The organism is Nocardiopsis sp. L17-MgMaSL7, assembly GCF_003182025.1.
Taxonomy (GTDB): Bacteria; Actinomycetota; Actinomycetes; order Streptosporangiales; family Streptosporangiaceae; genus Nocardiopsis; species Nocardiopsis prasina.
Window position 1 is genome coordinate 56,702 of record NZ_QGTF01000001.1, and the last position, 461,373, is coordinate 518,074.

General features: G+C 70.7%; 377 protein-coding genes, 4 tRNA genes, 3 pseudogenes, 2 CRISPR repeat arrays and 2 riboswitches (2 of these 388 only partly in view). Of the genes and pseudogenes, 175 read left to right on the forward strand and 209 right to left on the reverse strand.

Translation table 11 applies throughout. The features are described 5' to 3' along the window. Nucleotides 1-860 carry the 3' portion of an adenylosuccinate synthetase gene (locus BDW27_RS00270; protein ID WP_110047762.1) on the forward strand. The gene continues 502 nt to the left of window position 1, outside the view, so only the last 860 of its 1,362 coding nucleotides appear in the window; its start codon lies beyond the left edge, outside the window; it ends in the stop codon at nucleotides 858-860. Between the two features lie 47 nt (nucleotides 861-907). Then, nucleotides 908-1,333, forward strand: a complete 426-nt coding sequence (locus BDW27_RS00275; RefSeq protein ID WP_026129536.1) for a PPOX class F420-dependent oxidoreductase — start codon at nucleotides 908-910, stop codon at nucleotides 1,331-1,333. Nucleotides 1,334-1,342: 9 nt separating this feature from the next. Here BDW27_RS00275 and BDW27_RS00280 read toward each other — a convergent pair whose 3' ends face one another. After that, the gene (locus BDW27_RS00280) at nucleotides 1,343-2,221 is read right to left on the reverse strand and encodes a LysR family transcriptional regulator (RefSeq protein WP_110047763.1); all 879 of its coding nucleotides are present in this window, start codon (nucleotides 2,219-2,221) and stop codon (nucleotides 1,343-1,345) included. 113 nt (nucleotides 2,222-2,334) lie between these two features. Here BDW27_RS00280 and BDW27_RS00285 point away from each other — a divergent pair, with 113 nt between their 5' ends. Then, nucleotides 2,335-3,237, forward strand: a complete 903-nt coding sequence (locus BDW27_RS00285) for an alpha/beta fold hydrolase (protein WP_110047764.1) — start codon at nucleotides 2,335-2,337, stop codon at nucleotides 3,235-3,237. 53 nt (nucleotides 3,238-3,290) lie between these two features. Then, nucleotides 3,291-4,349: a tartrate dehydrogenase gene (locus BDW27_RS00290; protein WP_110047765.1), complete on the forward strand. Its 1,059-nt coding sequence runs from the start codon at nucleotides 3,291-3,293 to the stop codon at nucleotides 4,347-4,349. A gap of 111 nt (nucleotides 4,350-4,460) precedes the next feature. On the opposite strand, the gene BDW27_RS00295 is transcribed toward BDW27_RS00290, so the two are convergent. From BDW27_RS00295 to BDW27_RS00355, 13 genes are all read right to left on the reverse strand, one after another. After that, nucleotides 4,461-5,207, reverse strand: coding sequence for a YebC/PmpR family DNA-binding transcriptional regulator (locus tag BDW27_RS00295; RefSeq protein ID WP_017546186.1), 747 nt, complete (start codon nucleotides 5,205-5,207; stop codon nucleotides 4,461-4,463). After that, the gene (pdxT, locus tag BDW27_RS00300) at nucleotides 5,204-5,812 is read right to left on the reverse strand and encodes a pyridoxal 5'-phosphate synthase glutaminase subunit PdxT (RefSeq protein WP_017546187.1); all 609 of its coding nucleotides are present in this window, start codon (nucleotides 5,810-5,812) and stop codon (nucleotides 5,204-5,206) included. The genes BDW27_RS00295 and pdxT overlap by 4 nt, the downstream gene beginning before the upstream one ends. Nucleotides 5,813-5,854: 42 nt before the next feature. Next, nucleotides 5,855-6,766: a pyridoxal 5'-phosphate synthase lyase subunit PdxS gene (pdxS, locus tag BDW27_RS00305; RefSeq protein WP_026129538.1), complete on the reverse strand. Its 912-nt coding sequence runs from the start codon at nucleotides 6,764-6,766 to the stop codon at nucleotides 5,855-5,857. Between the two features lie 262 nt (nucleotides 6,767-7,028). Continuing rightward, nucleotides 7,029-7,523, reverse strand: a complete 495-nt coding sequence (locus BDW27_RS00310) for a hypothetical protein (protein ID WP_233515602.1) — start codon at nucleotides 7,521-7,523, stop codon at nucleotides 7,029-7,031. A 23-nt stretch (nucleotides 7,524-7,546) separates the two neighbouring features. Continuing rightward, on the reverse strand, nucleotides 7,547-8,743 hold the full coding sequence (locus tag BDW27_RS00315; protein ID WP_110048071.1) for a glycosyltransferase family 4 protein: 1,197 nt from the start codon (nucleotides 8,741-8,743) through the stop codon (nucleotides 7,547-7,549). A 59-nt stretch (nucleotides 8,744-8,802) separates the two neighbouring features. Then, nucleotides 8,803-9,753: a phosphatidylinositol mannoside acyltransferase gene (locus BDW27_RS00320; RefSeq protein WP_017546191.1), complete on the reverse strand. Its 951-nt coding sequence runs from the start codon at nucleotides 9,751-9,753 to the stop codon at nucleotides 8,803-8,805. Between the two features lie 46 nt (nucleotides 9,754-9,799). Next, a complete protein-coding gene (pgsA, locus tag BDW27_RS00325) occupies nucleotides 9,800-10,423 on the reverse strand; it encodes a phosphatidylinositol phosphate synthase (RefSeq protein ID WP_017546192.1) in 624 nt (207 codons plus the stop codon). Nucleotides 10,424-10,556: 133 nt separating this feature from the next. Then, nucleotides 10,557-11,132 (reverse strand): HIT domain-containing protein, encoded by a 576-nt coding sequence (locus tag BDW27_RS00330; RefSeq protein ID WP_110047767.1) that lies wholly within the window; start codon nucleotides 11,130-11,132, stop codon nucleotides 10,557-10,559. Between the two features lie 140 nt (nucleotides 11,133-11,272). Next, complete coding sequence (locus BDW27_RS00335) at nucleotides 11,273-12,943, reverse strand: DUF885 domain-containing protein (protein WP_110048072.1); 1,671 nt, start codon at nucleotides 12,941-12,943, stop codon at nucleotides 11,273-11,275. A gap of 135 nt (nucleotides 12,944-13,078) precedes the next feature. Next, on the reverse strand, nucleotides 13,079-13,675 hold the full coding sequence (locus BDW27_RS00340) for an ATP/GTP-binding protein (RefSeq protein ID WP_017546195.1): 597 nt from the start codon (nucleotides 13,673-13,675) through the stop codon (nucleotides 13,079-13,081). A 34-nt stretch (nucleotides 13,676-13,709) separates the two neighbouring features. After that, a complete protein-coding gene (locus BDW27_RS00345) occupies nucleotides 13,710-14,126 on the reverse strand; it encodes a DUF742 domain-containing protein (RefSeq protein ID WP_233515572.1) in 417 nt (138 codons plus the stop codon). A 98-nt stretch (nucleotides 14,127-14,224) separates the two neighbouring features. Then, nucleotides 14,225-14,626: a roadblock/LC7 domain-containing protein gene (locus tag BDW27_RS00350; protein WP_014909276.1), complete on the reverse strand. Its 402-nt coding sequence runs from the start codon at nucleotides 14,624-14,626 to the stop codon at nucleotides 14,225-14,227. A 232-nt stretch (nucleotides 14,627-14,858) separates the two neighbouring features. Continuing rightward, nucleotides 14,859-18,107, reverse strand: a complete 3,249-nt coding sequence (locus BDW27_RS00355) for a nitrate- and nitrite sensing domain-containing protein (protein WP_199560504.1) — start codon at nucleotides 18,105-18,107, stop codon at nucleotides 14,859-14,861. Between the two features lie 793 nt (nucleotides 18,108-18,900). Between BDW27_RS00355 and BDW27_RS00360 the strand changes: the two genes are divergently transcribed. After that, complete coding sequence (locus BDW27_RS00360) at nucleotides 18,901-19,935, forward strand: D-alanyl-D-alanine carboxypeptidase family protein (protein WP_017546197.1); 1,035 nt, start codon at nucleotides 18,901-18,903, stop codon at nucleotides 19,933-19,935. Nucleotides 19,936-19,957: 22 nt separating this feature from the next. Here BDW27_RS00360 and BDW27_RS00365 read toward each other — a convergent pair whose 3' ends face one another. The 7 genes from BDW27_RS00365 to BDW27_RS00395 form a co-directional block, all read right to left on the reverse strand. Then, nucleotides 19,958-20,623, reverse strand: a complete 666-nt coding sequence (locus BDW27_RS00365; protein ID WP_110047770.1) for a hypothetical protein — start codon at nucleotides 20,621-20,623, stop codon at nucleotides 19,958-19,960. A 91-nt stretch (nucleotides 20,624-20,714) separates the two neighbouring features. Beyond that, nucleotides 20,715-20,939 carry a hypothetical protein gene (locus BDW27_RS27630; protein ID WP_017546199.1) on the reverse strand — a complete coding sequence of 75 codons (225 nt, stop codon included), beginning with the start codon at nucleotides 20,937-20,939 and terminating at the stop codon, nucleotides 20,715-20,717. A 112-nt stretch (nucleotides 20,940-21,051) separates the two neighbouring features. Continuing rightward, complete coding sequence (locus BDW27_RS00375) at nucleotides 21,052-22,083, reverse strand: LacI family DNA-binding transcriptional regulator (RefSeq protein WP_017546200.1); 1,032 nt, start codon at nucleotides 22,081-22,083, stop codon at nucleotides 21,052-21,054. 135 nt (nucleotides 22,084-22,218) lie between these two features. Next, nucleotides 22,219-23,616: a GH1 family beta-glucosidase gene (locus BDW27_RS00380; protein WP_110047771.1), complete on the reverse strand. Its 1,398-nt coding sequence runs from the start codon at nucleotides 23,614-23,616 to the stop codon at nucleotides 22,219-22,221. Nucleotides 23,617-23,806: 190 nt separating this feature from the next. Next, entirely contained in the window at nucleotides 23,807-24,661 is an 855-nt protein-coding gene (locus tag BDW27_RS00385) for a MetQ/NlpA family ABC transporter substrate-binding protein (protein WP_110047772.1), read from the reverse strand. 75 nt (nucleotides 24,662-24,736) lie between these two features. Further along, nucleotides 24,737-25,468, reverse strand: a complete 732-nt coding sequence (locus BDW27_RS00390; protein ID WP_017546203.1) for a methionine ABC transporter permease — start codon at nucleotides 25,466-25,468, stop codon at nucleotides 24,737-24,739. After that, nucleotides 25,465-26,421, reverse strand: a complete 957-nt coding sequence (locus BDW27_RS00395; RefSeq protein WP_026129542.1) for a methionine ABC transporter ATP-binding protein — start codon at nucleotides 26,419-26,421, stop codon at nucleotides 25,465-25,467. Before BDW27_RS00395 ends, BDW27_RS00390 begins: the two co-directional genes overlap by 4 nt. Nucleotides 26,422-27,111: 690 nt before the next feature. On the opposite strand from BDW27_RS00395, the gene BDW27_RS00400 reads away from it, so the two are divergent. Together BDW27_RS00400 and BDW27_RS00405 are read left to right on the forward strand one after the other, a co-directional pair. Next, the gene (locus tag BDW27_RS00400) at nucleotides 27,112-28,206 is read left to right on the forward strand and encodes a hypothetical protein (RefSeq protein ID WP_110048073.1); all 1,095 of its coding nucleotides are present in this window, start codon (nucleotides 27,112-27,114) and stop codon (nucleotides 28,204-28,206) included. A 606-nt stretch (nucleotides 28,207-28,812) separates the two neighbouring features. Then, nucleotides 28,813-29,901 carry a hypothetical protein gene (locus tag BDW27_RS00405; RefSeq protein WP_110047773.1) on the forward strand — a complete coding sequence of 363 codons (1,089 nt, stop codon included), beginning with the start codon at nucleotides 28,813-28,815 and terminating at the stop codon, nucleotides 29,899-29,901. An 80-nt stretch (nucleotides 29,902-29,981) separates the two neighbouring features. Here BDW27_RS00405 and metE read toward each other — a convergent pair whose 3' ends face one another. After that, entirely contained in the window at nucleotides 29,982-32,258 is a 2,277-nt protein-coding gene (metE, locus tag BDW27_RS00410; protein WP_110047774.1) for a 5-methyltetrahydropteroyltriglutamate--homocysteine S-methyltransferase, read from the reverse strand. A 155-nt stretch (nucleotides 32,259-32,413) separates the two neighbouring features. Then, nucleotides 32,414-32,596, reverse strand: a riboswitch (cobalamin riboswitch). Between the two features lie 249 nt (nucleotides 32,597-32,845). On the opposite strand from metE, the gene BDW27_RS00415 reads away from it, so the two are divergent. Next, complete coding sequence (locus BDW27_RS00415) at nucleotides 32,846-34,384, forward strand: polysaccharide deacetylase family protein (RefSeq protein ID WP_110047775.1); 1,539 nt, start codon at nucleotides 32,846-32,848, stop codon at nucleotides 34,382-34,384. A gap of 138 nt (nucleotides 34,385-34,522) precedes the next feature. Then, entirely contained in the window at nucleotides 34,523-36,058 is a 1,536-nt protein-coding gene (locus BDW27_RS00420) for a polysaccharide deacetylase family protein (protein WP_370446397.1), read from the forward strand. A gap of 64 nt (nucleotides 36,059-36,122) precedes the next feature. Here BDW27_RS00420 and BDW27_RS00425 read toward each other — a convergent pair whose 3' ends face one another. The 4 genes from BDW27_RS00425 to BDW27_RS00440 all read right to left on the reverse strand — a co-directional run bounded on the left by BDW27_RS00425 (nucleotide 36,123) and on the right by BDW27_RS00440 (nucleotide 40,679). Next, nucleotides 36,123-37,262: a quinone-dependent dihydroorotate dehydrogenase gene (locus BDW27_RS00425; RefSeq protein WP_017546210.1), complete on the reverse strand. Its 1,140-nt coding sequence runs from the start codon at nucleotides 37,260-37,262 to the stop codon at nucleotides 36,123-36,125. Beyond that, complete coding sequence (locus tag BDW27_RS00430; RefSeq protein WP_017546211.1) at nucleotides 37,259-38,182, reverse strand: proteasome assembly chaperone family protein; 924 nt, start codon at nucleotides 38,180-38,182, stop codon at nucleotides 37,259-37,261. The genes BDW27_RS00425 and BDW27_RS00430 overlap by 4 nt, the downstream gene beginning before the upstream one ends. Before the next feature lie 191 nt (nucleotides 38,183-38,373). Continuing rightward, nucleotides 38,374-38,712: a helix-turn-helix domain-containing protein gene (locus BDW27_RS27635; RefSeq protein WP_233515573.1), complete on the reverse strand. Its 339-nt coding sequence runs from the start codon at nucleotides 38,710-38,712 to the stop codon at nucleotides 38,374-38,376. Between the two features lie 200 nt (nucleotides 38,713-38,912). Beyond that, entirely contained in the window at nucleotides 38,913-40,679 is a 1,767-nt protein-coding gene (locus tag BDW27_RS00440) for an ABC-ATPase domain-containing protein (protein ID WP_110047777.1), read from the reverse strand. Between the two features lie 350 nt (nucleotides 40,680-41,029). Here BDW27_RS00440 and BDW27_RS00445 point away from each other — a divergent pair, with 350 nt between their 5' ends. Further along, nucleotides 41,030-42,271, forward strand: coding sequence for a glycosyltransferase (locus BDW27_RS00445; protein WP_110047778.1), 1,242 nt, complete (start codon nucleotides 41,030-41,032; stop codon nucleotides 42,269-42,271). Nucleotides 42,272-42,864: 593 nt separating this feature from the next. Here BDW27_RS00445 and BDW27_RS00450 read toward each other — a convergent pair. The 6 genes from BDW27_RS00450 to BDW27_RS00475 form a co-directional block, all read right to left on the reverse strand. Continuing rightward, complete coding sequence (locus BDW27_RS00450) at nucleotides 42,865-43,287, reverse strand: hypothetical protein (protein ID WP_110047779.1); 423 nt, start codon at nucleotides 43,285-43,287, stop codon at nucleotides 42,865-42,867. Between the two features lie 12 nt (nucleotides 43,288-43,299). Continuing rightward, nucleotides 43,300-44,088 carry a PhzF family phenazine biosynthesis protein gene (locus tag BDW27_RS00455; RefSeq protein WP_017546219.1) on the reverse strand — a complete coding sequence of 263 codons (789 nt, stop codon included), beginning with the start codon at nucleotides 44,086-44,088 and terminating at the stop codon, nucleotides 43,300-43,302. A 68-nt stretch (nucleotides 44,089-44,156) separates the two neighbouring features. Further along, on the reverse strand, nucleotides 44,157-44,597 hold the full coding sequence (locus tag BDW27_RS00460; protein ID WP_017546220.1) for an Lrp/AsnC family transcriptional regulator: 441 nt from the start codon (nucleotides 44,595-44,597) through the stop codon (nucleotides 44,157-44,159). A 683-nt stretch (nucleotides 44,598-45,280) separates the two neighbouring features. Continuing rightward, entirely contained in the window at nucleotides 45,281-46,138 is an 858-nt protein-coding gene (locus tag BDW27_RS00465) for a hypothetical protein (protein ID WP_017546221.1), read from the reverse strand. A gap of 726 nt (nucleotides 46,139-46,864) precedes the next feature. Continuing rightward, nucleotides 46,865-48,103, reverse strand: a complete 1,239-nt coding sequence (gene kynU, locus BDW27_RS00470) for a kynureninase (RefSeq protein WP_110047780.1) — start codon at nucleotides 48,101-48,103, stop codon at nucleotides 46,865-46,867. An 87-nt stretch (nucleotides 48,104-48,190) separates the two neighbouring features. Beyond that, nucleotides 48,191-49,093, reverse strand: coding sequence for a tryptophan 2,3-dioxygenase (locus tag BDW27_RS00475; protein ID WP_017546223.1), 903 nt, complete (start codon nucleotides 49,091-49,093; stop codon nucleotides 48,191-48,193). A 152-nt stretch (nucleotides 49,094-49,245) separates the two neighbouring features. Here BDW27_RS00475 and BDW27_RS00480 point away from each other — a divergent pair, with 152 nt between their 5' ends. Both BDW27_RS00480 and BDW27_RS00485 read left to right on the forward strand, forming a co-directional pair. Continuing rightward, entirely contained in the window at nucleotides 49,246-49,713 is a 468-nt protein-coding gene (locus BDW27_RS00480) for an Lrp/AsnC family transcriptional regulator (protein WP_017546224.1), read from the forward strand. Between the two features lie 43 nt (nucleotides 49,714-49,756). Continuing rightward, nucleotides 49,757-50,053 (forward strand): DUF4031 domain-containing protein, encoded by a 297-nt coding sequence (locus tag BDW27_RS00485; RefSeq protein WP_110047781.1) that lies wholly within the window; start codon nucleotides 49,757-49,759, stop codon nucleotides 50,051-50,053. Here BDW27_RS00485 and BDW27_RS00490 read toward each other — a convergent pair. The 3 genes from BDW27_RS00490 to BDW27_RS00500 are packed head-to-tail and all read right to left on the reverse strand — an operon-like array spanning nucleotide 49,974 to nucleotide 53,094. Beyond that, complete coding sequence (locus BDW27_RS00490) at nucleotides 49,974-50,714, reverse strand: hypothetical protein (RefSeq protein ID WP_017546226.1); 741 nt, start codon at nucleotides 50,712-50,714, stop codon at nucleotides 49,974-49,976. The genes BDW27_RS00485 and BDW27_RS00490 overlap by 80 nt on opposite strands. Before the next feature lie 47 nt (nucleotides 50,715-50,761). Beyond that, nucleotides 50,762-51,424: a response regulator transcription factor gene (locus tag BDW27_RS00495; protein ID WP_110047782.1), complete on the reverse strand. Its 663-nt coding sequence runs from the start codon at nucleotides 51,422-51,424 to the stop codon at nucleotides 50,762-50,764. 53 nt (nucleotides 51,425-51,477) lie between these two features. Next, entirely contained in the window at nucleotides 51,478-53,094 is a 1,617-nt protein-coding gene (locus BDW27_RS00500; RefSeq protein WP_110047783.1) for a sensor histidine kinase, read from the reverse strand. Nucleotides 53,095-53,236: 142 nt separating this feature from the next. Between BDW27_RS00500 and BDW27_RS00505 the strand changes: the two genes are divergently transcribed. Both BDW27_RS00505 and BDW27_RS00510 read left to right on the forward strand, forming a co-directional pair. Then, nucleotides 53,237-54,520, forward strand: coding sequence for an MFS transporter (locus BDW27_RS00505; protein WP_110047784.1), 1,284 nt, complete (start codon nucleotides 53,237-53,239; stop codon nucleotides 54,518-54,520). A gap of 83 nt (nucleotides 54,521-54,603) precedes the next feature. Further along, complete coding sequence (locus BDW27_RS00510) at nucleotides 54,604-55,083, forward strand: VOC family protein (protein ID WP_370446398.1); 480 nt, start codon at nucleotides 54,604-54,606, stop codon at nucleotides 55,081-55,083. A 66-nt stretch (nucleotides 55,084-55,149) separates the two neighbouring features. Here the strand turns inward: BDW27_RS00510 and BDW27_RS00515 are convergent, their stop codons facing one another. After that, complete coding sequence (locus tag BDW27_RS00515; protein ID WP_017546231.1) at nucleotides 55,150-55,920, reverse strand: DeoR/GlpR family DNA-binding transcription regulator; 771 nt, start codon at nucleotides 55,918-55,920, stop codon at nucleotides 55,150-55,152. 229 nt (nucleotides 55,921-56,149) lie between these two features. Here BDW27_RS00515 and BDW27_RS00520 point away from each other — a divergent pair, with 229 nt between their 5' ends. Both BDW27_RS00520 and BDW27_RS00525 read left to right on the forward strand, forming a co-directional pair. Next, entirely contained in the window at nucleotides 56,150-56,866 is a 717-nt protein-coding gene (locus tag BDW27_RS00520; protein ID WP_017546232.1) for a glycerophosphodiester phosphodiesterase, read from the forward strand. Nucleotides 56,867-57,146: 280 nt separating this feature from the next. Continuing rightward, the gene (locus BDW27_RS00525; protein WP_110047785.1) at nucleotides 57,147-57,767 is read left to right on the forward strand and encodes a TetR family transcriptional regulator; all 621 of its coding nucleotides are present in this window, start codon (nucleotides 57,147-57,149) and stop codon (nucleotides 57,765-57,767) included. A 10-nt stretch (nucleotides 57,768-57,777) separates the two neighbouring features. On the opposite strand, the gene BDW27_RS00530 is transcribed toward BDW27_RS00525, so the two are convergent. Continuing rightward, entirely contained in the window at nucleotides 57,778-59,688 is a 1,911-nt protein-coding gene (locus BDW27_RS00530; protein WP_017546235.1) for a GDSL-type esterase/lipase family protein, read from the reverse strand. A gap of 231 nt (nucleotides 59,689-59,919) precedes the next feature. Here BDW27_RS00530 and BDW27_RS00535 point away from each other — a divergent pair, with 231 nt between their 5' ends. Both BDW27_RS00535 and BDW27_RS00540 read left to right on the forward strand, forming a co-directional pair. Then, nucleotides 59,920-60,522, forward strand: coding sequence for a hypothetical protein (locus BDW27_RS00535; protein WP_110047786.1), 603 nt, complete (start codon nucleotides 59,920-59,922; stop codon nucleotides 60,520-60,522). A 19-nt stretch (nucleotides 60,523-60,541) separates the two neighbouring features. Continuing rightward, entirely contained in the window at nucleotides 60,542-60,979 is a 438-nt protein-coding gene (locus BDW27_RS00540) for a hypothetical protein (RefSeq protein ID WP_026129547.1), read from the forward strand. A gap of 368 nt (nucleotides 60,980-61,347) precedes the next feature. On the opposite strand, the gene BDW27_RS00545 is transcribed toward BDW27_RS00540, so the two are convergent. Continuing rightward, nucleotides 61,348-61,421, reverse strand: a tRNA-Ile gene (locus tag BDW27_RS00545). Nucleotides 61,422-61,682: 261 nt separating this feature from the next. On the opposite strand from BDW27_RS00545, the gene BDW27_RS00550 reads away from it, so the two are divergent. After that, nucleotides 61,683-62,672 (forward strand): malate dehydrogenase, encoded by a 990-nt coding sequence (locus BDW27_RS00550; protein ID WP_110047787.1) that lies wholly within the window; start codon nucleotides 61,683-61,685, stop codon nucleotides 62,670-62,672. Nucleotides 62,673-62,820: 148 nt separating this feature from the next. Next, nucleotides 62,821-65,313, forward strand: coding sequence for an RNA helicase (locus BDW27_RS00555; RefSeq protein WP_110047788.1), 2,493 nt, complete (start codon nucleotides 62,821-62,823; stop codon nucleotides 65,311-65,313). Nucleotides 65,314-65,353: 40 nt separating this feature from the next. On the opposite strand, the gene BDW27_RS00560 is transcribed toward BDW27_RS00555, so the two are convergent. Together BDW27_RS00560 and BDW27_RS00565 are read right to left on the reverse strand one after the other, a co-directional pair. Next, nucleotides 65,354-65,839 carry a dCMP deaminase gene (locus BDW27_RS00560; protein WP_017546241.1) on the reverse strand — a complete coding sequence of 162 codons (486 nt, stop codon included), beginning with the start codon at nucleotides 65,837-65,839 and terminating at the stop codon, nucleotides 65,354-65,356. After that, nucleotides 65,839-66,540: a dihydrofolate reductase family protein gene (locus BDW27_RS00565; RefSeq protein WP_017546242.1), complete on the reverse strand. Its 702-nt coding sequence runs from the start codon at nucleotides 66,538-66,540 to the stop codon at nucleotides 65,839-65,841. Before BDW27_RS00565 ends, BDW27_RS00560 begins: the two co-directional genes overlap by 1 nt. Before the next feature lie 607 nt (nucleotides 66,541-67,147). Here BDW27_RS00565 and BDW27_RS00570 point away from each other — a divergent pair. Further along, entirely contained in the window at nucleotides 67,148-68,032 is an 885-nt protein-coding gene (locus BDW27_RS00570) for an SAM-dependent methyltransferase (RefSeq protein ID WP_017546243.1), read from the forward strand. A gap of 114 nt (nucleotides 68,033-68,146) precedes the next feature. On the opposite strand, the gene BDW27_RS00575 is transcribed toward BDW27_RS00570, so the two are convergent. Both BDW27_RS00575 and BDW27_RS00580 read right to left on the reverse strand, forming a co-directional pair. Next, nucleotides 68,147-68,219, reverse strand: a tRNA-Asn gene (locus BDW27_RS00575). Between the two features lie 222 nt (nucleotides 68,220-68,441). After that, nucleotides 68,442-68,514 (reverse strand) — tRNA-Asn (locus BDW27_RS00580). 159 nt (nucleotides 68,515-68,673) lie between these two features. Here BDW27_RS00580 and BDW27_RS00585 point away from each other — a divergent pair. Together BDW27_RS00585 and BDW27_RS00590 are read left to right on the forward strand one after the other, a co-directional pair. Continuing rightward, nucleotides 68,674-69,018: a hypothetical protein gene (locus tag BDW27_RS00585; protein ID WP_017546244.1), complete on the forward strand. Its 345-nt coding sequence runs from the start codon at nucleotides 68,674-68,676 to the stop codon at nucleotides 69,016-69,018. Between the two features lie 2 nt (nucleotides 69,019-69,020). Then, the gene (locus BDW27_RS00590; protein WP_110047789.1) at nucleotides 69,021-69,575 is read left to right on the forward strand and encodes a hypothetical protein; all 555 of its coding nucleotides are present in this window, start codon (nucleotides 69,021-69,023) and stop codon (nucleotides 69,573-69,575) included. A 22-nt stretch (nucleotides 69,576-69,597) separates the two neighbouring features. On the opposite strand, the gene BDW27_RS00595 is transcribed toward BDW27_RS00590, so the two are convergent. From BDW27_RS00595 to ppdK, 8 genes are all read right to left on the reverse strand, one after another. Further along, complete coding sequence (locus BDW27_RS00595; RefSeq protein ID WP_110048075.1) at nucleotides 69,598-72,528, reverse strand: FAD-binding and (Fe-S)-binding domain-containing protein; 2,931 nt, start codon at nucleotides 72,526-72,528, stop codon at nucleotides 69,598-69,600. Nucleotides 72,529-72,593: 65 nt separating this feature from the next. Continuing rightward, complete coding sequence (locus tag BDW27_RS00600; protein ID WP_026129548.1) at nucleotides 72,594-73,919, reverse strand: glycoside hydrolase family 18 protein; 1,326 nt, start codon at nucleotides 73,917-73,919, stop codon at nucleotides 72,594-72,596. A gap of 117 nt (nucleotides 73,920-74,036) precedes the next feature. Continuing rightward, nucleotides 74,037-75,122, reverse strand: a complete 1,086-nt coding sequence (rpoD, locus tag BDW27_RS00605) for an RNA polymerase sigma factor RpoD (protein WP_026129549.1) — start codon at nucleotides 75,120-75,122, stop codon at nucleotides 74,037-74,039. A gap of 125 nt (nucleotides 75,123-75,247) precedes the next feature. After that, a complete protein-coding gene (gene dnaG, locus BDW27_RS28110) occupies nucleotides 75,248-78,037 on the reverse strand; it encodes a DNA primase (RefSeq protein WP_110047790.1) in 2,790 nt (929 codons plus the stop codon). 130 nt (nucleotides 78,038-78,167) lie between these two features. Continuing rightward, on the reverse strand, nucleotides 78,168-79,193 hold the full coding sequence (locus tag BDW27_RS00615) for a LacI family DNA-binding transcriptional regulator (RefSeq protein WP_233515575.1): 1,026 nt from the start codon (nucleotides 79,191-79,193) through the stop codon (nucleotides 78,168-78,170). Nucleotides 79,194-79,343: 150 nt separating this feature from the next. Continuing rightward, complete coding sequence (locus BDW27_RS00620) at nucleotides 79,344-80,609, reverse strand: deoxyguanosinetriphosphate triphosphohydrolase (RefSeq protein WP_017546250.1); 1,266 nt, start codon at nucleotides 80,607-80,609, stop codon at nucleotides 79,344-79,346. Nucleotides 80,610-80,658: 49 nt separating this feature from the next. Then, on the reverse strand, nucleotides 80,659-81,738 hold the full coding sequence (locus BDW27_RS00625) for a YdcF family protein (protein WP_110047792.1): 1,080 nt from the start codon (nucleotides 81,736-81,738) through the stop codon (nucleotides 80,659-80,661). Nucleotides 81,739-82,076: 338 nt separating this feature from the next. Next, entirely contained in the window at nucleotides 82,077-84,773 is a 2,697-nt protein-coding gene (gene ppdK, locus BDW27_RS00630; protein WP_110047793.1) for a pyruvate, phosphate dikinase, read from the reverse strand. A 467-nt stretch (nucleotides 84,774-85,240) separates the two neighbouring features. Between ppdK and BDW27_RS00635 the strand changes: the two genes are divergently transcribed. After that, on the forward strand, nucleotides 85,241-85,912 hold the full coding sequence (locus BDW27_RS00635) for a hemolysin III family protein (protein WP_017546253.1): 672 nt from the start codon (nucleotides 85,241-85,243) through the stop codon (nucleotides 85,910-85,912). Between the two features lie 94 nt (nucleotides 85,913-86,006). Here the strand turns inward: BDW27_RS00635 and BDW27_RS00640 are convergent, their stop codons facing one another. The 5 genes from BDW27_RS00640 to BDW27_RS00660 form a co-directional block, all read right to left on the reverse strand. Then, nucleotides 86,007-87,389, reverse strand: a complete 1,383-nt coding sequence (locus BDW27_RS00640) for a permease prefix domain 1-containing protein (RefSeq protein WP_110047794.1) — start codon at nucleotides 87,387-87,389, stop codon at nucleotides 86,007-86,009. Then, nucleotides 87,386-87,760, reverse strand: coding sequence for a PadR family transcriptional regulator (locus tag BDW27_RS00645; RefSeq protein WP_017546255.1), 375 nt, complete (start codon nucleotides 87,758-87,760; stop codon nucleotides 87,386-87,388). Before BDW27_RS00645 ends, BDW27_RS00640 begins: the two co-directional genes overlap by 4 nt. A gap of 538 nt (nucleotides 87,761-88,298) precedes the next feature. After that, the gene (locus BDW27_RS00650) at nucleotides 88,299-89,687 is read right to left on the reverse strand and encodes a glycine--tRNA ligase (protein WP_193374266.1); all 1,389 of its coding nucleotides are present in this window, start codon (nucleotides 89,685-89,687) and stop codon (nucleotides 88,299-88,301) included. Between the two features lie 203 nt (nucleotides 89,688-89,890). Continuing rightward, nucleotides 89,891-90,187, reverse strand: coding sequence for an antibiotic biosynthesis monooxygenase (locus BDW27_RS00655; RefSeq protein ID WP_110047795.1), 297 nt, complete (start codon nucleotides 90,185-90,187; stop codon nucleotides 89,891-89,893). A 105-nt stretch (nucleotides 90,188-90,292) separates the two neighbouring features. Beyond that, nucleotides 90,293-93,985 (reverse strand): CDP-glycerol glycerophosphotransferase family protein, encoded by a 3,693-nt coding sequence (locus BDW27_RS00660; protein ID WP_110047796.1) that lies wholly within the window; start codon nucleotides 93,983-93,985, stop codon nucleotides 90,293-90,295. 327 nt (nucleotides 93,986-94,312) lie between these two features. Here BDW27_RS00660 and BDW27_RS00665 point away from each other — a divergent pair, with 327 nt between their 5' ends. The 7 genes from BDW27_RS00665 to BDW27_RS00695 all read left to right on the forward strand — a co-directional run bounded on the left by BDW27_RS00665 (nucleotide 94,313) and on the right by BDW27_RS00695 (nucleotide 98,720). Next, nucleotides 94,313-94,684 carry a DUF6703 family protein gene (locus tag BDW27_RS00665; RefSeq protein WP_049571310.1) on the forward strand — a complete coding sequence of 124 codons (372 nt, stop codon included), beginning with the start codon at nucleotides 94,313-94,315 and terminating at the stop codon, nucleotides 94,682-94,684. Nucleotides 94,685-94,773: 89 nt separating this feature from the next. Beyond that, nucleotides 94,774-95,625, forward strand: coding sequence for a metal ABC transporter ATP-binding protein (locus tag BDW27_RS00670; RefSeq protein ID WP_110047797.1), 852 nt, complete (start codon nucleotides 94,774-94,776; stop codon nucleotides 95,623-95,625). Beyond that, nucleotides 95,618-96,520, forward strand: a complete 903-nt coding sequence (locus BDW27_RS00675) for a metal ABC transporter permease (protein WP_017546262.1) — start codon at nucleotides 95,618-95,620, stop codon at nucleotides 96,518-96,520. Before BDW27_RS00670 ends, BDW27_RS00675 begins: the two co-directional genes overlap by 8 nt. Further along, complete coding sequence (locus BDW27_RS00680) at nucleotides 96,517-96,924, forward strand: Fur family transcriptional regulator (protein WP_017546263.1); 408 nt, start codon at nucleotides 96,517-96,519, stop codon at nucleotides 96,922-96,924. Before BDW27_RS00675 ends, BDW27_RS00680 begins: the two co-directional genes overlap by 4 nt. A gap of 167 nt (nucleotides 96,925-97,091) precedes the next feature. Next, nucleotides 97,092-98,069 carry a sphingomyelin phosphodiesterase gene (gene sph / locus BDW27_RS00685; RefSeq protein WP_110047798.1) on the forward strand — a complete coding sequence of 326 codons (978 nt, stop codon included), beginning with the start codon at nucleotides 97,092-97,094 and terminating at the stop codon, nucleotides 98,067-98,069. 61 nt (nucleotides 98,070-98,130) lie between these two features. After that, complete coding sequence (locus tag BDW27_RS00690) at nucleotides 98,131-98,358, forward strand: hypothetical protein (protein WP_110047799.1); 228 nt, start codon at nucleotides 98,131-98,133, stop codon at nucleotides 98,356-98,358. A 2-nt stretch (nucleotides 98,359-98,360) separates the two neighbouring features. Continuing rightward, a complete protein-coding gene (locus BDW27_RS00695; protein WP_110048076.1) occupies nucleotides 98,361-98,720 on the forward strand; it encodes a hypothetical protein in 360 nt (119 codons plus the stop codon). A 176-nt stretch (nucleotides 98,721-98,896) separates the two neighbouring features. On the opposite strand, the gene BDW27_RS00700 is transcribed toward BDW27_RS00695, so the two are convergent. From BDW27_RS00700 to recO, 4 genes are all read right to left on the reverse strand, one after another. Then, nucleotides 98,897-99,733 carry an SGNH/GDSL hydrolase family protein gene (locus BDW27_RS00700; protein WP_017546267.1) on the reverse strand — a complete coding sequence of 279 codons (837 nt, stop codon included), beginning with the start codon at nucleotides 99,731-99,733 and terminating at the stop codon, nucleotides 98,897-98,899. Between the two features lie 118 nt (nucleotides 99,734-99,851). After that, nucleotides 99,852-100,652, reverse strand: coding sequence for an SGNH/GDSL hydrolase family protein (locus BDW27_RS00705; protein WP_017546268.1), 801 nt, complete (start codon nucleotides 100,650-100,652; stop codon nucleotides 99,852-99,854). Next, on the reverse strand, nucleotides 100,652-101,479 hold the full coding sequence (locus tag BDW27_RS00710; RefSeq protein WP_110047800.1) for an isoprenyl transferase: 828 nt from the start codon (nucleotides 101,477-101,479) through the stop codon (nucleotides 100,652-100,654). The genes BDW27_RS00705 and BDW27_RS00710 overlap by 1 nt, the downstream gene beginning before the upstream one ends. Continuing rightward, the gene (recO, locus tag BDW27_RS00715) at nucleotides 101,476-102,207 is read right to left on the reverse strand and encodes a DNA repair protein RecO (protein WP_026129554.1); all 732 of its coding nucleotides are present in this window, start codon (nucleotides 102,205-102,207) and stop codon (nucleotides 101,476-101,478) included. Before recO ends, BDW27_RS00710 begins: the two co-directional genes overlap by 4 nt. Nucleotides 102,208-102,563: 356 nt before the next feature. Here recO and BDW27_RS00720 point away from each other — a divergent pair, with 356 nt between their 5' ends. After that, on the forward strand, nucleotides 102,564-103,316 hold the full coding sequence (locus tag BDW27_RS00720; RefSeq protein ID WP_110047801.1) for a CAP domain-containing protein: 753 nt from the start codon (nucleotides 102,564-102,566) through the stop codon (nucleotides 103,314-103,316). 288 nt (nucleotides 103,317-103,604) lie between these two features. On the opposite strand, the gene leuA is transcribed toward BDW27_RS00720, so the two are convergent. From leuA to BDW27_RS00735, 3 genes are all read right to left on the reverse strand, one after another. Further along, nucleotides 103,605-105,305: a 2-isopropylmalate synthase gene (gene leuA / locus BDW27_RS00725; RefSeq protein ID WP_017546272.1), complete on the reverse strand. Its 1,701-nt coding sequence runs from the start codon at nucleotides 105,303-105,305 to the stop codon at nucleotides 103,605-103,607. A 445-nt stretch (nucleotides 105,306-105,750) separates the two neighbouring features. Continuing rightward, nucleotides 105,751-106,230, reverse strand: a complete 480-nt coding sequence (locus BDW27_RS00730) for a hypothetical protein (protein ID WP_017546273.1) — start codon at nucleotides 106,228-106,230, stop codon at nucleotides 105,751-105,753. A gap of 11 nt (nucleotides 106,231-106,241) precedes the next feature. Beyond that, nucleotides 106,242-107,294: a protein-L-isoaspartate(D-aspartate) O-methyltransferase gene (locus BDW27_RS00735; RefSeq protein WP_233515576.1), complete on the reverse strand. Its 1,053-nt coding sequence runs from the start codon at nucleotides 107,292-107,294 to the stop codon at nucleotides 106,242-106,244. Between the two features lie 330 nt (nucleotides 107,295-107,624). Between BDW27_RS00735 and BDW27_RS28115 the strand changes: the two are divergent. From BDW27_RS28115 to BDW27_RS00750, 4 genes and pseudogenes are all read left to right on the forward strand, one after another. Next, a pseudogene (locus tag BDW27_RS28115) lies at nucleotides 107,625-107,843 on the forward strand (hypothetical protein); the annotation flags it as partial. Nucleotides 107,844-108,032: 189 nt separating this feature from the next. After that, entirely contained in the window at nucleotides 108,033-109,100 is a 1,068-nt protein-coding gene (locus BDW27_RS00740) for a hypothetical protein (protein ID WP_233515577.1), read from the forward strand. Between the two features lie 10 nt (nucleotides 109,101-109,110). Then, complete coding sequence (locus BDW27_RS00745; protein ID WP_026129559.1) at nucleotides 109,111-109,593, forward strand: hypothetical protein; 483 nt, start codon at nucleotides 109,111-109,113, stop codon at nucleotides 109,591-109,593. A gap of 867 nt (nucleotides 109,594-110,460) precedes the next feature. Beyond that, complete coding sequence (locus tag BDW27_RS00750; RefSeq protein WP_233515578.1) at nucleotides 110,461-111,723, forward strand: M14 family metallopeptidase; 1,263 nt, start codon at nucleotides 110,461-110,463, stop codon at nucleotides 111,721-111,723. A gap of 326 nt (nucleotides 111,724-112,049) precedes the next feature. On the opposite strand, the gene gcl is transcribed toward BDW27_RS00750, so the two are convergent. The 3 genes from gcl to BDW27_RS00765 form a co-directional block, all read right to left on the reverse strand. Next, nucleotides 112,050-113,765, reverse strand: coding sequence for a glyoxylate carboligase (gene gcl / locus BDW27_RS00755; RefSeq protein WP_110047804.1), 1,716 nt, complete (start codon nucleotides 113,763-113,765; stop codon nucleotides 112,050-112,052). 225 nt (nucleotides 113,766-113,990) lie between these two features. Then, entirely contained in the window at nucleotides 113,991-114,881 is an 891-nt protein-coding gene (locus BDW27_RS00760) for a 2-hydroxy-3-oxopropionate reductase (protein WP_017546278.1), read from the reverse strand. A 79-nt stretch (nucleotides 114,882-114,960) separates the two neighbouring features. After that, nucleotides 114,961-115,758: a hydroxypyruvate isomerase family protein gene (locus BDW27_RS00765; RefSeq protein ID WP_110047805.1), complete on the reverse strand. Its 798-nt coding sequence runs from the start codon at nucleotides 115,756-115,758 to the stop codon at nucleotides 114,961-114,963. 419 nt (nucleotides 115,759-116,177) lie between these two features. On the opposite strand from BDW27_RS00765, the gene BDW27_RS00770 reads away from it, so the two are divergent. From BDW27_RS00770 to alc, 6 genes are all read left to right on the forward strand, one after another. Next, on the forward strand, nucleotides 116,178-116,732 hold the full coding sequence (locus BDW27_RS00770; RefSeq protein WP_017546280.1) for a 2-oxo-4-hydroxy-4-carboxy-5-ureidoimidazoline decarboxylase: 555 nt from the start codon (nucleotides 116,178-116,180) through the stop codon (nucleotides 116,730-116,732). Further along, nucleotides 116,729-117,073 carry a hydroxyisourate hydrolase gene (gene uraH, locus BDW27_RS00775; protein ID WP_017546281.1) on the forward strand — a complete coding sequence of 115 codons (345 nt, stop codon included), beginning with the start codon at nucleotides 116,729-116,731 and terminating at the stop codon, nucleotides 117,071-117,073. The genes BDW27_RS00770 and uraH overlap by 4 nt, the downstream gene beginning before the upstream one ends. A 229-nt stretch (nucleotides 117,074-117,302) precedes the next feature. Further along, a complete protein-coding gene (pucL, locus tag BDW27_RS00780) occupies nucleotides 117,303-118,199 on the forward strand; it encodes a factor-independent urate hydroxylase (protein WP_110047806.1) in 897 nt (298 codons plus the stop codon). Between the two features lie 288 nt (nucleotides 118,200-118,487). Next, on the forward strand, nucleotides 118,488-119,981 hold the full coding sequence (locus tag BDW27_RS00785; RefSeq protein ID WP_110047807.1) for a nucleobase:cation symporter-2 family protein: 1,494 nt from the start codon (nucleotides 118,488-118,490) through the stop codon (nucleotides 119,979-119,981). Between the two features lie 76 nt (nucleotides 119,982-120,057). Beyond that, a complete protein-coding gene (locus BDW27_RS00790) occupies nucleotides 120,058-120,996 on the forward strand; it encodes a LysR family transcriptional regulator (RefSeq protein ID WP_110047808.1) in 939 nt (312 codons plus the stop codon). A 75-nt stretch (nucleotides 120,997-121,071) separates the two neighbouring features. Then, entirely contained in the window at nucleotides 121,072-122,199 is a 1,128-nt protein-coding gene (gene alc / locus BDW27_RS00795; protein ID WP_110047809.1) for an allantoicase, read from the forward strand. Between the two features lie 2,009 nt (nucleotides 122,200-124,208). On the opposite strand, the gene allB is transcribed toward alc, so the two are convergent. Further along, nucleotides 124,209-125,558: an allantoinase AllB gene (gene allB, locus BDW27_RS00800; protein WP_110047810.1), complete on the reverse strand. Its 1,350-nt coding sequence runs from the start codon at nucleotides 125,556-125,558 to the stop codon at nucleotides 124,209-124,211. Between the two features lies 1 nt (nucleotide 125,559). Further along, the gene (locus BDW27_RS00805) at nucleotides 125,560-126,840 is read right to left on the reverse strand and encodes a DUF6986 family protein (protein WP_110047811.1); all 1,281 of its coding nucleotides are present in this window, start codon (nucleotides 126,838-126,840) and stop codon (nucleotides 125,560-125,562) included. 301 nt (nucleotides 126,841-127,141) lie between these two features. Here BDW27_RS00805 and BDW27_RS00810 point away from each other — a divergent pair, with 301 nt between their 5' ends. Then, entirely contained in the window at nucleotides 127,142-127,876 is a 735-nt protein-coding gene (locus BDW27_RS00810) for an IclR family transcriptional regulator (protein WP_017546293.1), read from the forward strand. A 68-nt stretch (nucleotides 127,877-127,944) separates the two neighbouring features. Here BDW27_RS00810 and era read toward each other — a convergent pair whose 3' ends face one another. The 6 genes from era to BDW27_RS00840 form a co-directional block, all read right to left on the reverse strand. Continuing rightward, a complete protein-coding gene (gene era / locus BDW27_RS00815) occupies nucleotides 127,945-128,913 on the reverse strand; it encodes a GTPase Era (protein WP_110047812.1) in 969 nt (322 codons plus the stop codon). 9 nt (nucleotides 128,914-128,922) lie between these two features. Then, nucleotides 128,923-129,267 (reverse strand): hypothetical protein, encoded by a 345-nt coding sequence (locus BDW27_RS00820; RefSeq protein WP_017546295.1) that lies wholly within the window; start codon nucleotides 129,265-129,267, stop codon nucleotides 128,923-128,925. Further along, nucleotides 129,264-130,628 (reverse strand): hemolysin family protein, encoded by a 1,365-nt coding sequence (locus BDW27_RS00825; protein WP_017546296.1) that lies wholly within the window; start codon nucleotides 130,626-130,628, stop codon nucleotides 129,264-129,266. The genes BDW27_RS00820 and BDW27_RS00825 overlap by 4 nt, the downstream gene beginning before the upstream one ends. Then, the gene (ybeY, locus tag BDW27_RS00830) at nucleotides 130,625-131,122 is read right to left on the reverse strand and encodes an rRNA maturation RNase YbeY (RefSeq protein WP_017546297.1); all 498 of its coding nucleotides are present in this window, start codon (nucleotides 131,120-131,122) and stop codon (nucleotides 130,625-130,627) included. The genes BDW27_RS00825 and ybeY overlap by 4 nt, the downstream gene beginning before the upstream one ends. Nucleotides 131,123-131,258: 136 nt before the next feature. Further along, nucleotides 131,259-132,362 carry a PhoH family protein gene (locus tag BDW27_RS00835; protein ID WP_110047813.1) on the reverse strand — a complete coding sequence of 368 codons (1,104 nt, stop codon included), beginning with the start codon at nucleotides 132,360-132,362 and terminating at the stop codon, nucleotides 131,259-131,261. Between the two features lie 206 nt (nucleotides 132,363-132,568). Continuing rightward, nucleotides 132,569-132,919, reverse strand: coding sequence for a histidine triad nucleotide-binding protein (locus tag BDW27_RS00840; protein ID WP_017546300.1), 351 nt, complete (start codon nucleotides 132,917-132,919; stop codon nucleotides 132,569-132,571). 353 nt (nucleotides 132,920-133,272) lie between these two features. Here BDW27_RS00840 and BDW27_RS00845 point away from each other — a divergent pair, with 353 nt between their 5' ends. After that, on the forward strand, nucleotides 133,273-133,803 hold the full coding sequence (locus tag BDW27_RS00845; RefSeq protein WP_017546301.1) for a SigE family RNA polymerase sigma factor: 531 nt from the start codon (nucleotides 133,273-133,275) through the stop codon (nucleotides 133,801-133,803). Continuing rightward, nucleotides 133,800-134,519, forward strand: coding sequence for a hypothetical protein (locus BDW27_RS00850; RefSeq protein ID WP_110047814.1), 720 nt, complete (start codon nucleotides 133,800-133,802; stop codon nucleotides 134,517-134,519). Before BDW27_RS00845 ends, BDW27_RS00850 begins: the two co-directional genes overlap by 4 nt. A 133-nt stretch (nucleotides 134,520-134,652) precedes the next feature. On the opposite strand, the gene BDW27_RS00855 is transcribed toward BDW27_RS00850, so the two are convergent. Genes BDW27_RS00855 through hrcA form a run of 3 tightly spaced genes read right to left on the reverse strand, consistent with a single transcriptional unit; the run spans nucleotide 134,653 to nucleotide 137,553 of the window. Continuing rightward, nucleotides 134,653-135,396, reverse strand: a complete 744-nt coding sequence (locus tag BDW27_RS00855; protein ID WP_110047815.1) for a 16S rRNA (uracil(1498)-N(3))-methyltransferase — start codon at nucleotides 135,394-135,396, stop codon at nucleotides 134,653-134,655. Then, a complete protein-coding gene (gene dnaJ, locus BDW27_RS00860) occupies nucleotides 135,393-136,535 on the reverse strand; it encodes a molecular chaperone DnaJ (protein WP_017546304.1) in 1,143 nt (380 codons plus the stop codon). The genes BDW27_RS00855 and dnaJ overlap by 4 nt, the downstream gene beginning before the upstream one ends. Before the next feature lie 4 nt (nucleotides 136,536-136,539). Beyond that, a complete protein-coding gene (hrcA, locus tag BDW27_RS00865) occupies nucleotides 136,540-137,553 on the reverse strand; it encodes a heat-inducible transcriptional repressor HrcA (protein ID WP_017546305.1) in 1,014 nt (337 codons plus the stop codon). A 178-nt stretch (nucleotides 137,554-137,731) separates the two neighbouring features. On the opposite strand from hrcA, the gene BDW27_RS00870 reads away from it, so the two are divergent. Next, nucleotides 137,732-138,571, forward strand: coding sequence for a DUF3097 domain-containing protein (locus BDW27_RS00870; RefSeq protein WP_110047816.1), 840 nt, complete (start codon nucleotides 137,732-137,734; stop codon nucleotides 138,569-138,571). Nucleotides 138,572-138,752: 181 nt separating this feature from the next. Here the strand turns inward: BDW27_RS00870 and BDW27_RS27040 are convergent, their stop codons facing one another. After that, nucleotides 138,753-139,976 carry a hypothetical protein gene (locus BDW27_RS27040; protein WP_146223235.1) on the reverse strand — a complete coding sequence of 408 codons (1,224 nt, stop codon included), beginning with the start codon at nucleotides 139,974-139,976 and terminating at the stop codon, nucleotides 138,753-138,755. On the opposite strand from BDW27_RS27040, the gene BDW27_RS00875 reads away from it, so the two are divergent. Continuing rightward, nucleotides 139,965-140,294: a DUF4870 domain-containing protein gene (locus tag BDW27_RS00875; protein WP_026129564.1), complete on the forward strand. Its 330-nt coding sequence runs from the start codon at nucleotides 139,965-139,967 to the stop codon at nucleotides 140,292-140,294. The two genes, BDW27_RS27040 and BDW27_RS00875, sit on opposite strands and share 12 nt — an antisense overlap. 30 nt (nucleotides 140,295-140,324) lie before the next feature. After that, entirely contained in the window at nucleotides 140,325-140,933 is a 609-nt protein-coding gene (locus BDW27_RS00880) for a DUF4870 domain-containing protein (RefSeq protein WP_110047817.1), read from the forward strand. 63 nt (nucleotides 140,934-140,996) lie between these two features. Here BDW27_RS00880 and hemW read toward each other — a convergent pair whose 3' ends face one another. Both hemW and BDW27_RS00890 read right to left on the reverse strand, forming a co-directional pair. Next, nucleotides 140,997-142,229: a radical SAM family heme chaperone HemW gene (gene hemW, locus BDW27_RS00885; protein WP_110047818.1), complete on the reverse strand. Its 1,233-nt coding sequence runs from the start codon at nucleotides 142,227-142,229 to the stop codon at nucleotides 140,997-140,999. Between the two features lie 77 nt (nucleotides 142,230-142,306). After that, nucleotides 142,307-143,398, reverse strand: coding sequence for a LacI family DNA-binding transcriptional regulator (locus BDW27_RS00890; RefSeq protein ID WP_110047819.1), 1,092 nt, complete (start codon nucleotides 143,396-143,398; stop codon nucleotides 142,307-142,309). Between the two features lie 96 nt (nucleotides 143,399-143,494). On the opposite strand from BDW27_RS00890, the gene BDW27_RS00895 reads away from it, so the two are divergent. From BDW27_RS00895 to BDW27_RS00915, 5 genes are all read left to right on the forward strand, one after another. Then, entirely contained in the window at nucleotides 143,495-145,096 is a 1,602-nt protein-coding gene (locus BDW27_RS00895; RefSeq protein WP_110047820.1) for a glycoside hydrolase family 13 protein, read from the forward strand. Between the two features lie 437 nt (nucleotides 145,097-145,533). Then, nucleotides 145,534-145,812: a hypothetical protein gene (locus tag BDW27_RS00900; RefSeq protein WP_110047821.1), complete on the forward strand. Its 279-nt coding sequence runs from the start codon at nucleotides 145,534-145,536 to the stop codon at nucleotides 145,810-145,812. A 199-nt stretch (nucleotides 145,813-146,011) separates the two neighbouring features. Then, the gene (locus BDW27_RS00905; RefSeq protein ID WP_110047822.1) at nucleotides 146,012-147,259 is read left to right on the forward strand and encodes an extracellular solute-binding protein; all 1,248 of its coding nucleotides are present in this window, start codon (nucleotides 146,012-146,014) and stop codon (nucleotides 147,257-147,259) included. Nucleotides 147,260-147,261: 2 nt separating this feature from the next. Further along, nucleotides 147,262-148,878 carry an ABC transporter permease subunit gene (locus tag BDW27_RS00910; RefSeq protein ID WP_110047823.1) on the forward strand — a complete coding sequence of 539 codons (1,617 nt, stop codon included), beginning with the start codon at nucleotides 147,262-147,264 and terminating at the stop codon, nucleotides 148,876-148,878. Continuing rightward, the gene (locus BDW27_RS00915) at nucleotides 148,875-149,780 is read left to right on the forward strand and encodes a sugar ABC transporter permease (RefSeq protein WP_049574259.1); all 906 of its coding nucleotides are present in this window, start codon (nucleotides 148,875-148,877) and stop codon (nucleotides 149,778-149,780) included. Before BDW27_RS00910 ends, BDW27_RS00915 begins: the two co-directional genes overlap by 4 nt. 137 nt (nucleotides 149,781-149,917) lie before the next feature. Here BDW27_RS00915 and lepA read toward each other — a convergent pair whose 3' ends face one another. Then, nucleotides 149,918-151,759: a translation elongation factor 4 gene (gene lepA / locus BDW27_RS00920; RefSeq protein WP_017546317.1), complete on the reverse strand. Its 1,842-nt coding sequence runs from the start codon at nucleotides 151,757-151,759 to the stop codon at nucleotides 149,918-149,920. A 271-nt stretch (nucleotides 151,760-152,030) separates the two neighbouring features. Here lepA and BDW27_RS00925 point away from each other — a divergent pair, with 271 nt between their 5' ends. The 5 genes from BDW27_RS00925 (at nucleotide 152,031) to holA (ending at nucleotide 159,154) form a co-directional block, all read left to right on the forward strand. Beyond that, entirely contained in the window at nucleotides 152,031-153,020 is a 990-nt protein-coding gene (locus BDW27_RS00925) for a hypothetical protein (protein WP_199560505.1), read from the forward strand. 255 nt (nucleotides 153,021-153,275) lie between these two features. Further along, entirely contained in the window at nucleotides 153,276-153,545 is a 270-nt protein-coding gene (gene rpsT / locus BDW27_RS00930) for a 30S ribosomal protein S20 (RefSeq protein ID WP_017546319.1), read from the forward strand. 396 nt (nucleotides 153,546-153,941) lie between these two features. Continuing rightward, the gene (locus BDW27_RS27345; protein WP_199560506.1) at nucleotides 153,942-155,702 is read left to right on the forward strand and encodes a helix-hairpin-helix domain-containing protein; all 1,761 of its coding nucleotides are present in this window, start codon (nucleotides 153,942-153,944) and stop codon (nucleotides 155,700-155,702) included. 2 nt (nucleotides 155,703-155,704) lie between these two features. Then, nucleotides 155,705-158,035 carry a ComEC/Rec2 family competence protein gene (locus BDW27_RS00940; protein ID WP_110047825.1) on the forward strand — a complete coding sequence of 777 codons (2,331 nt, stop codon included), beginning with the start codon at nucleotides 155,705-155,707 and terminating at the stop codon, nucleotides 158,033-158,035. A gap of 156 nt (nucleotides 158,036-158,191) precedes the next feature. Further along, entirely contained in the window at nucleotides 158,192-159,154 is a 963-nt protein-coding gene (holA, locus tag BDW27_RS00945; RefSeq protein ID WP_026129569.1) for a DNA polymerase III subunit delta, read from the forward strand. A gap of 107 nt (nucleotides 159,155-159,261) precedes the next feature. Here the strand turns inward: holA and BDW27_RS00950 are convergent, their stop codons facing one another. Together BDW27_RS00950 and hflX are read right to left on the reverse strand one after the other, a co-directional pair. Then, nucleotides 159,262-160,470: an amidohydrolase family protein gene (locus tag BDW27_RS00950; protein WP_110047826.1), complete on the reverse strand. Its 1,209-nt coding sequence runs from the start codon at nucleotides 160,468-160,470 to the stop codon at nucleotides 159,262-159,264. A gap of 468 nt (nucleotides 160,471-160,938) precedes the next feature. Beyond that, nucleotides 160,939-162,450 carry a GTPase HflX gene (gene hflX, locus BDW27_RS00955; RefSeq protein ID WP_110047827.1) on the reverse strand — a complete coding sequence of 504 codons (1,512 nt, stop codon included), beginning with the start codon at nucleotides 162,448-162,450 and terminating at the stop codon, nucleotides 160,939-160,941. A 336-nt stretch (nucleotides 162,451-162,786) separates the two neighbouring features. On the opposite strand from hflX, the gene aceB reads away from it, so the two are divergent. From aceB to BDW27_RS00975, 4 genes are all read left to right on the forward strand, one after another. Then, nucleotides 162,787-164,391: a malate synthase A gene (aceB, locus tag BDW27_RS00960; RefSeq protein WP_110047828.1), complete on the forward strand. Its 1,605-nt coding sequence runs from the start codon at nucleotides 162,787-162,789 to the stop codon at nucleotides 164,389-164,391. A 223-nt stretch (nucleotides 164,392-164,614) separates the two neighbouring features. Continuing rightward, nucleotides 164,615-166,099, forward strand: a complete 1,485-nt coding sequence (locus tag BDW27_RS00965) for an FAD-linked oxidase C-terminal domain-containing protein (protein ID WP_110048078.1) — start codon at nucleotides 164,615-164,617, stop codon at nucleotides 166,097-166,099. A 21-nt stretch (nucleotides 166,100-166,120) separates the two neighbouring features. Next, nucleotides 166,121-167,377 carry an FAD-binding oxidoreductase gene (locus BDW27_RS00970; RefSeq protein WP_110047829.1) on the forward strand — a complete coding sequence of 419 codons (1,257 nt, stop codon included), beginning with the start codon at nucleotides 166,121-166,123 and terminating at the stop codon, nucleotides 167,375-167,377. 44 nt (nucleotides 167,378-167,421) lie between these two features. After that, entirely contained in the window at nucleotides 167,422-168,771 is a 1,350-nt protein-coding gene (locus BDW27_RS00975) for a (Fe-S)-binding protein (RefSeq protein ID WP_110047830.1), read from the forward strand. A 17-nt stretch (nucleotides 168,772-168,788) separates the two neighbouring features. On the opposite strand, the gene dapF is transcribed toward BDW27_RS00975, so the two are convergent. Next, entirely contained in the window at nucleotides 168,789-169,613 is an 825-nt protein-coding gene (dapF, locus tag BDW27_RS00980) for a diaminopimelate epimerase (RefSeq protein WP_110047831.1), read from the reverse strand. A gap of 110 nt (nucleotides 169,614-169,723) precedes the next feature. Between dapF and miaA the strand changes: the two genes are divergently transcribed. After that, nucleotides 169,724-170,716, forward strand: a complete 993-nt coding sequence (gene miaA, locus BDW27_RS00985) for a tRNA (adenosine(37)-N6)-dimethylallyltransferase MiaA (protein WP_110047832.1) — start codon at nucleotides 169,724-169,726, stop codon at nucleotides 170,714-170,716. 21 nt (nucleotides 170,717-170,737) lie between these two features. On the opposite strand, the gene BDW27_RS00990 is transcribed toward miaA, so the two are convergent. Further along, nucleotides 170,738-171,412 carry a class III extradiol dioxygenase subunit B-like domain-containing protein gene (locus tag BDW27_RS00990; RefSeq protein ID WP_017546335.1) on the reverse strand — a complete coding sequence of 225 codons (675 nt, stop codon included), beginning with the start codon at nucleotides 171,410-171,412 and terminating at the stop codon, nucleotides 170,738-170,740. A gap of 240 nt (nucleotides 171,413-171,652) precedes the next feature. Between BDW27_RS00990 and BDW27_RS00995 the strand changes: the two genes are divergently transcribed. Next, nucleotides 171,653-172,408 (forward strand): TetR/AcrR family transcriptional regulator, encoded by a 756-nt coding sequence (locus BDW27_RS00995; protein WP_110047833.1) that lies wholly within the window; start codon nucleotides 171,653-171,655, stop codon nucleotides 172,406-172,408. A 19-nt stretch (nucleotides 172,409-172,427) separates the two neighbouring features. After that, complete coding sequence (locus BDW27_RS01000; RefSeq protein WP_110047834.1) at nucleotides 172,428-173,720, forward strand: cytochrome P450; 1,293 nt, start codon at nucleotides 172,428-172,430, stop codon at nucleotides 173,718-173,720. Nucleotides 173,721-173,795: 75 nt separating this feature from the next. Here the strand turns inward: BDW27_RS01000 and miaB are convergent, their stop codons facing one another. Next, entirely contained in the window at nucleotides 173,796-175,262 is a 1,467-nt protein-coding gene (gene miaB, locus BDW27_RS01005) for a tRNA (N6-isopentenyl adenosine(37)-C2)-methylthiotransferase MiaB (RefSeq protein ID WP_026129571.1), read from the reverse strand. Between the two features lie 558 nt (nucleotides 175,263-175,820). On the opposite strand from miaB, the gene BDW27_RS01010 reads away from it, so the two are divergent. The 5 genes from BDW27_RS01010 (at nucleotide 175,821) to BDW27_RS01030 (ending at nucleotide 181,845) form a co-directional block, all read left to right on the forward strand. After that, nucleotides 175,821-176,564 carry an amino acid ABC transporter ATP-binding protein gene (locus tag BDW27_RS01010; protein WP_026129572.1) on the forward strand — a complete coding sequence of 248 codons (744 nt, stop codon included), beginning with the start codon at nucleotides 175,821-175,823 and terminating at the stop codon, nucleotides 176,562-176,564. A 64-nt stretch (nucleotides 176,565-176,628) separates the two neighbouring features. Beyond that, nucleotides 176,629-177,483, forward strand: coding sequence for a glutamate ABC transporter substrate-binding protein (locus tag BDW27_RS01015; protein ID WP_110047835.1), 855 nt, complete (start codon nucleotides 176,629-176,631; stop codon nucleotides 177,481-177,483). Between the two features lie 79 nt (nucleotides 177,484-177,562). Next, a complete protein-coding gene (locus BDW27_RS01020) occupies nucleotides 177,563-178,237 on the forward strand; it encodes an amino acid ABC transporter permease (RefSeq protein ID WP_110047836.1) in 675 nt (224 codons plus the stop codon). Next, nucleotides 178,234-179,475, forward strand: coding sequence for an amino acid ABC transporter permease (locus tag BDW27_RS01025; RefSeq protein ID WP_110047837.1), 1,242 nt, complete (start codon nucleotides 178,234-178,236; stop codon nucleotides 179,473-179,475). The genes BDW27_RS01020 and BDW27_RS01025 overlap by 4 nt, the downstream gene beginning before the upstream one ends. A gap of 354 nt (nucleotides 179,476-179,829) precedes the next feature. Further along, nucleotides 179,830-181,845 carry a prolyl oligopeptidase family serine peptidase gene (locus BDW27_RS01030; RefSeq protein WP_370446400.1) on the forward strand — a complete coding sequence of 672 codons (2,016 nt, stop codon included), beginning with the start codon at nucleotides 179,830-179,832 and terminating at the stop codon, nucleotides 181,843-181,845. Between the two features lie 98 nt (nucleotides 181,846-181,943). Here the strand turns inward: BDW27_RS01030 and BDW27_RS01035 are convergent, their stop codons facing one another. The 4 genes from BDW27_RS01035 to BDW27_RS01050 all read right to left on the reverse strand — a co-directional run bounded on the left by BDW27_RS01035 (nucleotide 181,944) and on the right by BDW27_RS01050 (nucleotide 184,765). Beyond that, a complete protein-coding gene (locus tag BDW27_RS01035) occupies nucleotides 181,944-182,576 on the reverse strand; it encodes a class I SAM-dependent methyltransferase (RefSeq protein WP_110047839.1) in 633 nt (210 codons plus the stop codon). Between the two features lie 99 nt (nucleotides 182,577-182,675). Continuing rightward, nucleotides 182,676-183,269, reverse strand: coding sequence for a regulatory protein RecX (locus BDW27_RS01040; RefSeq protein WP_110047840.1), 594 nt, complete (start codon nucleotides 183,267-183,269; stop codon nucleotides 182,676-182,678). Then, nucleotides 183,262-184,434, reverse strand: a complete 1,173-nt coding sequence (gene recA / locus BDW27_RS01045; protein WP_233515579.1) for a recombinase RecA — start codon at nucleotides 184,432-184,434, stop codon at nucleotides 183,262-183,264. The genes BDW27_RS01040 and recA overlap by 8 nt, the downstream gene beginning before the upstream one ends. A gap of 136 nt (nucleotides 184,435-184,570) precedes the next feature. Then, nucleotides 184,571-184,765 carry a DUF3046 domain-containing protein gene (locus BDW27_RS01050; RefSeq protein WP_026129574.1) on the reverse strand — a complete coding sequence of 65 codons (195 nt, stop codon included), beginning with the start codon at nucleotides 184,763-184,765 and terminating at the stop codon, nucleotides 184,571-184,573. 121 nt (nucleotides 184,766-184,886) lie between these two features. On the opposite strand from BDW27_RS01050, the gene BDW27_RS01055 reads away from it, so the two are divergent. The 3 genes from BDW27_RS01055 to BDW27_RS01065 all read left to right on the forward strand — a co-directional run bounded on the left by BDW27_RS01055 (nucleotide 184,887) and on the right by BDW27_RS01065 (nucleotide 191,756). Continuing rightward, complete coding sequence (locus BDW27_RS01055) at nucleotides 184,887-189,452, forward strand: ATP-dependent helicase (protein WP_110047842.1); 4,566 nt, start codon at nucleotides 184,887-184,889, stop codon at nucleotides 189,450-189,452. Between the two features lie 105 nt (nucleotides 189,453-189,557). Next, on the forward strand, nucleotides 189,558-190,037 hold the full coding sequence (locus BDW27_RS01060; protein ID WP_110047843.1) for a GNAT family N-acetyltransferase: 480 nt from the start codon (nucleotides 189,558-189,560) through the stop codon (nucleotides 190,035-190,037). 75 nt (nucleotides 190,038-190,112) lie between these two features. Then, nucleotides 190,113-191,756, forward strand: a complete 1,644-nt coding sequence (locus BDW27_RS01065; protein ID WP_110047844.1) for a serine/threonine-protein kinase — start codon at nucleotides 190,113-190,115, stop codon at nucleotides 191,754-191,756. Between the two features lie 103 nt (nucleotides 191,757-191,859). On the opposite strand, the gene BDW27_RS01070 is transcribed toward BDW27_RS01065, so the two are convergent. Further along, nucleotides 191,860-193,074 carry an ROK family transcriptional regulator gene (locus BDW27_RS01070; RefSeq protein ID WP_110047845.1) on the reverse strand — a complete coding sequence of 405 codons (1,215 nt, stop codon included), beginning with the start codon at nucleotides 193,072-193,074 and terminating at the stop codon, nucleotides 191,860-191,862. A gap of 257 nt (nucleotides 193,075-193,331) precedes the next feature. Between BDW27_RS01070 and BDW27_RS01075 the strand changes: the two genes are divergently transcribed. From BDW27_RS01075 to BDW27_RS01095, 5 genes are all read left to right on the forward strand, one after another. After that, nucleotides 193,332-194,609: an extracellular solute-binding protein gene (locus BDW27_RS01075; protein ID WP_110047846.1), complete on the forward strand. Its 1,278-nt coding sequence runs from the start codon at nucleotides 193,332-193,334 to the stop codon at nucleotides 194,607-194,609. Nucleotides 194,610-194,700: 91 nt separating this feature from the next. Beyond that, complete coding sequence (locus BDW27_RS01080; RefSeq protein WP_017546353.1) at nucleotides 194,701-195,681, forward strand: carbohydrate ABC transporter permease; 981 nt, start codon at nucleotides 194,701-194,703, stop codon at nucleotides 195,679-195,681. Continuing rightward, nucleotides 195,678-196,643 (forward strand): carbohydrate ABC transporter permease, encoded by a 966-nt coding sequence (locus BDW27_RS01085; RefSeq protein WP_110047847.1) that lies wholly within the window; start codon nucleotides 195,678-195,680, stop codon nucleotides 196,641-196,643. Before BDW27_RS01080 ends, BDW27_RS01085 begins: the two co-directional genes overlap by 4 nt. Nucleotides 196,644-196,730: 87 nt before the next feature. Beyond that, nucleotides 196,731-198,200, forward strand: coding sequence for a glycoside hydrolase family 3 protein (locus BDW27_RS01090; RefSeq protein WP_110047848.1), 1,470 nt, complete (start codon nucleotides 196,731-196,733; stop codon nucleotides 198,198-198,200). Nucleotides 198,201-198,441: 241 nt separating this feature from the next. Next, the gene (locus BDW27_RS01095; RefSeq protein ID WP_026129576.1) at nucleotides 198,442-198,906 is read left to right on the forward strand and encodes an Rrf2 family transcriptional regulator; all 465 of its coding nucleotides are present in this window, start codon (nucleotides 198,442-198,444) and stop codon (nucleotides 198,904-198,906) included. Between the two features lie 115 nt (nucleotides 198,907-199,021). Here BDW27_RS01095 and BDW27_RS01100 read toward each other — a convergent pair whose 3' ends face one another. The 9 genes from BDW27_RS01100 to BDW27_RS01140 all read right to left on the reverse strand — a co-directional run bounded on the left by BDW27_RS01100 (nucleotide 199,022) and on the right by BDW27_RS01140 (nucleotide 210,115). Continuing rightward, nucleotides 199,022-199,378: a helix-turn-helix domain-containing protein gene (locus BDW27_RS01100; protein ID WP_017546357.1), complete on the reverse strand. Its 357-nt coding sequence runs from the start codon at nucleotides 199,376-199,378 to the stop codon at nucleotides 199,022-199,024. A 158-nt stretch (nucleotides 199,379-199,536) separates the two neighbouring features. Then, nucleotides 199,537-200,073 (reverse strand): CinA family protein, encoded by a 537-nt coding sequence (locus BDW27_RS01105; protein WP_110047849.1) that lies wholly within the window; start codon nucleotides 200,071-200,073, stop codon nucleotides 199,537-199,539. 4 nt (nucleotides 200,074-200,077) lie between these two features. Beyond that, nucleotides 200,078-200,686, reverse strand: coding sequence for a CDP-diacylglycerol--glycerol-3-phosphate 3-phosphatidyltransferase (pgsA, locus tag BDW27_RS01110; protein WP_017546359.1), 609 nt, complete (start codon nucleotides 200,684-200,686; stop codon nucleotides 200,078-200,080). Continuing rightward, nucleotides 200,683-202,116 carry a 30S ribosomal protein S12 methylthiotransferase RimO gene (rimO, locus tag BDW27_RS01115; RefSeq protein WP_017546360.1) on the reverse strand — a complete coding sequence of 478 codons (1,434 nt, stop codon included), beginning with the start codon at nucleotides 202,114-202,116 and terminating at the stop codon, nucleotides 200,683-200,685. Before rimO ends, pgsA (BDW27_RS01110) begins: the two co-directional genes overlap by 4 nt. Before the next feature lie 196 nt (nucleotides 202,117-202,312). Then, nucleotides 202,313-203,434 (reverse strand): helix-turn-helix domain-containing protein, encoded by a 1,122-nt coding sequence (locus BDW27_RS01120; RefSeq protein ID WP_199560507.1) that lies wholly within the window; start codon nucleotides 203,432-203,434, stop codon nucleotides 202,313-202,315. Between the two features lie 133 nt (nucleotides 203,435-203,567). Further along, nucleotides 203,568-206,057 carry a DNA translocase FtsK gene (locus BDW27_RS01125; protein WP_110047851.1) on the reverse strand — a complete coding sequence of 830 codons (2,490 nt, stop codon included), beginning with the start codon at nucleotides 206,055-206,057 and terminating at the stop codon, nucleotides 203,568-203,570. Between the two features lie 604 nt (nucleotides 206,058-206,661). Next, nucleotides 206,662-208,347 carry a ribonuclease J gene (locus BDW27_RS01130; RefSeq protein ID WP_017546363.1) on the reverse strand — a complete coding sequence of 562 codons (1,686 nt, stop codon included), beginning with the start codon at nucleotides 208,345-208,347 and terminating at the stop codon, nucleotides 206,662-206,664. Beyond that, nucleotides 208,344-209,315: a 4-hydroxy-tetrahydrodipicolinate synthase gene (gene dapA / locus BDW27_RS01135; RefSeq protein ID WP_017546364.1), complete on the reverse strand. Its 972-nt coding sequence runs from the start codon at nucleotides 209,313-209,315 to the stop codon at nucleotides 208,344-208,346. The genes BDW27_RS01130 and dapA overlap by 4 nt, the downstream gene beginning before the upstream one ends. Nucleotides 209,316-209,734: 419 nt before the next feature. Next, complete coding sequence (locus tag BDW27_RS01140) at nucleotides 209,735-210,115, reverse strand: phage holin family protein (RefSeq protein ID WP_017546365.1); 381 nt, start codon at nucleotides 210,113-210,115, stop codon at nucleotides 209,735-209,737. Nucleotides 210,116-210,231: 116 nt separating this feature from the next. On the opposite strand from BDW27_RS01140, the gene BDW27_RS01145 reads away from it, so the two are divergent. From BDW27_RS01145 to BDW27_RS01160, 4 genes are all read left to right on the forward strand, one after another. After that, nucleotides 210,232-210,786, forward strand: coding sequence for a GNAT family N-acetyltransferase (locus BDW27_RS01145; RefSeq protein WP_017546366.1), 555 nt, complete (start codon nucleotides 210,232-210,234; stop codon nucleotides 210,784-210,786). A gap of 90 nt (nucleotides 210,787-210,876) precedes the next feature. Continuing rightward, the gene (locus BDW27_RS01150; RefSeq protein ID WP_110047852.1) at nucleotides 210,877-211,749 is read left to right on the forward strand and encodes a 1,4-dihydroxy-2-naphthoate polyprenyltransferase; all 873 of its coding nucleotides are present in this window, start codon (nucleotides 210,877-210,879) and stop codon (nucleotides 211,747-211,749) included. An 18-nt stretch (nucleotides 211,750-211,767) separates the two neighbouring features. Beyond that, nucleotides 211,768-212,259 (forward strand): NUDIX hydrolase, encoded by a 492-nt coding sequence (locus BDW27_RS01155; RefSeq protein ID WP_110047853.1) that lies wholly within the window; start codon nucleotides 211,768-211,770, stop codon nucleotides 212,257-212,259. A 58-nt stretch (nucleotides 212,260-212,317) separates the two neighbouring features. Further along, nucleotides 212,318-212,998: a class I SAM-dependent methyltransferase gene (locus BDW27_RS01160; protein WP_110047854.1), complete on the forward strand. Its 681-nt coding sequence runs from the start codon at nucleotides 212,318-212,320 to the stop codon at nucleotides 212,996-212,998. A gap of 83 nt (nucleotides 212,999-213,081) precedes the next feature. Further along, a CRISPR array of direct repeats spans nucleotides 213,082-213,782; the repeat unit is 21 nt; unit sequence GTGCTCCCCGCGCACGCGGGG. A gap of 105 nt (nucleotides 213,783-213,887) precedes the next feature. Here BDW27_RS01160 and dapB read toward each other — a convergent pair. Beyond that, entirely contained in the window at nucleotides 213,888-214,631 is a 744-nt protein-coding gene (gene dapB, locus BDW27_RS01165) for a 4-hydroxy-tetrahydrodipicolinate reductase (protein ID WP_110047855.1), read from the reverse strand. Between the two features lie 69 nt (nucleotides 214,632-214,700). On the opposite strand from dapB, the gene BDW27_RS01170 reads away from it, so the two are divergent. Beyond that, complete coding sequence (locus BDW27_RS01170; RefSeq protein WP_017546371.1) at nucleotides 214,701-215,405, forward strand: VIT family protein; 705 nt, start codon at nucleotides 214,701-214,703, stop codon at nucleotides 215,403-215,405. 3 nt (nucleotides 215,406-215,408) lie between these two features. On the opposite strand, the gene egtD is transcribed toward BDW27_RS01170, so the two are convergent. The 10 genes from egtD to BDW27_RS01220 all read right to left on the reverse strand — a co-directional run bounded on the left by egtD (nucleotide 215,409) and on the right by BDW27_RS01220 (nucleotide 227,226). After that, complete coding sequence (egtD, locus tag BDW27_RS01175) at nucleotides 215,409-216,380, reverse strand: L-histidine N(alpha)-methyltransferase (RefSeq protein ID WP_110047856.1); 972 nt, start codon at nucleotides 216,378-216,380, stop codon at nucleotides 215,409-215,411. Between the two features lie 66 nt (nucleotides 216,381-216,446). Further along, nucleotides 216,447-217,187 (reverse strand): ergothioneine biosynthesis protein EgtC, encoded by a 741-nt coding sequence (gene egtC / locus BDW27_RS01180; protein ID WP_110047857.1) that lies wholly within the window; start codon nucleotides 217,185-217,187, stop codon nucleotides 216,447-216,449. Next, nucleotides 217,187-218,530 (reverse strand): ergothioneine biosynthesis protein EgtB, encoded by a 1,344-nt coding sequence (gene egtB / locus BDW27_RS01185; protein WP_110047858.1) that lies wholly within the window; start codon nucleotides 218,528-218,530, stop codon nucleotides 217,187-217,189. Before egtB ends, egtC begins: the two co-directional genes overlap by 1 nt. Next, nucleotides 218,527-219,828, reverse strand: coding sequence for an ergothioneine biosynthesis glutamate--cysteine ligase EgtA (gene egtA, locus BDW27_RS01190; protein ID WP_110047859.1), 1,302 nt, complete (start codon nucleotides 219,826-219,828; stop codon nucleotides 218,527-218,529). Before egtA ends, egtB begins: the two co-directional genes overlap by 4 nt. Before the next feature lie 212 nt (nucleotides 219,829-220,040). Then, nucleotides 220,041-220,976, reverse strand: coding sequence for an arylamine N-acetyltransferase (locus tag BDW27_RS01195; protein WP_110047860.1), 936 nt, complete (start codon nucleotides 220,974-220,976; stop codon nucleotides 220,041-220,043). A gap of 200 nt (nucleotides 220,977-221,176) precedes the next feature. Next, entirely contained in the window at nucleotides 221,177-222,274 is a 1,098-nt protein-coding gene (locus BDW27_RS01200) for an ABC transporter ATP-binding protein (protein ID WP_110047861.1), read from the reverse strand. After that, nucleotides 222,271-223,362, reverse strand: coding sequence for an ABC transporter ATP-binding protein (locus tag BDW27_RS01205; protein ID WP_110047862.1), 1,092 nt, complete (start codon nucleotides 223,360-223,362; stop codon nucleotides 222,271-222,273). Before BDW27_RS01205 ends, BDW27_RS01200 begins: the two co-directional genes overlap by 4 nt. Next, nucleotides 223,359-224,327 (reverse strand): ABC transporter permease, encoded by a 969-nt coding sequence (locus BDW27_RS01210; RefSeq protein ID WP_017546379.1) that lies wholly within the window; start codon nucleotides 224,325-224,327, stop codon nucleotides 223,359-223,361. The genes BDW27_RS01205 and BDW27_RS01210 overlap by 4 nt, the downstream gene beginning before the upstream one ends. Next, on the reverse strand, nucleotides 224,324-225,394 hold the full coding sequence (locus BDW27_RS01215) for an ABC transporter permease (protein ID WP_017546380.1): 1,071 nt from the start codon (nucleotides 225,392-225,394) through the stop codon (nucleotides 224,324-224,326). Before BDW27_RS01215 ends, BDW27_RS01210 begins: the two co-directional genes overlap by 4 nt. Further along, entirely contained in the window at nucleotides 225,391-227,226 is a 1,836-nt protein-coding gene (locus tag BDW27_RS01220; RefSeq protein ID WP_110047863.1) for an ABC transporter substrate-binding protein, read from the reverse strand. Before BDW27_RS01220 ends, BDW27_RS01215 begins: the two co-directional genes overlap by 4 nt. A gap of 236 nt (nucleotides 227,227-227,462) precedes the next feature. Between BDW27_RS01220 and BDW27_RS01225 the strand changes: the two genes are divergently transcribed. The 6 genes from BDW27_RS01225 (at nucleotide 227,463) to BDW27_RS01250 (ending at nucleotide 234,214) form a co-directional block, all read left to right on the forward strand. Beyond that, nucleotides 227,463-228,176 (forward strand): metal-dependent hydrolase, encoded by a 714-nt coding sequence (locus tag BDW27_RS01225; protein ID WP_110047864.1) that lies wholly within the window; start codon nucleotides 227,463-227,465, stop codon nucleotides 228,174-228,176. 88 nt (nucleotides 228,177-228,264) lie between these two features. Continuing rightward, entirely contained in the window at nucleotides 228,265-228,924 is a 660-nt protein-coding gene (locus BDW27_RS01230; RefSeq protein ID WP_110047865.1) for an O-methyltransferase, read from the forward strand. A gap of 74 nt (nucleotides 228,925-228,998) precedes the next feature. Continuing rightward, nucleotides 228,999-230,156: an exonuclease SbcCD subunit D gene (locus BDW27_RS01235; protein ID WP_110047866.1), complete on the forward strand. Its 1,158-nt coding sequence runs from the start codon at nucleotides 228,999-229,001 to the stop codon at nucleotides 230,154-230,156. Then, entirely contained in the window at nucleotides 230,157-233,153 is a 2,997-nt protein-coding gene (locus tag BDW27_RS01240; protein WP_110047867.1) for an AAA family ATPase, read from the forward strand. Nucleotides 233,154-233,192: 39 nt separating this feature from the next. Beyond that, complete coding sequence (locus BDW27_RS01245) at nucleotides 233,193-233,621, forward strand: hypothetical protein (RefSeq protein ID WP_017546386.1); 429 nt, start codon at nucleotides 233,193-233,195, stop codon at nucleotides 233,619-233,621. Between the two features lie 95 nt (nucleotides 233,622-233,716). Beyond that, complete coding sequence (locus BDW27_RS01250) at nucleotides 233,717-234,214, forward strand: DUF3558 family protein (RefSeq protein WP_110047868.1); 498 nt, start codon at nucleotides 233,717-233,719, stop codon at nucleotides 234,212-234,214. 95 nt (nucleotides 234,215-234,309) lie between these two features. Further along, a CRISPR array of direct repeats spans nucleotides 234,310-234,522; the repeat unit is 30 nt; unit sequence GTAAGCCCCGCGCACGCGGGGATGGACCGC. 487 nt (nucleotides 234,523-235,009) lie between these two features. Here the strand turns inward: BDW27_RS01250 and BDW27_RS01255 are convergent. Further along, the gene (locus BDW27_RS01255) at nucleotides 235,010-235,879 is read right to left on the reverse strand and encodes an alpha/beta hydrolase (RefSeq protein ID WP_110047869.1); all 870 of its coding nucleotides are present in this window, start codon (nucleotides 235,877-235,879) and stop codon (nucleotides 235,010-235,012) included. 302 nt (nucleotides 235,880-236,181) lie between these two features. On the opposite strand from BDW27_RS01255, the gene BDW27_RS01260 reads away from it, so the two are divergent. After that, entirely contained in the window at nucleotides 236,182-236,769 is a 588-nt protein-coding gene (locus BDW27_RS01260; protein WP_110047870.1) for a TetR/AcrR family transcriptional regulator, read from the forward strand. Nucleotides 236,770-237,004: 235 nt separating this feature from the next. On the opposite strand, the gene BDW27_RS01265 is transcribed toward BDW27_RS01260, so the two are convergent. Together BDW27_RS01265 and BDW27_RS01270 are read right to left on the reverse strand one after the other, a co-directional pair. After that, a complete protein-coding gene (locus BDW27_RS01265) occupies nucleotides 237,005-237,172 on the reverse strand; it encodes a DUF397 domain-containing protein (protein WP_110047871.1) in 168 nt (55 codons plus the stop codon). After that, the gene (locus tag BDW27_RS01270) at nucleotides 237,169-238,122 is read right to left on the reverse strand and encodes a Scr1 family TA system antitoxin-like transcriptional regulator (RefSeq protein ID WP_110047872.1); all 954 of its coding nucleotides are present in this window, start codon (nucleotides 238,120-238,122) and stop codon (nucleotides 237,169-237,171) included. The genes BDW27_RS01265 and BDW27_RS01270 overlap by 4 nt, the downstream gene beginning before the upstream one ends. Before the next feature lie 75 nt (nucleotides 238,123-238,197). Here BDW27_RS01270 and BDW27_RS01275 point away from each other — a divergent pair, with 75 nt between their 5' ends. From BDW27_RS01275 to BDW27_RS01295, 5 genes are all read left to right on the forward strand, one after another. Next, nucleotides 238,198-238,665 carry an ATP-binding protein gene (locus tag BDW27_RS01275; RefSeq protein ID WP_146223236.1) on the forward strand — a complete coding sequence of 156 codons (468 nt, stop codon included), beginning with the start codon at nucleotides 238,198-238,200 and terminating at the stop codon, nucleotides 238,663-238,665. 261 nt (nucleotides 238,666-238,926) lie between these two features. Next, nucleotides 238,927-239,511 carry an ATP-binding protein gene (locus BDW27_RS01280; RefSeq protein WP_110047874.1) on the forward strand — a complete coding sequence of 195 codons (585 nt, stop codon included), beginning with the start codon at nucleotides 238,927-238,929 and terminating at the stop codon, nucleotides 239,509-239,511. Further along, complete coding sequence (locus BDW27_RS01285; protein WP_370446401.1) at nucleotides 239,511-239,753, forward strand: hypothetical protein; 243 nt, start codon at nucleotides 239,511-239,513, stop codon at nucleotides 239,751-239,753. Before BDW27_RS01280 ends, BDW27_RS01285 begins: the two co-directional genes overlap by 1 nt. Before the next feature lie 211 nt (nucleotides 239,754-239,964). Further along, nucleotides 239,965-240,522 carry an ATP-binding protein gene (locus BDW27_RS01290; RefSeq protein ID WP_110047875.1) on the forward strand — a complete coding sequence of 186 codons (558 nt, stop codon included), beginning with the start codon at nucleotides 239,965-239,967 and terminating at the stop codon, nucleotides 240,520-240,522. Nucleotides 240,523-240,719: 197 nt separating this feature from the next. Beyond that, entirely contained in the window at nucleotides 240,720-241,001 is a 282-nt protein-coding gene (locus BDW27_RS01295; RefSeq protein WP_110047876.1) for a hypothetical protein, read from the forward strand. Nucleotides 241,002-241,129: 128 nt separating this feature from the next. Here BDW27_RS01295 and BDW27_RS01300 read toward each other — a convergent pair whose 3' ends face one another. Both BDW27_RS01300 and BDW27_RS01305 read right to left on the reverse strand, forming a co-directional pair. Further along, on the reverse strand, nucleotides 241,130-241,807 hold the full coding sequence (locus BDW27_RS01300) for a hypothetical protein (protein ID WP_146223237.1): 678 nt from the start codon (nucleotides 241,805-241,807) through the stop codon (nucleotides 241,130-241,132). A gap of 748 nt (nucleotides 241,808-242,555) precedes the next feature. After that, nucleotides 242,556-244,718: a cytochrome c oxidase assembly protein gene (locus BDW27_RS01305; protein ID WP_233515583.1), complete on the reverse strand. Its 2,163-nt coding sequence runs from the start codon at nucleotides 244,716-244,718 to the stop codon at nucleotides 242,556-242,558. A gap of 372 nt (nucleotides 244,719-245,090) precedes the next feature. Here BDW27_RS01305 and BDW27_RS01310 point away from each other — a divergent pair, with 372 nt between their 5' ends. The 5 genes from BDW27_RS01310 to BDW27_RS01330 all read left to right on the forward strand — a co-directional run bounded on the left by BDW27_RS01310 (nucleotide 245,091) and on the right by BDW27_RS01330 (nucleotide 249,931). Further along, nucleotides 245,091-246,317 (forward strand): amidohydrolase family protein, encoded by a 1,227-nt coding sequence (locus BDW27_RS01310; RefSeq protein WP_110047879.1) that lies wholly within the window; start codon nucleotides 245,091-245,093, stop codon nucleotides 246,315-246,317. A 137-nt stretch (nucleotides 246,318-246,454) separates the two neighbouring features. Next, nucleotides 246,455-247,573, forward strand: coding sequence for an alanine dehydrogenase (gene ald / locus BDW27_RS01315; RefSeq protein WP_110047880.1), 1,119 nt, complete (start codon nucleotides 246,455-246,457; stop codon nucleotides 247,571-247,573). Between the two features lie 230 nt (nucleotides 247,574-247,803). Further along, nucleotides 247,804-248,928 carry an enolase C-terminal domain-like protein gene (locus tag BDW27_RS01320; protein ID WP_026129129.1) on the forward strand — a complete coding sequence of 375 codons (1,125 nt, stop codon included), beginning with the start codon at nucleotides 247,804-247,806 and terminating at the stop codon, nucleotides 248,926-248,928. Between the two features lie 75 nt (nucleotides 248,929-249,003). Beyond that, nucleotides 249,004-249,459 (forward strand): MaoC family dehydratase, encoded by a 456-nt coding sequence (locus BDW27_RS01325; protein WP_026129128.1) that lies wholly within the window; start codon nucleotides 249,004-249,006, stop codon nucleotides 249,457-249,459. Between the two features lie 28 nt (nucleotides 249,460-249,487). Next, on the forward strand, nucleotides 249,488-249,931 hold the full coding sequence (locus tag BDW27_RS01330; RefSeq protein WP_110047881.1) for a VOC family protein: 444 nt from the start codon (nucleotides 249,488-249,490) through the stop codon (nucleotides 249,929-249,931). Between the two features lie 23 nt (nucleotides 249,932-249,954). Here BDW27_RS01330 and BDW27_RS01335 read toward each other — a convergent pair whose 3' ends face one another. From BDW27_RS01335 to BDW27_RS01360, 6 genes are all read right to left on the reverse strand, one after another. Then, a complete protein-coding gene (locus BDW27_RS01335) occupies nucleotides 249,955-251,697 on the reverse strand; it encodes a glycosyltransferase family 2 protein (protein ID WP_110047882.1) in 1,743 nt (580 codons plus the stop codon). Beyond that, nucleotides 251,694-253,694 (reverse strand): glycosyltransferase family A protein, encoded by a 2,001-nt coding sequence (locus BDW27_RS01340; protein ID WP_110047883.1) that lies wholly within the window; start codon nucleotides 253,692-253,694, stop codon nucleotides 251,694-251,696. The genes BDW27_RS01335 and BDW27_RS01340 overlap by 4 nt, the downstream gene beginning before the upstream one ends. 154 nt (nucleotides 253,695-253,848) lie before the next feature. Further along, entirely contained in the window at nucleotides 253,849-255,525 is a 1,677-nt protein-coding gene (locus tag BDW27_RS01345; protein WP_199560508.1) for a glycosyltransferase family 2 protein, read from the reverse strand. Beyond that, nucleotides 255,522-257,561 (reverse strand): glycosyl transferase family 2, encoded by a 2,040-nt coding sequence (locus tag BDW27_RS01350; protein WP_110047884.1) that lies wholly within the window; start codon nucleotides 257,559-257,561, stop codon nucleotides 255,522-255,524. Before BDW27_RS01350 ends, BDW27_RS01345 begins: the two co-directional genes overlap by 4 nt. Nucleotides 257,562-257,653: 92 nt before the next feature. Then, nucleotides 257,654-258,688: a class I SAM-dependent methyltransferase gene (locus BDW27_RS01355; RefSeq protein WP_110047885.1), complete on the reverse strand. Its 1,035-nt coding sequence runs from the start codon at nucleotides 258,686-258,688 to the stop codon at nucleotides 257,654-257,656. Between the two features lie 244 nt (nucleotides 258,689-258,932). Next, complete coding sequence (locus tag BDW27_RS01360; protein ID WP_110047886.1) at nucleotides 258,933-261,005, reverse strand: acyltransferase family protein; 2,073 nt, start codon at nucleotides 261,003-261,005, stop codon at nucleotides 258,933-258,935. A 515-nt stretch (nucleotides 261,006-261,520) separates the two neighbouring features. On the opposite strand from BDW27_RS01360, the gene BDW27_RS01365 reads away from it, so the two are divergent. Then, nucleotides 261,521-262,135, forward strand: a complete 615-nt coding sequence (locus BDW27_RS01365) for a superoxide dismutase (protein ID WP_017543865.1) — start codon at nucleotides 261,521-261,523, stop codon at nucleotides 262,133-262,135. Nucleotides 262,136-262,234: 99 nt separating this feature from the next. Here the strand turns inward: BDW27_RS01365 and BDW27_RS01370 are convergent, their stop codons facing one another. Further along, nucleotides 262,235-263,710, reverse strand: coding sequence for a PLP-dependent aminotransferase family protein (locus BDW27_RS01370; RefSeq protein ID WP_110047887.1), 1,476 nt, complete (start codon nucleotides 263,708-263,710; stop codon nucleotides 262,235-262,237). 189 nt (nucleotides 263,711-263,899) lie between these two features. Here BDW27_RS01370 and BDW27_RS01375 point away from each other — a divergent pair, with 189 nt between their 5' ends. After that, nucleotides 263,900-264,325 (forward strand): DUF3291 domain-containing protein, encoded by a 426-nt coding sequence (locus BDW27_RS01375; protein WP_233515584.1) that lies wholly within the window; start codon nucleotides 263,900-263,902, stop codon nucleotides 264,323-264,325. Between the two features lie 132 nt (nucleotides 264,326-264,457). Here BDW27_RS01375 and fabI read toward each other — a convergent pair whose 3' ends face one another. The 3 genes and pseudogenes from fabI to BDW27_RS01390 form a co-directional block, all read right to left on the reverse strand. Next, nucleotides 264,458-265,255, reverse strand: coding sequence for an enoyl-ACP reductase FabI (fabI, locus tag BDW27_RS01380; RefSeq protein WP_017543862.1), 798 nt, complete (start codon nucleotides 265,253-265,255; stop codon nucleotides 264,458-264,460). A 173-nt stretch (nucleotides 265,256-265,428) separates the two neighbouring features. Further along, the gene (bioD, locus tag BDW27_RS01385) at nucleotides 265,429-266,133 is read right to left on the reverse strand and encodes a dethiobiotin synthase (protein WP_110047888.1); all 705 of its coding nucleotides are present in this window, start codon (nucleotides 266,131-266,133) and stop codon (nucleotides 265,429-265,431) included. Further along, nucleotides 266,130-267,532 (reverse strand): annotated as a pseudogene (locus BDW27_RS01390) (adenosylmethionine--8-amino-7-oxononanoate transaminase). Before BDW27_RS01390 ends, bioD begins: the two are co-directional and overlap by 4 nt. 333 nt (nucleotides 267,533-267,865) lie before the next feature. On the opposite strand from BDW27_RS01390, the gene BDW27_RS01395 reads away from it, so the two are divergent. Then, nucleotides 267,866-269,119 carry an 8-amino-7-oxononanoate synthase gene (locus BDW27_RS01395; protein WP_110047889.1) on the forward strand — a complete coding sequence of 418 codons (1,254 nt, stop codon included), beginning with the start codon at nucleotides 267,866-267,868 and terminating at the stop codon, nucleotides 269,117-269,119. Nucleotides 269,120-269,280: 161 nt separating this feature from the next. Continuing rightward, nucleotides 269,281-270,663 carry an SGNH/GDSL hydrolase family protein gene (locus BDW27_RS01400; protein WP_110047890.1) on the forward strand — a complete coding sequence of 461 codons (1,383 nt, stop codon included), beginning with the start codon at nucleotides 269,281-269,283 and terminating at the stop codon, nucleotides 270,661-270,663. Between the two features lie 102 nt (nucleotides 270,664-270,765). On the opposite strand, the gene rocD is transcribed toward BDW27_RS01400, so the two are convergent. Beyond that, nucleotides 270,766-272,040 carry an ornithine--oxo-acid transaminase gene (gene rocD / locus BDW27_RS01405; protein ID WP_110047891.1) on the reverse strand — a complete coding sequence of 425 codons (1,275 nt, stop codon included), beginning with the start codon at nucleotides 272,038-272,040 and terminating at the stop codon, nucleotides 270,766-270,768. 376 nt (nucleotides 272,041-272,416) lie between these two features. Between rocD and BDW27_RS01410 the strand changes: the two genes are divergently transcribed. The 3 genes from BDW27_RS01410 (at nucleotide 272,417) to thiD (ending at nucleotide 276,350) form a co-directional block, all read left to right on the forward strand. Continuing rightward, entirely contained in the window at nucleotides 272,417-274,117 is a 1,701-nt protein-coding gene (locus tag BDW27_RS01410) for an acyl-CoA synthetase (RefSeq protein ID WP_110047892.1), read from the forward strand. A 354-nt stretch (nucleotides 274,118-274,471) separates the two neighbouring features. Continuing rightward, nucleotides 274,472-275,401 carry a DUF368 domain-containing protein gene (locus BDW27_RS01415; RefSeq protein ID WP_199560510.1) on the forward strand — a complete coding sequence of 310 codons (930 nt, stop codon included), beginning with the start codon at nucleotides 274,472-274,474 and terminating at the stop codon, nucleotides 275,399-275,401. 56 nt (nucleotides 275,402-275,457) lie between these two features. Continuing rightward, a riboswitch (TPP riboswitch) is annotated at nucleotides 275,458-275,558 on the forward strand. Further along, nucleotides 275,547-276,350 carry a bifunctional hydroxymethylpyrimidine kinase/phosphomethylpyrimidine kinase gene (gene thiD / locus BDW27_RS01420; RefSeq protein WP_110047894.1) on the forward strand — a complete coding sequence of 268 codons (804 nt, stop codon included), beginning with the start codon at nucleotides 275,547-275,549 and terminating at the stop codon, nucleotides 276,348-276,350. It overlaps the preceding riboswitch by 12 nt. Before the next feature lie 90 nt (nucleotides 276,351-276,440). Here the strand turns inward: thiD and BDW27_RS01425 are convergent, their stop codons facing one another. Further along, nucleotides 276,441-277,859 (reverse strand): sodium:alanine symporter family protein, encoded by a 1,419-nt coding sequence (locus BDW27_RS01425; RefSeq protein WP_110047895.1) that lies wholly within the window; start codon nucleotides 277,857-277,859, stop codon nucleotides 276,441-276,443. Nucleotides 277,860-278,080: 221 nt separating this feature from the next. Next, nucleotides 278,081-278,347 carry a DUF6457 domain-containing protein gene (locus BDW27_RS01430; RefSeq protein ID WP_026129122.1) on the reverse strand — a complete coding sequence of 89 codons (267 nt, stop codon included), beginning with the start codon at nucleotides 278,345-278,347 and terminating at the stop codon, nucleotides 278,081-278,083. Between the two features lie 225 nt (nucleotides 278,348-278,572). Between BDW27_RS01430 and BDW27_RS01435 the strand changes: the two genes are divergently transcribed. After that, nucleotides 278,573-279,757, forward strand: coding sequence for a glycosyltransferase family 1 protein (locus BDW27_RS01435; RefSeq protein WP_110047896.1), 1,185 nt, complete (start codon nucleotides 278,573-278,575; stop codon nucleotides 279,755-279,757). A gap of 121 nt (nucleotides 279,758-279,878) precedes the next feature. On the opposite strand, the gene BDW27_RS01440 is transcribed toward BDW27_RS01435, so the two are convergent. Beyond that, a complete protein-coding gene (locus BDW27_RS01440; protein WP_110047897.1) occupies nucleotides 279,879-281,222 on the reverse strand; it encodes a pyridoxal phosphate-dependent aminotransferase in 1,344 nt (447 codons plus the stop codon). A gap of 147 nt (nucleotides 281,223-281,369) precedes the next feature. Here BDW27_RS01440 and BDW27_RS01445 point away from each other — a divergent pair, with 147 nt between their 5' ends. Further along, nucleotides 281,370-282,320 carry a LysR family transcriptional regulator gene (locus BDW27_RS01445; protein ID WP_017543849.1) on the forward strand — a complete coding sequence of 317 codons (951 nt, stop codon included), beginning with the start codon at nucleotides 281,370-281,372 and terminating at the stop codon, nucleotides 282,318-282,320. 96 nt (nucleotides 282,321-282,416) lie between these two features. On the opposite strand, the gene BDW27_RS01450 is transcribed toward BDW27_RS01445, so the two are convergent. From BDW27_RS01450 to BDW27_RS01460, 3 genes are all read right to left on the reverse strand, one after another. Then, nucleotides 282,417-282,746, reverse strand: coding sequence for a hypothetical protein (locus tag BDW27_RS01450; RefSeq protein WP_017543848.1), 330 nt, complete (start codon nucleotides 282,744-282,746; stop codon nucleotides 282,417-282,419). 111 nt (nucleotides 282,747-282,857) lie between these two features. Next, complete coding sequence (locus BDW27_RS01455) at nucleotides 282,858-284,087, reverse strand: glycosyltransferase (RefSeq protein ID WP_110047898.1); 1,230 nt, start codon at nucleotides 284,085-284,087, stop codon at nucleotides 282,858-282,860. Between the two features lie 16 nt (nucleotides 284,088-284,103). After that, nucleotides 284,104-285,009 carry a DMT family transporter gene (locus tag BDW27_RS01460; RefSeq protein WP_199560511.1) on the reverse strand — a complete coding sequence of 302 codons (906 nt, stop codon included), beginning with the start codon at nucleotides 285,007-285,009 and terminating at the stop codon, nucleotides 284,104-284,106. 436 nt (nucleotides 285,010-285,445) lie between these two features. Between BDW27_RS01460 and BDW27_RS01465 the strand changes: the two genes are divergently transcribed. Beyond that, on the forward strand, nucleotides 285,446-287,083 hold the full coding sequence (locus BDW27_RS01465; protein WP_110047899.1) for a beta-N-acetylhexosaminidase: 1,638 nt from the start codon (nucleotides 285,446-285,448) through the stop codon (nucleotides 287,081-287,083). A gap of 54 nt (nucleotides 287,084-287,137) precedes the next feature. Here BDW27_RS01465 and BDW27_RS01470 read toward each other — a convergent pair whose 3' ends face one another. After that, a complete protein-coding gene (locus tag BDW27_RS01470; RefSeq protein WP_110047900.1) occupies nucleotides 287,138-288,376 on the reverse strand; it encodes an alanine racemase in 1,239 nt (412 codons plus the stop codon). A 154-nt stretch (nucleotides 288,377-288,530) separates the two neighbouring features. Continuing rightward, the gene (locus BDW27_RS01475; RefSeq protein ID WP_110047901.1) at nucleotides 288,531-289,499 is read right to left on the reverse strand and encodes a glycerophosphodiester phosphodiesterase family protein; all 969 of its coding nucleotides are present in this window, start codon (nucleotides 289,497-289,499) and stop codon (nucleotides 288,531-288,533) included. Nucleotides 289,500-289,813: 314 nt separating this feature from the next. On the opposite strand from BDW27_RS01475, the gene BDW27_RS27190 reads away from it, so the two are divergent. Both BDW27_RS27190 and BDW27_RS01485 read left to right on the forward strand, forming a co-directional pair. Beyond that, nucleotides 289,814-291,289: a hypothetical protein gene (locus BDW27_RS27190; protein WP_110047902.1), complete on the forward strand. Its 1,476-nt coding sequence runs from the start codon at nucleotides 289,814-289,816 to the stop codon at nucleotides 291,287-291,289. A gap of 291 nt (nucleotides 291,290-291,580) precedes the next feature. After that, complete coding sequence (locus tag BDW27_RS01485; RefSeq protein WP_110047903.1) at nucleotides 291,581-293,389, forward strand: gamma-glutamyltransferase family protein; 1,809 nt, start codon at nucleotides 291,581-291,583, stop codon at nucleotides 293,387-293,389. Between the two features lie 364 nt (nucleotides 293,390-293,753). Here the strand turns inward: BDW27_RS01485 and BDW27_RS01490 are convergent, their stop codons facing one another. The 5 genes from BDW27_RS01490 to BDW27_RS01510 form a co-directional block, all read right to left on the reverse strand. Next, a complete protein-coding gene (locus BDW27_RS01490; RefSeq protein WP_110047904.1) occupies nucleotides 293,754-294,941 on the reverse strand; it encodes a C40 family peptidase in 1,188 nt (395 codons plus the stop codon). A gap of 194 nt (nucleotides 294,942-295,135) precedes the next feature. Then, complete coding sequence (locus BDW27_RS01495) at nucleotides 295,136-296,923, reverse strand: bifunctional 3'-5' exonuclease/DNA polymerase (RefSeq protein WP_110047905.1); 1,788 nt, start codon at nucleotides 296,921-296,923, stop codon at nucleotides 295,136-295,138. Between the two features lie 67 nt (nucleotides 296,924-296,990). Further along, a complete protein-coding gene (locus BDW27_RS01500) occupies nucleotides 296,991-297,911 on the reverse strand; it encodes a 2-hydroxyacid dehydrogenase (protein ID WP_110047906.1) in 921 nt (306 codons plus the stop codon). A gap of 95 nt (nucleotides 297,912-298,006) precedes the next feature. After that, nucleotides 298,007-298,849 carry an RNA methyltransferase gene (locus BDW27_RS01505; protein ID WP_110047907.1) on the reverse strand — a complete coding sequence of 281 codons (843 nt, stop codon included), beginning with the start codon at nucleotides 298,847-298,849 and terminating at the stop codon, nucleotides 298,007-298,009. 33 nt (nucleotides 298,850-298,882) lie between these two features. After that, nucleotides 298,883-299,482 (reverse strand): hypothetical protein, encoded by a 600-nt coding sequence (locus BDW27_RS01510; RefSeq protein ID WP_110047908.1) that lies wholly within the window; start codon nucleotides 299,480-299,482, stop codon nucleotides 298,883-298,885. A gap of 444 nt (nucleotides 299,483-299,926) precedes the next feature. Here BDW27_RS01510 and BDW27_RS01515 point away from each other — a divergent pair, with 444 nt between their 5' ends. From BDW27_RS01515 to BDW27_RS01540, 6 genes are all read left to right on the forward strand, one after another. Continuing rightward, the gene (locus BDW27_RS01515) at nucleotides 299,927-301,660 is read left to right on the forward strand and encodes a substrate-binding domain-containing protein (protein WP_110048082.1); all 1,734 of its coding nucleotides are present in this window, start codon (nucleotides 299,927-299,929) and stop codon (nucleotides 301,658-301,660) included. A gap of 203 nt (nucleotides 301,661-301,863) precedes the next feature. Beyond that, the gene (locus BDW27_RS01520; protein WP_110047909.1) at nucleotides 301,864-303,615 is read left to right on the forward strand and encodes a substrate-binding and VWA domain-containing protein; all 1,752 of its coding nucleotides are present in this window, start codon (nucleotides 301,864-301,866) and stop codon (nucleotides 303,613-303,615) included. 162 nt (nucleotides 303,616-303,777) lie between these two features. Continuing rightward, nucleotides 303,778-304,377, forward strand: coding sequence for a hypothetical protein (locus tag BDW27_RS01525; RefSeq protein ID WP_110047910.1), 600 nt, complete (start codon nucleotides 303,778-303,780; stop codon nucleotides 304,375-304,377). 99 nt (nucleotides 304,378-304,476) lie between these two features. Continuing rightward, complete coding sequence (locus BDW27_RS27195) at nucleotides 304,477-306,156, forward strand: DUF2510 domain-containing protein (protein WP_110047911.1); 1,680 nt, start codon at nucleotides 304,477-304,479, stop codon at nucleotides 306,154-306,156. Between the two features lie 70 nt (nucleotides 306,157-306,226). Beyond that, entirely contained in the window at nucleotides 306,227-306,877 is a 651-nt protein-coding gene (gene orn / locus BDW27_RS01535) for an oligoribonuclease (RefSeq protein WP_026129118.1), read from the forward strand. A 67-nt stretch (nucleotides 306,878-306,944) separates the two neighbouring features. After that, nucleotides 306,945-307,020, forward strand: a tRNA-His gene (locus tag BDW27_RS01540). 254 nt (nucleotides 307,021-307,274) lie between these two features. Here BDW27_RS01540 and BDW27_RS01545 read toward each other — a convergent pair. Next, nucleotides 307,275-307,910 (reverse strand): response regulator transcription factor, encoded by a 636-nt coding sequence (locus tag BDW27_RS01545; RefSeq protein WP_110047912.1) that lies wholly within the window; start codon nucleotides 307,908-307,910, stop codon nucleotides 307,275-307,277. Then, nucleotides 307,907-309,091, reverse strand: a complete 1,185-nt coding sequence (locus tag BDW27_RS01550; protein ID WP_110047913.1) for a sensor histidine kinase — start codon at nucleotides 309,089-309,091, stop codon at nucleotides 307,907-307,909. The genes BDW27_RS01545 and BDW27_RS01550 overlap by 4 nt, the downstream gene beginning before the upstream one ends. Nucleotides 309,092-309,226: 135 nt before the next feature. On the opposite strand from BDW27_RS01550, the gene BDW27_RS01555 reads away from it, so the two are divergent. The 3 genes from BDW27_RS01555 to BDW27_RS01565 all read left to right on the forward strand — a co-directional run bounded on the left by BDW27_RS01555 (nucleotide 309,227) and on the right by BDW27_RS01565 (nucleotide 312,655). Further along, nucleotides 309,227-310,027: an ABC transporter ATP-binding protein gene (locus BDW27_RS01555; protein WP_110047914.1), complete on the forward strand. Its 801-nt coding sequence runs from the start codon at nucleotides 309,227-309,229 to the stop codon at nucleotides 310,025-310,027. After that, on the forward strand, nucleotides 310,024-312,147 hold the full coding sequence (locus BDW27_RS01560; protein WP_110047915.1) for an FtsX-like permease family protein: 2,124 nt from the start codon (nucleotides 310,024-310,026) through the stop codon (nucleotides 312,145-312,147). The genes BDW27_RS01555 and BDW27_RS01560 overlap by 4 nt, the downstream gene beginning before the upstream one ends. A gap of 85 nt (nucleotides 312,148-312,232) precedes the next feature. Continuing rightward, nucleotides 312,233-312,655 (forward strand): hypothetical protein, encoded by a 423-nt coding sequence (locus BDW27_RS01565; protein WP_110047916.1) that lies wholly within the window; start codon nucleotides 312,233-312,235, stop codon nucleotides 312,653-312,655. A gap of 152 nt (nucleotides 312,656-312,807) precedes the next feature. On the opposite strand, the pseudogene BDW27_RS01570 reads toward BDW27_RS01565, so the two are convergent. From BDW27_RS01570 to BDW27_RS01650, 17 genes and pseudogenes are all read right to left on the reverse strand, one after another. Next, a pseudogene (locus BDW27_RS01570) lies at nucleotides 312,808-313,967 on the reverse strand (pyridoxal phosphate-dependent aminotransferase). A gap of 4 nt (nucleotides 313,968-313,971) precedes the next feature. After that, nucleotides 313,972-314,823, reverse strand: coding sequence for an S-methyl-5'-thioadenosine phosphorylase (locus BDW27_RS01575; RefSeq protein ID WP_110047917.1), 852 nt, complete (start codon nucleotides 314,821-314,823; stop codon nucleotides 313,972-313,974). Then, complete coding sequence (gene mtnC / locus BDW27_RS01580; RefSeq protein ID WP_110047918.1) at nucleotides 314,820-315,596, reverse strand: acireductone synthase; 777 nt, start codon at nucleotides 315,594-315,596, stop codon at nucleotides 314,820-314,822. The genes BDW27_RS01575 and mtnC overlap by 4 nt, the downstream gene beginning before the upstream one ends. Further along, nucleotides 315,593-316,168 carry an acireductone dioxygenase gene (locus BDW27_RS01585; RefSeq protein ID WP_110047919.1) on the reverse strand — a complete coding sequence of 192 codons (576 nt, stop codon included), beginning with the start codon at nucleotides 316,166-316,168 and terminating at the stop codon, nucleotides 315,593-315,595. The genes mtnC and BDW27_RS01585 overlap by 4 nt, the downstream gene beginning before the upstream one ends. 14 nt (nucleotides 316,169-316,182) lie before the next feature. Next, nucleotides 316,183-316,830, reverse strand: a complete 648-nt coding sequence (gene mtnB / locus BDW27_RS01590) for a methylthioribulose 1-phosphate dehydratase (protein ID WP_110047920.1) — start codon at nucleotides 316,828-316,830, stop codon at nucleotides 316,183-316,185. Further along, a complete protein-coding gene (gene mtnA, locus BDW27_RS27650; protein ID WP_110047921.1) occupies nucleotides 316,827-318,374 on the reverse strand; it encodes an S-methyl-5-thioribose-1-phosphate isomerase in 1,548 nt (515 codons plus the stop codon). Before mtnA ends, mtnB begins: the two co-directional genes overlap by 4 nt. 56 nt (nucleotides 318,375-318,430) lie before the next feature. Beyond that, nucleotides 318,431-320,017, reverse strand: coding sequence for an MFS transporter (locus BDW27_RS01600; protein ID WP_110047922.1), 1,587 nt, complete (start codon nucleotides 320,015-320,017; stop codon nucleotides 318,431-318,433). Between the two features lie 22 nt (nucleotides 320,018-320,039). Then, on the reverse strand, nucleotides 320,040-320,918 hold the full coding sequence (locus tag BDW27_RS01605) for an alpha/beta fold hydrolase (protein ID WP_110047923.1): 879 nt from the start codon (nucleotides 320,916-320,918) through the stop codon (nucleotides 320,040-320,042). Next, entirely contained in the window at nucleotides 320,915-322,411 is a 1,497-nt protein-coding gene (locus tag BDW27_RS01610; protein WP_158543559.1) for an amidohydrolase, read from the reverse strand. The genes BDW27_RS01605 and BDW27_RS01610 overlap by 4 nt, the downstream gene beginning before the upstream one ends. A gap of 203 nt (nucleotides 322,412-322,614) precedes the next feature. Then, nucleotides 322,615-323,190: an NADPH-dependent FMN reductase gene (locus tag BDW27_RS01615; protein ID WP_110048084.1), complete on the reverse strand. Its 576-nt coding sequence runs from the start codon at nucleotides 323,188-323,190 to the stop codon at nucleotides 322,615-322,617. Nucleotides 323,191-323,195: 5 nt separating this feature from the next. Next, nucleotides 323,196-323,687: a type II toxin-antitoxin system RatA family toxin gene (locus BDW27_RS01620; protein ID WP_110047924.1), complete on the reverse strand. Its 492-nt coding sequence runs from the start codon at nucleotides 323,685-323,687 to the stop codon at nucleotides 323,196-323,198. Nucleotides 323,688-323,723: 36 nt separating this feature from the next. Next, nucleotides 323,724-324,980 carry an aspartate aminotransferase family protein gene (locus tag BDW27_RS01625; protein WP_199560512.1) on the reverse strand — a complete coding sequence of 419 codons (1,257 nt, stop codon included), beginning with the start codon at nucleotides 324,978-324,980 and terminating at the stop codon, nucleotides 323,724-323,726. Between the two features lie 10 nt (nucleotides 324,981-324,990). After that, entirely contained in the window at nucleotides 324,991-326,118 is a 1,128-nt protein-coding gene (locus tag BDW27_RS01630; RefSeq protein ID WP_110047926.1) for an acyl-CoA dehydrogenase family protein, read from the reverse strand. Between the two features lie 26 nt (nucleotides 326,119-326,144). Beyond that, a complete protein-coding gene (locus tag BDW27_RS01635) occupies nucleotides 326,145-327,731 on the reverse strand; it encodes an aldehyde dehydrogenase (protein ID WP_110047927.1) in 1,587 nt (528 codons plus the stop codon). After that, entirely contained in the window at nucleotides 327,728-328,948 is a 1,221-nt protein-coding gene (locus tag BDW27_RS01640) for a DUF3419 family protein (RefSeq protein ID WP_110047928.1), read from the reverse strand. The genes BDW27_RS01635 and BDW27_RS01640 overlap by 4 nt, the downstream gene beginning before the upstream one ends. 64 nt (nucleotides 328,949-329,012) lie before the next feature. Further along, nucleotides 329,013-330,131, reverse strand: coding sequence for a Glu/Leu/Phe/Val dehydrogenase dimerization domain-containing protein (locus BDW27_RS01645; protein WP_110047929.1), 1,119 nt, complete (start codon nucleotides 330,129-330,131; stop codon nucleotides 329,013-329,015). A 295-nt stretch (nucleotides 330,132-330,426) separates the two neighbouring features. Next, complete coding sequence (locus BDW27_RS01650) at nucleotides 330,427-330,744, reverse strand: helix-turn-helix transcriptional regulator (protein ID WP_199560513.1); 318 nt, start codon at nucleotides 330,742-330,744, stop codon at nucleotides 330,427-330,429. Nucleotides 330,745-331,326: 582 nt separating this feature from the next. On the opposite strand from BDW27_RS01650, the gene BDW27_RS01655 reads away from it, so the two are divergent. After that, a complete protein-coding gene (locus tag BDW27_RS01655) occupies nucleotides 331,327-331,662 on the forward strand; it encodes a hypothetical protein (protein ID WP_146223238.1) in 336 nt (111 codons plus the stop codon). Between the two features lie 195 nt (nucleotides 331,663-331,857). Further along, nucleotides 331,858-332,559 (forward strand): GntR family transcriptional regulator, encoded by a 702-nt coding sequence (locus BDW27_RS01660; protein WP_110047931.1) that lies wholly within the window; start codon nucleotides 331,858-331,860, stop codon nucleotides 332,557-332,559. Between the two features lie 6 nt (nucleotides 332,560-332,565). Here the strand turns inward: BDW27_RS01660 and BDW27_RS01665 are convergent, their stop codons facing one another. From BDW27_RS01665 to BDW27_RS01700, 8 genes are all read right to left on the reverse strand, one after another. Further along, nucleotides 332,566-333,441, reverse strand: coding sequence for a carbohydrate ABC transporter permease (locus BDW27_RS01665; protein WP_017543808.1), 876 nt, complete (start codon nucleotides 333,439-333,441; stop codon nucleotides 332,566-332,568). Then, nucleotides 333,441-334,361 (reverse strand): carbohydrate ABC transporter permease, encoded by a 921-nt coding sequence (locus tag BDW27_RS01670; protein ID WP_083927472.1) that lies wholly within the window; start codon nucleotides 334,359-334,361, stop codon nucleotides 333,441-333,443. Before BDW27_RS01670 ends, BDW27_RS01665 begins: the two co-directional genes overlap by 1 nt. Before the next feature lie 3 nt (nucleotides 334,362-334,364). Then, nucleotides 334,365-335,648: an ABC transporter substrate-binding protein gene (locus BDW27_RS01675; protein ID WP_110047932.1), complete on the reverse strand. Its 1,284-nt coding sequence runs from the start codon at nucleotides 335,646-335,648 to the stop codon at nucleotides 334,365-334,367. 133 nt (nucleotides 335,649-335,781) lie between these two features. After that, nucleotides 335,782-337,776: an alpha-amylase family protein gene (locus BDW27_RS01680; RefSeq protein ID WP_110047933.1), complete on the reverse strand. Its 1,995-nt coding sequence runs from the start codon at nucleotides 337,774-337,776 to the stop codon at nucleotides 335,782-335,784. Continuing rightward, a complete protein-coding gene (locus BDW27_RS01685; RefSeq protein ID WP_110047934.1) occupies nucleotides 337,773-339,902 on the reverse strand; it encodes an alpha-amylase family protein in 2,130 nt (709 codons plus the stop codon). Before BDW27_RS01685 ends, BDW27_RS01680 begins: the two co-directional genes overlap by 4 nt. A gap of 143 nt (nucleotides 339,903-340,045) precedes the next feature. Next, nucleotides 340,046-340,948 carry a 2-hydroxy-3-oxopropionate reductase gene (locus tag BDW27_RS01690; RefSeq protein WP_110048087.1) on the reverse strand — a complete coding sequence of 301 codons (903 nt, stop codon included), beginning with the start codon at nucleotides 340,946-340,948 and terminating at the stop codon, nucleotides 340,046-340,048. Nucleotides 340,949-341,039: 91 nt separating this feature from the next. Beyond that, nucleotides 341,040-341,870 (reverse strand): hydroxypyruvate isomerase family protein, encoded by an 831-nt coding sequence (locus tag BDW27_RS01695; RefSeq protein ID WP_233515585.1) that lies wholly within the window; start codon nucleotides 341,868-341,870, stop codon nucleotides 341,040-341,042. Nucleotides 341,871-341,988: 118 nt separating this feature from the next. Next, nucleotides 341,989-342,750 (reverse strand): FadR/GntR family transcriptional regulator, encoded by a 762-nt coding sequence (locus BDW27_RS01700; RefSeq protein WP_110047936.1) that lies wholly within the window; start codon nucleotides 342,748-342,750, stop codon nucleotides 341,989-341,991. Between the two features lie 86 nt (nucleotides 342,751-342,836). Between BDW27_RS01700 and BDW27_RS01705 the strand changes: the two genes are divergently transcribed. The 6 genes from BDW27_RS01705 to BDW27_RS01730 all read left to right on the forward strand — a co-directional run bounded on the left by BDW27_RS01705 (nucleotide 342,837) and on the right by BDW27_RS01730 (nucleotide 350,465). Then, nucleotides 342,837-343,787: a D-2-hydroxyacid dehydrogenase gene (locus BDW27_RS01705; RefSeq protein ID WP_233515586.1), complete on the forward strand. Its 951-nt coding sequence runs from the start codon at nucleotides 342,837-342,839 to the stop codon at nucleotides 343,785-343,787. Between the two features lie 57 nt (nucleotides 343,788-343,844). Further along, nucleotides 343,845-345,251 (forward strand): GH1 family beta-glucosidase, encoded by a 1,407-nt coding sequence (locus BDW27_RS01710; RefSeq protein ID WP_110047938.1) that lies wholly within the window; start codon nucleotides 343,845-343,847, stop codon nucleotides 345,249-345,251. A 379-nt stretch (nucleotides 345,252-345,630) separates the two neighbouring features. Next, on the forward strand, nucleotides 345,631-346,386 hold the full coding sequence (gene fabG / locus BDW27_RS01715; RefSeq protein WP_110047939.1) for a 3-oxoacyl-ACP reductase FabG: 756 nt from the start codon (nucleotides 345,631-345,633) through the stop codon (nucleotides 346,384-346,386). A 259-nt stretch (nucleotides 346,387-346,645) separates the two neighbouring features. Then, nucleotides 346,646-347,374, forward strand: a complete 729-nt coding sequence (locus tag BDW27_RS01720) for an NUDIX domain-containing protein (RefSeq protein WP_110047940.1) — start codon at nucleotides 346,646-346,648, stop codon at nucleotides 347,372-347,374. After that, nucleotides 347,371-348,510 carry a 5'-methylthioadenosine/S-adenosylhomocysteine nucleosidase gene (locus BDW27_RS01725; RefSeq protein ID WP_110047941.1) on the forward strand — a complete coding sequence of 380 codons (1,140 nt, stop codon included), beginning with the start codon at nucleotides 347,371-347,373 and terminating at the stop codon, nucleotides 348,508-348,510. The genes BDW27_RS01720 and BDW27_RS01725 overlap by 4 nt, the downstream gene beginning before the upstream one ends. After that, nucleotides 348,507-350,465: a hypothetical protein gene (locus BDW27_RS01730; protein ID WP_110047942.1), complete on the forward strand. Its 1,959-nt coding sequence runs from the start codon at nucleotides 348,507-348,509 to the stop codon at nucleotides 350,463-350,465. The genes BDW27_RS01725 and BDW27_RS01730 overlap by 4 nt, the downstream gene beginning before the upstream one ends. A gap of 84 nt (nucleotides 350,466-350,549) precedes the next feature. Here BDW27_RS01730 and BDW27_RS01735 read toward each other — a convergent pair whose 3' ends face one another. Beyond that, nucleotides 350,550-350,879 carry a hypothetical protein gene (locus BDW27_RS01735; protein ID WP_233515587.1) on the reverse strand — a complete coding sequence of 110 codons (330 nt, stop codon included), beginning with the start codon at nucleotides 350,877-350,879 and terminating at the stop codon, nucleotides 350,550-350,552. A 182-nt stretch (nucleotides 350,880-351,061) separates the two neighbouring features. Here BDW27_RS01735 and BDW27_RS01740 point away from each other — a divergent pair, with 182 nt between their 5' ends. Then, nucleotides 351,062-351,688 (forward strand): dihydrofolate reductase family protein, encoded by a 627-nt coding sequence (locus BDW27_RS01740; RefSeq protein WP_110047943.1) that lies wholly within the window; start codon nucleotides 351,062-351,064, stop codon nucleotides 351,686-351,688. Nucleotides 351,689-352,069: 381 nt separating this feature from the next. On the opposite strand, the gene BDW27_RS01745 is transcribed toward BDW27_RS01740, so the two are convergent. Then, nucleotides 352,070-353,107 carry a DNRLRE domain-containing protein gene (locus BDW27_RS01745; RefSeq protein WP_146223239.1) on the reverse strand — a complete coding sequence of 346 codons (1,038 nt, stop codon included), beginning with the start codon at nucleotides 353,105-353,107 and terminating at the stop codon, nucleotides 352,070-352,072. Between the two features lie 325 nt (nucleotides 353,108-353,432). Between BDW27_RS01745 and BDW27_RS01750 the strand changes: the two genes are divergently transcribed. The 3 genes from BDW27_RS01750 (at nucleotide 353,433) to BDW27_RS01760 (ending at nucleotide 355,299) form a co-directional block, all read left to right on the forward strand. Next, complete coding sequence (locus BDW27_RS01750; RefSeq protein ID WP_110047945.1) at nucleotides 353,433-354,017, forward strand: helix-turn-helix domain-containing protein; 585 nt, start codon at nucleotides 353,433-353,435, stop codon at nucleotides 354,015-354,017. A 75-nt stretch (nucleotides 354,018-354,092) separates the two neighbouring features. Next, nucleotides 354,093-354,782: a bifunctional 2-polyprenyl-6-hydroxyphenol methylase/3-demethylubiquinol 3-O-methyltransferase UbiG gene (locus tag BDW27_RS01755; RefSeq protein ID WP_233515588.1), complete on the forward strand. Its 690-nt coding sequence runs from the start codon at nucleotides 354,093-354,095 to the stop codon at nucleotides 354,780-354,782. 28 nt (nucleotides 354,783-354,810) lie between these two features. Next, complete coding sequence (locus BDW27_RS01760; protein WP_110047947.1) at nucleotides 354,811-355,299, forward strand: DinB family protein; 489 nt, start codon at nucleotides 354,811-354,813, stop codon at nucleotides 355,297-355,299. Nucleotides 355,300-355,373: 74 nt separating this feature from the next. Here the strand turns inward: BDW27_RS01760 and BDW27_RS01765 are convergent, their stop codons facing one another. From BDW27_RS01765 to BDW27_RS01775, 3 genes are read right to left on the reverse strand one after another with little or no spacing between them, the layout of a single operon-like run. Next, nucleotides 355,374-356,219: a citryl-CoA lyase gene (locus BDW27_RS01765; RefSeq protein WP_110047948.1), complete on the reverse strand. Its 846-nt coding sequence runs from the start codon at nucleotides 356,217-356,219 to the stop codon at nucleotides 355,374-355,376. Further along, complete coding sequence (locus tag BDW27_RS01770; protein WP_017543787.1) at nucleotides 356,216-357,442, reverse strand: CaiB/BaiF CoA-transferase family protein; 1,227 nt, start codon at nucleotides 357,440-357,442, stop codon at nucleotides 356,216-356,218. Before BDW27_RS01770 ends, BDW27_RS01765 begins: the two co-directional genes overlap by 4 nt. Next, a complete protein-coding gene (locus BDW27_RS01775) occupies nucleotides 357,439-358,254 on the reverse strand; it encodes an IclR family transcriptional regulator (protein ID WP_017543786.1) in 816 nt (271 codons plus the stop codon). The genes BDW27_RS01770 and BDW27_RS01775 overlap by 4 nt, the downstream gene beginning before the upstream one ends. Nucleotides 358,255-358,522: 268 nt before the next feature. On the opposite strand from BDW27_RS01775, the gene BDW27_RS01780 reads away from it, so the two are divergent. Genes BDW27_RS01780 through BDW27_RS01790 form a run of 3 tightly spaced genes read left to right on the forward strand, consistent with a single transcriptional unit; the run spans nucleotide 358,523 to nucleotide 361,669 of the window. Continuing rightward, nucleotides 358,523-359,515 (forward strand): tripartite tricarboxylate transporter substrate binding protein, encoded by a 993-nt coding sequence (locus tag BDW27_RS01780; RefSeq protein ID WP_017543785.1) that lies wholly within the window; start codon nucleotides 358,523-358,525, stop codon nucleotides 359,513-359,515. Then, nucleotides 359,512-360,114 carry a tripartite tricarboxylate transporter TctB family protein gene (locus BDW27_RS01785; RefSeq protein ID WP_026129110.1) on the forward strand — a complete coding sequence of 201 codons (603 nt, stop codon included), beginning with the start codon at nucleotides 359,512-359,514 and terminating at the stop codon, nucleotides 360,112-360,114. Before BDW27_RS01780 ends, BDW27_RS01785 begins: the two co-directional genes overlap by 4 nt. 1 nt (nucleotide 360,115) lies before the next feature. Continuing rightward, nucleotides 360,116-361,669: a tripartite tricarboxylate transporter permease gene (locus tag BDW27_RS01790; protein WP_110047949.1), complete on the forward strand. Its 1,554-nt coding sequence runs from the start codon at nucleotides 360,116-360,118 to the stop codon at nucleotides 361,667-361,669. Nucleotides 361,670-362,006: 337 nt separating this feature from the next. Here the strand turns inward: BDW27_RS01790 and BDW27_RS01795 are convergent, their stop codons facing one another. The 3 genes from BDW27_RS01795 to BDW27_RS01805 all read right to left on the reverse strand — a co-directional run bounded on the left by BDW27_RS01795 (nucleotide 362,007) and on the right by BDW27_RS01805 (nucleotide 365,126). After that, complete coding sequence (locus tag BDW27_RS01795) at nucleotides 362,007-362,939, reverse strand: ornithine cyclodeaminase family protein (protein WP_110047950.1); 933 nt, start codon at nucleotides 362,937-362,939, stop codon at nucleotides 362,007-362,009. Continuing rightward, entirely contained in the window at nucleotides 362,936-364,288 is a 1,353-nt protein-coding gene (locus BDW27_RS01800) for an MFS transporter (protein WP_110047951.1), read from the reverse strand. Before BDW27_RS01800 ends, BDW27_RS01795 begins: the two co-directional genes overlap by 4 nt. Nucleotides 364,289-364,433: 145 nt before the next feature. Further along, the gene (locus BDW27_RS01805) at nucleotides 364,434-365,126 is read right to left on the reverse strand and encodes a GntR family transcriptional regulator (RefSeq protein ID WP_110047952.1); all 693 of its coding nucleotides are present in this window, start codon (nucleotides 365,124-365,126) and stop codon (nucleotides 364,434-364,436) included. 315 nt (nucleotides 365,127-365,441) lie between these two features. Here BDW27_RS01805 and BDW27_RS01810 point away from each other — a divergent pair, with 315 nt between their 5' ends. After that, the gene (locus BDW27_RS01810) at nucleotides 365,442-368,525 is read left to right on the forward strand and encodes a glycoside hydrolase family 38 C-terminal domain-containing protein (protein ID WP_110047953.1); all 3,084 of its coding nucleotides are present in this window, start codon (nucleotides 365,442-365,444) and stop codon (nucleotides 368,523-368,525) included. A gap of 74 nt (nucleotides 368,526-368,599) precedes the next feature. On the opposite strand, the gene BDW27_RS01815 is transcribed toward BDW27_RS01810, so the two are convergent. From BDW27_RS01815 to BDW27_RS01825, 3 genes are all read right to left on the reverse strand, one after another. Continuing rightward, on the reverse strand, nucleotides 368,600-369,433 hold the full coding sequence (locus tag BDW27_RS01815) for a carbohydrate ABC transporter permease (protein WP_110047954.1): 834 nt from the start codon (nucleotides 369,431-369,433) through the stop codon (nucleotides 368,600-368,602). Between the two features lie 71 nt (nucleotides 369,434-369,504). Beyond that, nucleotides 369,505-370,341 carry a carbohydrate ABC transporter permease gene (locus tag BDW27_RS01820; protein WP_110047955.1) on the reverse strand — a complete coding sequence of 279 codons (837 nt, stop codon included), beginning with the start codon at nucleotides 370,339-370,341 and terminating at the stop codon, nucleotides 369,505-369,507. 60 nt (nucleotides 370,342-370,401) lie between these two features. Beyond that, the gene (locus BDW27_RS01825; protein WP_110047956.1) at nucleotides 370,402-371,766 is read right to left on the reverse strand and encodes an extracellular solute-binding protein; all 1,365 of its coding nucleotides are present in this window, start codon (nucleotides 371,764-371,766) and stop codon (nucleotides 370,402-370,404) included. 174 nt (nucleotides 371,767-371,940) lie between these two features. Between BDW27_RS01825 and BDW27_RS01830 the strand changes: the two genes are divergently transcribed. After that, a complete protein-coding gene (locus tag BDW27_RS01830) occupies nucleotides 371,941-373,149 on the forward strand; it encodes an ROK family transcriptional regulator (RefSeq protein ID WP_110047957.1) in 1,209 nt (402 codons plus the stop codon). 43 nt (nucleotides 373,150-373,192) lie between these two features. Here the strand turns inward: BDW27_RS01830 and BDW27_RS01835 are convergent, their stop codons facing one another. Both BDW27_RS01835 and BDW27_RS01840 read right to left on the reverse strand, forming a co-directional pair. After that, nucleotides 373,193-373,765: a TetR/AcrR family transcriptional regulator gene (locus BDW27_RS01835; RefSeq protein ID WP_017543774.1), complete on the reverse strand. Its 573-nt coding sequence runs from the start codon at nucleotides 373,763-373,765 to the stop codon at nucleotides 373,193-373,195. Between the two features lie 40 nt (nucleotides 373,766-373,805). After that, complete coding sequence (locus BDW27_RS01840; RefSeq protein WP_017543773.1) at nucleotides 373,806-374,171, reverse strand: multidrug efflux SMR transporter; 366 nt, start codon at nucleotides 374,169-374,171, stop codon at nucleotides 373,806-373,808. Between the two features lie 138 nt (nucleotides 374,172-374,309). Between BDW27_RS01840 and BDW27_RS01845 the strand changes: the two genes are divergently transcribed. Continuing rightward, entirely contained in the window at nucleotides 374,310-374,633 is a 324-nt protein-coding gene (locus BDW27_RS01845; protein WP_017543772.1) for a multidrug efflux SMR transporter, read from the forward strand. A 10-nt stretch (nucleotides 374,634-374,643) separates the two neighbouring features. Here BDW27_RS01845 and BDW27_RS01850 read toward each other — a convergent pair whose 3' ends face one another. Beyond that, entirely contained in the window at nucleotides 374,644-375,693 is a 1,050-nt protein-coding gene (locus BDW27_RS01850) for a hypothetical protein (RefSeq protein ID WP_110047958.1), read from the reverse strand. Between the two features lie 316 nt (nucleotides 375,694-376,009). Between BDW27_RS01850 and BDW27_RS01855 the strand changes: the two genes are divergently transcribed. Beyond that, nucleotides 376,010-377,326, forward strand: coding sequence for a helix-turn-helix domain-containing protein (locus tag BDW27_RS01855; protein ID WP_110047959.1), 1,317 nt, complete (start codon nucleotides 376,010-376,012; stop codon nucleotides 377,324-377,326). A gap of 103 nt (nucleotides 377,327-377,429) precedes the next feature. Here BDW27_RS01855 and BDW27_RS01860 read toward each other — a convergent pair whose 3' ends face one another. From BDW27_RS01860 to BDW27_RS01870, 3 genes are read right to left on the reverse strand one after another with little or no spacing between them, the layout of a single operon-like run. Next, nucleotides 377,430-378,611 carry a hypothetical protein gene (locus BDW27_RS01860; RefSeq protein ID WP_017543770.1) on the reverse strand — a complete coding sequence of 394 codons (1,182 nt, stop codon included), beginning with the start codon at nucleotides 378,609-378,611 and terminating at the stop codon, nucleotides 377,430-377,432. Continuing rightward, nucleotides 378,608-380,704: a hypothetical protein gene (locus BDW27_RS01865; RefSeq protein WP_110047960.1), complete on the reverse strand. Its 2,097-nt coding sequence runs from the start codon at nucleotides 380,702-380,704 to the stop codon at nucleotides 378,608-378,610. The genes BDW27_RS01860 and BDW27_RS01865 overlap by 4 nt, the downstream gene beginning before the upstream one ends. Then, a complete protein-coding gene (locus BDW27_RS01870) occupies nucleotides 380,701-381,450 on the reverse strand; it encodes a toll/interleukin-1 receptor domain-containing protein (RefSeq protein WP_370446402.1) in 750 nt (249 codons plus the stop codon). Before BDW27_RS01870 ends, BDW27_RS01865 begins: the two co-directional genes overlap by 4 nt. Before the next feature lie 365 nt (nucleotides 381,451-381,815). Between BDW27_RS01870 and BDW27_RS01875 the strand changes: the two genes are divergently transcribed. The 4 genes from BDW27_RS01875 (at nucleotide 381,816) to BDW27_RS01890 (ending at nucleotide 386,822) form a co-directional block, all read left to right on the forward strand. Then, the gene (locus tag BDW27_RS01875) at nucleotides 381,816-383,885 is read left to right on the forward strand and encodes an acyltransferase family protein (protein WP_233515590.1); all 2,070 of its coding nucleotides are present in this window, start codon (nucleotides 381,816-381,818) and stop codon (nucleotides 383,883-383,885) included. Between the two features lie 372 nt (nucleotides 383,886-384,257). After that, nucleotides 384,258-384,554, forward strand: coding sequence for a YciI family protein (locus tag BDW27_RS01880; RefSeq protein ID WP_110047963.1), 297 nt, complete (start codon nucleotides 384,258-384,260; stop codon nucleotides 384,552-384,554). A gap of 175 nt (nucleotides 384,555-384,729) precedes the next feature. Next, nucleotides 384,730-385,362, forward strand: coding sequence for a transcriptional regulator (locus BDW27_RS01885; RefSeq protein WP_110047964.1), 633 nt, complete (start codon nucleotides 384,730-384,732; stop codon nucleotides 385,360-385,362). A gap of 23 nt (nucleotides 385,363-385,385) precedes the next feature. After that, the gene (locus BDW27_RS01890; protein ID WP_110047965.1) at nucleotides 385,386-386,822 is read left to right on the forward strand and encodes a PEP/pyruvate-binding domain-containing protein; all 1,437 of its coding nucleotides are present in this window, start codon (nucleotides 385,386-385,388) and stop codon (nucleotides 386,820-386,822) included. Between the two features lie 58 nt (nucleotides 386,823-386,880). Here the strand turns inward: BDW27_RS01890 and BDW27_RS01895 are convergent, their stop codons facing one another. Both BDW27_RS01895 and BDW27_RS01900 read right to left on the reverse strand, forming a co-directional pair. Continuing rightward, nucleotides 386,881-388,083 carry a TAXI family TRAP transporter solute-binding subunit gene (locus BDW27_RS01895; RefSeq protein WP_110047966.1) on the reverse strand — a complete coding sequence of 401 codons (1,203 nt, stop codon included), beginning with the start codon at nucleotides 388,081-388,083 and terminating at the stop codon, nucleotides 386,881-386,883. A 70-nt stretch (nucleotides 388,084-388,153) separates the two neighbouring features. Further along, a complete protein-coding gene (locus tag BDW27_RS01900) occupies nucleotides 388,154-388,630 on the reverse strand; it encodes a YkvA family protein (protein WP_110047967.1) in 477 nt (158 codons plus the stop codon). A gap of 711 nt (nucleotides 388,631-389,341) precedes the next feature. Between BDW27_RS01900 and BDW27_RS27360 the strand changes: the two genes are divergently transcribed. The 8 genes from BDW27_RS27360 to BDW27_RS01940 all read left to right on the forward strand — a co-directional run bounded on the left by BDW27_RS27360 (nucleotide 389,342) and on the right by BDW27_RS01940 (nucleotide 397,104). Then, nucleotides 389,342-390,640, forward strand: a complete 1,299-nt coding sequence (locus tag BDW27_RS27360) for a hypothetical protein (protein WP_199560514.1) — start codon at nucleotides 389,342-389,344, stop codon at nucleotides 390,638-390,640. Between the two features lie 63 nt (nucleotides 390,641-390,703). Beyond that, entirely contained in the window at nucleotides 390,704-391,483 is a 780-nt protein-coding gene (gene cpaB, locus BDW27_RS01910; protein ID WP_110047968.1) for a Flp pilus assembly protein CpaB, read from the forward strand. Between the two features lie 6 nt (nucleotides 391,484-391,489). Continuing rightward, on the forward strand, nucleotides 391,490-392,899 hold the full coding sequence (locus BDW27_RS01915; protein ID WP_017543759.1) for an AAA family ATPase: 1,410 nt from the start codon (nucleotides 391,490-391,492) through the stop codon (nucleotides 392,897-392,899). A 58-nt stretch (nucleotides 392,900-392,957) separates the two neighbouring features. Further along, the gene (locus tag BDW27_RS01920) at nucleotides 392,958-393,335 is read left to right on the forward strand and encodes a pilus assembly protein TadE (RefSeq protein ID WP_110048088.1); all 378 of its coding nucleotides are present in this window, start codon (nucleotides 392,958-392,960) and stop codon (nucleotides 393,333-393,335) included. After that, entirely contained in the window at nucleotides 393,332-393,733 is a 402-nt protein-coding gene (locus BDW27_RS01925) for a TadE/TadG family type IV pilus assembly protein (RefSeq protein WP_110048089.1), read from the forward strand. The genes BDW27_RS01920 and BDW27_RS01925 overlap by 4 nt, the downstream gene beginning before the upstream one ends. Nucleotides 393,734-393,787: 54 nt before the next feature. Further along, nucleotides 393,788-395,113, forward strand: coding sequence for a CpaF family protein (locus BDW27_RS01930; protein WP_017543756.1), 1,326 nt, complete (start codon nucleotides 393,788-393,790; stop codon nucleotides 395,111-395,113). An 82-nt stretch (nucleotides 395,114-395,195) separates the two neighbouring features. Next, nucleotides 395,196-396,128 (forward strand): type II secretion system F family protein, encoded by a 933-nt coding sequence (locus BDW27_RS01935; protein ID WP_110047969.1) that lies wholly within the window; start codon nucleotides 395,196-395,198, stop codon nucleotides 396,126-396,128. Nucleotides 396,129-396,192: 64 nt separating this feature from the next. After that, entirely contained in the window at nucleotides 396,193-397,104 is a 912-nt protein-coding gene (locus BDW27_RS01940) for a type II secretion system F family protein (protein WP_110047970.1), read from the forward strand. A gap of 82 nt (nucleotides 397,105-397,186) precedes the next feature. Here BDW27_RS01940 and BDW27_RS01945 read toward each other — a convergent pair whose 3' ends face one another. Continuing rightward, on the reverse strand, nucleotides 397,187-398,164 hold the full coding sequence (locus BDW27_RS01945) for a nitroreductase/quinone reductase family protein (protein WP_199560515.1): 978 nt from the start codon (nucleotides 398,162-398,164) through the stop codon (nucleotides 397,187-397,189). A 564-nt stretch (nucleotides 398,165-398,728) separates the two neighbouring features. Between BDW27_RS01945 and BDW27_RS01950 the strand changes: the two genes are divergently transcribed. Then, complete coding sequence (locus BDW27_RS01950) at nucleotides 398,729-399,967, forward strand: DUF418 domain-containing protein (protein ID WP_110047971.1); 1,239 nt, start codon at nucleotides 398,729-398,731, stop codon at nucleotides 399,965-399,967. 26 nt (nucleotides 399,968-399,993) lie between these two features. On the opposite strand, the gene BDW27_RS01955 is transcribed toward BDW27_RS01950, so the two are convergent. Continuing rightward, nucleotides 399,994-402,252 (reverse strand): serine/threonine-protein kinase, encoded by a 2,259-nt coding sequence (locus BDW27_RS01955; RefSeq protein WP_110047972.1) that lies wholly within the window; start codon nucleotides 402,250-402,252, stop codon nucleotides 399,994-399,996. Between the two features lie 525 nt (nucleotides 402,253-402,777). Between BDW27_RS01955 and BDW27_RS01960 the strand changes: the two genes are divergently transcribed. Beyond that, nucleotides 402,778-404,253: an MATE family efflux transporter gene (locus BDW27_RS01960; RefSeq protein ID WP_233515591.1), complete on the forward strand. Its 1,476-nt coding sequence runs from the start codon at nucleotides 402,778-402,780 to the stop codon at nucleotides 404,251-404,253. Between the two features lie 1,735 nt (nucleotides 404,254-405,988). Here BDW27_RS01960 and BDW27_RS01965 read toward each other — a convergent pair. After that, a complete protein-coding gene (locus BDW27_RS01965) occupies nucleotides 405,989-406,267 on the reverse strand; it encodes a metalloregulator ArsR/SmtB family transcription factor (RefSeq protein ID WP_017543749.1) in 279 nt (92 codons plus the stop codon). A 244-nt stretch (nucleotides 406,268-406,511) separates the two neighbouring features. Between BDW27_RS01965 and BDW27_RS01970 the strand changes: the two genes are divergently transcribed. Continuing rightward, the gene (locus tag BDW27_RS01970; RefSeq protein ID WP_110047974.1) at nucleotides 406,512-407,564 is read left to right on the forward strand and encodes an LLM class flavin-dependent oxidoreductase; all 1,053 of its coding nucleotides are present in this window, start codon (nucleotides 406,512-406,514) and stop codon (nucleotides 407,562-407,564) included. Between the two features lie 103 nt (nucleotides 407,565-407,667). On the opposite strand, the gene BDW27_RS01975 is transcribed toward BDW27_RS01970, so the two are convergent. Then, nucleotides 407,668-408,228: a hypothetical protein gene (locus BDW27_RS01975; RefSeq protein ID WP_110047975.1), complete on the reverse strand. Its 561-nt coding sequence runs from the start codon at nucleotides 408,226-408,228 to the stop codon at nucleotides 407,668-407,670. Nucleotides 408,229-408,651: 423 nt separating this feature from the next. Then, entirely contained in the window at nucleotides 408,652-409,797 is a 1,146-nt protein-coding gene (locus tag BDW27_RS27975; protein ID WP_110047976.1) for a TIGR04222 domain-containing membrane protein, read from the reverse strand. 637 nt (nucleotides 409,798-410,434) lie between these two features. Between BDW27_RS27975 and BDW27_RS01985 the strand changes: the two genes are divergently transcribed. From BDW27_RS01985 to BDW27_RS02035, 11 genes are all read left to right on the forward strand, one after another. Continuing rightward, nucleotides 410,435-410,653: a hypothetical protein gene (locus tag BDW27_RS01985; RefSeq protein WP_110047977.1), complete on the forward strand. Its 219-nt coding sequence runs from the start codon at nucleotides 410,435-410,437 to the stop codon at nucleotides 410,651-410,653. Nucleotides 410,654-410,916: 263 nt separating this feature from the next. Next, the gene (locus BDW27_RS01990) at nucleotides 410,917-411,771 is read left to right on the forward strand and encodes an OmpA family protein (RefSeq protein WP_233515592.1); all 855 of its coding nucleotides are present in this window, start codon (nucleotides 410,917-410,919) and stop codon (nucleotides 411,769-411,771) included. Between the two features lie 10 nt (nucleotides 411,772-411,781). Further along, nucleotides 411,782-412,309, forward strand: coding sequence for a hypothetical protein (locus tag BDW27_RS27660; RefSeq protein ID WP_233515593.1), 528 nt, complete (start codon nucleotides 411,782-411,784; stop codon nucleotides 412,307-412,309). Between the two features lie 206 nt (nucleotides 412,310-412,515). Continuing rightward, nucleotides 412,516-413,100 carry a hypothetical protein gene (locus tag BDW27_RS02000; protein ID WP_233515594.1) on the forward strand — a complete coding sequence of 195 codons (585 nt, stop codon included), beginning with the start codon at nucleotides 412,516-412,518 and terminating at the stop codon, nucleotides 413,098-413,100. Nucleotides 413,101-413,863: 763 nt separating this feature from the next. Next, nucleotides 413,864-416,371, forward strand: a complete 2,508-nt coding sequence (locus tag BDW27_RS02005; RefSeq protein WP_110047978.1) for a glycosyltransferase family 4 protein — start codon at nucleotides 413,864-413,866, stop codon at nucleotides 416,369-416,371. Between the two features lie 77 nt (nucleotides 416,372-416,448). Further along, nucleotides 416,449-416,820: a hypothetical protein gene (locus BDW27_RS02010; RefSeq protein WP_110047979.1), complete on the forward strand. Its 372-nt coding sequence runs from the start codon at nucleotides 416,449-416,451 to the stop codon at nucleotides 416,818-416,820. Between the two features lie 79 nt (nucleotides 416,821-416,899). Further along, complete coding sequence (locus BDW27_RS02015) at nucleotides 416,900-417,595, forward strand: thioredoxin domain-containing protein (protein WP_017543741.1); 696 nt, start codon at nucleotides 416,900-416,902, stop codon at nucleotides 417,593-417,595. Next, nucleotides 417,595-418,290, forward strand: a complete 696-nt coding sequence (locus BDW27_RS02020) for a vitamin K epoxide reductase family protein (protein WP_233515605.1) — start codon at nucleotides 417,595-417,597, stop codon at nucleotides 418,288-418,290. Before BDW27_RS02015 ends, BDW27_RS02020 begins: the two co-directional genes overlap by 1 nt. A 276-nt stretch (nucleotides 418,291-418,566) precedes the next feature. Next, nucleotides 418,567-419,649, forward strand: coding sequence for a pilus assembly protein TadG-related protein (locus BDW27_RS02025; RefSeq protein WP_110047981.1), 1,083 nt, complete (start codon nucleotides 418,567-418,569; stop codon nucleotides 419,647-419,649). 245 nt (nucleotides 419,650-419,894) lie between these two features. Beyond that, a complete protein-coding gene (locus tag BDW27_RS02030) occupies nucleotides 419,895-420,776 on the forward strand; it encodes an endonuclease domain-containing protein (RefSeq protein WP_233515595.1) in 882 nt (293 codons plus the stop codon). Nucleotides 420,777-421,127: 351 nt separating this feature from the next. Then, nucleotides 421,128-421,952: a hypothetical protein gene (locus BDW27_RS02035; protein WP_370446409.1), complete on the forward strand. Its 825-nt coding sequence runs from the start codon at nucleotides 421,128-421,130 to the stop codon at nucleotides 421,950-421,952. Nucleotides 421,953-421,983: 31 nt separating this feature from the next. Here BDW27_RS02035 and BDW27_RS02040 read toward each other — a convergent pair whose 3' ends face one another. From BDW27_RS02040 to BDW27_RS02065, 6 genes are all read right to left on the reverse strand, one after another. Further along, nucleotides 421,984-423,138: a polysaccharide lyase family 1 protein gene (locus BDW27_RS02040; RefSeq protein ID WP_110047983.1), complete on the reverse strand. Its 1,155-nt coding sequence runs from the start codon at nucleotides 423,136-423,138 to the stop codon at nucleotides 421,984-421,986. A 261-nt stretch (nucleotides 423,139-423,399) separates the two neighbouring features. Then, nucleotides 423,400-425,118 carry an ABC transporter family substrate-binding protein gene (locus tag BDW27_RS02045; protein ID WP_026129096.1) on the reverse strand — a complete coding sequence of 573 codons (1,719 nt, stop codon included), beginning with the start codon at nucleotides 425,116-425,118 and terminating at the stop codon, nucleotides 423,400-423,402. A 73-nt stretch (nucleotides 425,119-425,191) separates the two neighbouring features. Beyond that, nucleotides 425,192-427,363, reverse strand: a complete 2,172-nt coding sequence (locus tag BDW27_RS02050; RefSeq protein WP_110047984.1) for an ABC transporter ATP-binding protein — start codon at nucleotides 427,361-427,363, stop codon at nucleotides 425,192-425,194. 17 nt (nucleotides 427,364-427,380) lie between these two features. After that, the gene (locus tag BDW27_RS02055; RefSeq protein WP_017543733.1) at nucleotides 427,381-428,286 is read right to left on the reverse strand and encodes an ABC transporter permease; all 906 of its coding nucleotides are present in this window, start codon (nucleotides 428,284-428,286) and stop codon (nucleotides 427,381-427,383) included. A 79-nt stretch (nucleotides 428,287-428,365) separates the two neighbouring features. Further along, nucleotides 428,366-429,346 (reverse strand): ABC transporter permease, encoded by a 981-nt coding sequence (locus tag BDW27_RS02060; protein ID WP_017543732.1) that lies wholly within the window; start codon nucleotides 429,344-429,346, stop codon nucleotides 428,366-428,368. Between the two features lie 608 nt (nucleotides 429,347-429,954). Next, nucleotides 429,955-431,568 (reverse strand): glycosyltransferase, encoded by a 1,614-nt coding sequence (locus BDW27_RS02065; protein WP_110047985.1) that lies wholly within the window; start codon nucleotides 431,566-431,568, stop codon nucleotides 429,955-429,957. Nucleotides 431,569-432,202: 634 nt separating this feature from the next. Between BDW27_RS02065 and BDW27_RS02070 the strand changes: the two genes are divergently transcribed. After that, nucleotides 432,203-432,670, forward strand: a complete 468-nt coding sequence (locus tag BDW27_RS02070) for an ATP-binding protein (RefSeq protein WP_199560516.1) — start codon at nucleotides 432,203-432,205, stop codon at nucleotides 432,668-432,670. A 77-nt stretch (nucleotides 432,671-432,747) separates the two neighbouring features. Here BDW27_RS02070 and BDW27_RS02075 read toward each other — a convergent pair whose 3' ends face one another. From BDW27_RS02075 to BDW27_RS02085, 3 genes are all read right to left on the reverse strand, one after another. Beyond that, entirely contained in the window at nucleotides 432,748-432,927 is a 180-nt protein-coding gene (locus BDW27_RS02075) for a hypothetical protein (protein ID WP_110047987.1), read from the reverse strand. Between the two features lie 227 nt (nucleotides 432,928-433,154). After that, nucleotides 433,155-436,391 (reverse strand): efflux RND transporter permease subunit, encoded by a 3,237-nt coding sequence (locus BDW27_RS02080; RefSeq protein WP_199560524.1) that lies wholly within the window; start codon nucleotides 436,389-436,391, stop codon nucleotides 433,155-433,157. Between the two features lie 569 nt (nucleotides 436,392-436,960). After that, entirely contained in the window at nucleotides 436,961-437,311 is a 351-nt protein-coding gene (locus tag BDW27_RS02085; RefSeq protein ID WP_017543727.1) for a metalloregulator ArsR/SmtB family transcription factor, read from the reverse strand. A 166-nt stretch (nucleotides 437,312-437,477) separates the two neighbouring features. On the opposite strand from BDW27_RS02085, the gene BDW27_RS02090 reads away from it, so the two are divergent. The 5 genes from BDW27_RS02090 (at nucleotide 437,478) to BDW27_RS02110 (ending at nucleotide 442,329) form a co-directional block, all read left to right on the forward strand. Next, nucleotides 437,478-438,389 (forward strand): cation diffusion facilitator family transporter, encoded by a 912-nt coding sequence (locus BDW27_RS02090; protein WP_110047989.1) that lies wholly within the window; start codon nucleotides 437,478-437,480, stop codon nucleotides 438,387-438,389. Nucleotides 438,390-438,672: 283 nt separating this feature from the next. Next, nucleotides 438,673-439,962, forward strand: a complete 1,290-nt coding sequence (locus BDW27_RS02095) for a TrkH family potassium uptake protein (protein ID WP_233515606.1) — start codon at nucleotides 438,673-438,675, stop codon at nucleotides 439,960-439,962. Between the two features lie 40 nt (nucleotides 439,963-440,002). Continuing rightward, nucleotides 440,003-440,674 (forward strand): TrkA family potassium uptake protein, encoded by a 672-nt coding sequence (locus BDW27_RS02100; protein ID WP_026129091.1) that lies wholly within the window; start codon nucleotides 440,003-440,005, stop codon nucleotides 440,672-440,674. An 80-nt stretch (nucleotides 440,675-440,754) separates the two neighbouring features. Beyond that, on the forward strand, nucleotides 440,755-441,777 hold the full coding sequence (locus BDW27_RS02105) for a metal ABC transporter substrate-binding protein (RefSeq protein WP_110047991.1): 1,023 nt from the start codon (nucleotides 440,755-440,757) through the stop codon (nucleotides 441,775-441,777). A gap of 318 nt (nucleotides 441,778-442,095) precedes the next feature. Next, the gene (locus BDW27_RS02110) at nucleotides 442,096-442,329 is read left to right on the forward strand and encodes a DUF397 domain-containing protein (protein WP_110047992.1); all 234 of its coding nucleotides are present in this window, start codon (nucleotides 442,096-442,098) and stop codon (nucleotides 442,327-442,329) included. Between the two features lie 183 nt (nucleotides 442,330-442,512). Here the strand turns inward: BDW27_RS02110 and BDW27_RS02115 are convergent, their stop codons facing one another. Both BDW27_RS02115 and BDW27_RS02120 read right to left on the reverse strand, forming a co-directional pair. Then, complete coding sequence (locus BDW27_RS02115) at nucleotides 442,513-443,349, reverse strand: helix-turn-helix transcriptional regulator (protein WP_110047993.1); 837 nt, start codon at nucleotides 443,347-443,349, stop codon at nucleotides 442,513-442,515. Between the two features lie 267 nt (nucleotides 443,350-443,616). After that, entirely contained in the window at nucleotides 443,617-444,114 is a 498-nt protein-coding gene (locus BDW27_RS02120; protein ID WP_017543720.1) for an ATP-binding protein, read from the reverse strand. Between the two features lie 317 nt (nucleotides 444,115-444,431). On the opposite strand from BDW27_RS02120, the gene fabG (BDW27_RS02125) reads away from it, so the two are divergent. Continuing rightward, entirely contained in the window at nucleotides 444,432-445,190 is a 759-nt protein-coding gene (gene fabG, locus BDW27_RS02125; RefSeq protein ID WP_199560517.1) for a 3-oxoacyl-ACP reductase FabG, read from the forward strand. A 95-nt stretch (nucleotides 445,191-445,285) separates the two neighbouring features. Here the strand turns inward: fabG (BDW27_RS02125) and BDW27_RS02130 are convergent, their stop codons facing one another. The 6 genes from BDW27_RS02130 to BDW27_RS02155 all read right to left on the reverse strand — a co-directional run bounded on the left by BDW27_RS02130 (nucleotide 445,286) and on the right by BDW27_RS02155 (nucleotide 451,105). Further along, complete coding sequence (locus tag BDW27_RS02130; protein WP_110047995.1) at nucleotides 445,286-446,566, reverse strand: hemolysin family protein; 1,281 nt, start codon at nucleotides 446,564-446,566, stop codon at nucleotides 445,286-445,288. Between the two features lie 145 nt (nucleotides 446,567-446,711). Beyond that, a complete protein-coding gene (locus BDW27_RS02135) occupies nucleotides 446,712-447,689 on the reverse strand; it encodes a serine hydrolase (RefSeq protein ID WP_110047996.1) in 978 nt (325 codons plus the stop codon). Between the two features lie 96 nt (nucleotides 447,690-447,785). Next, nucleotides 447,786-448,409: an energy-coupling factor transporter transmembrane protein EcfT gene (locus BDW27_RS02140; RefSeq protein WP_110047997.1), complete on the reverse strand. Its 624-nt coding sequence runs from the start codon at nucleotides 448,407-448,409 to the stop codon at nucleotides 447,786-447,788. Further along, nucleotides 448,406-449,098, reverse strand: coding sequence for an energy-coupling factor ABC transporter ATP-binding protein (locus BDW27_RS02145; RefSeq protein WP_110047998.1), 693 nt, complete (start codon nucleotides 449,096-449,098; stop codon nucleotides 448,406-448,408). The genes BDW27_RS02140 and BDW27_RS02145 overlap by 4 nt, the downstream gene beginning before the upstream one ends. Continuing rightward, nucleotides 449,098-449,721 (reverse strand): biotin transporter BioY, encoded by a 624-nt coding sequence (locus BDW27_RS02150; RefSeq protein ID WP_110047999.1) that lies wholly within the window; start codon nucleotides 449,719-449,721, stop codon nucleotides 449,098-449,100. The genes BDW27_RS02145 and BDW27_RS02150 overlap by 1 nt, the downstream gene beginning before the upstream one ends. A 181-nt stretch (nucleotides 449,722-449,902) precedes the next feature. After that, nucleotides 449,903-451,105: a lactonase family protein gene (locus BDW27_RS02155; RefSeq protein WP_110048000.1), complete on the reverse strand. Its 1,203-nt coding sequence runs from the start codon at nucleotides 451,103-451,105 to the stop codon at nucleotides 449,903-449,905. Nucleotides 451,106-451,506: 401 nt separating this feature from the next. Between BDW27_RS02155 and BDW27_RS02160 the strand changes: the two genes are divergently transcribed. Together BDW27_RS02160 and BDW27_RS02165 are read left to right on the forward strand one after the other, a co-directional pair. Continuing rightward, a complete protein-coding gene (locus BDW27_RS02160; RefSeq protein ID WP_017543712.1) occupies nucleotides 451,507-451,983 on the forward strand; it encodes a globin domain-containing protein in 477 nt (158 codons plus the stop codon). Between the two features lie 52 nt (nucleotides 451,984-452,035). Then, a complete protein-coding gene (locus BDW27_RS02165; protein WP_110048001.1) occupies nucleotides 452,036-452,674 on the forward strand; it encodes a pyridoxamine 5'-phosphate oxidase family protein in 639 nt (212 codons plus the stop codon). A 28-nt stretch (nucleotides 452,675-452,702) separates the two neighbouring features. On the opposite strand, the gene hrpA is transcribed toward BDW27_RS02165, so the two are convergent. Further along, nucleotides 452,703-456,668 carry an ATP-dependent RNA helicase HrpA gene (gene hrpA, locus BDW27_RS02170; RefSeq protein ID WP_110048002.1) on the reverse strand — a complete coding sequence of 1,322 codons (3,966 nt, stop codon included), beginning with the start codon at nucleotides 456,666-456,668 and terminating at the stop codon, nucleotides 452,703-452,705. Nucleotides 456,669-456,891: 223 nt separating this feature from the next. Beyond that, nucleotides 456,892-461,373, reverse strand: the 3' portion of a protein-coding gene (locus BDW27_RS28055; protein ID WP_110048003.1) for a type I polyketide synthase. 2,634 nt of this gene lie beyond the right edge of the window; 4,482 of the gene's 7,116 nt are visible here — the last part of the coding sequence; the start codon falls outside the window, past its right edge — the gene reads right to left on this strand; it ends in the stop codon at nucleotides 456,892-456,894.

A 461,373-nucleotide genomic window follows, 5' to 3' on the forward strand; every position in this document is an offset into this window, starting at 1 on the left:
CTCCGGGGCGGCTCCGCCGCAAGCTGGACCGCCTGGCGGAGCGGCTGGCCTCGGTGCTGACCGAGGCGGCGGACGGCGACGGGGGTGCGGCCCGGGCACCCCTCCCCGATCCGGACGCGTGCATGGACGCCTACCGGGCCTTCGCCGAGCGGGTCCGGCTCGTGGACGATCGGTACCTGCGCCGTCTGCTGGCTCGGACGCCGGTGGTGTTCGAGGGCGCGCAGGGCGTGCTGCTGGACGAGTGGCACGGCTTCCACCCGTACACGACCTGGTCCACCACCACCGCCGTGAACCCGCTGGCGCTGCTGGCCGAGGCCGGGGCGGCGGACGGGGCCCGGCGGATCGGGGTGACGCGCACCTTCGCGACCCGCCACGGCGCGGGGCCGATGGTGACCGAGGACGCGCTGCTCACCAAGCGGTTGGCCGACCGGCACAACCGCGCCCACCCGTGGCAGGGCGGGTTCCGGGTGGGTCACCTGGACCTGGTGGCGCTCCGGTACGCGTTGGAGGCCACGGCGGGGGTGGACGCGCTGGTGGTCACGCACGCCGACGCCCCCGCCCGGTTGGGTCGGGACCTGCGCTGGTGCGTGGGCTACGAACTCGCGGACGGGAGTCCGGTGCGGATCACCCCCGGGGCCTCCCCCGACCTGGCCCGCCAGGCCCGGCTCACCGGTCTGCTGGACGCCGCCCGGCCGGTGCTGGAACCGGTGCCGGGCCCGGCGCCCGCCGCCCTCGCCGACGCCCTGGGGCTGCCGCTGGAGGCGGTGTTCACCGGCCCGACCAGGGACGACGCCCACGTGCCGGTCCGTCGCGCGCCTCGACTGGGCCCCCTCCCCCGGCGGCTCCACGCACCGGCCTGAGCGTGTCGGACCCGGGGCACGTCGGGCTCGCGGCCTACGTTGGGGCCATGAGCTCCCTGACTGATCCCGAGGTCCGAGACTTCCTGCTGAGTGGCACGCGGACGGGCAAGGTGGCCTACACGGCCGCCGACGGCCGTCCGCTGGCGGCGCCGATCTGGTTCACCATCGACGAGGACGGGCTGGTGTTCAACACCGGGCGCGACACCGCGAAGGGACGGTCGCTGGCCCGTGACCCCCGGGTGACGCTGGTGGTGGACCTGGAGGAGGAGCCGTACGGCTTCGTGCAGGTCCAGGGCGTGGCCGAGGTGTCCGAGGACCCCGACGAGCTGCTTCGGACCGCCACCGCCATCGCCCGCCGGTACGTGGGCGAGGAGGTGGCCGAGGAGTACGGCCGCCGCAACGGCGTCGCCGGTGAGCTGGTGGTGCGCGTGCGTCCGACCAGGGTCATCGCGGAGATGAACATGACCGGCTGAGCACCCGGTTCACGGTCGGGCGGTGGCGTGCTCGACGAAGGCCCGGGCGGCGGCGGTGAGCGGGCCCCGGCGACTGATCAGGGCCACGTGCAGGTGGTCGGTGGGGTCGAGGTCCAGGACGAGGACCCCGGCCTGTTCGGCGAGCCCGCGCCAGGCGTCAGTGACCACGGCCAGCCCGGCACCGCCCAGGACCAGCGGCAGGATCGACACCCGGTGTTCGCTCTCCACGGCGATGTGCGCGTCCAGACCACCGGCCAGCAGGCGGTCGGCGAACCGGCGCATGCCCGAGCCCTCGTGGCCGACGATGAGGCGCCGTCCGGTCAGGTCCGCGACGGGGACCGGGGTTCCCGGGGAGAAGGGCCCGTTGGCGGGCGCCAGGAGGACGAAGGACTGACGGACCAGCGGGTGGACGTGGACCTCGGTGTCCCTCATCGGGGTGTCGGTGGCGACCACGCCGAGTTCGCAGGCGCCGGTGCGGACCATCTGGACCGTGTCCCGGTTGGTCAGGGCGCCCCGGATCGACACCGACACCTCCGGGTGGCGTTCGGTGAAGCCCGAGACGAGCCCGGTGAGGGGTTCGATGGACTGGGTGGGCAGCGCGGCCACGTCCACGCGCCCCCGGCGCAGTCCCCGGACCGCCTCCACGGCGGAGCGTGCCAGGTCGAGCCCGCGCACCGCCTCCCGGGCGGGTTCGACGAGTGCGTGCCCGGCGTCGCTGAGCACCAGGCGGCGGCCGATCCGGTGGAAGAGGTCGCTGCCCAGGTCCCGTTCCAGCACGCGGATCGCCTGGGACAGGGAGGGCTGTGACAGGTGCAGAGCGGCCGCGGCGCGGTTCACCCCGCCGTGGTCCACGACGGCCAGGAAGTACTCCAGCTGCCGTACGTCCACACCGCACCCCCGTCCCCTTCGCCCCATCCTGTCCGATCCTATAGGCCGCGCCTATCAGCGCTATCGCCAACCGGTCTTGGACGGGCGGTGTGCCGGGCTGCTGTGATCAGGACATGAACGACCGACTTCTCCCCGGATTCACCCGGCACAGCGTGGAGGTCGGAGGACTGCGCCTCAACGTCCGACGGGCCGGAGAGGGACCCCCCGTCCTGTTGTTGCACGGGTACCCCCAGACCCACCTGATCTGGCACCGGGTCGCCCCGCTCCTGGCCGACGGGTTCAGCGTCGTGCTGGCCGACCTGCGCGGCTACGGCGACAGCGACAAACCGCCCTCCGACCCCCGGCACCTGGCCTACTCCAAGCGGACGATGGCCCGTGACCAGTACCTCCTCATGCGTGAGCTGGGCTTCGACCGCTTCGCCGTCGTCGGCCACGACCGCGGGGCGCGGGTCGGACACCGCCTGGCCCTCGACCACCCCGAGGCCGTCACCGCCTTCGCCGCCCTGGACGTGGTGCCCACGCGGTACGCGTTCGAGCACGCGGACGCGGACTTCGCGTCCGGGTACTACCACTGGTTCTTCCTGACGGCCGGGAACGGCATTCCGGAACACCTCATCGGCCAGGACCCCGGTTTCTGGGTCCGCACCAGGATGAACGCGCGCCACCACGGGGGGTCCGCGTTCGCCCCGGAGGCGGTGGACGAGTACGTGCGCTGCTTCAGCGACCCCGCCGCCATCCACGCGTCCTGCGAGGACTACCGTGCCGCCGCCACCGTCGACCTCGAACACGACCGGGCGGACGCGGGGCTCCGTCTGGAGTGCCCCGTCCTGCTCCTGTGGGGCGAGCACAGTTTCGTCGGGCGCCACTACGACGTGCCCGAGGCCTGGTCCGAGTACGCCTCGGACCTGCGCGGACACCCCCTGGACTGCGACCACTACGTGCCCGAGGAGGCGCCCGAGGCCACCGCGTCCTCCCTCCGCGCCTTCCTGGGCCAGGCCACCGACCCCGGCGCCTGACCTCCGTCCCACCCGCCCCCGCCCCGTCCCACCTCCCATCCGATGGAGACCCCATGCAGCAGTACCGCATCGCCACGATCCCCGGAGACGGCATCGGCGGTGAGGTCGTCACCCCCGCGACCGCCGTCCTCGACCGGGTCGCCGCCCACCACGGGTTCGCCCTGAGCTACGACGAGTTCGACTGGTCGTGCGAGCGGTTCGCGCACACCGGCGCGATGATGCCCGAGGACGGTCTGGACCGGATCCGCCACCACGACGCCGTCCTCCTCGGGGCGGTGGGCTGGCCGGGCGTGCCCGACCACGTGTCCCTGTGGGGCCTGCTCATCCCGATCCGCCGCGAGTTCCACCAGTACGTCAACCTGCGGCCGATCACCGTCCTGGAGGGCGTGCCCAGCCCGGTCACCGGCGCTCTGCCCGGTGAGGTCGACTTCGTGGTCGTGCGGGAGAACAACGAGGGCGAGTACTCGCGGGAAGGGGGCCGCTTCGACCGGGGCACCCCGCGGGAGCGCGCCGTACAGGAGTCGGTCTTCACCCGCCGCGGCGTGGAGCGGGTCCTGGAGTACGGCTTCGATCTCGCCGAGCGGCGCGGCGGCCGCCTGACCTCCGCCACCAAGTCCAACGGGATCGTGCACACCATGCCGTTCTGGGACGAGCTGGTGGCGGAGCGGGCCGCGCTGCACCCGGACGTGGTCTGGGACCAGGAGCACATCGACGCGCTGGCCGCCAAGGTCGTCCTGGAACCGGCCAGGTTCGACGTGATCGTGGCCTCGAACCTGTTCGGCGACATCCTCAGCGACCTCGCGGCGGCGGTGGCGGGCGGGATCGGGATCGCCCCGTCGGCCAACCTCAACCCCGAGCGCGAGTACCCCTCCATGTTCGAGCCGGTGCACGGTTCGGCGCCCGACATCGCGGGCCGCGGGGTGGCCAACCCGCTGGGGGCGCTGTGGTCGGCGTCGATGATGCTGGACCACCTCGGCCACCCCGAGGCCGGGCGGCAGATGATGGACGCGGTCCGCGCCGTGCTGGCCGAGGGCCGGGTGCGCACCCGCGACCTGGGCGGCGAGGCCGGGACCGACGAGTTCACGTCCGAGGTCCTGCGCCGCCTGCCCTGACGGCCGGTGGCGGAGCGACCCGCGCTCCGCCGCATGGAACGCCCGTGGCCGCGCCCCCCGGCGGGGGCGCGGCCACGGGCGTCGACGCGTGGTCGGCGTCCGGGCCCGGCCTCAGAGCTCGGCCATGACCTCGTCGGGGATGTCCGCGTTGGTGAAGACGTTCTGGACGTCGTCGGAGTCCTCCAGCGCGTCCACGACCCGCATGACCTTCTTGGCGCCCTCGGCGTCGACCGGGACCTCCATGGTCGGCAGGAAGCTGGAGTCGGCGGACTCGTAGTCGATGCCCGCTTCCTGGAGTGCCGTGCGGACGTCGACCAGGTCGGTGGCCTCACAGACGATCTCGAAGGCCTCGCCGAGGTCCTCGACGTCCTCGGCCCCGGCCTCCAGCACCGCCATGGTCACGTCGTCCTCGCTGGTGCCCTCCTTGGGCACGATCACGACGCCCTTGCGGTTGAACATGTACGACACCGAACCGGCGTCGGCCATGTTGCCGCCGTTGCGGGTGACCGCCACGCGCACCTCGGAGGCGGCGCGGTTGCGGTTGTCGGTCAGGCACTCCACCAGCAGCGCCACGCCGCCGGGGGCGTACCCCTCGTACATGATCGTCTGCCACTCGGCGCCACCGGCCTCCTCACCGGAGCCGCGCTTGCGGGCGCGCTCGATGTTGTCGGCGGGCACCGAGTTCTTCTTCGCCTTCTGGATGGCGTCGTAGAGCGTCGGGTTCCCTTCGGGGTCCCCGCCACCGGTACGCGCGGCCACCTCGATGTTCTTGATCAGCTTGGCGAACAGCTTGCCGCGCTTGGCATCGATGACGGCTTTCTTGTGCTTGGTGGTGGCCCACTTGGAGTGGCCGCTCATGCATGTCCTTTCACGATGTCGACGAAGAGGCGGTGGATACGCGTGTCGCCGGTGAGTTCGGGATGGAAGGACGTCGCCATCAGGCCGCCCTGTCGTACGGCGACGATCCTACCGGCCTCGTCCGTACCGGTAACGCTCCCGAGTACCGCCACCTCCGGGCCGACCGACTCGACCCAGGGCGCACGGATGAACACCGCGTCGAAGGGGTCGTCGCCGATCCCGTCGATCCGCACCCCGGTCTCGAAGGACTCCGTCTGGCGGCCGAAGGCGTTGCGGCGCACCGTCATGTCGATGCCGCCGACGGTCTCCTGGTCGGCCGTTCCGCCAAGAACACGGTCGGCCAGCATGATCATTCCCGCGCAGGTCCCGTAGACGGGCATCCCGTCCGCGACGCGCTCGCGCAGCGGCTTCATCAGGTCGTACCGGACGGCGAGCTTGGACATGGTCGTGGACTCGCCGCCGGGGATCACCAGACCGTCGACGGTGTCGAGCTGCTCGGCGGACAGGACCCGCGCGGTGCGGGCGCCCAGGTCCCGGAGCATGTGCGTGTGTTCGGCGACATCGCCCTGGAGGGCGAGCACGCCGATGGTGGGGCTGGCGGTCACGTACGGCCTCGTTGGTCGTGGGTTCGGCGGTCGGGGCGGCGGCTACCAGCCACGTCCCGCGTAGCGCTGGGAGTCGGACAGCTCGTCCAGGTTGATGCCGACCATGGCCTCGCCCAGTCCGCGGGAGACGCGGGCGATCACGGCCGGGTCCTCGTAGTGCAGGGTGGCCTGCACGATGGCGTCGGCGCGCCGGGCCGGGTCACCGGACTTGAAGATGCCCGAGCCGACGAACACGCTCTGGGCGCCCAGCTGACGCATGAGCGCGGCGTCGGCGGGGGTGGCCACGCCACCGGCGGAGAACAGCGGGACGGGCAGCTTGCCCAGGCGCGCGACCTCCTTGACGATCTCGTACGGGGCGCGCAGCTCCTTGGCGGCGCCGAACAGCTCGGGCTCGTCCAGGGTGCCCAGGCGCCGGATCTCGCCGCTGATGGAGCGCATGTGGCGGGTGGCCTCGACGACGTTGCCGGTACCGGCCTCGCCCTTGGAGCGGATCATCGCCGCGCCCTCGGCGATCCGGCGCAGGGCCTCGCCGAGGTTGGTGGCACCGCACACGAAGGGGACGGTGAACGCCCACTTGTCGATGTGGTACGCCTCGTCGGCGGGCGTGAGGACCTCGGACTCGTCGATGAAGTCGACGCCGAGCGACTCCAGGACCTGGGCCTCGACGAAGTGTCCGATCCGGACCTTGGCCATGACCGGGATGGAGACCGCCTCGACGATGCCGTCGATCATGTCCGGGTCGGACATGCGGGCGACGCCGCCGTCCTTGCGGATGTCGGCGGGCACCCGCTCCAGGGCCATGACCGCGACGGCACCGGCGTCCTCGGCGATCTTGGCCTGCTCGGGGGTGACGACGTCCATGATGACGCCGTTCTTGAGCTGCTCGGCCATGCCGCGCTTGACGCGCTGGGTACCGACGGCGTTGTCGGTGGTGTTCGCTGCGTTGGTGGCCACGGTGGTGGTCTCCCGTTCGTTTGGCTGACTGGGGGCCCAGACCGCCCGCTCCCCGGACACCTCACGGCCGGGAGCACGGCCTGGATGCGACGCGGCGGGCGCGCCCGGCGACCGCACGCACGCGCGCGGGCGCCGTCGGCGGCGCGCACCGGGTCGACCAGCACCCCATCCTAGTTCCACCCGTTTCGCGGCCTTTGGCCAGGCTGGAGTATCGGTGTGTGAGGTGTGGCCACCTCGTCGGAGTGCCGTCCCGATCGCCCGGTCAGCGCCGGGGCGGTTGGTCGTCCATCTCGAAGTAGTGGGGCAGCGCGGCGGTACCCGCCAGGCGCAGGAGGCGGACCAGTCGTGAGCGGCGCGCGCGCCTGGTGTCGGACACGGCGTCGTTGTGGAACACCCTGGCCAGGTACACGCCGCGCGCGGCGACCGTCACCTCGTCCAGCCGGTCCGGGGCCAGCCCGGCGTCCGGGGGGTCCAAGGCGGCGCGCAGCGCCTGGGAGAGCCGGCTCTCCGTGAGTTCGCGCTCCCCCTCCCCCGCCCGGCGCGCCGCGTTGGCGGCCGCCGCGAGCCTCCCGGCCGCCTCCCGGTCCAGACCGGGGTCGGCGGCGAGGTCGAGGACGGCCGCGGCCCGGCGCAGCAGAGCCGCGTCCAGGGCGGCGCGCGCGGTCTCCACCCGGTGGTGGAGGCGGTCGAGCCGGGTGGCCCGCCACGACAGGTAGAAGCCGAGCAGGACCAGCGCGATCAGGATCGCCGCGACCAGGGTGACGAAGCGAACGTCCTCGATCAGGACCGCTCACCCCGCAGCCGCGGGTGCGCGCGGCGGGGCGCACCGGAGGAACGGCGTCCGCCGTCCAGCCGGACCCCGGCGTCGGCCCCCTCTCCCGACGTCAGGACGGTCTCGTACACGTGGGCGATGTCGGCGGCGACGGTGTCCCAGTCGTAGGCGCGCACGGCAACGCGTGCGGCCTCCGAGAGCCCGGCCCGGCGTTCGGGCGAGTCGAGCAGGGCCGCCGCGCGCTCGGCCAGGTGATCGGCGTCGCCCACCCGGAACAGCTCCCCGGCCGCGCCGCCGTCCAGGACCGCCCCGAAGGCGGGGATGTCGCTGGCGACGATCGCGGCCCCGGCTGCCATCGCCTCGGTCAGGACGATGCCGAAGCTCTCCCCACCCAGGTTGGGCGCGCAGAAGACGTCGGTGGAGTGGTAGGCGCGGATCTTGTCGGCGTCGTCGAGCCGCCCCGGCAACACCACGCGGTCCCGCAGGGAGTCGGGGACACCGGACAGGTCGGCCTCGCCCGGTCCGGCCACGAGCAGGCGCAGCTCGGGCCGGTGCGGCGCCATCCGGGAGAAGGCCTCCAGGAGGGTGGCCAGCCCCTTGCGGGGTTCGTCCAGGCGGCCCAGGAAACCGATCGAGCCACCCCGCCCCGGCCACCCGGGCAGCGGCTCGGCGTGCGCGAAGCGGCGCACGGACACCCCGTTGGGGATGAGCACGGCGTCGCCGCCCACGTGTTCGACCAGGGTGCGGCGGGCCGCCTCGGAGACCGCCACGCGCGCGTTGATCTTCTCCAGGGCCGAGCGCAGAGCGCCGGAGCTCGCGGCCATGGCGCGCGAGCGCGGGTTCGAGGTGTGGAAGGTGGCCACGATGGGCCCGTCCGCCGCCCAGCAGGCCAGCAGGGAGACGCTGGGAGCGGCGGGTTCGTGGATGTGCAGCAGGTCGAAGCGGCCCTCGGCGATCCACCGGCGGACCCGGGCCGCCGTGCGGGGGCCGAAGCTGAGGCGGGCCACCGAGCCGTTGTAGGGCACCGGGACCGGGCGTCCGGCCGGGACCAGGTAGGGCGGGGTCCGGTGGTCGGGGTCGCCGACCGGAGCCAGCACGGAGACCTCGTGGCCCATGGCGCCGAGCGCTTCGGCGAGGTCGCCCACGTGCTGCTGCACCCCGCCGGGGACGTCCCAGGCGTAGGGGCAGACGATCCCGACGCGCATCCCGCTCCCGTCCGCCTGGGGGGTGGCGTCCGGGGTTCCCGAGGGCGTCCGCGCCCGGGTCACCGCCGCTGTTCCCGGTCGCGCGCCACGGCCGCCTCGACCTCGTGACGGCGGGCGCGGTCGGCGTCGTGGTCGGCGCTGAAGACGGACTGGAGCATGTGCCAGTCCTCGGGGTGCTCCGCGATGGCTCCCTCGAGGACCCGGACCAGCGCCTGGGTGGTGTCGTGGACGCGCTGGGTGCGGCTGCCCTCCGCCGCGACGGGGACCTCGTCGTGGACACGGACGTGCCAGTGGGGGCCGTCGTACCAGAGGGAGACCGGCATGAGGGCGGCCCCGGTGTTCAGGGCCAGGGCGGCGGGCCCTGAGGGGACTCGTGCCTTCTCTCCGAAGAGGTCGACCTCCAGCCCGGTTCCGTTGATGTCGCGGTCGGCGAGCAGGCACACCAGTCCGCCCTCGCGCAGACGGCGGGAGAGGACCCCGACGGTGTTGGCCGCACCGCCGGTCAGCGGCAGGACCTCCATCCCCAGGGACTCACGGTAGGAGGTGAACCGCTGGTAGAGACTCTCGGGGCGCAGCCGCTGGGCCACGGTGGTGAGCCGGGTGCCCCGCGCGGCGATCCACGCCCCGGCGTGGTCCCAGTTGCCCATGTGCGGCAGGGCCGCCACCACTCCGCGCCCGGACCTCACGTGTTCCTCCAGCACCTCGATCCCGGTCTGGCGGGTGTGGTCGAGGATGTGCTCCCGGCCCATGGCGGGCAGGCGGAACATCTCGTAGTAGTAGCGCATGTAGGAGCGCATCCCCGCCTTGGACAACGCCCTGAGCTGCGCGTCCGTGGCGTTCGGCCCGACCAGCCGGCGCAGGTTGCGCTCCAGCCCCCGGGTGCCGTCGTTGTGGGTGCGCCAGGCCCGGTCGGCCAGTCTCTGGAACACCGCCCGGCCCGCCCCCTCGGGTGCGCGGCGGACCAGCGTCCACCCCGCCGAGTAGGCCAGGTCGGCCATGCGTTCGTCCACGTCGTCGTCCTCGTCCTCGTGTGCTTCGGTCCCCTCGGCGGCGTGGTCAGGCGCCGTTGCTGGTCTTCTCGTCCTCGCCCTCGGCGAAGCCGGGGTCGTTGAGGCGCGCGCGGGTCTCGACGAGGCGCTGGAGGACGGTGAGCAGGCTCATCACGGCCAGGAGCCAGAGGCCGCCCGCGAGGATGTAGGGAACGCCGAGCTCGCTCAGGCCCACCGCCACCAGCACGATGATCAGGCGTTCGGTGCGTTCGGCCACGCCGACGTCGCAGTTGACGCCCAGGCCCTCCGCCCGCGCCTTGATGTAGGAGACCATGAAGCCGCTAATCAGGCAGAACAGGGTGAGTCCGGCGAGCATGGGATCGTCGCCCTCACCCACGAACCACCACATGAGTCCGGCGAGGATCGCGGCGTCGGCCACCCGGTCGAGGCTGGAGTCGAGGAAGGCACCGAAGGCGCTGCCGCTGTCGTTGGCCCGCGCCACCGCTCCGTCGAGCATGTCGAAGAGGGCGAAGACGGTGATGACCACGGAACCCGCGTAGAGCTGGCCGCGGGGGTAGAAGTAGAGGGCGCTGACGACGACACCGGTGGCACCGATGATGGTGACGAGGTTGGGCGTCAGGCCGATGCGGGCCAGGCTCCGACCGAGCGGAGCGGTGACCCGGGAGATCATGGGGCGAAGGATTCTCAGCATGTCTTCTAGTGATCGTAGGACGGTAACGGTCGTCGGAGTGGGAGCCGCACCCTCTGGGGGTGGCGTCGACCACGGGCAGTCGTTGGGGTGGGGGTCGCGGGTGGTCCCGGCCTCACTTCCGGGGCCAGGTCTCGGCCAGCCTGGCGCGGGTCCGCTCCAACATCTCGGGCAGGACCCTGGTCTGGCCGATCACGGGCATGAAGTTGGTGTCGCCGCCCCAACGGGGCACGACGTGCTGGTGGAGGTGTGCGGCGATCCCGGCACCGGCCACGGTACCGAGGTTCATGCCGACGTTGAAGCCGCCCGGACCGTAGGCCTCGGTGAGCGCCCGGAGCCCGGCCCGGGTGAGCGCGGCGACCTCGGCGGTCTCCCCCTCGTCCAGCGACGTGTACTCGGAGACGTGCCGGTAGGGGCAGACCAGCAGGTGGCCGCTGTTGTAGGGGTACAGGTTCAGGACCACGTAGGCGGACCGGCCGCGGGCGACCACCAGGCCCTCCTCGTCCGGCAGACCGGGGGCGCGGCAGAAGGGGCAGCCTTCGTCGGCTCCGGGCCCGGTCGGCTTCCCCTCACCCTTGATGTAGGCCATGCGGTGGGGCGTCCAGAGCCGTTCGTGGCCGTCCGGGGTTCCGGTTCCGGCGCCGGGCGGCCGGTCCGCACCGCTCCCGGGTTCGTCGTGGGTACCGCGCATGGCTCGTCCGCCCCCTCGCCTGACCGTTTCGTGCCGCGCGTCCAGCATAGGAGCGCGCGGCGGGTGAAGCGTCGGACCCCGCGGTCCGGGGGTGGCGCGACGGGTCAGTGGCGCGCTCAGGTGCTCCACTGACCCGTGGCTCAGAGTCCGAGCAGGGTACGCAGGTGGCGCGGGGACGGGTTGCCGTGCGCGAGCATGGCGTCGTGCAGGCGGCCGACCGGTTCGCCGGGGCGCTCCAGCGCCAGATCCCGGGCGATGTCGGAGACCTCCGCGTAGCCGACGTAGTAGGTGGACAGCTGGGCGCTGGTGAGCAGGGCGCGCCGCCACTTGCCGACGGCTTCCCCCTCCTCCTGGTGGCCACGTTCGGTCAGCAGGGCGACGGCCTCGGACTCGGTGAGGTCGCCGGTGTGCACGCGCACGTCCAGGATCGCGTTGAGGATGGCCCGCAGCCGCATCTTGAGCTGGACCAGACGCAGCCCGAGGTTGGCGCGCCGGGTGGCGGGGTCGGACCCTCCGGACCACCCGTGACCGGCCAGCACGTCCTCGGCGTGGACCGCCCACCCCTCCACGAAGGTGCCGCTGCTCAGCGCCGAGCGCACCCGGGTCCGGCCCCGGTGGCGAGCGGCGTGGGCGAGCTGGAGGGCGTGCCCCGGCATCGCCTCGTGGACCATCAGGTTGCGCAGCATGCCCGCGTTGTACTCGCGCAGGAAGGAGGCCTGGCGCTCCGCGGGCCAGTCCTCGGGCGGCGGGGCCACCGCGATGAAGGTGGGCTGGGAGGAGGCGTCGGGGTCGAGCGCTCCGGGCGCGTCGCAGTAGGCCACGGCCACGCCCCGCCGGGAGACCGGCATCGGGATGACCTCGACCGGGTCGTCGTGGACGGTGGCCAGGTCGAGTTCCCGGACCCGGGCGTAGAGGTGTTCGAGGGCGTCGACACAGGAGGGGACGACCCCCTCGGGGGAGATCTCGAACTCGTCGGCCAGGGCGGAGAGCACCTCGGCGACCTGGCCGGGGCGGCGCGGCTCACCGGTGTACTCGGCGGCGGCCTCGGCCAGTGCCTCCTCCGTGGCCAGGAGGTCGCTCTCGGCGCGTACCAGGAGCGCCTCCGGGGACAGTTCGGAGTCGAGCGTGTACCAGAGCTGGGCGGCGAACCGTCGCGCGCCCAGGCGCGGGTCCCCGGTGGCGAACTCCAGCTCGGTGCGCATCCAGGAGGTGTACTCGTCGAGGGCGGCCAGGGCCGCGGCGCGGGCGGGTTCGAGTCCGGAGGCGTGCTCGGGGTGCTGGGCCGCCAGGGCCGGAACGGCCTCGGCGAGCATCCCCCGGGCGCCCTCCAGCTGCCCCAGGGCGGTCTCCACGTGCACGCGGGGCATGCCGGGACCCTCGGACAGGCGGGCTCGCGCGGTGTCCAGGTAGGCGGGCAGGGCGGCGCAGCGCGCGGTCAGGGCCGCGAGGCGCTCCTCCGGCGGGAGGGTGTCCCGTTCCAGGAGGGCGTGGAGGGCCTCACCCGGTGAGTGCACCAGGGGGTTCCACGTGTGCGGGCGCAGTTCGGTCGTGTGCCACAGGTCCGCGCTGATCCTGGTCCGGAGCATCTCCAGGTCGACCAGGTCGTCGGTCGGGACGAGGTCCGCGTCAATCTCGTCCAGGGAACCCAGCGCGTCGGTCAGGAGCCGGACGCGCAGGGAGTCGGCCTCGACGGAGTGGTCGGTGAGCCGGTGGGCTCCCCGGGTGTCCCCCAGGTCCAGAGCCCACTCGGGGTCGTCGGCCAGGAGGGCGTCGAGCACCCGCTCGGCCACGTCTCGGAAGCGTCGGGTCATCTCGGCCGCGTCGGGTTGGGAGGAGGAGGTCATGCCGCCATGATGCCAGGTCAGGGAAAACACGGACGCCCGGTTCCCGACGTGCGGGAACCGGGCCGTACTCCGTGCGGGACCCCGGCCCGGGTCAGATCCTGGTCAGCGCCAGGAGTTCTGGCCCCCGGTGGAGGTGGGCTGCTGCCCTGCGGCGCCCTCGGGGTCCCCCACCGTGATCGCGTGCTCGACGAGGGTGATGAGCGTCGACTTGGTGGAGGCCTTGTCACGGGCGTCCACCTGGACGATGGGAATCTCCGGGCTGAGCGTGAGCGCGTCCCGGACCTCGTCTGCGGCGTGGGGGTAGTAGCCGTCGAACCCGTTGATGCCCACGATGAAGGGCAGACGCGCCTCTTCGAAGTAGTCGATCGCGGGGAAGCAGTCGGCCAGGCGTCGCGTGTCCACCAGCACGACCGCGCCGATGGCACCCTTGACCAGGTCGTCCCACATGAACCAGAACCGGTGCTGTCCGGGGGTGCCGAACAGGTACAGGATCAGGTCGGAGTCGAGGGAGACACGGCCGAAGTCCATGGCGACGGTCGTGGTCTGCTTGTCCGGCGTCTTGGCGAGGTCGTCCACCCCGACGCTGGCGCTGGTCATGACCGCCTCGGTCGTCAGCGGCACGATCTCGGAGACGGAGCCAACGAATGTCGTCTTCCCGACACCGAAGCCCCCGGCGACGACGATCTTGACCGACGTCATCGCGTTCCCCCCAGCACCGCCTTCCTCGGCTGGGCTAGAGCTTGCGAAGTCCACTGAGCACCCTTTCAAGCAGGTTGGTGTTGGGGCGAGCGTCGTTGTCGAGCGAAGACCTGATCTGGACCAGTCCCTGCTCGGACATGTCCGCCACAAGCACCCGCGCCACACCGAGAGGCATCCGCAACAGCGCGGAGATCTCCGCCACGGATCGCCATTCCCGGCACAGGTCGCTGATCGCCTGCCATTCAGGCGTCAGCGTTCCTGACTCGTTCCGGGCCGCCGCGGTGGCCGAGATCAGCGCCTCCAGGGGAAGCTGAGACTTCGGCTTGGTACGGCCCTTGGTGACCGCGTAGGGGCGCACCAGCGAACTGGGGGCGCTGCCCGGCGCGGGTCGTTGGTCATACGGTTGTTGGATTGGTCGAGGAACATCTCCGCCGCCCGGAACTGCGGGCATCCCTCCGGTGGAGGGATGGCCCGGCTGTTGTCCGAACCACGAGGCGCTCCCGGCATCTCTACTGTGAGGTGCCACCACTTCCTCCTGTCGGTGGTGGATCAGTGGATTCCCGAGGTGCGCGCCGTTGGTGTCAGCGCCCGCCCCGCCCGCTCGACGAGCAGGGTCATCTCGTACGCGACCAGACCCAGGTCGCTCTCGGCCGCCGCGAGGACCGCGAGACACGAGCCGTCGCTGATGGCCATGATGAGCATCAGCCCCCGCTCCATCTCGACGACGGTCTGGGCGACCGCTCCACCCTCGAACACCCGGGCCGCGCCCTGCGTCAGGCTGGACAGACCAGAGGCGATTGCGGCCAACTGGTCGGCCCGGTCCGCCGGGAAGCCCGCGGACGAGGCCAGCGGAAGGCCGTCAGAGGAGACGACGATCGCGTGGGCCACGTCGGGTACCCGGTCGGCAAAGTCAGTGATCAACCAGTTGAGTTCATTCACCTGTCGACTCATCTGATCTCCTGTCCAAGTTCGCCGGTCGATCTGTGGGCACTGCTACCGCCGGCACGGCATGTGACAGCACTGCCTTTGCGAACCACCCGGCCCCTCCCGTGGGGGTGACCGGGAGTCTGGTGTTCCGCTCTCGTCAAGCGATGGGTGTGGCGCGTCCGAGAAGCTCGGTTGATGCTATTGCATCCGGCTTCCCTGACTGTGAGGGACCCCGTCCCACCACTGGTCACTTGGGTCACTCCTCCGTCGAACTGTCGCCGAGCCGGTTCCGACCGTCGCGGACGCCCTTCTGGAAGCCCGAGAAGCGGTTGCGGACCCGGTCCGCGCTTCTGGTGGGCATCTGCTTGAAGTTCTCCGGCTTGGGTGCGGTACCAGGAACAAGGTTTGCCTTGGGAACCCGTTTTGGCAAGCCCGAGGTGGTCAATCCACCGGCAAGCGGCTCGGCCGCGGTGCGCGCGGCCTTCCAGCCGCGGTCTGCCGCCGAGTTCCATTCCTGCTCGGAACGGGGGTTGGCCGCGGGCTGCTGCTGGGCGGGTTCCCTGCGCGTGCGCTGGGGTTCCGGCGTTTCCTGGGGCGCCGGGGGCACCTGCTGGATCGGGCCGGTCTCGGTGGTGTCCACGGTGGGACCGCCGGTGCGGCGCTTGAACCAGTTGGACTCGATCGCGTCGAAGATCGGCAGCGAGTCCGCGTCCTGGCCGGACGGGGCCGCCGGGACCACGGTGCTGTTCGGGCCCTGGGCGCCACCATAGCGGCGCGACAGGTAGGCAGTGGAACCATAGCCCTCCCGCGAGTCGCCGCCCCCGGTGCGCCAGTTCCCGGTGGTGTTGGACTCGGGCTGCTGGGGCTGCGGAGCGGCCTGCTGGGGCTGCTGCGCGCCGCTGTCCCAGGAGGAGATCGCCGGGAAGGTCTCGGTGTTGTCCTCACCGCGGGCCGGCGCCGCCGGGGGCTCCGGCTGGCGGGACTCGCGGGACCCGGTGTCGAAGGCCCCGCTCCGGTGGGTGCCGGTGCCGAAGACGTCGTAGGAGTCCGAGCTCCGGTTCTCGGGCTCGGGATTCCTCCCGAATCCGCCCTTCTCCGAGGCGGGGCGGCCGAAGGTGCCCGTGTCGGTGGGACGGCGGAAGGAGCCGGAGTCCGGGGCGCTGAACGAACCCGTGTCCGTGCTGTTGCGGGGGGCCGGGTCGAACAGGCTGCGACCGGTGGACTCCTCCTGCCTCGGCTCGTCCTCCTCGGGCACGTCGTAGGGGTCCACGACCGGGTTGGCGTTGTCGGTCAGACCGCTGTTGGGCGACAGGCCCTCGGCGCGGTTGGGCGCCTCCCAGACGGAGCCGGTGCTGGTGGTGTTCCACAGGTCCTGGCCGCTGGGCGGGTGCTCCTCCGTGCGGCCGCCGACGGGCTTGCGCTTGGGCAACCCGCCCAGGTCGCCGGTGAGGTCGCCGGACTCCTGGCTGTTCCAGGGGTCGTTCGGCTCCTCGGCGGCGGGGCTGGCGGCGAAGGCCGCCTCAGCCTCGGCGAAGGTGTCGGGCGCCCCGGCGGACAGCTCGGGGCGGTTCCCGACCCCGCCCAGGGCGTGCTGGCCCTCGACCGGGGTGATGAGCAGGTCCGGCGGGAAGACGACGCTGGCGGTGGTGCCGCCGCCGTGCGCCTCCTTGAGACCCATGCGGATGCCGTGGCGGTGCGCCAGGCGCGAGACCACGAACAGGCCCATGCGGCGCGAGACCGCGACGTCGATGACCGGCGGGGCTGCCAGGCGGGCGTTGATCGCCGCGAGGTCCTCCGGGGCCATCCCGATGCCGCTGTCGGTCACGTCGACCTGCACGGCGCCGCTGTCCATGATCTTGGCGCTGACGAGCACCTCGGTGTCGTGCGGGGAGAACGAGGTGGCGTTCTCCACCAGCTCGGCGACGAGGTGGATGACGTCGTTGACCGGACGGCCGAGCACCGAGATGTGGGAGGGGGCGCGCACGTTGACGCGCTCGTACTGCTCGACCTCGGAGACGGCGCCTCGGAGGACGTCGACCAGCGGGACGGGCTGGGCCCACTTGCGGGTGTTGTCCTGACCGGACAGGACCAGCAGGTTCTCGTTGTTACGCCGCATACGCGTGGCGAGGTGGTCCAGCTGGAAGAGGTCGGAGAGGCGGTCGGCGTCCTGCTCCGACTGCTCCAGACCGTCGATCAGGCGCAGCTGCCGCTCCACCAGGGTCTGGCTTCGGCGGGAGAGGTTGACGAACATCGCGTTGACGTTGCTGCGCAGCGCGGCCTCGTCGGAGGCCAGGGTCAGGGCGACCCTGTGGACGTCGTCGAAGGCGCGGGCGACCTCGCCGATCTCGTCGTGGGTGTGCACCTCGATGGGGCTGACCTTGACGGACTCGGGGACCGTCCCGGCCTCCTGCATCCGGTTGATCGCCTCGGGCAGGTCGCGCTCGGCGACGCGGCGCGCGCCGTCCTCCAGGGTGCGCAGCGGGCGCACCAGGGAACGGACCACGAGGGAGGTCAGGATGAAGACGGCCAGGAGCACGCCCGCGACGATGATGAGGTCCATGATCGCGCGGAACAGGGCCTGGTCGCGCAGGTCGTTGGCGTCGGCGGCGATGCCCTCCGCCAGGCCGGACTCAACCGTCTTGAGGCGCTCCAGGGCGGTGTCCGCGATGGCCGCGTAGTCCTCGGGGCCGTCGTTGGGGGTGACGTTGGTCAGGGGGTCGCCACGGTCGGCGCGGTACATGACGCGCATCCGCATGGTGGAGACCTGGCTGACCTCGAGACCGGTGAAGTTCTCGTCGAACACCGCGCGCTGCTGGGGAGAGGCGGCCTGAATGAAGTTCGAGATCTCGTTCTCGTAGCGGGCCCGGCTGGAGTCGATGGCCTCGGAGATACCGCCGGTCATCGTGTTGCGGGCCAGGGAGTGGCCCATCAGCGCGGTCTCGTAGGAGAGCTGGTCACGGGCGTTCGACAGCGCGGTGAGGGCGCGGACGGCCTCACGCAGCTCGGTGTCGTTGGTCTCGTCCGCGATGGTCTGGTTGAAGTCGGACAGCGACCGGGCGATGGTCCGGTACTTGGTCACGACGGGCAGGACCGTGATGCGGGTCGAGTCGACCTCGGTGCGCAGGGACTCCAGTGTGGAGAGCTGGCTGCGCATCGCGGCGAGCCTGGTCTGCGCCAGGTCGCCGTCCATCGCGCCCATGTCGTCCAGACGGGCGTTCAGGGTGCTCTGGAGGTCGAGTGTGGCGGCCCGCTCGGTCTCCATCTCCTGGCGGAGTTCGTCCGAACGTCGGTCCGGGTCCGCGTTGTCGGAGATGAAGACGGCGCTGGCCGTGCGCTCGCGGCCCAGCTGGTTGGCCAGGTCCACGATGAGGACGCCCACTTGGGCGCGGTCCTCGATGTGCGCGTGGGTGACGGTGGAGACCGAGGCCTCGTAGACCCGCAGTCCGCCGAGCGCTAGCGCGACGGCGGTCGGGATGACGATGAGGGCCACCAGTCGGGAGCGCACCCGCCAGTTACGTGGCCGCCACCAGTTGGCTCTGCGCCGGGGCTTGGCATCGGCGTTTTCGGCCTGCGCTGCCTCGCTCTGAGCGCTGGCCCCGCTTTTCGTCGCTCGTGTCGACACGGACCCTCGCAACCTTTCGTGTCACCGCCTCGAACGGCTGTTGAACCCAGGGATCGGACCGCTCCAGACCGGAAGGTCGGCATGACCACAGTGGTCCACCAGAAACAGGAAGCAGTGGGAATGTGGGGAGATGTGAAGACTGTCCGCCGGACTCGCCTGGGAGGAGAGGCGCCGCGCACCGACACAGTCGTGGTGCGCGTGCGGTGCATAGCGTACCAATGGGCGAGAAGGGCTCGCTTCGGGCGATTGATGCCCATCAAGCAAGATCATCCGAGGCCAACGGTGGCCGTAATCCCCTCCCTGCCCGCATTAGGACCAATCCCCCAGGTCAGACTGGTCGACCGAAAACCGGCCGGACAAGGAGGTAACTATTTGGACACACCACCAGCTTCCACTGCCACGCCTGCCCTCCGTGACATCGTGAGAGGACGTGTACGCAGGCCCTGAGGGGAAGGCGGAAATGCGCACCTCGCCGCGCCCAGATTCGATCACCCGGAGTAACCATCACATCGCCCATGGCATTCCTCGCAGTTCAGGACCGTGCCGTGCGCCCCTCCGCTTTTCGGTCCGGGCACTGCTTCCACTGAGCACCGCGCTTCTGTTCGCCCTCACCTGTGCGGCCCCGGGGACCGCCGGGATCGCCGATCCCGAATCGGCGGACCTGGACCGGCTGCGCGTGGAGCTGGCCACGGCGCGCGCGGAGGTGACCGCCCTGCGGGAGAGCGCCACGGAGCGCATCCTGGCCTACGAGGAGGAGAGCGCCCGGCTGGAGGAGCTCACCGACGAGCGCGAGGCCGCAGACCACCGCGCGGACGCGGCGGACCGGCACCACGAGGGCGCCCGGCTGGGCGCGGCCCGCCAGGCCGCCAGCGCCTACAAGGGCGCGGACCTGAGCCTCATGCAGGCCTGGACCAGCGCGGAGGGGCCCACCCACGCCCTGGAGCGCGGCGCCTACCTCCTCCTGTTCGGGGAGCGCCGCTCGGCCGACCTCGCCCGGGCCCAGGCCTCGCAGGTGGCCACCGACACCCTGGCCGAGGCGGCGGAGTCCGCCGAGCGGGAACAGGCCGAGGCCACCGAGGCGGCGGAGACCGCTCGGGAGACCGCACTGGAGGCCATAGCCGCCCAGGAGCAGCGGACCGAGAAGCTCCTGGAACAGCAGACCCGGCTGGAGGCCGCCCTGGCCGACACCCGGGACCCCGGGAACGAGGAGACACGCCGCAAGGAGGCCCTGGCGGACGCCCGTGGGGCCGTGAGCGGCACGGAGGGCGAGCGGGAGAGCGCCCAGGAGGCCGCCGGGGACGGCGGCTGCGCCGGAGGCACCGGGGACTTCCGGAACGGGCGGGCGCCGGACGGGGTCCTGTGTCCGCTGCCGCAGCCCGGCGAGCGGCTGCGCGCCGACGCCGCCGCCGCCTTCATCGAGCTCGACGGGGATTTCCGGTCAGAGTTCGGCCGCCCGATGTGTGTGACCGATTCCTACCGGCCGTACCACGAGCAGGTGCGCCTCTTCCAGGAGATGCTCCCCGGGATGGCGGCCGAGCCGGGTACCAGCGCGCACGGGCTGGGCGTCGCCGTGGACCTGTGCGGTGGCGTGAACGAACTCGACACCCCGGAGCACCGGTGGATGCTCGACCACGGCCCGGAGCACGGTTGGCACAACCCGGACTGGGCCCGCGGCGGGTTCGAGCCCTGGCACTGGGAGTTCACCCCCTGAGCCCGGGCCTGGCACGGTTTGCTCAGACCTGGGAGCCGACCCTGACCTCGTAGGTGCCCAGTTCTCCGGCGTCCACGAAGAGTTCGTCGTCCGCGTCCAAGGCGGGGGTGGCCACCGGCAGCAGCGCGCGGACCCGTCCGGGCCCCGACACCAGCCAGTCGTGGCCGGGCTCGACCCGGCCGCGCCCGTTCTCCTTGTCGTCCACCGAGGTGCTGAGTTCCACCGCTTCACCGGACAGATCGTCGGCGGTGGTCAGGACCGGGCCGAGGATCAGTTCCACGGGCTCACCCGACGCGTCCAGCCAGAGGCAGGCGGGGGTGTAGGCGCTCGTGGGTCCCGACCCCCCTGCCAGGGCGGCCACGCCCACCCGGGCCGACCGCGCCTCGGGCGCCACCGCGTCGTCGACCCCGCGCACCAGCTCGGGGCCGATGTCGAACACGCGGTCCCCCGCGCGCACCGACACCGGCGCGGTAGGCGCGACCGGGGCGCACATGCGGGCCTCGGGTTCGACGATGATCTCGATCGCGCCGTTCACGGCCCGCTCGTGCGCGTCCGCCAGGGCGTCGTTCCCGCCCTCCAGCAGTTCGCCGAGGCTCCGCGTCCCCGGGCTGCCCATCACGTCACCGTCGTCCAGCGCGCCCACGCGCGCGCCGCCACCGCTCGGTGACAGATAGGTGACCCAGCGCAATGTTCCTCCACGTTTGCTCACGAGCCCCTCGGGGCTCGGTGTCGGGTGCCCTCGCAACGGGCGTGGGGGGACCACTCCCCCGTGACGCGGTTCAGGACGCGGCGTTCGACCCGTGTTCCTTGCCGGTTCCGGCACAGCCCCGGCAGGGCTCCTCGACCCGGTGCCAGACGACCAGCCCGTTGACCTCCCGGTGCGGCCGCTCGGGCCGCCACCACCCCGTCCCGGAACAGAACCGGCAGTGGTTCCCGTTCCGGTCGCACCACCCGCACGCGGAGATCGCGCACCTGGCGTGGGTCGGTTCCCGCGTCGACTTCATGTGCCCCCACCGTCTTCCGCGAAATCGCGACCAGCCTCGCACAGGCGGCACACGCGAGTCCAGCGGTCACGGGGGCGAACGTGCCGGTGGGCGGCCCGCGCCCGTCCGGGCCTCAGGCGGAGTCGCGCACCACCAGTCGGGTGTCGAGGAGGATGGTCCGGGCCTCGGCGGTGCGCGGGATCGCCACGTCCACGAGCAGTCGGGCCATCTCCTGGCCCATCTGGACCGTGGGCTGGTGGACGGTGGTCAGCGACGGGTCGCTGTGCCGGGCCATGAGGGTGTCGTCGAAGCCGACCAGCGCGACGTCCCCGGGCACGCTGAGGCCGCGTTCGCGCAGCGTGCGGATGGCGCCGACAGCCATCATGTCGGAGGCCGCGAAGACCGCGTCGGGTTCGCCGCCCTGGTCCAGCAGTCGGGCCATGGCCTCGGCCCCGCCCTCGACGCTGAAGTCGCCCTGGACCACGAGGCGCTCGTCCACCTTCCGGTCGGCGGCGATCATGCTCTCGCGGTACCCGCGCAGGCGCGCCACACCGGCGTTCATGTCCTGCGGTCCGGTGATGGTGGCGATCCTGGAGTACCCGGCGTCCAGCAGGTGGCGGGTGGCCACCCTCGCGCCTTCGAGGTTGTCGATGTCGACGCGGAACGGCGCGGGCTGGGCGTCGGAGTAGGGGCGGCCGCCGTGGACCACGGGCACCCCGGACTCGGCCAGGCGCGAGGTGAGGGGGTCGTCACGGTGCAGGGACACCAGGAGGGCACCGTCCACGTGCGAGCCGCTGAGGTACTCGCCCACGCGCTTGTGCTCGGCCTCGCCCCGGGCGGTGGTGAGCATGAGCTGGAGGTCCCGCTCGTGCAGCACCGAACTCACCCCTCGGATGATGTCGGCGAAGAACGGGTCCGCGAACAGGCGGTCCCGCGACTCGGAGACGACCAGCGCGATCGTGTCCGTGCGTCGGGTCACCAGGGTGCGCGCCGCCTGGTTGGGGGTGTACCCCAGTTCGGCGATCGCGTCGTGGACGGCCTCGCGGGTCCTCGGGCTGACCTGGGACGACCCGTTGATCACCCGGGAGACGGTGCCGCGGCCGACCCCGGCCCGTTCCGCCACCATCTCCAGGGTCGGTCGCTGCCGACCGCCACTCTTGGCCACTTGGGGCTCCTTGGACGTCGTGCCGCCGGTCTCCCGGACGGCGGTTGTGTGTGCGCTCGGGCACGGGTCGACCCGAGCGTTCGTGGGGCGCCCGTACGACGGGCCCCACGGACACTCGGGTCGACCGCAGGTGGTCTACCTCTCGGGGAACCGGCCGGTCCTGGCCAGCTCCGCGTACCAGTGCCCGGTGTCCTTGACCACGCGCTCCTGCGTCTCGTAGTCGACGTGGACGATCCCGAACCGGCGGGAGTATCCCCATGCCCACTCGAAATTATCCAGAAGTGACCAGGCGAAGTAACCGCGCAACGGCACCCCGGCGTGGATCGCCTCCCTCGCGGCCCGCAGGTGCCCCTCGTAGTAGTCGGTGCGGTCGGGGTCGTGGACCGCGCCGTCCTCGCTGACCGTGTCCTCGAACGCGCACCCGTTCTCGGTCACGTACAGGTCGACGCCGCCGCTCTCCCCCGCCAGCCGCTGGAGGACGTCGTACAGGCCGGTGGGGTCAATCTCCCAGCCCATGTGGGTGACGGGCAGCCCCTGGGAAACGTGCACCTCGTCGGGACCAGCGCCCAGCCAGGCGTCGCCGTCACCACTGACCAGGGCGGGGTCGATGCCCTTGGCCGAGCCCGCGACGAACTCGGGCGAGTAGTAGTTGACTCCCAGGAAGTCCAGGGGCGTGGAGATGGTCTCCAGGTCGCCCTCAAGCACGAACGAGAAGTCGCTGATGTCGGCGAGGTCGGCCACGACGTCGGCGGGGTAGGAGCCCTTGAGCAGGGGGTCGGTGAAGATGCGGTTGCGCACGCCGTCCGCGCGGCGCGCCGCCCGGGCGTCGGCCGCGTTGGCGCCGTGCGGCCGGATCACCGCCTGGTTGTGCGCCAGGCCGATCTTCGAGGGGTGGCCGGTGGAACGGATCGCCTCGGCGGCCAGGCCGTGGCCCAGCAGCAGGTGGTGGGTGGCCGCCAGGGCGGCCGCGGCGTCCCGGCGGCCGGGGGCGTGGTGGCCGTTCTCATAGCCGAGGAAGGCGGCGCACCAGGGTTCGTTGATGGTCATCCAGTGGGTGACGCGGTCCCCGAGGGCCTCCGCGACCACCCGCGAGTAGTCGGCGAAGCGGTAGGCGGTGTCCCGGGCGGGCCAGCCTCCGGCGTCCTCGAGGGGCTGGGGCAGGTCCCAGTGGTAGAGGGTGGCCCAGGGCTGGGTGCCCGCTTCCAGGAGGCTGTCGACCAGGCGGTCGTAGAAGTCGATCCCGGCCTGGTTCACGGGGCCGGTGCCGTCGGGGACGACGCGCGGCCAGGCGACGGAGAAGCGGTAGGCGCCGAGGTTGAGGCGCCGCATGAGGGCTACGTCCTCGGCGTAGCGGTGGTAGTGGTCGTCGGCGGGGTCACCTGTGTCCCCGTTGAGGACCTTGCCGGGGGTGTCGGCGAAGGTGTCCCAGATGCTGCGGCCTCGACCGTCGGCGGTGGTGGCGCCCTCGATCTGGAAGGAGGCGGTCGCCGCCCCCCAGAGGAAGCCTTCGGGGAAGTCGTTGGGGTTGCTCACTGCTTCGGTACGCACCTTCCGTGGCGGGTGGATCGCTTGGGAGCGCTCCCAGTCACCGAAGCAGACACCCCCTCGTGAGTCAACGGAGTCACCCCGCCCCGAGATTCAACCGTTACGCTCCCTCCCCGCAAGCGGACGGCCCCGGCGGGGTGTCCCACCGGGGCCGATCGCGAGGCACGGGAGGCCCGGACTAGTCCGAGCCGGGCCCGACCGGGACCACGATGCCCTGCCAGCGCTCCTCCATGAAGTCGCGCACCTCCTGGCTGTGCAGGAGGTCGTTGAGCCGGACCAGGTCCTCCGACTCCACGTCCTCCGTGCGTACGACCAGACCGTTGGCGTACGGGTTGTCCTCGGTCTCCTCCCAGGCCAGCGCGTTGGCGGTCTCGGGCAGGTCCGCCTCCAGGGCGTAGTTGCCGTTGACCACGGCCGCGTCCACGTCCTGGAGGGAGCGCGGCAACTGGGCCGCCTCCACCGGAGTGATCGTGACGTCCAGAGGGTTGTCCTCGATGTCGGACTCCGTGGCCTGGCCGTCCGTGCCGTCGGCCAGGGTGATCACGTCCTGCTCCTCGAGCAGGCGCATGGCCCGGTCCATGTTCGAGGCGTCGTTGGGCACGGCGATCTTCGCGCCCTCGGGGAGGTCGTCCAGGTCCGCGAGGTTCTCGGAGTACAGGCCGAAGGCCTCCAGGTGCACGTCGGCCACGTAGGACAGCTCGGTGCCCGGGTTGCCCTCCAGGTACTCCTCCAGGAAGGGGACCGTCTGGTAGTAGTTCGCGTCCAGCTCGCCCTCGGCCAGGGCCGCGTTCGGCTGGTTGTAGTCGGTGTACTCGACCACCTCGACGGCCAGTCCGGCGTCGGCCGCCAGCTCGTCGTTGACGAACTCCAGGATCTCCGCGTGCGGCAGCGGGGTGGCGCCGACCCGCAGGGTCACGACGCCCTCCTCACCGCCGTCGTCGGCCGCCCGCTCACTGGGGCTTCCGCAGCCCGCCAGCAGGACCGCCGCCGCACCGGCCGCGGCGACCCCTCGCAGCACGTTCGTCCCTGTCATCGATGTCTCCTTGCCGTTGGTTCCGTATCGCTCTGGAGGGGGGCGAGGGGGTCGTGTCGGGGGGTGGGGGCCGGGTCAGCGCCGGGACAGCCTGCGCACGAGCAGGTCGCCCAGGCTCTGCGCGACCTGCACGATCACGATCAGCAGGATCACGGTGGCCCACAGGTAGTGGTCGTTGAAGCGCTGGTAGCCCTCGCGGATGGCGAGGTCGCCCAGCCCGCCGCCGCCGATGGCACCGGCCATCGCGGAGTACGAGATGAGCGTGACCACGGTCATCACCAGACCGGCGATCAGACCGGGCATGGCCTCGGGCAGCATCACCTTGCCCACGATGGTGAACTTGCGGGTGCCCATCGCGTGCGCGGCCTCGACCACCCCGCGGTCGACCTCGCGCAGGGAGGTCTCCACCAGTCGGGCGAAGAACGGGATGGCGCCGATGCTGAGCGGCACGATCGCGGCTGTGGGGCCCAGGGTCGTGCCGACCAGGAAGCGGGTCAGGGACAGCACCGCCACCATGAGGACGATGAAGGGCAGCGAACGGCCGATGTTGACGATGGCGCTGAGCACGGCGCGCACCGCCGGGGCCGGGATGAGGCCGCCCCTGTCGGTGGCCACCAGGAGCACACCCAGCGGCAGGCCGACCAGGACGCTGAAGACGGTCGCCCACCACACCATGTAGATGGTGTCCTGGGTGCCGAGCCACAGGCTGGGCCACATGTTGGGCCAGTCCGCGAGGAAGTCTCCGATGGCGGAGACCGCGTTGCCCTCCTGGGCGAGGACGAGGACGTCGGCGGGGTTGATGGTCACTTTCCGGCCTCCTCGACCAGCAGGCCGTGCTCGGACAGGTAGCTGAGCGCCTCACGGCGGCGCTCCCCGCGCATGTCGACGCTGAGGCGTCCCACGGACTGCCCGGCGACCTGTTCCACGCCGCCGCCGAGGATGTTGACGTCCACGTCGAAGCGGCGGGTGAGTTCGGACATGAAGGGCTCGTCGAAGGAGCGCGGGTAGGTGATGACCACGCTCTGGGGGCCGCCGTTGTCCGGCAGGGGGAAGAGGGAGCGAGCCAGGAGGGACCCCGGGGTGCCGATGAGGTCCAGCACGCGGCCGGACTCCAGGAACTCGCCGTTCTCCATGATCGCCGCCGAGTCGCAGATCCGCTTGATCACGTCCATCTCGTGGGTGATCAGCAGGATGGTCAGGCCCAGTTCGTCGCGCAGGCGGCGCAGCAGGGCCAGGATCGAGTCGGTGGTGGCGGGGTCCAGGGCCGAGGTGGCCTCGTCGCTCAGCAGGACGTGGGGGTCGGAGGCCAGGGCGCGGGCGATGCCCACGCGCTGCTTCTGCCCGCCCGAGAGCTGGGAGGGGTAGGCGCGCGCCTTGTCCCCCAGGCCCACGAGTTCCAGGAGTTCGCCCACCCGGGTCGCGCGCTTGGAGCGGGAGACCCCGGCGACCTCCAAGGGGAAGCCGACGTTGCCCGCGACCGTGCGGGAGGAGAGCAGGGCGAAGTGCTGGTGCACCATGCCGATCCCCCTCCGGGCCGCGCGCAGGCGGGAGCCGCGAAGGGAGGTGAGTTCCTCGTCCCCCACGCGCACGGTGCCGCTGTCGGGGCGTTCCAACAGGTTCACCGAGCGCAGGAGGGTGCTCTTGCCCGCACCGCTCTGGCCCACGACCCCGAAGATCTCGCCGGACTCGACATGCAGGTCCACCCCGTTCAGGGCGTGCACCTGGCGTTTCTTCAACCTGTAGGTCTTGTGTAGACCCACTGCGTCAATCACGGTTTTCCCATCGACGTCTGGCGGTGGTGTCCCGGAGACCGCTCGCGGACACAGGAGGGCTCTGGACTCAGCGTGGGTTTGACGCCCACACCCGAGCGTACGAAGCGCCCACCTGGCGGGCGGCGGCGACGCGCCGGTACGTCCGGCGGTCGCGGGGGGCGTGCGGAGGGCGGCCCCGGGGTGGCCCGGCGCGGGGCCGGACGGCTCGGTGTCAGAGGTGACTAACGGGGCATGCGACAGCGACCGCCGGGCAGCGGAACGCACCGCCGGGTGGTGTTCGCCGTGGTGGCGGGGGTCGCTTTGCCGTGCTCAGGAGCCTTCACGGCACCAACTCAACCATGGGTGACCGGGTCGGTTCAGCAAAATACTTGACCTGAATATGGTTATTTAGAACACATCGAGGCCTTTGTGGGAGAGACGTACCGTACTCTCCCACCCGAAAGTCCTCATGAGTGCCTACACTCATTACCGTCCCGTGACTCTTCATGGGCGCGCACGCGCCATGAGCACCGAGGGCAGCTGGCAGCCGCAGGCCGCCGCGCCCGCCCGGGAAAGACGATCAGACGCACCCACAGCGCCCGTGCCCGCAGGCAGGGGCGCGTGTGGGCCCGAGGAGACCACACCGTGCAGTTCGAGGACAGAGCACAGACCGAAGACACAGTGCGCCCCGGTGGTGCGGTGGGGTCCGGTCGTCCACGGGGCACCGCCGACGACCACGCGGACTTCTGGGCACCCGACCCCCCGGCCCGCACCCGGCGTGAGGCCCTGGCCGACCTGGCCGAGGGCGCGCGTGCGCTGTCCGTGTCGGCTGGGTCCGGGCTGGCGTCCCTCGTTCGTCCCGGTGGAGCGCGGGTGGCCGCGCTCTGCCTCTCCCTGGTCGCCGCCACGGCGTTGGTCCCCCTGTCCGCCTCGGCCGCCCCGGCCCCCGGGCTTCCGCCCCGGGAGCCGGAGAGCATGAGCGACCTCAAGTCCCGGGCCGCGACCCTGACGGAGGAGTACGAGGGCGAACTGCGGGACATGGAGGCGGTGATGGAGGAGGCCGAACGGGCGCAGGACCGCGCCGACGGCACCCGCAAGGAGGTCAAGGAGGCTCGCGACCAGGTGGTCTCCCTTGCGGTGGCCACCTACACCAGCAGCGGGATCGACCCGGCCATGTCGCTGTTCGTGGAGGCCGAACCGGACGAGGTCATCGATCGGGCCGTGGTCATCGACTACCTGACCACCACGAACCAGGAGAAGATCGACCACCTGAACCAGGCGCTCTCGCGCGACGAGGTGGCCCAGCAGAACGCCCAGGAGCGGCTGGACGAGGCCTCGGATGACCTCACCGAGCTGGAGGACCGCCGGTCGGAGGTGCACGTTCTGATCGCCGACCACCCGAACCAGCCCATGCAGTCGCACAACAGCATCACCCCCCGCACGGAACAGATGCGGGACCTGGTGATCGAGGAGTTCGGACGCGGCGACGACGTGGGCGGGGTCGGCTGTTACCGGCCCGACGGCGGCTTCGTGGTCGGCGAGCACCCCAAGGGCCGGGCCTGCGACTTCATGCTGGACCCGAACGGCGGCATGCCCAGCCAGGAGGAGATCGACCGCGGTTGGGCGATCTCGGAGTGGGCCATGGAGAACGCCGACGACCTGGGGATCATGTACATCATCTACCGCCAGCAGATCTGGGACGTGCGGCGCGGCGACGAGGGCTGGCGGGACATGTCCGACCGGGGCAACATGACCGAGAACCACTTCGACCACGTGCACATCTCGATGTTCTGACCCGGGGGCACCGGTGGCGGACACGTTCCCCCTGGCCGCTACCGGCCACGGGAGCCACACGACGCACACGGTGACGCGGTCCGGCGCGGTCTCACAGGTCAGGGGCGGGCTTCGGACCGCGCGTCCCGTGGGCAGCGGCCGTGCCGCCGACGCGCTCCAATACCCGAGGATTCGCCGCCCCGTCCATGCGAGGACATCACGATTAAGTCACGCAAATGACCAACTGGCGTGTCAGAAGCACGAAACGGTGACGATTCACCCTCCAACCCCAGGTCCGGCCTGCCCCGTTGACACCGGTCAGGGCTAAGATGCAAGGCGTCCCGACCCCTGGCCTGCGGGGAACCGACCCGCTGGCACCTCACGCGGCGGTCGGCGCCCCCGTTTGAACCGGGGACCTCCTCACGACACGGGGAACTCCCGCCCTCGCCCGTCCGCTCTCGCCCGCGGTCACGGCGTCCGAGGCGGGCCCACCTCCCCCACGGTTCCCCGTGCTGTCACCCACCCGGCGATCCGCCGGTGGCCAGATCACGGGAACTCGTGAGAACTCACGGGCGCCTACGTGCGCCTCACACATGACGGTCACCACATCACCGGGCGAGGGGAGCCATGAGCGAAAACGGACCTTACAACCAGCCACCGCAGAATCCTTACGGTGGCGGGGACGGCACCGGCGGACAGCCGCCCTACGGCCCGCCGCAGGGGAACCCCTACGGTGACGCCGCCACCGGCGGACAGCCCGGCTACGGCCAGGGGCCCTACCAAGGCGCCCCCGGCCACGACCAGAGCGGCCCCTACCCGGGTGCCCCCGGCCACGACCAGGGCATGTACGCGGGCGGCCAGCCGCCGTACGGCCCCGGGCCCGGCGGCCCCATGGGCCCGGGCGGCCCGATGGGCCCCGGCGGGTACCCGCCCGCGCAGCCGCCCCAGCAGGGCGGCGGCGGCAGCAAGGCCGGCCTGTGGGTGGTCATCGGCGGCGGCGTGGTCATCGTCGTCCTGGTGATCGCCGTGGTCATCATGCTCGTCACCAACGGCAACGGCGGCGAGGAGATCGCCTCCGGCCCCGACGAGACATCGGAGGTCACAGAAGAGGAGGAGCCCGCGGAGGAGGAGCCCGCGGAGGAGGACACCCCCGCCTCGAACGGCGCCCTCGGCGACCCGCCCCACGCCCTGCCCACCGAGCCCTGCGAGTCCTTCACCGACCAGGTGCAGACGGACTTCGTCCTCCGTGACAGCGGCAGCAAGTACGTCTCCGACAACACGTCGAGCTGCTCCAACCTCGGCGACCTCCCCGAGAGCAGCTCCACCGAGGGCTTCGGCTCGCTGGAGGTGGGCTTCAAGCTCCCCTACAGCGCCAGCGACTCCCCGGAGGCCGCCTCCGAGGACATCCAGTACACGCTGGAGCGCATCCGGGGCGACTCCGAGTCGGACCGCTACGACGCCGCGGACATCGAGGTGGACGAGGAGGTGGAGGGTCTCGGCAGCGAGGCGCACCTGGTCATCACCAAGTCCGACCTGCTCGGGGAGAAGCTCCCCGAGGCCAGCCTGCTGATGCGTCAGGACAACCTGATCATCACGGTGACCTACTACCTCGACACCACCCGGGGCGACCACGACAGCCTCGCCCTTCCGGACAACACCGAGGACATCATGGTCAACGCCGCCAACGAGGCGCTGGCCATCGTCGGGAACAGCTGACCGTCCGAGCCGCGTAGCGGCGAGGACACCGAAGGGGGCCGCGGCGACGCCGCGGCCCCCTTCCGTGCGTTCGGTCCCCGCTAGGGAAGGTCGGCGCGGACCCGGCGGGCCGCCTCGACCATGTTGCGAAGCGCCTGCTCGGCCTCCGCGTAGCCGCGGGTCTTCAGACCGCAGTCCGGGTTGACCCACAGGTTCCCGGCGTCCACGTGCGTGGCCGCGAGCCGCAGCGAGGTCTCGATCTCCTCGACCGAGGGCACCCGGGGCGAGTGGATGTCGTATACGCCCGGGCCGATGCCCCGCTTGTAGCCGCGCTGGCCCAGGGCCTCCACGAGCTCCATGCGCGAACGGGCCGCCTCGACGCTGGTGACGTCGGCGTCCAGCGCCTCGATGCCACCGACGATCTGGTTGAACTCCGAGTAGCACATGTGCGTGTGGATGGTGGTGCTCGCCGCCACCCCCGACGTGGCCAGGCGGAAGGAGTTCACCGCCCAGTCGAGGTAGGCCTGGCGCTGCTCCTCGCGCAGGGGCAGCAGCTCACGCAGGGCGGCCTCGTCCACCTGGATGTGGCGGATGCCCGCCCGCTCCAGGTCCGCGACCTCGTCCCGCAGGGCCAGGCCCACCTGGCGGGCGGTCTCGCCCAGCGGCTGGTCGGTGCGGACGAACGACCAGGCGAGCATGGTGACCGGCCCGGTCAGCATGCCCTTGACCGGCTTGTCGGTGCGCGACTGCGCGTAGGTGATCCACTCGACCGTCATCGGCTCGGGGCGCGAGACGTCGCCGAACAGGATCGGGGGACGCACGCAGCGCGAACCGTAGGACTGCACCCAGCCGCGTTCGGTGGTCGCGTAGCCCTCCAGCTGCTCGGCGAAGTACTGGACCATGTCGTTGCGCTCGGGCTCGCCGTGGACGAGGACGTCCAGGCCGATCTCCTCCTGGAGCGCGATGACGCGGTCGATCTCCGAACGCAGGGTGCGCTCGTACTCCTCCGTGGCCAGCTCGCCCCTGCGGTGCGCGGCGCGGGCGCGGCGCAGCTCGGCGGTCTGCGGGAAGGAGCCGATGGTGGTCGTGGTGAGCGTGACGTCGGTGGGAGCGCCGCGGTCCTCGGGACGCTCGTAGGCGTCCTGGCCCAGGGCGTCCAGGCGGGCGCGCACACGGGCGTCGGTGAACGACGGGTTCCCGGCGGCAGCCGCGTCGAACCCGGCGTCCTCGCCCTCGGTGAGGACCCGGCCGAGCAGGGCCACCTCCGCCGCCTTCTGCTTGGCGAAGGCCAGGGCCGCGCGCAGCTCGGGGGCGAGCGAGGTCTCGGCGTCCAGGTCGATCGGCACGTGCAGCAGCGAGCAGGAGGTGCTCACGGTCAGCTCGTCGGTGAGGGCGAGCAGGGTGCCCAGTTCCGCCACGGCGGCGGGCAGGTCCGTGCGCCACACGTTGCGGCCGTCGACGACGCCGGCGACCAGGCGGGTGGAGCCCAGGCCGGAGACGGCGGCCAGGTCCTCGACGCCCTCGGAGTCGGTGACGAGGTCGAGGCCGACGGCCTCCACCGGGGAGTCCTTGAGCACGCGCAGGGCGGCGGCGCCGATGGAGCCGAAGTAGGTGGAGACGAGGAGGGAGGGACGGTCGGTGAGGGCGCCCAGGCGCTGGTAGACGCGCTCCAGGTGGCCGACGGCGGCGCGGCCCTCGTCGGTGGCCAGGATCGGCTCGTCGAGCTGGACCTCGGAGGCCCCCGCGGCCCTGAGGTCGGCCAGGAGCCGGGCGTAGGCGTCCAGGAGCTGGTCGAGGAGCTCGATGGGCTCCCAGCCCTCGGGAGCGTCGTCGGCGGCCTTGGCCAGCAGGAGGAAGGTCAGCGGTCCGACCAGCACGGGGCGGGTCTGGAAACCGGCCTCGGAGGCCTCGCGGAACTCGGTGACGGGCTTGTCACCGACCAGGCGCGGCCGGGTGCTGGGAGAGAGCTCCGGGACGAGGTAGTGGTAGTTGGTGTCGAACCACTTGGTCATCTCCAGGGGCGGGGCGCCCTGCTCGCCCCGGGCGAGCGCGAAGTAGCGGCGCAGCTGCTCGTCCCGCTCCTCGGCCTGGGCCGGGGAGGAGAAGCGGGCGGGAACGAGGTCGAACAGGACCGCTGTGTCCAGGACCTGGTCGTAGAAGGAGAAGGTGTTGGACGGCAGGTCGTCCACGCCGGCCTCCCGCAGCTGGGCGTAGACGCCCAGGCGGAGTTCGGAGGCGACGGTGTCGAGCTCGGCGGCGGTGGTGTCGCCCTTCCAGTAGGACTCACTGGCACGCTTGAGTTCGCGGTCGGGGCCGATGCGCGGGTACCCGTGCACGGTGGAACGCACGGACGGCCCGGAGGCCGGGGTGCTGGGCATGGAGCTTCTCTCCCTCGTCGAAAGCCGGGTACCGGCCGCGAGGCGAGCGAGGACGCGGACACACCGAGGAACGCCTCGCGGCGCATGGCTGTCTCCGCCCTCGGCCCTCCCTCGGGGCACGGGACCACCGACGGCGCGGGCGCGCCGCCGGGCGGAGGCAGGTCTTCGGACTCGTGGGCTCCTCCGGCGCTACCGCCGGGCCTCCTACTGGTCGCCGCTTCCCGGTTTCCGACTTTTCCGGTCGGATCACCAGTGCTTATGACGACGTTCGTTCCCACTCACCGCTGCGGGGCAGTCCCGGACTCGCACCGGGTTCCCTCTTTCGACACGCAACGCCCGCCCCGGAGGGGTTCCGGGGTGACCAAGGGTGGAGCGTGTACCTTCCACGGGTGCAAGTATAGGGAGCGCCCCCTCCGCCCATGCACTCGGCGTGGCCCTTGCCCACTCGGCGTGAACCCGCGCCGGGACCCCGGCATCAGAACCGACAATCAGCGTTACGTGGGGGAGCGCTCCCCCTCCTCCCCCACGAACGTTCGTCTGACGATGAACGTGGAGAACCCCAGGTGAAGCAGCAAGACCGGCAGACCATGGCTCCCGACCAGCCCCTCCTCACGGTCGCGATCGCGATGGTCGTCCTTCTGGGGCTGGTGCTGTCGGCGTCCCGACCACCCGGCCTGTTGGAGGACAGTGCTCTGGCGGACAGCGACGGCGCTCAGTCGGCCGAGGACGGGGATCGGCTCCCGGCCACAGGCGAATTCGACCAACTGACCACGGTCTCCCCCGACGCGGTTCCCGGAACGGAGGAGGTCACTCTCGCCTATGAGGGTGGGGCGGACGTCTCCGTCACCTACCCGTCCATCCCGAACGCCGGTCCGCTGTCCGACTTCCTGGACCGCACCCTGACCGCCCAGGTCCACGCGTTCGAGGCGGCCAACCCCGGGGCGCGCGCGTTCCTCGGTGAGTGGGGGCTGACCGCGGCCGAGGACGGGATCGTCGGTGTGCGGATGACCACCACCGAGACGGACTCCGAGGAGACCCGGGAGGGCCACAGCACCTACTGGTACGAGGTCGACACGGGCGCGGTGCACGGCTCCAGCCACCTCCTCGCCGGACAGGCGGAGCTGGCCGAGCTCAACGAGCGGGTCCGCGAGGCGGTGTCCGACACCGACGCCGCGCCCTCGGCCCTGTATCCGATCAGCGCGCTGTACGACTCGGTGGGCTTCAACCCGGACGGCGACCTCGTGGTGGAGTTCGACGCCGGACAGGTCGCCCCCGTCAGCGCGGGCCGCGTGCACGCGGTGCTGCCCCGGGACGAGGCCGAGTCGCTGCTCTCCGACCTCGGGCTCCGGGTGCGCGAGGCCGCGACCACGGGCGTGCGCGAGTTCACGGTCTCGGACGCACCCGAGGCCGAGAAGGACGGCTCGTCCTCCCAGGCCGCTCCGGGTGTGCTGTCCCCGCGTGACGACTCCGTCGACTGCTCCGACCCGGCCGCCAAGTGTGTCGCCCTCACCTACGACGACGGTCCCGGCGGGGGCACCCCCGAACTGTTGGACGCCCTGGCCGCGCACGACGCCAAGGCCACCTTCTTCGTCACCGGCCTCCCGGTCGTCGAGCACCCGTGGGTGGTGCGGCGCACCTACGCCGAGGGCCACGAGGTGGCCAACCACACGCTGGACCACCCCAACCTGACCGAGCTCTCGAAGGGCGCGGCCCGCAAGAACCTGGAGGCGACGCAGGCCCTGGTGTACCGGGAGACCGGGTACACGATGGACCTGATGCGGCCGCCCTACGGGGCCACCGACGGCCAGGTCGCCGAGGTCACGGCGGAGCTCGGGCTGGCGCAGATCCTGTGGAGCGCGGACACCAACGACTGGCGGGACCGCAAGGCCAGCGTGGTGCGCAAGCGCGCGCTGGGCGACGCGGAGCACGGCGCGATCATCCTGATGCACGACATCCACCCCACGACGATCGACGCGTCGATCGACATCATCCGTGAGCTGGACGAACGCGGATACAGCATGGTCACGGTCTCGCAGCTGCTCGGCACCGCGGAGCCGGGCCGCACCTACGTCGACGGCCTCCCCGAGGAGGAGTCCGAGGAGGGCGCCCCGGACGGCTCGGAGTAGCCCGACCCGCCCGACCAGCGTCCCGGCCCCCGGGCCGGTGTCCACATGTGGACACCGGCCCGGGGGCCGTGGTGTTCTCCCCTATGTTGCTCCCAGCGACCGTGAGAGCACCCCCTAGAGGGACGAGGGAGTCGGGTTTTGGCTTCGAGGAGAGTTGGACCGGGCCGGGCCGTTCCCCCGCCCCGACCGGGCCGGGGGCACCCGTTCTGGCCGGGGACCGCGCTGGTGTTGCTTGCCCTCCCGCTGGCCGCCTGTGAGAACGGTGCCGTGAGCGTGGGCGCGGGCGATCCCCAACGGCTCACCGTGCTGGCCGACGAGGTCGGGGACGGTCTCGGTGAGTGGCGCGGCGACTCCGGGGACTTCACCGGCCATCCCCACGAGCCGGAGGGGGTGGAGGTCAGCGTCGCCTACCCGGAGTTCGAGGGCGCCGAGGCCTTCGCGGAGGATCTCGCCGCTCGGGTGGACCAGGAGGTCCGGGACTTTCGCGCCGGAACCCGCGATCCGGTGAGCCTGGACATCGGCTGGGAGCTGGTCGCCGCCGGGGACGGCGTCCTCGGGGTCCGGCTCGTCCGCACCGAGGAGGACATGCACGGGCTGCGGCAGGGCTACTCGACGTACTGGTACGACGCCCGCGACCGCACGGTCTCCTACTCCACCCAGCTCCTGCGCGGGCAGGAGGAGCTGGCCGAGCTCAATGCCATCGCGCGCGAGGACCTGGCCGACGACGAGGACGTGGACCCCGACGCGCTGCACCCGGTGCTGCGGACCTACGACTCGATCGGGTTCAACGCGTCGGGGGACCTCGTGGTGGAGTTCGACGACGGGCATCTGTCACCGATCGTCGACGGACACGTCCCCGACAGCTCCCCCGGGCGTAGAACCGTGGTGGTCGGGCACGAGGTGTCCGAGCCCCTGCTGTCGGGCCTGGGCGAGCGCGCCAGGGAAGCCTCCCAGGTGGCGGAGCCCGACCTCGACCTGCCCCCGCCCGCGTCCGGAGACGACGCTGACGGACCGCCGCCCGGGGTGGTCACCGCCGGCGACCCCGAGGTGGACTGCCGCGACGACGGGACCAGGTGCGTGGCCCTGACCTTCGACGACGGCCCGGTGGAGGCCACTCCGCACCTGCTGGACATCCTCGCCGAGGAGGAGGTGACCGCTTCCTTCTTCCTCAACGGCGGCCCGACCCTGACCCGGCCGAGCGTGCTGCGACGCGCCTACGCGGAGGGGCACGAGATCGCCAGCCACGGCGACGAACACGAGCACATGAACAAGATGGACCCCGAGCACCTGGCCGCGCAGACGGCGGCTGTGAGCGCGATGGTCCGGCGGCAGACCGGGTTCACGGTGGAGCGGTTCCGGCCGCCCTTCGGCGCCACCAATGACGACGTGCACGCGGAGATCGCCGCCCAGGACATGGCGGAGGTCGCGTGGACGGTGGACAGCCGGGACTGGGAGGGTCACGCTCCGGACGAGATCGTGGAGAACGTGGTGGCCGGGATCGAGCCGGGCGCGGTGGTGCTGCTGCACGACCCCCAGCCCGCCACACTGGCGGCGGTCCCGGAGATCATCGAGCGGCTGCGCGAGAGGGACTACGTGTTCGTGACCAGTGGTCAGGCCCTCGGCGGCACCGAACCCGGCAACGTCTACCCGCCCGACTGGGACGGCGACTGGTAGGGGCGGTTCCGCGAACGCCAGCGGGCGGCCGGTGGGGGTTCCCACCGGCCGCCCGCGTCGTCGGTCAGCTCGCCTCGGGGGTCTGCCTGACCACCGTGAGCGCGGGGGCCGGGGCGTCCGAGCCCACGGCCTCCTGGACGGACCGGTAGCCGGCGGCGCGGACCAGACGGACCAGGCCCCGGTGGATGCGGCGGGGCCACAGCGGACCACCGTAGATCAGCCCGGTGTACCCCTGGACCAGGGTGGCGCCCGCGCGGATGCGGGCCCAGGCGTCCTCGGGGGTCTCGATGCCGCCGACCGCGACCAGGGTGACCCGGTCACCCACACGGGAGCGCAGACGGCGCAGGACCTCCAGGGAGCGCTCCTTGAGCGGGGCGCCCGACAGGCCTCCGGCTCCGGCGGCCTCGACCTCGGTCTCCGGGGTGTCCAGCCCGGCGCGGGAGATCGTGGTGTTGGTGGCGATGATCCCGTCCAGGCCCTCGGCGAGCGCGAGGTCGGCGACGGCGTCGACGTCCTCGTCCGCCAGGTCCGGAGCGATCTTCACCAGCAGCGGCAGCTCGGGGCGTCCCGCCTCGGCCAGGGACGCGCGCACGGCGTTGACCAGGGGGAGCAGCTGCTCCACGCCCTGGAGGTTACGCAGGCCCGGCGTGTTGGGCGAGCTGACGTTGATGACCATGTAGTCGGCGAAGGGCGCCAGCCGCAGCGCGCTGAGGGCGTAGTCGGCGGGCGCGTCGGCCTCGGGCGTGACCTTGGTCTTGCCGATGTTGATCCCGAGCACGGGCCCGCGGCGCTGGTGGTGCAGGCGTTCGGCCACCAGTGCGGAGCCCTCGTTGTTGAAGCCCATGCGGTTCACGATGGCGCGGTCGGCCACCAGACGGAACAGCCGCGGCTTGGGGTTCCCGGGCTGGGGGTGGGCGGTCACGGTGCCCACCTCGACGTAGCCGAAACCCAGGGCCGCCAGGCCGCGCGGGCTCTCGGCGTTCTTGTCGAATCCGGCGGCCATGCCCAGCGGGCCGGGGAACTCACGGCCGAAGGCGTGCACGGTCAGCTCGGGTTCGCGCGGGCCCAGGACCCTGCCCATGGTCTCGGCCACGCCGGGGACCGCGGTGACGCCGCGCAAGGCGGCGAAGCTCAGCTTGTGCACCGTCTCCGCGTCCATGTGGCGCAGGACCGAGCTGAAGAGGATCTGGTAGAACACGGTCATCCGTTTCCGTCTCCCTCGCGTTCGGCGAGGAAGCGTTCGAGTTCCGCGCCGAGTTCGTCGGCGGTGGGCAGCCCCGTGCCGTCGTCGGACAGCGGGACCGGCCCGCCGCCCTCCTCAGAGCGCGAGGACATGATGTCGTCGTACTGGCGTTCCAGGTTGGCCACCACGCGCTGGACCTCCTCGGAGGCCGCGACCTGCTCGGCGATCTCCACGTCGGTGGAGGCGGCCACCTCCTCCAGCTCCTCGCTGGGCAGGGCGAGACCGGTCGCCCCGGCCACGTACTCCAGGGCGGCGATGGCCGCCCGGGGGTAGGTGGACTGGGCCAGGTAGCTGGGCACGTGGATGGCGTAGCCCACGAAGTCGTGGTCGTTCTCCCCGAGGCGGTACTCCAGCAGCGCGGACGCGCTGGCGGGCACCTCGACCCGGCCGATCCACGGGGTGTGTCCCTCGATCAGCTCGGGACGGGTGGAGTGCGGGGTGACCGTCACCGGCCGGGTGTGCGGCACCGCCATGGGGATGCCGTGGACACTGATGGAGAGCGAGACGGAGAACCGTTCCACGAGGCTGGACACGGCCGCGGTGAAGGCCTCCCACTCGCCGTCCGGCTCGGGGCCGTGCAGGACGAGGAAGGGGTGGCCCTCGGCGTCGCGCATCCGGTACAGCGCCAGCTTGGGCGGTGTGTAGTCGGTCCACACGTTCTCGACGAAGGTCATCTGTGGTCGGCGGCGGCGGTAGTCCACCAGGCGGTCGACGTCGAACGTCACGACCTGCTCGGCGGTGAACCGCTCGAACAGCGACTCGGACAACTGGCTGCCAGCGTTTCCGGCGTCGACGAAGCCGTCCAGACAGACGAGCATCACCAGCCCGGTGACGTCGTCGAAGCCGGGGTGGAGTTCGTACAGTTCTGCGGGGTCGCGCACCGGGTTCTCGTCTCCAAAACTGGTCGGGATCGCAGGGGCCGCGACGCACCCGTGCCGACCTGCCGGAGGGTTCCGAGGGGACCCGTGACGGGGTCGCTGTGCCCTGCTTTTCCACAATACCGACCCGGGGCGGGTGCGACCGGACCCCGTGGCCCCGGAGGTGACGACGCCCACACGTCCGGCCGCGGGGGTCAGAGGCGGCGGTGGACGGCCCGGAACCGCGAGGGCGGGATCGCGTAGAAGTCGACGAAGACCTGGCGGAGGGTCTCGGCGGAACCGAAGCCGCAGCGGGCGGCCACCTCGGTGACGGAGAGGGCGGTGGACTCCAGGAGGTCGGCTGCGGCCTCGGCCCTGGCGCGGCGGACCAGGTACGCGGGCCCCTGCGCCGCCCCGGGGTGTTCGCCTTCCAGGCCCCGGCGCTGGCGCTGTTCGGCGGCGCCGGGCTCCTCACCCTGGTCGTGGCCCCCGAGGCGGCGGTCGCGGTGGTCGCGGTCGGTCTGCTCGCGCGCGCCTGCTGGGACGCCGTGCACTGGTGGACCCGGAAGGTGATCTCCCGGTCGCTCGCCGAGTGGTGCATGGTCTACGACACCGCCGTGGGCGCCACGATCCTGGTGGTCCTTCTGGTCAGGGCGTTCTGAGGTCGCGACCGGGGCCCGGTCGCCCACCGGGCTTCCGGTCGCCACTCGCTCAGGCCCGGCTTCACCGGACACCGAGGGCGCAGCGCACGCCGTCAGCGTTGGCGGACCACTCTCAGGGTCCGCAGCCGGTTGAGGACGGCGCCGATCTCGTGTCTGCGCGGCAGGGCGTAGTCGCCGCCGAAGTCCGCACCGAGCAGGGTCACGCCCTCCTTGGCCAGGGTCTCCTCCAGGGAATCCAGGGCCTCGGCCACGGTCCTTTGGCCGTCCAGGTGCCGACCCCGGACCAGGGCGCGCAGGGCCAGACCGGCACCGGTGATCTGTCCGGGGTCCACGAACTGCTCCACCGAGCGCACGTCGATGTCGCCCTCCCCGTAGACCAGCACGTCCATGTCCCGGCGCTTGATCCGGCTCCGTCCCTTCGCGGTGTCGTCGTCCACCGACCCGGGGTCGACCACGCGGGCCCGGGGCAGGGTGAACGCGGCTTCGACACGGTCGTGTGCCAGGGTGCGGGCCTTCTCGGTGACGTCGTGCGGGTGGTAGGCGTCCAGCATGATCACCTGGTCGGCGACGTCGAAGTAGTCACCGCTGCCACCCATGACCAGGACCGTGGAGACCCGGTGGTCACGGTGCAGGGGTCGCACCAGGTCCACGAACGGCACCAGGGGTTCCCGGTCGCCGTGGACCAGGGCCTGCATGCGCTCGTCGCGGATCATCAGGTTGGTGGCGGTGGAGTCCTCGTCCACCAGCAGGGTGCGCGACCCGGCCTCCACCGCCTCGCAGATGTTGGCGGCCTGCGAGGTGGAACCCGAGGCGTTCTCGGTGCGGAAGTCGCGGGTGTCGGCGCCGGTGGGCAGGTTGCGCACGAAGGGGCTGACGTCCACCCGCTCCACGCCGCGCCCTTCCTCCGCCCGGATCTTGACCGCGTCCTCCCTGGTCACGACCTGTTCGCGGCCGTCACCGGGAACGTGGTCGTACACACCGCGCTCCAGGGCGTGCAGCAGGGTGGACTTGCCGTGGAAACCGCCGCCCACAATCAGGGTGATGCCTTCGGGTACCCCCATCCCGGTGACCGTGCCCGCGTGCGGGAGGTCCACGCTCACCCGCAGGCTCTCGGGTGCGGAGAAGGGAACCACGCCCTCCCCCGCCATGGGTTCGTCGCTCACGCCGCTGCGCCGGGGAAGGATCGCTCCGTCCGCGACGAAGGCGACCAGGCCGCGGTCGGCCAGGCCCGCCCTGAGGGCGACGGTGTCGGCCACGCTGTCGGCGAAGGCCACGGCCTCCGCCTCGTCGACCTCGTCCCAGTCGAGGTCGTCGACCAGCCCCGGAAGGGTGCGGCACAGCTCCCGCTCGGCGGTGCGACCGTCGATCCGGCGGCCGTGTCCGGGCAGGTTCACTCCGATCCGGAGGTCGAGGGCCCCGTCCTCGGTGACCTGGCACGAGGAGCGGGCGATGACCTCCTGGCCGCCGGTGTCGATCTTCAGCAGCGACCCCCGCAGCAGACGGCGGGCGCGCCGCCCGAGGTAGTCGGCGGTGGCCCGGCGGCGCACCGGGGCGGCGAAGGCGCTCGCGGGGATACCGGCGTCGGGACGCAGGACGCGGATGCGCGAGGGCGGCGCGAAGGGATCCGCCTGGACCCGCTCCACCGTCAGGGTGAAGTCACCGAAGTCCCAGTCGCCCTTGAGTGACTTGTAGCGGCCGTAGGAGGCGCCCTGCATCCGGAGGAGTTCCTCGGACAGGCGCGCCTCGTCCCGCACCCCTCGGATGGGTTCGGGTTCGGGCCTGCGGCCCCCGCCACCGCCGCGGCCACCGCCGCCCCCGCCGTACCGGCGCCCCTGGCCGTTCCCGCGTCGCTCCGTCATCACTTCCCCCGGTGTCGCTACGTACTGGTGCCCCCGCCAGATTAGGACTTCTGTGCGAATCCCGCTCCGACCCTGTGGACAACCGCGTCCGGGCCGGGCTGGCGCGGCCCGCCCCGACCCACCGGCGCGAGGCGCTCCGGCCCGGATCAGGTCGGCGGTACGGGCAGAACGTCCGTGAGGATCGCCTCGAACTCGTCGGGGCTCGGCATCGTCTCGCCCAGCAGGGAGTGCGGCAGGACGCCGTCGGACCACCCGAAGTGACGCACGCCACCCCACCCGGGGAGGACTTTGCCCGGCACCTCCCCGACGGCTAGGTTTCGGGGAGCCCCCTCTCCCGAGGAGTCCGCACCATGAGCACGGTCCTGTTCGCACCGGAAACCTTCAACCTCGCCGAGACGACACGGGCGATCGAGGTCGCACGTCGACTCCGAGGCCGGCACGAGTGCGTGTTCGCCGGGTACTCCGAGCGGTACGCGGGGCTGATCGAGGACGAGGGGTTCGAGTACCACCCGCTCTCCCCGGAGCTCACCGACGAACAGGCCGACCAGCTGATCCGCTTCGACCAGGGCCGTGGCGTGAGCCACCCCTTCACCCCGGAGAGGGTCCGGGCCCGGGTCCAGAGCGAACTGGCCCTGAACAAGCTGCTGCGGCCCTCGGCGACGGTCATCGGCACCACGCTGAGCCAGATGATCTCCGCACGCGCCAGCGGGGTCCCGCTGGTCTACGTCAAACCCTTCGCCTACTCGTGGCCGCACCTGCGCCAGGCCGACTCCCTGCCGCTCCTCCAGGAGAACCGCCGCCTGTCCCGGGCGGTCAACACCGGCGCGGCGCTACTCCTTCGCGAGGCCGCCCGGTACACCACCCACAAGCCCGGCGGCTTCTCCAGGGTCGCCCGCGAGTACGGGGTGCGACTCCCCCGCCGAACCGTGGAGGCCCTGGACGGGGACCTCAACCTGGTCGCCTCGATCTCCGGTTGCCTGCGCCCCTACCGGCTCCCGCCCCACTACCGCTGGGTGGGCCCGGTCTACGCGAGGCTGCCCCTGGAGGTTCCCCCGGAGGTGGAGCACCTGGTGAAGACCGCCCGCGGGGCCGACCGCCGGGTCGTCTACTTCGCGATGGGCAGTTCCGGGAACCGCGACATCGTCCTGAGGGTCCTGCGCGAACTGTCCCGGCTGCCCGTCACGGTGATCGCCCCGGTCGCCCGCTACCTGGAGCCCGGTGACCAGGAGCGACTCGGACCCCACGTGCACGTGTTCGACCTGCTGCCCGCCCACCGGCTCGGCGACCTCGTCGACGCCTCGGTCATCCACGGGGGCGAGGGCACCGTGCAGACCGCCGTCGCCTCCGGGAAACCGTTCCTCGGTATCGGACTCCAGCTGGAGCAGCGTTGGAACGTCGCCGAGTGCGTCCGCTTCGGCAACGCCGTGGGACTCACTCCCCACCAGGCAGAGGGGGAACGGCTCCGCCGAGCCCTGGAGTCCCTGCTCCGCGACCCCCGCCTGCGTGCCCGAGCCGAGGAGCTCCAGCACCGTCTGGCCGGCGTCGACGGAGCCCGGAACGCCGCCGACCACATCCACGAACTCGTTTCCTGACCCCGCGCGTCGAACCCGTCCCCGCACTCGGTGACAGCACCCCGGTAACCCTGGATACCGAGACCTTCCTACGGACCCGGGCCGACCACGACGGCACGAAGACCCCGGGCGACCTCCTCCAGCAGGAGACGGCCCTGGTCCCCGGTGGGCTGCGCGCCACCGACGTTCCCGGGGGCACGGTGCATCCCGGCTGCTGTCGGGCGAGCTGTCCACGACGGCCCAGGCGCAGGCCGCCAGGGACCGGATCAACGGGGAGGGGTCTCGCGGAGATCGGGGGCGTGGTTCCCCCGGATGATGGACCGGCCCGGTGTCGACGTGCCCTGAGGGCTCCCGGGCCTCTGGGGTCGAGCCGGGTACGGGGTTCTCGGCCCGACCACCAGAGGGCGACGGCCGGGCAGGAGGGGGTCCAGCACCGACCGACGGGGAGGACGCGGCCCGTCCGGAATCAAGGGGCGCTCCGGTCGGGCCGCTGTCCCGACACCTCCACGGAGGGGGGTGGGGGGTGTCGTGGAACTATTCTTACCGGACCCGGGACGGCCGCACGGGGAAATCCGGGAATTCGGCGGGATCGGCTTCCCCATGGGTGGTGTGTATCAGGCGAAAGCCGCACGGAACGCTCGGTCGTGCGGGTCCACGGGGTCGTCGGCCAGGTCCCCCACGAACACCGCCACGAGGTGTCCGCCCCGCTCTTCGACGTCCGCGAGCAGCCGCCGCCACTCAACCAGGTTGGGGTGCCGGAGCTCCGTGCAGGCCGCGGCGGGCGCCAGGGCGTCGACGGCCGCTGTGAGGCGCGCGGGCGTGAGTTCGTGGGTGGCGGTGCCCGAGGTGTGCCCGCACTCGATCGCCAGCACGATGGCGGGCAGGGGGCTCGTGCCGACGTTGGTCAGCCCGAAGAGCGTCCGGCCGTCCCGGTGCACGCCGACCCCGTAGGCCGCCGGACGCCGCCATCCGGGGTGGCCCGCCTCCAGCCGCTCGCGGGCGGCGTTGATCTCTTCCCTGGTGGCCCACTGCTCCATGGGGGTTCTCCTCTACAGGTTCAGGTCGCCGGTGGCGACGGTGACGGCGTCGCCGCCGATGTGCACGCGGTCCCCGTCCAGGCGCAGGTGCAGGTCACCGCCGCGGCGGGAGGCCTGGCGGGCCAGGAGCTCGGTACGGCCCAACCGCGCGGCCCAGTGGGGGGCGATGACGGTGTGCGCGGACCCGGTCACCGGGTCCTCCGGGACGCCCATGGCCGGGGCGAAGCACCGGGACACGGTGTCGTATCCGCGGTCACCGGGCGCGGTGGCGATCACCATGCGGGCGGGCAGGGCCCGGATGGCGGTGGGATCGGGGTCCAGGGCACGGACGGTGGCGGCGTCGGCGAGTTCGACGAGGAGGTCGTTGTTGCCGCCGATCCCGGTCCACCGGGGTTCGGCGCCCAGGGCCGCGGCCAGTCCGTCCGGGGCGTCGGCGGGGGCCGCGGGGCGGGCGGGGAAGTCCATCCAGAGCCTGCCGTCCCGGTTCTGCACGGTGAGGACGCCGCTGCGGGTACGGAAGCGGATCGGCCCCCGCTCTCCGAGTTCGGTGAGGGCGTGCGCGGTGGCCAGGGTGGCGTGGCCGCACAGGTCGATCTCGGTGACCGGGGTGAACCAGCGCAGTTCGAAGTCCGCGTCGGGGTCGTCGATCCGGCGCGCGAACGCGGTCTCGGAGAGGTTGAACTCGGCGGCGATCCCCTGTGCCCACGCGTCGGGGTAGGTGTCGTCCAGTACGAGGACGGCCGCGGGGTTCCCCGCGAGGGGTCGGTCGGTGAAGGCGTCGATGACGCGGTACTCGGGCATGGGTCCATTCTTCCAAGTGGAGCCGGTCCGCCAAGGGCCACCGGAGGGTGAAGTGGACCCCATCCCGACTACTGGAGGTGGGGTTCGTCCAGGATGAACATGGTCTGGGTGCTCTTCACCTCGGGCAGGCGCTGGAGCCGTTCCAGGACGAAGGTGCGCAGGGCTGCGGCGTCGGCGACCCGGACGAGGAGCAGGAGGTCGACGTCGCCGGAGACCAGGGCGGCGTGGTCGACCTCAGGGATGTCGCGCAGGTAGCCCCGGAACCTCTCCCAGGAGTGCTGTTCGATCCGTACGGAGACGTAGGCGGAGAGCGCCGTGCCGTACTTCTCGGGGTCGATGACGGCGGTGAATCCCCTGATCACACCTTCGTCGCGCAGGCGTTCGAGGCGGGAGTAGGCGTTGGCGCGGGAGATGTGCGCGCTCTCGGCGACGGCACGGATCGACATGCGGCCGTCGTCGCGCAGGAGGGCGATGATCCGGCGGTCGGTGTCGTCCAGCTGCACGGCCACTTGTCTTACCTCATACCGTCCGCGTCGTGGACACAACAGATGAACTGTGGTGGAAGGCGTCCTACCGAGCAGTTCGTCCAGCATCCGCCCGGGAGCATCGACAATATGGGGTGATTCGCCTCATATTCAAGACATGAAGCGCTCCGATGATCGGTGTCGTCCGGCTCCTCCTCGGAACCGGACGCCCGAGAGACCGGCCTCATGGGGACCGGCTCCACACTGACCACCGTGTCGGGCGCACAGGGCGGCTCCGCACCCGCGGGCGGCAACGGCGCCGCCGGAAACGAGGCGGGTCGGGCTCCGTCCTGGTGGGTCACGGCGCGAGTGAGGGCACGCGGCCACGCGCCGCCGTGTCCACGGGTCGGGCGGGCCCTCCGCGTCAAAGGCGACCGGAGGACCGCTGACCTGACCACCGTGCGGGCGACCGCGGTGCGGCGGTCGACCGGACGCGTGGAGCACCGCGGCTGTCGCAGGGAGGGCTCTGACCGCTCGGCCCCGGCGGGCGCACACAGCGCAGGGGCCGCGATCGACGATCGCGGCCCCTGGCCTACCCACACCCCCAGGGTCTGCGCCCTACGGGAGTCTCATTGTTTCCCCCCGCCAGGAGGAACACCTGGCCTAGCGGACTCCCGAGGTCACGGATGACCGGGGTGGGTCCGGGGGTTGTCGCGGAACTGCCGGGACTAGCGCCCGAGCAGCTTGTCGAACAGCGTGGCGATGCCGTGACGACCGTTGCTCTCGGCCATCAGACCCTTGTCGCCCTCGTCCTCGGCACCGGCGTGGGCACCGGAGGGACGGCGGGTCCAGGCGAAGAACAGCGCGATGAGGATCGCGGGGATGATCGCCAGGCTCAGCAGACCGGCGGCGGAGGGGGTGCCCTCGGCGCCCGTCAGCCCGAAGCCGGTCAGGTCGTTGGCCGCGGTCTCGGCGGTCACGCCGGTGTCCTCGTCCTCCTGCTCGGCGGCGGCGGGAGCGTCGTCCTGCTGCTCCTCCTCCTTGGCGGTCTCCTCGGAGGCCTCGTCGGAGGTGTCCTCCTTGGCGGCCTGCTCCTCGGCCTGCTCCTCCTCGGCCGTCTCCTCCTCGGGGAGGTACTCGGCCGGGACGTCGGAGACCGCGTTCTCGCACTTGTTGCCGGACTGGTTGAACGGGTGGGGAGCACCTTCGGTCCCGTTACCGTCGCCCCACTCGGTGATGAAGTACTCGACCTCAGCGTGGCCGTTGCCACCGCTGACGACGAGGGAGTCCTTGTCGAAGCTCTCGCCCATCATGTCGGCGAAGGTCTCGCCGTCGATGTCCAGGAGAACGTCGCAGTTCTCGGAGGGGATACCGGGACCGCGGTCACCGATGAAGAACTCGTACTCTTCACCCTCGTAGACGATGAATCCCTCGGTGCCCAGCGGCCAGCTGGGGCTGGAGAACAGCCCCTTCTGCATGGGTTCACCACCGGCGGGCATCCCGGTGTCTCCGTTGATGCCGGAACCGTCGTCCCAGAAATAGGTCGCGGTGACTTCGCCGTACTGAATGGGAGTGTCGTTGCTCATGAAGTGATAGCCAGGTTGACGACAGAAGCCGAGAAGACCGGGCCATGACGTGTCGGGGCACGCGGACGTAAAGGGGTCCGTGTTCCGGACGAGTGTCGTGTCATGGCACGCCCCGCGTCGCTGGCGGCGAGTGGCGGGGTGGGAACGGGGGGCCGGATCGGCTCCGCCGGACAGCTGCGCGTGGATTCGCGCTGCTCGTTCCCGAGAGAAATGAAGAGGTCTCGATTCCCTTTCGGCTCGCAGGCCGGTCAAGGGCTCGGCACCGGATCGCTAAAGGTCCATAACGAACCGGTCACGAAGGACACTAACCCAGGGTTTGGCAAAGTGCCGAAGGATCGCGAGTAAAATGACGCGGCGTGTTTTGCAGAACACGCAACGACGTCACTGGCTAAGAACCCGCAGGTCACGGGATCGCCCTGACAGCAGGGGTTCGCGGGCCCGACCGGGGACAGCAGGCGGGCTCGCGAGTGGCGCTCGTCATAAACCAGAACGAACGCAGATGGGTCGCCTCAGAACCGCCCGAAGGGCCACGGACCAGCCGAAAGGTCACGAAGGACCGGACCGCGAAGGCGCGGACCGGAGGCCCGGTGGGGACGGCACACAGGGGGCACACCGAGGCAAAGGCCGCGTCATCCGGGCACTGGAGGGGTCACCGGAACGCTTCCTGGGGCCGGTGAGCACAAAGAACTCCCCGGCGGGTTGTCCCACCGGGGAGTACGGATCGGGTCAGGTGACCTGTGACCTGCGGTTGAACCGCTCGGCACGCCACTCCCCGGACTCCACGACCTCCACCAGCGCGGTGGCGGCGTCGTGGACGTCCACATAGCGCAGGTAGAGCGGGGTGAACCCGAAGCGCATGACGTCGGGGGCCCGGAAGTCCCCGATCACACCGCGCTCGATCAGCGCCTGGACGATCGGGTAGCCGGCCCCCTCCTCCGGCTGGACGAGGGAGACCTGGCTACCGCGCCGGTCGTGCTCGGACGGGGTGATCGACGCCAGCCCCACCGAGGCGGCCCTGGCCAGGAACAGGTCGGTCATGGCCAGGCTCTTGGCCCGGACCTGGGCGAGGTCGGCCTTGGCCCACACGTCCAGGCCCGCTTCCAGGGCGGCGTCGGCCACCAGGGGCTGCGAGCCGCTGAGGAAGCGCGAGACCCCCGGGGCCGGTTCGTAGTCGGGGTCGAAGTCGAAGGGCCGCGCGTGGCCGTGCCATCCGCTGAGCGGCTGGTCGGAGGCGGCGTGGTGGCGGCGGGCCGCGTACAGGAACGCGGGGGCGCCCGGACCGGCGTTGAGGTACTTGTACGTGCACCCCACCGCGAAGTCCACGTCGTTCCCGGAGAGGTCGATGGGCACCGCGCCCACGCTGTGGCACAGGTCCCAGATCACCAGTGCTCCGTGCTCGTGCGCGAGGCGGGTCATCCCGGCCATGTCGCGCAGGACCCCGCTGCGGTAGTCCACGTGGCTCAGCAGCAGGACGGCCACGTCACCGCGCGCCAGGGCCTCGGCCAGCTCCGGGCCGTCGGGGTCCACGCGACGCTGCTCGGCTCCGGCCAGGCCGACCGCGCCCTCGGCGACGTACAGGTCGGTCGGAAAGTTGCCCGCCTCGCCCAGCACCACCGTGCGGTCGGACAGACGCAGGGCCGTGACCAGGGTCTTGAAGAGGTTGGCGGAGGCACCGTCGCCGACGACCACCTCGTCGGCGGCCGCACCGACCAGCGGGGCGACCTTGGCACCCAGGGTGCGCGGCTTGTCCCACCAGCCCGCGTCGTTCCAGCTGCGAATGAGGTTCTGCCCCCACTCGCGCTCGATCATGTCGGCGACACGGGCGGGGGTGGAGCGGGGCAGTGCGCCCAGCGAGTTGCCGTCGAGGTAGATCACCCCCTCGGGAAGGACGAACTCCTCGCGGAGGGGGGCGAGGGGGTCGGCCGCGTCCAGTGCGGCGCACTCCTCACGAGTGGTGGGCGTCATCGGGTCCTGCTTCCTTGCCGGGGCTGGGTGGAGGCCGTGGTGGACCCCGGCCGGTCCGCCTCAGCGGCCCGACCGGGGTCTCCTGGTCTAGATGGTGCTACGCAGGGACCACAGTTCCGGGAAGACGTCCTTCTCGGCGTTGCGGGCCAGCCAGTTGAGCCCGTTGGAGCCGCCGCTGCCGGGCTTGCCGCCCATCGTGCGCTTGACCGCGACCAGGTGGAGCTGACGCCATCGTGTCACCCGCTCGGCGACGTCGACCAGGGCCTCGGCCAACAGGTACAGGTCGTTCCCGGGGCGGTCGTCGGCGTAGACCTCGATCCAGGCGGCCTCGACCTCGGCGGAGGGCTCGTAGTCCTCGGTCCAGTCTCGCTCGGCGGAGGCGTCCGGGACGGGCAGGCCCCGCCGGTGCAGCAGGCGCAGGGCGGCGTCGTACAGGCTGGGGCGCTCGATCAGGGCGGTGAGGTCGTCGACGACCCCGCTCATGGCCTTGTGCGGGCGGATCATGGCGGCGGACTTGTGACCGAGGAGGAACTCCAGTTTGCGGTAGCTGTAGGACTGGAATCCGGAGGCCTCCCCGAAGGAGTCACGGAAGCGGTTGAACTGGGTGGGCGTCATGTCGCCGAACAGGCCCCAGGTGCTGTTGAGCACGTCCTGGGCGTTGCAGGCGCTGCGCAGCCAGGCGACGGCGCCGGGCACGTCGTCGACCTCCAGGGCCTCCCGGGCCGCCTCCCAGCGCTCCTGGACGAGCGAGAACAGGAGCTCCATCACCTGGGTGCCGATGATGAAGGCCGACTCGGCGGGCTCCTTGGTGCGCGGGTTCTGGAGGCTCAGCAGGGTGTCGATCCCCGCGTAGTCGACGTAGGGGGTGTTCTTCTCGAAGTTCAGGGTCGGCTTGCCCCCGTTGCTCTCCGCCCTGCTGGCACGGGCCTCCGCCGCGCCGACGTCCTCGGTCGGGGCGTAGGGACACTGAGCGGACGTGGTGGAGAGCATCGGGTGTACCCCTCGTGTACTGCGTGGTCATGTACGTGAACCCACATACTGGGGCAATTGACCACCAGAAGGAATGCACACCGATGACACAAGTCGGGCGTTGACCTAGCATTCGTAACAGGAATCCGCCATCGGCCTTGGGAACGCAAAGTATGGCCTCACGACTCGAAACCCCGCTGGACAGCGTTGACCAGCGCATCCTCGACGAGCTCCAACGGGACGGGAGGTTGTCCTTCAACGAACTGTCCCGGCGGGTGAACCTCTCGGCGCCCGCCGTGGCCGACCGGGTGCGCCGACTGACCGACCGCGGGGTGATCACCGGCTACCACGCCCACGTGGATCCGGCCGCCGCCGGTCTCCCGGTCACCGCGCTGGTGCGCATGGAATGCTTCGGCGCCCACTGCCTGCTGCGCGAACAGTCCTCCCTGGAGCTGCCGGAGATCCTCCAGGTGCACCGCGTCACCGGCGACGCCTGCTGTGTGCTGCTCATCGCGGTGCGCTCCATGGAGCACTTCGAGGAGGTCATCGACCAGCTCGCCGTGCACGGCCGCCCCTCCAGCACCATGATCCTGTCCAGTCCGGTGCCCTGGCGCCCGGTCAACGCCCCGCAGACCCGTTGAGACCCGCGGTCCCGTCCCGTCGCTTCCCGACTAGGGTTGACCGGTGAGTGTTCTGATCGACAGTCCCGTCTGGCCGGGCCCCCGTGGCTGGCGCTTCGCCCACCTGGTGAGCGACAGCTCCTTCGAGGAGCTGCACACCTTCGCGCGTGAGCTGGGTGTTCCGCCCGGTGCCTTCGAGCGGGACCACTACGACGTGCCCGAACACCTGCACGCTCGGGCCCTGGAGATGGGCGCCGAGCGGGTCAGCGGCCGCGAACTGGTCACCCGTCTGCGCGGGGCGGGCCTGCGCCGCCCCAAGCACGCCGGGTCGGGGCAGGCTCCTCCGAGGACTCACGGCTGAGCCGGTCCACCTCGGCGAGCATGTTGGAGCGCGCGCGGGGCTCCCAGTGCGCCCGACCGAACCGCGTGTGGAACAGGTGCGGGCTCTCCAGCAGCGAACGCAGGACCCGCAGCCGTCCGGCCCGGAACACCTTGTCGGAGTAGCGCCAGTACTCCGCCCGGACCGCGGAGGTGTAGGCCAGGTACTTCTCCGGCGGTCCGCCCAGGGTCGACAGGTCGGCGTCGCAGAGCACCGCGCCGTCGGCGTCCCCCGGCGCGGGCTGGTGGTCCTTGGTGACGCCCACCAGCCGCACCACCTCGGCGATCAGTGCCGGGTCCTTCCCCAGGAGCGTGAGCAGCCGCTCGGCCAGGGCGGCGCTCTCATCCTCGTCCTCGCCGGGGTTGCCCTCGTAGACGGCGTCGTGGAACCAGACCGCGTAGCGCACTGCGTCGACGTCGCGGGCCTCCTCCTGGAGCACGTCCACGGCGCGCAGGGTTCCCCACAGGTGGGAGAGGGTGTGGTAGCGGCGGTGTTCCTCGCTCCAGCGGCCGAGGAGCTCGTCCCCCACCGCCCGGGCCTCGCACCCCCCGCCCGCGAGGTGGCGCCAGGAGGCCGCGAGGAGGACGGCGTCCTCCTCCCGCAGGGGGTGGTAGCGGTCCGTCCGGTGCTCGGAACTGTCCATGTGGCCAGTCTTCCCGCCCGCGCCCGGCCCCAAAAGGTCAGCGCGGGTCAGCGCGCGGAGCCCTCGACCAGCCCGGCCTCGTAGGCGAGGATGGCCGCCTGCACCCTGTTCCTCATACCCAGACGGCTGAGGATGGCGCTCACGTAGCTCTTGACCGTGCCCTCGACGAGGAAGAGGCGTTCGGCGATGTCGGCGTTGGACAGACCGGCGCCGACCAGGGCGAGCACGTCCCGTTCACGATCGGTGAGGTCGGCCAGGCGTTCGGCCGCGGCGGCCTCCTTGGCCGCCCTTCCGCCGCCGAACCGTTCGATCACCTGTCGGGCCACCCGCGGAGACAGGTAGGCGCCCCCGTCCGCGACCGCGTGCACCCCGGCGATGAGTTCGCGGGGGTCCCCCGCCTTGAGCAGGAACCCGCTGGCCCCGTCGCCGAGCGCCTGGGAGATGTAGGCGTCCTCCCCGAAGGTCGTGAGGATGACCACCCTGGTCCCCGGGGCCACCCGAAGGATCTCGGCGCAGGCCGCGAGCCCGTCCATGCGCGGCATGCGGATGTCCAACAGCACCACGTCGGGGCGGCGGGAGAGGACCAGCTCCACCGCCTCCCGTCCGTCGGCGGCCTCCGCGACCACCTCGATGCCCGGGTCGCTCTGCACGATGGCCCGCACACCCGCGCGGATCATCGCCTCGTCGTCGGCGAGCAGCACCCTGATCACAGCCGTGTCCCCTTCTCCGGTCCCGGTCGCTCGGGAAGCATCCCACAGCGCCCTCATCGCCTCGTCAGCCTCTCCTTGGCTGTGAGCACCCCGTCCTCGAAGCACAACTGGTAGAAGTCCACGTCCTCGTCGAACATCCCCGCCGTGCCGCGGTAGTGGTCGCAGCCGGGGTCGGCGGAGTCGAACTCCGCCAGTTGCGACTCGGAGACCCGCAGCGGCTGGTCGGGGAGCAGGTCGAGTTCGTCGCGGTGTTCGCCCACGGAGACCGCCGCGAAGTCCTCCGGTGGCAAGGTGCTGGCGGCGAGGATCTGGGCGAGGGCGTAGTAGACGGTCGCGACCACGAGCAGGACCACGACCACCGGAGCGGCCACCAGGGCCAGGGTCCACGGCTGGACCCGGCGGCGGGCCGCTCTGTGGAGCCGGTCGATCCCCTCGTCGGCGTGCTCTGCGGTGTCTGTCGTCTCGGCCCCGTTCAGCGGCATGGTGGCCCGCACCCGCCAGCCGCCTTCGTGGGGACCGGCGGTCAGGGTTCCGCGTGCCAGCCGGACCCGCTCCGCCAGACCGGTGAGGCCGTGTCCACCGCCCGAACCTGGCTCCTGGCCGCCCCGCTCGCCCGGATCACGGTTGGTGACCCGCGCCACCACCCGGGCGTCGTCGGCGGTCACCCTCACTTCGACGGGGGCGCCGGGCGCGTACTTGGTGGCGTTGGTCAGGGACTCCTGCACGACCCGGTGGACCGCGCGGTCCACCATCGGCGGAAGCGCGTCGAACCTCCCCTCGCCGACCAGCGTGACCTCCACCCCCGAGTCACGTGCCCGTTCCACCAGGGCCGGCACATCCTCGTCGGCGGGGGCGGTCGGGGCGGGTTCGGCACCGGTGTCGGGGCGCAGAACCCCGATGATCTCGCGCAGGTTGGCGGTGGCCTCGACCGCACCCGAGCGCAGCCGGGAGATCTCCTCCCTGTGGTGCTCGGCCAGGTCCGGCGCCACCTCCAGGGCTCCGGCCCGCAGGGCGAGCAGGCTGAGGTCGTGGCCCAGGGAGTCGTGCATGTCCTGGGCGATCCGCGCGCGTTCGCGCAGTCTGGCGCGGTCGGCGGTCAGCCGCTGTCCGAGTTCCAGCTGGCGCGCGTGCTCCCAGCCCGCCTGTCCCAGCTCCCGGTGCTGGCGCCGGTAGACGCCCACCAGCCAGGGCAGCGCCGTGAAGAACACCAGGGTGATCCCGGAGCTCAGCCACAGCCCTGGGGTCTCGCCCACCAAACGGAGCACGACCACCGCGACGGCCAGGCTCAGTGCGGCGAAGAGCGCCACGGCGACCCAGGTCCGTCTCGACCGCCGACCGGCCAGGTAGGCCACGCACACCAGGACGACCACGAACGCCTGGGACCAGAGACACACGAACACGGCCGCGCACGGCGCCAGGAGGGGGTGGGTGCGACTGAGCACGAGGACCACCCCGGCCAGAGCCACCAGGTGGAGGGCGGTCAGGGTCGGTTCGTACCCGGCGACGGCGAAGGCGTGGGCCTCGGCGAGCAGGACCAGGGACGCCCCGAGCCACAGCAGCAGGTCCCGCACGGCGGCGCCCCGGGTCGGCCATCCCGGGCCGGGCATCACCAGGACCCGAAGCGGGTCCGGGACCCGGCGCGGTTCCGGGGAGAGTTCGGCGAAGTCCATGGTGGCGAACCTACACAGCCGCACCGGTCACGGGTCACCCACGAAAGTCAGGGTTCGTCCGCCACCAGGATGGATCGACCTATCATGGGATGGTTTGCGGCCGAGGGCGACGGCGCGGCACCACGAGACAGAACGAGGCTGAATGTCACCCCTGGAGACCTTGCGGCGGATGCACCGGATCGCCGGTTGGCCCCTGCTCCTCGCCACGTTCCTGGCCCGGCTCCCCGTGTCCATGACCCTGATCGGGCTCCTCACCCTGGTCACCGTCACCACCGGCAGCGTCGCCGCCGCCGGACTGGTCTCCGGAGCGTTCGCGCTCGGTGAGGCGGTCGGCGGGCCCGTCATCGCGCGCTTCGCGGACCGTCACGGGCAGCGCTTCCCCGTGCTGGTCACGGCGATCGTGGACGCCGCCCTCATCGTCGCCCTGGTGGCGGCCATCGCGGCCGACGTCCCGCTGCCCGCCATCGTGGCGCTGGCCGCGGTCGGTGGTCTGTGCATGCCCCAGGTGGGACCGATGGCCCGCACCCGCTGGGTGGTGCTCATCCGCAAGGGACCCGACCGCGGCCTGGAACGCGAGCGCTCGGTGTCCGCGGTGATGTCGGTGGAGGGCGTCCTGGACGAGGCCGCGTTCGTCCTGGGCCCCGCTCTGGTCGGTGTCCTCACCCTGACCCTGTCCCCCACCGCGAGTGTGCTCGGTGCGGCCGTCCTGATCGGTGTGTTCGGCACCGTGTTCGCCCTGCACCCCACGGCACCGCCCGGGTCGGCCCCGGTGCGCGGCGCCGAAGGCCGCATCACACGACCCGCGCTGCTGCTGCTCGCCGTTCCGATGTTCTGCCAGGGCCTGTTCTTCGGTGGCATGTCCACGGGCGTGACCGCGTTCGCGGACAACGCCGGGCACGGCGACCTGTCCGGACTGATGTACGCGGTGATGGGCTCCAGCAGCGCCCTCGCGGGGCTGATGATGGCCTCCCTGCCGGTGGGTTTCACGCTCACCGCGCGGGTGCGTGTGGCGGCGGGCGGTCTGGCGCTGCTCACCCTGCCCCTGTACCTGGAGCACGGCCCCGCGACCCTGGCCGTGGCCATCCTCGTGCTGGGCGTCGCGATCGGCCCCCACCTGGTGAGCCTGTTCGGCCTGATCGAGCGGGCCGCCCCGCCCAGCCGCCTCTCACAGTCGATGGCGATCATCCTGAGCAGTCTGATCCTGGGCCAGGCCCTGGGGTCCATGGTCTCGGGGTCGCTCGCCGACTCCTTCGGCCACCAGGGGGCGTTCGCGCTGGCCACGGCGGGCGGGCTGGCCTCCTTCGCGGTGACCACGCTGGTGTTGCGGGCCCGTTGGTACGAGCGGTCCGGCGCCAGTGACGGCCCCGCCGCTCCGGGCTCGGGGCCTCCCGTGACCAAGGACACGGGGCTCAACTCGGGGGTCTGAGCTGGTTCGACTCCGCTACCCCGTCCCGGCGGCGCCAGGCACGCGTCAGGGCTCTGGTCAGGGACCGGAGGGTGTGCGTAGGCTTGTCGATCGTGCTTGAACTGTTCAGGGCGCTGGCCCCCCGAGCCAGTCTCCTCCGCGAGGCCTGCCCGCCTCCTCCGCTCGCCGGGATCGCCCGCGTGACCCTGTCCGTGCGCGACCTCGACGTCAGCGTGCGCTTCTACCGTTCCGTCCTGGGCCTGCGCCCGGAGTACCCGGTGGACGGCGACGGGCCGCCCGTGACCGTCTTCCTTATCCCCGGAGGGCCGTTCCTCGACCTGGTCCAGCACAGGGACAACTTCAAGGGCCGCTTCGACAGGCGCCGCTGTGGTCTGGGCCGACTCACGCTGGCCGCCGCCAACCTCGGCGTCCTGGAGGCCTGGGAGGACCGGTTCGCCCGGATGGACGTGGAGCACGCCCCGGTCGTGCACGCCGACGAGGGTTCGACCCTGGTCTTCCAGGACCCGGACGGCACCGAGCTGGCCCTGTTCGTTCCCGCCGAACCCGACACCGGCGAGGACTAGTCGACCGGTTCCGGGACCCGGCCCGGCTCCGTCTCCCGTTACAGGGGCCGGTGGCCGGGCCCGTGACTACTCGCTCGGGACGGTCCTCAGTCGGATGTCGCGCTCACCGATCTCGTCCACCGCCGACCGCGGCAGGCGCTCGTCGGTGATGATCAGGTCGAACTCCTCCAGCTGGGCCACCCTGAAGGTGCCGAACTTGCCGTACTTGGTGCTGTCCACCACCAGGACGCTCTTGGAGGCAATACGCAGCAGCTCCTGCTTGGCGATCACCTTCGCCTCCGACGGAGTGGTCGATCCGCGCTCGGCGTCCCAGGAACTGCTCGCGATGAACGCGAGGTCGACGTTGACCTGCCGCAGGAAGTCGGCCGTGAACTGGCCCACCGAGGAGTGGTCGGAGTGCGACACCACACCCCCGGTGTGGATCAGTTCGATCCCCGGGTACTCCATCAGGTGGCCGACGACGTTGAAGTCGCTGGTGATGACGGTCAACCCCACCTTGTCGGTGAGCAGCGGCACCATCTGGAGGGTGGTCGTGCCCGCGTCCAGGTAGATGGTGAAGTTCTCGCGCACCAGCTCGGCGGCGGCGCGGGCGATGGCCCGTTTCGCGGGCACCTCCAACTGTGCCTTGGCCAGGTAGGAGGGTTCGCTCTTGAGCCGGGCCGCCAACCGCACGCCGCCGGTGACCGACAGGACCTTGCCGTCGTTCTCCAGGGCCTGGATGTCGCGACGCACGGTCATGTGGGACACGGACAGCATCGACGTGAGCTCGTTGATACTCAGCACGTGGCGCTCCTGGAGAAGCTTCAGGATGTGCTCTCGCCGCTGGTCCGGGATCATCGTTCGCCTCACACTCGGGGGCCTGGCGGGTGCCGTTCGGATACGACACCCCTTATCGAAGTTTCCCAGGTAGCCGTACCCAGGCGGTGCCCCCACGACGTGAGACCGCTCGCAATCCCCGCGCGATCGGCCCCCACGCTCCGCGCCGCCCGACGGCTCCGGGACGCCTTGGTGGGCGTTTTTCCTGTTTGCACCACGTGATCGCGGTCTCTTTGCCACTCTTGACTGCATGACGTTGTCCATCGCACTACGCGGAGACACCGCACGATTCCCAGGTAACACTCTCCCGGCACTGCGCTCGGCGCTGCGCGCCGGAGCCGACCTGGTCAAGATCGACGTCCACCTGTCCTCGGACGGGTACCCGGTCCTGGTGGACGAACGTGTCGTGACCCTCCCGGGTTCCCCGCCGCGTCAGGTCGCCGACCTGACCCTGGCCGAACTCGCCGCCGCCCGCGACGACGTGGAACGGCGGGTGCCCACACTCATGGAGGTCATCGCCGAGTTCGGCGGCGGCGCCACCGCGCCGCTGCTGGTCGACGCCGCCTCCCCCCAGGCCGCGCTGGCCGCCGACGCCGTCCTGCGCGAACACGGGTTCGGCGACCAGGCGCTGTTCACCGGACCGCTGGAGACGCTCCAGGCGCTGCGCGCCCGCAGTCCCGGTGCCCGCGTGATGCTCGCCTGGGACCAGCCGGGACCCCCGCCGGAGGAGGTGGCCCGCGCGGTGCGCCCCACGTTCCTGGGGATGCACTACTCCCTGGTGGACCGGGACCGGGTGGCCGACCTCCACCGGCACGGTTTCGGGGTGGTGGCCTGGACCGTGAACGAGTTCCCGGACATGGCCAGACTCATGGGAATGGGCGTGGACGCGCTCGCCACCGAACGCGTGGACGACCTCGTTTCCCTGACTTCCGGCCGTGCCCAGGAAACGGCTCAGGGGCCGCCGTGAACAACGGCGCGGGCGGCAGGAAAGGGAACGTCGGACCATGCGGAACCGTCCCGGGAAAACACTGGTACAACCCTTGTACCGTTCCCTCGGTTCACGGGACCACCTGGGAGAACACGACAAGCCGCCCTCAGCGGGCATCGGCGGGAACACCAACAACACGCGCACCGTGAATACCGCGTTTTCCGGTGAATTCCTCCGTTCCACACTGTGTGTGGAACGGTCACGGATATCCTTGACTCCCCTGACGTCCGTGGCGCACCGACCGACGAGAAAACAACGAATGACGGCCGATCTCCCCCCGAACGCACTTCGCACGACGGCACCCGTCCTGGACTGCGCGGCCCGGCTGTTCACCGAGCACGGTTCGCGCGGGATCGCCATGTCCGACCTGACCCGACGCATCGCCAGCGAGACGCGCACGGACCCGGCCTGCCTCAGACGTGCCTTCCCCACCAGGTTCGACCTCTCCTACGCCGTGGTCTTACGCGCGACCCGCGAACGCGTCAACGGCCAACTGGCCGCCGACGCGCCCGGGAGACCACCCACCGAACGTATGTCCGGCCTGGTCCGCAGGCATGTGAACTCCGGGTGGCGGCACCGGTCCGCCATAGCCCTGAGCCAGGAGCTGCTGCCCGCCCTGCGCGCCATCCACCCCGCCCGGCACCGGGAGATCAGCTCCCTGTTCCGGACCTACCGGGAGCACGTCCGCGAGATCATCGTGGCGGGAGTGAGCGCCGACCAGTTCCGGATACGGGACACCAACCGCGCCACCGACAGCGTCCTGGAGACCTTCGACTCGCTCCTGCACTGGTACGACCCCGAGGCCGGACTCAGCCTCAACGACCTCGGCGGCGTGTACGTGGACCTGGTGATCCACCACCACCTGCGCTGCCCGCGCTGACCGCGACGGCTCAGCCACCCACCAGCTCGTACAGGTCCACCGACTCCGCGACGGCCCGCAGCCCGGCGTCGTTGGGGTGCAGCTGGTCGCCGGAGTCGAACTCCGGCCGCATCCGCTCGGGAACGGCCGGGTCCCGCAGCACCGCGTCGAAGTCCCACACTCCGGTGAAGACCGAGCCCGGGTCGCCCGCCTCCGCGCGCAGGTGGGCGTTGACCCGCTGGCGCCCCTCCTCCACCTGCGGGGTACACCGGGATCCCCCCGCGCACGGCGCGAGGGTGGCCACGAACACCCGCACCCCGTGCTCCTCGGCGGTCCTGGCCAGGCGTCCCAGCCCCGCGATCACCACGTCCGGTGAGGCACCCCAGCGCAGGTCGTTGATCCCGGCGAAGACCACCACCGCCTCCACCCCGTTCTGCGCGAACACGTCGCGCTGGGCGCGGTGCAGCATGCTCACACCGCTGGCGTAGGTGGACACGCCCTCCCCGGGGTAGCCGTCCGAGGTGATCCGGTTCCCCGCCACACCGAGGTTGAGCACCCCCAGGGTCGGCAGGTCGGCGCTCTCGTGAAGCCGGGCGCCGAGCACGTCCGGCCAGCGCGTGTGACTGTCCCGGCTGGAGCGCAGTCCGTCGGTGATGGAGTCGCCGTAGGTCACCACCGCGCCGGGCCCGTCCGTCACCTCGATCCCCGTGAGGAAGGGCCATTGGTCCACGAGCCCGGTGAAGGGCTCCCCGGTGCGGTCCAGGGTCTGGTCACCGCTGCCGGGGACGCTGGTGTAGTTGGTGTCCACCGACGCGTAGTGGATGGGTGCGGCGGTCACCCGCTCTGGCAGGTGGACGCTGACCAGCAGTTCGGTCTGCGGTGGAAGCAGGACGTCGACGGGGTCGCTGACCAGTCGGCCCCCTGCGGGGATGACCGCGCCGGGCGCCCCGTCGAAGGTCAGCGGAACCGCCGCTCCGTGCGTGGCGGCGCCCACGCCGCGCAGTGAGACCGAGACCGCTCCGAGGGTGACCGGGCGCGAGGCGAAGGTGTTGTCGAACCGCAGGCGCGCCTTGTGTCCGCCGGTGGTGGTGCGCACGGTCAGTCGCAGCGTCTGGTCCTCCCATGGTCCGACCGACGCGTACCCGGACGCCGCGCGCGCCCAGGTCCCGGTCCAGGCCTGCGCGGCCGGGCGCCCGCCGACGGAGAAGACGTGCAGGCTGGCGTCCTCGTCGGCGATGGTGGGCAGGACGACGTGGTCGACCTCCCGCCCCTGGTCGATCGGCACGGAACGGGCGTACAGGCGCACGGAACCGATGGCGTCCTGCCCGAAACCCGTGGCGGAGTTGGCGTAGGGCAGGGACAGGACGGCGTCCCCGGCCGGGCCCGCGGCCCAGTCGGGGACCGAGATCGGGAAGTCCTGGGTGGTTCCGTCCGTGTAGACGACGCGGCCGTTGCCGCGCACGTCGGCGCCGGTGCCGTCGGTGCGGGTGCCGGTCGCCAGGAAGGTGAGGGACTCCCAGCGGGCGGGTTCGGCGGACAGGGTCACCGACTGGCCGTCGGAGGCCACGTGGTCGGGGCGGCCCGGTCCGTAGGCGGGGAGTTCGAGCGGTGTGTCCAGGAGGACCACCTCTCCTCCCGGATTCCATCCGGCCGCCGCCAAGGTGCGCGCGGAGAGGCTGTTGCCGGCGCCGTCGAGGTCGCCGGAGCCCACGGTGCCGTCCTGGGAGACACCGGTGCGGTCGAGGAGGTGTGTGAGTGGAAGAGCGACGGGCTCGTCCGGGTCGTCCGCGGACTGCATGGCGACGTCACGGGAGACGCTCGCGTTGATGGCGACCAGCAGCAGGGCCACCACGGCGACGACGGAGACCACCCTCAGGACGTGGTCCCAGACCGTGGCTGGCCGGTCCGTGCCGTACCCCGCCGTTCTGCCCCCGTCCACCACACGCCTTCCTCACCGGTTCCGTCCGTTCACCTCACGTGTTCGACGGTCCCCGCGGCGCGGTGGTTGCCGAGACGTGGGCCACGGTGCCCTCCGACCGGCGGCCAGTCTAGGGCGTATCGGACGGTTCGGGGTTTCGGCCCGGCCGCCGTCAGCCAATGGTCCCCAACAGCACGGAACGTGGCGTTTCGTACTCGCCGCCCGGGGGCACAGGCTCGTCAGGAGGTACCCCCCGTGGAGACCGGAACGATCGTCATCATCGTCGCGGCCGTGGTCGTCGTCATCGGAGGAGCCGCGATCATCGCCTGGCTGGCGGTCCTCCCCGCCTTGTACACGCGGCGGCTCAGAGCGCGGTTCGGCCAGGAGTACGAGCAGGCTCTGGAGGCGCACGGCGACAGAGCCGACGCCGAGCGGGACCTCGCCGGACGACTCAGCCAGCGCCGGGACACCGAGCTGCGTTCACCCACCGAGACCGAGCGCGCGGACTACGCGCGCTCCTGGGCCGAGGTGCAACAGGGGTTCGTCGACGACCCGGTGGGGTCGATCCGGGGAGCCCGAGGTCTCACCGACACCATCATGCGGGACCTCGGATACCCCGACGGCCCCGTCTCCGAGGACGGCGTCCACGACGACGCGAGCTTCGAGCGGCGCGCCAGGGACCTGTCCGTGGACCATCCCGACGCGGTCGCCCGTTACCGCGCGGCCCGGGCCGCCGGGCACCTCGCGGAGGCCGACCAGACCGCCACCGAGAACCTGCGCGAGGCCCTGATCGCCTACCGGGGCCTGGTGGAGGCCCTGATCGGCGCCGAGACGACACGAGGCGCCCAGGTGGAGTAAGCACACGAGGGAGGTACACATGGCGGATCGCCCAGTACGGCCGAGGCACCGGCCGGGTGCGAAGCGGATCGACCCCGGACCCGTCGAGCGCCCCGTACCGCCGGAGCGGCCGGAAACCCCCGAGGAGGCCGAGGTGAGAGTGCCCCGGCAGAGCAGGCCCGCGAGGCCCCCCGCCCCCTCCCTGACCTGGCGGCCGCACCCCCGGGCCCTGGTCCCCCGTGAGGTGCGTGAGCGCTGGGACGAGGCCCAGGGAGAGTTCGTGGACGATCCGCCGAGCTCGGTGCGCGCGGCGGACGCTCTGGCGTCGGAGGTGGCCGACGCCGTGATCGCCGAGATCGAGGGGCGTCGCACGGCCCTGCACGCCGCACTGGAGAAGGCCGACGACGACACCGAGGCCCTGCGGCTGGCCCTGCGCGACTACCGCGCCTTCGTGCGCGGGCTGCTCGGCGACGACTGACCGGTGAGAGGGAACCGGGTGCGCCGACGGCCCGACCGCACCGTCGGCGCCCTGCCCCCGGACCCCCGCCCCCGAGTGGCGAAGGCCCGACGAAGGGTCTCCCGCCAATGCGACACCGATGAGTGGTGAAATGAGCAGAACGCGGCACTGATGTCCGACTTTTGGTTTATGCGTGCCGTTTGGTGAGGCGCGCCCCCGAGGGTCGCCGTCGTGCGCGGAGGGGGTTAGCGGGCGGCCAATACTTCAACACGTATTCAGCACAGCTGACCGGTTCGGGCCGTAGCCGTCCGAACACGGCCGGATAGGAAAGAAAGCGCCGCTGGCCTGTCAGTGCAGGCTGGCGGCGCTTTTTGTATGTTCGGAAGGGGTAGGCCGGGCAGGACTCGAACCCGCGACCCAGGGATTATGAGTCCCCTGCTCTAACCAACTGAGCTACCGGCCCTCCGTCGTCAGCAAACGTCATCCTAACAGGATGCGTCCGACGTTTCCGCGCCCGAAATCCGTTGCTCCGCAAGGCTTGCCCGCACCTGTGACGACGCGCGAAGCGCTTGGGCACACCTGGGTCGCGAACGGCGTCGGGGGGCGGTCTAGGGTGTGATGGTGCGGCGCGCGCCTGGCCGTACCCCCTGGGCCCGGCACCGGAGCCGCCTCGAACCCGTTGGTAACATCGCGGGTCGCACAACGTCGTCAGGAGAGTTCACGCATGTCCAACGCACCCGTCAACGTCACCGTCACCGGTGCCGCCGGTCAGATCGGCTACGCGCTGCTGTTCCGGATCGCCTCCGGCCAGCTGCTCGGCACCGACACCCCGGTCAAGCTGCGCCTGCTGGAGATCCCGCAGGCCGTCAAGGCCGCCGAGGGCACGGCGATGGAGCTCGACGACTGCGCCTTCCCCCTGCTCCAGGGCATCGACATCTTCGACGACGCCACGAAGGCGTTCGAGGGTGCCAACGTCGGCCTGCTGGTCGGCGCCCGCCCGCGCGGCAAGGGCATGGAGCGCGGTGACCTGCTCCAGGCCAACGGAGGCATCTTCAAGCCCCAGGGCGAGGCGATCAACGCCGGCGCCGCCGACGACATCCGCGTCCTGGTGGTCGGCAACCCGGCCAACACCAACGCCCTCATCGCCCAGAGCCACGCCCCGGACGTCCCGGCCGAGCGCTTCACCGCGATGACGCGTCTGGACCACAACCGCGCGCTGACCCAGCTCGCCAAGAAGCTGAACGTGTCGATCAACGACATCAAGAAGCTCACCATCTGGGGCAACCACTCCGCCACCCAGTACCCGGACCTGTTCAACGCCGAGGTCAACGGCGCCAACGCCGCCAAGGCCGTCGGCGACCAGGACTGGCTGGAGAAGGACTTCATCCCGACCGTCGCCAAGCGCGGCGCCGCGATCATCGAGGCCCGTGGCGCCTCGTCGGCCGCCTCGGCCGCCAACGCCGCCATCGACCACGTGTACGACTGGGTGAACGGCACCCCCGAGGGCGACTGGACCTCCGCGGCCATCCCGTCCGACGGCTCCTACGGCGTCCCCGAGGGCCTCATCTCCTCCTTCCCCGTCACCTCGAAGAACGGTAAGTGGGAGATCGTGCAGGGCCTGGAGATCGACGAGTTCTCCCGTGGCCGTATCGACGCTTCGGTGCAGGAGCTCGTCGAGGAGCGCGACACCGTCAAGCAGCTCGGCCTCGTCTAGGGGATCGACGCGGCGGCACGGTCACGGGCACGTTCCCCCTGGGGGACGTGCCCGTCCGTGTTCCGGGCCAGGTGAGGGGACGAACACCCCGGTGTGTCCCGAAGGGGGTCGGGGAGCGGGCAGTATAGAGACCGTGAGTCTCATTGATGTGCTTCCGGCCGAACCAGAACCCGACTCCCTCTTCGAGGCGTTCGCTTTGTGGGCCGAGGAGCGGGGCCTCACCCTCTACTCGCACCAGGAGGAGGCCCTCATCGAGGTCGTCTCCGGGTCGAACGTCATCCTCAACACCCCCACCGGCTCGGGCAAGAGCATGGTCGCCACCGGCGCGCTGTTCGCGGCCCTGGCGCGGAACGAGTGCGCGTTCTACACCGCGCCCATCAAGGCGCTGGTGTCGGAGAAGTTCTTCGACCTGTGCAAGATCTTCGGCACCGAGAACGTCGGCATGATGACCGGCGACGCCAGCGTCAACGCCGACGCGCCCATCGTGTGCTGCACGGCGGAGGTCCTGGCCCAGATCGCCCTGGCCGAGGGCCGGGACGCCGATATCAACACCGTCGTCATGGACGAGTTCCACTTCTACGCCGAACCGGACCGCGGCTGGGCCTGGCAGGTGCCCCTGCTGGAGATGCCCCAGGCGCAGTTCCTGCTGATGTCGGCCACCTTGGGCGACGTCAGCCGGTTCGAGGAGGATCTGGAGAAGCGCACGGGCCGGTCGACCGCGGTGGTCACCTCCGCCGAGCGCCCCGTCCCCCTCTACTACGACTACCGGACCACCCCGTTGCACGAGACTCTGGAGGAGCTTCTCGGCAACGGTGACGCGCCCGTGTACATCGTGCACTTCACCCAGGCGCAGGCGATCGAGCGCGCACAGTCGTTGACCAGTATCAACATGTGCACCAAGGAGGAGAAGGCACGGATCGCCGACGAGATCGGCAACTTCCGCTTCACCACCAAGTTCGGCCGCAACCTGTCCCGGTACGTGCGGCACGGCATCGGCGTGCACCACGCGGGGATGCTGCCCAAGTACCGGCGCCTCGTGGAGCGGCTGGCCCAGGCGGGTCTGCTCAAGGTCATCTGCGGCACCGACACCCTGGGGGTGGGCGTGAACGTGCCCATCCGCACCGTGCTGTTCACCGCGCTGAGCAAGTACGACGGAGTGCGTGTGCGCCGACTGCGCGCGCGGGAGTTCCACCAGATCGCCGGACGTGCCGGGCGGGCGGGGTTCGACACGGTCGGCAACGTGGTCGCCCAGGCCCCCGAACACGTCATCGAGAACGAGAAGGCGCTGGCCAAGGCTGGTGACGACAGCAAGAAGCGGCGCAAGGTGGTGCGCAAGAAGGCCCCCGAGGGGTTCGTGTCCTGGGACGAGGCCACCTTCCGCAAGCTCATCGACGCCGACCCCGAGCCGCTGAACTCGCGTTTCCGGGTGAGCAACGCGATGCTGCTGAGCGTCATCGCTCGGCCGGGCAACTGCTTCACCGCCATGAAGCACCTGCTGACCGAGAACCACGACGATCGCAGGACGCAGCGGCGCCACATCCGCGAGTCGATCGCCATCTACCGCTCGCTCCTGGACGGCGGGATCGTGGAGACCCTGCCCGAACCGGACGACCAGGGGCGTACCGCCCGGCTCACGGTGGACCTCCAGGCCGACTTCGCGCTCAACCAGCCGCTGTCCACGTTCGCGCTGGCCGCGCTGGAGCTGCTGGACACCGAGTCGCCGACCTACCCCCTGGACGCGCTCACCGTGGTGGAGTCCACGTTGGACGACCCGCGTCAGATCCTGGGCGCCCAGCTCAACAAGGCCCGGGGCGAGGCCGTCCAGGAAATGAAGATGGACGGCATCGAGTACGACGAGCGCATGGAGCGGCTGGAGGAGATCGACTACCCCAAGCCGCTGGAGGAGCTGCTCGACCACGCGTACGAGGTCTACCGGCGCGGTCACCCGTGGGTGGGCGACCACCCGCTGCGGCCCAAGACCGTGGCCCGCGACATGTACGAGCGCGCGATGAACTTCGTGGAGTACGTGGGCCACTACGAGCTGGCCCGCTCCGAGGGTCTGGTGCTGCGGTACCTGGCCAGCGCCTACAAGGCCCTCAACCAGACGGTTCCGGACGACTCCAAGACCGAGGAGCTGCGCGACCTCATCGAGTGGCTGGGCGAGCTGGTACGCCAGGTGGACTCCAGCCTGCTGGACGAGTGGGAGCAGCTCACCAACCCCGAGGAGGAGTCCGAGGGCGAGGGCGCCGAGGCGGAGGAGAAGGTCCGGCCGGTCACCTCGAACGCCCGCGCCTTCCGGGTGCTGGTCCGCAACGAGATGTTCCGCCGTGTGGAGCTGGCCTCGCGGCGGCGCTACGGCGACCTCGGCAAGCTCTCCGAGGACGACGAGTGGAGCGGCGAGGAGTGGGCCGAGGCCGTGGAGGCGTACTACGCCGAGCACGACCGGATCGGCACCGGACCGGACGCGCGCGGTCCGAAGATGCTCCTCATCGAGGAGGAGGACGACATGTGGCGGGTGCGGCAGATCCTCGCCGACCCCGCCGGTGACCACGACTGGGGCATCAGTGCCGAGGTGGACCTGGCGGCGTCCAACGCCGAGGGCCGCGCGGTGGTGCACGTGACGGACGTGAACCGCCTCTAGGCGGGTGGGGCCTCCGGTCGGAGGCCCCTGCCGGAGGCCCTCAGCCGAGCAGGTGGGCGTTGACCTCGCGGACACCCTCGGCGAGGTCGGGACGCTCGACCACGGTGACCCCCGCGGCGGTCAGGCGCTCGGCGCCGTCGCAGTCCACGAACAGCGCCGGTTCACGCCAGGCCAGGACGACCCGGCGCACGGGTGTGGCCAGGATCAGCGCGGTGCACGAGCGCGGCCGTGAGGCCCGGGAGCTGCACGGTTCCAGGGACGAGTAGACGGTCGCCCCGGCCAGGCGCGGGTCCTCGGGCGCGATCCCCCGCAGCGCCACCTCCTCGGCGTGGTCGTGCGGGTCGTCGCGGCGGGAGTACCCCGCCCCCAGGACCCGGCCGTCCTCGGACACCACGACGGCCCCCACCGAGTAGGCGGTGGTGGAGGGCGGGCAGGAACGCGACAGCCGCACCGCCTCCGTCAGCCAGAACGCGTCGGCGGCCCCCTCCTCCGGAGCCGGTCCGCTGGTGGTGCCGGTCGGTTCCATCACCGCTCCCCGGGGTGGAGGACGTACCGCAGCACGGCGACGTCTCCGAGGGCGCGTGCCTCCACCAGACGCATGGGCGCCTCGGGGGTGTGGGGGTAGGTGCCCGGCATGACGAAGCGCGGGGCGCCCTCCTCCCCCACCAGGAACGGGGCGACCGCGAGCCGGAGTTCGTCGGCCAGGCCCGAGGTGAGGAACAGGGTGTGGATGTGGCCGCCGCCCTCGACCAGCAGGCGGGAGACGCCCCGGGCGGCGAGGTCGCCCAGGATCGCCTCAGCGGTGGGCGGGTCACCCGCGTCCACGACCTCGGCGGGCGGGTCGGTGTCGGGGCGCCCGGCCAGAAGCCGGGTGGCGGTGGCCACCCCGGTACCGCCGGTGTAGACGACCGCCCCGGCGTCCCCGGTGGAGAAGAGGCGCGCCCCGGGGTCCACTTCGCCGCTCCGGGTGACCACGGCCTTGATCAGGTTCTCGGTCCGCCCCTGCTCGCGGCGGCGCTCCCTCAGGGCCGGCGAGCGAACGAGGAGCCGGGGGTCGTCGGCCCGCAGGGTGCCCGCGCCGACCAGGATGGCGTCGCATCCGGCGCGCAGTTCGTCGATCTCGGCGAAGTCCGCCTCGTTGGACAGCCGGAGGCGTTCGGGGCTGGTGTCGTCGATACGCCCGTCGATCGACATCGCGCAGCTCAGGATGGTGTGGGGACGGTCCATGCCACCAGGTTAACGGCGGTCGCGGACCGGGGGTCCGAGGAGTGCGAGGGCTTCCCGCCGAGCCCGCCATTCCGACGCCCTCCCTCCGGCGGGACGGCGAATGGTTTAACGGCGCTTCGGTGGATTTCCGCAGGCAGTGGGTACCTTTGGGAAATTGCCCACCGCCTTTCCAATAGTGGCCCCGTCCGATTTCGGGGACGAACCGTTCGGGACCGAGGACCCGGGTCCTTCGGAGGGGGCGCTCCGGGGGCGGCCGGGGGCACCGAACCCGATCCAGGGACGGCGCGGGCCCCCGTGAAGCCCGAAGGGAGGGGGCCGGAGCTCCCCTCACCCCGTGGCAGGCGGGTCGGTGCGGGGCACCCCGAACCCCGTTCCTCGCAAAATGGACATTAGGTGTATAAACACAAGTCAACCCAAGCCCGCCTTAACGCGTGGCGTCCGCACCTCCAAGGGAGAGCCCGGGCGACGATTTTTACCACCTGTATCCTGGACTCTGTTAACAACCGCGCCAACGCGGAATAGAATCCTTTGACGCGACCCCGCGAGGGGTCATCCCAGATTCATGGGAGTCGACCGCACTTCCCCACCTCAGAGCAAGAGGACGGCGATGTCTCGTTTCACCTCCCCCGACTTCCTGAGGCAGGCGGGGGACAATCACGTCCGTGCCAAACCCCCGCCGCCCGTCAACCTGGCCAGGGCCAACATCAACCGGCTCCATTCCTTCCATCTCAAGGGCAAGGACCACTTCCAGGTGGACCGGGACCTGGCAGCCAGGGCCGAGAACACCGCGGCCGGGTTCGTCGACCTCGTCCTGGGGGAACGCGCCTTCCTCCAGCGGGCGGTGCGGCACCTCTCCGCCGAACTGGGCATCCGACAGTTCCTCCAGGTGGGCGCGGGCATGCCCACCTCGGGGGATCCGCACGAGATCGCCCACGAGAGCTTCCCCGGCACCCGGGTCGTCTACGCCAGCCACGACCCCGTGGTGCTCGCCCACCACCTCGCCCTGATCCGTGACGGCCGCACCACCACCGCGGTGCGCGGCGGGTTGGATGACGTCCCGGGCCTCCTGCGCGACCCCGAGACGAGTCTGCTCGACCTCGACCAGCCGGTCGGGCTCCTGCTCACGGGTGTCGTCTCGCACCTGGGCGACCTCGGTGCCGCCGCACGCGGCATCGCGGAGCTGCGCGGGGCCCTGGCACCCGGAAGCCACATGGTCCTCAGCCACTACTGTCGCCCGGACCCCGTCCGCCACCCCAAGGACGCGTTCCGGGCCGAGCAGCTCCAGCAGCTGTTCGCCGACCAGCTGGGGCACGGGTACTGGCGCTCGGAACGGGACATCGCCGCGCTCTTCGACGGCTGGGAGTCCGTGCCTCCGGGACTGCTCCAGGCCCAGAAATGGCGCACCCTTCCGGTCGCTCCCCCCATCCCCGGGAGCTACCAGATGCCGCACCGCAACCGGCAACTGATCATCGGCGGCATGGGACGGGTCTGAGCACGTCCCCCCTCGTCCCCGCGTTGGAGCCCACGTGCCCGGCAGCGGGCGGGGGTCGCCCCCGCACACACGACGAAGGCCCACCGGATCTCTCCGATGGGCCTTCCTCTCACGCTCCCGCGACTGGACTCGAACCAGTAACCTGCCGGTTAACAGCCGGCTGCTCTGCCGATTGAGCTACGCGGGATCGCGCCACTCCAAGCACTGCGGCCTCGGCGACAGCACTAATCCTAGCGCGTCCGCAAGGGTGCTTGTGACGTTTTTTCTCAGGCCGGGGCGCACTTTCGCACCGCCCGTCGAGCACGCCCCGCCACCGGACCGAAGTCCTGACAGAAGCCCCGCCAACGGACGGAACAGGGCACACACGACGAAGGCCCACCGGATCCCTCCGATGGGCCTTCCTCTCACGCTCCCGCGACTGGACTCGAACCAGTAACCTGCCGGTTAACAGCCGGCTGCTCTGCCGATTGAGCTACGCGGGATCGCGCCACTCCAAGGCACTGCGGCCTCGGCGACATGAATAGACTAGCGCGCTTCGGGAGTGCTCGTGACCGGTGTCGGCCCGTGTGGCCCGCGGCACGACCGGGTAACGTCGGGGCACGGACCACGCCGACCGTCACCAAGGCCGTAAAGAGGAAGCCATGCGCTACCGGATCACGTTCGTCGCCGGACTCGCCATCGGATACGTGCTGGGCGCCAAGGCGGGCCGGGCCCGCTACGAGCAGCTCGCCCGCACCGCCCGCAAGGTGGCCGACAGCCCCCTGGTCCAGGAGGTGGCCGGGGTCGTCGGCGCGCAGACCAGCAGAGCGGGCCGCGCCGCCTACGACAAGGCCGTCGAGAGGATGCCCATCACCTCCGTGCGCGACTTCCTGGCGCGCCCCACCGAGGAGGAGATCGAGCTCGTCGAGTGGGAGACCGGCCCGTCCAACGGGACCCGCCCCGGGACGGGCGCCAACGGCGGCGGGGCCGAGGACCGGGACGCCTGACGATGCCACTGTTCGGCCAGAACATCCCCGAGCGGTTGCGTTCCCGGTTGGAGCGCGGCGAGCGGGTGCTCTCACAGGCACGCGTCGCCGCCCCGGCCGGGGGCGTCCCGGCGTCGGACTCCAGCGAGGGTTCCGCGGACGACGCGGTGCTGGTGGCCACCACCCGCGCCCTCCACCTGCCCGACGGGCACAGCGTGCCCTGGCAGGACATCGACCAGGCCCGGTGGAGCCCCGACACCCTCACGTTCGTCGAGGAGGGCGCGGGCGAGCACACCGTGCGGCTGCGCACCGAGCTCACCGGTGATCCCGTGGACTACCGGCGCTTCGCCGAGACCGTCGCCGAACGGGTCACCTCCACCATCCTGGTGAACCGGTTCGTGCCCTTCCCCGACGCCGAGTCCGCGACCGGCTTCCGGCTCGTGGCCCGGCGCGCGCCCCTGGGCAGCGAGATCGGCTGGCGGGTGCACCTGGGCGAGGGCCTGGACCCCGAGGACCCGCGCCTGTCCGACGCCGTCTCCCGGGCCCTGGCCCTCCTCCACAAACAGATGGGCGTGTGAGCCCACCCCGTCCCCGAACGCGTCAGGCCTCGCTCTGGGCCCGGGCCCTGCGGTCCAGGCCCAGCGCGAGCGCCTCGGCCAGGTGCAGGGCCCGACGCCCCGTCCCCTGCTCGATCTGGGTGCGGCAGCTGTAGCCGTCGGCCAACACCAGGGTGTCGGGCCCGGCCGCGCGCACCCGTGGCAGGAGTTCGCGCTCACCGATCGCCGAGGACACCTCGTAGTGCCCCTCGGTGAACCCGAAGTCGCCCGCCAGCCCGCAGCAGCCCGAGTCCAGCACCTCGCCGTCGATCCCGGCGCGCGCGATCAGCTCCCGGTCGGCGTCGAAGCCGGACACGGCGTGCTGGTGGCAGTGCACCTGGGCCAGCGCGGAGGCGTCCACGCGCGGCGGCGTCCAGTCCGGGGCGTACTCGTTGAGGAACCCGGCGAAGGTGTGCACGGCGGCCGCGACCCGCGTGCTCTCCTCCCCCGGCAGCAGTTCCACGAGGTCGTGCTTGAGGGCGGCCGTGCAGCTCGGTTCGAGGCCCACCACGGGCAGCCCCTGGGACACCAGTGGAGCCAGGGCCGCCACCGCCCGCCGCATGACGGCTCGGGCCACGTCCAACTGCCCCGTGGAGACCCACGTGAGCCCGCAGCAGACCTGCCCCCTGGGCAGCACCACGGAGAACCCGGCGTCCTCCAGCACGCGCACGGCCGAGACCAGCACGTTCGGGTTGAACAGGTTGCCGAAGGTGTCCGGCCACAGCACCACCTTGGGACCGCCGGCGCGCCCCTCGCCGCGGTTCAGGCGGCGCCGGTGCGCGCGGGTGAACGTGGTGCGGGCGAAGGCCGGGAGGTCGCGTTCGGCCGCCACCCCCGCCATCCGCTTGGCCAGTGAGGACACCCCGGGCAGGCGGACCATCCGATTGGCCTCCACCGGGGCCAGGGAAGCCAGGCGGGCCAGCACGGGGAGCCAGCCCATCGAGTAGTGCGCGGCCGGGCGCACCCTCCCCTTGTAGTGCTGGTGCAGGAACTCGGCCTTGTAGGAGGCCATGTCCACGTTGACCGGGCAGTCGCTCAGGCACCCCTTGCAGGACAGGCACAGGTCCAGCGACTCCCGGACCTCCTCCGAGCGCCACCCGTCGGTGATCACCTCGCCGTTGGCCATCTCGAAGAGCAGGTGGGCGCGGCCGCGCGTGGAGTGCTTCTCCTCCTGGGTCACCTGGTAGCTGGGGCACATCACGCCGGGCCCGCTCTGGCGGCGGCACTTGCCCACGCCCGAGCAGCGGCGCAACGCCTTGGCGAAGTCACCGTCGTCCTCGCCATAGGCCAGGGAGGTCTGGGAGAGCAGCGGGAGTCGCGGGCGCACGTCGGTGGCCACCCGGATGTCGGCGTCCAGCGGGAGCGGGTCGACGATGATGCCCGGGTTCATGAGGTTGTCGGGGTCCCAGACCCGCTTGAACTCGCCGAAGGCGCGTACGAGGCCCTCCGGGTACATACGGGAGAGGAGTTCGGAGCGGGCCTGGCCATCGCCGTGTTCGCCGGAGAGCGAGCCCCCGTGCCGCACCACGATCCCGGCGGCCTCCTCCATGAAGGCCCGGTACTCGCGGCGCCCCTCCTCATGGGTGAGCTCGAAGTCGATGCGCACGTGCAGGCAGCCGTCTCCGAAGTGGCCGTAGACGACCCCGTAGCGGTCGTGCCGGGCCATCAGGTCCTCGAAGTCGCGCAGGTAGTCGCCGAGGTTCTCCGGCGGGACGGCGGCGTCCTCCCAGCCCGACCACGCCTCGGCACCGGTGGGGGTGCGCGAGGTGAGGCCCGCGCCCTCCTCCCGGATGCGCCACAGCGCCTTCTGGTGACCGGTGTCGGTGACCACGGCGGAGTCGCGCGGACTGCTCGACTCGTCCAGGGAGTCGATCATCCTCAGCGCGGAGTCGGCCGCCTCGTCCGGGGTGGCGCCCGCGATCTCCACCAGCAGCCAGGCGTGGCCGAGCGGCAGCGGCACCCGTGACTTCGACCCGTGGCGGTCCAGGGCGGCCACGATGCGGTCGTTGATGCCCTCGACCGTGAGAGGGGAGTGTTCGAGCAGCCCGGGCACGGCGTCGGCTGCCGAGGGGGCGTCGTCGTATCCCAGCACCGCCAGGGCGCGGGCGGGCGGTGACTCGACCAGGCGGACGGTGGCGCCCACGACCATGGCGCAGGTGCCCTCGGTGCCCACCAGGGAGGCGGCGACGTCGCGGCCCTTCTCCGGAAGCAGGCGGTCGATGCCGTAACCGGAGACACGGCGCCGGAACTCGGGCATGGCGGTGCGCATCTCGGCGCGGTGGGTCTCGACGAGGCGGGCCAGCGCCGCGTGGATCTCCCCCTCCCGTCCGGGGCGCGCGGCCAGTTCCTCGAACTCCTTCTCGGTGTGCTCGGAGCCGACGGTGATCCGGGTGCCGTCGGAGAGGAGCAGATCGAGGGAGACCACGTTGTCGGCGGTGGTGCCCCAGGCCACCGAGTGGGAGCCGCAGGCGTTGTTGCCGACCATCCCGCCGATGGTGCAGCGGCTGTGGGTGGAGGGGTCCGGAGCGAAGGTGAGCCCGTGTTCGGCGGTGGCGGCGCGCAGATCGTCGAGGATCACCCCGGGTTGCACGGTGGCGGTGCGGGCCTCGGGATCGATGTCGAGGATGGCGCGCAGGTGGCGTGAGGTGTCGATGACCACACCGGTACCGATGGCGTTCCCGGCGATGGAGGTGCCGCCTCCGCGCGGGATGATCGGCACCCCGTGGGCGGCGCACGCGCGGACGGCGGCCACGCAGTCGTCGACGGTCTCGGGGATGACCACGGCGAGCGGTACGCGCCGGTAGTTCGAGGCGTCGGAGGTGTAGAGGGCGAGCGTGCCCGCGTCCAGGGCGACGGTTCCCCGGACGCCCTCCTCCAGGTCGCGGCGGAGTGCGGGAAGGTCCGGGTGTGGGATGGTGCTGTGCGGATCGGCCATGCCCACAGCGTGGCGCGGGCGGTGTGGGGTGGCAACCTCGGCGCGCGGCGCGGCTCTCGGGCCGATCAGTCCATGGACTCGCGCATGGCGCGAACCAGTGCGCCGTCGGGGTCCATGTCGAGGTTCCACACCATCATCCCGGCGAGGCCGTGCTCGCGGACGTAGGCGCCCTTGAGTGAGATCACCTCGGGGTTGTCGTAGGTCCACCACTCGTCGCCGTCGTAGACCCAGTAGGCGCCCGCCTCCTCGTCCAGGAAGCGGCGACCGTCCATCTCCTCCAGCTGGTCGAAGGGACGGGTGGGGCCGTCGTAGTCGTCGTCGGCCGCGCCCCCGGCGACCTGTCCGCGGCCCTCGTCCTGGGCGGGGACCCCCTGCCAGCCGCGCCCGAAGGCCGGGACGCCCATGACGATCTGGTCGGGGTCGGCGCCCAGGTCCAGGTAGCGCTGGACCGCCTGGTCGACGCTGTTGGCGTCCTCGTCGTGGCCGGGGGCGTACAGGTTGGAGTGGTGCGCGGTCCGTTCGCTCCAGGGGCCGGAGAAGTCGTACCCCTGGACCGTGGCGAAGTCGACGTGGTCGAACACCTCGGGTTCGAAGACCCCGGCGTGATCGCGACCCCCGGGCAGTGACGCGGACAGCACGTAGTCCTGCCCGGTCTCCCGGGAGAGGGCGTCCATCTGGCGGCGGAACTCGGCCACCAGCAGCGTGAAGTTGGCGGGGTCGTCGGGGTGCTCCACGTTGTCGGGGTTGCCCCTCCCGCCCGGCCACTCCCAGTCCAGGTCGACTCCGTCGAAGACGCCCGCGCCCGAGCCGTCCCCGCCCTGGGGCTCCTCACCGCGCACCGGCAGGTTCCCGCGCAGCCACAGGTCCAGACAGGAGGCGACGAAGGCCTCCCGGGACTCCTCGGTGCGCGCGGCGGTGGAGAAGTGCACCGACCAGTTCCAGCCGCCCAGGGAGAGGCTCGCGCCCAGGTCCGGATACTCCCCGCGGAGCTGGCGCAGCTGGTTGAGGCCGCCCGCGAGCTCCTGCTCGTACTCGTCAGCCTGCCCGCTGACGCTCTCGTCCGCCGCGTAGCGCCGCTGGTAGAGCTCCCAGGGCTGGTCGTGGCGGTCCTCGGGGATGTGGCACAGGCCGTCGCGGTCGATACCGCCGAAGGCCCACATGATCCGGGTGAGGTCCGCGGGCGCCCCGCTGCCGCGCAGCTCGTTGATGGTGTAGCCGCGGTTGGCCACGTTCCAGTCGGCGAAGTACCCGATCCGCTCGGGTTCGCGTTGGTTCTTGAGCACGAGTGCCCCCACGAGCAGCACGACGGCGGTGGCGGCCGCGCCCAGGACCAGCAGTGGACGCCGTCCGGAGGGCGTCCTGGACTCGGGCGGGGTCGGCGAGGCGTTCACACCTCGACCGTAGGGGCACCGGGGGACGAGGACGGGGCGTTCGTCCCATGTCGGCCACATGAGGCCGTTCCCGCGTTCCCGGGAACCCACGGTGGGCCCCGGACGTTGGCCTGTGCCTCATCCGCTGTGCAGGAAGTCCTTCAGGGTGCCCGCGCGCGAGGGGTGGCGGAGCTTGGCGAGGGTCTTGGCCTCGATCTGGCGTATCCGTTCCCGGGTGACTCCGAACTCGCGGCCCACCTCCTCCAGGGTGCGCGGGTGGCCGTCCGCCAGCCCGAAGCGGAGCCGGATGATCCGCCGTTCCCGCTCGGAGAGGTCCCCCAACAGCACTCGCAGCTGTTCCTGGAGCAGGGTGAACGCGGCCGCCTCCACCGGCACGACCGCGTCGGAGTCCTCTATGAAGTCACCGAAGTCGGACTCCTCCTCACCGATGGGTGCCTGGAGGGAGACGGGTTCGCGGGCGATGCGCTGGATCTCCAGGACCCGGTCCCCGACGAAGCCGGCGGCGGAGGAGATCTCGGCGACGCTGGGCTCGCGGCCCAGCTGCTGGTGCAGCTGGTGCTGGACCCGGACGAGCTTGTTGATGGTCTCGACCATGTGCACCGGGATGCGGATGGTGCGGGCCTGGTCGGCGATGGCCCGGGTGATGGCCTGGCGGATCCACCAGGTGGCGTAGGTGGAGAACTTGAAGCCCTTGGTGTAGTCGAACTTCTCCACCGCCCGGATGAGGCCGAGGTTGCCCTCCTGGATGAGGTCCAGGAAGAGGAGCCCGCGCCCCATGTAGCGCTTGGCGATGGACACGACCAGGCGCAGGTTCGACTCGATCAGCCGCCGCTTGGCCCGCCTGCCCTCCTCCACCAGCGCGGCGAGCTCGTCCGTCGCGCAGTGCCCCGGTGCGGGTTCCTGGCGCTGGGCGTACAGGCCAGCCTCGACGGCCTTGGCGAGGTCCACCTCCTCCTGAGCGGTCAGGAGCGGCACCCGGCCGATCTCGCGCAGGTACATGCGGACCAGGTCCGAACCCGAGCGGCGGCCCGGGTCGGTGACCGGCGCCGCCTCCTCCGGCTCGACCACGTCGACCCCGGCCCGGGCGAGGTCCGTGATGGTCTGGTCCAGGGAGTCGGGTGGCGCGTCGAGGCTTTCCAAAGCCGACGCGACCTCCCCACGGCTCACCGTTCCCCGACCGGAGTCGGGAAGGAGCGGAACCACTTGACGAACGGGTGGTATTTCGTTGGACACGACTGTGGGAGACACCACTCCATTGTGCCCGCAAACCCGCCGCAATAGGGAGAACTATTATTGTCACCCCGGTGCTACATACCGGTGGAACCCGACTACTGGAGGGCACGTTTCTGCTGGCCAAGCTGCATGAGTTCGACGAAGACCCGGTTGTATTCCTCCGGCTGAGCGGCCTGGTCAATCCGGTGGAGCTCGGATTTCAGGTTTGACTCCCGCCGGTTGATGGAATGAGTCCTGATTGTGCTCAGTATTTGCTGGGCGAAATGATCGTCGAGTTCTCCATAGAACTTGATCTCCTCCACGCCGAGGCGCGTGACGAAATCGCGTTGCGCGTCATTGGGGGCCGCGTCCCGAAGCGTCAGCGCCCAGGTCTCGGGGTCGCTCACCCCGGCGATCCCGCCCTGCTGCCGGATGAGCTGGAGCACCGCGCGGTGCTGGGGGACGGTGAAGTCCTCCTCCGTGAGCGTGTCGAAGCCCCGCGCGAGGTTCGGGAGCTTGACCGCGATCTTGAGGGCCTCCCGTTCCCGCTGCACGGAGGGGTCGCGCAGGTCGTAGGGGGCGCTCTGGGCGTCCGGCGTGGGCACCGGCGCCTGGGGCGCGGGCCGGGCCCCGCCCTGGCGCATGTGCTGGCGGACGCGGCGCACCACGAAGGCCTCGTCCAGGAACCCGAGCCAGCGGTCCAGGTTCTTGGCGTAGGCCTCCCGGGTGCCCGCGTTGCGGATGCTGGCCACCACGGGCGCGGCCGCGTCGAGGGCGGCGATCCGGCCCTCCACCGTGGACAGGTCGTAGTTCTCGAAGGTCTTGCGGACCATGAACTCGTACAGCGGGGTGGCGTCCTCCACGAGGTCGACCACCGCCTGGGGTCCGTTCTGGAGGCGCAGGTCGCAGGGGTCGAGGCCGTCGGGCTGGACGGCCACGAAGGTCTCCGAGGAGAACCCGTGCTCCTCGGCGAAGGCCCGCACGGCCGCCTTCTGCCCGGCCTTGTCGCCGTCGAAGGTGAACACCACCCGGGTCTCGTGGTTGGGCCGCCCGTGCAGCATCCGGCGCAGGATCTTGAGGTGGTCCTCGCCGAAGGAAGTGCCGCAGGTGGCGACCGCAGTGGTCACACCGGCCTCGTGGCAGGCCATGACGTCGGTGTAGCCCTCGACGATGACCGCCTTGCCCTGCTTGGAGATCTCCCGTTTGGCCAGGTCCAGGCCGTAGAGGAGGCGGCCCTTGTGGAAGATGGGGCTCTCCGGGGAGTTTAGGTACTTGGGCCCGTCCTCTTCGGAATCGAGCTTGCGCGCCCCGAACCCGACGACCTCCCCGGTGACCTCCCGCACCGGCCAGAGCAGACGGTTCCGGAACCGGTCGTAGGCTCCGCGCCGACCCTGACTGGCCAGGCCGCCCTCGATGATCTCGGCGTCGGTGAACCCCTTCTGACGCAGGTGGTCGGTGAGGTTCTGCCAGCCCGCGGGGGCGAACCCCAGCCCGAACTGCTCGGCGTGCACCCGGTTGAAGCCGCGCTCCCCCAGGAACCGCCGCGCGGCGACCGCCCCGGGTGACAGGAGCTGCTCGGAGTAGAACTGCGCCGCGGCCCTGTGCGCGTCCAGCAGGCGCTGCCGTTTGCCCTCGTCCCTGCGGGGGCTGCTGCGCCCGCCCTCCTCGAACCGCAGGACGATCCCGGTCTGCCGTGCCAGGGACTCGACCGCGTCCGCGAAGCTGAGGCTGTCGATCTTCTGCACGAAGGAGATGACGTCCCCGCCCTCCCCGCAACCGAAGCAGTTTCCGGTGAGGATGTTGTCTTCCAGGACGAAGGCGTGACCGTCGTCCACAACAGCGCAGAAGACCTCCTCGAACCGGTCGGTGTCCTCCACCGAGCGCACGGTCCAGCCCCTGCGGGCGAACTTCTTCTCCGCACTCGTGAAGCGCAGACGGTGCTCCTCGTGAAGGAGGAACTCCTCGGTCAGGTCCTCGTTGACGAAGTGCACCCGGAAGATCGAGGAGGGCTCCCTGCCGGGAAATCCCTCGCGTACCTGCTCGGTGATGCCGTAGGTGCCGATCCCGAGCCTGGTCGCGACCGCGCGGACGTGCTCCAGCACGGAGCGGTCCGCGCAGTTGAGCAGGACCGTTCCGTCCTTGGCGACGTGACCGTCGGCGGCAAGGTACCCGGCGAGCCACCCGTAGAGGTAGCTGTGGGACTCCTCCAGTGACGGCAGGTCCTTGAAGTGCCCGGGCAGGTGGTGGACAAGGATCTGGCGACCGCTCTGCGACGTCTCACTGTTGGGGAACCACTTGAGCAGCGCGGGGTCCTTCTCCGCGTCCAGTTGGGCCATGCTGCCGCGCCCGTGGCGGGTGCCGTCACCGAAGGTGATCCCGTGCGCGATACCGAACGGCGAGGGCGTGGTCCGGGTGACCTTCTTCGGCGGGAAGACGTGGGCGAGCCGGTGCTCGGGGCGCAGTTCCTCGGTGGTGACCTCACGCACCTTCGACCGGTCCTTGCCGGACTGCACGAACCACCGGTGCTCGGGGGTGGCGTGGATCTCCTTGTGCTGGCCGTTCCTGCTGAGGGTGAGCCGCATCAGCCGCTGCTCACCGAAGGAGTAGAAGGGAGCCTCCACCCAGGTGGCACTCCTGGTGAGGATCGTGTGTCTGCCCCCGGCCAGCTCCCGGATGGGCCTGACCCCGTCCCGGGTCAGCACCCGGGTCTCCCCTGCCAGACAGTAGAAGAGGTTCTTGGCGGGGGTGACGTTGAAGGAGGGGGACTTCTCGTCGTGGAAGGGGCAGAGCCCCTTGAGCGAGCCACCTCCGGCATTGCGCAGCTGGAGGTACTCACCGATCACGTCAGCGATGGGTGTGCGCTCGCGTACGAGGGCGATGTCTTCGTCTTTGATCCGGCCTGCCACGGTTTTCAGGGTAGTTCTCCCCCGGGCCGTTCCGACCACTGTCCACAGGGCGGGTCTCCCAAGACACCCGTTCGCGGGTGGTCCGGCTGCCCGGAGTGACGGTGATCATCGCGGGGCCCGGCGCCGGGGTTCAGCGGCGGCGCACGGGTGGCGGCCCGGTGCTCCCGCGTACGCGTAGGCGGGCCGGGACGAGCTGGGGCGCGGCCGGGTCCCTCCCGGGGGCGGCGAGCAGGTTCAGGAGCAGGCCCACGGCGGCCTCACCGACCTCGGCGGGGTCGCAGGCGGCGGTGGTGAGCGCGGGTACGAGGTGGGCCGCCTCCGGACGGTCGCCGAACCCGGCGACGCTGACCTGCCCGGGGACGCGCAGGCCGGACTCGTCGAAGGCGCGCAGCAGGCCGAGGGCGAGGAGGTCGTCGGCGGCCAGGACGGCGGTGACCTCCTCCCCCGCCGCACGTTGGGCCGCCAGTGCCAGTCCAGCGGTGTGACCGGCGTCCGGTCCGGTCACGGTGGGGATCTCGGGGACGGGAACACGCGCCCCGGCTTCCTCCAGGGCCGCGCGCCAGCCTCGGGTGCGGGCCGTGTGCCCCGGGGAGCCGTCGGCGACGTGGTGCACCGTGCCGTGCCCGAGTCCGAGCAGGTGGCGGGTGAGGGCTCGGGCGCCGCCGAGGTGGTCGGTTCCCACCGTCGCCAGGGGGTGGTGTGCGGTGCCGGGGTCCGGGTCGACCACGACGGTCGGCGGAGGGTGGTGGAGGGACCCGAGCTGCCCCTCCTGGCCGGGGACGAGGGCCACGCAGCCGTCGGGAGCGTGTTCCAGCAGGCGTTCGGCCGCGGCGGGCAGGTCCTCGGGCGCGGCTCCGGCGTACAGCAGGGTGCGGCCGGTGGCGCTCAGGGCGCGTTCCATACCGACCAGCGCGCGGACGGTGTCCGGGTGGTCGGGGACGGTGGTGAGCACGCCGACCAGTCCCGATCTGCGGGTGACCAGGGCGCGGGCGGAGGAGTTGCGGCGGTAGCCGAGTTCGGCGATGGCCGCGCGGACGCGGGCCTCAGTCCCGGGGAGCACCCCGGGGTGGGCGTTGAGGACGCGAGAGACGGTCTGGTGGGACACTCCGGCCAGCCGGGCGACGTCGTGCATGACGGGGCCACGCGGTGGGGGCATGCCCTGGTCCCTCGCTCGTGCCGGTGCGCTCCTGGGCGCCCCGCCACGCGGGCGCGGTGGCCGGGCGCACTGAGCAGTGTGCGGGCTCGTGTGGTGCGCGTCAAGACCGGTAACGGCGGTGATCCCGTCCGTCCCTGGTGAGGGGGTGTGTCAGCGGACGAGCCGGGCGTGCAGGGCGGTGGCGGAGGTGTCCGTGAGGGAGGCGACCTGGTCCACGACCACACGCAGGGCCGAGGTGTCGTCGGTGGCGTTCTCGAAGACGGCGCGGAACTGGGGGTCGAGGACCCCGGGGGACCCCTGCCACAGGGCGGCGACCAGGTCGGTGATGGTGCGGCGCTCCTCGGCCTGGTAGATCCGGGCCTCCTCGCGGGACATGACGAAGTGCGCGGCCACCGCCTTGAGCAGGGCGCACTCCAGGAGGGCGCGGCGCGGCAGGACGAGGTCGGCGCGGTAGCGGGTGAGGCGGCCGGGGCCGTGGGCGCGGCGGGTGGCGCCCTCCGCGGCGCGGCAGAACCGGCCGATGAGTTCGCTGGTGAGGTTCTTGAGGGCGGCGAGGGAGGCGAGGTCACCGGTGAACTCGGTGGGCCAGACGGGTTCGGCCAGCAGGTCGCCCAGGACCTCGTCGAGTTCGGCCGGGTCGGCGTCGCAGTACATCGCGGCGGCGATCCGGCAGACCTCGGCGCGCTCGCCCGGGTCGCGCAGGGCGGCCATGCTGACCAGGCCCGCGTGCAGGGCGTCCTCGACGTCGTGCACGGAGTAGGCGACGTCGTCGGCCCAGTCCATGACCTGGGCCTCGAAGCAGGTGCGTCCGACGGGCGCGCCCTCGCGCAGCCAGGCGAAGGCCTCGGAGTCGTCGGGGTAGCAGTTGAACTTGTGGGTGTCGCCGCCCTCACCGCGCCGCCAGGGGTACTTGACGGTGGCGTCCAGGGTGGCGCGGGTGAGGTTGAGCCCGGCGCTGCGGCCGCCGGGGTCGATGACCTTGCCCTCCAAACGGATGAGCAGGCGCAGGCTCTGGGCGTTGCCCTCGAACCCGCCGCACGCGGCTGCGGCCTCGTCGAGGGCGCGTTCGCCGTTGTGGCCGAAGGGCGGGTGGCCGAGGTCGTGGGACAGACACGCGGCCTCGACGAGGTCGGGGTCGCAGCCCAGGGCCTGGCCGAGTTCCCGGCCGATCTGGGCGCACTCCAGGGAGTGGGTCAGCCGGGTGCGCGGGAAGTCGCTCACCCCGGGCTGGACGACCTGGGTCTTGGCGGAGAGCCTGCGCAGCGCGGAGCTGTGCAGGACACGGGCGCGGTCCCGCTCGAAGGGGCCGCGACGCCTGCTCTTACGCGACTCCTGGGAGTAGCGCTCGGTGTCGCGTGCGGTGTACCCGTGGGTGCCGCTCTCCGCGCCCACGGTCTCTCCGGAGATGGTCGTCATGGGCCTGAGCCTACTTCCCGGCAACGACGAAACATGTCATTGGCCCTGGTCAGGCCGCGTTGACACGGATGTCACTGCTGTCGTTGAAGATCCAGTAGTACCAGAGCGACGCGGTTTCCCTCGTGATGTACCACAGCTGGGTCCGGCGTTCGATGACGGCGGGCCCGGAGCGCGAGGGCGAGGTGCCCGCCTCGATGCCGTGGTCGGCGGCCATCACCTTGGAGCGCAGGCTGTGCCAGGGGTCGGAGACCAGGATGGCGGTCTCCCAGCCGTTGGCCTCGAAGACCCCCTCCATGGCCTGGAAGCTCTGGAGGGTGTCGCTGCCCTCCTCCACCGCGACGACGTGGTCGGCGGGCACGCCCACCTCGATGAGCCAGTTGCGGCCCGCGGCCGCTTCGGTGAAGGCGTCGTCGGGCTGTTTGCCGCCGACCGTGACGATGTTGGGCGCCACGCCGTCCAGGTAGAGGACCTGGGCCTGGCGCAGTCGGGCCTCGAAGACGGGTGAGGGCACGCCGTTGTACTGGCTGGCGCCCAGGACCACGATGGCGTCGGAGGGCGTGCGGTCGTCCTGGCGCGCGGTGTACCACACCCACCCCCAGGTGCCGGGCGGGATCGCGATGGCGGCGACCAGGATCAGGGCGATGATCCAGCGCGCACGGAAACGGCGGCGCCTGCGGCGCCTGGGCGTGTGGGTGCGGGGCGGCGGGCGTCGGCCGCCGCGCTCACGGACGCGGGGTTCCTCGTACGGCTCGTCGTACGGCTCTTCGTGACCGGACCCCTCCCACGGTTCCTCGCTCCCGTACCCGTCGGTCTCGTCGCGGTACGGGGGGAGGTCCCGGTCCGCACGCGGCGACGGTCGGTCGCGGACGAACCTGCGGGTGAAGACCGCGCCCTGGTCCGCGGTGTCGGCAGGGTCGACACGGCTGAACTCCCGCGTGCTGTCCGCGGCGTCGGCGGGGTCACCGGGGTCGGAGGCCTCGGGCCGGGTGAACCGCCGGGTGCTCTCGGCGGCCGAGGCGGAGTCGGCCAGCCCGTCGCGGGAGAAGACCTGGGTGGCCTCGTGGTCAGCGGGGGTCATGGCCGGGTCATCCCACGGCTCGTCGCCGCGCCCGTCGCTCGCCGTTCGCACCGGCTCACCTCCGCTTGATTGGATCAGGAACGCGGTACGCCCACTGGGACGCCCCGCACCCACCGCTGGTTCGTGATCTCCCCGCGTGGGCGGGGGACCGGGAAGGGGGAGCCGGACGTGGCACGGGCGTCTGAGAGTGCCCGGAGCCCCGACTGCGGGGAGGGGGATCGGGGCGTCGCGCGTGAGCGCGTACCGACGTCGAAAATATATCACGAAAAGGTCACGGTCGACTTTTCCGTCGACTCGACCGTGATGCCCGATTCTAGTCTCACCGGTTCCGTGGAACGTCCGTGGCGGCGCCCCTTTCGCGGGGGGCGCCGCCACGGGCGTGCGGTCGGTCACCGCACGGCGCGACCGGCGGCCCGGCCCGCCTCCAGACGGGCCACGGGGACACGGAACGGCGAACAGGACACGTAGTCCAGCCCCACCTTGTGGAAGAAGTGCACCGAGGCCGGGTCGCCGCCGTGTTCACCGCACACACCGAGCTTGATGCCGGGCCGCGCCGCTCGGCCCTCCTCCACGGCGATGCGGATCAGGCGGCCCACGCCGTCCACGTCCAGGGACTCGAACGGCGAAACGCCGAACACGCCCTTCTCCAGGTAGGCGGAGAAGAAGGAGGCCTCCACGTCGTCTCGGGAGAAGCCCCACACGGTCTGGGTGAGGTCGTTGGTGCCGAAGGAGAAGAACTCGGCGTTCTCGGCGATCTGCCCGGCGGTCAGCGCGGCCCGGGGCAGTTCGATCATCGTGCCGACCGGGAAGTCCAGCTCGATCCCGTTCTCCTCCCCCACCTCGCGCAGGGCGCGCAGCGCGTCGTCCCGGATGATCTCCAGCTCCTGCACGGTTCCCACCAGCGGAATCATGATCTCCGGGCGGGGGCGGCCGCCCGCGCGGATCCGGTCCACCGCCGCCTGGGCGATGGCCCGCACCTGCATGGTGAACAGCCCGGGGACGACCAGCCCGAGGCGCACGCCGCGCAGCCCCAGCATCGGGTTCTGCTCGTGGAGCCTGTGCACGGCCTGGAGGACGCGCAGGTCGTTCTCGTGGCTCTCGCCCCTGGCCTCGGCTACCGCCACGCGTACCGACAGCTCCGTGATGTCGGGCAGGAACTCGTGCAGCGGCGGGTCAAGGAGGCGGACCGTGACGGGCAGTCCGTCCATGGCCTCCAGGATGCCGCCGAAGTCCTCGCGCTGGAGCGGCAGGAGGGCGTCCAAGGACCCCTGCTGTTCGTCGGGGGTGTCGGCCAGGATGAGGCGTTCGACGAGCTGGCGGCGGTCACCGAGGAACATGTGCTCGGTGCGGCACAGGCCGATGCCCTGGGCGCCCATGCGGCGGGCGCGGGCGGCGTCCTCGGCGGTGTCGGCGTTGGCGCGCACGTACAGGCGGCGGGCGGCGTCGACGTAGTGCATGAGGCGGTGCACGGAGCGCACGAGGTCGTCGGCCTGGTCGGAGGCTGGGTCGACCTCGCCCTCGAAGTAGCGGACCACCGGGGAGTCGACGACCGGGACCTCCCCGAGGTAGACCCGGCCGCTGGTGCCGTCGATGGAGATGACGTCGCCCTCCTCGATCACCTCGCCGCCCGGGGCGGTCATGCGCCGGTTCTTGGTGTCGATGTCGAGTTCCTCGGCGCCGCACACGCAGGTCTTGCCCATGCCGCGGGCCACCACGGCGGCGTGGGAGGTCTTGCCTCCCCGACTGGTGAGGATGCCCTCTGCCGCGATCATGCCCTCGAGGTCGTCGGGGTTGGTCTCGCGGCGGCAGAGGATGACCCTCTCCCCGCTGCGCGACCACTTCACTGCGGTGTAGGAGTCGAAGACGGCCTTGCCCACGGCGGCTCCGGGGGAGGCGTTCATGCCGCGTCCGAGGCGGTGCACGTCCTCCCCGGCGGTGGCCTCGTCGTCGAAGCGCGGGAACATCAGCTGGGCGAGCTGGTCGCCGGTGACGCGCTGGACCGCCTCGTCCAGGCCGATCATCCCCTGGTCCACGAGCTGGTCCGCGATCCTGAACGCTGCGGCGGCGGTGCGCTTGCCCACGCGGGTCTGGAGCATCCACAGCCTGCCGCGCTCGATGGTGAACTCGATGTCACACAGGTCGCGGTAGTGGTTCTCCAGGGTGTCCATGATGCCCATGAGCTCTTCGTGGCTCCGGGGGTCGATCCGCTCCAGCTCGGTGAGGGGGACGGTGTTGCGGATGCCCGCCACCACGTCCTCACCCTGGGCGTTTTGGAGGTAGTCGCCGTAGACGCCGGTCTGGCCGGTGGCGGGGTCGCGGGTGAAGGCCACCCCGGTGCCCGAGTCCATCCCGAGGTTGCCGAACACCATGGAGCAGATGTTCACTGCGGTGCCGAGGTCCGCGGGGATGCGCTCCTGGCGGCGGTACAGGACGGCGCGGGGGGCGTTCCAGGAGTCGAAGACCGCCTTGACGGCGAGGTTCATCTGCACGCGGGGGTCGGTCGGGAAGGGGCTGCCGGTCTGCTCGCCGACGATCTCCTTGAACCGCTCCACGAGCTGGCGGAAGTCGGCGGCGTCCAGGTCGAGGTCGTTCGTCGTGCCCTTGGCGGCCTTGAGCTCGTCGATGGCCTCCTCGAACAGGTCGCCGCCGATGCCCAGGACGGTCTTGCCGAACATCTGGATGAGGCGGCGGTAGGAGTCCCAGGCGAAGCGTTCGTCGCCGCCCTGGGCGGCCAGGCCCTTGACGGACTCGTCGTTGAGGCCGATGTTGAGGACGGTCTCCATCATGCCGGGCATGGAGAAGCGCGCGCCCGACCGCACGCTCACCAGGAGTGGGTCGTCGGGCTGGCCGAGGCGGCGCCCCATGGTGCTCTCCAGCTCCTTGAGGTCGGCCTCGATCTCGGCGTCGAGCCCGTCGGGGACGGCACCGTGCTCCAGGTAGTGACGGCACGCCTCCGTGGTGATGGTGAAACCGGGGGGAACCGGGAGACCGATGTTGGTCATCTCGGCGAGGTTGGCCCCCTTGCCGCCGAGCAGATCCTTCAGGTCCTTGTTGCCCTCGGTGAACTTGTAGACGTACTTGGTCACGGGGGTGCTCCCTCGTTCTCTCGCGGCCGTTCGACGCCGGGTCGGCCCCTGTTGGGCGCGACCCTATCCACACTCCGCACGAGCGGCCCTCCATGAACCACCCTTCATCGACAAAGCGCCTGTTCACGGACGCCAAAGAGGTCTATACCAATGGTCCACTCACCGCGCACGCCCCCCACCCGCGAGGACCCCACGGGAACCACTCCCCCGCCCACGACTACGCTGGTCAGGGACGCTCGACCACGCACCACCCCAAGGGCCGAACGGACAGAAACGACGAGAACCGGGGGCACGACCAATCCCCCTGCCCAGCACCCCTCCGGGACCCCACTGTGCCGCGCGACACAGCATTACCGTCAAGTAACCTACGCAGCCGTAAGTTAGGCTTCTCCATGTGGCCCGCCAGGGAGCGGGGTCGCTGGATCTGAGGGGTGCGAACGGTGTCGAAGGCGCGGGAAACAGGGAGCGTGCGAGCTGCGGCGGCCGCCGGGGACCTGCTGGAAGCGGTCAAGCCCCGGCTCCGGGGATGGCTCCACCTGGGGACCGCCCCGCTCGCCCTGGCGGCGGGCATCGTCCTGGTGGCGCTCTCCCCCACCGCGCCCGCCGTGGCGGCCAGCGCGGTGTACGCGCTCAGCTCGGTGATGCTCTTCAGCACCTCGGCCATCTACCACGTGGGCCGCTGGTCACCGCGCGCCCAGAAGGTCCTGCGCCGCATGGACCACTCGAACATCTACCTGATCATCGCGGGCACCTACACGCCGTTCATCATGCTCGTGCTGGAGGGCACCCTGCGCACGGCCATGCTGGCGCTGGTCTGGGGCGGCGCGGTCGCCGGGGTCGCGTTCAAGCTCCTGTGGCTGAACGCTCCGCGCTGGCTGTCCACCGCCCTGTACCTGGCCATCGGCTGGGTCGCGGTCCTGTTCATCCCGGACCTGGTCAACGGCACCCACCCGGCCACCTGGATCCTCATCCTCGTGGGCGGCGTGCTCTACAGCGTCGGCGCCGTGGTCTACGGGCTCAAGCGGCCCGACCCCGCGCCCCGCTGGTTCGGGTTCCACGAGATCTTCCACTCCCTGACCATCGCGGCCTTCGTCTGCCACTACATCGCGGTCTCGTTCGTCGTCTACACGGCGACCTGACCGGGGCGTCTCCGAACACGCGGTCACCCAGGCGGCCGGGCCCACGAGGGCCCGGCTCGTGTCTCGGGCGTCGCGCGTCAGGGCCTCGTGTGGGTCAGGAGAAGGCGAACAGCGGCGGGAACACCAGCACGACCACGGCCGCCCACACCGCGTACACGGGCAGGTAGGTGGTCTGCCATCGCTCGACCGCCGCGAACGGTCGTTTCCCCCGCACGAAGCCCAGCAGCAGCCAGGCCGACCACGCCAGGTGCACCAACAGCACGAGGTTCAGACCGAGCGCCGCGGTCTTGTTGGCGGTGAAGCCGAACTCCGCGATCCGGGTGAGCATGGCCGTCAGGGCGACGGCGTTCACCGCCAGCGCCGTGCCCACCAGGGCCAGCTGGAGCCAGTCGAAGACCCCTAGGCGCAGCAACGGGTCGCGCGCGGAGATCGAGTAGAGCAGCAGGAACAGGACCAGCACCAGGACCGCGTCCATCACGATCAGGAGTTCGCGGTCGACGTTGGCCAGGGGCCCGTTCACCAGCAGCGCGGCGAGGTCCGCGACCAGCATCAGCAGCGCCAACGGTGTGAAGACCTTGGCCAGAACCGGCGTGATGTTCTCCACCACGCTCTTCTTGGCCTCCACCAGCCACGCGGCCACCAGCAGCGCCCCCGGCACGCCGAACGGCAGGAGCCAGTCCGCAAAGAACGGGGTGATGTCCACGTCGGCCAGGCCGAGCACCGCGACGGTCAGGCCCACCAGGACCATGGAGCCCAGGGCGATCAGCACGAGGTACATCACGAGCTCGCCCGTGAACCGCACGAAGTCCATCCGCCGCCCGTGGGAGCGCCATCGGCCGCCCGTGTGCAGCACGCCCACGAGCAGCCACAACAGGACCGGCGCGTGCGTCAGGGCGAGGACGGCGGTCATCCCGGGCACCGGGAAGGGCCCGGAGGACTCCTGGAACGGGTAGAGGTTCACCGCCAGGGCCGGGGCCGCCGCGAGGGCCGCCGTCAGAGCGCCCACCTGCCAAGGGGCGCGGCGCTTCCAGGCGAACCACCCCGCCAGGAAGGGCAGGACCACGAAGGGCAGGTTGCGGGTCACCACCAGGCCCTCGTCGACCGAGGTCTCCAGCAGCTTGACCGCCGCCCCCGCGCCGAGCGCGAAGAGCAGCGTTACTCCGAGCTCGCGCCAGCGCGACGCACCGGACTCCTCGTCGGTGTCGGGGACCAGCACCAGCTGTTTCCAGAGCCGGTGGGAGTGCTCTCTGGCGAACTCGCGCGAGACCGCGTCCAGGCCGCCCATGCGCTTGACCGCGACGAGGAAGGCCTCCTCGCCGTCCAGGCCACCCGACTCCAGTTCCGCGATCTGCTCGCGCAGGTGGTCCTCCATCTCCTCCACGTCCGGGGCGGAGATGGCCCGGCGGCGGGTCACGAATCCGCGCCACTGGTCGATCTGTTCCTCCAGCACGTCACCGCGTGCGGTGCCGCCGGTCACGCGAACCCCCCGGCCGGGGCGGGGCCGGGGTACTCCGGGCGCGGCACGGACTCCCACACCTGCCGGAGCGCCTCGGCGACCACGCTCCACTGTTCGCGCCGCTCCGCCAGAGCCTCCAGCCCCGCCTCCGTGATGGCGTAGTGCTTGCGCCGTCGCCCCGCCTCGGACCTGCCCCAGGAGGCACGCACGAGTCCGTTGCGCTCCAGTCGGTGCAGCAGCGGGTAGAGCATCCCGTCCGTCCAGGTCATCCGCCCGTCGGAGAGTTCGTTGACGCGTTTGACGATGGCGTAGCCGTAGGACTGTCCCTCGGACAGGATTCCCAGGACCAACGGTGTGGCCGAAGCGGCGACCAGGTCCTTGTCGATGTGCATGCGTGTCCTCACCCCTGTGCGTTCGTGACACGATGAACCCTAGCAGTTCTAGGCATAGCACTCCTAGGCATGGACCCCAGGGCGAGGAGCGGCCATTTCCGGTCGTCACGATTTACTCACGCGATGGGACGAACCGGCCGAAACTCCCCCAACGCTCCTCGGGCCTGCCGTTAGGTTGAGTACCGGTGCTGTGGCCGTGTGCGGCCAGGGCGCCGAGGAGGCGGCCGGAAACCACATCCCCCCGGGTCCGGCCGTCTCTGCTGTGTCACCTCCTCCCCTGCCGACCACCGCCTTCACCGCCGCGCGCGCGGCGGACCGCCCCGGCGCAGGCTCCCCCGGGGTGAGGGTCAGGACGGGGGCGTCAGAGGGGTTGCGGTGGACACCCCCACCCTCGCGTCAGCCGTGGTCCGACCGAAGGGCCCGAGCCCGTGCTCAGCAGGTGGTCCGAATCGCGGGAGTGGCGCCCCGCCGACGCCGAACGGCCGCCCCTCCCCGGTTCGGGGACGGACGGCCGTGGGCGTCGGAGGCGCTCCGGGAGCTAGCAGCCGGGCAGGCGCTCCAGCAGGTACATCTCCACGCGGTCCAGGGACACGCGCTCCTGCGACATGGTGTCGCGCTCGCGCACGGTCACCGCGTTGTCCTCGAGGGTGTCGAAGTCCACCGTCACACAGAACGGGGTACCGATCTCGTCCTGGCGGCGGTAGCGGCGGCCGATCGCACCGGCGTCGTCGAACTCCACGTTCCAGCGCTTGCGCAGCAGGGCGGCGAGGTCGCGGGCCTTGGGCGAGAGGTCGGCGTTGCGCGACAGCGGCAGGACGGCGGCCTTGACCGGCGACAGGCGCGGGTCCAGGCGCATCACGGCGCGCTTCTCCAGCTTGCCCTTGGCGTTGGGCGCCTCGTCGACGTTGTACGCGTCGAGCATGAACGTGAGCACCGCCCGGTCGACACCGGCCGCGGGCTCGATGACGTAGGGGATGTAGCGCTCGTTGTTCTCCTGGTCGAAGTACGACAGGTCGACACCGGAGGCCTCGGCGTGCGTCTTGAGGTCGTAGTCGGTGCGGTTGGCGACGCCCTCGAGCTCGCCCCACTCACTGCCCTGGAAGTTGAACCGGTACTCGATGTCCACGGTTCGCTTGGAGTAGTGGGAGAGCTTGTCCTGCGGGTGCTCGTACAGCCGCAGGTTGTCCTTGGCGATGCCCAGCTCCAGGTACCACTGGTGGCGCTGGTCGATCCAGTACTGGTGCCACTCCTCGTCACTGCCCGGCTTGACGAAGAACTCCATCTCCATCTGCTCGAACTCACGGGTCCGGAAGATGAAGTTCCCGGGGGTGATCTCGTTGCGGAACGACTTGCCGATCTGGCCGATGCCGAAGGGGACCTTGCGGCGGGCGCTCTGCTCGACGTTCTTGTAGTTGATGAAGATGCCCTGCGCCGTCTCCGGACGCAGGTAGGCCAGGCCCTTCTCGTCCTGGACCGGGCCCAGGTAGGTGCGCAGGAGGCCGTTGAACATACGGGGCTCGGTGAAGGAGGCCTTGGCGCCGCAGTTGGGGCAGGCGATCGCGGCCAGGCCGTCGGCGGGCTCCTTGCCGTGCTTCTCCTCGTAGGCCTCGATGAGGTGGTCGGCCCGGAAGCGCTTGTGACAGGACTGGCACTCGGTGAGCGGGTCGACGAACGCCGTCACGTGGCCGGAGGCCTCCCAGACCTCGCGGGCCAGGATCACGCTGGAGTCCAGGCCGACGATGTCGTCCCGCTCCTGCACCATCGAACGCCACCACTGGCGCTTGACGTTGTTCTTGAGCTCCACGCCCAGGGGGCCGTAGTCCCAGGCGGCGCGCAGACCTCCGTAGATCTCGCTGGAGGGGTAGACCAGACCTCGGCGCTTGGCGAGGTTGACCAGTGCGTCCATTGCCTCTGACTTGGCGGCCATGGGGTGACTCTCCATCCGGCTGGCGGTCGGTGGATCGCTGTTCGCGATACATCGTCGGTTCTGTTGGGATGCGGTCCGCGCGCGGAGCCACGGATGTGGCGCACCGGGAGACCGCTTCCCACCAGGCTAGAGCAATCCGGAGGCGGGCGCGCACTGTTTGTGCGGGCCCCGCCCCGACCACGCGCGGAGGAGAGCGGCGAGGGTCAGGTCGACGTCTCGCCGCTGGCGAGGATCTCGAACGCGGAGGGTTCGTCGATGGCCCGGGAGAGCAGCGGGACGGCGGTGACCTTGACGTCGAAGTCGGACAGGGCCCGCCGGTAGAACCCGGCGCCGTCCCACTCGGTGACCACGGTCCACAGCGTGGGTTCGTCGGCGGCGCGGCCGATGCGGTGGCACCGGAATCCGGGGCGCTGGGCCAGGACCGCCACTGCGGCGTCGGCGTCGGTTCGGAAGGCCTCGGTGTCGGCCTCGGGCACGGAGTATCGGGTGATGACGATCACCCGACCATTGTGGCGCAGACACGGGAGCGGGCCGCCCCGGAGGTGGTCCGGAGCGGCCCGGGTACGGGCCGGGGCGAGGCGCGGCCCCAAGCGGGCGCCGCCCTGCTACTCCTTGCCGAAGACGCGGTCCACGACCCTGGCGGAGGCGAGGCCGTCGTCCAGGGGGCAGAACTGGTCCACGAACGCCCGGTAGGAGGCACCGCTGCGCTTGGCGACCTCGTCGATGTCCAGCAGGGACTCGATGACGTCGTCGGAGCGGGTCAGCAGCGGTCCGGGGGCGGTCTCCTCGAAGTCGAAGTAGAACCCGCGCAGGTTGTCCCGGTAGCTCTCCAGGTCGTAGGTGAAGAAGAGCATGGGACGGCCGGTGTTGGCGAAGTCGAACATCATCGACGAGTAGTCCGTGATCAGCACGTCGGTGATCAGGAAGAGCTCCATGATCTCCGGGTACAGGGACACGTCGTAGACGAAGTCCTCCCCCACGATCGGCACGCTGTCCACCACGCGGGGGTGGCGGCGCACCAGCAGCACGTGGTCGTCGCCGAGCTTCTCGTACATGCGGCGCAGATCCAGGTGCAGGTCCAGCTTGTGCTTGCCGCGCGTGTAGTACTTGTCGTCCCGCCAGGTGGGGGCGTACAGGACCACCTTCTTGCCCTCCGGCAGGCCCAGCAGGCGCCGGGTGCGCTCGGCGACGGCCTCGCGCTCCGGCGAGAAGAAGATGTCGTTGCGCGGGTATCCGGTCTCCAGGACCTCGCCCTCGAACCGGAAGGCGCTGCGCAGGATCGGGGTCGCCCAGGGGCTCGGCGAGACCAGGTAGTCCCACTGCCGCGTCTCCCACGCGAGCTTGTCGAAGTAGTCGCGTGACTTGCCCCGGATGTTCTCCACGTCGAAGCCGATGCGCTTGAGCATGGACCCGTGCCAGGTCTGCACGACCACCTGGTCGGGGTGTCGGTGGAACCACGCGGGCTGGCGGGAGTTGCTGACCAGGTACCGGCTGCGGGCCAGCTCCCGGAAGTACTCCTCGCCCTTGTGGCGGACCGGTGTGAGGTCGTCGGGCAGGCGGACCTGCCCGTCGGCGACCAGCCAGGACATCGGGTAGTCGGCCCACTTGTCGCGCTTGCGCAGCTCGGCGTAGAGGCTCTGCGGGCTGTCCGAGTACTGGCGCCCGGTGTAGGTGTCGAAGAGGATGCCCTCGGTGACGGGCTCCGCGCGCTGGGCCGGGTAGAAGGTCTCGCGGAGCTCGCGCTGGGCGAAGGCGCCGCGCTCGGCCGGGCGCAGGTCGGTGCCGACCTGGAGCACCGGGATGCCGCGCCCCTGGTAGGAGAGCGTGTACGTGCGCTCGGGGCTCTCGGTCTCGGTCGGCAGGTCGTGGATGAGCGAGTCGGTGAACTCCACGCCCACGTCCACGCTGGCCGCCTCGCCGCCCTCCCCCGCGGCCTCCTCGCTGACCCGGCCCCACAGCTGGTAGGAACCGGTGGACAGTGAGAGCTCACCGGACAGGGTGGCGATGCGGGAGGGGTCGAACCGGGCGGTGAACCGGTTCCCGGACCGCTCCACGGTCAGCTCGTGCTCCTCGTCGCGACCGCGTGCCTTGGCCACCACGCTCAGCTCGTTGCTCGGGGAGAACTCGCCGCCGAGGACCAGGACGCGCTCCTGCCACTCCGCCCGGTCGACCCAGGGGTGGGCCCGACCGGCCCGCAGCTTGAGGTGGCCGGTGAAGGTCCGCTGCACGGCCAGCTGCTGCTGGGCGCCCTCGGAGTCGTAGGCGGTGGTCCGGGCCTCGTCGGGCAGGACCAGGGGGACGGTGCGCTGGTCGGCGGTGACCAGGTGGGCGTCCCACTCCTCCTGTCGGATCACGCCGCCGCACTCGCTGAGGCTGCGGGCGAAGAGCTCCTCGGCACGCACCCTGGCCTCGAAGCGGCCGCCCTGGATGGTGACCGGGTAGCTGAGCCGTGCCGTGCCGGGACGCCGCACCAGCCGCAGCTCGGTGGCCTCGGCGGCGGGCGCGGACAGCAGCTCGCCGCCCAGGGTGAGCTCGGCGGTGCGGACGTCGAAGCGGTGCTCGGTGACCTGGGCGCGCGCGGGTTCCACGGCGATGACCAGGTGCCGGTCCTTGTTCCAGTGCGGGCGCACCCACACGTCGTCGCCGACGCTCTGGTAGCCGGGCCGCTCGGGCGGGCCGGGCACGGGGCTGGAGACGATGCGGCGGCGGGCCAGGCTGCGGTTGAACACCACGAGCTCGATCTTCCACTCGCCGGGTTCCCAGTCGCCGGGACCGCGCAGACGGCGGGGGTCGACGACGACCGTGAAGCCGCCGTAGTCGTGACGCGCGGAGTCGGGCAGGTCCGGGAGGCGGTACTCGGCGGCCAGGCGGGTCCGCACCGGGACGCGGACGCGGCGCTTGGTGGCGGTGTTGACCACGAAGGCCACCACGTGCTGCTGCCAGCGCTTACGTGCGCGCAGGTTGCGGATGCCGATCCGGCCGCTGACGTGCAGGCGGCCGTCCTCCCAGTGGATGTCCTCGGTCTTCTGCCGGACCTTGATCTCGTCCTCGAGGCGGTAGATCTCCCGGGGGACCGCCTTGGCCGGGTCCTTGGCTCCGAAGAACGGGTAACGGATGTAGTAGCCGAGCCCCTGCCGGACGACCGTGGCCTTCTTGATCTCCACGCTCTTGGCGAAGGTGGCCACCTCCAGCACGTCGTCCAGCCGCCGCTTGCGCACCAGGTGGTACAGGAGGCGGTCCAGCACGTTCAGGCCGCGCAGGAGGCTGTCCGGGACGTGGTCGAGGTAGGCGTTGAGCAGGTCGAGGACGGTCTCGCGGACCTTCTGGTCCGCGTCGTCGAGGCGCAGGACGAGGCGGTGGAGTTCGCCCTGGAGGCGGATGCGGTCCCACAGCTCCCGGTCAGCCGTGGTGAGGTCGGCGCCGAGTTCGCGCATGGCCGTGACGCGGCGGGTGAGGGCCGCGCTCTCCAGCGGGGTGCCGGCCTTCTCTCGTTCGCGCATCAGCAGGACGGGCGCGGGCAGGACGTCGACGGCCTGGGCGAGCAGGGTGGCGCGGCCGATGGCGAGGTCGGCGTCCTCCTTGGCCACGCCGTGATCGGGCAGGGAGTCCCAGAACTCCCGGCGCCAGAGCCGGTTGCCGAGGGTGGCGTCCGCGATCAGGCCGGGGACCGCCCTGGGGTCCTCCGCGAGCCGGTGGCGGCCGAACTTGCGGTGCGCCTTGGAGGGTGCGGCGCCCAGCTCGTTGAACTGGTGGACGTTGCCGATGACCAGGTCTGAGCGGGTGTCGGCAGCGCTCTGGGCCAGGTGGGCCAGCGCGTAGGCGGTGAGCGCGTCGGAGCCGGCGAGGAAGAGCAGGTGGCTGCCGGTGGCGGCGGCCGCGCCCCTGGAGCGTGCCTCGGTGTGGTGCGGGGCGGGTTCCCCGGGCAGGAGGGTGACCCTCAGCCCGGCGGGCGGTGCCGCGGCGAAGGCGGTGGCGGTGGCCAGCCCGTCCTCGCGCGCGGACTCGACGGCCTCGTCCCCCTGGTCGTTCTCCTCCGGGAGGGTCTCGTCGGAGGTGGTCGCCTCGTCGTCCCCGTTCGTGTCCGGGTCGGTGGTCCCGGGGTCGGACGGTTCCGGCGCGGGGCCACCGTTGGTGGTACGGACCGGGGCGAGGACGATCTCGATGTCCGGTCGTGCGGCGCCGTCGCGCGCCGCCGCCCCGGTCTGGCTCTCGTCGCGTTGACGGGCCAGAGAGTCGAGGCAGTTCTGCAAGTGTGGTTCGGTGACGTCGAACGTCACGATGACTGTGGGTTCGGGCACGGAAGTTGACACCCTCCGGAGGGTTCGTCTCTACACGACGTGCGGGCACCGCGGTGCGGACGGTCCGCATGGAACAGACGGTCAGTAACTGAATGTAGACGGTTCACGACCCGTCTCGTGTCGAACCCGGAACAGTCGGGGGTGCGGGTACGAGGGGAGATGCGCGGTGTTGCGCCGCGCCTGTGCCCGGCGCTGTGCCAGGGCCCTGCACTAGGGTCTGATCCAGGATTATCACAGGCCCCGAGACACGGTGCGCACACCGACCGCCCCCAAAGCGTCCGGTCGGGGTCGTGGGGGGCGGGACACAGTGAAGAGGAACAGGCGGCGATGGCCTCTCCCGAGCACGAGGACGAACAGCGACGACCCGCCCCCGGGCGTCCGCTTCCCCCGGGTGACTCCCTTTTCACCCCGGGCGCGGGGCGGTTGCGCCACGAGGTGGAGCGGCGCAGCGCGGTGCCCTTGGTGTGGCTGCACCAGCGGCCGGGGTGGCTTCCGCCGGTGGTGTTGGGAGCGTTGTTCCTGGCGGGCCTGATGGCACCGGGCTGGTTGGGCGCTCCGTGCCTGCTGCTGGTGGCGGCGGCCTTCGGGTGGCTGGCCTTCCTGACCTGGCCCTCGCTCCACAGGCAGCAGCGGGTGCCCCGGGTCCTGATGATCGTCGTGGTGCTGGTGTTGGCGGTGGCGAGGATGCTGGGATTCTGAGGCCGGGGACGCTCGGCTTCCGGGGCCGGGGGACGCTCGTCACTCTTGTCAGTTTTGACAATCATTTTCGTTTTCGTGATAATGAAGCAGTGTCTGCCCAGTTCACGGAGGACGGGGCCCCGGGCCCCGACACCCCGCCCGCCTTCCAGGCCGTCGACGCGCACGCCGCCTACGACGGCGTCACCGTCCTCGACGGCGTGAGCCTCGACGTCCCCGTGGGTCAGACCATGGCCGTACTCGGACCCAACGGTTCGGGCAAGTCCACCCTGATGCGCGCGATGCTCGGCGTCGTGCCCCTCACCTCCGGCCGGATCCTCCTCCACGGAACGCCCCTGCGCCGGTTCCGGGACTGGAAGCGGATCGGGTACGTGCCCCAGCGGCTCACCGCCGGGGGCGCGGTGCCCGCCACCGTGCGTGAGATCGTCGCCTCCGGGCAGGTCGCCCGACGCCGCCGCCTCTCCCTGCCCATGCGGGCCGACCGCGCCGCCGTCGACGAGGCCCTGGCCGCAGTGGACCTGTCCGACCGCGCCGGGGACGCCGTGCGCGAGCTCTCCGGCGGCCAGCAGCAGCGCGTGCTCATCGCCCGCGCCCTCGCCGGACGCCCGGACACCTTCGTGATGGACGAGCCCATGGCCGGGGTCGACGCGGAGAACCAGCGCGCCCTGGCCCGGGCCATCGCCCGTCTGCGCGACCAGGGCAGCACCGTGGTCCTGGTGCTGCACGAACTGGGCCCCCTGGAGGAGGTCATCGAACGCGCGGTCGTGCTGGAGCACGGCCGGGTCGTGCACGACGGCCCCGCCCCCGCCGCAACCGGCGAGTGCGCGCGTCCCGGGCACGAGCACCAGCATCCGCACCCCGACCCCAACGATCCCGACCCCAGCTCCACGCACGGCGCCGCGCCGGCGGAGATGGTCCGCCTGGAGGTACCCCGCCGTGACTGAGCTGCTCCAGTACGAGTTCATGCGGCGCGCGCTGCTCGCCGCGGTGCTGGTCGGCCTGGTCACCCCGATCATCGGCACCTTCCTGGTCCAGCGCAGGCTCGCCCTGCTGGGCGACGGCATCGGGCACATCGCCCTGACCGGTGTGGCGCTGGGCCTGCTCACGAGCACCTCACCGGTGCTCACGGCCGCTGTCGTGGCCACCCTGGGCGCCATCCTCATGGAGCTGGTCCGGGTACGCACACGCACCAGCGGCGACGTCGCGCTGGCGCTGCTGTTCTACGGCGGTATCGCGGGCGGCGTCCTGCTCATCGGGATCACCCCGGGGGCGAGCAACGCCACCCTCACGTCGTTCCTGTTCGGTTCGGTGAGCACCGTCGGCGAGCAGGACATCTGGATCGTGGGCGTGCTCGCGGTGGGCGTGGTCGCGGTGCTGGCCGTGTTCGGACGGGAACTGTTCGTCCTGTGCCAGGACGAGGAGGTGGCCAGGGCCCACGGCCTCCCGGTCCGCTTCCTGAGCATCCTCCTGGCGGTGACCGCCGCGCTGACCGTGGTGATCGCGATGCGGGTGGTCGGCGTGCTGATGGTGAGCGCGCTGATGATCGTCCCGGTCGCCGCCGCGCAGCAGCTGAGCCGCAGTTTCCGGGTGACGATGGGGCTGGCGGTGCTGATCGGTCTGGTCTCCTCGCTCGGCGGGCTGACCACGGCCTTCTACTCCGACCTCGCGCCGGGGGCCACGATCGTGCTGCTGGCCCTGGCCGTCTTCTGCCTCGCCGTGTTGCTCGGCGGGGTCCTGCGCCGTGTGACCAAGCGGCGGACACCGGCACCCCAGCATCCCGTGGCGGGGGGTCCGGCGGATACGATGCCCCAGACAGATCGGGGGAGGGTGACACCATGAGTACACGTCGCGAGGCCGTCCGTCAGGCACTGACCGAGTCCTCCGGTTTCCGCAGCGCGCAGGACCTGTACGCGGACCTGCGTGCCGACGGTTCCAAGATCGGCCTGACCACGGTGTACCGGGCTCTCCAGGCCCTGAGCGACTCCGGTGAGGTCGACGTCCTGCGCACCGACGACGGCGAGGCCGTCTACCGTGCGTGCGACACCGAGAGCCACCACCACCACCTGGTGTGCCGGACTTGCTCCACTGCCGTGGAGATCGAGGGTCCCACCGTGGAGCGGTGGGCCGCCGAGGTGGGGGCCAAGCACGGCTTCACCGGGGTGACCCACACGGTCGAGGTGTTCGGCACCTGCGGCCCCTGCTCGCTGCGTCCGGCCCCACAGGGCAGCGCACAGCAGGTCTGACCGACGACGCCCGAGGGCCCCGTGCACGCGTGTGCGGGGCCCTCGTCGTGTGCAACCCCCGTTCACCGGGGCGGGTCCTCGCCGGTCGGGAGAGTGCACGCGGTCTCCACCCGGTGGTTACCGACTGGTAGCCGTGTCGTGTCATGGCTGGGCCAGGCTGTGCCCTCGTGTACAGACGAACCACGGCCGCGCTGCTGACCGCACTGCTGATCTCCCCGCTCCTGTCCGCCTCCCCCGCCTCCGCCTCCGCTTCCGCGTCCGAGGACCTGACCGACCCCCGCGTCGTCACCCACAACGCCTTCCTCCTCCCCAGGGCCCTCTATCCCCACTGGGGCCAGGACGTCCGCGCCGACCTGACCGTCCGGGACGGGCTCCTCTCCGGCCAGGACGTCGTGGTCCTCCAGGAGCTCTTCGACAACTCCAGCGCCGACCGCCTGCGCGCGGGTCTGGCCGAGGAGTACCCGCACGGCACCCCCGTCGTGGGCCGTTCCAGGTCCGGGTGGGACCACACCACCGGTTTCCGCGACGTGACCGTCACCAGCGGCGGTGTCAGCGTGCACAGCGTCTGGCCGGTCGTCCGGGCCGAACAGCACCTCTTCGCCCGCGCCTGCGGGGCCGACTGGTTCTCCAACAAGGGCTTCGCCTACGTCGAACTGGACACCCCCGACGGCCGCCTGCACGTGGTGGGCACCCACCTGCAGTCCGAGGACAGCGCGTGCGGCTCCGGCGAGGACGCGCGCGTACGCGAGGCCCAGATCGACCAGATCGTGGCTCTGCTGGACTCCAGAGGCATCCCCGACGACGAGCGGATCTACCTGGCCGGTGACCTGAACATCGTGGGCGGGGGCGCCGAGTGGGAGCGCGCCGTCGACCGACTGGACGCCGTGGCCCCCGACCACACGGGCGACGCGCCCTCCTGGGACCCCTCGAGCAACTCGATCGCCGCGCACGACTACGCGGACTGGGACGCCCAGCAGCTGGACCACGTCCTGCCGATCCGCAACGGCGCCGCACCGCGTGCCTACGCCAACGAGACCCGGGCGGTGAAGAGCGAACCCTGGACGGTACGCTCCGGGGGCCGCTCGTACACCTACGACGACTACTCGGACCACTACCCGGTGTTCGGTTCCACCCCGCGCCCCTGACCCCGGCGGGAAGCACCCTCGACAGGCCCCCTGCCCATGGGGGAATCTGGGAAGGAACGCGTTGGGCCACTGGACGAAGCACCCGAAGAAGGAGGGTGAGGAGGCGCTCCGGCAGATCGCGGAGCTCGGGTGGCGGGTCGAGGACCCGCCCACGTACTACACGATCAAGTGTCCCTGCGGAGCCCATCAGCGACAGGTCCACCTGTCCCCCTCCAACCCCCACTACTGGACGCAGACCGTACGCTACGTGAGACGAGTGTGCCCGCCCGAGCAGCAGGAGGACGTGTGAGCGTGAGCGTGAGGACCGCCACCCAGCTGTCCCTCCAGTTCCGGCTGGGCTCCGCACCCGCGAGCACTCCGGAGATGGTCCACGCGCACGGTGAGGCCGTGATGCGGGAGCTGCTCGAACTGGAGCGGCACAACCCCGACTTCACCGACTCGACCGTGAGCACCGACGCCCTGGCGCGTAACGTCACCGTGGAGATCCTGGTTCTGGACGAGGGCGACCCCCTGCGGGTGCTGCGCCGGGCCCTGGACCTCGTCCGCACGGCGATCCACGCGGCGGGCGGCGCCACCCCGAACTGGCCGGTCGACGACCAGCCGAGCCGGGTGAACATGGCCACCGCCCAGGACCTGGTCACGGCCACCTGAGGTCTCGCCCCCGAGTCCGCGTGCGCGGAGGCCCCCACCGCGGGTCGCGGTGGGGGCCTCGTGTCGTCGGAGCAGTTCGACGGTCACCCCGCGGGACGGTGGCTGGCGCGGCGACGGCCGGACCTCTCGGTCGCCGCCTCACCGGGGAGCGCGGACCGCGCGACCAGCGGAACCCGTCAGCGGCCGTCCTGGGAGGGGTCGCAGCGTTCCAGCGTGGGGCGCTTGGCGTCGACACCGTCGCCCGAGGAGCGGCCGGTGAGGCGGCGGTGGATCCACGGCACGAGGAACTCGCGGGCCCAGTGCAGGTCCTCCTGCCGGGCCGTGCGCCAGTCACGGTCCTCGGGCGGCGGCCAGGCCTGGTTCCAGTCGGAGTCCACCGGGACGTCCAGGACCTCGCACACCCGCAGGGCCAGCCTCCGGTGTCCCTCGGAGGACAGGTGGAGGCGGTCCCAGTTCCAGGCGCGGGCGTCCGAGAAGATCTTCATGCTCCACACGTCGACGACGTCGCAGCCGTACCTGTCGGCCACGGCGCGCATGTGCATGTTGTAGGTGGCGATCTTGCCGCGCAGATGGCGCATGACCGGCTGCCAGTTGGTGTCGAAGCCGGTGAAGATGACCACCCGGGCGCCGGTGGCGCGCAGGTCGGCGACCATCGACTCGAAGATGGCCACGACCTGGTCCGGGTCACTGCCGGGCCGGATGATGTCGTTGCCGCCAGCGCACAGGGTGACGAGGTCGGGCTTCATCTCGACCGCGCGTGGCACCTGCTCGTCGCGGATCTGCGCGATGAGGCGCCCACGGATGGCGAGGTTGGCGTAGCGGACCTCGGGCACGTGGTGGGCCAGGTGTTCGGCCACACGGTCGGCCCAGCCCCGGTAGCGGCCGTTGGGCACGCTGCCGCTGTCCGGGTAGGGGTCGCTCATGCCCTCGGTGAAGCTGTCCCCGAGGGCGACGTAGGACAGGATGTCCTTGCTTTTCAGGTCACCGGGAGATCCGGTCGGCACACCGCTCATGGTGTTCGATGATGCAACTCGACGCCACGGTTACGCGACAGTAGGTTGCGGATTTCGCGCGTTTTGGGGCGGAACTCACACCATGCGCGGTGTGCCCGGAACGGTGTCGGAGGCGCGGTCAGCGGTCCTTGGAGAGCGGGGTGAGCACGGGGCGCTTGGCGGTCACCGTGTCGCCCGAGGACTTCCCCGTGAGGCGGCGGCCGATCCACGGCCCCAGGGAGTCCTTCACCCAGTTCAGGTCGTCCCGGCGCGCCTCGGTCCAGCTGACCGGTTCCGTCTCGGGCCACGGCTCGTCCCAGCGCTCACCGGTGGGCACCCCCAGGACCTCCGCCACGCGCAGCGCCAGACGCCGGTGGCCCTGCGGGGACATGTGCAGCCGGTCCTCGTCCCAGGCGCGGGGGTCGGTGAGCACGTCCATGGACCACTGGTCGACCAGGAAGCAGTCGTGCCTGTCGGCGATCGCGCGCACGTTCAGGTAGTAGCGCGCGAACGGCCCGATGGTGCCGCGCATGTACCCCGTGGAGACGTTCACCCCGGTGAACAGCACCACCTGGCTGCCCTGGGCGCGCAGGCGGGCCACCGTGTGGTCGAGGACCTTCGCCAGGCGCTCGGGGTCGCCGGCGGGGCGCAGCAGGTCGTTGCCGCCCGCGCACAGGGTGACCAGGTCCGGCGCCATCTCCAGGGCGGGCGGGACCTGGTCGGTGATGATCTGGCGGATGAGCTTGCCGCGCACGGCCAGGTTGGCGTACTCGATTTCGCCCACGTGGTCGGCCAGGTGCTCGGCCAGCCGGTCCGCCCAGCCCCGGAACACGCCGCTGCCGTCCGGGTAGGGGTCACCCACGCCCTCGGTGAAGCTGTCACCGATGGACACGAGTGACATCCCCGGCCTGACCAGCGCGTCGTCGGTCCGTCCCACCATCACTTCTCCTCCCCCGTCACCGGGTTGGGCACAGCACCGCCGTACCGGCGGTCCCGGCTCGCGTAGATCTCACAGGCCCGCCACAGGTCGCGGCGGTCGAAGTCGGGCCAGAGCCTCTCCAGGAAGACGAACTCGGCGTAGGCGGACTGCCAGAGCAGGAAGTTGGACAGCCGCTGCTCGCCGGAGGAGCGCACGAACAGGTCCACCGGGGGCACGTCCGGGGCGTACAGGTGCTGGGAGAGGGTGTCCTCGGTGATCTTCTCCGGGGAGATGCGCCCCTCGGCGGCCTGGCGGGCCAGCTCGCGGGCGGCGTCCACGATCTCGGCCTGACCGCCGTAGTTCACACAGAACTGGAGGGTGAGCCGGGTGTTGTCCCGGGTCATCTCCTCGGCGTCCTTGAGTTCCTTGATGACGCTCTTCCAGAGCATCCCGGAGCGCCCGGCCCACTTGACGCGCACGCCGCGGGCGTGCAGCTCGTCGCGGCGGTTGCGGATGGTGTCCCGGTTGAAGCCGAGGAGGAAGCGCACCTCGTCGGGTGAGCGCTTCCAGTTCTCTGTGGAAAAGGCGTAGGCGGACAGGTTGGGGATGCCCATCTCCAGGGCGCCCTCGATCACGTCGAAGAGCGAGGACTCACCGGCCTTGTGCCCCTCGGTACGCGCCAGACCGCGTTCCTTCGCCCAACGACCGTTGCCGTCCATGACCACGGCCACGTGGCGTGGCACGAGGTCGGCCGGGACCTGCGGGGGCCGGGCCCCGCTCGGGTGCGGGACGGGCGGCGTGTGGTCCGGCTCGCGCCGCCTACCGTTGTCGAAGCTGAACAGACTCAAGAACGCTCCACATGGCGCAGTGATCGGATTCCGTTTTCCAGGTGCCACTGTAGGTAGGCCGCGACCAGCCCGCTGCACTCGGAGCGCTGCTTGCCGTCGCTGGCGTCCGCGCTGTCCCAGTCGCCCCCGAGCAGGGCCGACATGAGCCGGAGCGTGTCGGGCGCGGGGTGCGTGGAACCGTGGGGACGGCACACCGAGCAGACCATACCTCCGGCGTGCACCGCGAACGCACGGTGCTCCCCCCTGCTCCCGCAGCGGGCGCACTCGGTGAGGGCGGGCGCGTACCCGGCCACCGCCAGGGAGCGCAGGAGGTAGGCGTCCAACACCAGCCGGGAGTCGTGGCTCCCCTCCCCCAGGGTGCGCAGGGCGCCGATGAGCAGGAGGAACTGGCGCAGGGCCGGGTCCTTCTCCACGGCGACGACCTTCTCGGCGGTCTCCAGCATGGCGGTGGCGGCGGTGTAGCGGGAGTAGTCGCTGACCACCGCGGCGCCGTAGGAGCGCACGGTCTCGGCCTGGGTGATGACGTCCAGGGTGCGGCCGGTGTGCAGCTGGAGGTCGACGTGGGTGCACGGTTCCAGCCGGGCTCCGAAGCGCGACTTGGTGCGGCGCACGCCCTTGCCAACGGCGCGGACCAGGCCGGTGCGCCGGGTCAGGAGGGTGACGATGCGGTCGGCCTCGCCCAGCTTCTGGTTGCGCAGGACGACGCCCTCGTCGCGGTAGAGACTCACCTCCCCATTGTCGCGGATGGTTCCGACCGCCCCGTGTCGCCCGACCCGTGTGGGCGCTCCGTGTCCCATCCCCGGTTCACCATGACGCGCACCACCCTGAGCTGGTTTATTACGGTTTGGATTCCCTTTTCTCGATATTTGCTCTACTCTCACGCGCTAGGGCCTGACGGTTTCGGTCCCGCCGCCCTTCCCCCGCGGCCAGGACGACCGTGACCGTAAACCCCACGCGGGTGCCCGATTCCCCATCCCGGTACGGAAGGCAGAGCGATATGGCGCGAGGTCGTCGAGGCAGGCGCAGGACAAGCGCTCGCGAACAGCGCTCAGACCGCGAGGCGCGACGCGGGAGGGTCCCGGTCGTGGCCGCAGTGGTGGCGGTCCCGGTGGGGCTGACCCTCGCCGGGGCCCTGGTGCTCTCCGGGCTCGGTGACCAGCCGGACCCGGCGGACGGCACGACCGCCGCCGACGCGAGCGGCGAGATCGGGAGTTCGGTGAGCGACGACTCCAACGCTCCCGAGACGGACGCGGAGGACGACTTCTTCGCCGAGCCCACGGCTACCCCGGGCGACGCCGAGCCCCGGGGTGACGGCGGACCGAGGACCTCCACGGTCACCGCCTCGTCCTCCGCCGAGGAGGCCGAGGAGACCGGCTCCGACGAGGGCGGTCGCGAGGGCGGCGGCAGCGGTGGAGGCGGGGCCGGCAACAGCGGCGGCAGCGGAGGGGGCGGTGGCAACCAGACCACCGGCGGCCCCCGGACCACGGCCGTGGTGACCCTGGTCAACGACGAGCGCGCCGCCAACGGCTGCGGACCCCTGCGCGTGGACGACAGGCTGGCCGCGGCCGCCCAGGAGCACAGCGAGGACATGGCCGCGCGCGACTACATGTCGCACGAGAACCCCGACGGTGAGGGCCCGGGCGACCGGGCGCAGAGGCACGGCTACGACTCCTGGGGGGCGGAGAACGTCGCCAAGGGCCAGACCAGCGCCGAACAGGTCATGGACGCCTGGATGAACAGCCCGGGCCACCGGGCCAACATCCTCAACTGCGGCCTGGAGTCGATCGGGGTCGGCGAGTCCGGCAACGCGTGGACCCAGAAGTTCGGCTGGGAGTAGTCCGGCCGTCCCGCGGGCGACATGAGGGCGGGCCGCGTCCCTGATGGGGCGCGGCCCGTTCGCGTCGTTTCGGACGTGTCGTAGGCGAGTGTCCGGCTGTCCCGCCAGGGGCCGTCGGGCGAGCGGCCGGGGTTCGTTCCGTTCCGCGGGACGCTCGGGCGGGCAGAGGGCGGGGCCTCCCTCCTACAGCACGGAACGGGGCCCGCGACGAGTGTCGCGGGCCCCGTTCTCCCAGTGCCGGGGGAAGGTGCCGGGCGCCCTGTGCCGGGGGCGCCCGACGTTGGTGGATCAGGCGCGGGCGATGGCGCTGCACATGGCCTTCAGCGAGGCCGTCGTGATGCTGCTGTGGATACCGACGCCCCACACGGCCCTGCCGTCGATCTCGGCCTCCACGTAGGCGGCGGCGCGGGCGTTGCCGTCCTCACCCATGGAGTGCTCGACGTAGTCGATGACCCGGACCTTGACGTCCACGTCGGCCAGCGCGTCACCGAACGCGGAGATGGGACCGTTGCCGGTGCCCTTCAGCTCGCGGATCTCACCGTTGACGCGGGCGTCGGCGTGGATCGAGTAGGTGCCGTCCTCAGCGGTGCTGGAGCGGTGCGCCAGGACCGCCACCGGGCCGGTCTCGGCCAGGTAGGTCTGCGAGAAGATGTCCCAGATCCGGTCGGCCGGGAACTCGCCGCCCTCGGCGTCCATGAACTGCTGGATGACCTGGGAGAACTCGATCTGCAGGCGGCGCGGCAGGTCCAGCGAGTGGTCGCGCTGCATGATGTAGGAGACGCCGCCCTTGCCGGACTGGCTGTTGACCCGGATGACCGCCTCGTAGTTGCGGCCCACGTCCTTGGGGTCGATGGGCAGGTACGGGACGTCCCACGGGTAGTCCTCGACCGGCTTCCCGGCCTCCTCGGCGCGGGCGTTCAGGTCGGCGAAGCCCTTCTTGATGGCGTCCTGGTGGGAGCCGGAGAAGGCCGTGTACACCAGGTCACCGCCGTAGGGGTGGCGGGGCGCGACCGGCAGCTGGGTGCAGTGCTCTACAGTGCGGCGGATCTCGTCGATGTCGGAGAAGTCGATCTTCGGGTCGACGCCCTGGCTGAACAGGTTCATGCCCAGGGTCACCAGGCAGACGTTGCCGGTGCGCTCACCGTGGCCGAACAGGCAGCCCTCGACGCGGTCGGCGCCGGCCATGACGGCCAGCTCGGCCGAGGCCACACCGGTGCCGCGGTCGTTGTGCGGGTGCACGGACAGGACCACGTGCTCGCGCCGGGTCAGGTTACGGCTCATCCACTCGATCTGGTCGGCGTAGGAGTTGGGGGTGGAGCGCTCGACCGTGGCGGGCAGGTTCAGGATGATCTCGCGGCCGGGGCCGGGCCGCCAGACGTCCATGACGGCCTCGCAGACCTCCAGGGCGAAGTCCAGCTCGGTGTCGATGAAGATCTCGGGCGAGTACTGGTAGCCGAAGTACTCGGTCTCGCCCAGGTACTTCTCGGCGAAGCGGACCACGTGGCGGGTGCCCTCGACGGCGATGCCCTTGCAGGCCTCGCGGTCGACCCGGAAGACCACCCGGCGGAAGGTGGGCGCGGTGGCGTTGTACAGGTGCACGGTGGAGCGCTTGGCGCCGACCAGGCTCTGCACGGTGCGCTCGATCAGGTCCTCACGGGCCTGGGTCAGCACGGAGATCTGTACGTCGTCGGGGATCAGGTCGTCCTCGATCAGCGACCGGACGAAGTCGAAGTCGGTCTGGCTGGCGGAGGGGAAGCCGACCTCGATCTCCTTGTAGCCCATCTTGACCAGCAGCTGGAAGATCTCGTGCTTGCGGGTGGCGTCCATGGGCTCGATCAGCGCCTGGTTGCCGTCGCGCAGGTCGGTGGACAGCCAGCGCGGCGCCTCGGTGATGCTCTTGGCGGGCCAGGTGCGGTCGGGCAGGTCCACCGTCTGGAACGGCTGGTAGCGGTGGAACGGCATGGGGCTGGTCTTCTGCTGCGGCACCATAACGGTGTGGCTCCTCGGGAAAGTGTGGCGCGTGATGTCGTGGTCGACACGGCAAGCCGAAGTCCCGCGGCGAGGGGCCGACCTTCTAACGATCCCCGCCGCGGCCACTAAGAAGGAGGAGCTCGCGCAGCATAACGATCGTCACGCTAGCAGACAGTCAACGGATTCTGGTACCCAACGTCCACATGATGGGACACACCCTGCCTGAACTGGGACGCGCCGACCGGTTTCTCAGCATTTCCACCGATCCTCGAATTCAGGTACCTCGACTTCAAGATACAGCGGCGAGCAGCTACCCTGGAGGGGAACCCTTCAGTGCTAGGGGGGTCACACGGAGTCCGTCGGCGGGACCCAGGGTGCGGCCAACACCCGAGGCCCCGGCAGGCAGGTAAGCCCAGCCACCGCAGGGCCGGTACCGCCGACGGACATCCTCACTCCGTCGGCGTCAGTGGCCGGCGTCGAGGTCGAACTCGACCCACATGAGATACGCCCACTCCTCCTCGGTGCCTATTCGTCTGCTCCCCCAACGGCTGGCGAAGTGCGCCATGAGCGTGAGTCCGGTTCCCTCAGCCTGCTCCACGCTTCCCCAGACCGGTGGAACCCGTGCCACGTCGACGGACTCCCGCTCCCCCACTGAGAGGCGTAAGACACGCTGGGACGGGCCTCTGTGGCGCAGGGACAGACTGCGGAACACGACGATCCCCCGACCGGCCCAGGAGGCCCGGGTCAGGGCCCCGGTGAACATCTCGCTCAGGCAGAGCCGCAGGGCGTCCTCGGTCTCCTCACCCACCCCGGGAAGGCGGGAGAGGTCCTGCACCAGGTCGTCGCGGGCCACGCGGATGCGGCAGGGGTCGCCCGGATACCAACGGGACTTCCAGCGCCGCTCGGTGCGGGGTTCGTTCGGGTGGATGCTGGTTCGGTTCACGGCTTCACTCCTCAGGATGATGGGGAAACACTCAGGACCGACGCCTCGTCATCGATCCAGACGCTCTGCCAGTCGGGCGTCACCGTCAGACCGAACCGGTCCGGCGCCGGGCGACCGGCCTCCTGCCAGAGGCCGTGGGCCCGTTCGAGTTCGTCGGCCAGGAACCTGGGGCCCTTCTGACGAACCTCGGACCTCCCGATCCTTGGTTCGGCAGGCGTGCGCAGGAGCGCCCAGGAACCCGTGGCCGAGTCCACGAGGCACAGGGACACCGAGTGGCCGGCTCCGTGGCGCACGGCCCAGCCGACCCCGGGGAGGAGGAGCCCCGCCGCGAACACGGCGGAGGCGTCGAGGATGTCGCCGCGGCCCAGCTCCGATCCGCGGACGGCACGGTCCGCCTCGGGACGCAGACTCCGTGAGAGACGACGCCAGAGAGCGAGCCCGCCCTGCTGGCCGCCGCTCCACCGCAGCGGCGCGAACCGGCCCCGTGCCAGGCCGTCCACGCCCACACGAAGGTCGGCCAGGGTCAGTTGCCGGGACGCGTCCCCCCAGGGCACGAGAATCCGGCCGCCGGGCTGGCACCGGCGTATCCAGGCGTAGGGGACCCGGTCGACCGGCGCGAAGCTCAGCACACGGTCACAGGGCCCCCGCTCCGGCCACCCCGCCGCCGTGTCGTCGCTGACCACCCGCGGTTCCAGGCCGGCGGAGGCCAGGCGGACACGGACGTGTTCGGATCGCGTGAAGCCGGATTCCACCGTGGTGACGGCGTCGTCGCCGAGCCGCATCGTCAGGAGTCCCGCGCAGTAGCCGCTTCCCGATCCGATCTCCAGAACCTGCATCCCCGGTGTGGCCCGGGAGGCGTCCAGGACCTCGGCCGCCAGCGAGGGGGAGCACACCGAGACACGGACCCGCCGCCCCTGCTCCTCCCCCGGCCCCGGCCCCGGCGGTTCCAGGATCTGGGAGTCGGCGTAGGCCCCGCGAAGCCACCCGTCCTCGTCCTCGTACCGGTCGAGCCGTACTCCCTCGGAGTCCTCGAACCGTTCGGGAACGAAGAGGTGACGTGGCAAGGACTCGAAGGAGGACCGCCACTCCATCGGTAACCGGCCCCGTGTCAGGAGCCGCCCGACGAGGTCGTTCCGGTGGGAAGTCACGGACGCCCCCCGTTCACCAGCCCTGACAGGTGGAGGGCCGTTTCTCGCGAGGGGCTGATTCGCTGGTGCGTTCGACGCCGTGTCTCGGTTTTCAAGGTGGACGGACTCCATCCGCCGCGATCCGGACCCAATCAGGGTCTTGAGTCCATTACACGGCCGTTCGTTCTGGGTAAGGATGAACAGGGACATGGGAACCCGATCACCCTTCCTCGCGGAATCCCGAACGGATATACACCGGTGGTATGAATGCCAAAACACCTGGCCCACGCGCCACTGAGGCCACCACTTCCTTTCTGGAGCCGCCTGGACGTCCGCCGCTCCCTCACCGAACGGGACGCGGGGAGGCTCTTCGGCCTCCTCCGGCAGCACACCGGAGCGAGCCAACAGGTCATCGGGTCCGCCGTGGACATGGCACAGCCCCACGTGAGCGCGATCATGTCCGGGCGCAGATCCGTCACCGCGCTCAACACGTGGCTGCGTGTGGCCGACGGCCTGGAGATGCCCACCCAGGCCAGACGCGCCCTCGGACTCGCCGATGGCCCGGAAAAGCATGATCATGTGGATCCTGGGACAGAACTGTCTCTACAGCATGGCGAATTCTCTCCCTCCACCACAACGGCGGGGGACATCGCCGAGATCACGTTGAGGGACCTCATGAAACGCAGAGACGCTTTCGCGGTCGGCGGAGGATTGATCGCTGGCGCCGCCCTGACGGAGCTGGTCGAACACTGGTTGGCGCCGCGCGCCGGAGGGCTGGTGAACGGAAGGAATTCGATCGGGGAACTGGAACTCGAAAGGATCGAGGCCGCCACGGTCTGCCTGAGGCACTGGAGCGAGCGGTGGCGGATGGGGACTCGGAGGAAGGCGGTGATCGGCCAGCTCTCGGAGGTCTCCGAACTGGTGGAGAACCCGCAGGGCGCACAGGTCCAGTCGAGGCTCTTCGCCGTCATGGCCGAGCTCGCCAAGATCGTGGCGTCGATGTCCTTCGACTCCGGGGATCACGCCACCGCCCAGCGCTACTACGGAATCTCGCTCAGGGCCCTGCAACAGGCCGGGCCCGAGCACCGGGCCTACGGCATCGGCGTCCTGGCCGACATGGCACGCCAGATGCTCGACCTGCACCGCCCCGAGGACGCGCTCGACATCATCCGGCTGGCCCTGGACAAGTCAGACTCCCTCGGACTGCCGCCCGTGGCCCGGTCCCTGTTACGCACGCGGGAAGCGTGGTCGTACGCGCACATGGGCCGGGCCGAGGCCTTCCGCCGCTCCGTCCACCAGGCCGAGGACCTATTCGAACAGGGAGGGGACGACCTGCCCCTGTGGGCGAGGAGCTTCGACCACGCCGAACTCTCGGGGGTGGTCGGCGCCCGTTACCGGGACCTGGGACGTCGTCAACGCGAACCCGCGGAGAGGCGACGCTACGCGGAGCTGTCGGCGGAGTACATCCTGCGGGCCCTGGAGACACGGCCCGAGGGCCAGGAGAAGGGGCGCGCGTTCGACCGCGTCGGGCTGGGCCGGACCTATCTGGTACTCGGTGATCCCACCGCCTCCGCGGCGTCCGTTCGCAGCGTGCTGCGATCCCGCTCCGCCATCGGGTCGGGGCGCGTGCGCAGGAGGCTTGAGGACTGGCACACCGAGGCCGCCGCCATGCACCGGGACCCGGACGTGGCGCAGCTCCGCGAGGAGCTCTCCTTTACCCTGCTTCCACTGCCCCGAACGTGAAAGGGATGCTGTGACACGGATAGGTATCACCGGACATTCGAACCTGACAGGGAACAGCGCCCAGGTGGTCAGGGGGGCTCTGGCCGATGCTCTCGCCCCGTACAGGGGCGGGGACCTGGTCGGGATCTCCTGCCTGGCACGCGGTGCGGACCAGCTCTTCGCTTCGGCCGTCCTGGAGGCGGGCGGTCGCGTCGAGGTCGTCCTGCCGTCGGCCGACTACCGTGAGAACAAGGTCAAGCCGCACGAGCGGGACTCGTTCGACGAGCTGCTCATCCGCGCCGACTCGGTCCGCTACATGCCGCACCGCAGTGCGGGCCGGGCGGCGTACGAAGCCGCGAACCAGACGCTGATCTCCCAGGCGGACCGCCTCTTCGCCGTGTGGGACGGCCAACCAGCCGACGGCCACGGTGGGACAGGGGACGCCGTGGAGACCGCCCGTCAGCGGGGTCTTCCGGTCGAGGTGATCTGGCCGGACGGCGTGCGACGCGGCTGAGGACCGCGTGCCGTACTCACCCCTGCATCCCTCCCCCACAGCCTCACCGAGGAGTCTCCGACGAGGACGCCGAGAACTCTGTCCAACCCGACCACGCCGTTGACGGGCGTGGCGGCGATCGCGCCGTGGGAGTCCCCATGGCCTCATTCACAACCTAGCCTCCGCGACCTGCCCGTGTCCGCGTTTTCCAGAAACTCTCCGAGGAGGCTCCCCCTGTTCGCCCGGGGCACGAGGCCCCGGGGACCGGGACCCCCACCCCGCCCTCCGCCTGCCCGCCCACGGACGGGGCCGACGACGTCCTCGCCACCCCGGCGGAACCGGGCTTCACCACGGAGGTGACGGAGCGGTTCAGGGGCGGCTTCGACCGGACCGGAGGGAGGAACACCCGAGACCGAGACCGCGCCACCCTGGATCCGGACACCCGAGGGCGACCCGCCCGGGCCGTCCGTGGCGACACACACCGACGTGCGCGGCGCACCAGCGCCGCGGGCACCATCTCCGCCACCACCGGCGGCTCCGCCCCGGGGCACGGCCCTACCGCCCCTCCTCCTCACCCTCGGGTCACACCTGTCTCCTCACACCACTCGCACCACAGCGCGTCCCGTGGCACCATCCGCCACGGGACGCGATCATGTTCACTTCTCCCCCTCCCTCACCGCTTGGGGAACGGAGTTCCGTCGTGGCCACATCCGGACACGGAGAGCGAGGGTCCGATGACAGCAAAAGCGGGCTTCACGTGGCAAGGGCGCCAAACCAGACAATGGGACACCCCTGCGCCTCGAAGCTACCCACATTGACAGTTCACGGCCCCCCGATCTCCAATATCGCCACATATCCGAAGCCTCACCCCCGCTCAACGGAGGCATCGTGTCCCTCACCCCCGTCCGAAGAACCCTGGTCCCGGTGGCAGCGAGCGCCCTCCTTCTCGGCCTGCTCGCCCCCGGCGGCGCGACCGCCGAACCCTCCTACGACCTGTACGAGATCACCGGCGTGAGCACCGCCGAGGAGCGCTCGCGGATCGCCGCGTCCGGAGTGGCCATCGACCACGTGGGCGAGGACTCCGTCCTGGTCACCGGTTCGGTGCACGACATGGCCGAACTGGACGACCTCGGCTACTCAGCCGAGCCCTACGCTCTCCCCGAGACCTTCGCCAATCCCGATCCGGGCTACACGACCTATCCGGAGCTGCTGGAGATCATCGACGAGCTGGTCGCGGCCAACCCCGACATCGCCGCCAAGGAGGTGTACGGACAGTCCCACGAGGGCCAGGACCTCGTCGCGGTGAAGATCAGCGACAACGTGTCCGTGGACGAGGACCAGCCCGAGGTGCTGTTCACCCACTCCCAGCACGCCCGCGAGCACCTGACCGTGGAGATGGCGATCCACCTGATGCGCCTGTTCACGGACGGCTACGGCGAGGACGAGCGCGTCACCGGGCTGGTGGACAGCCGGGAGATCTGGATCCTGCCGAACGTCAACCCGGACGGCAGCGAGTACGACATGGCGGGCGACACCTGGCGGGACTGGCGCAAGAACCGTCAGCCCAACGAGGGTTCGTCGTCGATCGGCACCGACCTGAACCGCAACTGGGCCCACAACTGGGGATGCTGCAACGGCTCCTCCGGCGACCCGAGCAGCATCACCTACCGGGGCGACTCCGCCGAGTCGGCCCCCGAGGTCCGGGCCGTCGCCGACTTCGTCCGGAGCCGCGTGGTGGACGGCGAACAGCAGATCACCAGCGCCATCGACTTCCACACCTACAGCGAGCTCATCCTGTGGCCGTACGGGTACACCTACGACGAGGTCACCGACGGCATGAGCCGCGAGGAGTACGACACCCACCGCGCCCTGGGCGAGTACATGGCCGAGGCCAACGGCTACACGCCCCAGCAGTCCAGCGACCTCTACGTCACGGACGGCTCCATCAACGACTGGCTCTGGGCCGACCAGGGGATCGTCAACTACACCTATGAGATGTACCCGAAGTCGGCCAGGGACGGCGGCTTCTACCCGCCCTCGTCGGTGATCGAACGCGAGACCGCCCGCAACGAGGAGGCCGTGCTGCGTCTGCTCGACTACGCGGACTGTCCGTACCGCATCATCGGTGAGGAGGAGGCCTACTGCTCCTGACCCACAGGGTCACACCCGCGTAGGCCCGACGGAACGCCCCCTTGCACGTGCCGAGATAAGGTCCGCACGTGTGAGGGGGTTCCGTCGTTCATGGGGAGCGCCCGTCAGGACGCTCCACCGCCCAGGGCTCGGAGGGGTCCTCCCGGAGCCCGGACGCGAGGAAACCGGGGGTGGCGCTGAGCCAGCGAAGAACGTCACCACCCCCGGGGCTGGTGCGGGCCCCCTCCTGCCGGTCGCGGAGGAGGCCCGTGCCACGGGGTCGGGGTGCAGGTCCGACCCCGTGGCGGTCTGTGGGCTCCGGGCGCCGGGGCGCCCGGGCCTCGGAGCTACTCGCCGGGCAGCGGCTCGAACTCCTTGACGGCGTTGATCGCGGGACCGTGCGGGGTGTTGGCCTCGCGCTCGATCATGATCTCCACGAGCACCGGCCGGGAGGTGGACTGGGCCTGCTTGCGGGCCCACTCCAGGGACTCCCGGATCTCCCCCGGTTCCCAGACGCGGCGGCCGGAGCAGCCATAGGCCTCCATCAGCTTGACGCTGTCGGTGCCGTACTCGTCGTAGTGGATGTCCACCTGGTAGTTCATGTCGAACGGGATCGACGCCTGGCGGATCAGGCCCAGGTACTCGTTGTTGAGCATGATGATCACGTACGGCACGTTGTACTGCGCCGCGACCGCGAGCTCCTCGACCATGTACTGGAAGCCGTAGTCACCGACGATGCCGACCACCTCGGCGTCCGGCTCGGTGTTCTTGAGGGCCTTCTTGACGCCGATGGCCGCGGGGATCTCCCAGCCGAGCGGGCCCGCCTGGCCGCAGATCTGGTAGTGGCGCGGCTTGTAGGCCTTCTGGTGCTGGCCGCCCCAGATCTGGTAGAGGCCGATGGCGGTGACGAAGTAGGTGTCCTCGTCGAAGACCTCGTTGATCTCCTTGTAGACGCGGGGCGCCTTCACGGGGACGGTGTCGAAGTCCTCGCGGCGGGTCAGGGTCGACTTGAGTTCGTTGATCCGCTCGATCCACGCACCCACCCTCGCCTTGGCGTCGCGGCGCTTGGCGGCGGCCAGCAGTTCCTGGAGGAACAGTCGGGCGTCGGAGACCACGCCGAGGTCGGGCTCGAAGACCCGGCCGATCTGGGTCGCCTCGATGTCCACGTGGATGAACCTGCGCTCGCCCCGGTAGACGTCGATCTGGCCGGTGTGGCGGTCGGCGAAGCGCGCGCCCACGGCCAGGACCAGGTCCGACTCCAGGAAGGAGGCGTTGCCGTAGCGCTGGGAGGTCTGCACGCCGGTCATGCCGGAGTACAGGGGCGAGTCCTCGTCGAAGGAGCCCTTGCCCATGAGGGTGACCTGGACCGGGACCTGGAGGTGCTCGGCCAGTGCGCGCAGGTCGTCGGAGGCCTCCGCCAGGATCACGCCGCCACCGGCGAGGATGAGCGGGCGCTCGGCCTCCAGCAGCAGGTCCAGGGCGCGCTCGACGCGGGGCAGGTGCGGCTCGACCGTGTTGATCTTGAGGGCGGCGTCCAGCTCGGGGTCGTACTCGATGAGTTGCTGGGCGACGTCCACCGGGATGTCGACCAGCACGGGGCCGGGGCGGCCCTCCTGGGCGATCCGGAAGGCCTCGCGGAAGATCCACGGGGCGGTGGCCGCCTCCTTGATCTGGACGGCCCACTTGGTGACGGGCTTGGCGATCTCGACGATGTCGACCGCCTGGAAGCCCTCCTTGTCCAGCAGGTCGGTGCGCTGCTGACCGGTGATGCACACGATCGGGACCGAGTCCGCGATGGCGGTGTACAGGCCGGTGATCATGTTGGTCCCGGCGGGACCGGAGGTGCCGATGGCCACGCCGACCCTGCCGGTCGTGCGCGACCAGCCGTCGGCCATGTGGGTGGCGCCCTCCTCGTGGCGGACGGTCAGGTGCTCGATGCCGCCCACCTCCTCCATCGCCTTGTAGAGGGGGAGGATGGCCGCGCCGGGGCAGCCGAAGGCGGTGTCGACGCCCTCGTCCTTGAGAACCTCCACGACGGCGTTCATCGCGGGCATTTTCGCCATGGGAGCGAACCCTTCAGTGCTGGGGTGGCTGGAGTGCCGGGAACGCCCTTCGGTGGACGCCCCGGCCGCCAGGGGTGAGTGCCAGGGGTGGGGCGACGCCGCCGCATGCCTCCCGGGTGGGCCAACACCCGGGGGCCGCGCGCCGCCCCGTTCATACGGATTCTCTGTGCCAGGGGTACTGCTGGTGCGGCCGCGGCCGGTGGGCCGGGCCGTGGGCCGGGGCCCCTACTCGCCCTCGCGGCCGGAGAGCTGCTCGACGATCTTGAGCAGGGCCGAATGGTCGAGGCCGCCGTGGCCCTGGTTCTTGAGCGCGGCCACGTACTGCGCCACCTGCGAGCCCAGCGGGATCGCCACACCGGCGGCGCTCGCGGAGTCGGTGATGATGCGCATGTCCTTGTCGTGCAGGGCGATCCGGAATCCGGGAGCGAAGTCGCGCTCGCGCATGGCCGCGCCCTTGCGCTGGAGCACGGTGCTGCCGGCGAGCCCGCCGCCCAGGACCTCCAGGCCGGATTCGGTGTCCACGCCGTGGGCCTCCAGGAAGACCAGGGCCTCGGCGAGGAGCTGGATGTTGCCCGCCACGATGAGCTGGTTGGCGGCCTTGACGGTCTGGCCGGACCCGCTGGGACCGACCAGGACCGGCGTGGTGCCCAGGACGTCGAAGACGGGGCGCGCCGCCTCGAAGTCCTCGGGGGCCCCGCCGACCATGATGGACAGCTTGGCCTCGACGGCTCCGGCCTCGCCGCCGCTGACCGGCGCGTCCAGGACACGCAGGCCGCGCTCCGCCCCGGCCGCGGCGACCTCTCGGGCGACGTCGGGGCGGATGGTGCTCATGTCGATGACCAGGGTGCCGGGCTTGGCGTTGTCGTAGACGCCGCCCTCGCCGCGCAGGACCTGGTCGACGTCCGGGGAGTCCGGGACCATCGTGATGACGACGTCGGCGTCGGAGACGGCCTCGGCGACGCTTCCGCCGCGCAGGCCGCCCTCGGCGACCAGGGCGTCCACCCTCGCACTGCTGCGGTTGTGGCCGGTGACGGTGTGTCCGGCGCGGACGAGGTTGACGGCCATGGGAAGCCCCATGATGCCCAGACCGATGAAGGCGATCTTCCTGGCGGCCATGTCGGCCCCCTTTCAGGCTGTGGGTGTGGCTGGTTGTGCGGTGGCTGGTGCGACCCTGCTGGCCGCGGTGACCCGTGGGTCAGTCGCGCCAGCCGAAGCTCTCGGCACTGGGGACGGTCGGCTTGTACTCCAGGCCGACCAGGCCCCGGTAGCCGCCCGCCTGGGCGGCGGAGAGGAGTTCGTCGATGGGCAGGTCGCCGGTGCCGGGCTCGCCGCGTCCCGGGGCGTCGGCGATCTGGATGTGGCCGAACTCGGCCGCGTGGTCGCGGACGACGGCGGCGACGTCCTCGCCGTTGACGGCCAGGTGGAAGAAGTCCGCGAGGAGGGCGACGTTCTCGGCCCCGGCCTCCCTGACCCTGGCGACGAAGGCGAGGCCCTCGGCGGCGGTCTTGAGCGGGTAGTCCTCGGAGCCGCTGATGGGCTCGACGAGGACGGTGCCGCCGACCTTGGCCACCGCGTCGGCTGCGGCCACCGCGTTGCGCACGGCGAGGGGGTCCTGCTCGGCCGGGTCCACGCCGTCCTGCCGCAGGCCGTAGAGGGCGTTGAAGCCGGTGGTTCCGGTGCGCTCGGCGATCTGGGCGACCACCTCGGCGTTGGCGAGGAACTCGTCGGCGCGGGAGGGGTGCGACAGGACGCCGCGGTCGGGGCCGGGGAGCTGTCCGGCGAAGAAGTTGAGGCCGCTGAGGCGCACGTCCGCGTCGTCGAGGGCGGCGACGAAGGCGTCGATCTCCGCCTGCGCCGGGGTGGCGCTCTCGAAGGGCCACCAGAACTCGACGGCGTGGAAGCCCGCGTCCCGTGCGGCCCGGGGGCGCTCGTTGACGGGGAGCTCGGTGAACAGCAGGGAGCAGTTCACCGCGTACCCGAGTGTGTGGCTCATGCGTTGCCTCCGGCATCCAATTCCATATTGCGGAAAGTAGTTTTCACTTTAAGGAATGATCTGAGTGTGGGCCGGACCACCGCCACTTGTCAACCACCCGGCGAGCCGACCTTCGAGCCCTCACCACCCGAGCCCCCGCGAACGCGCCCGACAAACCCCGAGGCCACACCCCCACCCGCCCCGGAGGACTCAGGAGCGAGCAGGAACTTCACGCTTTCTTCGCGGGAGGCCACAGATTCGTCTGTTTTTCCGATTTCTCCCCTTGCGAGTGTTGACAAGGTCACACTGCCATCAACTAGAGTCCCTGCAATCCGTAATACGGAATCAGGTATCTGCACTACGAAAGCCCAGGCCGGTACGACGATCCAGCGCCCCACACGGCGCGGGGGCCGAGTGCCGGCCGAGCCACGGGAGAACACATGCCCGAGACCACCCCGGACCAGTCGGGGGACGCCCCCGAGCCGGGTCTGGCGCGTCTGAACGCCCTTTCCCGGCAGGAGCTGCGCACCGAACTCGCGCAGTGCCTGAACGTGGACCGCTGGGTCGAGGCCGTGGCCTCCGAAGCGCCCTACGCCGACCGCCGGAACCTGCTCTCGGTGGCCGACACCCACGCGCGCGGAATCACTCCTGCCGAGGTCGCCACCGCCCTGGCCCGCCACCCCCGCATCGGGGAGAAGGCCAAGGGAAAGGACACCGAGTCCGCCTGGTCACGCGGGGAACAGTCGGCGTTCGCCGCCGACACCGACGACGCCTCCGCAAGGGTCCAGCGGATCTTCACGTTCGCCCAGGGTGAGTACGAGGGAAGGTTCGGACAGATCTACCTTGTCTGCGCCAGCGGCCGCAGCAGCCGCGAACTCCTCGCGGACCTGGTCGGCCGACTGGACAACGACCCCGAGACCGAGCTGACCGTGGTCGGTGAGGAGCTCCGCAGGATCTCCGGACTCCGCCTGGTCAAACTCCTGGAGGCAGCATGAGCCACGTGACCACCCACATCCTGGACGCCGCCCTGGGCGCGCCAGCCCGCGACGTCCCGGTGCGCCTGGAGGCCGCCGCCGACCCCGGTCGCACCTCGTGGACCACCGTCGCGGAGGGGCGCACCAACGACGACGGCCGTGTGCCCGACCTCGGACCCGACCAGCTCTCCGCCGGCTACTACCGGGTCGTCTTCGACACCGGGGCCTACTTCGCGGCGACGGGACAGAGGGGCTTCTACCCCGAGGTCACCATCGTGTTCGACCTCGCGGAGGAGGACCAGCACTACCACGTGCCGCTCCTCCTGAGCCCGTTCGCCTACTCGACCTACCGGGGCTCGTAGGTCGGGCGCGCCCGACCGCGAGCACACCTTCCCCACCACGGTCCCCGCCCACGAACGAAGGAGCCCCGCCTGGCGGCACCCACCACGTAGCACCCTCACCTCTTCGAGTGCGTGACAGGTCCTTCCGCATGACCACAGCGGTCCTCCCTCATACGCACAGCGCACCGACGCGTGGCAGCACGCGCGGCGCGAGCGATGAAACCGAATCCACACGGATGGAGTTCCCCTGATGGGCATCAGACTCGGAGACAACCAGTACGGCAAGGCGGAGGTCCGCCTCGTCCACGTCCAGCGCGACACCGACGTCCACCAGATCAAGGACATCAACGTCACCTCCCAGCTCCGCGGCGACCTGGAGGAGGTCCACACCGTCGGCGACAACGCCAAGTGTCTGCCGACGGACACGCAGAAGAACACCGTCTACGCCAAGGCCCGCGAGTGGGGCGGCGTCGGTGCGATCGAGGACTTCGCCCTGCGTCTGGCCCGCCACTTCGTGGACGAGCACGAGTACGTGTACGGCGCCCGCCAGGAGATCCACGAGTACTCCTGGGACCGGATCGCCACCTCGAAGGGCCCGCACGACCACGCGTTCTCCCGCAGGGGCGCCGAGACCCGCACCACCGTCGTCAACAAGGACGGCGACAAGGAGTGGGTGGTCTCCGGCTTCGAGGGCCTGACCGTGCTCAAGTCCACCGGCTCTGAGTTCCACGGGTACCCCAGGACCCGGTACACGACGCTGCCCGAGACCAACGACCGCATCCTGGCCACGGACGTCACCGCCCGCTGGCGCTACGTCGGCACCGACCACAACTTCGACAAGGCCTACGCGTCGGTCCGTGCCCTCTGCCTTGAGCTCTTCGCGGAGACGCACAGCCTCGCCCTCCAGCAGACGCTGTACGCGATGGGCACGGCCGTCCTCGAAGCCCACCCCGAGATCGCCGAGATCCGCTTCTCCATGCCGAACAACCACCACTTCCTGGTGGACCTGTCCCCGTTCGGCCTGGACAACCCCAACGAGGTCTTCTTCGCCGCCGACCGGCCCTACGGCAAGATCGAGGCCACGGTCGAGCGGGACGACGCCCCCGACGCGGGCGACGCCTGGAAGGCCGTCCCGGGCTTCATCTAACCCCCCTTCCCGGTGACGGCCCCGGGGGTGCTCCCCCGGCCCGCCCCGGTGCTCTTCGGAGCTCTCTGAACGCCGGGGCCCGTGCGTGCGGCCGGGCCCCGGACCCCTCCATCACCCGAGGTCACCCTCGCCTGCCCACCCGAGTTGGGCCACACCGGCCTTCGGCATGCCCGGAAACAGCTGTCCCGGGCGTTCGAGGCCGGCGCGACACCACCGGGCACCCGCCCCGGAGAACCCGGTCACCCCCCTCTCTCGGTGACCGCCGATCGCAAAGGCTGGAAACTGGCCATGTCGAACAGTCCGTCCGCGAAGGACTCGGCCACAACAACCGCCACTACCCCCTCCCGGCCCGAGGACGAGAAGCTGCCCGTGCGGCTCATGCTCGTCTACGGGCTCCAGCACATCCTCACCATGTACGCCGGTGCGGTGGCACCGGCCCTGGTCATCGGCGCCGCCGCTGGGCTCGCGAACGACCCCGCCGCCATGGGAATCCTCGTCAGCGGCGCGCTCTTGGTGGCGGGTATCGCCACCCTCATACAGACCGTCGGCCACAAGAGGATCGGCGCGCAGATGCCGATCGTGGTGGCCTGCTCCTTCGTGCCCGTCAGCGCGATCACCGCCCTCGCGTCCGGCCAGGACGGGGAGAACCTCCCCGTCGCCTTCGGCGCGTCCATGGCCGCCGGTGTGTTCGCACTGCTCCTGACCCCCTTCTTCGGGCAGCTCATCCGCTTCTTCCCCCCGATCGTCACCGGCACGATCATCACGGTGATCGGTGTCAGCCTGATGCCGGTGGCCGCGCGCTGGATCATGGACGACTCCGTGCGCGTCATGGCGGACGGCGCCGAGGTCCCGGCCGCGCCCGTCGCCAACCTCGCCCTGGCCGGGCTCACCCTGGCCGTCATCCTCGTCGGTTCCCGCCTGTTCCCGGGGATCTGGGGACGCCTTTCCATCCTGCTCGGCCTGGTCGTGGGCACGCTCGTCGCCGTCCCGCTCGGCATGGCCGACTTCAGCCGGGTGGGCGAGGCCGACGTCGTCTTCGACCCGACCTCGGTGTTCTACTTCGGCGCTCCGCAGTTCGAGGTCGCGGCGATCATCACCATGTGCATCATCATGCTCGTGGTCCTCACCGAGGGCGCCTCGCACATCATCGCGGTCGGCGAGATCACCGGCTCGAAGGTGGACGCCAAGCGCATCTCGGCCGGTCTGCGCGCCGACGTGAGCGGGTCCATCATCGGCCCGATCTTCAGCGCCACCCCCACCAGCTCGTTCGCGCAGAACATCGGCCTGCTCGCCCTCACCGGTATCCGCAGCCGCTTCGTGGTGGCCACCGGCGCGGGCATCCTGCTGGTCCTGGGCATGTTCCCGGTGCTCGGCGGTGTCATGGCGGCCATCCCCACCCCGGTCCTGGGCGGCGCGGGCCTGGTGCTGTTCGGCAGCGTCGCGGCCAGCGGCATCAAAACCCTGGCCAAGGTGGACTTCACCAACAACCTCAACCTCATCCTGGTCGCCGCCTCCATCGGCGTGGCCGTCATCCCGCTGGCCTACCCGACCTTCTACGCGTTCCTGCCCGAGTCCGTCGAGCTGATCGCGCACTCGGGCATCATCGGCGCGGCCATCGTCTCGATCCTGCTGAACATCTGCTTCAACGTGATCGGTCGGGGCCCCTCCGCGGACCCCGCCGACATCGACCAGGCGGACATCGGCAGCGCCGGGCCCGGTGAGGCCAAGTACACCGACCAGGCGGGCGCCACCTACCGGAGTTCGGACGCCGACCGGACCTGACCCGGGTCCCATCCCCCAGGGGCGGAGCGCCGTGACCACGCGCCCGCCCCGCTTCTGTTAAGTGACGGTGAATGGTATGCCTGTGAGGGTGACCGACTGGGACCTGCGCAAGCTGCGCGTACTCCGCACCCTCGAAGAGCTCGGCACCGTCCGGGCGACCGCCGAGGCCCTGTCCATGACGCCCTCGGCCGTCTCCCAACAGCTCTCCTCCCTCTCGCAACAGGTGGGCGTCGCCCTGCTGGAAGCGCACGGGCGCCGGGTGCGGCTCACCGACGCCGCGCACGTGCTGCTGCGGCACACCGACGTGGTCCTGGCCCAGCTGGAGAGGGCCGAGGCCGAGCTGGACGGCTTCGTCCGGGGCGAGGCCGGGCGGGTCCGCGTGGGCACCTTCGCCACCGCGATCCCCAGTCTGGTGGTCCCGGCGCTCAACGCGCTGCGCGCCGACCACCCGGGGCTGCGCACGCGGGTGCGCCAGGCCGAGGCGGCGGAGGTGTACGACCTCCTCTCCGCCGGGGAGATCGACATCGGTCTCTCCCTGGCCGCGCAGGCTCCCACCAGCAACGACGGCCGATACGACCGGACCGAGCTGCTCACCGACCCCCTGGACGTGGCCCTGCCCGCCCAGCACCGGCTGGCCACCACACCGGCCCTGCGGATGAGGGAACTCGCCGAGGAGCCCTGGATCTACGGGGCCGCCGGGCCCTGGCGGGACATCACCCTCGCCGCCTGCGCCCAGGCCGGGTTCGTCCCCGAACAGGCGCACGTGGCCTCGGACTGGCGGGCCATCCTCGACATGGTCGCCGCCGGCATGGGGGTGGCGCTGATCCCCAGGCTGGCCGCCGCCGGTGACGCCCCCGGGGTCACCCTGCGCGTGCCCCACTCGGAGCAGCCCCGCCGCCACGTGGTCACCGCGGTGCGCTCCGGCGCCGGTGAGCGCCCGCAGATCGCCCTCGCCCTGAGAGCCCTCGCCGACGCCGCCGCTCGCCTGACAAACGTTCAGCCAAAGCGAACATAATGATCAAAAACTTTCGCTGGAATTAACCGTTCTCTCCTGCGACTCTGGGATGAAGCAGCGAACGACAGGAGAAACGTGAGCAAGGACCCGTCCTTCGACCCCCGCGCCTACAACGCCGAGCCGTACCCCGGCGGCGACCCCTACGCCGACTTCAAGAAGACCGAACTGGACTTCGCCGGGTTGGTGGACCTCGCCGACCGCCGACTGGGTGGTGGCGTCGTCGCCGCCAACGACGAGTTCTTCGCCCACCGCGAGAACATGCTGCGGACCGAGCCCGCGGTGTTCGACCCGCACCACTTCGGGCACAAGGGCAAGGTCATGGACGGGTGGGAGACCCGCCGCCGCCGAGGCACGAGCGCCGAAGAGCCGCACCCCACCGCCGACGACCACGACTGGGCCCTGGTCCGCCTCGCCCTGCCCGGCGTGATCCGCGGCGTCGTGGTGGACACCGCGCACTTTCGCGGCAACCACCCCACGGAGATCAGCGTCGAGGTGACGCACGTCGACGGGACCCCGACCACCGAGGAGCTCCTGGCCGCCGACTGGACCGAGCTCGTTGCGCGCACAGCCGTCCACGGCCACGCCGAGAACGGGTTCAGGATCGACGTCGAGCGCCGCTGGACCCACCTGCGCCTCAAGCAGTTCCCCGACGGCGGTGTGGCGCGCCTGCGCGTGTACGGCGAACCCGTCGCCGACCCGGCCTGGCTGTCGGCGCTGGGCGGTTTCGACCTGGCCGCGCTGGTCAACGGTGGCACGGTCGAGGACGCCTCGGACCGCTTCTACTCCTCGCCGGAGAACATCATCCTGCCGGGCCGCTCGCACAAGATGGACGACGGCTGGGAGAACCGCCGCCGCCGCGACACCGGCAACGACTGGGTGCGCTTCCGCCTCACCGCCCAGGCCTCCGTCCGCGCCATCGAGCTGGACACCGCCTACCTCAAGGGCAACTCGGCTGGCTGGGTGACCATCCTGGGCCGCGACACGCACTCGGACACCCCGGACGAGTGGTTCGAGATCGTCGGCCGCACGAAGCTCCAGCCCGACAGCGCCCACCGCTTCGTGCTGGACTCGCCGGTCACCGTGACCCACGTGCGCACCGACGTGTTCCCCGACGGCGGCATGGCCCGCCTGAACGTGTACGGCTCCCTCACGGAGACCGGCTCCGCCGACCTCCGCGACCGCTGGGAAGCCACCCGAGGCTAGTTCCCCACGCAGAGTCCAGGGCGGGCACGCGCCAGCGTGCCCGCCCTTCCACATGCGCGCAGGCCGCAAGTACATGCAGGCGTGCAGCGTCCCCAGCCCCAGAGGGCCTGCCTGAAGCCCCACCACCGATGGTTGAACGTGCACAGGACGCAGTACCCCCAGCCCCAAGGGGGTTTGCATGAAGCTCCACCACCGGTGGTTAAGCGTGCACAGGACGCAGATCCCCCAGCACCAGGGGGGTTTGCTTGAAGCCTCGTCCGCGCTGGTTGAACCCGCACGGCGCAAATCCCCTCAGACACAGCGGGGTACAGAGGTGCAGGTACGCACTTCGCTCGGAGGTGCGGGTTGGCCGGAGTGCGGTGGGCGGCGCTCAGACGGCGGGGGTTTTCGCCAGAGGTGGGGACACGCATCTCTAGAACACGTCGGTAGTCCTGGGGGGTGGCCCGTGTCCGTACTTGGCCTTGAACTACCAGTCGTGCACTGTTCTGCTCATCCGCCAAGTGCGGTGCGGGCACAGCACCATGCGCCGTCCCCGCCCTGAATAAACCGAGAACCCCAAGGGGTACGGTTGAACCCGCACGAGACTACCTTTAGCTAATGGGAAAACCGGGTTGGCCGTAGAAAGGCTGCGGGACAGCAACCCAAGCCGTAGAACCCTCGCGGGACAGCAACCACAACCGCAGAACCCCACAGCAAACAGCAACCCCAACCCGTGGAGCGGACAACGACGCCCAGGATCCAGGTTTTTGTTTTTGTTTTTGTTTTTGTTTGCTTGGGGCACGACACGTTCTTCTGGAGCATATCCAGCGAGATAAGTTTCGGCAGGCGACAGCGATTCGAACCCATCCCTGCGCGCGCACGAAGCAGGGGTGGGCTGAGCGAGCAGGGACGCGCACCGGATCGATCCCTCGCACGCGGGGAGAAGTCTCTTTGACCTGCATGCATGTCAGCGGCAAGGCATCAAACCTGCACGTTGTTGAGACACGGACCTTTCACCCACGTCACTCACCACCTGTGTGGCTGGGCGCCGTTGACGGCTCTACGGCCTGGGGTTGCTGCGGGTAGGTGGGTTCTACGGCTTGGGTTGCTGTAGCGGGAAGCCTCTACGGCCAACCCATTTTTCCCATTAGCTAAAGGTAGTCAGGTACCGCTTACACCGTACCCCTTGGGGTTTCTCTGTCTATTCAGGGCGGGGACGGCGCATGGTGCTGTGCCCGCACCGCACTTGGCGGATGAGCAGAACAGTGCACGACTGGTAGTTCAAGGCCAAGTACGGACACGGGCCACCCCCCAGGACTACCGACGTGTTCTAGAGATGCGTGTCCCCCGGACTGGTAAAAACCCCTGCCGTCCGGGCACCGCTTGCCGCTCTACGGCCAACCCGCAGCACTGAACCAAGCACACAGGTGCACGTTTGTACCCCGCTGTGTCTGAGAGAGCGGCGCCGTGCGGGTTACTACAGCGCATGGCAGAGCTTCACACCCCGCACAACCCAGACAGCGCACACGTGCACGTCCACACCCCCTGCACCTCAGGGGGGTTTGCGCCGTGCGGGTCACCACAGCGCATGGCAGAGCTTCACACCCCGCGCCACCCAGCGCAGCGCGTACCTACACCTCTGTACCCCCTGCGCACACGTGCACGTCCACACCCCCTGTACCTCAGGGGGTTTGCGCCGTGAGGTCACTACAGCGCACGGCGAAGCTTCACACCCCGCGCCACCCAGCGCAGCGCGTACCTGCCACCTGTACCCCCTGTACCTGAGGAGGCGGCGCCGTGCGGGTTACTACAGCGCGTGGCAGAGCTTCACACCCCGCGCCACCCAGCGCAGCGCGTACCTACACCTCTGTACCCCCTGTACCTGAGGGGTTTGCGCTGTGCCGGTCACCACGACGCATAGCTGGGGTTCGAACACCCGAACCGCTCGGGCTCCGCGCCTGCCCAACGCCTCCTCCACGCATGGGAACGGGCGCCCCGCTGGTGGCGGGGCGCCCGGGACCGGAACCGGGTCAGTTCCGGGTGATCATCTGGCCGTTCACGCTGTCCGAGGTGACCTCGGTGCCGCGCAGCATGGTGCGGCGGACCCGGCCCAGGAGGTCGGCGCCGTCGTAGGCGCTCACCGGGTTGCGGTGCGCCAGGGAGCTGGCCTCCACGTGGAAGGGCTCGTCGGGGGCGAAGACCGCCAGGTCCGCGTCCATACCCGGGGCGATCGAGCCCTTGCCGGTCACACCGGCCACGCTGGCGGGCCTGGCGGACATCCACTGGACCACCTCGGCGAGCGGGACGCCGCGGCCTCTGGCCTCGGTCCACATGGCGGACAGGCCCACCTGGAGCCCGGCGACACCGCCCCAGGCGGTGCCGAAGTCACCGGTGTCCAGATCCTTGAGGTCGGGAGTGCTCGGAGAGTGGTCACTGACCACGCAGTCGATCAGACCGTCCTGGAGCGCTCTCCACAGCAGGTCGCGGTTGGCGCCGTCGCGGATCGGCGGGCAGCACTTGTAGCTGGTCCCACCGGCCGGGATCTCCTCGGCTGCCAGCGTGAGGTAGTGCGGGCAGCTCTCCACTGTGAGCGGCACGCCCTCCTGCTTGGCCTGCGCGATGAGCGGCAGGGCCGAGGCGCTGGACAGGTGCAGGATGTGCGCGCGGACCCCGGTTCGGCGGGCCGTGTCGATCACCAGGGCGATCGCGGCGTTCTCGGCCTCATCAGGGCGTGAGGCCAGGAAGTCCGCGTAGTCGCGGCCGGACGCGGCGGGCGCCGAGTCCAGCACCTTGGGGTCCTCCGCGTGCACGATCAGCCTGCCGCCGAACGCCCTGATGGCCGTGGCGGCGGTGTTCAGCTGCTCCGGGGACAGGTGCCCGAACTCGTCCACCCCGGAGGGCGACAGGAACGCCTTGAACCCGAACACTCCCTCGGACCAGAGGTCGGAGAGGGTGCCGGTGGTGTCGGCGCCGGAGTTCTCCGGGACGGCCCCGCCCCAGAAGCCCACGTCCACGGCGAGCTTGCCCTCGGCCACGGCTCGTTTGGCCTTGAGGCCGTCGAGCGTGGTGGTGGGCGGCACGCTGTTGAGCGGCATGTCCACGAGGGTGGTCACACCGCCCAGCGCGGCGGCGCGGGTCGCACTGGCGAAACCCTCCCACTCGGTGCGGCCGGGCTCGTTGACGTGCACGTGGCTGTCCACGAGGCCGGGGAGGAGGATCTCGTCCTCGGCCAGGCGCAGCTCGCGGGCGGCGTCGACGGGGGCGTCGTCACCGGTGAGGACCCCGGTGATCCTTCCGTCGTCCACGACCACGCTGACGGCGCGCTCACCCTCGGGGGTGAGGGCGCGGCGGGCGCGTACGACGAGTGCGTGCTCGGTCAACTCACTGCTCCTGTCCGACACGGCGGGTGGCCAGAGCGACGATGGTACCGGCGTCGGCACCGGCGGCTGTGACCACCTCGGACTCCTCCAGGGCGCCGCAGCGCAGGCCGCTGGCCAGCACTGACGCCAGCGCCTGGGCGGTGGCGGGTTCGTCCATCACGTTGCCCCCGGCCTGGCCGAGGTAGGCCTTGAGACGGGCTGCGGCGGGGGCGAAGGCCTCTCGGTAGAAGGCGTAGGTGGCCAGGTAGCGGATGGGGAGCTGGTGGGGGTGCAGGTCCCAGCCCTGGTAGAAGCCGCGCTCCAGGGAGCGGCGGACCAGCCCGGCGTGCAGGTTCCACGCGGAGCGCACGTCCTCGGGGCTGCCCGTGGGCAGGATGTTGCTGCCCCCGTCGGAGAGCCACACGCCGGTCCCGGCGGCGGCCACCTGCATGACGGCCTTCGCATAGTCGGCGGCCGGGTGGGCCAGGCTCTGGTGGGCGGCGGTGATCCCGCAGGCCGCGCTGTAGTCGTAGGTGCCGTAGTGCAGGGCGGTGACCCGGCCCTGGCCCGCCTGGATCATGCGGGAGACCGCGACGGTGCCGTCGGTGAGCAGGATGGACTGGGGGGTCTCGATCTGGAGCTCGAACCGCAGGCGTCCGGCGGGCAGGCCGAAGCGCTCCTCAAGGCGCTCACTGACCCACACCATCGCCTCGACCTGCTCCACCGAGGTGATCTTGGGCAGGGTGAGGACGAGGTTGTCCGGGAGGGAACCGTGTCCCTCCAGCAGGGTCTGGAGGAAGAGGGTGAGCGTGCGGACGCCGCGGTGGCGCCCGGCGGCCTCCATGCCCTTCATCCGGATTCCGAAGTAGGGGGTGGCCGTCCCCTGCTTCAGGTCCGAGACGAACGCGTTCGCGGTGGCCAGGACGTGGGCGTCCTCGGCCTCGTCACCGGGGGACCCGTAGCCGTCCTCGAAGTCGGCGCGCAGGTCCTCGATGGGCTCGCGGGCGAGCTTGGCGCGCACCAGCGGGATCGCGTCAGCCACGGCGGCCTCGCTCAGCCCGGTGATCCCGGCCAGGTCGGCGGCCTTGGGCGCGTACTCGTCGAGGGAAGCGATCGCCTCCTCGCCCCAGACGGCGGCGAGGCCGGGCTGGATGCGGTCGGCGGGAACGTAGACGCTGTGGACGGGCTGGCGGCCGCCGCTGGTCCCGGGGTACTCACGGTCCAGTCGGGCGTCGGCCTCGGCCAGCCGGGTGTCGAGTTCGGTGACCAGGTCGGTCAGGCCAGCAAGGCTGTCACTCGCCACGTGTCGTGTCCTCCTCCGTCGTCGGTGCCGTCTCTCGGGGGTCAGTGAGAGCCCGGGCACTAATTTCTATATGCGGATAATAACTTCTGCGATTCGGAAGAACAAGGGTGCCGAGGACCCTGCGGATCCGAACGCGAAGCTTCCGCACGCAACAGAGAGCGAAAACCTCCTTTCGTATTGCAGAATGAAGGGCGAGACCGCAGCGGCCCTCAGCATGGGAGCACGACCCTTGTCAGCCTCACAGATCCCCCGAACGGACCAGCCACGCCCTCCAGAGGAGACGGCCCGGCGCTCCGGTGGCGTGCAGTCACTCGACCGCGCCTTCGCCCTGCTGGAGATCATGGCCGAGGCGGGCGGCGAGGCCTCCCTGAGTCAGCTCGCCGACTCCTCGGGCCTGCCCCTGCCCACCATCCACCGCATCATCCGCACCCTGGTCGGCAACGGCTACGTGCGCCAACTCCCGTCCCGCCGGTACGCCCTGGGCCCCCGTCTGATCGGGCTCGGTGACAAGGCGGCCCGCATGCTCGGCACCTGGGCCCGCCCCCACCTCGCCCAACTCGTGGAGGACCTCGGCGAGACCGCGAACCTCGCGATGCTCGACGGCGACAAGGTCATCTACGTCGCCCAGGTCCCCTCACCCCACGCCATGCGCATGTTCACCGAGGTCGGCCGCCGCGTCCTGCCCCACTCCGCCGGGGTCGGCAAGGCCCTGCTGTCCCAGCTCAGCGACGAGGAGGCCCTGGCCGCCGTCCGCCGCACCGGGATGCCCGCCGCCACCGAACGCACCATCACCGACCCCGACGCCTTCCTCGCCGAACTGCGGCGCATCCGCGAGACCGGGTACGCGATCGACGACGGCGAACAGGAGGTGGGCGTGCGATGCGTGGCCGTCCCCGTCAAGGACGCCCCCTCCGGCATGGCCGTGTCGGTGTCCGGACCCGAAGCCCGCGTGGGCTGGGACTTCGTGGACCACGCCGCACCCATCGTGCAGCGGTGCGCCCGGGTCCTGGCCACCGACCTCAACAACCAGAGCTGACTCACACCACGACGAGGGGGCGTGACCACATGTGGTCACGCCCCCTCGTCCGCTTCGAGACCGCCGAACTACGTCTGCTGGTCGAAGCCCAGCTTGCGCAGCTGCTTGGGGTCGCGCTGCCAGTCCTTGGCCACCCGCACCCGCAGGTCCAGGAAGACCCGGTGCCCGAGCAGCCCCTCGATCTGCTTGCGGGCCCGCGAGCCCACGTCACGCAGACGCGAACCCTTGGAGCCGATCACGATCGCCTTCTGGCTGGGGCGCTCCACGTACAGCGACGCGTAGATGTCCACCAGCTCCTTGCCGGGCTTGGTGTTCTCCCGCTCGTACATCTCGTCCACGACCACCGCGATCGAGTGCGGGAGCTCGTCCCGGACACCCTCCAGGGCGGCCTCGCGGACCAGCTCCGCCACGAGCATCTCGTCCGGTTCGTCCGTGAGGTCGCCGTCCGGGTACAGCGGCGGCCCCTTCGGCAGGTGCGAGCACAGCACGTCCGTGACCGTGTCCAGCTGGAACTCCCCGCGCGCGGACACCGGCACGATGTCGGCCCAGTCGCCCAGTTCGTTCACGGCCATCAGGTGCTCCCCGACCGCCGCCCGGTCCACCAGGTCGGTCTTGGTCACCAGCGCGACCACCGGGGTGTTGGTCTGCTCGGCCAGCTCCTTGGCGATGTAGGTGTCACCGCGCCCGATCGGCTCGTTGGCCGGCAGACAGAACGCGATCACGTCCACCTCGACCAACGTGGACCGCACCAGCGAGTCCAACCGCTCCCCCAGCAGGGTGCGGGGCTTGTGCAGACCGGGCGTGTCCACGATGATCAGCTGCGCGTCCGGCCGGTGCACGATGCCGCGCACCGTCCGCCGGGTGGTCTGCGGCCGGTTGCTGGTGATCGCCACCTTCTGCCCGACCAGCGCGTTCATCAGGGTGGACTTGCCCACGTTCGGGCGGCCCACGAAGCAGGCGAAACCGCTCCGGAAGCCCTCCGGGAAGGAGAGCGGTTCCAGCGGCACGCGGAGCTTCTCAAGGTCGAGGTCGTTCATCGGTCCTTCTCAACGCCGGGCGATGTTCGCGGGCACCCCGTCGGGGGCCGCGATCACCACCAGCTGGGTCTTCAGGTCGTCCGCCACCGCGCGGTCGGCCTCGGTCAGCTCCTTGGCCTGGGTGACGACCACCGCGGCCTCCAGGGCGGAGGCCTCGCTGGAGGCCGCCGCGGCCACGGCGGCCTGGAGCGCGCTCAGCTGGAGCGAGGGCAGCGACACCGTGGTGGCCACGTACGTGCGCCCGGTCTCGTCGCGTACCGCGGCGCCCTCGGCTGCCGCGTTCCGTGCCCGGGAGGCCCGCGCGAGGGTGATCAGCTTGGCGTCCTCGGGGCCGAGTCCCGTCGTGTCCGTCACTGGTCCGTGCTCCTTACGTCGTGGTCGTGGCCCTGGTCCCCTTCGGGGGCGAGCCGCTCCACCAGCACCGTCGTCATCCGGTTGCGGCGGCTGCTCTTGCCCTCCAGGGTGAGCCGGAGTCCAGCGTATTCTGCCTGGGCGCCGCCCGCCGGGACGCGACCCAGCACGAACGCCACCAGGCCGCCCACGGTCTCCACGTCGGAGACCTCCAGGTCGCGCTCGGGGAAGAGTTCGGCCAGCTCACCCAGGGGCAGTCGCGCGGTGACCCGCACACGGTCGTCGTCCAGCCAGTCCACCGGGGCGATCTCGTGGTCGTACTCGTCGGTGATCTCGCCGACGATCTCCTCCACGATGTCCTCCAGCGTGACGAGCCCGGCGGTGCCGCCGTACTCGTCGATCGCCACCGCCACGTGGTTGCGGCGCTTCTGCATCTCCCGCAGGAGTTCGTCGATGGGCTTGGTGTCGGGCACGAACGTGGCGTCACGCATCACGTCCCCGGCGGTCAGGGGCACGTCGTCCGCGCCCCCGGCGGCCGCAGCCCAGCGGTCTCGCAGGCGCTCCACCAGGTCCTTGAGGTAGATGATGCCGACCACGTCGTCCTCGTCCTCACCGGTGACCGGGATACGCGAGTACCCGCTGGCCATGGCGAGCGAGAGGACCGCGTCGGCGTCCGCGTCACGGCCCGTGAAGACGATGTCGGGCCGGGGCACCATCACCTCGCGCACGGAGGTGTCGTCCAGCTTGAACACCGAGTGGATCATCTGGCGCTCCTCGGGGTCGATCACCTCCCCCTGCTCAGCCAGGTCGACGAGCTGACGCAGCTCCACCTCGGTGCTGAACGGGCCGTCCCGGTCGCCCTTGCCGCGCGGGGTGAGCGCGCGGCCCGCCCCCACCAGCAGACGGGCCAGCGGACCCAGCACCACCTGGAGCGGGTACACGACCGTCGCGCTGGCCCGGGCCAGAGGACCGGCGAACTGGCGGCCGAGGATGCGCGGCGTGACCGCGATCAGGACGCACTCCACCACGACCATCGCCACGGCGGTGAGCACCAGGGCGGGCCAGTCAGCTCCCAGCAGGAAGACCATGCCCACCACGGCGGCGAGCACGGCGCAGACCTCGCACACCACACGCAGGAAGAGCAGCATGTTCAGGTGCTCGGTGGGATTGACCCGCACCCGCTCCCACGCGGCGCGCACCCGTGCGGGGCGCTCGGCGTGGGCGTCCTCCATGCCCATGGAGATCACTCGGGTGACGGCGACCTCGGCCGCCACCAGGAAACCGGCCACCGCGGTCAGGAGGAGTGCGGCCGCCAGGGACACCGACCACACCACGGGGTCACCCGTGGCCAGCGACGCGCTCATCGGGCGCTCTCGTCCCCTTCGGTCGTCCCCTCGGCGGCGGCCTCGCGCTCATTCCAGGCGGCGAGGATCTCACCCTGGAGGCCGAACATCTCCTTGTGCTCCTCGGGCTCGGCGTGGTCGTAACCGAGCAGGTGGAGGATGCCGTGCGTGCACAGCAGGTCGATCTCGGCCCGGGTTCCGTGACCGGCCTTCTCGCCCTGGCGCTCGGCCACCTGCGGGCAGATGATCACGTCACCGAGCACACCGGGCTCGCTGGTGCGTCCGGGACCGCCGGGACGCAGTTCGTCCATGGGGAACGAGAGCACGTCGGTGGGGCCGGGCTCGTCCATCCAGCGCACGTGGAGGTCGGTCATGGGTCCTTCGTCCACCAGCACGACCGACAGCTCGGCCAACGGGTGCACCCGCATGGCGTCGAGCACGTGCCGGGCCAGACGGGAGAGTCGCTCCTCGTCCACGGTGGTGACGCCGGACTCGTTGGCGACGTCGATACTCATCGGTTGCGGCTGCCTCACTTGGATTCGGTGTGGGTCGGCGGGGTCGCTCCGCCTGGCGCCCGGGGAGGGGCGCCCACCGACACCGGTGGGCCCGCACGGGGCGGGCCCACCGGCCGGTGTCACTACGTACTTCTTCTCAGTCTGCCCGGTGTTCGGGGCCCTCGGCGCCGTCGCCCCGGTCCTTCGGGGTGTCACCGCCCCTGCGCCGTCCGCCGCGCGGCCCCGGTCGGCCCCGGTCTGCGTCGCTCCGGCCGCCCTGATCGGCGTCGTAGCGCCCGTAGGCGTCGACGATCTGCCCCACCAGGCGGTGTCGCACGACGTCCTCACTGGTCAGTCGGCAGAAGGCGATGTCGTCGATATCACGCAGGATGTTCTCGATGGTCCGGAGCCCGCTGGTCTGCCCGCCGGGCAGGTCCACCTGGGTGACGTCGCCGGTGACCACGATCTTCGACCCGAAGCCGAGCCGCGTGAGGAACATCTTCATCTGCTCGGGCGAGGTGTTCTGCGCCTCGTCCAGGATGATGAAGGAGTCATTGAGGGTACGGCCACGCATGTACGCCAAGGGGGCGACCTCGATGGTTCCGGCCGCCATCAGCTTGGGGATGGAGTCCGGGTCGAGCATGTCGTGCAGGGCGTCGTACAGCGGACGCAGGTACGGGTCGATCTTGTCGTACAGGGTGCCGGGCAGGAACCCCAGGCGCTCCCCGGCCTCGACGGCGGGCCGGGTGAGGATGATCCGGTTGACCTCCTTGTCCTGGAGGGCCTTCACCGCCTTGGCCATGGCCAGGTAGGTCTTTCCGGTGCCCGCCGGGCCGATGCCGAACACCACGGTGCGCTCGTCGATGATGTCGACGTACCGCTTCTGGTTCAGCGTCTTGGGGCGGATGGTCTTGCCCCGGTTGGACAGGATGTTGGTGGTCAGCACGTCCGCGGGGCGTTCCTTGCCCGGCGAGCGCAGCATGTGGATCATGCGCTCGATGGTGTCGGGGGTGACGTGGGTGCCGCTCTTGGCGAGCTCGATCAGCTCCTCCACGAGGCGGACCACCACGGCCGTCTCCTCGGGGGTGCCGCTGATCGTGAACTCGTTGCCACGGACGTGGATGTCGCTCTTGAAGGACCGCTCCAGCGCCCGGAGGAGCTCGTCCCCCGAACCCAGCAGGCTGATCATCGTGTGTTCGTCCGGAACCACGACCTTGACCTGGGTCTCCGGGTCCTGGTTCGTGTGAGTTGACTCGGCCATGGTGTGGCCTTGCGGCCGCTGTCCCTACCCTTCGGTCACGGCCCCGGGGTCGGTCGCCCGGGGTTCCTCGCGGACGGGCCGCACACCGTGTTCGACGGTGTCGAACACGGTCACCACGGGTGTGTGGGACAACCGAAGTGGCCGGTGGGGCCCGTCCCCGAGTCTACCAACCAGGGCCCGGGGGGCTCGATGGATTATCGCGGCGCCTACCCGGGGGGCCAGTTCAGCCCGCGACCGCCGAGCACGTGGGCGTGCAGGTGGAACACGGTCTGCCCGGCGCCGGCCCCGGTGTTGAACACCATCCGGTACCCGGACTCCACCACACCCTCGTTCCTGGCCACCTCGTGGGCCTCCCTCACCAGGGCGTCGAGCAGCCCCGTGTCGGTGGCCGCGGCAGCGGCGGCGTCGGCGTGGTGCTCGCGGGGGACGACCAGGACGTGGGTGGGCGCCTGGGGGTTGATGTCGCGGAACGCCACCGTGCGCTCCCCCTCACGGACGATCTCCGCTGGAACCTCGCCCTTCACGATCTTGCAGAAAAGGCAGTCGGGGTCGACCATCGCTCACCTTCCGTCACGCGGCCGCGCGCTCCGTGGCGGCACCGCTCTCTCGGTTCTCGGATTGTCCGCTGACCATGATGCCGCAGGTGCCCGGAACGCCGCAGGTACGCGGCCCACGAGGAGATGAACCCTCAACCTTTCCGCAACCGTTCCGATCCGCGTTCCCCTCCAGCCACCGATCGGGGCGCGATAGTCTTTGTCTCCGTGCGCGTCAGGCTGTGGGCAACGCCCCGCTGTTCGGCCACGTCCGACGTGTTCGGATCGGAACGCACGTCTACTGGAAATGATGAGGTATGCCCTTTCGTAAACCCCGCGACAAGGGTGTGCGTCGAACTGATGTGACGACAGAAACCTTGGTGGCCAACGCCACCACGGCGCCACTCTCGGTCGAGTGGGACGCCGACCACGCAGTGACGGAGCTCTACCGGGAGCACTACCGTCCGCTCGTTCGGCTCGCCGCCCTGCTCGTGAGGGACCACGCGACCGCCGAGGAGGTCGTCCAGGACGCCTTCGTCGCCATGCACGGCGCCTGGCGCCGCCTCAGGGACCCGAACAAGGCCCTCTCCTACCTCCGCCAGGCGGTGGTGAACAAGGCCCGGTCGGTGCTTCGCCACAGGGCAGTCGTCGAGAAGCACGCCCCCAAGGCCCTGCCCGACGCGCCCAGTGCCGAGCACGGGGCCATGAACCTGCTCGAGCGCGAGGCGGTCATCACCGCCCTGCGCAAGCTACCCACCCGTCAGCGAGAGGCCATCGTGCTCCGGTACTACGGTGATCTGTCCGAGGCACAGATCGCGGACGCCATGGGCATCAGCAGAGGCGCGGTCAAGAGCCACACCTCGCGCGGCATCTCCTCCCTTCGCTCTGTACTGGAGCAGACGTCATGAGTAGCCCCAACGATAGGAACGAACCGGAGTTCGAGGACCAACTCCGCCAGATACTGCGCGCCGAGGCCGACGAGGTCACACCTTCGGCCGAAGGCCTCAACCTCATCCGTGAGCGCACCGAGCGCCAACGCGGTTCGTCGTGGTTCGGGCTGCCGTGGCTCCGTCCCGTGACGGCCGTGGCCGCGGCCGTGCTCATCGTCGCCTCGGTGATCATGTCGAGCCCGCAGGTCCGCGAACAGGTCCTGGAGATCGTCCCGGCCGGGGCCGACCGCGAGGGCACCCCGCCCGAGACCCAGTCCGACGGGGGCGACGGCGTGGCGGCTCCCGACCCGTCGACGGACTCCACCTCCGGCACCAGCAAGCTGGAGGAGGAGACCGGGGACGACCCCGAGGGCACCCCCAGCCCCGACAGCTCGCCCTCCTCCTCGGAGGACGACGGTTTCGAGGCCACGTCCCCGTGCCCGCCCGGTGAGGAGCTCGTCCCGACCGCGACCGACGGCGCCCGTGACGAGGACAAGAGGAACAAGGACGACGACCGCGACGACAGGGGCTCCGACAAGGAGACCTGCGCCCCGACCGACGAGCCGAAGGAAGAGCCCACCGACGAGCCCACCAGCCCCGGGGGCGGCAGCGACCCGGACCCCGGTGACGGCGCCGAGGACCCCGGCAGCGGTTCCGGTGGCGGCGGTGAGGAGGACGGGGCCAGCGCGAGCTGACCCCCGACGGCGTCGCCGAACAGACATGACGAAGGGCCCGTGGAGGATTCCACGGGCCCTTCGTCATACCTCTGTGCGTGTGTCCGGCCACCGGGTCACGGTCGCCGGGGACGGACCCCCGGCTCGCGTCCGCTCACCAGCGTCCCGTACGGGCCTGGAGCACGGACAGGGCCGCGACCCCGGCGGTGGAGGTGCGCAGGACCGAGGGGCCCAGCAGGGCCCGGACCGCTCCGGCCGCGTCGAAGGCGGCCAGTTCGGTCTCGGAGATCCCGCCCTCGGGGCCGACCACCAGGACGAGCCCCGCACCGTGGGGTTCCTCCGGCAGTGGGAGCTCCGAGAGTCGAAGCGCCCCCTCCTCGTGCAGGACCACGGCCAGCTCCGCCTCGGCGAGCAGGGCGGCCACGCCCTTGCGGTCCAGCGGCTCGGTGACCTCGGGCGTCCGGGCCCGGCGGGCCTGTTTGGCCGCCTCCCTGGCGCTCGCCCGCCACTTGGCCAGGGCCTTGGCGCCCCGATCACCCTTCCACTGTGTGACACAGCGCTCGGCTGACCAGGGCACGACGGCGTCGACCCCGGCCTCGGTCATCATCTCCACCGCGAGCTCGCCCCGGTCCCGTTTGGGCAGGGCCTGCACCACGGTGATGCGGGGTCGCGGCTCGGGTTCGCTCCTGCGTTCCAGCACACGGCAGACGAGCGTGTCCTTGCCGAGGACCTCGTCGACCTCACAGCGCGCACGAAGGCCGAGACCGTCGGAAAGGTCGACGGTCTCTCCCTCGCCGATACGTCGGACCGCCACGGCGTGACGTCCCTCCGGGCCGTCCAGTCGGATCCGGTCGCCCGCCAGAGCGGCGGTCCCGACCAGGAAGACCGGCGGGGTCACTTGGCTCCGAAGGCGTCGCGGATCTTGGAGAAGAACCCACCGTGCCCGGGGCTGAAGCGGCCCGGATTCTGGTCCTCCCCACGCAGCTCCGCGAACTTGCGCAGCAGGGCTTCCTGCTCCTCGTCCAGCTTGCCCGGGGTCTCCACGTCCACACGGATGCGCAGGTCTCCCCGGCCGCCGCCGTCGAGGTGGGTGACGCCCTTGCCTGGCAGGGTGATGACGTGGCCCGAGTTGGTCCCCGGACGCAGGTCGATGTTCTCGGTTCCGTCGAGGGTGTCGAACGCGCACGAGGCACCCAGCGCGGCCGCCGTCATGGGGACGGTGATGGTGCAGTGCAGGTCGTCGCCGCGACGCTCGAAGGTCGGGTGCGGCTTCTGGACGATCTCCAGGATGATGTCGCCGCGCGGTCCGCCGTTGGGGCCGACCTCGCCCTCGCCCGCGAGCTGGATGCGGGTGCCGTCGTCGACACCGGCGGGGATCTTCACGGTGCGGGTGACCTTCTCCCGAACCCGGCCCTCACCCGCGCAGTCGCCGCAGGGGTTGGTGATGACCGAGCCCTGGCCCGAGCACTGCGGGCAGGGGCGCGAGGTCATGACCTGACCGAGGAAGGAGCGCGTGACCTGGGAGACCTCGCCCTGGCCGTGGCACATGTCGCAGGTGGTCCGGTGCGAACCGGCCGCCGTGCCCTCGCCCTGGCAGGTCTCACACAGGATCGCGGTCGGGAAGGTGATCTCCCGGCTGACTCCGAAGGCGGTCTCGACGAGGTCGAGCTCGATGCGGATCTTGATGCTGCGTCCGCGCCGGACCCGTTCCCGGGGGCCGCGGCCGCCGGGCTGTCCTCCGCCGAAGAAGGCGTTCATGATGTCGTCGAAGGCGAACCCGCCCGCGTTGCCGAAACCTCCGGCACCGCCACCGCCGCCGGGGGCGAAGGGGTCCTGACCCATGTCGAACATCCGACGCTTGTTCTCGTCGGAGAGGACCTCGTAGGCCTGGGTCACTTCCTTGAAGCGCTCCTGGGTCGCGGGGTCCGGGTTGATGTCCGGGTGGAGCTCGCGCGCGAGCCGCCGGTACGCCTTCTTGATCTCGTCCTTGGACGCGTCGCGACGCACCCCGAGAACCTGGTAATAGTCTCTGGCCACTGAGTTACTGTCCTGCCAAAATCTGTCCGACATACCGGGCCACCGCACGGACGGCGCCCATCGTCCCTGGGTAGTCCATACGGGTCGGGCCCACCACTCCGATCTTGGCCAGCGACTGGTTTCCCACGCCGTAGTCAGCCGACACGATGGAAGTGGATCGAAGGCCCTCGTGGAAGTTCTCCGCGCCGATGCGCACTGTGAGCATGGAGGGGTCCTTGGCCTCACCGAGCAGTCGGATGAGGACCATGTTCTCTTCCAGTGCTTCGAGCACCTCGCGCAGGCTGGCCGCGAAGTCGACCGCGGCCAGGTTGGCGGTTCCCGCCAGAACGATCTTCTCCTCGTGTCTTTCCACGAGGCTCTCCAGCAGGATGGAGAGGACCGCGACCGCGACGGGCCGGTCCTCCGGTGCGACCTGGGCGGGCAGGTCCTCCACCGCGTCCGGCACGTCACCGAGGTGTCTGCCCGCGATGGCGCGGTTGAGCATGTTGCGCAGGTCGTCCACCACGGTCTCGCTGACCGATCCCAGCCCGTCGATGACGCGCTGTTCGACCCGGCCGGTGTTGGTGATGACGACCATCATGATGCGCTGGCCGCCGAGCGGCACCAGTTCCACGTGCTGGACCGACGAGCGGGTCAGCGACGGGTACTGGACGATCGCGACCTGCCGGGTGAGCTGCGCGAGCAGCCGCACCGTGCGGGCGACGATCTCGTCGAGGTCCACGGCACCGCCGAGGAAGGACTCGATGGCACGCCGTTCGGCCGCCGAGAGCGGCTTGACGGAGGAGAGCCGGTCCACGAAGAGCCGGTACCCCTTGTCGGTGGGCACCCGTCCCGCACTGGTGTGGGGTTGGGTGATGTAGCCGTCCTCCTCGAGGGCGACCATGTCGTTGCGAATGGTCGCCGAGGAGACACCAAGGGGGTGACGGTCCGCCAACGCCCGGGAACCCACGGGTTCGTTGGTGTTGACGAAGTCCTCGACGACCGCACGCAGGACCGCGAGCTTGCGCTCATCCAGCAACTCGCCACCTCCTGGCACTCCAAGGTCCTCAGTGCTAATTCTATGCCCGGCCGCAAACCCGCACGGCTACCCGCACGCAGTAACACGTGGACGGGGGTCGCTTCTTCCTTCTCGGATCCGCGACGTGCGCCACCCGCCAACGGGCGTCCGGGGTCCGTCACCAGTAGACTGCACCACCGTGGTTACCAAGGGAACCGGCCGTTACGGCCGCGACGTTCTGGCGGGAGACTGGCGGCGACCGAAGAAGGGCACGGTTCGCGAGATACCCCTCAGCCGTGACCTGGTCGTGGAGGACGCCGACGAGACCTTCTGCGGGGCCGTGGTGTCCTGGGACAAGGCCGCGGTGACCCTGGAGGACCGGGACGGGCGCCGCAGGGTGTTCGAGCTGGGCCAGGCCGCCTTCCTCGTGGACGGTGAACCGGTGACACTGGTGCGTCCGACGGAGGCCCCCAAGGGTCCTCTGCGCAGCGCCTCGGGGTCGATCGCGGTGACCGACGCGCGGGCCCGCACGGCCCGCGAGAGCCGGATCTACGTCGAGGGTGCCCACGACGCCGAACTGGTCGAGAAGGTCTGGGGCCACGACCTCCGCGTGGAGGGGGTGGCCGTCGAGTTCCTGGAGGGGGTCGACGACCTTCCCGCGGTGGTGGCGGAGTTCGAGCCGGGTCCGGGGCGCCGTCTGGGGGTCCTGGTGGACCACCTGGTGCCGGGGTCCAAGGAGAGCCGGATCGCCGAGCGCGCCCGTGGCGCGGACGTGCTCGTGGTCGGCCATCCCTACGTGGACGTGTGGCAGGCGGTGCGTCCGAGCGCGGTGGGGATCGGGGCCTGGCCCGAGATCCCTCGGGGGCTGCCCTGGAAGGAGGGCGTCGTGGACGCTCTCGGCTGGCGGATGGAGACGGGTGAGGCCTGGCGCCGCATCCTGGGCTCAGTCCGTGGCTACGGGGACCTCGAACCCTCCCTGCTGGGGCGGGTGGAGGAGCTCATCGACTTCGTCACGGGAACGCACACCGCGGAACACTAGGATTGTCACGATCACGTGGTCTGATGGATCCCCCGGGACACCGCTCCCCCGTTTCCGTCGGGCGACACGGCCTCCGGCCCTCCGCGGTCGTCGGTACGGCCCGAGTCCTTCGGGCAGACAGCAAGCGCCCCCAACAGCGGAGTCAAGGAAGAGCATGAGCGAGACCCCGTCCAGTCATCCGTCACCGGACGACCCGCAGGGACAGCGGCAACCGCCGCAGGAGCCCGCACAGCAGAGCGGCGCGCAGCCCGGTTGGGGCCAGCCCGACGCGCAGGCCCACGGTCAGCAGCAGAGCGGGGCTCAGCCCGCCTGGGGGCAGCCCGCCGGAGGCCAGCCGCAGGGGCCTGAGCAGCCCGGCCACCCCCCGCAGGCGCAGGCCTACGGCCAGCCCCAACCGTCTCAGGCGCAGCCGAGCGGTGCGCAGCCTGGATGGGGTCACGGCACGGGCGGCCAGCCCCAGGCACCCCAGCAGACCAGCGGCGCACAGCCCGCATGGGGAGTACCCGGCGGCGACCCGCAACAGGCCCAGCCCGGATGGGGCCAGCCCGGGGCACAGGCCCCGCAGCCCCAGGCCTACAGCCAGCCCCAGCCAGCACAGCCACCCCAGGCACAGACCGGCTGGGGACCCGACACCGGCGGCCAGCCCCAGGCACCCCAGCAGACCAGCGGCGCACAGCCCGCATGGGGAGTACCCGGCGGCGACCCGCAGCAGCCCCAGCCCGGATGGGGCCAGCCCGGAGCACAGGCCCCGCAGCCGCAGACCTACGGCCAGCCCCAACCGGCACAGCCACCCCAGGCACAGCCCGGCTGGGGACCCGACACCGGCGGTCAGCCGCAGGCGCCCCAGCAGACCAGCGGCGCACAGCCCGCATGGGGACAGCCGCAGGAACAGGCGCAGGCGTACGGCCCACCGCCGACCGGTGCTCAGCCCGGTGGGAACCAGCCTGGGGCGCAGGCCCCGCAGCCCCAGAGCTACGGCCAGCCCCAACAGGCCCAGCCCGGTTGGGAGCAGTCGACGGCCAGCGAGCCGCAGCAGCCGCACTGGGGCCAGCCCGCGGGACAGGCGTACGGCCAGCCGCAGCAGAGCGGCGCGCAGCCGACCTGGGGCCAGCCTGCCGGTGGCCAGCCGCAGCCGCAGCAGCCGGCCTGGGGCCAGCCGGAGGCGCAGGCCCAGCAGAGCGGCGCACAGCCCGCCTGGGGTCAGCCAGCCGCTGACCAGGCTCAGGCCGGCTACGCCCCCCAGGGGTACGGCCAGCCGCAGTTCCAGCAGGCCCAGCCCGTGCAGGCGCAGCCCCAGGCCGGTTACGGGGAGCAGTTCCAGCAGCCCCAGCAGGTCTACGGTCAGCAGCCGGTCCAGCAGCCCGCCGGTGGCGGCAACGACGTACTCGTCGCCATGCTCGCGCACCTGTCCGGATTCGTGATCGCCTTCCTCGGCTGGATCCCGCCGCTGGCCATCTACTTCGCCAAGCGCAACCAGTCACCGTTCATCCGGCACCACGCGTCCGAAGCGGCGAACTTCCAGATCACTATGCTGATCCCGTACATCTTCGCTGGCGTGGCATTCTTCGGCTTGGGTATCTTTTTCCCCAGCCTGTCCTGGATCGGCTACCTTCTCATCGCCCTCGTGTGGATCATCTCCATCGTCTTCGGCGTTCTGGGAGCCTCCGGAGCCAACAGGGGAGCCTGGTCCCGCTACCCCGTGAGCATCCGGCTCCTGAAGTAGTCACCCGCGCCCACACACCAAGGAACCACCATGTCCTATCCGAACAACCCGAACCCCCACGACCCCTACGGTCAGGGTGAGTCCGGGGGCTACCCGCCCCCTCCCGGCTACCCGCAGCAGGGTGGTGTCCCCGGTGGTCCTCCCGTTCCGTACAACGGTCCGCAGAGCGGCGGTTACCCGCCGCCCCAGGGCGGCTACCAGCAGCCCGGCGGCTACCCCCAGGGCGGCTACCAGCAGCCCGGTGGTTACCCGCCTCCCCACGGCGGTCAGTACGGCGGCTACCAGCAGCCCGGTGCCCAGGGCTACGGTGCCTACGTGCCGACCCCGGAGGAGCGCAGCTCGGCGAAGCTCGCCCACATCGGCGGCGGCTTCCTCGGCTGGCTGCTGCCGCTCATCGTGTACATCACGAAGAAGGACGAGTCGCCGTACGTCCGCGACCAGGCCGCCCGGGCGCTCAGCTTCCAGCTGGTGATGCTGATCGGCTACGTCATCTCCGGCATCCTGGCCTGGCTGCTCATCGGCATCCTGACCTGGATCGGCCTGGTCATCTTCTCGATCGTCTCCGGTTTCCGCGCGGCGTCGGCGGTGGACCGGGGCGAGTGGGCCCGCTACCCGATGGACGTCACCTGGGTGAAGTAACCCGACGTTCCACGCGTGAAGGAGGGGCCCGGCTTCGTGCCGGGCCCCTCCTTCGTGTGTGCCTCAGGTGAGGTCGCGGACGACGGCGTCCGCGAGTAGGCGGCCCCGCCTGGTCAGCGCGGCGCGTCCCCCGGAGTGGGCCACGGGGTCCAGGAGCCCCTCCTTCACCAGGCGTTCGGCGGCGGCCAGGCCCGGGGCATCCAGGAGTTCCAGCGGGCAGCCGCCGTCCACACGCAGTTCCAACAGGACCCGCTCGAATCTGCGCTCGGCCTCGGTGAGCACCTCTCGGGCGTGGGCCGGGCTGTCCCCGGCGGCCAGGCGGGCCGCGTAGGCGGCGGGGTGCTTGACGTTCCACCAGCGGGTCCCGCCCACGTGGCTGTGCGCACCCGGGCCGATCCCCCACCAGTGTCCGCCGGTCCAGTAGAGCATGTTGTGTGCGCTGCGCCCCTCGGTGCTGCGGGCCCAGTTGGACACCTCGTAGGGGGTGTACCCGGCCCTGGCCAGGGCCTCGTCCGCCATGAGGTAGCGGTCGGCCATGGCGTCGTCGTCGGGTTCGGTGAGTTCTCCCCTGCGGACGCGGGCGGCCAGACGGGTTCCGTCCTCCACGATCAGGGAGTAGGCGGAGACGTGGTCGGGCCCGGCACCGATGGCGGCGTCCAGGGAGGCCGCCCAGTCCTCGTCGCTCTCCCCCGGTGTGCCGTAGATGAGGTCGAGGTTGACGTGCTCGAACCCGGCCTGGCGGGCCCAGGTCACGCACTGTTCGGGGCGGCCCGGGGTGTGGCCGCGCTCCAGGACGCGCAGGACGTGGGGGCGGGCGCTCTGCATGCCGAAGGACACCCGGGTGAACCCGGCCTCCCTGAGGCGGGCGAGGTAGTCCGGGTCGACCGTCTCCGGGTTGGCCTCGGTGGTGATCTCCGCGTCGGGGGTGAGTCCGAAGCGGTCGCGGATCTCACCGAGGACGAGTCCGAGGTCCTCGGGTGAGAGCAGGGTGGGTGTGCCGCCGCCCACGAACACGGTGCTGACCGGCGGGCGTTCGCCGGTCAGCACCTGGTCGGCCAGGGCGACCTCGCCCGCCGCCTGCCCGGCGTAGGTCTCCCGGGAGGCCGTGGCGGTTCCGTCCCGTGAGACGAGTTCGTCGGCGGTGTAGGTGTTGAAGTCGCAGTAGCCGCAGCGGGTGACGCAGAAGGGCACGTGGACGTAGAACCCGAGCGGGCGCTCGCCGAGTTCGGCGAGGGAGGTCTCGGGGAGTTCCCCGGTCCGGGGCACGGGTTCGCCGTCGAGGGCTACGGATGGCATGTCTCCAGTGTCACCGACCCGACGACGTGCCCTGACACTCACCGTGCTCCGGGTGGCCCGTCCGGGGAGGCCCGGGATCAGACTCCTTGGGTGGCGTCCTGCGGGTCCCTGCGCAGTGAGGAGGGGACGTCCAGGTGGCTCTGCGCGGACGAGCCGGGCAGGGACGCCGCGGGGGCGGCCGCCGTGGAGCCGCGCACGACCAGCTCGGGGTCGAAGACGTACTCGGCGTGCGAGACGGGGTGACCGGCGATCTCGTCGCACAGGGCCCGCACGGCGGCCATGGCCATCGCGTTGACGGGCTGGCGGACGGTGGTCAGCGGCGGGTCCGTGAAGGCGATGAGCTGGGAGTCGTCGTAGCCGACCACGGAGAAGTCCTGGGGTACGCGCAGTCCGTGCTGGCGGGCGGCGCGGATGGCGCCCAGGGCCATGATGTCGGAGCCGCAGACCATGGCGGTGACGCCGCGTTCGATGAGTCTGCCCGCGGCGGCGTGCCCGCCCTCCACACCGAAGAGGGAGAGCTGGACGAGGTCGTCGCCGTCCAGGCCGTGCTCGGCGAGGGCCTGGTGGTAGCCCTCCAGTTTGCGGCGGACCGGGACGTAGCGCTCGGGTCCGCTGGTGAAGCCGATGCGGGTGTGGCCGAGGGCGACGAGGTGGTTGACGGCCAGGCGTCCGGCCTCGCGGTCGTCGGCGGAGATGAAGGCCGCCGGGACGGACTCCGTGTAGCCGTTGACCAGCACGATCGGCAGCCGCCGGGAGACCAGGGCCTGGTAGCGCTCGTGCGAGGCGGTGGTGTCGGCGTGCTTTCCGGAGACGAAGAGGATGCCGGAGACGTTGCGCTCCAGGAGGAGTTCCACGTACTCGTCCTCTGATATCCCGCCGGGGGTCTGGGTGCACAGCACGGGCGTGTACCCGCGCTGCGCCAGGGCGCCTTCGGCCGCCTGGGCGAACATCGGGAAGACCGGGTTCTCCAACTCGGGGATGACCATGCCGACCAGTCCGGCGGAGCGCTGGCGCAGCCGGGCGGGGCGTTCGTATCCGAGCACGTCGAGCGCGGTGAGAACGGCCTTGCGCGTGTCGCTGCCGACGCCGGGCTTGTCGTTGAGCACCCGCGAGACGGTGGCCTCGCTGACGCCTGCGTGCCGTGCGATGTCGGCAAGTCGTGGACCCATGCGGGCAACTCTAGTCGAGAATCCTGACACAGGGACGAAAGTTGGCGGTAATCTTGCGCAAGAACTTGCAGCCATGATCCGGAAGGACCCCCACAGATGAAGGACCAGTCTCACTGGTGGCGCGAGGCGGCCATCTACCAGATCTACGTGCGCAGCTTCGCCGATTCCAACGGGGACGGCGAGGGCGACCTCACCGGCATCCGCGAGCGCCTCCCCCAGCTGGCCGAGCTCGGCGTGGACGCGATCTGGCTGACCCCCTTCTACGTCTCGCCGCTGGCCGACGGCGGCTACGACGTCGCCGACTACCGCGACGTCGACCCCCGGTTCGGCACCCTGGAGGACTTCGACGCCCTCCTGTCCACCGCCCACGAACTGGGCATCCGCATGATCATCGACGTGGTCCCCAACCACTCCTCCTCCGCGCACCGCTGGTTCCGCGAGGCCGTGGCCGCCGAACCGGGCAGCGCCGCGCGTTCGCGGTACGTCTTCCGTGACGGCCGGGGGGCGGACGGCGAGGAGCCGCCCAACAACTGGAAGTCGATCTTCGGCGGCCCGGCCTGGACCCGACTCAAGACCGCCGACGGCACCCCCGAGCAGTGGTACCTGCACCTGTTCGACCCCGAGCAGCCGGACTTCGACTGGAGCAACCAGGAGGTCCACGACGAGTTCGACGACGTCCTGCGCTTCTGGCTGGACCGCGGGGTGGACGGGTTCCGGATCGACGTGGCGCACGGCATGGTCAAGGACCCGGCGCTGCCCGACATCGACCCCGACGCCAAGGCGGACCTGCTCGACGGCAGCACCTCGCTGCCCTACTTCGACCAGGACGGCGTCCACGACATCTACCGCCGCTGGTCGCGTATCGCCGCCGGGTACCCGGGCGACCGGACCCTGGTGGCCGAGGCCTGGGTGGAGGACGCCGAGCGGGTGGCGCGCTACCTGCGCCCGGACGAGCTGCACCAGGCGTTCAACTTCGAGTACCTCACCGCGCCGTGGGACGCCGGGCGCCTGCGCGAGGTGATCGACGGTTCCCTGGCCGCCAACGGCGCCGTCGGGGCGACGACCACGTGGGTGCTGTCCAACCACGACGTCACCCGGCACGTGACCCGCTTCGGTGGTGGCGACCAGGGGCTGCGGCGTGCGCGCGCGGCCACCCTGCTGATGCTGGGCCTGCCCGGTTCAGTGTACCTGTACCAGGGCGAGGAGCTGGGCCTGCCGGAGGTCACCGACCTCCCGGAGGAGTCGCTCCAGGACCCCACCTGGGAGCGTTCGGGCCGCACCGAGCGGGGCCGCGACGGATGCCGCGTGCCGCTGCCGTGGGAGGGCGACGCCGCCCCGTACGGGTTCGGCCCCGACGGCAGCACGCCGTGGCTGCCGGTCCCCGAGGTGTGGGCGGAGCTGGCCCGCGCCTGTCAGCGCGGTGTGGAGGGTTCGACCCTGGAGCTGTACACCGCCGCCCTCGGTCTGCGCCGTGAGCTGGAGGCCCTGGGCGACGGCTCGATGAGCTGGCTCGACTCCCCCGAGGGCGTCCTGTACTTCGAGCGCGAGCCCGGTGTGCGGGTGGCGGTCAACCTGAGCGGTGACGCCGTCGAGCTGCCTGCCTCCGGTGAGGTCCTGGTGGCCAGCGGCCCCGGCGCCGAACTGGCCGACGGCGCGCTGTCCCTGCCCGCCGAGACCTCGGCGTGGCTGCGCGTCTGACCGGTCCGTGAGCCCCCGGGTGCCGGACGGTGCGAGCGCCGTCCGGCACCCGCCTCCACGCGGTCCGCCTTCACATCACCTTCCACGGGGGCCGCCCGCTCGCCGGGGTCCCGCCGGAGGCGGGGTCTGTCGTCCCGTCGGGCCCGTCCGCCGACGACGCCGACCTGTTCTCCGCAGGCGCCCTGGACGCCCTGACCCACGATGGCCGCGCGTACGGGTGCCCCACCCGACCGAGAAGCCGGCGCCGTCCCGCAACACCCGCCTGCTCGGGAGCCCCGGTTCGTCGGAGGCGATAGCGGAGACCGGCACGGACGTGGTGGGCTCGGGTGCGGCGGCCCGGGTACTGAGGGTCCGGGTGAGCGATGAGGGCGACGCCCAGCACATCCACCCGTTCTTCTCCTCGGTCGGCGGATACCTGTTCTGGGAGGACGCCTCGGGTGACCCCGACCCCGCGAACCCGGGCGTGGCCGCGCGTTCCCGCGCCGGACGCGGCGCTGGAGACGGTGGCCGCCCAGGACCCGGACCCGGCGGCCTTCCAACGCGCGGGCGAGGGTGCCCTTCCGACGCCCGCCATTCCCGGGACGGAGGCGGCGTGGAGCCCGTTCTCGCAGGCCAGCGCGGACCACATCGGCGGAGGGAACCCGGCCGACGCGCTGGCCGAGGCCGAACGGCTGATCCTGGAGGCCTCCGCGGAGCGCAACACCGACCCGGAGTGAGCACGGAGCCACTCCCCGCACCGGCCGCCCCCTTCGTTTCCGTGGTGTTTCCACATCTTTATCCCGGGCGCCTGCAAAGACTTTCAAAGCCTGCAAGTTATTGCTAACGTCACATCACCACGCATGCCCGCAACGGACCCGGTCCCCCCGGTGACCCGCATGCGCCCCACCTCCGCAGTCCTCCCGGAAGGAAGACACCATGAGATCCCGCAGCGCTTCAGCGGCCGCCGGTATCGCCGCGATCGCCCTGGTGGCGACCGCATGCAGCAGCGACGGTCCGGACGGTGGCGACGAGGGAGCCGCCGAGGGCACCCTCGTCATCTGGTCCGACCCCGAACGCGCCGACGCCATCCAGAGCGCGGCCACCGAGTTCGCCGAGGCCAACGGTATCGAGGTGGACGTCCAGGGACTGGCCTTCGACGACATCCAGGGCGACCTCCTCAACGCCCACCAGGCGGGCAACGCCCCCGACGTCTTCATCGGGGCGCACGACTGGACCGGCAACCTGGTCCGCAACGGCGCGGTCTCCCCGGTCGAGCTCACCGGAGACCAGGCCGGGGCCGTGGACGAGACCGCCGTCGAGGCACTCTCCTACGACGGGCAACTCTTCGGTGTCCCGTACTCCCAGGAGAACATCTTCCTGATGCGCAACACGGCGCTGGTCCCCGACGCCCCGGAGACCTTCGAGGAGCTCGTCGAGGTCGGCGGTGAACTCAAGGACGCGGGTGAAACCAGCGAGGTCCTGGCGATGGCGATCGGTCAGGAGGGCGAGCCCTTCCGGATGAACGCCCTGTTCACCTCGGCGGGCGGCTACCTCTTCGGGCAGGACGAGACCGGCACCTGGGACCCCGCCGACCTCGGCGTGGGGTCGGACGAGTCCGTCGCCGCCATGGAGAGGATCGCCGAGTACGGGGAGGACGGAGAGGGCGTGCTGCGCCGCTCCATCGACACCGAGAACGACGCCAACCTCTTCTACGAGGAGGAGGCACCCTTCTTCATCGCCGGGCCGTGGAACATCGGTGACGCCAACGACGCGGGCATCGACTTCGGGATCAGCCCCATCCCCGGCTTCGAGGGCGAGGCCCCGGCCAGCCCCTACATCGGCTACCACGCCTTCTTCGTCACCGAAGGCAGCTCCAACAGCGCCCTGGCCCAGGAGTTCGTGACCAACTACGTCACCTCCACCGACTTCATTCTCAGCCTCTACGACGCCGACCCGCGCACCCCCGTGCAGAGCGAGGCGCTGGAGGCCGTCTCCGCGGACGACGCCAACATCGCCGCGATCGCCGAGGCCGGCGCCGAGGGCATGCCGATGCCCTCAATCCCCGAGATGGGCGAGACCTGGGACCCGCTGGGCCAGGCTCAGGCCCAGGCCATCGCGGGCGGGGACGTCCGCGAGGCCATGGAGGCCGCCCACGACACCATCGCCGAGCAGATCGGCCAGTAGAGGTGGCAGCTTCCAGCCGCGACGGCGCGGGCCCGTCCTCCCCCGGGACGCCCGCCCGTCCACCGCTGCCCGGGGGCCGGTTCGCCGCCAACGGGTCGATCGTCGGCCAGCTCGTCAGGATCGCCCTGCTCGGCGTGTTCACCGCCTTCGGCGTGTGGGCGGTCCTGCCGTTGTACGTGGCGGGCAACTGGTGGGGCATCGGCCTGGTCGCCTTGGTGGTCGGCCTGGTCTACTACGTCTACCTGTCCAAACGCACCGTCCCGGCGAAGTACCTGGTCCCGGGTGTGGTGTTCCTCCTGGCGTTCCAGATCCTGCCGGTGCTCTACACGATGAGCACCTCGGTGACCAACCTCAGCGACGGCCACCGGGGCGACAAGGACCGGGCGATCGCGGCCATCGAGGCATTCTCGGTCACCCGCGACCCCGACTCCCCCGAGTACGTGCTCACTGTCGCCACCACGGGAGACCCCGACACCGGTGAGCTGGCCTTCCTGCTCACCGACGCCGAGGGCCACGCCCACGTGGGCACCGCGGACGGTCTGAGCGACCTCGGCGGCGCCGACGTCGACGCGGCCGGGAAGGTCACCGGCGCGTTCGGGTACACGATCCTGACGCCCGCCGAGGTGAACGCGCGCAGCGACGAACTCCAGGAGTTCGCGGTCCCCACCGACGACGGATCGGGCATCCGCTCCAGCGGGCTGTCCAGCGCGTTCGAGGGCAGCGCCGTCCGGGTCTACGACCAGGGTTGCGACTGCGTCACCGACTCCGAGAGCGGTGAGGTCTACACGGCCGACAACGAACGCGGCGCGTTCCACAACGAGGACGGACAGCGGCTGGCCCAGGGCTGGCAGGTCAACGTCGGTCTCGACAACTTCGCGCGCTTCCTGCTCAACCCGACCTTCGCCAGCTCGTTCTTCGGCATCCTGCTGTGGAACCTGGTGTTCGCGGTGTCCGTCACCGGGCTGGTGTTCGTGGTGGGGCTGGGGATCGCCCTGACCCTGCACGTGCCGAGGATGCGCGGCAAGGTGCTCTACCGCGTCCTGGTGATCCTGCCCTACGCCATGAGTTCGCTGGCCATGTTCCTGCTGTGGCGGGACATGTTCAACACCGACTTCGGCCTCTTCAACCGGATGCTCGGGCTCCAGATCGACTGGCTGGGCGACGTGTGGACCGCCCGGGCCGCCGTCATCCTCGCCAACGTGTGGCTGGGGTACCCGTACATGTTCCTGGTGGCCACCGGAGCGTTGCAGGCGATCCCGCGCGAGCTCGGGCAGGCCGCGCAGATCGACGGAGCGGGACCGTGGCAGGCCTTCCGGCACGTCACTCTGCCGCTGCTGATGGTCGCCATGACCCCGATCCTCATCGCCACGTTCGCGTTCAACTTCAACAACTTCAACGCGGTGTGGCTGATCACCAGGGGCGGGCCGTTCTCGCCGGACAACCCGACGGCGGGCGGCACGGACCTGCTCATCACCTACACCTACCGGCTGGCCTTCAACGAGGCCACGGCACAGTACGGGTACGCGGCGGCGCTTTCGGTGATGATCTTCCTCATCGTCTCCGTGATCTCCGTGGTCAGCCTGAGTCGGAGCAAGGCCCTCAAGGAGGTGGACCGATGACGGTCGGCGTTCCCGATGCGGTACGCGCGCCCCACACGCGCAGCGGAGCCACCCGGTTCGCGCTGTGGGCCCGACGTCTGGGGTGGCGGCACGCGGTCATGGTGGTGGTCGTGGCCTTCGCGATCTTCCCCGTGCTGTTCGTGGTCTCGGCCGCCCTCAACCCCGTCGGCACCCTGAGCAGCGCGCAGCTGTGGCCGACCGGGGCGAGCCTGGACAACGCCCGGGACCTGTTCCGGAACACGCCGTTCACCACCTGGTACGCGAACTCGCTGTTCTTCGCGACCACCAACGCGGCGGTGACGGTGCTGCTCTCCGCGCTGGCGGCCTACGCCTTCAGCCGGATGCGGTTCAAGGGGCGCAGGGTGGGACTGATCGGCCTCCTCATCATCCAGATGTTCCCGCAGTTCCTGGCGATCGTCGCCATCTACCTGATGTTCTCCAACATCGGTGAGCTGTACCCGGCGATCGGCTTCGACACCCGGTGGGGTCTGCTGCTGGTGTACCTGGGCGGTGCGCTGAGCATCAACACGTGGCTGATGAAGGGCTTCTTCGACACGGTGCCGAAGGAACTGGACGAGTCGGCTCAGATCGACGGCGCCACCCACGCGCAGGTGTTCTTCCGGATCATGCTCCCGCTGGTGACCCCGGTGCTGGCGATCGTGGCGCTGCTGGTGTTCATCTCCACCATCAACGAGTTCCTGATGGCCAGCGTGTTCCTGAGGGACACGGACGCCAAGACGCTGGGCCTGGGGCTGTACCAACTGGTCGCCTCGCAGCGCAACGCCAACTTCGGGATGTTCGCGGTGGGCGCGCTGATGCTGTCCCTGCCCACGCTGATCGTGTTCTGGTTCCTCCAGCGCTACATCAGCGACGGGCTCACCGCCGGGGCGGTGAAGGGGTAGCTGGTTCCGGTCCGCCAGGGCCCGGGGCACACTCCGTGCGCTCGCACGGCACACGAGGAGAGGGGCGCTCCTGGCGGGGGCGCCCCTCTCTCGTGTTACCGGCCCCCGGGCGGCGGTGCGCCGACCGGGGCCGTCCCCTACTTCTTCTTCTTGTCCTCGGCACCGCTGGTGTCGGTGGACAGCGCGGAGATGAAGGCCTCCTGGGGCACCTCGACCCGGCCGACCATCTTCATCCGCTTCTTGCCCTCCTTCTGCTTCTCCAGCAGCTTGCGCTTACGGCTGATGTCGCCGCCGTAGCACTTGGAGAGCACGTCCTTGCGGATGGCGCGGATGTTCTCACGAGCGATGACCCGGGCGCCGATGGCGGCCTGGACCGGGACCTCGAACTGCTGCCGCGGGATGAGCTCGCGCAGCTTCTTGGTCATCTCCACACCGTAGGCGTAGGACTTCTCCTTGTGGACGATCGCGGAGAACGCGTCGACCGGCTCGCCCTGGAGGAGGATGTCCACCTTGACGAGGTCGGCCTTCTGCTCGCCGATGGGCTCGTAGTCCAGGGAGGCGTACCCCTTGGTCCGGGACTTGAGGGCGTCGAAGAAGTCGAAGACGATCTCCGCCATGGGCAGCGTGTACCGCATCTCGACGCGGTCCTCGGACAGGTAGTCCATGCCCTGGAGCTCACCGCGGCGGTCCTGGCACAGCTCCATGATCTGACCGATGTAGTCGGAGGGGCTCAGGACCGTGGCCTTGACCATCGGCTCGTAGATGCCCTCGATCTTGCCGGTGGGGAACTCGCTGGGGTTGGTCACCACGTGCTCGGCGCCGTCCTCCATGTCCACGCGGTAGATCACGTTGGGCGCGGTGGAAATGAGGTCGAGGTTGAACTCGCGCTCGAGGCGGGCGCGGGTGATCTCCAGGTGGAGCAGGCCCAGGAAGCCGCAGCGGAAGCCGAAGCCGAGGGCCGCGGAGGTCTCCGGCTCGAAGGCCAGCGCGGCGTCGTTCAGCTGGAGCTTCTCCAGGGCGTCGCGCAGCACCGGGTAGTCGGTGCCCTCGATCGGGTACAGGCCCGAGAACACCATCGGCTTGGGTTCCTGGTAGCCGCCGAGCATGTCGGTGGCGGGCTTGGCCAGGGAGGTGATGGTGTCACCCACCTTGGACTGGCGCACGTCCTTCACGCCGGTGATGATGTAGCCGACCTCGCCCACGCCCAGCCCCTGGCACTTGGTCGGCTCGGGCGAGCTGACGCCGATCTCCAGGATCTCGTGGGAGGCCTTGGTGGACATCATCTGGATGCGCTCACGCGGGCTGAGGTGACCGTCCACGACCCGAACGTAGGTGACCACGCCGCGGTAGGTGTCGTAGACCGAGTCGAAGATCATCGCGCGGGCCGGGGCGTCGGCCTGGCCGACGGGCGGCGGGATCTGGTTGACGATCTCGTTGAGCAGGTCCTCGACGCCCTCGCCGGTCTTCGCGCTCACCTTGAGGACGTCGGAGGCCTCGCAGCCGATGATCCCGGCGAGCTCCTCGGCGTACTTCTCGGGCTGCGCGGCGGGCAGGTCGATCTTGTTCAGGACCGGGATGATGGTGAGGTCGTTCTCCAGCGCCATGTAGAGGTTGGCGAGGGTCTGGGCCTCGATGCCCTGCGCGGCGTCGACCAGCAGGATCGCGCCCTCACACGCGGCCAGGGAGCGCGACACCTCGTAGGTGAAGTCGACGTGGCCGGGGGTGTCGATGAGGTCGAGCGTGTAGGTCCGGTCGTCCACGGCCGTGAACGGGATGCGCACGGCCTGCGACTTGATCGTGATGCCGCGCTCGCGCTCGATGTCCATGCGGTCCAGGTACTGGGCGCGCATCTGACGGTCCTCGACGACGCCCGTGATCTGGAGCATCCGGTCGGCCAGCGTCGACTTGCCATGGTCGATGTGCGCGATGATGCAGAAGTTGCGGATCAGCGCGGGATCGGTCCAGTTCGGCTGTGCCACCGTGCTCCGTTCACAGGGTTGGGTGTGGGTCGTCGCGCGCCTGGGGTGGCGCCGCCCCGCCGGGCTCTCGGTGATGGGAGGACCATCCGGCCACGGCATCGTCCATCATCCCACGGCGCCGAGACCGTCCTCACCGGAAGCGGCCGGTGAGGATACGGCAGTATGGGCGCGAGCGCGGGACCTGAGTCCAGATTATGCGACCTGGGACCGGAAACGGGCGATGCGGGTGCCCAGCGGACGAGGGCGCCGGACGAGAGCGGGTGGCGTACGGGTGAAGTGGCTACTGAAACGGTTGCTGGCCGGAGTGGCGGCGGTCCTGGTCGTGGTGGTGGGCGCCGGCGCGCTGCTGGCCTACCAGTACTCGGGGTCGCCCGAGGACTGGGCCGCCTCCCAGGGCGCGGACGCGGCGTGGGTGGGTTCGTGGGCGGACACGGGGGCCCTGGAGGGCCTGCTGGACACGGGCTCGGTGAGCACGCTGTACGTGTACGCGGGTGAGGTGGACGCGGACGGCAGTGTGGAGCGGGTGCCGGACACCGGGGTCCTGCTGTCGTGGCTGGACGCGAACTTCCCCGACGTGGAGGCGCTGGCGTGGCTGCGGCACGTGGAGTCGGGTTCGTCGCTCATCCGGGACCGGTTCGACGCCCCGGCCCGGGAGGCCCTGGCCCCGGTCGTCGCCGAGGTGGGCGCGGACGGGTTCGACGGGGTGCACCTGGAGATCCGTCCGGTGACAGTGAACGACCCGTCCCTGCCCTCCCTCATGGAACTGGTGCGGGAGGAGCTGGACGAGGACGCGCTGCTGTCGGTCCAGGCCCATCACGTGGAGCTGGTGCCCGGTGGGCGGGTCGCGTCGTTCGTCGCGGGCGGCGAGGAGAAGTACTGGTCGAAGGGATATCTGGACCGGGTGACCGAGCACGCGGACCAGGTCGTGCTGCCGGGGGTGGGGGCGAACATGCCCTCGGCGGGGTTGTACGGCGGGTTCATGGTGCGGCAGGTGACCGAGGCGGTGACGGCGCTGCGCACCCGCGAGGACGTCACCGTGAGGTTCGGGGTGCCGACCTACGAGAGCGAACAGTGGGGGCCGGTCACGGAGAACGAGACGGCGCTGACCGCGATCGCCGCCGTCCGGTTGGGGATGTCGAGGGTCGAGGAGGTCCCGGAGACGATGACCCTGGGCGTGTCCCTGTACCTGGTGGACGAGGCCGCGGAGGGTGATCTGACCGCCTACCGGACGGCCTGGCTGTCCCCGGTGGGAGAGCGGTGACGGTTCGGGGAGCGCGTGGTGGCCCATCCCGAGGGGGCGAACGGGCGGTGCGCACCCCCGGGGTCCCGAGTGGTCCGCATGGTGCGGCATACTGAGAAGTCCGTGTCTCGGACTTCCACGTTCGAATTTGAGCCCTGTGGACTCACACACACCCTGCGTCGGCGCCCACGCAGGCCTCTCATGGAACGGCTGCCCATGGGATGAGCCGCCTGTTCGACCGACGCGAAGATCACAGTAACTGGAGCACGTTTTCGCATGGCGAACATCAAGTCGCAGAAGAAGCGCATTCGGCAGAACGAGAAGGCTCGTGTCCGCAACCAGGCGGTGCGCTCTTCCCTGAAGACGGCCGTTCGGAAGTTCCGCGAAGCTGCCGAGGCCGGGAACGTCGAGCAGGCCACCGTCGCGCAGCGTGACGCCGCTCGCGCCCTGGACAAGGCCAGCAGCAAGGGCGTCATCCACAAGAACCAGGCCGCGAACCGCAAGAGCGCGATCGCCAAGCGCCTGGACGCCCTTCAGTCCGCCTAGGGACTCAGGGCAAGAAGGCTTCGCGAGGGCCCGGTCCGCCAGGACCGGGCCCTTCGTCATGCCCAGCGCCTCCCGCGCGGGCCCGTCCGATCGCCCCGGCTGGTCCTGACCTGACGCGGCGGGCCGCCCAGCGCGGGTCCTCGAAACCGGTGTGGGACCGGGGGCGCACACGGGCCCAGCCTCTAGGCCCGGGAACTCCCTCGTGTGGGAGTTGTCCACAGGTCGCACCGGCCCCCTGGATCGTCGGCGCCGATCCTGGTTTGCTCGATATCGGGGGAGCCTCGGTCTCCGCCCGCGCAAGCCTGCCCGAAACCGGGTGCCCCGCGCCCCGGCGAGTTATCCACAGATCGAAACTGGCCGATGACAGGGGGTTCCGGCCTACCTAGCGTTGGATCCATGACCGCTTCGCGCCGGTCGCGGCGCACATCTCCCCTGTCAGACCCCGAGGAACGGCTCCGCACCCTCGGCCTGGGCTCCTCCCCCACCGCCGAACCGCCGCGCGTCCTCGCCCCCAGCCCCCTTCCCGATCCCACGTCCGTGGTGACCCTCCCCCGGCCTCCCTACGCGGTCGGCGGGGCGGATACCCCCTACCTCCCCGACGGCCACGAGCCGGGGCGGAGCCCGCACTGGACCTCTCCCTCCCCACCGGGACCGCTGTGGAACCGAACGGCCGCGGCCACGGATCAGACGGAGTGGCCGCCAGAGGACTCCCTGGACCCGGAGTCCTCGCCCACCGTCCGGATCACACCGAACCCCGGCGGCCTCCCCAGCGCCTCCTCCCAACTCGACCCCCGGGAGGAACCACCACCGGGTGAGGTGTCTCCCGTCTCGGGCGGCGCAGCACCCCCGGCCTCCTGGGTGGGCACACCCGCGAAACCGCACGAGGGGGTTTCCTCGGACGGCTGGTCCGGGACGTCGGTACGGCCCCTCGAAGACCCCGAACTCGACGGCCACGACACCGCGCTGACGGACTCCGCAGCCCGGCGGCCACCCGAGTCCTGGAACGATGCGGCGCGGCGGCTCCACGGGACGGCCCCCGAGGACTGGGACGACGGCGCCGCAGACGCGCGGCAGGGAGGGCACCCGGGGCCCCGACTCCGGACCGGCCACACCGCGCGACGGCACCACGAGGTCGCTCCCGAGCCCGAGCCCGGCCAGGAACCCTGGACGTACGACGGCGACTCAGTCGGCGATCAGGCCGGGCGGCCCTCGGAACTCCGGTCCGGCCCCACCGTGCGACAGCACCACGAGGTGGTGTCCGAGTTCGCCCCGGAGGCCCTGGCCAACGACTCCGCAGGCACTGGCGAACGGGAGCGGCCAACGTGGGAGCAGCCGGTCGTCGTGGCACCCGAGGGCGGACCCGAGTCCGGGCCCGGGGCCCGGCACGCGCCTGGGCCGGGGCGACCTCCGGGCGGGCGAGAGGGCCTGAGCCAGGCTGCGGCCCGGCCACCGTCCGGGTACACGGAACTGTCTCCTGAGGGTCCTGGTTCGGTCCTGGAACGGGTGGCCGAGCGTTGGGGCTCCCACTCCGCGCTGTCCCGGCGGGCGGTGGTGGCCCTGTTGGTCGTGGGGCTGCTCGCCGTGGCGGGTGCCTTCCTGGCCCTGCGTGACCGCCCCGAAGAGGTGACCGTGTCCGACCTGGCGGACCAGGCCTCCCCGGTCGGCCATGACACGGACCAAGAGACCGCGCCCGGGGACGGGGGCGGAACGGGTGAGGAGTCCGCGGAACCGGGCGGGGACGTGGTGGTGCACGTGGGCGGTGAGGTCGCCGAGCCCGGGCTGTACACCATGCCCGCCGGATCGCGCGTGGCCGACGCGGTGGAGGAGGCGGGCGGTCCGTTGCCCGAAGCCGACCTGGACCTGGTCAACCTCGCCCGGCCGTTGACTGACGGCGAACGCGTCCTCGTGGGAGTCCCCCAACCGGACGGTGGGTCGGGTGACGGACCCGAGGGCAGCGGCCCCCTGGTCAACCTCAACCTGGCCGGGCAGGCCGAACTCGAGACGCTTCCGGGGATCGGGCAGAAGAAGGCCCAGCAGATCCTCGCCCACCGTGAGTCGCTCGGCGGGGCGTTCAGCGGCGTCGAGGACCTGCTGGGTGTGGAAGGCATCGCGGAGAAGACGTTCAGGAACCTCGAACCCCACGTGACGGTGGGGTGAGGGTGGTCAGCTGGCTGGGTACCGACGCGCACGGTCTGGACCGACCACCGGACCTCAAACTGTTTCTCCCCGCCGTCGCCGCCTGGCTGGCCGCGCTCGGCGCACTGGCCGTCCCACCATGGCTCGCGTGGTCGTTCGCGGGAGTGCTGGGTTTCGCAGCGCTGGCGGCACTCATGGTGCACCACCACGTACTGGAGGCCCCGGCGTTGGCCCTGGTCGCCACGTTGGCCTGTGGCGCGACGGTGGCGGCGGTGGCGGGGGTCCACGTGCATCGGAACGCCTCCAGCGCCGCAACGGCGGCCACGGAACAGGGCGGTGAGGCGGCCTTCCGCGCGGTGGTCACCACCGATCCGCGTTCCAGGGCCGGCCTGCCGCGTCCGGGCCGAGCCGAGTGGGTGGTGCCCGCGCACACCGAGTGGGTTCGGGTGGACGGTGCGGAGCGGGTGTCGCGAGCCCCGGTGGTGGTATTGGCCTCCGGACCGGGCTGGGAGGAGCTGCTGCCGGGCCAGAGCTTCGAGGCGCACGGTTCCTTCCTGGCCTCGGACGACGACCAGCTCACCGCCGCCCTGGTACTCGTGCGGGGTCCTCCGGAGGCGGTGGGCGAACCCGGGAGGTTTCAGGCGTTCGCGGGTGAGGTCCGGTCGGGCCTGCGCGAGGCCTCCGCAGGTCTGTCCCAGCCCGAGCGGGGGCTCCTCCCGGCACTGATCGTCGGTGACGTGTCCGCGTTGCCGGAACGCACGGCCGAGGACTTCCGAGCCACCGGGATGACGCACCTGCTCACCGTCAGCGGCGCCAACCTCGCGATCCTCACCGGGTTCGTTCTGGGGGTGGCCAGGTGGACACGCGCGCCCACCTGGTGCGCGGTGCTGGGCGGCGCCCTGATGATCTGGGTGTTCGTCCTGGTGTGCCGTCCCGAGCCGAGCGTGGTGCGGGCGGCGTTCATGGGGTCCCTGGGTCTGTTGGCGTTGGCCACCGGCAGAGCGCAGGCGGGGATGCGGGCTCTGTGCGCCACCGTGGTGGGGGTGCTGTTCGTCGCGCCCGGCCTGGCCGCGTCCTACGGGTTCGCGCTGTCTGTGCTGGCCACGGCGGGAATTCTGGTGCTCGTTCCCGGTTGGGCCCGGGCCTGGTCGGAACGCTGGCCCCGCCCGGTGGCCGAGGGCTTCGCGGTCGCGGTGGCCGCGCAGGTGGCGGTCGCACCGGTGCTGGTGCTGCTGTCCGGCGAGGTGTCCTGGGTGGCGATCCCGGCCAACGTGCTGGCCGCGCCCGTGGTGGCGGTGGTGACCGTGGCCGGGTCGGCGCTGACCGCTCTGGCGTCGGTGTGGCCGGGCGGCGCCGCCTTCCTGGTGCCCCTGCCCGGGCTGGGTGTGTCCTGGATCGCCCTCGTGGCCGAGACCGGGGCGCGGGTCCCCTACGGCGCGCTGCCCTGGCGGTCGGACGTGGTGGGCGGCCTGTTGTTGGCCGTGGTGCTGCTGGTGTTCCTGCTGACCCGTGGCCTGACCCGGCGGGTGCTCGCCGCCGTGGCGGTGGCCGTGCTGGTCCTGGGGTTGGCCGCCCGCTGCGTGCCGGGAGGGTGGCCGCCGCCTGGATGGGCCCTGGTCGCCTGCGACGTGGGCCAGGGGGACGCGTTCGTGCTGTCCGCGGGTGGAGGGGAGGCTGTGGTCTTCGACACCGGGGACGACCCGGACCTGGTGGACGGCTGTCTGGACCGCCTGGGGATACGCGTGGTGCCGCTGCTGGTCCTCAGCCACGACCACGCCGATCACGTGGACGGCGCACCCGGCGTGCTGCGGCACCGGAGGGTTCCGGTGGCGCTGGCCCCGCCGGGGTTCGGTGAGGGCCCGGCGGGCCGTCTGTTGGCAGAGGAGGGGGTGGAACTGCACGAAGCTCAGCGGGGGCAGCGGTTCCGGGTGGGTCCGTGGCTGCTGCGGGTGCTCTGGCCCAGGAGCGGGTTCGTGGGGTCGGTGAACGACACCTCGGTGGTCGTGCGCGCCGACGGCCCGCAGATGTCCGTGCTGCTCACCGGGGACATCGAGATGGAGGCCCAGAGCGCACTGCTGCGTGAGCCCGAAGCCGAGCTGTTGTCGGTGACGGTGCTGACCACGCCCCACCACGGCTCGAACACCCAGGTCCCCGCCTTCCTCACAGCCACGGAGGCGACGGTGGCGGTCACCTCCGCTGGCCGGGAGAACTCCTACGGTCACCCCACCCCGTTCACGGTGGGAGTGCTGGAGGGGATGGCGCAGGCGCACGCGCGCACCGACCTCGACGGTGACGTCGCCGTCCTGGGCGGACCGGTACGGGTGGCCACCCGTGGCCCGAGACCCGACCCGTAGGTAGCGCCACCGCGAGGTGGGCGTCCGACTCGGCAAGGCACTGTCGCGGACACACGCCCCGGGAGCGAAGGCACGAACAGGGTCTGGGAGCGAGGAGGCAAGCAGCTATGGGCCATCGGGCACCGGTTGGTCGGTGGAGCGTGGCATCCTCGTTGTATGCCTGCACCCGCCCTCATCACGCTCATCGTCGGCGACGAGGAGCTCCTCGTCGACCGGGCCGTGGCCGCTGTCGTCGCCTCGGCCCGCGCGGAAGACCCCGAGGTGGACGTCCACGACCTCGTGCCCGCCCAGGTGGGCCTGTCCACCCTGGTGGAGGTCACGTCGCCCTCGCTCTTCGGCGACCGCCGGGTGGTGGTGATCCGCTCCTCCCAGGACCTGGTCAAGGATCTGGCGGCGACCGTCACCGACTACCTCAAGGCGCCCGCCGACGACGTGTTCATGGTGCTCACCCACGCGGGTGGCGCCAAGGGCAAGGCACTGCTCCAGGCCGCGGTGAAGGCCGGGGCCCAGCGGGTGGACTGCAAGGGTCCCACCAAGGGGCCCGAGCGGGTCGCCTTCGTCAAGAGCGAGTTCTCCTCCGCCGGACGGCAGATCACTCAGGACGCCGCGCAGGCGCTGGTGGACGCGGTCGGCACCGAGCTGCGTGAGATCGCCGCGGCCTGCACCCAGCTGATCGCGGACACCGAGGGCAGGGTGGACGCGGCGGCGGTGGCCAGGTACCACTCCGGCAAGGCGGAGGCCTCCGGATTCACCGTCGCCGACCGTGCCGTGGAGGGTCGCCTGCCCGAGGCCCTGGAACAGCTGCGCTGGTCCCTCGCGGTGGGCACCGCCCCGGTGCTCATCAACAGCGCCCTGGCCGGTGCCGTGCGCGGGATCGCGGTGGCCGCCCAGCCTCCGCGCGGCATGAACGAGGCGGAGCTGGCCAAGCGGGCCAAGGTACCGCCGTGGAAGCTGCGTACCCTGCGTCAGCAGGCTCGTGGGTGGAACGCGGCCGGGGTGACCCGGGCGATGGCGGTGATCGCCGAGACCGACGCGCTCATCAAGGGTGCCGGACGCGATCCCGAGTACGCGCTGGAGCGCGCGGTGATCGAGATCGCCCGCGCCCGAGGCACCCGCTGAACGGAACCGCAAGCCTCGGCAGCGATCACTGAACCCTGACCAGGGACGCGGGGGCGCCCACGAACCCGGCACCGGTGTCCGATGCTCGACGCGCTCCCCGGGTGACCTCAGTGGATGGTGCGGCCGCCCTGCCACACCCGCAGGGTGTGCAGGCCCATGGACCACGCGAAGGCTCCCTCGTGGTCGGCGTCCCACTGCACCAGGTCGGCCAGCATCCCCGGAGCGATCATGCCCCGGTCGTTCAGACCCAGCGCGTGCGCGCTGCCCGCCGTGGCGGCGTTGAGCGCCTCCTGGACGGTCATCTCGAACATGGACACCGCGAGGGAGATGACCAGCGGCATGGACGTGGTTCCCGACTGGCCCGGGTTGTGGTCGGTGCCCAGACCCACGGGGACGCCGTGGTCGAGCAGGGCGCGCACCGGCGGGGTGCGGCGCTCGTGCAGGGCAGTGGTGGGGCAGGCCACGACGGGGGTGCGGGTGGACGCCAGGGCGAGCAGGTCCTCGTCGTCGGCCTCGTGGACGAGGTCCACCGAGGAGCAGCCCAGCTCGGCCGCCATCCGCACGGCCCCGTGCCGGGGCCGCGAGCAGGCGTGCAGGGTGGTGCGCAGACCCACGGACTGGCCCACGCCCAGGAGCATGTGGGCGTCCTCGGTGGTGAACTGCTGGTTGTCGCAGTACACGTCCACGCCGTCCGCCCCGGCCATGGCGGCGTCGCTGAGCCAGGAGGCCGCGGTGGCCACGTACTCCTTGGGGCGGCCGAAGAACTCCGGTGGGACCCCGTGCGCGGGGAAGAACGTGACGTGCAGGCGGGGCATGCCGGGTTCCTCCTCCAGAGAGCGCAGCAGACGCACGTCGGCGAGTTCGCCGTCCCGGGTGAGGTGGTAGCCGGTCTTGGCCTCCACCGTGGTGCTGCCGGACAGCACCCAGTGCCGGAGTCGTTCCCGGACCGCGTTGCACAGCGTCCAGGGGTCGGTCCCCCGGGTGATGGTGACGGTCGTCGAGACCCCGCCGCCGGCCGCGAAGATGTCCGCGCGGGTGGCGCCCTTGGCCCACATGTTGACCTCGGCGTACCGGTCGCCCGCGTAGACGGGGTGGCAGTGGGCGTCGACCAGGCCGGGGGTGATGAGTCCGCCGCCGATGTTGACGACCTCGTCGACCTCGGTGAGGTCCTCCATCACTCCGGGGATGCGTTGGGGGAGCTCGGCCGCGTGGCCGACCCAGGCGATCCGGTCGTTGTCCATCAGGATGGCGGCTTTGGTGAGCAGCTCGTTCCCGGTCCACAGCCGACCGATGTTGGTGAGGAGTACTACCGTCATGGGGTGGTCCGCCCTCGCCGGTCAGATCCGCCGCGGGACGCGCGGAGCAGGGGCGTGGGGTGCGCGGGCGGGCATGGCGACCTCGTATCTGGATGCGATTCCGACAGGGCCGTGGGCGACCCGGAGTCGCCTCGCGGTGCCTTGACAGTGGGGGTTCGCATCGGCCCGGGGGGACAGCGATCACTGCCGGCCAGTGCTCCAAAACCGTAGTCCATCCTCGGAGCCCGTGTACACCTCCCCGAGGGGACGAATGCGAGCGTTAACGAGCGAAACTCGCAAGCAAGCAGAGTGATGAAGACCACCCGGACCCCCGTTGAGCTGGCCTTCCACGCCCGGATTCTTCGCTGCCGCCTTTCACGCGGAACGTGAGGGCTCAGGGCTCCACTCTCCCGGGGGGGCGTTCCCGACACAACGCGGCCGGGACGTCACGGGGACGTCCCGGCCGTGTGTTCTCCGACCCGCCCGGGTTCAGACGTTGCTGGGCGTGTACTCGTCGAGCTTGGCGGCGAGCAGTTCGGGGACGAAGGCGTGCAGCGCCGTGCCGTCTCCGGTGTGCTCCTCGCTGATGATGCGGCCCTCCTCGTGCACCCTGGCGATGAGGTCGCCCCGCGAGTACGGGACCAGGGCCCGCACTTCCTTGGCGAGCTCGGGCAGCGCCTCGGCCAGCGCGGTGACCAGTGCGGCAACGCCCTCGCCGGTGCGCGCCGACACCTCGACCAGGTCGGGGTAGCGCGTGCGCAGCGTCTTGAGCGTGTCCGGGTCGGCGGCGTCGACCTTGTTCACCACGATGAGCTCGGGCACGTCCACGGCCTCGATCTCGGCGAACACCTCACGGACCGCGCTGATCTGCTGTTCGGGGTCGGGGTGGGAACCGTCGACCACGTGCAGGATCAGGTCGGAGTCGGCGACCTCCTCCAGGGTGGAGCGGAACGCCTCCACCAGCTGGTGCGGCAGGTGCCGGACGAAGCCGACGGTGTCGCTCAGCGTGAAGCCGCGGCCGTCGGGCGTGCGGGCCTGACGGACGGTCGGGTCCAGGGTGGCGAACAGCGCGTTCTCCACCAGCACCCCGGCGCCGGTGAGCCGGTTGAGCAGGCTCGACTTGCCCGCGTTGGTGTACCCGGCGATCGCCACCGAGGGCACCTCGCGGGTACGGCGGACGTCCTTCTTGACCTCGCGCGCGGTGCGCATGTGGGCGAGCTGACGGCGCAGCTTGGCCATCTTGTCGTTGATGCGCCGGCGGTCGGTCTCGATCTTGGTCTCACCGGGACCGCGCAGTCCCACGCCACCGCCCGCGCCGCCTCCGCCGGAGCCGCCCGCCTGTCGGGACAGGGAGTCACCCCAGCCGCGCAGTCGCGGGAGCAGGTAGTTGAGCTGGGCGAGTTCGACCTGGGCCTTGCCCTCACTGCTGCTGGCGTGCTGGGCGAAGATGTCGAGGATCAGGGCGGTCCTGTCGACCACCTTGACCTTCACGACGTCCTCCAGCTGGCGCAGCTGGCCGGGGGTGAGTTCACCGTCGCAGATGACGGTGTCGGCGCCGGTGGCCTCGACGATGTCGCGCAGTTCCGCCGCCTTGCCCTTGCCGACATAGGTCGCGGGGTCGGGCTTGGAGCGGCGCTGGGTGAGTCCTTCGAGGACGAGGGCGCCAGCCGTCTCGGCGAGTGCGGCGAGTTCGGTCAGTGAGTTGTCGGCCTCGGCCTGGTTCCCCCTGGTCCAGACGCCGATGAGCACGACTCGTTCTAGCCGCAGCTTCCGGTACTCGACCTCGGTGACGTCGGTGAGCTCGGTGGACAGCCCCTGGACGCGGCGGAGCGCGTGCCGTTCGGCCAGCTCCATCTCGCCCTGGTCGGGTGCGTGACCCTGGTCCTCGTGGTGGGCACCGCCGGTGGCCTCGCCGCCGATGGTGCTCCCCTCACGGAAGTCGTCCTCGCCGAGGCCCTCGTGGCCCGCGTGGTCGCTTCCGTGGGTGTCAGCTGTATTCATATCCCTCCAGGTGGGTCAACGCATGTGCCGCCATGGTTCTTCCCGGAGCGGAGTCGGCGGCCCGTGATCACGATGCTCGCACCTCCGCTCGGGCAGGGCATCCGAATTATCGCAGGGAACGTGACACAGGCCATGCCGCCGCGTGGGCACGTGAGACCCTTGGAGTAGATCGGACTCTCAAGAAGCGCAGATCTTCCGCCGGAACTTTGGACATACTTCCGCCTTCATGAAGATCTCCACTGATCAAGCGTGTGAGTGACGTTGACCGCTCGACATCAAGATAGTAGCTTCATTTCCACATACCAGAAGCTTATTTCGTATTGCGGAAGGTTATCCATGGGCGCCACGCACGGGGTCGAGATCACCGGCCCCCTCAACGATCGGTTCGACGAGATCCTCACCGAGGAGGCCCTCGCCCTCGTCGCCGAGCTGCACCGCACCTTCGAGTCGCGACGCCGGGAGCTGCTGGCCGCGCGTCGGACCCGCGAGGAGCGGATCGCCGCCGGAGAGGACCTCGACTTCCTCCCCGAGACCAGGCACATCCGCGAGGACGACAGCTGGAAGGTGGCACCGGCCGCCCCTGGCATCACCGACCGCCGCGTCGAGATCACCGGTCCTACGGACCGCAAGATGACGATCAACGCGCTCAACTCCGGCGCCAAGGTCTGGCTGGCCGACTTCGAGGACGCCAACACCCCGCTGTGGGAGAACATGATCCAGGGGCAGCTCAACCTGCGTGACGCCCTGGACCGCGAGATCGACTTCACCTCCCCCCAGGGCAAGACCTACGCCCTCAAGGACGACTCCGAGCTGGCCACGATCGTGGTCCGCCCGCGCGGCTGGCACCTGGACGAGAAGCACGTCCTCGTCGACGGCCAGCGCGCCAGCGGCGGCATCGTCGACTTCGCGCTGTACTTCTTCCACAGCGCCAAGCGCCAGATCGCCAAGGGCAAGGGCCCCTACTTCTACCTGCCGAAGATGCAGAGCCACCTCGAGGCCCGTCTCTGGAACGACATCTTCGTGCTGGCCCAGGAGCGCTTGGAGATCCCCCGCGGGACCATCCGCGCCACCTGCCTGATCGAGACCATCCCGGCCGCGTTCGAGATGGAGGAGATCCTCTACGAGCTGCGCGAGCACTCCGCCGGTCTCAACGCCGGTCGCTGGGACTACCTCTTCAGCATCATCAAGACCCACCGCACCCGGGGCCGCAGGTTCCTGCTGCCCGAGCGCAACGCCGTCACCATGACCGCGCCCATGATGCGCGCCTACACCGAGCTGCTGGTCAAGACCTGCCACAAGCGCGGCGCCCACGCCATCGGCGGCATGGCCGCCTTCATCCCCTCCCGCAGGGACGAGGAGGTCAACCGGAACGCCTTCGCCAAGGTCCGCGACGACAAGTCCCGCGAGTCCGGCGACGGCTTCGACGGCTCCTGGGTCGCCCACCCCGACCTGGTCCCGATCGCCCGCGAGATCTTCGACGGCGTCCTGGGCGACCGCCCCAACCAGATCGACAAGCAGCGCCCCGAGGTCGAGGTGACCGCCGCCGACCTGCTCTCCGTGGACCAGACCCCGGGCGGCGTGACGCTCGCCGGTCTGCGCGGCAACGTCAACGTCGCCCTCCAGTACCTGGCGGCGTGGATGGGCGGCAACGGCGCGGTGGCGATCCACAACCTCATGGAGGACGCCGCCACCGCCGAGATCTCGCGGTCCCAGATCTGGCAGTGGCTGCACAACGACGTCACCCTGGACGGCGGTGAGAAGGTCACCGCCGAGCTGGTCAGGCAGATCATCGGCGGGGAGCTGGCCGCCATCCGCGAGTCCCTCGGCGCCAACTTCAACGAGGACCTGTACAAGCAGGCCAGCGAGCTCTTCACCGAGGTCGCCCTGGACGACGACTACGTCGACTTCCTGACCCTGCCCGCCTACGAGCGCATGCCGTAGCGAACCGGGACCCGTCCAGCGCGGCCAACCTGGACGGATCGGGCCGGTCCGCGGTGCTCGCCCCACGGGCCCGTCGGACCCCCATCGGTTTCACACAACGAAATGCCGTTTCCACCGTGCCCCTTGCTTCGGCAGGGGGCACGGTCGTACGGTCCCCTTGCGAGGCCGAAGTCGGAGAACGCCACCCCCAGCCGTGTTCTCCGTACGGAACCGGGAGGCGCCCATGACCACGTCCGCACCCGACACGCCCACGGTGCTGACCGCCCTGGTTCCCCGGCTGCGCGAGATCTGCGGCGAGGACGGGGTCCTGACCGACCCCTCCCAACGACGCGTCTACGAGAGCGACGGCCTCACCTACCACCGCGCGACCCCCGGTGTCGTGGTCATGCCGACCACCACCGAGCAGGTCGCCGCCGTGATCCGGCTCTGCGCCAGGCACCGCGTCCCCTACGTCCCGCGCGGAGCGGGCACCGGCCTGTCGGCGGGGGCGCTCCCCCACGCCGAGGGCGTACTCCTGGTCACCTCGCGCATGCGCCGCATCGTCGAGATCGATGTCGAGAACGAGTGCGCCGTGGTCGAACCGGGCGTGGCCAACCTCGACATCACCCGGGCCGCCAGCCCCCACGGCTACTACTACGCGCCCGACCCCTCCAGCCAGCAGGTGTGCTCGGTCGGCGGCAACGTCGCGGAGAACTCCGGCGGAGCCCACTGTCTCAAGTACGGGTTCACCGTCAACCACGTGCGCGGACTCCAGATCGTCACCCCGGCGGGCGAGATCGTGGAACTCGGCGGCAAGGCTCCGGGCGCGCACGGATACGACCTCATCGGGGCCTTCGTCGGCTCGGAGGGCACCCTGGGCGTGGCCACGCGCGTCACCGTGTCCCTGACCCGCTCCCCCGAGAAGACCGTCACCCTGCTGTCGGCGTTCACCTCGCTGGACGCGGGCGGGCAGGCCGTGAGCGCCATCATCTCCGCCGGGGTGCTGCCGTCCGCCATCGAGATGATGGACGCCCTGGCCATCGAGGCCGCCGAGCTGGCCGTGGCCTGCGACTACCCCGAGGGCGCCGCCGCCGTGCTGGTGGTGGAGCTGGACGGCCCCGCTGAGGAGGTCGACGCCCAGCTCGAGCGGGTCACCGCCCTGTGCGCGGACGCCGGTTCCTTCGAGACCCGCGCGGCCAGCGGCGCCGAGGAGCGCGCCCTCATCTGGAAGGGGCGTAAGTCGGCCTTCGCGGCCGTGGGCCGGATCAGCCCGTCCTACATCGTCCAGGACGGGGTGGTGCCGCGCACCGCCCTGGGCGAGGTGCTGGGCCGGATCTCCGCACTGTCGGAGGAGTCCGGCATCCGGGTGGCCAACGTGTTCCACGCCGGAGACGGCAACCTGCACCCGCTCGTGCTGTTCGACGACGCCGAGCCCGGCGCGGGCGAGCGCGCCGAGCGGGTGTCCGGGGCGATCCTGGACCTGTGCATCGAGCACGGCGGCTCCATCACCGGCGAACACGGTGTGGGCGTGGACAAGGCGTGCAAGATGCCCCGCATGTTCGACGACGCCGCGTTGGAGACCTTCGACCTGTTCCGGCGGGCCTTCGACCCTGACGGGATCGCCAACCCGGAGAAGCTGTTGCCCACGCCGCGGCTGTGCGGTGAGCGGCCGGGGGTGCGCACAGGGGTCCATCCGCTGGTGGCGTCCGGGGAGGCCGAGCAGTTCTGATCCGTCCGGGCCGTGGACGGTATGGGAGTGACGAGTGGGCCGGGAGGGCCGAGGGTGAACCTGGATGTCGAGGGCTGCGACCTGCGGGAGGCGACCGCTGAGGACTCCGTGTGCGGGGTGGAGCCCCGGTACGTGGCGACGCCGGACGACACCGACGCCCTCGCGGGGGTGATGGCGGCGGCTCACCGGAACGCGCTGTCGGTGACTGTTCGCGGTGGCGGCACCGCCCTGGACTGGGGCTGGCCGCCCCGTTCCCTGGACCTGCTGGTGGACGTCTCCGCGCTCTCCTGGACCGACCACAACGCCGGTGACCTGGTGGTGGAGGTCGGCGCGGGCACCCGGGTCGCCGACCTGTACGCGGCGCTGGCCTCGGCCGGGCAGCGGCTGTCCTACGATCCGGTCAGGACCGGCGGCACGGTGGGCGGTGCGGTGGCCACGGGGGTGAGCGGCCCGCGCCGTCTGCTCTCCGGCGCGCTGCGCGACCTCGTGATCGGGATGACGGTGGTGCGCGCGGACGGTGTGGTGGCCCGCAGCGGCGGCCGGGTGGTGAAGAACGTGGCCGGGTACGACCTGGCCAAGCTGCACACCGGCGGGTACGGCACGCTCGGCGTGATCGCCTCGGTCGCCTTCCGTCTGCACCCCCTTCCAGAGTCGCTGCGGGTGGTGAGCGCCCGCGTGTCCTCCCGACCACTCGCCGAGCGGGCCCTGGCCGCGCTCAGGGCGACCTCCGTGGTTCCCTCGGCCGTGGAACTCGACTGGCCCGCCGAGGGACCCGGGCGGCTGGACGTGGTGCTGGAGGGCACCCCGGCCGGACTGGAGGCGCGCGCGGAGAGGACAGCGCTGGCCCTGACCGAGGGGTCGGAGGGATCCCCCACCATCGCCGAGACCCTGCCCGAGGGCTGGGGCCTGCTGCCCGGCGAGGGCACGCTCGCCCTGGTCACCGCCCCACCAGCGGAGAGCGTCGCGGCCGCCGCTTGGGTGTCGGAGGTCTCCGGAGCGGTCGACGCGGGCGCGCACACCCGCGGTTCGGCGTCCACCGGTTCCCTCGTCGTGTCCTTCCCGCCGGGAACCGACCCGGAGCGGATCGGGCTGGTGGTGGACGGCGTGCGCTCGGCCGCCGAACATCCGCTGGTCCTGCTGCGCGCGGGACCGGACGTGCGGGCCTCCGGGATCAGTCCGTGGGGCGACGTCCCCGGGCTGGGCCTGATGCGCGCGGTCAAGGACTCCCTCGACCCCGGGCACCGCCTGTCCCCCGGCCGGTTCGCCGGGGGGATCTGAGCCAGCCGACCCGCCACCCGTTCGCCTCGATCCAGGGAGCCCGCGTGACCGACCTACCGACCGAACCGGCCAGCGGTGGTCCCGGCGAGCGAGAGCGGCTCTTCGGTGACCTGCTGAGCGACTGCGTGCACTGCGGGTTCTGTCTGCCCACGTGCCCCACCAACGTGCTGTGGGGGCAGGAGATGGACTCCCCGCGCGGGCGCATCCACCTCATGGGCCAGATGCATGAGGAGGACGTGCTCACCGAGACCGCCGTGGGGCACTTCGACAACTGTCTGGGGTGCCTGGCGTGCGTGTCCTCGTGCCCCTCCGGGGTGGCCTACGACGCCCTCATCGAGCACACCCGGTTCCGGGTCGAGGAGGAACACCGGCGCACCCCGGGCGAACGCGCCCTGCGCGCCGCCGTGTTCTCGCTCTTCCCCCACCGTCGACGCCTCAGGGCGCTGCGCGGGCCGCTGCGCGCCTACCAGGCGAGCGGGGTCTCCGCGCTGGTCCGCAGGTCAGGGGTCCTGGACCGGATCTCACCGACCCTGGCCACCATGGAGCGGATCGCGCCGCCCCTGTCGGCTCCCCCTCCCCCGCTGCCCGAACTCGTCCCCGCCGTCGGTGAGCGTCGTGCCCGGGTGGGCATGCTGGTGGGCTGTGTACAGGGAGCGTTCTTCCCCGAGGTCAACACGGCCACCGCCCGCGTGCTCGCCCTGGAGGGCTGTGAGGTGGTGATCCCGCGCGCCCAGGGGTGCTGCGGAGCGCTGTCGGGCCACTCGGGTCGGCTCACCGAGGCGGCCAAGTTCGCCAAGGGGCTGGTGGAGGTGTTCGAGGCCAGCCAGGTGGAGCGGATCGTGGTGAACTCGGCCGGGTGCGGGTCCAGCATGAAGCACTTCGATCGGACCCTGGAGGAGGCCGGGGCGGGACCGGCGTGGGTGGAGCGGGCCAGGGCCGTCTCGTCGAAGGTGGTGGACCTGACGGAGTACCTGGTGGCCCTGGGGCCGCGGGCCGAGCGGCACCCGATCCCCCTCCGTGTGGCCTACCACGACGCGTGCCACCTTTCCCACGGCCAGGGCGTCACCAGCCAACCGCGCGAGCTGCTCCGGCAGATCCCCGGCCTGGAAGTGGTGGACCTGCCCAACAAGGAGATCTGCTGCGGTTCGGCGGGCGTGTACAACCTGTTCAAGCCGGACGCCGCGGGCGAGCTGGGTGATCGCAAGGGCGCCGACGTGGCCTCCACCGGGGCCGGGATCCTGGTGTCCGGCAACCCGGGGTGCTCGCTCCAGATCGCCTCGGCCATGGAGCGCGCGGGTTCGTCGGTGGCCGTGACCCACACCGCCCAGCTCCTGGACGCCTCCCTGCGCGGTCTGGACGCGCGACGGCTGTGGGGAGCGCGCGAACGACGGTGAACCGTCGAGCGGTCCCGTCAGAGCAGGATGGTCTCGCCCTCGGCGACGATCGCGGCGGGGCCGCTCAGGCGGGCGCCGGAGGCGTCGAGGTAGACCGTGCACTCCCCGCCGGGGACGCGCACCCGCCACGTGGCGCCCTCGCCCGCCGGGGTGGCCGCCGCGGCCGCGGCGACGATGCCGGTGCCGCAGGAACGGGTCTCACCGGAACCCCGCTCGTACACGCGCATCTCCAGCACACCGGGGCCGACCTCGGAGTACACCTCGACGTTGGCCCCTTCGGGGAAGGCCTCGTCGTCGAGAGCGGGCAGTTCGGTGAGGTCGATCCCGGCGACGGGGGCGTCGACCTCGCAGGCCAGGTGCGGGTTGCCCACGGAGATGCGGGCGCCGTGCACGACCTGCCGGGCGAGCTTGGCCGAGGAGGTGCCCAGCCGCTCGACCCGGCCCATGTCCACGGTGACGTCGCCGTCGGCCTCGATCACGACGGCCTTGGCGCCGTCCCGGGTACCGACCTCGAAGCGGTCGTCCGTGACGAGACCGGCGTGCCGCAGGTAGTGGGCGAAGACCCGCACCCCGTTGCCGCACATCTCGGCGACGCTGCCGTCCGAGTTGCGGTAGTCCATGAACCACTCGGTCCGCTCGGCGGTGCGGGCGGCCGGGGCGAGCGCCTCACCGAGGGCGGGCGTGCGCACCACCCGGAGGACACCGTCACCCCCGATACCGGCCCGTCGGTCGCACAGCGACCGGACGGTCTCCTCCGTGAGCTGAAGCTCCCCGTCGGGGTCGGGGAGGATCACGAAGTCGTTCTCAGTTCCGTGGCCCTTGGCGAATCGCATGCTGGCCATCCTAGACGCGCACGTCCAGGTCATCGAACGGAGCGCTCTCCCACCGAACTCCCACCGATCTCTCACCCGCTCTGGCCACGGAACCGGCCGGACGTGGCTAGGCTGGAGGGATGATCAAGGTGATCGCGGTCGTGGGCCCGACCGCTGTGGGCAAGTCGGACCTGGCCGTCGATCTGGCGGAGTGGTTGGAGGAACGCACCGGCCGCCGGGGCGAGGTGATCAACGCCGACTCCATGCAGCTGTACCGGGGCATGGACATCGGCACCGCGAAGCTCCCCTTCGAGGAGCGCCGGGGCGTGCCGCACCACCTGCTGGACATCTGGGACGTGCACGAACCCGCCGACGTCGCCACCTACCAGACCCTCGCCCGCGAGCGGGTGGACGACTGCGCGGACCGCGACGTCATCCCCGTCCTCGTGGGCGGTTCCGGTCTGTACGTGCGCGCGGTCCTGGACCACATGGAGTTCCCTGGCACCAACCCCCGTGTGCGGGCGCGGCTGGAGAACGAGCTGGCCGACGTGGGACCGGGGCTGATGCACGCCAGGCTGGCCGAGGCCGACCCCGAGGCCGCCCGCACCATCCTGCCCGGCAACGGTCGGCGGATCGTCCGCGCGCTGGAGGTCATCGAGCTGACCGGGCGGCCGTTCACCGCCAACCTGCCCGACCACACCTCCTTCTACCCGTGTGTGCAGCTGGGGCTGAGCGCCCCGCGCCCCGAGCTCGACGAGCGCATCGACCTGCGGGTCGAGCGCATGTGGGGCCAGGGGCTGTTGGAGGAGGTCCGCCGCCTGGACAAGCAGGGACTGCGCGAGGGGCGCACCGCGTCCAAGGCGCTGGGCTACGCGCAGGCCCTCGCCCAGTTGGACGGGGAGCTCACCGAGACCGAGGCCAAGGAGCAGACCGCCCAGGCCACCCGCCGGTTCGCCCGGCGCCAGGAGTCGTGGTTCCGCCGCGACCACCGGGTGCACTGGCTGCCCTACGACGCCCCGAACCTGCTGGAGCGGGCGATGGCCCAGGTGGAGTCGGCGTTGTCCGGCCGTACCGAGGAGCCGGGCGAGGCCCTGGTGGACGTCGCCACGGTGCTGCCCAACTCCCAGCGCTGATCCGGGGTCCGGGCCTTCGGCTCAGGACCAGGCGGCCACGAAGTACCCCACGCCGTAGGGTGCTTCGTAGGCCAACAGGTCGCCGGTGAGGGCCGCCTCCCCGGCGGCCCCGGCCAGGACCTGCCAGGCGGGGCGCCCGGCCACCATGAGTTCGAGGGCCAGCTCGGGGTCGAGCCCGGCCAGGTGGGCGGTGTCCGCCTTGCCCAGGGCCTCGGCGACGGCGTCGTCGTGGGGCACGGCGCGCTCGTCCACGTACCCCGGTGAGTGTTCGGTCCTGCGAGCGCTTCCGTCGCCCATGACCAGCAACGCCACCCGGTCCGCGGATCCGGCGAGCTCGGCGCCGAGCTCCGCCGCCCGCTCCGCTGTGACGCTGGAGGGCACCTCCAGGTAGCCGTCGGGCTCCAGCCCATTGCGCTCCGCCAGCCAGCGGCCGGTCGTGGCCGCCAGGTCGAGGACGGCCGGGGCCGGCCCCACCCGCACGGCGACCCCGAAGTCGGCGAGGTCCCCTCCGGTGTCGGGACCGAACCGCCGCTCGGTCGGCCCCCGGCCCACGACGAGGAGTCGGTCGGCCCCGCCGAGCCCGGCGACGGCGCGGTCGCAGGCGGCGCGCAGGCCGTCCAGGTCCGGCGCCGCTCCCCGGGCGATCTCGGGGAACAGGACGGGCGGATGCGGGCACACGGCGGCGGCGATCAACACAAGGGCGAGGCTATCGTTCCCGTCCCCTCCGGTTCCCCGTCCCCGCGTGCTCGCTCCGCCGGTTTCTCCGCGGGTCTTGTCTCGGGCCGCGATCTGACCTAGCTTTGACTGTGTGACCAGATTTGAAATCTGGTCACAGAGTCAGAGTGATGCGGCCCGGGAACGGAGGTCTGGATATGGTCTTCGCGTCAAGGCTGGTGAGCGCCCTCACCGGCGGCCCCCGTACCGAAGGAGCCGTACGTGTCCCCGTCCCCCGACCACCACTCCCAGGACCGGCCCGCGTCGGAACGCGACACCCGGGCCGAACGCATCCTCGACGCCGCCGAGGAGCTCATGGTGGCCTGGGGGCACCGCAAGACCACCATCGACGACGTGGCGCGCCGCGCGGGGGTCGGCAAGGGCACCGTCTACCTGCACTTCCCCACCAAGGAGCGGCTCTTCCTCACGGTCCTGCTGCGCGCCCAGCACGACATGGTCGGCCGCCTCCTGGCCCTCATCAGGCAGGACCCCCGGTCCGCCCGGCCGAGCGAGATCGCGCGCCACATCTACCTCCTCCAGTTCGACTCCCCCGTCGTCCACGCGCTCTACAACAACGGCAGCGACGAACTCAGCTCCTTCTCCCGCACCCTTCCCCACCTGGTCAAGGACCTGACCGAGGCCCGACAGAAGGCCCTGCGTGACTACTGGGACCTCCTGGAGGAACACGGAGTCCTGGGGCCCCAGCTCCCCGCCGACCAGCGGTTCCACGCCTACTGCTCCACCGTCATCGGACACCTGCTCTCCGAACCCCTGCTCGCCCAGCAGGGATTTCCCGTGCCCGACCGCACCACCAGGGCAGATCTGGCCGCGCACAGCCTCCGCCTGCTCCTGGAGCAGGACGTGCCCGACTCGGCCATGCGGGCCACGCAGGCGGGGGCCGTCGCGATCTTCACCGGGCTCGAGCAGCTCCTGACCGGCGAGATCGAGGAACAGAAACGCGTCAAGCGCAGCACGTAGACCCCACGAGGAGGGGCACATGCACACCGCCACACCCACCACGGACCAGTCCCGCGATCCCGAGCCCGTCAACATGCGCGCCGAGGAGTTCACCGCGCGACCACTGGAGGTCATCGAGCGGATTCGGGCCGCGGGCGGTTCCGCGCCGGTCGTGTTCGTCGACGGCCAGGCGGCGCGGGCCTTCGTCGACGACGCCGACGTGCGCGCCATCCTCAGTGACCGGCGGTTCGTCGTCGACCCCGAGAACGTGCCCGACGGGCCGACCGGGGCCCGACGATCCGACGCCATGGCCGCTCTGGGCCTGCGCCCCGACCTCATCACCTACCTCACCGAGTCACTGCTGGACAAGGACGGCTCCGACCACGCCCGCCTGCGCAAACTCGTCTCCCGTACCTTCACCGTGCGACGCGTCAACGAGATGCGTCCGAGCGTCGAGCGAATCACCACCGACCTACTGGCGGCGCTCCCCGAACACGCGGACGAGGACGGTGTGGTCGACCTGATCGAACACTTCGCCTACCCGCTGCCCATCACGGTCATCTGCGACCTCGTGGGGGTCCCCGTGGCGGACCGCGGGCAGTGGCACGCCTGGAGCCACCAACTGGCGCGGTTCGACCCCGCCCGGCCCGAGGTGATGAACCGCGTGCTCGGCGAGATGATCGACCACATCGAGGCGATGATCGTCGAGCGCCGCGAACACCCGCGGGAGGACCTCCTCGACGCGCTCGTGCGCGCACGGGACGAGGTCGGCGGCCGCCTCTCCCAGAGCGAACTGGTCACCCTGGTGTTCACGCTGGTCATCGCCGGCCACGAGACCACCGCCCACTTGCTGGGCAACGGCACCCGCGCACTCTTGGAGCACCCCGACCAGTTGGCCCTGCTCCGGTCCGACCCCGGTCTGCTGCCCGCCGCCGTCCACGAGATGCTCCGCGTCGGCGGTACCGCCGTCACGGCCAAGGCCCGGTACGCCACGGAGGACGTCCGGCTCTCCCGTGGCGCGGTGGCCGCCGGGGAGCGGGCGGTGGCGCTGGTCGCCGGGGCCAACCACGACCCGGGTGTCCACCCCGACCCGTACCGGTTCGACGTCACCCGCCACCAGGACAGGCCGGGCGAGGCGCACGTGGCCTTCGGACACGGCGCGCACTACTGCCTGGGCGCGGCCCTGGCACGCCAGGAAGGGGAGGTCGCCGTCGGCGCCCTGTTCGCGACCTACCCGGAGCTGTCCCTGGTGCCGGGCCGACCGCCGGTGCGCGACACCGTACCGGGGACGCTGAGGCTGAGGGAGCTCCCGGTCCGACTCCGACCCGCGTAGACGTGGGGCAGCGCGCCCGAACAGCGCGAGGCCCCCGGCGCGTGTGCGTCGGGGGCCTCGGAAACCGGGTGCGGCTCAGGCGTCGCAGCAGCCGCCAGCGGAGGCGGGCTCCTCCGGCGGGACACCGATCCTCGGCATGCCCAGGAGCACGTCCGGCTTGGTGACCTGCACCGGCCTGCCCTGACGGGCGTCCCAGGCGTCACCGGCGCGGGTGCGGCGCAGGTGCCTGACACCGGAATCGGCAACAAGGTGGTGCGGGGCGGCGTAGGTGACCTCGACGGTGACCATGTCGCCCGGGCGCGGCTCCTCGGCGTCGCCCACGGCGAAGTGCACGAGGCGGTTGTCGGGGGCGCGGCCGGACAGGCGGCGGTGTTCGCCGTCCTTCTTTCCCTCGCCCTCGGAGACCATCAGCTCGACCTCGCGGCCGACCAGCTTCTGGTTCTCCTCCCAGGAGATCTGGTCCTGGAGCTCGACCAGCCGCTGGTAGCGCTCCTTGACGACCTCCGGCGGGATCTGGCCGTCCATGGTGGCGGCCGGGGTGCCGGGGCGCTTGGAGTACTGGAAGGTGAACGCCATCGCGAACCGGGACTCACGGACCACGTGCAGGGTCTGCTCGAAGTCCTCCTCGGTCTCACCGGGGAAGCCCACGATGATGTCCGTGGTGATGGCGGCCCGCGGCATCGCCGCGCGCACCTTCTCGACGATGCCGAGGAAGCGCTCCTGGCGGTAGGAGCGGCGCATGTCCTTGAGGACCTTGCTGGACCCGGACTGCAACGGCATGTGCAGCTGCGGCATCACGTTGGGCGTCTCGGCCATGGCCTCGATGACGTCGTCGGTGAAGTCCCGCGGGTGCGGGGAGGTGAAGCGGACCCGCTCCAGCCCCTCGATCTCACCGCAGGCGCGCAGCAGCTTGGAGAAGGCCTGGCGGTCGCCGAACTCGCTGCCGTAGGCGTTGACGTTCTGACCGAGCAGCGTCACCTCGGTGACGCCCTCGTCGACGAGGGCGCGTACCTCGGCGAGCACGTCGCCGGGGCGCCGGTCCTTCTCCTTGCCCCGCAGCGCGGGCACGATGCAGAAGGTGCAGGTGTTGTTGCAGCCGACCGAGATCGACACCCAGGCGGCGTAGGCGGACTCGCGGCGGCTCGGCAGCGTGGACGGGAAGTGCTCCAGCGCCTCGGCGATCTCGACCTGCGCCTCGCGCTGGACGCGGGCGCGCTCCAGCAGGGTGGGCAGGGAGCCGATGTTGTGGGTTCCGAACACCACGTCCACCCAGGGGGCGCGGCGCACGATCTCCCCGCGGTCCTTCTGCGCGAGGCAGCCACCCACGGCGATCTGCATCCCGGGGTTGGCGTCCTTGACCGGGCGCAGGTGTCCGAGGTTGCCGTAGAGGCGGTTGTCCGCGTTCTCACGGACCGCACAGGTGTTGAAGACGACGATGTCTGCGGTGGTGTCCTCAGCTGCGCGATCGTACCCAGCGTCCTCCAGCAGACCGGAGAGGCGCTCGGAGTCGTGGACGTTCATCTGGCAGCCGTAGGTCCGCACTTGGTAGGTACGACTCTGGCTCACCGTCCCAGGCTATCCGCTTCGCGGCGGCGCCCAGGACGCTCGTGCGGCGGCCGCTCCGAGCTCCGCCTCCCGCCTCGCGCCGCAGGCCCCCGGGACCCACCAGCGGAGCGGATTCGGTCACCGGAGGTTGTTATGGACAGGACGACGGTCCGGTTTACGGGAACGCGGCTTCCCGGTGATTTCCGTGGTGACGGCCCTGCCTTCACGGGGCTCCGGAGGTCGAAAGTCGGTTTCTGGAAATAGGGACGCTCCGTAACTCCCCCCGGCTCAGCGATCCAACCGACCGCGCCGGACTGCCAGCCTGACCTGGAGGGACGATGTGTCCAGCAAGTTAATCGGGAGTCCCGGAATCGTCACTGAGAGCGACCGATGGAAACTCTGGAGAGTGGCGCCGCCACTCCGCGCGACAGTGGCCTTCTTACACAACGAAATCGATAACGGTTTTGCGGATCACGCCGTAACAAGTCAGCTACTCCTGACTCAAGCAGCGTTTTCGTGATGACACGGCAACTTGGACCCATTAGGTTCCGATGCATGACTTCAACTCCTCTCGTCGTGCTGGAGAACGTCAACAAGCACTTCGGCGACCTGCACGTGCTCCGCGACATCGATCTGACGGTTAACTCCGGCGAGGTGGTAGTCGTCATCGGCCCGTCCGGGTCCGGCAAGTCGACGCTCTGCCGCACCATGAACCGGCTCGAGACGATCGACTCCGGTGTCATCTCCCTGGACGGCCAGCCCCTGCCCGCGGAGGGCCGTGGCCTGGCCAAGCTGCGCAGCGACGTGGGAATGGTGTTCCAGTCCTTCAACCTGTTCGCGCACAAGACCGTGCTCCAGAACGTGACGCTGGGCCCGATGAAGGTGCTCCGCAAGTCCAAGGCCGACGCCGAGGCCCGGGGTATGGAACTCCTCGACCGGGTCCGGATCGGCAACCAGGCGCACAAGTACCCCGCCCAGCTCTCCGGTGGTCAGCAGCAGCGCGTGGCCATCGCCCGTGCACTGGCCATGAACCCGAAGGTGCTCCTCTTCGACGAGCCGACCTCCGCGCTGGACCCCGAGATGGTCCAGGAGGTCCTCGACGTCATGACCGACCTCGCCAGCGAGGGCATGACCATGGTCGTGGTCACGCACGAGATGGGCTTCGCCCGCCGTGCCGCCAACCGGGTCGTCTTCATGGCCGACGGCCAGATCGTCGAGGAGAACACCCCCGACGAGTTCTTCACCAATCCCCGGTCGGAGCGGGCCCAGGACTTCCTGTCGAAGATCCTGACCCACTAGAGCCCACCGGGCTCCCCGAGATCTTCGCGTTCTTCGCACGCAGCACTAGGAAGAGGTACCCCACATGCGAGCACGTCGTTTCAACAGCCTCCTGGGCGGCGTCGCCGTCCTCGCCCTCGCTCTGACCGCCTGTGGCACCGCCGATGTCGGCGGCGAGGGTGACGGTGGCAGCGGTTCCGGCGACGGCAACGGCGGCGACACCATCACCATCGGTGTCAAGTACGACCAGCCCGGTCTGGGTCTGAGCGAGGGCGGCACCCCCGCCGGGTTCGACGTCGACGTCGCCACCTACATCGCGGGTGAGCTCGGCTACTCCCCCGACCAGATCGAGTGGACCGAGGCGGCCTCCGCCAACCGTGAGTCCTTCCTCCAGCAGGGCACGGTCGACATGATCCTCGCGACCTACTCGATCACCGACGAGCGTCGCCAGGTCGTCGACTTCGGCGGTCCGTACTACGTCGCCAAGCAGGACATCCTCACCCAGGCCGACAACTCGGACATCAACGGTCCCGAGGACCTCAGCGGCAAGGTGCTGTGCTCGGCCTCCGGCTCCCGCTCGGCGCACAACATCACCGAGGAGATGGAGGTCGACGCCGAGCTGCGCGAGGCGGGCAACTACTCCGAGTGCCTGGAGCTGCTCAGCAACGGCACCGTCGACGCCGTCACCACCGACAACACCATCCTCGCGGGCTTCGCCGCCCAGAACCCGGACAGCTTCCGGATGGTGAACAACCCGTTCGGCGAGGAGAAGTACGGCGTGGGTCTGCCCGCCGGCTCCACCGAGCGCTGCGAGGAGATCAACGAGGCCATCACCAAGATGTGGGACGACGGCTCGGCCACCGAGTACCTGGAGGAGGCCTTCGGCGCGACCGACTTCGCCTACGAGGAGTCCGTCCCCGAGCTTGAGGCCTGCGCCTAAAACCGTCATCTGACCTTGTTCGGAAGGTGGGGCCGGGACAGCCCGGCCCCACCTTCCGAGCCTTGACCGGCTGGGACCTATGGAAGCCTTTCTCAGCAACATCGACAGGGTCGTCGACGGTTTCTCATGGACCGTCCGGCTCACCCTCTTCAGTGCCGTCTTCTCATTCATCCTCGGCATCCTGCTCACCGCGATGCGGGTCTCCCCCGTCCCGCTGCTGCGCGGCCTGTCGACCGCCTACGTCGAGGGCATCCGGAACTCGCCCCTGACCCTGGTCCTGCTCTTCTGCGGCCTGGGCCTCAACAGCGCCCTCGGGCTGAGCCTGGCCGACAGCGTGGCCTGGGACGTGTTCTGGTGGGCGGTCATCGGCCTGTCCGCCTACACCGCGTGCTTCGTGTCCGAATCGCTGCGCGCGGGCATCAACACCATCCCTCTGGGCCAGGTCGAGGCTGCCCGTTCCCTGGGCCTGACCTTCACCCAGAACCTGCGCCTGATCGTCATCCCGCAGGCGCTGCGCACCGTCGTCGGTCCGCTGGGCAGCGTGCTCATCGCGCTGACCAAGAACACCACCGTCGCCTCCGTCGCGGGGCTGGGCGTCCAGGAGGCGTCCCGGGAGATGAAGCTCATGTTCGACCAGGGCATCGCCCCGGTCCTGCCGACCTTCGTCGGATTCGCGATCGGGTTCCTGATCCTGACCCTGCCGATGGGGTACTTCTTCGGCTGGCTCGCCAAGCGAGTGGCGGTGGGCCGATGAGCGCGCAGGCCGTTCTCTTCGACGCTCCGGGGCCCAAGGCCCGGGCGCGCAACCTCGTCTACACGATCATCACCGTCGCCCTCGGGCTGGTCGGTCTGGCCGTGCTGTACCTGGGGTTCAACCGGACCCTGAGCGAGCGCGAGTCACCCCTGTTCTCGGCGCAGACCTGGGCGGTCAACCCGTCGGGGCAGTGGGCCGCCGACAAGTGGGAGCCGTTCCTTCGTCCCGAGACGTGGACCGGTTACGTCCTCCCCGGTCTCCAGAACACGCTGACCGCGGCGCTGACCGCCTCGGTGCTGGCGGTGCTGTTCGGCCTGGTCTTCGGTATCGGTCGTCTCTCGGACCGCTGGTGGATCCGTATCCCGGCCGGGGCCGTCGTGGAGTTCTTCCGCGGCATCCCGCTGCTGATGCTGATCTTCTTCACGATGGCACTGCCCATCGTGGCCTGGCAGCTCTTCAACATCCCGACCGGCACCTTCCAGGTGACCGCGCTGGTCGCGGTGGTCACGGGCCTGACCCTGTACAACGGTTCGGTGCTCGCGGAGGTGTTCCGCGCGGGCATCCTCGCCGTGCCCAAGGGGCAGGCCGAGGCCGCGCAGTCCATCGGCATGAGCAAGACCCAGACGATGTGGACGATCCTCATCCCGCAGGCCATCACCTCGATGATGCCCGCGATCGTGGCGCAGCTGGTGGTCCTGCTCAAGGACTCCGCGCTGGGTTACATCATCGCCTTCCCGGAGCTGCTGCGCAGTTTCACGCTGGTGGCCACCCGGGAGAGCAACGTGATCCCCGCGGCGATCATCTGCGCGTTGATTTACATCATCATCAACCTGTCGCTGAGCCGGTTCGCGATCTGGTTGGAGCGCCGCAACGCCCGTCGGGGCAGGCCCTCCGCCAAGGCCACGGCGGCGGGCGGCGCGCCCACCGACGTGGCGGGCGCGACCGCCGGTCCCGGCGGTCAGCCCGTGACCGGCGGAGCGACGGCCCAGCCCCGGGCGGACTTCGTCGTGGTCGAGACCGAGGAGGACTCCGAACAGGACGAGCGCGATCCGCGTCCCGAGTCCGAGCCGCGCCCCGAGCCCGGTGACGACGCTTCCGGGTCCAGCGGGGACTCCGGCTCCGGTGACGACTCCGGTTCCAGTGGTGGCTCCGGTGGCGACTCCGGTTCCGGCGGTGGCTCCGGTGGCGACTCCGGTTCCGGCGGTGGCTCCGGTGGCGACGGGGGTTCGAGCTCGTAACCGAGCCCCTGGGCACACCCCCTCGACGGCCCCGTGGACGCAGCCCGAGTGCGCTCCGCGGGGCCGTCGTCGTGGGTACCACCCGCGGCTCCGCCCACTTTCGCACTTACCGCACCGGTGTCGTCGAAGGTTCACACCGCTGTCGCCGGCGCCCTGCCCGTGTGGCGGCGGCGCCGTCTGTCCACAGGCGGCCCCGTCGGGACTGCACATGAAGCCCACAGAGCACTAAGGTCGACATGTCATCTGATCACACCCACGACCCTTCCTGAGCGGGACATGTCTGAACTGTCGAGCCCCCACGGCTCCTGGCCATCACCCATCAGTGCCGGTGACGTCGCCCGAGGAGTGCGCCAGATGGCGTATCCCTCCGTCCTGGGCGACGAGGTCTGGTGGGAGGAGTACCGACCAGCCGAGGAGGGCCGCACCACGCTCGTGCGCCGGGACGCGGACGGCACCGTACGCGACCTGCTGCCCGCACCGTGGAGCGTGGGCACGCGGGTGCACGAGTACGGTGGCCGCTCCCATCTCCCGGTCCCCCGCCGTGATGACAAGGCCATCGCCCGCGTGGGCGTGGTCTTCGCCAATTCCGAGGACCAGCGGCTCTACCTGCTCGAACGCGGAGCCAGGGAGCCCGTCCCGCTGACCCCCGAACCCGCCTCCCCCGGGGCTCTTCGGTACGCCGACCCGGCGCTGGGCGCCGACGGCAAACACCTGCTGTGCGTGCGGGAACAGCACGTCGACGGCACCGTGCGCCGCTCCATCGTGACGGTTCCCCTCTCGGGCCGGGGCGCTCACGACCCGTCCGCGATCCGCGAGCTGGTCTCCGGAGCGCACTTCTACGCCTCCCCCACGGTCTCACCGGACGGCACCCACCTGGCCTACGTGCGCTGGAACCACCCGAGGATGCCCTGGGACGGCACGGAGCTGCGGGTGGGCGACCTCACCGAGAACGGCCTGATCGGCGAGTACACGCTTAAGGGCGGGGTGGACGAGTCCGTGCTCGCCCCCGTCTGGGCGAACGACTCCACGCTGTACCTGGCCTCGGACTGGCCCGGCTTCTGGAACCTGTACCAGGCCGGGCTGAAGGGCCAGGCCATCGCCCTCTACCCGGCCGAGGAGGAGTTCCACTCCCCGCCGTGGCGTCTGGGCGACCGCTGTTTCCGTCTGTTGGAAGACGGGCGGATCGTGACCCTGCACGGCGACACCGCGATGCGGCCGAGCGTGTACGACCCCGACACCCTGGACCTGGAGCCGGTCACCACCGAGCTGACCTCGTGGTCCCACCTGGACTCGGACGGCACCAGCGTGGTGGCCATCGCGGCCTCCGCGGACACCGCCGGGTGCCTGGTGCGGCTCGACCCGGACCGCCGTACCGTCGAGGTGCTGGTGCGCGGGGCCGAGGAACCCGTCGACCCCGCCTACCTTCCCGTCCCCCGCCAGGAGACGCTGCCCGGCCGTTACGGGGCGACGGTGCACGCCAACGTGTACCCGCCCACCAACCCCGAGGTCTCCTCGGACGGGCCGGCGCCCTACGTGGTGTGGGCGCACGGCGGGCCGGTGGGGCAGGCCACGCGCTCGCTGGACCTGGTCAAGGCCTACTTCACCAGCCGTGGGATCGGTGTCGTGGACGTGGACTACGGCGGTTCCACGGGTTACGGGCGCTCCTACCGCAAGCGCCTGCACAAGCAGTGGGGCGCGGTGGACGTCGAGGACTGCACCGCGGCCGCTCGGGCCCTGGTGGATCGTGGTCTGGCAGACCCCGAGCGTCTGGCCATCCGGGGCCCGAGCGCGGGCGGCCTCACCGCCCTGCTCGCCCTGACCGGTGACACCTTCGCCTGCGGGGTGTCGTACTTCGGCGTCGCGGACCTGCTGGGGCTGGTCAAGACCACCCACGACTTCGAGTCGCGTTTCACGGACACGCTGGTCGGCACCCTGCCGGGGTTCGTGGAGACCTACCGGGAGCGGTCGCCGATCAACCGGATCAGTGAGATCGGGGTCCCCGTCCTTCTGCTCCAGGGGTTGGAGGACAAGGTGGTCACCCCGGACCAGGCGAGCCGTATGGCCGCCGGGCTGAGCAGGCGCCAGGTGCCCTACGCGCTGCTGGAGTTCGAGGGCGAGGCCCACGGGTTCCGGTCCGAGGGCGCGCGCGTGCGCTCCCTGGAGGCGGAGCTGGCCTTCTACGCGGGGGTGTTCGGTTTCGCGCCGGACGTGGCCCCGTTGGAGCTCACCACGGAACCTCCCGAACCGCGCGCCGAGGACCCCGAGATCGACATCCCCGTCGCGGAGCAGCTTCCCGAGGTGACCCCGGAGTCCGGTGTGACCGCCGGGACCGGTGAGCCGGTGGTCCGGGAGCACACGGAACCGTCCTGACCGCCACGACCCGACCGGGTGCGGGAGGCGCGGTGTTCGCCTCCGCCCCGCCGGAGCGGGTCCGTCAGGGAGCGGTCCGCCCACGGTCGCCTCGGCGATCACCGGTCGAGGCGGGCCAACAGGTGGGCGTCGAGGAAGCCCCGTTCGGAGGCCGGATCATGGATGAGCCGGGCGAACACGGTGAGACCGGCCTCAGCCAGCAGTCCGGCGAACCGGTCCACCGGCCAGCTGTGAGCGGGGGCCACCTTGTGGTCGAAGCGGACCGGCTCGGGCCCGTCGGTGGCGAAGAACGAGACCAGGAGCAGACCCCCGGGCGCCAGTACGCGCACCTGCTCGTCCAGGAGCGCCGGCAGTTCTCCGGGCGGGGTGTGGATCATGGAGTAGTGGGCCAGTACACCGCCGAGCGCGTCGTCCTCGACCGGCAGGGTCTCCATCCGGGCCTCGTCGAACCGCAGGGAGGGGTACGCCCGCCGTGCGTGGGCGACCATGGCCGGGGAGAGGTCCAGGCCGAAGGCGTCCAGTCCCAGGTCGTTCAGCATGGCCGTCAGATGTCCGGGCCCGCACCCGACGTCGGCCGCCAGCGGGTTCCCCGTCCCGCGCACCAGCTCGGCGAAGGTGCCGATCATGTTCCGCGAGAACGGCTGTGTCTCCAACCGCCCCGCGAACATCGACGCGTACAGCTCGACGACCCCGTCGTAGGCGGCCCTGGTCTTGTCCTGGTGTTCCGTCACAGAAGAGGAAGCTAGCACCCGCGTAGCTTCGCGGTGCCCCCGGGCCGAAACGGCCCTGCCCGCCTGTGCCACGGGTTCGGCGGGGTTGCTGAGTGGGCGCTAGAAGTCGGGGGGGTCCGGGTCGGCCTCCAGGCCTTCCTGTTCCATCTCCTCACGGACGATGCGGTAGGACAGGCCCCCCGGGTAGCCCTTGCGGGCCAGGACGCCCAGGGCACGGCGGACGCGGGCCTCCTTCTCCTTGCTGCGGCTCCCGCGCAGGCTCTTGCGGGCCAGCGCGCGGGCGGCCTCCTGCTCGTCCTCGTCGCTGACCTCGGCGACCGCCTCACGGACGGTCTCCTCCTCCACTCCCCGGGTGCGCAGCTCCTGGGTCAGGGCACGGCGGGACAGGTGCCTGCCGTACTGCCGGGAGGTGACCCAGGCCTGGGCGAAGGCGGCGTCGTCGATCAGCCCGGCCTCGTCGAGGCCGTTGAGGACCCCCTCCACCACCTCGTCCGGGTACTCCCTGCGGTGCAGGGAGCGCTCCAGCTGGGCCCGGGTGCGCGGTGAGTGGGTGAGCATCCGCAGGACCAGGTTCCTGGCCTTGTTCTCGAGGTCCGCTCCGGGCTGCCCGCCCGGAGCGGTCTCCTCGTCGGCGCTCACCGGATCGGCCTCGGCCGGTCCGGTGCGGTCGGGTGACCGGCGCCGCTCACGCATCCGGGGCGGCGGCCTTGGTGGTCTTGGCCGCGGCGCGCTTGGCGGGGGCCTTGGGCTCCTCGGCCTTGACCGGGTCGGCCTTGGGCTCGGCGGGGCTGGAGGCGCTGGAGGCGCTGTCGTCACCCTGTCCGGGGATGCCCAGCTTCTCCTTGATCTTCTTCTCGATCTCCTTGGCCACGTCCACGTTCTCGCGCAGGAAGTTCCGGGCGTTCTCCTTGCCCTGCCCGAGCTGGGTGCCGTCGTAGGTGTACCAGGCGCCGGACTTGCGCACGATGGCGTGCTCCACGCCCAGGTCGATGAGGCTGCCCTCGCGGGAGACGCCGACACCGTAGAGGATGTCGAACTCCGCCTGCTTGAAGGGCGGCGCGACCTTGTTCTTGACGACCTTGACGCGGGTACGGTTGCCGACCGCGTCGGTGCCGTCCTTGAGCGTCTCGATGCGGCGTACGTCCAGGCGGACCGAGGCGTAGAACTTCAGCGCCTTGCCACCGGTGGTGGTCTCCGGCGAGCCGAACATGACGCCGACCTTCTCGCGGAGCTGGTTGATGAAGATCGCGGTGGTGCCGGTGGAGTGCAGGGCACCGGCGATCTTGCGCAGCGCCTGGGACATGAGCCGGGCCTGGAGGCCGACGTGGCTGTCGCCCATCTCGCCCTCGATCTCGGCGCGGGGCACCAGGGCCGCCACGGAGTCGATCACGATGATCGAGACGGCGCCGGAGCGGATGAGCATGTCGACGATCTCCAGCGCCTGCTCACCGGTGTCCGGCTGGGACAGGAGGAGGTTGTCGGTGTCGACGCCGATCTTCTTGGCGTACTCGGGGTCGAGCGCGTGCTCGGCGTCGACGAAGGCGGCGATGCCGCCCATCTTCTGGGCGCTGGCCACCGCGTGCAGGGCGACGGTGGTCTTACCGCTGGACTCGGGGCCGTAGACCTCGACGACCCGGCCCTTGGGCAGGCCTCCGATGCCCAGGGCGACGTCCAGCGCGATGGCGCCGGTGGGGATCGCCTCGATCGGCGGACGGTCGTCGTCCCCCAGCCGCATGACGGAGCCCTTGCCGAACTGCCGCTCGATCTGCGCGAGCGCTGTTTCGAGAGCCTTGTCTCGGTCTCCAGATGCCACGGGATTCCCCTGTTGGGTTGATGCCTTTTTCTTCATGATGCGCATGACGCTACGCGGTCGGTACGACAATCGCGACGCTCCACGTCCGCCCACCGAGAACCCAGACTACCCGAACTCATGTTCGAAATCCGGTACGAACCCCCGGCGTCTCGGTTTTTACGTGTGTGGGGAGGAGGCCGGCTCAGCGGACGGAGGCGGGAAGGTCGAACGCGTCACACACGGCCCGCCACACCTCCTTGGCCGAGGTCCCGTCGGCCAGCGCCTGGTTGACCGTACGGGAGCCGAGCTTCTCGATGACGTAGTCCTTGGCCAGGCTGTCCGCGTAGGCCTCGCCGAACTGGGCGTGCATGTTGTGCCAGAAAACAGTGAGTCTCATCGGCCCCAGTATGGGTGACCGGAGGGAGCCGCTGGGCCTCGTCCACAGGACGAGTTCCCGCCGGTCCGCGGTCCCGGGTGTCCTGCGGCGATCTGTCGGACCCCTTGGGCAGACTGGTGCGATGAGCGGAGCGACCGACCCCCTGGCACCCTTCGGCACGGCGACCCGGGCCTGGTTCGGTCGGGCCTTCCCGGACGGGCCCACGGCCGCCCAGACCGAGGCCTGGCGGACGGTCGCCTCCGGCCGGGACACACTGGTGGTGGCGCCGACCGGCTCGGGCAAGACGCTGTCGGCCTTCCTGTGGTCCCTGGACCGGCTCACCCACGCCCCGGTGCCGACGGACCGCTCGAAGCGCTGCCGGGTCCTGTACGTGTCGCCGCTCAAGGCCCTGGCCGTGGACGTGGAGCGCAACCTCCGCCAGCCGCTCGCGGGGATCGCCACGGCCGCCGAGGGCGGTGGGGAGGTCCTGTCACCGGTCACCGTGGGGGTGCGCACCGGCGACACCCCCGCCCAGGAGCGGCGCCGGATGGCCACCCATCCCCCGGACGTCCTCATCACCACACCCGAGTCCCTCTTCCTGGTCCTGACCTCCAGGGCCCGTGAGGGCCTCTCCGGGGTGGAGACGGTCATCGTGGACGAGGTGCACGCCCTGGCCGGGACCAAGCGCGGCGCCCACCTGGCACTGAGCCTGGAGCGCCTGTCCGCCCTGCTGGACCGCCCGGCCCAGCGGATCGGCCTGTCCGCCACGGTTCGTCCGAGGGAGACCGTCGCCGCCTACCTGAGCGGCACCGGTCAGGGCGCCACCGGAACCGGCGGCGCCGTGATCGTGGCCCCGCCGGACACCCCCCGCATGGATCTGCGCGTGGAGGCGTCCGTGCCCGATCTGGACGAACCCGGGAGCCCGGCCGCCACGGCCGAGGGCCTGTCCCCGGACCCGCGCGCGGGCAACACCATGAGCCGGGGCTCGGTCTGGCCGCACATGGAGCGCCGGGTGCTGGATCTGGTCGAGGCCAACCGCTCCACCATCGTGTTCACCAACGGCCGCCGCACCGCCGAGAAGCTGTGTGCCCGGCTCAACGACCTCCACGCCGAACGCGTCGACGGAACCCTCCCCGACGAGGAGGTGGCCGCCCAGGTGATCGGCCAGTCCGAGCAGAGCCGGGGCGGGGCGCCGGTGATCGCGCGCGCCCACCACGGCTCCGTGTCCAAGGCCGAGCGGGAGCTCATCGAGGACGACCTCAAGGCGGGGCGGCTGCGGTGTGTGGTGGCCACCTCCAGCCTCGAACTCGGGGTGGACATGGGCGCGGTGGACCTGGTGGTGCAGGTGGCCGCTCCCCCGTCGGTGGCCAGCGGCCTCCAGCGGGTCGGCCGCGCGGGCCACCAGGTGGGCGAGACCTCACGCGGGGTGTTCCTGCCGCAGTACCGGGGCGACCTGCTGGCGACCACCGTGGTGACAGAACGCATGCGCGCGGGCGGGATCGAACGGCTGGAGATGCCTCGCGACCCCCTGGACGTGCTGTCGCAGCAGGTCGTGGCCATGGTGGCGATGGACGACTGGACGGTGCCCGGGCTCGCGGCGCTGGTGCGACGCGCGGCGCCCTTCGCGGACCTGAGCGACGCGGTACTGGAGTCGGTGCTGGACATGCTGTCGGGCCGCTACCCCTCGGACGAGTTCGCCGAGCTGCGCCCGCGCCTGGTGTGGGACCGGGACGAGGACGTGCTGCGGTCGCGGCCGGGCGCTCAGCGGCTGGCGGTGATCAGCGGCGGCACCATCCCGGACCGGGGCTTGTACGGAGTGCACCTGGCCTCGGAGTCGACGAGCAGGGCGCCGACCCGCGTCGGTGAGCTGGACGAGGAGATGGTCTACGAGTCCCGTGTGGGCGACGTGTTCGTGCTGGGTTCGACCTCGTGGCGGATCGAGGCGATCACCGCTGACCGCGTGATGGTCTCCCCCGCACCGGGACGGCCGGGTCGGATGCCGTTCTGGAAGGCGGACGCGCTCGGCCGCCCGGCGGAACTGGGCCGTGCGGTGGGCGCGATGACCCGTCAGCTTGCCGAACGCGACCAGGTGGCGGGGCGTGAGCTGGCCACGACCGCCGGGCTGGACGACTGGGCCGCCGACAACCTCGTGGAGTACGTGGCCGACCAGCGGGAGGCGACCGGGAGCGTGCCCGACGACCGCACGGTGGTGATCGAGCGCTTCCGCGACCAGGTGGGCGACTGGCGCGCGGTGGTGCACTCACCGCTGGGGGCCCGGGTGCACGCGCCGTGGGCGCTGGCGATCGCCGGTCGGGCCCGGGAACGGTTCGGGACGGACGCCCAGGTGGTGCACGGTGACGACGGGATCGTGCTGCGGCTGCCGGACGTGGAGTCGGGCGGCATTCTGCGGGCGGGTGAGCTGGCCGACCTGGTGTCGTTGGACCCGGAGACCGTGGAGGCCGTGGTCACCGACGAGCTCACCGGGTCGGCGCTGTTCGCGTCCCGGTTCCGCGAGTGCGCGGCGCGGGCGCTGCTGTTGCCCCGCCAGCGCCCGGACCGGCGGATGCCGTTGTGGCAGCAGCGGTTGCGGGCCCAGCACCTGTTGTCGGTGGCGGGCCGCTACGGGTCGTTCCCGATCGTGTTGGAGACGGTGCGCGAGTGTCTGCGGGACGTGTTCGACGTGCCCGCGCTCGCGGAGGTGCTCACCGACGTCCGGGCGCGCCGGATGAGGGTGGTGGAGGTGGAGACCCCGCAGGCCTCGCCGTTCGCCCGGTCGCTGCTGATGGAGTACACGGCGGCCTTCCTGTACGAGGGGGACGCCCCCGCCGCCGAACTGCGCGCGCAGGCGCTCACCCTGGACGCGTCGCTGTTGGCGGACCTGCTGGGCGGCGCGGACCTGCGGGAGCTGCTGGATCCGGAGGTGGTGGAACACACCGACGCCCTGTTGCAGCGGACCGCCGCACCGGTGCGGGACCTGGAGGGTGCGGCCGACCTGCTGCGGGAGGTGGGGCCGCTGACCACCGCCGAGGCGGTCGAGCGGGGTGCGCGGCGGGAGTGGCTGGAGGAGCTGGAGGGCGCCGGTCGCGTGGTGCGGATGCGGGTGGCCGGGGCCGAGCGGTGGTGCGCGGTGGAGGACGCGGCCCGGCTGCGCGACGCCCTGGGCGCCGAGCCGCCGCCCGGGGTCCCGGAAGTGTTCCTGGAACCGGTGGCGGAGCCGGTGGTGGACCTGGTGTCCCGGTACGCGCGCACGCACGCGCCGTTCACCTCGGCGGAGGCCGCCGGACGGCTGGGGCTGGGCCGTGAGGTGGTGGAGGGCGCCCTGCGGGAGCTGTCCGGGCGCGGCCGGGTGGCCCGGGGCGGGTTCCGGCCCGGCGGCAGCGGTACCGAGTGGTGCGACGACGACGTGCTGCGCCGTCTGCGGCGGGGTTCGGTCGCCCGGTTGCGCAGGGAGGTCGAGCCGGTCGAGCCCCGGGCGCTGGCCCGGTTCGCGCCGCTGTGGCAGCGGGCGGTCCCCGACGCGCGCCTGCGCGGACCGGACGCGGTGTTCGAGGCGGTGGAGTCGCTGCGCGGTGCCCCGTTGGTGGCCTCGTCCCTGGAGTCGACGGTGCTGGCCACCAGGGTGGAGGGTTACGCCCCCGTGGCCCTGGACTCGCTCACCCAGGCCGGGGAGGTCGTGTGGGCGGGGACCGGGGCACTGCCGGGTGAGGACGGCTGGTTGACGCTGGTCCCGGCGGACGAGGCTCCGCTGCTGCTGCCCGATCCGGTCCCGCCGGAGGAGGGTTCGCTCGCCGAGACCGTCCTGGGGGTGCTGCGGGAGGGCGGGGCGCTGTTCTTCCGGGACGTGTCCGACCGCGTCGCCCGCGCCATGGACGGGGCGGTGGTCTCCGACGCGGACCTGGTGGCGGCCGTGTGGCGACTGGTGTGGGCGGGGTGCGTCACCAACGACACCCTGGCCCCGCTGCGTGCCGTGCTGGGAGCGGGCCCCGTCACGCGGAGCGGCTCCTCCCGGGCCCGGCGGCGCCCGGTCATGCCCACGCGGTCCGGTCCCCCCACGGCGGCGGGCCGCTGGTCGGCCCTGCCGGTCCCCGACCCGGACCCGACCCGCCGCACGTTGGCGCGGGTGGAGGCGCGGCTCGAACGTGACGGGATCCTGCTCAAGGGGCAGCAGGGGCGGGGCATCTCCTCGGACGAGTACCGGGTGCTGCGCTCCATGGAGGAGGCGGGTCGGGTGCGCCGCGGCTACTTCGTGGAGGGGTTGGGCGGTGCGCAGTTCGCGCTGCCCGGCGCGGTGGACCGGCTGCGGGCGCTGTCCGATGAGGAGCCCGGCGGTCCGACGCCGCCCGTGGTGCTGGCCGCCACGGATCCCGCCAACCCGTACGGTGCCGCGCTGTCCTGGCCCGCGGGCTCGGCGGGTGTGGAGGCGTCCCACCGGCCTGGCCGGGTGGCGGGCGCGCTGGTGGTGCTGGACGGCGGTCGGCTGACCCTGTTCGTGGGTCGGGGCGGCCGGTCGGTGCTCACCTTCGGTTCCACCCCGGCGCTGCTGGGGCGGGCGGCCCGCACGGTGGCGGAGCTGGTGCTCTCGGGCGCCGTGGAGTCGTTGACGGTGGAACGCGCGGACGGTGCGGAGGTGTTCGGCACCCCGGTGGACACGGCCCTGGTCTCGGCCGGGTTCCACGTCACCCCGAAGGGGCTGCGGCTGCGGCGTTGAGTGCGGAGGAATCCACTGGCATGGGAGCCGGGTGGTGCGCGAGGATCACCCTCGTTCGCACGAATCCGCACGCAGGAGGTGGCCTTGCCACTCGTCATCCGTCCCATGAGGCCCGAGGACACCAACGCCCTGGTGGAGGTGTCCCTGGCCGCGGACACGCTGTTCGCCGAAGCCGGGCTCGACCTCCCGCCGGACGACCCCCGGGAGATGCTCGACCACGTGGAGCGGGTCCTGGTGGCCGTCACCGGCCAGGGCGTGTGTGGCCTGGCCGCCACGGTCACCCTGGACGGCGCCGTCCACCTCGAACAGCTCGCCGTCCACCCCGACCACGGTCGGCGCGGGATCGGAGGGGCGCTCCTGGAGGCCGTCTGCGCCCGCGCGCGGGAGGACGGGCACGGGCGGGTCACCCTCACCACCTTCCGGGACCTGCCCTGGAACGGCCCCTGGTACGCGTGTCGGGGCTTCGAGGAGCTGCCGCGGGCGGAGTGGGGCCCCGAGTTGGAGCGGCAGTGGGAGGCCGAGGAACGGGCGGGGATCATGGTCCGCCCCAGGCTCGCGATGGCGCGGCCGCTCGGGGACGGCTGACGGGCGGGCCCGCACCTGTCCCGGGAGGACCACCTTCGCTTTCGTCCCGCTTCGCGGTTTTGAGAGAATGGGTCCATGCACCCCACCGATCCCCCGGACCCCTCGGGCCCCACCGCGAACCTCAACCAGCCCTCCCCGCGCGGGTCGGTCGGTCGTTACACGTTCCTGGGGGAGCTGGGCAGCGGGGCCATGGGCACGGTGTGGCGCGCCCACGACACCGGCCTGAACCGGGAGGTGGCGGTCAAGGAGGTCCACCTCCCCCACGACATGCCCCCTCGTGAGCGTGAACGCGCCCGCGCCCGGATGGTGCGCGAGGCCCAGGCGGCGGCGCGTGTCTCCCACCCGTCGGTGGTGACCGTGCACGACGTCCTGGACGAGGGCGGGATCACGTACATCGTCATGGAGCTGCTGGACGGTGAGTCGCTGCGGGAGCGGCTCAGGCGCGCGGGCCCCCTGCCCGAGGCCGAGGTCGAACGGATCGCCCGCCCCCTGCTGGGCGCTCTGTGGGCCGCCCACCGGGCCGGGGTGATCCACCGCGACGTCAAGCCCGCCAACATCATGCTGAGCGAGGGCGGTGCCCGGCCGGTCCTGACCGACTTCGGCATCGCCAACCTGCCCGACCACGAGGGCACGGCGCTGACCGGCACCGGGACCATTCTCGGCACGGCCGCCTACGCGGCTCCCGAACGGCTGGAGGACGACGAGACCAGCGCGGTCTCGGACCTGTGGAGTCTGGGAGCCACCCTGTTCGCGGCGCTGGCCGGGGATTCCCCGTTCAAGCGGGACACGCTCACCTCGACCCTCACCGCGGTGCTCACGCAGCCCGTCCCACAGGTGCCCGCCCGTGGCCCGGTGGCCGCCGTGGTGAACGGGCTGCTGGTGCGGGACCCGCGGCGGCGCCTGCTCCCGGAGCGGGCGTTGGCGCTGCTCGACTCCCAGGCTTCCGGCCCCCATGCGCCCCCCGTGCGCCAGGCGCCACCGGTGGCGCCACCGACTCCCCCGGCCGCCCGCCCACGGCGTTCCCGTGCTCCGCTGTGGATCGGCGCCGCCGCGCTCGCGGCCCTGCTGGTGATGGGCGTTCTCACCCTCCCGGCTCTGCTGAACAGCGGGTACGGGCCCGACGCGGGGAGCGCGTCCCTGGAGGAACCGGCACCCGAGCCGAGCGGTGACCCCTCGGACTCCGCCACCGACCACGACCCCGAGCCCTCCGACGACGCTCCCGAGGGGTTCGTCCGCCTCAGTGACGGCGTGGTCGAACTCGTCATGCCGCAGGACTGGGTGGTGCGCGACGGGGACCTCCAGGGCGGCGGCGAGTCGGCCACCCGCCTGTCGTCCTACGAGCTGGGGACCGGTGAGGAGGACGCGACCGCCACGGTCATCGCCACCGAGTACGACTTCCTGGTCCGCGACGCCGAGGGCTCCATGGTGCGGATGGAGGAGCTGCTCCAGGAGGACGAGGACTTCAGCGACGTCCGACAGCAGCGGCTGGAGACCGAGGAGCTGGGGGCCGGGGTCCGGAGCGCCGTCTACGAGGTGCTGTTCCGTCACGAGGAGCGCGACTCCCCGGAGCGGTGGATGTTCACCCGCGAGGTCAGCGACGACAACCGGGGGATCGCCTACCGGATCAGCTTCAACTTCCCCGCGGACCTCCGTGGCGACCACCAGGACGAGTTCCAGGCGGTGATCGACTCCTTCGGTCCCGACACCGACGAGGACTGACACTCCGAGGACTGCCGATCCCGAGGAGGCCAGCGCTGGTTGGGGACGCGGCCGCGCGCCCCGGCGGGTGAGGGTGCCGGGGCGCGCGGGCGGCGGGCGGAGTTCAGACCGTCGAGGAGAAGACCTCGTCGCGGGCGCGCTCCAGGGCGTGCAGGAGGGCGCCCCGCACCACCGGACTGCCCTCGACGGTGCCCATGGCCACCTCGGTGACGTTGGGGGCTATCCGGGCGGTGGCCGCCTGGACCCGCTCGGCGAGCCTGGGACCGCCCGCCTTCGCGACGTCGCCGCCCAGGACCACCAGCCCCGGGTCGATGATCACGCTGACCGCCGCCACGCCCCGGGCCAGCCGGTCGGCGAAGGCGTCGAGGAAGGCGTCGCCCTCGGGACTGTCGCTGCCCGAAGCGGCCGCCACGACCTCGGTGACGTCGTCGCCGAGGATGCCGTGCTCGGCGGCGAGCTGGACCACCTGCTTGGCCTTGACCAGCGCCTGGAAGCCGTGCGGCAGCTCCCGGTCGCCCTGGGCCACATGGGACTCGTACCCTCCGGACAGGCCGACGTCGACCGGCATGGGGGCGCCGGGCACCGGCAGGTAGCCGATCTCCCCCGCGCCTCCGGAGCGGCCCCGGAGGATGCGGCCGTCGATCATCGTGGACATGCCGACTCCGCCCGCCGCGCTGAGCCAGATCAGCACGAACTCGTCCGCGCCCTCGGCCGCGCCCTCGGAGTACTCGGCCAGCGCGGCCAGGTTCACGTCGTTCTCCAGCATGACCGAGCGCTTGAGGTCGGTGCGCAGAGCCTCCAGGACCCCCTCGTGCCAGGACATGAGGTCGAAGGAGAACCGGATGTCTCCGGTGCGCGGGTCGACCACGCCGGGCGTGCCGATCACACAGGCGCGGACCTTGTCGAGGGGGACCTCGGCGGTCTCGGCCAACCGCATCACGGCGGTGTGCACCAGCGCGACGGGGTCGTCGGAGGCGCTGGGGTCGACCGTGACGTCGCTGATGATCCGGCCGGTGATGTCGGCGATGGTGGCGGTGACCCGCCCCGCGCTGACATCGAGGGCCGCCACGTAGGCGCTCTCCGGAACAACCGCGTAGAGGGCCGCGTTGGGCCCCCTGCCCCCGGCCTGGCTGCCGACGACCCGTACGAGGTCGCGCTCCTCCAGCCGGGAGAGGAGCTGGGAGGCCGTCACCTTGGACAGGCCCGTCCTCGTTCCGAGTTGGGTCCTCGTCAGAGGACCGCCGGACAAGAGGAGTTCCAGTGCCGCGCGATCGTTGAGCTGGCGCAGCAGCCGGGGAGTCCCCGGACGTTGAGACATAACCGTGACACCTCACCCTGTTTTTATTAGGAAAGTTTCCTGTTAATTTAGCTGACAACCTCACAGGAGGTCACGTCCCGGCAGGTCCGAGGCTGTATTCGGGCCACCGGTTCCCGCGCCGGCGGGGCGGCCACAACCAGTGCTGTCCCAGCACACCCCCCATAAGAGACGTCGAGGCGCCCGGGTCCGTTCATGATCCCAGGTCGTTTCGAGCACAGGCGCCGAGCCCGGCGACGTGCGAAGGGAGATACGTTCACATGAGGTTCCCCAAGATCGCCCTGGCCTCGGCCGTGGTGATGCTCGCGGCCGCCTGCGGCGGTGGCGACGGCAACGCTTCCGGCGAGACCCCCGATTCCCTGACCGTGTGGGTCATGGGTACCTCCCAGGACGAGCTGGTCGCCTACTTCGAAGAGGCGGAGAGCCGTTTCCAGGAGCAGTACCCGGACACCTCCGTCAACGTCGAGTTCATCCCGTGGGGCGACGCCCAGGAGTCGATCACCAACGCCATCGCGGGCGGCGACGCTCCCGACGTCCTCGAGGTCGGCAACGACCAGGTCTCCAGCTGGGCCTCCCAGGGTGCCCTGCTCGACATCGGCGACCACGTCGGCGAGTGGGCCCCCGCCGCCGACATGGACCAGGAGGCCCTGGAGTACGGCACCTACAACGGCGTCCAGTACGGCATCCCGTGGTTCTCCGGTGTGCGCACCCTGTACTACCGCGCCGACTGGCTCCAGGAGATCGGCCACGAGGCCCCCGAGACCTGGGACGAGCTCATCGAGGTCTCCGAGGCCATCGAGGAGGAGTACGATGTCCCCGGTTTCGCCGCGCCCACCGACTTCACCAACGGCATCGCCAGCTTCATCTGGGGCAACGGCGGTGAGATCGCCGAGCAGGAAGGCGAGGAGTGGACCGGCAGGCTCACCGATCCCGCCACCGTCGAGGCCGTCGAGTTCTACGCCGGTCTCACCACGGACGGCGTCTCCCCGCAGAGCTACGTCGGTGAGACCGAGCTGGTCGCGCTGGCCGACATCGCCAACAGCCAGCTCGGCATGTACATCGACGGCGGCTGGGCTCTGGGCTCCATGGAGGAGCAGGCCGAGGACCCGGAGGTCCTGGAGAACATCGCCTCCGCCCCGATCCCCGGCGCCGACGGCATCGCCCCGGTCTTCGCGGGCGGTTCGGCCCTGACCGTCTTCGGCCTCACCTCGTACCCGGACGAGGCCTTCGACCTGCTCGGTGTCCTGGGCGACCAGGAGGGCGGCAAGGCCTACGCCGACGTCGCGGGCTTCTTCCCGGCCTACCCGGAGCTGCTCGAGGCGGACGAGTACCAGAACGACCCCGCCCGCTCCGCCGCGGCCACCAGCATGCAGAACACGCGCTTCTTCCCCAGCACCCCGCGCTGGAACGCCGCCGACCTGGACAACAAGATCCTGCCCGGCGCCGTGCTCGACATCGTGCGGGGCGGCGACCCCGAGGAGGTCCTGGAAGGCGCCAACGAGCAGCTGACCACGATCCTCAACGAGCCGGTCGAGTAAAGAGCCCGTCCCTTCTGTGCACAGCCGTGGAGGGCGGGCGCGGGCACCGCGCCCGCCCTCCACGGTCGAACCCGCCCCGATTGAGAAGCCGATGCCGAGAACCGTCGACAAAGCGTCAGCCGAACCGGACGACGCCGTAGGTCAGGCCCCCGCCCGAACCAGGCGGCCGAAGCCGATCCCGTACCTGCTCATCATCCCGTCGGTGATCCTGCTCGCGGTCGTCCTGCTCTGGCCGATCGTGCAGATGGTCTGGTACTCGTTCACGAGTTTCACCACCCGCAACCTGATGCCCAACCAGCCGGGTCCGGAGTGGAACAACTTCGCTCACTACCAGAGCCTGCTCACCGACCCCTCGTTCTGGTCGATCCTGCGCAACACGGTCGTCGTCTGCGTCCTGATGGTCGGCATCACCATGGTGCTGGGGACGCTCATCGGCATCCTGCTGCACAAGCTGCCCAGGTGGTTCTCCACCTTCGTGGCCATCGGCATGATGCTCGCCTGGTCCACGCCGGCCCTGAGCGCCTCGCTGGTCTTCCGGTGGCTGTTCCTGCCCGAACGCGGCCTGGTCAACGTCGTCCTCGACCGCCTCCCGAACTGGCTGGTCGGCGACGGATGGCTCCAGTACAACTGGTTCCTCGAACCGCTGTCGCTGTTCAGCATCCTCATCATGGTGATCGTCTGGCAGTCGTTCCCGTTTGTCGCGGTGTCGGTGCTCGCGGGGCTCAAGAGCATCCCGTCCGAGCTCTACGAGGCCGCCCGGATGGACGGCGCGAACGCCTGGAAGTCGTTCTGGAACGTCACCTTCCCGATGCTGCGGCCGCTGTTCGCGCTGCTGCTGGTCCTCCAGATCATCTGGGACCTGCGCGTGTTCACGCAGCTGTACATCCTGGCGAACAGCTTCCAGAACAAGGACGTCTACCTGCTCTCCTACTACATCTACCAGCAGGGGTTCAGCGCCAGCCCGGCCAACTACGGCATGGGTTCGGCCATCGCGGTGGTCATGACCGTCATGATCCTCGCCGTCACCGCGTACTACCTGCGCATCATGATCCGCCAGGGGGAGACCCGATGACCGCCGTCGACAAGACAGCCCGGACCACGACCGCCGCCGGTTCCTCCTCCGGTGGTTCCCACGGCCCCGGAAGCCCGCGGCGCGTCCACCGCCGCAGCCCCCTGCGCCGTCTGCGCGACCTCCCCCTCTACCTGGCCGGGATCGCCGTCTTCCTGTTCTCGGTCTTCCCCGTCTACTGGATGGTCTCCACGGCCTTCAAGCCGACCGGCGAGATCTTCACGCGGGACCAGCGGCTGTTCCCCCAGGCCCCCACGCTCGACCACTTCGACCGGGTGATCAACGGCCAGCTGATCCCCGGGGTGAACTTCGGGACCTTCCTCGCCAACAGCCTCCTGGTCACCCTCGGCGCCGTGACCATGGGAGCCCTGTTCTCCCTGCTGGCGGCGGTGGCCGTCGCCAGGTTCCGGTTCAAGCTCCGCTCCGCCTTCATCATGCTGCTCATCGTCATCCAGATGGTGCCGATGGAAGCGATGATCATCTCGATCTTCATCAACTTCCGGTCTCTCTCGGAAGCCACCGGGATGCAGCTGCTCGGCAACCTCTCCGGGCTGCTGATCGTCTACACCGCGGTGTCCCTGCCGATCACCATCCTGATGCTGCGGGGCTTCGTCGCCGCGGTCCCCAAGGAGCTGGAGGAGGCCGCGGCCATCGACGGCGCCAGCGGCTGGACCATCTTCTGGCGCATCCTCATGCCGCTCGTCGCACCCGGTCTGGTCGCCGCCAGCATCTTCGCGTTCATCACGGCGTGGAACGAGTTCATCGTCGCCCTGACCTTCCTGGGCCGGAGCACGGACAACTACACGCTGCCGCTGACCCTCTCGTACTACTTCGGCCGGTTCGGCACGGAGTGGGGTCCGATCATGGCCGCCTCGACCCTGCTGACCATCCCGGTGATGATCTTCTTCCTCTTCGTCCAGCGCCGCATGGTCTCCGGCCTGACCATGGGGGCTGTCAAGGGCTGACCGCCCGACACCGGCCGTCACACCACACCATCCCCGCTACGCGTCTGCCCTCCCATGGGCACCCTTGCTCACCGAACGGAGTTCGTCATGCCGCACGACCCGACACTGGAGCGTCTGGCCAACGCCACGCTGCTGGTGCCCTTCGAGTCCCTCCATGCCCCCCGATGGATCCTGGACGGGCTGGCGGACGGGATCTCCGGCGTCTGTCTCTTCCACAACAACCTGGAGAGCCCCGAGCAGGTCACCGCTCTCAACGCGAGCCTGTGCGAGGCCACGGACACCCCGCTGATCTCCCTGGACGAGGAGGGCGGCGACGTCACCCGCATCGGCCAGGCCCGGGGCAGCGACTACCCCGGCAACGCCGCCCTGGGCGCGGTGGACGACCCCGACCTCACCCGGGCCACCCTGCGCGCGCTGGGCCAACAGCTCTCCGGCCTGGGCTTCAACCTGGACCTGGCCCCCTCAGTGGACGTCAACGTCGCCGACGACAACCCGGTGATCGGCACCCGCTCCTTCGGAGCCGACGCCGAACTGGTCGCCCGCCACGCCGCCGCCTCCGTACGGGGTCTCCAGGAGGCCGGGGTGGCCGCGTGCGCCAAGCACTTCCCCGGCCACGGAGCCACCTCCCAGGACTCGCACCACACCCTGCCCCGTGTGGAGGCCGACGCGGACCTGCTGCACCGTCGCGAACTGCTGCCGTTCCGGGCCGCCATCGACGCGGGTGTGCGCTCCATCCTGACCGCGCACATCGAACTGCCCGGTCTGGGTGGCGGCGACGGCCCGGCCACGCTCAACCAGGCCGTGCTCAACGATCTGCTGCGCGGGGAGCTCGGGTTCGACGGGGTCGTGGTCAGCGACGCGATGGACATGCGCGGGGTCAGCGGTGAGATCGGCATCCCCGAGGCCAGCGTGCTCGCCGTGGCCGCCGGGTGCGACCTCCTCTGCCTGGGCCGGTTCGTGTACGCCGACCAGGTCGCCCAGGTCCGCACGGCGCTGGTCGAGGCCGTCGGCGACGGACGCCTGACCGGTGAGCGTCTGGAGGAGGCGGCCGACCGCAACGCCCGACTGCGCCAGTGGATCCGGAGTTCGGCCGAGAACCGCGCGGACGCCGGGGACACCGAGCGGGTCGGTCTGACCGGGGCCCGCCGCGCCACCCGCGTGGACGGCGACATCCCGCCGCTGGAGAACCCGTACGTGGTCGAGGTGGACGCCCCCGCGGGGGTGGCCGTCGGCGACGTGCCGTGGGGCCTGGGTCCGTGGTTCAGCGACACCGTCCGGGTTGCGCCCGAGGCCGACGAGCCCGCCGCCGTGCTGGCCGCCGCCTCCGACCGCGACCTGGTCGTCGTGGTGCGCGACGCGCACCGGTACCCGACCGCCCAGGCGTTCGTCAACGCCCTGCTCAGCGCCCGCCCGCAGGCTGTGGTGGTGGAGATGGGGCTCCCCATCTGGCGCCCCGACTGCGGCGCCTACGTGAGCACCTACGGGGCCGCCCACGTCAACGGGCTCAGCGCCGCCGAACTCCTGGGCTCCACGGGCGCGCTGGAGGCCGCCCGGTAGGACGGCCGTCCGCCGCCCCTCCCACGCGTACCCACCCCGTACGCCCCGCCTCGGCCCGGTCCCCGCCGCTACCAGGGACCGGGCCGAGGGTGTTCTCCGGTTCCGACGCGATGGCGAACATCACCCATGTCCTCGAAAGTCGGTAGGAGAAGTACCCTTGGCGTGTAGCACCCCGGCCGCCGGCAACACTCGTCGGCGCCCGGTGCCCCATTCGCCCTTCTAACCACGGCATAATCACAGCATGCGCCTTTCAGCCCGGGTCGACTACGCGCTTCGCGCGGCCGCAGAGCTCGCTGTCGCCAGCGACGGTCCGGTGACGGCCGAGCAGCTCGCACGCGCGCAGGCCATCCCCGGAAAATTCCTAGAGAACATCCTCACCCAGCTACGGCGTGCCGGTCTGGTACGCAGCCAACGGGGCCCCGTTGGCGGCTACTGGCTCGCCCGACCAGCGGCGGAGATCTCCCTCGCCGACATCATCCGGGCGGTCGACGGACCGCTCGCCAACGTACGCGGGGAACGCCCCGAGCACGTCGACTACGACGGGGCCGCCCGCAGCCTGCAACAGGTGTGGATCGCCCTGCGCGCCAGTGAGCGCTCCATCCTGGAGGGGGTCAACCTCCAGCACCTGGTCACCAACGAACTTCCCGAACAGGTGCGTGTGCTGGCCGAGGACCCCGAGTCCTGGGTCAACCACACCCACCGGTGACGGACGCCCCGCCGGGGCGCCGCCCAGCACACAGGAAGCCGGTCACCCCGAGGGGTGACCGGCTTCCTGAACGAGGACTACGGTCCGCGCTGGCGTGAGCGCGCGGGGCCTGGTGTCACACACCGGCCATGTCGGCGACCTGGGGAACACGATCCGGTACGGGCGCGATGCCGAGGTCCTGCGCGGGAACGGGGTCGTTCGTGACCGCGTCGCCCAGCAGTGCGGCCTCCTGGAGCTCGGCCAGGGCCAGCTGGTCGGAGACCTCCCTGAGGACCTGCGAGAGCGGGACCCCGAGGGCCCCACAGATCGAGGAAAGCAACTCGGAGGAGGCTTCCTTCTGTCCCCGCTCGACCTCGGACAAGTATCCGAGGGAGACCCGTGCATCGGCCGACACCTCACGGAGGGTGCGACCCTGGCGCTGGCGCAGCCGCCTGAGCACGTCACCAAGTAGGTGACGAAGCAGGACCATCATTCGCGCTCCCTCCCACCGGTAACGACCTTCATATACAACACCGTACCTGCCCCACGCCCAATTCGGGCACCTCTTGCCGTCCTGTTCGCTGGAGGGGGAACCTCGTCCGGGGGTGGTTTTGTTCCCGCGCCCCGGGGGAGGTGGACCAGCCGGAGGGATCAGGCCCGGGCGTTTCCCGTCACGTCCCCGCGAACGGCGGTCCTCAGGAGCCTCAGCGCACCCTCGACCGTGTCAAGGCGGATACCCGAACGATCCCCGGTGAAACTGAACCGGAGGACCCGTGTGTGTGAGCCCGGTCCCGCGACCGCGGCGTAGACGGTCCCCACGGGCTGTCCGTCCTGCGGCTCGGGCCCGGCCACACCGGTGACGGCGAGCCCGTAGTCGGCTCCGGTGAGGCGGCGCGCCCCGCGTGCCATGTGGACGGCGACGTCGGGGTGGACGGCTCCGTGCTCGGCCAGGAGGCCCTCGGGGACCCCCAGGACGGAGGACTTGGTGTCCGTGGCGTAGGTGACGGCTCCGCCCCGGTAGGTGGCGGAGGCACCGGGGACCGCGGTCAGGTGGGCGCCGATCAGCCCGCCGGTGAGGGACTCCGCGGTGGCGGCGGTGGCCCCGGCCTCCAGGAGGACGCGGTGGGCGGCCCGCGCGGCCTCCAGCGCCTCTCCCCCGATCCGGGTCTCCTCCCCCGCCGGGCCCACGGCCCTACTCCCCGCCGTTCGCGCCCTTGGCGCGCACGAGGCGGACGGCGTCGGCCACGTAGGTCAGGCCGGTCCAGAGCGTGACGGCCAGGGCGGCCGCCATGACTCCGTGCGCGATCCACGTGAACACGTCGGTGAAGGGCAGCAGTTGCAGCGGGAACAGGTAGATGCTGATCGCCACGATCTGGAGGACGGTCTTCAGCTTGCCGCCGCTGCTGGCGGGCATCACGCCGTAGCGCAGCACCGCGAAGCGCAGGGCGGTGATCCCCCACTCGCGCAGCAGGATGGCGCCGGTGACCCACCACCACAGGTCACCCTGGATGGAGAGCACGATCAGCGCGGCTCCGGTCAGCGCCTTGTCCGCGATGGGGTCGGCGATCTTGCCGAAGTCGGTGACGAGGTTCCGGCGTCGGGCCAGCTCGCCGTCGACGCGGTCCGTGATGGCGGCGACCACGAAGACGGCGAACGCGGCGAGCTGCCAACCGAGCCCGTCCAGGAACATGAACCAGACGAAGACCGGCACCATGACCAGGCGGCTCATCGTGAGGATGTTCGCGATGTTCCACAGTGGAGCTTGGGGGGCGGGCGAGGCCGCGGGGTCGTTGGTGCTCATCTGTCGGCGGCTTCCCCGTCCTGCTCAGCTACGAGGTCGGCCCCCATCGACTGGATGACGGTGGCGCGCACGAGGTCGCCGACGGCCAGGCCCTCGCCGTAGAGGATGGTGCTGCCGTCGACCTCGGGCGCCTGGTGCTCGGCGCGCCCCTCGTAGGCGCCGTCCTCCAGGACGGTCTCCACCAGGACGGTCACCTCGGTACCGATCCGCTCCTCGGCCCGCTGGACCATGAGCTCCTCGGCCAGGCGGTTGAGGGTGTCCACGCGCTCCTGGACGACCTCCTCGGCCACCTTCCCCTCGTGGTTCAGGGCTTCGGTGCCGTCCTCGTCGGAGTAGCCGAACACGCCGATGGCGTCCAGGCGGGCCTCGCTGAGGAAGGCCACCAGCTCCTGGAACTCCTCCTCCGTCTCGCCGGGGAAGCCGACGATGAAGTTGGAGCGCGCTCCGGCCTCCGGGGCGCCCTTGCGGGCGGTCTCCAGCAGCTCCAGGAAGCGCTCGCGGTCACCGAAGCGACGCATGCGGCGCAGCAGCGGGCCGCTGGCGTGCTGGAAGGAGAGATCGAAATAGGGAACCACACCGGGGGTCGTGGTGAGCACGTCCACCAGGCCGGGGCGCACCTCGGCGGGCTGGAGGTAGCTGACCCGGACCCGCTCCAGGCCCTCGACGGCGGCCAGGCGCGGCAGCAGCTTCTCCAGCGCCCGCACGTCGCCCAGGTCCTTGCCGTAGGAGGTGGAGTTCTCGCTGACGAGGAAGACCTCGCGCACGCCCTCGCTGGCCAGCCACTCGGCCTCGCGGACGATCTCGTCGGGCTGGCGGGAGATGTAGGCGCCCCGGAAGGCGGGGATGGCGCAGAAGGTGCAGCGCCTGTCGCAGCCGGAGGCGATCTTGAGGTTGGCGACCGGGCCGCCGGTCAGGCGGCGGCGCGGGGTGGCCGCACGGTAGGGCAGCTCGGTGCCCTCGGCGCCCTGGGAGTCAGCGAAGGCCGCGTGCCCGGGCACGTGGACCTGGGAGGCGTCGCGCTCGGAGGGGCTGATCGGCAGCAGGGTGCGGCGGTCGCGCGGGTCGTGCGGCACCAGCGTGCGCCCGGCCACGACGTCGTCGAGCCGGTCGGTGATGGCCGCGTAGTCGTCGAACCCGATGACGTTGGCCTCGGGGAGGGCGTCCGCCAGCTCGGAACCGTAGCGCTCGGCCATACAGCCCGCAGCGATGACCTTCCCGCCGCCCTCGGCCGCCTCCAACAGGGTCTCGATCGAGTCCTGTTTGGCGGCGTCGATGAACCCGCAGGTGTTGACGACGGTCACGTCGGCCTTGGTGTCGTCGTCGACGAGGTCCCAGCCGCCAGCGGCAAGGCGTCCGGCGAGCTCTTCGGAGTCGACCTCGTTACGCGCACACCCCAGGGTGACGAGTGAGACAGTACGGCGCGATGACATGGCTTCCAAGCGTGTGGGAGAGCTACGGGTACTGCGGGGCGCGGCGCGGCCGAAGGCCGGGGTACCGGTCGGGTCGTGCTCGCACGAAGGCGTCGAATGTCGCCGCCCGCAGCCCCCCACACTACCGTGGTTGACCTACCCGCCCGTACCCCGGCCTCGTCTCACGTGGTGCCGAGCCGCGCCGTGGAAGCGCCCGTCAGTCCTCCAGGCCCTCGGCGCCGATGGTGACCTCCCGGACCTCGCCGATCTGTCCGCTGGGGCCGTGGTCCTCGCCGTCCACGGTCACGTTGACCGAGCCCGCGTTGCCGACCCACAGGCTCAGCGGCTCCTCGGTGGTGAATTCCTGGGCCTCGCCCTCGAGGAGGAACCCGGTGAAGAGCGCCTCGCCGTCGACCTCGCTGACCTCGATCCAACTGCGGTCGGCGGCCGAGAGGGAGACGGTGAACTCGACCGGCTCCGCCTCGACGGGTGCCGTGTCCTCGGCGGCCTCGGCGCGCTCGACCGGAACGGGCGGGGCGTCGTTCGGGCGCAGGGCCGAGTCGACCCCGTCCTCACCGCTCGCCCGCGCCGACTCGAAGGCGGTCCGGACGGGGTTGCCCTCGTCCCAGCCCTGCCAGGTGCGGACGCCCACGAACACGGCAGCGATCAGGATGAGTCCGACCACGGCCCAGGGCCAGTGCCTCCGGACGGCCTCCGCGCGGCGTGTCCGGGTGCCGCTGACACCGCTCCGGGGCACGTTGGCGCGGGTGGCTCCCGGCCCAGGGCCGGGAGGCGGGCTCTGCGGCCTGCTGTGCCTGCCGGGCGAGCGCGGCCCCGGTACGGCCCCGGCCGTGGCCGACGCCCCCTTGGGCCGGTTGCGCCGTGGCGGCCGGGCGAGGCGCTGGTTGCGCTCGAAGTGACCCCAGTTCTCCGCTCGCTGCTCCGGGTCCGCCTCCTCGTCCCCGAAACTGCGGGGGGCGCTCTGGGGCGCCTCGTGTTCGTCGGTCCCGGTGTGGGCCCGTCCCCCTTGTGCGGCGGCGACCCTGGCGGCCTTCGGCTGTGCCGAAGGGTGCCGGGGCAGGGGGATGAAGGCCGCCTTCTCAGGCGAGGCGTGTTCCCGTTCGTACTCCTCCAGGAGCGGTTCGGGGTCCAGGCCGAAGAGCTTGCAGATCCTCCGGATGTGCCCGCGAGCGTAGAAGTCCCCACCGCAGGGGACGAAGTCCTCGTTCTCGATACCTCTCAGGACCTGCATACGGATGCGTGTACGTGTGCTCAGGTTCTCCAAGGAGCAACCCGCCGCGATTCGTGCGGCGGACAGGGTCTGGCCGATCGTCGCCATGCGCACTCCCCCCGCGACTGTCTGTGCCTACGTCTACCCACTCTGCTACTAGGACACGGACAACGCAGGTCACCACGCCCCATGAAGGCCTCAAGAACGAGCCAAATCGGGCGTCACGGACGGGGATTCACTCTCATCCGCCCCGGATGTCGGTGAGGACCGCGGCGAGTTCGTCGGGCTGCACGAGGACGTCGCGGGCCTTGGAGCCCTCACTGGGGCCGACGACGTCGCGGCTCTCCATGAGGTCCATCAGGCGGCCCGCCTTGGCGAAGCCGACCCGGAGCTTGCGCTGGAGCATCGACGTGGACCCGAACTGGGTGGTGACGACCAGCTCGACCGCCTGGAGCAGGAGGTCCATGTCGTCGCCGATGTCCTCGTCGATCTCCTTCTTCTTGGTGTCGACGACCGCGACGTCCTCGCGGTAGCTGGGCTCGGACTGCTTCTTGCAGTGGTCGACGATCCCCCGGATCTCCTTCTCCGCCACCCAGGCGTTCTGGAGGCGGATGGGCTTGCCCGCGCCCATCGGGAGGAAGAGCGAGTCGCCCTTGCCGACCAGCTTCTCCGCGCCGGGCTGGTCGAGGATGACGCGGCTGTCGGCGAGGCTGGAGGTGGCGAAGGCCAGCCGCGAGGGCACGTTGGCCTTGATCAGGCCGGTGACGACGTCGACACTGGGTCGCTGGGTCGCCAGGACCAGGTGGATTCCAGCGGCACGGGCCAGCTGGGTGATGCGCACGACCGCGTCCTCGACGTCGCGGGGGGCGACCATCATGAGATCGGCGAGCTCGTCGACGATCACCAGCAGGTAGGGGTAGGGCTCGTAGACGCGTTCGCTGCCCAGAGGGGCGGTGAGCTCCCCGGTGCGCACGGCGGCGTTGAAGTCGTCGACGTGCCGGTACCCGGAGGCCGCGAGGTCGTCGTAGCGGCGGTCCATCTCCCCCACCACCCACTGGAGGGCCTCGGCGGCCTTCTTCGGGTTGGTGATGATGGGGGTGATCAGGTGGGGGATGCCCTCGTACATGGTCAGCTCGACCCGCTTGGGGTCGACCAGGATCATGCGCACCTCGTCGGGCGTGGCGCGCATCATCAGGGAGGTGATGAGCCCGTTGATACAGGTGGACTTACCGGCGCCGGTGGCACCCGCGACCAGCACGTGCGGCATCTTGGCCAGGTTGGCCACGACGTTCGTGCCCTCGACGTCCTTGCCCAGGCCCACCAGCATGGGGTGGTCGTCCGAGGTGGCCGCCGAGGAGCGCAGCACGTCGCCCAGACTCACTATGTCCTTGTCGGTGTTGGGGATCTCCACACCGATCGCGGACTTGCCGGGGATGGGCGACTGGATGCGCACGTCGGCGCTCTTGACCGCGAGTGAGATGTTCTTGGACAGCGCCGTGACCTTCTCGACCTTCACCGCCGGGCCGAGCTCGATCTCGTACCGGGTGACGGTCGGCCCCCGGGTGAACCCGGTGACCTCGGCGTCGATCTTGAACTGCTGCATGACCCCGCTCAGGGCCGCGACCACATCGTCGTTGGCCTGGGTGCGGGGCTTGACCGGGGTGCCCGGCTTGAGCATGGCCGGGGCGGGCAGCTCGTAGTCGCCCTCGACCACACGGGAGGGGATGGAGAGCTGCTCGGTGGTGACCGGCGGCGGCGTGGGGTCGGGGGGCGGGGCCTTGGCCTTCTTGCGGGCGGGCTTCTTCGCCTCGGCGGCCCCGGCCTCCTCCTCGTCGGTGAGGGCGGGGGCGATCGTCCCCTTCTCGGGCTCGCTGGGCAGAACCGGGCTGTCGTAGGGGCGCTCGTGGTCCCCCGCGACGGTCTGGGCCTCGGAGGTCTGCGCCTTGGGCTTGCGCTTGCGCGGCTTGGGCTTGGTCTCCTGGTCCGCACCGAGGAGGCCGATCCCGGCGTCGGGGCCGGCGTCGCGCTCCATGAGGGCGCCGAACAGGGTCTGGAGGCGATCCGGGATGCGACGGATGGGGGTGGCGGTCACCACGAGGATGCCGAAGACCAGGATGAGAGCCAGCAGGAGCCCGGTGATCCAGGGCGTGACCACCGAGCTGAGCGGGCCGGAGGCGACGAAGCCGATGACGCCGCCCGCGTCCTGGAGCCCCTCGATGCCATCGACGGGCTGCGGGATGCCGTGGGCGATGTGGATGAGCCCGAGCAGGCCGAGCATGATCGCGGTGACCCCGATGAACAGCCGTCCCGCGTCGCCCTCCTTGCTGGTGCTCGGGGTGCGCATGAGCTTGACCGCGATGGGCAGGAAGAGCAGCGGCAGGATCGGGGAGAAGGTGCCGAAGCCACCGACCACCACGAAGCGGGTGGCCTCCAGCAGCGGGCCCTCGCTCTGCCACCACACGGCGGCGGCCACGAGGATCCCCAGGGCCAGCAGGATCAGGCCGATCCCGTCACGGCGCAGGTCCGGGTCGAGACCGCGCGCGCTGCGTCCGACCGCGCGGGCCGCCCCGCCCACCGTGTGCGCGATGACCTTCCACACCACCAGCAGGAACTGGCCGAAGAGCGTGACCACATAGGCGATGGGCCCGTCGGGCATGCGCTTCTTCGCCGCGGGTTTGCGTGCGGCGGGCTTCTTGCGCCCAGCACCACCTGAGGAGGCACGCGTGGCCATCGGGGGGTCACCTCCACCGGGGACGGGGTCGATTCCGAGGGGCGGGCACAGCTGCCCGGCACGGCGGGAAGCCTACTAAGCCGTCCAACCCGGAGCACGCAGGAGGCACGGCGTGTTCCCTGTTTCCTTGGGGCCTCCGCTGTGTCTCTTTGCATCTCCGCTCCGCTTCGATGCGTGTTCAGGCGCCCAGAAAGCCAGGGATTCTTCATCGTCGTCCACGCCTGGCTCGTTCCTCGCTGGCGGCTTAACTCCTCCAGCACAACCCTGGCAGCGCCCGAACAAAAGCACCCCCCTAGTGGCGAAGGTGTTCAGACGGGATGTATCCCTTTGCATCTCCGCTCCGCTTCGACGCGTGTTCAGGCGCCCAGAAAGCCAGGGATTCTTCATCGTCGTCCACGCCTGGCTCGTTCCTCGCTGACGGCTTGACTCCTCCTGCAGAACCCTGGCGGCGCCCGAACGAAAGCACCCCCCTAGTGGCGAAGGCGTTCAGACGGGATGGCCGAGGCATAGTGCAGGGCTCGCGCCTGGGCCCGAAGCGGAGATGCACAAGGAAACGGCCCGGGAACGCGTACGTTCCCGGGCCGTGTCCCTGCTTCCCCTACGGTCAGACCTCGACCAGGACGGGGATGATCATGGGGCGACGACGGTAGGTCTCGTTGACCCAGCGCCCGGTGCTGCGGCGGATGAGCTGCCGTAGCTGGTGCGGGTCGTTGACCCCGTCGGAGGCCGCCTTGTCGAGAGCGTCCTGGATCTTGTCGATGACGTCGTCGTAGGCCTCGGCGCCCATGCCGGCGCCCCGGGTGTGGATCTCGGGGTCACCGAGGATCTTCCCGGAGTTGGAGTCCACCGCGACGACGACGGAGATGAAGCCCTCCTCGCCGAGGATGCGCCGGTCCTTGAGGGCGGCGTCGGTGACGTCGCCGACCGAGGAGCCGTCCACGTAGACGTATCCGGCCTGCACCGCGCCGACGATCTTCGCGCGGTTCTTGTACACGTCCACCACCACGCCGTCCTCGGCGATGACGATGCGGTCGCTCGGCACACCCGTGAGCTTGGCCAGGTCGGCGTGCGCACGCATGTGCCGCCACTCGCCGTGCACCGGCATGAAGTTGCGCGGACGCACCATGTTGAGCACGTAGAGCAGCTCACCGGCGGAGGCGTGGCCGGACACGTGCACGAGCGCGTTGCCCTTGTGCACGACCTTGGCGCCCCAGCGGGTGAGGCCGTTGATGACCCGGTTGACCGAGTTCTCGTTGCCGGGGATCAGCGACGAGGCGAGCAGGATGGTGTCGCCCTCCTCGATGCGGATCTGGTGGTCCCGGCTGGCCATCCGGCTCAGCGCCGCCATGGGCTCGCCCTGGGAGCCGGTGCAGATCAGCACGACCTCGTCGGCGGGCATCTTGTCGAGCTGCTTGACGTCGACGATGGTGTCGCCGGGGATGCTCAGGTAGCCGAGGTCGCGCGCGATGTTCATGTTGCGGACCATGGAGCGGCCCACGAACGCGATCTTGCGGCCGTGCGCGGTCGCGGAGTCGATGACCTGCTGGACACGGTGCACGTGCGAGGCGAAGCAGGCCACGACGATGCGCTTCTTGGCCTGCCGGAACACCTTGTCGATGGCCTCGGTCAGGTTGCGCTCGTTGACGACGAACCCGGGCTGCTCCGCGTTGGTGGAGTCCGACAGCAGGATGTCCACGCCCTCGTCACCGAACCGGGCGAACCCGGCCAGGTCGGTGAGGCGGCTGTCCAGCGGCAGCTGGTCCATCTTGAAGTCGCCCGTGTGCAGTACCGTGCCGCCGGGCGTGCGGATGCCCACGGCGAGCGCGTCCGGGATCGAGTGGTTGACCGCGAAGAACTCCAGGTCGAAGGGGCCGAAGTCGTGTCGCTCCCCCTCCTCCACCAGGACGGTCTCCGGCTTGATCCGGTGCTCGCCGAGCTTGGCGCTGATCAGCGCCAGGGTGAGCTTGGAACCGACGATCGGGATGTCGGCCCGCTCGCGGAGCAGGAACGGCACACCGCCGATGTGGTCCTCGTGCCCGTGGGTGAGCACGATCGCCTCGATGTCGTCGAGACGGTCCCGGATGTAGTCGAAGTCCGGCAGGATCAGGTCGACGCCGGGCTGCTCCTCCTCGGGGAAGAGCACGCCGCAGTCGACGATGAGCAGACGGCCGTCGTACTCGAAGACCGTCATGTTGCGGCCGATCTCACCGAGCCCGCCGAGCGGGACGATGCGGAGGACGCCCTTGCCCTGGGGCGGGGGCGGGCCGAGTTCGGGGTGCGGGTGACTCATACGGAACCCTCCGTCAGACGTTCGACGCGCACGGCGCTGGCGGGCACGGCCTGGTGCGGGGCGAGCCCGATGGGGCCCTTGACCCCGGCAGCGGCCAGGTCCTCGCGCAGCAGGGCCTGGAGCTCGGAGGACGCGTCGGCGAGCGGTGTGCGGACCGGACCGGAGGGGAGCCCGAAGAGGTTCAGGATCGCCTTGGTCGTGATGACACCCTGGGTGCGGAACATGCCGGTGTAGACCGGGGTGAGGCGGCGGTGGATGGCCAGCGCCTGGCCGACCTCGCCCTCCTCGAACGCGTCGATCATGTCCTTGAGGTCGCTGCCGACGATGTGGCCGACGACGCTCACGAAACCGGCCGCGCCGACGGACAGCAGCGGCAGGTTCAGGATGTCGGTGCCGCAGTAGTAGGCCAGGTCGGTGCGCTCCATGACCCAGGAGCTGGCGCCGACGTTGTCCTTGGCGTCCTTGTTCGCGACGATGCGCGGGTGCTCGGCCAGCCGGACCAGGGTCTCGGAGGCGATCGGCGTCCCGGTGCGGTGCGGGATGTCGTAGAGCATGACCGGCAGGTCGGTGGTGTCGGCGATCTCGGTGAAGTGCCGGATCAGCCCCTCCTGCGGGGGCTTGTTGTAGTAGGGCGTGACCGCCAGCAGGCCGTGCGCGCCCGCCTTCTCGGCGGCCCTCGCCAGCTTGACGCTGTGGCGGGTGTCGTTGGTGCCGACGCCCGCGATGATCTGGGCGCGGTCGCCGACGGCCTCGACCACCGAGCGCAGCAGGCGGTCCTTCTCGTCGTCGCTGGTCGTGGGCGACTCACCGGTCGTGCCGCTGATGACCAGGCCGTCGTTGTGCTGCTCGTCCACCAGGTAGGTGGCGAGTCGGGCGGCGCCGTCGTAGTCGAGTTCCCCGTCTTCGAGCATCGGGGTGACCATCGCGGTCAACATCTTGCCGAACGGGCGGTTCTTGGGTTCCACCATCGTGTCTGAAAGGCTCTCGGGCCCCCGCCGGAAGGCATCGGGGCCCTGGGTTGCCCTTCCTCCTCTCCATGTGCGTGAAACAGGTGCGTGTCCCGAGCCGGGTGCTTTCCTCCGTGCTACGGGTGAAGACGGCGCTGAGCGTCCGTCGCCGCGACCGGTGAACGCGGGCCACCGGAAGCGGGAAAGTCTGTGTGTCCTTCGCACGTGGGAGTGCGCTGGAGCGTGTCCGGTTCGGGCCCCGTCCTCGTGGGTTGAGGTGAGGGACCGTCCCGGTCGTGACCGACCAGGTCACCTGGAGCCTACGCGCTCGACCGGTGCCCGGAAGTGTGAACCTACCCGCACCGGGCCCGCGTCACTCGGACGGGGCCCGGGATCACCGTGGTCGGAAGACGGTGCGCGGGGGTCGTTTCGGGCGTGTCTCAGTCGTCCTTGCCGTCGGGCAGGAACATGCTGACCACCCAGCTCACGATGGTGACGACGATGGCTCCCCAGAAGGCGGGCCAGAACCCGTCCACGTGGAAGGGGACGTTGAACAGCCCGGCGATCCACGCGGTGAGCATGAACAGCAGCGCGTTCACCACCAGCCCGATCAGACCCAGGGTCAGGGCGTAGAACAGGCAGCCGACCGTTTTGACGATCGGTTTGATGACCGCGTTGACCACGCCGAAGATGGCGCCGACCACGAGGTAGACGACGACCTGACCGACGGTGTCCTGCGCCGTGACGTCGATCCCGTCGACAAGGAGGACAGCGGCCCAAAGGGCCAGCGCGTTCGCGATAACTCTGATAATGAGGCTCACAACGTAGATGTTCCCATGCCGGTGCAAGGTCCGGAAACTCCGGCGTGGGTGATCTTTTCGTCCGGCGTGTCGCACACCCGCGCACGTCGGTCCGGATCCAACCGAGAGGCCCCCTCGTGTCCAGTGCGCAGTTCGTCCGTCCCGCCCGTGCCGCCGATGTGGAGAGGGTGGTCGACCTCCAGGTCGCGTCGTGGCGGTCCGTGTACGGGGAGCTGTTGCCCGCCGAGGTGGCCGAGGAGCTCTCGGGTGCGCAGGCTCGGGAGAGCTTCCGTGAGCAGTGGACGGCGGCGCTGGAGTCTCCGCCCACCTCCAGGCACCGGCTGGTGGTGGCGACCGACGAGGACGGCGGGGTGCGCACGGTGGTCGGGTTCGCGGCGTTCGGCCCGGCCGGGGACCCGGACCTGTGGCCCGCCAAGGACGCGGAGGTGTTCGCCCTGCACGTGGACCCGGAGAGGGTGCGGCAGGGGCACGGCAGCCGCCTGGTGAACGCGTGCGTGGACCACCTGGTGGAGGGCGGGTTCGGCACCGTGCACGTGTGGGTCCCGGAGGAGGAGAACGCGCTGCGGACGTTCTTCGAGGCCTCGGGGTGGCGAGCGGACGGGGCCAGGCGGGAGATCGACATGGGTCGGCTGCTTCCGATGGTGCGGCTGCACGCGACCGTCTCCGAGTAGTTCGGCGGCGCGGCGGCCAGGCACTACCGTTGGGTAGTTGTCCGGCGCGCCCCTCGGCGTGTCACCGTCTCGAATCTGGAGGACCGGCGCGTGGCCACGGTCAGTGAATGGGTCTCGGGGCTACGCCCCCGCACGCTTCCGAACTCGATCGTCCCGGTGGCGGTCGGCACCGCGCTGGCCTTCTCCCTGGGCGGGTTCGTGTGGTGGAAGGCCCTGCTCGCCCTGGTGGTGTCCATGGCGCTCCAGGTGGGCGTGAACTTCGCCAACGACTACAGCGACGGGGTCAAGGGGACCGACACCGAGGAGCGCACCGGCCCCACCCGGTTGACCGCGAGCGGCCTCGCCTCTCCGAATCAGGTGCTGGCCGCCGCACTGGGGAGCTTCGCGTTCGCCGGTGTGGTCGGCCTGGTGCTGGTGGCGACCAGTTCGTGGTGGCTGCTGTTGATCGGCGCGGCCGCGATCGCCGCCGCCTGGTACTACACCGGCGGGCGCGCCCCCTACGGATACCGGGGCCTGGGCGAGGTCTCCGTGTTCGTGTTCTTCGGTGTGGTGGCCGTGGTGGGCACGGTGTTCGTGCAGATGGGGACGCTGCCCTGGCAGGCCTGGGTGGCGTCGGTGCCGGTGGGTCTGCTCTCCTGCGCGGTGCTGGTGATCAACAACCTGCGCGACATCCCCACGGACCGGGAGACCGGCAAGATCACCCTGGCCGTGCGCCTGGGCGAGAGCGGCACCCGCCGCCTCTACGCGGGGATGATCGTGGCGTCCTTCGTGGTCGCCCTCGTGCTGACCACGGTGTCCTGGTGGGTGCCGCTGGTCCTGCTGGCCGCGCCGCTCGCGGTGCCCCCGCTGCGCCGGGTCCTGGGCGGCCAGGTCGGCCGTGACCTGGTGCTGGGCCTGGGCGAGACCGGGAAGCTCCAGATGGCCTTCGGCGTGCTGTTCTCGGTGGCGCTCGCCCTGGGCTAGGCGGGTTAGGGTCGTCGGGTGGACCAGAGCGACGAGGACTTCTTCGCGAACCTGCCCGCGACCCGGGGAGCGGCCGGCGGACTCATCCGTTCGGCCTCGGGCGACGTACTCCTGGTACGGCGCGTGTACGACCCCGAGAGGCCCTGGGGCGTTCCCGGCGGGATCATGGAGGCCGAGGAGTCACCGGTGGCCGCCTGCCGCAGGGAGATCGCCGAGGAGCTGGGAGTGACCGCCCACGTGCGGGCCCCGCTGGTGGTGGACTGGGTGCCGCCCCGGCCACCCCGTACGGCCGCCTACCAGTGGCTGTTCCGGGTGGACGTCCCGCACACCGACTTCCGGCTTCCACCCGACGAACTGTCCGGCTGGGAGTGGGTTCCGCCCGAGCGGCTCTTCGACTACCTCGCCGAAGGGACGGCCCGGCGCATGCGGGCGGCGGTCTCGGTGGACGACCACGGTGGAGGTCTGGTCTACCTGGAACACGGACACGCCGTCCTGCCTGGGCCGACCTGAGCGCGGACGCCGCTCCGGTTACGATGCCTGCCCCGCCTATGTACCCCCTTGGAGAACCGTGCCGAGCGACCACCCCACCGATCCCCTTGAGCTCGCCCCTGACCCGGTGGCCTGGGCCGAACGCAACGCCCGCCAGGCGAACGCGTTCGACACGATCGGAGAACGCTACGACGAGGCCTTTCCCAACAAGGAAGGCCAGGAGGACTGCGTCCGTCGGCTGTTGAGTCTGCTGCCACCGAACGCACAGGTCCTCGACCTCGGCTCGGGGACCGGCCTGCCCACGGCCCGCCAGCTGGTCAGCTCCGGAGCCCAGGTGACCGGCTTCGAGATCTCCGAGGAGATGATCGCGCTCGCCCGCCAAAACGTTCCCGAGGCGAGGTTCCGCCGAGCCGACATCGTCGACCTGGACCCGGTGGAGTGCTCGTACGACGCCATCGTGGCGTTCTTCTCGCTGCTCTGCCTGCCCAAGGAGCGAATCCCGCAGGCCCTGGGCCGCGTGCGCGCCTCGCTGGTGCCCGGCGGCCTGGTGTGCCTGTCGATGGTCGAGGCAGACCTGGACGACCAGCCCATCTCCTTCCTGGGAAACGAGATCCGGGTGTCCGGCTACCCCCGTGACGAACTGAGAGAGGTCGTGGAGCGGGCCGGGCTCATCATTGAGGACGAGCGCGTGGTCTCCTACAACCCCGACGGCGCCCACCCCGAGGTGCAGATCTTCCTCACCTGCCGCCGAGGCGCGTAGCCGCAAGGAAGGTGGAAATGTCCGTTTCTCGGGAAGTTGGAAAAATGGACCCTTGCCACCGGTAAGTTCCCAGGTGAAAGAGTGTGCTCCCCGCGCATGCGGGGATGGTCCCCGCGATATGGCGCGGTCGGGGCGCGTCCTCAGGTGCTCCCCGCGCATGCGGGGATGGTCCCAGGCAGCTCTTTGCCCTTACATCGCAGTTCAGGTGCTCCCCGCGCACACGGGGGTGGTCCCGTGGCCTCGTCCTGCAACCGGCTCGCGGCGCGGTGCTCCCCGCGCACGCGGGGGTGGTCCCCGTCCGGTGCGGATGAGGTCTCATCCGTCCCGGTGCTCCCCGCGCACGCGGGGGTGGTCCCCCGTCAGTCCGTTCCCTCGCTGCTGATGGTCGGTGCTCCCCGCGCACGCGGGGGTGGTCCCGAGGGCCCGCCGGACCCACCGGCCAGACGCCAGTGCTCCCCGCGCACGTGGGGGTGGTCCCGCGTGCATCAACCCAGGTGGCAAGCTCGTCTGGTGCTCCCCGCGCACGCGGGGGTGGTCCCACGACGGTGTCCATGGTGAGAGTGCCCTCGTCGGTGCTCCCCGCGCACGCGGGGGTGGTCCCGGGCCCTGATCAACGGCCTTCTCGCTCTCGCAGTGCTCCCCGCGCACGCGGGGGTGGTCCCCCGGCGACGCCTTCGCCGATCGGCGGGGTGGTGTGCTCCCCGCGCACGCGGGGATGGTCCCTCGCAGGAGCTGGACACCGCCCCGAACGTGCGGTGCTCCCCGCGCACGCGGGGATGGTCCGTCGACGTAGTTGGACAGGACGACGTGGGTGGCGGTGCGCCCTGCGGGGACGGGACATGACTGAGGGGGACCGCCTTCGTGGCGGTCCCCCTCATTGGTCAGATGGCTAGTCCAGGCCCAGGATCGGCTCCAGGCCCAGGGTGAGGGCCTCGGGAAGCTCCGCGGTCCTGCGGATACCGAGGAGGACTCCGGGCATGAACGAGGTGCGGTTCATCGAGTCGTGGCGGATCTTCAGGGTCTCGCCGTCGGTGCCGAACACGACTTCCTGGTGGGCGATGAGGCCCTGGATGCGCAGGGCGTGCACGCGGACGCCCTCGATGTCCGCGCCACGGGCCCCGGGGATCTCCGAGGTGGTGGCGTCGGGCATCGGCTGGGTCCCGGCCTCACGGCGAGCCTCAGCGACGAGCTCGGCGGTCCGGTAGGCGGTGCCGCTGGGGGCGTCGGCCTTGTTCGGGTGGTGCAGCTCGATGATCTCCGTGGAGTCGAAGTAGGGCGCGGCCTTCTTCGCGAAGTGCATCATCAGGACGGCCGCGATGCCGAAGTTGGGCGCGATGAGCACCTTCGCCCCCGGCTTGGCCTCCTGGAGGGCGCGCACCTTCGCCAGGCGGGCCTCGTCGAAGCCGCTGGTCCCGACGACGGCGTGGATCCCGTGGTCGATCAGCCACGCGAGGTTGTCCATCACCACGTCGGGGTGCGTGAAGTCGACGACGTAGTCGGCCCCCAGCACCGCTTCACGGTCGTCGGCGCTGTCCACGCCCGCGACGAGTTCCATGTCGTCGGCGGCCTGAACCGCCTTGACGACCTCTGACCCCATGCGCCCATCGGCGCCGAAAACTCCTACCTTGAACACGGCACGAGCGTAGCGGAATCCGGCGTGGTGAGGCGGGTCGGGGCTAGTCACACGTGTCACTCTGACCCCATGGAGCAGAACACGGAACGCTCGCAGAAGCGGCTGGGGTCGCTGTTGAACGGGCTTCGTGCGGCTGTTCTCGGCGCCAACGACGGCATCGTCTCCACGGCGGGTCTCGTCGTGGGCGTGGCGGGTGCCACCCCGCACCGGGAGACCCTGTTGGTCGCGGGAGTGGCCGGGACCCTCGCGGGCGCCCTGTCGATGGCGGCGGGCGAGTACGTCTCGGTCAGCACGCAGCGGGACACCGAGAGGGCGGCGATCGCCCGTGAGCGGCGGGAGCTCTCCGACGACCCCGAGGGCGAGCTGGAGGAGCTGGCGGGGATGTACCGGGAGCGCGGGCTCAGCGAGGAGCTGTCCCGCAGGGTCGCCCGTGAGCTCACCGACCACGACGCCCTGAGCGCCCACGTGGAGGTGGAGCTGGGGCTGAACCGGTACCGGGCCAACCCCTGGCAGGCCGCGTTCGCGAGCATGTTCTCCTTCCTGTTGGGTGCGATGATCCCGCTGTTGGCCATGCTGCTGAGCCCGGACGCCTGGCGTCTGACGGTGACGGTGGTCGCGGTGCTGGTGGCCACGGGTCTGCTGGGCGCGGTCAGCGCGAGAATGGGTGGCGCCCTGCCGTTGCGCGCCGCGCTTCGGTGCGTGCTCGGTGGGTCGTTCGCCATGCTGGTGACCTACACGGTGGGCTCGCTGGTCGGCGGCCTGGCGGGCTCCTGACGCTCAGCGCACGGTGGCCAGGGTGAGCGCGAAGTCCCCCTGCGCATCGGTCCACCAGTGGGTGAGGTCGAATCCCGCGGCGTCGAGTTCGGCGGCCAGTCCCTCGCGGCGGAACTTGGCGGAGATCTCCGTGCGCATCTCCTCACCCTCGGCGAAGTTCACCTCCAGGTCGAGGTCGGCGACGCGCACGCGCTGCGCGGAGCGGGCGCGCAGGCGCATCTCGATCCACTCGCACTCGGCGTTCCACACCGCGAGGTGCTCGTAGGCGGTGGGGTCGAAGTCGCCGCCCAGCCGCTGGTTGATCACCGAGAGCACGTTGCGGTTGAAGGCGGCGGTCACCCCCTGGGAGTCGTCGTAGGCGGCCACCAGGCGTGCGGGGTCCTTGACCAGGTCGGCGCCGAGGAGCAGGGAGTCGCCCCGGTGCAGCACGTCGTGGATGTCGCGGAGGAAGGAGTCGCGGGGGCCGGGTTCCTGGTTGCCGATGGTGGAGCCGAGCACCGCCAGGAGCTGGCGCCCGCTCTCGCTGACCGGCAGGAGGCCCAGGTGGTGCTCGAAGTCCCCCACCACCGCGTGCACGTCCAGGCCGGGGTAGTCGTCGGCGACAGGGCGCGCGGACGCGGCGAGGAACTCCCCGCTGACGTCGACGGGCACGAACCGGGTCAGCTCGCCCTGGCGTCGCATGGCGTCCAGGAGGAGCCGGGTCTTGACCCCGGCCCCGGAGCCGAGCTCGATGAGGGCGACGGCGCCCGAGGCCTCGGCGATCTCGTCGGCGTGCGTCTCCAGGATGGAGCGTTCGGCGCGGGTCGGGTAGTACTCCGGAAGCCGCGTGATGTCCTCGAAGAGCCCGCTGCCGCGTTCGTCGTAGAACCACTTGGGCGGCAGTTGTTTGGGGCGTGCGGTGAGGCCCTCGGCGACGTCGGTGCGCAGGGCCTTGTCGAGCTCGTCAGCGGTCAGGTTGCGGTCAATCCGGAACATGGTGCCTCCTGTGTCCCTTACGGATGTACCCGGGGCGGGTGATACCAGTGGGGTGCGTACCTGGGCTCAGCCGAGGGGCCGGACGTCGGTGCCCTCGCGGGTGGCCGCGACCACGGAGTTCTCGGGGACCTGTCGCCAGCCGCGCCCGTCGTCGAAGGGCTCGGAGGCCAGCCAGACCCCCTCGTCCCGGCGCAGGGAGTACAGGGTGTCCCCCGCGGTGGTCCCGACGATCGCCTCTCCGTCGCTGGCCAGCAGGTTGTACCGCCCCTCGGAGAGTTCGCGGGCGCGGTGCACCGCCGACGCGAGCGCGCCGGTCAGGTCGCCGGAGGTCCGCCAGGCCCGCACGGCGTGCGCGAAGAGCGGGGCGGAGTCCACCGGCGCGCGGGCGTCCAGGGCGTCCAGCGGGAAGGGCGCCGCCATTCCGGTCAGGAGCGCCTGGTCGTCCCGGGCCGCCCCGTTGTGGCTGAACAGCAGGCGGTCAGCGCGGAAGGGCTGGGCCCCGGACTCCTCGGACCCGAACCCGACGGTGGCGTCGCGGACCGCGGCGACCACGCACCCGGACCTGATCGCCCGGGCGGCGTCGGCGAAGGAGGAGTCACCCCAGATCGGCATGGCGCGCCGGTACCGGAGCGGCTCGGGGGTCCCGATCCCCTCCGGGTACCAGCCGATTCCGAACCCGTCGGCGTTGACGGTCCCGTAGCGCTGCTGTCGCGGGGCCCAGGACTGCACGTGCAGTGAGTGGGGCGCCGCGTACAGGAGTTCGTGCAGGGTACGCGGCGGCCCCAGGTAGGCGAGGTGACGGCACATCAGTCGCGGCCCGCGTCGCGCGCGCAGCGGAACCCGCTGAAGATCTGCCGCCGGATCGGGTGGTCCCAGTTGCGGAAGGTGGAGCGGACCGCCGTGGGGTGGGTGGCCCAGGAGCCCCCGCGCAGGACCTTGTAACCGTCGTCGAAGAAGACCTCCGAGTACTCGCGGTAGGGGAACGCGGAGAACCCGGGGTAGCCGTGGAACGTCGTGGAGGTCCACTCCCACACGTCACCGATCAGCTGTCGTACCCCCAGCGGTGAGGTGCCCTCGGGGTGGCTGCCGACCGGGTGCGGCCCGAGCGTCCGCTGGCCGAGGTTGGCGTGGTGTCCGGTGGGTTCCGCGTCGCCCCAAGGGAAGCGGAGTGAGCGCCCGGTGGCGGGGTCGAAGCGGGCGGCCTTCTCCCACTCGGCCTCGGTGGGGAGACGTTTGCCCGCCCAGCGGGCGTAGGCCTGGGCCTCGTGGAAGGACACGTGCTGGACGGGTTGGTCCGGCGGCACCTCCTCGACCCGGCCGAAGCGGCGCCGGGACCAGCCGTCCCCGTCTCGGCTCCAGAACGCGGGCGCCTCGGCGTCGCGCCGCTGGCACCACTCCCACCCCTCCTCGGTCCACCAGCGCGGGTCGCGGTAGCCGCCGTCAGCCACGAACCGCAGGTAGGCGGCGTTGGTGACAGGGTCGGTGTCGATCCAGTAGGCGTCCAGGTCCACGGTGTGGGCGGAGCGCTCGTTGTCGTAGGACCAGGGGTCGTCGTCCGTGCCCATGGTGAAGGGCCCGGCGGGGACCAGGACCTCCTCCGCCGGGGGCGGGCTCGACAGCGCGAACCCGGGCTCCTCCTCCAGCAACACGGGGGCGCCGCGGCGGAGCTGGTGGGTGGCGAGCATGGTCTCGTCGTGCATGTGCTCGTGCTGGATCACCATATGGAACACGAAACCGGCCTCCAACAGGGACCGCTCCCCCGCGTTCCGGGGGGCGGGCGCCGTCTCCAGGTTCACCGATTCGAGGGTGTCCAGGACCTCCCTGCGCACCCGGTCGTTGTACGCACGGGCCTCGTCCGGGCGCAGCAGGGGCAGGGCGACCCGGTCGGCCCTGGGGTTCTCGAAGGCGTCGTACAGACCGTCGATGTCGGGACGCAGCGCCTCGCGTCCCCCCGCGGCCCTGAGCAGCCACTGCTCCTCGTAGTTGCCGATGTGCGCCAGGTCCCAGACCAGCGGTGACATCAGCGGGGAGTGCTGGGTGAGCAGGTCCTCGTCGTCCAGGGAGTCCAGGGTCAGCCCGTTGCTGCGCCGCCTGCTCCGGTCGAGTTCGGCGGCGATGCGCTCCTTGGCGCGGTCCTGTTCGTGGCTCATGACGAACCTCCCCTGTGCGCGGCGCGGACGCCGTTCTGGCCGTGCGCCGGGTGCTCGGCGCCGTCACGCGGCTCGGGCACCAGCTCCCCGAGCGCCGCGTCCGCCGGGCACTGTCCGCGTCGGACGTACCGGTCCGCGTACGCGTCCACCAGGTGGGCGAGTCCGCCAGCGCCCATCCTCGGCAACGCCTCCACGGCGGCGTCGAAGCACACCCGCGCACAGGCGTCGATCTCGGGGTCGGCCGGACCGAGACTGGCCGAGCGCCGCCACAGTTGCGGGGAGGGGAGGCGGTCCCGGCAGAGCCGTTCGGTGGCCTCCTCCGCGACGGCGCGGGCACGGGGTTCGTCGAGCAGCGCGGCGGCGAGCGCCACCGGGACCGGCCACCAGCGCAGCGGCAGGGCGTCGATCATGCGCAGTTCCCACCAGCCGCGCGGGCGCACGGGAGGGAAGAGCGTGGACAGGTGGAACTCCAGGTCGGCGAGGGTGATCGGGCGGGCTCCCCGCCCGGCGATCCAGTCGGCCAGGGTGATGCCCGGGTCGGCCGTCCACTCCCCGCCCCCGCCGGGGACCTCCGGCACGGCCAGGACGTTGGCCGCGAGGGCGTACTCGGCCCAGGCGGTGGCGGGGTCCGGGTGGCTGTGGGACTCCAGGGCCGGTCGGGTGCGGGTGCCGTCCGTGGCCGCCCAGATGGCCCAGCGGGTGGACTTCCAGCCGGTGGGCCGACCGCGCCACACTGCGGAGTTGGCGAACGCCGCCACCAGGACGGGTCCGAGCCGGTGCACGAGTTCCCAGCGGGCGCGTGCGTCGGCGGCGTCGGCCCCGGTGTCCAGGCACACCTGGAGCGACGCGGTGCTGCACATCATGGTGCGCCCGCTGGGCTCGCGCCGGTTGGTGAAGAACCGCTCCATGGCCGTGTAGCGGGGCAGGCGGAGCTGGCGGACGGGGGGCCGTACCGGGTCGAGAGCGGTCTCGGCCAGGTGCAGTCCGGCGTCGGCGAGGGTCTTGCGGATGTGGTCCAGGTCCCGGGCCAGGGCCTCGTGGGCGCGTGCGGGTCCCGGGAGGGCGGCCGAGCTGAGCTCGATCTGGCCGCCGGGTTCGAAGGTGATCCGGCTTCCCGCGGGCGGGGGGCCACAGGCCTCCATGAGCTCCGCGAGGCGGTCGATGGTGACGGGTTCGGTGGGGTGCTCGGGGTCGGTGACCAGCCATTCGGTCTCGGCCCCGACCTTTCCGGGTGGTCCGGTCTTGAAGCAGACACCGTTGATGTAGTCGTGGACGTCTTCGGTGGTCATGTGCGCCATGGGCTGCTCCCTCGGGTCGCGCCCCACAGGTCCTGCCCAGACACACACGGTCACGAACGTGTGTGATCACCCCAAATCATCGCAACCGGCGCGAACCCGTGCGGCGGGCGTGCCACCCCGTGAATGACACGCCGGTTGGCGTCGGGCTTCGCGACGGGACCGCACCAGCGAGCCAGTCAAACGTGACGACGATCACATGAAGCGGGCTGGGGTCAGGCCTCCAGGAACTCCCGCACACGACCTTCGACGGTCCGGCGTTCCTCCTGGTCAAGAGCGATGCCGAACACCTCGTGCAACACCGTTCCCATCTCTCCCGGAGTCAACTCCCGTGTCTCCCCGGTGCCGTCCACCCTCTCCACGGACAGGGTCGTGTCGTTGAGCGCGTACCGGGTCCCGCCAACGCTCCGCGCGACCATCAGACGGTTGCGGAAGGGTGACCGCGGGTGGGTGGTGAGGTAGTGGCTGTACACCGCGTAGTCCTGCGGGAGTACGCCCGCGGCGGCGAACAGGTACAGGTTCCGCCACCGCCCGCCGGCGAAACCGCGCAGCAGCCACTCCTCGTCGCCGATCTCCGACACCCGGTCCAGCCGCAGGTTCCAACCGCCCTGCGAGACCTGGTGCCCGTCCACGAACGGGAGGGGCTCCACGAGGCCCCCGCCGCCGAAACCGACGTCGGCCAGCCAGGGCTCACCGTCCACCAGGACCCGCAGGAGCGCGTGGGTGGAGGGCCGGGGACGGCCGTCACCACCCACCAGGACCCGGGCGGTGAAGGCGGTCAGCGTGAACCCGATCCGGTCCAGGGCGGCTGCCAACAACAGGTTCTGTTCGTAGCAGTAGCCTCCCCGGCGCTGGTGGACCATCTTGTCCGTCAGCGAGGGGACGTCCAGCGGGACCGGGCGGCCCAGGAGCAGTTGGAGGTTCTCGAAGGGAATCGCCGCCAGGTGGGCGCGGTGCACGGCGGTGAGGGTGCCCAGGGTGGGCGGCGGCTCCCCGGACAGGCCCAGACGCGCCAGGTAGGCGTCCAGATCGAGGTCGGTTCCGTGCCAGAGGTCGCGCTCGGTGAGGACGCGCTCCGGGGCTGGCGCCGGTCCCGGCGGCTTCGCTGGTACGGGTTCCTCGGGGTGCTCGGGGTGCTCGTTGGTCCGCATGTCCGTGCCAACGGGGCCCGCACCGGGAGTGTTCCGGCGCGGGCCCCTCCTCCGCCCCGCACCGGACGGGACGGGAGAGCAGTTGTGGGTGACGAGGGCGGACGTCCGGGATCGACGGGCCGGTCGGCGCCCCGCGCGAGGACGCGCCGCCCGCGGCCCACCGGGATGCGGACCACGTGGTGCCCACCGGTCGGGACGCCCTACACGGTCACGGGTCCGGGCGGACCGTCCGCGCGCAGGCGGCCGGTCGCGTCCTCGGCCGCCCAGTGGCAGGCCACCCGGCGCTCGGCGCCGCCGCCCAGGACCTCCGGGTCCACGGTGGTGCACAGGTCGGCCACCCCGGCACGCTCGGCCTCACCTGAGGCCAGCACCGGACAGCGCGGGTGGAACCGGCAGCCAGCGGGAACCTGTTTGGGGTCCGGCGGCTCGCCGGAGAGCACCACGGGGCCCTCCTCCATCCCGGAGTCGGGCAGGACCGACAACAGGGCCCGTGTGTACGGGTGGGCGGGCGCGGACAGGACCTCCTCCACGGTGCCCAGTTCCACCACGCGCCCGAGGTACATCACGGCGACCCTGTCGGCGATGTTCCACGCCAGGCCGAGGTCGTGGGTGGCCACCAGCGCGGACAGGCCCAGTTCGTCGCGCAGTTCCAGCAGCAACCGCAGGATCTCGCCGCGCACCGACGCGTCCAGGGACGCCACCGGCTCGTCGGCCACCAGCACCTCCGGGTCCAGGACCAGGGCCCCGGCGATCACCACGCGCTGGCGCTGTCCACCGGAGAGCTCGTGCGGGTAGCGGGTGAAGAACCGCTCGGGCGGGCGCAGACCGGCCTGGGACAGGGCCCGGGAGACCCGCTCCGTCTCATCGACGGCGGTTCCCTCGTGGATGCGCAGCCCCTCCACGACCGACTCGTAGACGGTGCGGCGGGGGTTGAGCGACCCCATCGGGTCCTGCTGCACGAGCTGGACCCGGCGCCGGTAGGTGCGCAGGTCGCGCGAGCGGTAGCCCAGTGGCGCCCCCTCGAACAGGACCCGGCCGCCCGTGGGCCGCTCCAGCCCGAGCAGGGCCCGGGCCAGGGTGGTCTTGCCACAGCCGGACTCCCCCACGAGGGCGACGATCTCCCCCGCCGCCACGTCCAGGTTGACCCCGTCCACGGCGCGGGCGGTACCCCGGCCGCCGCCCGGGGCGAACCCGGCGGCGAAGGCCACCCTCACGTCGTCGGCCCGCAGGATGGGCCCCGTCACCTGCTTCGGCCCGGACCGGGAGGAGGGCTGTCGTGAGTCAGTGTCGGCGCTCAACGGCTCGTCTCCTCTGTGTTGGCGGTCCCGCTCTCGTCACTCGCGCCGCCCGGTCCGCTCATGCCACCGGAGCCGCTCGCCGCGCCTCCGTGGCCGAGCGACCCCGGGCCCGTGCCCACGTGCACGCACGCGGCGTACCGGTCCGCGTGGCCGTCGCGGTCGGGGCGGACCGGCCACAGCGGCGGGTCCACGGTGGCGCACACCGTCTCGGCGACCGCGCAGCGCGGCCGGAACACACAGCCCGAGGGCGGGTCTGCGGGGTCCGGCGGGTCTCCGGGCAGTCCCCGGGGCGCCAGGCGCGAGCCCGGGTCACCGATCTTCGGGAAGGCCGCGCTGAGCGCGCTCGCGTAGGGGTGCGCGGGTTCGTGCACGACCTCCCGCGCGGGACCGTGTTCGACGATCCGCCCGGAGTACATGACCGCGACCCGGTCGCAGGTGGCCGCCAGGACGGACAGGTCGTGGCTGATCATCAGCATGCCGATCCCGGTCTCGCGCACCAGCCGCCCCAGCAGGGCCAGGATCTGCGCCTGGATCATCACGTCCAGTGCGGTGGTGGCCTCGTCCGCGATGATCAGGCGCGGCTCGCACGCCAGCGCCATCGCGATCATCACCCGCTGGCGCTGACCGCCGGAGAGCTGGTGGGGGTAGTCGCGCCGACGCGAAGCGGGCAGCCCCACCTGTTCCAGGAGCTCGGACACGCGCGCGTCCACCCGGGCCGGACCGACCAGTTCGTGGATGAGCAGGGGCTCGGCGATCTGGTCCCCGATCCGCTTCACCGGGTTGAGCGAGTGCATGGCGCCCTGGAACACCACGGACGCTCCCACCCAGCGCACGGCGCGCAGGCGGCCCCACTTCATCTGGAGGACGTCCTCGCCCTCCAGCAGGATGCGTCCGGTGACCTTCGCGCTGGCGGGCAGCAGGCGCAGCAGTGCCAGGGCCACCGTGGACTTGCCGCTGCCGGACTCCCCCGCCACCCCGAGGGTGTCCCCGGGGTCCAGGGACAGGTCGACCCCGCGGACGGCGGGGACGTCCCCAGCGCTGCCGGAGTACGTGACGCGCAGGTCGCTGACGTCGAGAAGGCTGGTCAACTCTGCCCCTTGAGCCGTGGATTGATGACGGACTCGACCGCGCGCCCGCACAGGGTGAAGGAGAGCGCGACCACGGCGATGGCCAGGCCGGGCGGGACGATGTACCACCAGATACCGGCGCTGATCGCCCCGGCGGTGCGGGCCGCCTCCAGGATGCCGCCCCAGGAGATGGTGGTGGGGTCGCCCATGCCCAGGAAGGCCAGGGTGGACTCCGCGATGATGGAGGTGGCCACCAGCAGCGTGGTCTGCGCGAGCACGACCGGCATGACGTTCGGCAGCACGTGCCAGCCCATCACGTGGGCGTGGCCGCCGCCCAGGGCGCGGGCGCGCTCCACGAACGGGCGGGCCTCCACGGCGAGGGTCTGGGCGCGCACCAGGCGTGCGGTGGGCGGCCAGACGGTGAGGCCGATCGCGATGATGATGGTGCCGGTGCCGCGCGGCAGGACGGCGGCCAGCGCCACCGCCAGGACCAGGGTGGGCAGGACCAGGAACCAGTCCGTGACCCGCATGAGCACCGTGGACACGATCCGGCCGCCGACGCCGCCGGAGGAACCGAAGTGCCCGGCGGTGACTCCCACGAGGGTGCCGAGGGTGACCGACACGAAGGTGGCCAGCAGGCCGACCGTCAACGAGACCCGCGCGCCCCAGATCACCAGGTCCAGGATCGAGCGGCCGAAGTTGTCGGTCCCCAGGGGGAACTGCCAGCTCGGCGGCTCGTGGGACTCGCCCGGGGCGCCGGTGATGGTCAGGTGGGTCTGGTCGATGAACAGCGGGGCCGTCACGGCGAGCAGACCGATGGCGAGCAGCAGGCCCAGGCCGAGGAGACCGGCCCGGTTGCGGGCGTACTCGCGGGCGAAGCCGACCAGGGCCTCACGGCGGCGTCTGCGGGCCAGCGCGCGGCTGGAGAGCGCGGGGTCCGGCGGCGCCGCCGGGGCGGCCGGGGCGGGTCCGGTGGGTGAGTTCATGGGCGCACCCTCGGGTCGAGCAGCGGATACACCAGGTCGGCCAGCAGGTTCATGAGGATCACCGAGGCCGCGAACACCACGAACAGCCCCTGGACGAGGCCGAGGTCGGGCACGCGCAGACCGGAGTAGAAGAGCTGGCCGAGTCCGGGCCAGGAGAAGACCGTCTCCACGAGGATGACCCCGGAGACGACCTGCCCGAGGTTCAGGAAGATGAGCGTCACTGTGGGCAGGAGCGCGTTGGGCACGGCGTGCCTGCGGCGCACGAGGGCGTCGCGCAGTCCCTTGGCGCGGGCCGTGACCAGGTAGTCGGCGCCCTTCTCGTCCATCAGTGAGGAACGCATGATCATGAGGTACTGCGCGTAGATCACCGCGACCATGGTCAGGACCGGCAGCACCATGTGCCGGGCGGTGCTCAGCGCGGTCTCCACCGGTCCGGTGGCACTGGGCGAGACCATGCCGCCGGTCGGGAACAGGCCGGGCATGAACCCGCGCCCCGAGGCGAGCAGCACGATCAGCAGCAGGCCGAGCCAGAACGTGGGCACCGACCAGAAGAACAGCGCGACCGCCGTGTTGATCCGGTCCCCGCGTCCACCCGGCCGCCACCCGGCGCGGGCGCCGAGGAAGAGGCCGAGGAGCGCGGCGATGACCGTGCCGGTCCCGGCGAGCAGGATCGTCGGGCCCAGGCGTTCGAGGATGAGGTCGACCACCGGCTCGCGGTACTGGAAGGAGATCCCGAGGTCGAGCCGCACCAGACCGGCCGCGTAGTCGAGGAACTGCTGCCAGAGCGGCTGGTCGAGGCCGAACTGGCGACGCAGCTCCTCACGCTGTTCGGCCGAGACCTCGCGGCCCTCGGTCATGGCGCGGACGGGGTCGCCGGGCAGGATCCGGAAGAGGAAGAACCCGGCGACGATCACGGCGAACAGGGAGACCACGGCGGTGGTCAGGCGGCCGAGCACGTAGGTGGCCACGGGGGCCGCTCGGCCCAACCCCGTGGGGCCCGCCGGGGCGGGGACGTCGGTGGTCCCCGCCCCGGTCGGTTCGTCCGCCTCGGTGGGCGTTGTCGTCACTCGCGGTCCTCCACGGTGGAGCGTCGTCGGAAGAAGACGAAGGCACCCGCGACCACCAGCACCAGCACGCCGGCACCGATGCCGATGAGCACCCCGGTGGACGGCCCGGAGCCGCCGCCGGACGCGCCCTCCGCGGGCTCGGCCGACCACCAGGCCCAGTAGCCGTCCTGGCCCCAGATGTTGCCGCCCTCGGCGGGCTCCAACTGGAGGCTGGCGATGTGGTCGGTCCGGTAGGCCTCCATGATGTTCGGGTAGGCCAGGACGTTGACCACGGCCTCCCGGTACAGGACCTCCTGGAGCTGGTGGATGATCTCGGCGCGGGCCTCGCGGTCGTACTCGGCCAGCTGCGCGGCGTAGAGCTCGTCGTACTCCTCGTCACAGAAGTACGCGTCGCCCTGCATGGTGCCCGGTTCGGTGGGCAGCGCGTCGCAGGTGTGGATGCTGAACACGTAGTCGGGGTCGGGGTTGACCGTCCACCCGGTGAAGATGAGGTCGTACTCGGCGTCGTAGAGGGCGTCGCTCAGGATGCCCGGGTCGACGGTCTGGTTGTCGATCTCGATGCCGATGTCGGCGAGGCGCTCGTCGATGACCTGCCCGGCCTGGACGTTGTCCGGGCGGTCGGCGTGGACGTGCATGCGCAGTTCGAGGCGGTCGCCGTCGGGCGAGACCCGCACGCCGTCGTCGCCCCTCTCGTACCCGGCCTCGTCGAGCATCGCGTTGGCGGCGTCCGGGTCGAAGTCGAGGATGGCCTCGTCGCCCTCGGGGGCCCAGTGGAAGTCCGTGTAGCGGGGCGGGACGTAGCCGCCCGCGGCGACGGCCTGGCCGTTGGCGCCCTGCTGGACGATCTCCTCGTTGTCGATGCCCATGACGATGGCCTGGCGCAGGGTGCGGTCCTCCAGCGCCGGGTGTCCGTCACCGAACTCCTCGCCGTCCTGGGTGACGGCGCCGGGGTTGATGGTGAAGGCCTGGAACCGCTTGCCGTCGGCGACGTTGACGGCGACGTTGTCCAGCGTCTCCAGGGAGGTGATCTGGGCGTCGGTGAGCTCGTAGACGAAGGAGACCTCGCCGCTGCGCAGGGCCTCGACGGCGGCGTCCTTCTCCGAGTAGTAGCGGAAGTACAGCTCGTCGAAACCGGGGGCGCCGCGCCAGTGATCGGGGTTCGCTTGGAGGCGGATGTGCTCGCCGCGCGAGTGCTCGGTGAGGACGAAGGGGCCGCTGCCGACGGTGGGGAGGTCGTCGGCGGTGTAGTCGGAGAAGGCGTCGCCCTCCTCCTCGATGATCGGCTCCCAGACGTGTCGGGGGACGATCGGCACGCGCAGGGACTCCATGGTGGCCTGCGGTTCGTCCAACTCGATGACGACGGTCGTGTCGTCCTCGGCCGTGACGTCCTCGAACCCGGAGACGTAGTTGCCGTTGGCGACGGCGGCGGCGTCGTTCTCCATCATCGTGGTGAACGTCCACGCCACGTCGTCGGCGGTGAGCTGCTCGCCGTCGCTGAAGAGGGCGTCGTCACGGAGGTTGAACGTCCAGGTGAGGCCGTCGTCGGAGGTCTCCCAGCTCTCCGCGAGCGAGGGCTCGGGCTCGCCGGTCTCCGGGTTCACCGTGGTGAGGCTGTCGTAAACGTGCCGGAGGATGTTCGTGGTGACCGCGAGCTGCGCGGTGAAGGGGTTGAAGGAGTCGACCTGCTGGGCGATGGCGACGGTGAGGGTGTTGCCGCTCGCCTCCTCGGCGGCCGCCGGGGCCACCGTGAGGCCTCCGAGAAGGAGGAGCGCGCTGCCGGACGCCGCCGTCCGCCGGAGAAGGGTGCCGGAGGGAGGATGTTGGGTTTTCATAACGGCCCCTGTCAGGTTTCGTGGGGTTGGTGGCATTGCCACCTGGGGGTTGTTGGTTGTCTACCAACTCGCCGCGACGAGCGTCAACGATCTTCGAGGTGAGGCGGGATATCGCAACACATTCGACTCCTGTGTCGGAGGCGTTCGTGTTTCCTGGGGATGAAGTGGCTTTTGTTCCCTGTCCGAAACGCATCTCTGATTCGCGGCGATTGGCAGACTCCGCTACGGTTCCCGCCATGATGGGGCACTCGCACGCACTCAGTGGCGTGGTCGGCTGGATGGCGGTAGTACCGCTGGTCCAGGGCACGGAATTCCTTGGACTCAGCTTCGACCTGGGCCCCGGTGAGATCATCGCCGGTTCCCTGGTGTGCGCTGGCGCGGCCCTGTTGCCGGACGTGGACCACAAGAGCGCGACGGTGACCAAGACCTACGGCAAGGCCACCGAGATCCTCAGCGACATTCTCAACTGGGCGTTCGGCGGGCACCGGATGGGCACCCACTCGTTCTTCTTCGCCATCCTGATGGGCGTCCTGGTCCAGGCCCTGGCCCTGTGGTCGGAACTGGCCGTGCAGATCTTCGTGTTCCTGCTGGTCGGAATCGCTCTCCAGGGGCTGGGTTTCGGCATGGACAAGAACCGGACGGCGTCGGGGATCATCAACGCCCTGGCAACGGCGGCGATCACCCTCACCCTGTTCTCGGTGGGCGTGAACTACACGTGGCTGGGTCTGGCGGTGGCCTTCGGCATCGTCCTGCACTTCTTCGGGGACATGATCACCAAGATGGGCGTGCCGATCTTCTGGCCGTTCTGGAAGAAGCGCGTCGGTCAGGGCCAGGGCTTCGTCACCAACGGCCCGGTGGAGCAGAAGGTGGTCACCCCGCTGCTCACCATCGGCGTCATCATCGGTTCGGTGTACCTCTTCGACTGGCCCACCATCCTCCCGGACCACTAGGTCGTGCCCGCCGACCACGCCCTGGCACCGGCCCGATCGCGGGCGAGGCCGCTGGCCCGGCGGGGCGAAGCCTCCTAGGGTGGCGGGCGTGACTCGAACCACAGAGGGCATCAGCCCGGAACTGCACGCCTACGTCGTCGCCCACAGCCAGCCGGTGGACCCGGTCCTGTCGGACCTGGCCGCGGAGACCGCCGATCTGTTCCCCGAGTCCCAGGGGATGCAGATCGGCCCCGAACAGGGCGTCTTCTCCACGCTCCTCACCCAGCTGTCGGGGGCGCGGAACGCGGTGGAGATCGGCACCTTCACCGGGTACTCGTCCATCTGCTTCGCCCGGGGCCTGCCCGAGGACGGCACCCTGCTCGCGCTGGACATCAGCGAGGAGTGGACGTCGGTGGCCAGGAGGTACTGGGAGCGGGCCGGGGTCGCAGGGAAGATCACCCTGCGGATCGGCCCGGCCCTGGACTCGCTGCGGGCGCTACCGAGGGAACCCCAGTTCGACCTGGCCTTCCTGGACGCGGACAAGACCGGCTACGTGGACTACTGGGAGGAACTGGTCCCCCGCATGCGCCCCGGCGGGCTGCTGTTGGCCGACAACACGCTGTCCCACGGGCGTGTGGTGGACCCCGAGCAGACCGCCCCGCACGTGCAGGGCATCCGAGACTTCAACGACAGGCTCGTCGCGGACGACCGCGTCGAACAGGTCCTGCTCCCCATCGGAGACGGCCTGACGCTGGCCCGCAGGCTCTGAGCCCTCCGCTCCGCCCGCCGGAGTTGTCCACAGGCCACACGGTTCTCCCGGCGGGGACGGAGTGATCCCGGGTAATGTCCAGTTCCATGCGCCTGCTGCACACTTCGGACTGGCACCTGGGTCGCTCCTTCCACCGGGAGAACCTCATTGAGGCCCAGGCCGCCTTCCTCGACCACCTCGTCGACACCATCCACGCGGAACGGATCGACGTGGTGGTGGTCGCCGGTGACCTCTACGACCGCGCTCTTCCGCCGGTCGACGCCGTGCGCCTGTTCGACCGCGCCCTCGGCCGCATCCGGGAGACCGGGGCCAGAGCGGTGCTGATCAGCGGCAACCACGACTCCATGGCGCGGATGTCCTTCGCCACGGACCTGATCGACGCCTCCGGGGTGCACCTGCGCAGTTCCCTGGACGGGATCGGCACCCCGGTGGTGATCGAGGACGAGCACGGTCCGGTGGCCTTCTACGGCATCCCCTACCTGGAACCGGAGATCGCCCGCCACCACTGGGACCTGCCCGAACGCGGCCACCCGGCGGCGATCGGCCACGCGATGGACCTGGTCAGGGCCGATCTCGCCCTGCGTCCGGGCACCCGCTCCGTGGTGCTCTCCCACGCCTTCGTCACCGGCGGGGAGCCCTCCGACAGCGAGCGCGACATCTCCGTGGGCGGCGCCTCGCACGTGCCCGCCTCGGTCTACGACGGCGTGGACTACGTGGCCCTGGGCCACCTGCACGGCCGCCAGACCATCACGCCGTCGGTGCGTTACCCGGGCAGCCCGCTGGCCTACTCCTTCTCCGAGGAGCACCACCGCAAGGGGTTCTGGCTGGTGGACCTGGACGCGGACGGCTTCGCCGGAGCGGAGTTCGCCGACGCCCCGGTCCCCCGGCCGCTCTCCCGTGTCAGGGGCCGCCTCGACGACCTGCTCACCGATGACCGGTGGGAGCGCCACACGGGGCACTGGCTCCACGTCACCCTCACCGACCCCCGTCGCCCCGCCCAGCCCATGGACCGGCTCCGAGAGCGCTTCCCGCACACCCTGATGCTGGAGTTCGACCCCGACGACGGCGACGCGGAGCGGCGGCCGGTCACCGTCGCCGTCGCGGACCGGCCCGAACGCGAGGTGGTCGCCGACTTCGTCGAGTGGGCCCGGGGCAGCGCCGCGAGCCCGGAGGAACGCGCGCTGGTGGACCGCGCGGTCGAAGAGGTCCGCGTCCAGGAAGGGACTCGCTAGATGCGGCTGCACACCCTCACCATGACCGCCTTCGGGCCCTTCGCCGGGACCGAGACGGTCGACTTCGACCGGCTCGGCGGAGGCGGGCTGTTCCTGATCCACGGGCCGACGGGCGCGGGCAAGACCTCCGTGCTGGACGCGGTCTGCTTCGCGCTCTACGGCGACGTGCCGGGTGCGCGCGGCAAGGACCGCTCCCCCAGGAGCGACCACGCCGCGCCCGGGGTCCGGCCGGAGGTCGCCCTGGAGTTCACCGTCCGGGGACGCCGCGTGCGAATCGAGCGCAACCCTCGGTGGGAGCGGCCCAAGAAGCGCGGAAGCGGCACCGTCGCGGAGAACCAGAAGGTGCGCGTCCTCGACTGGCGGGGCGACCGCTGGGAGGGCGTGACCACCCGCCCGGACGAGGCCGGGCAGTTCGTGGGTGACCTGGTCGGGCTCACCATCACCCAGTTCTGCCAGATCGTCATGCTGCCCCAGGGCGACTTCGCCCGGTTCCTGCGGGCCAAGTCCGACGACCGGCGCAAGTCCCTGGAGCGCATCTTCAACACCCGGGTGTTCCGGGACGTGGAGGAGTGGTTCGGCGGGCACGCCCGGAAGCTGGAGCGCGAGGTGCGCGCCGCCGACGAGCGGGTGCGGGCGGTCTCCGGAAGGATCGCGGAGGTCGGCGGGTCCGCCGCCCCGCAGGACCCGGAGGAGCTCACCGCCTGGGCCGCCGAGCTGGCCTCGGTGCAGGCCGCCACCGCCCGCGACGCGGAGGCGGTCACCGCCGGGTTCACGCGAGCCCGGGACGAGGCCAGGGAGGCCCTGGCTGCCGGTCGCGAACTGCTCTCCCGCAGGGAACGGCTGGCCAGCGCCCGGGAGCGCCGCGCGGAACTGGCCGAGCGGCGCGAGTGGCGGACCGGGATCGACACCCGCCTGGCCGCCGCCGAGCGGGCCGACGCGGTGCTGCCGTCCCTGCGCGCCCGCGACCACCGCCGTACCGAACTGGACAAGGCCGAGTTGGCCGTCACCGACCGTCTGGCGCTGGTCAGCGGGATCACGGACGTCGACGCCGCCGAACTCGCGGACCTCAGCACCGGTCTCCCCTCGACGCTGCGAGCCGCCGAGAGGTCCCGCCACGACGAACTCGCCCGCTTGGACCACCTGCGCGGAGACGCCGAGCGCCGCCGCTCCCTCCACCGCGACCTGGCCGGGCTCGACCGGCGGATCGCCGCCGTGCGCACCGAGGCGGTCCGGGCCCGCGAACGGGTGACGGCACTGCCCGCCCGGGTCGGGACGATCACCGAGGAACTGCGCCGGGCCCAGGAGCAGTCCGGACTCACCGACCCCGCGAAGGCCGCTCTCGACCTGGCCGAACGGCGTCGCACGGCCGCCGAGGAGCACCGGCGTCTGGGTGGCGAGGTGGAAAGAGCCGAGGAGGAGCGGCGGCGCGCGGTCGACACCGCCCAGAGCGCCCGCGACCGGTCCCAGGACCTGCGGGAGCGGCGGATCGCCCACATGGCCGCCGAGCTCGCCGCCGACCTGGCCGACGGCACGCCCTGCATGGTGTGCGGGTCCACCGAGCACCCCTCCCCCGCCGAACCGAGCGCGCGGGGACTGGTCTCGGCCGAGGAGGAGCGAGCCGCCCAGCAGGCGGCGGACACCGCCGCCGCCCGGCGCACCGAGGCGGAGAACACCCTGGTGGCACTAAGGGAACGGCACACGGCCGCCGCCGAGCGGGCCGAGGGCCGCACCGTGGAGGCCGCCGCCGAGGAGGTGGCCGCCCGCAAACGGGAACTGGCCGACGCCCGCGCCGCCGCCCGTGAGCTGCACCGTCTGGAGGAGGAGCTGGCCCAGGCCACGGCGGACCTGGAGCGGGCCCGTCAGCGCGAGGGTGAGCTGGTGCGCGAGGAGAGCGAACTGGCCGCCCGCCGCGAGGAGGGCGCCAGAGAACACGAGCGATTGACCGCGCTGCTGGACCGGGCACGCGGCGAGGACGCCGGACTGACCGAGCGGATCGCCCGCCTGCGCGGTGAGGCCGAGGTGCTGCGCGACGCCGCGGACGCCGTCGAGCTGCGCTCCCGGGCTGCCGAGGAGCTGTGCGCCGCCGTCACCGAGGCCGGACGCTCCCTGACCGAGGTGGGTTTCGAGGACGAGGCCCAGGTGGTGAATGCCGCCCTGGACGAGCGTGGCCGCACTGACCTCAGGTCCCGGGCGCGCGACTTCGACGACCAGTGGGCGGCGGTCGAGGCCCGGCTCAAGGACCCCGAACTGGCCGCCGCCGAGCTCGCGAAGGCGCCGGACCTCGCCGCGTTGGAGGCCGGCGCCCAGGCTTCGGACCGCGCGGCCGATCAGGCCGTGGCCTGGCAGGGCATGCTCTCGGACCGGGCCCGCCGTCTGGCGACCCTGCGCGTGGAGCTCGATGGACAGCTGTCCGGTTCGGAACCCGTCCTGCGCCGCTACGCGGTGGCTCAGGGGTTGAGCACCCTGGCGGCGGGAACGTCACCGGACAACACCGACAGCGTCCGGCTGTCCGCCTACGTACTGGCGGCCCGCCTGGAACAGGTGGTGGAAGCGGCCAACCACCGGCTACTGACCATGTCCGACGGCCGCTACGAGCTGCGCTACACGGTGGACAAGGCAGCGGGCGACGGCAGGGCCCGTTCCGCCGGGGGCCTGGGCATGCGCGTGGTGGACGCCTGGACGGGGGTGGAACGCGACCCGGCGACGCTCTCAGGAGGAGAGACCTTCTTCAGCTCCCTGGCCCTGGCGCTGGGCCTGGGGGACGTGGCCACCGCCGAGGCGGGTGGGACGGAGATCGACACCCTGTTCGTGGACGAGGGCTTCGGGACCCTGGACGAGGACACCCTGGAGGAGGTCCTGGATGTGCTGGACCGGCTCCGTGACGGCGGCCGCGCCGTGGGAGTGGTGAGCCACGTCGCGGACCTCCGCCAACGCGTGACGACCCGCCTCCGTGTCGTGAAGGCCGCTGGCGGTTCCAGGCTGGAGCACCACGGCTGAGCCCACCCCGGGTTGGGGCCGCTGCCGGTCGGTGCGACAATGACCAGCGTGAATTCGCTGGTCAACATCGCCGTGTTCGGAATCGGGGGCGCCATCATGGTGGCGGCCCTGATCGGTCTTCTCCTCGTGGTCTCAGGGAGCGCGCGCGGGTCCTCGCCGCGGCTGCTCACCGCCTTCGGTGCCGCTTCGGTGCTGCTCCTGGTGATGCTTCCGTCGCTGGCCGCGTTCAACGTGATGTCCGGCGGCGGTGGTTTCTGGGTGGGTTTCGCCACCGCGAGCTTCGTGGCCGCCGTCATGTACGCGGTCAACGTCGCCCTCCTGCCCGTCCTGGCCCGTCGTCAGGCCATGGTCAGCGGGCGCGCCGGTCTGGGCGACCTGCGCCCTTCTGCGTCAGTCCTGCTCGGCGGGCTGGTGATCTGCCTGGGCGTGGGTCTGCTCGTCACGGGCGTGACCGCCTTCGTCGTCTGACCGTTTCCGGCCACCCTCCCCCATCCCACGACGCCGCTCTGTAGCTTCGTGCCGGGGCCCCACTGGGCTCCGGCACCCAGCGAACGGAGCGGCGTATGCGTGTACGGGCCGCCGTGGTGGTGGCGCTTCTGCTCAGTGGGTGCGCGGTGGATCTGGAGGAGCGCGACTCCATCAGGCAGTTCGAGGTGGCCGCGCTGGACCCCACCGACACGCACCCCTGTGATTTGCTCCCCGACGCCACCGCCGTCGAACTCGGCATCCTGGACGAGGAGGGCGAGGGCAGCCCCCAGTCCGACGCCAACTGCTTCTACACGAACCGAGTTGATGCCAGCGTGGACCTCCGCGTGGAGGTTCATGAGGAGAAGGACGCCGTCGAGTCCACAGTCTCCGCTGCTTTCTCTGGCGCCGACGACCAGGAGTTCGCCAGCGTGGAGGGGTATCCGGGCGTGACCACGGAGTTCCCGGACTCCTGCAACCTCACCGTGGCCGTTTCCGATGAGCACTCGTTCTACGTGCAGGTGAGTGCCGACGAGGCGTGCGAGGTGGCTGTCGAGGTGGCACGCACCGCGATCACCAACGCCCAGGACGCCTGATACCGGGCCTCGGGTTCTGTCATCCTGTGCCCGGGAGTGGATCAATTCAAAGGTCAAGCGGAGATAACGGCCCACGTTTCCGCAGGTCGTGAACTGTAAGCCCCGCGCACGCGGGGATGGACCGCCTTTCCGTCGATGAGGTAGCCCTGTGGTTCGGTAAGCCCCGCGCACGCGGGGATGGACCGCCTTGCTGGAACAGGCTGATTTGCTGGGTCGCGTAAGCCCCGCGCACGCGGGGATGGACCGGGCCGCCGGGTGAGCGTGGCGTGTCAGTGCGAGTAAGCCCCGCGCATGCGGGGATGGACCGCACCTCGTCGTGGGCGCCCCGACCTGCCAGTACGCTCCGCACACGACGAAGCTGTGCGGAGCGGCGACGTCCAGATCAAAGCAGATCGGTGGACTCTCCCGCGACTCGTGCTCGCACGATGTCCCTGTAGGGCAGTGTCACGACAGGAAAGGCCTCCAAGCCAAGGGCGGTTCCACCCCAGCGAGCGGTCGAGGCCTGGTGGCATCATCTCCGAGGACTTGACCTCCACGAACACCCCCGCACTCGCCACGGTGTCGTTGGCGACCGGGGTGTGGTCCCGGTCCGGGTGCCGCCGGACGGAGCGAGCCTTGTCGCCGTGGGCACCAGCCTCTTGATCTTTCACGGTCGCGGCTCTCCGCTCTCCTCCATGCGGCCACGCGAGGGGGGCGACTTTCCGGCCGAGATCGCCAGACTCCCACCTGACGTCCGTGCGGCGCGATGCCGTCGAGCCCTACCGCTCGCGTGGCCGTGCGGGTGCGACCCGGCCTTCAGCGCCCGTGGGAGGTCTTCAGGTAGCTGAGGAACGAAGGCTGCAACCCGGTGACGTGCGTCCCCTGCAACAGCGCCTTCGACAACTGCTCCGAACGTCCCTTGGCGTGCAGCCGTTCCAGCGTGGTGAGAACGTGACGGGCCATCCCGCGATAGAACGGAACCTCTCCCAGCAGTTCGGCTTCGTTCAGCGTGACGTGCAGCCGTGGAGCGGCTGCGTCCTCACCGAGTTCGGGCAGGGCGTCCACGAGGGTGAAGATCTGGCTGTCCGCGCTGGCCACACCCGGGCTGCCCGCACCGATGCTCGTGAAGAGCCCCGTGTCACGCAGCCATGCGTAGAGGGCGAAGAGACCTCCGTAGGAGTATCCGAAGAGGCCGTGCCCGGACTCGCTGACCCGCAGCTTCGACCGCAGGTGAGGGTGGAGTTCGTCGGTCAGGAAGTCGAGGAAGAGGTCGGCGCGGCATTCCGCGAGCTCGGCGAGGTAGGCGTCCACCTCCTCCTGGGTCATCGCACCCGTCTCGCGAGCTGACTCCAGAGTGGCCAGTATGGCGTCTCCGGCGGGTTCCCCGGGCGGCACGAGGTCGCGGTTGCGAATCTGCGCCCAGTTCGCGGCCTCCTCACCCGCGTACCCGATGCTGACCTGGATGTACGGGGCAATGGTCAGATATGGGTCCGACTGGGTGACGATGAGGGGCGCGGTCAGGCCGACGGTCCAGTTGCCGTCCAGCACGTAGATGAGCGGCAGCGGTTCCGTGGAGTCCGCGTAGCCGGGGGGTGTGGTCACCCAGACGGCGTAGCGGCGTCCTGACTTCGCGGTCACCTCCAGGTACTCCGTGTCCTGCAAGCAGCCGTGCAACAACTCGCTCATCGAGTCTCCCCCTTGATGATGCGGCCGCCCTTGTTGACGAGGGCGGCCAGGTCTGGATCAGCGAACACCCTGGGGCCGTGGAGGCGGGTCCTGTCGTCGGGCTGCCCTGTCGGCCCGCGTCCCGACGCGGATCCTGCCGTCCGTCTCGTCTGGACCGAGGGTCCCGGAGTCGACGCCGGTGAACGACACCCGTGTCGGTCTCCGGAGGCCCCGTCGCGGGCCCCGTACCGTCGAACTCAACAGTGGTGAATTGGATGTGCGATAACGTACTCAACAGTGGTGAAACTGTCAACGGAGGCAACGTGAGAGCGCCGGTCGGGGAAGGGAAGCAGCGTCTCCTGGACGCGCTGTTCGACGAGTTCGGCCAGAACGGCCCCAGCCCGAACCTGTCGATGCGGCAGGTGGCGGAGCGGCTCGGCGTGCACCACACGTTGCTGACGTATCACTTCGGGTCGCGGCCGGGACTGCTGCGTGCGGTGCTGTTGGAAGCGCGCCGCCGGGACAACCTCGTCATCGCCGCGACCGGCGACGAACTCGGGTTCGTGGCCCTGTGCCGAGCCGTGTGGAGCTTCTACTCGGACCCCGCACACGAGGACCGGACCCACGCCTTCTTCCACCTGGTCGGGCTCGCGGTCTACGATCGGGACGCGTTCCAGGAGCTCGTCGTCGACATCGACCACCTGGAGCGTCTTCTCGAAGCGGCGGCACTACGCGACGGAGCCACGGCGACCGACGCCAGGCAGCAGAGCATCATCGCGACCGCGTGTCTGCGAGGGCTCCTGCTGCAAAGGCTGTTGAGCCCGACCGCCGAGGTCGACGCCGCAGCCGAGCGCTTCATCATCTCACTGGCGGCGTTTGAGGGAGAAAGCCACGCGCCGTCGACTCAGTAAATCAGCATCGACTTCCCGGTCGCCTTGTCCACGATCTCACCTCTCGTGCATCCGAGAAGAGCAAGTTCGTCGGCCATTGAGCACCATGGCAGTGATGCAGTTGGTTCGATTGTTGCGCACGATACTTTCAGGCCCTTTGGTCCTGGAGTTGTGTTTCCTCTACGGGTAGCCTGAACAGGCACAACACGAACCGGACCCCGCCAATATCCCTGGCGGGGTCCGGTCACACCTGTAGCTATGAAATCGTAGCCTTTAGGAAGGCCGTCCACTCCGACGACTGAGCTTCCAGATGGCCGAACTCACGGTTCTGGGTATCGCGGACGTATGTGACCGGCCCTTCTGCCACCTCCACGCAGTTGCCGCCGCCACCGTCGCTATAGCTCGACTTGTGCCACTCGTTCATGCGGCCCGCCGCTCCTTAATCTGGCTGATCAGCTCAAGAGTCGCCCGCGTCGACAGTGCCTCGGCCTGCATCGCACTGAACAGGTCGAAGGCCTCCCGCACGGTCTTCTCAGTGTCTACGATCTCACCCCCCATGGCGTTCTCCAGGTAGAGGGCCTGCCTACGTGGGCCTAGGTCCACGACGCGGTAGGGGGCACACAATCCCGGAGCTCCGTCGAGGGGGATCGCTTGGAACCGGATCGTACCGGCTTTGACCAGCTCCTCAACCCACGACAACTGGGCCATCAGCACTGCCCGCGAACCGATCGGGCGGGTAAGAACGACTTCGTCTACTAGGAACCACATCCTGACGCCACGCTTCCGAAGTGCCTCCAAGCGAACCACTCTCGCGCACACGATCTCGTCGACTTCATCTTCGGTCGCTTCAGGCGTCCGTGCCTTGACCAGAGCACGAGCATAGTCGGCGGTCTGGATGACGCCAGGGAAAATGATGGACTGGTACTCGCGGAGCTGAGTGGCTTTCCGTTCGAGTGACAGCGCGTTCTTCAGCTGTTCTGGAATCGCCCCTTCAAGGTGGGTGTCCCTCCAGAAACTCAGAAGATCACCCTCAGTTGCGAACAGCACTTCCATTTTGTCCACATGATGGCGTTTTGCCACTCGTGTCGCGCGCTCAATCGATCCGACCATTGCTCCACTCACACCCAGACGGGCGCCCACCTCAGGGAGCGACAGTCCTCGATCAGTGCGGTGTTTTCGCACAGCCGCCCCAAAAGGAACCCACTTCCGGATCTGATCTTTCGGTCCGTCCTTCGGCATAGCAACAGTCAACAACAGATCGCAACTGTTCGCCACCCACAGAACCAGGAAAAAACAGTTGCTCAGTTTCCGTGGCGCCCTGACCAGCGCTTGTGTCAAGTTATGGCCACGTCCTTCAGTAGGCCAACCCCCCATTGAAAACCCGGTGGGCTAGGTCGAGAGCGACCATTCAGGATCGGGACCCACCCCGAAGCACCCGAGGTGAGACTTATGCAGGCTGACCAGAGCCCAAGGACATCAAGCACCCAAGCCGGGCGCTACCCCCGCGTGCTCCGGTTCTTCGAGCCCGCCCGCCACGGCATCCTGCTCGGGCCAGCCCGCGAATACCGGGCCCTGTCGTCCTGGTGCCGGAACATGCTGCCGGTACAGGGCACCCGGCTCGCCCGCATCGCGCGCATCCTCGTCACCAACGCGCACCAGCACTCCCGATCGGGTTTGCCTGGCGGCACCGTCCGCGTCGTCCTGGACCAGACCCGACTGCTCCTCCCCCACCTCTACGTCACTGACCAGGGGCCACGGAACCCGGACTCCCTCCAGTTCCCACAGCTGCACCCCGGCTCAAGCACGTCTGGCCTGGCAGTCCTCAACCGCCTCGCCCTGTCCTGGACCCCCTCCTGGACCTGGGACGGCAACCGCATCCAGCAGACCACCGTCGAGGCCGTCCTCGACCTCAACTGACTGACTGCGTCGGTCTCCGGACGCAAGCTCTCCGATCACAAGCTCACGTTGCCAACCCACAACACATCTGGACTCGACCATGACCACAGACCACCTGCCACCTCGACCTGACTGGTGCGCCCGAGTACCCACCAACCCCGACCATCACGGCTGTTCTCACCTGAGGGGGCCGGTGATCCCCTCCCCTCGACGACCGGTCGACGCCCTCCTGAAAGTGCTGTGCAACGCTCACACCGGACTGTTGAGTGCGGGGGTGACGTCGTGAGCGTGTTCTCTCCCGAACTGGCCCACCGCGAGACGACAGTCCCGCTGGCCAGCTTCATCAAGCCGTTTCACGCCCACTACTTCTCCCGCACCGTGGGCACCCCGTTCCGCAAGCGCAAGTACGCCTTCGCCGGACTCCCCGGCCTCATGCCCCTGGTCCGCGCGTTCCTGGACACCAGCGCCGCCGAACGCTCCCCCGACTACCGATACCTGTTCACCCTCCTCGGCTCGGAACTGGCCAACAACGCCCTCACCCACTCCCTGTCGAGTGAACACGGCGGCACCTACACGCTCACCGTCGACCGGGACGCGACCGGGATGACGCTGACCTGCCAGGACCAGGGCACCCGGCGCCCCATGAACCCCGGCCCGCTCACCGCCACCCACCTGGACACCCTCCGTCCCACCGCTGGCTCGGCGAACGGCCAGGGACTGGGCTTGGGGCTGGTCAGCACCCTCGCTGATCAATGGGGCGACAACGGCAACCCGAAGTTCCGACAGGTCTGGTTCCACCTCTCCTACGACCTCACCGACACCCCCTGGAACGACATCAACACCGACATGGACAAGGCGGATCGCTGATGCTGGACATCGACACCCGGGACCTGCTGGCCGTGGCCGAGGACGCCCTGACGGCCCCCACCCATCTGCCCCCGGCCCTGCTCGCTGAGTGGCACTCCCACACCCTCAACAACCGTCTCCCCCTCATCCGGGAGCGCTGCGGATCGCCCGCGAGGAGGGAGACGCGGAACGAGCGACGCGGTTGGTCGACCAGGCCGTCCACGACTACCCGACCTCCACCGGTCACCCGGTGCCGGGAGTGACCCCGCACATGTGACAAGCGCGGGCCGAAGACCCTGAAGGGTGCGGCTCCCAAGGAGACCCACGTGACCCCGCTACCTCGGTTCTCGCGAGCGGGCCCCTGAACCCCCAGCCGCTGGCTGAAGCACTCCATGAAAAAGCTCTGGCGGGTGCGACAACACCCCCAGAGCAGGCCGACAACAACGATCACTTCAGAGAAAGCAGATTGCCGACATGGCCATTGTGCCGCACCCGCATGCCCCGGACCACACGATCACGCCGCCCGGCTCCGAGCCCCGCTGGCAAAGCCGCGTGTACCCCGGCCAGCTCTCCCACACCCGCCAGGTCCGTGCCGACCTGGACACTGACCTGAACCGCCTGCTCACCCTGCCGGTCGAGGCGAGGGAGAACATGGTGTTGTGCGTGAGCGAGATGTTCGCCAACGCCTGCGACCACTCCCGTTCCGGACAGGAGCCTGAGGGGAGGGTGGTCCGCACCCTGGACACGCCCCGCCCGGGGGCCGTTCGGATCTCGGTCATCGACGACGGCACCCGCACCGACGCTGTCTCGAACTCCTCCCCGACGGTCCCGCGCAGGCGGACGCGGAAGGAGTGGGATCAGGCCGAACGTGGTCGGGGCCTGCTGCTACTCGGCCACCTCGTCAACCGGTGGGGGTTCCGTCCGGTGCTGGACTTCCCGTTCTGCGCTGGGCTCGGCACCGTCTTCTGGGCCGAGTTCACCCTCCCCGTGCTGAACTGCGGCGGGGCCTCCGCTGGTGGGGGTGCCCTGTGACCGGTCACGAACTCGACCCCGGTGTGCGGTCGGTCCTGACCGCGCCCCGAGGCCACCGCTTCCCCCGCACCGTCGATCGTCCTCTGCGGGTCGTCCCGAATCCACCGGAGTCACTGGAGCCGCCAGAGTCACCTGGGCCCCCGAAGCCAGCCCAGATCGAGGCTCCGCAGGACCGATACGCACGTCTGCTGCGCCAGATGCACGGTAACCCCCGGGTGGCGTACATGCTCGAACACGGCCCCCTCCCGCACTGGATGCTCGTGGCCCGCCAACAGCGTGAACAGAGGGAGCGGGAGGCCCGACGAGCGTCCATCGCGCGAGCCGAACCGCAACCCGCCCTTCCGAGGGGCCGTCACAGGGCACCCCGCCGCTGGTGGGGATGCCCCGCCACCGCCATCAGCTCCACTCTCTTCCTGGGACTGATCACCCTGGAAACCGTGGGTCGGAACCTGACCCACGACATCGGCATTCTGGCCTGACCCGGTGAGGAGACGGGGCCGGGCGACGAAGCCGTCGCCCGGTCCCTCCCAGCGTGCGCGGAGAGCAACAAGCGGCCGGGTCCAGGAGGAGGGGCGGAAGGACTCCAGGTCAGCCAGCTGGCGGATGATCAGTCCCCGCCGCCACCCCCGTCGCCCCCATCACCGCTGTAGCCCGCGCCGCCGCTGCGGTCGATGCCGTGTTTGCGCTTGTACTCACGCCACTGCCGCTGCTGCCGGTTCCACACCTGTTTACTCATCCCCTTGGGACGCTTAGGAGTGTCCGGGTCCTCCCAGCTCATGAGAACCCCGAACCCGACGCCCACGATGATCGCCACGATTATGGCCCCCAGGATCAGCAAACCCTCGAGAATCGCGCCGACCGTGTCGACCACGCCATCGACCGTCTCCTGAGCGTCTGGATGAGTGACGGCTCCGACCAAGGCCAGGAACACGGATGCGATGGCGGTCCACTTGGCGCCCGTCAGGAGCTCACGGATACGACTCCAGTGGCGAGCCTGGTCCAAGTAGCCGGTCCACCAGACACACGCGGCGCAGACGATGGCCTCCACAGTCAGTAGCGCCAAGAGGACCTTTTCGCCGGTGCTCTCTGGCTCCGCTAGCGCGAACACGAGCAGGGCCATGGACGCGCTGCCTCCGGCGGCGACCGCCGCCACATGCGCGAGTACGTCGTTGCGATCCTTCAGGCGTTCCTCCTCGGAGGAACTGATCATCTTGTTGTAGAAGTCGACCAGGATCCACAGCGGCCAGGCGCACGCGAGGGCACATCCGGCCACGATCAGCAGCATCAACGGCATGAGGACCTCTGCGGTGTGAAGGTGGTCTGCTCCCTACCCGCTCTGCCTCAGCCGAAGGACGACAGCAGTGGCCGGATCAGGACACCGGTCGGCCTGACCACCGGTCCATCCCCGAAGGCGCGGTGCGCAGATCCCTCATCGCCAAGGGGTTTGTCTGAACCTCATCACGCGCTGTAGTGACCCGCACGGCGCAAATCCGCTCAGACACAGCGGGGTACAAACGTGCACCTGTGTGCTTGGTTCAGTGGTGCGGGTTGGCCGTAGAGCGGCGGTCGGCGCCCGGACGGCGGGGGTTTTTACCAGTCCGGGGGACACGCATCTCTAGAACACGTCAGTAGTCCTGGGGGGTGGCCCGTGTCCGTACTTGGCCCTGAACTACCAGTCGCGCCACTCAACAGCACGACCGCCAAGTGCGGTGCGGGCACAGCACCATGCGCCGTCCCCGCCCTGAATAAACCGAGAACCCCAAGGGGTACGGTTGAACCCGCACGAGACTACCTTTAGCTAATGGGAAAACCGGGTTGGCCGTAGAAAGGCTGCGGGACAGCAACCCAAGCCGTAGAACCCTCGCGGGACAGCAACCACAACCGCAGAACCCACAGCGAACAGCAACCCCAACCCGTAGAGCAGCCAACGGCGCCCAACCCCATCCTGAGCACCAGTGGTGCCACGGGCAGCAAAGAGGGGCGCACCCTCTCGGGCACGCCCCCTTCCACCTACTTACTCCACCTGCGGCTGATCAGTCCTTGGCGGTGCTTTCCGGCGCCTCACCAGCTGCCTCACCAGCGGAGGCGTCCTTACCGCCACCGCCAGCCGAACCCCCGCCCGCGGCCGCTCGCGAACGGCGGTCCAGCTCGGCCAGGTAGGCGTTGTAGTCGTCCATGTCGGCGTCGTCGGAACCACCGCGGCGGCTGTGCCGCTCACGGCGGCGCTCCTGGCGCTCGTCGTCACGCGACCACTGCACCACCAGCGCCAGCATCACCATGACCGTGGGGATCTCGCCCAGCGCCCAGGCGATGCCTCCGCCCGCGTACTGGTCGGCGGCCTGGTCGGTCATCCACGGGATGTCGAACTGCCCGTAGTACTGCATGGCCATCGGGGTGGCCTGCTCCATGATCGCGATGCCGAAGAAGGCGTGGAAGCCCATCGCCACGAGGAGGAGGAGGATGCGCAGCAGGAACGGGACCTTCCTGGGCGCCGGGTCGACACCGACGATCACCCAGTAGAAGAGGAAGCCCGAGACCAGGAAGTGCACGCCCATGAACAGGTGACCGAGGTGGTCGTTCATCAGGGTCGGGAACAGCGGGGTGAAGTACAGCGCGTACGGGCTGAACACGAAGATCGGCCCAGCGACGGCCGGGTGTGTCACGATCTGGGAGAAGCGGCTGTTCAGGAACGCGTTGAGCCACTCGCGCGGTCCCCGGTCGCCTCGGGTCTCGGCGGGCCGGAGCGCCCTCAGCGCCAGGGTGACCGGGGCGCCCAGGACCAGGAGGATCGGGGTGACCATGGCCAGCACCATGTGCTGGATCATGTGCATCGAGAACATGATCATCGCGTAGGTCGCGAACCCGCTGAGCTGTACCGCGACGATGGTCAGCAGCCCCAAGAGGAAGGCGGCGGTGCGGCCGACGGGCCACTTGTCACCGCGCTTGACCAGGCGTCGCACGCCTCCGAGGTACAGGAACGCGGCGACCGCGACGAACATGATGAAGAACAGGTCCGGTCGCCACAGGGTGAGGACGTTCTCCAGGCTCATCGCGGGCGGGATGGCGAAGCCCAGGATCGCGGCGGCCGGGTCGAGGGTGCCCTCGGTCGGCGGTGTCGGCGGCGCGGTCCGGCCCAGGCCGACGGACACACCCATGACGGCGGCCATGATCAGGACCTCCGCCCCGGCCAGGCGCAGGAAGCTCCGGCGGCGGAAGGAGTAGCCCACCTTCCCTCCGGGCGCGGCGTCGATCCGCGTCAGCACCCGGGTGCGGTGGGCGTAGCCGAGGAAGCCCAGGACCACGAACAGGGCGATCTTGACGAGGATGATCCGGCCGTACTCCGTGACGAACAGGTCGTCGAGGGAGTACAGCCGGGCCATGGCGCTCGCGGCGCCGCTGATCGCCACGCCCACGTAGGCCCACAGGGCCATCCGGCTGAACCGGTGGGCGGCGACGGCCGGCTCCTGCCCGTCCTTGCGCATGGCGTGGTAGGTGACCACGACCAGCCCACCCACCCAGGCGCAGATCGAGATCAGGTGCAGCGCCAGCCCGGTGACGGCGAGCTCGTGCGCCCCGGAGGAGGCGGCGTGACCGGTGAGCGCGGGCGGGGTGACCGCGACCAGGGACGCGACCAGCAGCCACAGGCCACCGGTGGCGGTGGTGATGGTGCGGCCGAACAGGGCGATGCCGGTGGTGATGAGAATGACGAACATCAGGGCGACGCCCGAGCCGATCGAACCGGCGAAGGCGGTGACCTCGTCGACGGTCACCTGGCCCGCGCGCCGACCGAGGAACTCGGCGGTCTGGAAGTACAGGGTGCCCACGGCCCCGAGGACCCACGCCAGCGCGGTCCAGGTGCCCGCGCGCACGTAGCCGACGGCCTGCGGGGAGAGCTGGCCTCTGTCAGAGCCGAGGAGGACGACCGCCATGAGCATGAGGCCGATGGTCAGGACGGCAGCGGTGTCCATGACCGTCTTGGCGATGGGCATGCCCCAGCGGACGAACTCACCGGAGTCGAACCGCTCCATGCCGGGGATGATCTGCGCGAAGACCGCGCCGCCCAGGATGAGGGTGGCGCCCAGGGCCACCGTGCACACGAGCACGGCGATCAGGGCGTAGACGGGGGCGTTCTCGGTGCCGGGTGCCTGGTCCTGGAGTTCCTTGGGGGATGTGTCGTTCTGGGCGGGAGGAGCCACGCGCCACTCCGTCGTCGAGTCGGTCAACTTGCAGGTCAGCGCCCCGGGCGCGAGGGCCTCCGCACTGCCGTCCGTCGGACTCCGGCGGGGACCTGGCGCGGAGGGACACCTCGACCAAGGTTAGTCCGTTTACTACACAGTGTCGGACTTGGGTCCGCTCGCCCACCCCCCTTGTGCCGGAAATCCCTTTCGCGGCCAATGGGACGCGGACCAGAAGTGACGTTTCCCCCTTCAGCGGAGAGCCTTCGCGATACGCTCGTTCTCTCTACGGGAGGTCGCGGACCACCCCCTCGTGCCCGTCACCCCTCGCCGCCGTGCCCCTCCACGGCCACCCGGTTCCACGAACGCAGAAGAGCACGAAGGGGGAGGGCGATGCCCGAGTTCGACAGTGTCATCCGTTCCACGCGGACGGTGGTCCCAGAAGGGATCAGGTCGGCCAGTGTGGGGGTGCGGGACGGCCGAATCGAGGCGGTCCGCCCCTACTCCGCCAGGATGTCCGCGCACGAGGTGGTCGACCTCGGCGACACCGCCCTGCTACCCGGCGCGATCGACCTCGGCACCGGCGTGCACGCCCCAGGGGAGGATCTGCCCGCCTCCTACCAGCGCGTGAGCACGTCCGCCCTACGTGGCGGTGTCACCTGCGTCGTGGTCTCCCCCGCCCCGGGCCGACCCGCGATCACCTGTGCCGACTCCCTCCAGGTGCACCAGCGGGCGGCGGCGGGGACGGAGGTGTCGGTGCTCTTCCTGGGCGGGGTCACGCAGGGGACCAGCCCACTGGACCTGGCCGACCTCCACGCCGGTGGGGTGGTGGCCTTCCAGGGGTCGCTGTCGGACGGGGGCGCCCCGGACATGGCGGCCCTGGGCGACGGGCGGTTGCGCAAGGCCATGGCGGAGATCGCCGCCCTGAACAGCCTGTTGTTGATGCACGCCGAGGACGCCCGCGAACTGGGCACCCCACCGGTGTCGGCGGAGCAGCGACCGCCCCGGGCCGAGCGGCGGGGCCTGGAGCGGGTGATCGCGGCGGCGCGCGTGGTGGGGGCGCGCACCCACGTGGCTCCCTTCACCGCCGCCGAGTGCGCCGCCCTGCTGGCCGCCGCCGGTGCGGTGGGGGTCGGGTTGACCGCGCACACCTGCCCGCACTACCTGTGCCTGCCCTCGGAGTTCCCCGGCCCGGGTTCTCCGGCGCACGCCTGCCGTCCCCCGCTGCGGTCCGACGCCAACCGCAAGGCGTTGTGGAGCTCCCTGCTGGAGCCGGACTCCCCGATCCTGACCGTCGGTTCGGGCCACCTGCCCGCCATCGGCCTGTACACCCTGGAGTGGAGCCTGCCCGCGTTGTGGACGGCGGCGCGCAGACGCGGTCGTTCCCTGTCCGACCTGGCCCGGTGGACCGCCCGGGCCCCCGCGGAGCTGCTGGGGCTGGGGGGTCGGGGCCGCGTCCAGGAGGGGTACGACGCCGACCTGGTGGCCTTCGAGGACCAGACGACCCTCGCGGTGCCGGATTCGGACCCGAGCCCGTACGCGGGGATGCGCCTCACCGGAAGGGTGCGCGGGACCTGGGTGGCGGGGCGCCCGACCCTCTCTGACGCACATCAGCCCTAGACCCGTGTCACACCACACACATCCGGCTTACAGCCTGTCAACATGGCTACGGATGGCTATGCACATTGGCGATAGCGTGGACGCGCCTTCGCAGGTCACAGTGGGAGGTATCAATGGCGATACCAGTTGGAGGAATCGTGCGCATCGGCGTGCCCCGCGAGATCAAGAACCACGAGTACCGTGTGGCGATCACCCCTGCGGGTGTCCACGAGCTGACCCGCCGGGGTCATGAGGTCTTCGTCGAACACGACGCCGGGGCCGGTTCCTCCATCACGAACGAGGAGTACCTCGCGGCGGGGGCCAGTATCCTGCCCACCGCCGACGAGGTCTGGGCCGCGGGCGACCTGATCCTCAAGGTCAAGGAGCCCGTCCCGGCCGAGTACCACCGCATGCGCGCGGGGCAGACCCTGTTCACGTACCTGCACCTTGCCGCCTCCCGCGAGTGCACTGACGCTCTGCTGGATCGCGGGGTCACCGGTATCGCCTACGAGACCGTGCAGCTGCCCGACGGTTCGCTCCCGCTGCTCGCCCCGATGTCGGAGGTGGCCGGGCGGCTCGCCACGCAGGTGGGTTCGGTGACGCTCCAGCGCCCCAACGGCGGCCGGGGTGTCCTGATGGGCGGGGTTCCGGGGGTGCGCCCGGCCAACGTCACCGTGATCGGCGCCGGGGTGTCCGGGCTCAACGCCACCCAGATCGCGGTCGGCATGGGCGCGAACGTGACCGTGCTGGACCTGAACGTCCACAAGCTGAGGCACATGGACGCGCTGTACCGGGGCCAGGTCAAGACGGTGGTCTCCAACGCCTTCGAGCTGGAGCTGTCCGTCCTGGAGTCCGACATGGTCATCGGCGCGGTCCTGGTGCCGGGCGCCAAGGCCCCCAGGCTCATCTCCAACGAGCTGGTCTCGCGGATGCGTCCGGGTGCGGTGCTGGTCGACATCGCCATCGACCAGGGCGGTTGCTTCGAGGACTCGCGGCCGACCACGCACGACGACCCGACCTTCGCCGTGCACGACACCGTGTTCTACTGCGTGGCCAACATGCCGGGCGCCGTGCCGAACACCTCCACCCACGCCCTGACCAAGGACACCCTGAAGTACACGGTGGCCCTGGCGGAGAAGGGCTGGAAGCAGGCGCTGCGGGAGGACGCCTCGCTGGCCGAGGGCCTCAACACGTTCGAGGGTGACCTGGTCTACGCTCCGGTCGCCGAGGCGCACGGGATGAAGTACCGCGAACTCGACGAGGTGCTCGCCTCCTAGTCGCGCGAGCGGTTGGCGGGAGGGGGGCGTCCGTACGGGCGGCCCCCTCCTCAGTGTGAGTGGACGAACCCCCACGCACCCCGACCAAACCCGCCCGACCTGGGGTCAGCCGCGGAATCCGTGCCTCGGGACGGGGTGGTCGGGCCGGACGGGCGGGGGTACCGTCGAGGGGTGGCCCCTCCGATGGCGGGGCCCGTGACCGGGGCCCGAACACATGAGGTGGGACTGTAGTGACACACACCGGAGCGGTAACGGTGACCCGGATCGTCGAGCTCGAACTCGTGCGGCTGCGGCCGTCACTGGCCGGGCGCGGCTCCGACGGGTCCGTTCCCGTGCTGGTCCGGGTGTCCGACGGACAGGTGAGCGGCTGGGGCGAGGTGTCCCGGGCCACCGCCGACCAGTGGGAGGCGCTCGTCCGCGACTTCGCGCCCGCCCTCCTGGACCACACCTGGCGCCGCCCCACCGAGGTGGCCGACGCCTTCGCGGACCTGCCCTGGGACCCCGCGCTGAGCGGTGCCCTGGACACCGCGTGCTGGGACCTGTGGAGCCGCCAGCGATCCACACCGCTGGCGCACGCGCTGGGCGGTGAGCGCACCGCGCTCACCGCGGGGGTGACCCTGCCCCGGCAGGCGACCCTGGAGTCGGTGGTCACGGAGGTGAACCGGAGGGTCGGCGCGGGATTCCGGCGGATCCGACTGGAGGTCGAACCGGGCTGGGACACCGACGTGATCCGGGCCGTGCAGTCGAGTTTCCCGTTCCTCGTCCTCCAGGTGGACGCGGGCGGACGCTACACGGAGTCCACCGCGGACCTGGACGCGCTGCGGTCGTTGGACGCGCTCGGGCTGTTGGCGATCGAGGACCCGTTCGCCGCCGGTGACCTGGGCGCGCACGCGCGCCTGTCGGCCGAGCTGCGCACCCCCGTGGCCCTGTACCGGTCGCTGTCGTCGGTGGACGATCTGCGCGAGGCGGTGCTGGCCGAGGCGGGGCGCGCGGTGAACGTGGACCCGGCACGGCTGGGCGGGTTGACCGAGGCCCGGCGCGCGGTGGACCGGGCGGTGGACGCGGGCTGGGGCGTGTGGTGCGGTTCCTCGGCGGTGACCGGGGTGGGCCGCGCGGCGACGGTCGCGCTGGCCTCGCTGTCCGGCGCGACCCTGCCGGTGGAGATGCCGAGTTCCAGTAGTCGTGGCCGTGACCTGGTGATTCCCCCGGTGCGCGCGCACGACGGCGTGGTGCCGGTCCCGCTCGCCGAGAGCGGTCTGGGGCACGACGTGGACCGGGTGGCCCTGTCCGGGTACACCGCGAGGACCCTGGTCCTGGACGCGCGCTCGAACCGGGCGTCGGACAACACCCCATAACCGAACAGCGTTAGGTATCCTGTCGCTCACCGCGTCCGGCCCCGACACCGGACCCCCGACGCACGTGGAGGCGTGGTGCGCGTATTCGCCGACGTCCAGGAGGTCGTCGCGGCCCAGGGAGAGCACCTGGGCCGGACCGACTGGCTGACCATCACCCAGGACCGCATCGACCTGTTCGCCGACGCGACCGACGACCACCAGTGGATCCACCAGGACGCCGAGCGCGCCGCTGAGGGTCCCTTCGGCGCCACCATCGCGCACGGCTACCTGTCGCTGTCGCTGTTGGCGCACTTCTCCCAGAGCGTCTTCTCCCTCACCGTGAAGCCGCGGATGTCCATCAACTACGGCCTCAACAAGGTGCGCTTCCTCCAGCCGGTCACCGTGGGGTCGCGGGTGCGCGACGCCGTGCTGCTCGGCGAGGTGAAGCCGACCCCCAGGGGCTACCTGGTCTCCACCGAGCACACCGTGGAGATCGAGGGTCAGGAGCGCCCCGCCCTGGTCGCCGAGGCGCTCGGCCTGTGGGTTCCGTAGGTAGGGCCCCGCGACGTACCCTCGCGGTATGGACGAACTCCCGCCGCGTCTGACCGTGGTCACTCTCGGAGCCCGCGACCTGCCGGAGCTGCGCCGGTTCTACCTGGCCCTCGGCTGGGAGGAGGTGCCGTCCGGTTCGGACGGGTGGACGGGGTTCCTGGTGGGGGGTGTCCTGCTGTCCCTGTTCCCCGTGGCGGAACTGGCCGCCGAGGCGTCCGACGGCGTGCTGCCCGCCGCGACTGGCTGGTCGGGGTTCACCCTGGCCTGCAACGTGGACGAGCGCGCACAGGTCGACGGGGCGTTCGCGTCCGCCGTCCGGGCGGGTGCCGAGGTCGTGGCCGAACCGACGGACCGCCCCTGGGGAGGGCGGTCCGCCTACGTCGCGGACCCGGAGGGCAACCGCTGGGAGATCGCGTGGGCCCCGGGCGCTCGGTTCGACGACCGGGGAGCGCTCACCTCCTTCGGCGGCTGACCCCGTCGGCGTTCCCGGACGCCCTAGCGCACCATGCGGCGCAGGGCCCGGCGGACCAGGCCCGGGGTGAACCAGCGCAGCTTGCGTTCGGCCCGCTCGGCCCTGCGGCGCATGCGGTCCGCCCGGGCCCGGACCTGTTCCAGTTCCCCCTGGAGCAGGGCCACGTCCTGTGGGTCGGCCTCCTCCTGCCGCGCGGCAGCCGGGGACTCCAGGCGGGCCTCCTCGTCGTCCGTCGCGAGGACCAGGTCCGTCGCGGGCATCCAGTGGATGCCGTGGACCTCCTCCACCAGCCGGTCCAGGTCCCGGCCGGTCACCTCGGGGTCGAGGTGGCGGGCGCGGGCGAAGGCGGCGGTCCGCTCCAGGCGCAGCATCCCCTCCTCCGCCGTGAGGGCGCCCGGCATGGGCGCGCAGAGCAGCCCCACCGCCTGGGTGTCACAGGCGTGGACCATCTCCGCCAGGGCCCTGGGGTACGGTTCGGCGCCGGCCTCCAGGTACAGGCGGTAGGGCACGCGGGGATCCGTGCTCGGTTCGCTCTCGACGAACCGCACGCGCGGGTCGCCCCGGAAGGTCTCGTGGGCCAGCCTCAGGTCGAGGACGTCCTCCTCCAGCGGGGAGCGGCGCTCCTCGTCCAGTGCGCCCCACGGGCCCACCATCCACAGGCGCAGGTCCGGGGTCGTCCCGGAGAGCAGGGCCGAGGCGGTGGCGTCGATCTCCTCCAGGGTGTGGTCCGCGGCGTCCAGCACGACGTCGACCAGCGGCACCTCCCACTGGCGCTCGGGCTGCTTGCGCCGCAGGTGGAAGTCGGGCACCCGGTTGGCCACGTAGGGCTTCCGGTAGCGGGTCCCGGCGTCCCTCTTCTCCTGCATCTGCGAGCGCCCCAGGTGCCAGCTGCTGGTCTCCAGGTCCGGAACGAAGAAGGCTCCCCGTTGGGCCACCCGGTGGCCGAACTCGCTGTCCCCGCCCAGGATCATGGCCGGATCCAGGCCGCCCGCCGCGTCGAACAGGCTCCGGTGCAGCGATCCGGTCGCCCCGACGAACACCTTGAAGGCCTCGTGGTGGGCCGAGCGCAGTCGGTCGTGCCGGTCGATGAACCGCTCCACCCAGTGCGGGTCGGCGCCCTCCAGGTCGAAGAGCGCCTCGGCGCGTCCGGCGGCCACCTCGTCCCGGACGTGCTCCGGGGTCATCGCGGACGGGTCGAAGTCCACGAACATCTTGTGGCCCATGACCACGGCGTAGTCCACCACGTGGTGCCAGCGCATCTGGGACTCCACGTGCTCGCGGTAGACGAGCATGTCCGCGTCCAGGCGCAGGACCACCTGCCCGGACGAGTCCGCGACCCCGGTGTTGACTGCGTGCGCCGAACCCCAGCCGCCGGGGTCGGAGGTGATGAGGCGCGTGTGCTCCGGGCGCACCTCGGGCAGTGCGAGCGGCACGGGCGAACCGTCGTCCACCACGACCACCTCCATGAGGTGCGCCGGGTAGCTCTGCGCCGCCAGCGAGGCCAGCACCATCGCCAGTTTCTCCGGCTGACCGTGCGCCGGGATCACCACGCTCACCAACAGCGTCGGCGTCCACTCCCCCAGCGGGGGCGGGTCCAGTCGCGCGTAGTCGTTGCGGAACACCAGGGGCTGTCGCGGGGACGCCGCGAGCCGCCCGGTGTCCTCCCCTCCCAGGGGCTGCCCCTGTTCCGGGACCACCCCGACCCGTACCCGGGTGTCGGCCCGCTCCCCCGACTGGCGTTCCGAGACGTTGTCCGCACTGGTCACGACTGTCCTCCCGTGTACTCGGTGGTCCGGAGCAGTGTCCTCGCCGGGCCCGGGTCCGGCTGGCCCAGCGGGGCGGGCGCGCCCTCCAACAGGGCGCTCGGCCGCCACCCGGACCACTGCCGGGTGCTCCTGCGAAGGAAGTAGCCCATGTCGGCGCCCCAGGTGTGCCCCTGCCCGGCGCGGCGCAGCAGGTAGCCGAGGCCGTGGGTGCGATAGATCCGCCCGCTGCTGCGGCGCACCGCCAGGAGCAGCTGGCTGTCGATCGCCCTGGGCAGGGGACGGAACCCGCCGACGTCGCGCAGGACGGAGCGGTCGATGACGATCGTGCTGCCCACCACGTCCGGCGACGGCTTCTCGGTCTGGTAGCTCCGCCACACGGTGAGGTCGAGTTCCTCCAGGTACACGAGGTCCTGGGTGACACCGACCAGGTCGGCGCAGGCGTAGGTGCGCGCCATCAGCATGTCGGCGAGGTGTTCGGGTCCGTACCAGTCGTCGTCGTCCCACTTGGCGATCACGCTGCCGGACGTGCGGTCCACCGCGTCGTTGAGGACCGCGCCGAACACCTGGTCCGCCGGGGCCTCGTGCACGGTGATCGGTCTGCCGGTGGCCGCGAAGTCCGCCACGGCCGCACGGACCTCGGGCAGCTCGGCGGAGAACCCGTGCAGGGCCAGGACCAGCTCGAACCGCACCCCGCGCTGCCGGGCCACCTGGGCGAGGGCGAACCCCACCAGCTCGGGCCGCCGCGTGCACAGCATCACCGACACCAGGGGTTCGGGCGGAATCGGTACCCCGGCCCGGGTTGCCAGGGCGCGCCAACGGGCCAGCTGGCCGTGGGTACGCAGGGCGGCGCGCCGCAGCCGGACGCTGTGCTCCTCCCGGCTGAGGGGGTCGGCCAGCGCCGTCGCGTCCAGGCTGGTGAGTACGGTGGTGAGCTCCGGCCCGAGCCCGGCCGCCCACTCGGGAGCGGGTCCGCTGACCACGGGGACCCCTCCGGCGGCCAGGGCGACGACCGCCCGGACGACGGCGACCGGGTTCGTGTGCCCGGACCAGTCCACACGCACGCCGCGCAGGTAGCGGGCGCGGCCGATGTCGAGGTCGGTGAGCGTGCCGTCCTCGGGGACGGTGCTCAGTACCCGCTCGCCCTCGCGGAGGACGCAGCGCCCGCCGCGGGCCGACAGGTCGCCCATGGGGCCGCCCGCCTTCTTGGTGAAGCCGACGGGGTTCACGCACTGCTCGTCGACGGGGGCCAGCGCGGTGACGGGGTCGGGTTCGCCGACCCGGGCCCCGGAGCTGGGCAGGTCGAGGTGCGGGACGACGGAGTCCTCCCACGGCGGAAGTTCTCCGTCAGCGGCACGGACCACGATGTCGGCCACGGGTGAGACCCGGCGCAGCGGTACCGGACCGGTCGCGCTGACCCCGGTGGCGGCGACGTCGCCCGGCCGCCACCGCGCCCCGCCCGTCCCGTGGACCCCCGCCAGGGGCGTGGCCCGTTGGCCGCGTCGCCCGCCCGTGGTTCCGTGCAGGACGCAGTCGAGTGCCTGGCCGGTCTCGACGGAGTTGGGAAAGTACAGTTCGCAGACCCAGCCGCGCTTGCCCAGGCGGCGGACGCGCATCTCCAGGAGGTCGTTCCACTCGTCGATGCCCGGCGGACTCGGGACGAGGGGACCGCGGTGCCCCGGCGTGTCGGCGACCACCACGACCAGGTGGACGGTGGGGGGCAGGGCGTTGACGGTGACGAGGCTGCGGCGCAGGTCGGTGAGGCTGGCTGCGACCACCGCGACGAGCCCGACCGCCTCGGGCTGGCCGTCCCCGCCCACCCCGGCGACCTCGATCGTTTCCCCGAGGGGGTGCGTGTCGAGGTCGACCGTCAGGTCGTCGGAGCGCAACCGCAGGCCGGAGAGCGCCTCCAGGGTCGACGCGCGGTCCCCGGTGTGGCAGAGGACCGCCGCTTCGTCGCCGCGAGTGCGCAACGCCTGGCGTAGGACTGAGCTGATCATCGGCGACCCCGGGGTTCGGAGTGGGTGGAGGTGCGAACCGGTCCTGTCCGGTCACACCGCCCACCCTAGCCACTCAGGTTACACACGGTGACTTACCGTCACGGCGTGTCTGTACGCGGACAGAACCCCCCGGGCCGCGACCCGCCCGCCTCCGCTAGCGGGCCAGCTTGCGCAGTACCCTCCGGGTCAGTCCGGGGGTGAACCAGCGCAGCTTGCGTTCGGCCCGCTCCGCTCTGGCCCGGAGTCGGTCGGCTTCTGCCAGGGCACGGTCCAGCCGTCTCTGGATGACCTCCGGTCTCTCCTTGGGAGCGTCCTCGGCCTCGGTGCCGACCACGAAGCCCTCCCCCGGAATCCAGTGCGTCCCGTGGGTCCGCTCCACCACCCGGTCCAGGTCCGTTCCGGTCGCCTCCGGTTCCAGGTGCAGGGCACGGGCGTAGGCGGAGGCGCGTTCGAGGCGCAGGATCCCGTCGCCCCGGGTGGCTCCGGGCAGGGGCGCGCAGAGCAGTCCGGCGCCCTCCCGGTCGATCTCCTTGACGAGGTCGCGCAGGGCGTCGGCGGCCGGGACGGCCCCGGCCCCCACGATCAGGCGGAAGGTGGCGCACGGATCGCGGTCGGGGGCGGTCTCCACGAACCGCACTCGGGGGTCGCCCCGGAAGGTCTCCTGGACCAGGCGCGTGTCCAGGGCCTCCTCGTCGAGGGGGGAGCGCCGCCCGTCGTCCAGCGAGTCCCAGGGCCCCACCATCCACAGGCGCAGGTCCGGAGTGGTCCCGGACAGCAGGGCCGACGCGGTGGCGTCGACCTCCTCCAGGGTGTGGCCCGTGGCGTCCAGCACGACGTCGACCAGCGGCACCTCCCACTGGCGTTCGGGGAGCTTGCGCCGCAGGTGGAAGTCGGGCACCCGGTTGGCCACGTACGGCATCCGGTAGCGGGTGCCCGCGTCGCGCCGGGTCTGCATCTGGGAGCGGCCCAGGTGCCAGCTGCTGGTGTCCAGGTCCGGGACGAAGACCGCGCCGCGCTGGGCCACCCGGTACGCGAACTCGGTGTCGCCGCCCAGGATGAGGGCGGCGTCCAGTCCCCCCGCCGCGTCGAACAGGGTCCGGTGCAGCGATCCGGTGGCGCCGATGAACACCTTGTAGGACAGGCGTCCGGCGGTGCGCAGCCGGTCGTTCCTGTTGATCAGCCGTTCCACCCAGTGCGGGTCGGCGGTCTCCGAGTCGAAGAGGGCCTCGGCGCGTCCGGCGGCCACCTCGGCGCGCACGTGCTCCGGGGTCATCGCGGCCGGGTCGAAGTCCACGAACAACTTGTGGCCGAGGGCGACCCCGTAGTCGATCTGGTGGTGCCAGCGCATCTGGGACTCCACGTGCTCGCGGTAGACGAGCATGTCGGCGTCCAGGCGCAGGACGACCTGTCCGGAGGAGGCGGCGACCCCGGTGTTGACGGCGTGCGCCGAACCCCAGCCGCCGGGCGCCGAGGTGATCAGGCGGGTGTTCTCCGGGCGTACCCGCGGCAGGGTGAGGGGGTCGGGTGACCCGTCGTCCACCACGACGACCTCCATGAGGTGGTCCGGGTAGCTCTGGGCCGCCAGCGAGGCCAGTACCAGCGCGAGCTTCTCCGGCTGGCCGTGCGCCGGGATCACCACGCTCACCGACAGTGTGGGCGTCCACTCCCCCAGCGGGGGCGGGGTCAGCGGGGCGTAGTCGTTGCGGCGCAGCCGGGGCTGGTCGCCGAAATCCGCCGCGCCTCGCGGGAGCGGCTGTCCGGGGACGGTCTCCGGGCCCGTGGCGGGGACCGGATCCACGGCCGGGACGGTGTGTTCTTCGGTACTGGTCAAGGGTGTCCCCCCGTGTGCTGTGTGGTCACGGCCGGGCTCGCGGCTGCGGCACCGCTCCCCAGCGGAGCGGGCTCGCCCTCAAGGAGGGAGCTGGGACGCCAGCCGGACCACTGTCGGGCGTAGTTGTGCAGGAAGTAGGCCATGTCCTCGGACCAGGTGTGTCCGCCGCCGGTGCGGCGCAGCACGTAGCCCAGCCCGTGGGTGCGGTGGACGCGGCCACCGCCCCGGGTGACGGCGATGAGCAGTTGGGTGTCGATGGCGCGGGGCAGCGGGCGGAACCCGCCGGTCTCCTCCAGCACCACGCGGTCGGTGAGGATGGTGCCCCCGGCGATGAACCGGGTGGCGGTCTCGGACTCCCGGCTGCGCCAGACCATGAGGTCGATCTCCTGGAGGAAGACGAAGTCCTGGCCGGTGCCGACCAGCTCGGCCCCGGAGTAGGTACGGGCCAGGACCAGGTCGGCGAGGTGTTCGGGGCCGTACCAGTCGTCGTCGTCCCACTTGGCGATGAGGTCGCCGGAGGCCCGGGCGACGGAGTCGTTGAGCACGGCGCCGAAGACCCGGTCGGCGGGTGCCTCGTGAACGACCAGGGGCAGGCCGGTGGACCGGTGGGCGTCGATCGCCGAGCGCACCTCGGGCAGCGACGCCGGGAATCCGTGCAGGGTGAGCACGGTCTCCGCCTCCACCCCGCGCTGCCGGGCGATCTGGGCGAGGGCGAACCCCACCATGTCGGGGCGGCGGGTGCACAGGATGACGGAGATCCGGGGGGCCGGGGGCACGGGCACCCCGGCCTCGGCCGCCAGCGCGCGCCAACGCGAGCGCTGGCCGTGGGTGTACAGGGCCGCGCGGCGCAGGCGCACGCTGTGCTCCTCGCGGGCCAGCCGGTCGGACAGGTCGGCGTCGGTCGCGGAGTCGAGCAGCGCGGTGAGCGGGGCGCCCAGTCCCGCGGCCCAGGTGGGGACCGGTCCGCTGACCAGCGGGACACCACCCGCGGCGAGGGAGGCCACGGCGCGCACGGCGGCGTGGGGGCCGCGGTGGCCGGACCAGTCCACCCGTACGCCGCGCAGGTGGCGCAGGCGGGACAGGTCCACGTCCGTGACCGTCCCGTCCGGGGCGACCGCGACCAGCTCCTTGCGGCCGTCGGCGATGACGGCGCGGTCGCCGCGCAGGGTGAGGTCGGCCAGGGGCCCCTTCTCGGCCTTGTTGAAGCCGGTGGGGTTGACGGTGGTCTCGTCGATGGGCGCGATCCGCTGGACGGGGTCCGCGTCGGGGCGGTCGGTGGTCAGGAGCGCGGAGCGGGACGCCTGCTCGTAGCCGTCCGGGCCGGTCAGTGCCTCCCAGGAGTCGGTGCCGGTGGTGGTCCGGTCCAGGGCGGGCACGGTCTCGTCGGTCCACACGGGCGGGGGCGTGGCGCCGTGCACGCGCAGGGCGAGGTCGCCCACCGGGGTGACCCGGCGCAGCGGGACCGGCCCCTCCTGCGCCACGCCGTGGGCGCCCGTGTCACCGGGCCGCCACAGGGCCGCCTCGGCGCCGTTCAGGGCGACCAGGGGTGTGACGGCCGGGCCCCGGCGTCGGCCCCGGGTTCCGTGGAGGACCGCGTCCAGGACCGGGGCGGACTCGGTGGCGTTGGGGAAGAACAGCTCGCACACCCAACCCCGGCTGCCCACACGGCGCACCCGCAGCTCCTGGAGGTCGCGCCACTGGCCCATGCCGGGTCCCGCCGGGACCGGGGGCTCCTGGTGGCCGGGGGTGGCGACGAGGGCCACCACCACGTGCACGGCGCGGGGCAGGTGGACGGCGGCGGTGAGGACCCGGTTGAGGTCGGTGGTGGTGGCCGCGACCACAGCCACCAGCCCCGCCACCCGGTCGTCGTCGAGGACGGGTTCGCCGAGGGGCCGGGCGTCCAGGTCCAGGATCACGTCGGCCGGTGCGGTGGGCAGTCCGGCCAGTTCGGCCCGGGTGTCGGCGCCGGTGTGGCAGAGCACTGCCGGTTCCCTGCCGCGAGCGCGCAGGGCGTTCCGAAGGACGGTGGTGATCATCGGGTGGCCTTCGAGGTCGGGCGGCGGCTGGGGGCGGGCTGCCGTGCGGTGTCGGGAACGGGAGCGGCGTCGGGGTGGGGGACGGTGACGGGTCAGGGGGCCTGACGGGTGAACACGTGGGCACCCTTCTCCGAGGGCTCCTCGGTGCGGCGCAGGCCGAACTCGGCGACCCACCGGTCCCCCAGCGCGCGCTCGTCGGGCCGGTCGGCGTCGTCCAGGACGACCACGGCGTCGTCGGTGCAGTGCGGCAGGAGCGCCGGGACCGCCGGGTACCTGGCCTGTACGCCGGTGGCCTGGGGCGGCCCGTCCACGAACAGCAGGCCGACACGGTCCAGGTCGGTCAGGCGGGAGAGGTCGTACCACAGGGGCTGGGACTCGACCGGACCGTCGGGTTCGGCCCCGGCCAGTTCGGGCTTGATCTCGGTGAGCGGTGCGTGGCGGACCTCCACGACGTCGTCGAGGCCGTGCGCCGCGACCAGGTCCCGGCTGAGCTCCGCGTACCTTTCCTCGTGCTCGATCGCGACCAGGCGGCCGGTTCCCGCTCTTCGCAGCGCGTAGCCGATCCACACGCTGGAGGCGCCGCTGCCGCACTCCACCACGAGTTCGGGGCGTTGGCGGTCGATCAGCCGGACGAGCAGACGCAGCACGTCCGGGGACGCGGCCCAGCCGCGCAGCGCGGGCATGAAGGGTGCGACGTCCAGGTACGCGCGCAGCTCGGACCAGGCGACCTGCTGCTCGTAGTCGTGTCGGCCCTGGACGGTGACGGCCCGCTGGATCTCCCTGCTGGCCCTGGGCAGGGCGTGGTCCTGGATCCGAACCAGGCGCTCGCCCACCCCGTCGAGGGAGCGGGTGATCTCCAGGCGGTCCTGACCGAGTACCTCGGTGACCCTGCGGGTGTGACCGTCGACGGAGGCGGCCAGGGCCCGGATCGAGCGCCGGAGCGTCCACAGGCCCGCGCCGAGCGCGCACACCAGCCCGCCGAGCAGGAGCACGGCGGTGGCGATCACGGCCTCCGCCCAGCTCAGTACGGCCAGGACCCCCAGCACGGACGGAAGGGCGAGCACGGTCAGGCCGAGGACGGCACCGATCGCCAGGAGGGGTTTGGCTCTTCGGCGGAGCGTGCGCAAGGGGGACCTCCACGGGGGTCGCGTGGCAGCGGGAATCGGGGGAGATCCGGGCTTTATCGAGAAAGGCCCGGACACTTTCGACACTAACTCCTCAAAGCGCCCTCGGAGTTGTTCACCGGGGAAATCGAAACCCGAAGGGGAAGCAATTCCCCCGGCGTTCACCAACGCATCATCGTTGTTTCACGTCCGGACACTTCTGCGTCCGCAACGCACGTGAACCCACCTCGCCGTCAGCCCGGCCGGGTCACCAGCCGGTGGCCGCGGCCAGGGCCTCCTCCATCGCCGGACCGAGCGTGCGGGCATAGGTCGCGGTGATGTGTGAGTGGTCCCAGAACACCAGGATGTTGCCGACGACCGCGTTGCAGTGGCCGTCGGGGCACACCTGGTCGGTGAGGTCCATCAGGGTGACGTTGGGCGGCAGCTCGACCAGGGTGGCGGGGTCCACCTCGTCCTGGCTGGCCGAGACCGCCGACACGCACTGGTCGACCGGCCCCGCCTCCACGCACTCCGCTCCCCTGTAGGTCAGCCGGGGCAGGTCCCGCAGACCGATCACCTCGATCCCCAGCCCGTCCAGCCACTCCCACATCTCCAGGAATCCGTCGTGGACCCTCTCCGTGTCCAGTGTGGAACGGGTGGAGGAGGTCAGGACGGCGTCCGGGCCCAACTCCTCCAGCTCGGCCATCGCCTTGGCCTTCCACACCTCGCACTCGTCGAAGACCGCACCGTCACGCTGGTAGGTCTCGGTGCTGAACTGGCAACCGCTCTTGGTGAAGGAGACCAGCCGCCATCCCCGGGCGTCGGCGGCCGCCTGCACGGCCGGGTGCCAGTGGGCGACCCGCGAGGCGCCCACCATGGCGATGGTGCGCTCGGCGTCGGCGGGTCCGGTGTCGCAGACCACCAGCTCCTCCGAGGCGAGGGTGACGTGGCAGCCCTCCTGGTGGTGCCAGGACAGGTCCTGACGGGCGTCCGCCGGGTCGGGCCGGACCGGGACGTCGGCCAGGACCGCGGCCAGGTCGGGATCGGCTACCACCTGGGCCCCGGGGTAACTGCCGGCGGCGGCCAGCTCCTGGGCGCGCTCGGCCCGTTCCCGGTCGATACGGTCGGTCCACAGCAGCGAGGCGGCCAGCACCGGGACGATCAGCGCCGCGGCGATACCCGACGACCACGCGGGGGTGCGTCGGATGACCGGGCGGGTGAAGCGGTCCAGGCCCCCCTCCACGAAGCGGTGGGTCAGCCAGGCCAGGAGCAGGGACGCCCCGAAGACGCCCAGTCCGCCGAGCGGCGTGGCCAGGGAACGCCCGGTGGCCTCCAGGTAGCAGACCAGGACCGGCCAGTGCCACAGGTAGAGGGAGTAGGAGAACCTGCCGAGTACGGTGAGCGGCCCCCAGGTGAGCAGGCGGTCGGCTCCGCGCGGACTGCCGGTGGTCCCGGCGAGGATCACCAGGACGGCGGCGCCGGTCGGCCACAGGGCGACGTAGCCGGGGAAGAGCGTGGGCACCGAGAGGAGCAGCCCGCAGGAGACCAGGGCGGCCAGGCCGAACCACCCCAGGAACACCCGCAGGCGCAGGGGCAGCTTCACGCGGTGGACGACCAGGGCCAGGATCCCGCCCAGGGCCAGTTCCCAGAGGCGGGCGCCCGTGTCGAAGTAGGCCCAGGCCTGGTCGCGGGCGGTGACCGACACCGAGTAGCTCAGGGACAGCGCGAACACCGCCGTGACCAGCGCCAGGATCGTCACACGGAACGGCAGCCGCAGCCGCGTGGCCGCCAACACCGCGAGGGTGACCAGGAGCGGCCACAGCAGGTAGAACTGCCCCTGGATGGACAGCGACCAGAAGTGCTGGACGGGGCTGGGCGCCGCCTCCCTGGCCAGGTAGTCCACCGCCGCGTGGGCCAGGACCCAGTTCTCGTGATAGAGCGCGGCGGCGCGGATCTCGTCGAGGACGTCGCCCCAGCGGGAGCGGGGCAGCCACAGATACGCGGCAGCCATGGTCGCCGCCAGGACCACCGCCATGGCGGGGACGAGGCGCCGGACCAGCCGGGCCCAGAAGGCCGCGAACCTGACGTGTCCCTCCCGTTCGACGCTCCGGACCAGGGAACCGGTGATCAGGAACCCGGTGAGCATCAGGAAGACGTCGACGCCTCCGGAGACCCGGCCGAGCCAGATGTGGTAGACGACCACCAGGAGGACGGCGACCGCGCGCAACCCCTCGATCTCGGGCCGGAACACACCGGCGCGGCCCTTGGCGCGCATGTCGTCGGGAAGGGACGGAAAGGAGGCGGCCCTCGCGGCGAGAGCCTTGGAAATGGACGTGTGCATGAGCGGCGGCGGCCTCGGAGTGCTAGGGAGACTGTGCGCCGAACGAGGCGTCTGAACGGGTTCCGTCACTCGAATTCGGCGCTGCATTTTCGCCGTTCCCGATGCCCGCCCGGTGAATGGAGGGCCAACTCCCGAACAACGTCCTCCGGCACACCCGTCGAGCGGGTCTCGGACAGCCCGGCCAGGTTAGGACGGTCGGATGCCGAACCCCGCCTCCGGCGCATTTCAGGAGGTTCGTGAACAAGCGTGATGGTTTGTGCTTCGGGCGCGCGGGAAGGCTGGGGGAAGGCCTGAGCGGACGGGGGTGCGCCGGGCCCGTGAGCGTCGGCCCGGAGGAGCCCGGGCCGTTCCACGGGACCTTCGGCGGGTAGGCCCCCGGCGGCCGTTTATTCCCGGCACCGAGTGTAAAGAGCCTGACATCGGGTGCTCGGCCGCCTGGCTGATAGCTTGCTGACTAGAGCGATCCCATCGCTGTAAGCCCGAAGATTCGCGTCATTTGGAAAGGTGCGTCAGAGATGTCTGCGCCATACTCGCTTCCCGAACTGCCCTACGACTACGCGGCCCTGGAGCCGTGGATCTCCGGTCAGATCATGGAGCTGCACCACGACAAGCACCACGCCAACTACGTCTCCGGCGCCAACACCGCGCTGGACAAGATGGCGGAAGCCCGTGAGGCCGGCGACTTCGGCACCGTGAACCTGCTCCAGAAGAACCTCGCGTTCAACCTGGGCGGCCACGTCAACCACTCCGTGTTCTGGAAGAACCTCTCCCCCGAGGGCGGCGACAAGCCCGAGGGCGAGCTGGGTGCGGCCATCGACGACCAGTTCGGTTCCTTCGACGCCTTCCGCGCGCACTTCAACGCCGCGGCCACCGGCATCCAGGGCTCGGGCTGGGCGATCCTGGCCTGGGACGCCCTGGGTCAGCGTCTGATCATCGAGCAGCTGTACGACCAGCAGGCCAACATCGCCATCGGCACGCAGCCGCTGCTCATGCTGGACATGTGGGAGCACGCCTTCTACCTCCAGTACAAGAACGTCAAGGGCGAGTACGTCAAGGCGTTCTGGAACGTCGTCAACTGGGCCGACGTCCAGGAGCGCTTCGCCGAGGCCCGCAAGGTCCAGCTGGGCTAGTCACCCGTGTCCGCCGGTCGTCGACCGGTCGGGGTGGGAACGGCGGAGGGCGGCACCGTGAGGTGCCGCCCTCGCTGCTGTCCGGGGCCCTGAGGCAGGTCAGACCACCAGGGCGTCGGGGTGGACCTGCACCGGGCCGTGCCGGTCCAGCTCCCGCCACGAGCGGACCAGGCGCCACACCAGTTCCTCCCGGGTGGCGCGGTCGTAGGCGAAGGGAAGCCGGAAGTACTCGTCGTGGCGGCCGTTCTCCGACGCCGACATCGCCGGTCCGGGCACCAGCTCCACACCGTGGGAGAGCGCGACCTGCGCGAAGGCGCGGGCACTGGTCCCGGGCAGGTGGACCCACAGGGCAGCGCCGCCCTCGGGGGTCCGCCACCGCCAGTCGGGCAGGTCCCTCCGCAGCAGGTGTTCGACGTGGGTCAGCGCCTCGCGGAGCTGGTCGGACCTCTCCTGGGCGAGCTGGGCGTAGCGGTCGACCAGGCGCACGCCGACCGCCTGGTCGAGCAGGGGGCTCGCGAGGTCGGCCAGCACCTTGCGGCGGCTGAGCCGGAGCGCCATCTCGGCGGGGGCGCGCAGCCAGCCCAGGCGGAGACCCGCCCAGCCCACCTTGGACAGGGAGTCGACGGTCACGACCTCCGCCCCGCGCGGGGCGTGGGCCGCCAGCGGCGCCGGCTCGTCGTCGGCCCGCATCCCCGTGTACGCGCTGTCCTCCAGGATCGGCACCCCGTGGCGGGCCGACAGCTCCCCCAGTTCCCGACGGCGGGCCGCGGACATGAGCGTTCCGGTGGGGTTGTGGTACGAGGGCATCACGTAGAGCAGGTGCGGTGAGGTCTCCGCGAAGGCGCGGCGCACCCCGTTGGGGTCGATCCCCTGGTCGTCCAGGGGGACGGGGTGGATCCGGGCGCCTCGGTCCCGGATGAGGTCGAGGCAGCCCGCGAAGCTGGGGTCCTCGGCCACCACCGGGGAACCCTGGCGCAGGTACAGCTGGGCGACCAGGGCGACGGCCTGGTGGGCGCCGGTCGTGACCACGATCTGGTCGGGGTGGGTGGGCAGGCCCTGCCGCTCGTAGTACCGGGCGATCGCCTCGCGCAGGGCGGGGAGCCCGCGCGGGTGGTAGTTGCCCTCGGCCATGAGGGCGGGCAGGTCCTCGGCGGTGACCTCGCGGATGGCCCGTTCGACACCGGCGAGGCCGGGGGTGCGCAGGCACGAGGCGGAGATGAGGTTCTCGTCGGTGTGGAGGAGGTTGCGGTACACGGGGTTGCCGGTGCCGTTGGAGCTCCAGCCGTCCGAGCGGACCGGAGCTCGCGACCCGCACACCCGGGTACCGCTGCCCTGACGGCTCTCCAGGACCCCTTCCGCTCGCAGGTGGTCGTAGGCGGAGACCACGGTGGTGCGGCTGACGCGCAGCGCGGAGGCCAGGCGGCGTTCGGAGGGCAGGCGCTCGCCGGGGACCAGGGTGCCCTGCTCGACCAGTCCGCGCAGGGCGTCGGACAACCGCCGGTGGAGGGCACCGTTCCCGGTGGACCAGGCGCCCAGGGAGTCCACCAGCTCGTCGGTGCGTCGAACAGGGTCCATTTTCGGCTCCATTGGCTCTCCTCGCTCACGCGTCGGACTTCGATACTGGCATCAGTTCCACCGAGTCCACCAGAGCCGGAGTGGACCTCGCTTCCGGGGTCCAGTGAGTCGGGAGGTCCCATGCGCACCCTCTTTCCCACCCGAACCGTCCACCGCGCGGCCGCGCCCAGGAGAGCGCGGAGGCACCGCGTGTCACCAGTTCAGCTCGACCAGGGGGCGGTCCTGGTGGAGTCCCGCACGCTGACCGGCGACCCCCGCCACCTGCCGGTGCTGGTCGCGGCGCTCCGCGCCCTGGCCGAGGACCACTCGGGCCACCTCGGCGAGGTCCACTTCTCCGACGAGGGGACCGCAGTGCGCGTGGTGAACCGCTGGCGCTCCGCCGCCGACCTCCGCTCCTTCGTTGAGCGGGCCCACGACGACCTCCTCGTCCACCGGGCGGCGACCGGTCGCTTCCCCGAGGTGGAGCGGGCCCTGTGGTGGTCCTGCTCCGCCACTGTGATCACGCCGGAGCAGGTCGGGGCGCGCACGGCCCACCTGCGCGCCCACGGCCCCGGACCGAGGGCCTTCACCCTGGGCTCGCCGGTCCCCGCGCCCGAGCCGGACCCACGGGTCTGAGGGTGTCGGATGAGCGGTCGGGCCGGGTGCAGGGCCTTCGGGTCCGCCGAACCACCGACGGAACCGGGCCCGGCCGTCACGGTTGACGGCCGGGCCCGGTGATCCCTCCCGCGCGCCCCTCGTGGCGCGGGATCAGGCCGGGGTGGGGCCCGGGGTCGGAGCGAGCGGGGCGCCCATGGCGTGGTAGCCGCCGTCCACGTGCATGACCGTGCCGGTGACGGCGCGGGCGGCGGGCGACATCAGGAAGAGCGCGGGGCCCGCCACCACGGTGGTGTCCTTGGTGTCCCAGCCCAGCGGGGCGTGGCCCGACCAGGAGTCGGCGATCTGCGAGAAGCCCGGGATGGAACCGCCCGCGAGGGACTTGATCGGACCCGCGGAGATGGTGTTCACGCGGATGCCCTGCGGGCCCAGGTCGCGGGCGAGGTAGCGGGCGGAGTTCTCCAGGACCGCCTTGGCCGACCCCATCCAGTCGTAGACGGGCCAGGCGACGCTGGCGTCGAAGGTCAGGGAGACCACGCCGGCGCCTTCGGGCGCGTTGGCGAGGAGGTCGCGCAGGCCCACGGTGAGGGCGGCCAGCGAGTAGCCGGAGATGTGGATCGCCTTCGACACGTCCTCCCACTCGGTGTTGAGGAAGTTGCCGCCCAGGGCGGTCTCGGGCGCGAAGGCGATGGCGTGGAGCAGGCCGTCCACGTGGTCCCAGTGCTCACCGATCGCCTTGGCCGTGGCGGCGATCTGCGCGGGGTCGGTGACGTCCATGGGCAGGACCGCGACCGGCTCCTTGGGCAGCCGCTTGGCGATGCGCTCGCAGATGGAGAAGGCACGGCCGGGCGGGTTGGTCAGGATCACCTCGTGGCCCTGGTTCATGGCCTCCTCCGCGATCGCGTAGGCGATGGAGGACTGCGTGGTGATGCCGGTGATGAGCAGGTTCAAGGGGTCCCCTGGAAGGCGGTGTTCGGGCTGGCAGTGGCAACGTATCGGCGCGCGGCGGGGTGCGTCTGCCGTGGAACGGCACAAAGAATCGGCCGCGGCCTTGAAGGGGTCCGCCAGTGGAGGCGGCGGCGGGGCGGCTGTGGAGGCCACGCCGCACCGGTCCGCGCCGGGTCTCAGCGCCGCTCCGGCGGGGACCATGTACCGCCGAGCCCCACGCCCAGGGATCGCCGGGCCACCGTGGTGAACGTGCCCGGGGCCAGGCCGCCCATGCCGGAGGGCAGGACTCCGGAGAGCGGTCCGGCCCCCATGTCGGGCAGGTCTGTGAGGTTGCAGCGCATGGCCAGGTCCGGATCGCGGGGCCAGGACCCCACCACGACCCCGGCGGGGACGAGTCCGCGCGAGCGCAGGGCCTCGGCGGTCAGTGCGGTCGCGTTGAGCGTGCCCAGCCGGGGGTCGGCGACCAGCAGCACCGGGGCCGCCAGGAGTTCGGCCACGTCGGCCAGGGTCTCCCTGTCCTTGTTCAACCGGACCAGGAGCCCTCCGGCGCCCTCCACCAGCACGAGGTCGTGGCCGCGCGCGAGGTCGAGGGCGCGGTCAGCCACCTCCCAGGCGGCCGGGCCCACCCCTCCCACGCGGGAGGCCGCCGTGGCGGGGGCGAGCGGTTCGGAGAAGCGGACCGTCTCGGCGGTCGTCGCCCCGGGGACCAGCCGCGCGACAGTGCGGGCGTCACCCTCCTCGTCGGGTCCCACTCCGGTCTGGGCGGCCTTGAGCACCGCCACGCGGCGCCCCCGGGCCACCGCCAGCGCCGCGACGGCCGCCGTGGCCACGGTCTTGCCCACCTCGGTGCCGGTGCCGGTCACCACGAGAACGGAGGTCACCGGTCCCCCTCCGTGTCAGTGCCCCGACCTCGCGCCCCCGACCTCTCGGAGCGCCCCTCTCCTTCGGTGCCCGCGTCCTCCCGCCCCAGTGAGGCCTCGGCCGCGGCGACCATCCCGGCGGCGATGCCCGCGACCTCCTCCTCCGTGCACACGTAGGGCGGCATGGCGTACACGTGCCGGCGGAAGGGTCGCAGCCACACCCCGGCCGAGACCGCCGCGCGGGTGGCCTCGCGCACGCGCACCGGCCGGTCCAGTTCCACCACACCGATCGCGCCGAGCACCCGCACCTCCCGCACACCCGGCAGGCGCTCGGCCGGGGCCAGCCCCTCGCGGAGCCCGGCCCCGATCCGCGCCACGTCGCCCCGCCAGTCGCCCTCGGTGAGTAGTTCCACCGAGGCCAGCGCGGTGGCACAGGCCAGCGGGTTGCCCATGAACGTCGGCCCGTGCGCGAGCACCGGGACCTCTCCCCTGGCGATCCCCCGCGCCACCCGCCCGGTGCACAGGGTGGCGGCCAGGGTCATGTACCCGCCGGTGAGCGCCTTGCCCACGCACATGACGTCGGGGACCACCCCGGCGTGGTCGGCGGCGAACATCTCCCCGGTGCGCCCGAACCCGGTGGCGATCTCGTCGAACACGAGCAGCAGACCGTGCGCGTCCGCGATCCGACGCAGTTCCCGCAAGTAGGCCGGATGGTGGAAGCGCATACCGCCCGCTCCCTGGACGACGGGCTCGACGATGATCGCGGCCAGTTCCCCGGCGTGCTCCCGGGCCAGGTCCTCGAACCCGGCGACGTAGTGGGGGTCGGGCGGGGCATCGAACCCGGCGGGCGGCTCGGGAGCGTGCACCTGACCGGGCAGGACGTCGCCCCACAGCGAGTGCATTCCGCCGTCGGGGTCGCACACGCTCATGGCGTGGAAGGTGTCGCCGTGGTAGCCGCCCCGCCAGGTGAGGAACCGGCGGCGGCCGGGTGAACCGGTGGACCGGTGGTACTGGAGACACATCTTCATGGCGACCTCCACCGACACCGAACCGGAGTCGGCGAGGAAGACGTGGTCGAGGCCCTCGGGGGTGATCCGTACGAGCGCCTCGGCCAGCGCGGCGGCGGCGCGTGGGTGAGACCGCCGAACATCACGTGGCTGAACCGGTCCACCTGGGCGTGCACCGCGGCGTCCAGCCGCGGGTGGCGGTAGCCGTGGATGGACGACCACCAGGACGCCATGCCGTCGACGACGCGGTGGCGGCGGCCGTCCGACCACAGGTCCAGGTGGACGCCCCGGGCGCCGGTCACCACGTAGGGCGTCTCGGCGGCGGGCACGGTCGTGTACGGGTGCCACAGGTGCGCGCTGTCGGCGGCTCGGACCCCGGCGGGGTGGACCGTCTCGGTGCTGGTTCGCGACATGGTGACCCATTGTTACGCCCGCGTGGGGACTGGCGCCCCGTACGAGTGAGCCAGGAATCCCCACCGAATCTTTGTGGGCTTTCACCGGTGACCGAGGAGCCGCGAACCGGCAGAGTCGTAGACGCCTCCCTGGCACCGCAAGGGACGGGTCGCCCCAGCGTGCTTGGCCGCCGCTGGGTCGACCCGCCAGGGCGCGCTCTCCGGCCCGGCACTCCGGGCACTTACCTCGTGCGCAAGGCTTCTCCTTCGCCCTGTGTCCTCCCCCGCCCCCTCCCGCACGGAGCCGCACCAGCCACCGCACCCACCACCCATACCCGAGGAGCTCTCCTCCGCATGGAACGCCTCGACACCGCCACCCGCCCCACGCGCCGCCCCTGGACCCTGCGCGCCACCACTCCGCGTCCGGCCCCGGCCCCACTGCCCACGGGCCACCCCCTGGCCTGGTTGGACCGTGCCGCCGAGCGCCGCGCCCGAGCCGGGCTCACCCGTCGGACGGTGCCCCGCTCCTCCTCGGACGACCTGCTGGACCTCGCGGGCAACGACTACCTCGGGCTCATGCGGCACCCCGCCGTGCTGGCGGCCGCGGCCGACGCCGTCCACGCGTGGGGCGCGGGGGCCGGGGGTTCGCGTCTGGTCACCGGCGACACCGAACTCCACTCGGAGCTGGAACGCGAGCTGGCCGAGTTCCACGGGACGGAGGCCGCACTGGTGTTCTCCTCCGGGTACGCGGCCAACCTCGCGATGGTGGCGTCGCTGGTGGCCCCGGCCGCCGACGACGTCGAGCCGCCGCTGGTGGTGTGCGACCAGTACAACCACGCCTCCCTCATCGACGCCACCCGGCTGGCCCGGGCGGCGGGGGCCCGCGTCGCGGTCTTCCGCCACCGCGACACCGACCACGCCGCCGAACTCCTCTCCGGGGGCCGGGGGCGGCGCCTGCTGCTCAGCGACACCGTGTTCTCCGTGGACGGGGACCTCACCGACGTCACCGCCCTGGCGCAGACGGCGCGCGGTCACCAGGCGGCGCTGCTGCTGGACGACGCCCACGGGCTGGGGGTGCTCGGCCCGGGTGGACGCGGCGCCGTGGGCGGGACGGCGCTGGGCGCGGCCGACGACGTCGTGGTGTCGGTGACCCTGTCCAAGTCACTCGGCGCCCAGGGCGGCGCGGTCCTGGGTTCTCGACGCGTGATCCGTCACCTGGTGGAGACGGCGCGGACCTTCGTGTTCGACACCGGTCTGGCCCCCGCCTCGGTGGGAGCGGCGCTGGCGGCCCTGCGCGTGCTGCGAGCCGAGCCCTGGCGGGCCGGGACCGTGCGGGCCCGTGCCCGTGAACTGGCCGAGGGCCTGCGCGAACGCGGGTTGGAGGTGAGTCAGCCGGACGCGGCCGTGGTGTCGGTGCTGGCCCGGTCCCCACAGGAGGCGCTGGCCTGGCGGGCGGCCTGCCACGAGGCGGGTGTGCGGGTGGGCTGCTTCCGTCCGCCTTCGGTCCCGGACGGCCGGTCCCGGCTGCGTCTGACCGCCCGCGCCACCCTGGACAAGACCGGTATCCGCCGTGTTCTCGACGTCATCGAGACAAACCGCCCCGGGTAGTCTGGCCTGTGGATCAGGTGTGTCGGCCGAGCGCACCCCACTCGCCCCGCGACTCTGGGAGGCGGTAGTAGATCGTGTCAGCGCGTGATGGTGACCCCCGGGAGCCCCGGGAACCGGAGGGCCCGGCGGACCCCGCGAGGACTCCCTCCCACGGCGATCCCGTGACCGGTCCCGAGTCGAACAGGCCCGAGGTGAACGGTCCCGCGGCCGAGCCCGAGACGGCTCGTCCCGCGGCCGAGCCGGGGTCGAACGAGCCCGAGACGAACGGTCCCGCGACCGAGCCGGGGTCGACCGCGTCGGGGGCGACCGAGAGCGAGGAGAGCGGCCGGTACCGCCGACGCCGTCGTCGCCGCCGCGTCACCCTGGTCACCGTGTCCGTCCTGGTCCTGACCCTGGTGGCGGTCCTGGCCGTGCCCACCAGCCGCGACGCTCTCATGCGCCTGTGGTGCGACACCACGAGCGGCGTGTGCCCCGGCGAGCCCCTGCCTCCCATCACCGAGGACGAGGAGGAGGACTGGCGGGTCCGGTTGGAACCCGACGAGGCCGCGCTCTGGGGTAACTACGTCTCCCTGGGCGACTCCTACTCGTCGGGTGACGGCGCCGGAGAGTACGAGGAGGGCACGGCCGAACCCGGTGAGTGCTGGCGCTCCGAGCACGCCTACCCCAGGGTCATCGAGGAGGAGTTCTCCTTCGACGGCGCGCTGGGCTTCTACGCGTGCAGCAGTCACAAGGGCTCCGACATGCTCAGCCAGGTCGGCACCCCCGACTCACAGCTCGAGCGCGTCACCGAACACACCTCGCTGGTCACGGTCGGGATCGGCGGCAACGACCTCGGTTTCATCCCCGTCCTGCGCACGTGCATCATGCGGATGCCGCTGCTGGAGCGGACCGCCTGCACGGACCAGGAGGACGAGGTCATCGAGCGGATGGACGCGTTCGAGGAGACCCTCACCGAGGTGCTCGGCGAGATCCGCGACCGCGCCCCGGACGCCCGCGTGCTGGTCCTGGGCTATCCCCGGCTCTTCCCGGAGCAGCCGCCGGGCATGTACTACACGCTCTCCCAGAGCGACCAGCTGTGGCTGAACTCGGTGGCCCAGCGGTTCAACGACCGGATCAGGGACACCGCCTACCAGGTGGACGGCGACGTCTACGGGTCCCGGCAGGTGGGCAGCGTCGAGTTCGTCAACGTCTTCACCGCGTTGACGGGGCACGAGGTCAGCGAGGACGACGCCTGGCTGAACGGGATCGTCCTCGGCCAGCTGGGTGAGGGCCTGCGCGTGGACCGGGCGAGCTTCCACCCCACCGCCCAGGGCCAGCGCTCCATCGCCGAGCGCGTGCGGCTCCAGATCGAGGAGGGGCCCGAACGCGTGCTGTACGCCTCCCGGGAGACCCTGGACAGGGTCGACGCCGACGTCCTGCACACCGAACTCGGCGGCCCCCTGGACCCGGTCAACGTCGTTCCCGACACCGACGAGGCCGACGCGGACGACGGCGCGGACGAGAGCGACGGGAACGGCGCCGCCGAGGCCGGCGCCGGTTCCTGACACCCGGCCGACGGTGGCCGAACGCGGCGGTGCCCCGGCCCGGAACGTTCCGGGCCGGGGCACCGCCGTTCCACCCTCACGCGTGTGGGGGAACGGCCGCTGCTACCGCTGCTCCGCCCTGAGCTCGGCGAGGACCTCACCGAACCGGTCCAGACCCCAGTTGAGGTCGTCCTCGCTGATCACCAGCGGCGGGGACATCCGCACCGTCGAACCGTGGGTGTCCTTCACCAGCACTCCGTGTTCGGCGAGCCTCTTGCACAGTTCCTTGCCCGAGGCCAGCGCGGGGTCGACGTCCACCCCCGCCCACAGGCCGATGCTGCGCGCCGACACCACCCCGTTGCCGACGAACCCCTCCAGCCTGCGGCGGAGCACCTCGCCCAGCTTCCTGGCGTTCTCCAGGTAGGGGCCCTCGGTCAGCATCCGGACGACCGTCCGGCCCACCGCCCCGGCGAGCGGGTTCCCACCGAAGGTGCTCCCGTGCTGCCCGGGCTGGATGACGCCGAGGACGTCCTCGTCCGCGACCATCGCCGACACCGGCAGGACTCCGCCGCCCAGCGCCTTGCCGAACAGGTACGCGTCCGGGACGACCCCGGTGTGCTCGCAGGCCCGGATCGTGCCCGTGCGCCCGAGCCCCGACTGCACCTCGTCGGCGATGAACAGCACCCGGTTCGCGTCGCAGATCTCACGGATGCGGGGCAGGTAGTCGGCGGGCGGCACGATCACGCCCGCCTCGCCCTGCACCGGTTCGATGAGCACCGCGACCGTGGTCTCGTCGATGGCGTCCTCGACGGCCCGGGCGTCCCCGTAGGCCACTGAGCGGAAGCCCGGCGTGTAGGGGCCGAAACCCGTCTTCGCCTCGGAGTCGGAGGAGAAGGAGATGATCGTGGTGGTACGGCCGTGGAAGTTGGCCCCGGCCACGACGATGGTCGCCTGGTTCTCCGGGACGCCCTTGACCTCGTAGCCCCACTTGCGGGCCACCTTGATGCCGGTCTCCACCGCCTCGGCACCGGTGTTCATCGGCAGGACCTTCTCCTTGCCGGCCATGTCGGCGAGGGCGCTCACCCACGGGCCGAACTGGTCGTTGTAGAAGGCCCGGCTGGTCAGCGTCACCCGGTCGAGCTGGGCGTGCGCCGCCGCCAGGAGGTCCGGGTTGTGGTGGCCGAAGTTCATGGCCGAGTATCCGGCCAGGCAGTCGAGGTAACGCCTGCCCTCCACGTCCGTCACCCAGGCGCCTCGGCCCTCGGCGATCACGACGGGCAGGGGTGAGTAGTTGTGTGCGGACCTCGTCTGTGCGAGTTCGATGTGGTCCGCGCTGGAGAGTCCCTGTCCGCCGGGGTTTCCGGCGGAGTCCTGCTGTCCCAGATTCTGGGTGGTCATCTAAGCCGCTCCGATCACCATCGACCGATGTCAGACAGTAGATACCCACCGTGGGGCCCTGTAGAGCCCCATGGCGGGATCTCCAAGAGTTGAGCAGATGATCCGGTGAGCCCACAAGGGGTGGCGAAGATCACCGGCCGGCGCCCGGGCCCGAAACCCCGGGGCCTCCCGGGTCGGGACCCCCACTGAGCGGGAGCGGCCCGGCGGGGTCCGCTTCGGGGGTGACCGGGGACGGTTACGCAGGTGACGCGGTACACAGCCCCCACGGCGATCGGGCGACGCCCCGACGGGTACGTTCGCTCGTAACCAGCCACAGCCGCCGCGAGCGCCCCGCGCCGAGGACGGCCGTTCACGAACGTCAGGGAGGTCATCAGACGTGCCCCAACACGCGTCCCCGGACAGCCCCTTCTCCCTTGCCAACCTCATGGCGGCGGTGACCGACGCCGTCCCGGACCGGATCGCGCTGGTCGCCGGACCCCGCCGCCTCACCTACCGCGCCCTGCTCGACCGTTCCACCCGGCTGGCCCGGCACCTGGTCACCACCGGTGTGCGCCCCGGGGAGAACGTCGCGATCCTGTCATTCAACCGCGCGGAGTGGGTGGAGTCGTTCCTGGGCGTGCTGCGCGCGGGCGCGGTGCCGGTGAACGTCAACTACCGGTACGTGGCGGGCGAGCTCCGGCACGTGCTCTCGGACTCGCACGCGGTGGCCCTGATCGCCGAGGACTCCCTGGCCACGACGGTGTCGGCGGTCCGCTCCGACCTGCCGCGCCTGCGGCACGTGCTCCTGCTGGAGGACGGCACGGAGCGCGACGCGTCGCTGGACGGCGCGGACTACGAGGAGTCGCTCGCGGCGCACGGCCCCGACTCCGGGCACGGCGCGGTTGAGCTGCCCGGGACCAGCGGTGACGACCACTACCTGCTGTACACCGGGGGCACCACCGGCTACCCCAAGGGCGTCCTGTGGCGCCAGGCGGACGTGTTCCGCGCCGCCGTGGAGCGGCGCGAACCGGGCGCCCCCCGTGCGGGGACCCCCCGGGACGTGGCCGAACGCGCCGCGCGCTGCTTCCCACTGCGCATGCTCGTGCTGGGTCCGCTCATGCACGCGGCCGGGCAGTGGAACGCGCTGAGCATGCTGCTGTGCGGCAAGAGCGTGGTGCTGTCCACGGACCGCAGTTTCCGCGCGGACCGCGTGCTGGAACTGGCGCACCGCGAGGGCGTGCACGCCGTCCAGCTGGTGGGTGACGCGATGGCCCGCCCGCTGGCCAGACACCTGCTCACCGAGCCGGACCTGTGTCCCGACCTCACCTCGGTGCGCTCCGGCGGAACCCCGCTCACCCCCTCGGTGCGCGGGCTGTGGCGGGCCTGGCGCGAGGACGTCGCCCTGGCCGACGCCTACGGCGGATCGGAGACGGGCGTGTGCGGTTCGGCCACCGCCCCCGACGAGCACACGAGCGTGGCGGACTCCACCGACCGGCGCAGCTTCACCATGGGCGGGAGCATCGCCGTGCTCGACGGGGCCCTGCGGCCGCTCCCTCCCGGGTCGGTCGAGGTCGGCCGGATCGCCAGGACCGGCCGGATCCCGCTGGGCTACTACAACGATCCGATCGCCACCGCGCGCACGTTCCCCACGGACGGTGAGGGGCGTCGCTGGGCGCTGTCGGGTGACTACGGCACGCGGGCCGGGGACGGTTCCATCGTGCTGCTGGGCAGGGGCAGCGTGGTGATCAACACCGCCGGTGAGAAGGTCTACCCCGAGGAGGTGGAGGCCGTACTGAAGGCGCACCCCTCGGTGGAGGACGTGATCGTGGTGCCCGCCCCGGACGAGCGGCTCGGGCAGCGGGTGACGGCGCTGGTGTCCCTGGCCTCCGGTTCCTCTCCGGACGAGGGTGCGCTGCGGGCGCACTGCCGGGTGCGTCTGGCGGGGTTCAAGGTGCCCCGGACGGTGCACTTCGTGGACCGCGTGCGGCGCACGGCGGTGGGCAAACAGGACTACCGCTGGGCCGCGTCGGTGGCCGGTGAGGACCCGCCCGCGCCCGCCGTTCCGACCTCGCCGCTGTCCGGTTCGCTCCGGAACTGAACCCGGGCTCGGCGGTCCTTTCGTCACGATCTGTTTTCGGGCCAAGGACCTTGCGGGCTGATACCTGGCCAAAACCCCGATTCTCGGGGCGCTCGGACGCCTTCACCCCGTCCGGCGCCGCTAGAATTGGCGCAGCCCGGCCCGGGGCCTGACGGCGCTCCTCCCCCATCGCACGGCCCGGGCGGCAAACATCCGCGCGGCCGGAGCATCGGACCGGTGGAGGTCGTCCCCGCGACCCGCGCTGTACAGCACCCCTTTGACCCGCCGGTCGACCGTGCACACGGGACCGGCGGCCCCATCAGGACGGAGGACGGCGCCCTCTCCCGGGAAGCTCCCGGGCCAGCGCCCGACAACATGGCCAAGTCAGTAGGCTCCTACATCTTCAACGCGGTGCGCGGCGGGGCCGTCGGCACCTCCGAGGCACTGCCCGGCATCAGCGGCGGCACGGTCGCACTGATGGTCGGCCTCTACGACAAGCTGATCGGTGGCGCGGGCCACGTGGTCAGCGGCATCAAGCGCTACGTCACGGACGTGCCCCGGGGGCGCGGCAAGGAGCGCGCCCAGGAGCAGTTCCGCCAGGTGGACTGGTCGGTGCTCGTCCCCGCCCTCATCGGTATGGCCCTCGCGCTCGTCCTGGCCGCCGTCTTCCTCGCCCCGCTGGTGGAGGCGCACGCCCAGTACGCGTACGCGCTGTTCTTCGGTCTGGTCCTGGCCTGCCTGTGGATCCCCTACACCGGCGCGGGCAAGAAGTGGAGGGCCTGGCACTACGCGGTGGCCCTCGTCTTCGCCGCGCTCGCCTTCACGCTCACCGGCCTGCCCGGCGCCAACCTGCCCACGCACCCGGTGGTGGTCTTCTTCGCGGCGGCCGTCGCGATCTGCGCTCTGGTACTGCCGGGCCTGTCGGGTTCCTTCATCCTGCTGACCCTGGGCCTGTACGAGCCGACCATGGCCGCCCTGCGCGCGGCCGACCTGCCCTACATCACCGTCTTCGTGCTCGGCATGATCACCGGTCTGGCCCTGTTCGTGAAGGTGCTCCAGTTCCTGCTGGAGAACCACCACCACATCACCCTCGTGGTACTCACCGGCCTGATGGCCGGTTCGCTGCGCGCCCTGTGGCCGTGGCAGGACGAGAACCGCGACCTGCTGCCGATGACCGACGTCCCCGTCACGGTCGCCTTCGCCGTCGGCGGCTTCGTGGTGGTCGTCGGCATGATCATCTGGGAGCAGCGCAAGCACGCCCAGCAGGCGCGGGTGGAGACCCACCACCACAACGTCACCGTCTGACCGTCCACTACAGTCGGAAACACCACAAACCAACAGTGATGCCGGGGCCGCGAGGCCCCGGCGGCGCGGGGTGCCGGAGAGACTCCTCCCGGCTGAGAGCACACCCGTCGAACCTGCCCTAGTTCGTACTAGCGAAGGAACGCCAATGAGCGCGTACAACGTCGTGTCCATAGCCGGAAGCGACCCCAGCGGGGGTGCCGGCGTCCAGGCCGACCTGAAGTCGTTCTCCGCCCACGGAGTCTTCGGGATGACCGTGGTGACGGCGTTGACCGCCCAGTCCACACGCGGGGTCACCGGGGTACACGGTGTCCCCGCGTCCTTCGTCACCGACCAGATGGACACCCTGTTCACCGACGCCACCGTGCACGCGGTCAAGGTGGGGATGCTGTCCACGTCCGAGGTCACCGAGGCGGTCGCGGCCGCCGTGGACCGCTACGGACTGCCGCACGTGGTCGTGGACCCCGTGATGGTGGCCAAGAGCGGCGACCGCCTCCTGGAGAGGTCGGCGATCGAGGCGCTGCGCACCGTCCTGCTGCCGCGCGCCGACCTGCTCACCCCGAACCTGCCCGAGGCCGCCGACCTGCTCGGCGAGACGGAAGCCACCAGCCTGAAGGAGATGCGCGGGCAGGCCGAACGCCTCCTGGAACTCGGACCGCGCCGCGTCCTGCTCAAGGGCGGCCATCTGCCCGGTGAGGAGAGCGTCGACCTGCTGGTCGACGGTGTCTCGGAGCCGGTGGAGTTCCGTGCCGACCGCGTGGCCACCCGCAACACCCACGGCACCGGCTGCACCCTCTCCTCCTCGATCGCCGCCCTGCTCCCCCAGCGTCCGGACGCGGTGGCCGCCGTCGCCGACGCCAAGGCCTACCTCACCGAGGCCCTGCGCCGCGCCGACGAGATCGATGCTGGCGGCGGCCAGGGGCCGGTGCACCACTTCCACGCCTGGTGGTAGCGGACCGGGGGTACGCGAAGGGGGGACCGGCCGTGGCGGCCGGTCCCCCCTGTCGTCGGCCCGGGGACCCGTCCCCCGGCCGAGCGCGGACTACTTGCTGACGTCGTCCATGATCACGTCCGGGTTCCGCCAGTCCTTGTGGTTGAAGAACTTACGCGTCTCCGAGGTGATCAGCCCGGAGAGCAGGATCAGACCCACCAGGTTGGGCAGCGCCATGAGACCGTTGGCGATGTCGCTGAAGAGCCACACCGAGTCGAGGTTGGCCACCGAGCCCACGAAGATGATGGCGATGAAGAGCAGGCGGTAGGGCAGGACCATGCGTCGGCCGCCGAGGAACTCCACGCAGCGCTCACCGTAGTAGGACCAGCCCAGCAGGGTGCTGAAGGCGAACACCGTGACGGAGAGGGCCACGATCACGGCACCGGCCGACCCCATCGCGGGGCTGATCGCGCCCAGTCCCTCGGTCATGGCCTGCGAGGTGAGCAGCGAACCGTCTTCGGCCCCCTCCACCTGCCACACCCCGGTCACGATGATGACCAGGCAGGTCATGCTGACCACGATGATGGTGTCGATGAAGGTCTGGGTCATGGAGACCATGGCCTGACGGACCGGCTGGGTGGTCTTGGCTGCGGCGGCCGCGATTCCGCCGGTGCCCAGGCCGGACTCGTTAGAGAAGATGCCGCGCGCGAAGCCCAACTGGATAGCGAGCAGGACACCGGCTCCGGCGAACCCTCCCGTCGCCGCGGTTCCTGTGAAGGCGGAGGTGACGACCAGCTGGAGGGCCGGCAGCAGCGCCTGCCAGTTGGCAGCGAGCACGACCAGGCAGATGCCGACGTAACCGATGATCATGATCGGGACGAGGGCCGAGGTGACACGACCGATGCTCTTGATGCCGCCGAGGATGACGGCGCCTGCGCCGACCATGAGAATCAGCCCGATGATCCACGTCTCGACACCAGTGACGCTGTTCATCTGCTGCGCGACCGTGTTGGCCTGGGTCCCGTTGCCGATACCGAAGGCCGCGATGGCGCCGAAGACCGCGAAGGAGACACCGAGGATGGTCCCGAAGCGGCCGCCGACACCGTACTTCAGGTAGTACATCGGGCCGCCGCTCTGCTCGCCCTTGGCGTCCGTGCGACGGAACTTCACGCCCATCAGGGCTTCGCTGTACTTGGTGGCCATGCCGAAGATCCCCATGACCCACATCCAGAACAGCGCACCGGGGCCGCCGATTCCGATGGCCAGGGCGGCTCCGGCGATGTTGCCCACACCGACGGTCGCGGCGAGCGCGGTGCTGAGCGCCTGGTAGTGCGAGATGTCGCCCTCGACCGTCTCGTCCTCCTTCCGGCGGACGAAGGCCAGCCACAGGGCGTGCGGCAGCCGGAACAGCTGGAGCACGCGCAGTCGCACGGTGAGGTAGACGCCGGTCAGGAACAGCAGAGGGATGAGGACGAACGGTCCCCAGATGATGCCCGAAAGGACATCTGCCATCTCAAGGAGGTGGTCCACTGAGGACCTCTCTTTCGGTGCTTGCGTGGGGCAGGGGGAACCGGCGGTGCGATGGGGGAACCGGGGCTCTTGGAAACACGTTGGAACCGGCGCACACCATTCGGTATCGGGCAAGAATGGCACTGACGCGTAACAAACAAATCACGTGAGGTCAGAAAGCGCGTTACGACTCATGAACGCTCACTCGACCCTCCGGCCGCGTCAGTCACAGGGGACAGCCGCTACCCCTGGCCCCCTCCCCCGTCCTCGCCCTCGGCCTGAGCCAGGGCGAGCCGACTGAGCACCGCGGCCGCGGCGTCGGGGTCCGCCCCCTGTCCCACGGCCACGCCGAGCAGGTAGGTCGTGAGCGGGGCTGCCGGTCGGGCCACGGAGTGCGCGGCGTCGCGCGCGAGGTCGAGGATGCGGTCGACGTCGGCCTTCTGAAGGGGATCGGTTCCCGCGAGGTCGAGTTCTGCGCGGACCAGCTCGGCCCATTCCACGAGTGTCACCACACGGCTCCTTGAGGTGTCGGTTCGGTCGGGTTCGGCGATCACGGCCATGGCGGGGTCACCCGTCGGTCAGTCGACCGTGCGGACGGCGTCATCACCTGATCGGCCAACCCGTGTCGGCCCTTCGGGCGGGGTTCTCCCGCCCGGCGGCCCGGGTTCACTCCCCGACCCTAGCGTCGGAGGCAGCCACCACTCGGCGTGACACATCGGCGTTGGGAGCCCCGTATGTCCCCCACACCCCCGCCCACCGTCCCCCGCCCTCCCCTGCGGGTGGCCATCGTGACCGAGTCCTTCCTCCCGCAGGTCAACGGGGTCACCAACTCCGTGTGCCGGATCAGCGAGCACCTGGCCGCCGAGGGCCACCAGGCGCTCGTGCTGGCCCCCGGGCACGGCCCCGCCTCGTACGCGGGCTTCCCGGTGGTGCGCACGCCCGCGCTGCCCCTGCCGGTGTACCGCGACTTCCCCATGGGCCTGCCCGTCCGGCGGACCATGACCGCGGCGATCCGCGCGTTCGCGCCCGACGTGCTGCACCTGGCCTCGCCCGCGCTCTTCGGGGCGACGGCGGTGGACGTGGCCCGAAGGTGGGCGCTGCCGACCGTGGCGGTGTTCCAGACCGACCTGCCCGGGTTCGCCGGACGTCACGGCCTGCCCGGGGCCCGGGCGCTGTGGCCCCTGCTCCACCGGGTCCACTCGGCCGTGGACCGCACTCTGGCTCCCTCCTCCGCCACCATGGAGGCGCTCTCCGGCCGGGGGTTCCCCCGGCTCGACCTGTGGCGGCGGGGCGTGGACACGGCGCGCTTCTCCCCCGACCACCGGTCCGAGGAGCTGCGCCGGGAGCTGGCCCCCGGCGGAGAGGCGATCGTGGGGTACGTGGGCCGTCTGTCCCGGGACAAGCGGGTGCACCTTTTGGGCCACCTGGCGAGGCTGCGGGGTATGCGGCTGGTGGTGGTCGGGGACGGCCCGGACCGCGCACGGCTGCGCCGCCTGCTACCGAACGCCGTGTTCACCGGTCAGCGCACCGGGGCGGACCTGTCGCGGCTGTATGCGTCGCTGGACGTGTTCGTGCACACCGGCGCGGACGAGACCTTCTGCCAGGCCGTGCAGGAGGCGCTGGCCTCGGGCGTACCGGTGGTCGCCCCTGCCGCGGGCGGGCCCGTGGACCTCGTGACCGACGGGCACAACGGGCTGCTGTACGAGCCGGACTCGGTCCGTGAGCTGCGCGTGGCCGTGGGCAGGTTGGCGCACAACCGCGAGGTGCGGGCCCGGATGGCGGCCGGTGCCCGGCCTTCCGTCGTGCACCGCACGTGGCGGTCGGTCAACGAGGAACTGGTCGGGCACTACCGCGCGGTGATCGCTCCGAGCCACGAGCTCGCGGCCCGCCGCGACAGGGTGACGGCGGGGGGCGGCTGACCCCCCGTGCCGGAGAAGACGAAACGGGACCCTCCCTGGGAGAGATAGGGAGGGTCCCGTCGGTGGTGACCGCCTCACCCCGTATAAGAGAGGCGGGCACGATCTGGGTGCGGACGCCCGGTCAGTGGACCGGCTGGGCGACCGCCATCGGCACCGGGATCACCGTGCCGGGCGTCTGGGCGCCGGTGCCCGGCTCGGACAGCACCGACCCGAGGACCTCGGTGAGCCGGTCCAGGTGGGACCGGATCCACGGCAGGGCCAGCGGGTCGTCCGCGGACAGCGCCGCGTACCGCTTGTCCTCGGTGTCCCCGTACAGGAGGCTGGTGGCCACCCGCATCCGCAGGGCGGCGGGGCTCTCACCGAACTCGACGGCGGGCAGCACGCCCATGCCGTGCTGCTCCAGGAGGAGCCCGGTCAGCTCCGGACCGGTGGTTACTCCGTGCAGGGCGGACAACCGCTCGCGGACCGGCTCGAAGTCCGGGTAGAGGTAGAAGGCGGCCCTGGGCGGCGAGACGAGGGCCCCGGCCCCGGTGAAGACGTCGGCGACGGCGCGGGCCACGATGCCGTGCAGACGGCGGCTGCGGTCCACGTGGTCACGCAGCTCGGCGGGCTCGGCGAAGGCGTGCGCGGCCGCCTGCTGGACGGGGGCGGCCGGGCTGGACCAGATCTCGCTGGCCACGCCGAGGAGGCCGCCCCGCAGACGGTGGCCGATCTCGGAGTCGGGCAGCCGCAGGACGCCGATCCGCCAGCCACCGAGGGCCAGGTTCTTGCTGAGCCCGGTGGAGATGACGGTGCGCTCGGGGGCGTACTCGGCGGGGCTGTGGACGTCGGTGCGGTCCTGGCCCCGTTCGTCCACGTGGACGAGGTCGCGGTAGATCTCGTCGGAGATGATCACGAGGTCGAGTTCGCGGGCGACCTCGGCCAGGCGGCGTACGGTGTCGGCCTCGGCGACGGTGCCCGTCGGGTTGTCCGGGATGGTGACGATCACCGCGTTGACGGTGCGTCCCTGCTCGCGGGCGTCGGTGACGGCCGCGTGCAGCAGGTCCGGCTGGGGTACCCCGCCCTGGCCGGTGGAGGTCGGCACCATCACGGGGCGCTGGCCCACGAGTCGGCTCTGCGCGGCGTAGCTGACCCAGCTCGGCGCGGCGATGGCGGTGTCCCCGCCGATCTCCAGGAGCAGGCTGTAGAGCAGCGGCTTGCTGCCCGGGCCCGCGATCACCAGGTCGGGGTCGGTGGGCAGGCCCCGGCGGTTCCAGTAACCGGCGGCGGCCTCGCGCAGTTCGCTGGAACCGGCGACGGGCCCGTAGGAGTTGGCCGAGTTGCTCGCCGTGAGCTGGTCCCGCATGACCGGGTGCACCGGCAGACCGGCCTCACCGAACCCGAGCGGAAGCACGCGCACCCCCTGGCGGCGTTTGTCGTTGAGGGCTTCGTTCACGGCGAGGGTGGCGGACACAGTGACGGTCATGGATGACTCATCTCCGGCTTTTCGTTAGGCGCTGACCACCGGTTGAGCTGGGCTCTCGTCCAGCTGGTGGCCTCTCACACAACAGCCTGCCCAGCTCACGCCATCAGTACAAGCGAGTCTTTTCGATGCTGAGCATAAGATGACCTAATGCTTGACCTGAGACGACTCCAACTCCTCCGCGAGTTCAGCACGCGCGGCACCATCGCCGCGACCGCGCACGCCCTGGGATACACGCCTTCGGCGGTGTCCCAGCAGCTCGCCACACTCGAACGCGAGACGGGGGTGGCGCTCCTGGACCGGTCCCCGCGCGGCGCCGAACTGACCGACGCCGGGCAGTTGCTGGTCAACCAGGCCGAGGAGATCCTGGCCCTGGTCGAGGCGGCCGAGTCGGTGCTGGCCGAACAGTCGAACATCGCCCTGGGAGTGGTGACGGTGACGGCCTTCCCGACCGCCGCCGTGGCCTTCGCGCCTCTGCTGGCCCCGCCGCTGCGCGGCTACGAGGGCATGCAGCTGGTGCTGCGGCAGACCCTGCTGGCCACCGGCACCCAGAAGGTGCGCTCCCGCGAGGTGGACATCGCCCTGGTCGACGACTGGTCGGGACAGCACCCGGGCCGTGGGCCGGACAGCGGCCTGCGCCACGTGCACCTGTTGCGGGACCCGATGGTGCTGGCGGTCCCGGAGGGCCACCGACTGGCCGACCCGGAGGTCCCGCTGGTGCTGGACCAGATGCTGAGTGAGTCGTGGATCGTGGCTCCGGAGGGTGAGCGTTCGCGCCACGGCACGGAGAAGCTGTTCGCCGAGGTGGGCGGGTTGCCAGCGGCGACGTGGGAGTTCGAGGGGCTGGGCACGATCCTCAGCCTGGTCTCACGGGGGATCGGGATCGCGGCGGTCCCGGCGCTGGCCATGGTGGGCGCGCCGGCGGGCCTGGTGTACCGGCGGTTCCCCTCGTCACCGGAGCGGCACGTGTACGCGGTGCTGCGTCCGGCCTCGCTGAGGCGCCCGGCCGTCCAGGTGACCCTTTCGGCGCTGCGGGACGCCGCGCGCAGCGTGGAACGGGAGCTCAGTCCGGTCTCCCCGCGTGTCCAGGGCCCGCGGTGACGGCGGTCGCGCGGGAGCACACACGGCCCGCCCCTCAGGGGACGGGCCGTGTTCGGTGTTCTCTCTGTCGCTTCCAGTGACCCGCGCGGGCACCGGTCACGGATCGCTGCTCCGTCTGCGCGCCTTGTCGATCCTGCGGCGGAGCTTGCGACAGACGTGACGAGCTCGGTCACGGTCGTCGCGGGCGTTCCACCAGCGCGCGTAGGCTTCCAGTCTTCTCTTGCGCAGGGAGTCCAGCTCGGCCTCCATCCGGTTCACCCGGTGCTCCAGGTCGATGCGTTCTCTCTCGAACGACGACATGTCGCGCTCGTGGAAACCCGCCTCGCGCTCGGCGCTGAACAGCCGATCGGTGAGACCCTCGGTGACGTTTCCACCCCTGGCGATCCGGCTGGGGCCGGCCTGTCCGCTGATGCCTTCGAACCACACAGTTCTGGTCTTTCCTGTGGCGGCCCAAGATCACCGATCGCTACGCAAAGAATGCAGAAAGTGTCCAAAGTGGACTTTTGGGGTTGGCTCCCCTGGACACGGCCCTCCGGGCTAGGCCACCATGACCCGCTCGGACCTCGGGTCGCCCAGGCCCCTCCCCTGGAGCCCCCGGTAGACCGCCTCGAACCGCTCCAACGACCGGTGGTGGTCGTGCTCCTGGGCGATCTCCCTGCTGGCCCGCCCCATCTCCTGACGCCGCCGCTTCGAGCCGAGCACCGACAGCAGACGGTCGGCCAGGTGCACGTGGTTCCCCGGCGGGAACAGGAAGCCGTTGCGCCCCTCCTCCACCAGGTGCGGCAGCGCCATCGCATCCGCGGCCACCACGGGCAACCCCGTGGACATCGCCTCCAGGGTGGCGATGCTCTGGAGCTCCGCCACACTCGCGATCGCGAACACGTCCCCGGCCGCGTAGACCAGCGGCAGCTCCTCGTCCGGGACGAACCCCAGGAAGTACACCCAGTCAGCCACACCCAGCTGGGCGGCGAGCGCGCGCAGCTCCCCCTCACACTGGCCCGTCCCGGCCAGCACCAGCTGTGCGTCCCGCTCGGGCACGGTCAGCGCCAGCGCACGGATCGTGTCGTCGATCCGCTTCTCCTCGTCCAGCCGCCCCACGAAGACCACGGTGTCCCGTTCGGGCAGGCCGAACCTGTCCCTGGCCGCCGCACGGTCCCGGGCCCGGGGATGGAAGCGGTCGAGGTCGATCCCGCAGGAGATCGCCTCGATCTCACGGGCGAACCCCCGTTCCCGCAGGAGTTCGGCGGCGCGGGGTGTCGGGGTGGTCACGTGGTCGGCCTCCGCCGCCACCCGGACCATGTCCCGCCAGGCCAGCGAGCCGGCCGCGCGCTGCATCGGCCGCGGCACGTGGGCGTGCGCGTACAGGTTGTCCGGCATGAAGTGGTTGGTCAGCACGACGGGGATGCCCGCCGCCCGCCCCCGGCGCAGGGCGGAGCGGCTGAGGGTGAAGTGGCTCTGTGCGTGGACGACGTCGGGGTCCATCCGCCACAGGAGGCGCGATATGTGCCCTCCCATGCCCAGGGGGACCGCCGCCCGCATGGAGGGCTGGAAGGGGATCGGGGCCGAGCGCAGGCGGTGCTCGGTGACCTTCCCGTTGACGGTGACGTGGGGGTCGCCGTGCTCGGAGGGGCACACCACGTGCACCCGGTGCCCGCGGTCGGCCAGGCCCTCAGCCAGACGGTACGTGAAGTAGCCGGCGCCGTTGACGTCGGGCGGATAGGTGTCCGAGGCGATCAGGACGCGCAGCGGACGGTTCGACTGGACCATCTGGGAACTCCCTGTTTCAACGAGTGCGACTACTGGAGGTGGTGGAGGTCCCGGTGTCGCCCGGCGCTTCCTCGTCCGCCTCGGGGTTGCGGTGGCGGGACCGGGCCAGGGTGACCGTCCCCGCGAAGGCCAGCAGGGCGAAGAGCACCGCACCGACCTGTTCGATCGGGGTGTCCGGGACGCCCTCCCCGAGCAGGAGCGCGCCGATACCCACACCGACCACCGGGTCGGCGATCAGCAGGGTCGCGTAGGCGGCGGCGAAGTGTCCGGTCCGGTAGGCGTTCTGGAGCAGGAGGGCGCCGAAGACCGCGGTGGCCACGGCCATGACGGTGAGCCAGCTGAAGAGGTTGACCGGGTCCGCCACCGCGTTGGAGGTGATCACCCGGGCCAGGCCCGAGGTGGTGCCGAGCGCCGCGCCGCCCGCCACCGCGAGCAGGAGGGCACGCACACCGCTGGGCAGCCAGTGCGCGGTCAGGAACACCAGTCCCCCGGCGGCGATCATGCCGCCGGACAACCAGAGTGCGGTCTCGGTGGACATGACCGGCTGTTCGGAACCGTGCGGGAAGGTCGTCAGGACGCCCACCAGGCCGATCATCACGGCGATTCCGGCCAGGATCTGCGCGGCGCGGACCCGCTGGCGGTTGAACACGGCGGACAGCACGATCGCGAACAGCAGCCCGGTGACGCCGATCGGCTGGATGATGGTGAGCGGCGCCCCGCTGAGGGCGAGCAGGTGAAGGCAGGCCCCCAGGACGACGGCCCCGCTTCCGAGGAGCCAGCGGGGTTGGCGCAGCAGGTGCAGGAGGAAGCCCGCCCGGGCGACCCTCTGTCCGGGGGCGCGCACGGCGTCGCGCTCCTGGAGCGCCGAGCCGAGCGCCAGGGTGAAGGCCCCCGCCACGGCCATGAGTACGTGCCACTGCATCAGGCGCACCACCCCGTAGAGGCCGAACCCGTCTCCGGTGTTGCGCGCATCTCCGCGTCCCCCGTCACTCGGTACCCACCCGCGACCGCCTGGAATCCGGGCACGGGCAAAACAGTACGGAGGGACGGCGTGCTCCGGCGATAACGCCACCCCCCGTCTTTCTCGTAGTGTCGTCCCCACCTCCCGGGGACGGGCACGCACCCGTCACGCGCGTGTGTCGCTCCTCCGTTTTCGGCACTGTCCGGTACCGGTTCCCCTCTTGTACCCGTCCCGCAAAAGCCGGGGGGTTAAGAGTCCTCGCGGGTCAAGAGTGGGTATTGGGTGGTCCCGAATAACCGAGGCCGCGCGGACCGATTGCCCCCGGCCCCTGTGCCGCCGTTGCGGGACGTGACACTATGTCCGGGTATTGGTCTAGACCGGACAGGAGCAGTGCCGCGTGCCTGAGAATCCCCACCCCGATCCCCTTTCCCTGCTGCCCCGTCCCCGGGAGCTGACCACCGACGGTTCCGGTGGCCTCACCCTGACCTCCGCCACCCGGGTCTCCGCGGACCACGCCGCCCAGGGCACGCTCTCCTGGCTCCAGCGCGAACTCGGCGCGGCCACCGGTCTGCCCCTGGCCACCGGCGACGAGGAGGACGCCCAGATCCGGCTGAGCGTCGACCCGGGCGCGGGACTCGGCCGGGAGGGCTACCGCCTGATCATCGACTCCGAGGGCGCGATCGTGGTGGGCAACGAGCCCGCCGGGGTGTTCTACGGTGTGCAGACCCTGCGCCAGCTGCTGCCCACCGACGCCTACCGCACCACCGCCCTGGGCGGCGCCGAGTGGCGACTGCCCGCGGTCAGCATCACCGACGCCCCGCGCTTCCAGTGGCGTGGAGCGATGCTCGACATCGCCCGCCACTTCCAGCCCAAGCGCGAGATCCTGCGCTTCATCGACCTGCTCGCACTGCACAAGCTCAACGTGCTGCACCTGCACCTGACCGACGACCAGGGCTGGCGGGTCGAGATCCGCCGCTACCCGAAGCTGACCGAGGTGGCCTCCTGGCGCACCGAGAGCCAGTTGGGCGCCACCAAGCCCGCGACGTTCGACAACCGCCCGCACGGCGGGTTCCTCACCCAGGACGACATCCGCGAGATCGTCGCCTACGCGGACGCCCGGCACGTCGCGGTGGTCCCGGAGATCGACGTCCCGGGCCACTCGCAGGCGGCCATCCACGCCTACCCCGAGCTCGGCGAGGTCGGCGAGATCCCCGTGGGCACCCAGTGGGGCGTCTTCGAGGAGATCCTCGCGGTCACCGACAACGTCCTGGAGTTCTACAAGAACGTCTTCGACGAGCTCATCGAACTGTTCCCCAGCACCTACGTCCACGTGGGCGGGGACGAGGTCCCCAAGACCCAGTGGAAGAACAGCGCCTCCGCCCAACAGCGGATCAGGGACGAGGGCCTGGCCGACGAGGACGAGCTCCAGAGCTGGTTCATCCGCCAGCTCGACGACCACCTCACCCAGCGCGGCCGCCGCCTGCTGGGCTGGGACGAGATCCTGGAAGGCGGACTCGCGCCGGGCGCCACGGTGATGTCGTGGCGCGGCGAGGAGGGCGGCATCGCCGCGGCCCGCGCGGGCCATGACGTGATCATGGCTCCCACCGCCACCTCCTACCTGGACTACAAGCAGTCCGAGCGGCCGGACGAGCCGGTTCCGGTGGGCACGCTCCTGCGTGTGGAGGACGTGTACGCGGGCGACCCGGTCCCCGCGGACCTCACCGAGGAGGAGGCCCGGCACGTCCTCGGCGGCCAGGTCAACCTCTGGAGCGAGCACATCGACAACGCCCGCAGGCTCGACTACATGGTCTTCCCGCGTCTGACCGCCTTCGCGGAGAAGGTGTGGACCGAGGGCGACCGGGACTTCGCCGAGTTCGAGCCGCGCCTGCGGCACCACCTGCGCAGGCTCGACGCGGCGGGTGTCGAGTACCGGCCCCTCGACGGCCCGCGTCCCTGGCACACCCGCCCGGGCCTGTACGGCTGGGGCTACCAGCCCGGCCAGGAGGCCCCGGAGCAGGGTCACGCCGGAGCCTGAGCCACCCCACCGTCGGGGCCGGTTCCTCGCGGGACCGGCCCCGACGGCCCCGTGTCAGAAGTACGTGGCGATGGCGTCGACCACGCGGTGGTCGTCGTCGACCACCGGGATCACCTGCCAGCGGTCGAAGGCCGTGCACGGGTGAGAGATGCCGAAGGACATCAGGTCGCCGGGGCGCACCCCCAGCTCCTGGGGCACGTCCAGGTAGGCGTGGTGGTCGTTGAGGTTGGTGACCTCGACCCCCTCGGCCCGGACGACCGAACCGTCACCCCGGCGCAGGACGCGCGGGACGGGGAATCCCTGGTCGAAGTTGGCCTCACGGCGGCCCATCCCGGCGATCGCCCGGCCCTCCTCCGGGGTGGAGGTGACCTGCGCCCACAGCTCCAAGGCTCCGGACAGGGCGTCGCCGCCCTCGGGCAGCCGGTTGTACGGCGTGGTCCGGCGGTACAGGCCGTCGTCGTGGGCGACGTAGGCCCCGCTGCGCAGGATCGGTGTGACGTCCTCGCGGCCACCGATCTCCTCGGCGACCACGTCGAACCACGCACTGCCGCCCACCGACAGCACCGGGCGCTCCAGCCCGTGTTCGGCCGCCAGGGCGGAGGCGTCACCGAGGAGGTCACGCAGGAAACCCCGTACTCCCTCCGCGTCGCTGAGCGAACCCTCGTATCCGGCCACTCCGGCCAGTTCCAGGCCCGGGGCCCGCACGACCTGCTGTGCGATCCCGAGCACCGCGTCGCGCGTGCGGCACCCGGTCCGGCCGCCCGGCGTGCCGCGCTCCACCATCACCCGCAAGGGGCGGCCACCGTCGCGCCCCACCGCCTGGGCGGCCAGTTCGACCCCCTCCGATGAGTCGACGTAGAAGAGGAACTCGAAGTCCGGGTCGGCGTCCTGCTCGGCCGCCGCCCAGCGCAGGACCCGGGGGTCCAGCAGCTCGTTGGCCATCAGGACGCGGTCCACCCCGAACCGGCGAAAGTCCAGGACCTGGTTGGCGGTGGCGGCCGTGATCCCCCAGGCGCCCGCGTCGAGCTGGCGCTGGGTGAGCACGGGGGACATCGCGGTCTTGCCGTGGGGGGCGAACAGGAGTCCGTGGCCGCGCGTGAACTCGGCCAGCGCGGCGATGTTGCGGTCCAGGGCGGAGGCGCGCAGCACCATGAGCGGCCAGGTGAAGGGGCCGGTGAACAGGTGGTCACCGCGTGCGGCGAACTCGGCCAGGGTGACGGGGTCGCCCGGCCACCACAGGCCCTTGGTGCGCCAGTCGACGTGTTCCTGGGGGATGCACAGCCGGTCGCTCACGTGGCCTCCGCTTCCTGCTTCGGTGGTTTCGCGACCGATCATCCCATCGTGATTGCCGGAGGCACACCCCTCTGGGCCGGGATTGGCGTGTGCGGAGACGACGGGACCCGCCCGGCGCGTGCCGGGCGGGTCCGTCGGTGGTCGGGGTCGGACGTCAGTCGGTCACCGGCGCCCCGACGGGCTCCGGCTCTTCCTCCCTGGCCCCGCCGGACTCGTTGAGGAAGTCCTCGATGGCCTTCTGGCCCCGGTCCGGGTAGTCCGTGATGAAGCCGTCCACGCCCATCGCCAGGACCCGCCCCATCACCTTGGGGTCGTTGATCGTGTAGGGCATGATCTCCAGGCCCGCGTCGTGCACGCGCCGGACGTAGGCCGCGTCGATGGTGGTGTGGTTCGGGTTGATCATGTGTGCCCAGTCGAACTCGGCGATCCGCGACTCCGGGACCTTGCCGAGCAGCGCGTGCGGCAGCGAGGGCAGGAGCTTCTTCGAGCGCTCCGTGAACTCCCAGTCGAAGCTCTGCACCACGATCCGGGACGGCTGGTCGGGCGCGTTGGGCAGCAGCCAGTGCGGGTGGCGTGCGAGTTCGTCGGAGATCCGGTTCTCGATGCCCGGGTACAGGGCTGGCTCCTTGACCTCCAGGAGCAGGTTCATGCCGTGCCTCTCCAGGCGGTTCAGGGCCTGGCTGAGGAGCGGAACCCGCTCTCCGGCGAACGAGCCGCCGAAGGACGAGCCCGCGTCGAGGCGCCGGATCTCCGCGAGCGTGAAGTCGCCGACGTCGTAGGGCGCACGGTCAGGGAAGACCTCGGCCACGTTGGTGGTGCGGTCGAGGCGGGTGTCGTGCATGAGGACCAGCTGATCGTCGGACGTGAGCTGGACGTCCACCTCCACGGTCTCCGCACCGAGACGGTGGGCCGCGTCGATCGCAGCGATGGTGTTCTCGGGCGCGTGTCCGGAAGCGCCCCGGTGGGCAACGGCGATGAGGGGGCGGGACTGTGACGGCTGGGACGGAAGAACACTGGCGCCGGGGCTCACCCTCTGCGCCGTCGCGGCCTTGGTGACCGTGACCGCCTCGGCGGTCGCGACCACGGGGACGGCGAGCGCTGAGCTCGATCCCATGGCCAACATGAGTGATACGGCTCCGACTACGAATCCGATGCGCTGGTGCACCGGGCCTCCCAAGTACGCGTGGACTGGCCGACTGCTACCTCAGGGTGAGTGCGCTTGGTGACCGGACGGTGACCATACGCAGAGCAGCCGGTGATCCGACGCCCATCTTCTGGTGGCGGCGCGCCCCTCGGGCAACGCGGAACCCCACTCATCAATCTCACCCTATGTAGGCAATTGATCGCTTCATGTCCGATTTTTGACTGTAAGCCCCCTCGGTAATCACCCAGAGTCCTGAGAACATCACGAGTAGTAGTCGATGGGAAGGAACCTTCATGCGCAAGCACCACACGAGGTGGGTCGCGCTCTTCAGTGCCGCCGCGATCTCGACGACGGGGCTCGTCGGCCTCTCCGGACCCGCGGCCGCGAACGACGCGGACGCGCCCGCGCTCAGCTGGCCGGTGGTGAGACAGGGGGTGTCCACGTACAGCATCGACGGGTTCGAGATCACCTACCTGCCCGCCGGTCTGGAGCGGTACGGCATCAACGCCACGTCCACGACGGACCGCGTGGGCAACCGTCAGTCCCAGATCTCGTGGGTGCAGGGCCCGGACCAGCTGTACGGCCGGGTCGCGGTACTTCGCTCCGACCGCCTCCAGGACCTCGAGGACCTGCGCGAGAGCCGTTACAGCCACCTTTCCCAGAGCTCCCTGGAGGAGGTGGCGCCCGGCGAGGCCTTCGAGCACGGCGCGTACCTGTCCGAGGAGACCGGCGACCTGTTCTGGGTGGAGAGGCCGGGCGTGGCGGTCGCCACCCACCTCCAGCCGGAACGCTGGGAGCGCGCGGAGCTGGTGAAGCTGGCTGAGGCCGTCATCGAGGAGACGGCACCCCAGGAGGCCGGGACCGAGGAGCCGACGGCCGAGGACACCAGCGTGGTCGCGGTCGAGGAGAGTGCCCCCGCGGAGGGCGCCGCCGACGAGACGGCCGGGGCAGCGCCCGCCGAGCCGGTCGAGGAGGCCCCCGCTGAGGAGGCCCCGACTGAAGAGGCCCCGGCCGAGGAGGCTCCGGTGGAGGAGGCTCCGGTGGAGGAGGCCGTCGCGGAGGTCCCGGCCGACCAGGTACCGGCTGAGGAGGCCCCCGCCGAGGAGGCTCCCGTGGACGAGGAGGTGGTCGACGGGTCCGGACTCGACGAGCTCACCCCCGTTGAGGAAGCCCCCACGCAGGCAGAGGAGGCTCCGGTTCAGGAGGAAGCCCCCAACGAGCAGGCTCCCGCCACGGAGAACGAGGTCGTCGACGGGGCCGCCCCGGCCCAGGAGGACGCCGCGGCCCCTGACCAGACCCTCCCCGAGAACGCCTCCTCGCGTGAGGTCAAGACCTGCCTGACCGGGCACTTCGTCGACTTCGCCTCCGGCGAGTCCGAGATCGACCCGGCGAAGATGACCCGGACCAGCAGCGAGTTCGTCGAGCGGGCGCTGTCCGGCGCCGACCTCGGCGACGCCGAGCGCGACCGTCTGCTGGCCACGGTCTGGTACTACGGCCACGAGGACGACAAGGTGGCCGCCACCGACGACTGCGCCAGCCGGTTCGGGCTGGAGCGCAGCGAGGTCGAGGACGTCGTCACGGAGGTCTCCGGGATCATCGCCGAGCTCGTCCGGGAGGCCGACGAGAGCGTGGCCAGCTCGATGGACGAGGTCCGCAGGACCAGCGGTGAGGCCGCCGAGGCCCTGCCGGTGACGGACCCGGTGGGCGCCGAGGAATGGGCCGAGCTGTGGGACTCCCTGCCGTGGTCCATTCCGGTGGAGAATTCCTGAACCTCACTACCTGACCTGCGATGACCGAAGCTCGGTCGCGACACCGAACGTGATCGCGGCCGGGCTTCACCCATGCCCGGACCCGGGTTCCCCACACCCTCCCGGCGGGGACCGACAACCAAGGTCCCGAACCCCTGATCACCCGACATCCCGGTTCAACCCATGCTGTACCGTCACCCACGTTCGGCCGGTTCCACCGAGAACCGGCCGGCACCCCGTCCTCCACCCCGGAGCGACACCCCCAGACGGGCGGCGAACCCGCCCTCCCCCGTCCGCAGGAGGACCGCGCACATGTCCGGATTCACCACCCGACCCCAGCTCCGCGGCGACTTCGGCATGGTCGCCTCCACCCACTGGCTGGCCAGTGCCACCGGCATGTCCGTCCTGGAGCGCGGTGGCAACGCCTTCGACGCGGCGGTCGCGGCGGGCTTCACCCTCCAGGTCGTCGAACCCCACCTGAACGGCCCCGGCGGCGAGGTTCCCGTCATCTTCCAGGCCCGCAGCGGGTCCCCGCGCGTGCTGTGCGGCCAGGGCGTCTCCCCCGCCGCCGCCACCATCGGGGCCTTCGAGGGCCTGGGGCTGGACCGCGTCCCCGGCAGCGGCGTCCTCGCCGCCACCGTCCCCGGCGCCTTCGACGCCTGGATGCAACTGCTGCGCGACCACGGCACCATGTCCGTCCGCGAGGTCCTGGACCACGCCATCGGCCTGGCCGAGCGCGGCTACCCCGTCCTGGGCCGGATCTCCGCCGCCCTCGAAGCGCTCACCCCGGTGTTCTCCCGGCACTGGGCGGGCTCGGCCTCCGTCTACCTGCCGCACGGCACCGCCCCGGCCGCCGGAACACGGCTGCGCAACCCGGCGCTCGCCGCCACCTACCGGCGCGTGGTCGCCGAGGCCGAGGCCACGGGCGGCGACCGCGAGACCCAGATCGAGGCGGCGCGCCGCTCCTGGTACCAGGGCTTCGTCGCGGAGGCGATCGGCGCCTTCCTCGCCAGACCGGTCCCCAACAGTCACGGCGAGCCCGAGCGGGCCCTGCTGACCTCACAGGACATGGCCGACTGGAGCGCCGCCTACGAGGACACCGTCAGCACCTCCTACGGCGCCCACACCGTGCACAAGACCGGGCCCTGGGGGCAGGGGCCCGTCATGCTCCAGCAGCTGCGCATGGCCGAGGCCGGAGGGGTCGGCACCGACGCGCGCCAGGGTGTGAGCGCGGACTTCGTGCACCGGAGCACCGAGATCGCCAAACTCGCCTTCGCCGACCGTGAGGGCTGGTACGGCGACCCGGACTTCACCGACGTCCCCCTCAAGGAGCTCCTCAGCTCCGACTACGCCGCCGAACGCGTGCGGGGGGTCGACGGGGAGCGCGCCAACCTGGAGCCGCGCCCCGGAGGCCCCGGTGGCCGCACCCCCTTCGAGGCGCCGGTGTACCTGCCCGGGCAGACCCCGGGCGACCGCACCACCGGGGAGCCCACCGTGCGCGACGCCGCCGGACAGACCCCCGCCGACCTGCGCGGCGACACCTGCCACGTGGACGTGGTGGACGCCGACGGCAACATGGTCTCCGCGACGCCCAGCGGCGGCTGGTTCAGCAGCTCGCCGCTCATCCCGGAACTCGGGTTCCCGCTCGGCACCCGGGCGCAGATGTTCTGGCTCGACCCGGCCTCGCCCAACGCGCTCTCACCGCGCCGCCGCCCCCGCACCACCCTCTCCCCCACCCTGGTGACCCGCGAGGACGGTGAGGCGGTGCTGGCCATCGGCACCCCCGGCGGTGACCAGCAGGACCAGTGGACCACCACCGCGCTGCTGCGGGTGCTCAACGGCGTGGACGACCTCCAGGAGGCCCTGGACACCCCCATGTTCCACACCAACGCGTTCCCCAGCTCCTTCCACCCCCGTGAGACCGTGCCCGGCGACCTCGTCGTGGAGCCGGGGGTGGGCGACGGGGTCGTCGACGAGCTGCGGCGTCGCGGGCACCGGGTCCAGGTGGCCCAGGAATGGTCCCTGGGCCGTCTGGCGGCGGTCGCCCGCGACCCGGAGAGCGGCGAACTGCGCGCCGCCGCCGACCCCCGGGGCGCGCAGGGGTACGCCGCGGGGCGCTGACCCGGGACAGACGAAAACGCACGGAAGCCCCCTCCTGCTGAACAAGAGGGGGCTTTGTCGCGGGCTGGGGGTAGTGGCATGGCTTGACCGGCTCTTGCCAAATCGGTCGGTCACTGCTTATGTAGACCTGTGCGGCGGGACACCCGGCCTGCGAGGCCGTGGATTCCCGCCACAACTCCATACCACCCCAAGGGCCGACCACCGCTGTCTCCCCCTCCCTCAGCGGCGGCCCTGTCCCCCCTCCTAACCGAGGCCTGCCTTCCCCTCCCGGCGGTTTTTCGGACATGGAGAAGGAAGGGCCGTGGTGCCACCGCCCCGGTGGCGCCACGGCCCTTTCCCGTATCCGGGACCGGCCTGGAGGCGGTCAGGTGCTCACGCGCACCGCGCCCGCATAGTTGGCGGTCCGTACCGGTGTGACGCGCACGTCCAGACCGGTGCGAGGCGCCTCCAGCATCTGGCCGTCGCCGAGGTAGATCGCCACATGCGAGATGTAGTCGGGCGCGGTGGGGTCCGAGCGCCAGAACAGCAGGTCGCCGCGTTCGAGGTCGTCCCACTCCACGCGCTCTCCCGCGTTCCACTGGTCGTGGGTGACGCGCGGGATGGACACACCCTCCTTCCGGAACGCCCACTGGAGCAGGCCGGAGCAGTCGAAGCCGACGTCGGGGGTGGTGCCGCCCCACACGTAGGGGACGCCCAGCTGAGTCTCGGCGTTCGCGATGACCTGCTCGATCACCGAGGAGGGTACGGCGTCGCCGTCGACCAGGGGTTCGGGGGCGTCGGCGACCAACTGGAGGGAGGCGTCCTCACCGAGGATCTCCTCCAGCTCCTCGTGCAGCTCCCACAGGTCGGCGTCGGGGGCGGAGACGACGAGGGCGTTGCCCTCGGGCATGCCCAGTTCCCGGGCGAGCTCCCGGGAGACGAGGGCGTCGATCCCGGCGATGCCGGAGGTGGCGTGGGTCCACACCTCCAGGGGGACCTCGCCGTTGCCGCCCGAGAGGGTGATCTCACCGCCGACGTCGAGTTCGCGTTCGGTGCCCGCGTCCTTGGACAGTGCGACGTGGCCCTCGGCGACCCCCTGCCAGATCTCGTCGGACTCGGCGGAGGGCCGGGGGGCGTGGTTGCGGAAGCTGGAGGGGTTGACTCCCAGCACGGAGGTGGGTTGGCCGTCGACCTCCACCCGCGCGGCGTCGACGGTCAGGACGTTCTTCACACCGTCGATGTCGCGGACCGCGTCGACGACCTCGCGGGGGAGCTTCTCGGGGGCGACCGCGAAGTACTCGACGGAGCGCGCCTCACGGAAGGGCGCCACGTAGGTGTCGCGCCTGAGTTCGGCGACGTCCGCGACGTCGGGACTGGGATGGGTTTCGGTCTGGGAATCGGCCGCGCGGGGCGCGGAGCCGCTGGGGACGGCGTTCTCGGGGGAGAGCTGTTCGGCGAGGGGAGGCCGGTCCTGGACGACGGGGTCGGCCATCGCGGGGCTGGCCCCGAAGGCCGTGAAGGCGACCGCGAAGGCGGCCGTGGTACCCGCACATGTTCTGAGACGGTTCCGCACGGGGGTCGATCACCCTTTCTGGGACCGCGGCGGGCGGGGGAAGCGCTGCGGCGCACGGCCTGAGATGACATGGTCCGGTCCAAGAATGGGTGTACCTGGTCGCGTTTGCAAGACGCCCACGCCGTCCGATACCGGACGTCCACCTATCAGCCGCTTGTCCGATCCCTGGGGATATCGCGTCTCACGGCGGGTCGTCACAGGTCCGCATAACAGTCCGTAACCGACACGGTGAGGGGGAAGCGGACCGGGGTGTCTCCGAAGAGGATCTCGCGGGTCCGGACCTGGGCGCGGTCGATCGCGCGGACCGTCTCGCCCGCGAGGTCCTCGGGGACGTGCAGGACGACCTCGTCATGGACGAAGAAGACGATCCCGCCGCCGTCGGGAGTCGCCGGGAGTTCCTGGCGGAGCGCGGCGAGCAGGACCAGCGCCCACTCGGCGGCGGTGGCCTGGACGACGAAGTTGCGGGTGAACCGGCCGTGGGCGCGGCGTCTTCGGTCACCGTCCGTGGCGGCCAGGGTGGCCGACCAGTCGTGCGGGGCGGGCGAGGTGCGGCCCAGCCACGAACGGACGATCCCGCCGCCCTCCCCCGTGCGGGCCGCGGCGTCCACGTACTCCAGGGCGCGCGGGTAGAGGCGTCGCATGGTGGCCAGGAGCGGCGCCGCGTCGCCGGACGTCTGGCCGTACATGGCGGCGAGCAGGCCGATCTTCGCGCGTTCGCGGTCGTCGCCCACGTGCACGGCCAGCCGGGCGTACAGGTCCTCCTCGGCCGCGGCGGCCGCGAGGGCGGTGTCCCCGGACACGGCGGCGAGCACGCGGGGTTCGAGCTGTCCGGCGTCGGCGCGGACCAGGACCCAGCCAGGGTCGGCCCGCACGGCCCGGCGGACCGACTTGGGGATCTGGAGGGCGCCGCCGCCCCGGGAGGCCCACCGCCCGGAGACCACACCGCCCACCACGTAGTCGGGCTGGAAGCGGCCCAGCCGGGGGCCGTCCCCGCCCTCACGGGGCAGTTCGCGCACCCAGGTCTCCAGCCACGACCAGCCGTTGGCGGAGTACAGACGGGCGAGTTCCTTGTAGCGCAGCAGCAGTGGCACGAGCGGGTGGTCCACCCCCTCCAGGACCCAGGAGCGGGTGGACTCCACGGGGTGTCCGACCCACGCCATCGCCTTGAGTACCTGGGCGGGCGAGTCCGGGTTGACCTCGTGGCCGACGACCTCCCCGATCCGGGTGACCAGGTCGGCGAGGACCGCCGGACGCTCGCCCGTGCGCGGACGGGGACCGAGTATCTCGGTCAGCACCCGGTCGTGGACGTCCGGGCGCCAGGGCAGGCCGTCGTGGCTCATCTCCACCGCCGCCAGGGCGCCCGCGGACTCCACCGCGACCAGCAGCGCCATCCGCCCCGGTCCGGGCAGCGCCGCGACGCGTCTGCGCTGGTCGTCGTGGACCTCCGTGAGGGCGGCGAGCCGGTCGGTCCCGGGCGGGAGCGTGGAGCGGTCGGCCTCGAACAGCGCGGGCTGCGCGGCGGTTCCCTCTCCCAGCGGCCGTACCGGGTCGTCGGGGACCGCCAGGTCGTGCAGGCGGGCCCAGGCGGCGCCAAGGGAGTGGGGTTCGGAGTGGCGGGCCTCGTGGCCGAGCAGGAGGGCCTCGGTCAGCCCGACGTCGTGGCACCGGGCCACGCGCACCCCGGCACGGACCAGGTCGGGGTAGACGTCACCGGTGTCCGCCCAGACCCACCGGACGGGTTCGGCCCCGGCGCGGTCTCCCCCGCCCTCTCCGGAACCGGTCTCCCAGGCACCGTCGCGCTCCGTGCCGTCCCGCTCGGTGCGCCCCTCCTCGGCACGGTCCCCCGCGGAACGGCTCTCCTCGACCGAGCGCACGGCGGCAGCGAGGTCGTGCACGCGGCGCGGCGGAGCGGCCGCGCCGCCCTCCCCGAGCTTCCGCAGCCACCCACCGCCCTCGCCGTCGGCGACCACCGCGATCCGCATGTGCCCAGTGTCCCCCCGGAGACCGACAATCGGCGGGCCGCCGCACGGGGCACCGGGGGCGCGGCCGCTAGCTGCCGGGGCGCACCACGTTGTCCAGGGGTTCCCCGGCTGACCAACGGGCCAGCTGCGCGTCCATGAAGGCGCGGGCGCGCGGGTAGAAGGCGGCGGAACCGCCCGCCACGTGCGGGGTCAGGTACACACCGGGGGCGTCCCACAGCGGGTGGTCGACCGGGAGCGGTTCGGGGTCGGTGACGTCCAGGGCCGCGCGGACCCGGCCGTTCTGGGCGAGCAGGGCGTCCGTGTCCATCACGGCGCCCCGACCGACGTTGACCACCAGGGCGTCGTCACGCAGCAGCGCGAACTCGTCCGCGCCGAAAAGGCCCCTCGTCCGCTCGGTGAGCGGGGTGACGATGACGACCACGTCCGCCTTGGGCAGCAGGGCGGGCAGCTCGTCCACCCCGTGCACGTCCTCGTCGGGACGGGCCCGGCTGGCCACCCGCACCACCTCGGTCTCGAAGGGCAGCAGCCGCTGCTCGATCGCCTGGCCGATGCTGCCGTACCCGACGATCACCACCCGGGAGTCGGCCAGGGAACGCTGCGGGACCGAACCCCAGCGGTGTTCGCGCTGGTCGATCGCCCATCGGGGAAGGTCGCGCTGTGAGGCGAGGATGAGCGCGAGCGTGTGCTCGGCGGTGCTGGCGTCGTGCAGCCCCCGCCCGTTGCACAGGGTGACGTGGTCGGGCAGGAGGCCGAGGACCTGCTCGTACCCCGCCGACACCAGCTGCACCACCCTGAGTTCGGGCATCCTCCCGATCATGTCCAGCCGTTCGTCCACGCCCTGGGTGGAGGGCGCGTACGGCACCTGGTAGAAGGTGACGTCCTCCAGTCCCTCGTCGGGGGCCGGACCCCCGGTGTAGAGGTCGACGTGGAGCGATCGGGGCGCGTTGTCCCGGTTCTGCTCCCACTGCACCAGTGCTCGGCCGCCCATGTCGCGCGCCCTCCTTCGGCTCGGTCCGTGTCACCCGACACCCTAGGGGCTCGCCCCTGCGATGGAACGAGGGTGGGTCCCCGGTCCGGCCCCGGTCAGGCCCGGTGGTCCCGTGCGGCCACGGAACCGAAGCGGGAGAGCTCGTAGCAGGCGACCGCGGCCGCGGCGGTGACGTTGAGGGAGTCGACGTCGCGGTCGGCCATCGGGATGTGCACGCGCGAGGTGGCCCGCTCCAGCCAACGGGCGGACAGACCGTCGCCCTCGGTGCCGAGCAGCAGCCCCACCCTGGCGTCGGGCGCCAGGGCGTCCATGGCCTCACGGAGCGGCAGGGAGCCCTCTCCGGGGGTGAGGGCCATCAGGTCGAAACCGGCGTCGCGCAGGGTGTCCAGACCGCCGTACCAGTCGTCGAGGCGGGTGTAGGGCAGGGTGAAGACGGCTCCCATCGACACCTTCACGGACCTGCGGTAAAGCGGGTCCGCGCAGCGGGGAGCCAGCACCACGGCGTCCACACCCAGACCGGCGGCGCTGCGGAAGATCGCGCCGACGTTGGTGTGGTCCACCAGGTCCTCCAGCACCACGATGCTGCGGGCCCCGGCCAGGACCTCGTCGAGCGCGGGCAGGGGCGCGCGGTGGTAGGCGGCCAGGGCGCCCCGGTGCAGGTCGAAACCGACCAGCCGCTCGGCGGTCTCCTCACTCACCACGTAGAGGGGAGCGCCGGAGCCGGAGACCACGTCGTCCAGGGCGGCGGCCCGCCGCTCGGTGAGCAGGAAGCTGCGGGGGACGAACCCGGCGGTGGCGGCGCGGCGGATCACCTTGTCGCCCTCGGCCATGAACAGGCCGTGCTCGGTCTCCAGGTGGCGGCGCAGGTTGACGTCGCGCAGCCGGGTGTAGTCGGCCAGACGCGGGTCGGCGGGGTCACTGACCCTGATGACATCCATGGTCAGCGATTATCCCGTGCGGCTCCGGGTGGGTCAGCCGATCTGCTCGGTGACGGCGCGCAGGCGCTGCCAGCGGGCCTCCTCACAGGAGCCCTTGCGGGAGAGTGTGGTGTCGATCTCCTCGCCCTCCCAGGTGCCCTCGATCGCCGCTTCCTGTGGGCCGTACACCTTGTCGGTGCAGACGGTGCCCGAGCGGACCTCGGTGAACAGCTGCTCCCCGGTGGCCCCCTCGTCGGCCCCCTCCTCGTCCGTCTTGGACTCGGACTCGGACCCGCCGGCCGCCGGGTCCCCGGCGAACTCGGCGGAGGCCTCGGCCATCACGGCGCAGGGCTCGGGGTCGACGGCCAGGTCGCCGGTGCAGTTCAGGGTCTGCACCCAGGCCAGGCCCCGGTCGCTGACGTTGATACGCAGGTGGCCGACGGGACCGTCGAGGTCGGTCGACTCCTCCTCGGGTTCGATGACGCTCCCGAGCACCTCCGGGGTGGTGACGTTCGTGGTCTCCACGTCCTGCGGCGGCAGCATCGAGGGGGCGACCAGCACTGCGTAGGCCACCGCTCCGGCGCAGCACGCTCCGGCGAGCAGCACGGTGCCGAGGCTGCCTCGGTTCCGACGGTCACTGTGCGAATGGGACATGCCATAACCCTCGGGGGTCGGTTGGTCACGGGGGACGACCGCCACGCGCGAAGCCCCGTTTCCGGGGACGTCGGCCAAACGGACGCCAAGTATCGGTCAAGCGAATACCGGGCAATGGTAGCCGGGAGTGAGTACTGGTACCCGACCGGCGCCGTAACAAAGCGGTCACCGCGCGCACGGGGGAGCTGCGTACGGGGCCCGCTGTGAGCCGGACCACCCCTCCCCTTCCACTCGCGCGTTACCAACGAGTAAGGTCCTGGGAGGAATCGTTCGTGTGCCACCGGTCGGTCGATCACATCCACACTGTGTGACGCCCTCCGCCCCGCGTTGGTTCTCGCAGATCCCACCGCGGGTGCTGGTGCCGCCCCCGCGACCACCCCCTGAAGACCGGCCCCGGGAGGCTCCCGACCCGGGACCGGAGACAGCCACACCCCCGGAGTGCCCGTGTCCAGTGGACGCCATCGTCACCCCTCCCCGACCGCCGCCAACACCCGCAGGGTCGTGCGGTCGCCGCTGGGGGTCACCGCGATCGTCGTCGCCCTCATCGCCCTCGCGGCGATCGCCGTGCCGGTCACCATGAACGCCCTGGGCTGCGGCGAGACCCGCTACCTGCGCGTCTCGACCACCCAGAGCGTCGCCCCGGTGATGCGCGCGGCGGCGACGGAGTTCAACGCGGACCGGCCCAGCTACGGGGGCGAGTGCGTGTTCGCGCAGGTCGACGAGATCGCGCCGCACCGGATCATGGCGGCGCTGACCGGCGGCCAGGCCGGTGACTCCACCATCGCCCCGCACGTGTGGGTCCCCGAGTCCTCCGCCTGGGTCGAGCTGGCCAGGGTCTCCGACGGCGGCGCCCACGGCATCGAGACCGACCCGCCCTCGCTGGCCAGCTCGCCCGTCGTGCTCGCCGCTCCCCCGGGCACCGAGGGCATGCCGGAACAGGACGACGCCAGCTGGACCATGCTGCTGCCCGACGAACGCGACCCGGACCGCCCCGTGGTGATGGTCGACCCCAACCGGGGTGCCGACGGCATGACGGTGATGCGCGCGGTCCGCGAGCACCTGGGCTCCGGGGACGCCGCCGACACCGCCATGACCGACTTCGTGCGCGACGTCCAGCTGGACAGTGCCTTCGGCGAGATCGACCTGACCAACGTCTTCACCGGCTCCGCCGCCTCCAACGACCGGGTGGACCCGGTGATCGCCGTTCCCGAACAGGCCGTGGTGGCCTACAACGACCGCCGAGCGGACTCGGCCCCCTCGCTCCAGGCGCACTATGTCAGCAACGGCACGGTCAACCTGGACTACCCGTACGTGACCACCACCGAGGACGCGGAGCTCCAGTCGGCCGCCGCGGACCTGTACGAGGTGGTCCGGGGCAGCGAGTACCGGGAGCGCCTGCGCGAGCTGGGCTTCCGCGACCCGGGCGGGGAGGCCGCACCCGCGCTGGCCGAGCGGTCCGGGATCATCGCGGAGCAGCCGCCCGCCGGGGACGACCTGACCGGCGACGCCCTGCTGGCCTCGGTCACCGACTGGAACCGGCTCTCCATGCCGTCCCGGACGCTGGTTCTGGCCGACGCCTCCCAGAACATGGCGGACGACCTCAACGGCGGGCCGCAGCGGATCGAGGTCGCCAAGCAGGCGGCGCTGATGGGGCTGGGTCTGTTCCCCGACGAGACGGACATGGGCCTGTGGCTGATGTCCGAGGAGTTCGGTGGCGACGGCCGCGACCGGGCCGCGGACATGCACCCGCTGGGCGCTGGCGACGACGGCGGCGTCACCCGCCGCCAGGAGATGGTGAAGGTCGCCGAGGAGCTGGAGGTGGAGGGCGGCGGGTCCCGGCTGTACGACAACATCCTGGCCGCCTACGACGAGGTGCAGGACAACTATCACGAGGACAAGATCAACAGCGTGATCCTGCTGACCGCCGGCCAGGACGAGGGGTCCAGCGACCTCTCCCACCAGGAGTTGGTCGCCGCCCTCCAGGACCGGTTCGACCCCCAGCGGCCGGTCACGATGTTCGTCATCGCCTTCGGTGAGCAGGCGGACGGCCCGGAGCTGGCGCAGATCGCGCGCGCGACCAGCGGATCGTCCTTCGTGACCGAGGACCCGGACGAGATCGGCGACATCTTCCTCAGCTCGATCTCCCGGCGCCTGTGCGTCCCCAACTGCGACAACTGAGCCCCGCCCCGGGCCCCGTCCGCGTGGTTCGGGGCGTTGAGTAACGTTCCCACAGGTAACACACGGAAGGTCGCCCGAACTCAGGAATCCGGCCGGTACACAATGATTCGCCCGCTTCGCGAACGACGGGCGCCCGACACCCCTGTACGACTCAGCCCCCCTGTGCGAACACCTCGTCCGTACACCACCTCGTGAGGAAAGCTGTGGGACGTCACCGCGGAAAGTACGCAGAAGAACCCTCCGACCGGAGCAGACGGCACCGGGGGCGCGGCGGCGCCGTCGCCGCCCTCGCCGCCGCGATGGTGATCGTGGTCGGTCTCGCCGTGGCGGGCGTGTACATGTTCGGGCAGGGCGACGGCTGCGGCAGCTCCGACATCGAACTGAACGTGGCGGTCAGCCCGGAGCTGGCGCCCGCTCTGGCCGACCTCGCCGGCGACTTCAACAATGAAGAGCACACCGTCGACAACCACTGTGTGCGGGCCAGCGTGCGCGAGGCCGACTCGGCCGACGTCGCCTTCCAGATCACCGGCTCCGGCGCCACCACCGGCGACACCGACTCCCACGTGTGGATCCCGGACTCCTCCGTGTGGCCGCGCCTGGTGCAGAGCCAGGCCGGGGACGCCGTCATCACCGAGACCGGCACCTCCGTCGCCCGCAGTCCCCTGGTCGTGGCCGAACTCGCCGAGTACGCCGACGACCAGGAGGGGACCACCTGGACGGACGTGGTCCCCACCGGCGCCCCCGGTGAGGAGGCCGACCGGGTCGTCCGCGTGGTCGACCCGACCCGCAGCTCCAGTGGTCTGGCCACCCTCTACCTGCTGAACGGCGCCCTGGAGGAGGCCAGTCCCGACGCCGACACCTTCAACGCGCAGATGACCGCCGCGCTCCAGGCCCTGCATCGAGGCACCTCCGCGGACGAGGACTCCGCCTTCCTGGCCCTGAGCGGAGGCAACGCCGAGGCCCCGCCCGTGATGGTGATGTCCGAACAGGCCGTGTGGCGCTACAACACGGCCCACACCGACGCCGCCGCACAGCCCAGCTACCTGGAGGACGGCACCTACTTCCTCGACTACCCCTACATCGTGCGCAGCGAGGACAGCGAGATCACCCGCGCCGCCGAGGTGTTCCGCGCCTCGGTGCGCTCCGAGGCGGCGGCCGAGCGCCTCCTCGACGAGGGGTTCCGCGGACCCGAGGGGGAGCTCGACGGCGGGGTCCTGACCGAGGACGCCGGGTTCCGCGCGGAGCAGCCCACCGAACTGCCCGCACCCTCCGAGGGCTCCATCACCGAGCTGACCCGCTTCTGGAACCAGCTGAAGATGGACTCCCGCGTGCTGACCATCGTCGACGTCTCCGGATCGATGCTGGCCGAGGTGCCCGGCACCGGCATGACCCGCATGCAGGTGGCCGGGGCCGCCTCCGCCGAGGGCCTCCAGATGTTCTCCGAGAGCTCCGAGCTGGGCCTGTGGGAGTTCTCCACCAACGTCAACAACAACCTCCACTACCAGGAGGTCGCCCCGATCCGGGAGCTCCAGGCCACCGACGACTCCGGGAACGAGCACCGGGACGTGCTGGGCGCCGCCCTCCAGGCCATGCAGCCGCTCCCCGAGGGCGACACCGCGCTGTACGAGACCTACCTGGCCGCGTACCAGGAGATGTCGCGCACCTACCGCCCCGACCGCACCAACGTGATCCTCATGCTCACCGACGGGGACAACGACAACCCCGGGGGCATGGAGCTCGACGAGCTGATGTCCCAGCTCGAGTCCATGTCCAGCCCCTCGCGCCCCATCCCGATCATCACGATCGCCTTCGGCCCGGACGTGCAGAACCTGGAGCCGCTCCAGCGGATCGCCGCCGCCACCGGGGGCGCCGCGTACATGACCGAGGACCCGACCGAGATCGGGGACATCTTCCTCCAGGCCTTCTCCCTGCGCATCGTGACAGAGGAGGAGTAGGGGTCCGGAACGGAAGGTGACATGAACCTGTCCACCAACGGCGGGCTATGGACTTCTCACTCCCGGTGGCGTACCACGGGAAGGGCCCGGATTCGGGGACCCGCCGATCCTGCGCCCGAATCGACGGGTCGAGGACCCACCGCGGTCGGATTGGGGAGTGCCATGGCGAAGGCGTGGATGGCCGGTGCCGAGAGGATCGACGGCGCGGCGGCACGGACGGCCGCGGGGATCGGTGCTCCCCGTGCCGTCTGGACGGTGACCGGAACGGACCCCGACGTGTGGTCGGCGCGCGAGGAGGCGCTCCGACTCGTCCGCGAGGACAGGGCTGCCCACCTGGTGTGGAACCCGCGTGACGGAGGGGTGGCCCAGGCCCTGGCCGCCACCCGGCGGAGCCCGCTCCCCCTGGGCCGGACCGCGCGCTTCGACCGGTTCCTGGACCACGGCGACGAGGGGCGGGTCTGCATCGTGGTCGCCGTGGTGTCCCTGGAACGGGAGCCGTTCACCGACGGACCGCTGCTCGGCCTGGAGCCGATCCTGGAGTGGCTGGAGTCGTGGGGTGTGCCCAGGACCTGGCCCGCCGGTCCTCCCGGCCTGTGGAGCAGCCCCGAGGATCGGACCCGGGTGTGGTCGAGGGGAGGGCACTTCGGCCACGACCAGGTCCCGGGCTCGCTGTCCACCGCGCCGGGCCGGGTGAACCCCGAGCACGTGCTGACCCCGGGCGCCCACCCCACCCTCGAATCGCAACCCTCCGTGACCACATAGGCACACAAACGGAGCCCCGAAAACACCAAAACCCCACCACTCCGGAGAATCGGATACCACTGGTTAAGTACAGCTCCAAAACCCCTTAGTCTGTCGCCCATGGGTGGATCTATCGAGCCGGGTTGGTACGCCGACCCGCAGGGCGACGCGCAGACGCTCAGATGGTGGAACGGTGACGAGTGGACGCGGCATACCCGTTCACTCAGCGAACTCCAGGGCGCCGCCGACGGCTCCGACGAGGAAGCCACCACCAACCTGGGCCAGGACGGGGGTTCGTCCCTGTCCGACGACGACGAGGGAACGGTCCGGCTGGGGACGAGCGCCCCTACGCCGATCGACGACGATCCGAGCACCATGCGGATCGATCCCTCCTGGGCCCAGCAGCACACCCCCGAACCCGCGCCCCAGCCCCCGGCCGACGAGGACCCCAGCACCGTACGGATCACCCCCTCCTGGCAACAGGGGGCCTCCCCCCAGCAGCAGCCGTCGCCGCCCTCCCCCACCCCGGTCGGCGACGAGCCCAGCACCATGCGCATCGACCCCTCCTGGGCGCGCCAGTCCCCCGCAGCGCCCTCGATCGACGACGAGGCGACCGCCGACATGGGCGGCGCCACCATGCGGGTGAACCCCTCCGACCTGCCCGGTTCCGAGGACGAGCTGCCCACCGCGGACCTCACCAACGACGAGATCCCCACGGCCGACCTCACGGGCAACAGTGACACGCCCCGCACAGCGGTCTTCGACCCCGGCTCCGGCGGAGACGCCCCCCGCACCGCCGTGTTCACACCCGGCGGTGACGGCTCCCCCGGCGGGACCGCCGTCTTCGACCCGAACGACCCGATGTTCTCCGGCGCCGCCGGGGACGACGACCCCAAGGGCGGCAAGTTCAAGGGGTTCCTCGGCAACCTCAAGGAGGGATGGGCCGACCTCTCCGAGGAGCGCAAGGAGCAGCGCCGCAGCGCCGAGGAGGAGGCCGCCAAGAAGCGCGAGGAGGAGCGGGTCCTGCGCGAGGCCGAGGCCGAGAAACAGGCCGAGGAGGAGCGCAAGCGAGCCGAGGAGGCCGCCAGGAACGCGCCCGCCGCTCCCCCCGCCGACCCCCGGTCCGCCGCTGTCCCGCCGGTCGGCTGGACCCCGCAGAACCCGGGCCAGCCGCAGCCCCCGTCGGGCCCCCAGCCCGGCTTCGGCGCCCAGCCTCCCTCCGGCCCGCAACCCGGCGCCTTCGCCGGTCAACGGCCGCCGACCGGCCCCCAACAGCCGGGGCCGAACCAGCCGCCGTCCGGTGCCCAGCAGGGGTTCCCCCCGTCCGGGCCGCAGCAGGGCTACCCGGCGTCCGGCCCGCAGCAGGGTTTCCCCCCGCCCCAGCAGCAGTTCGGTCCGCCCGGCGGGTACCCGCCGCAGAACCGGCCCCCCATGCCTGCGCAGGGCCCGCCGCCCCAGCAGTTCGGTCCGCCGCCCGGCGGTCCGCGCGGCCCCATGGCAGGCCCTCCCGGCCCTGGCGGCCCGCCTCACGGTGGCGCCCCGTGGGGCCAGCCCCCCGGTGGGCCGCGCGGTGGCAACCCCTACGGCGGCCCGCCCAACGCGTACGGCCCGCCGCCTCCGCCGCCCAAGCCCCCCAGGAAGAAGGGCGGCTGCGGCTGCGGCTGCTTCTTCTTCATCCTCATCACCCTGATCGTGCTGTTCATGCTCTACCTCCAGTTCTGGGGCGTGTGGGACTGGATGTACGACATCTTCGATGTGGGTCTGCCCCAGGGCGGATCCGACCCGTTCGTCTGGGACTGACGTCCGATGGGGGCGGTGGGCCACTGGTCCACCGCCCCCATGGGCGTCCACAACCCCTAAGCTGACCGGTATGAATGACAGTTTGGTGTGGATCGACTGCGAGATGACCGGCCTCGACTTCGAGAACGACGCGCTGATCGAGGTGGCCTGTCTGATCACCGACGGTGAGCTGAACATCCTCGACGAGGGTGTGGACGTCGTGATCAAGCCCCCGCAGGAGGCCCTGGACCGGATGGGCGACTTCGTCCGGAACATGCACACCACGTCGGGGCTCCTCGACGAGCTGGACAAGGGTGTGACGCTCCAGGAGGCGGAGGACCGCGTGCTGGAGCACATCCGCCAGTACGTCACCGAGCCCCGCAAGGCTCCCCTGTGCGGCAACTCGATCGCCACCGACCGCACGTTCATCGCCCGGGACATGCGCCGGATCGACGACTTCCTGCACTACCGGATGGTGGACGTCTCCTCCATCAAGGAGCTTCTGCGCCGCTGGTACCCCCGCGTGTACTACGCGAGCCCGGAGAAGAACGGCGGCCACCGCGCCCTCGCCGACATCACCGAGAGCATCCGCGAGCTGCGGTACTTCCGCGCGGCGGCCTTCGTCCCGGAGCCCGGCCCGAACTCGGCCACGGCCCGCGCCATCGCCGCCGAGGTCGTCGCCGACGGCACCGGCCTGAAGGCACGTGACGCGGCTCTCCGGGACCCCAAGCCCGAAAACTGATCGAAGCACTCCCCGGAGTCCGCTAAGCTTTCATACGTACGCAGGGCCGAGAGGCCAGGCGCACGTGGTGGGTGTAGCTCAGCCGGTAGAGCACTTGGTTGTGGTCCAAGAAGTCGCGGGTTCAAGTCCCGTCACTCACCCCAGAGGCTCAAGCCCCTGACCAGCGAAGAAATTCGCAGGGTCAGGGGCTTTTGCGTTGCCGGGGGTGCACCAGAGGGTGCACGGGGCCGGAAACCCGAGCCGGTGAGTGTGCACCACCCATCCCGTCACTCACCGATGTGGCGAGGGTGCACAGGTGGACCTGGGCGCCCACCTTCATCGAGACCGCCCAGCTCTGCGCCCGGCAGGTGGACTACCAGGGCTCGACGCGGTCCTGGCGCACCCCCTGCCAACGTGTTCAACTGACCAGTCGCGCGCGCCACGCCCATGCGGCGATCTCGACCCGATTGCGGGCTCCGAGCTTGGCGGTGATGTTCCGTGCATGGGTCTTGACCGTCGAGAGGGAGACGAAGAAGTCGGCTGCGATCTCCTCGTTGGTGCGGCCCCGCGCGATCGCGACTGCGATTTCGAGTTCGCGGGCGGAGAGGTCGTGCTCGATCTCTGTCTCCGACTTTCCGTCTGTGAGCTCTCCGAGCAGACGCACGGTAACCGACGGCGAGATCAGGGCGTCGCCGTCAGCGGCGGCGCGAACTGCCTCCACCAACAGTCGCGGGCCCGCGTCCTTCAGAAGGAATCCTGAGGCACCCGCTTGGAGAGCGTCGCGCAGATACGCATCAGTGTCGAAGGTCGTGACGACCACGACGCGCGGCGCGTCCGGCATCGACGTGATCACGCGGGTGGCATCCAGCCCGTTCATCCCCGGCATCCGGATATCCATCAGCACCACATCGGGACGCAGCCGTTCCACCGCGGATATCGCTTGTTCACCGGAATCGGCGAGCCCGAGGACGGAGATGTCGCTTTCGGCTTCGAGCACCATCCGAAACCCGGCGCGCACCATTTCGTGGTCCTCGGCCAAGACGACGCCGATCATGTGACCGCCTCCAGCGGTAGGGAGACCCAGACGCTCCAGCTGTCCGACTCGTCGGGCCCCGCACGCATCTTTCCGCCGAGGGTGTCGACCCGCTCAGCCATCCCGATGAGCCCGAACCCACTCGAGCCCGAATTGATCGAACGCGCACGGACTCCGTCGTTTCCGATCTGGATCACGAGTTCGGAGTCGATCGCCCGCACCGATACTCGAGTGAACCCCTCCGGCGCGTGCCGTCTCACGTTCGTCAGCGCTTCTCGGACGACACGGTAGGCGGACTCACCGATGCCCGGGGGTACCGGTGAGTCCGTGGCCTCCAGGCGTAGCGTCGTGCGCTGTCGTCCCGGGTCGAACCGGTCGACCAGGTCAGGAATGTCGGCGAGTCCGTAGGCCACGGTGAGCGGGGCTCCTGGATCGGCCTCGTCGCGGATTGCGCCAACCATACGACGCATCCCGGCGAGCGCTTCGGTTCCGGCTGATTCGATCGCCGAGAACCCCTCGGCGACGCTCTCGGGGTCGGTGCGGGCGACCGTGAGTGCTGCCTGGGCTTGAACGACGATCCCGGTGATCTGATGCGCGACAACGTCGTGCAGTTCGCGAGCCAACTCCATCCGCTCCGCGCGCCGCGCAGCCTCCAGCGCTGACTCCCGCCTCATGGTCAGGTACCTGCCTGCGATGCCGACGGCGATCACACAGCCCCAGGCGAGCAGAGCGAGCAGAACGACCGTGGCGTCGAAACTGAGACGCGAAACGGCGGCGACGGTCACGACCAGCGCTACCGCGCCGACGATGACCGCTCCCCGCGGAGAGGACTCGCGCAACCCGAGGACCGTGATCACCATGAGCGCCGCGGACTCCGTCAACGCCAGCAGTGGGGTTCCGGCTGCCGCGGATATCGCTGAAGCCAGAAGCGACACCACAAAAGCGGATGTCACAGTCACACGCGGCGGCAGGCTCATGCGCGCGAGCGCCAGAACAGCGACCACGATCGCGACGAGCGCCGTCGACAAACCCGCGGCGACGACCTCGCCGCCGGACTCACCGACGAGGAGGCGGGCGCCGAGTTCGAAGTCAACCACCAGCAGCACTACCAGCACGATGAACTCGGCCGCCCTCGCCAGCGCCGCAGTTCGAACAGAGTCCGACCTCTGCGACCGGATCTCGTCTTCAATTCGCCTCGTCACTCAAGCATTTTACGAACCGGGCTGAACGCGGTCCACGCCTTGCCTGGCTGATCGTCCGAAGGAACGAGCCGGAGGCGACAAAGATCGTTCGCGCGGTCGAAGCGCGCAGAGGCGAGCCGCCATCAGGCTGGTCTCATGACTCCTGTGACCGGCGACTCCAACTACGCTCCTTCCACGACCACGGACCCCACGCGACGACTGGCCGCACGTGCGATCGACGTCGTGCGAGAGTACGGCGCCGGCGACAACCGGGTTCGCGCGCTGGACGGTCTGAGCATCGACCTGTTCGCCAGTCGGTTCACCGCCATCATGGGAGCTTCCGGATCGGGTAAGTCGACGTTCCTGCACTGCCTGGCCGGCCTCGATCAGGCGACATCGGGCACGATCCTGCTCGGTGAGACTGATCTCGGGCGCCTCGGCGAAACGTCGCTGACCGCGACGCGGCGGGACAGAATCGGGTTCGTGTTCCAGGACGGGAACCTCCTACCGCACCTGACCGCGGGCGAGAACATCGACCTCAGCGCGTCCCTCGCCGGACGGCGACCAGACCGCGCGTGGCGCTCGGAGCTCGTCGAGCGACTCGGAATCTCCGACCGGCTCCGGCACCTTCCGGCCGAGCTCTCCGGAGGTCAGCGACAACGAGTCGCCGTCGCCCGTGCTCTGCTTGGACGTCCTGATCTCATCGCCGCGGACGAACCCACCGGCGCACTCGACAGCGCTTCGGGGAACTCTCTCCTGGAGCTTCTGCGTTCGTGCGTCGAGGACTACGGCCAGACCGTGGTGATGGTGACCCACGATCCGGTCGCGGCAGCGGTCACCGACGAGGTGATTCTGCTCAGAGACGGGCGGGCGGCCGGCACCCTGAGAGCGCCGACCCACGACACCGTGCTCGAACACGTCGGCGCTCTCGCGGTACGCCCGGGAGTGACCGCGTGAACATCTCTCGGACCGCAGCGCTCAGCGTCAGACGCCGCCCGGGACAGGCGATACTGATCGGCGTCGCGATCGTCGTCGCCACGGCGTTCGCCGCCGCAGCGCTCCTTATCTCCCTCAACGCGCGGGAAGCCCTCGTGGCCTTCGGGATGAGCACACCAGAGGCCGCGGATGCCGTTGTCGTCCCCGGAGGCGATCTCGATCCGGATGCGGTGATCGGCATCGCTGAAGGTGTTCGGGCGCTCCCCGGCTCGGACGAAGTCGTCGTCGAGTATCTCGGCGATGTCGAAGTAGGGGTCGGCGGTACGACCTCCACATGGAAGTTCACCAGCGATCCCGGGGCAGGCCCGCTCAGCGTGATCGCCGACCTGACCAGCGGGGATCCGCTGAAAAAAGGCGAGGTCGTGCTCGGAACGAACACGGCCGAACGGGTTGGGGCCTCAGTCGGAGACACGCTCGTCGCCGAAGGGCGCGAACTCGACGTTGCCGCGATCGCACCCGTCCACGAGTTCGGACAGGACGTGGCGTTCATCAGTGAAGAAGACGCTGTGGCTCTCGGCGATGTGATGATGCCCGTGAAGATCCTCGTCACCGGCGACCTGGACCTGAACGCCCTGAGCGCAGAAGCCGACACAAGCACCGTCGAGAGTGGCGAGGCAATGCGAGCCGGTGAGGCGCGCACAGTGACCGACACCAGCGTCGGCGTGTTCGGCGCCCTCTCGGTATTCGTCGGTCTCGCCGCACTCTGTGCGGTCGTGATCGTCAGCTCGACCTTCCGCATCCTACTCGCGCGTCGAGCGGCCGAACTCGCCCTTCTCCGATGCGTGGGTGCCGCACCGTCGCAGGTGAAACGATTGGTGCTGCTCGAAGCAGCCTGCATCGGGCTGGTTGGCGGCGTCCTGGGAGTCGCGATCGGGCTGGCGGTCTCCCTGACGCTGGTCACCGCGGCCAGATCCGCAGGGCTTGTCGCGGCCCCGTTCGTCTCCGCTCCCGCCGGGCTCCTCGCGTGCGTCGCCCTGGCCGTGATCTGCACCATCGTCGCGGCACTCCCCGCGGCACGGGCTGCCGGCAGAACCTCACCGGTCACGGCGCTCGGTCAAGCCCGCTCGTCGGAAGCGCGACCCGCCCGTCTCAGAGCTCGCCTGATCGTCGCGAGTGCGCTCGCCCTGACCGCCGTCGCCACCGGAGCCGCCGGTGTACTCGCCTCGCGCACCCAAGAGGCCCTCGGCCTCGGACTCGTAGCCCTCAGCGGCACGCTGGTCTTCCTCGCGCTCGTCGTGCTCGGCCCCTTGCTCATCAGGGGCTCCGCGTTCATGCTGCGACCGCTGACCTCCCGCTCGGTGCCGCTTCGACTCGCGGCGTCCAACGCCCTTCGAGCCTCGCGCCGCACGGCTTCGATGACCACAGTGTTGACACTGGGAGTAGGACTCACAGCGGCACTGGTCGTCGGGGTGGCGGGCGCGACCGAGGACGCCCGAGAAGGGGTCGAGCGCAACTTCCCCTCCGAAGCGATCATCCCCGTCTCGTTCGTGGCCGACCCGACCCAGGTCGTTGCCCATCTGTCGACGCACCCGGCCGTGGAAGCACGCGTCGAAGGGCCGGACATCCTCATCGATCCAGCATCCGGAGCGGATCTCGCGACCCTGCGCTCGGCGGTGCACGACAGCACCGATCAGGGAACGCCCGTCTTCTGGGCGGCGGATGTGCGGGAGGGGATCGAACAGATGATCCTCATCGGACAGGCCATCGGCGCGACGATGATCGGTGTGACCGTGCTCGTCGCGATCATCGGGCTGATGGTGACCCTGGCACTGTCGGTCGCCGAGCGTCGGCAGGAGATCGCTCTTCTGCGCGCACTCGGAGTGAGTCGATCCGGGGTCCGCCGTTCGGTAGCCGCCGAGGCATCACTGGCCGCCGTGGTGGGCGCGACCATCGGCGTGACGCTCGGAAGCGGATACGGCCTACTCGCCCTACACGCTCTGGGCCTAGCCGGCGGTCAACCACCGCTCGGTGCGCTGGCCGTACTCGTCGTCGCCGTCATCGCCGCCGCGGTACTGGCTGCCACCATGCCCATGCGTAACGCGGGCCGCGTCCAGCCCGCCATCGGCTTGGCAGCGCGATGAGCCCCGGAGCAGCATCCCTCCCTCAACGCGCCGTTTCGTCCATTCAGTCGATTCACTGCCGCTAGTGAGAAAGTGAAACAGGAACATGACACCCAGAAACCAAAACCTCCTCCGCGGCGCCGCGGGCGTGGCCGCGGCGATGGCACTCACCGGTTGCACGTTCGTTCAGGACACGTTCCAGGTGGGAGAGCGCGAGTTCACCTATCCGACCTCAGCCGAGGCGGAGGAATCAAACGAGTCGTTCCGCTTTCAGGGGTTCCTGCCCGACGACGCGACGGATGTGCGGCTGATCGCCCAACTCGATGGTCACGCATCCGTGATGCGGTGGACCAGCCCAACCGTCTTCGCCTCCGAACACTGCACCGAAACAGCGGTTACCTCAGAGCCCGAGCTCGAGGCCGACTGGCTGCCCGAGTCGCTGCCGACCGACGGCTTCGCCTGCAGCGGCTGGACGGTCGTGCGCAGCGAAGACACTCAAATCGCCTGGACAAACTCAGAGGACGGCTGAACAGGCGAACCATCCGAATCGGGGCCAGGTGCCGACGTTTCAACAGCACGATCACCGGCGCCCTGGCGAAAGCAAGAGCAGGCGCGGCACGCACACCGGAACGCTCCGAGGGCCCGACGCGGACCTCGCGCCCCACAGCCCCGATCAGGGACTCACAGACGCGAGAGTCGCTTGACCGCCTCCCCCAGCACGGCCCTCTCCTTGCAGAAGGCGAACCGCACTTGGCTCCGACCCGCCTCCTTGTCGTCGTGGAAGACCGCGTTGGGGATGCCGACCACTCCGCACCGGTGCGGCAGGGCACGACAGAACTCCACCCCGTCGGACTCGCCCAAGGGGGTGATGTCCACGGTGACGAAGTACGTGCCCTGGGGGCGCTGGACCCTGAACCCCGCCCTGGCCAGCCCCTCGGAGAGGATGTCGCGTTTGGCTTCGAGGTTCTCCCTCACACCGTGGAAGTAGGAGTCGGGCAGCCGTAAACCGTCGGCGACCGCGAACTGGAAGGGGCCCGAGCTCGCGAAGGTGAGGTACTGCTTGGCCAAACGAACCGAGGTGACCAGACGGGCCGGACCCGTCACCCAGCCCACCTTCCAGCCGGTGAAGGAGAACGTCTTCCCAGCTGAGGAGACCGACACGGTCCGCTCGCGCATTCCGGGGAACGCGGCCAGCGGGACGTGCTGCGCACCGTCGTAGACCAGGTGCTCGTAAACCTCGTCGGTGACGGCCAGCAGGTCGTGCTCCACCGCCAACCGCGCTATCGCGGACAGTTCCTCGGACGTCAGGACCGTTCCGGTGGGGTTGTGCGGCGAGTTCAGCAGGATCATCCGCGTCCTGGGGGTCACCGCGTCCCGAAGGGCGTCCAGATCGAGGCGGAAGCCGGGGGCACGCAGGGTGACAGTCACGCGGACCGCGCCGGCCATGGAGACACACGCGGCGTAGGAGTCGTAGTAGGGCTCCAGGACGAGCACCTCATCCCCTGGCTCCAGGAGTGCCAGGAGAGCGGCCGCGATGCCCTCGGTCGCCCCGTCGTGATGAGTACTTCGCTCTCGGGGTCGAACTCCAGTCCGTAGAAACGGCTCTGGTGCTCGGCTACGGCCGCGCGCAGGTCGGAGAACCCGTTGCCCGGCGGGTACTGGTTCCCCCGCCCTTCCAGAACGGCCCGCGCGGCGGTCCTGGCCATCTCCTCGGGTCCCTGGGTGTCGGGGAAGCCCTGGCCGAGATTGATCGCGCCTGTTCGCGCCGCCAGGCCCGACATCTCCGCGAAGACCGACGTGCCGAACCCCCGTAGGCGTCTGGCCGGTGACGACCGGACCATCGGCTCAGCCCTCCCGCTCCGCTGGTGCGGACGGGAGGTCGAGCGGCGGGTTCATCCCGTCCAGGGCCCGTGCGCAGGCGCATCCGCGTTCGTCTTCCTTGGCCAGCAGCTCCGCCGTGGTGGCGACCAGCGATCGTAGTCGGACCAGATTGGCCTGGAAGACCTCGAAGACGGACACCTGGTCGACCGCCTGCTCCCGGTCCACTCCGGCGTCGAGGTCGGTGACCAGGGCCACGGAGGTGTAGCACACCGCCAGTTCACGCGCCAGGGACGCTTCCGGTATCGCGGTCATGTTGACCAGCGACCCGCCCATGCTCGCGTGGAACCGTGACTCCGCGCGCGTCGCGAACCGGGGCCCCTGGATGACGACCATGGTGCCCCCCTGCGTAGTCGGTGTGTCCAGCTTCTGGGACGCCTGGTTCACCGCCTCCGCTCCAGCAGTGCAGTACGGGTCGGCGAAGGAGACGTGCACCGCGCCCTGGTCGTAGAACGTGTCCGGGCGTCCGCTCGTACGATCGATGAGCTGGTCGGGGACCACGATGGAACCAGGACCCAGGGAGGGGTCGAGCGAGCCCACGGCGCAGGGCGCCACGATCCTGCGCACCCCCAGGGAGTAGAGGGCCCACAGGTTGGCGCGGTAGTTGATCCGGTGCGCGGGCCAGCGGTGGTTCTCTCCGTGCCGGGGCAGGAACGCGACCGGGTTCCCGGCGACCTCCCCGATGGTGATGGGGCCGGACGTCTCGCCGTAGGGCGTGGCGGGACGTATCTGCGTGACCGGTGCGCTCGAGTCCTCGAAGAGGTGGTAGAAGCCGCTGCCGCCGATGACGGCGATGTGGGGACGGGAGGGTGCGTTCATCGTGGGTCCTTCGCGGGCAGAGGGACGGTCCGGGCGTTCGGGTCTGGGGTGAGGGCGGTGAAGTCGTCGACCCAGGGGTGTTCCGGAGCCTGGGAGGTGACGGCTTCGCCAGGCCGCCGGACCCCGCAGGTCCGCCATCCGGCCTCGGCCGCGGCGTCGAGTTCGGCTGGGGTGTCGGAGCAGAAGAGGATTCGGGCGCTTTGCCCCGGACCGTCGAGCCCCACGGACCGGGCGATGGTGCGGTAGGAGCCAGGCTCCCTCTTGGGGCCCGCTGTGGTGAGGTCGAAGTGACCGTCCAGGTAGGGGGTGAGATCACCGTGCGGGCTGGTGTGTCCGAACCAGTCACGCTGAGCCTGGACGGAGCCCGACGAGTACACGAAGCAGCGCAACCCTGCCTTCCTCCACGCCCTCAGGCTCGGCGGCACGTCCTCGTAGACCACACCGTGCAGGTCCGCGCGTTGGAAGCCCTCACGCCAGATCAGGCCCTGGAGGGTCTTCAACGGCCGTTCCTTGACGTCCTGCTTGATCCAGGTTCGGAGCACCCTCAGAACCTCCTCGTTCCCGCTGTCGGGGCGCAGACCCGCCCGCTCCCGGGTCTCCTCCAGGCAGCGGGCGGTCTCGGGTTCGAAGGCATGGCGGTCCATCCACTCCTCCAGCCGGGCGGAGGCGTATCCGAACAGGGTCTGGTGGACCGCAGCAGCGGGACTCGTGGTGCCCTCGATGTCCAGGACCAACGTGTCGACGGCGGCACCGAGGTCGGTCGCGGGGCTCATCCGGTCCTCACCAGATCATCCAAGGTGGGGAAGGAATCAGAGATGCGGTCGCCCGTGAAGTCTCCGACCCATCCGTCCTTCTCCTCGAAGAAGCGGACAGCGACGAAGTCGGGGCGCGTACCCATGTCGAACCAGTGGCGTGTCCCGGCGGGCACGGAGACCAGGTCCCCTTCCGTGCACACCAGTGCGTACACCCGGTCGCCGAGATGCAGGTAGAAGCAGCCGCTGCCGGACGCGAAGAAGCGCACCTCGTTCTCGCTGTGCCGGTGCTCCTGGAGGAACTTGGACCGGGCCTCGGCCGCTTTCTCCGGCCACGCGGGATCGTCGTCAGGACGGAGCCGGGCGACGTCCACCAAGCGGAAGCTGCGTTCGGCGCTGATGCGCTCGACCCGGTCACGGAAGCAGTCCATGATCCGCTCGGTGTCGGAGTCCGGGTCATAGCCGTCCGGTACGTCCCATCGTCCGAACTCGACCCCCTGTTCGGAGAGCTCCCGGGCGATGCGGTCGGGGTCGGAGGTGCGGACCAGAATCTTCGACGCGTCGTGCTCGGGCATGATCTGCAGAAGGGTCATGTGATTCACCTTTCTCAGGGGACGAGGGGTGTTCGGTCGGTACCACGTTCGAGCAGCAGCAGCCCACACATCGCCTCCAGGCATTCGGCCCTGGCGAGAGCGGACGACAGGTCGGCGCCCCACGAGGTCAATCCGTGGTCGGCGATGAGGAGTACGGGCGGCGGGACATCGTCTTCGTCCAGCCACTTCTCGACGTCCGCCCCGATTCGTCCCACGTCGTCATGGTTGGCGAAGACCGGGACCAGGGCACGCGGGTGGAAACCCCGTCCCAGGCCTTTCAGCAGTTCGTACCGGGTGATTTCCAGGTCCGACCTGCTCGCCTCCGGCCGCAGCGCGCTGGAGACGGTGGTCGCGTACGGGGGGTGCACGTGCACGACGGCGCCGCAGTCGGTGCCCCGGTAGAGCGCCGTGTGGATGAGGGTCTCGGCGGAGGGCCGGGGCTGGCCCGGGCTGCTGGGGCGAGCGTCAGCCACCCGGACACGGACGGTGTCGGCAGGCGTCATGCGGCCCTTGTCCCTGCCGCTGGCGGTGATGACCGCTTCCTCGGTGTCGTGTACCGACCGCACGGAGATGTTGCCCGAGGTACCGGGCATCCAGCCCCTGGTGTAGAGGAGGTGGCACATCCGGGCCAGCTCCTCACTCTGCTCGTCCGCGTCGTTCATGCCTCCACCTCGCACAGCGTGATGTAGGGGTAGGAGGCCAGGCGCTCACGTGCGCCGAGCCCGATCAGGCTGAGTACGGTGGCGACCCCGACGACACTGCCGCCAGCCCGGGTGACGAGTTCGGCGGCGGCTTCGAGCGTGCCGCCGGTGGCTGCGACGTCGTCCACGACCAGAACCCGGGCGCCGCTCGGCACCGCGCCCTTCATGAGGTGGAGGGTGTCCGCGCCGTACTCCAGGCTGTAGGAGGCATCGTAGGTGGGGCCGGGGAGCTTGCCCGGTTTGCGAACCAGGACCAGGGGCGCGTCCAGGTGCCTGGCAAGCGCGGCGCCGTAGGGGAAGCCGCGCGCTTCCACAGCGACGACGGCGTCGACCGGACCCCCGACCCTGCACGACAAGGCCTCGGTGAGGTCCCCGAGGAGAGCGGGGTCGGCGAGGACACCACCGAGGTCGCGGAAGTTCACGCCGGCCCTCGGGAAGTCCGGGTGAAGCGTCGTGGCGTCGAGGACGCGTCGAGCGAGGGCGTCCTCGGATCCGGTGCCCTGCGCGCGGGACACCGTTCCAGCCGAGGGGAAGACCCCGCGTTCCGTGACCAGAGCGGTGACCAGGGCCGCCGGTGTCACGTCGAAAGCCGGGTTGTAGGCGGGAGTGCCCCTTGGCGTGACCGCGACGCCCGCGGGTTCGGTCACTTCGAGATCGGAGCGCTGCTCCACGACGATCTCGTCACCGCTCGCCACGGAGGGGTCGCGGGTGGACTCGGGGGCGACGACCAGGAAGGGGATGCCGTGTCGGCGGGCGGCCACGGCGAGCGAGTAGGTGCCGATCTTGTTGGCGACGTCGCCGTTGGCCGCCACCCGGTCGGCGCCGACCAGCACGCAGTCGACCTCGCCGGAGGCCATCGCCCACGCCGCGGCCGAGTCCACGCACACCCGGTGGGGGATGTCTTCTTCCGACAGCTCCCAAGCGGTCAGTCGGGCGCCTTGGAGCAGGGGCCGGGTCTCGTCCACGAGCACGGTGTCGATCTTTCCCCGTCCCGCCAAGTCCTTGATCGCACCGATCGCCGTACCGTGGGCAGCCGTGGCCAGGCGCCCGGTGTTGCAATGGGTGAGCACACGCAGGGGACCGTTACCGCACAGACGCAGCGCTTCGGCCGCGGCCCAGGCCGCCATGGTGTAGTTGGTCCGCTCGTCCTCGCCGAGCATGGCCTCGGCCTCGGCGAGCGCGGCGGCGCGGCCACCGTCGAGGAAACGGTTCCGTGCCCGTCGCACTCCGACGGAGAGGTTGACAGCCGTGGGTCGGGCCTCTTCGAGCAGTTCGGTGTCGGCTAGCACGGCCTCACGGGCCCGGCCCTCCTGCGCGGCCAAGGCCACGCCGAAGGCCCCGGCGATGCCGAGCGCTGGAGCACCCCGGATCGCCAACGTCTGGATGGCGGTGATGAGCTCGCCCACGTCGGTGAGGCGGAGCCACACCAACGTGTGGGGCAAGGCACGCTGGTCCACGGCGACGACGGCGCCATCATCCCAGTAAAGCGAGTAGCGGTCCTTCACGGTGGTCTGGGCCTTCCTGTAGAGAGGTGTCCCGGCGAGCGGGGTGGTGGGGGTCCTTACGTCGGTGAGGCCCTGTCGGTGCCGGGGCCGCCGCCAGCGGCGGACGAGGTGGGTTCCTGCCCACGACCGGGTTTCGAGCGAGACGGCAGGACCAGGGCGAGCAGCACGCCGAGTGCCACCGCACCCACCGCGACGAGCAGTGAGTCGGCCATGGCCTCGCGAAACGCGGTTCGGGCCAGGTCCGACAGCTCCTGTCCCGCCTGCTGGTCGAGACCCTGGGCTGCTTCGAGGGCTCCGGAGATCTGCTCACGGGCCATGGCGACGGCACCGTCCGTCAGGTCCTGTGTCCCGGCCCAGTCCTGGAGGGCGTCCTCCGCCCTGGTCCGGTAGCCCAGCGCCGTGAGGGAGCCCAGCACGGCCACTCCGAGGGCGACCCCGATCTGGCGGACGGCCTGGTTGACCGCGCTGCCCACACCGGTCTCGGTACTGCGCAGCTCCCCCACGGCCAGTCCTGTGGCCAGCGGGAGAACCAGCCCCGTTCCAAAGCCCATGAGCACAGTGGCCGCCAGCACCGCTCCGTAACCCGTGCTGTTGCCCGTGGCCAGCGACAGCACGGTGAGTCCGCACCCCAGGGCGACCATGCCGATGACGATGGTGGCCCGGTCGCCGAGCCTGGGCGACAGACGCGCCGCCACCGGGCTGGCCGCCATCAGCGCGATCGCCACGGGAAGGAGCCGAACCCCGGCCTCGACAGCGCTGTACCCCTCCACGAACTGCAGGTACAGGGTCAGCGGGAAGAGGCAGCCGAAGACCGCGAAGAACGCCAGGGCCAGAATCGCGGTGGGCGCGGCGAACCTGCGTCTGCCGAAGAGTCGGACGTCCAGCATGGGGTGCTCGACCCTGCGCTCCCAGACCACGAACAGGACGAGCGCCACCGCCGTGAGGGCGAACCCGCACACGACGACGGTGTCCGACCAGCCCCGTTCAGGGGCCTCCACGATCGCGAACACCAGAGCGGTGAAAGCGAGGATCGACAACACGGCGCCCAGCCAGTCCACCCCCGGGCGGTCGCCGTCCGCCCGCTGCGGTACGACGGCCGGGGCCAGTACCATGACAACCACCGCGACGGGGATGTTGATCAGGAAGATCGACTGCCAGGGGAACCACTCCAGGAGCGCGCCTCCCACGGCCGGTCCCAGGGCCACGCCGAGCCCCGAGGCGGCCGACCACACGGTGATGGCCCTGAACCGGCTCGCCTGGTCCGGGTAGGCCTCCACCAACATGCTCAGGGTGGTGGGCAGGACGAAGGCCGCCCCGGCGCCCATGACTGCGCGCGCGACGATGAGCGTCTCGGGGGTGGAGACGGCCGCGGCGAGGGCGGAGCCGCCCCCGAACACCGCCATGCCGATCATGAGCGCGCGTCGGTGCCCGAACCGGTCTCCGCACGCCCCTCCGAGCAGCAGCAGACAGGCGAAGAGCAGAAGGTAGGCGTCCACGATCCACTGGAGTTCCACGGTGGTGGCGCTCACCGGCGGCCGGGACAGGGTCGGCAGCGCGACGTTGAGAATCGTGTTGTCCATCCCGAGGACGACAACGGCAAGGCAGGACAGCGGAAGCGTCCAGCGGCGGCCAGACAAGCCCATTCCTTCTCCCTTCGGTCGCGAATCAGTCGTTCGGGATGCGATCCGCCACGAACGAGCGCACTTCTCGGGCCAGGGACTCCGGCTGATCGAGCGGGACCAGCGCGTAGCTGTCGGAGATCGGGCGCACGACCGCGTCGGGCATGCGCTCGGCCAGGCGGTGGGCGTGCTCGATCGGGAAGATACGGCTGGTGTCGGCCCAGGCAAGGAGTGCGGGCCGGTCGAAGCGGCGAAGTTCCACGGCGGTGCGCCGCGTGTACTTGGTGGAAATCCCCCGCAGGAACTTGCCCAGGTCGCGACGGATGCCACTCCGGCTCCGCGATGGTTCCAGGAAGGACCGCCACACGGCGGCGGGTACCGGCTGTTTGGTGAGCCAACCGAAGGCGAGGGGCAACGCGCGCACCGGGGGCAGGCGCAGTGCCTGGGTCATGACCCAGACGCCACCGGGAATCCGCGCCAGCAGCTGGGTGTAGCGCAGTGCCCAGGGCAGGAAGTTGTCGAAGGCGTCGCACGAGGTGAGGACGAGGCCGTTGAGCCGTTCGGGGGCCTGCACCGCCACCAACTGCGAGATGACGCCGCCGGAGTCGTTGCCCACCAGGACGCAGCCCTGCGGGGCCACCTGTGCCAGCGTCTCCGCGACCACGGCCGCGATGGAGCCGGGGGACAGATCGGCGCCGGGCGCTGCGGGTTCGCTGTGGGAGCCGAGCGGCAGGTCGAGCGTCACACAACGGTGGGAGTCCGCCAGCCGCGGCACGACTTCGTTCCACAGGTCGGCGTTGGCGATGACACCGTGCACGAAGACCAGCACGGGCCCCTGCCCGCGTTCGTAGTAGTGGATGCGCCCGATGGGGGTGTCGACGGTGTGCCGGGTCCCCAGGCGGGTCCTCAGGTTCACTTGGCTCATGGGTGGTGCAGCACTCTCTCGCTCGGTCCACGGAAGGGGTACACGGTGCGGCCTGTTCCGTGAGGCCAGGCACGCGCCCCACCAACATAGGTTTCGCGGACCCGAGCCGATGGTGATACGGGATGTCCGTCGCAGAGCACGAGGTCGGCCGGCGCCCCGGGTTCCAGCCCGACCGCTCCCTCTCCCAGTTGGCGAGCTCCGGCAGGTCCGGCCGCCCACAGTGCCTCGGCGGATGTCAGGCGCTGGTCGGCGCCCAGTTCTCGACCGTCCGTGGTGCGTCGGGTGACGGCCGAGCGGAGGTTGTGGAGGGGATCGAGCGGCCCACAGGGGTAGTCGGAACTGAGTGCCAGGGGCACCCCGGCGTCCGTGAGGTCGCGCAGTGGAAGCACCCGTAGGTCGGGCTCGACCCCGCGCTCACGGATCGTTTGCCCGTAACCGGCGAGGAAACCCGGCTGGGTGTTGACCGCGAGACCCGAGCTGGCCAGGCGCTCGACCTCGCGTGGGCCCAGCGCGAGAGCGTGTTCGAGGATTGCGGGCCGCCCCCGCAGAACGCGGGTCGCTTGGTTCACGGCCCGGTTGCCCATGGCGTGCACGCGCAGGAGGCGTTCGTCCCCGAGCCCGTCGGCGACCTCGCGCACGCGGTCATCGGTGGTTCTGAGGTCGCCCGAGTGCGTGTGCGCGCCCGCCAGGCGCGGGCGGATCGCCGCCAGGGCGTTCCAGGGCGCGGCCGAGCCCGAACGCAGACTCGCCAAGGCGGTGCCGCGTAGGGAGCGCAGTGCCGCGGCTGCGGGCAGGCACACCGCGCACCGGTGCCCACCGTCCAGGAACAGCTTGACCCCGGTGGCGCCGGCCCCGTCGACGGCCGCGACGGTCTGAGGGCCGACGGGGTCGAACAATCCGCTCGGCTCGGCCAGAGACCAGCTCACCCGGAGCGGCACCCTCTCGGCCAGCCGCGTCAGGGCGGCTGCCTGTGCCACGGTCACCCCGGGTTCGTGCACCCGGGTCACTCCGGCTTGGAGCAGGCGCGCGCTCACACCGTCCAGGGCCTCCTCGACCTGGAGAACCCGGTCCCGCAGCGCGCGACCCCACGCCCGGCTGAACGCGGCCTCGTACAAGAGGCCGCCCCCGACACCGCGCGGCAGATCGTGTCGCGGCACCCCGGACAGCACGAGGGAGGACAGGGCTGTGGTCGAGGCCGCACCGCGGTGTAACGAGGGGTCGGCCAGAAGCACGGGGCGGCCCCGGCCCGCCTCGTCCAGCAGATCGGCCAGGGCACGCGGTGCTCTCCCCGGGGCGTCCAGGTCGAGGTGGTGCACGATCAGCCAGCCTCGGTCGGGGGCGTGGCGGACGTGGTCGGCGACCGCACGCACCACCTGAGCCCACGTGCGCAGGCCGGAGCCGTCCAAGGCACCGACCAGCAGAGCGGCGCTGGTGAGGTGGATGTGGCCGTCCACGAACCCGGGCAGCAGGTACCGGCCTTGACAGTCGACCACGTGATCGGCCTCCGGGGGGTTTCCGTGTCCCGTTCGCACGACCCGGCCCTCTCGGACGCTCACCCAGAAGTCGGCCGACGCGCCGCTTCGGTCGCCCGCCGAGCGGGCTCGGACGAAGAGCGTGGTGCTCTCGCTCTCCCTCCGGCCCGTACGCTCAGAGGGCCCTGTGCCCTTCACTCTCGCTGTGTTCCCTGGCGGCGGTCTCACGCTCCGACGCCCCTGCTCATGAGAGCGAAGTCGACGACCTGCCGACCGACGAGCCGGAGTTTGTCGTGCGCCGCCGCGTCCCAGACGCCCTTGCTCATCTCCTGAGTACTGTTCAAGGCGGCCCCCATGGGCACCGGCCAGGCACGCAGCGCGTGGGCTATGTCCCGTAGGGTCCGCAGCGTGTTCGCCGCGCCCTGAACACCCGCGCCGACACTGACGCAGCCGACCGCTTTGCCGTCCAGGTAGGGGGGGTCGTGTGAGCCCAGCTCCTCCACACAGTCCAGGGCGTTCTTGAGCAACCCGCTGATCGATCCGTGGTAGGCCGGTGAGGCGAGCACGATGGCGTCCGCGCCGGTCATGGCCTTGAGCAGCCGGGTGACGTTGTCCGAGCCCACCATGCTGGGACTGTAGGGCGGCAGCTCCAGGTCGGAGCCGACGAGGAGCTCGGTCTGGGCCCCGTGTTCGGCCGCTCCGTTCAGGGCGACGCGCAGGGCTGCCTCGGTCGATCCGCCGTAGAGGCTGCCGCACACGCCCACCACCTGGACGGGCTCGTACGGACGCGCGGTTCCCACGATCGTCACCGTGCGCCCGACAGCAGGTGCGCGAGCTCCTGTGACGGCTGGTGTTCGAAGACGACCTCATTCTCGAAGAGGCCCATGAGGATGGTCTCCATGGTCTCCGTGAGAACCCGGACCGCGACGGGGTCGATGATGGTGGACAGACTCGGGACGCCGAAGTCGAACTCCGCGATGAAGGAGAGCCGGGTGTTCGCGTCCGACACCGCCATCCGCCACTCTCCGGTGAAGACGTCGAAGTCACCCGCGACCTGTTCGAAGGAGATCGTGAGGGCCGAACGGTCCAGGACGTCACCCTCGGTCCACGACAGGACGCCGTTGCGGAAATAGACCTCCCAGTCGCTGACGGCGCGTTGGCCGTCGGAGTCCTGGCGGACAGTGACGGCACGCACGGTGTCGACCAGATCGGGATAGCGACCGAAGTCGCTGACCACGTCGAAGACCTCTTCGGGAGACCGGTCCTTGATCACTGCCTCAATGCTGACCTTTTGCATGGGGACGTCCTTTCGGCCTGTGTCTGGGGATGGTGGCTAGGCGGGGAAACGTTGTCCGACCACGGCGAGCGCCCGGTCGAAGGCCTCCAGGAGCCAGTCGGTCTGCGGGACAGTCAGCGTTGCCGCGGGTGTGAGGCGCAGCACCTGTGAATTGTTCAGGGAGTGGTTGACCAGGACCCGTTCCTCAAGGAGTTCGAGCATCACCTCGCCGGCCAGACCCGCGTCCCGCATCTCCAGGCCGATCAGCAGACCTTGGCCTCGTACCTCGGTGACCAGGTGCCCGCAGTGGCGCCGCGCGCTCTGCGCGATGGCCGGGCGGATGAGCTCGCCCAGCTGGGCGGCGCGACCCACGGCGTCCTCTTCCTGGAGGGCCTCGATCGCCGCGCGGGCCGCGGCCATGGCGATGGGGGCACCGGAGAAGGTGGAGGTGTGGATGAACGGGTCCTTGTCGAAGGGTTTGTACGCCTCGGGGGTGGCCAGGACCGCGGAGACGGGCACGACGCCCCCGGACAGGCCCTTACCGACGAGCAGGGCGTCACAGTGCACCGGGCCCTCGGACTGCGACGCCCACCAGTGGCCGAGGCGACCCAGACCGGTCAGCACCTCGTCCACGACAAGGAAGCAGTCGTGGGCGCGGCACAGGCGCGCGACCTCTTGGAGATAACCCGCAGGGGGAACGATGACACCTCCCTCCCCCTGGACCGGCTCCACGAGGAAGCAGGAGGGAGGAGCGCCCTCAAGCGCCCGTTCCAGGGCCTGCGCGTCTCCGAAGGGGACTTCGGTGACGTCGGGCAGCAGGGGTTCGAAAGGCTCCTGGTACAGGTGCCGGGCCGTAACGCTCAGCGCACCCATGGTCTTGCCGTGGTAGCCGTTGACCGTGGTGACCAGGCGCCGCTTCCCCTGGGCGCGGGCCAGTTTGATCGCGCACTCGGTGGCTTCGGCCCCCGAACCGGTGAAGTGCACCTTGGTGAGCCCGTCGGGGGCCACTCGTACGAGCGCCTCAGCGGCCAGCGGCGCCGCGGTGTCAGGGAGGATGCGCGAGGATACCGGGTGGGTGCGCACCTGGTGGACCACGGCGTCGACGACCCGCGGATGGGTCGAACCGAGGAGCAGGACGCCGTACCCCGCGCAGTTGAGGAACTCGCGGCCCTCATGCGTGGTGACGACGGCCCCGTGCGAAGCGGCTTCCAGATGCCCACCGAACATCTCGCCCAGCGAGGCGCGTCCGCTGCTGAGATGACGCCGGGACAGGGAGACGGTTTCAGCGGGGGCAGGCAGTTCCGAGATGGCCACAGTCTCTCCCCTAGTCGATCCGGAGCGCGGAGCCGTCGAAGTAGTCATGGAAGGACGTCAGTGCCGAGCGCCTGGACGGCGGGTGAAACTGACCGGCGTGGGTGGCCGAGACCAGGTAGCTGACATCCCGCGAGGACACGAACCCCATGCCTCCCAGCGCTTCCACACAGGAGTCCGCGACCCTTCGGGAGGTGTCGTGGGCCGCGTACCTGGCGGTGAGCGCGCGGGCCAGGACGCCGTTGTCGGCGGCCCCACTGTCCAGCTCCGAGGCCACACTCGCCAGGGCGAGGTCGGCGGCCTCCAGTTCGAGCAGGGCGGTGGCGCAGCGGTCCCGGTCCCTGCCGCTGTCCCAGAGCCGTTCGACGAGCGCGCCGGCCATGCCGAGGTAACCGCCCGCGATCAGGAGCGAGAACCAGATCATCCCGGTGGTCTGGAGGTTGTCGAGGTTGGAGCCGGGATCCAGTTCGGGTCGGACCACGAGATCGTCTCCGACGATGACGTTGTCCAGGATCAGTTCGTCGCTTTCCGCGCCGGTGAGCACCTGACTGTTCCAGAAGGGCCGCACGCTGATACCCGGGGTCTCCGCGGGGATCAGGGCGACACCGAACTGCGGTTCCCCGCCGTCTGCGTCCTCCAGTGCGACGCTCGCCGTGATCAGGTTCATGGACCGCGAGAGCGAGCAGGGCTTCTTGCGCCCGTCGATCACCCAGTGGTCGTTTTCGCGGCGAGCCCTCATGGTCGGCGCGAGCACCCCCTGACCGCTGCGTCCCTCCGCGAAGGCACTGCATACCAAGAGTCGGTCGGACGCGACGGCGTCGAGCAGCATCCACTCGAAACCGTTGCTGTGCGTCGCCAGGGCCACCAGGCTGGCCACGGAGAAGTTGTGCATCGTGGCGGCGACGGCGAGCGAGGGTGAACGGCCCGCCAGGGCGCGGATCGCCCGGATGGCTGTGTGCGCGTCGGCGGCCAGGCCGCCGTTCTCCTTCGGGATGAGCAGACCGCAGCCGCCGAACCGGCGGTACAGGGACAGGCCGTCGTTCTCGGTGGATTCGAGGTCGGACAGGGATCGCTTGGTCAACTCGGCGTCAAGACCGGGGAGCAGGGCTTCCAACGCCGCGCGGTCGCGGTGGACGATCATGCAGGCTCCAGGCGTGGTGGGGTTGTTCAGCGAACGGAGTCGAAGACGCTTTCGCGGGGCGTCACTGCGGTAGCGATGCTGATGCCCTGCAAGTGGGTGGTACGCAGCATGGGGAAGTTGCACTCACCGTGGGCCCCGCCGGTCCGTCCGGTACCCCCGTGGGTGGGGAGCCCGCCGACGAACCCCAGGTGGCTGTCGTTGACCTTGAGCAGACCGCCGCTCTGGACGCCCTCGCAGAAGGCGTCGATGACCAGCGGGTCCTGCGCCCACAGCGAGTTCCGCAGCCCGTAGGCGTTGGAGTCGAGGAAGGCCAGCATGTCCTCGAGCAGAGCGGCGTCCTCGTCCCGCCTCGGGACCACGACCGGCAGCAACGGGAAGAACGTTTCCTCGCGCACCGCGTCCAGACCTCGGGCGGTCTCCAGGCCGTCGACGCGCAGGAGGGTCGGTGAGACGAACACGCCGGAGGAGCTGGCGGTCCCGCTGTGGTCGAGCCGGTCACCGCCGCTGACCAGGGTCGCTCCTGCGTCGAGCGCCGAGTTCAGCGTGGCGAAGAAATCCTCGGTTTTGATGACGGGGGAGAGGAGGGCCCCCTCTTCCTCGGGCATTCCGGGCCTGATCTCCGAGACCGCCACCCGGAGGGCCTCTGTGAAGGCCTCGGCCACGTCCGGGTGCACCAGGGCGTACTTGGGCACCATGCAGATCTGGGCCGAACCGTAGAAGCACTCGGCGGCGGCCCGCGCGGCGAGCTCGACCTCGGCGTCCTTCCACACCATGAGGCCGTCGTTGCCGGCCAGTTCCAGGACCGGCTTCTTGCCGTGGGTGACGCATTCGCGCTCGATGGCGAGGCCCCGGTCGGAACTGCCGAAGAACATGATGTCGTCCACGTCCGGGCTGTTGAGCCACAGGTCCAGCTGTCGACGGGGCGCGTCGCACACGATGCTGAAGACGCCGGGGGGCGCTCCGAAGTCCTCCATGACCGGAGCGATGAGCTCACGCCAGGCCCAGGCGGTGCCGAAGGGGACACTACGGGGAGCCTTGATGACCACGGCGTTGCCGCCGACCAGCGTGGGCAGACCGAGTAGGGAATTGGCGACCGCAGCGTTCTGCGGCGGGCTGATACAGACGACACCGTCGGGTTTGCGCACCACACGGGTCTCTCGTTGGCCCGACCGGTCTGTCCTCGACATCATCTCTGCGTTGACAGCCAGCGTCTCGGGGCTCGACCCCTGGATGATGCCCGCGACCTCCCACTGCGCCAGGCGACGGGGGTGTCCCTCGGCGATCAGTACCTCGACGAACTCCTCAGCGTGGGCGACGAAGCGGGCGTTCACGGCCTCACCCACGGCCAGACGCTCCTTGAAGGGGACGCGTGCCCAGATCCTCTGGGCACGCCGGGCCTCGGCCAGGGCCCGGGCCGACTGTTCCTTCGAGACCAGCCCCACCCGGCCCACGATGCGGTCGTCCTCGGACGGCACCTGGCCCCCTCGGTCCAGCGTGCGTTTGAGCTTCATGGCCCCGAACGCGTCTTCGAGGAGCGCGCTCGCGCGCAGCACGTGGATCCACTTGTCCGCCGGTTCTTCGCGCCCGGCGATGAACGGAGGGTAGGTCTTCATGTCTGCTTCTCCTGTGGATTGGTCGCACCGGTGGCCTCGGCCTCCGTGTCCGGGACGCCGAGGATGCTGGCGACCACGAAGGTGAACGCGAAGGCGATGTCGTTTTCGGTCAGCTCTCGGGACAGCTCAGGTATGTCCTGGAGCACATCGGACAGCTCCGGGGCCAGGGGACGATCGGTGAACAGGTTGCGGTAGCACAGGCGTCCGCCCGGCCTCCCGGTCCGGGCCACCTCCCGCAGCGTCGACGTGAACTCGGCCGGGCTCGTCCAACCGCTGATGTCGGAGAGGGAGAACTTGCTGAACTCCCCCGACGGGAGTGACTCCAGGTAGTGGTCCAGGCGTTGCGTGACGATCGAGACGGCGTCGACGTGCTTGCGGATCGTCTCGTAGTGGGTCGGAGAGAGGTACGGAGGCACGGCCTCGTCGTGGAGGTACCTACCGAACACGAGCAGGGTGAACAGGTGGTTGTCCCTGGCCAGGTGGCGGCCGAAGGTCACCCGCAGTCGATCCAGGAGGTAGTCGGCCACCGGTCCCTCGCGGCTGACCTGAGCGAAGTAGCTGGGGTCGCCGAGCAGGGCCTCGATCAGCTTCGGCCGGGCGAGCAGCCGCACGGCCGCTCGCCAGCCCGCGTGGTCCCACTTCGTCTCGTAGAAGCGCTGGTGCTCGGAGAGGTCGCGAATCTGGTACATCTGCCGCAGGCGCTTGGCCCGGAGCAACCGGACCACGGGGCCGATGTAGGTGGCGTAGAAGCGTTCGTGCGCGCCGCTGTAGATCACGCCTTCCCCGATAGCGGCGCGATTGAGATCCCAAAAGGCGCGTGCTTCGGTGGAGAGCTGAGGTCGGATCTGCTCGTACCACTCCACCCGGCCCTCGGGGGACGCCTGGTCCACACCCATGAAGGCACGGAAGTCGGCGCACTCCAGAGCGCGGATGCCCTCGACCTTCAGCTCCATGAGGTAGTTCTGCAACGGGTTGCCGTCGACGGAGACGAGCGTGCGCGGACCGCCGATCAGCAGGTTCAGGCTTCGGCAGCCGCTCCCGGTGATGGACAGCACGTCATCTCCGGGACCGATGTCCAGGCCCTGCAGCTCCGACCACGAGTCCTCGTCACAGGTGCTGTAGAGGATGGCGCCCTTCGTCAGCCACTGGCGCTCATGGGTTGGAGCCCGGTAGTCGCCGAGAGCGAACGGCTTGCGTATCTGTGATGCCAGGGACATGATGCCTCCGGTAGGAAACGGCAAGGGGGACCCGTAACCGGTGGGCACGGGCGAATGGCGGATCTCACCCGGCGGAGAAGACCTCGGCCCGACGCATCGCCACCGCCCGAAGCGTGCTCTCACCCGAGCCCTCCATCTCGCTCAAGCAGGCGGTGACGCTGGCGTCGAGGCGGTCCAGGAAGTCGCTGCCGACGGAGTCCAGAACGGACTCACCGGTCACCAGCAGGCCGAAGGCGACGGCCGAGCCAGCGTTGGCGAGGAGGTCGGGGAGCACGGTCACGCCCCGCTCGACCAGGTACGCCTCCGCGTCCGGGGTCAGGGGGCCGTTAGCTCCCTCGACCACGTAACGCGCCGCCTTCGACACGAGTTCGACGTTGCGGCCGTGGACGGTACGGGCGTTGGCTGCGGGTACGAGAACCTCAGCTTCCTCGGAGAGCCACTGCTCTCCTGTGATCGTCCGTGCGCCCGTGGGCAGCCTCGTCCGGTCGATGCGTCCGCCCTCGCCCGCCAGATCGGTCAGTGCCTCCGTGTCCAAACCTTCGGGAGCGTGGACGGCCCCGTCCACATCCGCTATGGTCACGACCCGTAGCCCCGCCTCCACCAGGTGGCGCGCTGCGGCCTGCCCGACCGACCCGAATCCCTGGACGGCCGCTCGCAGACCGGAGGCGTCCTCCCCCCTGTGCCGTAGTGCGGCTTGCAGGACCCGCGTGACTCCCTGTCCGGCCAGTTCGCCGGCGAAGGCCGGATCCATGAGATCCGCCAGACGGAGCCCCTCGGGGACTTCGAGAGTCAGTCCCCGAGCGGCGGCCCGCTCACGCGCCACGGTGATCGGGTCCACGCCCGCTGCCTCGTACACGGCGGACACGTCGGCTCCCGTGGTGCCGAGGTCCTCGCCCAGCAGATACGCTCCCGCCAGGAAGGGGCGCAGGGCTTCACCCGTCTGCCGCAGCACCTTGGAGCGCTCCGCGCCCGACCTGGGGCTGACAACTGTCTTGGCCCCGCCGAGTTCGATCTCGGCGGCCGCCAGTTTCCGTGTCATACCTCGAGCCAACTCCTCGGCGGTGGCGAGGGTCCCTCCTTCCGCCAGCCTCATCCCCCCAGCGCTGAGTCCGTGGGAAAGCCGATCGATCACCAGGTGAATTTCGACGTCAGGACAGTGCCACGACGCGCGCAGCCATACCATAAGGTTCCCCCGAGAATTGGCATCACGCGTTGCCCAGCGAACCCGCCAAATGGCGGTGATGTGAACGGAGGCATGAAGATCTCACATCATCCATGCCACGGAGCACATCAACCCGGCAAGCGAGGAGGTTCTTTCCTGGAGACTTCTCTGGCCCTACGGTCGAACTTCCTTGGACGCACAACCAGAAAGGCGATTCGTCGCCACCAGGCCGATCACTTAACTGCTGCACCAGGGGCACCGAAAACACATCCGCCACCTGCGCCCCATCACAGTACAAGGGCCCTGAATCCGTCCGCTATTGCCCTTTGGGGTCATACAAGCCCATGAGCTGCTGATCAGCGAAAACTTCCCTGGAGAGCAGCGTCGTCTCCACCCTTGAACCCAGCTTCAGTTTGCGCGTGATGCTGGTGAGGTGGGCTTTTACGGTGCGCTCGGCTATCCCCAGCTTGCGCGCGAGCAGTCGGTTGCCCCCACCCGCCCGCAGCTCGAACAAGACATGAAGCTCCCGGGGTGTGAGTGAATCAAGGCGCTGCCGACGGTCAGGCGTAAGAACTTCCTGCACCCGAGAAGACTCCTCGAACACAAGGCCAGTACGCATGTCCTCACGAACCATGAAAAGCAATCTCCATTTACTGAGAGTTCACTGGCAATCCACTACGCATGATGCACTCGCCGAGCCACACCATCCGGCCACACTGTAAATAATATTTCTCGATAATACGAACATCCATCCTGATATCACCCTGCCCATAGTGTGACAAACATCACTCAAAGCGACAGTAACCAAATGAGCCTTCACGACCTCCCCTACTTGCCCGTGACACCAATCCCCACTACTGCCACGAGCGTCACACCACCACCAATCCGCACAGACAGTGACGTTCGGCAATAAACCCATGCACTTCTACTCCGGAAATCCCTCCACAAGACCCCGAAAGAAAATCGGGTCATCCCATGAAAGGACTATCCATTAAAATGCGCTGGAAGCCTGAGACGCCAGGAGGGGCAATCACTCCCGCCCCTGCGCCATGGACGACCGAGACGACTCCTCAACCGGACAGAGGGCCCTACCCGACAGCCGTGCCCCCACCGGCATTCAAGTCCCGTCACTCACCCCAGAGGCTCAAGCCCCTGACCAGCGAAGAAATTCGCAGGGTCAGGGGCTTTTGCGTGTTCGGGGGTACACCAGCGGGTGGTGATCGATGCCGAGCACGGTGCGGTGCCACCGTCGATCCCGTCGAACTCGACGCTCCGGGACCTGCTCGAACAGCTGGACACCCCCACCGATGTCGTTGACGCCTCCAGTGACGAAGTCGCCGCCGCTCCAGCCGATCAGACCGAACGGATACGTCTCTTCTCGCCGACCGCGACCTTCGGAGATCTGACGCTGGGCGTCGGCGCCGACATCGCCCGATCGCTGGAGCTGGCCGGTACACGCTCGGCGGGTCCTGGAGGGAGCGTCCTCGTGGCGCCCACGTTCGCCGCACCCCGCGACACTCTTCGCCCCAGCGCGTGCGGGCGTCCGGGGTAGGCCGCTCTCCACCTGGTGCTCGGCCAGGACCTCCACGCCCCCGGGCTTGCGAAACCCCCGGATCCTTCGGAGGCAGGCACTGCGACAGGGGCTGTGTCGGTGCTCACAGGAAAGCCGGGAAAAACCCTCCCACCTGCTGTAGTACGGGTGTACTGGTCAGACAGATGTATGTGTCAGAGACTTGGCTGTGGCACCATGGATGAGGTGAACCGACAGGCCAATTTCGCACTCGCCCCTTCATCTCTCACCGACGCGCTGTACCAGTCCCTGCGCCGCCGCATCGTCAACGGGGAGATCGCAGCCGGTGAGAAACTCACCGAGCACCGGATCGCCACCGAGTACGACGTGGCTCGTCCGACCGCCAAGGCGTGCCTGGAGCGACTGACCACGCTGGGGCTGCTCCGACGGACGGCACACAAGACCGCGGTCGTCCCCGCGTTCACCGCGGACGAGATCCGGGACCTCTTCTTCGCCCGGAGCACGGTGGAGACCTCGGCGGTCACCACCCTGGCCGACCAGGGATTCGTGCCGGCCGAAGCCGACGAGGCCCAGCTGCTGGTCGAGGCCGCCGCCCGGGAGCAGAGCTTCGAGAAGCAGGTCGACGCCGACATCGCCTTCCACACGGCTCTGGTGGCCGGTGTCGGAAGTGAGCGGCTGACCCGGATGCACGAGCTGATCATGGGCGAGGTGCACCTGACCATGGGCCGGTTCCAGGCACACAGGTCGGCCCAGTCGAGCACCGTCGCGCACGAGCACTCGGCGATCCTGGAGAGCATCCGCGAGCGCCAGCCCGACCAGGCGACGCAGCGCCTGGACGAACACCTGGCCAACGCCCGGGACCGCCTCCTGGCCCGGCTGGAGGCCGAGTCCAGGGAGGCGGCGCAGAGCAACGAGTAGGCCTTTCTACTTGAGTCCGCTGGTGACCATGCCCCGGATCAGGTAGCGCTGGGCGAAGACGAAGAACACGATCACCGGGACGAGCGAGACCAGGGACATCGCGAACAGCATCCCGATCCCCTGCTGGTTCTCCGAGCTCACCATCGCACTGAGGGCGACGGGAACGGTGTACATGTCCGTCGAGGTCAGGTAGATCAGCGGTGTGAAGAAGTCGTTCCACGTCCAGATGAAGGTGAAGATGGTCGTGGTGACCAGTGCGGGGCGCATGAGCGGCAGGATCACGTGCCAGAACACCCGGAACGGCCCGGCACCGTCGATCTCCGCCGCACGGTCCAGGTCCCGGGGGATGCCCCGGATGAACTGGACCATGAGGAAGATGAAGAAGGCGTCGGTGGCCAGAAGCTTCGGGATCAGCAGAGGCAGGTAGGTGTCCACCCACCCCAGCTGGGCGAAGAAGATGTACTGCGGAATGATCAGTACGTGCATCGGCAGCATCACCGAGACCAGGGTGATCGCGAAGAACAGTCGTCGCGGCCGGAACTCCAGCCGGGCGAGCGCGTAGGCAGCCAGCGAGCACGAGAACAGGTTCCCGAGGATCGCCCCGACCGTCACGACGACCGAGTTCAGGAAGAACACGGAGAACGGGCGGTTGAGGGCGTGCCAGCCGTCCCTGAAGTTCTCGAACGTCGTCTCGCTGGGGATCAGGCCGGGCTCGGTGAGGATGAGGTGCGCCGGTTTGAAGGCGCTGACCGCCATCCACACCAGCGGGTAGATCATCAGGGCCAGGAACACCAGCAGGGCGGCGTGTTTGAGTATCGCGGACCGCCGCCTGCGGCGTTGCCGCTGACCGCGTGCGCTCGCGACGGATGCGGCGTCGATCATCAGTCGTCTCCGTAGAAGACCCAGAACTTGGACAGGATGAAGTGGAGGGCGGTCACCGCGCCGATCACGAGGAGCAGAACCCACGCCAGCGCGGACGCGTAGCCCATTTCGAACGCCCTGAACCCCTGTTGGTACACGTAGAGGGTGTAGAAGAGGGTGGAGTCCACCGGGCCTCCGGTACCACCACTGATCACGTGCGCCTGGGTGAAGGTCTGGAACGAGCCGATCGTCTGGAGGATGAGGTTGAAGAAGATGATCGGGGTGAGCATCGGTACGGTGATGTGCCGGAACTGCCTGAGCCGTGAGGCTCCGTCGACCTTCGCGGCCTCGTAGTACTCCTCGGGGATCTGCCGCAGGCCCGCCAGGAAGATCACCATCGGGGAGCCGAAGGTCCACACGTTCAGCACGATCAGGGTGGACAGCGCGGTGGAGGGGTTCTGGAGCCAGCTCTGGCCCTCGATCCCCACGAAGGCCAGGACATCGTTGACCAGGCCGTTGTGCCCGAAGATCTCCCGCCAGAGGATGACGATGGCGACGCTGGCGCCGAGCAGCGACGGCAGGTAGAAGGCGCCCCGGTAGAAGGACAGCCCCCGGAGTCCGCGGTCGAGCACGACCGCCAGCAGCAGGGCGAACATCAGCTGAAGGGGGACGGAGATGAACACGTACCGGGCGGTGACGGAGGAGGCCGCCCAGAAGCGTTCGTCCGCGAACATGCGCTCGAAGTTGGCCAGTCCCGTGAAGGACGGCGTTCCGAGGATGTTGTAGTCAGTGAAGGCCAGGTAGAGGGAGGCGGCCAGGGGGACCCCGGTCACCAGTCCCAGCCCGAGGAGCCACGGGGTCAGGAAGACGTAGGCCGCGCGCCCCCGACGCCTTTCGGCGGCCCCCGGGCGCGGCGCGCGGCGTCTGAGCAGTGGTGCCACGCCCTACGCCCCCTGGTCGATGCCGGACTGGATCTCGGCGATGAGGGACTCGGCGGTCTCCGACACCCCGGCGTCGCCCAACGCGATGCTCTCGGAGGCGCGGGAGAGGGCCTCGCGCCAGGTACCGGTACCGGGAGGAGCCTCGTAGCGGGGGCGCTGGTCCTCCTCACGGGTGGCCTCGACCACCTCCAGCATCTCGGTCTCGTCCTCGGAGGCGAACTCGTAGGCCTCCTGGAGGAGCCGGGGGTTGGGCGGAGCGCCCATGGTCAGCCCAACGGTCTTGAGGAAGTCACTGTTGTTGACGTTGTGGTCGACCAACTGGCCGGCGGCCTCGACCTTGTCGTCGTCGATTCCCGAGTAGATGGCGAGCCGGGGGAAGTACAGGAACCGGTGGCCCTCCGAAGCGTCCTCACCGGCCGGAACCATACGGAGCCGGTACTTGTAGTCGGGGAACATGGCCGCTTCGTCGATGATGTGGTTGGAGCTGCCGAAGTTGAGCAGGATGTTGTCACCGACGGCGGAGAAGTCGGGCTGCATCCCCTCCTGCTCTCCCAGGCTCAGCACGGCGCCCTCGTCCAGCAGGACGCGCCACCACTCGAACCAGTCGCCGAGTGCCTCCGCGTCGAACCCGATGGAGCCGTCCTCGGTCCACAGGTCCTGGCCGCGCTGCCGCAGCCACGCTTCGAACGCCATGTCCTGGTCGGGGGTGTAGCTCGCCCCTCTGCGCCCGCCGGAGTTGCCTGCGGCGTAGTCGATGAGGAACTCCGAGAGCTCCTCCCAGGTCCAGTCCTCGCCGGGCAGCGTCGCCCCGTCCTCTTCGAGGAAGGTCTCGTTGTACCGGGCGACCGGAGCGAAGACTCCGTGGGGCATGGTCAGGAGCTGACCGTCGAAGGAGAAGGACTCGATGTCGTCGTCGCTGTAGTCGGACAGGTCGAGGGTGGGGATGTCGTCCAGCCGACGGTACAGACCGTTGGCCTCGTAGGTCATGACCTGGGGGGAGGCCACCCAGAAGATGTCCGCGACGTTTCGGGCGGCCATCTGCGTGGTCATGCGCTCCTGGAAGGCGCCGTACTCCGCGAACTCCGGGTCGACGCTGATGTCGGGGTTGGCCTCCTGGAACTCCTCAAGAGCCTGGCTGTAGGTCTGTTGGCGGACGGTGTTTCCCCACCAGGCATAGCGCAGCGCCGCCCCGGAGGACCCGCTGCCGCAACCAGCCAGGAGGGTGGACGTCCCGAGGGCGCCCATACCGGTCAACGCCAGAAACGAGCGCCGGTCGAAATTCTTCATCACATTCCCTTCGCTGCGGGGGATGTCACCCGCCTGGGTGCGCAGCCTCACAGGCCATGCTTCCGGGGTGTATCTGGTATGTCAATGATTCATGAATACTTGTTTGACAAAGTTACAGGGGGCTTTCGCCAGGTCACGCGGTCAGGACCTCGAAGAGGCCGATTCGCGGAAGCTCCACCCGGCTGTCGCCGACCAGCGCGGTGTCCGCCCGAAGCGCCCGCGAAGGCTGCTCCGGCCACCAGGGAACGCGCAGATACCGTCCCTCCACCGGGAGCGGTGACCGGAAGCCCTGCGGCACGTCTCCGGAGTGGTTGACCAGGTGAACCACTCCCCCGGACGCCGACGTGCCCAGCACGACCTCGACCTGTTCGGGCAGGTCGGTCTCGATCCGGACGGGTCCCTCGGCCGTGCGCGACACCTCGTCCACGAAGACGTCCCTGAGCCCTCCCAGCCCCGCCTGGCGGTAGGCGCGCCCCGGGGTCCAGGGCATGACGGTGATGCGGCCCCTTCCCTGGGCGCGGCGCAGAACGCCGTGGAGGTCGAGCGGGAGGTGGCCGTGGCACTTCTCCGGCGGCCCGTAGGGAGCCCTGGACAGGACGGGCAGATCGGTGTCGGCGTCCGCGACCGGCTCGACGACGTGGAAGGCCCCCAGCACTGGCAGGTCCCCCCGCGGTCCGTGCCCGTCCCTCCCGGGACGGCGCAGGTGCATGGACCGAACGGACTCGACGGTGTCACGGACCGCCGTCCTTCTCAGTACCGGAGCCCCCTCCAGCTGTGACCCGTCCCCCTCGAAGCCGCTGGAGCCGGTGCCCAGCACGCCTCCGCCGCCGGAGACGAACCGGTCCAGGACACCCACCGCCTTCGGCGCCAACGGCCCGAGGTCGGGCAGGACGATCAGGCCGTACGCCCCCAGCCGCCCCTGCTCCTCCACGTCCGGTATCCGGGACTCGGGCAGGACGTCGAAGGGGACGTGCGTTTCGACCAGGGCTGTGTACAGCCCGCGGAACTCCTCGGTCGCCTCCTCCGTCCTCGGGGAGGCGCGTCTGAGCGGATCGGGACGGACGAGGACGACGCGCGCGGCGGGCCGTAGAGCCCGGTAGGTCTCCGGGTTGTCGCGGTGGAACCGGGTGATCTCCGAGGCCACGTCCAGGCACTCGTAGGTGACGTCGTCGGGGGTCCCCATGATGTAGGTGGAGGGGTTCGCCCCCCGCGAGATCGCCTGTACCAGGAACTGCGCGAAGTGGCGGGGGTCCTCACCGGCCAGACGGTAGGGCATGTCCACGAAACCGACGGCGTTGGTGAGCACGGGGACGTGCGGGCGGAAGGTCCGGGCCGCGCTCACGTGCTCGGCCGTCCGGTGGTGCCACAGCGTGCGGCCGACCGCGTTGTTGGCCTCGTGGAAGACGATGTCGGCACGGTCCCCGAGGATCAGGGGCGCTTCGGGCCTGCGGCGGCTCACATGGTCCCTGACCCGTGCGGTGAGATCGTCCAGCACCCCCGCCGCGAACCGCTTCCAGACCGGGTAGGTGTCCGAATCCGGCCCGGTCGGCAGCGCGACGCCGGGGGCGAATTCGGCGAAGGCGCGCTGGCAGGGGAGACAGTGGCAGGTCCCTCGGTGCACCCCGCTGTAGTCGACCTCGTTGAAGGACATCCAGTTGAAGAAGAAACCGTCGACCGGGTAGCGGTCGAGCACCTCGTCGACCACGGCGAAGAGGTGCCGCTGGTAGTAGTCGCCGCTGGGGCACACGCTGGTCAGGCCGTTGTACACCTGCTGCGTGCCGTCCGCCCCGGTGAAACACCACTCGGGGTGCCGTTCGGCCCGTCGGTGGTCGACCTTGGAGAAGTCCATCCGGGCCAGGACGCGAACACCGCGCTCGCCCGCGGCGGCCACCGCGTCACCCACGAGGTCCCCGGAGGGGCGCTCGGCCAGCGCCGGGTTACGGGTCTGGAATTCCAGGTCCGAGGGGTGGTTGGCGACGATGCCCCCGACACTGAGCAGCCAGGCTCCCGCGCCGAACTCCTCCAGATAGTCGAGGACCCTGTGCACGTCCAGGCCGGCGTCGATCTCCCTGAGATTGGTCTGGAACATCTGGAAGGGCCTGTGCCACCACAGGTCGTCCCGGCTCATGAGCGGTCCTCCCGAATCCACGTGAAGCTCACCATCTCCATGAGCTGCGCGGTCGCGACGAGGGCCTCGGCGCGACCCCCGCTGACCGTGACCTCGGCGTCGGTGCCCGCCACGAGCAGGCGAGCGGTGGCACCGGTGGCGCCCTCGGGCAGGGCCACCGACACACGCTGTTCGGGCATGGGGACCGTCTCCCGGATCGGACCCTTGAGCGCCATGGGGTTGGTCAGGTTGACCAGGGCGGCGGCGACCGAGTCGGCGTCCTCCCAGACCGCCAGGTCGACCAGGCCGGAACCGGTGACCCGTACCCTCTCCGAGCCGCCCAGGGCCCAGCGCACGGCGTTGGCGATGATCGTGCCGTGGTCCGCCTGAAGAGCCTCCCAGAAGAGGGCCCCGAGGTTGAACGGCACGTACACCGAACGTCCTCCGCCAGGGAGTTCCCTGGTCACGACGGCCGGGGCGTCGGGCTCGGCCCGGGGGTAGACCTCCTCCATCGGCAGGTCGGGGTAGTCGGGCAGGAACCGAAAGGGCACCCCGGTGCCGGGGCGCGCGGTCACGCCGATGAGTTCGGTCCCGCCGATGAGGCGCTGGGCGCCCTCGAACCCCTGGGTGAGCGGGTGCTCTTCGGTGAGCGCGATGTAGTTGTTCTTCACGGGGCCCCTGACAGGGGTGTTCAGGTCCGCTCCGAAGACCTCCGCGAGTCCGAAGTTCGCGCGCGGTGTCCCGTACTCGTCGTCGAGCGATGACCGGTGGGCGGCGACGACACTGCCTCCGGCCTCGGTGTAGGCCTGGATGGTGCGGCACTGCTCGACGCTCAGACGCTCTGCGTCGGGCAGGACCAGAACCTTGAACTGGGACAGCTCGTCCACGGTCAGGTTCTGTTCGGCCACGAGTTCGAAGGGGATGCGGGCCTCGACCAGCGCGTGGTAGAAGCCCTCTTCGTGGGCCCGGCCCCCGGTGCGCGCCGCCTCGGGTCCGGCCGCTTCCAGGAGGGCGACGTCCGCCGTGATCCTGCGTCCGGCGAACTCCGGTTCCAGCCGCTCGTGCAGCTCGAACGCCTCGGCCACGGGTCGGATCCACCGGGGGTCGGGGACCATCCCGTTGAATTTGGTGAACCAGGGGAAGGCGCCCTGGGCGAACCCGTCGACGATCCAGGTGGCGGTCTCGGCCCCGGGAGCGACGGAGTCCTTCCAGCGGTGCTGGTGGTGCTCCGGTCCGATGGAGGTGATGAGCCCGACCGGCCTGTCCCTGAAGACCGCCCGGCTCCGCTTGCCGTTGCGTCCGGCGGACCACGGAGCCTCGACCCCGGATCGGCCCTGCTTGTCGATGAGGAAGAAGGGGAAGTGCCTGACCAGCATGTCGCGGTCGAGGTCGCGCGCGGCGATGCTGCCCAGGTTGGGGATGAACCGCGCGTGCGGCCGGACGTCGCGCACGGCCTGGTCCCACAGGCTCACCAGGTCGCTCAGTTTGCGGCGGCGCCAGACCACGTAGGCGCGCCAGGCGGGGTCGGAGGTGTCCCCCTCGGAACGCGGGAGGTCGTAGCCGGTCTCGTCACGGAAGCTGCGTCGGGCCGTCTCGCTGTAGGAGATCCCGTGGCCCTGCCAGCGGTTGGCGAAGACGGCGTCCACGTCGTAGCGGGTGACGATCTCCCGAGCCACCTCGGTGATGAACTCGCGGTTGTAGCTCCCGAAGGGGCAGGTGAGCCAGATGTCCGGGTAACCCCAGTGCTCCTGCGGGCTGCCGTCGGCGTCGCGCGCCAGCCACTCCGGGTGTGCTGCGGCGGCGTCCGGGTGGACGGCGTGCGGGTCCACCCTGGCCATGACGTGCATGTCGAGGCTCCGGGCGCCCTCGACCAGTTCGCCGAAGGGGTCGGTGTCCGCGAGGTGGGAGCTGCGGTAGTGGTACGGGATGTCCGTCGGGTAGAAGGCGATGTAGCCGCCCGCGCTGATACAGGCCGCGTTCGACCTGGTCTCACGCATGATGTCGATCCAGTGGCCGGGATCGAATCGACCGGGGTCGTTCTCGGTCAGCGTGAGCTGCGTCCACCGGGTCGCGCCCAGATGCCAGTCAGGTACCCGCACGGCGCCGGCCGCGCTCTGGGTTCCGTTTCCGGTAACACCCTGTGCCATGTGGCTGGTCCTCTCATCGACCTCGGCGCGGCCCCGGACGGCCTTGGTTCTCCGGAGGCTCCTCGCGACGAAGGCAGGCAAGTATAGGCACATTGTCAGTCAAGATTTCAAGACTGACAATGTGCCCGACCACAGGGCCGAGGTCAGTTCTCCCGGGCCGCCTCCCGACCCGAGAGCTTCTCCACCTGCAACAACAGCGCGGAGTGGTCCAGGCTGCCGTGCCCCTGCGACCGCAGCGACGCCACCAGAGACGCCGTGAGCGCTCCCAGCGGGATGGCCACTCCGGTCTCACGCGCCGCGGACGTCACGATCCCCAGGTCCTTGTGGTGCAGGTCCACCCGGAACCCCGGAGCGAACTCGCGGGCGAGCATCGAGGCCGCCTTGCGCTCCAGCACCGTGCTCCCGGCGAGCCCGCCGGAGAGGACCTCCACCGCGCGTTCCCGGTCCACACCGTGCGCGTCGAGAAACACCAGGGCCTCGGACACGAGTTGCAGCGTGCCCGCCACGATCAGCTGGTTGGCGGCCTTGACCGTCTGGCCCGCACCGGCCGGACCGACGTGGACCACCGTCGTACCGAGGGCGTCCAGGACGGGGCGGGCCGCGTCGAAGGCGTCGGCGCCGCCCCCCACCATGATCGAGAGCTTGGCCTCGACCGCGCCCTGCTCACCACCGCTGACCGGGGCGTCCAGGGCCTCGACGCCCTTGGCGGCGGCCGCCTCGGCGACAGCCACCGCCGTCTCCGGGCGGACCGTGCTCATGTCGATCAGCACGGCACCGGACCGCATGTGCTCCAGGGCGCCGTCCTCCCCCAGAACCACCGACTCCACGTCCGGGGAGTCCGGCAGCATCGTGATCACCACGTCCGCCCCAGCCACGGCCTCCGCGACCGAGGACGCCGCTCGGCCCCCCGACCGCTCCAGGGCCTCGCGTTTGGCGGCGCTGCGGTTGTAGCCCACCACGTCGAAACCGGCCCGGACGAGGTTGAGGGCCATGGGCGCGCCCATGACGCCCAGTCCGATGAACGCCGTCGTCTGCTTACTCACCATGAACTCCTTGATCGGTCGGATGCGGACCGGGGTCCGCCGAAACACGCCCGCGAGGACCGGCGGGCCCGGGAAACGCGGGGATCCTGGCCGCTCATGCGCCCGACCGGCCAGGAAGCCCCGGGAGGCCGGAGTCGGCCAGCCAGCCGAAGGGGTCGGTCCCCTCCCCCGTGTGTTCCAGGGCGAACCAGCCGGAGTAGCCCCCGTCCGTGATCGCCTGGATCCATGCACCGAGGGGGAGCCCGCCTGTTCCGGGGGCGCCGCGGCCCGGCGCGTCGGCCACCTGCACGTGGCCGACGCGGTCGTGGTGTCGGGTGAGTGCCGCGGGCACGTCGTCACCGTTGACAGCGAGGTGGTAGAGGTCGAAGAGCAGGCGCAGGTTGTCCGCCCCTGTCTCGCGCTCGACCCTGTCGATCACTCCGACGGCGTCCTCAGCCGTCAGGAGCGGGTAGTCCGGGGCCCCGCTGACCGGCTCGACCAGGATCTGACCGCCGATGGCCGCGACCTCCTCGGCGACCGCGCCGAGGGCACGCACGGCGGCCGCGTCCTGCTCGGTGTCGGACGTGTCGGAGCGACGGTTCCCGTAGAGGGCGTTGAAGGAGCGGCAGTCCAGCTCCTCTCCGATCCGGGCGGCCACCGCCGCACTGGCCCGAAGCTCCCCCGCGCTGTCCGGCCACGAGACGACGCCGCGGTCCCCGCCCGGCATGTCACCCGCATAGAGGTTGAGCCCCACCAACCGGAGCCCGGACGCACGGACCGTCTCGACGAATCCGGAGACCTCGTCGGCACCGGGGGCAGGGGTGGCGAAGGGCCACCAGAACTCCACCGCTTCGAAACCGGCCTCGCGTGCGGCCGCGAGCCGCTCCTTCAGCGGCCGGTCCTTCATCATGATCGAGCAGTTCACTGCATAGCGTGGTGGGGCCACGGTTCTCTCCTCGTGTGCGGCGTGACAGTGGTCCGACCAAGAGAAAATTGGTCTGACCACCCGACCGATGGAGAAGCTAGGCGCGCGGAAGCCGCCCTGTCAACCGCCCGGCCCGGGTTCAGCCGTCAGCGGGCGCCTGGTCGCCGGGGTAGGAGCCCAGTTCCGCGAGGAGGCCGGTCTCGATCTCACTCATGTGCACGGTCATGAGCTGGCGGGCCCGGCGGTGGTCGCGCCGCTCGATCGCGAGGAGGATCTGCCGGTGGTGGTCGAGGTAGTGCTCGGACTGGTTCTCCCGGCCGAGCGAGCGCCCCTTGAGTCCGCTCCACATCGGTTCACCCATGAGGTCGACCAGGTTCCGCTCCAGCGAGAACAGGACGCTGTTGTGGGACGCGGCCGCCACCGCCAGATGGAAGTCGGCGTCCACAGTGGAGGGGTCTTCGCCCTTCCGCAGGACCTCCTCCTGCTTGCGGACCAGGTCCTGGAGGACCTTGAGGTCGTTGGAGTTCCTGGCCTGGGCCGCGTATTCGGCGCACGCGGGCTCGACCGAGGCCCTGGCCACGACGAGGTCCAGGGGGCTGTGCTCGCCGGCCACCGCGGCGCGGGCCCTGAGCACGCTCTCCCGGGACCCCCCGTCCCCCAAGACGTAGGTGCCGCTGCCGACCCGGACGTCCAGGACGCCCGCGTGCTCCAGGACCCGGATCGCCTCCCGGACCGAACCGCGCCCGACCTCGAACTGCTCGGCCAGTACGCGCTCGGCGGGAAGCGGGTCGCCCGCCGGGAAGGCGCCGGAACGCACCCCGGCGAGGATCTGGTCCGCGACGGAGGAGTAGACCTTGGAGCGTTCGACGGCCCGGAAGACCGGGCGACCCCCTCGTGACATCCCACACACGCCTTCCCTATACTCACCGGACCGGTCGGACCAATCAGACCTCAAATTAGCAGAGCGACCGAAGGACGTGATCGTTCGTGCCCGAGCACGGACCAGTACTGGTGAGCGGGCGGTTCGAGCCCGAGGAGGAGAAGAGGATCCGAGACGCCGCGGGCCCCGCCCGGGTCGAGTTCACGCCACGGCTCAGCGACCGCGCCGACCTGCTGGGATCCGCCACGGCCATCGCCGGGTCCCCGACCGCTGAGGAACTGCGCCGGGCGGGGGCGGCGCGGTGGGTGCACAGCTGGGCGGCGGGGGTGAACAACGAACTCGCCGCGGGGCTGGACTCCCATCCCGCCGAACTCACCTCCTCCGTCGGCAACGGCGCCGTCCCCTTGGCCGAACACGCCATGATGCTGATGCTCATGCTCAACCGCGACGCCCCGCGCTGGGCGAAGGCGCAGTCCGAACGCCGTTGGGAGCGCTTCCAGCACGGTGAACTGGCCGGACTCACCTGCGGCATCATCGGGCTCGGGCACTCCGGGCTCGACCTCGCGACGAAGGCACGGGCCTTCCACATGCGCGTGGTGGGCCTGCGGCGACGGGCCGACCTCCCCGCCCCCGGTGTGGACACCGTCCACCCTCCCGAACAGCTCCACCGGTTCCTGGCCGAATCCGACTTCGTCGTCGTCACGGCACCGGACACCCCGAGCACCGCGAACCTCATCGATGAGGCCGAGCTCCGGGCCATGAAGGAGACAGCCCACCTCATCGTGGTCTCCCGCGGCGGAATCGTGCGGGACCAGGCCCTGCTGCGAGCACTGACCGAGGGGTGGATCGCCGGAGCGGGCCTCGACGCACACGGCGAGGAGCCCCTGCCCGAGGACAGCCCCTTCTGGGCACTGCCCAACACCGTCGTCACCCCCCACAACGGGGCGACGACCGCACAGACCCGCCGCAGGGGACTGGACATCTTCGTCGAGAACCTGGAGCGGTTCGCCCAGGGGCGGCCCCTGCGCAACGTCGTCGACAAGTCCGCCGGCTACTGAGCCGACCGCGCGGCTCCCCCGAAGCCGCCGCGGCACCACTGACACACGGAAGGCACCATGACCCACCACGCACTGCCCCAGTTCCCGCCGGACTTCCTCTTCGGCGCGGCCACGGCCGCCTACCAGATCGAGGGCGCCGCCCGAGAGGGCGGACGCGGGCCCTCCATCTGGGACACCTACTCCCGTACCCCCGGAAAAGTGGCCCGAGGCGAGAGCGGCGACGTCGCCTGCGACCACTACCACCGGTACGAGGAGGACATCGCCCTGCTCAAGGAGCTGGGCGTGGACACCTACCGCTTCTCCATCGCCTGGCCTCGCGTCCTCCCCGACGGCACCGGTGAGGTCAACCCCGAAGGCCTGGCGTTCTACAGCAGACTCGTCGACGCCCTGCGGGAGGCGGGCATCGAACCGGTGGCCACGCTCTACCACTGGGACCTGCCCCAGGCCCTGGAGGACGGCGGCGGTTGGCGGGTCCGCAGCACCGCGCACCACTTCGCCGCCTACGCGCGCGTGGTCGCCGACCACCTCGGCGACCGCATCAAGCGCTGGATCACGCTCAACGAGCCCCACTGCACCGCGTTCGTCGGCCACGCGGTGGGCCGTCACGCCCCCGGGACCCGGGAGGGCACACCCGCACTGGCCGTGGCCCAGCACCTACTGCTGGCGCACGGGCTCGCGGCGAGGGAACTGCGCGCCTCCGCCGCCGCGCACGGCCGCGACGCCGAGGTCGGGATCACCCTCAACCCCGACCGCCTGCTGCCCGCGACCGACTCCGCCGAGGACGCCGCCGCGGTCGACCGCGCCGAGACCCTCCACAACCGCGTGTGGCTGGACCCCCTGCTGCGCGGCGCCTACCCCGACAACGAGGAGGCGACCTGGGGTCCGATGGCCGACGGCAGCTACCGCGAGCCCGGGGACCTGTCGGTCATCGCACAGCCCCTGGACTTCCTGGGCCTGAACTTCTACCGGCCCATCCAGCTCGGCGACGCCCCGGTCCCCGAGGAGTCCGCCCGCACCGCCGTGGACATCGGGGTACGGGAGGTGCCGATCGAAGGGGTGCGGCACACCACCATGGGCTGGCCGGTGGTCCCCGCGTCCTTCACCGACCTGCTCGTGGACCTGCACCGCCGGTACCCGGAACTACCTCCGATCCACATCACGGAGAACGGCTCCGCCGAACCTGACGAGCCCGGCCCCGACGGGGTCGTGCACGACACGGACCGCATCGACTACCTCCGGGACCACCTCAGCGCCCTCACGGACGCCATCGCGGCCGGGGTCGACGTGCGCGGCTACTTCGTCTGGTCGCTGCTCGACAACTTCGAGTGGGCCTACGGCTACGAACGCCGCTTCGGCATCATCTCCGTGGACTACGACAAGCTGACACGTACGCCCAAGGACAGCTACCACTGGTACCGGGAGCTGGTGCGGGGACACAGGCAGCGCCGCGACACGATCGGCTGATCCCCGCGGTGCGGCGAGCACCGGTACGCGTCCTCCCGCTGGCCGGGGCCGCTGCCCGGCCGAGGGTCCGGGATTCCGGTCAGGGGTTGGACACGTACCGGCTCGCCCGCCCCAGGCCGACCGGGGCCTTCGCAGCCATCGGGCGCCCCGACACAGGCAGCGACGACCGGGTGGGGGTCGCCCACAACTACTTCTGGCACAAGGGCCTCAGGCTCGACCGACCTGTTGCGCAACCACGTCTCGGTTCAGTGAGTCCTCAGACAGGTCGATTCCAGGGACCGCGTCGAACGTGCGCAGTGGCCAGGGGCTTCTGCGTGCCCGGGGTTCCTCGACCGTCGACGGGGTACGACCGTCACCGGTCCAGCGACAGGAGGCGACCGTGGGCAGATCGGTTCTGGTGACCGGCGGCACGAGGGGGATCGGGCTCGGCATCGCCAAGGCGTTCGCGAGGGCCGGGGACCGGGTACTGATCGTCGGACGCGACGAGGCCAGGGCACGGGAGGCCGCTCACGGCGTTCCGGGAGCGGAGTGGGCCGTCGCGGACGTGGCCGATCCCGAGGACTGCGCACGCGTGGTCGAACAGGCCGTTCGCAGCACCGGCGGTCTGGACGTGGTCTGCGCCAACGCCGGTATCTTCCCCTCCTCCCCGCTGGTGTCGATGGACCAGGACGAACTGGGCCAGGTCATCGACACCAACCTCAAGGGCACCGTGTTCACGGTGCAGGCCGCGGTGGAGGCCCTGACGGTCTCCGAGCGGGGACGCGTCGTGATCACCTCCTCCATCACCGGACCGCTGACCGGATACGCGGGTTGGACGCACTACGGCGCCACCAAGGCGGCCCAGTTGGGGTTCATGCGCAGCGCCGCCCTGGAGCTCGCGCCACGGGGCATCACCGTCAACGCCGTGCTTCCGGGCAACGTGCGCACCGAAGGCCTGGACGACATGGGCCCGGACTACCTCGAACGCATGCGCGCGGCGATCCCTCTCGGCCGCGTCGGAGAGGTGGAGGACATCGCAGCGGCCTGTCTGTTCCTGGCCGGGCCGGGGGCCTCCTTCATCACCGGTCAGGCCATCGTCGTCGACGGCGGCCAGGTGCTGCCCGAGGACGGCGGTGCCTTCGCGCCTCCCGCCTGAGGACGGAGCCCGATGGCCCCGGTCCGAGAATCAGGGCCACCTGCGTTCTCGGATATAGGCGTGTTCCTTGGAGGCTCACCTACGGCCAAGCTCGGGAACGCCCGCACGAGGTGAGTCACACCGTCCAATCTTCCCGCAGTCAACACCAACAGCACAGACCACAAAGGTTGACCTCCAGCACTCCGGACTCATTGCAATCATCAGCACCAATTTCCCGAAACAGCTTTTTGTTGAAGTGACGGGAAGCTACTCTCGCCGTATGCCGAACGAAACCTGGCAACCACCCTCCGTGCTGTTGACTGTCGACCTCGTAATCCTGACGTTGCGGTCCTCGATCCTTCACGTACTCCTCATCGAAAGGGGCATCGAACCCCACCGGGGTGAGCTCGCGCTCCCCGGAGGCTTCATCGCCAACGCGAGTGAGGACATCTTCGACGCGGCTCGTCGGGAGCTTCGAGAGGAAGCCAGCCTCGACGCGACGACGCTCCATCTCGAGCAGTTGGCCACCTACGGCCGCCCCGGCAGGGACCCTCGCGGACGGATCGTTTCGGTCGCCTATCTCGCCATCGCTCCAGGGCTCCCGGAACCAGAGGCGGGCACTGACGCGTCGGCTGCCGCTTGGCACCGCGTGGACGAACTGACCTCAGGACGCCGAAGACTCGCCTTCGACCACAGGGACATCCTTGACGACGGTCTGGAACGCGCCCGAGCAAAAATCGAACACACTTCCCTGGCCACGGCCTTCTGCGATGAGACCTTCTCCATAGCCGACCTGCAGCGGGTCTATGAGGCCGTGTGGGGCTTCGAGATCGACTCGCGCAACTTCTATCGCAAGGTCCAGGCCGTCACCGGCTACCTCGTCCCGGCCGGGCCGAAGAGACGGGCGACCAAAGGTAGACCCGCCCGTCTCTTCAAGGCAGGCCCCCAGAAGGTCCTGCGACCTCCGATGATGCGCCCCCTCCCCGAACCCCTGAGCGAGAACGAATGACGAGCGACGACCTCCTGGTGGTCCTGACCGCCCTGAATCTGGAATACGAAGCCGTACGCGAGCGACTCACCCGACCCGACACGTACCTGCACCGTCGAGGTACGAGGTTCGAGATCGGTGCCCTGCCCAGTGGCAGAGGACGTGTCGTCCTGGGACTCACTGGCAAGGGGAACCAGTCCTCCGCGGTCCTGACCGAACGAGCCATCCAGGAGTTCTCGCCCACCGCCCTTCTCTTCGTGGGGGTGGCCGGAGCTCTGTGGGACACCCCGCTCGGCGATGTGGTCTTCGGAACGCACGTGTACGCCTACCACGGCGGGACCAGCGAGGACGACGGGCTCAAGGCTCGGCCCCGCGCCTGGGAGTCCCCTCACGGGATGAGCCAGACCGCCGCGCACCTGGCCAGGATGGACTCCTGGGCGCCAAGGAAGGCCCCGCGACCGCGAGTGCACTTCGGGCCCATCGCCGCCGGAGAGGTCGTGCAGAACTCCCGTATTTCCTACGAGGCGGCCTGGATCAGGCAGACCTTCAACGACGCCCTGGCTGTGGAGATGGAAGGCGCGGGGATCGCTCAGGCAGGACACCTCAGTTCGACCCCGGTCGCGGTCGTGCGTGGCATCAGCGATCACGCGGATGGTGAGAAGGCCACAGCCGCAGACCTGAACTGGCAGCCGATAGCGGCTGCGAACGCCGCTGCCTTCGCTGTAGCACTCGCCGAAGAAATCGTGAGTCAAGAGGAGCCCCCCAGCATGCGAAAAGACAGTGCGGCAAGAGACACCGGCAACGTCACCAACACCGCTCATGGAAGCGTCGGAGTGCAGGCCGGGCACGTGAGTGGCGGAACCTTTCATGTTTCGGTCACCTCCGCTACACCGTCCCCCGGTGACATCTCCGAGAGGCTCTCCGTTCTGCGGGATGAGCTCTCACGCGAGCACGAGGCGGGAAATCTCGACGTCGAGACCCACGAGGCCGCTTCAGAGGAGATCGACATCGCGAGCAAGGGCCTTGAGGAAGCGACGCCCACGAGCAGGAAGTCCTCTCTCCTGGCCCTGAAACGCCTACTTGGATTGCTCGGAGACCTCGCCTCACTCTCCTCGAAGGTCGCATCACTGATTACCGCGGTGAAGGGGCTCTCATGACTGGAGGAGAGACCTTCAACACCGCTGGCCCCCACTCCTTCGTCGGTGTTCAGGCGGGGATCGTCCGGGACTCGACCATCTACGTGGTGGGCCCGGACGATCCGCCCGAACGGCACTTCCAAGTCGGGGTGAAGTATCTGGAACACGGGGTGCCCGACAAGGCTCGGAGCCACATCGAAACCGCGTTGAGCCGGGGGCACGACAGTCCGGAGGTTCGCTTCCATCTGGTGCTCGCGATGCTGAGCAAGCGTTCCTTCCGAGATCTGAACAGGCAGAACCGTACGACGCTGAGCGGCCTCTCCCATCAGCTGGACTCGACGGCTGACGATGAGTGGAACGAAGCGCTGAACGTGGTGTTCATGGTGCTGGCCTGTGTGGACGGTTCCGAGGGCGATCCCGACGCCGCTATCGCCAGGCTGCGGGAACTGCCCGAGACGCAGCGAGAACTCGTCATGCGTCACCTGAGCCTGGTACTGACCGGCAGCATGAAGCAGGGCATCTGGACCAAGTACCGGGACACGGCGTACAGGAACCGCACGGCGGACGGCAGGGTCAACCGGGTCTGGGTATACTTCGAACCCGACCCCGCTCAACCGAGGGCGCAGACCCCTCGACCGAAATCCACCACAGGCTGGGACATCCTCGGAGCGATCCTCCTGACTGCGGCTACTCTCCATCCCCTCTTCCTTCTGCTGAGGGCCGCGCTGAGCCACGGCACCATGATGGCCCTTCTTGCTTGCCTGACCACGGTCGTGTTCGTGCCCGCGGCCGGTTGGCACGTCGCACGATGGAACCACCAGAGGCAGCGCATTATCGCGGCCATGGAAGAGCAGGAAAGCCGCTTCTCTCGGGCCTCTCCTCCCGAGGGTGGTTTCACCGACCATGTGGAGCGCGCCTTCGATCACTACTTCGCCAAATACGCACCCGATCCTGAGAACCGGACCGCGTGGCTGGAGGAGACGAAGGGTGTTCGCCGGGCCCTGCGCGACGAGGTCGCCCGGATCTATCGCGAAAGCGATGTCCGGTCCGGCCAGGTCAACTGGCTCATCCGCTTCATGGTTCGGGATGTGCGTCGGCGATGGTGCGAAGGAACGCCCCTACGACCAGCGGAGATCTATGGCCTCGAGGCCATGACGAAGGTCCGCTGTATTGCCCTGTCTCTGTGCGCCGCTATGGGATCGGTGTTCGTCATTGGATCCGCCTTCCCGGAAGCACCCGTGAGTACGGTCGCGTGTCTCCTTCTCCTGGGTCTGGTCTCGAGGTTCTCAGTCCCCCTCTGGCTACGGCTCCACAGTGAGCAGCGCCGCTACGTTGAGGAGTGGCGGGAACGGGAGGTCACTCTCAGGGGCCGAGAGGAGGAGTACGAGCGATGGTGGAACAAGCTCGCCGCGCTCATGCCAACGGAAGCGGAGATGGAGAAGTGGCTCGAGGCTGACAAGACCCTCATCCTCAACCAGGCACTACGCCACTACCGGTTGGAATGGCACGAGGTCATCGCACACGCCTTCCTGCCCACACCCGATCGTCCGTGCAAGAGCACGAGGGTCAAGGGAGGGCCGTGGCGCTTCTCGAAGTACGAGATCAGGATCTTCCTGGTCACCAACGAGGGAGTCCGGGAATCCTCGGCGGATCTCGATTTCGAAGGTGCCGACTGGCACAGCAGCGAGCGCTACAACTACCGCTTCGACGCGCTCTCCTCCGTTCAGGTCGAGATCTCCAACGAGCACCGCTACACGCTGAACATCACGCTGACGAACGGACCTACCAAGAGTCTTGTCGTCTCAGAGGCTCCACAAAGCCCCGCGCGGCATGAGGAGCAGCCAGAAGCGGCGGCCCAAATCAACCTGGAGGCAGCGGGATTCCCCCACACGCTCCGAATCCTCGAAGGCATCGCGGCGGAGGGTAAACCCTGGTTTGATCGTGTCTCGGAGGCCGATCCTCCAGCCGCCGCCTGACTCGGGCGCTGAGCTCCGTGTGAGGGGCGTGACTTTTCGGGTTCACGCCCCTCACACGGACAAGGCGGGCAGGACCGTAGCCGGTCAGTGGAAGAAGCCGATGATTCCGTGGCCGCGGCTGGCTGCGGTGCGGATCCAGCTCAGGACCGTGGTGACGGACTCGCGCATGGAGGGGTCCTCGATCTCCGCGATCCTCTCCGGGGTCACCGCGCGGGCCTGTTCGTCGGCCAGGCGGACCTTCCCGGCGGTCCACTCGTCACCGTCGTCCTGGTCTCCGGCCAGGTACTCGACCCGCACCGCGTTCACGCCGAGACCCGACAGGGTCTGGTCCACCTTCTCCAGCCACCAGTACTTCACCGGGTAGAAGCAGGCGTTGTGAAGGAAGCTGCCGTGGACCTCGCACTGGTCCCGCACGGTCTCGGGGAGATGCGGTCGAGGTCGACGCTGAAGGCCATCAGTCCTGAACTCATGTCCCGGACGATACGGAGCCCCTGTGACAGTTCGGGTCTCTCGGCGTGGAGACGGGGACGGCGATGACCGCCGTGTGAGACTGGCGTTCTCGTCGGCCCGGTCGCGGCCGTCGGAGAGGAGCCAGCGTGAAGATCACCCTCACCCAGTTCGTCTCCCTCGACGGTGTCAGCCAGGGGCCAGGCTCGGCCGACGAGGACACCTCCGACGGCTTCACCCGGGGCGGGTGGTTCGTGCCCTTCATGGACGCGGCGTTCGTGCGGACCGCGTCGGAGTGGCTCGACCACGCGGACGGGCTGCTGTTCGGCCGGCGCACGTATGAGGCGTTCGCGCGTGACTGGCCGCGGATCACCGAGCCCGACCCGTTCACGGTCAGGATGAACTCGCTTCCCAAGTACGTCGTGAGCTCCACCCTGGAGGAGGGCTCCTGGGACCCGACCACCTTGCTGGGTGGGGACCCGGTCGCGGCCGTGGGCAGCTTGAGGGATCGGCCCGGCCGCGAGATGCAGATCCACGGCAGCGCTCGACTCGGCGGCTTTCTTGTGGCTTCGGGTCTGGTCGACACCCTTCGCCTGGTCGTCGCTCCCACCGTGGTGGGTGAGGGCCGGAGACTGTTCACGCACCCTTCGGGTAGCACCGGGTTCCGGTTGGTCGAGCGGGACCACACCCCGTCGGGGGTGCTCCTGCTGGAGTACGCCTCCACCGGGGCGGCACCGCTGGCGGACTACGAGGGCCTGGACTCACTGACCTCGTAGCCGGACAACGGGCCGTTTCTGGCACGCGAACGCCCGCGGTGGCCCGAAGCACGTCTGTGTGGCACCCAAGCACACAGGTGACAACGGGCCTCCGCGGCTTCCCGAGGCATCACCCCACCGGTGCTGCGTCGGGCACGTCCGGTATGCGGGACGACCGCCTCTCCGGCTGGCGTGGAGCCGGACTGTCCGCAGCGAACGGCCACTGCGCCGTGTGGCCGGTGCGCGGACGGTACCGACTCACCTGCCGCTCGGGAGCTCCCCCACCATGGTGCTCCCCAACGGGCTGGCCGCCGACGCGTTCCTCCGCCCAACGAGGTGACGTGTCGGAGGAGAGGGGTGTCGTCCATTCTCAACCGATTCCCTCGGTCGCCCAACCGGGGGTCAGTCGTCGATCAGTGTGCCGGGTGGGGGTCCCCGAGCCAGGGTCGTGGTCCCCCGCCGATGGTCACCGGTCGTGCGGTCCACCCGTTCCGCCCACGGGGCACGGATCCGCTCGCCGCCGCTCCTGGTCGGGTCGTCGGGCAGGGGGCCTCGGATCAGGAGGTCCGTGGTTCCCACCGGGACGGTGGGAGGCTGTGCAGGGTTCGAGGGTTCGTCGCCCGGGAGGGTGACGTCGTCGAGAGGCGCCGCCGTCTGGGAGGGCGCGATGGAAGTGAGGTCCTGTGCCGGTGCGGGGCCGTGGTCGACCACCAGTACCGGTGGGGTGTCCTCGACGTCGAAGCGGCGCCAGGCGGTGTTCCCGGACTCGTCCGCGGACCCGAGCCTCAGGTGGAGGTGGCGTTCCCCGTTGTCCAGGGCCTGCTGGTAGGCCTCGGTCACGTCGAACTCCACGCCGCCGTGCAGCGGGCAGGCCGCGTGCCCGCCCCGCACGTTCCGGGTGTCGAGCAGCCCTTGGGAGTCCGGCTGGTCGTTCCAGGTGGTGTCCTCGTCGAACGGGTCGACCCGGTGCAACTCCACAGCGGAGTCGCTTTCACAGTCGTAGGACCACGCCACCTCGGTACGCAGGACGGCGGATTCCAGCGGGGAATCGGAACCGAGTTCCACCGGGAAACGGAAAAGGGCCCTGCGAGTGTAGACACGGTCCCAGGCGAGCCGCCCGGTACCCACACTTCCGGTTTCGGTCGCACTGGAAGGCTGGTCCGGAAACGCGCGGTCCACATGGGTCCACAGCGAACTCCCGGCCTCAATTCGGCCACCGTCGTCGTGCGCGGTTTCGGAAGGGTTCACAGCGGAGGTGACACCGCTCCGGTCGCGCGATTCTCCCACGGCCGGGGCGGCCTCGAAGACGCTGGAGTCCGGAGCACTCCCCCCGACAGCGGGGGGCTTCTCGTCAGCAGCGGCGGGGGCGCCCACCCCCAGCGAGAGAACCAGGGCATAGGTCGCACAGGCCGCCGTCGCGCGGGTCAGGGTACGACGCATTACGGTTAGTGCCTACACATTCCAACTACGATCGAAAGCAATTCCGACGAGGCATCGTGCCGCGCCTTCAACTAAGAGGAATTTACCAAATTCACACCGCACCAGACAAACAACGGGGATATATACGCGGACCAAAACCACCATTACCCCACAAGACAAACGAGGGCCACGGGAGGCCTCCCCCGGGGCCGGGAGCGCCTTCGTTTTCCGCCGCCACTCATTCGGTAACAACCAAAACAGGGATCGTTTCAAACCGAAAATCGAAGGCGTTCGACCGCTCCACCGCTCCCCGGATCGGGACCGAACCAAGGGATAGGTTGCGAACATGGAAGGCAACGATCCCGACGCCGAGGTGCTCCGAGCCGTGGGCGCCCGGCTGCGGCGACTGCGTGGCCGTGTGGGGCTGACCCTCGACAAGCTGTCGGAACACACGGGGATCTCACCGAGCACGCTCTCGCGTCTGGAGACCGGACGGCTCCAGCCCGCCCTGGGGCAGTTGCTCCCCCTCTCCCGCGCCTACCGGGTGCCGATCGACGAGCTCGTCGACGCGCCCAGGGTGGGTGACCCGCGCGTCCACCTGCATCCGGTGCGCCGCTTCGGTCTGACGTTCGTCCCGCTCACACAGCGCGCGGGCGGGGTCCAGGCGTACAAGGTGGTCTATCCGCCGTCCCGAGCCCTCCCAGCGCCCGAGCTGCGCACGCACGATGGCCACGAGTGGTTCTACGTGCTCACGGGAACCGTACGGCTGGTCCTCGGTTCCGAACAGGACGTACTGCTGCACGCCGGGGAGGCGGCCGAGTTCGACACCCGGACCCCGCAATGGATCGGCAACCCCGCCGAGCGGGCGGTGGCCGAGGTCATCGCGATCTTCGGGACCCAGGGCGAACGCATCCACCTGCACGGGGGCTGAGGCCCCGCGCACACGCCGTTGCAGATCCGCACGGAACCGTGCACGGAACCGCCCCCGCCGCCCAGCATGGGCGTCATGCGATCCGAAACCGGGGTCCCCTCTCCCGCCCGGGAGTTCTGGGACCGGCAGTACAGCGACGAGAATCCCTCAACACCCCCTCCCCCGCCCAACGCGGCCTTCGTCGCGCTCGCGGGAGAACTGGCGCTCGTACCGGCTCCGCGCCGAAGAGCGCCCCGGGCCCTCGAACTCGCGTGCGGACGCGGCGGGGACGCCCTGTGGTTGGCCGCACGCGGGTGGCGGGTCACGGCGGTGGACGTCTCGGCACACGTGCTCGACGTCCTGGCCGAGCGGTCCAGGCTGGCCGGGGTCGAGGAACACCTCGACCTGGAAGCCCACGACCTGGCGTCCTCCGCGCCCGACACCGGTCCCGTCGACCTCGTCTACGCCAACTACTTCCACACCACGACCGGCCTCGCCAGAGACGAGGTCCTGCGCGCGTCCGCGCGGTCGGTCCGCGACGAGGGAATCCTGCTCGTCGTCGACCACGGTTCGAGCGCACCCTGGTCATGGAACCGGCACGACGACCATCCGACCGCGGACGACCTGTGGCGCTCGCTCGGCCTCGGGCCGGAGTGGACCGCCGTCGTGGTCGAACAACGCACACGACTCGCGCACGGACCCGAAGGCCGCTCCGCGACGGTGGTCGACAACGTGGTGGCGGCACGCCGCCAACCGGGGACGACTCCGCAGACCGAACGGGTCTGATCGCCCGCACCACCACGAAGGGAGCACCATGTCCGCCCGATCACGACGCGACCGCCCACCGCCCAGGACCGGGCCCGGTGAGAAGGAGGTCCTCACCGGATTCCTGGACTACCTGCGCGAAAGCGCCCTGGCCAAGGTCGAGGGGGCGCCGGAGGAACACGTGCGCACCCCTGGCGTGGCCTCGGGGACCAACCTTCTCGGCCTGATCGCGCACCTGACCCGCGTCGAGCGCCGCGTGTTCCTCGGTGAGGAGACCACCGACTGGGCGGCGACGTTCCGTGCCGGTCCGGACCGTAGCACCGAGGAGGTACTCCAGGGCTATCGCGACGCCGTCGCCGCCGCGAACAGGGCCATCGCCGCCTGCGAGGACCTCGGCCGACCCGCGCACGACGGCCGCCGCGGCGGGCCCGCGCCGTCGATGCGGTGGGCTCTGGCCCACATGATCGAGGAGACCGGTCGTCACGCCGGACACCTCGACATCCTCCGCGAGAGGATCGACGGCCAGACCGGCCGCTGATCCCCGTCCGGAACGGGAACGGCCCTCGTCCCGGCCGGTGCGCGCTCGCACCGGCCGGGACGCCCGCGACCGGCTCAGTCGTCGTGGACCTCGCCCGGTAGGCGGGTCGACGGACCGGTGTAACCGGCGAGGACCGTACGCGGGAGGGGGCCCTTGATCCTCGCGCCGCTGTTGTTCTCCTCCCAGGCGTGGGCCAGGATGCCGACCGACCGCGAGAGGACGAAGAGCCCGCGCGCCAGTTCGGCGTCGAAGCCGAGGGAGGCGTAGACGACGGCCGTGGCGCCGTCGATGTTCATGGGCACGGGCCTGCCCCTGCGTCCTTCGAGGGCCTTCTCCAGTGCGAGCGCGGACTCCAGCGGACCGGCGTCGACGATCCCGTCGCGCACCGCGTCCCGCACCATGCCCAGGAGGGGGTCCCGTCGCGGGTCCCTGGGGTGGAAGCGGTGCCCGAACCCGGGGACGTAACCGCCTCTGTCCCGGTACTCGGCCACGATCGCCTCGGCCACGTCGTCGGCGCCGGTGCCGTCGGAGCGCAGTTCGGCCATCCGGTGCAGGAGGGTGACGCACTGCTGCCCCGCGCCCCCGTGCACGTCCCCCAGGAGGTTCACGCCGCTGGCGACCGCGTTGTTGAGCCCCAGCCCGCAGGTGGCGGCCATCCGCGCGGCCGCGATGGAGGGCGCCTGGGGGCCGTGGTCGACCCCGGCCACCAGCGCGGACTCGAGCATGCGGGCCTGGGCGGGCTCGGGCAGCTCCCCCCTGAGCATGAGCCAGACCACCTCGACGAAGCCGTGGCGGCCGATGACGTCCTGCACGGGGTAGCCGCGCAGCTCGATCTCACCGGGGGCGATACGTGTCAGGGAGGTCGACCACCAGTCGCCGATCTCCTCGTGGGTCATGCTCGGGGTGTCAGGAGCGCTCACACCACACCCGCCTCTCTGAGCGCGTTGACCTCGCTCTGTTCGTATCCGGCTTCCTGGAGGACCTGGTCGGTGTGTTCGCCCAGGAGGGGTGGGGAGCGGTCGGGCCCCAGGGAGGTTCCGTCCACGTGCACACCGCTGCCAAGGACGTGCAGTTCACGGTCGTCCCGGCCGGGGAAGGCAAGCGTGCGGACCAGGCCCCGGTGCTCGACGTGTTCGAGTTCGAGGGCTTCGCGGACGCTGAGCACACGGGCCGCGGGCACCCCGGCGGCGGAGAGGACCGCCTCCCAGTCCGCCGCGCTCCGGCCCGCCAGGCGCTCCTCGAGTTCACCGCGCAGCGCGACCCGGTTGGCCTTGCGGTCCTCCCGCGTGGCGAAGCGGGGGTCGGCCACGAGTTCGGATGCCTGGAGGAGGCGGCACAGGGTCTCGAACTGTTCCTGCTTGTTGGCCGCGATGTTGAGCGTGCCCTCGCCGGTGGTGAAGGTGCCGGACGGGGCGGCGGTGGCGTTCTCGTTGCCGATGCGTGAGGGTTCCACTCCCGCCGAGAGGTAGTTGGAGACCCCCCAGCCCATGGCCGTGATGGCGGTCTCCAGCATCGAGACGTCGAGACGGGTGCCCTCACCCGTGCGTTCACGTCGCACCAGGGCGCTGCCGACCGCGAACGCGGCGGCCAGTCCGCCCAGGACGTCGGCGATGGGGAACCCGGCTCGGAGGGGACCGGTCTCCTCGGTCCCGGTGGCGTCCATCATGCCGGACAGCCCCTGGATGATCTGGTCGTAGGCGGGCCGGTCACTCAGCGGACCGTCGGAGCCGAACCCGGACACGGCGCAGTACACCAGGCCGGGGTTGAGTTCGCGCAGGGTCTCCCAGTCGAAGCCCAGGCGTTCCATGACCCCCGGGCGGAAGTTCTCCAGCAACACGTCCGAGTCGCTCACCAGGGTGCGCATGACCTCGCGCCCCGCGTCCGACTTGAGGTTCAGGGTCAGTGACCGCTTCCCCGCGTTCTGGGCGAGGAAGGACGCCCCCACGCGCTCGTCGTTGAGTTCCGAGGAGGCTCCGAGCTGTCGTGCGAGGTCGCCCGCGCCGGGCACCTCCACCTTGACGACGTCCGCCCCCATCAGGGAGAGCTGGTACCCGGCGTAGGGTCCGGCCAGCACGTTGGTCAGGTCCAAGACGCGGACCCCTGCCAGGGGGAGGGCGTCACGCGCGGCTGTCGCGGGGCTCATCCGTTCTCCTTGTCGTCGCTCGCCACGTTTTCCGACCCCGGGTCGAACCCGATCCGGCCGATGCGTTCCGCCGCCTCGCGTACCGCACCGCTGAAGGCGCGGACGGAGGCCTCGGTGAAGCGGGCGGTGGGCCCGCCGACCGCGAGTGCGGCGACGGGCGCGGGACCTCCGGCGGCCCCGTGGACGGGAGCCGCGACCCCGGAGGCGCCGTGTTCGCGTTCTCCGTGGCTGACCGAGTACCCCTGGCTCCGGGCCTCGGCGATCTCGGTGAGCAGGCGGTCGAGGTACTGCGGTCCGTGGGGGGAGGCCGCCGCGACCCTCCGGACCACCGACTCCGGGGCTCCGCCCAGGAGCACCTTGCTGGCCGCCCCGCCCCAGAGGGGCATCTCGTCACCGGTGTTCACGACGTGGCGGAGCCGTTGGGGCCCCTCCTCCTGGGCGACGCAGACACGAACGGTGTCCGCGCGCACGTAGAGGTTGACCGTCTCGGAGGTCTCGACGGTGAGGTCCCGCATGATCACGCGGATCGACTCGGGCACCTGCCAGACGGCGTGGGCCAGGCGCGCCCAGCGGAGCAGTCCCGGTCCGGCTCCGACCCGGCCGTCCGAACCGGACCAGAGCAACCCGCGTTGTTCGAGGGTGCCGACCAGGCGGAGCACGGTGGTCTTGGCCAGCCCGGTCAGTTCCACCAGCTCACGTGTGGTGTAGCGCTGGTTCCTCTCGTCGTAGAGGTCCAGCAGGTCGAGCGCGCGCACCACGCTGCGCACTCCCCCTTCGGTGTCCCCGGCCATCACACTCCCGTCGTGGTCCACCTGATGGACTCATTGGACTACTAGATGGTCTTACTGGGGGTCAGGCTAACCCACGGACGCAGGAACCGCCAGGGGCACCCGGCAACCGGTCCGCCCAACACAGAACCTCTGCCCAGGCAGGACACACCCCAGCGCACGTGACGACTTCGTTAAGGAAAGATTTCCCGGACGCATTGACACACCCCCGAGTGATTTGCATCATTCTCTGAACCAATCAGCGGCCCATTGAGTCCACCTGGTGGACCAGTGGGGTCGAGAGGGAGTGAAGATGGACAAGCAGCGCACCCTGCGTGCGGTGGGGGCCGTGTGCGCGACCCTCGTCGTGGGTGCCGCCGCGGCGAACGCCGCGCTCTCGCAGACGCACGACTCCGAGGCCCGCGCCCGGGTGGACATCGTGGTGCCCGCCGACCCGGGCGGCGGCTGGGACCTCGTCGCCCGGGAGGCACAGCACGCGATGCGTCTGAACGACATCGTGGCCAACACCCAGGTCGTGAACCTGCCCGGGGCCGGGGGCACGATCGGCCTCGCCCAGACGGTGCGGCGCGAGGGCGAGGCGACCACCCTGATGACCACCGGGACCGTCATGATCGGCGGCATCATCGTCAACGACTCCGCCCAGACGCTGGAGGACGTCGTGCCCATCGCCCGGGTGGCGGACGACTACGAGGTCTTCGTGGTCCGTGACGACTCACCGCTCCAGGACATGAACGACCTGATCGAGGCCTGGGAGGACGACCCCGGAGCGGTGGCCGTGGGCGGCGGTTCGCTCGGGGGCACCGACCACCTGCTCGCCGGGCTCGCCGCCCAGTCACAGGGCCTGCGTCCGACCGACGTCAACTACATCCCCTTCGCGGGCGGCGCCCAGGCGCTCACCTCCCTGCTCTCGGGCAGCATCGACGTGGGTGTCTCGGGTTACAACGAGTTCAGCGACCAGGTGGAGACGGGGAGTCTTCGGGTCCTCGGCGTCTCCGCCCACGAACGGGTCACCGGCCTGGAAGAGCACCCCACCCTCCCCGAACAGGGCGTGGACGCCGTGCTCCCCAACTGGCGGGGCTTCATGGCGCCGCCCGGGATCACCGAGGAGGAGCGCGCCGAGCTGACGGCCATCGTCGAGGAGATGGTCGCCACCCCCGAGTGGCAGGACACCCTCGAACGCAACCGGTGGGACGACACCTTCCAGTCCGGTCCTGAGTTCGAGGCCTTCCTCAAGGAAGAGATCACCCGTATCACCGAAGTCACCAAGGACCTGGGGCTGTCATGAACCCACTGAGAGAACCAGCGCCACCCGCGTCACCGGGGTCGGCCACCTCCCACCCGGCCCGTTCCTGGTTGCGGGGGCGCAGCGAGGTCTTCGTGGGCCTGCTCGTCGTCGGGGTCGGTGTCTTCCTGGCCGCGCAGACCACGGCCATGCACGTCCCGGACACCTCCACCGGGCCCGGCCCCCAGCTCTTCCCGGGGCTGGTGTCCGGACTGATGGTGGTGCTCGGAGCGCTGCTGGTCGTCCAGGTCTCCCGCGCCCCGGCCGTCCCTCCGGCGAACGGGGACACCGGCACGGAGAGCGCGGGGATCGTCGGTGACCTGGTCGAGGGCCAGGAGACCCGGCGCACCGCGACCCACAGCGACTGGCGCACGGTCGGTCTCGTGCTGGGTTCGGTCATCGCCTTCACCCTGCTGCTGCAACCCCTGGGCTGGCTGCTGTCCGGAGCCCTGTTGTTCTTCGGTGTCAGCACGGCGTTCGGAGGCAGGCGCTCGCTGTTCGAGGCGGCGGTCGCGCTGGTCTACTCGGCGGTCGTGCAACTCGCGTTCGTCGCGGGCCTGGGCCTGAACCTCCCCTCGGGGATTCTGGGCGGGGTGCTCTGACATGGACACGCTCGTACTCCTCGGCGGCGGGTTCGCCGCCGCCCTGACCCCCGAGAACCTGCTGTGGGCCTTCGTCGGCGTGGTCCTGGGCACGGCTGTCGGTGTTCTCCCCGGCCTGGGCTCGGCGATGGCCGTGGCGCTTCTGCTCCCGGTCACGTTCAAGCTCGACCCCACGGGCGCCTTCATCATGTTCACCGCCGTCTACTACGGCGGACTCTTCGGCGACTCCACCACGTCCATCCTCATGAACACGCCGGGCAACAGCTCGGCCATCGCCACCGCGATCGAGGGCCACAAGATGGCGCTGCGCGGCAAGGCCTCCCAGGCACTGGCGACCTCGGCGATCGGGGCGTTCCTCGGCGCGGTGGTCTCCACAGCCGTGGTCGCGTTCTTCTCCGGTGTCATCATCGACATCGCCCTGCGGTTCGGCCCCGCCGAGTACTTCGCCCTGGCGGTCTTCGCCTTCGTGGCGACCTCGGCCGTCGTCGCCCAGTCCATGATCCGCGGTCTCATCGCCCTCTCCCTGGGCCTGGCGATCGCGATGGTCGGCATCGACGCGCAGAGCGGCGCCGCGCGGTTCACCCTCGGTGTGCCCTCGCTCTTCGAGGGGATCGGCATCGTGACCGTGACCGTCGGGCTGCTGGCCCTGGGCGAGGTGCTCCACGTGGCCTCGCGGATCCACCGGCAGCGGGACGACGCCCAGCTGGTCCGAACCGGCGGATCCCTCTGGCTCAAGCCCGGTGACCTGCGCCGGGCCATCCCCGCCTGGGTGCGCGGACTGGGCTTCGGCCTTCCGTTCGGCACCATCCCGGCCGGGGGTTCGGAGATCCCGACCTTCCTGGCCTACGGGACGGAGCGCAAGCTCTCCCAGCTACGGGCCCGGCGCGGCAAACGCCCCGACGAGTTCGGCAAGGGCGCCATCGAGGGTGTGGCGGCTCCGGAGGCCGCCGCCAGCGCGACAGCGGGCACCGCGATGGGCGCGCTCCTCGGGCTGGGGCTGCCGACGTCGGCCACGGCGGCGATCATGCTCGCCGCGTTCCAGCAGTACGGCATGCAGCCCGGTCCCCTGCTGTTCGAGCGCAACGCGGACCTCGTGTGGGCGCTCCTGGCCAGCCTCTTCGTGGGCAGCGTGATGCTGCTGATCCTCAACCTGCCCTTCGCCCCTCTGTGGGCGAAGCTGCTGCTCATCCCCAAGAGGTACCTGTACGCGGGGATCACCGGCTTCGCGGTGCTCGGTGTCTACGCCTCCTCCTACTCGGTCACCGACCTGTGGCTACTGATCCTCCTCGGACTGTTGGGGTTCATGATGCGCAGGTACGCGATCCCGGTCGCCCCGGTACTGATCGCCGTCATCCTCGGCCCCCTCGCGGAGACCGAACTGCGTCGCGGACTGGCGATCGGCCAGGGGGACGTCGGAGTGATGTTCACGGGCCCCATCACCCTGGGCATCTACGCCGTCATCCTGCTGGCCGTCGGCATCGTCGTGGTCGCCCGGATACGCGCGGCCCGGCGCCCTGCGGCCCCGGTGGAACGGGAGACCAACCCGACGGCGTGAACCAGCCCGCCCGTGCCCGGAGCAGGGCACGGGCGGGTCCCGTGTGGTCGGTTCGCCTCCGTGACCACCCCCGGAGCAGGGGCGGGGCGCGAACGCGAAGCCTTCACGGGTACCCCGCCGGGGTGCCGAAGTCGCCGGTGGCCAGGATCGGAATCCGTGGCCGGTGGTCGACAGCGGCCCACGGCTGAGCGGACCTCTCCACCGGACGCGGAACCCGTCACGGGGCTGAGCACGAGAAAGGGGTTGCGCACCGCGAGTGACTCGCGGTGCGCAACCCCTGTGTCACACGGGCCGACAGGACGGACCGGCCCGGGCGACTGGTCCGCCCAAGGACCGGTCAGAGAGTGGGCGCGACACCCACGGCGACGGCCAGGTCCTCCCACGACATGCCGGAGCCCTTGAAGACGTTGGGGCGGTCGGTGCGGCGGATCACCTCACCCCGGACCAGCGGGGCGATGCCGACGAGGTCGGCCTTGGTGAGGGTGCCCTCGTCGATGGCGATGACGACGTCCCCGCACTCGCGCAGGGCGGCGTCGCTCTCCTCCACCACCACGAGGGAGCGGCCCATCAGCGCGGCGTCCAGTTCGCGTCGATCGGCCTCGTGCGAACCGATGGCGACCACGCAGGCGCCGTCACGGACCAGGGAACCGTCGAAGAGCGGGTCCTTGGTGGAGGTGGCGCACACAACGATGTCGGCCTCGGCGACGTCGGCCACGGTGCCCGTCTCGGCGGTGATCCCGCGCCCGGCGAGCTCGCTGATGGCGGCCTCCACCCGGTGCGGAGTGCGGCCCACCATCCGAACGCTCGTGAGCTCACGGATACCCGCCACGGCGACGACGTGCTCGACCGCCTGCGGACCGCTGCCGAACACCACGAGGCGGGAGGCCTCCGGGGCGGCCAGCCGGTCGGCCGCCACGGCGGAGGTGGCCGGAGTGCGCAGCGAGGTGAGCGTGACACCGTCGACCATCAGCCTCGGGGTGAGGGTCCGGGCGTCCATCAGCAGGTAGACGGCCTGGATGCGGGGCAGGTCGCGCGCGGGGTTGTCCGGGGACACGGACGCGACCTTGACGCCGACCCAGTCGCCCAGGGTCGAGGGCATGAGCAGCAGGTGGCCGTCCCCGGCCCCCGCGTGGGACCGCGCCGGGTCCTGTGAGGGGTCGAATCCGTCGAGCAGGGCACGCTCGATCAGTTCGAAGGCCCGCTTGGGCCCGATCCGCTCACGGACTTCCTCCGCGCTGACGAAGGGCAGGCCGGTGGGTGTCTGGGTCATGCGGAAACCTCGGACTTCTCGTTGCGCTCGGCCTCTTCACGGGCCGCGATCAGGGCGCTCTCCTTGCGCACCACCCGGCCGGACGCGGCGACGGCGGCGAAGGAGATGACGGCGAGGATCACCAGGTAGGCGGCGATCGGCCACCAGGCTCCGTCGAAGCGGGCCAGCAGCCAGGTGGCGAGCAGCGGGGCGGTGCCGCCGGCGAGGGCGGCGCCGATCTGGTAGCCGAGCGTCACGCCGGTGTAGCGCACCCGGGTCGTGAAGATCTCGGAGGTGAGGGTGCCGAGGGTGGCGGTGACCGGGGGCCAGGCCACACCGAGGGCGATCACGACGGCCGCGTACACGGCCCAGCTCATCTGGAGGTCCAGCAGCATGAAGAAGGGCGCCGCGAACAGGGCGATGAGCAGGGTGCCGCCGAGGTAGACCTTCGGGCGGCCGACGCGGTCGGAGAGCGCACCCATGAGCAGGATGCCGAAGGTGCTGACCAGTGCGCCCGCGCTGACCGCGTTGAGGACCACCGACTGCTGGATGTCGAGCGTTCCGGTGGCGTAGCTGACGACGAAGGTCGCGAAGATGTAGAACGGGGCGGTCTCGACGACCTTGGCGCCGACGGCCACGAGCACGGAGCGCCAGTGGTCGCGGAGCGTGTCCCGGATGGGCAGCTTGGCGACGTCGCCGCTCTCCTTGGCCTCGCGGAAGGCGGGGGTCTCGGCCAGGCCCTTGCGGATCCACAGGCCGACGAAGACGAGGACGATGCTGGCGATGAACGGGAGGCGCCAGCCCCAGGACTCGAAGGCACCGTCCGGGAGGAGGCTGACCAGGCCGAAGGCGACCGTCGACATGAGCATGCCGATGGTGATGCCGGTCTGGGGCACCGAGCCGAAGAAACCGCGTCGGTTCTCGGGGGCGTACTCGTAGGCCAGCAGCAGGGCGCCGCCCCACTCGCCGCCGATCGCGAGGCCCTGGATGATCCGGCACAGGATCAGCAGCACCGGGGCCAGGAGGCCGACCTGCTCGTAGGTGGGCAGCAGACCGATCGCCACGGTGGCGCCGCCCATGAGCGACAGGGTGATGACGAGGGTCTTCTTGCGCCCGATCCGGTCACCGATGTGGGAGAAGACGATCCCGCCGAACGGCCGGATGAAGAAGGTGAGCGACAGGGTCAGGTACGACAGCATCAACGAGATCACGGGATCGTCGTTGGGGAAGAACTGCTTGTCGAAGATGAGCGCCGCGGCGGTGGCGTACAGGAAGAAATCGAACCACTCGATCGCGCTGCCGCTGAGGCTGCCAAAGAGTACACGGCGGTTGGTGGCCGGTTTACCGACCACCGAGTGCTGCGAGGCCACTCACAACTCCTCGGATCAGGGCCCGATGAAGAGGGGCCTCACGATGGGAACCAGTGCAACGTACAATTGCACCTCACCCGAATCAAGGCCCGTGACCGAATCGAAGCAGCTCAGCTACCTGTTTCGTGTTCGGCAGCGTCCTCCGTCAGATCTCCGCGCGACCCGCCCAGACCCCTCGGACATGACCGAGGTGATGTCGCATGAGGGCCTCGGAACCCGCTGCGTCACCGGCTTCGAGGCGGTCCAGCAGGGCGTGGTGCTCCTGTGCGGTGTCGACCAGACGGCCCTCCTCGTACAGCCCCCGCAGCGCTGACAGCCGCGACATCCCCCGGAGCCTTCGCACCTCGTCGACCAGCCTCTGGTTGCCCGCGATGGACAGCAGTCGGAGGTGGAACGCCATGTCGTTGGCGATGAACTCGCGCAGCTGCCCGTTCTCGGCGGTCTCGGTCAGCCGGTCCGCGAGCGGACGCAGCGCGGCGATCTGCCCGGCGGTGGCGGTCGCGGCGACGCGGCCGACCGTGGGCACCTCGATGAGCGCGCGGAGCTCGATGAGTTCGTCCAGGGCGACGTCGCTGAACTCCACCACGCGGTAGCCGCGGTGGCGGAGGGTCTCGACCAGTCCCTCCTGGGTCAGCTCCATCATGGCCTCGCGCACCGGGGTCGCGGAGACGCCGAGGCGTTCGGCCAGGACGGGGGCCGAGTAGACGACACCGGGCTCGAGCTCACCGGCGATCATGGCCTCACGCAGGACGTCGGTCACCCGGGCGCGCAGGCTCGCGTGCTCGGTGAGCGAACCGAGGACCGGCCGCGACCGGTCGCGCGACGCGTCGATGCTCATGTGCTGTTGTCCTCCTCGACCGGGCTGCGTAGCTCCCAAGGATGCCACGCGCCCGGGGCCGACCCGCTCGCAATGCCCGTTCCGGACGCGGACGGAAAGAGTGGGAAGTGCGACTCGGAGGTCACGGGGGGGGCGGCACCCCGAACCGACGCCGCAGCGGACCCGCCGAACCGCCACTGACCAGGACCGGAGGGGCTCACCCTGCCCCCTTCTCCGACACCGGAGGAACGCACTTCGTCCAAAGCATTGACGAAGTGGCATCACGCTGGCAATGTACGCGGCATCTGCCAGGGGACGACCGAACGGAGACCCACCGTGCACGACGACCGGCGGCTGACCGAGGCACGACTGGACCGCGTCCTGAGGGAACGCGTATGGCCCGCGGTGTACACGACGTCGATCCCCCTGGAGGTGGCCCGCTGGGACGTGCCGGGAGAACCGGTCCCGGCCGAGGAGGGCATCGGCGCGCCCCACGAACCCGCGCGCGTGGGCGACTCCTGGGGGCCCGCCTGGGGCACCACCTGGTTCCGGCTGCGCGGTCGGGTACCCGCCGAGTGGTCGGGCCGGACCGTGGAGGCGGTGGTCGACCTCGGCTTCGACGACGCCATGCCGGGCTTCCAGTGCGAAGGACTGGTGCACCTCGCAGACGGCAGTGTGGTCAAGGGCCTCAACCCCCGCAACGCGTGGATTCCGGTCGGCGCCCCCGCGAGCGGCGGCGAGACCGTCGAGTTCCACGTGGAGGCGGCCGCCAACCCGGTCATCCTCGGCGACCCCCCGTTCCAGCCCACCGAACTGGGCTCCGGGCTCGGGCCCGAGGACCGGCCCCTGTACCGGCTGGCCCGCGCGGACCTGGCGGTCTTCGAACGCGAGGTGTGGGAGCTGGCCATCGACCTGGAGGTGGCGGGCGGTCTCATGCGTGAACTCGACACCGGGGACCCCCGCCGCTGGGAGCTTCTGCGCACCCTGGGCCGGACCCTGGACGCCCTCGACCTCCAGGACGTCCCCGGAACGGCGGAGCGGGCGCGGGGCGTCCTGGCCCCGGCGCTGGACTCCCCGGCCTCGGCCAGCGCCCACCGGATCTCCGCGGTCGGACACGCCCACATCGACTCCGCCTGGCTCTGGCCGCTGCGTGAGACCGTCCGCAAGGTGGCGCGGACCAGCGCGAACGTGGTGGCGCTGATGGACGACCACCCGGAGTTCGTGTTCGCGATGTCGCAGGCCCAGCAGTGGGCCTGGCTCAAGGAACACCGTCCGGACGTGTTCTCGCGGGTCGTCCGGGCAGCCGAAGCGGGACGGTTCGTCCCGGTCGGGGGCATGTGGGTGGAGTCCGACACCAACATGCCCGGTTCGGAGGCCCTGGCCCGCCAGTTCGTCTTCGGCAAGCGCTTCTTCCGCGACGAACTCGGGGTGGACACCCAGGAGGTGTGGCTGCCCGACTCCTTCGGCTACTCGGCCGCCCTCCCCCAGCTGGTGCGGCTGTCCGGGTCGCGCTGGTTCCTCACCCAGAAGATCTCCTGGAGCCAGGTCAACCAGTTCCCGCACCACACCTTCTGGTGGGAGGGACTGGACGGCACCCGCGTGTTCACGCACTTCCCTCCGGTGGACACCTACAACTCCGAACTGACCGGCGCCGAACTCGCGCACGCCTCGCGCAACTTCCGGGACAAGGGCGGTGCGTCGCGTTCCCTCGTGCCGTTCGGCCACGGGGACGGGGGCGGCGGCCCCACCCGCGAGATGCTGGCCCGGGCGGCGCGCCTGCGCGACCTGGAGGGTTCGCCGACGGTGGAGATCGAGCACCCGGAGCGGTTCTTCGCCAAGGCGCACGAGGAGTACCCGGACGCCCCGGTGTGGTGGGGGGAGCTCTACCTGGAGTTCCACCGGGGGACGTACACCAGCCAGACCGCCACCAAGCAGGGCAACCGGCGTTCGGAGCACCTGCTGCGCGAGGCCGAACTGTGGGCCGCCACGGCCGCCGTGCGGGTGGGCGCCCCCTACCCGTACGAGCGGATCGAGGAGGTCTGGCGGACGGTCCTGCTCAACCAGTTCCACGACATCCTGCCGGGCAGTTCCATCGCCTGGGTGCACCGGGAGGCCGCGCTGGCCTACGCCCGGGTCGCGGAGGAGCTCGGGGAGATCATCCGGCACGCGCAGGAGGCACTGGCCGGTGACGTCGGGGACGGGGGCTCGGGCGGTGTGGTCTTCAACCCGACCCCGCACGAACGCGACGGTGTCCCCGCCCTGGGTGCCCTCCCCCGTGCGCGCACGGGGGACGTGGGGCGGGCCTCCCTCAGCCCGGACCCGGAGACCCCGGGGGGCTTCGTGCTGGACAACGGGCTCCTGACGGTCCGGGTGGACGAGCGGGGCCTGGTCACCTCGGTCCTGGACCGGGGAGAGGGGGCGCCGGGCCGCGAGGTGCTCGCTCCGGGACAGCCGGGGAACCTGCTCCAGGTACACCAGGACCTGCCCAACCAGTGGGACGCCTGGGACGTGGACGAGTTCTACCGCAACACCACCGAGGACCTCACCGAGGCCGACCGCGTCGAACCCGAACCGGCGGGTTCGGGAACCGCCGCGCTGAGGGTCACCCGCTCCTTCGGGGACTCCTCGGTGGTCCAGGTGCTCTCCCTGGCAGCCGGGGCCCGGCGTCTGGACGTGGAGACGGTCGTGGACTGGCACGAGCGGGAGAAGTTCCTCAAGGCCGCCTTCCCCCTGGACGTGCGCGCGCACGAGTCGTCGTCGGAGATCCAGTTCGGTCACGTCAGGCGGCCCGCGCACACCAACACCTCCTGGGACTCGGCCAAGTTCGAGATCTGCGCCCACCGCTGGGTGCACGTCGCCGAACCCGGCTACGGCGTGGCGGTCCTCAACGACTCCACCTACGGGCACGACGTGACGCGTGACGTGCGAGGCGACGGCGGCACCACGACCACGGTCCGTCTGTCCCTGCTGCGGGCGCCGCGGTTCCCCGACCCCGACACCGACCAGGGCGAACACCGGTTCCGGTACGCCCTGGCCCCGGGTGCGGAGATCGAGGACGCCGTCCGTGAGGGCTACCGGATCAACCTCCCGGTCCGGGAGCTGCCGGGCGACGCCGTGGTGGAGCCGTTGGTGACGGTGGACGACCCCGGTGTGGTGGTGGAGTCGGTCAAGCTCGCCGACGACCGCTCCGGCGACGTGGTGGTGCGCCTGTACGAGGCCCGTGGCGGGCGTGCCCGCACGTCGGTGAGCCCCGGCTTCCCCGTCTCGGGGGTGCGCGCGGTGAACCTGCTGGAGGAGGACTACGCGGAGGCCCCGGAACTGCTCTCGGCCGGTGACTCCGGGGCCGACGGCCACGGTCCCGGCCGGGTGTCGGTCTCCCTGCGCCCCTTCCAGATCCTGACCCTGCGCTTCGAGCGCTGATCCGACCCCGGGGTCCGGGCTCGCCGTCCCGAGTCCGGACCCCGGCCCCGCCCCTCGGGGGTCGCCGCAGTGGGCTACCCCTTGATCGCGCCGCCCAGCGCGAACCGGCCGCCCAGGGCTCGTGACACGGCCATGTACAGCACGACCACGGGAACGGTGTAGAGCAGTGAGTACGCGGCCAGTTCGCCGTAGCGGACCGACCCGTACTGGCCGAAGAAGGTGAACACGCGGACCGCCGCCGGCATCTTCTCCGGGCTCGTGAGCAGGATGAACGGGACGAAGAAGTTGCCCCAGGTGGTGACGAGGGTGAAGATCGCGACCACCGCCAGCCCCGGTGCGAGCAGCGGGGCCACCAGGTAGCGGATCGACTGCCAGGCCGAGGCCCCGTCCACCCAGGCGGCCTCCTCCAGGGAGAGGGGGATGCCGTCGATGAAGTTCTTGGTGAGCCAGATCCCGAAGGGCAACGTGCTGGCGGCCAGGAACAGCGTGGTCGCGACCAGGGAGTTCAGCAGGTTGGCCTGCACGAACATCCCGTAGACCGGAACCATGATGGCGGTGACGGGCAGTCCCGTGGCGAACAGCACCGTGTACAGGAACGGCTTCCTGAACCGGAGGTTGTACCGGGAGAGCGGGTAGGCGGCCAGCATCGAGCACACGGCCGTGATGAGCGCGGCTCCCCCACAGGTCAGGATGCTGTTCCAGATCGGCAGGTAGACGATCTCCGGGGTCATGATGGCCGTGAAGTGGTCCAGGGTGAACCCCGAGGGCGGGCTGGCGCGCAGCGAGGGCTCCGGGTCCACCGACGCGAACACCATCCACAGCATCGGCACCAGGAACAGCACCGTGAGCACGCCGAGGACCAGGTAGGCGAGGAAGCCGCCCGCGGCCCGGCTCGGGGCGCTGACCACGGCGCGCGCCCGCCTCCGCCCCGCGTCGGCGGACCTCCTACCGGGCTCCTGCCCGCGGCTGTTTTCGTCGCTCACCGGTCCTCTTCCTTCCGGAGCATCCACACGTAGACGATCGAGAACAGCCCGGCGACCACGAGCAGCGCCAACGCGATGGCGGTGCCGTAGCCCAGGTCGCCCATGCGCAGCGCCTCCTGGTACATCAACAGCGGGAGCGTGGTGCTGCGGGCGCCCGGCCCGCCCGAGGTCATCACGAAGATCAGGGTGAAGACCTGCACCGTCTGGAGCGTGATGAGCAGCAGGGTGGTGGCCAGGGTCCGGCGCAGGAGCGGGATCACGACGTGCCACAGCACCTGGAAGGCGGAGGCGCCATCCACCCGCGCCGCCTCCTTGAGGTCCTCGGGGACCTCGGACAGCCCCGCCGAGTAGGTCATCATCGAGAAGGCGGTCCCCTTCCAGACGTTGGCCAGCACCACCGCCAGGAGCGGGGCCGCGAACAGCCAGTTCTGGGGACCGGTACCGAACCAGCCCAGGACCGTGTTGAGGGTGCCCTCCCGTTCCAGGAAGGCGTACCAGACGAACCCCGCCACGACCTCGGGGACCACCCACGCGCCGACCACGATCGCCCCCACCGTGGCCCGGACCGCGCCGTTGCGGTTCTGGAGCAGCAGGGCCAGGGCCAGGCCCAGCACCGTCTGCCCGAACACGCAGCCCACCAGGAAGAGCACGGTGAGGACGGTCGCGGTGCGGAATCGGGGGTCGGAGAGCAGTTCGGTGAAGTTGTCGAGCCCCACGAAATCGGTCTGGGCGGCCTGCGCGCCGGTCAGGGCCGCGTTGGTGAGGGAGGCCCAGACCGTCCACAGGATGGGCCCCGCGAAGAAGGCGAGGAGCAGGAACAGGGCCGGGGCCATCGGAACGGCCCACCGCGCCGCCCCGGCCAGGGGTCGACGGGACCGGACGGTGGCCACCGGTCAGGAACCCGTCGTGACGTTGTCGGGCCCGACGACGCCCTCCACCTCTTCGGCGTAGACCTGGGCGGCCTCCTCCGGGGTGGCCTGTTCGAGCATCACGCTCTCCATGGCCTCCTGGACCGCCAACGAGATCCTCGGGTACTCGCTGTAGGCGGGGCGGAAGCCGGTGATGTCGACCAGGGCGGCGAACTCCTCGGCCTTGGGCGAGTCCTCCAGGAAGGCCGGGTCCTCGGCGACGTCCGCGCGGACCGGGATCTGGCCGCCCTCGACGGCGAACTTGACCCCGTTCTCCTGGTTGAGCGCGTACGTCATGACCTCCCAGGCGAGGTCGGGATCGGTGGCGTTGGCGCCCATGGAGAGGGCCCAGCCACCGGACATGCTGGTGGCTCCGGCGCCCTGGCCGTTCTGGGTGGGCATCGGGGCGAAGTCCATGACCTCCTCCCACTCGGGCCAGGGCTGGTTGGCCTCCTCGATCCAGGACTGGGTGGCCCAGGAACCCTCCAGGCTGATCGCCATCCCTCCGGAGGGGATGCGCTCCTCGTTGTTGACCGTGCCGACGTTGGCGTCGAGGGCGTCCTGGGGGTCGAGGGTGAGGTCCTCGTCGTAGAGGGTGCGGAGGAAGTCCAGGGAGTCGGTGAACCCGGTGCTACCGGTGACCCACTGTTCCGACTCGTCGTCGAAGAGGGCGCCCTCAGTGCCGCTGAGCAGCATCTGGAAGCCCTGGAGGGAGGCCATCTCACCGGCGGGGGTGCCGGAGTAGACGTTGAGCGGGACCACGTCGTCACCGAGTTCGGCGCGGATGGTGCGGGCCGTGTCGAGGACGTCGTCCCAGGTGGTGGGCGCCCACGGGGTGTCGATCCCGGCCTGCTCCAGCAGTTCGGTGTTGTACCAGAGGCCGCGCACGTCGGTGCCGAGCATCACTCCGTAGCGCTGACCGTCCAGCGAGGTGACCGCCACCGCCTCCTGGTCGCTGTACTGGTCGCGTTCGTCCCAGGCGTCGAAGTGGTCGTCGAGCGGCATCAGGTACCCGGCGTCGGCGTCCTGGTTGATGGTGAACGTGTCCTGGTAGATCAGGTCCGGCGCTTCGCTGGGCGAACCGTTCATGAGGTTGACCTGCGTCTGGTAGTCCTCGGCCTGCGCCTCGATGGCGTGGAGTTCGACGGTGACACCGGGGTTGGCGTCCTCGAACTCCTCCTTGACCTGGCGCATCAGCGAGTCCATCGCGATGAAGGTGCCGAACTTCTGGTAGACGACGCGGACCGTGTCCTCGTCCCGGTCTGCGGCGGTCGAGCAGCCCGAGGCGACCAGCGCCAGGAGCGGGACGGCGACCGCCGCACGGATGGTGTTCCGTCGGATTCTCCTCATCGTGGCCCCTCGCGCAGAAGTGGGTGCCGGGGCACCCGAAGACCCCCGACACGTGACTCACATCACTTGCTTACTAAAAACCTTGGATAAAGACAATGGGTGAAGTGGGCTCTTCCGGGGCGGTTACCCTCATGTGGTCAGTCGGCGGCCTGATCGGGCGGAGGGAATCGGCGTATGCGCACAAGCACCAACCTGCTGTGGCTGGGCGGGCTCAACCAGAGCAGGGTGCTCGACGCCGTGCGCCGCTCCGACGGGATCAGCCGGGTGGAACTGGCCGAGCAGACCGGCCTGACCGCCCAGACCGTGTCCAACATCGTGCGCAGACTCCTGGAGGACGGTCTGGTTCTGGAGGACGGGCGGGCCAACTCGCGCGGCGGCAAACCGGCGACGGTGCTCCGGCTCAACGCGGGCGCCTACTACGCGGTCGGCATGCACATCGACCCCGCGTCCACCACGCTGGTCGTCACGGACCTGGCCGGGCGGGTCGTGGCGCGGAGCCGTCGACGCACCCCCGTGTCCCAGGGTCCGCAGCGGGTGATCGACGCCCTCAGCCGCTCGGTGCGCGCCATCGTCGCGGAGTCGAGCGTCCCCGACCGCATCCTGGGACTCGGGGTGGCCACGCCCGGTCCGCTGGACACCGAGGGCGGCGCGGTGACCCCGCCCCACCTGCCCGGCTGGAGATCGGTGCCGCTTCGTGAGGCGCTGGCCGAGGGCACCGGGCTGAAGGTGGTCATCGACAACGACGCCACCGCCGCCACCATCGGCGAACGGTGGTCGGGCGGCGAGGAACGCTCCTCGGACATGGCCTTCGTCTACGTGGGGACCGGAGTGGGCGGAGGGCTCGTCCTGGACGGACGCGTCTACCGAGGCAGCACCCTGAACGCCGCCGAGATCGGCCACGTGACGGTGGACCCGCGCGGACCGGAGTGCCCCTGCGGCAACCGGGGCTGCCTGGAGACCTACATCGCACCGCACGCGGTCGCCTCGGACGCGGCCAGGCTGCGCGGGGAGGGCCCGGCGGACTTCGAACGCGGGCAGGCCCGCACGGTCGCGGCGTACCGCAGGGTGTGCCGTGAGGCGCACGCGGGCGACGCCGTGGCCCTGGAGGTGGTGTCCGCCGCCGGACGCCGCCTCGGCCAGGCCGCGACCACCCTGCTCAACCTGGTCGACGTGCCGTTGGTGGTGCTCGGTGGATGGGGCATGTCGCACGTCGGGGATCTGTACGGCGCCGCACTGCTCGAAGCCGTGTCCGGGCGCTCGATCGCCCGTTCCATGCGGCAGGTGCGGGTGGAGACGTCGCGCATCGGCGAGGACGTCGGCGCCATCGGAGCGGCCGCGCTGGTGCTGCACGCGGCGTACGCACCCGAGTTCACCAGCGTGTGAGTCCGCGCGGGGGCGTGGGTCCGGGCTTGCCGGCGTCCTGGGATCAGTCCTCGCGCAGCGCGTGGCGGAGGGTCTGCGCGACCCGGGCCTCGTCGAGGTCCTCGTCCCCGAGCAGGATCCTGGCGCACAGGCCGTCGGCGGTGGCGGCGAAGCGGCGGACGGTCAACTCGTCGACGCCCTGCCCCCTGGCCAACTCCGACACCGCCTCACGCCATCTCCGCGCCACTGGGCGCAGGGCCGGACGGCGGGCGGCCAGCAGGTTGAGTTCCCGTTCGGCCAGGGCGCGTGCGCGGCCCTCGCCACCGGCCCCGGCGATCACACGGGCCAGCCCCGCCACGGCCTCCTCGGCGCCCCGACCGGGTTCCCGCAGAATGGCGAGCTGATCGATGTAGGCGTCCGAGGCGGCTGTCAGCGCGGCGACCAACAGGTCGTCCATGGTCTTGAAGTAGTAGACGGCGGAGCTGGCCGGTACGTCCGCCTCCCGGGCGACCGCCCGGTGGGTGACCCCGGCGACGCCGTCGCGTTCCACGACCCGGAGCGTGGCGGCGATGATCTCCTCACGCCTGCGTTCGCCCCGGGCCCGACGTCCGTCGACCCGCTCCGTCGTGCCGCTCACGATCTCTCCCGTCGTTCTGGCGGCGACGATACCAGCGGGTTCAGGCCCGGACGCGCTCCCTTGGGGCCTCGGGCTCCTCGTTCGCGCGGGCCCGGCCCAGTTCCATGGCGAGTGCGCCGGCCATCACCAGGGCCAGGCCACCGACCTGTACCGGAGTGAGCTCGTCGCCGAGCAGGACCACCCCGAGGAGGGCGACGATCGCCACTCCGGAGGCGGTCCACACCCCGTAGGCGACGCCCACGGCCATGCCGCGCCTGAGGGCGAGGGCGAGCAGGAAGTAGGCGACGAGGACGGCCGGAACCGCCACCAGGACCGCGATCGGGCGGGTGAAGCCCTCGGAGAGCCCGGTGGCGGTGGCACCGATCATCTCGGACGCGAGCGCCGCCGCAAGGTAGAGCCAGGCCATGTTCGTTCCCCTCGGTCGTCGGCCGCTCCTGCGCGACCAAGTACTTGAACTATCGTTCAGATAGGTGTGTACTCTGATCGTAGATCTACTTGAACCATCGTTCAAGTACTTGCGTGTCAGAGACCTTCAGGAGGACGCGTGTCCCTCGCCTATCTCTTCCTTGCCGGAACGATCACCCTGGAGGTCGCGGGTGCGATCGCCAGCCGGTACTCGGACGGGTTCACCCGCCCCGTCCCCACCGCGGTCACCGTGGTGACCATCGTCGGCGCCTACTACCTGTTCGCCCTGGCCCTGGAGGAGGGGCTGGGGCTGGGTGTGGCCTACGCCGTGTGGGCGGCCGTGGGCATCGTGGCCGTCACCCTCATCGGGGTGTTCGCGCTGCGCGACCGGATCACGCGCGTCCAGGTCGCCGGGGTCGCGCTGACCGTGGCCGGGGTCCTGGCGCTCCAGCTCGGCGGATGAGGAGCGAAGCCTACCGCTCGGGGTAGACGGACTGGATGCGTTCGGCGACGTCGGGGAAGCCGCTTCGCTCCAGGATCTCCACCTGCTCGCGGACGAACGCCGCGCGTTCGCTCTCCCCCTCGACGGAGTCGATGAGCCCGCGCAGGATGGCGACCTGGACGTCCTGCTCCATGCCGCCCTCCTCCGCGTCCTGCTCGGCGGGCCACCAGTAGCTCTCGTAGCCCTCCTCGTCCACCCCGCTGCCAGCGGTGGGGACGGCGGGCTCGGGCTCCTCCAACAGGTCGGACAGGTCGTGCGCCGGAAGGGGGAAACGAGGTTCCGGTTCCAGGTCGAGTTCGAGCCCGGGATCGTCGGACAGCGACTCGCGGACCCGCGCGGCCTCCTGCTCCGCGACCCACAGCGCACGGTCCTTGCGCAGGTGCGCCATGCGGCCCAGGCGTTCCTCGTCCTCGTCGTCCAGTTCCAGGCGGACGTTCTCCGCCCACACCTGGATGGTGCCCCCGGCGACCGGCTCCTCCACCGCGAACACCGACTCGAGTTCACTCTCGGCCAGCGCCCGCTCCCCGGGGCGCGCGTCGCGCAGGATCTCACGGGCGCGCAGCACGACCGAGCGGACCGCCGGGCCCGCCGGGTTGCGCAGACTCAGGTCGACCCGGTGGGCCCACCGCCAGTGGACCAGCGCGGAGAAGCCGAAGGTGTAGTCGTCCAGAGCGCTCGGAAGCTCGATCCGACGCGTGCGGACACCGCGGGTTCCGCTCTGGCCGCGGGGTGCCTCGACGGGCGCGGGCTCGTCCCCCTGATCCGAGCGGTCCCGGAGTTCGTCCCGAGAACCTCGCACGTCGGTCTCCTCCCGCTGCTCGCCCTCGTCGGCCCCGCCACCGCCCGTCACCGACTCCAGCGCGGCCGCGAGCAGCTGCGGACGCGCCAGGGCCACGCCCAGCAGCGCCATCGCGCCGGGCAACCAGAGCAGCGTCCATCCTCCGGCCAGCGGAAACAGCACCGCCGGGACGATCAACACCACGATGACCGCCGCCAGGCGGATTCGGGCGAAGGTGGCCACGGGGTGTCTCCTCGTGCGGGGCAGGGGTTCGGAAGGAAGGTTCCTCAGGCCAGTGTGCCCGAAGACCGGCGTGAACGCGCCACCAACGCCGAGTCAGACCCCACTCGGATCCCGCTCAGGGCCCGCTTTCTCCCCCTCCGGGCCCCCTGTCCCCGCAGGGGTGCCCTGGCCCCGGTCCCCGTTTCCCCACTCGACGGGCCGGATATGACCCCAGTGCCCGACCGGTGCCCCCGAGCACCCGCCCCCGACGCGTTTCCCTCCGCCTCTGGTGACGGCACCGGAACACCCCCGCTCCACCCCCCGAAAGGTGACAAGAATGTTCGGTGCCGAGCTCCGCCGACGTCGGCAGGAAGCCGGGATGACCCTCGATGAGCTGACCCGGAGGGTGCACTTCAGCAAGAGTCACCTGAGCAAGGTGGAGACCGGGGCGAAGAACCCCTCCCAGGACCTGGTGCGGGCCTGCGACGCGGCTCTGGGAGCCGACGGGCGGCTGGCCGCACTCGCCCCGGGCACCACCGCGGAACGGGCCGGCCAGGCCGACCAGGCGGAGCCTCCCAGCGTCGACCAGGAGGTATGGCTCATGAGCATGACCCCGAACGGAGAAACGGGTTTCGCCGGAATGGACCGCCGCACCGCCCTCTCGCTCAGCGCGCTGGGCGTGCTGGGGGCCGGGCTCGGGAACGGCGCCGCACCGGACCGCCCGGGCCGGGACGGAGGCGCCGACGCCGAACCCGCGCTCGCCAGTTTCCGCGTCCAGTTGGGCGAGCTGAGGAACATGGGGCAGCACGTCGCCCCGTCGATGGTGTTCCCGATCGCCGCCGTCCAGACCAACGCGCTCCGCCAACTGGCCAGGTCCGCTTCCCCGGCACAGCGGAGCGCCGCGCTGCGGCTGGCCGCCCGGTTCGCCGAGTACGCGGGGTGGATGGCTCAGGAGAGCGGATCGGAGCAGCGGGCCCTGTGGTGGACCGACACCGCCGTGTCACTGGCCGGTGCCGGTGACGACGCCGAGATGGGCGAGTACGCGCTGGTGCGGCGGGCCCTGATGACCATGTACGCGCACGACGGGCCGCAGACCGTCGCTCTGGCCCAGCGCGCGCAACGGGGCCGGGCGAGCTCTCCCCGGGTCCTCGGGCTCGCCGCCAAGCGCGAGGCACAGGGCCACGCCTTGGTCGGCGATCTGGTGTCCTGCGAGAGAGCCCTGGAGCGGGCCCGGGAGCACCTGGCGGCCGACCGGGCCACCCGTGGCGACTCCGAAGCGGGAGGGCCGGAAATCCTCGGGTCGCGGAACGTCAGTGATCCGGTGGGGGTGACCCGGGGGTGGTGCCTCGTCGATCTGGGCCGTGTGGAGGAGGCCGCCGCGATCCTGGACCAGGAGTGCGCGTCGCTCCCGGGGAGCGCGATCCGGGCCCGGACCAGGTTCGGGGTTCGCCGGGCGCTCGCCCACGCCCTGGCGGGGGAGGTGGAGAACTCCTGCGCGGTCGCCACCGAACTCCTGACCGAGGTGTCGGGGGTCGACTCGGCCACCGTGCGTCTGGACCTGCGCCGCCTGCACCAGACCCTGGCGCGTCACCACGGCCACCGGTCGGTGCGTGAGCTCTCCCCTACGCTGGTCACCGCTCTGAGCACCGTCTGAGCGGTGCGGGGGGCGGTTCCAGGAACGCTGAGCGGGGCCGTGCCCGAGGTGGTCTCGGGCACGGCCCCGACCCCTGTTCACACTCCGGTGCGGGGGGCGCTGGTCAGAGGGGCACGCCGTTGCCGTTGGGAGAGGGAACGGCTTCCGGGGCGAGATACGTGAGGCCGATCAGGGGCGACTCGTCACCGTCTGCTTCACGTTCGGGCTCAAGAGGATGGCGGCGACGGATCATCTCCGCGATCCCGGTCAGGGAAGCCAACTCGAAATCCTTGATCAGCCTGTCCACGAGCTGGACTCGCAGGTCCTCGTTCTCCATGCCCTCGATCTCGTCCATGAGCCTTCCGACCGCTCCGTCGAGAACACCCTCGGCGCTCGTGGACGCCCCGCCGCCGGAGGTCCGGGCGACCGTCACCTCGTCCGCCCAGTCCCGGCCCTCCGGCCACTCCCACACGGAACCGTCCGGTAACCGGCCCGCGAGTCCGGTCCCGTTGAGGAAGGAGAACGACTCCGGGGAGGCCGCCCTCAGCCGATCCAGGAGATCAGCGGAGTCAACACCCTTCGAGGCCTCCGCGACCCGGGTGAGCACCTCGATCAGTCCATGGGTCCGGTCGACGTCGGCGTCCCCTCGCACCAGGTCCCACACGATCGCGCTGCCGGGGGTCGCCAGCACGTCATCCGCGTAGTACCTGCGTTTCGCGGACTCCACCGAGCGCTCCACCTCCCAGAGGACGCTCTCCTTCCGAGCCTTGGCGATGCGGGCCAGCCGGGTCTCGTCCTCCTCGGAGAGTGCGAGCGTGACGTCCTCCGCCCACACCTCCACGGCTCCGCCGAACCCGTGGGACGCCACTCCCAGTGTCGCCGCGACCTGGTGGAGCGCCATGTCGTGCTGCTCGGGTTGGTACCCCTCGCTCACCCGTCGGGCCTGTTCCACAACGAGCTGTCTTGCCAGGCCCTCGGGGTTGCGCAACCGGTGGTCCGGCTCCCCCACCCACTTCCACCAGACCATGGCGGAGAGGACGAACGGGTACTCCCTGTCCTGGCTGGGGGCCAGGGCCGCCTTGATCCGGGTGTTCTTCGGTCCGCTCTCCACGAACGGGTCGGGTGGGCGAACCGTCTCCCCGGGAGTCGCCGCCTTGGTGCTGTTGACCATGAGGGCGAGCACCCCGATGAGCAGCAGAGGCGGCGCCAACACCAGGGCCCACCAGTCGATGGTCAGGTACAGGACCACTCCCAACGAGACCAACGCCGCCGTCAGGATCGCGGCACGTCGCTGTGCGGGACTCATCCGTTCTCCCTCCTCGGTGTTCCAGCCGGGGTCGAGGTGCCCGCCACCGATGACTCACGACCGCCCAGGCCCTCGGCGGCGTCGACCATACGAACGAGGAGTTCGCCGTCCGCCCGGTGGAGCTCTCGTTGTTCCGGGGTCGCCGCCCCGTCGGCCCAGCGCAGCCCGGAGGTGTAGAGAGAGGGCAGTGTCCCGGCGGAGACCGAGGCTGCCAGCAGCACCTCCATCAGCCGCCTTCCCGACCCGATCCACCGGGCCGCGTACGTTCTCGTCTGGGCCCGTTCACGTTGGAACAGCGCACCCAGCCCGGACTTGAGTCGCCACTCCAGGGCGGTACGACCGATGCGCTCCCGCAGGACACCCGTCAACCGGTCGGGCGGGGTGAGGTCCCAGAGCAGGTCCCGATCCGTGCCGTGGTCCCAGCCCGGCTTGTGGCAGTGCTCCCGAAGGCGGTCACAGACCCTGACCAGGAGCTTGAGGTACAGGGGGCGTCTGGTCGTCAGGGAGACCAGTTCGGACCGTGCCGCGTCGGCCACCGCCGTATCCCCGTTCCCGGCGAGCAGGTGCAGCCGGACGATGGCCTGTTCCGGGTGGGTCGCGGCCAGCTCCCGCGCGCAGACGGCGACCAGGACCTGACCGAACTCCGGGGAAAGGCTCGCGTACTTCGCCTTCGAGTAGATGAAGTCGCGGCCGTTCCATCCGTACCGATCGTGTCGCAGCACTCTCGTCAGCAGTACGGCTGCCTGCGGGGCGGTCCATCGCCGCTGCCTGGACCACACCTCCACCCTGTCCAGGACCTCGCGGTGGTTGGCGATCCGCAGCGTCTGCTCGGCCCAGCGCTCCGCGATCCGGTCACGGTCCACGGGCGACAGTGAGCGGTCGGCCACGAGTGCGTCCACCCACTGACCGAACGAGGTGTGGAGCCGGGGGTGCGCGTCCCAGAACGCCGAACGCAGCATCCGAGCACGTCCCGCCCGAGTGAGGTACACCCTGCGCTCCGCGCGTGTCTCGATCCCGCAGAGACGGAGCTCGTCCTGGAATCCCGGCCGGTCGAGCAGGGGCGTCTCGTCATCGGGGAAGGACACCTGGGACAACAGCCGGTCCACGCCGACGGCCAAGTGCTCGACCGGAACCCCCTCCATCAGGGAAGTGGCGAGCAGGATCGCCCGCGCACGCCCCTTCACGGCTTCCAGGTCCTCTGGTGGAGCCGCCTCCCCTGCTTCCAGGGCCGTTTCCACCCAGTCCCCGATCGTCTCCCCGGGACCGGCTTCCCTGTAAGCAGTGAAGGTGCGACGCGCCACCTCCTCGATCTCGCCCATGGTGGCGGTGGCGGCCCAGGTCCGGACCCTCTGTGTGGCGTAGGCCGTGCCGGTATCCGGAACTTCGCGGGACTCCAGATGCCGGTCCAGCACGGCGAGCGGGCTCGGACGGCCGAGACGCACCACCAGGTCCCGCAGGGAGGAGGAGAGCTTCTCCTCATCGCCTCGTCCGACCAGCACCACCAGGGAGGCTCCAGCTCGGTGGACTCGTACGCGCAACCCCTCCAGCGCGTCGCGCAGGGGAGTCAGGGGGTACCCGCTCTCCCCGGTCAGATCCACCAGCAGGCGAGCGCCCTCCTCAAGCGTGGCCTCGTCGAGGACCGGCTGACCGTCGGGACGGGTACGAACGAGGTCGTCCTGGACGTCCCGGTTCACCTCCTCTCCCTTGGGGGCCAGGACCATCAGCGCCGCCGTCCTGGCGCCGTCGCCCGGCGAGGAGCTGAGGACGACCGCGCCATGGTCGGCGATAACGTTTCGGCAGTGGATCTCGTCGAAGTCGAGCGGCGCGACGAAACGTCGGCGCAGGGTGGTCAACCAGTCACCCGCGACGATCCGGTGTTCCTTGACGTACGTGACGCCACCGTCGGAATCCGACCGGAGCAGTTCGGAGTAGGCGGACCCCACGATGTACTGGTGCAGGTACTGGTCGCCGTTGACGTTGTTGACCGTCGCATCCTGGTTGACGTCACCCGACCCGGTATGGGTGGTCGCCCGGTCACCGGTGACGGACGTCGCGGGCGAACCGGGGGGACGCACGGTGTCCTGGGTCGTCACTCGCGCCCCCGCCTGTCGACGCGGCCGGAGATCTGGTCCCTGACCCGCTGGTCACCGGACACGTTGTTGACGGTCGAGTTGTGGTCTCCCGCGACGTGGTTCACGGTGGAGTTCTGGTTGATGTCCCCAGTTCCGGTGTGGGTGGTCGCGTGTTCGCCGTTGACGACCACTCCGTCGTTTCGGTAGTCCCTGGCCTGGATAGCGATCCCCCTGACGTCGCCCATGGTGTTGCCCGTGCCGGTCGCTGTCCTCTCCTGCGTGGCCCGTTCCTCTTCGCGGGCGCGCACTCGTTCCTCCAGCTCAGGAGCGGCGACGAGAACGGCCTCGGCGATCTCGTCGAGGTCGGTGCCGCTGTTCCGGTGACGCAGCCGCCGGTACTGGCAGCGGGCGAGCGGGGCGAGTTCGTCGGGCAGGTCTGCGGCACGTAGACGCGGGGTGGACTCGCTCAGTACGGGGATCACCGTCACCCCCGCTTCGAAGGCCGCGGCGATCTCCCAGCGCGTCCAGTCGCCCGGGTCGTCGATCGCCCTCAACCCGTCGCTTTCTCGCTTCTCCAGCCATCGGGGACCGACGATCGCCAACAGCACCTCGCACGCTCGCACAGCTTTTCGAAGCCGCTGTTCGAAGTCGGCTCCGGCCGGAATCGAATCACTGGCCCGAAACACCTCCTCCTCACCGAACCGCTGGGAGAGTTCTCGGCCGATGAGTGCCGCGACCTGCTCTCCGTCGCCGGTTCGATAGTTCACGAAACAGCCGTGCATGGACATTCCTCCGCGCTCAACGACATCTTCATCACCTGACTCGACTAGCAATCAGAAGGGATTATGACGGCGTCCCATATAGCCGCCTCCCTCTTTTGCCAGCGCTCCGATAATGTGCCCAAACCGTCGATCCAGAAAGGCCGTTGGGCTTGTTTCCCGCAGTCTTTCCCAGGGGAAACGGGAAACCCTCGCGCGGATCGGTTCCGGCGCCGCCCGGTGGGGTCGCCGGAGGTTCCCGGGGCAACGTGGTCGTAGCGGTGTCCCTCGGGAGGGCGAAGACTCAGGAAACACTGGCGAAAGGTCTCCCGAGTTCGCTCCCCAAGAGCTCCGACGAGGCGCAGTATGACGGCATGCGATCACCCGACTTCACTTCGCCGCAGGTCCGATCCGCCTCGGAGCGGACCGGGCCCCGGGGTCGTGGGAGCCGTTTCCGACCCGAGGTGCAGGGGCTGCGCGCCGTCGCCGTGCTGCTCGTGCTCGTCTACCACCTGAACCCGGATCTGCTGCCGGGCGGCTACGTGGGCGTCGACGTGTTCTTCGTGATCTCCGGCTTCCTCATCACCTCGCTGCTCCTACGCGAGGTGCGGGAGCACGGCCGGGTGTCGCTGGCCGGGTTCTACGTGCGACGGGTCAGGCGCCTGCTCCCTGCCGCGACCGTTGTGCTCCTGGCGACGGGGGCCGCCGCTCTGGTGCTCCTGCCGGTGACCCGGCTGGGCGACGCCGCCTGGCAGACGCTGGCCTCCGCCGCGTACGTGGAGAACCTGTACCTGGCCAACCAGACTCTGGACTACCTGGCGGCGGAGACGGCTCCCAGCCCGGTGCAGCACTTCTGGTCGCTGTCGGTGGAGGAGCAGTTCTACGTGCTCTGGCCGCTGCTGTTCGTGCTGTGGGCGCTCTTCCTGCGTGGGCGCTCCGGTGGGCTCCGGGTGCTCACGGTGGTGCTGGCCTCGGTGTTCGCCGCCTCGTTGGTGTGCTCGGTGGCGATGACCGCGAGTGGCGACCCCTCCGCCTACTTCCTGCCCACCACCCGGGCCTGGGAACTGGCGGCGGGCGGGCTCCTGGCGGTGTACCTGGCCGACCGGGGACTGCCGCGTGCGCTGCGGCTGCCGTTGGGGTGGGCGGGATTGGCCGCCGTGGTCGCCTCCGCGGTGCTCTACGACTCCGACACCCCCTTCCCCGGGTACGCGGCGCTGCTGCCCGTGCTGGGGTGCGTGGCCGTGATCGCCGCCGAACGCCCGGAGGGCCCCTCCGCGGCGATGGTGCTGAGCACCGGACCGGCGAGGTTCGTCGGTGACATCTCCTACGCCCTGTACCTGTGGCACTGGCCGCTGATCGTGTTCGCCCTGGTCGTACTGGAGAGGCAGACCCTGGGGCCGCTGGGGATCGCGGCGGTCGCGGCCTCGTCGGTCCTGTTGGCGTGGCTGACCAAGCTGTGGGTGGAGGACCCGGTGGCCCGGCACGGCCTGGTGCGCACCGGTCGCGTCGCGTTGGCCGTGGCCCTGGCGGGCGTCCTCTCCGTGGCCGCGGTCTCCGCCGCGGGCCTGCTGCGCGTGGAGCGCTTCCAGGCGAGCGACTTCGACCCGACCGTGCACGTGGGGCCGAAGGGGATCGGGCTGCCCTCTCCCGAGGGGGCGTGGATGTACCCCTCACCGATCGGCGCGGAGGATGACACCCCCGAGGCTTACGACGACGGATGCCACGCGGGCTTCGACAAACGCGACCCCTCGGATCCGTGTGTCTACGGCTCCGACGACGCGGAGACCACGGTGGCGCTCACCGGGGACTCCCACAGCACCCAGTGGTTCCCCGCCCTGAACTCACTGGCACAGGAGCGGGGGTGGCGCCTGGTGGTGTTCAACAAGTCGGCCTGCGCGTTCACGGCCGCCGAGATGGGCCGCGAGGGGGCTCCCTACGAGGAGTGCCAGGAGTGGAACCGGGCGGTGGTCGATGAGATCGAGGAAATGGGGCCGGACCTGGTGGTGACCAGTTCCTCGGCTGCCGGTCTCCCGTACGGGTTCGAGTCCGGTCCGGAGGCGCGGGACGCCATGGCGGAGGGAATGGCCGAGCTGTGGGAGGAGGTCTCCGGGCCGGACACCCCGATCATCGCGATCCGGGACACCCCCCGCACGACCTCGGACGTGCTCGACTGCCTCGCCAGGTACGCGGACGACCTCGCCGCCTGTGACCGGCCGGCGTCGGCCGCGCTGGAGCTGGACGACCCCCAGGAGCTGGCGGTGACGGAGGTCGAGGGGGCCGAACTGGTCAACCTCAACGACCTGATCTGCACGGACGACTCCTGTCCGGCCGTCGTGGGGAACGTGGTGGTCTACCGGGACTCGCACCACCTCACCGAGACCTACGCCCGGTTGCTCGCCGAATCCCTGGGCACGCGGATGGATCAGGCCCTGGACCGGTCCTGAGGGCGGGTGCGTTCGACGGGGCGGGCGATCCCGGCGACGGTGAGCGCGGCGGAGACGGTGTTGAAGGCACGGGGGGAATCTCAGGGTGCGGGTGAGCACGGACCCCCCTGACGCCGATCTGGCCAGCGCGAACACCCCGACCCCTCGTCCAGATGTTCACCCCGCACCCGATCGGCCGGGGAGCGAACATCGCCCCCCCGGCCGGTCTCGCATCCCGGGGCCAGCCCTCGCTCAGGGGACCTCTGGTCGGGCGCGGCCCTCCTCGAAGCGGGCCCGACGGGAGGAGGCCCGCCCCCACCAGCACGGGACCTGACATCCTGGCTCCGAACCGACCACCCCTGCCCCCGGGCAGCCCGACAGGAGGCACCCACCATGGCCGTCTACGCCGTCACCTACACCTACGCCGAGAACAGCACCGAGGCGCGCGACCAGCACCGTCCCGCGCACCGCGCCTACCTGGACGAGCTCTCCCAGCAGGACGTCAACCTCTGCTCGGGACCCTTCGGCCCCGACGACGCCCCCGGCGCCCTGTTGCTCTTCCGGGCGGATTCCGCCCAGGAGGCCCTGACCCACACCGAGCCCGACCCGTTCCGCATCGAAGGCCTGGTCGCCGACGTCTCGGTGCGGGAGTGGATCCCGGTCCTGGGCCCGCTCGCCAAGGAGTTCTGACCCCGGACACCCACAGGGGTGCGTCCCCCTCTCAGAGGGACGCACCCCTGGGCGAACGGCCCCCACACCCCCGCACGGTGGCCCCCACCACGGCAGGCACCAGGCCTCGATTTCACATGTTCTCACCATTCAGATGATTGAAGTATCTTGAACGGAGAACTCGGAAGGGAAGGCCATGGAGCCCGAGACCACACCGCACACCACCGAGGCGGACCTGCTGGTCCTGCACGCCCTGCGCTGCGCCGGGTTCTCCGGCACCACACGGCTCGCCGAGGCGACCGGTCTCAGCGAGGACGAAGCCGAGTCCGAGCTGATCGACCTCGCCCTCTCAGGACTGGTCACCCGCACCGGAGGGACCTTCGGCGGCTGGGGGCTGAGCGAGGCCGGACGCACGGAGGGCGCCACACGGATCGCCGCCGAACTGGGCACCACCGGCACCCGCCCCCTCGTGGAACGCGCCCACGAGGGCTTCATCGAACTCAACCCGGAGCTGCTCGACCTCTGCACGGCCTGGCAGCTACGGCTCGTGGACGGCGTACCGGCCGCGAACGACCACACCGACGCGGGCCACGACGCCCGGGTCCTCGACCTGTTCTCCGACCTCGACCAGCGCCTCACGGCCGTCTGCGCCGACCTGTCCACGCGCCTGGTCCGCTTCGGCCGCTACCGGGGCCGGCTCTCCGGCGCGCTCACCCGTGCCCGGGCGGGGGCCCTTGACCAGGTCGCGGACGGCACGACCTCCTACCACGCGGTGTGGGCCCAGCTCCACGAGGACCTTCTGGCCACCCTCGGCATCCCCCGGTACTGACGGACCCAGGAAAGGCGATCGCGATGACGTGGACCCATCCGCTCTCGGCACGGGTCGAGCAGGGCCCGGAACTGTTGGGTGGCAAGGCCCACGGGCTCCTCACCCTGAGGCGCCTGGGCCTCCCGGTACCGGCGGGCTTCGTCGTCACCACCGAGGCCAGCCGCGCCTTCCGGCACGGGGGCCGGCTCCCCGACGGGGCTCGCGACGAGATCGCCACCGCCGTCAGCGCCCTGGAGGCCGAGACCGGACGACGGTTCGGCGACACACACGATCCCCTGACCGTGTCCGTGCGCTCCGGGGCCGGTGTCTCGATGCCGGGGATGATGACGACGATCCTCAATCTCGAGCTGCCGACCACGGACCCCGGCGTCGCGGAGGACCCGTTGGGAGGGCTGTACCGGGCGATCGCGGAGGTGTTCTCCTCCTGGGACACCCCGCGCGCCCGGACCTACCGCGCGCTGCACGGCGTGCCCGACGACCTCGGCACCGCCGTGACCGTGCAGGCGATGGTGTTCGGGGACCGGGACGCCCGCAGCGGCAGCGGGGTCGCCTTCACCCACGACCCCAACACCGGAGAACACGTGCCCTTCGGCGAGGTGCTGTTCGGCCGCCAGGGGGACGCCGTCGTCTCGGGCAGCGCGCTGACCAGCCCCCTGCGGGCCCTCGCCGACCGGGAACCCGCCGTGTGGGCGGACCTCGTGGCCGCTCTGGACCGCGTCTCGGAGCATCACCGCGACGCCTGCTACGTCGAGTTCACCTACGAGTCGGGGCGGCTGTGGATGCTCCAACTGCGCCCCGCCCGCCTTGTCGGGGCCGCCGCCGTCCGCGTCGCGGTCGACCTTGCCGAGGCGGGCGTGATCAGTCGCGCGGAGGCCCTGCTTCGGGTCCCTCCCCCGCACCTGCGGCACGCGCGCACGGCACGCGCCGTCCTGCCCGACGGGCGGCCCCCGCTCGCCCGGGGCGTGGGCGCCTGCCCGGGGGTGGCGGTCGGCCGTGTGGTGACCAACGCGGACCGGGCGGTCAGTATGGCGGCCCGGGGGCCGGTGGTCCTGTTCCGCCCGGAGACCTCCCCGTTGGACATGCGCGGTCTGGCCGCCTCGGCCGGGATCGTCACCGCGCGGGGCGGCCCGGCCAGCCACGCCGCCGTGGTCGCCCGGTCCATGGGCACCCCGGCCGTGGTGGGGGTGGAGGACCTGACCGTGGAGCCCGACGGCATCCGGGTGGGTGACCGCCACGTTCCCGAGGGCGCGCTGGTGACCGTCGACGGGACCGGGGGCGAGCTGGCCTTGGGCCGTGTCCGGGTCACCTCCGGCGAGGGCTCACCCCAGCTGGGGCGGCTGCTCGCGTGGGCCGACGAGGTGGCGGGGCGCCCCGGCGGGGGCTCGTGTCCGGGCATGGAGACGGGCCCGGAGGCCGAGGAGGCCCGCCTGCGCGCCGCACACACCGCTCTGCGCGGCTAGCCCGCACCTCGCCGACCGCTGACCGCCGCCACTCCGAGGGCGGTGCCCCCGGGCCCGGTCAGAGCACACCGCGTTCGCTGAGGTAGCGAGCCGCGCCAGGGTGGACGCTGTCCGGATCCACCCCGCTCAGTGCCTGGTCCACGGTCGCGATCTGCTCGTTGGGAGCGTGGTCGCCGAGTTCCTCGTAGACGGCGCGTACCAGCTCCTGGACCAGGTCCTCGTCCAGGTCGGCGTGCGCGTACAGGGTCTCCCAGGAGGCCAGGAGGTTGGTGTCCCCCTCCTGCCCGGGCAGACTCCCCGCCTGCACGGAGAGATTCGTGTAGGCGGGGTCGACGCGGCTGACCGTCGCCACCACCTCCTCCGGGACGTCTAGGACACGCAGGTCCATCCCCTGCCGTTCCAGGTGGTCGAGCTCCGCGTTCCCTACCCGGCCCCAGAGGACGTGGACGTCGACGTCCCCGTCGATGAAGGGCTGCTGCGGGGTGTCGGTGTCGAAGTCGTAGCCCGAGACGACCTCCATGGAAAACGGGTCCAGCCCGGCCGAGAGCAGGGTCAGGTCGCTCAGTTCGAGGACCTCCGGGTCGTCCCCGGAGAAGACGGCCGTGGTGCCGGCCAGGTCGTCGAGGGAGCGGATGCCGGAGTCGGCCCTGACGACGTACTGGAGGGTCCAGGCGGAGACGTTGCCCAGTACCAGGATGTCGCGTGGCTCCCCGACCGGGTCGCCGTCGCGCACGTCGAGGGTGCCGTCCCGGAGCTGGGTGTACCAGGTGTTGTGGGTGAGGACCACGTCGTTGCGGTAGGCGGCGCCGTTCCCGGGGGCCTCGACCTCCTTCTCCAGGGCGCGGAACTCCACGCCCGGGTCCATGAGGTCGTGGGCGACCTGCTCGGAGAAGGTGACCTCGTCGATGGCGTCGGTCCACACCTCGCAGATTTCCCGGGACAGGCGGGAGTTCCCCAGGCCCCAGGTGGGTTCGCCCAGCAGGTAGTCGCCCGCGTAGGGGACCGTTGGCTCGTCGCCGGCCGTGTGCTCGGGTTCGGGTGGGCCGATGAGCCCCGGAAGCGCCCAGTAGAGGGCTCCGCCGAACAGGGCGAGCGCGAGCACCGTGGCTCCGACGATCAGCGGGGTCCCGACCCGCCCCTCGGCGTCCGGAGTCGGCCGGTGGGCCGCCAGCGGGTTCGGGTCCGCCCCGTGGCTCTGGGGCTCCTGTGGACCGTGACCCCGCTGGAGGCGCGGGTCGGGCACGTTGGGGGATGTGTCCACGATGTCCCTTCAAGGACTTCTCTTCGCTTTTTGTCCCCCTGAGCCTAGAGGGGCGGCGCGGACGTTTCGATCAGCGCCTCTGTCGCTGGTGGTCCGCCTGATCCGGGCCAACATGCCGCCCCGGGGCCTGGTACTCGTCCTGCCCCGGGTACTGGCCCTGGTGGGCACCCTGGCCGGGGTGCTGGCCTGGCTGGTTGGCGCGACCGAAGGCCTCCTGTGCCCGCTGCCCGCGCTCCCAGACGACGAAGCGCTCACTCTCCCCCAGCGCCATGGTGGTGAGCCAGACGGCGACGGCGACGTCGTCGACCAGGCCGAGCACCGAGAAGATCAGCTCGGGCACGAAGTCGATCGGGGAGATGATGTAGCCGACCATGACCAGCATCATGAAGAGCTTGCCGCCGCCGAGCTCCGGGTAGCGCCCGCGCAGCTTGGCACCGAGCATGCGGGGGACCGCCCGAACCCGCTCCCACAGCGAGACCTTGCTGTCCGTGTTCTGGATGACCTGCCAAGCGGCCGCACCGGCGGCGGCCCGGTTTGCCTTGCGCATCGTGTTCGTCTCCTCAGGGGGCAAGTGACTTCTCAAGATATGACGCGAAGTCACCCTCGTTCGTTCCCCGTGGCGTGGAGGACAACCCCGAACGAGACCGACGCGACATCCCCGCCCCACCCCTCCCCGGTCCGCGGTTGTCCACAGAAGGACCGGTGGTACTGGTGACTCCGGGTCCGGAGGGGCATCCTGGAGGGACGGCACACCCGCCTCTCCTCGCATTCCTCGCCCCCACCCCGCCGTCGCCGATCCGCCCCCGGACCCGACCGCGACCACCCGACCAGCTCCGACACCAACGAACGTCCAGTGCCCAGGGCCCGGAAACCCGGAACGCAGGCATCAACCGAAGAGGACAAAAGGCACGAAGGCATAGGATTGGCCCGCCACTCACCGAAACGCGGCCGAACCAACGACACGGGCGTGCCGGACACGCGACCGACTCCCCCGTCCCCGACCGACACGAGATTCCCCTCCCGTTCACGGGGTCACCTTGGCCTCATTGACGAAAACGCACCACATGGCGCAACCCGTGCCCCAAGGTGGTGATTACCGGGCCTCCCGCAGTGCCGCACCCATTCGTTACGATGCGTCCGAGTGGCACCTGAGACGCGGGGCGTCTCTGAAGCAACCGACCTCGCCCGAGCGCGCAGAACCGATGGAGCCTTTCCAGTGTCCAATGCCCTACCGCGGTCGGCGACGACCGTAGCCCTGTTGGCGGACATCCCCAGCACGGGCCACGTGGGCGAGACCGGAGCACGGCGGTTCGCCATGACAGGCGACGACGTGGGCGCCCGCAGCGCCGCCTTCGTCCTCTTCGCCAAGGAGGAGGTGCGCGCGGGCCGCAGGGTCGTCGCGCTCTATCCCGCCTGGCAGTCCACGGACGCCCGCAAGGCGGTCGACTTCGCGCGGGCCGCCCTGCGCACCGACCACATCGCCGGGATCAGCGTCGACCTGTCCCCGCTCGCCCTCTCCCTCATCGCCGACCAGCTCGCCTACCTGGCCCCCTACCTGCCTCCGGGGATGGTGGCCGCGCTCAGCACGGAACTGCCCAAGCACCTGTTGGCCGGGGCATGGCTGAGAACGGTGTCCGGGTTGTCCACGCTCCCCACGAGCCTGCGTCAGCACATGGGATCGTACGCGCCCACGGTCTCCTTCCTCGCCTACTGCGCTCCCTCCGCCCAGGTGGGCCGTCTGCGCCCCTCGGACGCCATCAGCGTCCCCTTCCGCCCGGTGCAACCGGTTCAGCTGCTGTGCTCCACCCCGGACCCGAGCATCACCCGGGTGTTCGACGAGAACCTGCCCCAGGCCATCCAGCCGGTGGCCACCCGGACCCTGCCGGTCCAACCCCTCGGCAGCACCTACTGGGGCACCCACAAGTACGTGGAGTTCGTGGCCCTGAGCGCCCACCCCCAGGCTCTCGCCTACGCCGCCGGGGCGCTCAGGGCGACGGAGTGCACCTGGTGCGGCGAACCCGTGACCGCCACCCCGTGCCCGTTCTGCCGCGGGGTCGGCAGCGGGGACCCCGCCGCGGCCCACCACCCCGGCCCCTCCGCCCAGGCCACACACACGTCCCAGTCCGCCCCGGCCCCCGCTTCCCGTAACGGCGTCCACGCCCCCCAGGGCCCGTTCGCACCCCGCGGCGTTCCCTCCGGGGCCCAGGCCCCCGTCGCCCCCTCACCGCCCCCCGGCACGCCCGGCCCGCCCCCTCCGATGGACCCGGCACCGCGCAGGCCCCCCAACCTCCAGGGGAACACCGGCCCCCAGGCGCCCCGACCGCCCCAGGTGGGCCCGGTCGGGCAGGCGACCACGAGCCCTTGGAGCGCCCCGCCCCACCGGACCGGCCCCAACCCGCCCATCGGCGCGGGCGCTCCGCCCGGCGCTCCGCGTACCGATCCACCCCCCGTACCAGCGCACGGGCACCGACCGTCCGCTCCGCCGAACCCGTCGGAGGGCGACGCCAAACCGGACGGCCCGCCGCGCACGGAATCCCCCAGAACCTACTCCCGCTAGGGCCCGCCGCTCCGACTCCAGGACGGACGGCCCCCGACGACACGGAAACGGATACCACCCCCTATGAACCCCCGTCAGCGACGCGGCGTCCTGCTCATGGTCGTGGCCGCTATCGGCGCCGTCGCCGTGTTCGCCTCCGTCTTCACCTACCTCAACAGCCAGCAGGACCAGGTGGGCAGGGTCGCCACCGTCCTGGAGCTGGTCGAGGACGTCGACGCCAACCAGCCGCTGGGACAGGACTCATACACGACCGTCGAAGTGCCCGCCTCCTACTTCGACCCGGAGGTCTTCATCTCCGACCTGGACGAGATCGAGACCCCCGAGGGCCAGGAGCTGGTGGCAGCGAGCCACCTCACCGAGGGGTCGATCCTCCAGCACGGCATGGTCAAGCCCCAGCCGACCCTGACCGCGGGTGAGCGGGAGATCGCGATCATGGTCAACGCCGAGACCGGGATCGCGGGCAAGGTCCAGCGCGGTTCGGTCGTGGACATCTACGGCACCTTCCAGGCGCGCGATCACGGCGAGGCCTGCGCCACCCGGATCGTCACGGAGGTGGAGGTCCTGGACATCGGGGAGCTGCGCAGCCAGGAGTCCGAAGCCGGCGGGGTGGCGGGCGTCGTACCGGTGACCTTCCGTCTCGACCCGCAGACCGCGCTCCAGCTCGCCTACGCCGAGGAGTTCGCCTCCAAGCTCCGTATGGGCCTGGTGAGCGCGGCGGGCGGGGGCGACCCCGGTGACACCCAGGTGTGCAGCGGTGACTTCGAGGGTGTCTTCGAGAACTCCGGTGGCGGATCCGGTTCGGACGAACAGAGCGACCAGCGGCGCATGCCGCATGAGGGGTAAGTACCAGTGAACTTCCGAGTCCTGGCGGGGATGCCCACCTCCGAGACGGAGATGGTGATCGCGGCGCGCTTCGAGGAGCTGGCCGGGGCCGACCTCGTCTCGTCCCGCCTCACCAGCACGGATCTGATCAACGCCGCGGGCGAGTACCCCGACCTGGACGTGGTCCTCATCCACCAGGAGCTGGGCCCGGCTCCGGTCTTCGACACGATCCGGGACCTGTCCCACCGCCATCCGCAGTTGGCCATCCTGCTGGTCTCGCCGTCGATGGACCCGGACACCTTCACCGCGGCCATGGAGGCGGGCGCCCGGGGAGTGCTCCCCGCCGACTCCGGCGCCACCGAGCTGGAGACCCGGGTGGCCAGGGCCGCCGAGTGGTCGCGCACCCTGCGCCGTCACCTGGAGTCGGCGTCGTTGGACCTGCCGACCTCCGGGGCGCGCGGCCGGATCGTGACGCTCAGCGGGGCCAAGGGCGGGGTGGGCACCACCACCTGCACCGTGCACCTGGCGATGGCGGCGGCGAGGCGGGACCGGCTGGTGTGCCTGGTCGACCTGGACCTCCAGGCCGGTGACCTGCCCGCCTTCCTCAACCTCCAGCACCGCAGGTCCATCACGGACCTGGTGGACGCCGCCGACGACATCAGTCCCGGCATGCTCGCCGAGACCCTCTACGTGGACCCGCGCGGCCCCCACGTGCTCCTGGCGCCCCAGCACGGCGAGCGCGGCGAGGACGTCACCGCACGGGCCACCCGCCGCATCCTGAGCGCCCTGCGTTCCCGCTACGAACTGGTGATCGTGGACTGCGGCTCCACCATGAACGAGGCGACCGCGATGGCGGTGGAGGTGGCCGACAGCTCGGTGGTGACGGTGACCCCGGACGTGCCCGCGCTGCGGGGCGCCCAGCGGCTGATGGCGATGTGGGAACGCCTCCAGATCCGCTCGCACGAGGATGTCCACTCGCTGGTCACCCGGCACAGCCGCAAGAACGAGATCCAGCCGGAGTTCCTCCAGCAACTGCTGGGCACCAAGGTCCTGCGCACGCCCGTCCCCGCCGCCTACCGGGCGCTGGAGCCCGGGGAGAACAGCGGCGACCCCACGAAGGTGACCGACGAGGGACTGCGCAGGGCCTTCGCCCGGCTCGCGTCGGAACTGGACCTGCTCGTGCCGCCCAGCGCCGTCGCGGGCGGCACCGGGCTGGGCGGCCACACCACGCCCTCGGCCGAACTCCCGCAGGGACTGGCCGGGCGGGCCTCCCTCCCCCAACCGTCGTCGGGTCCGACCACCAGGGACGTGTCCGGCTTCCTCAACGCCATGGGCCCTGACCCGACCACCACCGGGAACCAGAGCCGACCGGCCGGCCCCTCCCCCTCCTGGGGGCAGAGCGGCCCCCAGCGGTCGGGGGGAGGCATCGGTGCCTGAAGAGCGCGGAGGCCTCCGGAGACACCGGGGCCTCCGGGACGACCACGGCGCGATCTTCGTGGAGTTCGCGGCCATGGTGCCGTTCATGATGCTGGCGCTGGCCCTGGTGTGGCAGGTGCTGTTGATCGGCGTCACCTCCATGTACGCGTCCCACGGCGCGGCCGAGGCGGCCCGGCAGGCCTCCGTCACCCCGGACGACATGGCGCGCATCGACGAGGAGGCGCGCAAGCGGGTGCGCGCGCCCTGGGACGGCGAGGACGTGCTGACCACGGAGGTCGTCGAGAAGGACGGTGCCCGGTTCGCCCGGGTGAGCCTGGACATGCCGGTGTTCCTGCCCGGTGTGACGGCTCCGTGGCCGATCACCGGGGAGGCGAAGGTGGTCACCGAGGTTGCGCCGCGAGGGACCTCGGATCCGGAGGGGGTGGAGGCACCCTGAACGGCACACCCTCCCCCGGGCGGCTCCGGCGCCTGCTGTTCGGCGGCCGTCCGCGCTCGGACCGGGGCGGCCCCATCCTGGAGTTCGCCGCGATCCTGCCGGTGCTGCTACTCACCGTGGTGGTGGCGATCGAGGTGTTCCTGGCCTTCGTGGCGATCGAACGCATCGAGTCGGCGGCCAGGGCGGGCGCCCGGGCCGCGGGGACCCAGCAGCTGTCCGGGGCCGAGGACGCCGCCCGCACCGCCCTGCCCGGCTGGTTGGACGACGCCACCATCACGAGCGGGGCCAACGACAGTGAGGGGTACTTCGTGGAGGTCTCGCACCCGCTGCCGATCGTGTTCTCGTCGGTCGAGCTGAACCTGACACTGACCCGACGGGTGGACATGCCGAACGTGTGAGGCGAGCGAACCAGAAACACCGCGACGGGACCGGCGAGGGAGGAGACGAGGGGCATGGGGCTGAAGGACCGTTTGGAGGAGGACCGCGGCGTCGAGGAACGCGCGGACCGCGGCAGTGTGACGCACTGGCGTCGGCGCCTCCTCGAGGAGATCAACCTGGAGGACCTGACCCAGCTGACGCTCGCACAGCGGCGCGTGCGCCTGGAGCGGGTCGTGGGGCACATCCTGTCCCGTGAGGGCCCGGTGCTGTCGGACCGCGAACGGTCGGTGCTGATCCGCCGGGTGGTGGACGAGGCCCTGGGGCTGGGTGTGCTGGAGCCGCTGCTGGCCGACGAGAGCATCACCGAAATCATGGTCAACGGCCCCGACAACGTGTTCGTGGAACGCGGCGGCCGCATGGAGCGCATCGACGCCGCCTTCAACGGTGAGGAGCAGTTGTACCAGACCATCGACCGGATCGTCTCGCTGGTGAACCGGCGCGTGGACGAGTCCTCGCCGATGGTGGACGCCCGCCTGCCCAGCGGGGAGCGGGTCAACGTGATCATCCCGCCGCTGTCCCTGTCCGGGCCGGTGCTGACCATCCGGCGTTTCCCCAAGCCCTACCCCATCGAGGAACTCGTGCGGATGGGCAGCCTGGACCAGGCCACCGGGGTGCTGTTGTCGGCGATGGTGCGCGCCCGGTTCAACATCGTGGTGTCGGGCGGTACCGGTACCGGTAAGACGACCTTCCTGAACGCGCTGTCGGCCTTCGTGCCCAGCCAGGAGCGGATCGTCACGATCGAGGACTCGGCCGAACTCCAGCTGATGCAGGAGCACGTGGTGCGGCTGGAGTCGCGGCCCGCCAACATCGAAGGGCGGGGCGAGATCGCCATCCGCGACCTCGTGCGCAACGCGCTGCGGATGCGCCCGGACCGCATCATCGTCGGTGAGGTCCGTGGTCCCGAGACCATCGACATGCTCCAGGCGATGAACACCGGCCACGACGGCTCACTGGTGACGGTGCACGCCAACTCGGCGGACGACGCCATCTACCGGTTGCAGACCCTGGCGACCCTGGGTGAGGGGAACATCCCCTACGACGCGATCCGCGACCAGATCAACAACGCCGTGGACGCGGTGGTGCACCTGGGCCGATGGCCCGACGGGTCACGGCGGATCAACGAGATCGCCGTGGTCTCCTCGCGCCGCCGCGAGGAGTTCCGTCTGGACCGGCTCATGGAGTTCGCGGCGCTGCCGGTCAACCCCGACCGCACCGTCGAGGGGCGGTACCGGCACCATCCGCTGCCCCGCCACGTCGCCGCTCGGATCTACCACGTGGGAGAGAGCATCCCGTCCGTGTTCGGGGTCGTGTCCGACGACCGCCCGCAGGGCAGCCCGTGAGGGCCCGACCAGCGTCCACGCGGACGCACCAGCGAAGTACGACACCGGGCCGCGCGGCGGTACCGGTCCGAAGGGAGTCCGGGTGAACTGGCAGGTTCCGGCGATCCTCGGCGGCCTCGCCCTGGTTCTGTTCCTGATGCTGTGGGCGCTGTGGGAGTTCCTGGCCAGCGCGGAGCAGCGGCGGCTGATCGCCGCCCGCAGCGCCCTGGACCAGGCGGAGTACGAGGCGTCCACCCCCCTGGCCCGGTTGGACGCACGGTTGCGGCGCACGCAGTGGGGTGCGCGGCTCGCTCGTCGCATGGCGCGCTCGGGCACGGACATGCGCCCGGCGACGTTCGTCGTGGCGCTCGTGTCGGGAACGCTGCTGACGGTCCTGGTGGTGTGGCAGGTCCTCGCGCCGTTCTTCGGTCTGCTGGCCGCGGTCGGCGTGGCGTTCCTGTTCTTCTCCTACCTGCGCAGGGCCGAGGCCAAGCGTCGGGAGGAGTTCACCAACCAGCTGCCCGACCTGGCCCGTGTGCTGGGCAACGCGACCTCCGCGGGGCTGGCGCTGCCGACTGCGGTGGCCATCGCCGCCGACGAACTGGACGGCCCGGCCGGGGAGGAACTCGGTCGGATGGCGGAGTCGATGAAGCTGGGGGCGAGCTTCGAGGAGGCCATCGCGGACCTGCGCCAGCGCATGCCGTCGCGGGAACTGGGCGTGCTGTTGTCCACCCTGGTGGTGGCGTCCAGGTCCGGCGGTTCGCTGGTGACGGCCCTGCGCAACATCTCCGGCACGTTGGAGAGCCGCAAGGAGACCCGGCGTGAGGTGAGCACCATCCTCAGCGAGACGACCTCCACCGTGTGGGCGCTCGCGTTCATGTCGGTGGGCGCGCTGTTCATGATCAACGGGATCGAGCCGGGGATCATGCGCACGATGACCAGCTCCGGAGCCGGGATCGCGGTGCTGCTGGTCGTGGCGGCGCTGTACGCGACCGGTTTCGCGCTGGTCGCCCGCATCACCAGGTTCAAGATGTAGCGCCCGGCCGCACACGTCACGGTCCTCCGGGACCCCCCGACCCCGCCCCTCGAAGGACACCCCCATGAACCTCCCGCTCCTGATACCCCTGGCGGCCGCGCTCGCCTCGGCCCTGGTCGTGCTGCTCGGTGTCTACGGCCTGTACCTGACCCAGTCGCAGACGCGGGTGGCCGTGGACGACCCGGTCGACGCTCCGGTGACCACCAAGAGCGACGAGACCTTCTTCCTGCACCGGATCACCGAGCGGATCGGGCGCCCCTTCTCCAGGGCGCTGATGGCCTCGATGAGCGAGGCGCTGAAGGCGTCCGTCTCCTCCCGTATCGAGGCGGCGGGGCGCCCGGACGGTCTGACCACGGAACGGTACGTGCGTCGCAAGGTCGGTGAGGTGGCCGTTTACGGTTCCCTCGCCGTGCTGGTGCTGGTGGCGGACTCCAGCCCGATGCTCGCCCTCCTGGCGTTGGCCTTCACGGGCCTGACCGACCTCAACCTGTACGTGCAGACCCAGGAGCGCGCCGACGAGGTCCAGACGCAGCTGCCCGACTTCCTGGACGTGCTCGCGGTGACGGTGAGCGCGGGCATGTCGTTCCGCGCCGCCGTCGCCCGGGTGGCGGTGTCGATGCCGGGGGTGCTGGCGGACGAGTTCACGATCGCGCTCCGGCAGATGGAACTGGGCACCTCGCGCCGGGAGGCCTTCGAGACCCTGCGCCGCCGCAACCGCAACGAGTCGCTCAGCAAGTTCGTCACCGCCATCCAGCAGGCCGAGGAACTCGGGGCGCCGCTGAGCGACACTCTGGTCGACATCAGCAAGGACATGCGCCTGGCCGACGCCCAGTACATGCGCCGCAAGGCCCAGCGCCTCAACCCGAGGGTGACGATGGTGACCGCCGCGACCCTGCTTCCCGGTCTTCTGATCCTCATCGTCGGTTCGATGTTCCTGGGCACCGAGATCAACCTCGGCACCCTGTTCGGGGGGTAGGCGCCCCGCGCCGGTACGGGAGCGTACGCGGGAGGCCCCGGGGACCGGCCGACGGTCCCCGGGGCGCCCCACGGCACGGGTGCTACGCCGGCGGGAAGGGGATCTCCGACAGCGTCGGGATGAGGGCTTCCTCCTCGAAGTCCAGGTGGGCCTCGAGCTCCTCGGTCAGGCGGTCGAGTTCGGCCATGAACCGCACGGGGTCGGCGGTGCGCACGTCGGCGAGCAGGCCCTCCAGCTCACCCCGGACGCGGTCGACCACACGGTGCTCCTCCACCAGGCGCTCGACGGGTTCCCGCAGGTGCGGGAAGCCCTCGGCCAGGCCGGGGAACACGGCGTCCTCGCTGGTGTGGTGGAAGTGCAGTGACTCGCAGAAGGCGAGGCAGTGCTGACGGATCTGGAGGTTGAGCCCCACCGGCTGCCCGGTCGTCACAGCGTCGCGCTCGGCGAGGTAGCGCTCGGCCTCCCCGCGCACGTTGGTGAGCTGGCCGCGCAGCCACGCGTGGATCTGGAACAGCTTGTCCGCGAGGTTGCGCACCTCACCGGAGCCGAACTCCGGTGAGGGCTGGAGCTCCACCACCGGGAGCCGACGCTCCACCCGGTCCTGGTAGTCGCCGTAGCCCGGGTGGCGGCGGACGATCTCCTTGAAGACCAGGTCGCGTTCCCCGCCCTCCAGCGGGACCGCGACGCACTCCCGGGAGTCCTCTCCCGGAAGTTCCACGGTCACCATGGGGTGGGAGAGCAGGTTGCGGTACCAGTCGGGGTCCTTCGGGGAGCCCCCGGCGGAGGCCACCACGTAGACGCGGTCGTCGATCCGGGCGAAGCCGAGCGGGTTGGTGTGTTCCCGGCCCGAGCGCGCACCGGTGGTGGTGAGCAGCAGCAGGTCGCTTCCGGCGAACTGGCCGCTCATGCGGCCGCCGTTGGCTCGGAACTCCGCCACCACAGGCGCGTTCCAGGGGCTCACGCCGGGTTCGGGGCGCGGGTGGGGTCCTGCGGGCGGCTGGTTCGGACGGCCCGCCCCGGTGTTGTCCTCGCTCGTCTGCTGGTTGTCGTTCTGCGTCAAGAAACGGTCCTCTCACTGAAGGTCGTGGAGGCGGACGTCCCCGGGGCGCGGTCGTCGCGCTCGCCCTCCGGGCGGGGCCGTGCGGGTCGGGGCAGGGCAGGGTGACCGTCGGCCGGGAGGGGTTCGGGGAGTCCGCCGGAGTGTGGGCGCCCAGGGGCGCCTGACGGCGGATGAGCGGCCGGGGAACGGGCGGGGGTTCGGCGGGACGAACCGCGCGGCCCGGTCTCTCACCAGGGCCACGGGGACACAGTCTCGAAGGCCGTGTCACACCGGCGCCGCGAACGGCTCAGTCGCTCAGATTCGGTACGCGAAGTGTGTGCTCACGATGGCTCCCCGAACAGTCATGGCGCCTCCATGCACTCCGGCCGGCCCACTGCTCATTGGCCGGGAACACGCGACGCCCCACCATCATAGGCGCTCGTTCCGGTGGGGACGGACCCACCCGAAGTCTCGGGAAGGCCCCATGGGAACGGGTCGCGCGGCTCCGTAGCTTCGTCGACGGGCCCCTGAACGGGTCCCCGCACGTTCGTCTCACCGCCTGTCAGCGCCCACAAGAGAGTCCCCATGAGTCAGCCCAGCCGACCTCCCTCGACCGGTGTCCCGCCTGTGCCCGGTTCGGGGCGATCCCTCGCACCCGACCTCGCGCGCGGTTTCATGCTGCTTTTCATCGCTCTGGTCAACGCCCAGTTCTTCCTGACCCACTCCGAGACCGTCCGCACCCTCACCGACCAGGTGCTGTTGTTCGTCCAGAGCACGCTGGTGAACGGGCGGGCGATCCCGCTGTTCTCGCTGCTCTTCGGCTACGGCACCGTGTGGATCATGCGGCGGGTCGTGGACGCGGGCGGCGGGTGGGTGCACGCCCGGGTGGTGCTGCGCCGTCGCGGACTGTGGATGCTGGTGATCGGCCTGCTGCACGGGGTCCTGCTGCTGCCGGTGGACATCGTCGGGGCGTACGGGCTGGGCCTGCTCCTCTTCGTGGGGTTCCTGCGCGCACGCGACTCCGTCCTGCTGTGGTCCGCGGGCGCCGTCGCGTTCACCTCGGCCGCACTGAGCACCGTCCTCAGCCTGGGCGACGTGTTCGGTGCCTCCCCCGGGGACGACGGGCCCGTCTCGGCGGTGCCCTCACTGGTGGAGCCGGACTTCCTCGCGGCCAGTTCCGAGCGTTTCGCGGAGTGGACCCTGTACACGCCGGTGACCCTGCTGCTCGTGGTGCTGCCGCCGTTGCTCGTGGGGATGTGGGCCGGTCGCCGGGGCATCCTGGAACACCCCCGGGAGCACCTTCCCCTGTTGGCGCGGACCGCCGTCGTGGGCCTGGGTGTCGCGGTGGTCGCCGGGCTACCGGACGCCCTGGTCACCGCCGAGTTCCTGCCGGAACCGGAACCCGTCGTCCTGGTGTCCCTGTGGATCGTGCACGACCTCGCGGGCTGGGCGGGCGGGCCCGGCTGGGCGGCGCTGATCACCCTGGTCGCCCTCCGGGTGACCGAACGGGCCGTGCGCCCCGGTGGCACCGGCTCCGCCGGGGCGGTCGCCACCGCGATCGCCTCCGTGGGAGAGCGCTCCCTCAGCTGCTACCTGGCGCAGGCGGTGGTGTTCACCGCGGTGTTCGCCCCCTACGGCCTGGGGCTGGGGGCCAGCGCGAGCGCCTCGGGTGCCGTTCTGGTCGCCGTCCTCACCTGGGGACTGACCGTGCTGCTCGCCGACCTCTCCCGCCGCTTCGGGCTGCGTGGACCGGCCGAGGCGCTGCTGCGCCGACTCACCTACGCACGCACCCGGCTGCCGGGGACGCAGGGGGAACACCGCTGACGCGGTCCTCTTCAGGACGTCGGAGGTCAGACGCCGCCCTGTTCCACCGGTTCGTCCACCGGGCACCGCATCATGTCGTTCTCGCCGGGCTCGGTGCTCGGCAGGGCGAACTGTCCGGAACCCAGCCGGTCCCCGTCGCGCCACTCCTCCGTGCCGTCCACGTCGTAGCAGTGCCCGCTGAGGTCGTGGACGAGCGTGCCCGAGTACTCGGCGGGCCGGTAGGCGATCCCCGATCGCTCCGGAGCTCCCGGGATGAGCACGGTGACCTCGGCGGACGGGTACTGCGGGCTCAGTTCCGCGAGCGTGGTCATCGGTTGTCCCAGCTCGCTGCCGGTCCCGCCCCGGACGGTCTCCTTGTCGACGCCCCCGTTCCGTTCGGGGTCGAGGGGCGTCAGGGTGAGGAAGTCCTCCTCGTACACGCGGTGGCTGCCGACCGTGGGATGGTAGGTGAGCTCCGCCGTGAACTCGACCCCCTCGCCGGTGTCGCGCGCGGCGGTCATGCACACGGTGAGCACCGGGAAGCCGTCCAGTTCTGGTGTGACCAGGCCGAAGTCGACGGTGTCGTGGTCGAGCGGGGAGACGAACGGCCAGACGTCGGGACTGGTGTTGGGCTCGCCCTCGGGCCCCGGGACGAGGAGCGGGGCGTACGCGTCCGGGGAGACGGTCTCCGTGCTGAAGGGGCGCCAGGGAGCGTGGGCGTGCTGGGCACTCATCCGCTCGGCGTCATCGCAGTCCAGGGCTGGGGGACCGCTCTCCTCCCCGGGTTCGTCCTCGGGCTCGGACTCGACGGGTTCCTCGGCGGCGCCCTCCGAGACGACGGTGTCGGCGGGCGACTCACCCAGGGTGTCGAACAGCAGGTAGCCGCCACCGAGCACCGCGACCATCCCGACGGCGCCCACGGCGAGCCAGAGACCGACCCTGCCCCGGGAGACGGTGTCGTCGTCCCCGTCGAGGTCGATCCCGCCGGTCTCCGCCCCCGAAGGACCGTGGCCTCCGGTCCGGGAGGGCCCGAACAGGTACTCCGCTCCCCCGTGTCCGGCCGTGCCCGCGCGGCGCGCGGCGGGCACGGCCCCGTGCCCGCCGCTCATCGGGGGGCGAGGGGTGTGCCCGTACGCCTCGGCCGCCGCCTCAGGCCCCCACTCCTCGTCATCGGTGCCCGCGTCATCCCCGGTGGAGGAGTCGGGCCCGCCCGTCCCGGGACCGGCGGACGGCCCCTCCGGTCCGGACGGAACGACCGCGCCACCGACCACCGCGCCGGTCTCCCCGGGCGCCGGCCCGCTTGCGGCCGTCCGCTGATCCGCCTGGCCCAGGGCGCGTGCGGCCCGGATCCAACGCTCCGGATCGTGCCAGCTCAGGTCCGGTCGCGGCCAGTGCCGGGTGATCAGCGCTCGAAGCTGGTCCGGCCAGGTGTCGGCGGTCGACTGTTCGTCGATGCCGAGCATCAACAGGCACTCGAGGTAGGCGTCCTCGGCCGAGGGCCGCAGCTCCGGGTCAGGGGAGAAGGCGCGCATCAGCAGCGGCCGCAGGTCCTCCGGGAGCAGTCTCAGGTCAACTCTCGCCTCGCGTGTGCGGCGGGCCATCTCCCACAGGATCTGCCCGGGCACCCGCCCGGGGTTGTGCCCGGCGGGTGACGCCCCGAACGGGGGTTCGCCGGTGGCCGCGAACACCACGAGACAGGCCCAGCCGTGCACGTCGGACCCCTGTGTGGCGGGCGAGCCCTCGTACCGTTCGGGGGCCAGCCAGCCCAGGCTCGTCCCGCTCTGTACCGACGCCGCGTCGTCGATTCGGCGGGCGATCCCGAAGTCGAGCACGCGGGGCCCGCCCTCCGAGGCCACCACGCTCTCCGGGCGCACATCGCCGTGCAGGGTGCCCGAGGCGTGGGTGCTGGCGAGTGCCTCGGCCATCCCTGCGGCCAGCACCAGCAGGGCGTCTCCGCCCACGGGCCCGTGCGTCCGCACGTGCTCGCGCAGGTCCACGCCGGGGAGGTAGGCGATCGCGGACCACGGCCGACCCTCGTGGGTCCCGAGTTCGCGGACGCCCACCGCACACACTCCGGTGGTGTGGTCGACCGGTGCGGCCTCCCCTTCGGAGACGGTCGAGGGCGCCCATTCGGCTCCCGCCATCCGGAGGACGGTCGGTTCGTGGTCGGGGGAGATAGCGGCGAACAGGGTGCTCACACCGTCGGCGCCCAGACGCCCGATGAGTCGGTAGTGGCCCACCTGGAGCGGGTCGCCGTCGGTCAGGGGGGTGACGTTCGGCGGCAGAGCGGGGAGGGAGAAGTCCATTGGGGGCAGCTTTCCACACATCAGGGACGGTTGTGGTGGGCCGTGCCGGGATAGCACATTCGATCCCGTTGTTCTGCGAATCTACCTAATTTGTGAGAGATCCGATGCAGCGATCCCCCTTTTCCGCGTGTGCGCGGGACCCATTCGCGACGGACACCCAGCCGCACGCGAGGGCACGCCCACACCCTCGTGCGGGGGCCGGTAACGCCTGTTCACCAAGGATCGCCGGGGCGGTCACGCCTGCCCGGTCACCGCCCCACGGGTCGCCACCACGGGCTCCATCCGTCGACACGGTCGGTGAGGACGTTATGGGAAGGAGAGGAAATCGGTGCAATCCGATGCCAACCAGCCTCCGACGCCGGACGGAGGCGACTCACTCCGACAGTGGCGACAGTGAACGGGAAGACCAACCCGGCATCGGACATCAGCCACGGGACCAACGCCGGCCCAAAAGCACCACAGATCGCCCGTAGTCGCACTGATAGTTTCTCCGCGACCACCGACTTCCCCCCACCAGAGAAGACCATGGTTGACGACACCCCCCGGAAGACGGCGGCTCACCGCGCGGACCGCTCCCACCCATCAGGTGACACGACCCCGCCCGAGGTCGGTCCCGCAGAGGAAGTGACCGCGCCGGACGATCCCGCGCCGGAACCCCGGCCCTCCTTCGGCCGACTCGTCAGCGGGATCGCGGGAAAGGCCCTCCCCCTCTACCTCTCCATGGTCGCCACCGTCGTCGGAACCCTGGTCACCGCAGGGGTCCTGGGTCACACCGGCACCGCCGTCCTGGCCGCCTACGCCATGACCGTCGCCCTGTACAACCCTGCCTCGATGGTGGTCCAGGGTGCGCTGCGCGGATCCATGCCGTTCGTCGCGCAGAACGCCGAGGACCCCGACGCCCTCGCACCCACCCTTCGCGACTCCCTCTGGCTGGCGCTGTGCATGGGCCTGCTCGGCGGCGCGGTGGTGGCGTCGGTGCCGACGGTCGCCCGGCTGATCGGGGTACCCGCGGAGACGGTGGCGGCGCTCGGCCCCTTCCCCTACCTGATGGCGCTCGCCCTCCTCGCCAACTCCTTCCAGTCCTGCGCGACCGTCCTGCTGATCGGGCTGGGCAGGTCCAAGCAGGCGATGACTGTGGGCCTGGTGGGTACGGCGATGTCAGTGGTCCTGATCCCCACGTTGGTCCTGTTGCTCGGCCTGGACATCGCGGGCGCGGGGGTCGCGATGCTGCTGACCGCCCTGGCGATGGCGACCGCGGCCCAGGTCCTGCTACGGCGCGGCACGGTCCTGGCCACCCGACCGCGCGGGCCGGCCGCACCGGACTGGTCGGGGGTCTGGCACATCGCGCGGGTCGGTCTCCCCATGGGGACGACGATGCTGATCAAGTTCGGTGTTCTCGGCCTGCTCGCGATGGCGGTGGCGCGGATCGGCGCCGTGGAGGCCGCGGCCCACCAGGTGATGGTGACCCTGGTGACCTTCGTCTTCCTCCCCGCGACCGCGACGGGCCAGGCCGCCGTCCCCTTCATGGCGCGCGCCGCCGGGGAGGCCGAGGTCTCCCGGGACGGTTCGGGGAACGGCTCGGAGGGCGGTTCGGGGAGCGGGTTCGGTGAGGTCCGCAGGATCCTGGCGGCGGGGCTGACGCTGGCCCTGCCGGTGATCGGGTTGAGCGTGCTCCTCATCTGGGTCGCGGCGGCCCCGGTCATCGGGGTCTTCACCCCCGACCCGGCGGTGTCCACGCTGGTGTCCGCCCTGATCCCGGTGGTCTTCGTGGTCGTCCTCGCCGACGGTGTGCAGGCGATGCCGGGGATGGGGCTGCTGGCCCTGAAGCGCACCGCGCCGACGCTGTACACCTTCGCGGCGTGTTTCGGGCTGTTGGCCCTGGCCGCTTTCCCCGTCGCCTCCGCGGGTGGACTGGCCTGGCTCTGGTGGGCCTACGCACTGGCCAACCTCGGGCTGGTCCTCGGCCAGGGCGCTGGCTTCCTCCGACTGACCCGGGCCTGACCGACTCCGGCCCCCACCGAGGCAGAACCCGACCACCACTCGCAGTATGCGGACAGGACGGTTCAGGGAACGGCCCGCTTCATGCGTGACTCGCATAGAAGTCATGCTTCGTACCGGTGGATCTCTCGCTTGCCTTCCCAACCTCGCGACGGCACGCCCACCGCCACCGACCTCGACGGGGGTGCCAGGCGGACCCCGCAGACCCCTGCTTTCCCCTGCGCGACGCCGCCATGATTTCGCGAGGCGTCCATTCGCAATTCACTGGGTAAAGCGCTCGGCAAAGCGCTCGTGTATTTCTTCGGGAATCGACTCGAGAACGCGGCCTCGCTCGTGCACCCCGGGCCCACGGAAGGCCCGATCCCCGCAGGCCCGGTGACGCCCCTTGGACCCGACGTCCTCGACACCGGCACCCTGTGCCCCCGGGGACTGCCACCCGCGTCAACGCCCTCCGAAGCCCCACCCCGAGGGGAAACCGGACAGTTACCCCAAGGAACGAGACAACCGACGATGTTTCCCTTGGGGTCGGAGAAGCCCCATGAGGCCATCCCAGTGGCCACCAGGAGCCGCCTCGAGGACACACCCGACCGCCCCCGGTAAGGAGCACATCGCCACGCCACGCGCCGCTGGGAGCCACGGCAGGGCGTCCGACGCAGACCCCTCCCCGTCGAAACCTGCGCTCCGAGGGTGTCCGGTTTCCGCCAAGCGATGACTTTAGACACCAAACCACCTACAAAAGACGGCACGGAGCGCCCGCCCCAACCAATCCGGACGCCGCCAATGACCACCCCGAGTGCGGCACTGAGCCACATCGGAGAATCAGATTGAGGAATTGCCACGGAACGGCTGCGAAGCACCCTCCGTCTCAGGCATACTCAGACCGTCGGTCACCGGTCGGCACTGGCTTCGAGCCCGAGGCCAGCGCATGTCCTGGTGTCCGCGTCATGCACTCAGCGTTCCGTGCGTTCGCCCGTTTCCGGGGCCCGGCGGTTGGTTCACGTTCACCACAGAACGGGATTCCCGGACATGGACAGAATGGTTCCGCGAAGCGATAGAGTGCATCTGCGGGATCTCGCTTTCTCTCGTTCGTCACACGAGGGATGTGCGGGTTCGATGGGGATTGACTTCGTGGAAGTTGTAATCTAGGGGGAACTTCCGCCAAAGGCACTCCCGCCCGCTCAAGTGGCATGGGATTCGGGGGAATTCACGTTCGCCGAGCACGTGGATGTTCCATTCGCCACCAAGGGGCCCCGCACCTCTGCTGCCTTCCGTGCGACAAAGCCACTGGAGGGAAAGGGGAACAGAGGGTTCGCGGGCCCCGACCAAGAAGGAAAAAAAGGGGGCCACTCGCCGGTCCTGCCATCTGGGGGGAGAGGCAGGAACGGAGGCCATCCTCGGTCGCGGCCCCGGTTCGCGTCGGCTCTGAGGAGCCGACCGCGACCGGGGCCGTACTCCTTCGCCCCCGTCCCACGAATGAGACCGACGTCGAGCCCTTACCCGGATCACGCATACGGCTGCGCTCGAACCAACCCCCGACCCCACCACGCAGACACCCGCACCAGAAACACGACGAGGGCGGGAACTCAGCGCCACCCGGCTTCGTTGCGCCTGCGTGAGTGAAGATATGACGTGTTCGCGCCGCGGGACCACCCCGGCCCCGTCGCCCCTGGGGGGATCGCCCGGACGGAAGCTCACGCCTGCGCCACCAGCACGCGCGACAGCGTCCACGGAACCGCGCCTAGCGCGAGTCCCGACAGCTCAGCACCGTCTCCAGCAGCCCGGGGAACCGCCCGTCGAGCTCCTGGTCCCGCAGCGAGACGAAGCAGCGCGTGCCCTCGGTCCGGTTCTGGATCACCCCGGCGTTGCGCAGGATCTTCAGGTGGTGGCTCAGGGTCGACTGCGCGATCGGCAGTTCGATGTCCTTCCAGGCCCGCTCACCCTCGAACTCGGCGAGCATGCACACGATCCGCATCCGGGTGGGTTCGGCCAACGCGGACAGGACCGTGACCAGATCCACTTCGGCCAGGGCCGGGTGCTCATGCCCCTTGGACGACACCTTGGGAACCAAGACCCCACCTCCACTTCCTCTGTCACGCAGCCGTTCCGCGCGTCCGTTCGAGGGCGTCGCCGCCCCGCCGAACCCCGTCCGGCGGCCTCGCCGATCCGCGGTCAGGATTTGGTGTGCGTTCAGCGGCGAGTGTACCGTCAATGTTCGATGTTCGACGATCATCGAATGATTCAGGCCAGTGGGGGTAACTGAGATGACGGAATCAGCTGGGGCAGCACGGACCGAGACACCGGGAACGGGGCCCGCCCTGTCCGTCCTGGACCACGCGAGCATCGTCGAGGGCTCCACCCCCGGCGAGGCCCTGCGCGACGCCCGCGAACTCGCCCAGAACCTGGAGCGCTGGGGCTACACGCGTTTCTGGTTGTCCGAGCACCACAACATGCGGGCCATCGCCAGCGCGGCCACCTCGGTCTCCCTCGGCTTCATCGCCGAGGGAACCTCCACCATCAGGGTCGGCTCGGGCGGCGTCATGCTCCCGAACCACTCCCCACTGGTGATCGCCGAACAGTTCGGCACCCTGGAGTCCCTCTACCCGGGACGCATCGACCTCGGGCTGGGGCGTGCCCCGGGAACCGACCCGCGCACCATGCGGGCCATGCGCCGTGACCACTCCGCCTCCTCGACCTTCCCCCAGGACGTCCAGGAGCTCCGGTCGCTCTTCGAGCCCGCCAGCCCCGGACAGCCGGTGCGCGCCGTCCCCGGCGAGGGCCTGCGGGTGCCCCTGTGGATCCTCGGATCCAGTCTGTTCGGCGCCCAGCTCGCCGCGCACCTGGGGCTGCCGTACGCCTTCGCGTCGCACTTCGCGCCGAGCGCGCTCTACGACGCGCTCGCCGCCTACCGGGAGGACTTCGCGCCCTCGGAGCAGGCCCAGAAGCCGTACGCGATGGCCGGGATCAACGTGGTCGTCGCCGACACTGACGCCGAGGCGAAGAACCTGTTCACCTCGCAGCAGCAGGCCTTCCTGGGCATCATGCGCAACGCGCGCGGCCTGCTCCAGCCTCCGGTCCAGAGTTCGGCCATGGACACGATGTGGCGCCCCGGGGAGAAGGAGCAGACGAGTGCGATGCTCCGCTACTCGTTCGTGGGCTCCCAGGAGACCGTACGGAGCAAGATCGACCAGTTCGTCGCCGACACCGGCGTGGACGAGCTGATGATCTCCTCGATGATCTACGACAAGACGGCCCGCTTCCGCTCCTACGAACTGCTGGCCGACGCGTTCGGTCCGGCGGCGCCCGTCGGGAGCTGAGTGCGGCACGGAACCCTGACCGGGGGTACTGGTCAAGGGTGCGGAACCGGATCAGGCAGGATCCGGAACCGCTTCCTCCGGTGACAGGGATGGGGCGGGGTCGTCAGGGACCCCGCCCCGCACTGTCTCCGGGGACCGGCCTGTGAACGGAGGACGGTGGTGTCGGGCCGGGCACCCGTCCGTCCTGTTCACGGGCGGCCGCACTGTCGAGTTCCCTGCGCGCGGGGCCGCTCAGCGGGATGCGCCGCCACCACCACTTCTCGTCGGTCCGGCCCTCGGCCTCCGGTTCGGCCAGGGCCAGGAGGCCGACGCCGTCCTCCTCCGTGAGGGAACGGAAGCGCTCGTCGAGGTCGGCCAGGGCGGAGTCCACGCTCCTGGTGAGTTCCGTGCCCAGGGTGGCGATCCCCCGATCCACGAAGTCGCGCAGGACGAGCGCGGTCACGAGGTCGTGGACACCGCAGGCGGAGGGGTCCCCGTCCGCGAGGGTGAGGTCCGCCCGCAGTCTTCGGACGTGCGTGTGCCAGGCGCCGAGCAGGCCGAGCAGGCCGAACTCGTGGCCGGTGGGGATACGGACCGGGAACTGTTCGAGCCGGTCCAGCTCCTCGGGGGCGAAGTAGCGGCGAAACCACTCCCCCGCCTCTGGTTCCGCTGGTTCCGGAGTCATGGAACTCCTTCTGGGGTGAGCTGGGTCGGTTCTGGGGGGGCGGGTGTCGGATCAGCCAGGCGGGAACAGGGCCGGACGGGTGAGGGGAGCGGGGTCGGGGGCGGAGGACGTTCGAGACTCGGTGTGGGGGCTTCGTGCCCCGAAATCGGCCCAGGACTCACTCGGGTAGACGATAACGTCCCCGTGCCTCAAATGGCCGGAAAGGTGATCCTGGCGCCGGCCGGCGCGGTTCGCACCGCCACGCGCGACGGGGTTCGCGTCTCCTGGATCTTTCGATCCGCCAGGCACACCACCGTGGCACCCCCACACCTCACCTCCCCCCTGCATTCTCTTACGCCGCTCCCCCCTACGGCCGGTTCACCCGTTTCCTGGGAAACGGATGCGGAGCGGCCACCGCGGGTGTAGGGGCGCGGCCCCCGGAGGTCAGTCCCCGCCCCCACCGCCGCCTCCGTCACCGCCACCTCCACCGGAACCCCCCGAACCGTCACCTGAGCCGCCGTCGAAGAGGCCGCCACCGCCCGAGGAGCCTCCGTGGGAACCCGATGGAGCCGAGCCACCGGAGTCGCCACCCACCGAGCACAGGTCGGCGAACTCGCACAGGTCGCCCCAGTCGAGCTCGAACCCCTCCCGGGGCTCGGGGGTCCGCTCCGCGAACCCGCCCGAGGACTCTCCGACCAGCTGTGCCGATCCCGAGTCCGTCACGACCCGCACGGCGTCCTCGCCCGAACCGTCCCGCCCCCGGCGCCCCGCCCCCTCACGGCCCATCCGGCCGAGCCCGATCACCGCGGTGTAGCCGAGCGCCTCCTCCCGCACCATCGAACGTCCCTCGACGTCGTCGACGGAGTAGGTCCGCTCCGCCTCCAGGAGCAGTTCCCGGCCCGAGGGGGTCCTGGTGGAGACGTTCCGACCACCCCGGCCCAGGTACAGGGCGAAGGAGAAGCCGTTCAGCACGGAGAGGATCCCGCCGAGCACGGTCAGGGCGACCGTCCAGCCGTTCTGTTCGTAGGCCGTCATCAGCACCAGCCCGGCCAGGAGCAGCCCCGACCCCACGAAGGAGAGCCGTTGGGAGATCCACCCGCCGTCGTGGAAGTCGGCCAGCGTCTTGGTGAGCTCGCCGGAGTGGGCGATCAGACGCCGTTCGGCGAGCCGCTGTTGGACCCGGTCGATGCCCCGGCTGAAGGTCGCCATACGGATCATCCCCCGGGCCGTCAATCCCGTGCGGTCCTTGAACGCCTTGACGATGTCCCTGCGTACCTGGTCCTTCTCGGTGACGTAGGCGTTGGAGGGGCCCACCAGGGTGAAGAACCCGCCCCTGGTCTGGCGTCGGATGCGTCCCGTGAGAAAGAGGTCCAGGAGCACCACCTCCCCGACGCGGGTGGCACCGCCCACGAGGTAGGCGAGTTCGGTGGGGGTGAGTTCCTCGGGCCTCGGCTGTCGGCTCGGGGCGGGGACCGCCGAGACCGACGCGCCGATCACACGATTCGCGTTGAACACCTTGACGAGGGGAAACAGACCGATGGCCAGGCCGAGCAGGGCCCCCAGGAGGGGGATGAGCACCGTGGCGTCCAAGATTCGGGCCTTTCTGACAGGTCGGCCGTTGGGGGCGTCGGCCAGGAGGATCAGCTGGAGCAGGGGTGCGGCGGTGGAGGGTCACTGGGGTAAGGGGGGCGAGGAGTGAGCGTCGTGCGCGAACTGGACAATTCAACACCATCGCACGGACACACCCTCTGGCCTGGGGCTTTGTTCCAGCATCATGGACTCGACCGCGAAAACACAGCGACCCCCTCCCTGTCAAATGACCCGTGGAAGACTCCCGCGGACATCCGAGCCCTCCAACAAGGCGAGAGAACCCCCGAGAATCAACCCTTACCTGCGACTTCTCGGACGGAAGGGAAACGGGGAATCCAGAGCGCCTAGGATGAACCCCGAATCAATGTGGCCACATTCGGCCAGACTCGGGGGTGGGACACCGAGTGATGTCCGATAGTGGAGGGGCACGGGTTCAGGGCACCGCCATGCGCGGACCCGGATCAGTTCAGCCCCGCGAGGAGGTGACCGCGATGACCACGTTCCAGACAGCACGGGCCACACAGAGCGCAGGACAGAGCAGCTTTGGGCACGCCCCGGGCCGGCGTCCGGCCCTCGAACCAGGCGAACTCGCCAGCGGCCGTGGCCTCGCAGCCCCAGTCCCCCAAGGAGTCCCCCAGTGAACTTCACGCACCAGGTCTGGGTCAGGCTCAGCTCCCTCGCCCTTCCCAGGGCCGAGCGCAGCAGCGATCGAGGCGCTGGTTTCGTCGAGTACGGGGCCATCCTGGTTTTCGTCGCACTCGTGGCCGTCGTGATCATGAACGCCGGGATCGGCAACCGCATCGCGCAGGGTGTCATCACCACCATCGACGGAATCTTCGCGGGACCGCCCCCGTAGGCAGCCTCTGCGATCTCGGCGAAGGTCACTCCGAACGACGATGCAACTAAGGCGAGAGAAACGGGAAGACTTTGCCCCCCAGTAGCCAGCCCTCCAAGACGAGGACGCCCTCGTGGGCGGTCCTGGCTACGGCTCTGCTTCTCCTCGTCTCGTCGGGTTGTGTCGTCGCGTCGGAGGACTCCCCGGGAGGCTCCGGGGAAGAACCCGCTGAGGCGGGCGGAGACTCGGCCGCGCCCCCCGATGGTGGGAACGGTCAACCCGAGGTGATCGCGAGTTCCGCGACCACGGCGACTGATATCGGTGCGGATCTCCAGATCGATGTCAACGCCCTGGAAAGACTGGACAACGACCTCCTCCGCCTGCGAATGAGCATCACCAACAACTCCCCCGAGGGCTTCGACATCGGGTTCGGATTGGCCGAGGACCTCGACCGGCGCACCGGCAGCAAGGTCAGCCTTCTGGACGATGCGAACCAGCAGCGCTACCTCAGTCATGACAAGGGCGACGGTAGCTGTTTCTGCGAAATCCTTTCCGGCCCCATCGAAAGTGGAGCCACGGAGACGCTCTGGGTGATGTTCCCTGGAGACAAGGGCGAGTTGGAAAGCATGACCGTCACAACACCCCTGACGCCTCCGTTCCTCGACATCCCCATCACCGATGTCTCGGAGTCGGTCGAACAGAGCAACCTCGGAGAACCACGAATCCTCGATCTCACTCTGATCTCCGACAGCCTCGATGAAGACCAGACCGGCCGCACCGAAAGCGGAGACGAAGTCAGCATCATTCTCTCGTCGGATGTCCTCTTCGGCACGGGTAGCTCCGACCTCAGCGACGAGGCTCAGGAGATCCTGGCGCAGGTGGCACAGGAGATCGACGACGCCAGTTCCACGGAGGTCTCGGTTGACGGATACGCCGACAACACCGGAGACGACTCCGTGAACCTGCCGTTGTCCAGGGAACGCGCAGAAAGCGTGGAGTCCGCTCTGAGCGATCTGATCACTCGACAAGGTGTCACGTTCGCCGTGGAAGGCCACGGCTCCGCCGATCCGATTGCTGACAACACCACCGACGCGGGACGCGAGCGCAACCGCCGAGTCAGCGTCACGTTCGAGAAGTAGGGGGGAACCAATGAACCGGAATCTCCGGACAGTCGGGATCACCGCGCTGGTGCTGACGCTTCCCCTGCTCACGGCTTCGAGCGTCCGCGCCTCCCCGGCCCCGCAGACAGAGAACCTGGTTTCCCTTGGCGTCGCGGATTCCAGTGAAGCGATCAGTTCCGGTCTTTCTGCGGAAGCCCACACTGTCGAAAGAAACGATTCGGGAAACCTTCTTTCCGTGACCTGGAGCATCGAGAACTCCGGGGATGCACCCGCCACCTTCAGCTGGCCTTCCGGAACGTCCTACATGTACGACGACCCAAGCTCCTTCTCAGGGGTGACCATCACCTCCACTGACGAGGGCCGTAGGTACCACCCGCTGATGGACAGCGAAGGTGACTGCCTCTGTTCAGGAAATGTCTCCCTGGATTTCAAGGCCACCATCGAACCGGGCGAGAAGGTCGCCTACTGGTCGATGTACTCGGTTCCTCTCGACGTGAGCGAGATCGACCTGGAGATCCCCGGTTTCGACGCCATTGAGAGCATCCCCGTCTCCTGAGTCCGGGCACCCCGCACCGCTCAGGACCTGACCATCATGATCCCGTTCGTCGAAGGCCGGGCACAGACTTCACATCTGGTCCCGGCTCCCGGACTCTTCTGGAGGCGGAGTTGACCACCCCTCACCGTCCCGAGCTCGGGGACACGCGCCGCCCCTCCTCCAACCGACCCCCCAACCGTTCGGACGGGCGCGACCGCCCTCCTCGGATGTCCGTGTGGCGGGAGAGGCTCCTACGGTGGGCCAGGGCCCCTCGGGACGCCGGGCAGGACCGCGGTGCCGCGTTCGTGGAGATGGGGGCGACGGTCATCCTGGCCGCGCTGATCATCGCCACCGTGTACGCCTCCGGCGTGAGCTCCACCTTCAACGAGGGTGTCCGGCAGATGGTGTGTCTGGTGAACGGCCCCGGCTGCGGTGACCAGACGTGGGTCGACGAGGACCGTCCGGACGAACCGGAGCAGTTCGAGTGGGGGTCGGGAAACTCCAACGCGAGCGACAACAAGAACCTCGGTATGCAGGCGGCCGCCGCAGACCCGTACAACTGGACCGACCAGGAGTGGACGTGTCTGGACGGTCTCTGGAGCGCGATGTCCAACTGGGACTCCGGGATGGTCGACCCGACGACCGGCGCACGTGGGATCGTCGGGTTCAACCCCGCGGAGCACGGCGCGTTGCCCTCGGGGTTCGGTGACAGCGCGTCGGCGCAGATCAACTGGGGACTGGGCTACATCCAGGAGGCCCACGGCTCCCCGTGTACGGCCTGGCGGTACTGGCAGAGCACCGGGTACTACTAGGCGGTCGCCGTCTCCGAACCATGGTTCGGACCACGGGCTCATCTCACCGTGCGCGACCTGGTGTTTCCCCACGGTGGCCGGATTCGGCCAGGCGAAGTCCGCTCCGGGCCGGGATTTTTGACCGTCGATCCGGCAGAGTGTCCATCACGACCAACGTCGCGTTGCTCCTGGCGAGACGTTGTGGGTGGGTCAAGCACCGAACGTTGGGTCGAAGCAGGCGTTCACCAACCGGGGGCGGAGATCCCGCGGTCCAGCACGTGCGCCCCACGCGCTGGGACACACGGCTCGGCACGACCACAGACCAGGAGACGGCACCCGGACGGGGGGCGGGCCCCGTTCGGGTGGGTCGGATTCGGCGGTCGGGGATGGTGCTCGGACCTGGAGGGTCTCCGAGCACTCGCCCCGACCCGGCTTCCGGAGAACCGGCCGAGCCGTCTCCCCCCACCGCTCCCCCGCCCCGAACCCCGGCACCCCTTGCCGAGGGGCGGGGGAGCGGGCCTCACCCCCGGCGCCCAGGAACCGCGAGTGGTCCTGTTGTCCGCTCGCGCCACGACCGCGTGAACGCGCCGCAAAACCCCCACAGTTGGCAGCAAACCTTTGGACAGTTCAGGACAGATTCGGACTTTTAGTGCCATATCGCCCATAGCCTGATGCCTCAATCCCCACCGGGCCCCGGCCAGGAACACGGCTCGGTGTGGGGGGACGGGGCCGGGACCACCTCGCACGCACACGGCGCGGGCGGTCTCGAGGACATGGGGGCTCGATGAGGATCGCCTATCTGATCAACGACATGTACGGCATCGGTGGCACCGTGCGCACGGTCGCCAACCAGGCGGCGGCTCTGTCCGCCCGGCACGACGTGGAGATCGTCTCGGTGTTCCGGCACCGCGCCGATCCCGTACTCCCCGTTCCCCCTCAGGTCAGCCTGCGTCCCCTGGTCGACATCCGACAGCACGACGAGCGCTCGACCGGGGTGAACGGGCGCCCGCTGTACGAGGGGTCGGAACGGGCCGGACTCCCCCCGCTGCTCTTCCCGCCGGAGGACGGTCGAGGGAACACGCACAGCCGACTCACCGACGACCGGCTGGAGGAGTACCTGGCCACCACCGACGCCGACGTGATCGTGGGGACCCGGCCCGGACTCAACGTGGTGATCGCACGGGCCGCGCCCAGCCGCGTCATCAAGGTCGGCCAGGAACACCTCACCTACGAGCAGCACTCCGAGGAACTGATCCGGGTCATGGCGGCCGAGTACCCCAACCTCGACGCGTTCGTGACCGTCACCGAGGCGGACGCGCGCACCTACGCGGCACGGATGCCACTGCCGGGGGTGCGGCTGCTGTCCATCCCCAACTCGGTGCCCGCGCCGCCCTTCACCGGGAACGGTCACGACACACGCACGATCGTCTCCGCGGGCAGGCTGGCCCCCAGCAAGCGGCACGACCTGCTGGTCCAGGCGTTCTCCATGGTCAGCGAGGAGTTCCCCGACTGGACGCTGAGGATCTACGGGCGGGGCAGCCGACGCGGAGCGCTCGGCAGACTGGTGGGTTCCCTGGGACTCCAGGACCGCGTGTGGCTGATGGGGCCGCACCCAAGGGTCGAGGAGGCGTGGGCCCAGGGAGCGTTCGCCGCGGTGACCTCCAGCGAGGAGCCCTTCGGGATGACCATCGTGGAGGCGATGCGCTCCGGGTTGCCGGTGGTGAGCACGAACTGCCCCCACGGACCCGCGTCCATCATCCGGGACCGGGAGGACGGCCTCCTGGTGCCGAACAAGTCCGCCCCCGGGATCGCCGAGGGCCTGGCCCAGCTCATGGGGGACGACGAGATGCGTCAGCGCATGTCCTCGGCGGCGCTCTCCGGATCCGAGCGCTTCGACCCGGTCAACGTGGTCCGGTTGCACGAGGAGCTGTTCTTCGACCTCGCCGGGGCGGGAACGCCGTCCTCGCCGGTGGCGGCCGTGCCCGCGCCCCGCACGGAGCCGCCCGCCGCCTGCCGGGTGGAGGTCGGTCCCGACGGGGTGACGGTGCTGTCCTTCGGCCCGGCCGAAGGGAGGTTCGGGGCTGTGGCGGGTCGGAACCCGGGCCGCGTGGTGCTGACGAAGAAGGGACGGCGGGTCGAGCTGCTGCCCGAGGCCGACGGCCGGTTCCTGGTGGACGCGTCCCGAACGGGAGACGACACCGGGGGGCCCGGGGATGGGCGACCGAAGGAGCTGGTCACCGGGACATGGCAGGTGTTCCGGGTGGACGACGGTCTGGAGACCCCGGTGCGCGACGTGGAGATCCACCAGCACGGCTTCCCGTTGGTGCCCGAGCGGACTGCGGAGCTCTCCATGGTGATTCCCGCGCGGTCCGCGAAGGGACGCCTGGTGCTGCACGTGCGGCGTTCGGCGCACCACGCGGAGATCTCACATGTGGAGGTCGCGGACGGGCTGATCACCGTGCAGGGGCGGGTGCTCGGTCGGCACCTCCCCGACGCGCGCGCCCGACTGGTCGTGCGGCTGCGGACCTCCCCTCAGACCCGGCGCGAGTTCCCCTCGGCTGTCGCGGCCGGGGGCGAGTTCACCTCCGTGATCGATCCCGAGCTGGTGGTGCGCGGGAGGGAGGGCGACTCCGAGAAGTGGGAGATGCGCGTGGTCCTGTCGGACGGCACCGAGTACACCGTGGGCCGTCACCTGTCCGGGGTGGTCGGGTACAAGAAGATCATCGAGTACGCGCCCCAGAAGGTGCGGCCCGAGCTCGGCCTCGGCACCAGGGTGCGCCCGTACTACACGATCAACGACCGGCTGGGGCTCCTGACCGCTCCGTTGGCACCGTCACTGCCGGTGGACCGGGTCCGGGTGCGGCCGATGGGCCGCCACGGCGACCAGCTGTACGTCGAGGTGGTCCTGGGGGCCCCGGTGCCCGTGGACACGAGCTTCGCGCTCGAGGTGGTGCGGGGCACCGGCTCCGGGCAGCGGTTCCCACTGGAGGTGATACCCGCCCAGCCCGGCGGGGAGGAGGGGCGTCTGGTGGGGATCCTCCCGCTGCTCGAACACGACGACTACCGGGGGCTGTCGGCGCTGCGTGCCTCCTGGCAGCTCAGGTTGAAGGCGGGCCCGGCGGACGCGCTGGCCAAGCTGGGCGCGAAGGCGGTTCCGGACCGGACCGCCCGCCGGTGGAGCCACGGCGCCTACGTGCGGTCCGCGACCGTCTCCCCGCTGGGTTCGGGGGATCTCAGGGTCACCGTCGCCGACGTCCACCTGGTGGAGGCCATCAACCGCCGTATCCACTGAGACGGACACAGGAGCGCCGGGGCGGGTCGGCCCACCCCGGCCTGGACAACCCTGAGCACACCGCTACAGTTCCCCTCATGAACGGGCACACCACGACACGGCGGTGGGGCACCCTGGTGGTGCCCCTGGTGGCCGTCGTCGTGCTGTGCTTCCTGTGCGCGCTGTGTTATCCGGGCTCCGGTTCAGCAGGGGAGACCGGCCCCCTGGTCGCCACGGAGTGGTCCGCGGCCTCCGACTCCGCCGAGGACCCGGGGTTCTCGCACGCCTGCCCCACACCGGACGAGCGTGGCCTGTTGACCGCGCAGCCGATGCTCGCCCTCGGGTCGGCGCTGGTCCTGTGTGTGCCCGTGCCGCTCCGAGTCGGGCCCTCCCCGCGCCGCACGCGCGGGGACCCCGCCGGGCCGCACGGCCACCGCCTGCTCACCCTCCTCTGCGTCCAGCGGGTCTAGGAGCACCCCCGAGCCCCGCCCCGTGCTCGTGGGGCTCACACGCGTGCCCACGTTCGCAACGGACCCCAGGAACCCTCACATGAGCAAGAACCTGATCATCACCCTCTGCCTGCTCGTCGTCGCCGCCCTCGGGATCGGCCTGCTCGTCTACCTCGACCGGGACGACGAGGCCGCGACGGCGCGGGGCGACGCCGGACCGACCGCCCCGGGGTCCTCTCCCGAGGACCAGCCCACCGCCCCGGCCGACGTGCTCGTTCGGGACGACAGCCGCTACCTTGACCGGGTGGAGGACGCCCAGGTCACGGTGGTGGAGTTCCTCGACTTCGAGTGCGAGGCCTGCCGCGCCCAGTACCCCGCGATGGAGCAGGTCCGGGAGGACTACGAAGGCCGGATCAACGTGGTGATCCGCTACTTCCCGCTCCCCGGTCACCTCAACTCCGGCCCGTCCGCTGCCGCGGTGGAGGCCGCCGCCCAGCAAGACGCCCTGGACGAGATGTACCAGAGGATGTTCGAGACCCAGGGTGAGTGGGGCGAGTCCCGCGAGGACCAGAGCGAGGTGTTCGTGGGCTTCGCGGAGGACCTCGGGCTGGACATGGACGAGTTCGTGGAGACCATGGAGTCCGATGAGACCGAGGCGCGGGTCCAGGCGGACTTCGACGACGGTCTGCTGCTCGGTGTACAGGGCACCCCGACCATCTTCGTCAACGGCCGTCTCGCTCCGAGCATGCCGACCCCCGAGGTCCTGTCCGCCATGATCGACTCGGAGCTGGAGTGATAGCCGCCGCCGTGCGTCACGACGGCGCGGACGGTTCCCCGCACCCGCGCCCCGGCGCGGACGTGCCCGTCGTCAGTCGGGCCCTGCCGTGGCTGCTCGTGGTGGGCGGGCTGGTCGGCGTGGTCGCTGCCGCCGCCCTGCTGGTGGAGAGGATCCGGGTCCTGGCCGACCCCGACCACGTGCCCGCGTGCAGCTTCAACCCGGTGCTCTCCTGCGGGACGGTGATGGTGACCCCGCAGGCAGAGGTGTTCGGCGTCCCGAACCCGCTCATCGGAGTGGTCTGCTTCGCGGTGGTCACGGCAGTGGGGGCGGCCCTGCTCGCCAGGACCGACCCGGGGACGGGGGCAGGACCGGGGGCGCGAGCCGACCTCGGGTTCCGTCGGTGGTTCTGGCTGGGTCTCCAGGCGGGATGCCTGTTCGGCGTGGTGTTCGTGCACTGGTTGATCTTCCAGAGCCTGTACCGGATCGGAGCGCTGTGCCCCTACTGCATGGTGGTCTGGGTGGTGACGATCCCGCTCTTCTGGTACGTCACGCTGCACAACCTGCGATCCGGGCACGTGCCGGTACCGAGCGCGCTGAGGCGCCCTGTCGGAGTCCTGGCACGCAACCACACCGTGGTGCTGACCGTGTGGGGCGTGGTGATCGTCGGCGCGGTCGCCGAGGCCTTCTGGAGCTACTGGACGACCCTGTTGTAGGGCGCCGCGGAGCGGGCCGCCGGTACCCGGGGAGGAGCCGGTCGCGTGACTGCGACCGGCTTCTCCCGCCGTGTCACGGGTGTCACCTGGGGTGACGGGACAGTCGTCCACAGGGTCCGCGGCTCTGCCTTTCGCTGTTGTGCCCGCGCGGGTTAAGCTGCGCCGGGCAGGGGTTTCACGCGAATTCCCCCGACCCGGGCCGCTGCCCCCGAGACAACCGGCTCCTCCCGCTCCCGCCTCCCCCGCCCTCCGCGGGGGCCGACCCCCCGGACCACCATGCGAAGGCCCACTTCCGCCCCGGTACGCAAACGCCAACTCCAGGGTCGCCGCGACGACGGTCAGGCCAACGTCCTGCTCCTGTTCGGTCTGACCCTGAGCCTGCTCGCGCTCACCGTGCTGTTCGTGCGGGTGGGCGCGGCCAACGACATGCGTTCACAGGCGCAGACGGCCGCGGACGCGGCGGCACTGGCGGCTGTGGCGGGGCTCCGGGATCACGCGGCCCGCCAGCTCGCTGACGGAGTCCACCCCATGCCCCGGTATGACGAGGAGATCGCCGAGTCGCGCGCCGAGACGTACGCCCGCAACAACGGCGGCGTGCTCACGGACATCCGGGCCAGTGACAACGCCATGGGCCGCTTCGGCAACATCGTCCGGGTGGAGGTGCGCGGCGCGCTCTGTCAGAAGGAGCTGACGGAGGACGGGTCCCGTGCCTGGAACGACGTCGTGTGTGACGGCGAGGAGGACGACGCCACGTCCTTCGAGGGCACAGCGGCCGCCGTCGCGATCATCGACCTCTCCGCGGACTGCGGCCGCGACGACGACGGACTGGTGTGCGGCGGCGACGCCGTCACCGACGAGGAGCAGGCCTCGTCCTACTTCGACGTGCACCTCATCGACCGGGAGGGTCAGTTCAAGTTCGACCCGAACTCCGTGTTCGGCGGCGGGGCGATCACCGACTGCGGTTCCCTCGGCGGGCTCCACCCACAGATGTGCGCGGCGCACGAGGCGCTCAACCAGGAGTTCCCCGGCTTCTACCTGAGCGCGGGCGGATACCGGGACGAGGACAACAGCGACCACGGCTACGGCGAGGCGGTGGACTACATGATGGCCGACCTGGGCGCGACGCCGACCCCGGAGATGGACGCGACCGCCATCGAGGTGATCGACTTCCTCATCGCGAACGCCGAGGACCTCAACATCAAGGGAATCATTTACAACTACCACATCTGGAGCCCCAGCAGGGATAGTCCCGGGCCCTGGATGGAGGTCAAGCGTCCGGCGAACACGGTGTACAACAACCCGACCCTGGACCACGTGGACCACATCCACCTGTCCGCCGGTCCACCGCCCTTCCGGTAGTCCCCCAGCCACGTCTCGTCCGGGGCGTCGAGTGGGTTGCGGTCAACGGGTCCGCGCCGGTTTCCCCGTCGTGTGCTCCGGCTCCCTCCACCTTGCCGCGGGTTGTCCACAGATTCGGATCGGGGCTTGTCCGGGGTGGTCCGGCGGCCGAACCTGGAGGCATGAAGCGAGACCGCCGTGCTCCCTCTGGTTGTTCCCCGCTCTTCCCGCTCCCCCGCCCCGTGCCCCGACCCGGGCCACGCCGTATGGAACCCCCGCCGCGACGACCCTCCCCGCTGACGGGGCCGCCGCCCGACCACGACCTCCTCCTGCGCACGCTGCGCCCCGTCCTGGCCCAACTGTCCCCGGACGCGGTGGCCTTCGGTCGAACGGCCGCCTACGTGTGGGGAGTCGATCTGCACCCGCAGGGCACCTCCGTGACCCGCAACCGGCTGCATGTGGCGGTACCTCCGGGGGTCGGGGGCGCTGCTCGGGCCGGGGTCATCGCGCACCGTGAGCGCCTACCGGAGGCCGAGCGCACCCGGGTGCACGGGGTGCGGGTGACCACACGGGCAAGGACCGCGCTGGACGTGGCGGTGCAGTCGACCTCCCTGTACGCCGCGACCGCGGCCCTGGACCGCTTCCTCGCCCTGCGCCTCACCTCGGAGGAGCTGTTGCGGGCCGCCGCCCTGGTCCACCCCCGAAGGTCCCAGCGGCAACTGAGGCGGGCGCTGGGGCTCGCCGACGGGCGCAGCCAGTCGCCCGCCGAGAGCTGGACCCGGGTCCTGTTGCACCAGGTGGACCTGCCCAGGGCCGTTCCGCAGTGTCCGGTCTCCACCATGGAGGGCGACTTCAGGGTCGACCTGGGTTGGCCCGCGTACCGGGTGGCCGTGGAGTACGACAGCGCGGAGCACCACTCCCTTCCGATCGACCGTGCCCGCGACCGACTGCGGTACCGGGCCATGGAGGAGGCCGAGTGGATCGTGATCCCGATCGGCGTGTTCGACCTGTGCGCCCGCCCGGCCGGGTTCCTGCGCCGGGTGATGGGGGCGCTCACCGAACGGGGCTGGTCCGGGACGCCGGAACGCACGGCCGGGGTCTGGCGGGCCATCCGTCGGATCGAGCGCCATCCCCGGCGGTTGGGCTAGGCCGTTCTCGGCGCAGGTTCGCGCGGGCGGTCACGGCCACATGCGGACACCGAACGGGTGCGTACCGTGGCTGCGCCCGCCCCCTGGGCGCACACGTCACGGACCCGGCCGCACGGGACCGGCCCCCGGCGCACCCTGGTCGAACGCGTCCGGGGCCGCACGGTGGGGCCGACAGGTCGGCGGCGCCGGGCCCCGCGTACCCCGCTCCGGGGCCCGTGGCGGGCCGCCCGTTCGTCGGTGGTGACAGCGATGATGTTCGCCCGACCCCCGAACGGAGCGGTGAGTTACTGCGTCGTACTCCGCGTAAGCGGTACCCCCCGATCGTCGAGCCGCAGAATCGAGGCGTTGTCAGTGTCGACGTCGATGCCGTCCACGGAGCAGGAGCTGGAGGACGTCCCCGGAAAGCCCAACTGGCTGCTGAGCCTGTTGGTGGCCGTGGCCAGTCTGGCGGTGGTCGCCAGTGGTTGGAGCGTGGCCCGGCTGACGCTGGACGTGGAGGCCGCGGTGCCACCGTTGGCGGACCCGGGCGGGGTGGAGTCACCGCTGGTGCGGGCCGTGGACGCCGACCCCTCGGACCCGGAGGTGTTCCTGGAGTCGGCCGTCCAGGAGGTGCGGGACGCCCCCGCCCTCCATGTGAGTTACACGCGGACCGTGGAGGGTGAGGAGCCCGCCCAGGGGTGGGCCCGCCACGAGCCCGGCTCCGACACCGCCTTCGAGCACTACTTCGAGTCGTCCGAGGGGGTACGGGTCTACCGCTACGACCTGCCCGGCACCGGATTCATGATGACCGCGGAGAAGGGCCTGCCCGGCATGACCGTGCTGACCCAGCCCACGGAGGCCGACCGCCGCCTGTGTTCGGAGGAGTTCGTCCTCGGCGTCCTGGAGGACCTGGTGGAGACCGCGACGGACCTGGAACTGGTGGGTTCGGAGGAGATCGAGCTCCCCGAGAGCACCCGCGGGGTCGGGGCCAGCACGCACACCGCCTACCGGTACGGGGGGACCTTCGCGACGGAGGCGGGCGAATACCTGTCCGAGCCCGGTCGCAACAGCCTGGTCCCGGTCCCCGAGGCCCGGTTCGACTTCTGGGTGGACGAGGGCGGCCACCCGCGAAGACTCAGCTACACCGCCCCGGACGGGTTCGGTGAGACCTACGACTACCACCCCGTGGGGATCTAGGAGGTGTCCCGCCGCTGTTCGCGGGCGGCGGTCAGTCGGTTCCGGCCCGGCTCATCACCAGCTCGGGAACGTTGACGGTGTCGTCGAGTTCGTAGGCGTAGGGCGGGTCGGGCACGGTACCGCGCGGCTCGGGCTGGTCGGAGTCGACCAGCAGGTTGTCGCGGGTGACCACGTTGCCCGGTTCGTCGGGCTCGGCGGACACGGAGACCGGGGTGTTCTCGAAGTAGTTGCCCTCGACCAGCACCTGCGAGCCGTGCGAGGACTGGACGCCGTACTCCGGGTTGGCGCGGAAGTAGTTGTTGAACACGTGGACGTGCTCGGCGTTGCGGGCACGGGGGTGACGTTCGGAGGTGCCGTCGAAGAAGTTGTGGTGCACGGTGACCCGCAGCGCGCCGGGCTCGTCGTCGTCGCCTCCCACGGTGACCGCGGACTCGGCCTCGGTGAAGTGGTTCCACGAGAGGGTGACGTGGTCGGCGCCGTCGGTCACGGAGATCAGGGAGTCGTCCTCGCCACCGGAGAAGGTGGAACCGTCCACCCACACGTGGTGGGCTCCTCCCCTGAGGGTGATGGCGGGGCCCGTGGAGACCATGCCCAGGTTGGCGAGGATGACGTTGTCGGCGCCGTCCACGGTCAGACCGCCGCCGGTGAGCTCGGCGCCCTCCCCCACACCGAGGAGGGTCTTGTCGGAGGCGATCCGGACGGTGCCGTCGAGGTCGATCTCGCCCTCCACCTCCACCACGAGGGGCTCCTCGGCCTCCAGGTACTCGGCGAGCTGGTCGGCGTCGGTCGCGGTCACGGTCTCGCCGGCCGCTCCTCCGGTCACTCCGGGGTGTTCGACCGGGGCGTCCTCCGCGGAGCCCTCCGCGTCCTCGGAGTCGGGGTCCTCCTCGTCGGCCGAGGCCTCCGCGTCGTCTCCGGGGTCCCCGTCCGCCTCGTCCTCGTCCACCGGGCCGGCCAGCACCATGGGCTGGTCCGCCCAGCCGACGGGGGTGCCGAAGGGCCACTCCTCCTCGGGCGTCTCCGGGGGCGGGCTGGACTCGTCCGCCTCTCCGGTGTCGGGGTCCACGGCGGCACCGACGGGGGGTTCGAGGGTGTCGTCCGTGTCCTCCTCCTGCCGGGAGCAGGAGGTGAGGGCCACACACAACAGAGCCGCCAGGCAGGCGGCGGCGAGAGGGTGGAGTCGCATCTGGAACTTTCCAAAGAGCGGGGCGGGGGGAGGGGAGGTGTCGGGCTTCGACGATTCTCTCAGGCGGGAGGAGACACCGAACACACCGCCCGCGCGGTCCCGCCCCGTGCGAGCACGACGAAGGGCGTCGGCCCCCGTCCGACGGGGGCCGACGCCCTCACTGTCACGCCTCGCGATCACTCACCGTGGCCGCGAGGGGCTCCCCGGTGCCCGGTGCGACACCGGGGACGCCCCGTGGAGGCACGTCACCCTGGGGTGGCGCTAGTCCTCCTTGGCCCAGCCGATGTCCTCGTACACGTAGTCGGCCGCCAGGCCGTACTCGCCCCAGTTGTGCAGATCCTCGTTGACCACGTAGAGGCCGGGACGCTCGAACAGCGGGATGGTGACGACCTCGTCCCACAGCAGCGCGTCGATCTCGTTGGCGATCTCGGCGTAGCGCTCGGGGTCGGTCTCGATCGCGAGCTCGTCGAAGAGCTCCTCGATCTCCGGGGTGGAGTGCTTGCTGTTGTTGGCGCCCCAGTCCTCGCCGTCCTCGTCCAGCGGCATGCCGTAGTTGCCCTTGGTGGTGGAGGAGAACGGGGAGGTTCCCACGAGGACGTAGGTGACCATCTCGTAGTTGCCGGGGGTGACGTACTCGGAGAAGAGCGCGTTCGCGGGCACCTGCTGGACGTCGACCTCGATACCGACCTCGGCGAGCATCTGCTGCGCCATCTCGCCCTCGTCGACGGCCAGGTCCATGCCCTCGGAGGCCACGTAGGCCAGGGTGAGGGTCTCGCCGTCCTCGTTGGTCCGGATCTCCTCACCCTCTTCCAGGGTCCAGCCGGCCTCGTCGAGCAGCTCGGCGGCGCGGTCGAGGTCGCGGTCGCCCAGGTCGCCGCTGTTGTCCTGGTAGCCGTTCTGGCTGGAACGGAGGAGGCGGTTGACCTCGCCCGTGATGGGCCAGTCGACGGCGCCGAGCGCGACCTCGGCCATGGTGTCGCGGTCCAGGGTCATGGCGATGGCCTGACGGACGCGCTTGTCCTCGAGACGCGGGCTGGAGCCGTTCAGCGCGGTGAAGCGGTGGCCGTGGTTGACGGCGCGGGTGAAGTAGGCGCCGTCGCCCTCCATGTCCTTGACGCGCTCATAGCCGGCGGCATCGTAGCCGAGGTAGAAGCCGTCGACTTCACCGTTGGCGAAGGCACCGGCCTGGGCGCTGGTGTCGAGGCCCGCGAAGATGATGCGGTCGAGCTTGGCCTCGTCACCCCACCAGTCCTCGTTCTTGTGGACGGTGATGCGGGAGGCGACGTCGTCGAACTCCACGTCACCGAAGGGACCGGCGGTGACGGGGATGTCCTTGTTGTAGCCGTCGGCGAAGAGCTCCTCGTCCTCCATGTACTCCTTGGGGTACAGGGGGGAGAACAGGGTCGGCCACTCGCCGTAGGGCTCCTTCATCTTCAGGGTGAAGGAGTGCTCGTCGTCGCCCTGGACGATCTCGTCGATCCACTCGTAGCCGGTGGTCGAGAGGATCTCGAAGTCCCCGTCACGATCGCCCTTGCGGGTGATGACGGTGGCCTCGTAGTCCTCCCAGGTGATCGGCTCGCCGTCGGACCAGACGGCGTCCGGGTTCAGCGTGTAGTCGACCTCCAGGCCGTCGTCGCTCACGCCGTACTCGAGGACGTAGTCCTCGTTGGGGGCGAACCCGCCCTCGGCGTCGTAGCGGCTCGCCGACGGCATGACGGCGGCGATGACACGACGGACGTCGCCCTTGTTGCCCTGCACGTGGTTCATGTTGTGCTGCTCTTCGTACTCACTCAGAGCCCAGACGAAGTCACCCCCGTCCTGGAGGTCGTCGCGGTCCGCCGGGTTGAGGTCCTCAGCGGCGAGGGAGGCCTGCTCCTCGCGGGCGTCGTCCTCGCTCTGACCATCATCACTCGCGCAGGCGCTGGCGAGCAGCACCAGTGCGGCCACGGGCGCGAGATAACGCGCCTTCCCGATACGCATGGGGATCTTCCTCCTAGGGGTGGTCTGACCGGCGCGCGGGGCGGCGTCGGCCTTGCCTTTGGTGAACCGTGGGTCAGGCAAGACCCGCCTGCCGCTCCGAGAAGTGGCAGGCTGAGGCCTGGTCTCCTCCGTTGGTCGGCAGGATCGCCGGTTCGGCGCTCATGCACGTCTCCTGGTCGGACTCCGAGAGAGTGATGAACTTCTGGCACCTCGTCCGGAAGCTGCAACCCGTGGGCGGGTTGGCGGGGCTGGGCAGATCGCCTTCCAGAACGATGTGCGTGCGTGCCCGCTCGCGTTCCGGGTCGGGGACGGGGATGGCGGACAGCAGGGCCTGGGTGTACGGGTGGCTCGGGTGCCTGTAGACCGACCCGGTGTCGCCCAGCTCCACGATCTTCCCGAGGTACATGACCGCCACCCGGTCGGCGATGTGCCGGACCACGGACAGGTCGTGCGCCACGAACAGGTAGGCGAGCCCGAGCTTGGCCTGGAGTTCCTCCAGCAGGTTGATCACACCCGCCTGGATGGACACGTCCAGGGCGGAGACCGGCTCGTCGAGCACCAGGAGCTTGGGTTCCAGGGCCAGGGCTCGCGCGATGCCGATGCGCTGGCGCTGACCGCCGGAGAACTCCGCCGGGAACCGGGTGGCGTGTTCGGTGTTGAGTCCGACGAGCTGGAGCAGCTCGTAGACGCGCGCGGTGACCTCCCGGGACGGGACCCTGTGGGTGCGCAGCGGCTCGGCGATGATGTCGAACACCGGCATGCGCGGATCCAGGGAGCTCATCGGGTCCTGGAACACGATCTGCATGTCACGGCGCAGTGCGAACCGCTCCGTGCGGGACAGCTTGGAGACGTCCCTGCCCATGACCTCGACGCTGCCCCGCTGGGGCTTCTCCAGGCCCAGGATCTCCATGAGGGTGGAGGACTTCCCGCAGCCGGACTCCCCCACCAGCGCCAGGGTCTCCCCCTCCCGGATGTCGAAGTCGAGGCCGTCCACCGCGAACACGGTGCCGACGCGGCGCTTGAAGACCGCGCCCTTCATGAGGGGGTGGTGCTTGATCAGGTCCCGGACCCGCAGGACCTCGGGCAGGTCCTCGCGCCGCTCGGACGAGACCTCGAACTCGGGGATCTCGGGAACGGGGTAGATGTCCTTGGCGGTCCAGTCGTTGGCGTCGATCTCGCCGGAGCGGATGCACGCGGCCCGCTGGACCCCGGTGTCCTCGACGCGGACGTGGTCGTCGTCGAAGTCGTGCCTGGACCCGATCATGAGCAGGTCCGGTTCGGCGGCCTCGCACTCGTCCTGCGCGATGGGGCACCTGGGGGCGAAGGGGCATCCGGGCGGCAGGTCCGTGAGCGAGGGCGGAGTGCCCTTGATCGGGACCAGCGCCCCCTGGTCCTCCAGGTCCATGCGGGGCACGGCACCGAGCAGGCCCATGGTGTAGGGCATGCGGCTGTTGTAGTAGATCTCGTCGACGGTGCCGATCTCCACCGGCCGCCCCGCGTACATGACCAGGAGGCGGTCGACGAACCCGGCGACGACGCCGAGGTCGTGCGTGATCATGACGATCGCCGCGCCGGTCTCCTGCTGTGCCGTGCGCAGGAGGTTGAGGATCTGCGCCTGGATGGTGACGTCGAGGGCCGTGGTGGGCTCGTCGCAGATGATCACGTCGGGGTCGTTGGCCATGGCCATGGCGATCATGACGCGCTGGCGCATACCGCCGGAGAACTCGTGCGGGAAGGAGCGGTAGCGGTCCTCGGCGTTGGGGATGCCGACCAGGTCGAGGAGTTCCACGGCTCGGCGGCGCGCCTTGTCCTTGCCTCCCCTGGGGTTGTGGACCATGACGGCCTCGGCCAGCTGGTCGCCCACCGTGTACACGGGGGTCAGGCCGGACAGCGGGTCCTGGAAGACCATCGAGATGACCTTGCCGCGGATGCGGGCCATCTCCTTGTCGGACTTGCCCAGGAGCTCCTCACCGTGCAGGCGCACGGACCCGGTGATCTCGGCGTGTTCGGGGAGCAGCCCCATGGCGGCCATCGAGGAGACGGACTTGCCGGAGCCGGACTCGCCGACGATGCCCAGTACCTCGCCGCGGCTGACCGCGTAGCTGACGCCTCGCACGGCCTTGACGTCGGGATTGTTGTTGAAGCCACGGAAGGTGACCGTGAGGTCGGTGACCTCCAGGACGGGGGTCGACCCCGTGTTGGCGGTGTTCTCGGACTCCGTGTCCGCGATGGTCTCGGTGCTCATTGGTGGGCCTTCCCCTACTAGGACCGACGCGACTTGGCGGTGGGGTCGAGGGCGTCGCGCAGCCCGTCCCCGATCATGTTGACGGCCAGGACCAGCAGCACCAGCAGAGCCGTGGGGAAGACGAAGACCCAGGGCGCGGTGGTGGCGAAGGACGCTCCGTCAGCGATGACCACACCGAGGCTGACGTCGGGCGACTGCACACCCAGACCGAAGTAGCTCAGCGCGGTCTCGCCGATGATCGCGGTGCTGACCATGATCGTCGCGTCGGCGATGAGCAGCGACGACATGTTCGGCAGGATGTGCCGCAGGATGATCTTGTAGGGGGGTACGCCCATGAAGCGGGCGGCGTGGATGTACTCGCGTTCACGCAGGGAGATGGTCAGTCCCCGGACCATCTTGGAGGTGACCATCCAGCTGAAGGCCGCCAGCAGGATGACCAGGATGAGCCAGCCGCCCTGGCCGACGAAGTGTCGGGACAGGATCGCGAGAATGACGAAGCTGGGCAGGACCAGGGCCAGGTCGGCGGTCCAGGTGAGGGCGCGGTCGGTCAGTCCGCCGAAGTAGCCCGCGAAGGCGCCGATGAGGGCGGCCATCACCGTGGAGATCGCGGCCACGAGGAGACCGATGAGCAGAGACTTCTGCAGACCGGCGGTGGTCTGGGTGAAGATGTCCAGCCCGGTCCGGTTGGTGCCGAACCAGTGGTCGGGTGAGATGCCCTTGAGCAGGGCCCCGTAGTCGCGCTCCCCGACGTTCCACGGGCTGATCACGGGCCCGATCAGGGACAGGACGATCAGCAGCACGAGGATCACGATGCCGACGATGACGCGCCGGGTGGAGATGAGCTGCCGGGCGATGTCCTTGAGCCGGCTGGGCGCGGGCGGCGAGGTGGGGACGTCCTGGGGCGTCTCGGTGGTGGTGGTCATGGCGTGGTCTCCAACATGGCTGCTGCGGTGGCGTCCGGGAAGGGCTCGCTGGTGCTGGTGGCGTGGCGGTTCGGCATCGTCACACCCGGACCCTCGGGTCGAGCCAGGCGTAGAGGATGTCCGAGAGGAACGACGCCGCCATGATGGTGACGGCCATGAACCAGGAGACCGCCGCGACCACGTGCACGTCCTGTCGCGCGATGGAGTCGATGAGCCAGGCGCCCATGCCGTGCCATCCGTAGATCTTCTCGGTGAAGGTCGACCCGGAGACCAGGGCGCCGAAGGTGAAGGTGAAGTACGTGATGGTGGGGATCAGGGCCGTCCGCAGGGCGTGCTTGAACAGCGCCTTCCTCCGGGTGAGCCCCTTGGCCATCGCCGTGCGCACGAAGTCCGAGCCCAGCACGTCCAGCATCATGTTGCGCTGGTAGCGGGCGAAGGCCGCGAACAGGGCGAGCGCGAGCACGAGGGTCGGCAGGATCGCGTGGTGCACGCGGTTGAGGAGGGTCTCCCAGAGGTTGCCCTGGAAACCCGCCGAGTACTCGCCCACGTACTTCAGGAAGGTGAATCCGAGCCCGTCGTTGATCGCCACCGCGAGGACCTGGATGACGATCGCGATCACGACCGTGGGAATCGAGAGCACGAAGAAGGAGGCGCCGGTGGCGGCCTTGTCGAAGAACCGGTACTGGCGTACCGCGGCGTAGGCACCGATCGCGATGCCCAGGGCGCTGCCGAGGAGGGTGGCGACGGTGATCAGCCGCAGGGTGACACCGGCCTTCAGCCACATCTGGGCGGTGACGTCGCCGCCCTGGATGTTCTTTCCGAAGTCACCGGTGAGGACCCCGCTGATCCAGGTCACGTAGCGCTGGGCGAGCGGCGTCTGGTCGTTGAGGTTCAGCGAGTCCAGCTGGGTGTTGACCACCTCGGGCGGCGGCGGTGGCTGCATCTGCTCGAAGTAGACGCGCGGTTGAAGATTGGTGGCCGCGAGCACGTACGCGAAACTCGTCGCGATGAAAATCAGCACGACGTAGTTCAGCAGCCGTCTGGCCAGGAACTTGCCCAAAACTATCTCCGAACCTCACAGCCGAGCCCGGCGCTTGACCTGTCTTGATCTGTTGTGAGTCACCAGCACGGGGAGTGACACGGGCCGGGCAGGGTTCGTGGGCTCCGATCGGTTAGTCCGGGTAAGCGCCCAAGCTCTGCCGACACCGCGGGGATCACCCCCAGTGACCGCCGAAACACACTGGATTCCAGTTCACGGTCAGTGACCGGAATGTCAAGATTCTGGGGGATCACTAGACACTTGCTGGTAACCACCACATCAAGAAAGGACAACGGTGGCAATTTGGGCAGCAAGTTCGCATGCAATTGTCAAGTTTGACACGCAACGCAGCACTCCAACTCCATTGCGTCACAGGGTGGCATTGACCTGGACAAAGGGGAGACGCAAACACGGATCACGTAAACGACGTTTACAGAAAACCGCCCCCGAAGACGTTTCGTCACCCGATCGGTCGACGTTCGCAACATGCCGGAAACGATCCCCCTCCGCGCGTCGACCAAGACCGAACCAGCACGCGGGCATATTACCCTCAGTCACGAAAATGGCGATCTCCGGCGATCTCCGCTCCTCCCCGCGGCCCCCGAATTCGTCACCGTAGGTGACACGCGTTAACATCGACTAAGCACCACCCCTGACGCGGTCTTACGAACAGCACCCTCGACACCCTCTGCCACCTGCACGGATTCGAGTGACGTGGCCAACACCGGAGGACGGACACGCGGTACCAGCGGGGCCGGAGAACCGGACCGCACCGCACCCCACCAGGTGCCCAGCGAGCGCGCCGCGTCACCGGCGACGGACAGACCCGTCCACGCCAGTGGCCCCACCGGGGCCACACCGTGGCGGCGCCGCCAGGACACCAGGTGAGGAACGGTCAGCACCGCGGCGGCGATCAGCGCCCGCTTCCCCGGCCGCGCTCCCCTGCCGGAACCGGGCGGACGCCGGATCCCCGGGGGCGTGTCCGCACGGCTCGGGCGTTCACGGGCCCAGACCACCGCGCCGCTGACGGCCACCGCCGCGACGAGCGGCCAGTGGGCCGTCCGCGCGAACCGTGCTCCGGTGCGCACCGTGTGCGCCAGGTCCACGGCCACCGGCCGCACCGTGTCCCTGGCCGGGACCCCGGCCTCCCGTACCAGTTCGCGTGCGGTCGCGGCTCCCCCGAGCGCGCACACCGCCAGGCCGGCCAGCGGACGGCCGGACAGGGCCAGGCCCAGGCCGACCACTCCGGACAGCGGCAGCTCGGGACCGGCCACACCCCGCCCGTGCCTGCGCGTCAGCGGCCCGGCCGCGGCCCCGGCCTCGAACCGGGAGAGCAGATGGGAGCGCAGGTCCGTGAGCGGCGCCGTGCGCACCCGCGACCGGGGCTCGTACCGGACCGTCCATCCCCGCTCGGCCAGTCGCCACAGCAGGTCCACGTCGGCCGTCGTACCGAGGGAGGGGTCCGGTTCGGCCAGGCCCCGCCGCACCAACAGGGCGGGCACCGGCTCCGGCGACGCGGCCGGGCCGTGGGTGGGCGCGGGTCGGCCGAGGCCGTGTCCCCAGGGCAGGATCGGCGCGGGGTCGGGTCCCCTGTCGGCGTGGAGTGCGCTGAGGGAGGCGACGAACATCCCCCGGGGGCCGCTCCGCACCCGTTCGGCGAGGACCCTGGGCACCACCGCCGCTACACCCGGGTCGGCGAAGTGACCGAGGGCGGTGACCAGCCAGCCGGGCGCGGGCCGGGTCCCGGCGTCCACCAGGGCGACCACCGGGGCGTCGCAGACCCTGAGCGCGACCGCCCGGGCCTCGGCGCCGTCCAGGGGTCCGGGCACCACGTGCAGGCCCCGGGCGCGGGCCACCTGGGCGCCCAGAGAGGTGGCGCCGACCACCACCGGCCTCAGGTCCGGGTGCTCCTGCCGGAGCCCGTCCAGGGTGGCCTCCAGTTCGAGGTGGCGTTCGGCCCCGACCACGGCGACCTGCACACCGGGAACAGGGGCCGCCGACGCGGGCCGGGGGTGGGCCAACCCGGCGTCCACCAGCGCACGTGCGATCCGGCGTTCACCGTGGTGGGCGGGCATGGCTCCGCTGAGCCAGCGGATGACCGCGCTGACACCTTCGGGCGGCAGGCGCAGGGCTCCGGGCGGTGAACCGCCGACGAGGACGTGGCCCTCGTCCGTGAGTCGGACGGCGCGGTCGATCTCGACGCCGAGGCCGACAGGCAGGGGGTCGGGGGTGGGCGAAGCCATGCCTCCTACCCTCTCGGGTGATCCGAGCCACGCGCAAGACCGAGGCAAGCGGCAAATTTCGGGAGGTCTTCACCAAATCGTTATTCGACCTTGAACCGCCGCAGCGGCGCGTATCCCCGCCGATATCCGACCCCCATCAGGCCCACCCACTCGACCGGAACCCTCTTTGGGCAGTTCAGAGGGGGTTACCCTGTCCGGACCAGGTCGGCTGGGTCGTCAAGGAGGCACGGAGCGTATGCTGAGCGCGATTAGGCCCTTCAGTGTCGTAGGGCACACCCCACACCACACATGACCACCCTCCACGGCCAGCCCTTCGGCCTCGCCACCGTCCCGTGTGAAGCCCCGCGGCTTCTCCCCCATCGCATGCCGCCGCCCTCGTGCCGCGTCCCCAGCGGCACCGAGCCGTGTCCCTCCCTGCTCCCGGGGGCTTCGCCCCGTGTCTGCATCCCGCGCCGTGACCCGTTCCGGGCATGGACGCGTCCAGGGCCAGGCGCCAGTCCGGCCCTGCCCGCGAACACACATCCTCGGGGAGTGAACCCACTTGTGTGAGACCGCAGCCCCTCGACCAGTGCCCGCGCACCCGCTCCCGACGGCGTCGGCCCCTCTCCACCGTCCCCAACGCCCGGCCAGTCCCATGAAAGAGTCCAGCAGTACCCCGTCCCGATCCCCCGCAGAGGGCCGTCCCGTGCGTCGGCGCTTCCCCGGTCTGGCCAGCCAGATCGCCTACGCGCGCAGGTTCGTCGCGCGGCAGCTGGCGGTCTCACCGGAGGTCACCACGGCGACGCTGTTGACCAGCGAGCTGGCCACCAACGCCATCACCCACAGCGACTCGGGCCGCGCCACCGGGAAGTTCGAGGTGTGCGTGCGGCACGCGCCCGGGTGGGCCCGGGTGGAGGTCCGTGACCTGGGCAGCACGACGGAGGCGCCCACGCCCCAGCACCGCGATCCCTACGACACGGCCGAACACGGCCGGGGTCTGGATCTGGTGGAGGCGCTCGCCAGTAAGTGGGGGACCGAACCACGCCACGACGGCCGGGGCCGTCAGGTGTGGTTCGAGCTGGTGTGGGACGGCGACGACCAGGAGTCCGATCGGTCCGGCTGAGGAGCCGGTGCGGTTCCGGAGCTGGGCGTTCCCGGTCGTGAGGTCCGTGCGTCGCCGTGCCGGGGGCGTGTGCTGTCCTAGTCGTCAGCCGTGGTCGGTACGGTCCCCTTGGGGTCCTCGGTGGTCACACCGGTGTCCGTGGCGGGCAGCCGGTAGCGCTCGTACAGTTCGCGCGCGTAGTCCTTGGCCTCCTGGGAGGGCTCGTCTCCGAGCTCGTCGCGAACGAGGTCATCCAGGCTCTTCTTCGAATCATCCATGGGGGGAAGCCTGCCTGGACTGGGCGGATAGCACAAATCGACATACCGGTGACACAGAGGAAGGGCCCTGGATCCCTTGATCCACAGGGCTTTGCGGTCCTCCGGCAGTCTCGGGGCCCCCGCGTTCCCCACGCTCACGGGCCCGGTCCGGTGCCGCCGAACGCGAGGAGGGTGCCCCGCACGAGCCTCGTGCGGGGCACCCTCCTGTTGGTGCCGTACCGGTGGAGCTAGCTCCCGCTGGTTCCTCCGGTGGCGGTGTCCTGGTCCCGCGGGACGTCACCGGCCTCACCGTCGGCCGTGGTGCCGTCGCTCGCCTCCCCGGCCTCCGCCCGGGCACGCCGCTTGGCGCGGCGCCGCTCCTGACGCTCGGCCGACCTGGCCTCGCGCCGCTGGCGGCGCACCTCCACCAGCTGGTAGAGGACCGGGACCAGGATCAGGGTGAGCAGGGTCGAGGTGACCAGACCACCGATCACCACGAGGGCGACCGGGGCGGAGACGAAGGCTCCGCCGCCCGCCAGACCCGTGGCCATCGGGACGAGCGCGGCGATGGTGCCGACCGCGGTCATCAGGATGGGGCGCAGGCGGTGTCGCGAGCCCTCGACGATGGCCTCGCTGAGGCCCATCCCCTTCTTCCGGTTCTGGTTGATCAGGTCCATCAGCACGATGGCGTTGGTGATCACGATGCCGATGAGCATCAGCATGCCGATCAGGGCGGCGGCGCCGATCGGCGTGCCGGTCAGCATCAGCAGGCCCAGAGAACCGGTGGCGGCGAACGGGACCGAGACGAGCAGCATGAGCGGCTGCATCAGGCTCTTGAACGTCGCGACCATGATCAGGTAGCAGATGATGACCGCGGCGAGCAGTGCCAGACCCAGCTGCGCGAAGCCCTCGGTCTGGTCCTGGCTGACACCGCCGAGGCTGGCGGTGGCACCCGAGGGCAGGTCGATCCCGTCCAGCGCCTGGGTGATCTCGACGCTGACCGCCCCGAGGTCGGAGGCCGTGGGGTTGGCCGACACCGTGGTGCTGGTGACACCGTCGATGCGGGTCAGCTCCGGCGGCTGCTCGACCTCGGTGACCTCGGCGACGTCGCCGAGTTCGATCTCCTCGCCGGTGGGCGTGGTGATCGGCAGCTCCTCGAGCTCGGCCACGGTGCCCGGCGCGTCCTGGACCAGGACGACGACGTCGCGGCGGATGTGCTCGATGGTGGCGTCACCGACGTCGCGGCCGTTGAAGGCGGCGGAGACGGTCTGGCCGACCACGCTCTCGTTGAGGCCGTACTCGGCGGCCTCCTCACCGTCGACGTGCACCTCCAGCGCGGGCTGCGACTGGGAGATGCCGCTGGTGACGTCGTCCGCGCCGTCGATGCCGCGGAGTTCGTCCTCGATCATCCCGGCCGCCTCGACCAGGGTGTCCTGGTCTTCGGCGGTCACACGGACCTCGATGCCCGAGCCGCCCATGCCGCCCGTGGAGTCCATGCGCGGCGGGTACTCGGTGTCGAGGTCGTCGAAGGTGTCCCGCAGGACGTCGCGGTTGCGGAGCTGGTCGGTGTCGGGGTCGGCGGTGATCGTGTAGTCGATCTGGTCGCCGCCCCCGCCCATCATCGGGTTGCCGCCGATGTTGACCTGGTAGGTCTCGATCCAGGCCATTCCGGCCAGGGCTTCCTCGACCTTGACGGCCTCGGCGTCGGCGGCCTCCAGGGACATGCCCGGTTCGAGCTCCTGGATGACCGTGTAGGTGTTCTCCTCGGCCTCGCCCAGCCAGTCCGTCTCGGAGTTGGCGGCCATCACGGCGGTACCGCCGAAGATCGCCACCGAGGCGGCGAGCGTGACCACCGTGGCCACCTTCCGCTTGGTGGTGATCCACCGGATGACGGGCAGGTAGGCGCGCTGGAGCGGGGTGCGCATCTCGCGCTGGTAGGCCGCGTGCTCGATCTCCTCGCGGCTGGAGTCCCCGACCTCGGCGGGCCGCAGGAACCAGTAGCACAGGACCGGGGTGATGGTCAGGGCGACGAGCAGGGAACCGGCCAGGGCCAGGCTGCTGGTCACCGCGAACGGCATGAAGATCTCACCGACCATGCCGCCGACGAAGGCCAGCGGGAGGAACACGGCGATGGTGGCGAAGGACGAGGAGGCCACGGCGGTGGCGACCTCACGGACACCGTCCTTGACGGCGGTCATCCGCTCCTTGCCGTAGTCCATGTGTCTGCGGATGTTCTCCAACACCACGATGGAGTCGTCCACCACCCGGCCGATCGCGATGGTGATCGCGGCCAGGGTGAGCATGTTCAGGGTGAACCCGAACACCTGCATGCCGACGAAGGCCGCCAGGACCGACACCGGGATGGACACCGCCACCACCAGGGTGGAGCGGATGGACAGCATGAAGACCAGGATCACGATGACCGAGGCGGCCAGGCCGTAGGCCCCGGCCTCGAACATGTCCGTGATCGAGTCGTTGATGAACGGAGCCTGGTCGAAGACGACGGCCAGGTCGATGTCGTCGCCGAGCAGGTCGGACTGCTGGTCGAGGACGTCCTGGACGCCGTCGGAGATCTCGACGGTGTTGCCGTCCGGCGTCGCCATGACCATGAGCGCGACGCTGGGGTTGCCGTCCAGGCGGGCGATGGAGGAGGCGTCCTCGGTCACCATCTCGACGTCGGCGACCTCGGAGATCTGCACGGGAGAGGGCGCCGGGGCCGGCGGGGCGCCCGGCATGGCCGCGGACGGGTCCGCGCCCTGGGAGGGCTGCACCCACACGTCCTCGATGTCGTCGAGGCTGGTGAGCTGGTCACCGGTGGTGACGCTCAGGCTGCGGCCGTCCTCGTCGATGCTGCCGCCCGCCATGAGCAGGCCGCTGGACTCCAGGGCGTCGGCCAGGTCCTGGGTGCTGATCCCGGCGTCGGAGAGCTCGTCCTCGTCCGGGGTGACCTCGACGCGCTGGTCGGGGACGCCGGACAGGTTGGCCGAGCGCACGCCCGGGACCGACTCCAGTTCCGGGATGAGCACGTTCTCGATGGACGCGGCCATCGACTGCTCGTCGCCGTTCTCGGAGCTGGCGGCGAGCATCATCACCGGCATCATGTCCATGCTCAGGGCCATGACGGAGGTGGAGGCGTCGTCGGGGAGCAGACCGGAGATCTGGTCGACGGCGACCTGGGTCTCGCGGACCAGGGCGTCCTGATCGCGGTCGTAGTCGAACTCCGCCATGATCTGCGCGGACCCGGTGGTGGAGGTCGAGGTGATGGTGTCGACCCCCTCCACGCCCTGGAGGGCCTGTTCGAGGGGCTCGGTGACCTGTCCCTCGACCACCTGCGGTGTGGCGCCCTGGTACTGGGCGGAGACCATCACCATCGGCAGGGACATCTCGGGGAAGAGCTCACGCTTGGACGACATCGCCGCGAGGACGCCGAAGAGCAGAACGGCCAAGGTGATGAGGAGGACCAGCGCCCGGTTGCCGAGCGACATGACCGAAAGCCGGTTCACGCGTTCGTCCCTTCCGCCGGGTGGGCGGAGCCCCGAGTCGGGGGTTGTTCCGCGCGGAGGGCCGTTGGGGCCTGTCTGGACATGAGAGGTGCTCGCTCCTAGCTCGCCGTGTGTGGGACGGCCGGACCCGGGTGTGCGGCGTTCGTTGTCGAGCGCGCGCTCACCGGTGCGGTCTCGGTGCCGATCCGCGAGGACGTGGGTGTGGGGGATGCGGGGTGTTCGTCCGCCTGGTACGGGGCCCGCGAGGGGCTGCGCATCCGCCGGGCGCACCACTCACCATACGTCGCGTTATATCGGAAGTTGAGCGGAACAAGGGAGTTCAGGGATCTCTCAGGGACATGTCAGCCTTCTGTCAGGGTCCCGTCCGACCAAAGTTAGGGACGCCTGCGAAAAGTCGGGGGTCACCCATCCCGAAGTGTGTGTTCGTGCACTCAGAACGCACGGGTTCCCGTAACGGACATCACATGGTCATTTCCGGCCCCCCGAAACTCGCCGGAGTGCGCCGCGCCCGCCCGGCGAACCGGGGACGAGCGACGGCGCGGCGCGGTGACTCAGACGACCGGCGCCTGTTCCCCTGGTTCCCCCTGGGAGTCCAGGGTCACGTGGGGCTGCGTGGTGCCCCAGACGACACCGAGGAGGTCCTCCAGCGCGTGGGCCAGGGACGCGTCGACGAGTTCGTAGCTGACCTGGCGTCCGCGCGCCTGTGTCCGGACGAGTCCGCAGTCGCGCAGGCAGGCGAGGTGGTTGGAGACGTTCTGCCGGGTGAGGCCGAGCCGGTCGGCGAGTCCGGCCGGATAGTCAGCCCCCTCCAGCAGGGCCAGGAGGAGGCGGCACCGCGTGGGGTCGGACAGGGCGCGGCCGAGACGCTGGATCGCGGAGAGGCGCTGCTCGGAGGTCAACATGAAAATCATTGTACACCGTTTGCTGTATAGACAGTCATCGCTGTATAAACAGTGAAGGCTGAACTGTTGGCCGGGACACCCGGGCCCACCCATCACGCGGGCCCACCGCAGCAGACCACCGCGACGCGTGGCGACGCCACCGCTCGCCGAACCGAGGAGGGAACCCATGGGCGCGGGACACGACCACGGCCCGATCACCGCCGGGGCCGCCAACAGCAGGAGGTTGGCACTGGTCCTGGGATTGATGCTCGTCGTCGCCGTCGTTCAGGTCACCGGCGCCGTGTTCAGCGGCAGCCTCGCCCTGCTCGCGGACGCCGGACACACCGTCACCGACTCCTTCGGGATCGCCCTGGCACTGGCCGCCGTGTGGATCGCCGCGCGCCCCGCGACCAGCAAGCGCACCTTCGGTTTCCAACGGGCCGAGATCCTCGCCGCCGCCGTCAACGCGATCGTGCTGTTCGCCCTGTGCGGGTTCATCGTGATGGAGGCGGTCAAGCGACTCAGCGAACCCGCCGAGGTGTCCGGGCTCGGCATGGTGGTCGTTGCCGCCTTCGGCCTGGTCATGAACATCGTGGCGCTGCTCGTCCTGCGCTCGGGCGCCAAGGAGAGCCTCAATGTCAAGGGCGCCTACCTGGAGGTCATGAGCGACGCTCTGGCCTCGGTCGGCGTGATCGTGGGCGGCCTGATCGTGTGGCTCACCGGCTGGCAGCAGGCGGACACCCTGGTCTCCCTGGGCATCGCCGCGATCATCGTGCCCCGCGCGTGGGCGCTGCTGAAGGAGGCCGTGCACATCCTGCTGGAGGCCACGCCCAAGGGCATGGACCTGAGCGAGGTCCGTGCGCACCTCATGGGTCACCCGGCCGTCATCGACGTGCACGACCTGCACGCCTGGACCATCACCTCGGGTGTCCCCGTGATGTCCGCGCACGTGGTGGTCTCCGAGGACGACCTGAGGGACTCCGGAAGGATGCTCGACGAACTGCACGAGTGTCTGACCGGGCACTTCGACGTCGAACACTCCACCCTCCAACTGGAGCCGCCGGGCCACGCCGACCACGAGGGCGCCCGGCACCCCTGAGGGGCTCCCGCTCCTCGCGGTGGGGCGGCGTGCCCGGACCGCGTGGCTTTGGCAGAATTGTTCGGGTCCCCGAGCGAGGAGAGCCCGTGTCACGCAGCCCCGACCACCAGCCACGTCAACGGTGAACCGACCGCCCGCACGCCGTCGCCCCAGGGCGCTGCGATGGTTCGCACGCGGCGTGTTCTCGCTGCGGGGAGCAGTACGGAACCGGAACCCGGCCACCGAACGGCACGTCAGCCGGGAGCCCCGCGCCTGGCTCAAGCCCGCGCGGGTCTTCCTGCTGATGTTCGTGACCGTGGATCTGGTCGGTGCCCTGCTCCTCAGCACCCCGTGGGCGACGACGGACGGCCGCGGGCTCCCCTTCGAGCAGGCCTTCTTCACTGCGACCTCGGCGCTCGCGGTCTGCGGTCTCAGCGTCGTCTCGATCGGTGACGACCTGAGCGGGTTCGGCCAGGGCGTGGTGCTGGCGCTGATGCAGGCGGGCGGCATGGGCATCATGACCCTGGCCTCGCTGCTGGGAACCGCCGTGATCCACCGGTTCGGGCTCCGGATGCAGCTCAACGTGCAGGCCGAGATGCGCACCCTGTGGGTCGGGGACGTGCGCGGCCTGGTGAGCCGGGTCCTGACGATCTTCCTGGTCTGCCAGGCGATCACCTTCCTCCTGATCACCCCCCGCATGTGGCTGGGCTACGACCTCACCCTCGGCCAAGCGGTCTACTCCGGCGTCTTCCACGCCGTCTCGTCGTTCAACAACGCCGGGATGTCCCTGTACCCCGACAGCTTCGTCCGGTTCTCCGGAGACGCGCTCGTCCTCTTCCCCATCGCGCTCTCCTCGATCCTCGGCGGCATCGGCTTCCCCGTGCTGCTGGAGCTGCGCCGCCAGCTGCGCACGCCGCACCGCTGGACCCTGCACACCAAGCTCACCGTCGCCACCACCAGCCTGCTCTTCGTGGTGGGAGCGCTGCTGGTCACCACGATGGAGTGGAACAACCCCAACACCCTCGGGCAGCTGCACTGGTGGGCCAGGGTCACCGACGGCGTCTTCGCCGGGGTGATGCCGCGCAGCGGCGGACTGAACTCCGTGCCCACCGGCGAGATGCAGGACTCCACCCTGCTGCTGACCATCATGCTGATGTTCGTCGGCAACGGCAGCGCCGGGACGGCGGGCGGGATCAAGGTCGCCACCCTCGCGGTCATCTTCCTGGTGGTGCTGGCCGAGGTCCGCGCGCACGACCGCGTGCACGTCTTCGGTCGTCAGCTTCCCTACGACGTGATCCGCCAGGCCCTGAGCCTGGTCTTCCTGTCCGCGACGGTGGTCGCCGCCAGCACGTTGGTCATGCTGTACGCCACCCGGTACTCCCTCATGGAGGTGCTCTTCGAGGTGGTGTCCGCGTTCGGCGTGGTGGGGCTCTCCACCGGTATCACCCCCGATCTCGCGCCCTGGAACCAGTACCTGATGGCGGTGCTGATGGTGGCCGGACGGATCGGGCCGGTCACCTTCGTGACGGCCCTGGCCTTCCGCGACCGGCACCGCCGCTACGAACTCGCCGAGGCCCGACCGATCATCGGTTGAGCACGGGACCCAATCGGTACTTCCCCGGAGGAGAGAGAACATGCCACACCGAGACAGACCAGACGACAAGCGCGTGCTGGTCATCGGCCTCGGCCGGTTCGGGAGTTCGCTCGCGCTGGAACTGGTCAACCGCGGCTGGGAGGTGCTCGGCCTGGATTCCAACCCCCGCCTGGTGCAGACCTACGCCGACGCGCTCACCCACACGGTGGTCGCCGACGTCACCGACGAGGAGGCGCTGCGACAGATCGGCGCGGCCCAGTACGCGCGGGCGGTGGTGGCGATCGGCAGCCACCTGGAGGAGAGCATCCTGGCCACGTCCCTGCTGGTGGACATGGGTGTGCCCTCGATCTGGGCGAAGGCGACCAACCGCAGGCACGGGCGCATCCTGGAGCAGGTCGGCGCGGACCACGTGGTACTGCCCGAGCACGACATGGGCGAGCGGGTGGCGCACCTGCTGTCCGGGCGGATGCTGGACTACGTGGTCCTGGACTCGGGCTTCGCGCTGGGCAAGACCCGGGCGCCGAAGTCGCTGCTGGGCAGGACGCTGCGGGAGACACGGGTACGCCAGCAGTTCGGGATCACCGTGGTGTCGGTGAAGCGGGTGGGGGCGTCCTTCACCTACGCGACCCAGGAGACCGTCCTCCACAAGGGTGACGTGATCGTCGTGGCCGGGCGCACCGACGACGTGGAGCGGTTCGCGGAGAGCACCTGAACGGGGTTGTGGCAGGCCAGGGAGCTTCCCGACAAGGCCGACAAATTGACAACCGTTTTCATTGTCCCGATGATGGGTCCATGAGAACTCCCATCGCGCGCGCCGCCGCCCTCGGCGCCACCACACTCCTGATCGTCACCGGGTGCGGAACCGGCGGAGGCGGGACCGACGAGGACGGCGTCTCCCCCGCCGACGCGGACCTGACCGTGGTCACCGGCGTGTATCCGCTGGAGTGGCTGGCGCAGGAGATCGGTGGCGACGGCGTCGCCGTCGTCCAGCTCACGGAGCCGGGCACCGAACCGCACGACCTCGAGCTGACCGGCCGACAGATCGCCGAGGTCAGTGAGGCCGACATCGCCTTCTACGTCCAGGGACTCCAGCCCGCGGTGGACGAGGCGGTCAACCAGGAGGCCGAGGGGGCCGCTCTCGACGTGGCCGACATCGTCGAGCTCCGCCCGGCCGCTGGCGCGGACGACCACGCGGAGGACGACCACGCGGAGGACGATCACGACCACGACCACGACCATGAGCACGAGGAGGAGGACGGGGGGCACACCGAGGACGACGGTCACGACCACGGCGACCTCGACCCGCACTTCTGGCTGGACGTGGACCTCATGAAGGAGTCCGCCGAGGCCCTGGCCCAGCGGATGGGCGAGATCGACCCCGAGGGAGCCGACCGCTACCAGGAGGGGGCCGAGCGCGTCGTCGGCGAACTCTCCACCATCGGCGATGCCTACGAGGACGGCCTGGCCACCTGCGAGCACCGCGAGGTGGTGGTCGGCCACACCGCCTTCACCTACCTGACCGAACAGTACGACCTGGAGCAGATCGGGGTCAGTGGGGTGGACCCCGAGACCGAGCCCTCCCCCGCCCAGATCGCCGCGATCACGGACGTCGTCAGGGAGCGCGACATCACGACGATCTTCACCGAACCGCTGATGCCCGCCGCCACCGCCGACACCATCGCCGCCGAGACCGGCGCGCGGGTGGAGGTGCTCGACCCGCTGGAGGGCGTCACCGACCGGTCGCCCGGCGACGACTACCCGTCGATCATGCTCGGCAACCTGGACGCGTTGACCGCCGCACTCTCCTGCGAGTGAGTCGAGGGGGCGCGCACACCCCCCAACGAGGCCCCGTCGGATGACCGGCGGGGCCTTTTGCTACCACAGGACATTCGACGCGGGGCGCCCTTTCCAATAACGGTTCCGCGATCGTCACAAAGGGCCTGACCTGCATCGGAATGGGCTTGATCGGATACCGAAAGGCATCCCGATTACATGGCGCTTACATCCTCACAAAGCTCCGGACAAGTGGCGATGGTCACGCTATGCTCGGAAGAGTGTCAGTGCTGATGCACGTGCATCTGTTAGTGCATCGGTACGCACATCCCCTCAGAGAGACCAAGGAGCTAGACGAACATGACCGCACACAACGGCATCCGCGCGACCGAGCTGACCGAGGCCTCCTGGCAGAAGGCCAAGCGCAGCAACTCACAGGGCGCCTGCGTCGAGATGGCCCGCCTCAGCGACGGTTCGATCGCCATGCGCAACTCGCGCTTCCCGACCGGACCGGCCCTGGTCTACACCCAGGAGGAGATCGACTGCCTCATCCTGGGCGCCAAGGACGGCGACTTCGACAATCTGCTCGGCTAGGGCGTGTTCCCCGCCTCCTGACCGGCGCACCCCGGGGCGGTGCGTCAGCAACGGCCTGGTATGCCTCACCCTTGCTCTCTCCCAGGCCGCAGGGGCTCCACGAACACCGAAGGGCTCCGTCCGAAACGGACGGAGCCCTTCACGCGTGTGTGGACCGGCCGGGTGGGGGCCTCGGTACCGGTGTCAGTTGCCTTCGAGGTCCTTCAACATGTCCTTGAGGAAGGAGAGGGTCTCGTCGGGGGTGGCTGCGGAGACGCTGAGCCGCGTCATGGCCTTGGTGTAGGCCTCCACCGTGGCGGGCTTGTCGATGACCTCGCCGTCGGTGAGCTGTTCGAGGTAGACGATGTCGGAGAGTTCGAACTCGGAGTAGCGCAGCAGCGTGAAGGAACCGGCCTCCGCCGCGTGCGCGCCCACCTCGAAGGGGATGATCTGGAGGGTGACGTTCTCGTGGTTCTCGCAGAGGTGGATCAGGTGACGGAGCTGGCCGCCCATGATCGCCGGGCCGCGCTCCCTGCCCCCGATGGGGCGGCGCACGGCCGCCTCGTCGAGGATGATCCACATCTTCTTTCCGGCTTCCAGGTGCTTCTGTCTGGTGAGTCTGGCCTGGATGCGCTGCTCGGTCACCATGTCCGTGTCGACGCCGCCGGAGATGATCTCGCGGGCGTACTCCTCGGTCTGGAGCAGGCCGGGCACGAACTGGGACTCGTAGATCCGGATCTGGTCGGCGGCCTCCTCGAAGCCCACGTAGCGGATGAACCACTTGTGGAGGGCGTCGCCGTACTCCTTCCACCAACCGGGCTTGTTGGATTCGGCGGCCAGTTCCCGGAATTGCTTGAGCAGCTTGCGGTCCGTGACGCCGTACAACTTCAGGAGGTCCTCGATATCACGGGTCTTGAATCCGACCCGGCCGAGTTCCATGCGGCTGATCTTGGAGGCGGAGGCACGAATCTTCTCACCAGCCGCCTCACGCGTGAGGCCGCTGCGCTCCCGATGCTTCCTCAGCTGGTGCCCGAGGAGCATGCGACGCACGGTGGGTCCACTCCCCTGACGCAATTGAGCGATATCCACCTTCGCCGCCTCTCTGTCATTCTCCGAACAAGGGTATCGGGTCGACCGAACCCCTTTGCCGGGCGGTCCGGACACTACACGTACACGATATAGCCCGCGTCCCGCGCCGCCCACGGATCGGTCCCGTCAACGCCTCCGACACGTCGGATCGCTGGGTGGAGACCCTCCGGGGGCCGCCAAGCGGTCGGCCCCCGAGAACCGGGGGCCCGTGTCATCGACTCACACGAATTGCGCCCAAACGAACTTTCCGCCGGGCGGCGTGGGAATCACTCCCCACTCTCGCGCGAAAGCGCTCACCAGGGCAAGCCCTCTGCCACCCTCCATGCTCGGCTCCGCTTCCCTTCTGTGGGGCAGGCGATCTCCGCCGTCCCGAACGGCGCAGATGAATTCACCGCCGCTGCGCATCAGGGACAGCTGAATACCGGCTTCGCCCTGCCTGGTCAAGGCCAGAGGTCCACCGTGGCGTACCGCATTGGTGACCAATTCGGAAACGACCACCGCCACATCACCTGACAAGTACTCCATCCGCCATTCGAGGAGGAGGGCCGCGGAAATCTCGCGCGCGGCGGCCACCGCCCGGGGACGGGGTTCGAAGGTCCACGTGACGGCGTCGTGCCGGTCACCGCAGACCGGGGTGTTCCAACGACGCGAACCATGGGTCAGGACCCTGAGCCACCAGGCGCCGGCCGGCTTCGCCACCACCTCCGCACACTCCATGCCCTTCAACTCCTCACTGACGCTTCGCGCCGAGCCGCCGACGAAAGGGGAGGCCCGTGCCGGTGCACGACCCGAATGCACGTGCATCTCGGCGTTGGAGGCAATCGTAGGCCACGCCCCGACAAAGTGCAGGCAAACGCGGACACGAACCCGAAAGGATTGCCGGTGCGCAGGTGGGAGGTATCGAGGAGCTGTCGCGGAAGCGTTACCCAGGTGTTTCGCAAGTGCGGCGCAACCACCACCCGGGGACGTACCGACCGGTAGGCATGTGGATAGGATTCCCCAGCGCCCAGCACACGAATTACGGAGGTAACACCATGTCCCCAACGCCTCGTGTGGCGATCGTTACCGGTGCGGCCCGTGGTATCGGGGCCGCGACCGCCGAGCGTCTGGCCCGTGAGGGCCGAGCCGTCGCGGTGCTGGACCTCAGGGAGTCCGACGCCCGGGAGGTCGCGGACCGGATCACGGACGCCGGTGGCACGGCCGTCGCGGTGGGCTGCGACGTCTCCGACGAGGACCAGGTCGGCTCGGCGGTCGACACCGTCGCCGAACGGCTCGGCCCGCCCGCGATCCTGGTCAACAACGCGGGCGTGCTCCGCGACAACCTGCTGTTCAGGATGTCCGCCGACGACTGGGACACGGTCCTCGGCGTGCACCTGCGCGGATCGTTCCTGATGAGCAGGGCCGCGCAGGCGCACATGACCGCCGCCAAGTGGGGCCGGATCGTCAACCTGTCCAGTTCCTCCGCGCTGGGCAACCGGGGCCAGGCCAACTACTCGGCGGCCAAGGCGGGGCTCCAGGGCTTCACCAAGACCCTCGCCGTCGAGCTGGGCAAGTTCGGTGTCACCTGCAACGCGGTCGCCCCCGGGTTCGTCGAGACCGCGATGACCCGCGCCACCGCGGAGCGGATCGGCGTCGACTACGACGACATGAAGGCCTTCAAGTCGGCCGAGATCCCGGTCCAGCGGGTCGGCTACCCGGAGGACATCGCCAACGCCGTCGCGTTCTTCACCGGCGAGGACGCCGGGTTCGTGTCCGGCCAGGTCCTGTACGTCGCGGGTGGCCCCCTCGACTGACCGGCCCCGGCCACAGGACGGGCGTCCCCTGGCGGGGCGCCCGCCCTCCGTGATCACGTGGCCGGAACCGGCCATCCACTCCCGGCGCAGAGGCGTTAGGAGGGCGGTGCCTCCGGCTTCGGGCGCACGAGCACCTCGGTGATGGTCCTGCCGTTGGTCTCCGCCACCTCGGCCGTCCAGCCACCGAAGTCCACCCGTTCCCCCGCCCTCTGGGGGATGTGTTCCAGCACGGCGAGGATCAGCCCGGCCACGGTGACGTAGTCGCCCTCCGGCGGGTCCGGGAGGTCCAGGTCGAGGTCGGACAGGTCGTGCACCGGGTAGGTCCCCGGCAGCGTCATCGACCCGTCCTCGTGCCGCCGGACGACGCGGACGTCGGTGTCGGTCTCGTCGTAGATCTCCCCGACGATCTCCTCCAGCAGGTCCTCCAGGCTGACGATCCCCTCGATCCAGCCCATCTCGTTGACCACCACGGCGAGCTGCGCGCGTTCCTCGGTCATCCGTTCGAGGGCCAGGGACACCACCAGGGAGTCCGGGAGCAGCATCGGTTCCCGAGCGACCTCACGTACGCTTCCCGCCCCTCGAACGAGGTCGGACCAGTGCACCACGCCGAGGACCTCGTCCAGGTCGCCCTCGGCCACCACCGGCGCCCTGGAGTGCCCGTGCTCGGCGAGCATCCGCAGGGCGTCGTCGGTCGGCGTCCCGGCCGGGATGGTGAACACCTCCCCGCGCGGCACGACCACCTGGCGTAGCCGCCGGTCGTCGATCTCGAACGCGCCCGTGATGATGGTGCGCTGTTCCTGGGTGATGCCGCGCTGGGAGGCGAGCATGTCCCGCAGTTCCTCCTCCGAGATCTCCTCCCTGGCGGCCGCGGGGTCACCGCCGGTCAGTCTCACCAGCAGGTCGGTGGACGCGCTCAGCAGCCACACGACCGGACGGGACAGCGTGGCCATCAGGTCCAGGGGGCGGGACACGGCCAGGGCCCAGGTCTCGGCGCGCTGCATCGCGACGCGTTTGGGCGCGAGCTCTCCCAGCACGAGCGTCACGAACGTCAGGACGACCGTGACGAGGACGACCGACACCGGGGCCGCGGCGGCGCCGAGGAAGCCCAGGGGTTCGACGAGCGGACGCGCCAGGGACACGGCGGCAGTGGCGGAGGCGAGGAACCCGGCGAGGGTGATGCCGATCTGGATGGTGGCGAGGTAGCGGTTGGGGTCCCCGGCCAGGCGGGCCACCGCCCTGCCACCCGCTCCGCGTGCCGCCAGGTGCTTGACCTGACCCTCGCGGAGGGTGATCAGTGCGATCTCACTGCCTGAGAACAGGGCGTTGACCAGGACCAGGGCCAGAACCAAGCCGAGCTGCACCCCGTAGCTGTCCATGTTCCGCCGTCTCCCCCGTGGTGGCCCCGTGGTTCATTACTCCTTGTCCACTCACCCTTACACAACGCGCTGGCCGGAACCCCTCCACGCACCGTGGTCCGCGTTCTTTGTCGGAGGGCCCGGGTACCGGGTGCCGACCGCTGCGTCACGTTCCGGGTGACGGGCCGGTGGTCAGGAGGAGGTCGTCGCGGGGGCCGGGCGTGGCCTCGATGGCGTCGGTGACCTCGGTGACCAGTTCCTCGACGAGTTCGATGCCCGGGGCGTAGCCGGGGTGTCCGTCGGACAGGACCGCCACCAGGTACTCGTGGTCGGGGCCGCGGACGTATCCGACGCTGTTGATGATCCACGCGCCGCCGTCGGACTCGTTCGGAGTCCAGCCGTTCTTCACCCCCACGGTGTCCCCTGGGGCGGCGACCGCGGAGACCCCCCAGGCCTGTTCGGGGACGACCGACTCCATGAGCCCGCGGACGTGGGCGCGGTCGTCCTCGGAGAGCGGCCCCTCGTCGGTGTACAGGGCGCGCAGCAGGCGGACCTGGTCGGCGGCGGTGGTCGTCGTGGCGCCCCAGCTCCCACCCGCGTCGGGTTCCGTGCCGGTGAACCCGAGGCGCCTTGAGTGACGGCGGAACCCGTCGGTGAAGCCGAGCCGGGAGTAGAGGGCGTCGGTGACCGAGTTGTCGCTGTACCTGATCATCCGTTCGGCCCGATCGCGCTCGTCCTCGGTGAGTGCGCGGCCCTCCTCCTCAGCGCTCATCAGGAGCATGCTGATGACGGTCAGCTTGGCGACGCTCGCGGTGGGGAACCGCTGGTGCGCGTGATGGCTGAAGGTGGTGCCGGTTCGCAGGTCCTGGACCGCGATCCCGAACCCGGCCGCGTGCCGGGCGTCGAGGGCCTCGACGCGTTCGGTCAGGGCGGCCCGCTCGTCCGGGGGAAGGGCCGTGCCTCCCAGCGCGGTGCTGGGCGACTGCCGGGGCGGGGCGGCGTGTTGGGCGATCCGCGCGTCTCCGTGGGGCACGGCGTCGATCCCGGGGAGCGCGCCGGGCAGGGAGGTGGCCACCAGAAGGGCGACGAGGACGGCGGTCGCGACGGACCGGACTCGTCGATCGGCGGAGGGAGGCCGGGGCACACGATCACCGGTTGCACCGTTGAGGGGGTCTCGCGGCCATTATCTCCGGACAACCAGCGCGAATCACCCGTTCGATGCCGAATCGGTACCGGCGGGTCAGTCCGTTCCCACGCGGGTGTCCTCGTCGATCCCCCGGGCCACCAACGCCTCACCGGTGGCGTCGGCCATCCGGAGCAGTTGGACGATCACCGGTACCACCAGCAGGTGCGGCCGCCCGGACAGACCGCGTGCGCGGTACCCCTCCCGCGCGGCGCGCCAGGCGGTGGCGACCATCGGGATCGACCGTACGGTCAGCGCGAGCACCAGGGCGACCCGGTCGGGGTTCACCCCCACGTGGCGCAGCGGACGGGCGAGGCGTTCGAAGAGGTCCAGCATCTCCCGCACACGGGTCGTGAGGGTGACGGCGTTGGCCAGCAGCACCAGGGCGGCGAGCTGGGCGCAGAGCCGGAGCCCCTCCTCCCAGGCGCCGAACACCACCTGGAACGCCCCGATGGCCAGGAGGAACGGCCACAGCGCCCGCAGGACCCCCAGGGCCCGGCGCGGGTGCAGGCCGACGAGCGGGTACGCCACGAGGCTCACCGCGAGGGCACCCAGGGACACCCAGGGGTCGGCGGCGACCAGCAGCGCCGCGCCGACCACGAGCAGGCCCAGGAGTTTGGGCCCGGCGGGGACCCGGTGCAGCGGGCCCGTGCCGGGCACGTACAGGCCGATCGCGCTCACGTGGCGCCGTCCGCCTGGTCCATGAGCTTGGTGTAGAAGGACACCGCGTCCCCGGGGACCCCGTCGAACGCCACCCGGCCCCCGGCCATGACCAGGACCCGGTCGAAGCCGGAGAGCAGGTCGAGGTCGTGGGTGAACAGGACGACCCTTTGGTCGAGCCCGGCCAGGGTGCGGTGCACCATGCGGGTGTTGCGCAGGTCGAGCAGGGTGGTGGGTTCGTCGCAGACCAGGATCTCGGGCCCGGTCACCAGCACCGAGGCCAGCGCGAGGAGCTGCTTCTGGCCTCCGGAGAGCAGGTGCCCGGGGTGGTCGCGGTGGTCACTGAGCCCGTACCGCTCCAGGGCCTCGTCCACACGGCGGGCGGTCTCCTCCCTGCCCAGCTTCAGGGAGCGCAGTCCGATCTCCACGTCCTCGGCAACGGTCGGCATGATGATCTGGTTGGCGGCGTCGGAGAAGACGAAGCCGACCCTGCGCCGGACCTGCCTGGCGTGCCGCCGGGTGTCCCACTCCCCCAGCGAGACCCTGCCCGCGTCCGGCAGCACCAGGCCGTTCAGGGTGCGGGCCAGGGTGGACTTGCCCGATCCGTTGGCCCCGATCACGCCGATGCGGTGCTCGGTCAGGTCGAGGTCGACGTCCCGCAGCACCGCGCGGCCGTCGTAGGAGTGTGAGACCCCTTCGAGGCGCAGCATCAGTCGTTCTCCGGGGAGACCCGCTCGTCGATGACCGGGCGGCCCGCCGGGGGTATCGGGTAGGCGCGGAAGACGGCGCTGGCGATCGCCGCGGTCGCCACGGCCTTGACGATGTCGCCCGGAAGGAAGACCGCCATGGACAGGGCCCCGGCGAGGACGCCGTCCCCGAGGACCACCGCCATCCAGGGGACGCCGATCGCGTAGATGACGACGACCCCGCCCAGCAGGTTGATGAGCAGACCCCGCAGGAAGCCGTACTTCCCGTGCGCCACCATGCGGTCGGTGAGGAAGCCGATGACGAGCGCGGCGAAGATCCAGCTCACGATGAACCCGGCCGAGGGCCCGGCCAGGACGGAGAGCCCGCCGCGTCCGCCCGCGAAGAGCGGGAGCCCCGCCAGTCCGAGCGCCAGGAAGGCCGCGATCGCCAGGCTGCCGCGCTTCCACCCGAGGAGGCTGGGGGCGAGCATGATGCCCAGGGTCTGGAGGGTGATCGGCACCGGCCCGACGGGGATGGCGACGGTGACGCTGAGCGCGGCGATCAGCGCGGCGAACACGGCGACGAGTGCGAGGTCGCGCGCGGTGAGTCCCCGGTAGCGGACGTGGGCCGTCACGGTGGTGGGCATGCGTGGTCACCTTCGGGGAGGAGTCGGGATCGGGTCACCGTCCATTGTCCGTTATGCGGGGGCGACCGGCAGGGGGCGGGGCGCACAGAAGCTCGGCGCGGGTGTTGTAGGGGTTCGCCTAGGACCCCGGTCACAGTGAGTGGTCCGGGCCCCTGGCTCTCCCCGCGATCCCTCTCTGGAGTCAGGCCTGGGCGGCCTCGGCGCGCTGGATGCGTTTGATGGGGACCGGCAGCACGCAGACGGGGACCGGGACGTCGAGGCGGTGGCCGGTGTCGGTGGGGATTCCGGTGTCGGGATCGATGAGCAGCGACATCAGGGAGTCCCCGTTCTGGGCGGCCACGACCAGGTGGTCGGGCTGTCCGTTGTGGCCCCGGACCACGGTGAAGTGGCGGGGCCAGGCACCCACGGGGGTGTCGGCCAGGTGTTCCAGGCGGGCGCCCTCGTCGCGGACGGCGAAGGTCGAGACGGCGTCCGCGCCGCGGTTGGACACGTAGACGCGCCCCTCGTAGGTGGTGGTCATCGGCAGAGCGTCGCCGTCGGCGATCTCACGGCCCTCGACCTTGAGCCGGTGGAGCGCGATCTCGGCCGGGAAGTTGTCGGGAAGGGGGTCACCGACGGCGGGGACGGACCCCAGGTGCTGTCCGGTGCCGTTGCGCGGGTTCCAGCGCACGACGTGCACCCGGGAGTCCAGTTCGCCGGTGACGTAGACGTGGCGGCCGTTGACGGCCATGTGCCGGGGGCCCGTTCCGGAGGGCAGGCGGACGGTGCCGAGGAGGCCCTCGTCGATGGCGGGCGCCGGGCCCTGGTTCTCCTCGTTGAGCGGGGTGGCGTAGTGGTACACGCGCAGTTCGTCCGTGCCGAGGTCCGCGGCGAGCAGGTAGCGCAGGCGGGGATCGTGGGAGTCGAGGACCACGGCGGTGCTGTGCGCGTGCGGCCCCTCCTGGCGGTCGGAGACCGGCCCGTGTCCGCGGTGGGCGAGTTCGCGGCGGGGTTCGGTGGGCGCGCCGTCGACACCGGTGGGCTGGATGGTCACCACGCCGTTGGCGTAGTTGGCCACGGCCACCCGTTCGGGGCCCAGGTAGCGGACGTGGCAGGGCGAGCCTCCGCCGGTGGGCGCGGAGCCGAGTTCGGTGAGTGTGGCGTCGCCGTGCACCCGGAAGGCGGTGAGTGAGCCCTCGGCCCGCTCGTTGACCGCGTACACCGTGGGAGGGTCCGGCCGGAAGGCGAGGAACGAGGGTCCGGTGGTGCGGGCGGCGACGCCGTCCGGGGTCAGTTCTCCGGTCTCGGGGTCGAACCAGACACGGTGGACGCCCTCCCCCTTGCCGGGCGGGTCGGAGTCGGGGGTGTAGGTCCCCACGAGCAGGAGCCGTCGTGGTGTGTCCACAGGGTGTCTCGTTTCCGTCGCCTCGGGCAGGATCGTGGTCCAGACCACGGCGGGAATGCTACCGCCCCCGTCGTCGGTGGGAAAGGACGCGCGGGCCGGCCCCGGGGCCCCTCCCAACGGTGGTTACCAAGAGAAACCTCTGACTCACGTAGCCCTTCTGTTACAGTTCCTCCTCGACAGCCCGATTAACGGTGGTCAGGTCCCCCTCATTCCGACCTGCCCTGTTCGTCTCCGGGTTCCGGGCCTCGGCGAGGCCGCGAACGGAAACCGTTTCGGCGCTGCCCGCGGGATCGAGTGCTCCCCCGCGGACGAAGACCCACAGCCAGAGGAACCCGACCCTCGGTACACGGTTCCCCCATCGCGTTCCGTGGTTCCCCGCTCACCGGAAGTCTGGACCCGTCTTGACCCTTCGCTCCCTGTCCGAAGTGCCGTTGCCCGACCAGGAGATCATCGAACTGGTCCGCCAGTCCTGTGTGGACATCCCCGAGGGCTCCACACGTCTGGCCCGGTCCTTCTACGAGAACCTCTTCTCGATGGTCCCCGAGGTGCGGGGCATGTTCTCCGAGGACATCAAGCCCCAGCAACAGCGCATGGCGGACGCCCTGCTGTCCGTGGTGCGACATCTCGACAGCCCCGACGAGGTCGCCCACTACCTGCGCCGCCTGGGGCGTTCCCACCGCATCGAACTCGGTGTGCTGCCCGAGCACTACCCGCACGTGGGCCGTGCCCTGGTCCGCGCGGTCAGCGAGGTCTCCCCCACCTGGTCGTCCTCGATGAGTTCGGCCTGGGTGCTCGTCTACCAGTGGATCACCGCGAACATGATCGCCGGGGCCGAAGAGGCCCCGAACCCCGCGCAGGCGTCCCACCGACGGCGCTGAAGCGGTTCCACCTCACCCTCCCCTCCTCTCACCCCGTCGAAAGCCTCCGTTCATGAGTCAGAGCCATCAGAACCGTACGCCCGGGACCGAGGGAGAACGCCACGTGCAGGCGGTCATGGGCACCGCCGAGCGGGCCGACCGCTTCTACAGTGACCAGATGCTGGACCACCTGAACCCGCTCATGAAGGACTTCATCGCCCGGCAGGAGATGCTGTTCGTCGCCACGGCGGACGCCCGGGGCGAGTGCGACTCCAGCTTCCGGGCCGGGCCGCCCGGGTTCGTGCACGTCATCGACGACCGGACCCTGGTCTACCCGGAGTACCGGGGCAACGGCGTGTTCGCCAGCGCGGGCAACATCCTGGAGAACCCGCACATCGGCCTGATGTTCCTCGACTTCGAGCGGGACCGGATCGGCCTGCACGTGAACGGCCGGGTGAAGATCATGGAGGACGAGACCCTGCGCCCGCACGTCCCGGACCTGCCCCTGCCGCAGATGCCGGGCCAACGGGCGCAGATGTGGATGATGGTGCAGGTGGAGGAGGCCTACATCCACTGCCGCAAGCACATCCCCCACCTGCGCCGGGTCGGCGCGGAGGAGTCCTGGGGCACCGACGACGCCCTGCGCAAGGGCGGGGACTACTTCGGCGCCAAGGCAGGGAGGCGGGCCCCCGCCGGGACCGGCCCCTGGTAGGGCCGTCTCCGGGGAGCCCGTCCCCTTCCTAGGGCCGCCTGCCCGCGTCCTTGACGGCCTCGATCGCCTTCATGATGCGTTTGTCCGAGACCGGGTAGGCGGTGCGCAGTTCCTGGGCGAAGAGGCTGACCCGGTACTCCTCCAGCATCCAGCGCAGCTCCACCACGTCCGGGTCGTCGGCCCGACCGGCGGGGAGAGCTCCCCGGATCCTGGCGACAGCCTGACGCATCTGTTCGACCTTGGACATGTTGACCTGGTCACGGCGCGGATTCTCCGGAAGCTTGCCCAGCCGGTACTCGATGCCGCGCAGGTACCGGTGCACGTCGTCCAGGCGGGCCAGCCCCGTGCGGGTGACGAACCCGTCGCCGACGAGGTCGCCCAACTGTCCCTGGACGTCGTTGAGGGACGGCAGGACCGCGAGGGACGTGGTGCCCTTCACCTTCTTGCTGACCTTGCGCCACAGCACGAGGATGCGGGCGGTCCTGCCGAGGATCTCGGCGAGGGTGTCGCCGAGGTCGGCTCGCACGCGGTCGGCGAGCCGGGCGAAGTCGTCGGCGTTCCACACCGGCCCGCCCTCACGGGTGAGCAGGTGGTCGACGGCGGCGGCCTCGGCGTCCTCCAGCATCTTGCGGATCGACCCGTGCGGGTTGTCCGCCAGGGCGAGCTTGTCCGGGTTGTTCAGGCCCTTGCTCACCGCCGTCGCCGGGGACGGGAGGGTGAGCATGAGCAGGCGCCGGGTGCCCGCGCGCATGGCGGAGCGCTGCTCGGGCCGGGTGTCGAAGATGCGCACGGCCACGCTCTCGCCCTCGTCGACCAGGGCGGGGTAGCCCTTGACCTTCGGGCCCAGGGCCTTGCGTTCCAGGGTCTGCTCCAGCGGACCGAAGTCCCAGGAGGTGATCCCCTTCCTCTCCACACCCTTGGCCTCGGTGGCGATCGCCTCGCGCAGGCGGGGCTTGAGCTTGGCGCGCAGCTGTTCGAGGTCCTTGGACTCGGCCAGGGTGCGTTTGCGGTCGTCCACTGCGCGGAAGGTGATGCGCAGGTGGTCGGGGACCCGGTCCAGCTGGAAGTCCTCCGGGCGGATCCGCTCGCCGTGGGCCATCACGGTGAGTTCGGCGGCCAGCGCCTCGGTGAGGGAACCCTCGTAGGGGGTGAGCCCCCCTCTGGCGCGGGCCGCGTTGTCGGGCACGGGGACGAAGTTGCGGCGCAGCGGCTTGGGCAGCGAACGGATCATCGCGGTGATGAGTTCGTCGCGCAGGCCGGGGATCTGCCAGTCGAAGCCGGTGTTCTCGACCTGGTTGAGGAACTTCACCGGGACGTGCGCGGTGACGCCGTCGGAGTCGCTGCCCGGCTCGAACTGGTAGGTGAGCGGGAAGACGAACGCGCCCTGGCGCCACACGTCGGGGTAGTCGTCCTCGCTGACCCCGTCCACGCCTTCGTTGATCAGCTCCTCACGGGTGAAGTCGAGGAGCGCGGGCTCGGTGCGTCGGGCCTTCTTCCACCAGGAGTCGAAGTGGGCGGCGGAGACGGCGCTGTCCGCCACCCGGCGGTCGTAGAAGTCGAAGAGCGTGTCGTCGTCCACCACGATGTCGCGGCGGCGGGCGCGGTGCTCCAGGTCCTCGACCTCGTCCAGGAGTCTGCGGTTGTCATGGAAGAACTGGTGCCGGGTCTCCCAGTCGCCCTCGACGAGGGCGCGGCGGATGAACAGCTCCCGGGAGAGTTGCGGGTCGATGCTTCCGTAGGACACCTTGCGCTGGACGACGATGGGCACCCCGTAGAGGGTGACGCGCTCGTAGGCCATGACGGCGCCGCGCTTGCGCTCCCAGTGCGGTTCGCTGTAGCCGCGCTTGACGATCTCGGCGCCGAGTTCCTCGGCCCACTCCGGCTCGATGCGGGCGACCATGCGCCCCCAGAGCTTGGAGGTCTCCACGAGTTCGCCGACCATCACGAAGCGGGGCTGCTTCTTGAACAGCGCGGAGCCGGGGAAGATCGCGAACCGCGCCCCCCGGCCGCCCAGGTACTCGTGCTTGTCCGGGTCCTTGAGGCCGACGTGCGAGAGCAGCCCGGCCAGCAGCGACATGTGCACGGAGCGCGGGTCGGCGGCCTCCGCGCGCAGCGGCGGGACCTCGATGTCCATCGTGCGCAGGACCTGCTTGAGCTGGCCGTGGATGTCCTGCCACTCGCGCACCCGCAGGTAGTTGAGGAACTCCTCCCGGCACATCCGGCGGAACTGGTTGCCGGACAGCTCCTGCTGCCTGTCGCGCAGGTGGTTCCACAGGTTGAGGAAGGCCAGGAAGTCCGATTCCTTGTCGGTGAACCGGGCGTGGGCCTGCTGGGCCTGCTGCTGCTTCTCGGTGGGGCGTTCGCGCGGGTCCTGGATGGACAGGGCCGAGGTGATGACCATGACCTCGGCCAGGCAGTCGCGCTTCTCGGCCTCCAGGACCATGCGGCCCAGGCGGGGGTCGATGGGCAGCTGGGCGAGACGGCGGCCGACCGGGGTCAGGCGGCGCTGCCGGTTCGGTTCACCCGCGTTCTCGGGTTGGAGGGCGCCGAGCTCGGACAGCAGGTTGACGCCGTCCTTGATCTGCCGGTGGTCGGGGCCGTCCACGAACGGGAACGCGGCGACGTCGCCCAGGCCCAGTGCGGCCATCTGGAGGATGACCGAGGCGAGGTTGGTGCGCAGGATCTCCGGGTCGGTGTACTCCGGGCGGGAGAGGAAGTCCTCCTCGGAGTACAGGCGGATGCAGATGCCCTCGGACACACGGCCGCAGCGGCCCTTGCGCTGGTTGGCGGAAGCCTGGGAGACGGCCTCGATGGGCAGGCGCTGCACCTTGGTGCGGTGGGAGTACCGGGAGATGCGCGCGGTGCCGGGGTCGATGACGTACTTGATGCCGGGGACCGTGAGCGAGGTCTCGGCGACGTTGGTGGCCAGGACGACGCGGCGGCCGCCGTGCCGGGACCACACGCGTTTCTGTTCGGCCACGGACAGGCGCGCGTAGAGGGGCAGGACCTCCAGGCCCCGGATCTTCTTCTTCTCAAGGGCCTCGGCGGTGTCGCGGATCTCCCGTTCGCCGCTGAGGAAGACCAGGACGTCCCCGGGGTCCTCGCGGGAGAGTTCGTCGACGGCCTCCAGGATGGCCTGGGTCTGGTCCTTGTCGGTGCCCGGCCCGGGGTTCTTCTCCTCGGGGTCGAGGATGTCCTCGGAGATGGGCCGGTAGCGGACCTCGACCGGGTAGGTGCGCCCGGAGACCTCCACGATGGGGGCGTCGTCGAAGTGGCGGGAGAACCGTTCGGGGTCGATGGTCGCGGAGGTGATGACGACCTTCAGGTCCGGCCGCTTGGGCAGGAGCTGTTTGAGGTAGCCGAGCAGGAAGTCGATGTTGAGGCTGCGCTCGTGCGCCTCGTCGATGATGAGCGTGTCGTACTGGCGCAGCATGCGGTCGTGCTGGATCTCCGCGAGCAGGATGCCGTCGGTCATCAGCTTGACGAGCGTGCTGTCGTTGGAGGAGTCGGTGAACCGGACCTTGTAGCCGACCGTCTCGCCCAGGGGTGTGCCGATCTCGTCGGCGATCCGCTCGGCCACGGTGCGCGCGGCCAGTCGGCGGGGCTGGGTGTGGCCCACGGTGCCCATGACGCCGCGCCCCAGCTCCAGGCAGATCTTGGGCAGCTGGGTGGTCTTGCCGGAACCGGTCTCTCCGGCGACGATGACGACCTGGTTGTCCCGGATGGCCTCGGCAATGTCCTCGCGCCGGGCGCTGACCGGCAGGTCCTCGGGGTAGCTGAGCTCGGGGACGGCCTCACGGCGCAGGCCCACACGGAGTTCGGCGCGGTCGATGTCGCCCGCGATCTGGGAGGTCACGGAGGCACGGCGGCGCTCGTCGCGGATTCTGGCCAGACCGTCGATACGGCGACGCAGACGGTGCCGGTCGGCGGGCATGAGATCGCGCAACCGGGAACGGAGCTGGTCCGTGGCGGGCGCGGGCGTGGTGGTGCTCATCAGTACTCAAGGTTAGGAGGGCTGGCAACCGGTTTTCCCGGCGGGCACGGTTCTGGGCGGCACGGGCCCGTACCGGAGTGGACCTCCCGGGCGCGCCCTTGACGCAACGCCGGAGATGTCGGAGTTGTTCCGGACGTTCGTACGGTCACGCGCCACCGGTCCTCGCCACCGGCACGGGGTGGGCGGGCACCACCGGTGCCCGCCCTGGCTCACGCCGCCCGGATCACCCGGCGTCGCCCTCGGAGGCGACCCGCCCCACGGCCTCGGCGGTACGCGGCGCCCACTCCTCCATCATGGTGAAGTGGTCGCCCGGGACCTCGATCCGGTCGTGTGCGGTGGGCCAGCTCCAACCCAGGCCGAGCTTGCCGCCGGCCGCGGTGACCACCGCCTCGGTCGGCCGCACCTGCACCGTCGTTCCCCCCCATTCCGAGGGCCGCCACGACGCGAACAGGTCGAGGTAGGCGCCCATGGCCGTCAGACGTGGGGTGTCCAGGAGTTCGAACTCGCTGGCCCGGTCGGTGACGAACTCCGTGACCATCGGCAGGAGCTCGTCGTCCCCGGGTACGACCGTGTCGAGCAGGACCACCTTCGCCGGAGGCGTCCCCCGGCGAGCGAGCTCCTCGGCCACGGCGTGCGCCGTCCAACCGCCGGAGGAGCGTCCGACCAGGACGAACGGGCTACCGTCCGCCGCGGCGAGCGCCTGGTCGGCCTGCGATCGCACGAAGGTGTCCAGGTCCGCGGGGAGCTCCTCGCCCTCCAGGTAGCCCGGGGCGGAGACCACGTGGACCCGGCGGCGCCCCTGCCAACGGCTGGCGAACCGCGCGAACTCGTGCGGACCGGAGGTCATCACGAGCGAGGGGTGGCAGATCAGGACAGGTGCCTCGGGACCGGATGCCAGTGTGGTGGTGGCTGCTGGTGAGTCGCCGGTGAAGACCGCTCGCGTGCGTGAGGCCGCGAGGGCGAGGCCGACGGCCTCCTTGGGGCGATGCGCGACGCAGGCGTCCACGAAGAACCCCACCAGACTGTCCGTGGATCCCTGGTATCGGCTCCGTTCACTGCTCCCCCCCGGGCCCGGGGCTCCGTCCCCACCGGACCTCTCGGGGACGTGCTCGCCCATCTCCCGGTCCAGGTGCCAGGCGAGGGCCTCGGGGTTGCCGTGCTGGAACACCAGGGTGACTGGAAGGCGCAGCCCGGTGAGTTCCTGGAGGTGGTTACGCAGCTCCACGGAGGTCAGCGAGTCGAAGCCCGACTCCGGGAACTCCTGCCGAGCCCCGTACTCCCCGTAGCCCAGAATCTCGGCCGCGCGTTCGCGGATCCTGCGGGTGATCAGCTTCCTACGCTCGGCGCCGGAGGCCACCGAGGCCACCGAGACCGTGTCCCGTACCACCCGAGTGGGTGCTCGCACCAAACCGCGCATCAGGGCGGGGACGGCTCCCTGGGTGATCGCTCTGGTGCGAAGCCCGACCAGGTCCAGCGGTGAGGGCACCAGATTGGCGCGGTCCATCGCCATGGCGGCGTCCAGGAGGGCACACCCCTCACGGTCGCCGATCCCCTGGACACCCCAGGTGCGGGCCATCCGGTTCGCGCTGACCTCGTTCATCTCCGCGAACTCCCGTGTCTCCACCAACCACCGCCCCCACGCAAGGGACTGAGCCGGCAGACCCAGCTCCCTGCGGTGCTCGGCGAGGGCGTCCAGGTAGGCGTTGGCGGCCGAATACGCCGCTTGGCCCGCGCTGCCGAGCACTCCGGCCGCCGAGGAGAACAGGACGAAGGCGTCCAGGTCGAGGTGGGCGGTGAGGCGGTGCAGGTTCCAGGCGCCCACGGCCTTCGGTGCCATCACCAGGTCAAGGGAGCCCTTGGTCAGGCCGGTGAAGGTGGAGTCGTCGAACGCCGCCGCCGCGTGCACGACCGCGGAGACCGGAGTTCCCTCGAGGAGCACCCGCAGTTGTTCCTCGTCCGCGACGTCGCAGGCCTCGACACGCACGTTCGCACCGAGGTCGGTGAGCTCGGCGACGAGTTCGTCAGTGCCCGGGGCTGCGGATCCCCGTCGGCTTACGAGGAGGAGGTCCTCCACACCGTGCCGGAGCACCAGGTGGCGGGTGACCAGGGCACCGAGTCGGCCGCTGGCTCCCGTGACCAGCACGGTTCCGCCTGGGCGAAAGCGGGTGGACAGTTCCAGCACAGCCTTGCCGACGTTGTGGCCGCGCTGCATGACCTGGAACGCCTCCGGCGCCTCCTCGATCGGGTACCGCGTGAGCGGGCCCCTGGTCAGGGTCCCGTCCGTGAGCAGCGGCAGGAGGGCGGCGAAGGCCCGTTGGATGCGCTCGGGCCCCACGTCCATGACGTTGAAGGTCCGGTAGGTCACACCTTCGGGGACGTCGTCCGCACCGAGCAGTTCGTTGCGGCCCAGCTCCACGAACCGGCCGCCCTCGGCGAGCAGCCGGAGGGAGGCGGTGATCGCGTCGCCGGTGAGGGAGTTGAGGACCACGTCCACGGTGCCGGAGACGGCGCGGAAGCGCTTCTCGAAGCCGGGCTCGCGGGAGTGCGCGACTCCCTCGGCTTCCAGTCCGGCGGCACGCAGCAGCTCCCACTTCCCTGGGCTGGCCGTGGCGAGCACCCTGGCTCCGAGGTACTGAGCCAGACCGAGCGCCGCCTGGCCCACGCCCCCTGCGGCGGAGTGGATGAGCACCGTCTCGCCCGCGCGCAGCCCCGCTTCCTCCACCAGCGCGAGATAGGCGGTGAGGTACACGGCGGGAACGGCGGCCGCCTCAGCGTGGTCCCAACTTTCCGGCACCCGGGCCAGGTACCGGTGGTCAGCCACCGCGACCGGGCCGAAGGCCCCCGGGAAGAGCCCCATCACGCGGTCACCCGGTCTCAGCCCCCCGGCCTCGTCACCGGCCTCCAGCACCACCCCGGAGCCCTCGTTGCCGATCTCGCCCGGCTCCGGGTACATGCCCACGGTCATCAGGACGTCCCGGAAGTTCAGCCCCGCGGCGCGAACCGCCACACGCACTTCGTGGGGGGCCAGAGCACGTTCGGGTACGGGAACGTGGGTGAGTCCGCCGACGATGCCCCGTCCGTCGGTGCGCAGGCGCCAGCCGGCACTGCGGGCCGGCGGGAGGGCGCCCTCATCGGCCTCGGTGAGGCTGCGGGCCAGCCGGGGCACGTGGAGTCGTCCGTTCCGAGCGGCCACCCGGGGTTCCTCAGTGCGCAGCGCGGCGGCCACGAGGTCGGTGTCGGCCCGATCGGCGTCCAGGAGCAGGAAGCGGCCGGGGTTCTCGGTCTCGGCGGAGGCGACGAGCCCCCACAGGGCCGCTCCGGACGGGTCCACCGGCAGGTTCGTGTCACCCGGCAGTCGTACGGCGCCCCTGGTGAGCACGACGAACCTGGTGTTGGCGTACCGGTCGTCTTCCACCCAACCCCGCAGGGGGTCCGCGCCCAACAACCGTTCCCGGGCCCGCTCGGGATCAGCGCTCGCGGTGTGGTCGCCCATGAGCACGACCACGGCGGGTGCCTGGTCGCCCTCCTCGGGGCGGCGGTCGACACCCAGCGCGGAGCCGCCGGTCACCGCCCAGGTACCGGGGTCGGCTACCACGGCCCCGCCGGGGACCGTGACCTCCTCCCAGTCCAGGTGGAAGAGTGCGTCCCGGTCCGCCCGCGCCTCCGGCGGGGCCTCTCGGACGGAGAGGGAGTCGACACTCAGGAGCGGCACTCCCTCGGGGTCGGTGACCAGGACCTCGTAGGTGTCGTCACCGATGCGGGTGAGCTGCACCCGGACCCGGTCCGGGACGTGTTCACGGTGTCGGCGTACCCCGCTCCAGCCGAAGGGCATCAGGAGGCGGGGAGGTTCACCCGTGTCCGCTTGGCGCAGAAGCAGGGACTGGAGCCCGGAGTCGAGCAGCACCGGGTGCGGTCCGGTCAGGGCGGCGGCGTCGGCGGGCAGGGCGTCCGGGCCGGACTCCGCCCAGGTACGGGAACCGAGGGTACGCACCTCGCGCAGACCCCGGAAGGAGGGTCCGTACTGGACGCCCAGGGCTTCGAAGAGGGGGTAGGCGGCGGTGACCGCGAGTTCGGTCGCGTCGGCGCCCGGGGGGACGGGCACGGGAGCGGGTGTCCTGGTCGCGGGGCCCAGGAGGCCCTCGGCGTGCGAGGTCCACGTCCGACCGTCAGCCGAGGACAGGAGTTGGAAGGCGCGGGTGCCGCGCAGTTCGGGCGGTTCGACGACGATCTGGATCGGGAGTCCCGGCCCGTCGGGGTCCATTTCCAGCGGGTGGGTCAGGGTGAGTTCGGCAATCTCGGGCCGGTCGCACAGTCGCCCGACCCGGAGGAGCAGCTCCACGCTGGCGGTCCCGGGCAGGATCGCTCGCCCGGAGACCGTGTGCTCGGACAGCCAGGGGACGCGCGCGCTGTCCAGCCGACCGGTGAAGAGGGTCTGCCCGGTCGTGCCGATCGTGGTCCAGGCAGCGATCAGGGGGTGATCGGCGGAGCTGAGGCCCCCAGCCGAGGGGGCGCCAGAGAGCGCTGGCTCCCTCAACCAGTACCTGCGGCGCTGGAAGGGGTAGGTGGGCAGATCGACATGACCGCCGCCCCCGCCCAGGACTCGTCGCCAGTCGACCTCCACCCCCTGGCAGTGGGCTTCGGCCAGCGCCGCGAGGAATCGGTCTCCGGTGTCCTGGTCCCTTTGCAAGGTGTGTACGAGGGAACG

Coding starts and splice junctions, on each gene's coding strand:
- BDW27_RS00275 (WP_026129536.1), top strand. CDS start 908: ATGAGCTCCCTGACTGATCCCGAGGTCCGAGACTTCCTGCTGAGTGGC.
- BDW27_RS00285 (WP_110047764.1), top strand. CDS start 2,335: ATGAACGACCGACTTCTCCCCGGATTCACCCGGCACAGCGTGGAGGTC.
- BDW27_RS00290 (WP_110047765.1), top strand. CDS start 3,291: ATGCAGCAGTACCGCATCGCCACGATCCCCGGAGACGGCATCGGCGGT.
- BDW27_RS00295 (WP_017546186.1), bottom strand. CDS start 5,207: ATGAGCGGCCACTCCAAGTGGGCCACCACCAAGCACAAGAAAGCCGTC.
- BDW27_RS00315 (WP_110048071.1), bottom strand. CDS start 8,743: ATGCGCGTCGGGATCGTCTGCCCCTACGCCTGGGACGTCCCCGGCGGG.
- pgsA (WP_017546192.1), bottom strand. CDS start 10,423: ATGATCTCCCGGGTCACCGCTCCGCTCGGTCGGAGCCTGGCCCGCATC.
- BDW27_RS00330 (WP_110047767.1), bottom strand. CDS start 11,132: ATGCGCGGTACCCACGACGAACCCGGGAGCGGTGCGGACCGGCCGCCC.
- BDW27_RS00335 (WP_110048072.1), bottom strand. CDS start 12,943: ATGACCCGACGCTTCCGAGACGTGGCCGAGCGGGTGCTCGACGCCCTC.
- BDW27_RS00340 (WP_017546195.1), bottom strand. CDS start 13,675: ATGACGTCGGTCAAGATCGTCGTCGCCGGGGGCTTCGGTGTCGGGAAG.
- BDW27_RS00345 (WP_233515572.1), bottom strand. CDS start 14,126: ATGCCCGCAGTTCCGGGCGGCGGAGATGTTCCTCGACCAATCCAACAA.
- BDW27_RS00350 (WP_014909276.1), bottom strand. CDS start 14,626: ATGAGTCGACAGGTGAATGAACTCAACTGGTTGATCACTGACTTTGCC.
- BDW27_RS27630 (WP_017546199.1), bottom strand. CDS start 20,939: ATGAAGTCGACGCGGGAACCGACCCACGCCAGGTGCGCGATCTCCGCG.
- BDW27_RS00385 (WP_110047772.1), bottom strand. CDS start 24,661: ATGACAGGGACGAACGTGCTGCGAGGGGTCGCCGCGGCCGGTGCGGCG.
- BDW27_RS00405 (WP_110047773.1), top strand. CDS start 28,813: ATGAGCGAAAACGGACCTTACAACCAGCCACCGCAGAATCCTTACGGT.
- metE (WP_110047774.1), bottom strand. CDS start 32,258: ATGCCCAGCACCCCGGCCTCCGGGCCGTCCGTGCGTTCCACCGTGCAC.
- BDW27_RS00415 (WP_110047775.1), top strand. CDS start 32,846: ATGGCTCCCGACCAGCCCCTCCTCACGGTCGCGATCGCGATGGTCGTC.
- BDW27_RS00425 (WP_017546210.1), bottom strand. CDS start 37,262: ATGACCGTGTTCTACCAGATCCTCTTCAGCTCGGTCCTGCGCCACATG.
- BDW27_RS00440 (WP_110047777.1), bottom strand. CDS start 40,679: ATGACGGAGCGACGCGGGAACGGCCAGGGGCGCCGGTACGGCGGGGGC.
- BDW27_RS00445 (WP_110047778.1), top strand. CDS start 41,030: ATGAGCACGGTCCTGTTCGCACCGGAAACCTTCAACCTCGCCGAGACG.
- BDW27_RS00450 (WP_110047779.1), bottom strand. CDS start 43,287: ATGGAGCAGTGGGCCACCAGGGAAGAGATCAACGCCGCCCGCGAGCGG.
- BDW27_RS00455 (WP_017546219.1), bottom strand. CDS start 44,088: ATGCCCGAGTACCGCGTCATCGACGCCTTCACCGACCGACCCCTCGCG.
- BDW27_RS00465 (WP_017546221.1), bottom strand. CDS start 46,138: ATGAGCAACGACACTCCCATTCAGTACGGCGAAGTCACCGCGACCTAT.
- kynU (WP_110047780.1), bottom strand. CDS start 48,103: ATGACGCCCACCACTCGTGAGGAGTGCGCCGCACTGGACGCGGCCGAC.
- BDW27_RS00475 (WP_017546223.1), bottom strand. CDS start 49,093: ATGCTCTCCACCACGTCCGCTCAGTGTCCCTACGCCCCGACCGAGGAC.
- BDW27_RS00480 (WP_017546224.1), top strand. CDS start 49,246: ATGGCCTCACGACTCGAAACCCCGCTGGACAGCGTTGACCAGCGCATC.
- BDW27_RS00490 (WP_017546226.1), bottom strand. CDS start 50,714: ATGGACAGTTCCGAGCACCGGACGGACCGCTACCACCCCCTGCGGGAG.
- BDW27_RS00500 (WP_110047783.1), bottom strand. CDS start 53,094: ATGGACTTCGCCGAACTCTCCCCGGAACCGCGCCGGGTCCCGGACCCG.
- BDW27_RS00505 (WP_110047784.1), top strand. CDS start 53,237: ATGTCACCCCTGGAGACCTTGCGGCGGATGCACCGGATCGCCGGTTGG.
- BDW27_RS00515 (WP_017546231.1), bottom strand. CDS start 55,920: ATGATCCCGGACCAGCGGCGAGAGCACATCCTGAAGCTTCTCCAGGAG.
- BDW27_RS00520 (WP_017546232.1), top strand. CDS start 56,150: ATGACGTTGTCCATCGCACTACGCGGAGACACCGCACGATTCCCAGGT.
- BDW27_RS00525 (WP_110047785.1), top strand. CDS start 57,147: ATGACGGCCGATCTCCCCCCGAACGCACTTCGCACGACGGCACCCGTC.
- BDW27_RS00540 (WP_026129547.1), top strand. CDS start 60,542: ATGGCGGATCGCCCAGTACGGCCGAGGCACCGGCCGGGTGCGAAGCGG.
- BDW27_RS00550 (WP_110047787.1), top strand. CDS start 61,683: ATGTCCAACGCACCCGTCAACGTCACCGTCACCGGTGCCGCCGGTCAG.
- BDW27_RS00560 (WP_017546241.1), bottom strand. CDS start 65,839: ATGGAACCGACCGGCACCACCAGCGGACCGGCTCCGGAGGAGGGGGCC.
- BDW27_RS00565 (WP_017546242.1), bottom strand. CDS start 66,540: ATGGACCGTCCCCACACCATCCTGAGCTGCGCGATGTCGATCGACGGG.
- BDW27_RS00570 (WP_017546243.1), top strand. CDS start 67,148: ATGTCTCGTTTCACCTCCCCCGACTTCCTGAGGCAGGCGGGGGACAAT.
- BDW27_RS00585 (WP_017546244.1), top strand. CDS start 68,674: ATGCGCTACCGGATCACGTTCGTCGCCGGACTCGCCATCGGATACGTG.
- BDW27_RS00590 (WP_110047789.1), top strand. CDS start 69,021: ATGCCACTGTTCGGCCAGAACATCCCCGAGCGGTTGCGTTCCCGGTTG.
- BDW27_RS00595 (WP_110048075.1), bottom strand. CDS start 72,528: ATGGCCGATCCGCACAGCACCATCCCACACCCGGACCTTCCCGCACTC.
- BDW27_RS00615 (WP_233515575.1), bottom strand. CDS start 79,193: ATGCCCCCACCGCGTGGCCCCGTCATGCACGACGTCGCCCGGCTGGCC.
- BDW27_RS00620 (WP_017546250.1), bottom strand. CDS start 80,609: ATGACGACCATCTCCGGAGAGACCGTGGGCGCGGAGAGCGGCACCCAC.
- BDW27_RS00645 (WP_017546255.1), bottom strand. CDS start 87,760: ATGCACATCGACAAGGACCTGGTCGCCGCTTCGGCCACACCGTTGGTC.
- BDW27_RS00650 (WP_193374266.1), bottom strand. CDS start 89,687: ATGGCCGCCAAGTCAGAGGCAATGGACGCACTGGTCAACCTCGCCAAG.
- BDW27_RS00665 (WP_049571310.1), top strand. CDS start 94,313: ATGGCCTCTCCCGAGCACGAGGACGAACAGCGACGACCCGCCCCCGGG.
- BDW27_RS00680 (WP_017546263.1), top strand. CDS start 96,517: ATGAGTACACGTCGCGAGGCCGTCCGTCAGGCACTGACCGAGTCCTCC.
- BDW27_RS00700 (WP_017546267.1), bottom strand. CDS start 99,733: ATGAGCGGTGTGCCGACCGGATCTCCCGGTGACCTGAAAAGCAAGGAC.
- BDW27_RS00705 (WP_017546268.1), bottom strand. CDS start 100,652: ATGGTGGGACGGACCGACGACGCGCTGGTCAGGCCGGGGATGTCACTC.
- leuA (WP_017546272.1), bottom strand. CDS start 105,305: ATGGTGCCGCAGCAGAAGACCAGCCCCATGCCGTTCCACCGCTACCAG.
- BDW27_RS00740 (WP_233515577.1), top strand. CDS start 108,033: ATGAAACGCAGAGACGCTTTCGCGGTCGGCGGAGGATTGATCGCTGGC.
- gcl (WP_110047804.1), bottom strand. CDS start 113,765: ATGGCGAAAATGCCCGCGATGAACGCCGTCGTGGAGGTTCTCAAGGAC.
- BDW27_RS00760 (WP_017546278.1), bottom strand. CDS start 114,881: ATGGCCGCCAGGAAGATCGCCTTCATCGGTCTGGGCATCATGGGGCTT.
- BDW27_RS00765 (WP_110047805.1), bottom strand. CDS start 115,758: ATGAGCCACACACTCGGGTACGCGGTGAACTGCTCCCTGCTGTTCACC.
- BDW27_RS00770 (WP_017546280.1), top strand. CDS start 116,178: ATGCCCGAGACCACCCCGGACCAGTCGGGGGACGCCCCCGAGCCGGGT.
- uraH (WP_017546281.1), top strand. CDS start 116,729: ATGAGCCACGTGACCACCCACATCCTGGACGCCGCCCTGGGCGCGCCA.
- pucL (WP_110047806.1), top strand. CDS start 117,303: ATGGGCATCAGACTCGGAGACAACCAGTACGGCAAGGCGGAGGTCCGC.
- BDW27_RS00785 (WP_110047807.1), top strand. CDS start 118,488: ATGTCGAACAGTCCGTCCGCGAAGGACTCGGCCACAACAACCGCCACT.
- BDW27_RS00790 (WP_110047808.1), top strand. CDS start 120,058: ATGCCTGTGAGGGTGACCGACTGGGACCTGCGCAAGCTGCGCGTACTC.
- era (WP_110047812.1), bottom strand. CDS start 128,913: ATGAACGACCTCGACCTTGAGAAGCTCCGCGTGCCGCTGGAACCGCTC.
- BDW27_RS00825 (WP_017546296.1), bottom strand. CDS start 130,628: ATGAGCGCGTCGCTGGCCACGGGTGACCCCGTGGTGTGGTCGGTGTCC.
- ybeY (WP_017546297.1), bottom strand. CDS start 131,122: ATGAGTATCGACGTCGCCAACGAGTCCGGCGTCACCACCGTGGACGAG.
- BDW27_RS00835 (WP_110047813.1), bottom strand. CDS start 132,362: ATGGCCGAGTCAACTCACACGAACCAGGACCCGGAGACCCAGGTCAAG.
- BDW27_RS00840 (WP_017546300.1), bottom strand. CDS start 132,919: ATGGTCGACCCCGACTGCCTTTTCTGCAAGATCGTGAAGGGCGAGGTT.
- BDW27_RS00850 (WP_110047814.1), top strand. CDS start 133,800: ATGAGTAGCCCCAACGATAGGAACGAACCGGAGTTCGAGGACCAACTC.
- BDW27_RS00875 (WP_026129564.1), top strand. CDS start 139,965: ATGCTCGCGCACCTGTCCGGATTCGTGATCGCCTTCCTCGGCTGGATC.
- BDW27_RS00880 (WP_110047817.1), top strand. CDS start 140,325: ATGTCCTATCCGAACAACCCGAACCCCCACGACCCCTACGGTCAGGGT.
- hemW (WP_110047818.1), bottom strand. CDS start 142,229: ATGCCATCCGTAGCCCTCGACGGCGAACCCGTGCCCCGGACCGGGGAA.
- BDW27_RS00890 (WP_110047819.1), bottom strand. CDS start 143,398: ATGGGTCCACGACTTGCCGACATCGCACGGCACGCAGGCGTCAGCGAG.
- BDW27_RS00895 (WP_110047820.1), top strand. CDS start 143,495: ATGAAGGACCAGTCTCACTGGTGGCGCGAGGCGGCCATCTACCAGATC.
- BDW27_RS00905 (WP_110047822.1), top strand. CDS start 146,012: ATGAGATCCCGCAGCGCTTCAGCGGCCGCCGGTATCGCCGCGATCGCC.
- BDW27_RS00915 (WP_049574259.1), top strand. CDS start 148,875: ATGACGGTCGGCGTTCCCGATGCGGTACGCGCGCCCCACACGCGCAGC.
- rpsT (WP_017546319.1), top strand. CDS start 153,276: ATGGCGAACATCAAGTCGCAGAAGAAGCGCATTCGGCAGAACGAGAAG.
- BDW27_RS27345 (WP_199560506.1), top strand. CDS start 153,942: ATGACCGCTTCGCGCCGGTCGCGGCGCACATCTCCCCTGTCAGACCCC.
- holA (WP_026129569.1), top strand. CDS start 158,192: ATGCCTGCACCCGCCCTCATCACGCTCATCGTCGGCGACGAGGAGCTC.
- BDW27_RS00950 (WP_110047826.1), bottom strand. CDS start 160,470: ATGACGGTAGTACTCCTCACCAACATCGGTCGGCTGTGGACCGGGAAC.
- hflX (WP_110047827.1), bottom strand. CDS start 162,450: ATGAATACAGCTGACACCCACGGAAGCGACCACGCGGGCCACGAGGGC.
- aceB (WP_110047828.1), top strand. CDS start 162,787: ATGGGCGCCACGCACGGGGTCGAGATCACCGGCCCCCTCAACGATCGG.
- BDW27_RS00965 (WP_110048078.1), top strand. CDS start 164,615: ATGACCACGTCCGCACCCGACACGCCCACGGTGCTGACCGCCCTGGTT.
- BDW27_RS00970 (WP_110047829.1), top strand. CDS start 166,121: ATGGGAGTGACGAGTGGGCCGGGAGGGCCGAGGGTGAACCTGGATGTC.
- dapF (WP_110047831.1), bottom strand. CDS start 169,613: ATGGCCAGCATGCGATTCGCCAAGGGCCACGGAACTGAGAACGACTTC.
- miaA (WP_110047832.1), top strand. CDS start 169,724: ATGATCAAGGTGATCGCGGTCGTGGGCCCGACCGCTGTGGGCAAGTCG.
- BDW27_RS01000 (WP_110047834.1), top strand. CDS start 172,428: ATGCACACCGCCACACCCACCACGGACCAGTCCCGCGATCCCGAGCCC.
- BDW27_RS01010 (WP_026129572.1), top strand. CDS start 175,821: ATGACTTCAACTCCTCTCGTCGTGCTGGAGAACGTCAACAAGCACTTC.
- BDW27_RS01015 (WP_110047835.1), top strand. CDS start 176,629: ATGCGAGCACGTCGTTTCAACAGCCTCCTGGGCGGCGTCGCCGTCCTC.
- BDW27_RS01020 (WP_110047836.1), top strand. CDS start 177,563: ATGGAAGCCTTTCTCAGCAACATCGACAGGGTCGTCGACGGTTTCTCA.
- BDW27_RS01025 (WP_110047837.1), top strand. CDS start 178,234: ATGAGCGCGCAGGCCGTTCTCTTCGACGCTCCGGGGCCCAAGGCCCGG.
- BDW27_RS01030 (WP_370446400.1), top strand. CDS start 179,830: ATGGCGTATCCCTCCGTCCTGGGCGACGAGGTCTGGTGGGAGGAGTAC.
- BDW27_RS01040 (WP_110047840.1), bottom strand. CDS start 183,269: ATGCGTGAGCGGCGCCGGTCACCCGACCGCACCGGACCGGCCGAGGCC.
- recA (WP_233515579.1), bottom strand. CDS start 184,434: ATGCGCATCATGAAGAAAAAGGCATCAACCCAACAGGGGAATCCCGTG.
- BDW27_RS01050 (WP_026129574.1), bottom strand. CDS start 184,765: ATGAGACTCACTGTTTTCTGGCACAACATGCACGCCCAGTTCGGCGAG.
- BDW27_RS01055 (WP_110047842.1), top strand. CDS start 184,887: ATGAGCGGAGCGACCGACCCCCTGGCACCCTTCGGCACGGCGACCCGG.
- BDW27_RS01060 (WP_110047843.1), top strand. CDS start 189,558: ATGAGGCCCGAGGACACCAACGCCCTGGTGGAGGTGTCCCTGGCCGCG.
- BDW27_RS01065 (WP_110047844.1), top strand. CDS start 190,113: ATGCACCCCACCGATCCCCCGGACCCCTCGGGCCCCACCGCGAACCTC.
- BDW27_RS01070 (WP_110047845.1), bottom strand. CDS start 193,074: ATGTCTCAACGTCCGGGGACTCCCCGGCTGCTGCGCCAGCTCAACGAT.
- BDW27_RS01075 (WP_110047846.1), top strand. CDS start 193,332: ATGAGGTTCCCCAAGATCGCCCTGGCCTCGGCCGTGGTGATGCTCGCG.
- BDW27_RS01080 (WP_017546353.1), top strand. CDS start 194,701: ATGCCGAGAACCGTCGACAAAGCGTCAGCCGAACCGGACGACGCCGTA.
- BDW27_RS01085 (WP_110047847.1), top strand. CDS start 195,678: ATGACCGCCGTCGACAAGACAGCCCGGACCACGACCGCCGCCGGTTCC.
- BDW27_RS01090 (WP_110047848.1), top strand. CDS start 196,731: ATGCCGCACGACCCGACACTGGAGCGTCTGGCCAACGCCACGCTGCTG.
- BDW27_RS01095 (WP_026129576.1), top strand. CDS start 198,442: ATGCGCCTTTCAGCCCGGGTCGACTACGCGCTTCGCGCGGCCGCAGAG.
- BDW27_RS01100 (WP_017546357.1), bottom strand. CDS start 199,378: ATGATGGTCCTGCTTCGTCACCTACTTGGTGACGTGCTCAGGCGGCTG.
- pgsA (WP_017546359.1), bottom strand. CDS start 200,686: ATGAGCACCAACGACCCCGCGGCCTCGCCCGCCCCCCAAGCTCCACTG.
- rimO (WP_017546360.1), bottom strand. CDS start 202,116: ATGTCATCGCGCCGTACTGTCTCACTCGTCACCCTGGGGTGTGCGCGT.
- BDW27_RS01120 (WP_199560507.1), bottom strand. CDS start 203,434: ATGGCGACGATCGGCCAGACCCTGTCCGCCGCACGAATCGCGGCGGGT.
- BDW27_RS01125 (WP_110047851.1), bottom strand. CDS start 206,057: ATGGCCACGCGTGCCTCCTCAGGTGGTGCTGGGCGCAAGAAGCCCGCC.
- BDW27_RS01130 (WP_017546363.1), bottom strand. CDS start 208,347: ATGAGTCACCCGCACCCCGAACTCGGCCCGCCCCCGCCCCAGGGCAAG.
- dapA (WP_017546364.1), bottom strand. CDS start 209,315: ATGGTGGAACCCAAGAACCGCCCGTTCGGCAAGATGTTGACCGCGATG.
- BDW27_RS01170 (WP_017546371.1), top strand. CDS start 214,701: ATGGAGCAGAACACGGAACGCTCGCAGAAGCGGCTGGGGTCGCTGTTG.
- egtD (WP_110047856.1), bottom strand. CDS start 216,380: ATGTTCCGGATTGACCGCAACCTGACCGCTGACGAGCTCGACAAGGCC.
- egtC (WP_110047857.1), bottom strand. CDS start 217,187: ATGTGCCGTCACCTCGCCTACCTGGGGCCGCCGCGTACCCTGCACGAA.
- egtB (WP_110047858.1), bottom strand. CDS start 218,530: ATGAGCCACGAACAGGACCGCGCCAAGGAGCGCATCGCCGCCGAACTC.
- egtA (WP_110047859.1), bottom strand. CDS start 219,828: ATGGCGCACATGACCACCGAAGACGTCCACGACTACATCAACGGTGTC.
- BDW27_RS01195 (WP_110047860.1), bottom strand. CDS start 220,976: ATGCGGACCAACGAGCACCCCGAGCACCCCGAGGAACCCGTACCAGCG.
- BDW27_RS01210 (WP_017546379.1), bottom strand. CDS start 224,327: ATGAACTCACCCACCGGACCCGCCCCGGCCGCCCCGGCGGCGCCGCCG.
- BDW27_RS01220 (WP_110047863.1), bottom strand. CDS start 227,226: ATGAAAACCCAACATCCTCCCTCCGGCACCCTTCTCCGGCGGACGGCG.
- BDW27_RS01225 (WP_110047864.1), top strand. CDS start 227,463: ATGATGGGGCACTCGCACGCACTCAGTGGCGTGGTCGGCTGGATGGCG.
- BDW27_RS01235 (WP_110047866.1), top strand. CDS start 228,999: ATGTCCAGTTCCATGCGCCTGCTGCACACTTCGGACTGGCACCTGGGT.
- BDW27_RS01240 (WP_110047867.1), top strand. CDS start 230,157: ATGCGGCTGCACACCCTCACCATGACCGCCTTCGGGCCCTTCGCCGGG.
- BDW27_RS01245 (WP_017546386.1), top strand. CDS start 233,193: ATGACCAGCGTGAATTCGCTGGTCAACATCGCCGTGTTCGGAATCGGG.
- BDW27_RS01250 (WP_110047868.1), top strand. CDS start 233,717: ATGCGTGTACGGGCCGCCGTGGTGGTGGCGCTTCTGCTCAGTGGGTGC.
- BDW27_RS01255 (WP_110047869.1), bottom strand. CDS start 235,879: ATGAGCGAGTTGTTGCACGGCTGCTTGCAGGACACGGAGTACCTGGAG.
- BDW27_RS01265 (WP_110047871.1), bottom strand. CDS start 237,172: ATGAACGAGTGGCACAAGTCGAGCTATAGCGACGGTGGCGGCGGCAAC.
- BDW27_RS01270 (WP_110047872.1), bottom strand. CDS start 238,122: ATGGGGGGTTGGCCTACTGAAGGACGTGGCCATAACTTGACACAAGCG.
- BDW27_RS01275 (WP_146223236.1), top strand. CDS start 238,198: ATGCAGGCTGACCAGAGCCCAAGGACATCAAGCACCCAAGCCGGGCGC.
- BDW27_RS01285 (WP_370446401.1), top strand. CDS start 239,511: ATGCTGGACATCGACACCCGGGACCTGCTGGCCGTGGCCGAGGACGCC.
- BDW27_RS01290 (WP_110047875.1), top strand. CDS start 239,965: ATGGCCATTGTGCCGCACCCGCATGCCCCGGACCACACGATCACGCCG.
- BDW27_RS01295 (WP_110047876.1), top strand. CDS start 240,720: ATGCACGGTAACCCCCGGGTGGCGTACATGCTCGAACACGGCCCCCTC.
- BDW27_RS01300 (WP_146223237.1), bottom strand. CDS start 241,807: ATGCTGCTGATCGTGGCCGGATGTGCCCTCGCGTGCGCCTGGCCGCTG.
- BDW27_RS01310 (WP_110047879.1), top strand. CDS start 245,091: ATGCCCGAGTTCGACAGTGTCATCCGTTCCACGCGGACGGTGGTCCCA.
- BDW27_RS01330 (WP_110047881.1), top strand. CDS start 249,488: ATGGACGAACTCCCGCCGCGTCTGACCGTGGTCACTCTCGGAGCCCGC.
- BDW27_RS01340 (WP_110047883.1), bottom strand. CDS start 253,694: ATGATCAGCTCAGTCCTACGCCAGGCGTTGCGCACTCGCGGCGACGAA.
- BDW27_RS01350 (WP_110047884.1), bottom strand. CDS start 257,561: ATGATCACCACCGTCCTTCGGAACGCCCTGCGCGCTCGCGGCAGGGAA.
- BDW27_RS01360 (WP_110047886.1), bottom strand. CDS start 261,005: ATGCACACGTCCATTTCCAAGGCTCTCGCCGCGAGGGCCGCCTCCTTT.
- BDW27_RS01365 (WP_017543865.1), top strand. CDS start 261,521: ATGTCTGCGCCATACTCGCTTCCCGAACTGCCCTACGACTACGCGGCC.
- BDW27_RS01370 (WP_110047887.1), bottom strand. CDS start 263,710: ATGGACCCTGTTCGACGCACCGACGAGCTGGTGGACTCCCTGGGCGCC.
- BDW27_RS01395 (WP_110047889.1), top strand. CDS start 267,866: ATGGAACGCCTCGACACCGCCACCCGCCCCACGCGCCGCCCCTGGACC.
- rocD (WP_110047891.1), bottom strand. CDS start 272,040: ATGACCACCCAGAATCTGGGACAGCAGGACTCCGCCGGAAACCCCGGC.
- BDW27_RS01415 (WP_199560510.1), top strand. CDS start 274,472: ATGGCCAAGTCAGTAGGCTCCTACATCTTCAACGCGGTGCGCGGCGGG.
- thiD (WP_110047894.1), top strand. CDS start 275,547: ATGAGCGCGTACAACGTCGTGTCCATAGCCGGAAGCGACCCCAGCGGG.
- BDW27_RS01435 (WP_110047896.1), top strand. CDS start 278,573: ATGTCCCCCACACCCCCGCCCACCGTCCCCCGCCCTCCCCTGCGGGTG.
- BDW27_RS01440 (WP_110047897.1), bottom strand. CDS start 281,222: ATGACCGTCACTGTGTCCGCCACCCTCGCCGTGAACGAAGCCCTCAAC.
- BDW27_RS01445 (WP_017543849.1), top strand. CDS start 281,370: ATGCTTGACCTGAGACGACTCCAACTCCTCCGCGAGTTCAGCACGCGC.
- BDW27_RS01455 (WP_110047898.1), bottom strand. CDS start 284,087: ATGGTCCAGTCGAACCGTCCGCTGCGCGTCCTGATCGCCTCGGACACC.
- BDW27_RS01460 (WP_199560511.1), bottom strand. CDS start 285,009: ATGCAGTGGCACGTACTCATGGCCGTGGCGGGGGCCTTCACCCTGGCG.
- BDW27_RS01475 (WP_110047901.1), bottom strand. CDS start 289,499: ATGTTGGCCATGGGATCGAGCTCAGCGCTCGCCGTCCCCGTGGTCGCG.
- BDW27_RS27190 (WP_110047902.1), top strand. CDS start 289,814: ATGCGCAAGCACCACACGAGGTGGGTCGCGCTCTTCAGTGCCGCCGCG.
- BDW27_RS01485 (WP_110047903.1), top strand. CDS start 291,581: ATGTCCGGATTCACCACCCGACCCCAGCTCCGCGGCGACTTCGGCATG.
- BDW27_RS01495 (WP_110047905.1), bottom strand. CDS start 296,923: ATGCGGATCGCGGTGGTCGCCGACGGCGAGGGCGGTGGGTGGCTGCGG.
- BDW27_RS01500 (WP_110047906.1), bottom strand. CDS start 297,911: ATGGGCGGCCGAGCACTGGTGCAGTGGGAGCAGAACCGGGACAACGCG.
- BDW27_RS01505 (WP_110047907.1), bottom strand. CDS start 298,849: ATGGATGTCATCAGGGTCAGTGACCCCGCCGACCCGCGTCTGGCCGAC.
- BDW27_RS01510 (WP_110047908.1), bottom strand. CDS start 299,482: ATGTCCCATTCGCACAGTGACCGTCGGAACCGAGGCAGCCTCGGCACC.
- BDW27_RS01525 (WP_110047910.1), top strand. CDS start 303,778: ATGGCGAAGGCGTGGATGGCCGGTGCCGAGAGGATCGACGGCGCGGCG.
- BDW27_RS27195 (WP_110047911.1), top strand. CDS start 304,477: ATGGGTGGATCTATCGAGCCGGGTTGGTACGCCGACCCGCAGGGCGAC.
- orn (WP_026129118.1), top strand. CDS start 306,227: ATGAATGACAGTTTGGTGTGGATCGACTGCGAGATGACCGGCCTCGAC.
- BDW27_RS01545 (WP_110047912.1), bottom strand. CDS start 307,910: ATGATCGGCGTCGTCTTGGCCGAGGACCACGAAATGGTGCGCGCCGGG.
- BDW27_RS01555 (WP_110047914.1), top strand. CDS start 309,227: ATGACTCCTGTGACCGGCGACTCCAACTACGCTCCTTCCACGACCACG.
- BDW27_RS01565 (WP_110047916.1), top strand. CDS start 312,233: ATGACACCCAGAAACCAAAACCTCCTCCGCGGCGCCGCGGGCGTGGCC.
- BDW27_RS01575 (WP_110047917.1), bottom strand. CDS start 314,823: ATGAACGCACCCTCCCGTCCCCACATCGCCGTCATCGGCGGCAGCGGC.
- mtnC (WP_110047918.1), bottom strand. CDS start 315,596: ATGAGCCCCGCGACCGACCTCGGTGCCGCCGTCGACACGTTGGTCCTG.
- BDW27_RS01585 (WP_110047919.1), bottom strand. CDS start 316,168: ATGACCCTTCTGCAGATCATGCCCGAGCACGACGCGTCGAAGATTCTG.
- mtnB (WP_110047920.1), bottom strand. CDS start 316,830: ATGAACGACGCGGACGAGCAGAGTGAGGAGCTGGCCCGGATGTGCCAC.
- BDW27_RS01600 (WP_110047922.1), bottom strand. CDS start 320,017: ATGGGCTTGTCTGGCCGCCGCTGGACGCTTCCGCTGTCCTGCCTTGCC.
- BDW27_RS01605 (WP_110047923.1), bottom strand. CDS start 320,918: ATGAGCCAAGTGAACCTGAGGACCCGCCTGGGGACCCGGCACACCGTC.
- BDW27_RS01620 (WP_110047924.1), bottom strand. CDS start 323,687: ATGCAAAAGGTCAGCATTGAGGCAGTGATCAAGGACCGGTCTCCCGAA.
- BDW27_RS01630 (WP_110047926.1), bottom strand. CDS start 326,118: ATGATCGTCCACCGCGACCGCGCGGCGTTGGAAGCCCTGCTCCCCGGT.
- BDW27_RS01635 (WP_110047927.1), bottom strand. CDS start 327,731: ATGAAGACCTACCCTCCGTTCATCGCCGGGCGCGAAGAACCGGCGGAC.
- BDW27_RS01640 (WP_110047928.1), bottom strand. CDS start 328,948: ATGTCCCTGGCATCACAGATACGCAAGCCGTTCGCTCTCGGCGACTAC.
- BDW27_RS01645 (WP_110047929.1), bottom strand. CDS start 330,131: ATGGTATGGCTGCGCGCGTCGTGGCACTGTCCTGACGTCGAAATTCAC.
- BDW27_RS01650 (WP_199560513.1), bottom strand. CDS start 330,744: ATGGTTCGTGAGGACATGCGTACTGGCCTTGTGTTCGAGGAGTCTTCT.
- BDW27_RS01660 (WP_110047931.1), top strand. CDS start 331,858: ATGGATGAGGTGAACCGACAGGCCAATTTCGCACTCGCCCCTTCATCT.
- BDW27_RS01665 (WP_017543808.1), bottom strand. CDS start 333,441: ATGATCGACGCCGCATCCGTCGCGAGCGCACGCGGTCAGCGGCAACGC.
- BDW27_RS01675 (WP_110047932.1), bottom strand. CDS start 335,648: ATGAAGAATTTCGACCGGCGCTCGTTTCTGGCGTTGACCGGTATGGGC.
- BDW27_RS01680 (WP_110047933.1), bottom strand. CDS start 337,776: ATGAGCCGGGACGACCTGTGGTGGCACAGGCCCTTCCAGATGTTCCAG.
- BDW27_RS01685 (WP_110047934.1), bottom strand. CDS start 339,902: ATGGCACAGGGTGTTACCGGAAACGGAACCCAGAGCGCGGCCGGCGCC.
- BDW27_RS01690 (WP_110048087.1), bottom strand. CDS start 340,948: ATGGTGAGTAAGCAGACGACGGCGTTCATCGGACTGGGCGTCATGGGC.
- BDW27_RS01700 (WP_110047936.1), bottom strand. CDS start 342,750: ATGTCACGAGGGGGTCGCCCGGTCTTCCGGGCCGTCGAACGCTCCAAG.
- BDW27_RS01710 (WP_110047938.1), top strand. CDS start 343,845: ATGACCCACCACGCACTGCCCCAGTTCCCGCCGGACTTCCTCTTCGGC.
- BDW27_RS01720 (WP_110047940.1), top strand. CDS start 346,646: ATGCCGAACGAAACCTGGCAACCACCCTCCGTGCTGTTGACTGTCGAC.
- BDW27_RS01725 (WP_110047941.1), top strand. CDS start 347,371: ATGACGAGCGACGACCTCCTGGTGGTCCTGACCGCCCTGAATCTGGAA.
- BDW27_RS01730 (WP_110047942.1), top strand. CDS start 348,507: ATGACTGGAGGAGAGACCTTCAACACCGCTGGCCCCCACTCCTTCGTC.
- BDW27_RS01745 (WP_146223239.1), bottom strand. CDS start 353,107: ATGCGTCGTACCCTGACCCGCGCGACGGCGGCCTGTGCGACCTATGCC.
- BDW27_RS01750 (WP_110047945.1), top strand. CDS start 353,433: ATGGAAGGCAACGATCCCGACGCCGAGGTGCTCCGAGCCGTGGGCGCC.
- BDW27_RS01755 (WP_233515588.1), top strand. CDS start 354,093: ATGCGATCCGAAACCGGGGTCCCCTCTCCCGCCCGGGAGTTCTGGGAC.
- BDW27_RS01760 (WP_110047947.1), top strand. CDS start 354,811: ATGTCCGCCCGATCACGACGCGACCGCCCACCGCCCAGGACCGGGCCC.
- BDW27_RS01770 (WP_017543787.1), bottom strand. CDS start 357,442: ATGAGCCCCGCGACAGCCGCGCGTGACGCCCTCCCCCTGGCAGGGGTC.
- BDW27_RS01780 (WP_017543785.1), top strand. CDS start 358,523: ATGGACAAGCAGCGCACCCTGCGTGCGGTGGGGGCCGTGTGCGCGACC.
- BDW27_RS01785 (WP_026129110.1), top strand. CDS start 359,512: ATGAACCCACTGAGAGAACCAGCGCCACCCGCGTCACCGGGGTCGGCC.
- BDW27_RS01790 (WP_110047949.1), top strand. CDS start 360,116: ATGGACACGCTCGTACTCCTCGGCGGCGGGTTCGCCGCCGCCCTGACC.
- BDW27_RS01795 (WP_110047950.1), bottom strand. CDS start 362,939: ATGACCCAGACACCCACCGGCCTGCCCTTCGTCAGCGCGGAGGAAGTC.
- BDW27_RS01805 (WP_110047952.1), bottom strand. CDS start 365,126: ATGAGCATCGACGCGTCGCGCGACCGGTCGCGGCCGGTCCTCGGTTCG.
- BDW27_RS01820 (WP_110047955.1), bottom strand. CDS start 370,341: ATGGCCCCGGCCCTGTTCCTGCTCCTCGCCTTCTTCGCGGGGCCCATC.
- BDW27_RS01825 (WP_110047956.1), bottom strand. CDS start 371,766: ATGAGGAGAATCCGACGGAACACCATCCGTGCGGCGGTCGCCGTCCCG.
- BDW27_RS01830 (WP_110047957.1), top strand. CDS start 371,941: ATGCGCACAAGCACCAACCTGCTGTGGCTGGGCGGGCTCAACCAGAGC.
- BDW27_RS01840 (WP_017543773.1), bottom strand. CDS start 374,171: ATGGCCTGGCTCTACCTTGCGGCGGCGCTCGCGTCCGAGATGATCGGT.
- BDW27_RS01855 (WP_110047959.1), top strand. CDS start 376,010: ATGTTCGGTGCCGAGCTCCGCCGACGTCGGCAGGAAGCCGGGATGACC.
- BDW27_RS01860 (WP_017543770.1), bottom strand. CDS start 378,611: ATGAGTCCCGCACAGCGACGTGCCGCGATCCTGACGGCGGCGTTGGTC.
- BDW27_RS01875 (WP_233515590.1), top strand. CDS start 381,816: ATGCGATCACCCGACTTCACTTCGCCGCAGGTCCGATCCGCCTCGGAG.
- BDW27_RS01880 (WP_110047963.1), top strand. CDS start 384,258: ATGGCCGTCTACGCCGTCACCTACACCTACGCCGAGAACAGCACCGAG.
- BDW27_RS01885 (WP_110047964.1), top strand. CDS start 384,730: ATGGAGCCCGAGACCACACCGCACACCACCGAGGCGGACCTGCTGGTC.
- BDW27_RS01890 (WP_110047965.1), top strand. CDS start 385,386: ATGACGTGGACCCATCCGCTCTCGGCACGGGTCGAGCAGGGCCCGGAA.
- BDW27_RS01900 (WP_110047967.1), bottom strand. CDS start 388,630: ATGCGCAAGGCAAACCGGGCCGCCGCCGGTGCGGCCGCTTGGCAGGTC.
- cpaB (WP_110047968.1), top strand. CDS start 390,704: ATGAACCCCCGTCAGCGACGCGGCGTCCTGCTCATGGTCGTGGCCGCT.
- BDW27_RS01930 (WP_017543756.1), top strand. CDS start 393,788: ATGGGGCTGAAGGACCGTTTGGAGGAGGACCGCGGCGTCGAGGAACGC.
- BDW27_RS01940 (WP_110047970.1), top strand. CDS start 396,193: ATGAACCTCCCGCTCCTGATACCCCTGGCGGCCGCGCTCGCCTCGGCC.
- BDW27_RS01950 (WP_110047971.1), top strand. CDS start 398,729: ATGAGTCAGCCCAGCCGACCTCCCTCGACCGGTGTCCCGCCTGTGCCC.
- BDW27_RS01955 (WP_110047972.1), bottom strand. CDS start 402,252: ATGGACTTCTCCCTCCCCGCTCTGCCGCCGAACGTCACCCCCCTGACC.
- BDW27_RS01960 (WP_233515591.1), top strand. CDS start 402,778: ATGGTTGACGACACCCCCCGGAAGACGGCGGCTCACCGCGCGGACCGC.
- BDW27_RS01970 (WP_110047974.1), top strand. CDS start 406,512: ATGACGGAATCAGCTGGGGCAGCACGGACCGAGACACCGGGAACGGGG.
- BDW27_RS01975 (WP_110047975.1), bottom strand. CDS start 408,228: ATGACTCCGGAACCAGCGGAACCAGAGGCGGGGGAGTGGTTTCGCCGC.
- BDW27_RS27660 (WP_233515593.1), top strand. CDS start 411,782: ATGAACCGGAATCTCCGGACAGTCGGGATCACCGCGCTGGTGCTGACG.
- BDW27_RS02000 (WP_233515594.1), top strand. CDS start 412,516: ATGTCCGTGTGGCGGGAGAGGCTCCTACGGTGGGCCAGGGCCCCTCGG.
- BDW27_RS02005 (WP_110047978.1), top strand. CDS start 413,864: ATGAGGATCGCCTATCTGATCAACGACATGTACGGCATCGGTGGCACC.
- BDW27_RS02010 (WP_110047979.1), top strand. CDS start 416,449: ATGAACGGGCACACCACGACACGGCGGTGGGGCACCCTGGTGGTGCCC.
- BDW27_RS02015 (WP_017543741.1), top strand. CDS start 416,900: ATGAGCAAGAACCTGATCATCACCCTCTGCCTGCTCGTCGTCGCCGCC.
- BDW27_RS02025 (WP_110047981.1), top strand. CDS start 418,567: ATGCGAAGGCCCACTTCCGCCCCGGTACGCAAACGCCAACTCCAGGGT.
- BDW27_RS02030 (WP_233515595.1), top strand. CDS start 419,895: ATGGAACCCCCGCCGCGACGACCCTCCCCGCTGACGGGGCCGCCGCCC.
- BDW27_RS02040 (WP_110047983.1), bottom strand. CDS start 423,138: ATGCGACTCCACCCTCTCGCCGCCGCCTGCCTGGCGGCTCTGTTGTGT.
- BDW27_RS02045 (WP_026129096.1), bottom strand. CDS start 425,118: ATGCGTATCGGGAAGGCGCGTTATCTCGCGCCCGTGGCCGCACTGGTG.
- BDW27_RS02050 (WP_110047984.1), bottom strand. CDS start 427,363: ATGAGCACCGAGACCATCGCGGACACGGAGTCCGAGAACACCGCCAAC.
- BDW27_RS02055 (WP_017543733.1), bottom strand. CDS start 428,286: ATGACCACCACCACCGAGACGCCCCAGGACGTCCCCACCTCGCCGCCC.
- BDW27_RS02065 (WP_110047985.1), bottom strand. CDS start 431,568: ATGGCTTCGCCCACCCCCGACCCCCTGCCTGTCGGCCTCGGCGTCGAG.
- BDW27_RS02070 (WP_199560516.1), top strand. CDS start 432,203: ATGAAAGAGTCCAGCAGTACCCCGTCCCGATCCCCCGCAGAGGGCCGT.
- BDW27_RS02075 (WP_110047987.1), bottom strand. CDS start 432,927: ATGGATGATTCGAAGAAGAGCCTGGATGACCTCGTTCGCGACGAGCTC.
- BDW27_RS02080 (WP_199560524.1), bottom strand. CDS start 436,391: ATGTCGCTCGGCAACCGGGCGCTGGTCCTCCTCATCACCTTGGCCGTT.
- BDW27_RS02085 (WP_017543727.1), bottom strand. CDS start 437,311: ATGTTGACCTCCGAGCAGCGCCTCTCCGCGATCCAGCGTCTCGGCCGC.
- BDW27_RS02090 (WP_110047989.1), top strand. CDS start 437,478: ATGGGCGCGGGACACGACCACGGCCCGATCACCGCCGGGGCCGCCAAC.
- BDW27_RS02095 (WP_233515606.1), top strand. CDS start 438,673: ATGTTCGTGACCGTGGATCTGGTCGGTGCCCTGCTCCTCAGCACCCCG.
- BDW27_RS02100 (WP_026129091.1), top strand. CDS start 440,003: ATGCCACACCGAGACAGACCAGACGACAAGCGCGTGCTGGTCATCGGC.
- BDW27_RS02105 (WP_110047991.1), top strand. CDS start 440,755: ATGAGAACTCCCATCGCGCGCGCCGCCGCCCTCGGCGCCACCACACTC.
- BDW27_RS02110 (WP_110047992.1), top strand. CDS start 442,096: ATGACCGCACACAACGGCATCCGCGCGACCGAGCTGACCGAGGCCTCC.
- BDW27_RS02115 (WP_110047993.1), bottom strand. CDS start 443,349: ATGCTCCTCGGGCACCAGCTGAGGAAGCATCGGGAGCGCAGCGGCCTC.
- BDW27_RS02120 (WP_017543720.1), bottom strand. CDS start 444,114: ATGGAGTGTGCGGAGGTGGTGGCGAAGCCGGCCGGCGCCTGGTGGCTC.
- fabG (WP_199560517.1), top strand. CDS start 444,432: ATGTCCCCAACGCCTCGTGTGGCGATCGTTACCGGTGCGGCCCGTGGT.
- BDW27_RS02130 (WP_110047995.1), bottom strand. CDS start 446,566: ATGGACAGCTACGGGGTGCAGCTCGGCTTGGTTCTGGCCCTGGTCCTG.
- BDW27_RS02145 (WP_110047998.1), bottom strand. CDS start 449,098: ATGCTGCGCCTCGAAGGGGTCTCACACTCCTACGACGGCCGCGCGGTG.
- BDW27_RS02150 (WP_110047999.1), bottom strand. CDS start 449,721: ATGCCCACCACCGTGACGGCCCACGTCCGCTACCGGGGACTCACCGCG.
- BDW27_RS02165 (WP_110048001.1), top strand. CDS start 452,036: ATGAGTCAGAGCCATCAGAACCGTACGCCCGGGACCGAGGGAGAACGC.
- hrpA (WP_110048002.1), bottom strand. CDS start 456,668: ATGAGCACCACCACGCCCGCGCCCGCCACGGACCAGCTCCGTTCCCGG.